Source organism: Capnocytophaga sputigena, from assembly GCF_900446695.1.
Classification (GTDB): domain Bacteria; phylum Bacteroidota; class Bacteroidia; order Flavobacteriales; family Flavobacteriaceae; genus Capnocytophaga; species Capnocytophaga sputigena.
Map to the genome: position 1 here is coordinate 400,788 of NZ_UAVP01000008.1, position 400,167 is coordinate 800,954.

The window sequence follows — 400,167 nt, forward strand, 5'->3', positions numbered from 1 at the left end:
ATCTTTTACTTTTTCTTTTTCAATATAAAAATCTGGGTCATCTTCTATTACATCATTTGTTATAGAAAAATATTTATCTTTTCTTTTGATATGATAAGTATATCTATTGCTGTATATGTTACCCCACTCATATAATTTTGGGTCATCCTCATACTGAGACTCTTCCCCTATATGTATGTTTACTACCCCTGAAATAGTATCTATTTTATTGATTTTTAAAAGAAACCAATCCATCGATATTTTATCTATCAAAAGATTGTCTCTAATCTCTACATAACTAAAAGTGTCTATTTCAAGCCTTTTATGGTCTTCATTAAAGAGAACACGATAATATAACTTTGTGAGGTTATACTTAGTTTTTTGAGGTATAGGACTTTTATATGGTTCTCTTATTGTATCTTCTTCTGTTAAGTAAGTTGAACTATCATAATTTACTCTGTTTTTACAAGATATTATTGAGATTGCAACAAATAGTATTATAATTCTTTTCATATTTTTTAATACATCTCCCCATTGCTCGCTTGATAACAATGTTGCTTAAACATTTCCAATCTATTATTCAGTTTGAACTTTAATAAAATAATAATCTAAATAATCTCTCATATAATCCTCTATCCATTCTTTTTGTAATCTATCATTAGATAGTAGGTTGTAATAGGCTTTCTTTAAATTTTTATTTGACACATTATATAATTTATAACATTTAGACACTATCAAATAACCATTATAATAACTATTCTGAACACCTTCAAATCTCTTTTTGTATTTGTTGTGATAAGTCTCTAACACCTTCTTTATTTCTTCTTTTTCGAAAAATCGGGGTAATGGTTCTAGATGATTAAATGTGGTTGTGTAGTTATCTTCAAATGTTTCTGTGTATAAATAAGTATCATTACAATTACAAAAACCATAAAAAACGAATTGTTCAAAAGATTTACTATCGTTTTGTAATTTTAAGTACGTCTTACTAATCAGTTCTTTGTTTTGAGCATTACAAAAAATGCTAAAAAAGACTATTATAATGTTTAACAATTTCATATTCAATTATTTTAATTGAGGTGTCTATTTAGCTACATACTAATTGACTTTGGGAAACGGGAGAACGTTCTACAATTCTTTTCATTAATTTGTTAAAGATAGTATCTTTATTTTGTGAGCGATTAATTCTAAAACTGTATTCCGCTAAATATCGGTCTATGTTAAATTCTGATACCCAAGAATATATATCTCAAATCCTCTCCTTTACTGATGCTAATGGCAACGACACTACCAAAGAACAGGTAGAAGCCAATTATCGCCAGATAAAGTTAGATGTCATTGAAATCATTGAACGCGAGAAAGAACGTATCGCCAACGACCCTGAGCTAAGGCATTTGGTGGAGAAAGAGGGAGAATAAACAAAAAAGGCTATCCGCTTAAAATTTGGATGGTCATATTCTCTCAATAGCAAGGTTCATTTTTATTAAATAAGCAATGAGGAAAGCGGACATCTATGGAATCGCTTAATTGGTATGCTTTAATGCTATCTATTTTTCCATTTTCATTATAATATTTCCATTCGCCGTATTTATAGTGGTTCACAACTTTTCCTTCTTCTCTTATTTTACCTTCTTTATAGTAATAATCCTTCCAATAACCATTCCCATTTGTAAAATATGTCCGATATAATATTTGTCTATCTGTATTATATACTATATATTTTCCCGCCATTTTACTTTTCTTATAATAGATTTCTTTTAAAGGCATATCTGGATTTATTGTATATATGCCTTCTAAATATCCATTTATGATTTTAATACATTCAAGTTCAATTCTTTTATTATCTATATAAAACCATTTATATATATGATAGTCAGAAGGTACTATTGTATCATTTACACGTAGGAATTTTCCGTTGCTATTAAAATAATAATCTCTAACAAAATGATCTACACTTATGTCATACCCTGTAGCTCTCCTATCTATAATAATTACATATTCAGGAGGCAACCTATATATTATTATAGGTTTGCAAGCACAAAAGGTAAAAAAAAACAGATATAATAATTTATTTTTTGGCATAATATTTCTTAGTTTCACTTTGCATTATATCAATCTGATATTTATTAAAAAACTTCTGATCTTTGTGATCATAATCCAATTTATAGGATAATGGGTGAGTAGGTTGTTCATTGTTCTATCTTGTTTTTTTGTTTTGCAAAGGTAAGGGTTTTTATTTAAGGTTTATAGTCTTCCCAGCCATATTTTCTATATTCAGGAGCAGGAGAAAATTCAGCTGCACCCCAATCTAAGTCTCCTGAGCAAGGGATACGACAAATACCCCAATTAGCTACTTTTTTAACTCCTGTCTTATAACTTGTCCAAGTCCCTACAAATTGGTTGTTTCTATAGTCATCTGAATATTCTTCAATATCATCAAATAAAAACACTCCTTTATTGTTAATATACCATCTTAATAAAACCTTTCCTTCAAAGATACCCGTAGCTGATAATTTTTTATCTTCTCTAAAATAATAATCAGCAATAATAATTCCTTGTGATTTTATTTTCCCCACCATATCATCCTCTAAACCTCTAGAATGCTCTGCAAAAAAATATACATGTTTGATTTTTATATCTCCTTCAAACAATCTTACATTTTTACCAACTTTTGTTTTCCCTTTTGCTATATAAAGACTATCATTTGTTGTTGATTTTTCTATTTTTAGAAAATTAATCTCTAATCTTCTTTTAATCTTTATATCAATAAACCCAATATAAGGAATAACCCCATAAGGAAAAGATGGTTTAGAGAGCATTGAACTTATATCAATGTTCCCTAAATCAAGTCTTCCTTTGCTATTAAAACCGCCATTTGTATAGCCCATCTCTTCCTTAATAAAATCTTCAAAATCACAATGTTCTTGTGCATTAGATATGGTATCAGATTTGGTATCAGATTTGGTATCAGATTTGGTATCAGATATGGTATCAGATATGGTATCAGATTCGATACTTAATAATTCATTTTGTGGATCTTTTTCAGTGTTATTATTAACAACATTTTCACAAGAACTCACTGTCCCTATTAAAAATAAACTAATAAGTAATAATTTCATATATTATTGTTTTTTTTGTTTTTTCATTTGTTTTTTAAGATATTTATGCAATATAAAATAGAATTTACCTTTGTGTTATTATTTTTATTCCATTAACTTGATAATCAAAAAATTTAATTGAGGTGTCAAAGTATTTTCAGAGTGTAAATATATGAAATTATTTTGACACCTCAATTAGTTTATTTAGGGGTTAGGGGGATTAGAATTTTTAGTTGTAATTAACAGTTTTTACGACATTATCGTGGTCGTAAGTTTCTTCAGAGGTGAGTCGACCGGCTTGGTTATAGTATTTCCAAACACCCTCTTTTCTGTTGTTTTTATAAGTACCTTCTTCGGTGATTTTACCATTAGGATAATAGATAACGCTTTTTCCGTTTTTCTTACCATCCTTATAGGGTATTTCAGAATATAACTTACCATTGGAATGATAGGTTTTATACAGAACGAGCTCACCATTTTCTTTCAAAAGTTCTTTTGACAAATAGCCTTCTCTTTGGTAATACTTTTGAGAGCCATCTTCTTTGCCTTCTTTGTAAGTGTGTTCTTCAGAGAGTTTGCCATTATCGTAATATATGCGCAGGGTGTAATTTTTTTCGCCTTTGTAATCAGATTCTGACTGCAACCACTCGGCATCGTCATCCCAAAGTTGCCATTTGCCCCAAGGCTTTCCATCCTTGTAATTTTTGAGGGATATGAGTTTTCCTTTATCGTTGTAATACTTCCAAGTACCGTCGTTTTTACCATTCTTGTAGTGTTCCTCGGCGGTGAGTTTACCTTCATCATTATAGCGTTTGTAAGCACCATTGATGCGCCCCTCTACAAAGGTTGCTTCGTAATAGGCACCGCCGCTCATCACTACTTTGTAAGCCCCGTCAAGAGGTTCATCGGTAGTGTAGAGTTTGAAAAACTTCTCACCTGCAAATACTTGCTGACGGACATCTCTTTCAGGGAGTAGTTTTTGGGCAAATGAGATGCTGACAAGCAGCAAACTAATGGATAAAAATAGAGATTTCATATTTTTCAATTAACAATTAATAATTAACAATCAGTAAATATGTTGTACTGAGATTATCTTACCATTATATCAATTTTCCCTTTCAATTTCTTAGTCTTAGCCTCTATGTTTATTATACCTGATTTATCTCCTGCTTGTACCATCATCACTAATTTTCCGTTGAAGAGGTGCATTTTAGGCAAGTGGAATTGGTCGGTGCAAGTAGCATCGCCATTGGCAGCTGCTTTATAAAAGCCTGCTCCTTTAACGGTGAAAGTTACCAAATCGTTTACAGTAGGACATAGATTGCCATCTTTATCTACCGCTTCTACAGTGATAAAAGCGAGGTCTTTGCTATTAGGAGTGAGTTCTGTTTTACTTTCAGTGCTGAGACGCAAGGCATAAGGCTTGCCTGCAGTATGGATTTCTTTTTCGGCTACTGCCTTACCATTGTCATCATAGGCTACTACTTTCACAGTACCAGGTTCGTACTTAGTATCCATCCACATCAGGCGGTAACGCTTCTGACGTTCTAAATCTGAAGGATTACCGTCTTTTTCTTCCTCTTCTAATTTTATAGAAAGGTCTTTACTGCGTTTGCCTTGACTTTTGCCATTGATAAATAATTCGGCAGAAGGATAATTAGTATAAACGAAGATAGGAGTTACTTCACCCTCGCGCCCTTCCCAATTCCAATGAGGGAGGATATGCAAGGTTTCGGCTTCCTTATTCCAATGCGAGCGGTAGAGATAGAAGCGGTCTTTAGGCAAGCCTGCCAAATCTACTGCTCCAAAGTAGGAACTGTGAGAGGGCCATTCTACATAGTAAGGAGTAGGTTCGCCGAGATAGTCGAAGCCTGTCCAAATGAACTCGCCTACGGTATAAGGCAAATCCTCTTGATGTATCCAGTCGTCTTCGGGCAAGTTTGACCAACCGCAGTGTTCTACGTCATAAGACGACGATTGCATATCGGGGTATTTAGCCATTGATTTGCGCTCTACGGGGAACTTATACACCCCACGCGAACTTACCGTTGAAGCGGTTTCACTACCCAAAATAAGCTGTTGTGGCAACTTGCGGTAAGCCTCTTTGTACTTAAACGGACGGTAATTGAAACCCATTAGCTGCATCGTTGCTGCCATATTGTTTTTAAGCACATCGTGAGGTCTATCCATACCATTGCTCACAGGGCGAGTAGTATCGTATTTTTTGATAATATCTTGCAAATAGCGCGCTACTTGCGAGCCACTTTCTACGCTTTGCTCTTCCACCTCATTACCTATGAACCACATCAGTACGCTAGGGTTGTTGCGGTAGTGTTTTACGAGGTTCGTAAGGTCTTTTTCAGCCCAGTCTTTGAAGTACAAGTGATAGCCATTATCCACTTTGGGGATAGCCCATTCGTCAAAACTCTCTACAGCCAATAGCATACCCATCTCGTCGGCTAAACGGACGTATTCAGGCGCCGGCATATTATGAGAGGTGCGGATAGCATTAACGCCCATATCCTGCATAATGCTTATTTGTCGGCGTATAGCACTCTCATTTACAGCAGCACCCAGCGCCCCTAAATCGTGGTGCATACACACCCCTTGAATTTTGATTTTTCGTCCGTTGAGGTATAGACCATCGTTAGGTTTGAGTTCGATAGAGCGCACCCCAAAGGTAGTGGTTACTTCATCTTTTACAGTATCACCTTCATAGAGTTTGGTAACCGCTTTATAAAGGTACGGCTTGCCGATGTCCCACAAGCGAGGGTTATCAATATACAATTCTGCTGAAATCTTATCGGTAGTGTAAGGAGTTGCTTTGGTATTGGCATACGCTACTCTTTCACCTTGATTGTTGAAAATAACAGTCTCTGCTGCAATAGAAGTCTTTTTATCAGCTACAAACTCAGTATTTACTACTACTTTAGCGAAGTTGTTTGTTATTTCGGGGGTGGTAATCTGTACGCCCCAAATAGGGATATGCGTCTTATTTTTAGTGATGATATGCACATTGCGGTACAATCCAGCTCCTGGGTACCAACGCGACATCTGGGTAAGGTTGTTGAGTCGCACTGCCAAAGTGTTGTTATTGGCTTTTACGTAAGGAGTGATATCCAAGAAGAAAGTGTTGTAGCCATTGTGCCATTCACCCGCTTTTTGTCCGTTTACAAACACTTCGGGGTTACTCATTGCCCCGTCGAACTGTACAAACACCTGCTTATCGGCGGTAAGTTGTGGCACGTTGAACTGGGTGCGATACCAGCCTACGCCTACAAAAGGCAAGCCACCTGTACGCCCTGTGTGTTCAATAGCCGCTTTTTGTCCGTCCTGCTTGATGGCAGTGCGTTGGATATCGTTTTCCATATCAAAAGGACCATAGATAGCCCAGTCGTGAGGCACGGTTACGCGTTGCCATTTTGCATCGTTATAGTTTGTTTGTGAGAAGGCGGGTTTGTCCTCACGGGTAAATTTCCACCCTTTTTGGAGGGTTTGCTGTTGTTGCGCCGAGCTTGTAGCGACAACGCCTAATAAAAGTAAAAGGTTGATTTTGTTCATTCTTATAAATCAGTAGTTTTTAAAATTCGGAGTTCTGGGAACTGTTATGGCTCTTATTTTTTCTGTTTTCCCTTATTTCAATTCACTTCAATTTTTGAAATAGTTAAAGAGTTTGACTTTAATTTTTTTCCGTTGAGGAGAGGAAATGAAAATTGAAGGTGGTGATCATTTCCAATCCAATAATTACCAAATTCCCCACCTTGTCCTTGTACGCCATTGCTCCAAGGTTGCAAAACTTGTCCATCGGTGGTTCTCGCTTGCATATAAACTCTACCTTTTGGTTTAGAATTGGCATTGGATTTTTTCAACAATAAGTTTACATACAACACCGTGTTACCTCCATCTCCACCCCATTGCTCTTTATCTATTTTGGCAGTAATTCCATTTTGGGTGAGTTCTCGAGTGCCTTCTGGGGCTTCACTCCCGCCTTTTTTATCATCATCTTTTCCACAAGAGACTAAGGTAACTGCTGAGCATAGTAGTAATAATGCAAATGTTACGTTAATCAGCTTTTTCATTTTTATGATGTTTTTTAAAATTATTAATTCTGCAAATATAAGGATTTATTTTTTACTTACAAGTTTTTGATTTTTGCTTTCTCACATAAAATCACAAACTTTTATAAAAGTTACTTTTCTTCACTACCTCTAAAAATTGTGGTATATTATGATACCAAAAAGCTACTTTATGTCCCCTAAAGGTGATTTCTATATTGCCATCATCAGTGGTTCTTGCTGAAAGTAGGGCTTTGTCTATATCATTTTTAAATGCAGTGCGAGACTTTTTTTCATCAGGGATATAGGCTATTAATTTTTCGTTGGTTTCTTTTTCGTAGTAATACGATGCCAAAAGTGGTAGCAGGTAGGCGGCTGCGGTATCTAATTTGCTTTGTCTTTCATAAATAGCTACCAAATCGAGGAAAATACGTTCATTGTCTTTTTTTACAGTGGTCGCACTTCTATCTTCATAAGGGGCATCGTATAGAGCTTTTAGGAAATACTTTTCAGCCATTTCGTGGTTGCTATTGTCATAATAGATGTCGGCTAATGAGTGAGCTGCCAGATGGGCAATATTGCGCAGGTCATACACATACCAATTGTTTTCTGAAGTTTCTTCTATTTTCAAATCACTAAGGTAAAGCAGGTCATCTTGCACCAATCGTATATTTTCATAGCTTAATGGTGCTTCTTCCTTCAGTTTGTTGTAAATGTCTACCAGTTTTTGGTCGTTTTTATGAAGGGGTGAAGTTTCAAGGAGTTTTTTGAGCAGTATAATCAGCTCATTGATGCGTTTATTGTGATATAGGGAGAAGTAGGCACTAACTTTGTTTTCAGTTTCAGTAGGAAAAATGTGACGGTCTCGCTTTTTCCGAACTTCTGAATGTATTTCAGTAGAAATTAGTTTTTCATCAAAGATGTATAGCTTAAAAATAGCCTTACCCATATTGCCTAAATGTGTGTTGGCAACAGCTATGCCATACACATAATCACCTTTACTTCTGAAAAAAGCGCTATGGTGTTTATTCTCTATAAGGATATCACCCGTATTGATTTTAGATTTCTCAGTTTTATCGTTTGAATATTGAAATTTTACGTGATTGAAGTAAGCAGATTTTTGTATCTTGTTTCTTTCGTTTTTCAGGAATTGTTCTACATATTGTTCTTTTCCTGCGGGGTCTTCTTTGTCTTCTATACTGAAAGCGTTGAAAGTCATATCCACCCACCCCACATCATACTTTGCAGGATAATATACCACGCGGTTTTTTCCCGTAAGCACATCTATACAAATACCCGCTTTGTCGTCCCATAACATACCCTCACTGATAGGTTTAGCACTAAGGTAATTAGCGAAAAAATCATCAATAGGAGCTTTTAATTTAGGGTCATCAATACGAGCACTGATAAACCTCTGTATAGTGTCTAACACCGCTTTCCGTTGTCCAAAACAAAAAGAACAACAAGATAATGCTAAGAGAATAAGGAGTTTTTTCATATCGGTTATTTGTATTATTTATGTTTGCTTGTCACGCTACGACCTACCGCTTTCAGTTTCTTAAAAAACGCTTCTTCTCTCTCGGCTATGGTGTACAACTGCTGTGAGAGGGCGCTATACACATCGGCTTGGGTGCTGCGGTTTTTGTATACGCGGGCAATGGCTACTGCAAAGTCGCGCCACGCATCACCTATGTCGGTAATTTCTTTAGAGAGTTCTATTAAGGCATCTTTTTTCAGGAGTTTGCCGGCTTCTTGCAAGAAAGCGCCATAGATGAACCTAAAACCTGCCCCTCCTGTACCTACTTCTTCCTGCATACGTATCAGCTGGGCAAGGTAGTGATTGGTGGTTTTTGCACCTTTCTTGCGGTACCATTTCAGAATATCCTTGCTAACTGTCTTGATGCCTGCCACCCCCACTATCGGTACGGGAGCGAGCATCGTACTGCACGTTTGCTTGATACCCTTCCATATTGCCTTTTCTAATGAAAGTTCTTTAGGCAGATGGGTGGGGTAATACAAATGTCCTTTAGGAGCCAACACCCCACTGGGAAAGCGCACTTTGGTGAGTTCTTCGGGGGTAAGCGTGGTAACGTGTGGAATCACGGGATCGCTGATGAGGTACTTGCCGTCTTCTTTGCCATAAACCACTAAGTTGTGAGCATTGAAGTGAAAACGGTATTCATCGGGAAAATAAGGCAAGTTGAAGACCCCTACTTGCAAACCCGTAGGGATACCCTTTGCCAGATTGTCGTCGAGGGCTTGTTGTGCTTTTTCGGGGGAAGAAAACTTTTGGCGTTTCACCTTAAAACCTAATCGTTTAGCTACTTTACTAAAAATATGCCCCGGCATAGTGCGGTAGCTAATAGCGGGAGCTTCATTTACTTTTATCCAAGGAAAATAGAAGAACAAGAGTCCGGAGCCAATACCAAAAACCATAGGCTCACTCAGCTGAACGCCATTGAAATATAACAAATTAGAGGCTACACCATTCTCACAGTGCGCCGATTGTCGATGTTTAAAATCTATTGTTGCCATATAAAATCGGGCAAAGATAGGAGATAATTAGCAATTTAGCAAATTAGTAAATTAGCAAATGGAAAAATTAGGCAATTTGCAGATAAGTCAATTGTGCGATGCTAATTATTAGCGAGTATTATAGGCATTTTTAATTCTATCTTTTAGAGAGGGGTGAGTTACACTTCCTTTCATCATCTTGTTTTCAGTGATTTCATTGAGTTTTTCAAGTGTTTGAACGTATTGCTCTGCTCCTACTTTTCTCACAGCAAATGCATCTGCTTGATATTCTAATCGGCGTTGAAAAAAATACGGGATAAGTATAAAAGCAATAACTCCATAGGTAAGACCCACTAACGCTACTATAACAGGTTCCATAATTGTATCTCTATAATGCTGACTTTCAATAATATTTTCAGAAAAACTATATATATAAACAAAGATAATAGAGCTTACCACATTCAGGAAAAACATTTTGTACAAATGCCCCAATTTCAAATGTCCTATTTCGTGGAAAACAACCCCTTTTAGTTCGTTATTAGTCATTTTTTCACACAAAGGTTCTCCTATAAGAATTGTTTTGGTAAAAGGAAAAACTCCTGTCGCAAAAGCATTTTCAATTTTTCCTTTAATGATGCGTATGCGATACGAGTAGCCTTCATTGCGCAGAAAAGACTCAATTTCTTCATTTTTTAAATACTTCTTTTTTTGAAATAATGCCCTTAAAGGTACAATCAAAAAATAGTAAGAATTGATGAGTGCTAACATTATCACAGCCATTGCATTTGTAAACTTTATATGACTGAAAAACAACATCATAAGAATAAAAATTAACGAGACTACAGCACTATCAAACAGCTCATCTTTCCATATAAAAAGATCTGTAAAAGCATATTTTTTCTTTTTGTCTATTTTGAATGAAAGGTACGCCACAAAGATTTTCAAAGCAAAAATGGCAATCACATAAATAATGTAGAGGAAGAATGGATTCATATTTATTAGGTTTTATATGTTATTGAGCGCAAAAATAATAAATCATTAGGAAATTTACAAATTAGCAAATGGAAAAATGTACTTTATTACGCTTCAAAATTATGAATTTTCTATCCTTTTTCACTAAAAACACCTATTAAATTTCCTATAAATCTCTATAATAATTAACATTTCGTTTAGGCTCTTTCCTTGAAAAACCGCACTTTACAAGTTATAAACTTAAAATTATAAAAAAATTTCTCAGGAAAATTTGGTAGTATTCAAAAAAATATATTAATTTTACGGCGAATTTAATTGACTTACCTAAAAGCCAACAACTTGACTTTTCCGTAGCCAGAATACCAAACATTATGAACGACCCACTTTTACTACCATACCTCCCTATCATTCAGGGAAGGCATCAGCACTTTATAGATATACTTCATAGAGTGCAAGGGGACGCTAAGTGCCTTGCTGATGCTTGTAATTCGCACCTCTACTACGGTCTGCACCGTACTAGTACAGAATGGGTGCTACGCGAGTGGGCTCCAAATGCAACGGCTATCTTTCTTCTTTGTGATAGCAATGACTGGCAAAAAAACAATCACTATTCTTTTACTAAACTAAACGACCAAGACTGGGAATTGCGCCTCCCCACTAATATCCTCCGCCACGAAATGCTCTACAAACTGCTCGTGGAATGGGAAGGAGGTAGCGGCGAGCGTATCCCTTCACATACTACCCGCGCTGTGCAAGACGACTATACCAAAGTGTTCTCCGCCCAAGTGTGGTGCCCTGATCATCCCTACCATTGGCAACATCCGCGTCCAAAAGCTGCCCCACATCCGCTTATCTACGAAGCGCATATCGGGATGAGTACGGAACATCAGCGTGTGAGTACCTTTGTAGAGTTCCGCCTCTATGTACTACCTCGCATTGCTACTTTGGGTTACAACACTATCCAACTGATGGCAATACAAGAACACCCTTACTACGGTTCTTTTGGTTATCAGGTGGCTAACTTCTTTGCAGTAAGTTCGCGCTTTGGTACCCCTGAAGAACTCAAAGAACTCATCGATGCTGCCCACGGCTTGGGCATACGCGTACTGCTTGATATTGTACATTCACATTCGGTGAGCAATGAGGCGGAAGGGCTTAGCCTTTTTGATGGCACTGACTATCTTTACTTCCACCGTGGCGAGCGCGGTAAACACCCTGCTTGGGACTCCCGTTGTTTCAACTATGGCAAGCCACAAGTGCTCAATTTCCTACTCTCAAACTGCAAATATTGGCTTGAAGAGTTTCGCTTCGACGGTTTCCGTTTTGATGGGGTTACTAGTATGATTTATTACGATCACGGTTTAGGCAAAGCCTTTACCGATTATAGCTTCTATTATGATGGCAATGAGGACGACGACGCTTTGGTGTATCTCACTATGGCTAACCAACTTATACACGAGCTCTACCCCGAAGCGCTCACCATTGCCGAAGAAATGAGCGGACTGCCAGGGCTTGCTTCCCCCATCAGTGAGCAGGGAATGGGCTTTGACTACAAGCTGAGTATGGGCATCCCCGATTATTGGATCAAACTCCTCAAGGAAGTCCCCGATGAACAATGGCACGTAGGCGATATCTATTACGAACTGACTAACAAGCGCGCTGAAGAACGCACTATTAGCTATGCCGAAAGCCACGACCAAGCGCTCGTAGGTGATAAAACCATATTCTTCCGCCTTACCGATAAGGAAGTGTATACCGGAATGAGCGTGTTCGACCACAATCTAGTTATAGACCGCGCGATGGCTTTACACAAGATGATACGCCTCATCACTTTAGCAACAGCAGGAGGCGGTTACCTCGCCTTTATGGGTAACGAATGGGGGCACCCTGAGTGGATTGACTTCCCTCGCCAAGGCAACAACTGGAGCTATGCCCACGCTCGCAGACTATGGAGCTTAGTTGATAACCCCGACTTGAAGTTTAAATACCTCAACGCTTTTGATAGCGCGATGATACACTTTGCCGCCGAGAGCAAATTCCTCGACCGTGAACCTCGTGTGTTGGTGCGCGACATCGAGCGACAATTACTCGTATTTGAACGCAGTGGTTACTTATTTGTTTTCAGTTTCAACCCCACCACCTCCTACACCGATTATCAGTTTGATGTGCCAGCAGGCAAATATATCACCGTACTCAATACCGATAACCCCGCCTTTGGAGGTGATAACCGCATTGATGAAAGCGTAGAACATTTCACACAGTACACCGGCAAAGAGAATTTACTGTCACTATATATACCCGCGAGAATTGGCTTTGTGTTGAAATTAGCAGATTAGTGAATAAATACAACCTAATTTAATTAGTTATCCATTGTTACTTATGAATCACATATTATCCTTATTAGTTTTTCTGTGTTTCACTTGTCAATCAATAACAGCACAGAAAGCTCAGGAGTGTAATTTAAAGGTCTTTTTATCATTAAAAAGTAAAACTTTACAAGCTAATTTTTTCAGAAAGATTGATTCAGTAACAGCAGTGCAATACCCAAAAGGCAAAGCCAAAACTGTGAATATCACCCCAGCGATACTCAACAGATATTTAAATGATATTGAAAAAGACTTTTCACAGCAGTCTGTAGGCGAAATGATTGCTGAAAGAACATACCATTACAAGTTAGTACCTCCAGAGTTTGCCAAGCAAGCCAGCAATGCAAAAAACAAAATCTATTTGAGTTTTTACCCCAAAAGCTGTGATTTCACGCTGCACCTACTGTACTCCTACTACTTAAAAGAACACGATGTAGTAATAGAATCATCGGTAATCTATTACTTTACAATCATCGATGGAAAGATTGCAAATTTTGGGAGAGACGAAAGTTAAATTATCAATGAACAATTGATAATGAACAATTAACAAGGTTTGTAGTGTAAATAGTACCAACCATCAATTGAAATAACCATTAATTATGAAGAACAATATTATTAAAGAAAAGTCTTTTGATTTCTCTATTCGTATAGTCAAACTTGTAAAATTATTAAGGGAAGATAAAAAAGAATTTTTAATTACTAAGCAGTTAGTAAGATCTGCTACTTCCATAGGTGCTTGTATTAGAGAATCAGAATACGCTGAAAGTGACAATGACTTTATCCATAAGTTACATATAGCTCTTAAAGAGACTAATGAAACTGAATATTGGTTAGATCTATTATATGCAACTCAACACCTTACTGAAAAAGAACATAAATCAATAATAAATGACTGCAAAGAAATTCTAAAATTACTTATCTCAATAGTAAAAACTAAAAAAGAAAATATTAAAACTTCAATGAATAATAAATAGTGAACAATAAACTATAAATAACAATTGTAACCCAAATTTGTCAATTGTTAATTGAAACATGTTAATTATTAATCGTAAATTGTTAATTGAAATATGAGTTATTTATCATTTAAAAAAGACCAACTTATTAACCTTGAATATTCTCTCGCGAGAGAATTTCTCGGTACTAACCGCGGTGGAGGTTACTGCTCCTCTACCCTCGTATTCTGTAATACCCGTAAGTACCACGGGCTACTTGTTGTGCCTATCGAAAAGTTTAGAGGCAAGAACTATGTAATGCTTTCTTCCTTAGACGAAACCATCCTACAACACGGACGCGATTTCAACTTTGGTGTGCATAAATATGAAGGCACTTATGAACCGCGCGGACATAAGTATATTGTGGATATTTCCTACGAAAAAGCTTTTACCGTTACTTACCAAGTGGGCGGAGTAGTGCTTAAAAAAGAAATCTTGATGATGCACAACGCCCCGCAAGTGCTCATTCGCTATACTTTAGAGGATGCTCATTCGGCTACTCTCTTGCGCTTGAATCCGCTATTGGCATTCCGCGATATTCATTCGCTTAGCAAGCAAAACCCCGTAGCCAATACCCAAGTAGAAGAAGTAGACGGTGGCGTACGTGCCAAATTATACCCTGAATTCCCTTACCTATATATGCAACTGAGCAAACCCGCTAATTTTGGTGACGCTGCTTATTGGAATAACAATATCTATTACACCAAAGAAAAAGAACGCGGCTACGATTTCCAAGAAGATTTGTTGAGCGTAGGTGCTTTTGAGGTGAGTCTGAAAAAAGGAGAAAGCATTGTTTTCTCTGCCAGCTTAGAGGAAGCTAAATCTAAAAATCTCGCTAAGGACTTTACTAAGTATCTGAAAGAACGCGCCGACCGCAATTCATTTGAAGAATGCTTGCAATACACAGCCTCTCAGTTTATCATTCAGAAAGCAGGCGAAACACGTATCAAAGCAGGTTATCACTGGTATGATAGCACTACCCGCGACACCTTTATAGCGCTCCCAGGCATCGCTCTTTCAGGAAGTACCGCCAAAATATTCGACGAGGTGCTACAATCAGCACTCAAATACTGCTACAACGGGCGCTTTGCTCGCGACATCAGCACCCACATAGTAAATCCTGTGTTTGATGCCGACACCTCCTTGTGGTTCTTCTGGACACTCCAACAATACGAAAAAGAAACCACAAGAACCAAAAAACAAATCTGGAAAGAGTATGGCGAGACCCTCAAAGCTATCCTCAACGCCTTCAAAAGTCGTGAACACAAAACAATGCGTATGGACGACAACGGACTTATATGGAGCGACAACCTCAGCCGTCCGCTTACGTGGTTCAACGCCGAAAGTAACTATGGAGCTATCGTACCCCGCAATGGCTATGTAGTGGAAGTGAATGCTCTGTGGTACAATGCCGTATGTTATGCTTTGGAATTAGCCAAAGATGCAAAGGACAAAACTTTCCTATCCGAATGGGGTACTATGCCCGAAACTATTGCCGAGAGCTTCAATCAGATATTTTGGATTGAAAGTGAAAAATACTTAGCCGATTATGCTAACAACACTCACCAAAATACCGAAGTGCGCCCTAATCAGCTATTGGCTTGCGCCCTTGATTATTCAGCACTTAGCGAAAAACGCCAACGCAAAGTGTTAGCGATTATCACTCAAGAGTTGCTCACACCCAAAGGCTTGCGCAGCTTGTCGCCCGAGAGTCCGCGTTATGAAGGAGAGAGCGTAGGCAACGTGTTTGTGAGAGATAAAGCTACTTTCAATGGCTCAGTACACCCTTGGTTTGTAGGGTTCTATGTAGAAGCGAATCTCAAACTCTTTGGCGATACTTACATCCCCGATGGCAAAGCCTTCTTAGAAAATTTTGAAGAAGAAATCAACACTCACGGTGTTGGACTCATCTCTGCCATCTACGACGGCAATCCACCTTTCAACCCCCGTGGTTGTATTTCCAACGCCAAAAACGTTGCCGAAATATTGCGCGCTCAATGGCTACTTTCAGATAAGAAGTAAGAGGTATGGCAAAGAATAAAACTATCAGTGTACAAGGTTTTGATATTGTATGGTATGAAACTAATTACAACGACTATATTTCTCTTACTGATATAGCTCGCTATAAAGATGCTGAACATACAGACGACATCATAAAGAATTGGCTTAGAAATCGCAACACGATTGAACTATTGGGTTTTTGGGAAAGCATTTACAATCCTAATTTTAAACCCGTCGAATTCGACGGGTTTAGAAAACAAGCTGGACTAAATAGCTTTGTAATGACACCTAAAAAATGGATAGAGAGTACTAATGCTATTGGCATTGTATCCAAATCAGGAAGATACGGAGGAACATTTGCCCATAAAGATATTGCTTTAGAGTTTGCTTCGTGGATTTCAATAGAATTCAAGCTCTATATTATCAAAGAGTTTCAACGTTTAAAAGAAGACGAAACAAGTCAGTTAAAATTAGAATGGAACTTACAACGAACCTTGTCTAAAATCAATTATCACATTCACACTGATGCTATTAAAGACAATTTGATTCCAAAAGAAATTACTAAACAACAAGCTAATTTTGTTTATGCTGACGAAGCCGATTTACTGAATGTAGCTCTTTTTGGACTCACGGCTAAAGAATGGAGGGAAAATAATCCTGATAAAAAAGGAAATGTGCGAGATTATGCTTCTTTAGAACAGTTAGTTGTTTTAAGTAATATGGAGAGTATTAATGCCTTACTTATAAGCCAAGGAATAACACCGTCAGAAAGACTTAGAGAACTCAATAAAGTCGCTATTACTCAAATGAAATCTTTACTAAAAAACAAAGCAATTAAACAGTTGAATTAAAACAACACCCTTCTTCCCCTCCATAGAGGAGAGTTGGGAAAAGGAATAAATATAAAGCGTATGAAGAATGCAAGAGTATTAATGTTTGGATGGGAATTTCCCCCTCATATCAGTGGGGGGTTAGGAACAGCCTGCTTGGGTATCGCCCAAGGATTGGCTAAAAACGGCGTACAAGTGCTGTTTGTAATGCCAAAAGCCTCTGGTGATGAGGATGGCAGCGTGGCGAAAATTATCAACGCCAGCGATGTAGAGATGTTGCAAAACACCGAAAAAATAGAAGATTTCTGGAAACATATCAACTTTATGGAGATAGGCTCAAACCTCGTGCCTTATCTCGACCCCGAAACCTTTGCCCGCGAACGCGACCAATACCTCAAAGAAGGTGAGCATCGCCAGCGCATTTCATATCAGAACAAATTTCAGTTTTCGGGTAAATACGGTGCTAATCTTATGGAAGAAGTGTACCGCTATGCCTTAGTTGCGGGTACGGTTGCCAAACGCTATGAGTTTGACGTAATTCACGCCCACGACTGGCTTACCTATAGCGCAGGTATCATTGCTAAGAAGATTTCGGGCAAACCCCTTATTGTGCACGTACACGCTACCGAATACGACCGCGGGGGCGAGTACAACCGCAATACACTGGTGTACGACATCGAAAAACGCGGTATGGAAGCTGCCGATAAAGTGGTAACCGTGAGCAACTGGACGCGCAATATCGTCATTGAAAAATACGGCATCCCTGCCGAAAAAGTGATTACCGTGCACAATGCAGTAGATTTCAAAGCCGAAACCGATACCAAAGAAGAACGCGGCATCAAAGATAAAATCGTCACTTTCTTAGGGCGTATCACCTTGCAAAAAGGTCCTGAGTACTTTGTAGAGGCAGCTGCCAAAGTGATGAAACGCGTGCCTAACGTACGCTTTGTAATGGCAGGTAGCGGTGAGAAAATGAACCCCTTAGTGCGCCGTGTAGCACAATTAGGATTGGGCACCCGCTTCCACTTCACAGGCTTCCTTAGAGGTAACGATGTACAACGTATGTTCCAATACAGCGATGTATATGTAATGCCCTCAGTATCCGAGCCTTTTGGGATTTCTCCTTTAGAGGCGATGCGCTCAGGGGTACCTACTATCATCTCCAAACAATCGGGGGTGGCTGAGGTATTAGACCACGCTATCAAAGTGGATTATTGGGATATCAACGCCCTTGCCGATGCTATTTATGGTATCTTGGCTTACCCTACACTTGCTCACTATATGCAACGCGAAGGCTACGACGAGGTTAATAAACTCAAATGGGAAAACGCCTCCTTGAAACTTAAAAACATTTACGAATCTTTAATATAAAATAACCAACGATGAAAAAGTCAATTTGTATTTATTTCCAAATCCATCACCCCGAACGTCTTAGAAAATACCAATTCTTTGACATAGGTAAAAAACACAACTATTTCGATAACTACGCCAATCGTTCAGAACTTGAAGATTTGGCAGAACATTGCTATCTGCCTGCCAACGCCCTCTTGTTAGAACTCATCAAAAAACACGAAGGCAAATTCAAAGTAGCGTTTTCTATCACAGGGAGTGCTATCGACCAGCTTGAAATGCACACCCCCGAGGTGATTCGCAGTTTTCAAGAACTCGCCGCTACTGGCTGTGTAGAGTTTTTAGCAGAGACTTATTCACATTCGTTGGCTTCACTTTCTGAAGATACCGATGAGTTTGAACAACAAGTAAAACGCCACAGCAATGCCATCAAGCAGCTATTTGGCAAAAAGCCTGTAACCTTCCGCAACACCTCTCTCATCTATTCCGATAAGATAGGCGAACGCGTGGCAAAACTCGGTTTTAAAACAATGCTCACCGATGGTGCTAAGCACGTATTAGGCTGGAAAAGCCCCAATTTCGTTTATAAAAACGCTCTCGACGAGAACCTCAATCTCTTGCTTAAGAACAGCAAACTGAGTGATGATATCGCCAATCGTTTTTCCGATAGCAACTGGAGTGAATACCCCCTCACTTCCGAGAAATACGCCTCTTGGGTAGAAAGCAGTTTGCGAGATACTGAAGTGCTCAACCTCTTTATGAACTATGAGGTCATAGGCTATTTCAACAATGCTCAAAGCGGTATTTTCGACTTCTTGCGTTACTTTATAGAAAATATGTTAGCCAACCCTAACTATCAGTTTTTATTACCTAAAGAAGTAGCCAAAAAGCACCCTGCTAAAGATGTATTGCCTGTGCCCTACCCTATTTCGTGGACAGATGAAGAGCGCGACACTACCTCTTGGCTTGGTAATGAACTACAAAAAGAAGCTTTTAGCGAGCTCTTTAAAGTACAACCTTTGGTGAGAAAGAAAAAGAATGCCGACCTCATTGAAGATTACAGCAGATTGCAAGGTAGCGAACATTTCTATTTTATGCGCACCAAGCTCTTTTCGGGCACTGATTATCACAAGTACCTCCTACCCTATGATTCGCCCTACGAAGCCTTCATTAATTATATGAATGTGCTGAGCGATTTTATTGAAAGAGTAAATAATTAGGGGGTAGGTAATAGGGGGTAGGTGTCAGGTTTCCTGACTCCTAAAACCTACCCCTTGAAACTTGACTCCCACTGAAAGATTTAATAATAATTTAAAAAAACAGACAAAATGAAAAATGCAGAAAAGAAGAGGGAAAGCAATTTCTTTGAAGGAATTGTTTCCGAAGAGATGAATGAACTGTCTGGAACTACAAGAGTTGCCGAGACAAACCCCGACGAAATGTCTACAGAACATTTAAGTAGTGAAGATTTTCTGTACTCAACCCCAAAAAAGAAAATCAAACCCCTTGCTAAAAACGTCGACAGCGACTTAGTGGAGAACCTTATCTTCACTCCTTAGTTTTAAAAAAAGCCCCTCGCGCAAGCGAGGGGCTTTTTTTAGATTAGTGAAAAGTAATTTGCTAATTTACAAATTTGCCAGTTCGCTAATTTGAACTAAAAAAATCCTAAAAAAATTTGCAGATTCAAAAAACTATTGTACCTTTGCGCCGTCAATCAAACAAAAGTTCATCATTTGCGGGTGTGGTGAAATTGGTAGACACGCTAGACTTAGGATCTAGTGCTTCACGGCGTGGGGGTTCGAGTCCCTTCACCCGCACTTGCAAAAGGCTGCCTACATCAGGCAGCCTTTTTTGTTATTAATCAATAATAAATAACAGTTAATAAGTATGAAAGTATCAGTAGAACTTACCTTCAGTCCGTTGCAAGATGATTTTGAGCAACCTATCATTCATTTTATCAAAAAATTGCGCGCTTCTGGTCTCATCGTGCAAGAGAACCCTCTAAGCACTCAAGTGTATGGCGACTACGCCCAAGTAATGAGCGTACTCACTACCGAAATAGAAGAAGCTCTCGAGCTAGTAGAACGCGGATTGATGTACGTGAAAATCGTAAAATCCGACCGCCACGAGTATAAACCATTTTTTTAGGTAAGAGGTAAGAGGTAAAAAGTAAGAACGAATGACTGATTTTTTTGCGCAATATAGAGGAGTAGAGACGCATTTGGTAGTGCTCGAAATCATTGGGGTACTCTTTGGATTCCTCAGTGTGTGGTATGCTAAAAAAGGTAATATATGGGTATACCCTACGGGGATTATCAGCACGGTGTTGTTTGTATACTTGCTGTGGCACTATGTACTGTGGGGTGATATGCTCATCAATGCTTATTATACAGCAATGAGCATCTACGGCTGGGTGTTATGGGCGAAGAACGCACAGGATAATGTGATTACTATTTCGGTTACTACGCGCCGCGATTGGCAAATTTGCGGTCTGTTAGGCTTGTTTAGTTTGAGTTTTGTAACCATAGTGTATTACCTGAAACCCTACATCAAAAACAACTTTTCAATGGAGGGCATTTCCTTAGGTTTTCACAACTTCCTCCCTACCGAATATGTTGATGTATTTACTACCGCCATTTTCTTAGTAGGGATGTGGCTAATGGCAAAACGCAAGATAGAGAATTGGCTCTTTTGGATTCTCGGAGATCTTATTTCGGTGCCGCTCTACTTCAAAAAAGGAATGCTTTTCACTTCTTTTCAGTATTTATTATTCACTATCATCGCCATAATGGGCTATATCGAATGGAAAAAACACTTGCGCAACGAGAGAGCGACATCAAGCGTATCGCCTTTGTAGGTCCGGAATGCACGGGCAAAACCACGCTAAGTCGCACCCTTGCTCAGCATTACCAAACGGTATGGGCTGAAGAGTATATGCGCACTTATTTACAGCACAAGTGGGATACCCAGCGCCTCACCTGTACCCCCGATGACCTGCTGCCTATCGCTCGCGGACAAGTAGCACTTGAAAATGAGCGCATTTTGCAAGCAAATAAAGTGTTATTCTGCGACACTTGTCTGTTAGAACTGATGATTTATTCGTATCTTTACTATGGCTACTGCGACCCACTGATAGAACAAGCTGCTCTTGCTCATCATTACGATACTATTTTCCTTACCTATATAGATGTTCCTTGGCAAGCCGATGACCTGCGCGACAAACCTCACGAACGGGAAAGTGTTTTTGTTTTCTTTCAAGAACAATTAGATGCGCGAGGTATAAAATATCAGATTTTAAAAGGAAGTGTTGAAGAGAGGATTCTTCAGGTAGAAAGTAAGGAATTATCAAATAAGAATTTGTGATAAATAAAAATCCCAAGTATTGTTTTAAAATACTTGGGATTTTTTTATATGAATTACTACAATACTAATTAATCGGCGAGAATGACAGCCTTGTTGTGATTACACTCCAAAGTGCCTCCGCTAATTGTAAATGATTTCAGTTCTTTTTTACCTTCAAAAAGGGTAACCTCGCCCGCAGTAAGCATTGAAATGATAGGAGCGTGATGGTCTAATATTACAAAAGGTCCCTTAGCCCCAGGAACATTCACTGCAGTTACTTCACCTTTAAACAAAAGGGCTTCGGGAGAGAGGATTTCTACTGTCATAAGTGCGAGCCGCACAGGCTTTTTTTGTTATTGTTTAAAACTTTGTCAAAGGTGCAAGCTGCACGGGCAATTAAGGACTTTGACAAAGTATATAATATTCTAATTAACTAGCTAGCTTCAGCAAGCATTTTTTCACCAGCTTCAATTACTTCTTCAATAGTACCTTTGAGGTTGAAGGCAGCTTCAGGAAGGTGGTCGAGTTCACCATCGAGAATCATATTAAATCCTTTGATAGTATCTTTGATATCTACGTAAGCCCCTGGTAATCCGGTAAATTGTTCGGCTACGTGGAAAGGCTGTGACAAAAAGCGTTGTACACGGCGCGCACGAGCTACCGCAATTTTATCGTCTTCGGAAAGTTCTTCCATACCGAGGATAGCGATGATATCTTGCAATTGTTTGTAGTGTTGCAAGAGCTCTTTCACGCGTTGTGCGCACTCGTAATGTTCTTTACCGAGAATTTCGGGGGTAAGGATACGTGAAGTAGAGTCGAGTGGGTCTACGGCAGGGTAGATACCTAGCTCAGCGATTTTACGCGACAATACGGTAGTGGCATCGAGGTGGGCAAAGGTAGTTGCCGGAGCAGGGTCGGTAAGGTCATCGGCAGGTACGTATACCGCTTGTACTGAGGTGATTGAACCGTGTTTAGTAGAGGTGATGCGCTCTTGCATCGCACCCATTTCGGTAGCCAACGTAGGTTGGTAACCCACCGCTGATGGCATACGACCTAAAAGGGCTGATACCTCAGAACCTGCTTGGGTGAAACGGAAGATATTATCCACGAAGAAAAGCACGTCTTTTCCTTGTCCTTCACCAGCGCCATCGCGGAAGTACTCGGCAATGGTAAGTCCAGAAAGCGCTACACGCGCACGAGCTCCAGGGGGTTCGTTCATTTGTCCGAAAACGAAAGTAGCTTTAGATTCTTTAAGAACTTTTCTATCTACTTTGCTCAAATCCCAACCTCCTTTTTCCATTGATTCTACAAACGCATCGCCATACTTGATGATGCCCGATTCAATCATTTCGCGGAGGAGGTCATTCCCTTCACGGGTGCGTTCGCCTACACCAGCGAATACTGAGAGACCGCCGTGTCCTTTGGCGATGTTGTTGATAAGTTCTTGGATAAGTACCGTTTTACCTACACCAGCACCTCCAAACAAACCGATTTTACCACCTTTGGCATAAGGTTCGATAAGGTCGATTACTTTGATACCGGTGAAAAGCACTTCGGTAGTAGTAGAAAGTTCTTCAAATTTAGGGGCTTCACGGTGGATAGGCAAACCATTATCGCCATCTTTTGGCAGGTTGCCAAGACCGTCTACACCATCGCCAATTACGTTGAAGAGGCGACCATAGATATCTTGACCTACAGGCATTTTGATAGGACTACCGGTAGCGATAACTTCGGTATCACGGCTAAGCCCTTCGGTAGAGTCCATAGAGATGGCTCGTACCACATCTTCGCCTATGTGCGATTGTACTTCTAATATAAGTTTAGTGCCGTCGGGTTTGGTGATTTCTAAAGAATCGTAAATGCGAGGCAGTTGTTTATCCGATGCAAATTCTACGTCTACCACCGGACCAATAACTTGAGCTACTTTACCTTTTTGAAACATATTTTTTCAGTTAAGAGTTAAGAGTAAGAAATAAGAAAAAAATCCTATTCCCTAATTTCTATTTTCTAATATCGGGCAAATGTAGGAACTTTTTCGTAAAGTAACAAATAAAACGAAGATTTTTTTTATTAGTGGTGATTAGTTATCTCTGCCTTACAAAGAAAAAGTGGGGACAAGAGAGAGAAAAGAGTATCCCCTACTTTTCTTTGTAATCGCCTGATTTTTCTTTACGGAAAATAGATGAAAGGAGATAAAAAATCAGGACTTAAATAAAAGCAAATATTTCGGGGCAAAGATACAAATTTTACCCCTCCCATTATATTAAAATAATATTAAATGTTACAATCTTTAATGTTAAAATGTTAATTTAAGAATAATAGGGGTTCATTTTTAAACATTTGAGGAATTATGCGAGGTAGTTTTTTAAGGGCGCTAATTGTTGTTTTATAGGGTTTTCTGCTTTCAATTGCAAAATTATTCTTAGCTTTGCAAAATCAATTCACAACAGATGAACAAAATACTTACTAAAAACGCTTTTCTCTGGCTCTTGGTAGCAATGGTGCTCCTCGGTTACCTCCTCCCCTATCGCGAAAGTTATAATGCTTATTTCAATCTCGGTACTTTTATCGACTGGGGGATTGTGATTATCTTCCTGCTCTACGGACTCAAACTAAATCTCCGCGAGGTGCTGAACGACATCAAAAACTGGAAGTTACACCTCTTGGTGCAGGTAGCTACTTTTGTACTGTTTCCTCTTTTGGTGATACCATTCTACAAGATAGCACAAGGCACTGAGTTTTACGTGTTATGGCTCTCGATATACTTTTTGGCGTGCTTGCCTTCTACGGTTTCCTCATCGGTGGTGATGGTTTCTATTGCCAAAGGGAATGTGCCTTCAGCGATTTTCAACGCTTCTATTTCGGGACTTATCGGTATTTTTGCTACCCCTATGTTGATGCAGCCTTTTTTGGAAAACAGTAGCGGGGCAGCTGTAGATCAAGGGGCTATCATTCAACAATTACTACTGAAAGTATTGTTGCCCATTGTATTAGGTTTGTTGCTCAATCCGCTGTGCAAGAAATTCATAGAACGCTATGGCAAGCTCATTGGTAAGTTTGACAGACTCATTATCTTACTCATCGTTTACGAGAGTTTTTCAACGGCTTTTGTAAATCGCGTGTTTAGCAGTGTGCCCCCTATTACTTTTGCGATTATTGCCTTAGCAGCGGTAGGTTTATTTTTTATAGTGTATCACCTTTTGGGGTGGACATCAAGGCGTTTGCACTTTAATCGTGAGGACACTATTACAACCACTTTCTGTGGTTCAAAAAAATCGTTGGTACACGGGAGTCTCTTTATGATGGTTTTGGGTATTCCCGATGACAACAAAGTGATGTTCCTGCTACCAATTATGCTATATCACAGTTTTCAGCTGTTTTACGTAAGTTGGCTGGCAAATAAAATAGGTAACAGGTAATAGGTGTCAGGTGCCAGGTCTCAGGTAAAGCGAGGAAGTTGGTGCAGCTGGGCAGGTGAGCAACAATTCAGCTAATATCCAATAGTGAATATTGCAATGAAAATCAATTAATAAACATATAAAAAGGGAATCGAGAAGATAAATAAAAGACAATCCAGATGTCCGAGTTTTGTCTAATACCCTCTAATAACTAAAAACTAGCCTCTTATGAAAAAAATAGTAATCATCTCAATGATTTTAATAGCCTTTGTAGGCTGTAAAACACACATTAAACCTCTTACAGATTTAGAAGACAACCAATTGCACGGCAAGGTAAAACAAATGCTTGAACTAACCTATTCCTACGGCAATGTTGATAGAGTTTATTTTGAAGAGAAAACTAAAGCCTCTGACTCAACACTGTATATTTTTAATGAAAAAGGTTATTATACCGAAGCAGTTCACTTAACCCCTCCTAATGATGACGAGACTGAACAGGCGCCCAGAAATATATATGTTACTCGCACTGCCGACGAAGTGAAAACAACCGCTTACAACAGCGATGGAGATATCCTATACCAAAGCATCAGTAAGCTAAACCCCGAAGGCTTAGAGCTTACCCGAACAGATATTTTTAAAAAAGATGACGATAATATTGTAATGAACTCCACTTATGACCATACTAATCTAAAGAGAGAAATAAATATTGAATACAAGAACGGAAGTAAACACAAAAATGTACTAACCTATAACAAAAAAGGACAAGTCATTAAAGGAGAGTTTTACATAGGTAGCGAAAATGAGCTTTTTTTAACTTCTACATATACTTACAACAGCAAGGGCTATTTAGAAAAACGTGAACAGAAGTATATTACTACTTATGCGGTTACTACTACTTACGAATATGAATACGATGCTCAAGGCAGTGCTATTGTTGTCAAGGAATACGAAGACGGTAAACTCACAACTACAAAAAAGAGAATCATAGAGTATTATTAAAACAACCTTAAAAACCTATAGTCTATCAGAATTGAATTGCAAAAATTAGCGTTGCATACTTTCTCAAAGTTTGAGACTTTGACAAAGTCTAATTAACTGATAAATAGTTATATTTGCGTTATGTTTAGTAGGGGCGTTTAGCAAACGCCCTCATAAAAATAATCTTATTTATTCGTAATCTATTTCTTTTTGACTATAACTAAATTATGACTATCAAAAACTGGGAAGATACCGATAAGCCTCGTGAGAAGATGATAACTCAAGGAAAAACAGCTTTGAGCAATGCCGAACTTTTGGCTATTTTATTGGGTTCAGGCTCTGCCAATGAAAGTGCTGTTGCTTTGAGCAGACGTATATTGGCTTCAGTAGGCAACAGTCTCACGGCTTTGGGCAAACAAACATTAGCTCAACTCACTACCTTCAAAGGGATTGGTGAAGCCAAAGCAATTACGATTCTCGCCGCCACCGAAATGGGTCGCCGGCGCGCTGCCGAAACTCATGAACCTCAACCTAAAATTGAAGCTCCCCGACACGTTTTTACCTTGATGCAACCCCTTATTGGCGACCTGCCTCACGAGGAATTTTGGGTGCTTTACCTCAACAGTGCCAACCGCGTGATTCACAAATGCCGACTTTCTTCAGGGGGCATCACTCATACTACTGTGGATATACGACTGCTCTTCAAAAATGCCTTAGAACAAGGCGCTGTCTCACTGATTTTAGTACATAACCACCCCTCGGGGAGCACCACTCCCAGCAAAGAGGATTTAGAACTCACAGAACGCGTGAGAAACGCTGGTGATACTCTGGATATCAAACTCTTAGACCACATAATCGTTACAGAAAAAGAATACTATTCAATTAACAATTAATAGGTAACAATTAACAGGTAATAGTATCAATTAAGGATTGAAACAACTTGTTAATTTTTAATTGTTAATTTTTAATTATTATATTATTTATTTTTCATCATTTTAGCTGAAAAAACAAAGATGAGCAACACAACAATCCCCATAATTGCCCATAGAAGTGGTTTAGCCGATGCCACAGTACCATTGGTAGGGCTTTTAGTAACTGAAGTTGTTGCAGTAATAGGCTGAGTCTTTACATATTCTACAGTCTCATTGTAATGAATGGAGGGGAGTTGTTTAGGGATATGCTTCACAAAATGAGTGATGTCGTACTGAGGCGCTATGTCGTTAGCTTTGCCATACACTAAAAAATAGTGATGAGCCGTATCGGGGAAGCGTGCTGTGAGTTTATAAGTGATAGGAAAGAGGGTAATTTCAGAAATTGAAAGAGGGGTATTATCTTGGTTATCAATATCAATTTGCAAATGCTTAAACAGCTGTGACGCAAAAGTATATGTGTTATTCCCCTTAGAGTTGAGCACCCCTTTAGCTACACTGCTCAGATAGGTATCATCGGTGGTTTCGTTTTGCAAAATCTTCACAGAACGATAATAATCATAAGTTGTTGCAGGGTGAATCGCGACTTTGCCAAGGAGCAAAATTTCGGGAAGTTTCACATCGATAATCGTATGTTTAGACGCTTTGTCGTTCTTTACTGCGAAATGCGTAATAGTTTGAGTAGCAACCACTGTATCAGCTATCATATAAGGCACTTCAATAGTATCGGTAACCGAAATACCATAAATGCGCAAATCGTTATAACTCTCCATACGGTCGAAGATAGTAATAGGCAAAGTGAGAGAATGCCAACCGCTTTGGTTGAGATTTTCAAGCGCTTGTTTATAGCGGTATGACGAGAGCTGTGCCTGAGCGGTAATGGTACAGAAAAAAAGCAATACAAAGAGTTTTTTCATAGTTTGATAGCAACTTTACTAATTTCTACCGCAAAAGTATAAAAGTTTTTCGTTATTCGCAATTATTTAGTACCTTTGTCGCGATATACTAAAGACATTTTTTGAACTCAATACAATTCAAATGGAAAACATAGCATCACAAATCGTTCATTGGATAAAAACTTATGCCGAAAATGCTCGCGTAAAGGGCTTAGTCATAGGCATATCAGGTGGAGTAGACTCGGCGGTAGTCTCTACGCTTTGTGCGCGTACGGGCTTGCCAACGCTCTGTCTTGAAATGCCTATCCATCAAGCTGAAAGCCACGTGAGTCGCGCTGAGGAGCATATCGCTTTCCTCAAAGCTCACTACCCCAATGTGAGCAACCTGCGCACCGACCTCACTCCTGTATTCGACCAGTTTGTAGCACAAATACCCCCTACCGATAAATCTACTTATGAAATGGCACTTGCTAACACCCGCGCGCGCCTGCGAATGACAACCCTCTACTATTTTGCAGGACTCGAAGGCTACATAGTGGTAGGCACGGGTAATAAGATTGAGGATTTCGGGGTAGGATTCTTTACCAAATACGGCGATGGGGGCGTAGATATCAGTCCTATTGCCGACCTGATGAAAAGCGAAGTGTATAAATTGGGTGAATACCTGCAAATTCCGCAAAGTATCCTCAAAGCAAAACCTTCTGACGGTCTCTTTGGCGATGACCGCAGCGATGAAGACCAACTCAAAGCTACTTATGATGAACTGGAATGGGCAATGCTCCAAACCGAGCAAGGCAAAAAAGCTGAAGATTTCGGCGGTAGAGAGCGTGAAGTATTTGAGATATACACCCGCCTGAATCGAGCTAACCAGCACAAGATGCAACCGATACCAATTTGCAAAATCAACAAATCGACAAATTGACTAATTAATAGAAATGAACATACTTATCCTTGGCTCTGGCGGTCGTGAACACGCCTTTGCCGTAAAACTACACCAAAGTCCGCTTTGCGACACCTTATACATCGCCCCTGGCAATGGGGGTACCCACACCGTAGCTACCAATGTGGCTATCAGCCCTACCGACTTCCCCGCGCTCAAAGCCTTTGTGCTTGAAAAACAGATTACAATGGTAGTAGTAGGTCCTGAAGACCCTTTAGTGCAAGGGGTTTACGATTTTTTTGCCAATGATAAAGAACTCTCTCACGTGCAAGTGATAGGTCCTTCACAGCAGGGCGCTACTCTTGAAGGCAGTAAAGAGTTTGCTAAAGAGTTTATGGTGCGCCATAACATCCCTACAGCTAAATACGCGAGTTTTACCAAGGATACAGTGGACGAAGGTTGCGCTTTCCTCAGCACGATGAAAGCCCCTTATGTACTGAAAGCCGATGGTTTGGCAGCGGGTAAAGGGGTAGTGATACTCGAAGATTTACAAGAAGCCCAAGCCGAATTGCGCCGTATGCTCATCAACGAGAAATTTGGCAAAGCAAGTACTAAGGTGGTGATTGAAGAGTTCCTCAAAGGTATTGAACTCAGCTGCTTTGTACTCACCGATGGACAAAACTACAAAATATTGCCTACTGCCAAAGACTATAAGCGCATAGGCGAAGGTGATACAGGGCTCAACACGGGCGGTATGGGGGCTGTTTCGCCGGTGCCTTTCGCCGATGCAGCCTTTATGCAGAAGATTGAAGAGCGCATCGTAAAACCTACTATTGCAGGATTGCACAAGGAAGGCATTGTTTATAAAGGCTTTGTATTCATCGGACTCATAAAAGTAGACGGTGAACCTTACGTGATAGAATACAATGTGCGTATGGGCGACCCCGAAACCGAAGCCGTATTGCCACGTATAGAAAGCGACCTCATTCCGTTATTCCAGTCGTTGTACAACGGCACTTTGGCTTCACAAGAGCTGAAAGTAACCCCGCAGAGTGCTACTACGGTAGTAATGGTATCAGGTGGCTATCCTGAGGATTACGAAAAAGGAAAAGAGATTACAGGCACTGAAAAAGTAACAGATAGTACTGTATACCACGCCGGTACCACCCTTAAAGACGGCAAACTCCTCACCGCTGGCGGTCGTGTGTTGGCTGTAACTTCTTTAGGTGATGATTTCAAAGAAGCCTTACAACGTTCCTACAACAATATCAGTAAAATACATTTTGAAGGCGCTTACTGCCGAAAAGACATTGGGAAAGACCTTTTTTAATTGATAATTAAAAAAGAACTACCCTAAAAGTTTTAAAATCATATTTACACCATTACACTTTGCCAAAGGTCTAATTGCACATCTTGCTACAGCCTTTGGCAAAGTCTATAATCCTTATAACTATGAAAAAGAATATAATCGCAGTCCTCACCTATATAACCCTAATTCCACTATCTTTTTCTCAAAACACCCTCTCCAAATACCTTGCAGATAAGGAGACTAAAACCCCCTTAAAAAGTGCTACCATCCATAATGCGAATGACTATACCGTTACCAATGACGATGGACACTTTGTGTTCTATTCATCCAACGATAGCGTAACTATCAAAATGTTAGGCTATGAAACCCTCAAAACTACTTTCAAAGCGCTGAGTCGTACAAAAGACACCTTGTACCTTATCCCCAAACCTTTTCAGTTAGACGAAGTAACCCTTTCCAACAAAAACATTATACAAGAAGCTTATAATCACGCTAGCACCAATTATCCTATGGAACCTTTTGTTGAAGATTTCTTCTTGCGTTGTATCCTCAAACGCAATGGTGAACTCGTGAAAATAGAAGATTTCAGTGGACGTATCAAGCGCGATAAGTTATTAGGAGCCGAGAAAAATTTCACCTTTCAATTGCTGAATATGCGTAAGTTTGGTATAGAAAAGAAAGGAGTGCGTGCAGACGATTTTAATATCCCTTCCTTAAATGATGTTTTTCAATGGTGGAGTAATATTTTATTTTTAGATTCAAAGGAGTACCGTTTTTCATTCCTTAAAGTTATAGATGAAACACATCATCAGGTAAGTCACACTCCTAAAAATGAAGAGGATGATAAAAGTAGTATAGGTCATTTCATTATCAATACCGATGATTATGCCGTCAAAGAGCGTATTCATAAAATCAATCCTAAAATAATTCATAAAATACCCTATACTAAAAAACCATTCATCAAATACAGAACTATTGATTATTTTTATAAGGAAAAATGTGAGAAAGACACCAAAAACAACAAATATTTTATAGCCAATGCCATAGTTGGCGCAAAAGTAGAAGGATATGTAGGCAAAGAAAGAATAGTGTACGATGTAAGCTTCGAGCTCATTGTTACTCACCCTTTTTCAGACCTCAATACTTTTAAAGCCAATGTAAATGGCAAAAAAGAGCTCTTTAAATTAGATGTACCCTATAACAAAGAATTTTGGGAGACTCAAAACCAACTCCCCCTTACCAATGAAATGCGCGATTTCATCAATAAACCCCACAACCCAAAAGAATACCGCGTGATTTCTAATTTCTAAAGTAATGTAAAAACATAACAATATGAAAATACTATTCCTTATCCTATTATTCACAGCCACAGCCTTACCCGCCCAAGTAGCCGAACTCACCCTGCTGGATGTCTCTACAAAGCAGCCCATTCCCAATGTCGAAGCCTATTACACACGCTCTCTCAACGGTACTATTACCAATGAGGAAGGCAAATTGCGTATTGCGGTGGAGAACGACTCCCTTACCTTAAGCCATATAGGCTATGCAACTAAAAAGATTTTTACAGATAAAACCTTTGCTAAAGCAACCATTTATCTCAATCCTCAGGAAATACAACTTGAGGAAGTTGTGTTGTACAATTTTGATTTAAAAAAGAAAGTAAAGTATGTTTTAGATAATTACTTCAAATTGTATGACACTAAGGCTAAAATATTAGAGTGTACCTACCGAGAGAAGTTTATAAGAAATGACACCTTAACAAGGCTCTACCAAGTGCAGTTAGATTGGTGGAGCAAAAGTTATCGTTATACTTCTTTCAAGCAACCTTTAGAAAAACTATTACAAATCCGACTTAAAAATATCGACTACTCTAAAATGTTAAGCGAAGAAGAAATTGCTGCTCGTTCTGCTCACTTAGAAAGAACCCCAATGTTTATGTATCTTTTTGTGAATACCTATTTGTCATTTATAGATCAATTTGGTGAAAATATTGATATCAAAAAAGTAGAGAAAAGTAAAGAGGTTACTAAAGTAACTTTTAACGCTGATATCGTTATCAATAAAAAGCTAAATCTAAAACTTGAAAACTCGGTATTGGTGTTTGACAATACTACCAATGCTGTGAGAAAAGTTATTTTTAACGACATACATCAAGGTATAAAGGATAAAGTTTCTGAGAAAACTAATAAGCCTTATAAGTCTATTACAGATAATTATCGTTTGGAGCTCACTTTAACTGACTATAAAGGCAAACTACTATTTAGTTCTTATTATGTAAGACTCATAGGAGCTATTGAATACAAAGGAAAAAGAGATAAACTCTTTTTGGAACATAGTTTTTTGCGTACAGGAGTACAGAACAAACATATTAAAAAGGAAGATAGAATAGATATTCAAAAGTCTTTCCACGAATACATTACCCCTCATAAACAAGGTGAAGCCAAGTTTTTACTTACCAAAGAAGAACAAGATTTTATAAACCAATAGGCATAATATCTAAACATTTAACATAACAAACTTATGAAACTAAAATTACGTATAACAACAATTTTACTACTAATTTCTTTTCAATTTCTTGCTGCACAGCAGAAGATTATAAATGTTTTGGATAACACAACCAAACAGCCTATTAGCAATGTGCATCTATATCTGCCTAATCTTGAAAAAGGAACAATTACTAATGAAGAGGGGAAAGCAAAAATAGATTTTAGCATACAAGATAGCTTAATTGTAAGTTGTGTAGGTTATGCGACAAAGAAATTAGTTATAAATAAAGACACTTCTCTTAGCACTCTGTATTTAACTCCTGAAGAAATTGCGCTTGATGAGGTAGTTATTTATAATTTTGACTTAAAAAAACAAGTAGGACACGTGTTAGATAATTATAAAAAGCTCTATGAAACTAATGCTAAAACATTAGAATGTACTTATAGAGAAAAATTTGTAAGAAATGATACCCTTACACGACTTTATCAAGTGCAATTAGATTGGTGGTTCAAACAATATCTATTTATCCCACAAGAAACATTAGATAAACAGTTGGCTGTTGCACTCAAAAGTACTGATTATTCTCACATAAAGAATGATAAGAATAAAACTACGCAAGGAGCTTTTTTAGATCCTAAAAACCTATTTCAATTTCTTTACCCCAATAGTTATCTATCTTTCATAAAATATTATGGAGAGAATATTGAAATTAAAAAAGTTGAAAAGAATGCTGATCACACCAAAGTAACTTTTAATGCAGACATTGTTATCAAAAAAGAGCTCAGTCTTAAATTAACTAATTCGGTTATTTATTTTGATAATCACACTAATGCAGTGAAACGTATTATTTTTAATGATACCAAGCATTCTGTAAGTGAAGGTATTTCAAAGGAAAGCAAAATTCCCTTTAAATCTATCTCAGATAATTTTTCCTTAGACATTACTTTCAGTAATTATAAGAACAAATTATTGTTTAGCAGTCTTTATGTAAAAGCTAAAGGAGGTATTGAATATAATAACAAAAGGGATAATCTTCAAACAGAACAATCTTTCTTGCGTACAGGTGTAACAAAAGGACAAATAAAAAAGAATGACAGAATAGAGGTTGAAAAACCTTTCTTTGAATACGTTACCCCTCATAAACAAGGTGAAGCCAAGTTTTTGCTTACCAAAGAAGAACAAGATTTTATAAACCAATAGCCTTATGTTTTGATCTATTTGTAAAGAACCTACAGAATAAAAAAGCACTACTCTTTAATTAGAGCAGTGCTTTTTTCTTTATTCATCGAGCTGTTTTTGCTTCAATGTTTTAACTGATTGTACGAGTATTCTAACAGCAAAATCTTTTGATTTATCTCTTACAATACTTTTACTCATTTTTTTCAGTTTTTGTGAGTTACTCACATACCCAATACTGGCTTTACCAATCGTCTGACCCCTGATACCTGACCCCTGACACCTAAAACCTGCCCTCACCCTTGGTGGGTTTTCTTGAGCAGGTCGTTTACTACTTTCACAGGGTTGAAGGTGATGATAGGCACTTCAACGAAAAGGGTAATCCAATGTGCCATTGAACCATTCCACAAACCAGGGAGCTCCAATGCTTTTAGCGGACGACCCATATAGGTTTTGGAGGTGATAAAGGCTTGGTTAGGGTCTACGTATTGTTGTAGGTCGAACTTCTCGCCTTTATAGTCTTTAGTGCCGCAAATCAAGTCTACAGGGTTGAAGTGAGTAGACTGTTGGAAGATTTCCTTTTGCTTAGCATCCGCCATATTCACTTGGGCAGATTCGATGATTTGAAGGCTGTAGCCCTCACCATCTTTCACCCAGAACGGACCTCCACCAGGTTCACCTTCATTCTTCACCATTCCGCACACACGTATAGGGCGATTGAGCTGTTCTTTGATGAACTCCATAGCGTATTGGCGGCGAAATTTATAGATGTAATCAGGAACAGTGATATTGATTTCCTTTAAAAAATCGAGAATGAGTTTCACCTCTTTTTTCTTAATCTTATTATTGTCAATACGGCGTAAGATTCTAAAGATTTCATCCTGCACTTCGCATAGTTTGCCCGCGAGCGCTTCTTTGTAGAACACGGTTTCATCGGTGTATTTTTTCACTACCACATTGTCGATATTCTTAATAAAGATGATATTGGCATCAATGTCGTTGAGGTTGCTCAACAGAGCTCCGTGACCAGCAGGGCGGAAGAGCAGATTACCTTCTTCATCGCGGAAGAAATCGTTATCTTCGGTTACCGAAACCGTGTCGGTACTTGGTTTTTGGTAAGAGAAATTCACATCAAAATTGATGTTATAACGCTCTTCAAGCACAGGTTTGATAAGGTCGAGTTCTTTGTGGAATGCTTCGGTATGTTGCTCAGTAATAGTAAAATGCAGGTGAGCTTCTTGCTCATTGGAAGCGTAGAGCACTGCCTCGCGGAAGTGTTCTTCAAAAGGAGTAGCGATTTTTTCGGAGTGTTTGTGAAAAGGGAGTAGTCCTTTGGGCATATTGCCATAGCCCAAACCTTCCTCATTAAGGAGGGTATTGACGATAATGTGTTTTTGGATATCTTCGTTTAATGAGGAAAAGTCGGGGTGATGTTTGTCAATAGCTGCTTTGAGGAGGGGGTAGAAAGCAAAGCGTTCAAGACCTTCAAAGAAATTTTTTACTTCCTTATTGCCAGTTCTGCCGATATAGGCTACAAACGATTCGCGATCGGGCTCAAAATCGTCTCTAAAGGCGAAAAGCGATTTGAACATACGCGTCGCTGCCCCCGAAGCTGGTACAAATTTCAGGATAGTGTTGCCTTGTTTGCGCTTTTGGTAGATAGCAGCGTATTTGGCAGCTTCTTCTTTACTAAAAGGGATAATACCATCGTCTAACACAGCAGCTTTGTAGAGCTGGATAGGGGGTACTCCTTGTTTGAATTGTGCTACTTGAGCGTTGAGCATTGCTTCAGTAATGCCTTTTCTGATGAGTAGCTGGCGGTCTTTTTCTGTTAATTCATTCATAATATAATAGTTTCGTTCAACATTCTAATTCTTACGATTTTTTGAGACGTCAAAGGTATAAACAAAAAAAGACAAAAGCAAGAAAAAGCAGAAAAAAGTTTTAATTGTTAATTACCAACCGTCAATTGTTAATAGTTAGAATTTCGTCGTAGTTGATGTAATTCCTATAGAACGGCTTGCCATTGAAGCGTATTTCACCTGCTTTTTTACCTTTTTCGATAGTGAAGGTTTTGCCATTTTCTAAGTGAAGAGTAGCTTTATCAAACAATGGGGTGGTTAGATAATACCTGCCATCGGAAGGGTTGAGAGGATAAAAACCTAAAGCTGAGAGCACATACCAACTGCTCATTTGTCCGCAGTCCTCATTGCCACAATGTCCGTTGGGGGTATTTTTGTATTGAGTATTCAATATTTCGGTAATGCGTTGAGATACTTTTTCGGGGTGGTTCGTGAAATGATAAAGATAAGCCACGTGATGACTTGGTTCATTACCGTGCACGTATTGACCTATCATTCCGGTACTGAAAATAGGCAATTTCTCATCGGGGGTAACGGCTAAAGTGAACATAGAGTCGAGTTTCTGTTCAAAAGCATCAGTACCTCCCATCGCATCGCGCAAGCCAAGAATGTTTTGTGGCACAAACCAGCGGTAATGCCAAGCATTGCTTTCGCAAAAGTATTTACTGTAGTCCTTAGGATTGAAAGGCTTGATAAACTGTCCTTTGCTGTCTTTAGGACGGAAGAAAGTTGTTTTTCCATCAAAGAGATTGCGCCAATTTTCAGCGCGTTTGGCAAAATAAGCCGCATCTTGTTCCTTGCCGAGTGATTTGGCAAATTGCGCAATACACCAGTCGTCGTAAGCGTACTCTAAGGTTTTAGACACCGACCAGTTTTCATCTGATTTATCTAAATCATAAGGCACATAACCATATTGCTGATAAAGACCGATTTCGCGTTCTTTCACCATCGCACTTTGTTTGCAAGCTTCATAAGCCAAGGGGATATCCATCGGGATATTCTTAAAATAAGCATCTACAATAATAGGTACAGCGTGATAGCCTATCATCATATTGGTTTCACCGCCTTGCATACTCCACACAGGCAATGTGCCATTTTCACGGTAGTGTGCTAAAAAACTCTTGATAAAATCGGCAGATGCCTCACGGTGCAACAAGGTATAGAGAGGGTGAGCCGCGCGGAAAGTATCCCAAAGAGAAAATGTGTCGTAACGCTTTTCAGGAGCATCGACATCGCTGAAGAGATTAGGCGCCAACATCGATTGGTAGAGCATTGTATAGAAAATTGTTTTTTGCTCCTCAGTTCCCCCTTCTACCGTAATTTTCTGTAATTGTCGTTCCCAGAGGTTACGAGCCGCCTCGCGATAGTCGTCGAAAGCAAAATGAGGGGCTTCGGCTTCCATATTTTTATAAGCCCCTGCAATGCTGTGCATAGAAAGTGCTGTTTTCACTACTATAGTTTCATTGTTGGCGGTAGCATAGCGAAGTACCATTTTAGAGCGGTTGGCTTTGCCATTTTCTTTTTCTTCTGTAAATTCCTTATCAACAAAGGGTTTGGAGAGCTTGATCACAAAATATACCTTTTGGTTGCGCGCCCAGCCAGTAGAAAACCGATAACCTTCCAAAGTAGTGTTATCCACCACTTTCAAATAAGTTTCAGTAGGTTTATCCCAGTTGATGCTATAGCCTAAATCTACAGTAATTTTGGATTGTTCGTCCTTAGGGAAGGTATAGCGTTGCACCCCCACACGAGGGGTAGCAGTAAGTTCGGCTTTGATGCCATAACTCAGCAAATCAACACTGTAATAACCCGCAGTGGCGGTTTCGTGTTGGTGAGAGAAATAGGAGAAAGGCAGGTGGTTGTTTGCCTCAATACGCTGGTTAAATCTACTATTGGTGGGCATAATGAGTACATCGTAGAGGTCACCAGCCCCCGTGCCTGAAAGGTGGGTATGTGAGAATCCGGTGATGATGCTATCGGGGTAGAAGTAGCCCGAAATTCTGTCCCAGCCTGGGATACCAATATCCGGACTGAGTTGCACCATCCCAAAGGGAGTCATTGCCCCAGGGTAGGTATTCCCCGTCCCATCAGTACCGATGAAGGGATTAACATAATTAGTGAGTTCTTCTTTAACTGACTCTTTTTGTTCTGATGAATTATGGCAAGCTACCAAGGCAAATGCCAAAAGGTAAAGGTATGGTTTCATTAATTTATTATTAGGTATTAGGTTTCAGGATTCCAAATTTACTAATTCCTTACAGCTCCATAATCACTCTGTTAAGAGCGCTGATAGTTTTATCCAAATCTTCATAAGTAAGAGCATCATTGAGGAAGTAACTTTCAAAAGCACTTGGTGGCAAATAAACGCCTTCGCGCAACATTCCGTGGAAATACTTGCGGAAACGCGCTGCATCACTCTTAGCCGAAGAAGCGAAATCGGTTACAGGATTTTCGTTAAAGAAAAGGGTAAACATAGATCCAAAACTGTTGATTTGGTAAGGAATGCCCGCACGTTTTAGCACATTGTCAAATCCTTCGTGCAAGTAAGCTGTTTTTTTCGCTAAACTATCAAACACTTCGGGCTGTTCATTCAAAGCGGTGAGCATTGCCAAACCAGCACTCATCGCCAAAGGATTACCGCTAAGGGTTCCCGCTTGATACACGGGACCTTCGGGAGCTAAGTAGCTCATTATTTCTTTATTAGCAGCAAAAGCCCCTACGGGAAGTCCACCGCCAATCACTTTCCCAAAGGTAACAATATCAGCTTTGATGCCAAAGACTTCTTGCGCTCCACCTTTTGCCAAGCGGAAGCCGGTCATCACCTCATCAAATATCAAAAGTGCGTCATTTTCAGTACACAATTGTCTCAATCCTTCTAAAAATCCTTCAGCAGGAGGTACACAACCCATATTGCCCGCTACAGGTTCGATAATCACACAAGCAATTTGCTGAGGATTAGCCTCAAAAAGGGTCTTCACCGATGCTAAATCGTTGTAGTTTGCTAAAAGTGTATCTTTAGCCGTGCCTTGGGTTACCCCAGGGCTATTGGGGCTGCCAAAAGTGGCTCCTCCACTACCCGCCTCAATGAGAAAAGCATCGGAGTGTCCGTGGTAGCAACCCGCAAATTTGATAATTTTCTCTCTGCCAGTATAGCCACGTGCCAAGCGGATTGCGCTCATACAAGCCTCTGTACCGCTATTCACAAAGCGGATTTTATCGATATTTGGCACCATTGCAACCGCCAATTCGGCAATTTGCACTTCTACTTCAGTAGGAATACCAAAAGAGGTACCTTTTTTAGCGCGCTCGGTTACTGCCTCAATTACAGGGGCGTACGCGTGACCTAAAATGAGAGGACCCCAAGAGGCAATATAATCGATGTACTTGCGGTTGTCCTCATCGGTAAGATAAGCGCCTTGCGCTTCTTTGATGAAAATAGGATGTCCCCCTACGGCATTGAAAGCGCGTACGGGAGAGTTCACTCCACCAGGGAGTACTTGTTGTGCAGCTGCGAATAATTCGCTACTTCTTTTGTAAAGCATATCTTTTTTAGCTAAGAAGTAAGAGATTAAAGGTAAATTACTTGCCTCTTATCTCTTACCTAAGTTGAATATCAAACTGTGTAAGGTCTCTAAATTGTTGTAAGCGAGCAGTTCGCTCGTTGTGGGTGAGGGTGAGCAAACGCTCAGCACCGAATTTTTCAATGCAAAACGAGGCTACATTTGCCCCTTGAACAATAGCGTTTTTCAAATTAGCAAACGAGTAGTCGCGAGTTTTAGTGAGATACCCCACCATACCCCCTGCAAACACATCGCCTGCTCCCGTAGGGTCAAACACTTCGGCTAAAGGCAAAGCCGGTGCAAAGAACACCTTATCCTCGTGGAATAGAAGAGCTCCGTGTTCGCCTTTTTTAATCACTACATACTTCACACCCATTGCCATAATACGCTGAGCAGCTTTCACAAGTGAATACTCTTTGGTAAGCTGGCGTGCTTCTTCATCATTGATAGTGATCACATCCACACGAGCAATTACCTCCATTAGCAAATCCCAAGTGTGGTTCATCCAGTAGTTCATCGTGTCCATTACCACCAATTTAGGACGCTGAGTCATTTGGTTGAGTACATCCATTTGGAGAGAAGGGTGCAAATTACCAAGCAGAAGTACTTCGGCATCGCGAAAAGCCTCGGGGACTACGGGTTTAAAATCGTTGATAACATTCAATTGGGTATCGAGGGTATCGCGTTGGTTCATATCATTGTGATATTTGCCACTCCAGAAGAGTGTTTTGCCTCCTTGTACAATCTCAATACCTGACACATCAATACGACGTTCAGTTAGTAGATTTAAATACTCTTGTGGATAGTCGCTGCCTACGATAGATACGATAGCAGCGGGAATTTCAAACTGAGCAGCAGCCAATGCGATATAGTTAGCTGAGCCCCCCATAATAGAGTTGCTTTTTCCAAAAGGTGTTTCTATTTGGTCGAAAGCGATGCTTCCGAGAATAAGTAGTTTGCTCATTTATTTTAGGTAAGAGATAAGAAGTAAGAAATATATAATGCCACTTACAGTATGTTAATTTTCTGACAATTACCTTTGTAATGTTCTTACTCTTTGTAAATTTTGGGCAAAAGTACAAAATTATTACGAAATACGGATTATAAACGAAGGGAATTGTATTATTTTTCTGTTTTTAGCGAAAAAAGCTGTGCTTTTTTTCTGCAAGAAGAGCATTTTGCAGAATGAATAAAAATATGTTATAAATTTAAAAGGCTGCCCCAAAAGTCTCAAAAATCGTATTTACTCCCCTACACTTTGCCAAAGTTGATTGCTCTGAAAATCAGTTACTTTTATAGTATGTTGTGTAAGGGCGTTTTGCAAACGCCCCCCATACAAAAAACTTGTTGAACAGTCCTTTTTTCACTTTTTTTCCTCATTCATACCTCCTATTTCATAATTATTTTGTAATTTTGCACTTTCAAACTCAACAATACTAAAAATCAACAATAAAAATGATAAAAATTACACTACCCGACGGTTCAGTAAAAGAATACCAAAGTGGTATCACCCCTGCTCAAGTAGCACAAAGCATCAGCGAGGGGTTGGCGCGTAACGTACTCTCTGCCTCTTTCAACGGCAAGACTGTAGAAAGCGTTACCCCACTGACGACGGACGGTAGTCTCACTCTATATACTTGGGATAACCCCGAAGGTAAAAAAGCTTTCTGGCACTCTTCTGCCCACATCTTGGCACAAGCGCTCGAAGAACTTTACCCTGGCATCAAACTCACCATAGGACCCGCAATTGCCAATGGTTTCTACTACGACGTCGATTTCAACGGCAAACCTATTTCCGAAAAAGATTTCCCTGCTATCGAAGCTAAATTCTTGGAAATCGCTCGTGGCAAACACGAATTTAAGATGCGCCCTGTGAGCAAAGCCGAAGCCTTGTCGTACTACGCAGGCAAAAATGAGTACAAAACCGAACTCATCGAAGCCCTCGAAGATGGTACAATTACCTTCTGCGACCACAGCACCTTCACCGACCTTTGTCGTGGGGGGCATATCCCTAACACGGGCTTCGTGAAAGCTGTAAAAGTACTCAGCGCTGCTGGGGCTTATTGGCGTGGTGATGAGCACAACCCTCAGCTCACCCGTGTGTATGGCATCTCATTCCCTAAACAAAAAGAACTCACCGAATACCTCGAACTGCTTGAAGAAGCTAAAAAACGCGACCACCGCAAGCTTGGTAAAGAACTTGAACTCTTTACCTTCTCTAACAAGGTAGGACAAGGCTTACCGCTTTGGTTACCCAAAGGAGCTGCCTTGCGCGAACGCCTCGAAGCCTTCTTGCGCAAAGCCCAAAAACAAGCTGGTTACGAGCAGGTAGTTACCCCGCATATCGGTCATAAGAATTTGTATGTAACCTCAGGTCACTGGGATAAATACGGAAAAGATAGTTTCCAACCCATTGCCACCCCTAACGAAGGTGAGGAATATTTACTAAAACCGATGAACTGTCCGCATCACTGCGAGATATACAACTCACACCCTTGGAGTTATAAAGATTTGCCAAAGCGTTTCGCCGAGTTTGGTACAGTATATCGCTATGAACAAAGTGGCGAGTTGCACGGCTTAACCCGTGTGCGTTGCTTTACCCAAGACGATGCACACATCTTCTGTACTCCTGAACAGTTAGACGACGAGTTCAAACACGTAATCGATTTAGTGCTTTATGTATTTGGCTCTCTTGGATTCGACAATTTTACTGCACAAGTATCATTGCGCGACCCCGAAAACCTCAGCAAGTACATCGGTAGTGATGAAAATTGGGCAAAAGCCGAAAACGCGATCATCAACGCAGCGAAAGAAAAAGGTTTGAATTATGTAATCGAAACAGGCGAAGCGGCTTTCTACGGACCTAAACTCGACTTTATGGTAAAAGATGCCTTAGGCAGAAGCTGGCAACTCGGTACCATTCAGGTAGATTACAACCTTCCAGAGCGTTTCGACCTTTGGTATAAAGGTGCTGATAACGAGATGCACCGCCCTGTAATGATTCACCGTGCGCCTTTCGGAAGTATGGAGCGTTTCGTAGCCATTTTATTGGAACACACCGCTGGAAACTTCCCTTTATGGCTCAACCCAAATCAAGCTATCATACTATCATTGAGCGAAAAATATGAAAATTATGCTCAAAAAGTTTTGAGTTTGTTAGAAAATTCCGATATTCGCACCCTGATAGACAATCGTGCCGAAACTATGGGCAAAAAAATACGTGAAGCCGAAACCCAAAAAATCCCGTATATGCTCATTGTCGGTGAGAATGAAGAGAAAGAAGGCACCGTATCAGTGCGCAAACGCGGTGGTGAAGATTTAGGCAGTATGAGCGTAGAAGCATTTGCCAAACTCATCAACGACGAAGTAGCCGCATCGATCAAACAATTTGGTAATTAGTCAATCGCTAAATCGCCAAATTAGAATAGTGAAAGTAATTTTAAATTTAAATAGCCATCATAAAAAAAAGTAACACACCGGGCAGAGATGACAAACAACCTCATCGCATCAACCGCGACATCCGCGTTCCTGAGGTACGTTTGGTAGGGGAAAACGTCGAAGGTGGCGTATACCCCACTCGCAAAGCATTAGAAATTGCTAATGAATTAGAACTCGATTTGGTGGAAATCTCACCAAACGCCACGCCTCCTGTTTGTAAGGTAATTGATTATAAGAAATTCCTTTACGAACAAAAAAAGCGTGATAAAGAGCTAAAAGCGAAAGCTACTAAGGTAGTGATCAAAGAAATTCGCTTCGGCCCTCAAACCGATGACCACGACTATGAGTTTAAGAAGAAACACGGCGAAAAGTTCCTCAAAGAAGGTTCTAAAGTAAAAGCCTATGTATTCTTCAAAGGTCGTTCTATCATCTATAAAGACCAAGGGGAAATCCTCCTCTTGCGCCTCGCTACTGACCTTGAGGACTATGGCAAAGTAGAACAAATGCCTAAACTCGAAGGAAAACGTATGACGATGTTCCTCGCACCCTTACCCAAGAAAAAATAATTAAAGATAAAAGATAAGAAGTAACAGATAAGAGGTATGCAACCTTACCTCTTACCTCTTATCTCTTACCTAAAAAACGGAATTATATCAATAAAAATCTAAGCAAATGCCAAAAATTAAAACTAAATCTGGAGCTAAAAAGCGTTTCAAGCTCACCGGCTCTGGTAAAATCAAGAGAAAACACGCGTTCAAAAGCCACATCTTAACTAAGAAAGCTAAAAAACGCAAGTTAGCACTCACCCACGCTACACTCGTTCACTCTAACGACGAATCAAGCGTGAAGAAACAATTAGGCTTAAAATAATTGTTTAAATAGTAGGAAATTAATAACCGTGGAGTAGGTACCCCTAAGAGTTTGTTTTAAGCACAAACCACCTGCTACAAAAATTAAAAAAAGGAATTTATGCCAAGATCAGTAAATGCTGTAGCTCGTAGAGCTCGTAGAAAAAAAATAATGAAGCAAGCCAAAGGTTTCTTTGGCCGCAGAAAAAACGTTTGGACGGTAGCCAAAAACGCTGTTGAGAAAGCAATGCAGTACGCTTACCGCGACCGCCGTAACAAGAAGAGAACCTTCCGCGCTTTGTGGATTGTGCGTATCAACGCAGGGGCTCGCTTGCACGGATTGTCTTACTCTCAATTTATGGGTAAACTTAAAGCAGCTGACATCCAGCTCAACCGTAAAGTTCTTGCCGATTTGGCAATGAACCACCCTGAAGCGTTCAAAGCTATTGTAGAAAAAGTAAAATAAACGTTTAACTAACGATATAATTCCGTATAAAAATAGGCTGCCTCATAAAAAGACAGCCTATTTTTTTCACCGTTCGTAACTCGTAATTCGTATTTTTTTATTACCTTTGCCTCCTAATAATGATTAATGTCTAATTTAAACACTCTCATAAAATGAAAAAACTTTTCTTATCTCTCTTCCTTATCGGAAGTTTAATGCTTACTTCTTGTTCTAAAAACTCTCCTAAAACTGTTGCCGAGAAATTTATGACAGCTGTAAATGCTAATAATTTTGAAGAAGCTGGCAAATATTGCGATGCGCAAACCTCTCAGCTCCTCAAATCTCTCAACGAATTGATGAAATCCGTACCTTCATCCGATGCTAAAAACGAACAATTGTTCAAAGGTTTTAAAATCACCAAAGTAGAAGAAAACGGCGACAAAGCCAAAGTGTTCTACACTACCGAGGATAGCAACGGCAAAGAAACCGCTCTCGACCTCAAAAAAGTAGACGGCAAATGGATTGTTTCTATGAACAAAGAAAATAAAGAAAATGGCGCCCCACACGACCACAATCACGATGGTCACGACCACGATATGCCAGAAATAGACCCTAATATCGACCTCGATGCCCCTGATATGCCTGCTGAAGTAGAGGATGCTCAAACTACAACCCCTACTAACAAATAAGATTATATCACTTTTAAAACTACAACTTTGCCAAAGTTTCCTGCCCGTGCGGCTCGCATTGCCCGTGCGGCTCGCACCTTTGGCAAAGTTCTTTTTATCTCCTACCCCCTAAAAGCTGAAACCTAACCCCCTGACAATGAAAAAGTTTCTCTTTTTCCTCGCAGCGCTCTTGCTCCTCTCCTACACTGCCTTTCGCATTTTTTTCTATATCGACCATCGCAGTGAAGAAAAACAAGTTGCCGAGAATGAGCATTCCCTCCGTCTTACCCCTTCCCAACTCGATTCTCTACAAGAGGGCGATATCATTCTTAGGCGTGGTTATGGTATCTTTAGCGACCTGATTGCTAAACGCCTCAACGACGGTCGGTTTGATGTCACCCATTCTGGCATTCTCTATCGCAAAAATGGCAATTGGTGGGTAATTCACTCTCTTTCTTCCGATGTAAGCAACATCGATGGTATGCAAGAACAGCCCTTAAACGCTTTCCTTAAATACTCAATGCCCAAGAAAATCTTAATCGTGCGCCCTTTGCACAGCACCCCCGAGCAAGGTCGTGCCGTAGTGCAACGCGCCAAGCACTACCTCAAAGCTCAAATTCCTTTCGACCATTTAGGCACTATAGATGAGCCTTCTCAACTTTATTGCACCGAACTCATCTACCAAATTTTAGACAACGACCTTCATTTTATCGCTTTCCCTACCGATAAACCCCAACGCCAACAACTTTTCACCACTATGACGACACTCTACAACCCTAAATACTTCGAGATTATTATCAATACATATCCAAATAAAAAGCAAAAAAAACTTATAGAAAAAATACTAAAACATAGTGAATAGTAGAAAAAATCACCATTTTCACAAATTGATGTGTAAATTCCCCTACATTTATTTGGAAATTTCAAAAACATTCTCTACCTTTGTCGCGTAATCATAAAAACTAACCCTATATGAAAAAACATCTATTTATTTTTACCATTGCAGGACTCTTCTTTTCCTGCCAACGCGAAGAGGCAGACGCCCCGTTCGCAACCGACACCGATATTTCAGTATTACCCAGTACTGAAACGAAGGCTTCCAACAACAGACTTTTAGGTTGGGTGGCTCTCACAGGGCAAACCTATATTTCGGCAGAAGAAGCCCAAGAAACTGCTCTCGCTACCGCTATGCAAATGCGTGAAGTAGAGGGTATTGTTACCAAAGCTCCCTTAAAAATTGGCTCGATTGAGGTAGTAAAAGGCGACACTCGCAAGCCTTACGTACCCACCAAAGGCAACGCAAAACCCGAACAAGCCGATGTGTACATTGTAAACTTTGCCAACAACCAAGGGTATGTAATTACCTCAGCAGATAGGCGCGTTCCTAGTGTATTAGCCTATAATTCCTACGGACATTTAGGCGACACTATTAGCAACCCAGGACAAGCAATACTGTTTAGCTATATGCAGGAGTACATAGAAGAACAACGTGCCGCTTTTGAAGCTAATAAAGAGAATTTGGCGACTGAGGCAGAAGAAGCTATTTTCAAACGACTCTCAAAAGGACAACAAGAAGAACTTATCTTACGAGGACTTTTTGATAGGAGAGGAAAGAGAGTGAAAACAAAATACTATAATTATTATGGTGATGATTCATATCCTAGGGAAGGATTTAACTCTCATCAAGAGTATTGGGAGTGGTTTTGTCACAAAAAAAATAGAGGTCCTGAATATATGGATAAAGGATATACTAAATATGGAGAATGGCAAACTAAATATGTAAAAGCACCTTTAATAAAGACTCTTTGGAATCAAATAGGAACTTATAATAATAAAGTTTCTATGCAATGTGGTAATGACCAAGCTCCTGTAGGGTGTGTGGCTACTGCAGTAGGACAATTTATGGCATATTATAAAAAACCTACTGATTTTAAAGGTAGAAAAATGCATTGGGATGATATGACTAAAGTAGATGTAGGTGATATGTTTTCTACCATTGATAACTATAGCGTAGGATATAACACTACTGCAAAAGAAGATATACAATACCTTTTAGCGCATTTAGGAGATGGTGATTATCTAAATATGGACTATGGATGTGGGGGAAGCGGAAGTACTATATATAGAGCTGCAACAACGCTTGCTAGTTTAGGGTATCCTGTAAGACAAACAAATTATGATGGGAATTTAGTTACTGATTTAATAAAAAGGAATCACCCCGTTTATATAAGAGGGCGGGCTATAGAAAAAAGTCATAATTTTTTAGGATTCAATATATATAATACTTATAATGGTCATGCTTGGCTTATAGATGGTTATGTGGTAATGGAACGTAATGCAACAACTTATAGTGTTGTAAGTTGTGAGGAGATAGATGCTATTACATCAAGTGAAAGTTATTCAATAGAGTCTCTTTATCTATTTCATAACAATTTTGGTTGGGGAGGAAATACAAAAGGTTTTGGAACTATAGAAGGCTATAACGGGACAGGCTGGTACAATGTGGGTGTTTTTAATGCTAAGGATGGAAGAAAGTTTAGCTCAAACACTTTTAAATCAGACTCAGAAGGGAATTATGAGCATGATAAAAAAATAATATATGTTAATCGATAATAGTAAAGCTATGAAAAAGATTTTAATTTTTACAATACTATTAAGCTTATTTCTTTCTTGTGATAATGGAAAAGATTGTATGAATGTACCTCCTTCTTTATGTATTATTATTGTAAATAATGCTGTAAACGATAATAGAGAATTACTAAAAAGTTTTGAAAATACAGAAAGCTCAGCCTTTTTATATAAACTGATAGATAATAAAAAGGTGAAAATTAGTTATTCTCCTATGGCTAATAAAAATATAAAAATAAGTAACGGAGGGAAAAAATTAAAAGAATTTTATACAGGGAAGTTAGAGACTTTTTATTTGGAGTATGATAAAAAAACAGATACTTTACAAGTAAAGGGAGATTATTATGACAGTACAGGTTGTGGAGATAATGCTTATTTATCAGAGCTGTATTTCAACCATAAAAAAATAGAACTCAACCTCATTAGTGATCATACTTATCTAATAGATAATACAAAATAACCTTAACTCCTCTGGCAACACCCCCTGCCAGAGGTTTTTACCATTTTTCTATGCGTTACCTTATATATCTATTGGCAGTCGTTGCCCTATCTTGCTCTAAAGAAGCCATAGAGCCCGAAAACTACACCCTGCATGTACAAAATCGCTATTTTGAAGCTGTAACCGTTTCGGTAGGTGAGCATTTTTCTGAAAAGCTATCATCCAATACTATTTCTAAGGCATTTACTTTGCCTAAAGGCACTTATAAAGTAGTAGCCATCACGGCTTCACGCCTACGATTGGAAAGCACAGTACAAATACAAGGTAATAAAAGTGAACTCACAATCGATATTTGCCCAAAAGGAAAAATTAGTATTGTTTATTAATTTTTGCATCAGTTCAATATATTAAAGTTATGATTTACAATTGTTTTTACAGCTTGTCCCCTTCGGGGGAACAGGGGCTTTCGCTGACTTTGTGCAAAACTAAAAAATAAACTATGCGTTATTACTCTTTGCTTCTTATTAGCTTGGGAGTACTTTCTTGCCAAAAAGATAGCCCAACTCCTGAGCCTTTACCTCCTCACGAAATCACACTCGTGTATATGGTCGCTGATAACGACCTCGCCCCTTATGCTTTAAAAGACCTCAACGAAATAGAACGCGGGTTTGTGCCTAACGGAAGAGACAAACTCTTGGTGTATATCGATAGTAATACTTCTACCGCTTTGCCTTCACACCCTGTACTTTTAGAAATTGTACACGATACCACCGAGATAATTGCCTCTAAAATCATTACTTCTTACCCCGAACAAAATTCAACTGATAGAACTGTAATGAGCAATGTGTTGAGAGATGCTTTGAGCTATTACAAAGGCGACAATCATTATAAAGGACTTGTGCTTTGGTCGCACGGGAATGCTTGGTTGCCGGAAGGTTATCATATAGAAACCGAAAACAAATCAGGAGTGGAGGTGAAATCGTTTGGAAAAGATATGAGTCCGCGAGAGGGAGCTATGGAGCTTCCTGACCTTGCGGAAGTTTTAAACCCTTATCGGTTTGATTATATCCTTTTCGACGCTTGCTTTATGGGGTCGGTAGAGGTGCTCTATGAATTACGTCATTCTGCTCGTTACTTTATTGCTTCGCCTGCCGAAATTCTTGCCGATGGCTTTCCTTATCACCACCTATTACCTTACCTTATAGGGAAATTACAATTAGAAAAAGCAACCGAAGCTTACTACAACTATTACAATGCTTTGGAGGGCGCACGACAGTCGGCTACAGTTACTTTGGTAGATAGTAAGCAGTTGGAGGCTTTAGCTTCTTTCTGCAAACAACTCAACACTTCTGAGTTGTCTTTAGCCCATTTGCAACAATACAGTAGGAATAACGAAAAGTATTTGTTTGACCTCAAACAAGTGCTTTTGGAGAGCAAAGCTACTGTGGCTATGGAAGCTATTTGGCAAAAACTCTGTAAGGTTGAAAAACACACACCGAGATTTGCTAATATTGCGCTTACACATTGCAACGGACTGAGTGTCTATTTATTTGGCAAGAATGAAACGCTGAACAACTATTACAAACAATTGTCGTGGTATAGAGCTACAAGGTTTCATTTCTCGTATAAATAGCTTACAATTTTCTAATTCTCAAATTTGCTAATTCACTAATTATTTCCTACCTTTGTTGCGTAATCCTAAAAACTAAACCAAGTATGAAAAATCTCTTATTCTTTACGCTATTGCTTTTTACTTTGCACACTTCTGCTCAAGAAGCCTACAACAAAGGCGATGTATTTATTGATATTTGCACGTCAATCGGCAATGCAGGAGTTGGTTATGGTGGAGAAATACACTATGCTTTTGCCCCATTGTTTTCGGTAGGAGCTCAGTTCAATAGTCAAAGCTTTAACTTCAACGATAAGTACATCACTTCCTTTCTACCCAAACTCACTGCCGATTTTCACTTTGGCAATCGCACTACTATCGATTGGTATGCAGGACTTTCAGGAGGATATTTTATCTGGCAGAGCAATGACCCTTATGAAAATGCTGGCAATACTGGTTGTGTGATAACCCCTCCTACTTATGACATTAACCTTAGAAACAATCACAAAAATAATTTTATAGCTTGGGGTGCTCACTTAGGCTTCCGTTACTTCATCTTCAAAAATGTAGGTCTCAATGGTCAAGCGTCCTTAGGTAATGTACGTTGGTTTAAAGTGGGAGTAAGTATAAAAATCTAAATAATATGAAAAATCTCTTATTCTTTACGCTATTGCTTTTTGTATTGCACTCCTCCGCTCAAGAAGCCTACAACAAAGGTGATGTATTTATTGATGTACAAACAGGCGCCTCGTTTATAGGAGGAATTATTGGCGGAGGCGTTCACTATGGAGTGACACCTCATATCTCGGTAGGCGCTAATCTTTCTAATCAGAGTTTTAACCTCAATAGTAAGTACGAAACCGCTTATGTGCCTGAGCTCAGCGCCGATTTGCATTTTGATCATCGCATCACTACCGATTGGTATAGTGGTCTCTCGGTAGGCTACTGCTTTTGGCAAAGCAACACCCCTGATAATTATAGTTCTGGAGGTTGTGAGACCTCTTCCTCCCCTACCCCCGAAAAATTCAGAAGAGAACACCCCAATAATCTCGCATTGTGGAACATTCACTTAGGCTTCCGTTACTTTATCTTCAAAAATGTAGGTCTCAACGGACAAGTAGCTTTTGGTAATGTGCTATCATTCAAAGTGGGCGTAAGTGTAAAAATCTAACCTCTATCCCCTGAAACCTGCCCCCTCCCCTTGCTAATTAGCAATTATTTCGTACTTTTGCCCTCAATAATAAAAAATCTAATTTTATTACAATGACGGATAAAGACTTTTCAAGATACAACCTCATCGCTGGTTGGCTGGTGTTTGCTATTGCTTTGGTTACCTATAGCCTTACCGTAGAACCTACAGTAAGTTTTTGGGATTGTGGTGAGTATATCGCTACATCGGCAAGATTAGAAGTAGGTCACCCCCCTGGAGCTCCTTTCTTCCAGATGATGGGCGCTTTCATCGCTGCTTTTGCTCCTAATAGCGACAAAATAGCCTTAATGGTGAACTATATGTCGGTGTTATCGAGTGCTTTCACAGTGTTGTTCTTGTACTTTATCATCGTTAATCTCACTAAAAAAATCGCTCTGCGCGGTGCTACAACTCTTAGCCATTCTCAAATCATTGCAGTAATGGGCAGCGGTGTGGTAGGCGCTTTGGCTTATACTTTTTCCGATAGCTTCTGGTTCAACGCTGTAGAAACCGAAGTATACGGAATGGCAATGCTTTTTATATCGGTAATGTTTTGGTTGGGCATCAAGTGGACGGATAGTCTGCACGAACCTCGTGGTGACCGCTGGTTATTGCTTATCTCGTTACTAGTAGGACTTTCCTTTGGGGTACACTTTATGGCACTGCTCACCATTCCTGCTATCGGGATGCTGTATTTCTTCAACAGCAACTACAAGAAAACCGCAGTGAATTTCATCCTCGCCAATGTAATTTCCATCGCTATACTATTGCTCATCTTCAAACTGATATTGCCCTACACATTGGCGTATTTCGGTTATTTAGAAGTCTTTTTCGTCAATAGCTTTGGAATGCCGTTCAACTCGGGGACTATTATTGCGGGGCTCTCGGTTATCGCTTTCTTCTATTTCACACTCAATTATGCTTATAAGAAAAACAAAGTGCGCTTGCAAACGGGCATTTTGTGTTTGCTATTTGTGTTTATAGGCTTTTCATCTTGGCTGATGATTCCTATTCGTGCAAATGCCAATACAGTAATCAACGAGAATAGCCCTACCGATGCACGCTTGCTCTTGGCGTACTACAACCTCGAACAATATCCCGAAACGCATCTTTTCTACGGACCTATGTACACCGATAAGTATGCAGGTATCGACCCCGAACATCCTTATGAAGATGCTAAACCTAAATACGAACGCGACTATAAATTAGGCAAATACGTGATTGTAAACAACTACAAGAACGCTCAAACTGCCTCTAATAGAGCGCAAATGGGCTTCTTGCCTCGTATGTGGAGCGCCCAACACGCGGCTAACTATATGAAGCTCACCGGTAATCCGCCTTTCAAAATTACTGAAGAGGCTTATGCCGACCCTCAAGCCTACCAACTATTGCAAAGTATCCAACAGCAAATGGCGGTACGCGCAATGCCTCCAGAGCGTTACGACCAGTTCCTAATGCAATTCCGCGATGAAGTAGAAGTGCAAAAACCTACTTTTTGGCAGAATATGAACTACCTCTTTAGCTATCAATTTGGCTATATGTATTTCCGCTATTTGGCGTGGAACTTCATTGGTAGACAAGACGATGTGCAAGGAAAATTAGAAAACGACCACGGCAATTGGCTTTCAGGAATTTCAGTTATCGACAATGCTCATCTCGGCTCTCAAAAAAACCTCCCTTCCGATGTGTTGAACAACAAAGCCCGCAATACTTATTACTTCCTGCCTTTCCTTTTGGGAATTTTAGGCTTGCTGTTTATGGCTATCAAAAGCGAACGCCAAACGTGGGTGATTATGGTGCTTTTCCTTTTCACTGGTTTAGCACTGAAAATCTATCTGAACGAGCGTCCGTTTGAGCCTCGCGAGCGTGATTACGCCTTGGTAGGTTCGTTCTATGCCTTTGCAATATGGATAGGAATGGGCGTGTATGCCCTTTTCGATTGGCTGAAAAAATACATCACTCCCAATATATTAGCCCCTGCAACCGTTGTCCTCACCCTAATATCTGTGCCTGCGCTAATGGCTTATGAAAACTGGGACGACCACGACCGCTCTCAAAAATATTCGGCTGAGTTCATTGGGAATGCTTACTTAGAATCGGTGGCAAAAGATAAAGATGCGATGATTTTTACCATTGGTGATAACGACACCTTCCTCTTGTGGTATGCTCAAGAAATCGAAGGCTACCGCACCGATGTACGCGTCATCAACACAAGTTTGTTACAAACCGATTGGTATATCGACCAAATGAAGCGCCAAGCCTACAAAAGTAGCCCTATTCCCGCACAAATAGAGCATAAAAACTACGCTTACGGCGTGCGTGAGGGCATTTACTTCCGCAAGCGCACCGAAAACCGTTGGAATATCAAAGATTTTGTAAATTGGGTTACCAGCGACGACCCTAATACGCAAGAAACACGTGGTGAAGGTGAGTACAAACAAACTTTCTACTACTACCCTACTAACAAAATACGCATTCCTGTAAACAAAGAAAACGTACTAAAAAGCGGTATCGTAAAACCTGAAGATGCCGATAAAATAGTAGATTATATCGATATTACCTTGCCTAACGCTATCGACAAGGCGCGCATTGTGATGCTCGACATCTTGGCGAACAACGATTGGAAACGCCCTATCTACTTCACCGGAGGTAGTATGGATGCCACCGAGTACATTTGGATGAAAGACTATTTGCAACTCGATGGATTAGTGTACAAACTCGTGCCTATCAAAACCGAAATCGATAAAAACCACCCTTACGATATGGGGCGCATCAATACCGATTTGATGTGCAACATCGTGAAAAAATGGACGTGGGGCAATATGGGCAAACCTAATATCTATTTAGACCCCGAAACGCGCAAGAACAGTATCATCTTCCGCGGCAATATCGCTCGCCTTACCGAGAAGCTCATCGCCGAAGGTAAAAACGCCCAAGCCAAAGAAATGATGGATATCGCTATGAAAAATATGCCGGTAGAGGCGTATGGCTACTATTTCACCCTCGACCCCTTTGTGCAAGGCTACTTTAAGATAGGACAACGCGAAACTGCCCGCAAACTCGCACAACAGATTTTCGCTAAATACCAAGAAGAACTGAACTACTATACCCATTTAGATGCCGAGGAACTCAACCTCAGCGTTGCCCGCATACAGTACGCTATCGACCGCTATGGCGACCTCTTACAACTCATCGCTCCTTTGGATAGTGAATTCTTCCAAAAAGAATGGGCAGTATTCAAAGCCAAAGCAAGTCCGTTTATGGGTGCTAAAGAATTAGAAGAATATTTTAAAGAGCCCACTGAAGAGGAAAAAGCTGCAGCTGATAGTACGGCAGTTGAAGAAGAAGAAGAATAGAAAAAACTGATAACAATGCGCTATTTCAGCTATATCATCACATTTTTTGCTCACCCTATATGGTTTCCTATCTATGGAGCAATGTTGGTATTGTTTCAGATACCCTTTTCACCTAGTATAGAAATCGTAAAATACACTTGGTTATTGCTACTGCTCATCACTGTAGCATTACCCACCCTTGTATACCTGATGCTCTTTGTGCTGAATTGGCTCAACGACCCTTTCGAGGTGCCCCTTGAAAAACAGAAGTGGTTGCGTTGCGGCTATATAGCAATGTTATTACTCACCGCCTTCAAGGTAACCCCTATGGATCATTATCCCATTTTGTATTTCTACATAATGAATTTGCTCATCAGCACCTTTATCATCTTGTTGATGCACTATTTAAAATTTGTAGGCAATATGTTTGTAATGGGATTAGGAGCCCTCACCGTTTTCAGCATATTGCTAGGAGTTATCTTTGAGATAGATATGACCTATATTGTCGCACTATTCATCTTTCTCAGTGGAGCCATCCTTTCAGCACAAGCCTATCTCTCAGGGCAACCCCTCTGGAAACTCGCCATCAGCTGGCTCATAGGCGCCCTCCCGCAACTTTCACTCATAATGCTGTTTAAGAATTTATTATTCGGAATGCAAGAGTGAAGATAGAATCTCAAAAAACAGTAATTTTACTTTATAAAACATAAAGAAAATGGTTGATATAGTTATACCCATATATAAAAAAGACCCTACTCTTGATGATGCTACAGCTATCAATCAAGCGTTTAAGTTGCTCAAAGGATATGACATTACCTTTGTGCACCCTAAAAGTCTGGATATAACTAATTACAAAAAGTTTGGTGAAGCTACTTTCAAGGCTTTCAACGACACTTATTTTGAAAGTATTTACGGTTACAATCAATTGATGTTAAACGTAGAATTCTACGAGGCTTTTTCTAAAAAATACATTCTTATCTACCAAACTGATGCCTTTATTTTCAAAGACGACCTCAATTATTGGTGTGAAAAGGATTACGACTATATAGGAGCTCCTTGGATTCGCAGCAAGGAAAAACTTCCTCTCATTAAAAAAATATGGGACTATTCTATTTGCTGTGTAAAGAGCTTTATAAACTATCACAGCAGCGGCAAAACTCAAAAAAACAAGAGTTTGCTGTACAATCAGGTGGGTAATGGAGGCTTCTCGTTGCGCAAACGTGAGAAATTTATAGAGGTGCTAAAAGCGCTATCACAACAAGTTGCTATCTACCTCAAGCCTATAAACAAAAGTAACTTCTATGCCGAAGATGTATTTTTTAGTATAGAACCTAAGCGAAACAACATCACTTTTAAGAAACCCGATTACAAAGAAGCCTGCCTTTTTGCAGTCGAAAATAAAGTAGAGAAAGCACTTGCTTTCAATAATCAAGTCTTACCTATGGGTTGCCATAGATGGAACAAAGAAAATAGAACTTTTTGGGAGCCTTTTATAAAAAATGAAACAGAAAGAGTTTGAAGGAAAATCAATTATCGTAGGTATACCTAATCATTTTGGGTTACCTCAGCGTTTTAAAGAGAATTTAGAGTTTTTAGGGTTTGAAGTTTTTTTATTAGAAAACTTTAACAATAAGTCTTTATCCCTCTTTGACAAAATCATTCACGGATATAAAAAACTTACTACAGGCGATAGAACTCATAAACCTTTGATGAAAAACAAACTCGCTAAAGGAAAAATTCTCAAACAGTTATCCTCCATCGAAAAAGCTGATTATGCCCTTTTTGTCCGCCCCGATTTGTTTGACTTTGAAGTGATTGAAAAAGCCAAACAATTAGCCTCTAAAACCATTGCTTACCAATGGGATGGAATGAGTAGATTCCCTTTAGCCGAACGCTATATCAGTTACTTCGATAATTTTTATGTGTTCGATAAAAACGATTTAAACCTTAGCCCTAAGCTACAACACACTACGAATTTTTATTTCGATGATATCATCATCTCCAATCCCGATGTAACTCCAAAATCTGTGTTTTTCGTAGGCTCCTACATCAAAAATCGCATCCCTTTAATCAATAAAATTATTGAAGTTTTAGAAAAGAATCATTTAACACCTAATATCTATTTGTTTGCCCGTCACAAAAAAGCAAACAATGCAAAGTTTAAAATAATTGCAAAAGGATTTAGTTTCAAAGAAAGTGCTCAAAAAATACAACAGTCCGAGTTCCTTTTAGATTTCCATAACCCTATACACAACGGACTTTCATTTAGAACTTTTGAAAGTATAGGCTACGAAAAAAAACTCATTACTGACAATGTTTTGGTAAAAGGCTTCGAGTTTTACAACCCTAATAATATTTTCATAATCGAAAATGAAAACTTTAAAAGGTTTGAAGAATTTGCAACAACTCCCTATGAGCCTTTAGCTGAAGAAATAAAAGAAAAATATAGCTTTACTAATTGGATAAAACAACTATTAACACAATGAAAAAAAAACTCTTATTCATAGCCCCCGATTACTACGGCTTTAATGAGGTTGTTCTCCAAGGATTAAAAGAGTATAGCGGTTATGAGGTAGAACACTTAGTTTCAAACTTTAAATATAAATACAAAAATCACAGAGAAAAAATTCACAACTTTTTCCTTAAAACTTTCTCAGGCAGAAATCTTAAAAAAGAAAAAAAAGAGGCATATATTAGAGAAGTACTGAACCGACACCAAGGGTATGATGTACTCCTTATAAATGCACCTTATACGCTTAGTGATGAGCAATTAGATACTGTTTTGAAAAACACCAAATTCTCTATAGCTATTTTTTGGGATAGCATTGAAAAAATCCCTATGCAGAAAAAGTATTTAGACAAATTTGATGTGATTTACAGTTTTGAACCCGATGACTGCAAGAAATACCACTTGAAAAGCATCACCAATTTCTTTTTTGCCGAAAGCGATAGCCACAATAGCCTATACGATGTTTGCTACTTAGCTACTTTCGACGATAGAATCAAAGAAACTGAACTCATCTTTAAATATTTTGAAGAAAATGGCATCTCTGCCAAAGGACAAATATTTGTGCATACACCTAAGAAAATATCTATCAAAAATGTAGAAGTTATTGAGAAAATCATTCCTTTTTCTAAGTCTTATCAGTTCTATTTAAAGGGTAACATCATTTTAGATATAGCTCACCCTCACCAAAAAGGACTCTCTTTTCGCCCTTACGAAGCAATGGGCTTAAGAAAAAAACTTATTACAACTAATAAAGATATTGCTAATTACGATTTCTATAATCCTAACAATATTTTTATTATAGACGATGTATATAACATCCATATCCCTACGGATTTTATAACATCAAACTATCAAGAAGCTAACCCTGCTATAAGGGAAAAATACCATATTAAAAATTGGATTAAAAGCATTCTCTATGGGAACTAAAATATACTTTCTTTGCCCAAACAACAATTTTATGAGTGGTGGAGTAAAACAGATATTTCACCAAGTAGAAACCCTCAATAAGAACGGTTTTGATGCCTTTGTATTGCTACAAGGTAAGAGTAAGCAAAAATGGTTTGAATCTAATGCTCCCATTGCTTACAGCCCCTATTTGCTCAGAACTCTCAAATATATTGTCGAAAACCGAAAAATGACCCCTAGAAAGCAGCTCACCCTTTGGTCGTTGAAAAAGAAAAGTGTCACCTTAGATGAGGATAGTATATTAGTAATCCCTGAGATTTATGGCGATAAAATAGACCAAATAGCACCCCATATCAAGAAAGTAATCTTCAACCAAAATTGCTACTACACTTTCAATCTCTATTCTTTTGAAAAAGACTATCAAAAAACACCCTATCACCAGCCTAATGTTTTAGCAACCATCGTTGCTTCCGATGATGCTTTGGCTTATATGAACTATACTTTCCCTAATCTAAAGACTTATAAAATGACTTTAGGTATCGATACTTCTGTATTTTCGTATACTGATAAAAAGCAAAAACAAATATGCTTTATGCCTCGAAAATTAACTGATGATGTTCGCCAAGTAATCCTCATCCTCAAACTGCGAGGCAAACTAAAAGACTGGAAATTAGTACCTATCGACAACAAAACAGAACAAGAAGTAGCCGAGATAATGAAACAGAGTACTTTCTTCTTGAGTTTCAATCACCGCGAAGGTTTCGGCTTGCCTCCTGTAGAGGCAATGGCTTGCGGTTGTTATGTAGTAGGATATCACGGGCAAGGAGGCAAAGAATACTTCAAACCTGAATTTTCTTCACTTGTTGAAGGTGGTGATATCATAGCCTATGTTAAAAAAGTGGAAGAATTGCTTTCTACTTATGAAAAATCACCTGAAACTATTTTAGAAAAAGGTAAAAAAGCTTCAGAATACATTTTCTCTCACTATGCTATGGCAAAAGAAGAGGAAGATACCATCAAAATTTGGAACGACATCTTAAATCGTTAATTCCCTTGGCTTTTCTTTAAAAAAAACCATTATCAAAAAAGGAAGAGTAATATAAATACCAGGCAAGTAATTCAGCATTACATCAGTGTTCATTAGTAGTAGAAATGTCATAAGACAATAAGCAATACTATCATCTTTGCTCAAAATTGCTTTTCGGTAAACAAAAAATACCCATAACAAGAGCACTATAAGCCCTATCATTCCTAAATCAATAAGAGTTGCTAAAAAATCGTTGTGAATATGTATTTGCCCTATTGCCTCTCTAGCTACTATTTTTTCGTAGATAGTCCCTTTTCCCACAATAGGATTTGCTACTATGCTATCAAAGGCTTTAGCAAGCATTTTTTCTCGTATAGGATCGGCAAAATAAGTAGAATGTGTAACCAATAGGTAAATTCCCAAAATACCTACGACTACCATTGCTATTTCAGTTATAGCACGCCTGCTGATGACCCATCTTTTAGATATATAAAACCATCCCATCAACAAAACGGCTAAGGGGAAGCCTACTATCACTATTCTGGCTTGCATTATAAAGGCAAAACAAAATAATAATACTCCATACCAAACTACTTCTGCCAGCGATAAATACTTAGATGATTTTCTCCACACCCAAACTCCAAGTCCCCAGATTGTAAACATTACCCAAGCTATAAAACTGGGGTGTTTAAAGAATGTCCAAGCCAATATATGCTCAGTAAATTCCATATACCCTTTATTAAAAGTAAAAAAACTAAAAAAGGGAACCCCTACTATCCTATGCACAATAATATAAGTAGCTATATTTAGTGTGAGCAAAAGCAAAAACATCCTAAAAGAAAGGGTAATAAAGCTCATCGTCTCTTGTGCTTTAGGTCGGAAACCTATACAAACTATAGGAGCCAAAAGTAATAAGTACATTCCATCGGCATCTACTTCTTGCCAAGCAAAAGTTTTATCCACACTCCACAATATCCCTAAGTACTTGAGTACCATCAGTGCAAAGAAAGTAATCATCACAGCATCAGGTTTTATCCATTTGCGATACACTAAGGAATAAAGTCCACTGCAGAAGAGCAAAAGTAAATCCATACGAAAAGTAACCTTGTGCTTGTATGTCCATAGAAAAACAGCAGCTGCAGCACTACATATTGCTAAAGAACGCAAATAGTTACCTTTTTCAAAAAGAAGTTTGTGATGTTGAAACATCCATAAAGCAGCGATCAGCCCACAAAGATAAAAACCTATTTTGAAGAAATTCTCCCTAAAACTTTCACGCATCCATAGTTCAGGATAAGTATAGGATAGCACTAATACCCAAACGATGGTTACTACAGAGAGCAAAATGAACCAATTTTTAAATAGCTTGTTTATCATTTGTTTATGAATATTCCTCATTAAGAATGCGCAAATATACAAAATAATCACAAATTGCCGATGACAAATAATAAATTATTATTACCTTTGCCTTCGTTATGTTAATAGCTAAATGCTAATTTTTGATGAAAAAACACCTTTTTGAAATCCTCCTACTCCTTTTTTCGGTAGCCATCCCTTTTGCCTTGGATATGAACTTGGCAGTCTATGGTATGTTAGCCACTTTCTTGCTGTTTTTAGCTCTTAGACGACTGAACTATTGGCTATTTGCGGTAGTTTTTGGCTTTGTACTCATCACCTGCGTACTCTTCTTGCCTCAAATTATATGGTTTGGGCACCCTCCTGCCACAATGATTGGTGCTTTCTTTGAAACCGATTTTCAAGAGTCTAAAGAGTTTATGCAGCAATTGCCTTTTTATAGTTATGGGATATCGGTGCTTACTTTAGTATTTGGCGGGTATATTCTTTATATAGGCAAAAAGAAAACTTATACTCGTTCTCGCAAAGAATATTTATTAACTTTGGCAATAACAGTAGTGGGAGTAGCACTTACGGTATATCGCCCTATTGCCAGAAGTAAAGAATATGGAGGATTCCAATGGGAGCTTACACGTACAGCCCCTATAGCTTTTTATGTTTCTATTTACAATAATGTACAACTATACCACCAAATGCGTGAAGAACTCAATAGAGGTATTGAGGGCACTCCCTCTTGGCAAATAACAAGCATAAATCCTAAATATATTAATTATGTGATGGTGATAGGTGAGAGTGCACGACGCGACTATATGTCTCTTTACGGCTTTCCTTTAGAAAATTCTTCTTTTTTAAAAAAAGTTAAAGGCACGGTGATTGACGGCTATACAGCTACTGCTCCTAACACTACTACAGCCCTTTTACGAATGTTTTTGCAAATGAAAGGTGATGATTTTGTTTATGAAAACAATCTTATTTCATTGGCTAAACAGGCAGGATTTACTACTTATTGGTTTTCTAACCAAGGTTCTATAGGTAATTGGAATATGCCAATAGCAAAAATAGGCTACCTATCCGATCACAAAGTGTTTACTAAAAAAGGGGATTCAGGTTCTATGAATTTCTATGATACAGCCCTGTTACCTGTATTGGAGCGACATCTAAAAGAAAAAAGCAATAATCCCCGATTGTTTGTATTGCATATTATGGGATCACATCCTTATTTCCCAGAACGCTTAGAACACGCTATTCACTACGATTACTACAACCGCAACTTGTCAGCCTATTTGCAAACTCTTGAACAAACAGATGCTTTCTTAAAACAAGTGTATCAGTTGTTAAAAGCTCAAGGTGAACCTTTTTCGCTGCTCTATTTTTCCGATCACGGACTTACAAGTCAAGATCGTTCTTCCCCAACTTTTGCAACTCTCAACCACGCCGATACAAAACCTAATAAAGGTGCTTACCGTGTACCTTTTGCTTTGATTAATAGTGATGACAGTGAACATAAAATGATGAAGATTGACAAATCTGCTTTCTACTTTCTCAAAGGTTATGCACATTGGTTAGGGATAGAGGAACCAACCCTCAAAGGCTATGATTTTCTCTCAACAACTCCCGATACGTTAAAAGTATTCAACCAATATGAGAATGTACTATATAACAGTTTAGAAGAAGATGAGATAATTAAATAAACAATGAAAAAACACCTTTTTGAAATCCTCCTACTCCTTTTTTCGGTAGCCATCCCTTTTGCCTTGGATATGAACTTGGCAGTCTATGGTATGTTGGCTACTTTCTTGCTGTTTTTAGCTCTTAGACGACTGAACTATTGGCTATTTGCGGTAGTTTTTGGCTTTGTACTCATCACCTGCGTACTCTTCTTGCCTCAAATTATATGGTTTGGGCACCCTCCTGCCACAATGATTGGCGCTTTCTTTGAAACCGATTTTCAAGAGTCTAAAGAGTTTATGCAACAATTGCCTTTCTATGCTTATGGGGTATCGGTGTTTACTTTAGTATTTGGCGGGTATATTCTTTATTTAGGCAAAAAGAAAACCTATCGTTGTAGCCGTAATCAAAAGCTCATTACTTTGGGAATGGCTGTAGTAGGTGTGCTTCTTACCCTCTACCGCCCTTGGGCAAAAATAAAAGAAGAAGGCAGTTTCCAATGGCAAAACACGCGTACAGCCCCTATAGCTTTCTATGCTTCTATATACCACAACGTGCAATACTACAAGCAGTTGCGCGCTGATCTCAACCAGAGTATCGAGGGTACTCCCTCGTGGCAGGTAGTGAGCACTAACCCCAAATATGCTAACTATGTACTGGTAATAGGCGAGAGTGTGCGCAAGGACTATATGTCGGCTTATGGATTCCCTGTAGAAAATTCGTCTTTCTTGAAGTCCGCCAAAGGCACCCTCATAGATGGTTATACAGCTACCGCCCCTAATACCACCACAGCGCTCTTGCGAATGTTCTTAAAGCAAAAGGACGGCGAGTTTGCTTATGCCGATAATCTTATCTCTTTGGCAAAAGCTGCTGGTTTTGGCACCTATTGGATTTCCAATCAAGGGTCAGTAGGCGAGTGGGATACGCCTATTGCCAAAATAGCCTCTTTGTGCGACCACAAGGTTTTCACCAAAAAAGGCGACTATTCATCTATGAATATCTATGACACTGCTTTGCTGCCTGTGTTACAGCGCTTTTTAGCCGAAAAAAGCACACAGCCACGCCTATTTGTAGTGCATATTATGGGCTCACACACCTATTTCCCCGAGCGCTTGGAACACGCTATCCACTACGATTACTACAACCGCAACTTCTCAGCCTACCTGCAAACCATTGAGCAGACCGATGCTTTCTTACAAAGTGTTTACAAGCTCTTAGAGGCTCAACACCTCCCCTTCTCTATGCTCTACTTCGCTGATCACGGACTAATGACTAAAGACCGCTCTTCTTCATTTTTTGCCACTCTCACTCACGGTGATACGCACCCTAACAAGGCTGTCTACCGCATCCCGTTTGCTTTGCTCAACAGCGATGACAGCGAACATAAGGTAATAAAGGTAAACAAATCGGCGTTTCATTTTCTCAAAGGCTATGCCCATTGGTTAGGGATAGAGGAACCCTCTCTTGGTGGATATGATTTCCTTTCTACGACTCCCGACACTCTAAAAGTGTTCAACCAATATGAAAATGTACCTTTTGAAAGTTTAGAAGAAGACGAAGTAATTCGCAATTAACAATTTGCTAATTTACTAATTTACCACTATCTTTGTCGTCATATTACTTAACCCTCACCCAATGAACAAAACCGTTCTCATTACCGGCGCTACTTCCGGTATAGGCAAAGAAACTGCCCTGCTCCTCGCTTCCAAAGGCTTTTTGGTCTATGGCACAGCGCGCAATGTAGAAGGCAAAAACCTGCCTTTCCGCCTTTTGCCTATGGATGTGCGCAACGAAACTTCTATCAAAGAAGCTGTACAGCAAATCCTCACCGAGGTAGGTCGTATCGATATACTCATCAACAATGCAGGCGTGGGCATCACTGGAGCAGTAGAAGAACTCCCCGCCGAGCAACTACACAATGTTTTTGCTACCAATCTCTACGGTGCTATAGCAGTGATACAACAAGTACTCCCTGCGATGCGCGCGCAAGGTAGCGGACGCATCATCAATATTGCCTCTATTGCAGGTTATATGGGCTTGCCCTTCCGCGGGGCTTATTCCGCCAGCAAAGGCGCACTTCTTTTGATGAGTGAAGCCTTGCGTATGGAAGTAAAGCAGTTCGGTATCGAGGTAACCACCATTTCACCAGGCGATTATGCTACCGACATTGCCTCTCGCCGTTACCACGCCCCCGTAAACGAAAACTCTCCGTATGCCGAAGTCTATGCCAAACAACTTCAGCTGATGAATGAGCACGTTGATAGCGGTGGCGACCCCAAAGAAATGGCAGAGAAGATACTGAAAGTCATCAATACCAAACACCCCAAAGTGCATTACAAACAAGGTAGTTTCTTACAGAAATTCTCTATTGTCCTCAAACGACTCTTACCGAGCAAATCCTACGAGAAAATGCTGATGAAACACTACTCATTAAATTAGCAAATTAGGCAATTTGCAAATTTGCCAATTTGTAACACCCACTTTACCAAACTCTAAGAACATCAATTGTTATTTGTCACTTGTTACTTATTAATTATTAATCGTTAATTATTAATTGTCTTATGAAATTTTTTATTGACACAGCGAATCTATCGCAAATTCAAGAAGCCCAAGACTTGGGCGTGTTAGACGGGGTAACCACTAATCCGTCTCTAATGGCTAAAGAAGGCATCACCGGCAAAGCCGCGATCCTCAAACATTACACTGATATCTGTACGATTGTAGAAGGCGATGTCTCTGCCGAAGTGATTGCCACCGATTTTGAGGGCATTGTGCGCGAAGGCGAAGAACTTGCTGCCCTTCACCCTCAAATCGTAGTAAAAGTACCGATGATTAAAGACGGTATCAAAGCTATTAAATACTTCACCGATAAGGGTATCCGTACCAATTGTACCCTCGTATTCTCGGCAGGTCAGGCGCTTTTGGCAGCCAAAGCAGGCGCTACTTATGTATCGCCTTTCATCGGCAGACTCGATGACATCTCTGCCGACGGACTTTCTCTTATCGAAGAGATACGCCTCATCTACGACAACTATAACTTTGAGACACAAATTCTTGCAGCCTCTGTGCGCCATACTATGCACATCCTCGAGTGTGCTAAAATAGGTGCCGATGTGATTACCGCACCTCTTTCGGCTATCACCGGACTTCTCAAACATCCCCTTACCGATAGCGGCTTAGCACAATTTTTAGCCGATGCCAAGAAATTGGGATAACAATATTAAAACATTATGCAATCAAGAGAAGAAATCCAAGAACTGAACGACCATTTGCAGGCGTTCCCTAAAGCAGAAGACATTTTTGTAAAAGAACAACAATGGCTCAAAAATCATTTTCTGCCCCTGATGAGTATCGATTTAGCCGAAATCAACCCCGATTGGGCAGGACAAAAGGTGTATATGCTGTGTCCTTTTGAGCCTTACGAGGGTTATATAGGCGATAATACCACCGAATATCACAACGAATATACCGCACCTAACTGGCTGGCTTTCCGCCTAACCGACGATAATAAGTTCGAGTTCCTCGGGAAGGAAGGATATTTTGAGCGAACCGCTATTCACCATTGGGATTTTAATTCCGAAGAAGAGGAAGCCATACAAGAAATGGCCGATAACTATGAGAAAAGCAAAGCTAATGTAGCTAAATATGGTACTTTGGTGAATGTGCGTTACCCTGAATATAAGGGCGAACTGAATAAGAGATCATTTTTGGAGATTTTAGGAGGAGAACTTGAGTATGGCAATTGGTGTTCCACCATTGAAGAGGAGGAATATCCAAAGGCTTTTAAGATGAAAATAGAAGACGGAAAGGATGATGAGGTAGTGTTTGACATTTCTTACCAAGGAAATCCTTTTTATCTCGTAGCCGAGGCAAGAGCTTTCTATTGGGTAGGAGCTGGCGACAATATCATTATGATGTACGAGCCCGTAAGCCGTATGGTGCTATTCACTTTTGATTATTCGTAACATCGTTTTGTGGTATGCGTAGGGGCAAAGTTTGCGAAGCAGAGTATGTGAGGCAATTTGCCCTATCAATCAAACAGCTCGTGTCTCCCTTGTCCGACTCGTCCGACAGGTCAGCCCCGTCTGAATTATCCAATAACAGCAATTATTATTACAAATATGAAAAGATTATTTTTAACCTCATCGTTCAGTTCAGTAGCAAAATTATTTGAAGATTTTGCAGGTGAACCCGTAAAAGGAAAGAAACTAGCATTTATTCCAACAGCAAGTTTGGTAGAAAAAGTGCGTTTTTATGTCGATGACGATAGAAAAGCCTTTGAAAAATTAGGTCTTATCATAGAAGAATTAGAAGTTTCTACCGCTACTACCGAAGAGGTAGCCCAAGCATTAGAGCGGAATGATTATATTTTTATTTCTGGAGGGAATACATTCTACCTAATGCAGGAACTAAAAAAGAAAGGAGCTGACAAACTACTTATGGAACAAATTAATAACGGAAAGTTGTACATAGGCACTTCGGCAGGTTCTGTTATTGCTTCACCTAATATTGAATTTGTTAGCGATATGGACGAACCCAAAAAAGCCCCTGAACTAACAGAATATTCGGGGTTGCATTTGGTAGATTTTTATTTATTACCTCATTATTTGAACTTTCCTTTTAAGGAATCTTCTCAAAAAGTAGTAAACGAATACTCACAGAAAATAGATCTAAGACCTATTTCCAACAATCAAGTAATTACCGTTTTAGGTAATGAAATAAAAACACTTGTTTTAGACGACGCCAAAAAATTAGGATAATTAACACAAATGAAAAAATTAACACAAATGAAAAAATTATTTTTAACCTCATCATTTAGTTCAGTAGCAAAATTATTTGAAGATTTTACAGGTGAACCCGTAAAAGGAAAGAAACTAGCATTTATTCCAACAGCAAGTTTGGTAGAAAAAGTGCGTTTTTATGTCGATGACGATAGAAAAGCCTTTGAAAAATTAGGTCTTATCATAGAAGAATTAGAAGTTTCTACCGCTACTACCGAAGAGGTAGCCCAAGCATTAGAGCGGAATGATTATATTTTTATTTCTGGAGGGAATACATTCTACCTAATGCAGGAACTAAAAAAGAAAGGAGCTGACAAACTACTTATGGAACAAATTAATAACGGAAAGTTGTACATAGGCACTTCGGCAGGTTCTGTTATTGCTTCACCTAATATTGAATTTGTTAGCGATATGGACGAACCCAAAAAAGCCCCTGAACTAACAGAATATTCGGGGTTGCATTTGGTAGATTTTTATTTATTACCTCATTATTTGAACTTTCCTTTTAAGGAATCTTCTCAAAAAGTAGTAAACGAATACTCACAGAAAATAGATCTAAGACCTATTTCCAACAATCAAGTAATTACCGTTTTAGGTAATGAAATAAAAACACTTGTTTTAGACGACGCCAAAAAATTAGGATAATTAACACAAATGAAAAAATTAACACAAATGAAAAAATTAACACAAATGAAAAAATTATCACAAATGAAAAAATTATTTTTAACCTCATCATTCAGTTCAGTAGCAAAATTATTTGAAGATTTTGCAGGTGAACCCGTAAAAGGAAAGAAACTAGCATTTATTCCAACAGCAAGTTTGGTAGAAAAAGTGCGTTTTTATGTCGATGACGATAGAAAAGCCTTTGAAAAATTAGGTCTTATCATAGAAGAATTAGAAGTTTCTACCGCTACTACCGAAGAAATAGCGACAACATTAGAGAGAAATGATTATATTTTTATCTCTGGAGGAAATACTTTCTACCTAATGCAGGAACTAAAAAAGAAAGGAGCCGACAAACTACTTATTGAACAAATTAATAATGGAAAGTTGTACATAGGTACTTCAGCAGGTTCTGTCATTGCCTCTCCTACTGTTGAATTTGTTAGTGATATGGATGAGACCAAAAAAGCTCCTGAACTCACTGATTATTCAGGATTACATTTGGTAGATTTTTACTTTTTACCTCACTATCTGAATTTCCCTTACGAGGAAGCTTCTCAAAAAGTAGTAAATGACTATTCACAGAGAATAGATTTGCGACCTATTTCCAACAATCAAGTAATTACCGTTTTAGGTGATGAAATAAAAACACTTGGAAAACTTAAACAAGGAACCAAGAAATAGTCTTGATTATGCCCAACATCTTATTGCAACAATTAGAAAACGCACTTCCCACAGGAATGCAAATCCCCGAAGAACTCCGCCAACTCTATCAGTGGATAGAAGATAACGGCTATTATGATTAGGAATTAGAAGTAGCAACCCCTCATAGTATGTGCGATGAACCTATTACAGACCCTTTTTTGAAGTGGTTTTTTGAAATGACAGAATAATCATAAAAAGAAAATGAACATTTATTTATCAGAAATAGCTCCTTTTTGTACCACCGATGCAGAAAAAGTATTGTGGCTACGGCTTAAAAAGATACAGAAGTTCCGTATCAAGCGCCATAGTGATAGTTTTCTGTTGGAAGCATTGTTGAAAAGCTTCCATATAGAAGAGAAATACGAACCCATAATGTATTATTATGAGGAGATTATCAAGTTGCCATTAGATGAAGAGTTTCCGCTATGGGATACTTTTTGGGATATTTTATCCGTTTTCTATAACAATCCGCTGTGTACAGAGGCGCAAAAAGAAGCTATTTTTGCACGCTATAAAGAGGTTACTCAATATACTTCCTCTTTTGAGGGGGCACAAGATCTTTTTACTAACTTTTTTGCTAATATTCTTTCGTTGGAAGCGATAAAAGAACGCGAACAAGTACTAAAAAAAGCTGTAAAAGAGAATGATTTACTACTTGAGTTTTCAATGCGTAATAGCTTGATACTTCGCGCTACAAGGGTAATTATTGTCAATAATGGTAAAGACACCGCCCTACAAGAGCAGATGCAAAACCTTGTAGCAGAGCAAACGCAAGCCTTGCGGTCAGGAAAATTTGAAGAATATATATAACTAAATATAACAAACCTATGAACAACGAAGTATTACCTACAACATATTTAGGGAGAGAGCTCCCAAAAGAGTATGTAAACAGTATTGAAAAGGGAGAGTCCTTCCCCGAATGGCTCACAATGTTCCCTCATACAGAATACGAACACAGTACCGAGATTGAAGTATGGAGCAAAGAGTATCTCTTGTCGCACACTTATAGCGAATCTTTCTGCAATTACGCTTTCTTTACTCGTGATGATATTGATTTTTCGATGTTGCAAACCCGTGATGAAGACACTTTAACCCCCGAAGAACTCCAATCAGCCTTTGCTATAGGTTCTGTGAATGAAGGATTTGTGTTTATCAACCTGCACGATGGTTCGCTTTGGATTTGGTATCACGATATGTTTTGTGAGAAGATAGCTACAAACTTTTCCGACTTCCAAAATCTTCTTACTAAAGAGCCTGTGGATAGAGATGAGGAGGAATAATTTATTGTATGAATATAGAAATTATCAAGAACAGAAAAGGGGCTCAAAAGGCAGTAGATATACCTTCCGAAGTGCTTTCGCTATTAAATGCGGGGCGTATAGAAACGGTAAACCTTACCGAGTGGCTGGCTGTAGACCATTCACAGTTGGTAGCATCTGTTTTTCCTGCTTTGGGGATTGATAAAAATATCATTGAAGAGTTGGTTTGCCAAATCAATCAGCAAAAGAAACCTTCTACAATGAATACGATTAAACTCATAGGTGCATTGTTATACGAAAAATATGTACATACTGACCTCTATGAGCCTTTGTTTAAGCAAATCAGCACGCATTTATCCGATTCGGTGCGCTGTTATGCTTGTTATTTGGTGGCTTTGCATACCGAAATCCCTTTAGAAGATAAGCTACACAAACTAAAACCTTTGGTAGCCGATAGTCATTTTGGTGTTCGTGAGATCATTTGGATGGCATTACGCCCCGAAATGAGCGAGCATTTAGACTTTTCAATTGCTTTTCTCTCCCATTGGGCAGAAAGTGAAGATGAGAATATCCGCAGGTTTAGTACAGAAGCCTTGCGTCCGCGGGGTGTTTGGTGTGCTCATATAGAAGCCTTGAAAGAAAAGCCAGAGGTGTATTTACCTATATTAGACAAATTGAAGTCCGATAAGGCAAAGTATGTACAAGATAGCGTAGGAAACTGGCTGAATGATGCCAGCAAAACCCGTCCCGATTTCGTAACAGCCCTTTGTGAGCGTTGGGAGCGCGAAAGTCCTACCAAGGAAACCAAGTATATTGTAAAAAAGGCACTGAGAACGATTGCCTCTAAATAGTATAAAAACTTATTTTTTTACCAAATGACCCGAGAAGAACTCATACAATTAGGATACCAAATCATAGAAGAAACCGATGACGATCGCCAAGAGGAGCTAATGGAGCGCTTCGATCGCAATGTACCTCACCCCGAGGGCAGTTCGTTATTCTTCTATCCGGAAAACTACAATGCCCGCACTATGGATATTTCCTCCTACGACCCCACCGTCGAGGAAGTGGTAGACAAATGCTTGGCGTATCAACCGATTAGCTAAAACAAACAATGAACACAAATGAGTTTTATCAACCCATAGGAGAGGCATTACCTAATTTTTCAGTAGGAGAACTCCCTCATATAACCCTTTTAGAGGGAAATTATTGCCAGTTGGAACCTCTTTCGGTAGCCAAACATTTAGACAATTTGAGTGATTTCTATTTGGAAGCCAATGCCGTGATGCCCGATTGGACGTATTTATCTATAGCTCCTGCAAAGAACAAAGAGGAGTTGCACGCTTTACTCACCAAGCAGGAAGCCACTGCCGACCCTTATTTTCTGACGATTGTAGATAAGCAAACGCGAAAAGCAGTGGGTACGCTTGCCCTAATGCGTATAGACCCTAAAAACAGAGTGATAGAAGTGGGGTGGGTGAACTATTCGCCAGCTTTACAGCGTACGTGTATGGCTACAGAAGCGCAGTTTTTGTTGGCAAAATATGTGTTTGAAGTCCTTCAATACAGGCGTTACGAATGGAAGTGTGACAGCCTTAATGAACCTTCGCGCCGTGCTGCGGAGCGCTTGGGCTTTGTATATGAGGGTACATTCAGGCAGGCAGTGGTTTACAAAGGGCGTTCGCGCGACACCGCTTGGTTTGCTATGATAGATAAGGAATGGGAAGCTAACAAACGCGCTCTTGAGCAATGGCTCTCCCCTGAGAATTTCGACTCGCAGGGTAAACAAAGGAAGTCTTTGAAAGGGTTTAAGATATAATTTTTCAGGTGAATTTTGAATTGGGCAAAACTGTAAGCTCGCGCCAGCGGAGGTAGCTCAAGTGGAACTATGGAAACTATAATTAATAAAATTAGAAGCATATTAGATGACAGAATGCTAAAAGCAGGATTGTACTTTGACAATAAATATACTGCCTATATAGGCACATTAAAAAAAGAAGCTCAACTTTCTTATGGCTATTTTTTTGATTTAAGAAAAAAAAATGGACAAGATTATTATTTATTAGATATTTCTTTATCAATACTTCAAGAAGAAATAGCCCATATAAGCAACCAAATAAAATTAAAATCTATAGGGGAACGTGAGATTCCTGACTTAGTAAAAAAAAGATTACTTAAATACATCAAAAAAAGTGCTCCCATAATAGGAGGCGTTTACAATTGGAGAGACCTTGATATTGTTTTTCAAACTATAAAGGTACAAAGCTGTTATATTAGTGATAGTTCAGAAATAGAAGTTTATAAAGATGAACTTATCACTCTTTTTGAATATGGACAAAAATGGGTGCAAAAAATAAGTGATTGGGATTTTTTAGTTCAATGGAATATAAAAAATAATAATGCTCTACAAGCTTTATGTATTTTGAAATACTTAGATAGAAAAGAAGATTTTAATTACTTAAAGAATGAATCTATTTTTAGATATAAAGCACTAAAACTACCTATTGATGAATTAGAAAATATAGAATGGTAATGATGGGGTAATGTATCAGACGTGTGGTAATGTATCAGATGTGTTGTTAAAAGCACAACAACTTAACTATTAGTAAAATAGAAAATGGCTAAAACCTTTATTTTCCTTTACCTAACATAGAGACAAGCATTTTAAAAACCTATAATACACTCTAAATAGTGCGAGGGGAATTTTGAATTGTAAATTTTGAATTGGGCACAAGCTACAAGCTTGCGCCAGCGGGGGTCTTTGAAGATGTTGAGAGAATTGGCAGAAGAATAGATGAATCAATAGTAAAACCTTACATTCTATAGTCAATCAGAATTGACTTGTAAAATTTGCGTCGCTACACTTTGTCAAAGTCCCAAAACTTTGAAAAAGTCTATGAATCTGAAAATCAATCACTTTTTCATCATCAGAATCACAATTACTCATTATCTATATCTTTAAAAAGTTCTCTAACATCAGTATATCCCTTCATAAGGTGCCCCTTTTCCTTTACCTCCATAAAAGCAGCGTGCGTTTCCTCATTAGGAATCGCTGTTTCAATGGGATAAGTCTTTTTCCCCACTTTCTTCTTTAAAAGAACGGTTTTTACGTTGAACTTCTCAAACAAACCTAAAAAAATAGGATAATCGGCTTCATTAATCGTTGCTTGTAATACAATTGAGTTCATAATACTTCTTATTTTTGGGCAAAGGTACAAAATAATTGACAATCTACAAATTGGCTAATTGACAAATTATTACTACCTTTGCCCCCTAAATAATTTTTCACTTTTCACTTTTCATTTTTCACTTATATGAATTGGATAACCGTAAAAGAATACGAAGACATTACGTATAAAAAATGTGACGGCGTAGCGCGTATCGCCTTCAACCGTCCCGAAGTGCGCAACGCTTTTCGCCCTAAAACTACCGCCGAACTCCTCGATGCTTTTAAAGATGCTTATGAGGATATCAACATAGGCGCCGTATTGCTTTCTGCCGAAGGACCTTCGCCTAAAGACGGCGTATGGAGTTTTTGCAGTGGTGGCGACCAAAAAGCACGTGGTCATCAGGGGTATGTGGGCGACGATGGCTACCACCGCCTCAACATCCTCGAAGTACAACGCCTCATCCGCTTTATGCCCAAAGTAGTGATTGCGGTAGTCCCTGGTTGGGCAGTGGGTGGCGGACACTCATTGCACGTAGTGTGCGACCTTACCCTCGCGAGCAAAGAACACGCAATCTTCAAACAAACCGATGCCGATGTTACCAGTTTTGATGCCGGTTATGGGTCGGCTTATCTCGCCAAAATGGTGGGACAGAAGAAAGCCCGCGAAATCTTCTTCTTAGGGCGCAACTATTCAGCACAAGAGGCTTTTGAGATGGGAATGGTAAATGCGGTTGTCCCTCACGACGAGCTCGAAGCCACCGCTTTTGAGTGGGCGCAAGAGATAATGGCTAAATCGCCTACTTCTATCAAAATGCTGAAATTCGCTATGAACCTCACCGATGATGGTATGGTAGGACAACAAGTATTCGCCGGTGAAGCTACCCGTTTGGCATATATGACCGATGAAGCCAAAGAAGGACGCGATGCCTTCCTCGAAAAACGCAAACCTAACTTTGAAAAGAAATGGATACCGTAAAATTCACCTTAAAAGAAGATGCTCAAGGCAATAAAAATCCTATATTGCCAGAGGGAGTAAAAAACTACCTCATCGACATTGATGGCACGGTAGGAGAGGACATCCCTAATGAAGAACCTGAGCGAATGGCTACTGCCGAAGTATTCCCCGACGCCTTAGCACAAGTAAACAAATGGTATGACGAAGGTCACGTGATTTACTTTTTCACCTCACGTACCGAAGCACACCGCGAAGTTACCGAGCAATGGCTCAAAAAGCACGGCTTTAAGTATCACGGCATCATCTTTGGCAAACCCCGAGGTGGTAACTATCATTGGATAGACAATCACATCGTAAAAGCCACGCGCTACAAAGGCAAATTCACCGATTTTGTCCTCAAAGAAGAAACCGTAGAAGTATTTAACGATTAGTGCGCTGGCGCGAGCTTGTAGCTCGTACCTATTCTGTCCGACTTGTCCGACCCCATCTGACTCGTCCTATCATCGTGCTACGACCTTTAGCAAAGTTGATTGCTCTGATTATCAATAATTTTTGAGGTATGTTATGTAGGGGCGTTTTGCAAATGCCCCTCAAGAAAAACTTTTAGGACAGCCGCTATTCTGTCCGACTTGTCTGACCCGTCTGACTCGTCTGACTCGTCTTACAAATCCTTTCGCTGGCGCGAGCTTATAGCTCGTGCCAAATTAACAAATTACCAAATTACAACCCGTGCGGCTCGCACCAAATTAGATTATTATGATTCCAACAATGGCAGAACTCTCAGCTCGTGGCGAAACCCCCGAAGTACTCTTCTGGGTAGGCTGTGCTGGTAGTTTTGACGACCGCGCCAAACGCATTATCAGAGCTTTTGCCCACCTCTTGCAAAAAGCAGGGGTGCGCTTTGCCGTACTCGGCACCGAAGAGAGCTGCACCGGCGACCCTGCCAAGCGTGCTGGCAACGAATTTCTCTTCCAAATGCAAGCAATGATGAATATCGAGGTGCTCAACAACTATCAGGTAACCAAAATAGTAACCACCTGTCCGCATTGTTTCAACACTATCAAAAACGAATACCCTGCGCTGGGCGGGAATTACGAAGTAATGCACCACACTGAGTTACTCAAAACCCTTATCGATGAGGGCAGACTCACTATAGAAAGTGGCACCTTCAAAGGCAAGCGCATCACTTTTCACGACCCCTGCTACCTCGGCAGAGCCAACAAAGTGTACAACGCCCCCCGCGAACTGCTCACCTCCTTAGAAGCCGACTTGGTAGAGATGAAAAAGTGCAAAGCCCGCGCAATGTGCTGTGGAGCAGGAGGCGCACAGCTCTTCAAAGAATCGGAAAAAGGAGATAAAGAAATCAACGTATTGCGCACCGAGCAAGCCCTTGAAGTGCGCCCCGATATCATCGCGACCGCTTGTCCGTTTTGCAATACAATGATGACCGATGGTGTAAAAACCAAAGAAAAAGAAACTCAAATAAAAGTCTATGATGTAGCAGAATTGCTAATGATGAATGACGAATGAAGTATGTTAAACACCCTCTAAAAATTGATTTTTATAACGATATGAAGAAATATATATTATACACACTATTATTGGGAATGAGCTCCTATGTTTTCGCTCAGCAAACTCCCACAGTGAAAGACACTATTACCAAAGCCGCAACCAAAACCGATACTACCGAAAAACCCGAAAAAACTCCTGAGCAAAAACGCGCCGAAGAGTACGCTAAACTCATCAAAAAAGGAGGTATAGAGCGCAACGGACTCTTTACAATCCGCAAGATTGAAGAGAAATGGTACTTTGAAGTCCCTGATTCTCTCCTCAATCGCTATTTGCTATGTGTAACGCGCCTCAAAGCGGCCCCTCATAACTTCGGACTCTATGCAGGTGAAAAAGTGAATGAACAAACCGTCTATTTCGAGCAGAAAGGCGATAAAACACTCCTCTTGCGCTCGTTTTTAAATCTGCAAGAAGCCGGCACCGACGATAATATCTCGGTAGCAGTCGCCAATTCAAGTGCAAACCCTGTGGTGGCATCGTTCACCGTTATTGGGCGCAACCCCAAAACCAAAGCGCAACTCATCGACATCACCGATTTCTTCAAGCAAGACAACAGCATTACCTCTTTTTCATCAAACGCAAAAACCCAAATGAAAATGGGCGCTATTGCTAACGATCGCTCTTTTGTAGACGATATACGTCCTTATCCTATTAACGTAGAGGTCAATGCTCTCAAAACGTTCAATGCTTCGCCTAGTACTATCCCTTCGGCAAACAAGGTAGGGGCGGTTACTTTAGAGTTGAATATTTCTATGGTACTCCTGCCCAAAACACCTATGCAAAAACGCCTCTTCGACCCTCGTGTAGGCTTTTTCGCTACCCGATACATCAAGTTTAGCGACCAGCAACAACGCACCGAAACTGAATATTACATCCACCGTTTCCGATTAGAACCTCGCAAAGAAGACGTTAAAAAATATCTCAGTGGTCAGTTAGTACGCCCCAAAAAGCAAATCGTTTTCTATATCGACCCTGCAACCCCTAAACAATGGCAAAAATACCTCATTTTGGGCGTAAACGATTGGAATGTAGCTTTTGAGCAAGCGGGTTTCAAAGAGGCTATTGTCGCAAAACCTTGGCCTAACGACCCTTCTATGAGTTTAGAAGATGCACGCTTCAACGTAATTCGCTACCTCCCTTCCGAAAAAAGTAATGCCTACGGACCTAACATCGCCGATCCTCGCAGTGGTGAAATTATAGAATGCCACGTGGGCTGGTATCACAACGTGATGAAACTTCTCAATCAGTGGTATATGATTCAGGTAGGTGCTGTAGATAAACGCGCTCGTACTATGGAGTTCAACGAGGAACTAATGGGCGACCTCATACGCTTTGTGTCTTCTCACGAAATAGGACACTGCTTAGGCTTGCGTCACAATATGGGCGCCAGCAGCCAAACGCCTGTCGAAAAACTCCGCGACAAAAAATGGGTAGAAGCCAACGGACATACCGCTTCTATTATGGACTATGCGCGTTTTAACTATGTGGCACAGCCCGAAGACAATATCAGTAGCAAAGGACTTTATCCACGCATAGGCATCTACGACAAATGGGCAATCGAATGGGGATATCGCTATTACGGCAACAAATATAAAGACGAGTATGCTGAACAAGAGGCGCTTGCCGAAATGGTTACCCAAAAACTCAAAGCCAATCCGCGATTGTGGTTCGGAGGGGAAGGCAAAGATGAAGACCCTCGCGCACAAACTGAAGACCTTTCGGACAACGTGATGAAAGCCAATACCTACGGATTGAAAAACCTCCGCTATATTGTGCAACACCTCCCCGAATGGACTAAACAACCTAACGATAAATACGAGCATCTCGACGAAATGCAAACCGCTGCCTATATGCAGTATTTCCGCTATTTAAAACACGTGCTCAAACACATTGGCAATAGATACGTGGGCATCATCGGTGAGAAAGAAGTTTATAAAGAAGTGCCCAAAGAGAAGGTAAAAGAAGCTATAAACTATTTAGATAAAGAACTTTTTGAAGCGCCTTTGTGGTTATATCCTCAGGAAATAGTAGAAAAAACAGGAGCAACCCCCGATAAGAACATCATCAGTATGCAAAATCTTACCCTGAGTGTGCTTTTAGGAGAGTCAACCCTCTACACCCTTTACAACCAATCGCTCACCTCCAAAAATCCTTATCCGCTAAACGAATATCTACAAGATGTATTCAAAGCGGTATGGAAACCCCTCAACCACTCCGATGCACGCCAAAACACTTATCGTCGTGGGATAGAACGCTTGTACCTCTCTCAAATTGATAGGCTCATCAATGCACCTGCCGACGCTAAAAACAGTAAAGCTGCGAGCATACAGCAAGTATCCGATGTGCGCCTCTTTGCCTTGCAACATTTAGATATGATTGAGGCTTTTGCTAAACAAGCTCTTGCTAAAGAACTTGCTTCATCTATTAACCATCTACACTACCAAGAAATTGTAAAGGAAATAGAACACATAAAAGACCCTAAGAAATAGTGTTAGAACCCGAAGAACTCAAAGACTCTAAACCCGACTTACTGTTTATCCTCATTATGGGACTCCTATCGATGCTCACCCCGCTGGCTATCGATATGTACCTTCCTGCTTTTGTGAAGATTGCTAACGATTTGAACGTATCCGAAGAGATGATTCCTCAAACCTTAGCACTCTTTACCCTTGGGTTTGCTTTTGGGCAACTCTTCTGGGGACCTCTTTCCGATAGTTATGGGCGTAAACCTATCATTCTCATTGGGATTATCACCTCAGCTTTAGTGTCATTAGCGATTACGCAAATTCACCATATCCATCACTTTTATATACTGCGCTTTGTACAAGGCTTTTTTGGGGCATCGCCAGCCGTAGTTACAGGTGCGCTCTTGCGCGATCTTTTCACCAAGAACGAGTTTGCCCGCCAAATGTCGATGATTATGATTGTCACGATGATAGCCCCTCTCATCGCCCCCGTGTTGGGCGGTCACCTCACCGACTGGTTTCATTGGCATATCATCTTCTACGTGCTGATGGTTTTAGGACTCTTAGCAGCCCTTTTAGTGAGTTATAAAATCCCTGAAACGCTTCCCAAAATCAAGCGCGCTCCTTTGAAAATAGGCAACACCCTTCGTATTTATGGAAAGCTCCTCAGTAACAAAAAGGTATTGGGATATATTTTTTGCAATTCACTTTCCTATTCGGGGATGTTTTGCTTTATCACCACGGGGTCTATTGTATATACCAAACTCTTTGGGGTAGCCCCTCAACACTTTGGATATTTCTTCCTTTTAAACATCATTGTAATGATGACAGCAACCTCGCTCAATGGCAAATTCGTCACCAAAATAGGCGTAGAAAAATCCTTGCGATTAGGGCTAACTATCCAACTCATTGCAGGAGCGTGGCTGGTGATATGCGGTATTTTCCATTTGGGATTATGGGCTACCGTAGCAGGCGTTTCAATGTTTGTAGGTTTGGTATCGGTAGTGTCCAGCAGTGCCAATGCCGCCATTTTGGATATGTACCCCGAAGTAGCGGGTACCGCCAATTCACTCACAGGAATGTTGCGTTTTGGTATCGGTTCGGTAGTAGGAGCAGTACTCTCACTTTTCGCCATCACCTCCGAGCGCCCAATGGTATTTGCAATGGCAATATGCATAGGAGTAGGTGCCCTCAGCTATGTATTATTAGTAAAACGATTTGCTGATTAGCGATTTTGTAGCTTTTTGAGTGGCACAAGTTACAACCTTGCGCCTGTAGAGCATATATTTTAGTAGGGGGCAAAGTATAGCTTTGCCCCCTACTTTTTTTAATCTATAGTCATTAAAGTGTCTTTTAAATAAACAGTAAGCATTATAGAATCATTTTCTTTTACTTTTATTTTTTTGATATAGACACTTTTGCCTGCCATTACTCCCGTTACCCACATATCGTATTTTCTATTAGGAGAAAGACGCAAATAATTTTCCTTAGGTCTGAATATAGGAACGCCATTAACCCATAGATACCAACGATCACTTGGGATAGGGTCACCATATTCAATTACATTGATGTTTAAAAATCCTGTACCTCTATCTTTTAGTTTGTGATAACTAAGGGTATAATCCTCTCCTTCTACCCCTATTTTCTGTTGGTTAGGGTTTATTTGTCTTTTAAGGGAGTTACATCCCATTGATAGCAGACTTACTACTACAATTGCTAGGGTTATTATATCTTTCATATATTATTTTAAGGCAAAGCTACACTTTGCCACTACTTTTTTAATCTATTATTTAAAGCGTATTTTTTTACGAGCTAATATCCCCTCATCTACTATTTCTACTTTTATAACAAGAGAATCGCCTGACTGCGGTTTAATATTTAATATTTTCATAGTTTGAGAGGTGTGAGAACCTATATTAAAATTATATTTTCTATCACTGAAAACTCTAAATGTAACAATAGGTTTATCAAAAAAGAACATTCCATTATACTCTATATAGAACGGTACATCAGGAGTTTTTCCTGCATCATCAACAATTTGAAATGTAATTTGCCCTGAGGTACATTTACTCCTATATTTTTCAATGGTATAATCCTCTCCTAAAATGGCTTTTTTAGGCTTTTTATCAATTACCTTATGGGAGCCAGAATGATAGCAACTTATAAGCATAAGTATGGCAAAAAAGGAAAGTATTTTTTTTATTGGTAAGATTTTCATATCACATTTTTTAATACTCCCCACTTAGAAATGGGGGAGTATGATTATTCAATACAAAATAACATTTTCTTCCTCAAATAAACGTGCTTTTACAACAAGAGAATCTCTTTGTCGAGGTTTTATGTTATTAATATGAATCATTTTATAACCAAGGGTGGTGATTTTTGCATTATATTTACTACCACTTTCTACATTCAAAGTAATTGTGTTCTTATCATTTGGAAATCTAAAATAAATATTATTTACTGAAAAGAAAAAATATTTAGCAGGGAGTTCAAACCCTCTTGTTGTTACATCAAAAGTAAGACGGGCACCTCCTATTTCTCTCTTTTTCATTTTATACTTTTCAATGGTATAATCTTTGCCTAATACTGCTATCTTTTCTGTATTAGGGTCTATTTTTGAAGTGCTACAACTCATTAAGAGGAGCGTCAATAAAATAACTATTTTATGGTCTATTTTTAGTAAGTTAATCATATAAAATTCTTTTAATTTTCTCTTTTTCTGCTTCTGGAAGTGCTTTATATTCATCAGTTTTTTCTAAACCTCCCCACGACATCAACCTATAATACTCCAATGAATGTTGTCCACGGTCATATCGAGCTAAGGATTCAGCCATTGCCTCCACAAATTCAGTGATTAACTTATGCTGTGTGATATTAGCATCTTTGTTTTGCCCTACTTGAGTATTTTGATATAAAAGTATTAGCCTTTCAGCTATATCATTATATTGCCGTTCAATTCTCATTCTATCTAATTGCATCAACATATAAGCGTGTAAAGTTTTGTGAATAATGGTCTTAGCAATAGCAAGATTAGAACCTTCTTTTAGTAGTCTTTTGTCTTAAGGTAATATTGTAATGGGTAAGCCCTGGTATTTTAGCAGCATTACCATTTGGCTTGAGCATTAATGAGCAATTGTGGCTCCTACAAGGTGATGCCCTCCTCTTGAAGCGATGTATCTTCTTTTTGGCAGCCAGCCAGTAAGAAAACACTACTAATGAGAAATATTACACCTTTCATTTTATTACGGTTTTAAGTAATTTATCGCACAAAGAAAAGAAAACTATTCAAAACAAGCAAATTAGAAATGTTAACTTTTTGTTAAAAATATAATAATCTTCGCTTTTACTTGTTTTTAGAGATACTTATAAGAGCAAAGTATATTCAAAAAAATCTCTTTTTTGCGCTTACTTCCATAATAATCCCCCCACTAGCTCGTACCTTATCAATGAGTATTTAAGCATTACCCCTTACTTGCGTAACCAATGTTTAAACTCACTTGTTAATTTTTTCTCTTTGAGTTTGGAAAGTAGCTTCTTCCTTCCTGATAACGTGTTTCTTGTATTCCAATAACTTTTCTCTGCAAAAGAAAGAAAATAGAATGAATTTTACAAACTTTAAAGAAGTTTTCTGCTCATTTGCTCATTTTCTCATTTGCTCATTCACTAATTTTTCAATACCTTTGTCGCTTGATTTTTTTGAGTAAAAAAAATGATAAACTTTTTAAGCAAACTACCTTGGTTACTGAGAATTTCATTCATTAGTATCGGATTTTTCGTAGGGGCAATACTCATCTTTGCAGGGCAACTGCTAATAGAAGGACGCCCAAAAGACTTCTTCACCGAAGGAGTTCCTGTGGCATACAGCACCATAGGAGCAGTTACTTTTTTCATTGCCTTGCTATTAGTCCAAAAACAACAAGGGAAAGGGACAAAGTTCTACCCTATATTTTACATATTGTGGATTACCCTGCTCTATATTGTTATTCTATACTACAGCTACGGCGAGGAGTGGAAAGAAAATATGTTTGGTTACACCCTCCTTTTCGGACTCATTCTCATAGCAGGAACCCCTCATAACATTATCTTTTTAGGATTGAGTTTTGGGCTGTTATACCTCTGCAAGGAGTCGTCTTCTTAATATTATCCGTACAGAAGGTTAAAAATGTTAATTCTCTTGACAAACAAACTGCAAAGCGCTACCTTTGTAGCGGAGAATTGATAAACGTATTGCCTATGAAACATCTTGCAATGTAGGCATATAGGTCAATAGAGTGATAACCTATGGCTTACTACAACATTACTAAAAGTATCACTCTCAAACTTAATTACAACAACTTCGTCAAAGTCCTTAACACCTGCAATGCGACCGCCTTTGACGAAGTTTTCTATTTCCTAAAAATTGCTATTTCAAAAAAACTTTGTACTTTTGCGCTTTACTAAAACTGATTGATTATGTCTTGGTTTAAAAGAACAGCAAAAGGAATACAAACCTCTACTGAGGAAAAGAAAGATATCCCTAAAGGATTATGGTATAAATCACCTAGTGGTAACATCGTGGAACAAGATGAGTTGGCTACCAACTTTTATGTAAGTCCTGATGATGGTTATCACGTGCGCATAGGCAGCAAAGAGTATTTCCAGATATTGTTTGATAACAACGAATTTCAGGAACTCAATGCCAAAATGACTTCTAAAGACCCGCTGAATTTCGTAGATACGAAAGCCTACACCCAGCGATTGGAAGAAGCCACCCAAAAAACGGATCTTAAAGATGCCGTTCGCACCGCCGTAGGTAACTCTAAAGGCAAACCTATAGTCATAGGCTGTATGGATTTCGCTTTCATCGGGGGTTCTATGGGAAGTGTAGTAGGTGAGAAAATCTGTCGTGCTATCGACTATGCTATCAAACACAAATTGCCTTTCTTAATGATTTCTAAATCGGGAGGGGCGCGAATGATGGAAGCTGCCCTTTCGCTAATGCAAATGGCTAAAACCTCTATCAAACTCGCACAGTTAGACGAAGCCAAACTACCTTATATTTCTCTCTGTACCGACCCTACAACCGGAGGGATAAGCGCTTCGTTTGCAATGCTTGGCGACATTAATATTGCCGAACCAGGTGCCCTCATAGGCTTTGCTGGTCCGCGCGTAGTGAAAGACACCACAGGGCAAGACCTTCCTGAAGACTTTCAAACTGCTGAGTTCTTACTCGAACACGGTTTCTTAGACTTCATCGTAAACCGCAAAGAACTCAAAGACAAGGTAAATCTCTACATCGACTTAGTGATGAACCGCCCAGTGAGATAAAGGGTAACCCCAAAAAGACCAATAGTAATATGAACACACTTGTCTTAAACAAAAATATTAATTTTGAAGAGTATCAACAAATAGTTGATTACTTTGCTACCATAGGGATTGAGGTAACCAATCCTTATAAATATCCCTCTCTAATTACTAATGAAGATAGAGAAGCAATTGCTTTAGCTCGCGAAGATGTTAAAAATGGCAATTGGATTGATGGAGAAGAATTGTTTGAGACTATTAGAAAAAAATATGCGAGTAAAATGGTCGGGTAAGGCAAGAACAGAATTAGAAAACACTTTAGACTTTTGGAGTGAAAAGAATAAATGTTACTCAAACTGACAAAATAACTGTAAACCAATTTTAGGACGTGACACTTGTTACCTCTTACCTCTTACCTAATAAAAATGACAACATTCAAAGCACCCAGTAATATCGCCCTGGTAAAATATTGGGGCAAAAAGGGAGAACAACTCCCTGCAAACCCCTCTATTAGTTTTACTCTTACGCATTGTTATACCGAGACTTCTATCGATTACGAACGTAGAAGTGAACTTTCTATAGCTTCAGGTGATTCTTTTTCTTTTAACTTTAGCTTTGAAGAACAACCTAAACCGTCATTTCACCCTAAAATCAGTACTTTTTTCGAACGCATTCTCCCTTACCTGCCTTTTTTAAAGGACTATCACTTCAACATTGCCTCTCATAATTCATTCCCACATAGCAGTGGCATTGCCTCCTCGGCGAGTGCTATGGCTGCCCTTTCGGTATGTTTGATGAAAATAGCTGTAGAATTAGGCGAAACTTATACCGAAGAAGCCTTTTGGCAAAAAGCGTCTTTCTTAGCGCGCTTAGGTTCGGGTAGTGCTTGCCGTAGTGTAAAAGGCAGTATTGTAGTATGGGGTGAACACCCTGCTATTGCAGGCAGTTCGGACGAATATGGCATTACCTACCCCCTACCCGTTCACGAAGTTTTTCAAAATTACCAAGATACTATCTTGCTCATCGACCGCGGTCAGAAGCAAGTGAGCAGCACTGTTGGGCATAACCTTATGCACGGTCACCCTTTTGCCGAGGCGCGTTTTACACAAGCTAATAAGAATATCAACCAACTCGTTAGCTGCTTTGCCTCTGGTGATATTGAGCATTTTATGGAGATTGTAGAAAGTGAAGCCCTCACCCTTCACGCGATGATGCAAACCAGCATTCCGTACTTTATCTTGATGCGTCCTAATACCTTAGAAGTCATTCAGCGTGTGTGGCAATACCGCAAAGACACCAAAGTACCGCTCTGCTTCACCCTTGATGCAGGTGCTAATGTGCACTTGTTATACCCTAAAACTTCTATTGCAGAAGTGCAAAAGTTTATTGCAGAAGAATTAGCGCAATTCTGTGAAGGACAGCACTACATTCACGACGAAGTAGGTCAGCTTATTTGAGATAACAAGATAGGTAAGGCACTTTTGTCAATCTCTTTGCTGGCAGTGAGCAAGGTTACCACTTTGTGTGTTTTCAGCGTTTCGCAAAAAGCGGGAAAATCCACATTGTGTTTTAGTTCTTCAGTATAATCCTTTTTAAAAGTATCAAAATCACCGTCTTGGTGATAGCGTTTGCGCAATTCGGTGCTTGGGGCGATTTCCTTTGCCCAAAGGTCTAAAGCAAGTGCTTCTTTTTTAATGCCGCGAGGCCAAAGGCGGTCGGCAAGTACTCTAAAACCATCGTTAGGGTCGTTTTCTTCATATACGCGTTTGAGATGTATTTCCATTGTTTATCTGTATTAGTTCGTACAAAGTTCGTACAAAGGTAGTGAAAAAAGTAAATATTTCGTACTTTTGCCGCTGATTTTTCAATATAAACAATGACTGCCCACCCACAACATCTTCTCAAACGTCTTTTAATTTGGCGTGTAAAACATATTTCCGATAGGCATTTTATCCTCATTCTCAGCGGGGTAATAGGTATTGCTACAGGCTTAGCGGCTTTGGCAATGCGCTCGTTCACACACCTTATTCAGTGGCTGTTAGACGGCAAACTCGCACAAACAATTACCTACGGATTTTACTTTATCCTCCCGATGTTGGGTTTTGCCATTGTCTATTTAGTAAAAAAATACGTAATACGCCACGATGTAAATCACGGAATTCCCTCAATTCTCTATGCAGTAGCCCATCAAAAAGGGATAATGAAGCGTTTTCAGGCGTATGGGAGTATTCTTGTAGCGCCTATTACTATCGGTTTTGGAGGTTCGGTAGGGCTCGAAGGACCTATGGTAGTAACAGGAGCAGGCATTAGTTCTAATATCTGTAGATTTTTTCACATCAACCAGTCAAACCGAATGTTGCTTTTAGCGTGTGCCTGTGCAGCGGCTTTGGCAGCTATCTTCAAAGTGCCTATTGCAGCCATATTGTTTGCTATCGAGGTTTTTGGCTTGGATTTAACGCTTTCATCGCTCATTCCGCTATTTATCGCTTCTCTCTGCGGGGTATTCACCTCTTATTTTTTCTTTGGTAGTGAAGTACTAATCCCAATGACGATCACACGTGCTTTTTCATTGCAAGGCATTCCGTTTTACATTCTTTTAGGGGTCGTAGGCGGACTAATGTCGGCTTATTTTACCTATATTTATGAGAAAATCAATGCTTTTTTCAAAAAGCTATCTTCTCCTTGGCTGCGAATTGTGGTAGGTGGAGCTCTTTTGGGGTTGCTTATCTACATAATGCCACCGCTTTACGGCGAAGGACACGAGATTATCAATCATTTGAAAGAAGGTCACCCCGAATTATCACTGAGTAGCAATATTTTCGGTTGGGATTTATCCAATGCGTGGGTGATTATCCTACTTTTGGCGGGACTTACCTTTGCCAAAGTCGTTGCTACCTCACTCACCTTTGGGGCAGGAGGCGTTGGGGGAATCTTTTCGCCTATGTTGTTTATGGGTGGAGTGATGGGCAACTGCTTGGCACGGATTATCAATGAGTTTCCTATCTTGGGCTACAAAGCTGCTTTGCCTAACTTCACTTTGGTGGGAATGACTGCCCTGATGACGGGTGTATTGCACGCACCCCTTACAGCCGTTTTCCTCATTGCCGAAGTAACTGGAGGTTATTCGCTGTTAGTACCCGCGATGCTCACCGCTGCGGTATCCTTTTCAGTAGCCAAATATTTCAATAAATATTCTATTTACACAATGGAATTAGGCAGAAAAGGAGAACTCATCTCCCAAAATAAAGACCAATCTATACTCACTCTAATGGACTTCGACCAAGTAATAGAACACAATTTTACCCCCGTATATACCGATATGAAACTCCGCGAGGTGGTGTACAACGCTGTACGCGAATCAAACCGCAACATCTACCCCGTACTCGACCGCGAAACGGGTACGCTACAAGGCGTAATCTTGCTTGACGACATACGACACTTAATTTTCGAAACCGATTATTACGATAAGATTCCTGCCGTAGAACTAATGCAAAAACCACCTGCCATCATAGAAATGGGCAAGGACAAAATGAGCACTGTAATGGATAAGTTTCAGCACACTGGCGCGTGGAATCTACCCGTAGTAAAGAACGGCAAGTACGAAGGCTTTATTTCCAAATCAAAATTACTGAGCATCTATAGGCGAAAATTAATCTACTTCACCCAATAAAATATTGCTTTTCCAAAATAATTGTATAACTTTGCTATTTAAAGAATTAAAAGTAAAATAACACTACTCCTCTTACCTCTTATCTCTTACCTAAAACACAGTGATTTCAAAAAACACCATTGATAAAGTATACGACCAAATGCGGGTGGAGGAAGTCATTGGCGACTTCGTCCAACTCAAGCGTGCAGGGTCTAATTACAAAGGATTGAGTCCGTTCTCCAACGAGCGGACGCCCAGCTTTATGGTCTCGCCCGTAAAGCAAATATGGAAAGACTTCAGTAGTGGCAAAGGCGGGAATGCTATTGCCTTCCTAATGGAACACGAGCACTTCACTTACCCCGAAGCCATTCGCTATTTGGCTAAAAAATACCATATAGACATTGAGGAAACCGAGCAATCTAACGAAGAAAAAGCACAGGCCGATGAACGCGAGAGCCTCTATATTGTATCAGAATATGCCCAACAATATTTTCAGGACACCCTCTTCAATACCGAAGCCGGCAAAGCTATCGGTATGACCTATTTCAAAGAACGCGGTTTTACTGAGGAAACCATCCAAAAATTCCGCTTAGGCTTCTCACCCGACGAGTGGACAGCCTTCACCGATACCGCCCTTGCCAAAGGCTATCAGTTGGAGTTCTTAGAAAAAACAGGACTCACCATCGTCAATGGCGACCGTAAATTCGACCGCTTCAAAGGGCGCGTGATGTTCCCCATTCACTCTATGAGTGGACGGGTATTGGGCTTCGGAGGGCGTATCCTCACCAACGACAAGAAACAAGCCAAATACCTCAACTCTCCCGAAAGCGAGATTTACCACAAGAGCAAAGTGCTGTACGGCATCTTCTTTGCCAAACAAGCTATCGCCAAAGCCGATAATTGCTATCTGGTGGAAGGCTATACCGATGTGATTCAAATGCACCAAAAAGGCATCGAAAATGTAGTAGCATCGAGCGGAACAGCACTTACGCAAGACCAAATACGGCTCATTCACCGCCTTACCCCCAACATCACAGTGCTGTACGACGGCGATGCCGCAGGCTTACGCGCTTCTATTCGTGGGGTAGACCTCATCTTGGAACAGGGTATGAATGTGAAGGTCTGCACCTTCCCCGATGGCGATGACCCCGATAGTTTTGCCCGCAAAACTGCCTACGAAGACCTCGTGCTATACCTCGAAAACAACGCCACCGATTTCATTCGCTTCAAAGCCTCTCTCCTAATGCAAGAGGCGCAGAACGACCCTATCAAAAAAGCCGAAACCATACGCGATATGGTAGAGAGCATCTCTAAAATCCCCGACCTTATCAAGCGGGAAGTATATGTGCGTGAGTGCGCTAGCATTATGGACATCTCGGAACAGGTGCTCTTCTCTACTTTGGCACAAATCCTCAAAAAGGACTTTTATGAAGGACAAAAAGTAGAGCGCAAGCAAAAAGCAGCGATGCAGGTAGTGCAAACGCCAGAAGAAGCCCAAAAACGCACCGTAAACCGCTTAGAAGTCTTGGAGTACGACCTCATCAAAAACCTTTTGCTCTACGGCAATAGAGAATGTATATTCACCGATACCATACTCGTAGAAGAGGAAGACGGCACCCTCAAAGAACAACAGATACAGCAAACACTAAAAGTCTATGAAAAGATATTCCTTGAACTCCAAGAAGACGAAATAGAGCTCGCCAACCCCGATTTCAAACAAATCTACGAACTGCTGATGGGCAAACTCAGCGAAAACCCTGCTTATGATGTCAATCGCATCGCCAACGAGTTGCCTATAGAACTAAGTGAAAAAGTATCGGGAATGTTGTTAGACGACGAAAACAATCAGCTACACGATTGGAGCAAACGCGACATCGTCCCCAAAGCAAAAGACGCTCACCTTGAAACTATTGTAGGCGATATCATTCTCAATATTAGGAATTTGTTAGTACACCATCTCATCCAAAGTCTTACACAGCAAATGGCGCAAGCTAACGAAGAAGAAAAGAAAGAACTTTTAGAGAACGTAATGAACTACATCCAGTTGCAAAAACTCTTAGCCAAACGCCTCAATATCGTAGTGAATTATTAATCATTTTTAATGAGTTTGAGACTCTCTTACCTCCTATCTCTTACCTCTTACCTAAATATCGGTAGCTTTTTTCTTAGAAAAATATCACTTTGGAACGATTTTAGCTACACATTTTTGCGAAAAGCAGAAAATTATCTTTTTTATGAAACGCCTATTATTCTTTAGCGTATTGAGCGCTCTCCTTTTTGCAGCTTGCAACGATACTAACAATGACAAAAATAACACCTATTTGCCCCCTTCAGTGGGTCCTATCAACAGTGTAGCTGTGGTGATTGACAACGACTTATGGGAAGGCACCATAGGTGATACCATTCGCCGTTACTTCGCTGCCCCTGTAGACGGGCTACCTACTGAAGAACCTACCTTTACTCTCCATCAAATCCCCCCCCAAGTATTTGAAGGCAATACCCGCAATAGCCGCAATATCCTCATCGTTCAACGCGGCGATGAGAAAAAAGCGTTTGTAAAAGAAAATCTTTTTGCTAAACCTCAAGTAGTGTGTGTAGTACAAGGCAAACAAGTACGCGACATCGCTTGCAAGGTTGAAGAATACCACAAAGAGTTTGTCAATGAGTTTAAAAACAGTGAACTTACCGAAACACGCAAACGCTTTGATAATTCCCTTAGTAAAGACAAACAAGTAGAAAATACCTTAGGCGTTAAATTCACTATGCCTAACGTGTTTAATATCCAAAAGTACGGCAACAACTTCTTTTGGATGGAACGCCCTATCAAAGGCGGTAAAGCAAGCATCATCCTCTACGAAATGCCCCTTGGCAGCATCCCTACCGATGAGGAAGGACGCGCCAAAGCCATTGTGAGAATGCGTGATTCTATAGGCGAAAAATATATCCCAGGACCCGAAAAAGGTATGTATATGGTTACCGAAACCTACCTTGCCCCCAGCATCAGTGAGGTGATGATCAAAGGACATAAAGCTATTGAAAGCAAAGGCTTATGGGAAGTAAAAGGCTTCGCTCTTGGAGGTCCTTATATCAACTACATCATTGAGGATAAAGCCCATAACCGACTCTTAGTAGTGGAAGGTTTCCTATATGCTCCAGGAGTCGCCAAACGCGATATGCTCTTTGAACTCGAAGCAATTATCAAATCATTGGAGTTTAGCAGTTAGCTGTTAAATGATAAATCGTTATCTACTCATAGCAACCTACTTCTTATTCCTTACCTCTTATCTAAATGCTCAATCTATAGGGGTAGGAGTACTCACGGTGAACACTACCTATCCGCTTGCTTTATATACACAGGAAAACAACACACTTCCTGCTATGGTGATACGCTTTAAACCCCACTTACACCCTACAGGGCATTTTTTGATGAGTTACAACTATGTATAATGGCAAAAAAACCTAAACAAAGCAATTTAGGTTTAATTATTGTCTTTCTTCTTTTTGAGATGTAAATATAATCTATGTGCAAAAATTATAAAACATCCAGCAAAAACAATTATAAATGTTTTTAGCAATGTTTCATAACTGAAGTATGAACTTTTAGAAGTATTGAAAAAATTGGCATAAAAGAACAATACTATCCAAACAAGCAGAATAATAAAGATAAGTTTTTTTGTTGTCATAATGTATTAGTGGTTTTGTATTTGAAAAAAGAATACCAAAGTTCAGAAACTTTAGACAAAGATACGATAAATAAATGAATTATGCTTTTTTTAATGTAGAAAAAAAGAGATTTTAAAAGTAATTTTGATTTAGCTCCAATACTTTTATTGACAATTAGGAGATTGAAAATAAGATAGTAATAAATAAAACTTCCAATTGAGACTATTTTGAGAAAAGGAAAAATCTCTTCGCAAGACATCTATTATTACTTTCAGAATCTGCAGGTTGATTGTCAATTCAAAAAAGTTTTATACCTTTGCACCACAAACAAGTAATAGCTAATAGGTAGCCCTTTACCTCTTATCTCTTACCTCTTAACTAATAGAAACTATGCTAAGTATATTTTTAGGAATGATAGGAACCGGTCAAATCCTTATCATTGTAGCTATTGTATTATTGCTCTTTGGAGGCAAAAAAATCCCTGAACTAATGCGCGGTTTGGGCAGTGGCATCCGCGAGTTCAAAGATGCCGCTAAAGACCCCAACGAAAAGAAACCCGAAAACACTGAGAAATCAGAAATTGAGACATCAAAATAATTTTATATAACTCAAATTCAATAGGTACCTCAGTAATTTTTACTTAAAAAATCGCAAGAAATGAAAAATAGTAGTATCTCCCTATGTTACAAAATAGGGTATTACATCAGTCTTTTTGGAGTGGCAACTATTCTACTTTGGATAGGCGCATTCAAGTTTACACATGCTGAGGCAGAGGGAATTAAATCCTTGGTAGAACAAAGTTTCCTGCTATCATGGCTTTATAAAATTCTAAGTTTGCAAGGAGTTTCCAATCTCATCGGCGTAATAGAGATAGCTATAGCAGTAGCACTGATAATAGGGATATTCTCTCCCATAGTACGTAAATTAGCCTTTGTAGGTTGTACAATTACTTTTCTTATTACTTTGAGTTTTCTTTTTACTTCTGCTAAAACCTTTTACTATATAGAAGGAGTTCCCGTTACTGATTTCTTTATTTTAAAAGATATTCCTATGTTAGGCTTTGGAATGATGAGTATGAACAAGCCTAAGTAGCTTCTTTAAAATGGAAAGAAGGATATTGCTGTAGCAAATGTAGTCATAAAAAAATATCAAGTCAGAAAAGATTTTCATGGATTTGATACAGAAAGTACTACTGCAGGAACACTATTTTATGCAAAAAGTCTGCGAAGCTATGAAATCCAATGAATTGCACAAATTGAATGATAGCGTTTAGGTTGATGAATTTAGCATAGACCAATATTTAGCGGAATACAGTTTTAGAATTAATTGCTCACAAAATAAAGTTTACAATTTAACACTATGATTTTAACAACAACCCCCACACTCGAAGGACAACCTATCAAACAGTATTTAGGTATCGTTACCGGTGAAACCATCATTGGAGCAAATGCTATTAAAGATTTTATGGCTGGACTTACCGACTTCTTTGGCGGACGCTCCTCTACCTACGAAAAAGTCCTTATCGAAGCCAAAGATTCTGCCCTTGCTGAACTCCAACAACGCGCTGCCCAAAAAGGTGCTAATGCGATCGTTGGCATCGACCTCGATTATGAAACCGTAGGCGCTAATGGCGGTATGCTAATGGTTACTGTCAGCGGCACAGCTGTAGTTATCTAATTAGCAAATTCACCAATGAGTAACGACACTCTCTAACACCTAAAACCTGACCCCTGAAACCTATTTCCGACAAATTAGTGAATTGGTATGCCACCGCCCAGCGCGAATTGCCTTGGCGTGGCACTACCGACCCTTATAAGGTGTGGCTCTCCGAAATTATTCTCCAGCAAACGCGTGTCGTACAAGGGCTACCCTACTACCAGCGCTTTATTAGCAACTATCCCACCATCACCGATTTGGCAAAAGCCCCCGAAGAAGAAGTCCTCAAACTATGGCAGGGCTTAGGCTACTACTCCCGCGCCAAAAATCTGCACCACACCGCCCAATATATCGCTACCGAACTGGGCGGCATCTTCCCCAAAAACTATAAAGAACTCGTAAAACTCAAAGGCATAGGCGACTATACAGCCAGTGCCATCGCCTCTTTTTGCTATAACGAACCCTGCCCTGTAGTCGATGGTAATGTATACCGCGTGCTCTCACGTGTGTTTGGCATCGCAACCCCTATCAACAGCACTCAAGGAGCAAAAGAGTTTAAAGCCTTGGCACATGAGTGTTTAGATAAAGCCAATGCAGGTGTTTACAACCAAGCAATAATGGAGTTTGGTGCACTGCAATGCACTCCCCAGAGTCCCGATTGCGCTAATTGCGTATTGCGCGACCATTGTTGGGCATTCCACCATAATAAGGTAAACGAATTACCCGTAAAACTCAAGAAAATCACTATCAAAAAACGTTATTTCAACTACCTCGTATGGTTAAACCCCTACGGACAAACCCTCTTACAAAAGCGTGAAGGCAAAGATATATGGCACGGACTCTATGAGTTCCCGTTACTCGAAACACACGCTCCCGCCACTGCCGACACCATAGCTACCGCTCACCCCACAGCTACCGTGAGTTTATACAACGAAACACCTGTAATCCACAAACTCACACACCAGCATATCTACACTTCTTTTTGGATTATCACCACCCCCGAACCCCTTGACAACAGCATACCCACCACCGATATACACCGCTACCCCGTATCGGCACTCACCGCAAATTTCATCACCAAGTTTTGGAAATAGGAAAAATAGAAATTATTTTATACCTTTGTAGGCTGAATAAAGTCCTAATTTTTTATTTGATGGTTATTTGATAGAAATGTAAAAATATTAAAACTTATACTCTATGAAATTAACACTCTTACTCGTTATTGCTTGTATTGCCAATACCTTTGCTCAACTCTCACCACAAGCCTTAGACTCCTTACAACAAGTGAAGTACATCAAAGCAAAGTATGTATTGCACGCCAGTCAAAACATTTCTTTAGCCCCAAGCAGACTCTATACGTTAAAAGGTGAAAAATATTATGGCGAATATGTAACCAAATACGACCACCGAGGCAGCGCTCTGGAGTTTTATAGCGGAGGTTCAGAAGGTTATATACCTCACAAACGCTATAATACCTATGGCAAAGACCTGCCTTTTGAAGCCGATATGTACGAATTCCATATCAAAATAGACAAAAAGCACGGCATTATCATCGACAATGGGGAAACACATCGCAATTTCCACTTCATCAAAGGCGAAAAGAAAATAAAAGTCCCCACCAACTCCCAAGGTCGCTTTATCATTTATGAGTATTTATGATAATCAATCGCTTTTAAAGTGTGTGGTGTAGGAAAGCCAGCGATAGCAGGGTGTTACAATAGAGTTATTTATAGTAGCACGAGCTACAAGCTCGCGCCAGCAGGGGGCGTCAATTATAAAATCATAATACCTCCAAAGAGTATTTAATTCTTTGGAGGTATTTTCTGCAAAAAAGCACTATAGCTCTGTAATCATAGGTATAACTATAGACTTGTGCCAGTGGTATTTTACTAATTTGCTGTTATTTCGTAGCTTCTTTCACTTCTTTTTCGAGGTCTTCTATGCGGTTCTTTAAATCATCTGATAACTTTTGAGCAGAACCTTTTAACTTTTTCAGATTGAACGAAAGTATTACAGATGAAATACCTGTGGAGATAAATGCTAAACCTGTGAATACTACTAATGAGATACCTGTAAAGATAGGATTAGCAATCAAAATGAACGAGAGGATAATACTCAATACGCTCACTATGGCTAAGTTCCCCCAATTCAGTACGCCTGCTTCTTTTTCTTCGAAGGCAAAACCAAGTAGCTCAAACGAACGGAATAGCAACGTAAAACCTACTACCAATGGTAATATAAACATTGATAGGGCAGGATACATAAGTAAAAAGATACCCATTATCAATGAAATAAGTCCGCTTACCAAATACCAGCCCCAACCATTAAGATTTTTAGTATTCTGTAGGGCAAAGAAGGTTTCAATTATCCCCGATACTAAGAACGAAAGACTAAAGAGTATTGAAAGGGTAAGATAAGAATCTTGTGGTGATATAATTACCCCTATACCACAAAGAATGAACAAAATCCCTAATATAAGGGGAATGTACCAGTGTTTTACTGATCTTCTGATGGATTTGAAAAAATGCAACATAACTTTATCATTTAAAAATTAATGACGCAAATGTAAGGATATTTTTTTGATTAGCAAAATATTTTCAAACAAATTTAAATTGCGAATAAATAAAAGATATATTATCTTTGCACTGTCTATGGAACTAACACTGTCACCAACAGAAATAGAGGAACTTAGAAAGCTCCAACGCAACTTGCAAGGTCGCTCGGATTATGCCCGAGTTACCTGCATTTTGATGCTTTCTATGGGCAATACTCCTATTTTTGTTGCTGATTGCTTGGGTATAGATATTTCTACTATTTATCGTTATCGTTCCTTATATCTTGAAGGAGGACTAGATAAACTCCTTGAGAATCGTTATAGAGGTTATCAAGGTCTGCTTAATATTTTTCAAATAGAATCCTTAAAACAAGAGTTACGCACACATCTTTATACAGATGCAAAACAAGTATCTCAATGGGTTAAAGACACTTTTGAAGTTACCTATACTCCACAAGGAATGGCTGATTTACTTAACAGAATTGGTTTTTCCTATAAGAAAACAACCGAAGTGCCTTGTGAGGCGGATCCTTTAAAACAAAAACTATTTGCTGAAGCGCTCTCTAAAATTCTTTAAGAAAAGGAAGAAGGGGATGTGGTGTATTTTGCCGATGGTGTTCATCCTACGCACAACAGCCGTTCCACTTATGCTTGGATAGAGAAAGGTAAAGAGTTTCAACAACCAACAGTTAGTGGGCGTGATAGAGTGAATATCAATGGTTTGCTTAATGCTTATGATGTTACAGATGTAATAGCTCTTGATTGTGAATGCGTTAATGCAGAATCAACAAAAGAACTTTACGAATTAGCTCTTAAAAAGCATCCAAACGCTAAAAATATTTATATTATATCCGATAATGTTCGCTATTATCACAATAAAGAGCTTCAAAACTGGGTAGAAGATAATAGAATTAAGCAAATTTTCTTGCCTCCATACTCTCCGAACCTCAATTTAATAGAGCGCTTGTGGAAATTCTTACGAAAAAAAGTAATCAATACGGGTTTCTATCGGAACAAGACAGAATTCCGAGATGCTATAAGGAATTTCTTTGATAATATACATACTTATAAAAAGGAGTTAGAGTCACTTCTAACTCTCAATTTCCGTTTGATAAATTCGCAAACCATTTCTTTTTGACTATAATTTATGAAGTTTAGAAAAATAAAAGAAATCCAAAAAGTAAAAGCTTTTGACCCAAAAACAGAGGTCTATTCAGTAGATGAACCTACTAAAGGAATACTTTTTAATGAGGTCTTTATACCTTTAGAAAAAGTACCATTAGACATAATAGCAATAGGTCAAAAAATCTTCACAGTAGATGGAGCAAGGTGTTTAAAAATATGGCAAGATGGGATACTTTTAAAAACTATTGAAAAAGCAGATTTATTATCTCCTTCTAATGATAAATGGGTTTGGAAGTATTATCTTGATAAAAAAGATTACAAAAATTACTTCAATATTCTTGATTTAGAGATTAACCAGCTAATTTTCAAAGAGTATATCCCATATAAGCTATATGTAGAAAAAAATATCATTATAGCGTATGATATTTTCGAGGGAGAGATAAAGCGTATCAATACCGATACAGAAACACTTTGGCAATTTACCATTGCTTCCTTAGGGGATTCTCCTTATCCTGATGAAGAAGATAAAATCGGAAAATTTTTAGGCATTACTAACAATTATCTATGGATAGTAACCAACTTAGGTCGACTTATTGCCTTAGATATACAGACAGGGGAAGTCCAAAAAGTAGCCTCTCCTCATACAACAGATGAGAAATATAATTATCATTTAAACAAGGCTTTTGGACACATTTATATAAAAGAAGAAGACGGAAATTTGTATTGTATGTCATATAATATGGTTACCATTATAGATACTCAAACATTTGCCATAAAAGAAGAATATAATTTTCGCGAGGAAGACCCCGAAGGAATGGGACAATATGAGTCTGTTTACACCCCTCTCCTTCAAGGTGATTATTTCACTTTTTTAGGTTCTAAACATAAAGAATATGGAGGTATAGGTTGGATAGGTATTTTTGATTACAAGGCGAGAAAGTTAGTATGGGAATACGAACTTTTTCCTTTTGAAGAAAGAAAAGCTACTCGCAATCGTTTAGTTGCCCCCCAACCCTTGTATATGAGTGGTAATAAATTGTATATCAAAGATATAAAAGATAACTTGTACATTTTTGAAAGAGAGGAATAGAATATTTACACCTAAATCACCGTCAAGTGAAAATTCATGTTTCACATACCATCACTCCTCTTCTCAATCCTATAAATTTCATCACCAAATTTTGGAAGCAGGAAAAATAGAAATTATTCCTTATCTTTGTACGCTGAATAAAGTCCTAATTTTTATTTGATGGTCATTTGATAGAAATGTAAAAATATTAAAACTTATACTCTATGAAATTAACACTCTTACTCGTTATTGCTTGTATTGCCAATACCTTTGCTCAACTCTCACCACAAGCCTTAGACTCCTTACAGCAAGTGAAGTACATCAAAGCAAAGTACGTATTGCACGCCAATCAAAACATTTCTTTAGCCCCAAGCAGACTCTATACGTTAAAAGGTGAAAAATATTATGGCGAATATGTAACCAAATATGACCACCGAGGCACAGCTCTTGAGTTTTACAGCGGAGGTTCAGAAGGTTATATCCCTCACAAACGCTATAATACCTATGGCAAAGACCTGCCTTTTGAAGCCGATATGTACGAATTCCATATCAAAATAGACAAAAAGCACGGCGCCATCATCGACAATGGGGAAACACATCGCAATTTCCACTTCATCAAAGGCGAAAAGAAAATAAAAGTCCCCACCAACTCCCAAGGTCGCTTTATCATTTATGAGTACTATTAATAGCAATTTTCATCTCCAAATTTTGGTAAGTAGAAAAAAAGTTGTACTTTTGAAAAATATTTTGATTATCAACTCTATATTTATATATTTTATCAATGAACGGAACTTTAAATAAAGTTATTCTCATAGGTCGTATGGGAGATGTTGTAAAACTTACGTATTTTAGCGAAGGCAACTGCATCGGTCAGTTCCCCTTAGCCACTGATGATGAGTATACTAACCGCGCTACGAACGAGCGTATGAGCAGTACCGAATGGCATACTATCATCGTGCGCAACAAGCTCGCTGAACTCGTAGAAAAATACACTCACAAAGGCGACCTTATCTATGTGGAAGGGCGCATCAAAACGCGCAAATGGCAAACGGAAGACGGCGCAATGCGCTATATGACTGAAATCCACGCTACTGATGTAACTTTTCTACCAAACCCCAAACGCGATGGGCAACCCAAAACTGCCCCTAAAACGGCTGAACCTAAAGGATATGAACCTCCGGTAAGCACCCAGCCGCCTTTCTAAATGTATAACGAAATAATAATATTTTGGAAACAGAACCTTTGTCGGTACTCTCATTGATGCCTTTCTTAGCTATCGATGTGAGTATCGTTATTCAATTTGCAGTGTTTGTAGTACTATTGCTGTGCTCGGCTCTCATCTCAGGAGCTGAAGTAGCTCTCTTTTCACTCACTCCTGCCGAAGTGAATACCCTCCGTGAGGAGAAAATACCTTCTAGCAATATCATTGCCAAGCTCGTAGACAACCCCAAAAAGCTCTTGGCAACAGTGCTTATTGCCAACAACTTAGTAAATATCTCTATCGTACTCCTCTTCGTAGATTTAGGCGACTTCCTCTTTGGCGGCATTACCACTCCTTGGGTGCGAACCGTACTCGATGTGGGGGTAGTAACCTTTGTTCTCTTGCTCTGCGGCGAAATTCTGCCTAAAATCTATGCCAATCGCAACAACATACAGTTTGCACAGCGGGTAGGCTATTTTATCTATGTACTCGATTCAGTTTTTACCCCCATCAGCGTACCGATGAAAGCCTTTACAGTATGGATTCAGAAGCGTTTAGGCAAACAGAAAAGCAATATTTCAATAGGGCAACTCTCACAAGCCTTAGAACTTGCCTCGGAAGAAGATACCACCAATGAGGAAAAGAAAATATTGGAAAGCATCGTGTCGTTTGGCAATACCGAAACGCGCGAAGTAATGGTGCCCCGCGTAGATATCTTTGCCCTTAGCGAAGAACTTTCTTATCAGGAATTGCTCAACGAAATTGTAGCCATAGGCTATTCGCGCATTCCCGTATATCGCGAGAGTTTAGACAATATCACAGGGGTGATTTACATCAAAGACCTCTTGCCTCACTTAGATAAAACCGACTTCGATTGGAATAGTGTAAAACGCAACGCCTTTTTCGTGCCTGAAAACAAAAAACTCGACGATTTGCTCAGCGAGTTCCAAGAAAAGAAAATACACCTCGCCGTAGTGGTTGATGAGTATGGAGGCACTTGTGGCGTGATTACCTTAGAGGATATTATCGAAGAGATTGTAGGCAGTATCAACGATGAGTTTGACGACGATGATGTAACCTACTTCAAAGTAGATGATAACACCTTTATTTTTGAAGGAAAAACAGTGTTAAAGGATTTCTATCGCATCCTTGATTTCAACGATGAAGAAGAGGCTCTTTTTGACGAAAAACGCGGTGATGCCGAAACACTTGCCGGCTTCCTTTTAGAGATAGCAGGTAATTTCCCTCAAAAAGGAATCCCTATTCTTTTCAACAACTACAAATTCATTGTAGAAGCCTTTGATAAAAAACGCATCAAGCAAGTAAAAATCATCAGAACCCCTAACCCCTAAAACCTGAAACCTAACCCCTGAAACCTAATATGCCTAATATCAACTTACCCGAAAAACTCTATTACAGTATCAACGAAGTGGCGCAGGCATTTGGCGTAAATGCCTCGCTGATACGATTTTGGGAAAAAGAGTTTGAGATTATCAGTCCGCGTAAAACAACCTCAGGCAGTAGGAAATTCTCAGCAGACGACATTCAAAAACTCAAGCTGATTTATCACTTAGTAAAAGAGCGCGGCTTTACCCTTGAAGGAGCGCGCCAACGCCTAAAAGAAGAAAAACAAAAAACACTCGACAATTTCGCCCTTATAGAGAAATTAGAACATATCAAACAAACACTCATCAACATCAAAGAGAGTTTAGGAGAATAAAAAACGGAGTCGCAGGATTGCGACTCCGTTTTCTTATTTAATGATTAAATTATTCGAGTTCTTTAATTTCTTTGAATTTACTTTTCCAGTTTGCTTGCGCTTCATAGTCAGCCTTTTTCCCTTTAGGTACATAAAGTACTGCATTAGCATTGATGCCGTTAAAAGTATTAGTTTGTACTGCAGGAGGAGTTGTAGCTAGCACAGTTACTTTTGTCAATTTTTTGCAGTTCATAAACGCCATTTTGCCAATAGTAGTTAGGGTAGCAGGTAGGGTAGCTTCGCTAAGAGAAGATAGGGCAAAAGCAGCTTGTTCTATTTCTTGTATCTTAGTTCCCACAATAGAAACAAGAGTCTTAGATGATTGAAAAGCACTTTTTCCTATTTTAGTTACGTTGTTAAAATCAACAGAGGTAATACCATCATTGCTAGAAAAAGCACTTGCTCCTACACTTGTTCCTGTAGCAGGCATTTTGATAGCTCCTTTAGCAGTAGCTCCTGCTTTGAGGGTTACTACACCGTCATTACTTACTTCAAAAATATCATCTTTAGCTTTTACGGTTACAGTGATGGCTACTGTTTTGTTTTGGCTGTCTTTAAGGGTGATAGTAGCAGTACCTGCAGCTACTCCTTTGATAATTACATAGTGGTGCGTATCGTTTTTACCAGCAACTTTTTCAGTTTTTTCTTTTACCTCAGCAGTTGCAATATTATCAGCTGAAGAAGTAATGGTATAATCAGGGTTACCAGTGTTGATACGGATTTCAGTAGTTGCTTCAGTTTCTATTTCGGTAGTAGCTGTGGCAACTGTAAGCTCGGCAGCGGTAACAGTTACTTTGAAAGAAGTAGTTTGATTGTTTGTGTTATCTTTTATTGCTATTTGAGCAGTACCTACTTTGAGGGCTTTTACACGTAGGTTTTTACCGTCGGGGTTACCATTTACAATGCGGGTTTCCACAGTAACACTCACACTTCCCGCAGGAGTGATAGTGAAAGAAAGATTCATATTGCCATTGTGTTCGGCATTGAGGATTCTGTTCACTTCTTCTTCTCCGTTTACAAGGGTGAGCTCTTGATTTTCTACCGAAAGTCTTTCGCTAGGGTCGATATTGCTTTCAACGGTTACAGCTATAGCAGCTTTTTGTCCTTTAGCATCGGATACTGTGAGAGTGGTTTGTCCTTCGGCTATTGCTGTGATTTTCACGTTGTTTTGCTCGATTGCTGCTGTAGCAATGTTTTTATCGGCACTCTCTACTTTATAATCGCCATTGCCTGAAGTGATGCGCACTATAGCGCTTTCAGTTAGTTTTACGGTTACTGCCGATTTCTCTAAAGTAAGTCGCTGAGGGGCTTGTTCGCCACCGTTGTTGTCATCTTTTTTACAAGCTGTAAAAAGAAGGGCTATCAAGGCAAGCCCTAAGGTTAAAAATCTGAGGTTTTTCATAAAAAATATATATAAAATTAAAATTAGACTCTATGGGTTTGTTTTTTGTCAATTGTAATAGGGCACTACTATTTTTAGGGTTTTACCGCGCAAAACTACTTCTTGGGTAGCGGTACGCACTTCTTCTACATAAAATTTAAGGTTTTCACGAGTAGCTACCCCTCCTAACTTCTTGTATTCGATAAGCAAATTGATATAAGTGCCTGCTACTGGATGCTCAATAGGCGGAATTTTGTAATACCAATTGTTAAGCGCATTGATATTAGCACGCCCCGAAAAGAAAGTGCCTGTGGTAGGGTCTTTAACAATACGCGCTGGGTTGATAGCTTGGCTAAGTGAGCGACTAGTGTTCTGGTATACGCCCAACTGATTGAGAAAGCCTTTTTCATCTATACAACGCACTTTCACTTTCAGCTCTTTAGGGGCGAGTCCTGCCGAGGTAGCGGTGAGGGTGGCTACCCCTTCGGCTTTACCTCTTATCTCTACAATCCCACTACTGCCGTTCCAAGTAACTTTCATCACCTCATCGGGGTCGGTAGTGGTGAGGCTCACAATATCACCGCCTCCTAAGCGTATGGTTTTATTGATATCGGTAGGGGCAAGGGTTACTTCATCAGCTGAAAAACTGAGTTCGTTAGGGCGGACGTTAATCTCCAAGCGCGCGGTTTGGTCGTGTGAATGAATGATTGCATAAGTAGTTCCTTGTTCTTGAAAACTCTTTATCTTCAGGGTATCCTGACTGATAGAAGCACTTGCCAAACGACTGTTAGCAACATTCACTGTGTACTTGTGGTTGCCTCCTGAGAGCAATATATCGTGCTGACTCTGAGGGTAGAGTGTGAGCTGAGTGAGCGAACTGCTCTCGGTACCTATTTTGATAGGGTCGGTGGTATCTGTTTTATCTTCGCAGGCGCATAGCACTATGGCAAAGAGGCATAAGAGTATATTTTTTGTCATAACTGGTAACGTTCAGCGATTTGTTGTGTGATATTTTTAAGTGACCCTACAATTTCGGCAGGGGCTAACAAGCGGGATTTATTCCAAAGTCCGGTACCTGCTATAAGTTGGTTTTGGAGGGCTTTTACTTCGTCGTAAGTAAAATAAAGACTGCCATCGGGTTTGCGAGTGAATTGCAATGTGTATAGGAATCCATAGCCTTGCGACAAGTATTTGAAAGCCTGCTTAGGCGATTCACTGTAATTGGCAAGGGTATTTGCCCCAGTAAGGGTGTGAATGGTGCGAATAGCCATCACTTTGGAGAGTTCTTTGCGAATGATGCGCATTTGCTCATACAAGGCTTCATAGCGATAGCGCCCTAACTCTATGCGCCCTTGTACAAAAGCATTGCGAATTTTGCGTTCGGCGCCTGCCAAAGCCGCTACTCCATCGGACTGGGTGAGCGATTGCAGATGCAGGAAATAGCCATAAGCCAAATCCCAATGATGTTCGAGTTGGGTGTAGTTCTCTCCGGCGGGCAAGACTACGTTTTGGTGTTCGCGGCGCAGGGTAGCATCGGAGAAAAAACGCTCATCCAAGTGGTATAAGAGAATTTTATCTAAATAGAGAGCTCCGTTTATAGTGTATATAAACACTTGTGCAGGCGCAATACCTTTTTCGTCTACATACACGCGATCGGCATCGCCTATTCTACGACCTGCATCACCAGAAACGCCTTGCTGGGCTTCGCGCAGCGGAATGTTTTTGGCTACGAGAAAGAGATTTTTCACATCTTCTCTCACTTGGGCAGTAGCAGCCAAAGGTGAGGAGGCTACTTCATCAGCGGGTTTTACGTAGGAAGTCCCCTCATTGTAGTAACGCAGAATTTCGTCGTAAGTAAAATTAGAAATAGCACCGTTGAGCAAACGCCTTTCAATAATCTCCAAAGGTTCGCGCAACAAGCTCACGCTGTGTTCATCAACGCTCGACTGCCCATTGCGGCTGAAAGTGTAGGGGATATCGGCTTGCGGACGCAAGATATTAGCAGTCTCCACAGTCTCGCCTTCGCCTTTTTGGCAAGCTATGGTAATCAACAGCAGTGAAAAATATGATAGTATATGTTTTGTTTTCATCATCTTAAGGCAATACTATATATTCGCAATAAGGGGTTATATTATCGGTACCATCGGTGTTTTGGGCTGCAATGTACTGCAAGGTGGGGATATTCACCACACCTTGGGTATCGACGGCAGTGAGCTGGGCACTCACGCGCGATTCTCTTTCTCCCCCTCCATACACACCGAGATACAGCGGATAACCTGAAGGGAGGGTAAAGGTAAGCGTTTGTGCAGTAGTGGTGGCACTGAGTACCACGCGCTCTTTATTGGCATTTACATAACACACATAATAGCGTGGGTCACGAACATTGCCTTCTCCTCGCTGACATTGATAAGTGAGGGTTACCATATACTCACGTGCTTCTTGGGGAGCATCAATACTTGGGTATACAAAATGTTCTATATCACATTGTTTATGCACAAGGTCTTCGTAGTTAATGGTAGGTTTTTCAATTCCTTTGAAAGGAAATAGCTTTTGGTAATCCTCTGGAGTAGGATCTTCTTCTTTGCTATTGCAGGCTATGAGCAGCAAAAGCGCAATGATACTGTTTATATATTTCATTTTATCAATTTTCAAATATTTCAGCAGTGTAGCCAGTGGCAATTCCTTTGTTATCGCGATGATGGGCTACAAAGCGGTTGCCTTCTCTCACAAAGTTGTAGAATATAATCGACTTGTTGTAGCGCAAGCCTGCTCTAAAGGTGAGTCCGCTTTCAGTACCTACATAGCCTGAGCCTATAAACTGACTTTTATACCTACCTGTTGAGGGGTCTTCCTGCGGATTAGTGCGGTACTCAAATACGTAATACCTATTGGCAACAAATCCCTCTAAGAAAGGCGTGTTAAGCCCAAAATTATTGCCTTTTAGGTATACATCACTTTTGTAGTAGATTTTGCTACCCCGCTTGATAACTATTTGAGGGTTTTGCATCTGCTCGAAAAAGAGTCGGTTGTTATAGGCTTTTTGCAAGAACTGTTGTTTATCGTCGGCTGTTTTGAGTTTTTCAAACACAATGTACTCGCGGGCAGGGTCGGCATACGAGGCTGTTTTGAAGACCATATTCTGCAAGGTATCTTTGCCTACATACAGCCAATCGGCAGCGGCGCGAAAGCGGTTGTTTACTAATTGGTGAACGTAGTTGTAGGTAGTGAACGAGAGCTGTAACTGCGCCTCTTGGCTAAGGGTGTATTCACTTGTTTTGACGGTTTGCAGCGTTTCGCTATGGGTGTCGGCTTGTATAGCTACTGTATTGTCTTTGTGAAAGGTCATCAAAAAATAGAAACCACCAAAACCTTGGTTTAAGAGTTTTTCTACATAGCGCGAATCACTTCTTTTTTCAGCTTTGGTAGGGTTAGCAAACAGCAATGAATCAGTACGGGGGAAGTAGAGCACTTTCCAGCCGTAGGGCGCTTCGGTGAGTTCTTTTTGCAAGGCAATGCGCTGCTGGAGCATTCGCTCTGAGGGCGATTGCTCAAAAACATTGTGGTCTTTTTGGCAAGATGCCAAAAGAAGCGCAATAAATGCTGTTGTTAAAAGATATTTCATATATGATTCATTTATTTTATAGACTCTTCACTTTTACCTATTATTAAAACGGTTGAGGCGTTGGAGACTTAAGAGCTGTAAACGCTTCAAACTGAACCCTACTTTTTTGTTGAAATAATCGGTGATGAAGGCTTCTTTTTTCAGTAGGTTGTTATACGATAAGGCTGCTCGTTGTGCTTCTTCATCCGTGCTATCTACAGGAGTCTTCGCAATATTTTTGGCTATCTCTATCTGGGTGTTGAGATTGGTGAGGGGTACGCTTATCATCTCGGCAAAATCGTTTTCGGCTGAAAGCATTGCTTGAAAGGTGATAAATCCGTAGTGATTGGGCGTGCTTTGGGTAAAATTACAATAGTAGCATTCCTCATCTATACCTGCTTGGTTGTGTGCATTTTGGCATTGGGTAAGCGATGCAAAATACTGAAAAGGCAAGGCCCTATTGCAGTTGTTTAAGTCGCGCTTTTTGGGGTAATACTGCAAAGCATAAAGGGCAGTATCATCATTAGGAAAGCCGTATAGCTGTTTGTTAGAACTCGCGCGATAATCCTTCTGACTGATATTCAAAAACGCCTGACGGTCGTAAGGGTATAGCTCATCGCCCAACAAGCGAGCAAATTGGTGATGCACAATGCGCATCAGCACATATACTTTATTCTTGTCGCGAGGGTCGAAATTATTGATGTTATACAAATGGAATTCACGCCCTACCGCACTGCTATTGATGAGCTCTTGTCCGTTGCCATCGATGTTTTTACCGCCGTAGAGATATATTTTCAAAGGAGCTTTCCCTTTCCAGAAATTAGCCCCTCCTAAAGAGGGCTCACTATAGAGTTCGAGCCATAGGTATTTAATAGCCTCGAGTACCGGTTTTACTTTGCTTACTTCGGGCGGATAGGTATAGGTGCCTTTAGGGGCAGTGTTTTTGTCCCAACGGTATTCCACAGCAATGCCATAAGGCAAGGTGATATTGGTTTCTATCCACTTGTCTAAATCGGTATAGGCTTGCTGAGCGGTTTCGGTATCTACAACGCTTTGTGTAGAAAGTTTTTCACGCTGACAGCTCACTGTGAGGATTAATACCGTAATGAGTGCTATTTTTAAAAGGTTTTTCATATAAGTTTTATTTATTGCTTGTCGTGCTACGACCACTTACCTCGGGTTTGCAGGCAAACCGCGGTTGATGGCTTCTATAGGGAGTTGTATCACTTTGCGCAAATCCTCTTTTTGGAGGGGTTCATTAGTGCGATTTACAGGGGTGTAAAAACGCCTGATGTCTAACCAACGCATTCCCTCGTGCATAAATTCCCATTGACGCAGAAAAGCGATATTCTTGATTGCTCCTAACTGACGAATGCTAAGCCCATAGAAAGGCGAGTAGTTGCGATAATCGTCATCGGTAGAGGCTATAAGGTCTTCCACGGTGATATTGCGAGGATTATCGAACTTTATTTTTTGAAATTCGCGATATTCTAAGAGTAGTTGGTTGTAGTTTTTGAGCATAGCATAAGCTTCCATACGGTTGAGCATCACCTCATCGGTAGTAAGTAGTACGTTTGATACATACAAATCAGTAGGTTTGCTACCGGTACTACCAAAGAGCGACAACTCATCAAACTTGGCGATATACATCCCATTATACACAGGAGTGGGCGAGGTCGCTGGCGTGTAGTAGGCAGCGTTATTGTTCATCAGTTGGGTAGTAAATCCGTACTTAGCCGTAGGGAGCTCTCTTGCCCAACGCGATTGCACGGTGGTGATGAGCAAATTTGCTTCTTCTTCAGGCTGGGTATAACGCTGGTAGAGATATGGACGATTATTGAAAGCATACACATCGTAATAGTCTTTTTTCCAGTGGCGCAACTGCGTTTTAGGTTGCGTAAGTACATAGTTAGCATAGTCTATCACGGTTTGCCATTCGCCTTTAAACAGATAGAAACGCGAGGCAAAAGCATAAGCAGCACGCTTGTTGAAATGAAACTTAAGTTTGGCGTAATAGGCATCACTTACTAAGGTAATTCCTAATTTAAGGTCTTCTTCTATCTTCTGATAAACCTCATACACAGTGCCTCTGCTGTATTGCACCAAAGCGTTTTTCTCGGGCGTAGTGAGGTAAGGAATCCCCATATCGTTTTTAGAGGCTTCGCCTTTGTAGGGCTCTGCCCAAATATTCACGAGCATAAAGTGCAGGTAAGCCCTGAGCAAGAAAGCCTCGCCATAGAGCGCTTTTACGCGTTCGGTTTTGGGGTAGCGGGCTAAAAGTTCTAAGGCTTTATTAGCTTGTGCAATGCCTCGGTAACAACTATTCCAATAGAACAAAGGCGCATCAAGGTCTTCTTGGTCTTCATCTTCCCAGCGGTACATCGCTTCATTCAAACGGGTATGCACGCCATTTTCGCGTTCGGCTACATTGTCGGTGCGGGTTTCGAGGAAAGGGAAATAGCTCGCATCGGGGTAAGCCCCCGTAAGAAGCTCGGCTATTTTTTCTTCCGAATCGAGGGGAACATTTAGAGAGGCATCGGGGTCTTTGTCTAAATAGTTGCAACTTAGCAATAACAAAGAAAATATGTAAATTAAATGTTTCATTCAGTTTTAAACTATTAATTTTCAATTGTTAATTGTTAATTCATTAAAATCCTATTTGGAATGACAAGGTATATTGTTTGGGGGTAGGCAGTGATACCCCTCCAGACTTGTAATACTCAGGGTCTTGACCGTTGAGTTTGCTATCGGAATAAATAAGGAATGGATTAGTGGCTTGCGCTCGCACGGTGAGGCTGCTCATACCATAGCGTTCCAAAGCCTTTTTGGGTACGCGGTAGCCCAATGATATACTCTTCATACGCACAAAGCTGCCATCGGCTACGCGATTTTGAGAATAGTTGTACGTATTATAAGCGCGCTCTATATTCTCCTTGCCAATGAGATTGATAAGACTCTGTGAAGGCAATGAGGGCACCTCGGTACGGAGCTCATCGTAAGGATGCAACCAGCGATTGTAATATTCTTTAGAAAAGACATTCAAATCGCCAAAAGCGGGATCGAAAGTAGGGTTCAAGCGGATTTTATTTCCCGCTTGCGCCGAGATAAAGAAAGAGGCTTCCCAGTTTTTGTAAGTAAAAGTGTTAGAGAGCCCTGCAATCACATTAGGTTCTACTGAGCCGTGATAGATAAGGTAAGATTTTGAGTACTGTGTGTCGAGAAAATCAGCGCCTACTACATTGGCATTTGCGCGGTTGTTAAGGGGATACAATCCAAAATCAAAAGTAGGTAAGCCTTGGTGGTTCACTCCTTGATAGTTGAACGAAAACAATGAGCCTTTAGGGTAACCCACGATATTGCCGCGCCCTGTACCCGATACCATATCGAAAGTGTTAGGAGTGTTGAGCAAACGGGTAATCTTTTGGTTCATATAGCTGAACGAGATAGTAGTTGCCCATTGGAAATCTTGCTGCTGTATGTTTTTGGTATTCAGAGATAACTCTATACCGCGGGTGCGCATATCGCCAAAATTGGCGTACTTATAGTATTCGCCGCCTATGCCCGAAGTGCGAATCAGGTCGATAAGGTCGAATGAATTACGCTGATAAACATCTACCGACATACTGATGCGATTGTTGAAAAATCCTGCATCGACACCGAGATTCAGTTCGTACATCTTCTCCCAAGTGAGGTCGCGGTTCTCTAAGTGCAGCAAGCGCAAGGCATTTTCTCTATCGCTAAAGCGGTAGCGGTTTTGCACATAGTTTTGGAATACACTATAAGAATTTATCGCTTGCTCGTTCATTTTGGCAGTAAGCCCATAGCTGGCTCTCAGGGCAAGGGTACTGATGTTTTTGCTGTTGAAAAAATCTTCGCGGTCTATATTCCACTTTGCCCCCACATTCCACGTAGGCAACCAGCGCGAACGCGTACCACGACCAGCGGTATTAGACCCTTCGTAGTTCAGCACGGCATTGGCGATATACTTACCTTTATAGCCATACGTACCACTGGCAGAAAAGGTGATGCCACGGTCGTATTTTTCGGTAAGAGCAAAATAGTTGTTACCCTCGTTGAGGAGCTTTTGAAAAATCAGCGGATTGGTAAACACCTGATTGCCGCGATCATACTGAATGCCGTAGCCTTGGAAAGGCGTAACAGTGCGGTCGGCATAGCGAATTTCGGCAAAACCAAAGGCTTTGAGATCGTGGTGCTCGTGCAAGGTGCGGTGATAATCAACCGCCAAGCGTCCCATATAGCTTTTGAGAGAGGTTTCCGTTTTATTGAAAATACCCCCATTGGTGAGCGCTATTTGCGGAGGTGCTAAAGGATTGTCCTTATTTTTGAGTAAATAGATATTATCATTGGCTACTTGAGGGGTTTCATTGGCGCGAAACGCCTTGATAACATTAGAATTTTCGGTGATGTAATGCGATGATTGTGTTTGTGCTTGGCGTGCGGATACTAAGGCAGTAACCTCTAAATGCGGATTGAGCTTGTAAGAGGCTTCAGCTTGTATTTTGAAGTCGAGTACATCGATTTTCATATAGTTGTTGCGATATTCCTCCAAAATATTGAAAGGCGCCCAGTTGTTGCGGTAGTACTCCAAATTACCCTGTGCATCTTTAGGTCGCAAAGTGCGCGACGTGCCTAACGCATACGAAAAAGGGTTGATGTCAAAATCACGCTCGAAAGCACCTACAGCTGTGTTTTTACGCTGTGCAAAAGTGCCAGGGGCTTTCTGACTGCGTAAATTCCCTACGGCTGTAAAAGTAGCTTTTAGTTGGTCGTTGATATAAAAAGTATTTTTGAGGTTGGCAGTGATACGTTTCACATTATCGGTAATCGTCCAGCCGCTATCGTGATAATAACCTAACGAAGCATAACTTGTACTATTTTTGCCTCCACCGCTAAATGTAATAGTATGGCTGCGTATGGGGTTGATAGAAAAAAGATGTTTGAACCAATCGGTATTGGCATATTCGCGTTCTCTCATAAAGGCAGCTTGAGCTGCTGGCGTATTGGGGTAGTAGTAATTGCCGGTGTTGGGGTTGATGGTACTCACGCCTTTATACCACTGGTAGTAAATGCCGCTGCGCCTGCCATAAAGGGTGTTTTGCAAATTGAAATAGCCTTTGCTGTTCATCTCTTGCAAGAGTGACATCGTTTCTTGCGAGTTCAGCAAGTCAAAATCTTTATACGACGGAATGGTGCGAAAACTCTGTTCGTAGCTATACGTAATGCGGTTAGGCGTATCGCGTTTGCCCGATTTGGTTGTAATAACAATCACCCCATTGAGGGCGCGCGCTCCATACATAGAAGTAGCCGATGCGTCTTTCAGCACTTGTATATCCTCTATATCAGTAGCGTTGAGTCCGGCAATAGCCGAGCTCACTAAGGTAACCGCATCACCCGAAACCAATTGATCAAGACTGAGGGACACCAAATCTTCATAAATCGCCCCATCGATTACCCAAAGCGGTTGTACATTTCCTATGATAGAAGCCCCCCCGCGAATATTGATGCGCGGCGCCGAACCAAAAGACCCCGTTACATTTTGGATAGAAAGCCCTGCTACACGCCCTTCGAGCATACGTGATATATCGGCAACGCCTTCCATTTTGATATTGTCCATTTTCACCGAAGCAGCTGCCCCTGTAAATACGCGGTTTTGTATTTTCTGGTAGCCCGTGAGTACTACCCCCTCTAAAGCTTGGGCTTCTTCTTGGAGTACGATTTGCAGGCTCTCCCCTTTGATTTTGAAACGTTGGGTTTTCATTCCCACATAACTCACTTCAAGGGTTTGCCCTACTTGCGCTTTGATGCTGAAATGCCCCTCCATATCGGTACTAGTGCCTATATGTGATTCTTTTACCACTATCGTCGCACCCAACAGCGGAGTGCCATTGGTTTCTTTTACCGTTCCTTTGAGGGTAAAGGTTTGAGCGCTAACAGATAGGCTTACGAGGAGAAAAAGGAGTATGTATAACAGTTTGTTCATCGTTAATTTACTTTGTAAATGATGCCACCAAAAATACCCAAAGGATGCCCTGGACGCAATCCTGAAGGGTGACGGGATACCAAATAAGTGCGATTGGTAAGGTTGATAGCATTTAGGGTGAGGGTAAAACGGCGAGCGAAATGCGCTTTAGCAGCAACATCGATAATGGTATAGGCAGGAATTTTATGACGTTCGGCGATAAGTCCTTGCCCTGGTTCAGTGCGCACAGCGCCATTATAGCGAATACCTATATTCAGTTCGTATTTTTTATACTCAGCTCCTATACTCAAGTTGAGGCTATGGCGGTTGATATAAGGAATTTCGTCACCCGCAATCACTCGCCCCCAAGAGTTGCTCTCGAAAGAGTTTTTCATCTTAGTATCGGTGAAGGTGTAAGAGAGTTGTAAGGGGGTTTTTATAGGAGATTCCTCAGGGAATGGCTGGTATTGTGCGATAAACTCAGCTCCTTTCACGACAGCTTCCCCCACGTTGAACTGTTCGAGGGTACCTGTACCGCCCATAGCCGCAAGGTCGCTACCCAACATATTGCTGTAGTTATTGTAAAAACCTATCAATTCAGTTTTTAGTTGTTTGTAATTCACACGCAAGCCCGCTTCAAAGTTGATACTGCTTTCGGGTTTTTGGTTTTCGGTGAGTAGGGTGATGTTACCATTTCTGTCCATCACACGCTTTTCTTTACTCACCCCTGGGGGTGAAAAGCCCTTGTGTACACCAGCAAAAGCAGACAGCCCATCGGTGAGGTTGTAGTGCAGTCCCAAACTGGGTATCACGGCATTGGCTACATTGGTGGTTTCTATGCGTTTTTGCCCTGTACGGCGGGTATCAGCAGTAGTATAATCTTTTTCTAACAATTCTATATGTTCAAAGCGCAAGCCCGCAGTTACAGTGAGCTGTTTGTAAGTCAGTTTAGAAAGCCAATAAGCCGCTAAGGCATTGGCACGGGTTATCTTATTCGCCTGACTGCCCTGCAGACCTTTCCAAAGGAGTTGCATTTGCTGGTTTTTCATCGCATAGATATCGTCCCACTGGTTGCGGTCTTCTTCATCGGTGTGGTAACGCAGCCCCCACTCATTGTCTAAATAACAATTGCCCCATATCGCTTTGTATTCCGCTTTGGTTTGCACGCCACGAGAGAAATAGTTGCGGTAGTTGGCACGCACAAATAGCCCAGGGTTGTCCTTCAACCGCTCGTAATCGTTGTAGAACACGCGGCTATCGGTTTTACCTGAAAGTATATCAAAATAAGGAACATTAGTTTCGGGGTCGGAGAGAATTTGCCCAATGGTGCGTTTTTCGTTGGCTGAAGTGCCGTATTTCACCGATTCAAGTTTGTACCAATTGCGGAAGAAGGTATTGTAATAGAAGTGAGTAGTAAATTTTAGTCGGTTAGAAAACTGAAGAAGGTAAGTCCCCACCCACTGGGTGTGTCGGGTTGTGAGGTGGTCTTTTTGAGAGCCTACATAGCGCAGGAAAGGCGTTCGGGCAAAATCGGTTTGGGTGAGCCCCACATAAGTTTCGTTAGAATCTTCGTCGGCATAGCCCGCTTTGAGTTCAAAAGAGTGGTTAGCCCCTTCGGTTTTAGCGGTATTCACTTTGAATTTAGCAATCAAATCATTGCGTTTGAAGCCTGCATTTTGTTTGTTTTCAAAATGTTTGAAGCCATCGGACTGGTAGCGGAGGTATTCCACCATATAGCCAAAGTGTTTTTTACTGTCGCCTGCGTTGATGTGCGTTTTAAGGGTATTGTTAGTTCCACTGGAAGCACTTAGCTTGGCTGAAAATTTAGTAGGGATAGCCGTGGATACCATATTGATAGCCCCACCGGTAGTGAACGGACCGTATTGCACTTGGCTACTGCCTTTTACCACCTCCACCGCTTGCATACGAGCCGCATTAGGAAAATAGTAAGCCGCAGGGGCAGCATAAGGAGCAGGAGCCGCCAAAATACCATCCTCCATCAAGGTGATTTTCTCACTTCGTTCTGCTTTAGTGCCTCGCAAACTGATGTTAGGTCGCAAGCCATAACCATCTTCTTCGTACACATTCACCCCAGGGACAGCTTTGAGCATACGGTTGATATCAGTATAGCCCATTTTTTGAATTTCTTGAGGAGAAATGTAATACGCTGATCCCGTACGGTTGCGCGCCTGAAACTTGCTACCTAATATTTGCTGAGCCGATACCGTTACTTCGTCTAATTTTTGAATGGTATCTTTCTGTTGTTCATTTTGTTGAGCAAAAGCAAAAGAGGTAGATAGCCAAGATAAAAGTATAAAAACACCCAATGTTTTCATATAGAAATCTTAAAATCGGGCGCAAAAGTACGTATTATTTATAAATAAAACAAATAAGGATTGGAAATTACGAGTTACGAATTACGAAGAAAATCGGCTATCTATAAAAGTTTTTATTTTATAAGAGGATGTCCGAAAAGTTTTATTTTATAGGGGCGTTTGCAAAACGCCCCTACAATGTAACTAAAAAATAGAGGTATGCGTTTGGGCGGTAAACATTTCTAAGAACTTCATTCCTCTATACGAATTGCCTTTGTCGTTGAGTTTGGGACTCCATACCGCTATGCTGTAATGATTGGGCAATAAGGCAACAATCCCCCCTCCTACTCCACTCTTACCAGGTAAACCTACTTTAAAAGCAAACTCTCCGGACTCATCATAAAATCCGCAGGTTTGCATTATGGCGTTTACGCGCTTGGTACAGGTTTCGGTAAGGATTTGTACGCGATCGTGCATACGGATACCGTCGTTGGCAAGAAATGAGAAGATATACGCCATCGATTTGCAAGTGAGTTCCAAAGAACAGAGTTTGAAATAGAAGTTGAGCACCTCAATAGGGTCGTTTTCGATATTCCCGAGCGACTTGATGTAATAACACAAGGCAAAATTGCGATATCCTACTGATTTTTCGGATTCGGCTACTAAAATAGAGTAGTTGATGCTATCATCGTTAGCCAATTCGCGTACAAAAGTGAGGAAATCGGCTTCGGCATCTTCTAAAATAGAGAGCAAAATATCACACACTACTATCGCCCCTGCATTGATGAGTGGATTACGCGGAATACCATTATCGGCTTCTAATTGCACCAAGGAGTTGAACGAAGTACCCGACGGTTCTACATCTACGCGTTTCCACAATTGGTCGCCTATGATACTATAGGCCAAAGAGAGGGCGAGCACTTTGGCGATACTCTGCGCCGAAAATTTTACATCGCAGTCGCCTATGCCATACGATTGCTTGTTGAGACTATAGAAGTACACCCCAAACTGTTCGGGGTTCACTTGTGCTAATTCGGGAATGTAAGTAGGGACGGTACCGGCATTTTCACCCTTTAATACTTCCTCATAAACAGCATCGATTATTTTTGAATATTTCATTTTCAATTGATAATTGACAGTTAATAATTATTTTTTATTGTACGTTTACACAGCCCCAGCCGTCGTAATTACCTTCAAAAGGAGAGGCGAGTTCTAACAAATCCCATACGATATCATCGATATCCAGCGGACTATCTTCACGAGAGGCTTGAACTGTATAAGGATGCGTATAGTTTTCTGCTTTGCGTTCTTCTACTGTTTTCTCATCGCTAAGAAGTACTTTAAAACCTTTGGCTTCAACTTCTTTGGCAAAAGCCTGTTGCTGAGCAGCTTCTTTGAAGTAAATAAAATGGTCGATTTCGCGAGGCACCTCCATTTTATCGCCATTCTTTTCGAGTTGCATTAGCACTTTGCGGTTTTGCATTGTTTGGTAAGAAAACTCATCGGGGTAAAGGAAATTAAAATAATCTTCCCACTCGGGGTCTTCGGCTATATTATACCCCGACTGATAGCCCTCAAAAGCTTGTAATGCTTCTTCACAAGTTTTTGCCAAAGCCTCAGCATTTTGGGTATAAAACCAGAGTTCTAAAAACCCTTCGGATTTCACCACCCCAGCCGATACAGCCCCTGTAGCTTCGGCTTTGTCTCCTATAGCATCCTCTATATCACAGAGGATAGGATATTCTTCATTAGAAGAAAGTCCGTCGGGTCTGGGGTTTTGCATTTTGATATAGAACTGCAAGCGCTGTGTGAGTCCTTCGAGAGGAGCGACCTCAATCAAGGCTAAATTAGTGCGTATAGAGGCAGGAGCGCCTTCGATACGGCACATAAAGAAATCCCAATTTTGGGGGAGATTTTTATGAGTCATATAAGTTTAATTTACAATTTATTATTAATTACTACTATAAATATGGTAAGTTTAGGTTTCCCAAAATAGTAAAAGGGCTTCTTCGATGGCGGTGGTATCGTCTGCGGTGGTATAATGACTAGGGTCGGTACATATCCAGCGCAGGTATTGAGCGACTGCTTGTTTCTGCTGAGCGTTCAGCAATGAGAATTGTTGCTCTTTGTACTCGTCTAAATGGATAAATGTATAGACAAGATCAAAACGGAACTGCCCTTGTAAGTCGGCAATAAGAAAAGCGGGCAGGTGAAATCGCATTCCTTCGGGGTCGAAATAGCAGAGGGCTACATAATATTGGTTGAGAAGCTCTACAGGTATCTTGTGCCAATGGGTTTGCTCATCTTGCTTGCGACAGCGGGTGCGTTCTTCGGCTGGGGCATAATCATCCATAGCATTGCCCTCGCTGAGCCCTATGCCGTTGCCCAAGGTAACGCTAGAAAAGGCTTGCTGTATGGTGTGAATGAGGCTTGTCATTTTGCTGATTTTCTAATTATTTTGGACTATTTTTTAGAGGTTGTTTAGAGGTAAGAATATCTGACAAGTCGGACTCTTCTGACTAGTCTGCCCCCTGATACCTGATACCTGATGTCTGACCTCTACTTCACCCTACACCCTGTAGCTTCCGCTGCCTTACAGACAAAATCGTAGAGTTGCTGACTCAGTTCTGCTTCTTCTGGATGTTTGAATGAAAAATTATTAGGATGTGCTACTTCGTAAGGGGTTGTAGTGTGCGGAGCGTAGAATAATTTTGCGTATTCTATCAATTTCTCTTTTAAAGGACTATCGCTATTTTCTATAATGGAAAGCAAATAGTTGTGAAATTCATCCGTTACTTTGAATACACAATTGTTTTTTGAGGGTTTCACTTTATCCAAATAACAAAATGACTGAAAGCTACACATTATGATATCCGCCTTAGAAAAATCCAGTCCATCCATTCTGTTATCTACCTTTTCAGGCGGAATAATCTCACCTTTACGCAGGTTCCCTATCTTTTCAACCCCTTCAAACGAGCAGTCGTATAACAGCCCTTCAAAGGTACAGTTTTTCAGATTGGAATACCCAAAATGTGCCTTGTGGATTTCTCCACTAAATAGGCAATTCTCTAACAGTTTGCAACTATTGAACTTTAAGCGGACATTCTTTTTGATTTGGGTAAAGCGACAGTCTTTTAGTGTAGCCCCTATAAAATCTCCCCATTTGTATTTACAACCAGCAAAACTGCACGATAAGAAGGTGGCGCCATTTCCACAAATAGCATAGGCACTCAATTGAAACATGCTTTCGTCGAAAATAACGTGATCAATCACAGGGGTAAAATCGTCTGTTTCTTCAATGGCAAAATACTGCCACACCGAGCCTGAAAAATCGGCATAAGATAGGGAGGAGTGGAGGGGTTGGGATATGTTTTCCCACATATAGCCATTTCGCAAAGGAACTTGCGCCCTTTCGCCTATGAGCTTAATCCCACGAAAGTCCTGCAAACCCTCTTCGGTAAGTCCGAAAGGAGATACACTAAGGTTTTGAGTTGCCGTGAGCACCTCTTGCAAAGTAGAATAAACATCCCAGCGTTTTTTAAGTTTTATTGATATTGCCATAGGGTTAATTTGCTGATTATTTTGGACTATTTTTTAGAGGTTGTTGTTTAGAGGTAAGAATATCTGACAAGTCAGACTCGTCAGACGAGTCTGACCCCTGAAACCTGACCCCTAATCAAGCGATTGGTTTTCTTGGGTAGAGACGTGTAGCATATCGGCGTATTCGCTGGGGGTGAGGTTGCCATAGTAGAAGTGAATAGGGTTGATATGTTCGCCGTTTTTGATAACCTCGTAGTGCAAGTGAGGGGCTTCAGACCTACCAGTGCTTCCCACTTTGCCGATGAGGTCGCCGCGCTTCACGTGCTGACCGGCGCGCACATTGTAGGCAGAAAGGTGTCCGTAGAGGGTTACATAGCCATAGCCGTGGTCTATGCGGATGTGGTTGCCATAGCCTGAGGCATTGCTATCGGCGCGGACTACCACGCCATCGCCAGCAGCATATACGGGAGTGCCTTGGGGCGCAGCGAAGTCCATACCATAGTGGAATTTACGCGCTTTGGTGAAAGGGTCGGTACGCCAACCGTAACCGGAAGCCATATGTTTTAAATCCTTGTTATTGATAGGCTGAATGGCGGGAATAGAAGCGAGGAATTTTTCTTTAGCCTTAGAGAGTTTGGTAATCTCATCGAGCGATTTGGATTGTACAACCAACTGCTTGCGCAATACATCTAAACGTTCATTGGTGCTGGCAATCAGCTTGGAGTTGCCGAATTTTTCCAAATCTTTATAGCGATTGGGGTTTTTAAGGCTCTTGCGGATACTATCGGGGATGACAGGAGCGTTGAAGTAAAGGCGGTACATATTGTTGTCGCGCTCTTGGATATCGGCGAGGACATCCTCTACTAATTCCATTTTTTTGTTGAGGATTTGGTAGTTCGTTTCGTAGGTTTTAATCTCGCGTGCGAGTATTACCTCGCGAGGAGTGAAGAACAAACGCGAGTTAATCATTATAAAAGAGAATAAAATCCCGAAGAGTGCTGCTGCCGTGAGGAATATCAGGGCATTACGCACCTTTGTGCGCTTGCGATTGCGGATGCGCTTATACGAGAGCGTCTCGGGGTCATAATAATATTTTACTTTTTTCATACGGGCAAAAGTATAAAAAAAATATGAAATTTGCTATTTTATGACGAAAAAAATGTAATTTTGCAGTGAGTTAGGTGTCAGGCATCAGGTGTTAGACATCAGGTAATTGTTAATTATTAATTGAATTTATGGGTATTTCAGAGATTATATTTATACTTTTTATGGTTTTAATACTTTTTGGGGCTGATAAGCTCCCAGAGGTTGCGCGTGGTTTGGGCAAAACAATGCGCCAATTGCGCGATGCTACCGATGAGATTAAAACTGAAATTCATCATCATATCAATCACACGGGAATAGACACTACTATCGTAGAAGACACTCAAAAAGAGATTGAAGAACTTAAAAAAACAATTGACAATGAAGAATTGACAATGAATAATGAACAATAAACCTACACTTAGCCAAAGGTGCGAGCCGCACAGGCAATAAATGTAACTTAAAAACCTCCTCTTGTGGTACAAACTGCAAGGGGAGGTTTTCTGTTAATGATTAATGGTTAATGGTTAATGGTTAATTAGTGTTATAAATTAGGATATTAAACTATTTTTTATTACCTTTGCCCCCAATGTCAGGTTTTAGGTCTCAGGTCTCAGGGGTCAGGAATCTGACTGGTCTGACAAATCCGACTTGTCTGATAAATTGTAAAAGCAAAAAACATTAAATAATAATTATATGAAAAAACTTATTTTTTCGGCATTCATTGCCACAGCATTATTCGTTTCCTCTTGCGGGAAAGACGACGACAACGGCGGAGGTAGTGGGGCTTCTCTCCCTGGCACCCTTTATGTGGATTTTGCTACCGATGGTATCCAATCCTACAACTTTTCCAACGGCAAACTCAGCAAGGTTACCAAAACAATGAATGGACCTGGTATTACAGGTTGCGATATTACCTATGGTAGCAAGGAAATAGCATTAGCCATCAGTACTGACCGCTCGTTTGGCACTCAAGATACCCAAACTTTCTTGTTGCGCCCTTTGGATGGTAACTATGTATGGTTTGCCTATGATAAACTGCCAAAAACAGGCAACATTTTCTCGTTTAGTTTTACTTATGATCCACAGGAATTTTACAAGGAATGTATCATTCGCCTTTCCCCCAACAAGAAATTTATCGCAGTTGATTCTTATTATTGGGATGAGCGCGGGGTACTCTTGCTCAATACTGAAACAGGCAAGCTCATTGCCGATTTTACCAAAGGACTTACCCGCGATGATTTGAGGGCACAAAGTACCCCCGTATGGACACAGAACAACGAAATGTACAGTGCTATCAAGGGCGTACTCTATCGTTGGAAAGAAGAATACGGCAACAAGGTAGAAAAAGTGTTGAATATAAACAACGGCAAGGGAGCCAACTATGTAACAGTAAACCCACAAGGTACACGCGTGGCTTTTCGTTATGAAGGGCACCTCTGGGTACAGAATATAGACGGCAGCGACCTCCACCAAGTAACCACCTCCAAACTTACAGGCTCCAGCAAAGCAGATGGCGAATATCATCCTGTATTCTCCCCCGACGGCAAATATATTGCTTTTGTAGGAGCACCCACCGTAGGGCGTGCTTGGACAGACTATGACCCATTACAACCCAGCCAAGGAGGTGTTGTGGTAACAAGCGGTGGCTATGGCTATGTGTTTGTAATTCGTGATGATAACAAACTCTACGACCTCGAAAACGACAAAAGTGGCTTCATTGTCCTACGTCAAGAAAGAGGCACACACGGTGTTCCTTCTTATTTTAGCGGTATGATGTGGCGATAATAACGAATAAAGAAATTTTATTAACAAAAAACATTATTCTTAACCCCCTCTTAACCAGATTGCCCCTCTCTCCCAAGGAGAGAGGGAACGGGAGAGAGGATAATACAAATATTATATGAAAAAACTCATTTTTTCGGCACTCGTTGCCACAGCATTATTCGTTTCCTCTTGTGGGAAAGACGACGACAACGGCGGAGGTAGCACTTCGCTCAATGGGGATTGGTATGGATATGTTCTTTACGCCGATGAAAATAATAAAGGAATGCGATGGAGTATTCCTAATACTTGCTCTGAGCAAAGCTATTGGTCAATAGCTGATAAAAAAATAAAGCTAGAATCGTATTTGTTAGATAATAACAATAACTGCCAATATAACCCTATCTATTATGATTATACCTCCTCCAACGGTACTTTTCATATGACCATTTCCAACGATTCTCCAACTGGAAAAAAAGGGAATACCTCTTCTGTTAAATACGAGATGAAAGATAAAGAACTCATCTTGCGTTATAATGATGGGATAAATGATATAATAACTGTCCGCCACAAAAAAGGTGTAGATTACAGCCACCTCGACCCACTTACAGGTCGTTGGCTAATGACCAAATATGTAGTGGGACAACAAGAACTTATTGTAAAGAACGGTGAATGCTTATATGGTGAAATAGTAGCCCACTCTTTAGGAGCTACCCTATACCTTAATTATCCAGAAAATGGGCAATGTAATAAAACAATAAACAGCTACAAATGGGTAAAGGAAGGGGGCAAGTACTACAATGTGAGCAACCCAGCGAAAAAAACACTTTGGGACATCAATTTCTCCAACAATAACCGCTATATGACCTTTGCTATAGATAACGGACGCACAGTAATGCACTTTACCAAAGTAAAATAGTTACGAATGACGAATTACAAATTACGAGAGACGAGTTACGAAATAGTTACTTTACTTTAGAAAAATTCCCTTGCAGTTTGCACTGCAAGGGAGTTTTTCTGTTAAAATAAGGGTTGTTTTGAACTTCTAAAATATTGGATTTCTTTAAAAACATCGTCATTGCTTGTAACCATACCAAGGTTCCCTTGCTCTTTTGAGAGCGCAATGGCTTTGAGGTCTTCAGGGTGCGAGCCGCACAGGCAAATTTGGCAAAGTATAGCAACGTAAATTAGTAAATCAACAAATTGCACCCTCTGATATCGGCGTTGTCGAAGCGCCCTAATACTTCAAAAGTACCATCGGGGTGTAGCTTTCCTAAATCTTGAGTAGCAATAAAACTACACGATTCTCTATTAGCTAAATCGATGATATTAATTCCGCCGGTTTTGCCGGTAGGCAAATAGCTCAGCGCATCATTGGTATCACGTATAAGCACTTTGAGCCAAGGTACGCACTTATAAATCCCCTTGCCTGCAGAATAGGCTTGTGAAAGGAGTTCGGTCATTCCGTATTCCGAATGAATCATTTCGACACCAAAACCTTTGCAGAGGAGTGCGTGCAACTCTTCTCGCACGAGTTCTTTACGCCGACCTTTCATTCCGCCAGTTTCCATTACAATCGTATTTTTTAAGGAGAAAGTATGTTTTTCAACAAGGTCGAGTAAGGCAAACGATACCCCTATAAGCAACACTTTTTTACCCGAAGCATCAAGCATTTGCAAACGCTCGGCTAAGAGGTCGTATTCATTGAGATAGAAACCGCTATACTCACTACCCGAACGCTCAATAAGGTCGGCTACCATAGTGATAAGCGATGAGCCAGTGCGCTCTAAATAAGAAGGAAGGAGGGCTAAGACCACATAATCGCGGATATCGCCATAGAAGTATGCAAATCCTTTGCGAAAGCTATCTTCGTAAATAGAGAGGTCTTTCACATAATGCTGGGAAGTTTGTGCGCCTGTGGTGCCACTGCTGGTGAAGATTTGCTGATGAGGCGCGTTGCCACAATACACTTTATGCGTTTTGAAGCATTCAATAGGCAAAAAAGGGATATGCTCAAGGGCAGTTACTTTTTCGGGAGTGCGTTGTAATAGGGTACAAAAGCGGTGGTATACCTCGTTATTTTCGTATTGATAGCGAAAAGTATCCAAGGCAGTAGCCGTAAAATCCGTTTCGTTGTGTATGTTAATTGTCAATTGATAATTGTTAATTGAGGAACATCATTGCCACAACAACTCCCGTGATAAAGAACAACAGAGCTATAAAGGTTACCCAATTGATATATTTTTTGCGAGGAGTAGCGAGAAAACTATCGTATTCCTTACGAGCTTGCAAGGTGATATCGCGTTTTTTGAAATACATATCCACCAAGGTATGTAAATCTTTAATTTCCTCGGGGCGAGGTTGTTCGGGTTGTTGGGGCTGTTCTGTTTGCGGCGGTTGTTGCGCGCTATTGTCAGAAGATTTATCCGATTTTTTAGCCTCTTTCTTATTATAGCTTTTTTGGCGAGCCATCTGGGCATCGTATTCCTTGCGCTTCTCAGCATCCGAGAGCACATCATAAGCCTCTTGTAAATCTTTAAATTTTTCTACATAGGCAGGATCACCCTTGTGTTTATCGGGGTGATTAGCTTTAGCGAGTTTGCGGTAGGCGATGCGAATTTCTTCGGCGGGAGCTTCGGCGGTGAGTCCCAGCACTTCGTAGTAATCTTTCACTGTCATAGTCCTGCTTTTTGAGTAGAGTTATCACTGGTTTCCCATCCTATGAGGCGACCATTTTGAAAACTGAGTACTACCGATTTGTAGCGCCAGCGTTCAGTAGTAATACCGTGGAACACTACAGGTTGCACATTCAAGGGGCGACCTATAGCCATTTTCACGAGATAATCAGGCATATTTTCCTTATAAACACCCTTTTCAACACTATTTACGGTAGCCTCACCAAAAGTTTCCCCGATGAGTTCCATAATAGTTTCTTTGGTTCGTTTTTCGTCTACAAGGGCATTATGCCATTTTTCGCGTAGTTCCTCTATCACTTTTTCGCGTTTTAGGTTTGCAATTCCCTGCATAATAAGCAGATAAAGCAACACAACCACGCCTAAAGAAAGGAGTACATAGTATATCATCACACTTATTTTTATAATTTGTTACTACTGAAGCGGCAAAAGTATAAATTTTTTAGTAAATAGCAAAAAAATAGCGTGAGTTATTCATTTTTCACCCTTGCCCTTTAGTTTCTTTATTCACTACACAGCTCATACTAAATTTTGTTCGTCGTTACTTGTTAATTGTTAATTAATTTGTACCTTTGCATTCTAAATCGTTCAGTACCTTTTATATGCAACTGAAAAATATATCATTCAAAAAACTTATCACCAAAGGGTTGCTCTTTATAGCACCTTTCCTTTCCCTACTAATGGAAGGGGGTTTGGCTTTAGGTTCTATGGTATATAAACTACTGCGTTACTGCCTCAAATACGCTTGGTATGCCCTTGTGATTCTGCTCATTGGCATTCCGTATTTATTTTATAAACTCTTCAGCAGCAAGCGAGAAGGCAAACAACCCCGAACCTATAAGTTTTACCTCAAATGGGCAGGTATCGCTATAGGAACAGGACTGGCAATGGTGTTATTGCTCTTCACTTTAGTCTATTTCGGTGTTTTTGGCAAATTGCCTACCGAACAAGAACTCAAAGAACTCCGCCAATCCGAAGCGAGCCTCATCTACGACGACCACGGTGAATTCTTAGGTAAATTCTATATCTTCGACCGCACAAAAATCGAATATTCCGATTTTCCTCCTTACTTGGTAAATGCACTCATCGCTACCGAGGACGAGCGTTTTTACAACCACAGTGGGGTGGATATGCGAAGCCTCTTTAGGGTATTTTTCAAAACACTGCTCTTGCAAGACGATTCTTCGGGCGGGGGGAGTACCCTCACGATGCAGTTGGCTAAAAACATTTTCGGGCGTGGCGAGCGCTATGGAAAACTCTCTATGCCTGTGCATAAAATCAAAGAGATGATTATCGCCAACCGCATTGAGAAAGTCTATACTAAAGAGGAAATTATCACCCTCTACCTCAACACGGTACCTTTTAGCGATAATACTTACGGCATAGAGGCGGCTGCTCATCGATTTTTCAACAAACACACCAAAGATCTCACCCTCAACGAGGCTGCTACCTTGGTGGGCTCTCTCAAAGCTAACAAAAACTACAATCCGCGTACCTCGCCCAAGCGAAGTGAAGAACGCCGCAATGTGGTATTGGCAAAAATGAAAAAAAATGGACTTCTCTCCGATAAAGACTTTGAAGTTCACAAGCAGGACAGCCTAAAAATAGACTACAACAATATTGAAAACGAAGGTCTTGCACCTTACCTCCGCGAGCAAATACGTTTGCAACTTCCCGAATTGTTGAAAGACGTTAAAAAAGAAGATGGTACGCCCTATAACATCTACAAAGATGGGTTGCGCATCTACACCACCATCGATCGCACTATGCAACAATATGCCGAGGCTGCCGTGAAAAAACACTTAGAACGCCTACAAAAAGATTTTGAAACGGCTTATGGCAAAAACCCTCCTTGGAAAACCGATAACGACTGGCTATTACAAGAAGCTAAAAAACTCCCCGCTTATAAAGATTTGAAATCTCAAGGACTTAACGACGAGGATATTTGGAAAAAACTCAGCGAGAAAAAAACAATGGACTTGAGTTTCTACACCAAAGACGAGGTGCAAAAACACAGTACCCTCGATAGTTTGTCGTTTTATATCCGCTTGCTCAACACGGGTTTTGTGAGTGTGAATCCACAAACGGGAGCTGTAAAAAGTTACGTAGGAGGTGTTGATTTTCAGCACTTCAAGTACGACCACGTATTACAAAGCAAACGCCAAGTAGGGTCTATTTTCAAACCTATTGTCTATGCTACTGCCTTAGAGGTAGGAATGCCCGTATGTACTCACTTCTCGCCACGCGCCCTCACCTATGCCGATGAGAAATTCTGGACACCGCGCAACGCTTCTAAAACTGACGATGATCCTTATACTTACTACTCTGTAGGCAAGGCGCTTAAAGAATCGCTGAACACTATTGCAGTACAAACGCTCTTCTATGCAGGGCTCAACAATGTTATCAGGAAAGCGCGCGCAATGGGTATCCAAACAGCGTTGCCACAAGTGCCCTCTATCGCCTTGGGTTCAGCCGAATTATCAGTAATTGAAATGGCTAAAGCCTATACCACCTTTGCCAACAACGGTGTGCCCTCACAACCGTATTTCATAGAAAAAATCACTGATAAAAAAGGAAAAATCATCTGGCAGCACAAACCTAAAAAAGAAGCGGCAGCTATCAGCCAAACCACTGCCCAACAGATGATCCAGCTGATGCGCGCTACCGTGAATGAAGGAACTGCTGCCAGAATGCGTGGACAATATGGGCTCACTAATGACCTCGCTGGTAAAACAGGAACTACCCAAGACAATAAAGATGGTTGGTTTGCAGGACTCTTGCCTAACTTGGTGATGATTGTTTGGGTAGGCAACGACCAGCAGATAGGCTTCCGCGCTACCTATTTGGGGCAAGGAGCTAACTCGGCACTGCCTATTGCAGCCCTCTTTGTGTCACAACTCAACCGCAACAAGCAGTTCAATGCAATCACCCGCGCTACCTTCTCCGTCCCCGATGAGATACGCGAGGAGATAACCAATTGTGAACCCGTGGTGAGAGAAGGATTCCTCGATCGACTTCTCAGCGATAGTGGTGCTGCAAAAGATACCATTAGAGCAGGCGAAGTGCATTACCGCATCTATGAGCGCAAAGGCAAATTAAACGATATAGATAATGGCGATGAGGAGATTTCTATAGACGATGTAGTAAACCCTTCGGCAGCAGCCAAAAACACCGCCTCCTCCACCCAACAACAAGACGACAAACCTAAAAAGAAAGGCTTTTTCGGGAGAATATTTCAATAATTTACCGATTTGCTATTTTGAAACTAAACAGCTAAAAAAACACCAAATTATAAATGAAAAGAATTGTAACTTTAACGGTATCGCTTGTACTTTTGGCGGTACTCAATGCCGAGGCTCAACAAAAAAAATTTAGCGTGAGAACGATTGCTTTTTACAATGTGGAGAACTTGTTCGACACCATCAACGACCCTAATAAATTTGATGACGATCGCACCCCTGAGGGCGCCGACCGCTGGACTTCTAAAGTCTATAACGACCACGTACAGAAAATTGCTAAAGTCATTTCCGAAATCGGTAATGATGTAACGCACCACGCCCCCGATATAGTAGGACTTGCCGAAATAGAAAATGAGGCAGTAGTGCAAGACCTTATCAATACTGAGTATCTCAAACGTTACAACTATGGTATCGTACACTACGAATCTCCCGATGCCCGTGGGGTAGATGTAGCACTGATCTACAAAAAAGGCGTGTTCAAGCCCATTTCCTCATTTGCACACCCTCTGCACCTCACTAAAGACGATGGCAAACCCCTCTACACCCGCGACCAACTGCTTGTAAGCGGTGAGTTGGACGGCGAAATGATACATTTTATCGTAAACCACTGGCCCTCACGTTTAGGAGGAGAAGCTAAAAGCCGCCCCAGCCGTGAAAAAGCAGCCGCTCTGAACAAGCAAATCATCGATTCTCTACTCAAAACAGACCCTAACGCCAAAGTTATTGCGATGGGCGACTTCAACGACGACCCTATCAATTCTGGCTTTAAAAATGTACTCAAAACAAAAGATAAAAAAGAAGATGTAAAACCAGGGGAGCTGTTCAACCCTATGGAAGCGATGCTCAAAAAAGGTATGGGTACCCTTGCTTATCAAGACGGTTGGAATCTTTTCGACCAATTCTATTTCACTTACGACTTGCTTAAAGAAGACAAAAGCAGTTACCGCTATTGGAAAACAGGCATCTTCAATCGTCCTTATTTAGCAAACCCCAAAGGGCGCTACAAAGGCTATCCTTTCCGCAGTATGAGCAACGGCAACTACACTTGGGGCTATTCCGACCACTTCCCCGTATATATGTATTTGATTAGAGAATTGAAATAAAGCTTTCAACATATAAAAAATGCTATTCGACGAGTATAAGTATTTCAACTACCAATTTCCTGAACCTCAATATTTAGGAGCTAAACACACCCATTTAGCGTGGATAAAGAACTTTATCCCCAATGGAGTGCGTATAGCTCTTGATGCTTTTGCAGGCTCTCAATCAGTTGCTTACTTGTTCAAACAAATGCAGTTACAAGTAATTACAAACGATTTTTTGAACTTCAACCACCAAATAGGATTAGCCCTAATTGAAAATAACAGTGATACGCTTACTCTCGATGATATATCTTTATTGTTTTCAGAATCTCCTCAAAAGAGTGAATATACCCTTATATCCGACCTTTATACAGGCATCTTTTTTGAAGAAACTGAAGCCTTTTTCTTAGATAATTTTAGAGCTAATATCCCTTTGTTATCCTCCCCATACAAGCAAGCTCTTGCTTTTTCAGTACTCAACCGAAGTATGACACGAAAGATTACAATGGGGCACTTTGCTCATACACAAGCCCTAAACTATGCTAACAATCCTGAACGTATCAAGCGCAATAGGAGTTTAGTACGCCCTATTAGAGATATTTTTGAAGAACTTCTACCTAAATACAATAAGGCTGTTTTCAACAATCAAGCAACTAATAAAAGTTACCAAAAAAATATTTTAGACTTGCTGCCCTTATTAGACCAAGTAGATATAGTCTATTTCGACCCTCCTTATTGCGATAGCCACGCCGACTATCAAAGTTTCTATCACTTACCCGAAACTTTTACCGAATATTGGAGAGACAAGCAGTTTATCAACACCATCAAACGATACGAACCTCAACGTTTTAGTGGTTTTGATAAGAAAAGAGATGTTATCACTTCATTTGAAACCCTTTTTGAATACAGCAAAGATATTCCACACTGGCTCATCAGTTACAACGATCGCAGTTACCCTTCTATAGAGATTCTTACTGCCCTCATTTCTAAATACAAAGATGTAACTGTAGAAGCTAAAGCTTACCACAATGGTAGAGGAGGAAAAGGCAGTGTGGCAGGTAGTAAAGAAATCCTTTTTGTATGCAAACCTAAAGTGCATATCAGTTTTGCTATTCCTAAGAAAGAAACATTAGCGTATGAACAACTTTAAACATTGGAAAGAACTACAACAAAGGCAACAATTGGCAGCGTTCAATACCGATAGCAGTGCCTTGCTATGGCTTAAAATCAAATCTATCTTGCGTAAAGAATTGCTTTTTGAGTTTCTCTCTTCAAATCATATAAAGTTACAACATACAACAATGAATTTGCAATTTGAAGAACTCTTCAATTTGTTAGAACGAGATATCCCTCAATCTCATTCGATGTTAGACAACTTTATAAAACAGATAAGCCACAAACAAATTGAGTTTTTCAACCAAGAACAACTCATTTCTGAACTTTACAAACTAAACCATTTTCAATGGGGAGGCGACTATCAAAACTCATTAGACAAATACCTTATAAGCAAATACATAAAGGTAAAACAACCTTCGTATGAAGAACTACTATCTAAATTTGATACTGAAATCAATACTACTGTACAAAATTATGTTTTGAGCAGCTGGTACAACCATTGGAGTAGTATTTTAATAGAAAATATCTTTAAACAACACCCTGCTGTTCTACCTACTATCGGACAAATAAAAAATGTAGATTTCTTCATCAACAACATTCCTTTCGACCTGAAAGTTACTTACTTCCCTAATGAATTTATGAAGCTAAGAAGAAAGGAAATAGGATTGCCTCCTGAACTCACTTTTTTGAAAAACAAAGCTACTGAATTAGGTATTTTCTTTGATAAAAAAGATAAAACAACTAACATACAATACGAAATCACCGAAAAATTAAAAGACAGAAACGATGCTACCTCCCTTGCTGTATTAAATCAGCTGAAACAAGAACGTTTGAGTATTGTAACCGAAGCTCAGAAAAACCCTAAACCACTCATACAATGGCTTTATGAAAATCAAGGTGAAATGCGCTTTGGTGCTGAAAACAGATTATTCCTGATTCTTGTTGATACCGATGATTTTGAGAACTCTTGGAAGTTAAAAAGAAACATCAATATACTACAACCTACTATCCATCAGTATTTAAACAATTTCAGTAAGAAAGACTCGCTTTCTTTAAAAATAGAATTTACCTATAAAAACAACCCTGAAAAGTACACAGCTTTAGCCGATTGTATTTTCATCGTAAAATAAACCTTTTTATGCCTCACTATTTTTCATCAAACTTTACTCTAGGAATCCTTGGTGGCGGACAGCTCGGCAAGATGCTCCTCACCGAAACCCGCAAATTCGACATCACCACTAAGGTGCTCGACCCCTCTGCCGATGCCCCTTGTCGCATTGCCTGTAATACCTTTGTACAAGGCGCTCTCACCGATTTTGATACCGTCTACAACTTTGGTAAAGACGTAGATGTACTCACTATCGAAATTGAAAATGTGAATGTCGATGCCCTTAAAAAACTACAATCCGAAGGGGTAAAAGTATACCCTACCCCTCAAACTATTGAGTTGATACAGAACAAAGCTACCCAAAAACAGTTCTACACCACTCACAACATCCCTACCGCTCCTTTTCATCGCTTTGAGAGCTTAGCCAATTTGCAAAAAGCAGTAGCAAAAGAGCAAATAACCCTGCCTTTCGTGTGGAAATCAGCGCGTTTTGGTTACGACGGCAATGGCGTGAAAATCGTACGACAATTGCCCGACCTATCCCTTCTACCCGAAGGAGAGTGTATCGCCGAAAATTTAGTGCCTTTCGCTAAGGAATTAGCCGTGATTGTCGCCCGCAATGTGAGCGGTGAGGCAAGCACCTACCCTGTGGTAGAAATGGAGTTTCACCCCGAAGCCAATCAGGTGGAATATGTGTTATGTCCAGCGCGTATCAGCGAGGAAATCGCCCAAAAAGCACGCGCAATAGCCGTACAAGTAGCCGAAGCTTTTCAGGTAGTAGGACTTTTAGCCGTAGAGCTTTTCCTAACGGCTGAAGGCGAGGTATTAGTAAACGAAGTAGCTCCGCGTCCGCATAACTCAGGACATTACAGCATCGAGGCTGCTTACACCAACCAATTTGAACAACATTTGCGCGCCATTTTAGACCTCCCATTAGGCAACACCGATAGCAAAGTAGCAGGTGTAATGGTAAACCTCGTAGGGGCTGAAGGCTACCAAGGCGATGTGATATACGAAAATATAGAACAAATATTAGCAATGCAAGGCGTAACCCCTCATATCTATGGCAAACGCGAAACCCGTCCGTTTAGAAAAATGGGACACGTAACCATCGTAAATAAAGATATTGAAAAAGCCCGAGCCATTGCCGAAAAAGTAAAACAAACAATAAAAGTAATCTCTCACTAACCCCCTATCTACTACTAACTCCTATCCCCTCTATCCCAAAATTCCCATCAAAATCATCTATTATCAAGGATTTTTATGTAACTTTGTGGCTATGACAGCACAGAGGGTAGATTTTTATTTAAACTTCTAATTTTTTAATTTACAGAGTTACTAAAACTATCCTTTTCTTACATCGAACTCTCGTTACTTCAACATAACAAAACACTGATTTACAATTGCATTTGCAGCACAATCTGTGTACATCACATTTGACAATTATCAATTCTCAATAGAGTTTTTTAGTAAAACGTCTATAAATTACCTCTTTAAAAAACAGTATATCATCATTTTAATTTCTTTTTCTTCTTTTTTACTCAAATTTCTTCCGAAATAATTTGTCCGTTCTATTCGTTATTCTTACATTTGCAGTAAAAATAACGAATATCTTAATTTTATTTTAAAAACACATAATTACAATGAGAAAAAAACTTCTATTCGTAGCTTTGCTATCGGTGATAGCAACTACATTCGCACAAGAAAAAATCAAAGACGTAAGAACTAAACCCGACCTCTATTTCTTACAAATCGGTGATGTGGCTAACAGCCTTGAACTTCTTCCTCCGCCACCTCAACCTGGTAGTATCCTCTTCCTCAACGACGAAGCTCAATACCAATGGGGCTTAATGCAACGCCGTACCCCTCGTGGCGACCAAGCCGTATCCGATGCTCGTGTAGATGGAGCTGGCGTGCCTAACGCTTTCTCTGAAGCCTTTGGTATCAAGATTTCTAAGGAAACTACTCCCGAAATCTTCAAACTCGTGGTAAATATGCGCGAAGATGCTGGTGACCTCGCTACTCGTGCTGCTAAAGAGCACTATATGCGCGTACGTCCGTTTGCTTTCTACGAAAAAACTACTTGCAACCCCGAGCAACAACAAGAACTTTCTACTAATGGCTCTTATCCTTCAGGACACACCGCTATTGGCTGGGCTACTGCTTTGGTGCTTGCCGAAATCAACGTGGATAGACAAAACGAAATCCTCAAACGCGGCTATGAAATGGGACAAAGTCGCGTGATTTGCGGTTACCACTTCCAAAGTGATGTAGATGCGGCACGCCTTGTAGCCAGTGCCGTAGTAGCGCGTCTCCACGCCAATGATGCCTTTATGAAACAACTCGAAAAAGCTAAAAAAGAGTTTGAAAGTCTTGTAAAGAAAGGCAAAGTGAAGAAAAGTGAACGTATGACCAAATAAACTGCTAAAACGATGAAAAAGATACATTTTATGGCACTCAGCCTGATGGCTGTGGGCTACACCTATGCCCAAGAAGTGCCTACTACCGTTACAGAAACCACCGAATTGCTACCTGCTCCTGCACAAGAAGCTCCCAAACCAGAGCCTAAAATAGAAGTGAAACCCGCAGGGCGTATCTTGATAGATGCTGGCTATTTCAATGCCAATGAACAAAAAGACAAGTTCGTAAGTGGGGTAGCCATCCCCGATGCTCGCGCGGGCTTGGGCGTGCGCTATGGCAATTGGAAAGCCAAAGTAGATATAGGTTATGCCTACGGAAAACTCTCTCCTAAGGATATCTTTATCGAGTATGGCTTTAGCAAGCACACCCTATTGCGCGGAGGTTATTTTGTACATCAATTTGGGATGCAAAGCGCTACCAGTTCTTCTTTCAAAATATCGATGGAAGAACCCCAAAGTAACGAGGCTTTTTTCAACTCTCGTTTGATGGGGTTGATGCTCTTGCACCAAAAAGACGACTTTATGGGTACGCTTAGCCTCTTTGCCGAAGGAGAATCGATGAAGCAAAGTTCTGATGCTACGGGCGACCAAGGTATGGGTATGATGTCGCGCTTGCTCTATCGCCCACAACGCGAAGAAGGTAAGATTTTCCACGTAGGACTCTCAGGAGCTTTTGAGACCCCACGCTACAACAAAGAAGCTGCTCTTAACCACAGTTCTTATGTACTCAAAACACCTTTCCCTACTCGTATCGCTAAAGTAACCGCCCAACAAGCGACTATTGACAACGCTACTTTCCTCTACAAATTCTCTCCTGAATTGCTCTTTGCACGGGGGCGTTTAGGTTTGGAAGCTCACTATGTGAACGTAAACCGCAAGAGTGGATTTGAGAATTTCAAAGCAAGTGGTGCTTATGGAATGTTCCGCGCTATTGTGAAAGGAAATCCTTATGAGTACAATGAAATCGACGGTGGTATCGCCACCCCCAGACCATGAGCGTTAGAACTCGTTGCCGGCTATAACTACACTGATTTATCCGACCCTAAAGCGGGTATTTTGGGTGGTCGCCTCAACGACTATTCACTTACCTTCAACTACTATATCAATAAGTATATGATTTGGCGTGTACGCGCTTCTTATACTGGGGTTACTTACCGCGCAGGAGTTCCCGACACCAATTTGAGTCTTATAGAAACTCGTTTGCAAATCAAGTTTTAAGTGGTGCGAGCCGCACGGGCAATTACTTTTACATCACATACTTTGCCAAAGGTCGTAGCACGACAAGCAATTAAAACTTTGCCAAAGTCTGAAACTTTGGCAAAGTGTAGCGACGCAAAAGCGATTTTGATAATTTTCTAATTAAAATACCGTATGAAAACAAGAATCATAACTCTACAAGCATTACTACTTCTCTTGTGTCCGCTTTTAGCGATGGCACAACTCAACCGCTCTGAGAGTTTTAAAAGTCAGTATAAACTCAAAGAAGTGGTAATCCTCAGCCGTCATAACATTCGCTCCTCACTATCAGTGAACGGGAGTACCTTGCAAAAAATGACGCCTCACGAGTGGATAAAATGGAGTGCAGCCCCCAGTGAACTTACCCTCCGCGGAGGAGCACTCGAAACCATTATGGGTCAGTTTTTCCGCAAATGGACGGTTGCCGAAGGACTTTTTGCTGAGAATGCTGTTCCCACCGTTGATGAAGTGAATTTCTATGCCAACAGTATGCAACGCACCATTGCGACAGCGCAATATTTCTCTTCAGGATTTATGCCCGTAGCCAATTTGCATATCAACCACCGCTTTACCCCCAGCAAGATGGACCCCGTGTTCTTCCCTGCGCTAACCAAAAGCAGTGATGCTTTCAAAGCACAAGCAATGAAAGAAATTGCTGCTATGGGCGGTAAAAAAGGCATTGTAGGCATCAACGAGGGGTTGAAAGAGTCTTACCAACTCTTGGAAAAAGTACTCGATTTGAAGAACTCACCCGCTTGTAAATCAGGCGAAGTGTGTGCTTTCAACGATTACAACACCAAACTGATACTCGAAAAAGGCGATGAACCCAATATGAAAGGTTCGCTAAAGTTAGCCAACTCCGCTTCCGATGCTTTTATCTTGCAATATTACGAAGATAAAGACCCTGTGCAAGCTGCTTTTGGCAACAACCTTACCACCTCCGATTGGGAGAAAATTGCTAAAGTAAAAGATGTCTATGGCGATGTACTTTTCACCGCGCCTATTGTAGCCGTGAACGTAGCGCACCCTCTTTTGGTGTATATGAAAGACGAGCTCAACGCTAAAAACCGCAAATTCACTTTCCTTTGTGGTCACGACTCTAACATTGCCAGCGTGAATGCCGCTTTGGAAGTAGAAGAATACAGCTTGCCAAAATCTATTGAGAAGAAAACCCCAATAGGTAGCAAACTCGTGTTTGAAAAATGGGTAGACAACAGCGGTAAAGAATTTGTATCGGTGAACATTGTATACCAAACCACCGAGCAATTGCGTGGCATAGAGCTATTGGATATGCAAAATTCACCCGTAGTATTCCCGCTAAAACTGAAAGGCATACAAGCCAATGCCGATGGACTTTACACCTTAGAAAGCGTAAATGCCCGTTTTGACAAAGCTATCCGCGCGTATGAAGCGATAAAGTAAATTAAGAAACCCTTTAAAACAAAACTGCCCAAAGACCATTAGGTGCTTTGGGCAGTTTTTTATATGTATAGTACAATCATTTTTGTTAGTCCACTTTGATGTCGGTATTTACGTTTTTGCTACCTACAAGAGCGTAGAACAATAGGAAAGCAAGAGCAAGTACAATTACCCAGTAGCTTTCTACGTAACCTACTACATCGGCTACAGCCCCTTGGATAGCTGGCAAGATACCACCACCACAAACCATCGCCATAAAGATACCTGAAGCGGCAGCAGTGTATTTACCTAATCCTTCGGTAGCGAGGTTGAAGATACCTCCCCACATTACTGAAGTACACAAACCACAAAGTACAAGGAACATAATGCTCATTGGCACTTCGGCTAAACCAAAAGATATATCTGATTTAAACACTGGCATATTCACTACTTGAGTAGTAGGAGTCAATATCGCTAAAACTACAAAAAGAATTCCTAAAGCAGATACAAAAGTAAGCATTCCTTTACTTGAGAATTTAGCTCCTAATGAACCTCCTGTCAAACGACCGATGAACATCAAGAACCAGTAAGTTCCTACTACCGAACCTGCAGTAGTAGTATCGATACCTAAACCATTGGCTTCACTACCACTGGTCATAAATAAATTGGCAATATTAGGAATCCCTACTTCAATACCTACATAAAGGAAAATAGCAATCGCTCCTAATATAAAGTGACGGAACGACATAGGGCTATGTGTGTCTTTTACAGCATTTACATTGGCTTGAGCCGCGTGAGGTTCGGGTATTTGCATAGAGAAAAGCACGATAAATGCTAAGGCAAAAATACCCATTGCTAAAAAGAGTGCAGGGTTAGCATCAGCAATTGAAGTGCCAGCACTAATATTACCAATGAGGTAACCTACCAATACAGGCACAATGGTTGCCCCAATAGAGTTGATAGCCCCTCCAAATTGCAAGAGTTGGTTACCTTTTTTACCTCCTCCACCAAGAGTGTTGAGCATAGGGTTTACCACCACATTGAGCATACACATAGAGAAGCCCGAAATAAAAGCACCTGTGAGGTATATGGCAAAACTACCTGCAATACCTGAAAGGAAAGTAACGCATACTCCAGTAAAACCTACCACGATAGCGGTTAAAGCTGTTTTTTTATAGCCAATGCGTTGTAACATTTTCCCTGCTGGGATACCCATAAAGGCATAAGCGATGAAGTTGGCTAAGTTCCCCAATTGTGACTCGAGGTTGCTCGCCATAAATTGGTTTTTTACAATAACCCCAAATGGGTTTTGCAAGCCTGTTACGAATGATATCATAAAGAATAGAGCGAACATCATTGCAATAGGCAATACGTAACTTTTGTTTTGTTGATTTTGGTGTTCCATTATTTTTAATTATTTATTTTTAATTAGTTGAAAAAGTTAAGAGATAAGAGGTAAGAGGTAAGAATGTGTTACCTATTCCCTGACACCTGATGCCTGATACCTGACACCTGACACCTGATACCTAATTTTGACGGCAAAAGTAAATAAACCAAAATTAAAACGCAACAAAAACGAAGACTTTTTTAAGGTTTATTTATGATTTTTTAAAAGAAGTAAGTGTTAGGTATTAGGAATCAAGGAGTAGGAAGAAATAGAGCGCAAATGTATGTTAGCAATAATTTTAAAAAGTATAACATTATTTTTCAATGAAATTCCATAATTCTCTCATTTCTTCTCTCTTTTTAAAACAATAGTGTCATTATATCCTCTATATACAGAATCCCATTCATTTATTTCTTTATTATAAGTAGAGAAGCTGTTTAAACTTTTTCCTATAATAAAATAAAAGTTCCCGAAAATTAGTAATTTTTTGTTTGAGAAAAAAAGAACACCAAAATTCAGGAACTTTGGGCAAAGATACAATAAATAATTGGATTATTCCCTTCTTAAGTGTAAAAAAGAAGATTTAGCTTTAATAATGGAGAGCAACCAGATGTTTATTTTCTTGATGTAACTTGGATTGGAATGCTTTTATTAGGGTTTATCTCCAAGTTCCTAAAAAAGTTTAAACACGTTTTATAACAAAAATCCCCACAAGTGCGCACTTGTGGGGATAAATTCATTTACTTTTAACAATATTATCGCCGCTGCTTTAACTTTTCTTTATAAATAGTTTTACATCGCTCCAATTGCGAAATATAATACGCTCGTTTTCGCTGCTCAATATCATACAACTCAAGAACAGATTGTATTTCCTCTATTTGAGACAATAATTCCCTATAAATTGCATAATCTCCCTCAACTTCCTCAATAGCATCAATTTCATTTTCAAGCGCAATACGCCTCTCAGTAATCATTTTTTGAAGCTGTTTATGCTCCCCAACAGTACGCTTCTTATGCCGAAGTGAACCCAATTTATTTAAGAGATCATCTAACTGATAATTCAATTCCGCTTGATGCTTAAATATCCTATCATACCGCTTAATATTTGCAGTCTGATAAGCAATACCCTTATTAGCAATTATCAAAGTAACATAAGCACATACGCCAAAAGTTACTAAAAGCAGAGCAAATAATAAACTCAATATAAATACTTGCCTTTTATGTTCCTCTTTATTAACCATTGCGATACTACTTACAATTTATAAGCGCAAAATTACACAAAATATCCTATTTATTTTAATTGTTTTTAATTTATATGAATTATAAATGATATAATACACTCATTATGAATTAAATAGCGTAAATTAGATAAAATAAAGTTGAGGTGTCAAAGTATTTTCATATATTTGCACTGTGAAAATTAATGTATTATGGAATTATTCAAAGGACAAAGCCTCTTAGAGTTTACTGAACGCTTTAAAACAGACTTAGATTGCGAAGAATACTTAGCTTCTATAAAATGAGAAAAAGGGTATTGTTGCCGTAAATGCGGACATACAAAATACCAAGTTCGCAAAGATTTTTCACGCACTTGCAATATCTGTTCAGATACAGAAAGTCCTACAGCTGGAACTTTGTTTCACAAGCTAAAATTTGGACTTCTCAAAGCATTTTATATATGTTTTGAGATGTCAACAACTACAAAAAGTCTATCAGCATCACAAGTTGCTCGCCGTTATGATATTAGTCGACAAACAGCACATTATTTTATGCACAAGGTTCGTGAAGCTATGAAATCTAGTGAATCGCACAAAATGAATGATAGCGTTTAGGTTGATGAATTTACCATAGGAGGAAAAGAGGAAGGAAAACAAGGTAGAAGCTATGACACAAAGAAAAAGAAAGTTCTTTGTGCAATGGAACTTACTGACCCAAGGCAAAGTAAAGCGCTTTTACGCACTAAAAATACCCGATTTTTCTTCAAAATCATTACGAACAATATTTGAAAAACACATTAGTAAAACAGCACAAGTTACTACTGACGAATGGAAAGGATATAAACCTATAAAAGACTTTGATATAACTCAAATTCCTAGTAATAATGGGAAGAATTTTCCTACATTACATAAGATAATACATCAAGTAAAGTCTTGGATACGAGGTATATATTCTTGGGTTTCAGAGTTTAATATAGACCGCTATTTAGCTGAGTATAGTTTTAGAATCAATCGCTCACAAAATAAAGATACTATCTTTAACAGTTTAATAAAAAGAATGCTTGAAAGAGAACCTATTTTCCAACCTCTGTTAATATGCCATTAACTTGACACCTCAAAAATAAAAATCATAAATACCCATTTATCAAAATAAAAATAGTATCTTCGCCAAAAATAATTACGCAATGAAATACATCACTTACAAATCAGAAAGAGAAATCAAGTTAAAAGACCTGGCAGCGCAATACAATACCACTGTCGAACTTATCAAAAAGGCAAACCCAAAGGCAAATATATTTTGCCCTATAACACTCTTTGGCGACAGAGGAGAGATAGTAGCCTACAATCAAACCCTCAAAATCCCTATACCTGATGAAGCCCCCCAAGAGCAGGCACAACCCCTATTCAAACCAGAAGACTTTACACCAATAGCACGCTACCGCTGCACCCAACAGAACACCACAAAAGCACTTAATGAGGTACGTTTCTCATCTGAGGTGAAGAATGAATATCTTTTATCCTTATTAAAAAAAGACCTTACCTATTATCACATAGTATTAAAAGACTATGTACACCTTATTTATCCTCAAGAATTAGGCGCATTTTTTGACCTTGCCCGTGAAGTTGAATTAGTACGTAATAACGTTCAATTTACACAAGATGATAATGAGAAAATTAAAATATATAACACTGATGAAATACTTACAAATTGGGAACATTGTAAAAGTGAGATAATTCCAAATTTGCCTTTCTTTAAGTTAATGAAAGAAAAAGATAATGATGCTGCATTAGACTTCATTAATAAAGGTGATGAAGAATTTATGTATGAAAAGGAACTTATAAGTGTATTAAAGCAAAATTTATTCTTTCATATTCTATGGAAAGCATTATCAAATAAAGAAGAACCTTTTGTATTACAACAAGCATCACAGATATTTCCTAATATGGTACTTGAAGTAGAGGTTAAAAGAATTACTATTGGAGAAGAAGGTGCTACTAAGACCTATAAATTAGTCGGAAAGCTCAATAAAGAAAAACTATCTAATGAAGAACTTATTAACCTATATGACAAACATTATAAGCCTCTTCTTGGATATTCTTTCACTGAATTTGAATTCACATACAGCATTCTCTACACAGTTGAAGCAAAGAGCAATATACCAATAGATGCCTCCGTAGTGATTTTAGAAAAAGTGAAAAACAACTTTGAATTAATAACTCAGTACAAAATAGAATCCGTTGAAGTATAAAATTATGGAAGAAGAATTAAAGGAAATAAGATTTAAAGTAATACCTTTATGGCTACCGGTCATATTAATGATTTCTATTCCAATACTAGGAATAGCTTTTGATATTAGTGCTGGTGTAGCTGCGAGAATTTTATTTCCTTTATATTTGTCTATATATATATTTATATACAAAAAATTCAGTAAAACCTTACATTATGATACAAATATAAATGCATTTTATATCGAAGGAAATAAAATTACTGTAAATAACCTATATTGTATTCCTTTTATATCTAAACGTACTTCAAACGTAATGCTTACTATCAATAAAAACTCTTATATAGTGTACAATGAAAATAATTTATACTTTGAAAAAGACGCTGAAAAAAGGAAAAAGTATAGAGAGGAAATGAATAATTTCCTAAAAATAGTAAGAGACAATAAATTTCATAGAAGTACTATTTATAATTTATTTCCAATACTTATGAATATCTTTTTCTATACAATAATTATTATGTCTATATTATCATTTTTTATTTTATTTATTTATCCTTTCACAAAATAACTATTTTAAAATACATTAATTATGAATGCAATTTATCTAAAAAGAGATACTTATGTGGTTTGCACTTTTCAAATGAACACTGAACCGCGTAAGTTTATAGAAGATAGGCCCAATGCCAATGTGTCAAAAGGTGAGCGTATGTTACTTACAACTGAAGATAGAAATTTGGATAGTTCTTTTATATGTAAAAAGCCTATGAACCAAGCAGGGTCTTTCTTAGCCTTAGGCGCAGGGATCTTATTGGTAGTCGCAACAGGACCAATAGGTTGGGTTGCTTGTGGTTTTTTACTTGTTGGGTTATATTTTTTGCATAAAAGTTGTACCCACGATTGTTCAAATCCTTTAAAAGCAGGCAGTTGGCGAAATGAGAAAAATGGCGTTTATTTTAATGGAGGAGTAGCCCTCACTGAATACTCCTTTTTAGTATGTAGATCAGGAGGTTTATTAAAGCCTTTCTTTAACGAAAAATATGCAAAAAAAGCAATAGGTGATATTCAATTTTACAATTATACAGAGCTTGGTGTAAACGTATTAGGTTCATTTCTTATGGGATATTTAGGAGCTACTACTATCATAAGTAATTTAGCTGAAGTAGGAATGCCTATTTGGAGAGGTACTCTTAATTTTGTAGCACAAAATTGTCACGGACTTGTAATGATTAATCTACTTACAGACGTACAAAGAAGATATTATCGAAAAAATGCTCAAGAAGATAACAAAGATAATAGTTTTTTAGAGCAAACAAACTCTTGGGACGCAATAAAAAAAGATGAAAATCCATTTAGAGCCCCTGATAAACCTGCTGATTTCGCAGATTTTTGGGGAGATCTTTTTAGTGGTAAAATACAAAGTTGGAAAAATATTAGGTTTAAATCTACTGCTATCAATGGATTTTGCCTTGCACTTCCGTTTTTTAATACTTATTTTACGGAAAGATCTAGATATCTTTGGGCTAAATGGGCAGATGAAGACATAAAGGAGTACATAAAAGGTCATAAGGGAGAGGTTATAACAGATAATCCTTATGGAGAATAAAGTTACACCTACATAGAAACATAAAAACAGTAAGCCCCGCGCTTGCTGTTTTTCTTTTTAAGCCGCCACCGCGAGCTTTACCACCGCTACCAACCTCTCGGTCATCACCGAGGACGGACGTTTTTACAACTTTGAGGTAAGTTATCACACCACGCCACAGCCTCTTACCATTGATTTTGGTAGAGGAATGCCCCAAGGCAACAATGTGAAATCGGATATTCTTTTTTCCGATACAGGCTGGGAATCACCTGCGGTAGCACAAATTATTATGTCGTCTATCTACCATCAGAAGAAGAATTATATTAAACGTGAGTTCGGCGTAAGTAATTGTTTAACAATCAGTAAAATATTTTTAATCTCCCACAAAGCCAGCGAGGGCTCACAGCTGGGTATATGAACACGAATTTTCACGAAATTGGGAGTGCATAAAAGTCTTTATTTTTTTATTATCTCACGAATTTTCACCTGACGGTGAATTATTTTGTGAATATATTATGTTACAAAGCTGTAAATCAATGTTCTGTTATATCGAACTGACGTTAATTAGTATAAGAAGAACGCCCAAAAAGAGCTGTTTCAAATTCTAATTGATTATCAAAAAACAATTCATTAGCTTTTACCTTTCTTTCTCCTATTATGTTTTTTATTAAGCATTGTCATAAAATAAATTATCCCAACCGTCAATAGAATTTATGTGCTGTAATAAAAGATATTCTCCTTTCAGCTTTTTAGGATTTTCATAATCTATTTGATCAGAAAGTTTATACCCATACCCATCAGAAATATATCTCTTAATACCTGTTTTATAGAAAGCAAGCGAATCACGAGAAATATCTTTTTTATCTAAAGATAAATACACGCGTGCATATTCTTTCCCCTTTGGAGTAAGATAATACAAAATTTGTTGTTCCCAGCCTTTCTCATCAGTATATTTAACTATTTTGTTTTGAGAATAGGTAGAACCTAAATAAAGGAAGAAAAAGAATGTTGTTAAGGCATAAAGATTTCTCATTTTTTAATTCTTTTTTCAATATTATTTTCTGACTTCCAAAGGCTTTTTTTCTTCTATAAACCTATGAATATCTACACGACCTAAGTTGAGATAATCTCCCATAAATAGTTGAATTTCTTCGTCTTCTATATAATTATTTCGGTTACTGATAGTCTGTATATAACACTGCTAATACAATGGCACATCCCTAAATATTTAAACTCTCCAAAAGATTCTTTATCTTTTTTAAATTTCACAACAACCTTTACGAATAAATCATTCTCTATTCTTGTAGTTTGTGCTTGTATTTGAGTATGTAGAATTATCAATAATAAAATTAGGATTGTTCTCATTGTTTTCTTATTCTAACGTGAGTTCGACGACGAGCAATTAAACCTTCTTATCTCTTATCTCTTACCTAAATAATCATTCGTAAATTCCACTCGCTATGGCAAAGGTTTGGGTATGCGCTCGCAGAATGGAGGTGAGTTGTGGGGAATACCCTCCTCCCATTGAGCATTGTACAGGCAGTTGATACCGATGACACGTTTCAAAAACAAGGCGATCACGTTCACCGCAACCTTCTACGGTAAGCGATAACTTACCTAACTTATCGGTTGCCAGCACATCTACCCCTGCTTGATAAAAAACAAAATCGGGTTGATGGGCTTCTATGAGCTGTGGCAAAGTGCTGCGCAATATATCTAAATAGGTTTTGTCATCTGTGCCATTGGGTAGGGCTATATCTTTATCCGATTGTTCTTTTTCAAAAGGGTAATTAGCTTGTGCATGCATTGAAAAGGTGAAAACTTCGGGGGTATTTCTAAAAATTTCGGCAGTACCATTGCCTTGGTGTACATCTAAATCTACAATAAGCACCTTTTTCACCGCTGTGTGGTGTAGCAAATAAGCGGCTGCGATAGCTTGATCGTTGAGCATACAAAAGCCTTCCCCGCGGTTTGAAAAAGCGTGATGTGTACCTCCTGCTATATTAAAGGCGACTTCTCCCGTACGCAATGCCCACAAAGCACCTTCTACAGTACCTTGCACTAAGGTAAGTTCGCGATCTACTAACTGCTGACATTGTACAAAACCAATGGGCAATGCTTCTTTATGTGAAAGTGTTAAGTGTAAGAAATTGTGTAAGTAAGGTTGCGTATGCACCAAAGCCGCTGTAGCTTGTGTAGCTTTTTCGGGGGTGTGAAAGTTGGAGGCGCTTGCAATGCCTTCATAGAGGAGTTGTTGAGGCAAGAGGGCATACTTTTCCATTGGAAAACGATGGTTTTCGGGCACTGGATGATTGTATAATGGGTGATAGGCGATGTACATTAGGGGAGTGAGATTAGATTAAGTATTTCATTTGCCAAAACAATTAATTGCGAGTCTAAGTGTAAATCCTTCGAAAACGGGATTTTCTCTAAAAGCAACAGCATAACCTATTTTAGCATCAACAAAATTGAAAACCGAAAGTCCTACGTGAGGTTCTATAGCGTGGGTGTTGATAGAGAAACCCCCACCTAAAAGGAGCACACAAAATTCAGCACCTACTTCGGGGATGATTTGCACTTTTGAAGGCATATCGTTATGAAAACCTATATGCGTACCCCCATACAAGGATATCCCTCCTAAATCGGGTTTGGTATTTAGAGAAGCCCCCGCAAAAATTAGGTTATGAGAGCGATTGGTATGGGTATAGCCTATCTTTGCCCCCCAATAATCAAAATCTTGAGCTATAGCTACACAGGGTGATAAAATAAATAGTATGAGTAAGTATTTCATATAAATTAGAAAATTAACAAAGAAATTCATCGGACGGGGCGGACAAGTGAGACAAGGCAGACGCTGACCGCTGAAACCTGACCCCTGAAACCTGACCCCCTACCCCTTCTCATTCCAGTAGTAGCTATCGGGGTAGATGCGCTGACCGAAGATAGCGGTACCTACGCGCACGATAGTAGCACCTTCCTCAATAGCAGTTTCGAGGTCACCACTCATTCCCATTGAAAGCTCTTTGGGGTCTACATTGGGGAGGTTAAGGGCAATAATATCCTGCTGGATGCGTTTGAGGAGTTGAAAGCAGGCGCGCACCTTTTCAGTTTCGGCACTAAACAAGCCTATTGTCATCAGTCCTTTGATATGGAGGGTAGGCAGGGTTGCCACTTGTTTTACAAGGTCGAGCACTTCGGAAGGGTCGGCACCGAATTTACTTTCCTCATTAGAGGTATTCACTTGGATAAAGATGTCGAGTTCTTTGCCCTCACTAGCAAGGCGATTGTGGAGTTTTTGGGCTAAATCAAGGCGATCTACCGATTCTACACAACTCACTTCATAGCGCAATATTTCTTTGATTTTATTGGTTTGCAAATGACCGATAAAGTGATTTGTATGGGGAGTATCTTTCAGAGCTTCATATTTTTCTTTGAGTTCCTGCACTTTGTTTTCAGCGATGAGGGTATATCCTGCCTCAAGTGCTATTTTGATGCGTTCAGGAGTTACAGTTTTGGTGGCTAAGAGGAGTTTTACTTCCTCGGGTTTGCGACCTGCTTTAGCACAGGCTTTGGCAATGCGTTGTTGTATTAATTCGATGTTTTGCAGAATGTTTTCCATTATTAAGGGTTGAAAAGTTATAAAAAATAAAAAGTTGCCTGATAAACCAGACTATGGCGACAAAAGTAGTAAAAATATCTCATATTTGCTAATTTACCAATTATTTACTACCTTTGTCCCTGATATTAAAAATTTTTCTGTTGAAAACACTACGTACTTACGAAGATTTTAAAGCCATTGTTTTTCACAAAAAACAAGTAGTTATTAGCAAAGAAGCTAAACATTTGATTGAGGAGAGTTATAACTTTCTAAAAGAATTTGCCAACGATAAAATTATCTATGGCGTAAATACTGGTTTTGGTCCTATGGCACAATATCGCATAGAACCTGAAGACCAATTGCAATTGCAGTATAACCTCATCCGTAGCCACGCTTCAGGCTGTGGAGAAGTATTTGATATAAAAACGGTACGCGCAGCGATTCTCTGTCGTTTGAACAGTCTTTCTCTTGGTAAATCGGGGGTGCATATAGAGGCTATTGAGCTGATGCGCGACCTATTGAACTACCGCATTACCCCGCTTATCTTTCAGCACGGAGGTGTGGGCGCCAGTGGTGACCTCGTGCAGTTGGCTCACCTCGCTTTAGTACTTATAGGCGAAGGTGAAGTGTTCTACAAAGGCTTGCGTCGCCCAACGGCTGAAGTATTTGCCGAAGTAGGCATCAAACCGCTACAAATACACTTGCGCGAAGGGCTTTCGCTGATGAACGGCACCTCGGTAATGACGGGCTTGGCAGGGGTGAATCTTTATTACGCCGAAAAACTATTGGACTGGACAGTAAAATTCAGCTGTGCTATCAATGAACTGGTGCAGACTTATGACGACCATTTTTCAGAAGAATTAAACAACGCCAAACAGCATACCGGTCAGCAGGACATTGCTAAGCTAATGCGCGAGTTTCTCGCCGACAGCAAGCGCACCCGCAAACGCGCAGAACACCTCTACCAAGGTGAACACAACGAGACTGTTTTCAAAGAAAAAGTACAAGAATACTACTCTTTGCGCTGTGTGCCACAGATATTAGGTCCTGTGTTAGACACTTTGCAACACACTCAGCGCATTTTTGAAGAAGAACTCAACTCGGCTAACGACAACCCTATCGTAGATTTGCCTAACCAACAAGTGTATCACGGGGGGAACTTCCACGGCGATTATATTTCCCTTGAAATGGACAAGCTCAAGCTGGTAGTTACCCGTATGGCGATGCTTGCCGAACGACAACTCAACTACCTATTGAACCCTAAAGTCAACGAGCTTTTACCACCATTTGTAAATGCGGGCAAGTTGGGCTTTAACTTTGGTATGCAAGGGGTGCAGTTCACCGCTACCTCCACCACTGCCGAGTGCCAAACCCTCTCTACCTCTATGTATGTGCATAGTATCCCGAACAATAACGACAATCAGGACATTGTAAGTATGGGCACCAATGCTGCAACGCTCACCCGCAAAGTAATAGAGAACGCTTTCCAAGTACTCGCCATTGAAGCGATTACCATTGCGCAGGCTATCGATATTTTAGGCTGTTATGACCAGCTTTCAAGCACTACCAAAGAATGGTACAACGAAATAAGAACCATTATCCCATTCTTTAAAGAAGATATGGTGTTTTATCCTTATTTGAAGGAAGCCACATCGTGGTTGAAGAAATAGAATGTTTTTCAACTTTGCCAAAGTGTGAAACTTTGGCAAAGTGTAGCGACAGTGTGGTTAAAAAAATAGAATAATCAGACGAGTCTGACTTGTCAGACTTATCAGACAGGAAAAACTAAATAAAAAAACAAAATGAGAAAGTACGCTATCATTACAGGCGGTTCGCGAGGCATAGGGCGCGCTATATGCGAAAAACTCGCGCAAGACACCGATTATCACCTACTCATTACTTACCAAAGCAATGAGGTAGCTGCCCTTGAAACCCTTAATCACATCAAAAAATTAGGGAGTGATGGAGAGATTATCCGCTTTGACGTTTCTGATCACCAAAGCACTACCGAAGCCCTCACCAAATGGCAACACGACAATAAAGATGCTGTGGTAGAGGTGATTGTGAATAACGCAGGTATCAATCGCGACGGACTTTTTATGTGGATGCCCCAAGAGGATTGGAGTAAAGTAATCTCTACTACCCTCGATGGCTTCTACAACGTAACGAACTTCTTTATACAAAAGATGTTGCGCCATCGCTACGGACGTATTATTAACATCTCATCGGTATCGGGGGTAAAAGGAACTGCAGGACAAACGAACTATTCGGCTGCTAAAGGTGCCATTATTGCTGCTACTAAAGCATTAGCTCAAGAAGTGGCTAAACGACATATCACCGTAAATGCCATTGCCCCTGGGTTTATCCGCACCGATATGACTTCCTCTCTCAACGAAGAAGACCTCGTAAAACTGATTCCTGTAGGGCGTTTTGGCGAAGCTGAAGAAGTAGCCGACCTCGTATCGTTTTTAGTGTCTAAAAAAGCCTCGTATATCACCGGAGAAGTGATCAATATCAACGGGGGAGTATATAGTTAGATAACAAATAATAGGTAATATGAAAAAATCACTTACCGCTTTAGCTCTGTTGTTAAATAGTTTGTGCTTTTCACAAGTATCCTCAGTTACTGACGATATAAGTTTGATACCTGCAGCAGATAAAGAAATTTCTCCTCTTGAACACTGGGGATACATCAACCAAAAAGGCGCTTGGGTAATCCCACCGCAATTTAAAGATGCTTACTATTTTAGGGAAGAGTTAGCCCCCGTTGATTCAGGAGGTGTTTACAGAGATCTTTATAAGTTTGGCTTTATTGACAAAACAGGAAAATATGTCATCCCCCCTAAATACATAAGCGTTACTCATTTCTCAAACGGACTTGCTTTTGTAGTGCCCAAAGGTGGGAGTCCTACGTGTATAGACAAACAAGGTAACCCCCAATTCTCTTTAAAAAAAATACGTAAAGTGAGTATTTTTGTTGAAGATATGGCAGTGTTTTTAGCTGCCGACAGCGAAAAATGGGGATATCTCAACTCATCGGGCAAAGTGACTATCCCCGCACAATTTGAGGAAGCCGATCTTTTCTCAGAGGGTTTAGCTCTTGTAAAGAAAAATGGTAAGTGGGGCTATATCAATAAGAAAGGTGTGATGGTCATCAAGCCTCAATTTGAAAGAGCTAGTTATTTTCAGGAAGGAATGGCTGTTGCACAAGACACAAACGGCGGGCTCTATGGTTATATTGACCATACAGGAAAATACGTAATCAAGCCCCAATTTAAAAAAGCAAGGGTATTTAACGAAGGTTTGGCTGTAGTATTTTTTGATAACAATCAAAGCTGCCTCATTGATGTAACGGGCAAAAGAGTAATTGAAAAACAGCCTTATGAAATAGATAATTTCAGCAGTAATATGGTTGGTTTTATGACTAAAGATTCCTTGTATGGCTATATCAACAAAAAAGGAGAGGAGGTTATCAAGCCTCAGTTCCAATGGATTTCTTATTTTCTCGGTGATATCGCCTTTGCCGATATTGGTGAAGACACTGGTATTATCGACAAAAAAGGACAGTTTATTGTCACTCCCACTACTTATGAGCATATAAAAATTCCTGGGGAATTCTATATGGTTGCCACTGATGACTATGATGCTACTAAATTTTTAGATAAGTTTTTTAATGATTTAAAATCGATGGCAAGCCCCAAGAGGGTAACCGACAAGCCTCAAGAGCTCACTTCTACCCTCTCTGTTGAAAAAGTAGAAAGAGAAAAGAATGCCAATGTTTATCACATCAACTTTAAAAAAACGGGGTTGCTAACGGGTACCTCTATTGTAAACCAAATGAAGGAACTACTCAAAAGAAAATTCAAAGCGAAAGAGAGCAAAGACAGTAAAGCTAATTATGAGATTTTCTCAACTCAGAACTTACATTTTGTTTTTTTCGCAGATTTTTTTAATGTTATCGTTTGGGTCGCTCCCTCAAAAGAAGATTTTAAAGCCACTACCATAGGATGGTGGTACTATTAGGATTTAATCAAATAGATGATGATATACTACATAATCTTACTATAACTTGTATTTCTCAACCTATAAGCAACAGTAGGCTACCTAAAATCATATTTTGATAAAGATTACAATCTAAGCAAAATACACCACTGTATGAATAAACTATATAACATTTTGGGAGATAAGGTACAAAGTATTAGTGCGTAAATATACAAAACATATATTAGACGAACAAGAATGGGGGCACATTGAAGAAGTTAAGAAAAGTAAAAAAAAGGCTATTCAGCGGGATGCTGAACAGCCTTTTTTGTGCTTTATCCTTAGGGTTATTTCTTGAGATATAACCAACCTACTAAAGATTCTTTATTGTTATTACTATCGTAATATTCAATTACATAATAGTAAGTTCCTTGTGGGAGTTTTTCGGCTTGTTCGATAGTTACACGTCCGTTAGAAATACCTCTAAATACGCGGGTAACGTTGTCATAACCTTCAGTCTCAAAGACTTTCACGCCCCAACGGTTGTAGATACGTACCACATTGTTAGGATAACGCTCGATTCCTCCAATATGGAAATAATCATTTTTGCCATCGCCATCTACCGACATACCATTGTAAGGCACGAGCTTATTCACTACCTCAATAGTAACCGTTGCTGAAGCGCAACCATCGGTGTTGCAAATTTCATACACAAAGGTATCAGTACCTTCAAAATTAGTATTCGGACGATATTCAATAGAACCATCTACATTCACCACTACTGTACCGTTGGCAGGGTTTGTTACCACATTAGGAGTGGTTGCTCCGTTAGGGGTATCGTTACCCAATACATTCACCACTACTGGGGTGTTGATAGCGGTTGTAGAATGATCGTCTACTGCTATTGGCAATACTGGGGTAGTGCTTGTTGTTGTGCCACTTATCGTTACTACGATGCTCGCTGTACTACATACCGTAGGACTTGCTACCGCGCATATCGTATAGCTTATTGTATGGGTACCCGCAGGGGTATTTGGTGCTACACTGATAGTTCCGTTAGGGTTCAAAGTGAAGCCTGTAGGAGTTGCTGTGTTCCAAGTGAGTGTTACAGAGCTGATACTTGGGTTCGGTACCCCATTCAACTTATCGTTAGTCAATACACTTGGTGTAGTGCCACCTGTGGTACTAGTGATAGTGGTTACACCATCGTTCACAGCTTCAATAGTTGTTGGTGTTGCCACAGTAGGAACAAACACTTTTACAGTCACTGTGGTTGTAGCACAGTTATCAGGGTTCAAACGCTCACAGATGCTGTATACTATCTCATAAGTACCTGATTTAGTACCCGAAGGTACAGTAACAGTACCATCGTTGTTGAGTGTAGGTGTTTTAGTCGCTCCTACTACATCAGTAGTGGTGGTTACTACCGTAAGGATTACATCAGTAGTGGTTGGCGTTTTAGTGCCTAATTTATCGTTGTCTAATACTGTACCTATAGTTGTTGTGGTGCTAGTACCATTGGTTACAGTGTAAGTATCAGCTTTAGCAACAATTGGCGTACTGCCTACTTTTACAGTGGCTGTGGCGGTTGCACAGTTATCAGGGTTCAAACGCTCACAGATGCTATACACTATCTCGTAAGTACCCGATTTAGTTCCCGAAGGTACAGTAATAGTACCATTACTGTTGAGTGTAGGCGTTTTAGTAGCGCCTACTACATCAGTAGTGGTGGTTACCACTGTAAGAATTACATCGGTAGTTGTTGGCGTTTTAGTGCCTAATTTATCGTTGTCTAATACCGTTCCAGTGGTAGTAGTGGTGCTAGTACCATTGGTTACTGTATATGTATCTGGTTTAGCAACAATTGGCGTACTGCCTACTTTTACAGTGGCGGTAGCTGTTGCACAATTGTTAGGGTTCAAACGCTCACAGATGCTATACACTATCTCATAAGTACCCGATTTAGTTCCCGAAGGTACAGTAACAGTACCATCGTTGTTTAATGTAGGCGTTTTAGTAGCGCCTACTACATCAGTGGTGGTGGTTACTACGGTAAGGATGACATCGGTAGTGGTTGGCGTTTTAGTACCCAATTTATCATTGTCTAATACCGTTCCAGTGGTAGTTGTCGTGCTAGTACCATTGGTTACGGTGTAAGTATCCACTTTAGCAACAATTGGCGTACTGCCTACTTTTACAGTCGCTGTGGTTGTAGCGCAGTTATCAGGGTTCAAACGCTCACAGATGCTATACACTATCTCGTAAGTACCTGATTTAGTACCCGAAGGTACAGTAACAGTACCATCGTTGTTTAATGTAGGCGTTTTAGTCGCTCCTACTACATCAGTGGTGGTGGTTACTACCGTAAGAATCACATCGGTAGTGGTTGGCGTTTTAGTGCCTAATTTATCGTTGTCTAATACCGTTCCAGTGGTAGTTGTCGTGCTAGTACCATTGGTTACGGTGTAAGTATCAGCTTTGGCAACTATTGGTGTACTGCCTACTTTTACAGTCGCTGTGGCAGTTGCACAATTGTTAGGGTTCAAACGCTCACAGATGCTATACACTATCTCATAAGTGCCTGATTTAGTTCCCGAAGGTACAGTAACAGTACCATCGTTGTTTAATGTAGGCGTTTTAGTAGCGCCTACTACATCGGTGGTAGTGGTTACTACGGTAAGGATTACATCGGTAGTGGTTGGCGTTTTAGTACCCAATTTATCATTGTCTAATACCGTTCCAGTGGTAGTAGTGGTGCTAGTACCATCGGTTATTGTATAAGTATCGGCTTTGGCAACTATTGGCGTACTATTTACTTTGATGACACTTGTTTTAGTTACTGTATTTCCTTGAGGGTCTTTTCCTACAAAGGTTACTGTTACTACTGATGTGTTGCACCAGTTCATTGGTTTTACAGCTGCAAAATCGTGAGTAAGCGTTGCTGTACCACAAGTATCGGTAACTGTAGCCTGACCAAGCCAGTTGTTTACTGTCGTATCGATATTGGCAGCTGTACAAGTTACCGTTAAAGTTGCTGGTACTGTTAAACTTACCGTATTGCTGATGGTAACTGTTACGGCTACTTTATCTGTTTCGCAAGTAGCATTGAAACGACTTACGGTATAAGCATCAGTAGTGGTAAGTGCTTCATTGTTATTGGTTACCAAAGTGCCGTTTTTATAAACTCTTACGGTAGCGGTATCAGTAGCTACTTTGGCTTTCAACTCGGCTACTGTAGCAGCAGCACAGAAAGTATAGGTTTTTCCGTTAGCTGGTTTTTCTAAAATATCAATTGGCAATTCGCGCCACATCGATTGAGTAGGACAAGAAGCGTCAGTGAGTTTTAACCAACGTGTATTTTGTCCGGTTGAGAAAGTCCCTAAGTTGGTAAAGGTTACAGTAGTTCCTTTAGCAGCGGTTTTAGTCTCGATAACTGTACCTGTTTTGGTAGCATAAAGCTCATAAGTATAGTTATTTGCATCGTTGATACCATTCACTGCTTTCACTACTATTTTGCCAGTGCCTCCTTCACATTTGTAGCCTACATAAGTAGAACGATCTATATTCAGTAATACATCATCTACACTAATTGTAAAGGTGCGTACACAAGCTGTAGGTGAGTTAGCTATATAGTTATAGATTTCTCTTTCATCTTCGGCGTAAGCAAAGGTATACAACCCTGTAGAATTTTCATTGCGAGGCAACGTGAAATAAGTATTCAAAGTAGCAGCGTTATCCCTGCTATAAATAGCTCTTTGGTAGGTATTACCTGCATAAGTACCTGGTTGTTGAGGGGTAGTAGAAATATCGGCGGCATTTACACCCGCAGGTATTTTCACTAACCATACATACAAGTTCTGATTTTGGTTGTTTTTCTTCAACCAATCTTGTGCTGTATTCCCTTTGAAAGGATATACCTTTACTCCCGTACAAGCAACTTCTTTTTCAGGAGTAAGTGGTTTTTCGCTGTACTGAGGGTGTTCGATTGTTAGTAAATTTGCTTTTTTTCGTCTGCCATTTTCTACATAGTATGTTTGTCCACAAGGGTCTTCGATCTTGATTTTGTAATCGCCCTCAGGGAGAGACGAGAAGCCCGCAGCATTTTGTACATTAAGAGTAGAAAGCAGATTGTAGGAGCTCGCATCTCTTGTGATGGTATAGCTTTCGCCCACTTTCAGTTTGTTAGGCTCATTGACATAGCCTGCTGGAGCACTCTCCAAGGTTACTTTATAGCCTTTGAGCGACAACAACACTCCATTTTCATCACGCAAGAAGCCTTGTATATACATCTCTGTTCTTTCGGGGTGACCGAAACATCTCTTTATCTCTGCATATTGCCCATCGGGTCTATAGGCAGCTTTCGCCTGATTGAAACTGCGCGCTATTGTGGTTACCGATTGTGTATCGGGGGCTGCCGCTTTCACCGTTACGCTGTATTTCTCATTAGGGTTGATAGGATTACCATTGAGGTTTGTGATATCAATAATAGCATTTGCAACATTGGTACTACCTGAAGCTACCACTTGTCCTGCCTCATTTTTCACCTCGTAAGTAATAGGTTTACAAACTATCACGGTTCTATCTAACGAAATCTTAATCGTAGGCGCAGTACAACTACCGCCGTAAGCCATCTTCATTGTAAGCATACGCGTATCGCCAAATTCGATAGGCGCTGATACCCCACAAGAAGGTTGTCCTTTGATGCGGAAGTAGAACTTAGGTTTTTTATTAGCAATAGCCAAATCGGCATAGTTTCTACCAAAGGCAGCCAAATCGTAATAAATCACTTTAGGCTGACTGCTGGTGATACCCGCTGGCAATGAATACACTTCACGCCAATAGCTATCAGGAATTTGAGATGCGTCAGTCCAGCCTTTGTCGGTCATATCTTGTGGAGATACGGCTGTATATTCAAAGAACTGTTTAGCAATCGCTTCATTTTGGAAATACGCATTGATGTCGATACCTCCTGCACGAGCCTGAGAGTTTCTCAAATTGGCATAATTACAATCATTGATATCAACATAAGGTCCTGCATCGAAGTTATCGCGTATAGGGAAATTACTTGTTAATTCGGTAATTGTTTGTCCTATCTCTTGTGAAACTCCACATTTTACGAGTCTTGCTTTATACGTTCCCTTAGGGATATTATTTTGGGTAAGCCATACAAAAGGGACATTGCCTTCTTTATTGTCTTTGGTAATAGTAAAGGTGCGTGATCCTGTATAGCCCGCAGGCACCTCTGTAAGTTCTACCACATAACTTTGTCCAGCAACAGCATTTTGCACTTGAAAACGCAACTGACCAGATGGCACACATTTGAGTGTTTTAGAGAAAGGTGTAGAGAAAACAAGTGTTTCATTGCCCGAAGCGCCTTGTGTTACTGCCACGGCTACTCTATCGCTCTCACAAGTTCCATTTTTCTGCGCTACATAGTAAGTGGTACCCGCTACCAAAGGTGTTGTTTTTGCCAAAGGTGTTACATCAGTAGCTGTAGCATACCATACGATGTTAGCGCCTTGCGGTTGCAAAGAGGCTATGGTTTGGTTAGTGCCGGAACATAGCACTTGTGTTTTTTGAGCTACCGTGAAATTAGCAAGAGAAGCATCTGCATATACTCTTATAGGGTATACATTAGAAACACATTTACCCGCAGCTTCTACTGTAAACGTATATTTCTCAGATCCTAAATACATTAAAGTATTACCATTCAAAGTTCCTTGGAATGCTTGGCTATATACTTTTACTACTGTAGTTGCACCATACTTACCTTTGAGATAATCTTCTACCTTTTTGTAAGGCACACCAAGCCCTCCCCAATCTCTCTCATACTCACAAGTCACAAAAGTTTCAATAGTAGCAACTGTACGCTCTGACAAAGTAAGTATTATATTAGCAGGAGTTGTCTCACAAGCTCCTACTAAATAAGTATAAGTATAGGGCGTACCTTCTTGCAACACATAGTCATCTGTTAGTTTTTGAGTTCCATTGTATATGACTATTTTTTCTTGATTATTTTTATCTATGTTTTGCTTGAGTTCTCCTACAATAGCGCCTTTACACAAAGCAACAGCTTTATCAGGCTTTGCTCCTGTTGGTATACGTGTTAGCTTATACAAAGAAGGAATAGGAGTGAAACAACTCTTCTCATTATTGATTCTTATTCTTAGGTAATATTGTTTTGTTTCTCCTTCACTAAGTGTTACAGAAGTTGCTGTAAGCTTATTTGTTCTATTTCTTGCATCATTTTCTGTAGCATACCATTCAAAAAGATATTGCTCAGGTTTGGCTAATATAAACCAATCCGGATATGCCTTTTGCCCTAACTTCTGTAATTCCTCAAAAGTAAAGGAAGGAGCACATACTTCGATCTGAAAATTACCAAAAGTTGAATAGGCACGGACATCCAGAGTTGCCTCTGCTTCTTTCAGTACGCCACAATCTGTTTTTATCCTATAAACAAAGGTATGTTTTCCTATATGAGTCGCATCAAGATTTATTTTTCCTTCTCTACTTACTGAAATCAACCCTGCTTTGTCTACTATCTCAGTATAAACACCTACAGGAGGAGTAGTAGGAACATTGCTAAATAGCTGACTCACATTATATTCTGTTATGTTAGAGTTAGGCACTATACAAGCCTCCATATCATGAGGAGTAGGTGCTTGATAGCTTTGTGAGAGTGTAGGCACAGCATTAAAGCGAATACTATCCATTCCATTCAAATTGTTCTCTATACAGTTCTTCACCAAAGGATCGGTCACATTGGTAAGAGTGAGTTTTACAGCAAATTCTTTATCTAAATCATCTTGTGTAAGGTGCTCTATCACCAGTTGATGATCAGTACTTAATATAGTGGCTGGATTATCTTTTCTATACCATGCATAAGTAAGTCCTTCTATTTTAGGTAGAGAGACTATTCCTTTAGCATTCAAACAGTAAAACTGCTGATTTTTCTCTATATTAAAGGGCTGAATATTAGAAAGGGTCTCATCAATACTCTTCTCAACATTACAAGCATCCTTCACAATAAATTTGTACCGTGCTGATGCATTTGTCTCATCTATATTGATAAAGAAATTATTATTTCCATTAACTTTATCAATTACTGTCGTTACTTTGTTGGTAACCCCTCCTACTATTTGATCCTCCTCTTTTGATTTTAAAACGTAGGAATAAGGAGGTGTACCTCCTTGTGGAGTGATTACAATGTGATATTTCTGAGTACCTCCAACCGCTGAACAATCCAAACGAGTTATGGTAGGAACTCTCATTTCTCCTTTGCTTATCTCTCGTTCGTCTATCACTTTAGGACAATCAATTGTAGCGCCTTGATCTCGAGAGATTGCGCGTATCACTCTAAATTTACCTCCCTGAAAGAAAGTAACTCTATGGTTATTAGTATTATCTAGAGTAAGAATTGTCTTAGTTTGCCCTGCTGTTTTTAGTGGTTCCCACACTTGTTCCTTAGGATTATATATTTCTATGATATATACAATCCCTGAAGGAGCATAAGCTGTAGTTTTTCTTATAATAGAAACTGTAGTTTGACAATTTTGCTCTTCCCATTTTAGTTCTGTATTGTCAGTACCTCTGACTTCTATTTTCCCCTCATCTGTAAGATTACAAGCATCTGTATAGCGTACTTTATAATCTCCTGGAGGAAGCTTAATCTCCCATCTCTCCTGTCCTGTTTTATAAGCATCTGTAAGAGTAAAAGGTAAAGTTACAGGCACCAAGGATTTGTAATCTGGATAAGCACTATTCTTAGTATAAGAAAGAATCTCTACCTTAGAAAGAGAACTTGTATAACTTCTTTTTTGGAATATAACATTCTTCCATAGAGCCGTAGGATCAGGATTACCATTATTATCAGTACAACTAGCATATACTTTGTAATCAACCTCCAAATTAGCGGTTGATTTGTATCCAGATCTCGATAAATCTCTTGTTTTTCCACTACACTCATCTACAATCTTAAACTTATAATTAAAACCTTCTGTAATAAATTCAGGATTGAGTAATGTTTGAGAACTTGTATCAGGAAAAAATTTCACCCATTTGCCTTGCAATAAAGGATTAGTAGAATTTACCTTATAAAATCCTGCCGCTGCATAATCAAAGCCTGCAGGTGCTTCTTCCAATATCACATAGTAATTGCGTAGAAGAGCGTTATCATTAGCTGATAGTACCATCCTTTTAGTTCTACATCCTGTGGCATTAGGCAGGTTAGAATCCATTATATATACCTGATCAATAGGTAAATATACTGTATCTGACACTTTTTCATTCAAGTTGTGTATTTTTCCACAAAGGGTATACGTCCCCTTTACTTTCCACTTACCTGATTCAGCAGGAATTTTATTCTGTATTACTTTTTGTGAGATAAGTTTCAATTCATCTCGTTCTCCCCAAAAGTACTCTGTAAACTCTTGTTTGTTATTGGCTCTTATATGAATAGGATATATTCTACCTGTAGGAGATTCTATTTGCAAATCAAACTCTATAGGATAAGTAAACGTATTTGCCTTTATAATATTTTCTATATTTTTAGCGGCAAAACTTATATTTATCTCTTTCATATAGGGACACCCTGCTTTTGCTGTAAAATATAGGATTTTTTCTATATTAAGCGCAGAAAGGGTAGCCGAGAGATTTATCGGACGAGTAAGTGCATTCCCTCCTGTACCTGTACCACAATTGTCATTCACCCTTACACTATACTCATCTGGAGAGAGATTACTGAAGATAGGCGATAGCTGTGCAGAACGTACAATTGCATTATTCTTATCATACAAAGTAAAGAATAAAGGAGCCGTATTGGTCACATTTCTCCCATTTTCATCCTTGGTAGTATCTACATAAATAACCTGCCTACCTGAACAAGCATCAGGTATAGCTTTAAGAGAAAACTTTACAGGTTTTACTTCATTTCTTATATTTACAGAAACGGATTGTAGCTCCTTATTAGTAGTTTTATGTACTGCTTTTATGGTATAGTACCCAGCTGAAAGACTGGTATAATCAGGCTGACTCAGTTCTACAAAAGCGCCATTGCCTTTCTTTGCAAAAAACTTATAATCACCTGTACTACCATTGACTATATTAATATGTATCGCACCAGCATTGGTACACCATTCTTCCTCTACACTCAAAGATAGTTTAGGGGTAGTTCCTTTATCAGGAAGGATAGATTTTTCAAAATTAAAATGATTAGGCTTAGAGAATGTACAAGCTCCATTTTCAGCTTTTAGATAAAATTTACGATTATCATCTACCTTCCCTACTGGAATTTCGATAGTGAGTTCCTCAGGCACTCCTGTATAGAGCTTGCTATAAGCCACACCTGTTGACTTATCTATAAATGAATAGGTAGTACCTTTCAGAGGATTTTTAATGAAGAAAGAAGCATTACTGCTTTTGGTTACCTCTTTATAGTAATAAATATGGGTGTTTTCCAACCCTTTTAGTACGTTTTCATCGCACGTTTGTGCGTTCAAATTAACGAAAGATAGGCTATAAATTCCTATCAACAAGTATTTTACAAAAAAAATACTACTAAGTTTTTTCATTATTGAGTGGTTAAAATTACTATTTCAGTGATTATCGGGCGGCAAAAGTATAAAATAATTACGAATAACAAAGAGAGAATGATGATTTTTTTCATATAATAGTATAAAATTTAACTATGAGATTCCTGTTTTTTCTCATTTACTAATCTACTAATTTGCTAATCTGCTAATTATAAACTACCTTTGCCCCGTTATTCATAACTCGTTATTCACAATTATGAAAGAAATCTTCACCGCTCTACAAAACAAACTCAAAGTAGGCAACCGCCGCGGCGTGCACCTCAACGCTATTCCTGCTGCTTCGCGCTATAAATTTGATATTGCACGACTTTCGGCTATCTTCAAGAGCTTGCCCGAACGCTTTATCCTCGACCTCCTTACCCTGCGCAACCTCAACTTTTCGTTTTCTATTCACGATACCGAAAGTACTGATATCGACCGCCGTAGCGCCTCTTCCGAGAGCCGTAACAACAGCTTTGAACGCAATCCTGCCCTCGAAAAACTCGTAGATAGCATCGAAAACTTAATGTTCCAAAGCGAGGTTATCACTTCCGAAAAAGGGGTAAACACGCTCGGTTTTGGATTCCCTATACTGTTGCGCCGCGATATGGGCGACGGACAACTCACAGCTGCGCCTATCCTAATTTGGTCGGTGAAGATAAAGCCAGCTACCCAAATGAATACGTGGGTGATAAGCCGCAATGAGGACGACCCTATCTACCTGAACGAGGTGCTCACCAACCACCTGCAAAACGATTCGGGCGTAAGCCTTAAACCTATCCCCGACGAGATGCTGGAAGACGGCAAAATTGATAAACCTGAACTGCACTCTCTTTGCTCAGATATCCTTAACCAACTGAAAGTTACCCAAAACTTAGATTTCTTGCTGAACAACTATACCGAGATTCTCCCCCTAAAAACCAAAGCGGAGTACGAAGAACTTTTGCCTAACAAAGGCGATGCTTTTATAGAAAAATGCGGTATCCTCTCCCTCTTTGAAGTGCAAAAGCAGAATATCATCAACGATTACGAATCGCTGAAAAAGGATTTTGTTCCTTTGCAGGCAACAGCCAATGAACAATTCCAATCGCTGAGCGCTATTGAAACTGACCCCTCTCAACAATCGATTTTGGAATCGCTGAAAAGTCAGCAGAAAATACTTATTCAAGGTCCTCCAGGGACAGGCAAGAGCCAAACGCTCACGGCAATTCTCATCAATGCTTTGGAAAACAAACAGAAAACATTAGTAGTCTGCGAAAAGCAAACTGCCCTCGAAGTGCTATACAACGCCCTCCAAAACAAAGGTTTGGGTAGGTATTGCACAATGATAAAAGATGCCATTGCCGACCGCAAGCTGATTGTAGATGCCGTGCGTAACCATATAGATAATGCCGAGTTTAAAAAAGAAACACCCGCCTTCCCCGAAAATCTCCTTGCCGAACAAGTGCAAGCAATGCGCAAAATTACAACGGATATCAATGCTATTCACCACAAACTCAACCAACCCCTCCTCAACCAACTGTCGTGGACAGATGTAATGGCAGAGTTAATGCGCTACGAAACAGATAGAGAAGACCTTGACCTCTCGGCTTTCTCTTTTCAATTTACCAGTGAAGAGTTTGCCTCTCTCGCACCCCTTTGGCAACAAGGTGAGCCGCTCTATCAGCGATATGTTCCTTACGCTCAAAATCATCTGTTCAACCCTAAAAAACTCACCGCTACCAATCTGTTTAACACCCAGCAACAAGTAGCCGAAGCCTTCAAGCAATACGCCCAACAATGGGAGGTTATACAGCAGCAGGTAGCCGTTTATAAAGCCTATTACTTGCACAAGCGCAAAGAAGAATTTACACAGCAACTGGATACCTTAGCGCAATATCGCAATGAGTATGAGCTGATTACCGCTACCCTCCCCCCTACTTCAGCTGTGTATCAGCCAGAGGTGACCAAAGGATTTTTCTACAAGCTCTCGGCGCTCTTTTCTGCTGAGAAAAAGCAGGTGCTAAAAACCCAAAAACGCTTGCAAGAACTCTGTACAGCGATTAAAGCGCTCAGTTTGCACCGCAATTTTTCATCGATTGCTATTTCGGATAACTTATTGCTCAACAAAACTGTTATTGCCGAGTACACTCCTGCCATTGCCCAAGCACAAACTGATTTCGACAGCAAAGCCAATGCTGATTTCGCTGCCTTAGACCTGCTGAATTACTACGATCGCTCGTTTATAAACGCCGACTTAGACAAGCTCATAATTGAAGTAAAATCGCTTAAAAACCGCATAGAAGCTGATAATTGGCTCGACACCCTCAATTTTGGCAATACCTTTGCCGAGTTTGAAGCCTTTATCACCCGCAGTTTAGCGACCTACAACAGCTATCAAGCCGACCCCGCACAGCCTTTGGTAGTTCAGTACGAGTGGTTTGCATTCTTCCAATCGCTCAACGATTTCCAAGAGCGCATCGTTTTATCACTTACCAAAGTAACGCATTGGGAAGCCTCTTTCCTCCACGCTTATTACACCTTGCTCTTGCAACAAAATGCCAATGATACGCTGAACTTCAACGAGCGCGATTACGCCGATTTTAAAAAGAAAGTACACTACTTTGCCTCTTCCCAAAAAGATTTTATCGAGGGCTACTGGAATGCCCAGCAACGCAAAGCAGTAAAAACTTTTGAAGAAGCAAACAAGGAACTCACTGTGGCTAACCTCTACAACAAACGCAAAAGTGAAAAGCACAACCGACTCACCTTGAGACAAATAGCGATGAGAGACACCGACCTCTTTACGAGTTTCTTCCCTATTATCCTCACCACCCCCGATGCTTGTTGCAATCTGTTTGAGGGCAAAAATTTCTATTTCGACAATGTAGTGTTTGACGAGGCAAGTCAGCTGAAACTCGAAGACAACCTGCCGGCTATGCTCAAAGGCAAGACGATTATCATCGCAGGTGATGAACACCAAATGCCACCGTCTAACTACTTTAGCAAAGTATTCGACGGTACTGCCGAAGATGACGACGATAACGAGGAAGAAGATGAAGTACTCACCTACAAAAATGCGATGCTGAACATAGAGTCGCTCTTGGATTACGCTTTGGAATACCAATTCAGTAAGAACCATTTAGATTTTCACTATCGTTCTAAACACCCTTATCTGATTGATTTTTCTAACCACGCTTTCTACAACGCTCGATTGCGTCCGCTACCCAGCACCGAAAGCCGTACCCCTATCCATTTCACTCAGGTAAATGGCACTTTTGATGAGCATATCAACCGTGAGGAAGCCGCCGAAGTATTGCGTATCCTCTCACAAATAGAGCCTCGTCCTGACGGTAGTTACCCATCGGTGGGGATTGCGACCTTCAATATCACCCAACGCAACTACATACGCAAACAGATACTCCAAAAGCAAAACGACCCTACGCAAACGGCTTTCCGCGAGAAAATCAACGCCTTAGAGCAAGCAGGACTCTTTATCAAGAACTTGGAGAACATACAAGGTGACGAGCGCGATATCATCATCTTATCGGTAACTTATGGCAAGAAGAAAGGCGGCAAGTTCGTACAGAGTTTTGGTCCCCTAAACTTCTCCAAAGGCTACAAACTGCTGAACGTGATTATCACCCGCGCCAAGGAACAAATATATGTATGCAACTCTATTCCCGAAGAATTGTTAGCTACCTATAAAGAGGCTTTAGCGCAAGAAGGCGCTAACAACCGCCGCGCTGTGCTCTACGCCTACCTCGCCTACGCCCGTGCCGTAAGCGACGGCAATGATGCCCTCCGCCGTGAAATCCTATCGGAACTCGACCTCTACGGACACAAACACAACGACGTAGCCCAGCAAAGCAAAAGTACTTTTAAAGAACAAACCTACCGTCAGCTTAAAGAAAAATACCCCGACCAGCGCATCACAATGGACTACGAGTTTGGGGGTTATACTATCGATATTTTGTTAGAACCCAAAGAAGGTAAGCCCATAGCTGTAGAATGCCTTAGCAAACCCCTTTACAACAATGATTTAGCCTATTTAGAAGACCTGCACAAGGAAAAAATATTGCTCAACGCCGGCTTTGACTACAAAAGAAAATGGGCGAAATGATAATGACGAGGAACGAATTACGAGGGACGAATTACGAATTACGAATGACGAGGGACGACTATTGTAGTTCTTGTTAAAGGTTTATTATTTGTTTTTGCTTAAGCAGCTTTAATATATAGAAACATTGAAAGTTAGTTAGATTTGTGGTAATGTATCAAATACCTTGTTGAATTCTAAGCAGTACAATAACCTAATTGACAAACAACACGAGCAACACAAAACGCACCTATGTGAGATGCAAGCCGTTTTTGATAAACACTAATAAAATACAAATAAACAATATGAAAAAAATCATTACAACCCTAACAACGCTTGTTTTATTAGCTCCTTGTGGCGCCCAATCTCTCCAAAAAGGAAAGGATTATGGGGTAATCTCTGGAAAATTAGACTTCTCTATGCCTAATCAAAAGATGCGACTTATTCATAACGATAAACTCTTTAAGGAGATTGCTGTTGGCAATGATGGCTCTTTCCGAGATACCATACCCGTTATAAACAATGATCATACCTACTATCTTGAGGATCCTATATCGCTTTCTTTGTATATAGATAACAAAACCAATATAGAGATTTTTATGAGTATGCAACCTTTTAAGGTAACTGTATCAGGAGCGCAAGCCGAGCAAACTCAGTATCTCATAGAAAGGGATCACTTCTTTAAAGAAAAAATATCCGATGCGTATAACACCCTCTTCCTACAAGAACCTCAGGAGTTTAAAAAAAACATTAGGGCGCTATTAGGCGAATTGAAAACAAAATTAGAAAGCTATAATTTCGACAATGAATTCCTCAAAAACCAACAAAATTGGATTGACTACAACTATGTATATGCTTTGATAAAATATCCTGATATATATAAATTCTTCATCCGTAAGGAAGTGGAACTCCCCAAAGATTTCTATGCCGAAAGAGATGCGATAGACTTTGATAATGCACAAGAATTTGAGCGCAATGAAGTCTATAGAACTTTGGTGAAAATCAAATACTTTGAACAAATAGGTGAAAACCCCAACAATCCCGAGCGAATAGATAATTTCATAAAGCTAATAAGCACTCTCAAATCGGATAATATTCGGGCTTATTTTGCGGAAAACTTGGTACTCTTGATAAAACCTGGCAATACTGAAAATAAGAAAATACTGAACTTTATACTCCACAATGTAAAAGATAAGAAAGTAATACAAGATGCTAAAGAAGCTTATCACAAAACGCTGAAATTAGCTCCTGGAAAACCGGCTCCGCTATTCACCAACTATGAAAATGCTCAAGGAGGGACAACTTCTCTTACAGATCTCAAAGGGAAACGCTTGTATGTGAGTATATGGACTACTTGGTGCCTCCCCTGTAAAACAAAACTTGCTGACCTTAGGGTTTTACAGGAAAAACTCAAAGGAGAAAACATTGAGTTTGTAAGTATCGCTATAGAGAACGATAAGCAAGAGTGGCGAGAAATGGTAAAGAAAAGAGAATACAAAGGGGTGCAACTCATTGCCGATAAAGCCTCTGAATCTCAATTTATTAAAGAATGTGACATCACACAAATCCCTACTTTTCTCATTATAGATGAGAAAGGAAGAATCGTAAGTCTCAATGCGCCCCAGCCTTCCGACCCTGATATAGAGAAAGTATTAAAAGGTAAAAAGTAACAGGTTGATGCGTCGCTACATTTTGATAATCAGTTGCTTTTAGAGTATGTTGTGCAGACACTGTCCAAAAAGTCTAAAAATCGCTTTTGCATCATAAACTTTGTCAAAGTCCCAAAACTTTGATAAAGTCTATAAACCTGATAATCAATCACTTTTAGTCACATTGTAGGGGCGTTTTGCAAACGCCCACATAAATAAAACTTTTCTGCCTCCTAAAAACAAGCCTAATTATTCGCAATCTATTTTTATATTGACTATAAATTAATCCTATAATGAAACACCTCTTTCTAACACTATTACCCCTTTTTGCCTTTGGTCAAACCGATTCTATACCTATTGCGCCACCTCCTCCCCCTCCTATGCGGATAAGAGTGATAAGCGACATCGTTCGAGACCAAGAAAAACTATTAGTCGTGCTCTCTCAACCTAACGACAAGAAAAGGTCTAAACATTACGACGATTATTGGAACGACTATATAGAATCACACCCTAACGACCAAGATTTAGAAGGCAAAAAACCTATTTACTACTACTTTTTTTACTTAGTAGATGAAATTGACGACGCTCAATGGCTCAAAAAAAATGGCATTCCTACTGATAAAAACGTGTATGCTGTATGTGATTATGATGGTGACGTAATGTATTATAAAGAAGCTACTATACCCGAAATGCATCGCAAAAAATTGTTCTATGACGATACTGAAGCTGAGGTGCACACTACTGCCACTGCTCGCCTTATCGACAAAGTACTTACCAACCCCCAAGCTCCTATAGAAGATGTAGAAAACGCTTTTCACAAAATGGTGACCAACAACTATGATTTACAACTACAAAAGGTAGAAAATTACACCTTAAAGCTAACCCCTAAACAACTGCGCTGGCAGTGGAAACGCTTAGTGGATACTCATTATCGCGATAGAAAAATAAATGAGGAATATACCCGTTTGCTCATACGCAACTACACTACATTCTACAACCAGAATTTCCTGCAAATTATCTTTCACACCGAATACATCCCTGATGCTACCGACCTAAAGGCTATGGCTTACTTTATCAAATTCTATGAAGAAGCTGTAAAAATTCCTGATGCTGAGAGACTATTTCTCTATAGATATGATCTCTATGAGTTCTTTCAAAAACTCACCACAGCCCATCGCGAGTTACTCCCCGATATAGAGATCGTTACCGCTGAAGCCAAAAGAAAAGGAATTATAGATTAATCCTTCCTTTTTTAGAATATACGAAATGCTCTGGCTCACTTTTTGATAGACTCTTTTATCTTTTAACTCTTAACTTATTAACTAATATCTAAAAATGAAAGTACTCCCCTTATTAGCGCTCTTGCCGCTCTCTTTGGCTGCGCAAACCCCCATTCCTTCAGGAAATTATAAAGCCAACTCTCTTGGCAATGCTTTAGAATTGAGATTCCTCCCCAACGGCACTTACGAACTGATTGCTACCTCGGGCGAGTATACCATCAAAGATAAAAAAATACTTTTCCAACCTCAAACCTCTTCTTTTGTTGTTGAGAAAAAACAAAGCGACAGTCAGCAATTGCAAATCACCCTCAAAACACCGCCTCGCACTGGCGCCGATCCGCGTTATCTCTACATAGGGTATGAAAATGCTAAAGGAGAAGTGGAGTACGTATGCGTTTATAACAAAATCGATTCTTTAGAGAATATTGAAGAAAAAAAGGATAGCAATGGCGAAACTTATTATGTGCTCGAAAGTTTTGAAGTGCCCCGCACTGCCAATCTCTACTTAGTTGATGCTCACCAAGCTGCCTACAGCAAAAACAAGGAAGTAAATATCCAAAAATTCCCTATTGGCAAAGATACTAATGCTGTGGAAATCGCTGTTTTAGGCGGTGGTAATTCCATCAACCTCAACGGGATTTACAATCCCGACAAACAAACTATTTCAGTTTCGGAAGGCAATAGCAGCAATGCCATCGTCTTTAGCAAACCAAACGACAAGCCCAATCCTAACCAAGTGCCTGTCGCTTCTAAAGAGAACGTAAGCCATTGGGCTCACTTCATCGACTTTGGAAAAGAACGCGATATCCCTGAATACGACCCCAATAAAAACGCCAAAGAAAAAGCCAAAGCCGTAGTTTCGGTGCCTAAAAACCTCAATGCTGCCCTCGCTTCAGCCGATAAACAAAGTCGTTTAGTAGTGGTGTTCCAACAACCCGATAACCCAAAAGCTAAAGAAGAATTCAACGACTTCTTTGCGAAATATAAAGAAGAAGGGAGTGGTTATAACTACGAAGAGGATAATGAATCTCCTATCTATCCTTACGAATTCTATTTGGCTACTGCCAAAGACCTCAAAACCCTCAAAGCCAAGGGGGTTCCTACAGGTAACCAAGTAGTTCTGTTAGACGTTGCAGGCAACCTGCTCTATTCACAACCCGCTACTATCAGTGAGGTTGCCAGCGATGAGCTCTTTACTTCTAACGAAAATGTAGCCCGTTTCAGCACTATTGCAATGGCACGCGCACTCGATAAAGCCTTGAGTAACCCTAAACTACCCGTAAAAGAACTGCAAAACATTTTCACCACTTTCCTCAAAAAGGATAGTCAGCGTGTGTATTTATTAGCAAAGAATCGTCCAGAGCAAAAAACAGGTGACAGCAATGAGGAAGAAGCTTTCGACTATATTGCGCAAGAAGCCGAAGATTATTTCTCTAATCTTAAGAATCCCAAAGGCATTTACCAAATGCAACTCACCCCAGAGCAGGCTATCGCCCAATGGGAACGCGTGGTAAACGCTCATAAAAAGGACAGCAAACTCGACCCTGAATACGCTTTCTTGCTCTCTCTCAACAATGCCGAAGCTAACTATTACTACCGCATTTTCAACGCCGAAAAACCCACAACTACCGCCGATATAGATGCTATCGCTTATTTGGTGAAATTCGCCGATGAAATCAAAGCCTACAACAAAAAAATTGAAGGTAATGACGATAACTATATGGGCTATAACGAACGTTTAGAAAAAGGAATCATAGAAGTAAATTACGGAGAGCTCTCTAACCAACTCGACCGTATCGTTTTCAACGACAAAAAACTCTTTGAGCCCGTAAAAACTGCTTATAAAGAAGGTTTGAAAAAGAAACTCTTCTCCGCCGATAATTATATTGATTTTCTCTATGATAACAATGTAGATGAGGCTGCAGCTTACTTCAGTGAATACTACAAAAATCTATTGCAAAAGGATAGCAATCTCATCGTTGCATTAGACAAGACTTTCTCCGAAGGCGATGATGAGAACAGTTGGAAATACTACAAAATGCGTTTTGCAAATCGCGCCAATAACATTGCTTGGAAAGTGTTTGAAGAGCACAAGCAAAACCCCGATAAATTGAATGAAGCTTTCCAATGGTCAAGTTCTGCAGTACAATTAGAACCCGAAAATTCTTATTATTTAGACACTTTTGCCCACCTCTTGTACGCACGTGGTGAAAAGCAAAAAGCCTTAGAAATACAAGAGAAAGCCGTTAAAAACCTCCCTAAAGCCGAATTTGGTGGCGACGATGAAAAATCAGAGATTCAAACCAATTTTGAAAAAATGAAGAAAGGGGAGATTTAGGTGTCAGACCTTAGGTGTCAGGTGTCAGTCACTACACTTTGTCAAAGTCCTTAATTGCCCGTGCGGCTCACACCTTTGATAAAGTCTATAAAATAAAAGTATCTAAAAAGTGAATGAATACACTTTTTAGATACTTTCTTTTTTGGCACTACATTAGGCATTAGGTGTTAGGGTTCAGGGGTCAGGGTTCAGGGGTCAGGGGTTACAGGATACTTTTGACAGCCTTGTCGGAGTTGTCTGAGTTATCCGAGTTATCCGAGTTGTCTGAGTTATCCGAGTTATCTGAGTTATCCGAGTTGTCTGAGTTGTCTGACCTTGTCCAACTTATATTGTAATAACAAACAACAAACAATAAAGCAATATAGGAAAAGTCCCCTTGAGAAAACTGCTGTATCTTTGCCCCAGAAATTCAAATTACACCCTATGAAATCCATTACTCATAACGATTACACACAGCGCATCAACAAAGTGGCTGAATACATCAACCGTCACCTCAATGAGCCTATCGAACTGAAAACATTAGCCGATATAGCCCACTTGTCGCATTTTCACTTTTGTAGGATTTTCAAAGTGCTGAAAGGTGAATCGCCTATTGCTTTTATCGCGCGTTTGCGCATAGAAACCGCTGCCCAACTGCTGCGCTACTCTACCCTCCCTATAGAGCAAATAGCCTTCAATATAGGCTATGAAACCCCTGCATCGCTCTCCAAAGCCTTTAAAAACCAATATGGTATTACCCCTACCGAGTATAGAACTAATAAAGATATCTACATTATGAAAAAAGAAATCATCAATCCCGATTTGGCTCTCAAAGCTCCTAAAATAATGGAACTCGAGCCTAAAAACCTCATCTATGTAGCCCTTACCGGCGGATATGGGTCTTTAGACTACGGCAAAGCCTACGAACAATTATGGGCGGTTGTAAAATCGCAAAAGCTATTTACCAAAGGTATCGAGTCGATATGTGTATCGTACGACGACCCTAAAATTACCGAAGCCTCTCTACAACGCTCGGATATAGGTTTGGCTATTCACAAACCTGCACTCCCCGAAGGAAATGTGAGTTGCAAAACCTTAGCTGGAGGCAAGTATGCCGTCTTTTTCTATCAAGGTAGTTACAGTCAGCTTTCTGCCGTTTGCGATGCTGCAATGCGTTGGGTAGTAGAAAGTGAATACGAACTGCGCGATGAGCCTATGTTCGAGAAATACCTCAACGACGCTCGCCGCACCCCTGAAGAAAAACTAAAAACAGAAATCTATATCCCCATTAATTAACTAATTTGCTAATTTTTAACATTATGCTTCTTACAAAAACTGAAAAAACCGCAGGGATTGTTTTAGCAATCCTTCTATTATTGCTCACACTTTCAGGGAGTGGTTATTTCTTCTTCACTTTGAAAGTGAACTTCGTGCAATGGCTTGCTTACAACGCTTGCTCACCCAGCAGCTTAGTGTATTTAGCTGGCTTTATCGCCTTTTGGCTCACCAAAAAGAGCTTTTGGCTGCCCCTTGCCTTCCTGCCGATGTACTATTTCGGCACTATGGGACTCTTCACATTCACGTGGAGTGGCGCCAATATCTTTGCCCAACTGTCACATATCACGATGACACTCAACTTGCTATGGGCAGGTTACACCCTTTATCGCATCGCTGATTACAAAGGTTTTGCTCAAGGTTTGTTGTGGAGCATACTATTATTTGTGCCTTACATCGCTTTTGTGATGTACTATTGCCGCACCCACGCCGAGGAAATTAGTAACTTGTTACAAATGACAGCTTAAAATACCATATAAAGTTTGTTGATTGTAAAAAAGGTGCAATCTCACAGTGGTGAGATTGCACCTTTTTATGAATATGTTATTATTAAACAAAATAAGGTCTTACCTCGTGTTGCTCAAAATAATTTTCTACTTGTGCTACTTCATCAAGTTCTATATATTTCATTGTTTTTAGTGCTCGCAACTCTTTCCAAAGCAAGTGATTTTCTTTGAGTGATTTGTCGGGTTCTTCACCTATAAGATAATATTTACCTTTTGCATTTATGTTGTAATCTAAGGCTTGAGCAAGCGAAATAAAGCGACTAATAGTATTTTCAATACCCTGTATACCATTTTGCAAATTGAGCATATTTCCTGCTACTGGTATATTATTTTTACCTATAAAACTCACTTTGGTTTTTACTAATAAGTGTTCTATTTCTGTAGGGTGAATTTCTTTTTCAATATTCACTCTTCCTTGTGCTTTTTCAAAGAACTGTTTAGCCCGTTCTTTTTGGGTGATATTTACTACTTTCTTCTTTTCAATTTTGGTAGGATAAGGGGAAACATATCTTTCAAAAAATCTTTTAAAGATTGCTTCGTCTAATTCTATATCTATTTTGGTAGTTTTAGAAAAACGTACCAAATTATTGTTGTATTTTTCTAAATACGATAAATATGCTTCATTTACCCATTGGTGTAATAGTTCCTTTTTAGAAAACAAAGTATCCTCTTCTGTATTAAATTGATTGTACAACGATTTTAAATACTGATGAATCACCAAAAAAGCGTTTGGAGAAAACAATGATTTTAGTTTCTGTAGTTTTTCCTCTGAATAATTGAAAAACAAAGTCTCTCCTTTAGCCATAATAAGCCCTATACTAAATCTGTCATCAGAGATAGTATTAGGCGATAGGTTGATAGTACAAAGTAATGTTTCCATTATTATAGGGGATTAAAAAATTTGTGTATATGTTCTAAAAGTTTTTTCGCAAGAATCAAGCCATTGTTTTTCAAAGATATTTCGTATGGCTTTTTCATACATTGGAATATCTATTTTCCAATTGTCAGGAACTTTAGCTAAAATAGTAGGTAATTGTGCTTCACATAGCTTTACATTATTATAAAAATCAGTGATTACATCATTTACTTTCAACACAAAACCACTATTTTTCCTGAATAAAACAGTTGCTAAATTAGAGTTTAAAACGGTGTCTTCTTCAGTAAGTTCATAAATTTTGGAGCGATAAGCTGCTGAAGTGTTGAATATATCGGCGTGGTCTATTACGTAAAGCAACATAAAACCTTTATCAGTAGGGGCTAATAACAAATTGTAATTATTAGCATTTCTGTCGTCATTAGCGAGCCATATATCAAAAAGGGCTATTTTTAGAAAATCTTCTTTATTGATGATTTTTTGTGTAATTTGTTTGTTAATAATAGCGTTATTTACCTCAAAAGCTTCTTCTAACGCTTGAGAGCCAAAACATTCTTTATCAAAAAAGTTTTTTTGTAGAAATCTCTTATCTTCAAAAGGGGCTACATATTTGTCATAATCAATGCTAATAAGGGCACATTCAGGAATGTTTATATTCCATATTTTAGCAAAATGGTAAGCTAACAATTCATTGAAAAGTATATTGTTATCCTTATACTTGCAATACCATATATTCTGATCATTAGCCATCACTTTTATAGGCTTACTCCCGTGGGTAGTTAGCTGTTCTATAATAGGTTGTATGAGGTGTAGCTTTTTCATTTCGGCTACAAAAATACAAATGTTTTTTTACCCCTGCAAATTTACCCCTGTAATGAGTTCTAAATTCAAAATTTATTTCGTATCTTTGTCCCAAACTTTTAATTTCAACAAAAATGAAAAGAATAATTCTTTCCCTATTAGTTACTGCTTGCTTGACTGCGTGTAGTAAAAACGATAATGATGCTCCTGACGACAAGAAGCCTCCTGTTACTTTAGAACCCAAGGAAGCTCCTAAACCCACTGTGGGAGTATATCCTCACATTTTAACTACTACCCAGCATTTAAGACAAATGAAATCGGTTGCTGAATTTACTGTTGTCAATGGTAAGGTTACTAAATCTGTTCAGAAAGTAACTGATTTAAAAAACGGAAATATTACTACTTACATCATTGATTACAAGTACGATACTAATGGTTACCCCACCGAAATTACCACCTCTCGCGAAGGGCGCACTGTACTCGATGAGAAAGAAACTTACCGCTTTGAAAATAAAAGATTGGTAGAAAAGATTAAAATTGTAGAGGGGGGCGTTAGAACGTATACTCATAACTATTCTTACGACTCTGAAGGTAAGCTCACAAAGTATATTTACTCTTCGCTACAATACACAAACCCTAAACCAAGTGTTAGAGAAACAAACTACACTTATAGTGGCACTACTGTTTCAGCTGCTATTGTAGGTGGACATACTGAAACAATTACTTTCGACAGCCGTTGGAATAAGTTGAAAAGTGAAGAAAAATTCACTCAAACTGCCGATATTTGGGAGTATCAATACAACGATAAACCCAATCAAGCTTATGGTCATTTAGGCGACTTGCTCTACCCCGAAGAGTTTATTTCTAAAAATTGTCTTACCTTAATGAGACACATTTCAAAAGAAGAAGGCAAAGCCGATTCTATTACGGAATATCGCCGAGAATACCAATACAATGCACAAGGCAATATACGCGAAATAAAAAAATACAATTCTGACAGTAAGTTAGAAGAAACTATAACATACGAATATTAACACAAGTAACAGATAACAAGTAAAAAAATCCCTTGCAGTGCAAACTGCAAGGGATTTTTTTTAAAGTAAAGTAACTAATTCGTAATTCATCACTCGTAATTTCCTTACATTCTTTCTATATTTTTCGCTCTTGTTTTCTTTTTATTCTGTTGTTTATCAAACTGCTACATTTTTAGTTATCTATATTTTCACTATCTGATGTTTTTAGTATATCTTTAACGTTTTATCTTTGCGGCAGAATTAGGTATCAGGTATCAGGTGTCAGGCACAAACTCTTACCTCTTACCTCTTAACTTTTAACTAAAATGAAAGGAAAACAAAGAACTTTATTAAACAGTATTGGCAAGCTCGCCTTGCTACTACTTTTTAGCTTGCTTTCTACCGCCCTTTCTGCCCAAAACAAAAAGATTAGCGGAAAGGTAATCGATGAAAAACACCAGCCCGTGCTGGGGGCATCGGTGGTGGTGAAAGGCACTACTAAGGGTACTACTACCGATTTCGATGGGAATTTCACGATAGATGTACCTGCTAAAGCCACGCTATCGGTTTCATTTATAGGGTATCACACCCAAAATGTAGCAGTAGGCAACCAAAACCAACTCACTATCGTACTCAAAGAAGAACAAGAGCAGTTAGACGAGGTAGTGGTGGTAGGTTATGGTACTGTCCGCAAGAAAGACCTTACGGGGGCTGTTACTTCGGTGTCTAACAAAGCCCTCAAAGAGAAACCTATTGCCAACGCTGGGGAAGCGCTCCAAGGGCGTGCTGCTGGGGTGCAAGTAACCTCGGCGGGAAAACCTGGTGACAATGTGTCTTTTCGCATTCGCGGTATCAGTACGATTAACAACAGCGAACCGCTACTGGTTATCGATGGGGTACCTACCGACCTCGGTATCAACGCCCTCAACGTAGATGATATAGAAAATATCGACGTGCTAAAAGATGCTTCGGCAACTGCCATTTACGGTTCTCGTGGTGCTAATGGGGTGGTGTTTATCACTACCAAAAAAGGAAAAAATGGTGACGGCAAACTGTCGTTCAGTACCAATATTGCTCTCCAACAAGCCACCAACTTGCCTGTGATGCTCAACGCCCGCGAGTTTGCTTCTTATCACAACGAGATGATTGCCAACTACAATCGCACCCCTGGGGTGAGTCCGCTTTCACAACGTCCTGATTTTGCCAATCCTGAAGACTGGGGGGAAGGCACCAACTGGCTTAAAGCGCTCTTCCGTCCTGCTTTTATGCGTAACTATTCGCTTTCTTATTCAGGCGGTAACGACAAGAGCAATTACTACGTATCAGGAGGTGTGTTTGACCAAGATGGGATTATCCTCAACACTTCTTACCGCCGTTATACAGTGCAGTTCAACGGTGAGTCGCGCGTAAAACCGTGGATTAAGTTTGGCAACAACCTCACTCTCAGTCACGACGAAAAGAAATCTGGCGACTACAACATCCGTATGGCGATGGCTTCTTTGCCTACACAACCTATTTACAATGAAGACGGTAGCTACTCAGGTCCTGATTCGCCTGCTCATCAGTACAGCGATATCCGCAATGTGATAGGTACTGCCCTTATCAACGGACAAAACACTACCAAAGGCTATAACATTTTGGGGAATATCTTTGCCGAGATTACTCCTGTGAAACATTTGGTATTCAAAACTACTGGAGGTCTTGATTTTAAATATTGGGACAACCGCAGTTTCTCCCCTAAATACAACTGGAAACCTATACCCAATCCGCTCTCTAACCTCTACCAAGATGCTAACAAGAGCACTACCCTCCTCTGGGATAACACACTCACTTATACCAATACTTTTGCTCAAAAGCACTTCCTCAATGTGATGGTGGGCACCAGTGCACAAAACAACGTGTATAGCAAAATCAATGCGAGTGTGAGCAACTTCTTGAGCGACCAGCAAAACCAACTCAGCAAAGGCTTGGAAAACCCTACGGTAGGAGGTACGATGAACGATTGGGCTATCCTCTCCTTCATCGGGCGACTCAACTATACCTATGCCGATAAGTACTTGCTCACTGCTACCGTGCGTCGCGATGGTTCTTCGCGTTTCTCCAAAGAAAACCGCTGGGGTACTTTCCCTTCTTTCTCTTTGGCGTGGCGCGCATCAAATGAGTCTTTTTTCCCTAAAAACGACTATGTAAACGATGTGAAATTCCGCGTGGGTTACGGTATGACGGGTAACCAAGGCGGTATTGACAACTATGCTTATTTCACCAAATTGCGCACGGGGCAATATGTGTTCAACAATAATCTAGTTTCTACCCTCTATCCTCACGTGATGCCTAACCCTAATGTGAAATGGGAAACCGTAGAGCAATTCAACGGGGGTATTGACCTCGCGCTACTCAAAAACCGCTTAAACCTCACTTTCGATACCTATATCAAAAACACGAGTGATATGTTGGTACCTATGGCGGTATCGGTAAGCTCTGGTTATTCGGACATCAATGTGCCGAGTATCAACGCCGGTAAAGTGGAAAACAAAGGGGTAGAGCTCACTATATCATCAGTGAATGTAAATAAAAAGGACTTCCAATGGAATACTGATGTAAACATATCGTTCAACCGCAACAAAATTGTGAAGATGAACGATGGGGTGCCTTTGTTCACTGGTTTTGAGGCGTTCCTCACCAAATTGCAAATCCTCTCCGAGGGTCACCCTGTAAACGCTTTCTATGGCTATGTAATGAACGGACTTTTTCAAAACCAAACAGAGGTGGACAACTATGCTACCCAAGTGGAAAACGGTACCGCCCCTGGTGATGTGAAGTTCCGCGACCTCAACAACGACGGGGTCATCAATGCTGAAGACCGTACTTATATCGGCAATCCGTTCCCTGAATGGACATTCTCTATGAACAACAATTTCAACTACAAAAACATCGATTTGCAAATATTTTTACAAGGTGTAGCAGGTAACGATATCTACAATGCCAACCGTATATGGCAAGAGGGAATGTCGGTGCCACAAAACCAAATTGCCAAAGTAAAAGACCGTTGGACAGGCGAGGGCACTAGCAATAGCATTCCACGTGCTATCTATGGCGACCCTAACCAAAATGCGCGTCACTCTACCCGCTTTGTAGAAGATGGTTCGTATTTGCGCATCAAAAACGTAACTTTGGGGTATACACTCCCTAAAGAGGTTACCCAAAAATTCCACACCGATATGCTGCGCATATATCTGTCTTGCCAAAACCTCTATACTTTCACCAAATACAGCGGTATGGATCCCGAAGTAGGCACTGGTGGCGTTGATGGCGGTACTTACCCTATAACCCGCACAATTAGCTTTGGATTAAACGTGCAGTTTTAGGGGTCAGGCATCAGGTAATAGGTAACAAAAGAATCACTACAAATTGTTAATTGTTAATTATGAATTGTTAATTATGAAAAAGATATTATACATCACTCTATTAGCATTTCCGCTCTTCACGGCTTGTTCTAAGTTTTTAGACAAGACCCCTTACGAAGATTCAAGTGCTGAAAACATAAGCGATGCGGCATCGGCAATTGCCCTTACCAATTCGGCTTATAAACCCTTGCAACGCTCTAACCTCTACAATATGCGCCTCTGGACGCTCGACATCGTAGCAGGTAACAGCATCGTAGGCGCTGGAGGTGGTAACGACGGACTCGAAACTATCACTCTTTCCAACTTCAACGCAACTGCCGATAACCCCTTGGCGCTCGAAATATGGCGCGGTTGTAACCCTGGTATTCTCTATTGCAACACGGCTCTGAAAGCTTTGCCTTCTGCCAATATCCCTGAGGATATCAAAAACCGCTGTATCGGGGAAGCCAAATTCCTCCGCGCGCACTACTATTTCCTTTTGGTGCAACTCTTTGGCGATGTGCCTCTTCAGCTCGACCCTAAAGAGAGTTTGACTAACAAAACGCCTTTCCGCCAAAGCAAAATGAAGATATACAACGAGGTGATTATCCCCGACCTCAAAGAGGCTTTCAACCTATTGCCTACACGCGAGCAATATAGCAATGCCGATAAAGGTCGCGCCACCAAAGGCGCTGCAGCGGGTATGCTCGCTAAAGTATACCTCACCTTGGGCAGATATAGCGAAGCCCTTGAGATGTGCAACGCTGTCGAAAACCTCGGCTATACCCTCAATCCTGATTATTCCGATTGCTTTGGTGCTGCCGAACGCAACAAAAACACTGCTGAGTCTATCTTTGAAATTCAGTATTACGGACTTACCAAAGATGATTTTTGGGGCGAAGAAAACCAAGCCTCTTGGCTCAGTACTTTTATGGGTCCTCGCAATAGTGGTTGGGTAGGTGGTGCTTATGGTTGGAATCAGCCTACACAAGAGTTTGTAGACCAATACGAGGCTGGCGACCTCCGCAAGGATAAGACGATTCTCTACGAGGGTTGCCCTAATTTTGAGGGGAATGCGTACCGCGCTTCAATGTCTAACACGGGCTACAATGTGCGCAAGTTTTTAGTGCCACTAAGTCAGTCGCCCGATTTCAATACCAACCCTGCCAACTTTGTAGCGCTCCGCTTTGCCGATGTACTCCTAATGAAAGCGGAAGCCCTTAACGAATTGGGTCGCACTACAGAAGCTGAAGTGCCTTTGTACAAAGTGCGCACCCGCGCGGGTCTTACCCATCGCGCCGATATAGAGAACCTCACCCAAGCGCAAATGCGTGAGAAAATACGCCACGAACGCCGTATAGAACTCGCTTTTGAAGGACATCGTTGGTTTGATATGATTCGCTGGGACAACGGTCAGTATGCACTCAATTTCTTGCACTCCATAGGGAAAACCAACGCCCGCGAGAAACACCTGCTCTTGCCCGTCCCTCAAAAAGACCGCGACGCCAACCCCAACCTCACCCAAAACCCAGGTTGGTAGTGCGAGCCGCACAGGCAATTAAAACAAATTACTTAATTAACAAATAAAAACAATTTCACCCTTGTCGCTTTTGCGGCTTCCCTCCCCCTCGCCTTCGGAGAGGGGGAGAACGGAGGGGGTGAGGACACAAACTAATATGAAACCATACCATTTATACATCGCCTTCCTCTTACTGCTCCTTACGGGATGTAAAAAAGAGGACTATATGGAGCTCTTCAAAGAGGGAAAACCCTTTGAATTGAAAGCTCCTAAAGAAAACGTAGCCTTAGATGCTGCCAACCCCGAACAAGAAGCGGTCAAATTCACTTGGACGGCAGCTTCCAATCACGGCACCAATGCCGCTATCACCTATACCTTCCAAATGGATGTGCAAGGCAACAACTTTGCGGGAGGTATCAGCGAGAATATAGGTCGTGAAGCCTATGAGAGAGTGTATAAAAATGAAGAACTCAACAATCTATTGCTCAGCACTTTTAAAGTTGCAGTAGACACCGAAGTTACGATGGAAGTACGCATCATTGCTCAAGTAGCTTCTGGCGAGGGAATGAAACAACACACCAACGTGAAGACGGTAGTGTTCAAAACGCATACCCCTATCAGCAATACGTTGTATATCATTGGTAGTGCCGCCCCTCACGGTTGGAGTGCCGATCAAGCCGAAGAGATGAAACCCGTTGAGGGTACTCCTAAAGCCTTTGCGTGGTCAGGACGATTGTCTGCTGGAGAAATCAAGTTCATCACTACCAAAGGTCAGTTTATACCATCGTATGGCAAAGGCAGTAATAATAGCGAGTTGCACTTCCGCAAAACCGATGCCGATACGAGTGATAAGAAATTTACAATTGCCGAAAATGGTGTCTATACCGTGAAAGTGAACCTCATCAATCTCACCATAAGCATCACCAAAGGCGAAGCGCCTGAATATACCGAGTTGTGGTTCGTAGGTGAACCTACTGGTTGGAGCTTCAAGAAAATGACTGTAGACCCTGCCGACCCATTTGTGTTCCACTACAATGCCGATTTAGGCAATGGAGGTGAGTTCAAAATAGGCACTAAAGAAGGCGATTGGTTAGCAGTATTTTTCCGTCCGAAAGAAAATAATACGGTTGAAGGTAGCGACCTCCCTGTGAAGAAATGGGCAGGCGACCCTGATAACAAATGGAAAATTGCAGCAGGCACTTACAAGATTACCCTCAACACTCGTACGATGAAGATTGACATTGTGCCTTTCACTCCTTATGCAGGAATGTATATGATTGGTAGTGCGACCGATGCTGGTTGGGATATCAACAATCCTATCGCTATGACTGTCGATAGTAGCAATCCTAATGTCTTTACGTGGGAAGGCGACTTGAAAGCGGGCGAACTCAAATTCTCTTGCGACAAGAAAAGCGATTGGGGTGGCGACTGGTTCTTGGCTGCTAAAGCTGATAAAGCACCTGCTGGTGTTGAAGAACCGATGATTTTCAGCGCCCACGGCTCTAACCCCGATAACAAGTGGAAAATCAGCGAGGCAGGCACCTACAAAATCACCCTCAACCAACTTACCCAAACGGTAGTAATTAAAAAACAATAAGTTAAAAAGTCTCCACATACCCAGCTGTGTGCACTCGCTGTCTTCCCCCAAGGGGAGGGAGTTTAAGAGAGTTCAAGAACAAAACATCTTTATACGTGTTAAACAACCCTCCTTTCCGTTCGCATCTGCGGATTGCCCCTCTCTCCTTGGGAGAGAGGGAACGGGAGAGAGGCATTGTTAATTGTTAATTATTAATTATTAATTGAAAATGAAAGCTTTATATACTCTATTCTTCGCCACTACGCTCAGCCTCTTCTCTTGCGAGAAGAACGATACGCCTAGCAACAACCCTATTACATTCGGCGAAACTTATTTGAAAATAGATATCAGCACCGATAAGGCGGTCTATACCCCTAGTAGCACGGTGCGCTTCTCCTTGGCGAGTATGCCCTCTGGTTCCTACAAAGTGCGCTACTCTCACTTAGGCGAAATCATTAAAGAAGAACCTCTTACCAGCGCCTCTTGGCAATGGGTAACCCCTGCCGATGACTACCGAGGTTATTTGGTGGAAATATACCAAGAAGCAGGCGGTAAACAAAATACTTACGGCAGTATCGCTGTGGATGTCTCTTCCGATTGGACAAAATTCCCTCGCTATGGCTTCTTGTCTTCTTACGGCAAAAACGAACCTATTGAGAAGAATATCGACTTTATGAATCGCTGTCATATCAACGGCATTCAGTTCTACGACTGGATGTACGACCACCACAAACCACTGGCTGGCACCCCTCAAAACCCTGCTAATGAGTGGCCTGACCTCTTCAAACGTCCCACTTTTCTTTCTACTGTACATGGCTATATCAGCGCTGCTCATAGCAAGGGTATGAAAGCGATGTTCTACAACTTGGCTTTTGGGGCGCTCAAAAATGCCGAAGCCGATGGAGTTGCCAAAGAATGGTTTCTCTATAAAGACAACCAACACAAAGAGAAAGATGCACACCTGTTAGGCGACTTTGCCCGCAGTAGTATCTACCTCATTAACCCTGGCAATGCGCACTGGCAAAACTACTTAGCAGGGCGCAACAGCGATGTCTATGCCGTTTTTGGTTTCGATGGCTATCATATCGACCAACTCGGAGGGCGTGGCACAGTGTACGATTACAATGGCAATAGCATAGATCTCTTGCCTCAGTACGCTTCGTTTATCAATGCGATGAAAAGCACACACCCCGATAAACGCCTTGTGATGAACGCGGTAGGACAATACGGTCAAACCGAAATTGCAGGTACCAATAAAGTGGATTTTCTTTATACCGAAGTATGGGACGAAAAAACCTACGACCAGTTAGCTCGCATTATCCTCGACAACTACAATCGTAGCAACAACCAACTCAAAACGGTATTGGCTGCCTATATGGATTACGAAAAATCTAAGAATGCAGGTTTTGTAAACGAACCTGGCGTATTGCTCACCAATGCCGTGATTTTTGCCTTTGGAGGGGCTCATTTAGAGATAGGCGAACACTACCTCGCCAATGAGTATTTCCCTAACAAAAACCTTCAAATGAAAGCCGACCTCAAAAAAGCGCTCATCACCTACTACGATTTCTTGGTGGCTTACCAAAACCTATTGCGCGAGGGCGGTAGCTATACCTCAGCGCAGGTAACTGCCGAAAATGCAACCATAGCGGCTTGGCCTGCTGCGAAGGATAAAGTGGCGGCTCTCACCAAAACCGTGAACGGCAAGGATATAGTGCATCTTATCAATTTCAACGGGGTAACCTCTATGGACTGGCGTGATACCAACGGTACTCAAAAGAAACCTACCACAGTAACCGACCTTAAAACTACCGTTGCTGTAACTGCACACCCCAAAAAAGTATGGTTCGCCACCCCCGACCTCTTTGGCGGTGCTCCTCGTGCCGTAGAATTTACCTATAACAACAACCAAATCACCTTCACCCTCCCCTCCCTTAGCTATTGGGATATGGTGGTGATAGAGTATTAATAAAAAAATTAGCAGATTAGCAAATTTTCTCATTTGCTAATCTGCTAACTAATAAAATAGGCTAATTATACTTATAGTTTTTCTTTCTTTAAAACCTCTAAAACAGTATAGTGAGGTAGATATATCTCATCTTGATAGGGTTCTCGGTTAAGAATTTTTTGTTCGCGAAGTACTTTTACAGTATAACGATAACCCGCTTCATAAGTGTCGAATTTTAAATATTCTTTAGCAACCATAAAAGTATTGTTAGATTCATCAGTAACCCTGTAACATTCTGTTTTAAAGTTGCCTGCACCCATTTGAAGAGTACATTCCTCTAAATGCCCGTCAATCACAAAAGTGTGATAACTCTTTTGAATTTCAAATTCAGGTTTTTCTTTTTTACAAGAAAGCAAAAACAACAAGGTAATAAGTGTGTAAAAAATAGTATTTTTCATAAGGAATAGATTTTAAATTCGAGACAAAGATACTGTTTTATTTCTATAAATACAATTTTAATCTTTATTTTCAGAGATTATCCCCTTCACTTTTAAGAATTGTTCCCTTTCGGGGAAGCCTGTGAAGGCTCATAACTGAGTATATACACAACAATTGTGAGTAAGTGAATAAGGGGACAATCCACAAATTGACAAATCAATGAGATTTCTTACTTTCATAACAATAACTATCCTCTCCTGTGCTACTGCTGTAGCGCAGGAGTTATTTTCGCCTAACAAAGCGCTGAAACTCTCTTTTTCGCTCAGCGCGGAAGGTACACCTACCTATTCGCTTTTTTACAAGGGAAAAGAAGTAGTTAAACCGAGTAGATTAGGTTTTGAACTATTTAGCTCCAATGAAGTGAAATTTGGCGCTGAAATCACCAAAAAAGAGGGAGCAAACACCTCTCTCTACCATAATTTTGAAGTGGTGAATACCCAAAATACAACCGTTGATGAAACTTGGCAACCCGTATGGGGCGAAAGCCAAAATATTCGCAACCACTACAACGAGCTATTGGTGAGCCTCAAACAGAAGGACACCCACCGAGAAATGCACCTGCGTTTTAGATTGTTTGACGACGGATTGGGCTTCCGCTATGAGTTCCCCGAACAAAAGCAAATGCCTTACTTTGTGATTAAAGAAGAACGCACCGAGTTTGCAATGACGGGTGATCACCAAGCGTGGTGGATACCCGGCGATTACGATACCCAAGAGTACGACTATCAGCAATCACGCCTCTCCGAAATACGCGCTATCAACCAAAAAGGGCGTCAGGCAAATTTAGCACAAACAGGATTTTCGGATACAGGTGTACAAACTGCTTTGATGCTCAAAACTGACGATGGTTTGTACATCAACCTGCACGAGGCTGCTTTGGTGAACTACGGAGCGATGCACCTCAACCTCAACGATAAGACCTTCGTGTTCCAATCGTGGATTACCCCCGATGCCAACGGCGCCAAAGGTTATATGCAAACCCCTGCCCAAACGCCTTGGCGCACAGTAATTGTAAGCGATGATGCCCGCGATATTTTAGCTTCGGATATTACCCTCAACCTCAACGAACCTTGTGCTTTGGCTGATACTTCGTGGATTCACCCGATGAAGTACGTAGGGGTATGGTGGGAAATGATTACCGGTATGAAAGAATGGTCGTATACTTACGATGTTCCCAGTGTGCATATCGGTAAAACCGATTACACCACCCTCAAACCCCACGGCAAGCACGGGGCTACTACCGAAAATGTCAAGAAATACATCGACTTTGCCGCCGAAAATGGTTTTGATGGCGTACTCGTAGAAGGTTGGAACATAGGATGGGAAGATTGGTTTGGACATTCTAAAGATTTGGTATTCGACTTCCAAACACCTTACCCCGATTTTGATATCGAAGGCATTCACCAATACGCCAAAAGCAAGGGAATTAAGATGATTATGCACCACGAAACTTCCTCGTCTATTCGCAACTACGAGCGTTTTATGGACAAAGCCTATCAGCTAATGAACCAATACGAATACCCCGCCGTAAAAAGTGGTTATGTGGGCAATATCATTCCGCGAGGCGAAAACCATTACAGTCAGTGGGTGAACAATCACTACCTTTATGCTATTAAAAAAGCCGCCGACTACCGCATTATGGTGAATGCCCACGAGGCAGTGCGCCCTACGGGTTTGTGTCGCACCTATCCTAACCTTATAGGCAACGAGTCGGCACGCGGAGGTGAGTACCAAGCCTTTGGCGGCAGCAAGCCCAATCACGTGTGTGTATTGCCCTTCACCCGACTTATTGGCGGACCAATGGACTATACCCCTGGGGTGTTTGAAATGGACATCAGCAAGAACAACCCCAACAACCATTCACACTGCAATGCCACTTTGGCAAACCAATTGGCATTGTACGTAACGATGAGCAGTCCGCTACAAATGGCATCCGACCTGCCAGAGAACTACCGCCGTTTTCCCGATGCTTTTCAGTTTATCAAAGAAGTTGCCCTCGATTGGAGCGAAAGCCACTATTTAGAAGCCGAACCAGGGGATTATATCACTGTGGCGCGCAAAGCCAAAGGCACTCGCAATTGGTTTATAGGCAATACAGCTGGCAAGGATTTTACCTCTAAGATTCATTTCAGTTTCTTAGAGCCCAAAACTACTTATGTAGCCACTATCTACGCCGATGCCAAAGATGCCAACTACCAAAGCAATCCGCAAGCCTATACCATTCAAAAAGTATTGGTAACCAACAAGAGCAAACTCACCCTGCACTCAGTAGCAGGCGGGGGTTATGCCATTAGTTTGTACCCCCTCACCGATAAGGCACAAGCCAAAGGATTAAAAAAACGATAGCAATTACAGTAATATAATAGTGAAAAAAAAGCTGCTAAGCGACGTGCTTAGCAGCTTTTTTAAATGTTAAATTTTCTTTAAAGAAATTTAGGTTACTGTAAGGTAAATGGGTGGAGGTGGTCAGACCTCCACCCCACCTCTTTTTTATTTTATGGGGCAAAGATAATACATTTTTTTTGTAACCACCAAACAAACTTACCAATTTGCTAATTTCCTAATTTTCCTTATTTTTGCCTTTACAAATAAAATTTCTATGAAGAAAGACCTCTTTTTCCCTGCTATTCTTGTAGGAATGCTTTTTGCTGCCCTTTATATCTACCTTGTTGCTGAATTTGCCACAGGTTTATATACAGAAGCGTGGTTTCTTTTTCTCCCTATCCCCTTGATTTTAGGGATATGGACATTCTATGCTATCTGCTGCAAGCACAAAATATCCTCCCTTATAGCGATAGGTTGTACCATTGCTTTTTTTGCGTGGATAATGGACGAATTAGATGTTTCTTTCTCTAAACTGAGAGCAGAAAAAACCTTGCCTATAGTTTACCGAGATTATAAAGATTTAGAGTATGATATATCAACTTGCGCCGAAGAAGGAGGAAATTGTATTTACGAAGTTCCTACTAATGAATCGGAAGATTTAACAAGTTGTTTTCTCAATCGCCGAAATGAAGTGGTTATGGTTAAAGAAGATAGAATGTCTTCTTATATTTTGAAATTCGATACCTTAGGCTATCAACAATCAATGGGTATTGCAACCGATAGAGACCATAAAAAAACTGCTTATATTTTAGATAATTATGTAATCAATATAGATAAAAATACCTATAGCACATTCTTCCTAAACGATGGTGAAAATTTCCTACCAATGACCTTTATCGAAGCATCTAAAAAATGGACACCAGCACAGCAACAAAACTTTTTTGAAAACAATGTGAAAACTAAAGCCTCTTGTTTTAAAATAGTAAAGGGAGAACAGAATAAAGTCTTCTTCTTAAAAGACGACAAATGGCAATATTTCTACACCGATATAGAAAGTGCTTCCTTTGGCAAAGACACCCTAAAAACACAATACAATTACCCTGAACTATTCGATGAAAAACGTTTTCCTAAACAAGAAAAAAGCTTAACTCGCAACTATATACGTCCGCAGTACGTACAAACCTACCGAGATAACTTTGGCTATACTACCATTTTGTATTATCATATTGTGAAACCTTCACTTACCTATCATCTAAAAACTCGTTTCAAAACTGTAAAATCTCAAGAAGAACTGCGTTCCCTCCCTACCTATTACTTTAAAAATGATACCGAAACTATAGAAACTTTTGGGTGGATAAGTCTGTATAGCCATAAACATTTGCAATATCAATTATTGAGAATAGGAAATCAAACATATAGAATAGGAAACTAAAATCTAATTTGCTAATTGGCAAATTGACAAATTTTTCTTACTTTTGCCTCTGAAAATTAATGTTTGAAAATGAAGTACAAAAGCCTTATCATAACCCTCCTACTACTCCCCTACTGCGCTTTGGCGCAAATGGCGCAAAATCAAACGCTCATTCACGACCTCACCGCACTTATCAAACAGAAAGATAACTACACACAGCAAAAAGAACGCAAAATAAAGGAAGCTATCGACTTGTTACGAGTGCCCAATGCCTCTGCTGAACAACGTTATGCTATCAACCAACGCCTCTTCGACGAGTTTAAAACTTATATATCCGACTCGGCGGTGAACTATGTGAAAGAGAATATCCGCATCGCTGAAGAACTCCAAAAAACCGACCTCCAAAACGATTCCCGCCTTTCCCTCGCCTCTCTCTACATCATTTCCGGCAACTACTTAGATGCTGCCGACCTGCTCAGGGCTATTGATAAAGAACAACTGCAAGAACCTCAGCTCATTCAGTACTACAACTGCTACCTCAACCTCTACAACAACTACGCTTTCAACAACCCTGATGCCAAAACCTATATCGCCAAAAGCGATGCCTACCGCGACCTTCTTCTTAACTTAGTAGATAAGAATTCCACTCACTATATCCTCCTCTATGCCGGTGTGCTCACCGATGCCGGCAGATATGACGAAGCCGAAAAACTCCTCCTCGACCGCTTTGCCCTAATGCACACCGATGAACACGAAAAAGCCGTATTAGGCTATGTGCTCGGCACGCTCTACAAAAAGAAAAAGAATGTCCCTAAACAAATAGAATACTTTGCTATTTCGGCGAGTTGCGACATCAAAGATGCGATTAAAGAAAATGCCTCGATGCTCGAACTTGCCTCAGCGCTCTTTCAATTAGGCGAAGTAGAGAACGCTTATACTTGTATCAAATCGGCGATGGAAGACGCTACTTTTTGCAACGCTCAACTGCGTTCCGATGAGGTGATGAAGATTTTCCCTATCATCGAAAAAGCCTATCAGGAACGCATTCACAGTCAGAATACCAAACTGCGCAACGCCCTGCTGTTAGTAGGGTTGTTTGCCGTTTTCCTCATCATTGCCGTAGTATTGGTTACCCGCCAAATGAAGCGCATCGCCAAAATACGCAAGGAACTCTACCACAAAAACCAAGATTTAAAGCAACTCAACGAACACCTGCGCGAGGTAGTAACCCAACTCAACGAAAGCAACGAAGTAAAAGAAGCCTATATAGGCGAGTTTTTCAACTTGTGTTCGGTGTACATCAGCAAATTAGAGAAATACCAAAAAATGCTCACCAAAAAGGCAAAAGACCGCAATTGGGACGAACTCAACAAAGTACTCCGCTCTACCGAGATGATAGAGCAAGAGCTGAAAGAGTTCTACAAGCTGTTCGACGATATTTTCTTGCATCTATTCCCCCACTTTATCACCGAGTTCAACGCTCTATTAGCCGAAGACGAGCGTTTTGCCCCCAAACCTCACGAAATGAGCCCCGAGTTGCGCATCTTTGCCCTTATCCGCTTAGGCATCACCGATAGTTCTAAAATAGCTACTTTCTTGCACTATTCCACCAATACGATTTACAACTATCGCACCCGCGTGCGCAACAAAGCTATCGTACCGAGAGAAACTTTTGAAGAAATGGTAATGAAAATCGGGAAACGCTAACGCAAAAAATAAGCTACTTTATTGCCAATCATTTTCTTTTTTGTAATTTTGTAGCGATAAAGAAATACAACCAGAAGAAATTAATAAACAAATGAAAAAAATAGTAGTAACCGGTGGATTGGGCTTTATAGGCTCTCACACTGTGGTAGAATTGCAAAACGCTGGCTTTGACGTGGTTATTATCGATAACCTTTCCAATGCCCAAGAAAGCGTGTTAGAACACATTACTAAAATCACTGGCAAAAAGCCTCTCTTCGAGAAATTCGACCTCCGCGACAAAGCCGATGTGCAAGACTTCTTCAAACGTCATCGCGATGTACAAGGACTTATACACTTCGCTGCCTCTAAAGCAGTAGGCGAAAGTGTGGAAAAACCGCTTTTATACTACGAAAATAACCTCACTTCATTGGTATATCTGTTGCAAGAACTCAGCAAGTTGCCCAAAGCACACTTCATTTTTAGTTCTTCTTGTACCGTGTACGGTCAGGCAGATGAGTTGCCTATCACTGAGAATGCTCCTGTGAAAAAAGCCGAATCGCCTTATGGTAACACCAAACAAATCAGTGAGGAGATTATTGCCGACACTTGTAAGGTTACCCCTTCGCTCAACGCGATTGCCTTGCGCTACTTCAACCCTATAGGGGCACACCCTTCAGCTGAAATAGGCGAACTTCCCTTAGGCGTACCTCAAAACTTAGTGCCTTATATCACCCAAATGGCTATAGGCTTGCGCGAAAAACTCTCCGTTTTTGGCGGCGACTACCCTACCCCCGATGGCACTTGTATTCGCGATTATATTCACGTAGTGGATTTGGCAAAAGCTCACGTGATTGCGCTTCAACGTTTGTTAGAAAGCAAGAATACTGAAAACTATGAAGTTTTCAATATAGGAACTGGTAAAGGTAGTACTGTTTTGGAAGTTATCCAAAGCTTTGAAAGGGTATCGGGCAAGAAATTGAACTACCAAATTGTAGGTAGACGTGCTGGTGATATCACTGCTGCTTACGCCAATACTGATAAAGCCAACAAAGTACTCGGTTGGAAAGCCCAAAGTTCTTTAGACGATGCAATGCGCTCGGCTTGGCAATGGGAACAGAAGGTGAGAAGTGAGAAGTGAAAAATGAAAAGTGAAAAGTGAAAAATGGCTGTTCAGGCGAGGACTGAACAGCCATTGTTGTTTAAAGGTTTAAATTTTTCAATTCCTGCTCTACATCAATATTGAGGATATGATAAAGCGTTTTGCGCGAAATAAAGAATTTAGGATAGATAAACTCTCGCCAAATCACCGTAATAGGGATATAACGCGCATCGTGAGCGTTGAACTCATTCATTACCGCTTGGTAGCGCAGTAGTTGGTTGCGACGGCAAGTCTCCCGACTCCCATTGCCTTTAGATTTCATTGTTGTTTTCATTGTTGTATAAATTGTTATTGATTATTCTATAAATAATTGTAACACATAGAGAAACACTAAAAAGGTGGTGATCTATTCATAGTTTTGCGATTTATTAACCCTGCAAAAATATAGACTTTATCTCTAATACACAAATATTTTTAGAGTATTTTTCTAAAATTCTTAGAATAGTAGTTTTAAGACATTAATTCTCAAGATATAAAAAAAACCTCCCCTTGCAAAAGATTTGCAAGGGGAGGTTTTTGTTTTAAAGGAGTGTTATTTTAGACACTCTTTTTATAACATTTAGCTTTAAGGTCTTTTGTTGTTACACATATATCGTACCCCATTTCTTTTAACCCTTTAATAAGTTCAAAATCACAAGTCCATATTTTATGTCGTTTTTCAAGATGAAGAGCTATAAAAGGATAATCATCGGGGTCAACAAACTGAGCTATCTCTTCAGCTTTGTCTAAATACTTTTGAGGAATATCATCTACTTTGAAAAAAGTAATGTTTTGAATAAATTCTTTTAGAAGAGCTGTTGCTTGTTTCTTAGTAAGATTATTATTTTTCATAATCTTAGGCAAATGTTCTTCTATTTCTTCTAAAAGGTAATCTGGAGCTATAAACTGAATTCTCTTCTTTTTGTCTTTCAAAATATTAGCGATTGCTCCATCAGGTTTATAAAAACAACTATAGATAATATTAGTATCTGAAATAACTATCATATCGCTTGTTTTTCTTTCTTTTTAGCAAGATCCTCTCTCCAACGGCGTGCAATATTTCTGTTGGATTCTTTAGACATAGCCATTATTTCTTCACGGAATTTTATAGGAATACCATACTCGTCTTCTTCAAGCTCCTCTGTAATAGGAGCTACTTCTTTAGGTTCTTTTATCTTGGTAACCTTTACAAAATCAAGACTTTTTGCATATTTTACAAAATTCATAGCTGTTGGGCTATCATTGGTAATGGTAAGGGTATAAGGCATAATATTCAGTATTTTTTTGGCAAATATACAATTATTTTTGTGATTAACAATCTTTTATCGCTTCAAAATACGGCTTCAATCGGTGTTTTCCTACTTTCATTGGGGTTACCGAATCCATTGCCATTACAGTGAAAACAAACTCTATGGTACCATAAGCGCTCTTTGGCATCAAATATTTGCCTATTTTCAAAATAAAACGTCGTAACCAGTCGGGTGAATAGGTTATTTTCACAGGTTTGTGCAGCACTTCAAAAGCTAAGCGGGCAATTTCGGTATGCGTAAAGACCTCAGCACCCCCTACATTCACTTCCTTTTCAGCACTTTCTAATTCTGCCACGCACACTTCAGCTAAATCTTCCCCGTGAATAGGGTTCATTGCGTATTGTCCTTTGCCAAACAAACGCACTTTTCCCCCTTTTGCCATCTTTAAAAAGTTACCCATATCGCTGTAAAAACCGCTGGGTCGCACAATGCAATAGTCTATCCCACTGACTTTAAGAGCATCTACGAAGCGTTCTTTGGCAGCCCCAATGGCGATATGTCGCATCATTTCACCTTTGAATACCGATACGTACACAAATTTCTGCACGCCTTCGCGCAAAGCCTCATCGAGGAGGTTTTTGTTGGCTCCATAATCCACTTGTTCGTAGGTAAGTCCGTCCTTTTGTTGGGTAATCCCTACGGTTGAAATTACTTGGCTCACCCCTTTGCATACGCCTTGTAAGGTTTGAGGTTGGGTTACTTCGGCTTCTACGACTTCCAATAGCGGGTGCGTGAGTAGGGCGGGTGCTATTTTTGCCTTATTGCGCACCACAATACGGGTAGGGTATTCTTTTTTTAGGAGCTCAGCCAGTATATACTGACCTAAATAGCCGGTTGCTCCTGCTAATAATATTTTTTCTGTTTTCATTGGGTTAATCTTCTTCTGCTAAGTCTAAAAAGTCTTCAAAATATTCCTCAAAAGAATCAAACATAGGAGTAGGTTTGTCTATTTCAAATTCCCCTTTATCATTGCAAAATACCTCTGCTTCGAAGACCTTCGCATCTTTTAGGCGTACCCCATTAGAAACTTTATATAAGGTTAGGAACTCGTCCACCTCGTAATGTAGTACGATAAAATCCTCTGAGAGATGTAAGTCCTCTCTTAGTTGTTTAGTTAGTTCCACAACAGGATAAGATATGGAGTCTTTTTCTTTGTAAATACCATTGATATACACATCGCCATAGTTGCAGGAACCACATTCTGAAAGAAAATTTACATATACTTCAGGAAGCAATATGCCCAATTCCTCTTCTATATGCTTAATTTCTTCAGCATTAGCCCCTAGAGAATACTCAAATTCTCCACTCTGTTTTAATCGTTTTAGATAATATCTATCAGCTGATGAATTTATAGATTCAAAAAACGCCTTTAACCGATGTTTGCCTACTTGCATAGGAGCTACAACATCCATGGCCATAATGGTAAGGACAAATTCCATAGCACCATAGATACTTTTAGGGAGGAGGTATTTGCCCATTTTTAGGATCAAACGCCGTACCCAGTCAGGCAAATAAATTATATTGGCAGGTTTATGGAGTACCTCAAAAGCCAAATGAGCCATCTCCGTTTGTGTAAAAATCTCAGCTCCTCCTACATTGACTTCCCGTTCGTAACGCTCCAATTGGGCGACACAGACCTCAGCCAAGTCTTCCCCATGAATGGGATTCATGGTATATTGTCCTTTGCCAAATAGGTGTATTATGTCCTTCTTATCCATTTTGAAAAATAGAGTCATATAACTATAGAAAACGCTGGGGCGTATGATACAATAGTCTAATCCACTAGCCTTAAGAGCATCAACAAAACGTTCTTTAGCGGCTCCAATGGCTATATGTCGCATGGCTTCTCCTTTGAATACGGATACATATATGAACTTACGTACTCCTTCGCGTAAGGCTTCATCAAGTAGGTTCTTGTTGGCTTGGAAGTCTACCTGCTCATAGGTAAGTCCATCTTTTTGGCGGGTAATCCCTACAGTTGAAATCACCTTATGCACCCCTTTACATACTCCTTGTAAGGTTTGGGGTTGGGTTACTTCGGCTTCTACCACTTCCAATAGCGGGTGCGTGAGTAGGGCGGGCGCTACTTTAGCCTTATTGCGCACCACAATACGGGTAGGGTATTCTTTTTTTAGGAGCTCAGCTAATATAAACTGACCCAAATAGCCGGTCGCTCCTGCTAATAATATTTTTTCTGTTTTCATTTGTTAATTAAACAACTTGTGTTTCTTAATTTCTTTTCCTTTTCTCAGCAGATAAGCGTGGTAGCTACTCGGGATATCGTTCTGCCATTTGGGTAGTAACAAAATGATAAGAATGACGTCCAATTGCGAGAAAAGTCCCCAATAGACCGCCAAGAGCAAGGGGAAACCTCCGTAACCAAAGCCTATGAGCGAGATAAAAGCTACTAATAAGCATACGCCCCACAGTTTGGAAAGAAAAGCGTGTGTACAAGTTTCTTTGCCAAATCGCCAAAAACTCACCCCGTAGCAGAGTCCTTCCATTACAAAAAGGGCAATAATTTCATACCGATAGGCAGCTATCAAGGTGGGGTTGAGATGATAACAAGCCACGCCCACAGACAGCCAAAATATCAAATCTGTTTGGCTATCCATTCGCCGCATTGCCACAGTGCAGACCCCCATATAGCGCGCAATAATCCCATCAAAGATATCCGACAATAGCCCTAAAACGATAAAAACTACGATCCATAGCCTTGCGGTGGGTTCTTCTGCCTTATATGCCACCCACAGAATAGTAGGGGCTAACAAAAACCGAAATAATATCAGTAGGTAGGGGGATTTTTTTAATAGTGTTTTCATTATTCAAATACGATTTTTCCTACCAATCTTGCCCCTTCATAGACCTCCATTTCTTCCAGTTCGTCCAAAATATATTGCGGGGCGTGCTCAAATAAAAATCTGACTTTGCATAAAGCACTATACATTCCTTCTTTTATAGGCTCGTCAAAGGTAATTACGATACTCCAATTAGGCTGTTCCAATTGCGCAATATGAGTGGTAGGATAATAGACTTTACATATAGGTGGGTGCTGTCGTCCGCCTTCTTCTTGGGTCAGAAAATGAATAATACCCGCTCTTTCTTTCTTCATAATCACAATATAATTTAACACTACAAAAGTAGTTTATTATTAGATAAAAAAACGCACATAGCTTACTTTAATTCTTTTACTCTAAGAGAATCTATGTATAGTTCAAGTTTCTTACTATTGTAAAAATCTATACATTTCATAGTTGTCAGACATATTTTCTCTCTATTATCATCTGCAAGGTAGGTATTATATTCTTTTTTATGCCATTCCTTTACAAGATTGTCAAAAGATAGGTCATTTTTTAGTAGGTTTGCATCCAATCCTCCGTAAGTAATATAATCCTCCCTACTTCTATCTATGAACAAAGAGTATAAATCGGGGTTTTCTTTTACAATTTGTTCATATTCGTATTCCATACAATTACAAAAAGCAATGTTTTTTAGAATTAATAGCTTGTCATCCTTATTTTTTATCTTTTTCTGTAAAAGCGGGGTGTCATAATAAATATCATCCGTTTTTATTGCTGCTGTGCAATATTTTTCATCACTTGCTTTATATCTCTTCTCTAATACTACACGAACAGAATCTAAGTATTTTTTAAGTGCCTTACTATTGTAGAAATCTAAACACTTCATATAAGTAGGATAGCGTTTAGGACTTCCTTTCTCTTGAAAGGTTTTATAATAGGGTTTACTTAACCAATTTTCAACGAGCTTATCAAGGGTAGGATTTGCTACTATCCACTCTATATCGAGATGCTCACTACACTGAAGATATCCACCTGTAGTAGCATCAGGTATCAATTTGTAAGTATTGGGTTCCTTCTTTTTTATACCGAACACTTCTTGTCCAAAACATTTGCGAAAAGCTACATTTTTAAGCATCAACAAATCATCTTCTAATGTTTTATCTTTCTTCATTGTCAATACTTCATTGTCAATTTCTTCCTCTTGCTTTATTTCCTTTGTTTGAGCAGAAGAGGTTTTGGAGGAAGTTTCCTTTAGCAACTTCCCTTCACTATTTCGTTTATTATTACAACAAAACAAAAAACTCGATAACAATATAAATAAAAAGTATTTCATATAATTTTAATTTGTTTATATCTATTAGTTTATTTTGTATTGCTTGGTAGGTTGAGGGGGGAATGATAGGCACGAGCTGCAAGCTCGCTGAATACCTGCAAGTGAGTATGTGACTCGTGCCAGCGGGGGCACAACTTAAACTGCAACTCACATTAAATGAATGCGCAAATATACTAAAATTTAAATCATTTGAGCTAAATATTTGCTATAAAACAGATAAAAATCTACCTAAGAGATTTAGGACAACGGTATAATTTTTGATAATATTTTACAGATTTTTAATTTTATTTAACTAATGAAAATACTTAAAACACTATTATTTGCTGTCCTATTGACAGTAGTGCCTATTTATGGGCAAGATGCTTCCAAAGCACTAAAAGTAGGCGATAAAGCACCTAATTTTACACTTAAAAATGCTTTAGGCAAAAAAGTAAAACTCTCTGCTTTGTTAAAAAAAGGAAATGTGGTACTTACTTGGTATCGTGGTGGTTGGTGTCCGTACTGCAATCGTGCGTTACAAAGCTGGCAAGAAGCCTTACCCGAACTCAAAGCTCAAGGAGCTACTTTTATAGCTTTAACCCCTGAACTTCCCGATTATAGCTTATCAAACAAAGAAAAACATCACTTGCAATTTGAAGTTCTAACAGACCTTAATAATGAGGTTGCGCGTTCTTATGGATTGGTTTTCACTTTAGATGAAGCTACTGCCACTCGCTATGAGCAAGGTTTTGGTTTATCAGCTTATAATGGCAATCATTTGAACCAACTACCTATGCCTGCTACTTACATTATTGATCAAAAAGGGGTGATACAATATGCTTTTGTCAATCCCGATCACACCCAAAGAGCTAATCCTGAAGAGGTTATTAAAAAGTTAAAGGAAATGAAGTAAACAAAAATCTTCACTCTTTACTAAAAAGCAATCGTCTTTCTTTCACTAATATATATCCCATTAGTAGGGCGAATAAGCCTGTTTGTATCAGTTTGCTATCGGGATGGGTGGCGAAGATTTCGTTGGAAACATTGGCTACCAAATGGAACAATATAGCTATTAGTACATTGCGCCCCGACTTGTAATACAACCAGTTGATGATAAACACAAAGGCAAACAGACTCACAAAAAAGTTAGCCGTATAAATCCACCCTTCCGCTTGTATATTGCTTTGGTAATAATCTTTTACGAAGAACAAAGGCAAATGCCACAACCCCCAATATACGGTAAAGATAACCGATGAGGTAAAAAGCGTCCACCTACTGCGCAAAGCATCAGTGCCGTAAGTATGCCAAGCCAATTCTTCGAACACTGGCGCCAAACAGAGCACAACCCAAGCATTAAAGGGCGCTGAACTGAAACTGGGCTGTCCCGAAATGTAAAACTGGTCGAGGCTATGCCCCAAATCCAGCGAAAGTAGTTGTGCCACCACAATGGAAAGGGGTGGAAACAAGAGTGTAATCCAAAAATAGCGGTTGGTGAGCAAATTTCTGCCTACAAAACGCCCTTTGAGGTCGGATAATAGTTCCTTATTGCGTGTAAAGAGGTAGGTAGCCACTCCCACAGGAGCCAATAAACCTGCCAATTCAAAAAAGCCTGTCCAAAAAGCATTAGGCGCTTTTGGCTGGTGACTCCAATAAGCCACCACAAACCACAATACCCAAGGAATCACAAGGGAAAGGGTAAAAAACAAAATAGGGTGATTATATTTTTTCATTTTATTTAGATAAGAGATAAGAAGTTAAAATTCTATTTTATAACTGATATTAGGAATCACCAAAGTAGCTTTGCGGAGCTCTATCTGTCCGGTTTGGTAATTGTAATTATGGTCGATATAGATAGGCGCCCCGAGTACATTCTTCATTTGGAAAGAGAACACGCTACTGCTCTTGCGGTGGTTGATGCGGTAATTCACAGTAAGGTCGGCGTAGGTAAGAGTGCGGAATTGCTCGCTAAAAGCCCGACTTTCATCGTAAATCACACGTTTTTGGGCTACCGATTGGCTTTCCAAAATCGGACTATAACGCTCGCCTCCGGTTACACTCACACGCGCATTTACATCGAGCACCTTGCGGTTATTGGCAAAATAGAACTCTTTACCAAAGAGGGCATTCAGTACAAAACCTTTGTTATAGCGCGTATTACGCCACACATTATCCCCCGCTTTATATTCGGATTTGAAGATAGACCCCGTGATAAGATAGTAATAATTGTCTCCTAAAAAGCGCTCCAAAGTAAGGTCGATACCGTAATTGCGTCCTTTGGTATTATTCACGAGTGCTTTGTTGAGATACAACGCCCGTCGCAAATTGATAAGCGAATAGCTCGTACCCTCTTCCCCTGGGATATTCCACAGATATTGATAATAGGCTTCGGCTTTGAAACGCAATTTATCGGTAAGCATCCAGTCGTAGCCTAACACAAAATGATGTGCATCGCTCAGCTTCAAATCCTTATTCACAGCTACACCCCCTACTTCTATCATATACACATTCAAATCTTCGGGCTGAGAGTGTTTGCCATAGCCGAAACTCAAACTGTGTTTGTCGGAAAGTTTCCAAGCCAATCCCGCTCTGCTTTCAAGAGAGAGTTCTTTACTCAAACCAAAGTAGTGAGTGCGCAATCCCACATTCGCCAAAAGGGCAGGCGATAACTGGTATTTCAGTTGGGCATAACCTTCGGTAAGATGCGTATTACCAGCCGAATTGACGATACGCGCATAAGTGGAAGGCACATAATCCTGTGCAGCGCTGAGGTTATACTTGTAGAAAAGTTGTTTGCTGGTAACTCCCACCTTTAAAGTAGTCAAGGGAGAAAACTTATGAGTGAGGGAGGTCACCAAAGTGAGCGTTCCATTTTGTTTTTTAAGTCGGCTATCGGGAGTGAACACAGATGCATCATCTGAAAGGTAATCGGTGCTAATACGGTTGTCAGTACCCGAAAAAGCGAGGTGTGATTCTACAAAACTGCGCTCGCCAGCGGTGATTTGGTGACGCAAACCCACAGTACCCACGTAAGTATCCCAATTGTTATTTATGCGGTCAATATCAGTTTTCCAGTCGGCAGGAGCGCTCAAAGCATCTTTATGGGTATTGTCAATCCCCCCGATACCCCAAAGAGAGAACGTACCTGCTTTTTCGGTAGGGAAATTCAATTTAAAAGAAAGGTCTTGGTACTTAATACGCTGACCGGTTTTGTTGATTTTCAAATCACTGAGTAATCCCAAAGTAGAATAGCGATAGTTGAAGAGATAAGAAGAACCTTTGGTGCGTGAAAGCGGACCTTCGGAAGCAAAGTCGAGCCCCAATATGCCCACTTGTGCCGTATGCTCGTAGCGGGAAGTGTTACCAGTGCGCATTTTCACATCAAAAACAGCAGCGAGCGCATTGCCATACTCGGCAGGAAAAGCCCCTGTAAGAAAATCGGAATTGCCAATCACCTGATTGCTAAAAAGCGTCACTAATCCGCCCCCGATGACGTTTCCCCCAGAAAAATGCTGAGGTGAAGGGATTTCCACACCTTCCAATCGCCATTGTACGCCCTGTGGGGCATTCCCGCGCACGACAATAGAGTTGTCCTGTAAGTTACCGGTAGAGACCCCCGCAAAAGCAGAAGCTAAACGCGCAGGGTCACTAAGTCCGCCAGCATAACGCTGTGTTTCCTCTACCGAAAAAGTGCGGGCACTCACGGTAGCCATTGCATTGAGGGCTTTCTCCTTGCGGATACCCGCTACTACTTCCACGCCTTCAAGCTCAGTAGCAGCTTCTTTGAGAGCAATACTAAGCACGACTTCTTTGGCTGAAGTAATGAGCAGTTCGGGAATCACGCGGCTCTCATAGCCTATATAAGAAATTTCCAAACTCACCCTTCCTAAGGGGAGGTTAGCTATCGAAAAATTTCCCGCCTCATCGGTAGTTGTACCGATAACTGGCTGAGAGTTTTGCACCACTATGGTAGCCCCGATGAGAGGTTCGTGAGTGCTTTGGTCATAAATAGTACCCCTAAGTGTTTGGGTAATATCTTGCGAATGTGTTACAAGCGGAAGCACTAAAAAAAGGACGATGTTCAAAAAGGTTTTCATTGCGTAATACTTTTAAAATTCTGGGGCAAAAGTACGGCGCAAAAAGGGGTGCATCGCCCAAGCGTGAGGGAATGGACGCTTTTTTTATTTACCAATATGCTAATTTGGCAATTATTAAATCGGAATATTGTTTTTTCATTTCGTCAGAAAGAAAACTACGTTCAATACACTCTTGCCAAGTGGGAAGTATTTTGGCAAATCGCTGGTAAATAGCAGTTACTGTTTTTTCGTTTATTTGTAAGGACTTTGCTAGGTTATCAAAATCAGTACGTTTGAGGCGATTTTTCTTACCATTGATAGTAAGCGCGCATTCTTCTTCATCTAAAAGTACTAAAAGAGTACTGAGCAAGTCGTAAGCAGGACTGAGTTCGTACTGCCCTAAAGGGTTTTCAATAAGGGCATAGTTTTTTAGATGCATATCGGTATTTCCTGTGAGATAGCAAAAGAACACTAACTCAAAAAGACGTTGCTGTTCGTAGCCTGTGTTAGTGGTAAACTGTCGTACTAACTTGCCTATTTTCTCTACCGAACCTCTGTATTTGTGTTCAGTAAGCGTTTCGGTTAGCTGACAGAAATCTTCTACAGCTATTTTTTGTCCGTTCTGCCTATCAAATCGGCGTGTAATATAAGCTAATTCGCCTGAAGAAAGACGAATAAGTGAATGAGCTGCGGTACGTATCCCTGCTATTTGGGCTAAGTGCATTGTAAGGTCTTCGTTTTCGGGCAAACAAGGATATTGCTCTGAAGGAGGCTTCAGTATATAATCGCCATAAAGACCTACTAATGTAAGGCGTGGGGTTTCATTTCTTGTTTTTTCTAACTGCAAGGACAATTTTGGTTGTACGCCTGTAACAGCTATACTCCTTACAATGATTTCCTTGGCAAGCGTTTCTAATTGTTTATTGTTTAAAGTCAATAGCGGAGGGGTAGCACTTCCAAAAAATTGTTTGCTACAAGCCTTGTGAAAATCAGTTTCATTGGCATTTAATTCTTTATAACAAAATAAACACTTAGGCATTATTTTCTGTTTTTGGTATTACTGATACACATCCTATACAATCTTTGCACATCGCCAAAAGTAGTGCAAATCGGTCGCGAGGATTGAGTTTCCAATTGTCGGTGGCGATTTGCAGTAGCCAGCCTTCGGGTATGAGTCCATCAAAAAAAGGAAAAAGTACCCTACTGTGGTAAGGTGCTGCTTGTAAGGGTAGGGTAAGGCTAATAGGCTTGGCTTGTGGCAGTGCCAAATAATCCTCATCATACACAAAGTGATAGCCTTCCTCGTCTTCACTAAGGAGTCCTGCTAATTGATTTTTGTAATATATAACAGCTTGTTTCATTTCTCAATAAGGGTTATTACCCCTACTTCGGCACCAAAGAGGGCTAATACTTGATTTACTTTATCTAAGCGCAAGGTGCTTTTACCTTGCTCTAATTCGCGTACAAAACGCAAACCTACTCCCGCGCGCATTGCCAATTCGGTTTGTGTGAGTTTTAGCTGTTTGCGCCTTTCCTTTACAAAAGAAGCGATATTCATAATTAACAAATTGACTAATTAGTTTATACCTTTTCGGGCACAAAGATAGGTAAAATTATCAAATATACACCCTTTAGGGTATATTTTTTATAAAAAATCTCTCATCTCATTAAAACACTCTTGTACTTTGTTTTTTATAGTCAAACAAAAATAGATTGCAAATAAATAAGCTTACTTTTAAGGGCGTTTGCAAAACGCCCTTACATAACATACTCTGAAAATAATTAATTCAACTTGCAAGTTGAATTAATTAATATAGACTTCATTTATGCACGCATTGCCAATTCGGTTTGTGTGAGTTTTAGCTGTTTGCGCCTTTCCTTTACAAAAGAAGCGATATTCATAATTAACAAATTGACTAATTAACACATTTGCTAATTAGTTTATACCTTTTCGGGTATAAAAATATATTTTTTAGTGAAAATATACCCGATAGGGTGTTGCTTTACCTATCCCCTACCCCCTAATTTCTTAACCCAAGTTCATTTTTTTTTATCAATTTTGCGCCGTTATTTTGCAGCGTAAAACAAAAACAACTTAAAAAATGCTTAGTATCACATTACTTATGTATAAAATCCAACGGTCAGAATCCCGATTTCATTGCCCTGATTACAGCAGCTACTCAAGCTCCTTCAGTACACAACTCTCAACCTTGGTTTTTTACTATTGAGGAAAACCGCATTGTCATCACCCCCGATTTTACCAAGGCGCTCCCTGCGGTAGACGGCAAAGACCGCGAATTGTTTATGAGTTTGGGCTGTGCGCTCGAAAATCTCTGTATCAAAGCTACCGAATTGCACTACCTCAGCGAAGTACAACTCACCGATGAGGGCATTATTACCGTGCTATTGCAGAAAAAAGAAGATGTTTTGCCAAGTTCTTTGACTGCCGTTATTCCTAAATAACAAACCAACCGCTCGGTTTACGACGACAAGCAAATCGACCCTGATTTGCTCGAAAGTTTGGTGGCAAAAACTATTTCCACTGAAAAAATAGAGGCAAACACAAAACTCTATACTTTTAGCAAGGGCTCTCCGCTCTTTAGTGCTCTCACCGAAGCTGTTATGCAAGGCAATGCCGCACAAATGGGCGAGCCTGCCTTTAAAAACGAACTGCTTTCGTGGATACGATTTAACAAAAAACATTCAGAAAGCACTCACGACGGACTTAGTTATGCTGTACTTGGGGCACCTAACCTCCCTCGCTGGGTTACTGAACCGATTGTAAAAGGGTCGCTAAAGGCTGAAAAACAAAACAAAACAGATTTGAAGAAGATACAGTCGTCATCGGATATGGTACTGATCACTAGCACTGAAGATGATATCCGCACGTGAATAGCCACAGGTAGGCTATTGCAACGCTTTTTGCTGGTACTCATTTGATATATTGAATTGGTTATACTAAAAAATATCTTCATTATTAATTGTTTATTAATAATTATTTTGTACTTTTGTCCTCACAAACATCAAAAAAATTTACTATGAAAAAATTTTTATTTTTAACCTTAGCTGCTACTGTTTTTGCAAGCTGTAGCAAAGACAAAACAGAGGAACCCGTAAACAACGACATTCCTGCTAGCTACTATGAACTTAGTGCTGACGGTTTGACCCTTGTGAAATGGACTAACACTAGTACTACTTCACTAGATATGCAAGCCGATAGCAAACTACAAAAAGTAAATACTATTGGAGCAAATGCTTTTAGAAACACCAAACTACAAAGCATAAACCTGCCTGTTAACCTAAAGGAAATAGGTAATTATGCTTTTATAAGTTCATCTATTCGTACTGTTACTTTTAATAGCGCATCCAATATTACTTTTGGGGAAGCTGCCTTTGAAAATACCGATATAACTTCGATAAAACTCCCCAACACTAAAGAAATAACAAACTCTCTATTTAATGGTTGTTACAAACTAAAAGAAGTGCAGTTTGGCAAGGTAGAAAAAATAGGCGATTATGCATTTTACAATTGTACAGCTCTTACCCAAATTAACTTAGATAACACTGGTGTTACTGAAATAGGGGAATCTGCCTTTGCTTTGTGTGAAAAAGCTGAAAAAGCTATCTTACCTGAAACGATAAGTACAATAGGTGCAAAAGCTTTTTCAGGTTGTTTTGTGTTAAGTAATATTACAGTTAAAGCTTTTTTAGAAGTACCTACTTTGAAAAGAGCTAATGCTTTCATTAGTGGGTCATCAATAAGAAGAAATATTTATGTACCTTCAAGAAGAGTAGACGATTACAAGAATGCTCCTAACTGGAGTACTTGGAAAGATGAAATTACTGCTATTATTGAATAAATTAGCAAATTAGTAATTATAAAAATGAGCCAATGTGCAGGTATGCACATTGGCTCATTTTGTATTGATTTACTTTATCAAAATCTAAGATTTTAATTACGAATGACGAGGAACGAATGACGAGGGGCGAGCTGTATGGGCAAGAAATTTTGGCAAAGTTGATTGCTCTGATAATCATTTACTTTTAGAGTATGTTATGTAGAAAAATATACAAATAGAAAGCTATAGCCATTAGTTTTTTGTTTATAATCGGGATTTGTATTTTTTAAATATATCAGGGTTTTGTATTTCTAATTTTCTGTTTTTGCTCAGCTCTAAAAACTCTTGTTCTTTATCAATACCAACAAATTTTCTACCTTGCAAATTAGCCGCAATACCTGTAGTTGAACTCCCTGTAAAAGGGTCTAATATCCAAGTATTAGGTTGGGTAGAAGCTAAAATAAGTCTTGTAAGTACTGATAAGGGTTTTTGAGTGGGGTGCTTGCCACACGACTTTTCCCAAGGAGCAATAGCGGGGAAACGCCATACATCTTTCATTTGCTTATTGCCATTCAGTTCTTTCATTAGTTCGTAATTGAAGTAATGAGGCGTTTTTTCTTCTTTTCTTGCCCAAACGATGTGCTCAGTAGAGTGGGTAAAATACCTGCAAGAAAAGTTAGGGGGTGGATTGGTTTTCTCCCAAGTGATAATATTGAGTATTTTAAAACCTAATTCTGTAAGTATTTGTCCTACTGAAAAGATGTTATGCATCGTACCACTAATCCAAATAGTAGCCTCTTCTTTCATCACTTCGCGTACTAAAGTAAGCCATTGTCTATTAAAATCATTTACAAAAGCTATTCCTTTTGATTTATCCCAATCTCCTTTATTAACGCTTACAATTTCGCCGTTATTTACAGTAAGTCCTCCATTTGATAAAAAATAAGGGGGATCTGCAAAGACCATATCAAACTTACGATGAAACTGTGGTAACAGTTCCATCGTATCTCCGTGAAGGAGGTAAAATGATTTGTCTTGAGATTTGAAATAGGGGGTAAGCATTATTTCCACAAATCATTATAAGTGTATTCAACTAAGAAATTCCTTCTTTCTTCTATTTCTTTAGAAGACCAATTAATATATTTTTCAAAAATCTCTTTTGTTGAAATAATTGTAGACTCTTCAATAATGATACTTTTCTTTTCTGGATAAGTTATATTGCCTATTTTTGAATTTAAGCCTGCATCTAATAATACTAAATTACCAATATTTGAAATATATTTACCCTCTATAGCTTCCCATTTCCCTACAGATTTTTCAGGATAGATATGCTCAATACTTATATTATGTAGCTCTACATTTTTATTTTGTTTTTTTAGTTCAATTTTTGTTAAAATATAGCTAACCAATTTCTTTTGTTTTGTGTTTTTTGATAAATATTGTAGTTTTGAATCAAAGTTTGCTTCGAATTTCACCTTGTTAGGCAGTTTTTCTTCTAAATTCTTAATGAATTTATCTATAATGAGATGCTTTTCTTGCTTATTAGTAGCATTTAAAAGTTCTCTTGAATATTTGGAATACATCTGGTCTAATCCAGAAGATCTGTTTGAGCAGATTGCGTTGTGAATAAAGTGAAATTTCTCAATAGAATTTAAAGCTTTTGTTATATAATAAAGTGAAATTTTCTTATTTTGATATTCTCTAATAAGAGATATTAACATTGCATTGGCAACATCTATACCAAAGACTTCACTTATTGCATATATAGAAAAGTAAATTGAATATTCATTTTGTCCAGTCCAATCTTCTTTAGAGGGGGTATTAATCTTTCTATATATAAATGAATCATCTAATAATTGTTGTAGAAAGGCTTTGATAGGAATCTTCTCCTTGACTATATTTTTATAAAATTCTTTAAATAATCTTGACTCAGATATTTTTTTAAAACGAGAAGACCAATAATTATTAAAAAATTTAATTGCTTTATCGTTAGTGTTATTTAGTATTTTTTTCCAAGTATCATTAGGTTCATCAATATGAGGTTGTCTAGGATATAAGTGAAATACTTGATTTTTAATTAAATCAACTGCTGTAAGATCTTTTCCTGTAGCATTGAGAGTCATAAATATTGAATAAGCATCAACATTATCACTTGTAGCCACAAAAATCACTTCTAAATTTAAAATTTTATCTCTTAATTCTTTTAATTCTTTTACTTCTTTATCTTTAAAAAGAATATAGAAATAATCATATGCTTTTATTATCTTTTTTTCACCACTTTTAGTTGGTTTTTGTGACTTATTTTTTTCAGAAGGAATATTCTGTACATAACTTTGCAAAATAGGATAAGGCATTTTATTTTCTAGAATAATGTAAGAATTATTATCTACATCTTTAGCAAAAATATATTTGTCATTAATACCTTCTGCTAAATTATTTAATTCTTTTTCAAAAAATAAATCCCTTATAACACATAACATTATTGTAATTGTTGTAATTCTTTGTTGCCCATCAATTACTTTAAACTCATTTCCTCCAAATTTACCTTCGAAAACCATATGCCCAATAAAATAACTTTCATCAGGTCTAACATCTTGCAAATCCTCTAAAAGTTCATTTATTTCATTTTCTTCCCAATCATATTCTCTTTGGAAATCAGGAATAATAAACCTCCCTTTAGACAAGGTATTAGATATTTTTTGACTACGTGCTTCTACTTCCATATAAGATTTTTTTAAAATTTAATACTTTCTTCTTTTTTTACTTTTTCAACAAACTCACTTAAGGTAGTAAGGTTATAAACATTTGGAATAATATTGTAGGCTTCCTCTAATTTGTTTTTTGCTGAAAACCAACCTTGACCATCTGTTATCCAAACAAATTCATAATTCTCATACTGATTGATTTTAGGAGCTACTTCTGAATAAGCTCTTGCAACTTCATTGAGTTTTGATCCTCCTGTATTATAAAAGTTGGTTTCTATTAAATACGTTTTTTTCTTTGTCTTAATAACAAAGTCAAAACGTTTTACATCAACACCAAGACTTTCTATATCAAGAAATAAAGTGCTATTTACTTCTTTTTTATAGTATACCTCTTCTCTATCAAAAAGTAATGATACTGCCTTAGACATATTGTCTCCTCCTCTATTTTTACGAGCATTAGTATCTAAACCGACTTCAATTCCAAAAACATAATCCACTAAATTAGTAATTTCTTTATTTTTGAAAACCTCAACTAATCTAGTTTCGCAAATGTATTCTAAAATACTTTTAGGAGAACTAAAATAATTTTCTAATGAAACTATTTTGCCTGTATTATCCAATGTTTTAGTATTTTTATTACGTACAGCAATTAAAATATCCAACACTTCAAATACTTTTGGATTTTCCTCATAAAGTTCATTTATAGCTTCTTCTAAATTATCTTTTCCTATGAGATAATTTAACTGATTGAGTTTTAAAGCTATTTTTCTCACATTTCCTATTACTTTCTGAAAATCTACAAAATAATCAAGAGTTGCATTGGTTTCACTAAGCTGTGATAAGAATGTTTTAAATTGCTCTTTCATAATTTTTAAATTGGTTGTAATTTGTGATTAATAATTCATTTAATACTCCTCTTTTTTCAGGATTGGCATTGATACTTCTCTTAGCCAATACGCGTTTTATTTCAAAGTCAGCATATAGTTCATCAAAAAAATGATTATTTTCGTCTTTTCCTTTTACATCTGAATTACTGAGTATCCAATAGTGATTCAAGTTGTCTAATTTTTGGCAGAAATCTCTTAATCTAATTTGTTCGCTATCATCAAAATTGTCTTTTGCATAAGCATTGAAGTTAGAGGTCTCGCTCAAAGGTTTGTAAGGAGGGTCAAAATAAAACAAGGTGTTCCCCTCGGCATATTGAATGGTTTGCTCGAAATCTCCACAAATAATTTCCACCTTTTGCAATGCTTTACTTACTGCTAAAATGTTTTCTTTATCGCAAATCATAGGTCGTTTGTAACTCCCTATGGGTACATTGAACTCATTTTTACTATTTACACGATATAAACCATTGAAACAAGTGCGATTTAAGAATATAAATAAGGCTGATTGGTTTAGTTTTTCTTCACTTCTGCTATTAAACAAGGCTCTTTTCTCATAATAGTATGCTTTTTTAGCCTCTTGTTGATCTTCTAAAGCGTGGTATTCTCTTTGTAAATACTCAAGAATGGTTATTAACTGCTCAGGATTTTCGGCAATAGTGGAATATGTATCTATCAAATCTTTGTTGATATCATTGATTATTGCTTTTTTCATATTAGGAAACTCATTGAGTAACCAAAATAGGACAGCTCCACTCCCTACAAAAGGTTCTATATAGGTAAAGCTCTCATTATGAACAAAATTAGGTAAATTATTTTTGATTTGTTCTATGAGCTGTGTTTTACCTCCTGCCCATTTTAAGAAAGGTTTTGCTATGTGATTTGTATTTTTTCTCATTAATTTTTTATCTACGCTTTTGTTTAGTTAAACAACAATTCGCGGTATTTGGTGAGTGTCCAAAGTTCATCGTCTACCATAAGTTCGAGTTTGTCGCAATGGTAGCGTATTATCTCAAAGAAAGGTTTGACCTTATTGCAATAAGCATTGGCTTTGGCTTCAAAGTCGGGAAGGTGATTAGCGTGCTTGCGCGCCTCTACCATTGCCTCTACCTGACTGTGGATCACCTTGATATGCTCGGAAATATGGCGTATGAGCTCTAATTGCTCGGCAGCGACTTCTTGGTAGCTATCGCCAAATATTTCTTTTAAGCCTTTCACGTTTTCAATAAGTGTGTTTTGGTAACGCACGGCTGTAGGCACCACGTGATTACGGGCAATATCGCCTAATACACGCGATTCTATCTGTACGGTTTTCACGTATTCTTCTAAGCCAATTTCATAACGCGCTAAAAGTTCTACTTTGCTCAGCACTCCTGTACTTTCAAACAAAGCCACAGCCTTCTCACTTATGTTTTCTTTCAGCGCCTCAGGAGTCGTTTTATGATTACTCAAACCGCGACGAGCAGCTTCCTCTTCCCATTCTTTGCTATAACCATCGCCCTCAAAGCGTATTTTCTTACTTTCCTTAATATAACGGCGCAATACTTTAAAAATCGCATCTTCTTTCTTCTTGCCCCCTTCTATAAGTGCATCAACTGCTTTTTTAAACTCGGTAAGTTGCTGAGCTACGATGGTGCTCAGTACCATTGTAGGCTTGCCACAGTTGGCTTTAGAGCCCACTGCACGGAATTCGAACTTGTTGCCCGTAAAGGCGAAAGGCGAGGTGCGATTGCGGTCGGTAGTGTCGAGGAAGAGGTCGGGTATTTTGCCTACTACGTTCAGTTTGAGTTCGGTTTTTTCCTCAGGAGATAAGTTATCAGAAGATACTTCTAAGGCATCTAACACTTGGGTAAGCTGTTCGCCTATAAACACCGATACAATGGCAGGTGGGGCTTCGTTAGCACCTAATCGGTAATCATTAGTCGCTGATGCCACTGAGGCTCTTAACAAAGGTTCATATTCGTATACTGCCTTGATAGTGCAGATGAAGAAAGTGAGGAATTGCAGGTTCTTGATAGGCGTTTTGCTGGGTGCTAAGAGGTTTACGCCTGTATCAGTAACTAATGACCAGTTGTTATGTTTGCCCGACCCATTCACCCCTGCAAAGGGTTTTTCGTGGAATAGGATTACAAAGTCGTGGCGCTCGGCTACTTTGCGCATCACGTCCATTAGCAAAGAGTTTTGATCGACAGCAAGGTTGGCTTCTTCAAAGATAGGCGCCAATTCAAACTGGTTAGGAGCGACCTCATTATGGCGCGTTTTCACGGGGATACCGAGCAATAGGCACTCTTGCTCCAAATCGCGCATAAAAGCCAACACACGGCTGGGAATTGCCCCTAAATAATGGTCGTCTAACTGTTGCCCCTTAGCCGCTTGATGCCCTAAGAGGGTTCTGCCGGTAATCATCAAATCGGGGCGGGTATTGGCAAGGGCTTTATCAATGAGGAAGTACTCCTGCTCACAGCCTAAGGTAGTGGTTACTTTGCTCACATTCTTGTCGAAATAACGGGCTACCTCGGTAGCTGCTTGGTCGAGAGCGCTAAGAGCTTTGAGCAGTGGCGTTTTATTGTCTAACGCCTCGCCCGTATAGGCAATGAATATTGTAGGGATACAAAGTACGGTGCCATACACAAAAGGCGGTGAAGAAGGATCCCAAGCGGTATAGCCCCGCGCCTCGAAAGTATTGCGGATACCGCCATTGGGGAAACTGGAAGCATCGGATTCTTGTTGTACGAGCTGTCCGCCCCCGAAGCGTTCGATAGCACGGTCGCGGGTAACGGGCTCAAAGAAAGCGTCGTGTTTTTCGGCAGTGCCCCCTGTAAGAGGTTGGAACCAGTGGGTGTAGTGGGTAGCGCCTTTGGAGATTGCCCAGTCGCGCATAGCGGTCGCCACTTGGTCGGCTACACGGCGGTCTATTTTAGTGCCATTGTGAATAGCGTTCATTACAGCGGCAAAGGCATCGCGGGTCATCAGTTGGCGCATAGCCTCTTCGTTGAATACATTTTGGGCAAACAGTTCGGAGCGTTTGCCATTTTCGGGAACCGCCACCGGTTTGCGGTTTTGTGCGGTAGTAAGAGCGGTAAATCTTAGCATAGGTAACAGGTAATAAATATGTGCTGAAAGGATACCTCAGCTTATTTTAAATTACTATTATTATTTTCTTTCTATAATATTTTTTAGAAATGTATTTACAAATTTGTCACTTGAAAAACAAAGTCTGTCAAATTCCAATTTAATACTTCCTTTTGATAAATTTGAAATATTGTTTTTAGACAAAAAATCTCTATAACTACATAAATTCTCTGTCAATTTAGATAAAGATAGATTATCTATAACTTTTATATTATTATTTATATTTGCTGTAGGTTCTTTCTGATTATTATATTGTAATGAAACTCCATAAATATTAGAAATAGATACATATTTATCTTTAAACCACTGTATAGATTGCATTAGTTGCCCCATTTCCTCTTTTGAAATTATATTTTGAGTCTTTTTTTGAGATTTAGCCTCCATAATTAAAGCCGTTTCATTGTCTAAAATCCATAAATTATCACAACCTTTACCATATTCTTTCTCAGGTCTAGAAGATTCAAAACCTAAAAAATCACCTAATTCTTTCAGCCCTTTCTCAAATTCATCTGCAGGATTTGACTCATTATAAACTAACTTTGGAAGTATTTCATTTAAAGTGGCTATAGCATCGTTAATTGTTAAGAATTTTTGTATAAAAGTCAGGGCTTTTTCAAATTGATTTCCTACTTTGAGTTGTTTTTTGCTATATTCTCTTGCTAGAAAAGGCTCAAACATATAACGTGAATAATCATTGGATTTTATAACCAAGTCATTAGATTTGTTTTTATCTATTCCATAAGTAATATAAGCAGATAGTGTTAAATAAATAGCTCTTTCTTCATCTGTTATTTTTTTATTATTCAGTATGTTATCTACTAAACTAATAGCTTCTTCATATCTGCCTTTATTAAATAGCTGTATAGCATCACGTTCTATTTCTTTTATTTCTAAACTATCCTTTTTGTTTTGTATAGGATTATCTGACTTTTTGCTCATTCCATTCTGATAAAATGTTAGCCAGCTATCATCTTGTGATAAAACCTCATCTGTTATCTCACAGATAGTCTTCACTATATCTTCTTTTTTCACATCAGCTGAGAGTAAATCTATTCCTATTTCAATTTCTTTTTTTGTATGGTTATTTAGATACTTGAAATTATCTTTTTCTCTTAAAAATTTAAGTATATTCCTTCCTAATAAATATACTACTCCAAAATCATTTCCAGAACGGACTATTCTACCCATTCCTTGTTCTATTGTTTGAGCTGTTAAGTTTGAATTTAAAGTGTAGTTAATAGTTTCATAGTATCGCTCTTTTATAAATTTATATTTAGGTACATTGTGTATAATTAAGACATTACAAGCTTTACCTCCTAAATCAATACCTTCATATCTATTTACAACAACTACAAAATTTTTCTTAGTATTCTTCACTCTTTCAAGTTCTTCTTCAATATTTTCCTTAAGGACTTTAGCCCCCAATTGTTCCCATAAATTAGTCTCTCTAAAACTTGGTACTAATACCAAAATATTTTGTTCTTTAGAAAGATGATATTGTATAATCTCTTTCATATCATTGCTATCAAAGTCTTTGCAATATCTTTCGGGAGACAAAACTAATCTTTGTCCGTAATCATTTATGTTTTTGGGTTCAATAGGATTTATAATTGAATCAACTGAGAAATTCAAATCAAACAATAACGAATCATTATTTTCAAAAGTAGCCGATAGAGCATATATATGTTTAGCGTCTTTGTATGTCCTAATACTATCCACAAAACATTTTAAAGGAGTAATTTCTATAGTAGAAGAATTAAAATACAATTCATATTGCTCATAATTACTGAAAAACCAATCTTCTTTGAAAAGCAATATATTCTGATTTTTTGCATAGGGTTTTAAAAGATTTATTACTTCTGTTTTTTTATCTAACCAAGACCAGAATGGTAATTTCATATAGCTATTAGGATTCTGGTCTATAAGACTAAAAGTTCCTTCTGATTGTTTCTTAAATTCATCTGAAAATAGCTGTATTAACTGTTTATATAAATCAATATTTGATGGTATTTTTACTGTAAAAGCATCTTTAACCTTTTCCACACATTTATGAGCATCATCTATTACAATAGAATTAACTATTATCTTATCTCTCTCAAAAATATTTTTACTGTTAAATAATCTTTGAATAGTTGTAATTAGAATAGCCTTATTGTTCAGAAAATCTTCTGGGAATTCATTAGAGTTACTTTCTTCAACAACACAAGTAGGAATGTCATATTTTTTAGATTGTTGATATGCTTGATCTACTAATTGTTTATCAGGGCAAAGGAATATTACTTTTTCTTTTGATTCTAACATCTTAGAATAAAGAATAAGAAGCCCTACAAGAGTCTTACCAGCTCCTGTATTCATCTTTATTAATAGATATTTTTCTCCTTTCCTACTAATGTAATTTTCTAAAACCTCATTTTGTCCATCTCTTAAATATTCTATTCCTTCCTCCTTTTTATTTAAAGAATAAAAAAGCTTATTGGGATCAGTAGGTAAAATGGGTTCATTATTGTTCTGTTCATTTAATTTTTTAAAGAAACTCATATTGTATTTTATGTTTAAATTTATTGAAATGGCACAAAAAGTAAGTCAATTTACTATATATTTTAGTTTTTAGGTAATTTTTGAGAGTTTTCAGCAATTGTTTTCTCATCACGCGCTACTTTGCGTTCTAATTTCTTAATATCTTCGGCGGGAGGTAATTCTTCTGGCTTGATACCACGTTGTCCTAACATTTGTCGGACGGTTTGATTATTTTGAACGTGCTCGTGTGTGATGGCAGATTCGCCGTGCAAATCATTACTTTCCACATTGTAATTGGTCATTTCGGTAGCGAGGTTCTTAGCGGCAATCGTAAGCGTTGGTAAGAAATCTGCCAAAGGTCGGTTGGCTTTTACCCCTAACCGCAGCTTCATATCCTCAGTAGTATATCCGCCAAAAAGAGCGGTATCGCCTTTGGAGCGGATACGCGCAAAGCCTTTATCGTCAACGCCACGCTCATAAATATTCTGTGAGAGTTGCTTTTCGGCACTTCTGAGTTTATCACGTGTTTCTAAACGAGAAAGCAAGTTAAGGCGTTCTTCGATGAGCTCTGCCTTGCGGGTCTGTACGGCAAAATAACTCTGAGCAAAAGCTACTTCCTCCTTTTTAGGATCACCATTCTGAGCAATGAGATAGCAGGCGTAACGAGTAAGCATAAAATCCATTATTTCACGCTTGGAACCACTACCTAATTCAACCATTTTCGTGACCTCACGAAAATGGTCATCTACATTGATTTGTTGCGACTTACACGAAGCTACTGCTCGGTGTATAGCCACCAAAAAGTTTTCCCAACGGGCATAGCCCAATATGGTTTGTAATTCACGGGCAAACCATACTTCTATTTTCTCTTTGGCATCTTCACTCTCTATATGATGTGTAATGCTATCGAATTGGTTTTTGTACTGTAGAATACTATTCTTATCCATAATAGTGCGAGCCACACGGGCAATTTTATTGAAAAGGTTGGGCGAGTAGGGCGAGGTCAGACAAGGCGGACTAGTCAGAGGAGGCGGACACCACCCCCTGAAACCTGATACCTAACACCTGAAACCTAACCCCCTACAACTGCAGGGTAATAGGGGCGTTGTCCTTTGATTTGAGGGTAACGGCTTTGCTGGTTTTCAAAGTGTTTTCGGTTATTTCATCGCCTGAAAGGTTTTTCTTGTTTTGAGTGTAATAAACTACAAAATGATATACTTCACGCTCTTCAAATTTATCTACACTGAGGGTGAAAATTGCTTTCCCTTCATCGTCGGTTGCTGTTGATTTGGCGTGGAAAGTGGGTTTTGAGCCACCTTTGTGTTCCCAAGCCCACTGGTCGTAAGCATAGACTACCCAATTTTTTAGGGGAGTGCCATTGGCATCTTTTAAGTAAACAGTTACATCTACTTTGCCTTCCATTTTCTTAATGTCCTCTTTGCTACAAGCTACGATAGCAAGTGCAATCAATAGTGTTAAAATTGTTCTTTTCATTGTTTTGTTATTTAGTTATTAGGGTTTAAAGGTTGAGTTAGAGGGTAGTGCTGAAGCATTTAGATGACAAAAGTACTAAATTTTTCTTATATTTGCACTTTCAAACTGAAAAAAGAATGAATACGCTCTTTACCATTGGCATCTTTTTGTGTTTTTTCTTGGCGATACTGCTGTTTTCTAAAAAGTCTCAATCCCTACCGGATAAGGTGTTGGGGGTATGGCTTATGTGCATTGGTGTTTACTTGCTGAACTACTATCTGCACTATTTGGGTTATTGGGAGAAATACCCGCATTTGGTAGGAGTTACCCATCCTTTCCCGATGCTTTTTGCGCCTTTTCTGTATTTGTACGTATCGGTGTGTGCGCGTGAAGACCAACGCTTTCATTGGCGCGACACTTTGCACTTCCTGCCCTTTGTAGTAGGCTATATAGCGATGTTCCCCTTTTTATTTGGCTATTCGGCAGAAGAAAAAGCTATAATTGATAGCGCTGATTATCACAGTGGTTATGAGTGGTTTTTTACACTTTCGTTCATTGCCTTTGTGGTAGTGAGTGGGGTATATTTTGTGTTAGCTTATCGGAAAATTAACCACTATGAGCGGGTGATAGGTGAGAATTTTGGCTATAATGAGGGGATTAGCTTGCAGTGGTTGCAGTTGCTATTGTTAGGTTTTGTGGCTATTGTAGCAGTATTGGTAACGGTGTATGTGGTGGAATATTCTTTAGAAATAGACACGGGATTTAATATAGAAATCATAGCCTTTGCGCTGTTTATATTATTTATCTTTGCGATTGGCTTTTGGGGCATACGCTATCAGGGGATTTTTAGTGCGAGTGCTGCAGGGAGGGTGACCAATCTCTCAGACAAGTCGGACGGGGCTGACAAGGTGGAGGAAGTAGAGATTTTTAACAATTTTGAAGAGGAAACCAAAGTGCCTGAGTATCGCAAATCGGGCTTGAAAGCTGAAGAAGCGTCCGAACTACACCAACAGCTTTTGCGACTAATGCAAACTGAAAAACCTTACCTCGAGCCTAAACTCTCCTTAGCACAATTAGCTGAAATATTGGGTGTACTACCTAACCACCTATCACAAATTATCAACCAATACGAGGCAAAGAATTTTTACGATTTTGTGAACAGCTACCGCGTGGAAGAGTTTATCGCTTTGGCTAAAAAAGATACCGATAAGAATTTTAACCTTTTAGGACTTGCTTTTGAGGCGGGGTTTAACTCAAAATCTTCTTTCAATCAGGTTTTTAAGAAATTTAAAGGACAAACCCCAAGTGAATTTTTAAGTTGAGAGGTAAAATTTGCTAATTTGCTAATTATTTTATACTTTTGTCGCTTTCAATTAATTATAAAATATTAGTGAGCTATGAAAATCTTTAACAATCTTCTCGTGAGGGTGATTTGTGGTATCCTCTTAGGGATACTCCTCGGTATCTATGCACCAGAATGGTTATACCGCATACTTCTCACTTTTCAATCATTATTTAGCAATTTCCTCAAGTTTGCTATCCCCTTGATTATGATGGGACTCATTATGCCTTCTATCGCCGATTTAGGCAAGAATGCGGGTAAACTATTGCTCATCACGGTAGGGATTGCCTATGTTTTTACGCTATTTTCAGGTTTTTCTACTTATTTAGTGGGCGAGGCTATCTTCCCTTCACTCTTACAAGGCGAACAACTCGCTTCTCTTGCTGAAAACAGTGTGAAATCTGCTCCTTATTTTACGATTGAAATGCCCCCACTTGCCGATGTGATGAGTGCTTTAGTTTTCTCGTTTATCATAGGGATAGGTTTATCGTTTAGAGAGGAAACTAAACTCACCGATGTGATACGCGAGTTTGGCGATATTATCAAATGGTTGATTATCAAAGCCATTATACCTATACTGCCTTTCTACATCTTGTGTATTTTTGCTGAAATTACTTATAGCGGACAAGTGATGGCTATAATGGAGGTGTTCTTCAAACTCATTGTTATCCTCTTTGTAATGCACATTTGCTTGCTCATCATTCAGTATCTTATTGCAGGGGGTATTTCGGGCAAGAATCCTTTCAAAGCCTTGGGTACAATGCTACCTGCGTATGCCACTGCTTTGGGTACTCAATCCTCAGCAGCTACTATACCTGTAACCTTGCGACAATCGCTAAAATTAGGGATTTCACAACGCATTGCTGGCTTTGTCATTCCGCTTTGTGCTACTATTCACCTATCGGGGAGTACAATGAAAATCACCGCTTGCGCCCTTGCCCTAATGATGATCCAAGGGGTACCTTATGATTTTTCTCTCTTTGCCGGCTTTATACTGATGTTGGGTGTGGTGATGATCGCTGCCCCTGGGGTGCCTGGAGGTGCCATAATGGCGACCTTAGGAGTACTGAACACTATCCTCGGTTTTGACGAGAGTATGCAAGGACTGATGGTCGCTCTCTACATCGCTATGGACAGCTTTGGCACTGCCTGCAACGTTACTGGTGACGGTGCTGTAGCACTCATTGTTGATAAAATTGCGAAGCGAGAGGACTCAGGGGATAGGGGTTAGATAAGAGGTAAGAGATAAGAGATAAAAAAGGGATAGGAATTTGGCGATTTGTTTTTATACAAAAATAAACTTTGTCGTCAAATTCCTATTATTAATTATTACCTTTATTTCTTTTTGTATATTTCTTCAAAAGGAAGCCTAAAACGTTCTCCCCTAATGCCTTGATCTTCACGCAGTCCGCAAGATACGAGCATATTCACCTCTGCTCCATAAGGCAGGTGTAATATCTTTTTTACACGTCGGCTATCAAAGCCTTCTATAGGGCAGGTGTCATAGCCTGCTTCTGCCATTGCCAGCATAAAGGTTTGCGCTACCAATCCGCAACTCTTGTGTACATTCACCCGCATATCACTTTCAGAAACGAGTTGCATCATAGGGCGAAACCAACTGCTAACTACCCCAAAAGTCTTGCGCAAAAGACCCAAAAGACCAAAACACCTGCTAAAGAGAAAAGGCATCAGCTGGTTGTAAAACTTCTCTTGTTCCTTGATGCGCTTGGCTTGTTTCTCTGGCGGACTATTGCGCTGTATATTACCGCGTTCAAATTCTAGAACCTTCTTGGCGTGCAGACGGTGTTTGTCTTGTCGGGCAACGAATACTACCATTTGCTGCGCTGTAGTAGCCGTTTGCTGGTCAAGGCAAGCGTGTCCTAGCTTTTTAAGCAGTTCCTTATCGGTGATGTGATATACCTCATACAACTGCATATTATAGGTGGTAGGCGCCAGAGTAGCCAATTTAAGGCACTCTTGCACCTTCTCTTCACTAATAGGCGTAGGAGCGTAATAACGCACCGCCCTTCTAAAATCTAAAATGTCTTTTAACATATTTATAATTGATATTTGATAATTAATTTACATCACTACACTTTTAGCAAATTAGCCGATTTGTTTTTAGACAATAAAGCATCAGAAAGCTGAACCAAAATCATCTTTAAAAATAAACGCTGCAGGGACTTTTTCGTTGAGAAGGAGTTCCTGCATTGCTTTGGTAAAGCTATGGGTTCCCACGATGTAATACTCGCAATCGGTGAGGATGTGGAGATGCTCCTTTAAGAAAGCAGCGTTGAGGCGCTTTTGGGTGGCAGTGAACACGGGCAGATAGCTATAATTAGCCAAAGTGCTGTGTTGTAATTCGCTCTGAAAAGCGGCTGAGGTTTCGGTTTTATTAGAGTAAAACACTGCTACTTCACCTGCAAATTGCTGTTGTGCTAAGGTTTTGAGCATCGGGAGTACTGGGGTAATGCCAATGCCTGAGGCGAGGAACACGATGCGCTTATTCTCTCCTTTAAGAGTGAAATTACCCATAGGAGCGAATATCGTAGCGGTATCGCCTATCACCATTTCGACAACACTCTTCTTAAAACTGCTATCGCTGAGGCGCATTGCAAACTGCAAAGTATCTTCATCAGGATGAGAGACCATTGAGAGCGGACGCAAAGGTATATCCAATGCGGTATAACGAGGGTTATCGAGGCGCAAAACGGCATACTGCCCTGCTTGATACGCCAAATCTTTAGGTTTTTCAAAAGTGAGCAAGATAGTGTTATGGGCGATAATTTCTTTGGCTAAGAGTTTTACACAGCGTTCATCGGTGAGCGTTGAGGGTGCATAGTTACGCCATTTCACTTGGGTTTTCATCTTGTTTGCCGTCATAAAACCGCTGTAAATCGCCCCTGAATATCCCCCACCTGAAGGCGCCCAAGCTGAAGCAAAGTACAAGTTTTTCAGCGGTGAAGTGGTGAGCTTATCGCGTTTAGGGTAAGTCTGTTTCACCGATTGCACATAACCATAAGGGGTGCCCTGCGGGTTTAAAGTATATCTTTTTATCGTTTTGGCAGTTGCTACCTCATAACACTCCAAGTACTCAAGAATAGTAGGAAATTCAGCTTCTAAACGCGCTAAAAACAGCTGTGCGATTCTTTCCTTCTTCTGCTGATATTCCACTTCGCTGAGTCCTTCCCATTCTTTGAGGTAATCAATAGCACAAATCACACCTACCGTCTTTCCCTCAGGAGCTAACTGGGCATCTACTGCCCCGTAATTCACAAAAGTAAATGATTTTTGAGCCCAATCGCCTTGCGAATCGGCTTTTACATCTTTCAGTTTATAGTCTTTTTGACCCTGAATAATCGTAGAATAGTGGTTTACGCCCAATTTTTTCAAATCGGTATTGAAACCCAAATAAATGGTGAGCAGGGAACAGGCGAGTTCTAAAGGCGCTACCTTTTGCGCTAATTTAGAGCGATAAGGCTCGGGGAGCATCTGGGCGACTATAGGTTGGGCAGCATTGGCGACCACACTATCGGCATAGAGCGATTGTTTAGCTGCCGCACTGTTGAACGTATCGCGATAGCTCACCCCCACCGCTTGGTTGTTTTCCACCAAAATTTCTTCTACAAACTTACCTGTAAGCACTTGTCCGCCACGTTTTTCAATAAAGCGCACCAAGTAGTTAGACAGCGATTGCGAACCCCCTTTCACGAAGTTGCCTCCTCCGTTTAGATAGCTGCCTTGCGCCATCAGGAAGTACATCAGTGAGAGGTTATAAGGGTCATCAGTATAATAACCCAAATTAGCCGTGAGCACGTTTTTGAGCGCTTCATCTTTGATATTTGCATCCAGCCAATCACCTGTGTTCATTGTAGAAGTTTTGATGATCGTAGGAATCAAGAAAGGCATCAGCGGGTAGAGCAATATATTGAGCCATTTGTTGTGGGGGAGCCGACGCATTTCGGCGTAAAGCTTATCGATAAGTTTAAAAAAGCGTTCGATTTCAGCTTTGCTATCGGGAAAATCAGCGATGAGTTTTGCTTTGGCTTCTACCCCGTGATGCAGAGTGCACTGGAAGTTTTGCTTCTTCAAATGGTAGAATTCTGGTACTTTTAGAAATTCTACTTCATCAAACACCCCTAAAAGTTCTAAGATAGGACGTTTAGGGTCAGTTTCGTGGAGTCCGTCGATTTCGTGCAACCCTACTTCCATCAAGTAATCTTTGCGTTTAAAAGCGGTGGCACAACCGCCAGCGATATAGTGTTGTTCGAGCACAATTACCTTCTTGCCCCAGAGTGCCAAAGTAGCTCCAGCGATGAGTCCGCCCAAGCCACTGCCTATAATAATACTGTTGTAATTTTTCATCTTTGAGAAATAATTATTAATTTTGGGGCAAAATTACGGCGGTTGCGCAAGTGTGGCAATACGCAAAAATAACCATTTTTAATTGACGATGAGCACCTCAACCTCTATGGAAATCTTAGCACAGAAGTATATCCCTTATGCCGAAATGCTTGCAAAAATAGGGAATAATGCCGTTTTTATAGTAGATAAAAACGAGCATTTCTATTTTATTTCCGATAAGTTTAAACTCTTTGGTTACGACGATATTCCTCAAAACAACAGCAACGAAATACAAGATTATCCGCTAAAACGGCGCATCCACCCCGATGATTTGGCGATGAAAGAGCTCATAGATGAGAAGATTTACGAGTTTCTATCGTCCTTGCCCAAAGAAGAACAAGTGCAGTACAAATATATTTACGACTATCGCGGAATGGCAAGCGATGGCACTTATGGGCGCGTGACTAACGAGGTGCAACTATTAGAAGTTACTGACGACAATTACCTCGCCTTAGGCATTATAGAAATTGCCCCTGACCAATCGGAGAATTTGCCAGTGAGGGTGCAAATGAAACACTGTATAACGGGAGAGATTATCCCTATAAAAATAGAAGAAGAGGACGCTTTTACACTTACCCCGCGGGAGAAGGAAATACTCACACTTGCCTCTCAAGGTTTTTCAAGCAAGGAAATAGCAGAAAAACTCTTCATCAGCACTTACACAGTGAATAGACACCGACAAAATATACGGGAAAAGTTCAATGCCGAAAGCCTTATAGAAGCGATTGACATCGCGAGGAAAAAAGGGGTTTTGTAGGGGGGGCAGGTGTCAGGTATCAGGTATTAGGGAGTAGAATAAAAAAACTTCCCTTTATTTTTAGATAAAGAGAAGTTTTTTATTTGCTAATTAGCAAATTTACTCATTAGAATCCTTGTATTTTTTCGGCGCCACTTTTGCTTTTAAAGACACGTACTGTTCCCACGGGAGAGTTTGTGTCAGCTACCTTAACATAGTTTGCTAATTGAAATCCATTTATGGCATCTCCAGTAAATTCACCTGAAAGGGCAACTAAATCTCTTTCTTTGTTGAGAAAGAAAATAGTAAACTTATTCCCTTCTCCTGAGATAACCGCATCTACACCATTAGCAGCATAGGTTCTTCCTGATTGGTTGAAATAATCTACTTTTAGTTTAGAGCCATTCTGATTGTAAAATCTATAAAAAAATCCATCTTGAACTTTGTTTATGATAGGATCTTTATCTCCAAGAGTAGTATGGCTGAGCACTATTTCTCCTGTATGAAAAAGGAACCCAGAAGGAAGTTCAACTTTTGGAGGGGTGGTACCTCCATAGATAGTAGCTTTACCAGCAGCCATTTTTTGGATAGTTTCCTTAGAAGCAACGGCTGTTACCTCAGAAGAGAAATTATCATTGTTTATTCCTCCTTTTTCATCATCGGATTTTGAGCAGGAAGTCATTACAAATAAAGCACATATTACTGTGCAAAGTGCGTAGATTGTTCTTTTCATTTTTGCTATTTTTTTAAATTACAGGAGGCAAATGTACAATATTCAATACAACACCTCCCTATATCTCTTTGATATTTAATATGTTGTTTGTTTTTGAGCAATACTTTCGTAGTGAGTGAAAATGCGATAGGTACCTACCTTCATTATTTTATTGTTACTGTCATCTTTTTGAGTAACTGTTAGCACATAAACCAAATTCTTAATACCTTGAGATGTGAGTTCCCCTGAAATTAGAGTTATATCGTTATTCTTTACACCTTCTGTATTAGCAGCGTGGCTTAGGAAAACGGTGAACTTGTTACCGCTACCTGAAATGATAGCACCAGAGCCTGTAGCTGTGTCTAAAGCACCAAATTTCAGTACTTTGTAATTCGATTTCACCTTTACTCCTTGTTGATCATAAAACTTGTATTTATAATCGGCAGCTGGTTGTCCTTTGGTAAAGTAATGATCGTCGGGGTCACTGGTGTAAAGGAATTTGAGGTTGTCGAGCAAATAGATACCCTCGATATTAGGCGGGTTAGTTCCTTCGTGAATGGTCATTCCGTTAGCAACCATTTCGGTAAGAGTTTTGTCGGGCAAAATGGCTTTAGCTTCCTTAGGAATGTTGAAGTTTGTAACTTCGACATCATTTTTATCCTTGTTCTTTTTGCTGTCGTTATCATCAGATTTAGAACAGCCAATAATGGTAAGCAGCGCGAATACGCCTGCACAAAGTGTGTAAATTGTCTTTTTCATTTTTGTTTATTTTTAAATTGTTTAGTTGTTATAGACTTTACCAAAGTGTAGTGATACTACTAAAACCTCCCCCTTTTCACATACCCAGCTATTGCTGGCTACCTCCTTGAGGGGGAATGTAGCGATGCTACTCGTAACTCGTCATTTGCTAATTAGCTAATTCGTTTTCTCATTTCGTTGAGTTTCATCAGTGCCTCTACGGGGGTGAGGGTGTTGATGTCGAGACTGAGTAAATCTTCTTTTAGGGCTTCTAAAAGTGGATCGTTCATATCAAAGAAGCTCAATTGCATTTCTTTTTGGGCGTTTTTAACCACTTCGGCAGTGGGTACTACATTATGACTCTCTTCGAGCTTTTTGAGCATTTTATTCGCCTTCTGAATCACATATTGGGGCATTCCCGCCATCTTCGCTACGTGTATCCCAAAACTGTGCGCTGAACCACCTTCGGTGAGTTTGCGCAAGAAAAGTACGCTGTCTTTGGTTTCTTTTACCGATACATTGTAATTCTTGATGCGCTCGAACTGCTCACTCATCTCGTTAAGTTCGTGATAGTGGGTCGCAAAAAGGGTTTTGGCTTTGCTGGGGTGTTCGTGCAAATATTCGGCGATTGCCCACGCTATGGAAATACCATCGTAAGTGCTCGTACCACGCCCGATTTCGTCCAAGAGCACCAAACTTCTATCGGAGATGTTGTTCAAAATGAGGGCTGCCTCATTCATCTCGACCATAAAAGTAGATTCACCCATAGAAATGTTATCGCTTGCTCCTACACGAGTGAATATCTTATCGACGATACCTAATTGAGCGCTGGCAGCAGGCACAAAACTGCCTATCTGTGCCAAGAGTACTATCAGGGCAGTTTGTCGCAAAATAGCGGATTTACCCGACATATTAGGTCCGGTAATCATTATGATTTGCTGGCGTTCGCGGTCTAAATACACATCGTTGGCGATGTAGGGCGTACCTACGGGCAGTTGCTTTTCAATCACAGGGTGGCGACCGTCCTTAATGTCAATGGCGTACCCCTCGTTCATCTCGGGGCGGTGATAGTTGTTTTCCATTGCCAAAGTAGCAAAACCACAAAGGCAATCCAGCTGACCGATAAGGGTGGCGTTCGTCTGTACCTGACCGATGTACTCACTGATAAAAGCAATCAGTTCCGCGTATAGCGATTGCTCTAACTGACCGATTTTTTCTTCAGCGCCTAATATTTTGGCTTCGTATTCTTTGAGTTCACCGGTGATATAACGCTCGGCATTCACAAGGGTTTGCTTGCGTATCCAATCAGGTGGGACTTTATCTTTATGGGTGTTGCGCACTTCAATATAGTACCCAAACACGTTGTTGCTATCTATTTTCAAAGAAGGAATACCTGTGCGTTGACTTTCGCGCAAGAGCAAATCGTCTAAATAGCTTTTGCCCGAATGCGAGAGTCCGCGTAGTTCGTCCAATGCTGCCGAAAAACCTTTGGCGATAGCATTGCCTTTGGCGATATTCACTGGGGCATCTTCACTAAGTGTTTCGGCAATGCGCGCGCTAAGCTGTTCGCAACTGTGGAGTTTATCGCCCAAAAGGCTAAGCGATTCATTGGCAGAAGCCAAACACAACTGTTTTATCAGGGGGATATGCTCCAAAGAAGCGCGCAATTGCACTACTTCCCGCGGATTGATTTTCAGGGTAGCGACTTTAGAAATCAGTCGTTCGATGTCGCCCATACGACTGAGGGCAGTTTTTACCTGCTCTAATACATCGATGTGCTTCAAGAAGTAATCGACCACCTCGTGACGCTGACGGATTTTGTCTAACTTTTTCAACGGTAACGCCAACCAGCGTTTGAGGGTACGACTACCCATAGGCGACAGCGTTTTATCAATCACATCGAGCAAACTCACCGAGGGGGTAGTATTGCCCGCATAGAGTTCTAAATTGCGAATGGTAAACTTGTCGAGCCATACATAAGCCTCTTCGGCGATGCGCTGAATGGCAGTAATGTGTTGCAGTTGATGGTGTTGGGTTTCGGATAAGTAGTAGAGAATAGCTCCTGCGGTAAGAATTGCTTCGGTGAGTTCGTCTACGCCAAAACCTTTGAGAGAGTTGGTTTGGAAGTGTTTGGTGAGTACCTGCTGGGCATAATCATCTTTAAAGACCCAATCTTCCAAGTAGAAACAGTGAAAGTCGTCGCCAAAATGCTCGGCAAATTCCTTTTTTTGGTGTTTAGCAACGAGTAGTTCGCTGGGGCGGAAGTTCTGCAAGAGCTTGTCGATATAGGTTTTATCACCTTGTGCTACCAAGAACTCACCGGTAGAAACATCGAGAAAAGCAGCCCCACAACTTTGTTTGCCCAACCATACTGAGGCTAAGAAGTTGTTGCTTTTGCTCTGCAATATATCGTCGTTGAGGGCAACCCCTGGGGTAACGAGTTCGGTAACACCTCGTTTTACGATGCCTTTCACGAGTTTAGGGTCTTCCAGCTGGTCGCATATTGCGACGCGGTAGCCCGCTTTTACGAGTTTGGGGAGATAGGTATTGATAGAATGGTAAGGAAAACCCGCCAATTCACTGCGCTCGGTGCCGTTGTTGCGGTTGGTGAGCACAATGTCGAGGGTATGAGCGGCTTTTACGGCATCTTCACCGAAGGTTTCGTAGAAATCGCCTACCCTAAACAGCAGTAAAGCATCAGGATATTTGCTTTTTATCTGATTGTACTGCTTCATTAGTGGGGTTTCTTTTGCCATATATTTTAGTGAAAAGTGAAAAGTTAAGAGTGAAAAGTTTTGAAAGGGCAAAGATAGTAATAATTTGTCAATGAGCAATCTTGTTGGAAGAGTTTGTAAAAGAGGCTGTCCAAAAAGTTTTATTTGTAAGGGCGTTTGCAGCACATACCCAGCTATCGCTGGCTTTCCTACATAACACGTTTTAGAAGAATTTGATTATCAGTGAAATAAACGCCTTCTACCGAAAATCTTTCTCACTACCCACCGCAACCCTATATATAGGACAGTAATGGGTGAGAATATCCAAGCGAGTATAGTGCGAATATGTATTTTTTCGTCCATCTTATCAAAAAAGCGACTAAACAATATACCAATGAAAAGTAACGGAAGCAACAAAACATATAGCATATTCTTTATGTGAGAGGAGCGTTTCTTCAACTGAAAATAAGTAAATTAGAGGTTTTATTTTTTGTAGAGATGTTCACTCAATTCTTCTGTAGAGGTAAAGAAATGTCCGTAACCTTTTTCAGTAAGTCCCTTTACAAGGATTTTATCAGAAGTCCATATTTTGTGTTTGATTTGCAGATGAAGAGCAATAAAAGGATAATCTTTTATATCTATATCAGCAACTATTTCTTTTGCTTTAATAGCATTAACTTTTTTAACCTCTTTTTCACTTACAATGGTAATACCTTCTAATAGCTTTTTAAAATCGGTTAATAGTTCCTTTTTTGTTTTCTGATTTTTAAAGCGTTTTACCAAATCAGGAATGTGCTCGGTTACTTCAGTAATGAGATAGTCAGGCACTATATATTGTATTTTCTTCCTTTCAGCTAATATAGAAGCTGTACGTCCTGTAGGATTTACAAGAGCACTCATAAAAATATTACTGTCGGCAATGATAATCATATCATATTAAATATTAAAGTGTTTATCCCAACGTTTAGCTATATTGTGATTTATCTTTTTAGAGATTGTCATCACAAACGCGTAATCCTCAGGGGTCATCTCTTCTTCTTTAGCGGCTTCTACGATTTCCTCAGGGGTCATTTTTAATACTTTAGAAGCATCCAATACTTCCTGAGAGTACTTAGGTTCTTTTTGTTTTGTAACTTTTACAAAATCGAGTGTTTTAAGATATCTCACAAGGTGTAGTGCTTGTGGATTGTTATCGGCAATGGTAATTGTATAAGGCATAATATTTTCTATTTTTGGCAAAGATACAAGATAATTACCATATAAGCAAATAAAAAACTGTCTAAAAAGTTTTATTTGTAAGGGCGTTTGCAAAACGCCCTTACATCATAACATAATTCAAAAATAACTGATTACTTGTCCATTCGCACGATGCGTGGCTGGAAAGTACCGATGATATCTACCAAATCGCTTTGGGAAGCCATTACGGTTTCTATGTTTTTATACGCCATAGGAGCTTCTTCGGCATTGCCCCCGATAAGGGTGATATCTTTGGCTTTGAGGACTTTTTTGATATCGGAATTGGTAAAGCGATTCCTGCTCTCATTGCGCGAGAAAGCCCGTCCTGCCCCGTGTGAAGCTGAACTAAAACTCTGGGCATTACCTTTGCCGCGCACTATGTAACCGGCATCGGTCATCGAGGCAGGAATAATACCCAGTACCCCCTCCCCTGCTGGAGTTGCCCCTTTGCGATGCACTACCACCTCTTTGCCATCGTGAATTTCTTTCCACGCAAAGTTGTGATGGTTCTCAATACGCGCCCTCAATCGTCCGCCTACCGCGCGAATAAGTCGGCGGTGAATGTCATCGTGACAAGCCGAAGCGTAATCGCCTGCGAGGTTCATAGCCGTCCAATACTCTAACCCTAAGTGGGTATTGAGGTCGAGCCACGCAAACTGTTGGGCTTCCTTCGGGAGCGGACATTGTTCGGCTGCCACGCGCACGTAATACTGAGCAATTTCAGCACCAAAACCACGCGAACCGCTATGCGAAAGAATACCGAGATATTTTCCTTTGGGTAAGCCTATTTGTGGGTCGTCTGCCAAAAGTTCTACCTCGCCAAATTCTACAAAGTGATTGCCACTACCTGAAGTACCCATCTGCTTGATAGCTTTGTCCTTCAATCGTTTGAGGATAGGAATCAGCGAAAACGTATCGCGGTCGAAAATCTCGTGGTCTACGTGTGATTTATGGGTTTCGTACATACCGAACTTCGTATGCTCCACAAGGGCTTTTTCGTACTTATCACGTGCCCCCGAAAGGTAAGACACGGGTATATCCAAGATACTGAGGCACATACGGCAACCGATGTCCAAGCCCACGCCATAAGGAATGACTGCATTCTCCACCGCCAGCACGCCCCCTATGGGCAAACCATAGCCACTATGGGCATCAGGCATTAGCGCACCCCCTACCGAAATAGGAAGTTTGAGAGCCGTATAGAGTTGCGTTTTTGCTTCTTCGGTGATGTCGTCGCCAAAGATATGATAAGGGGCACGGGTAGTGTTGAGCTGTCGTTTTTCGGTTTTAGTAGACGAAAGCAGCGCCTCGGCTATCTGACCAAAAGTAAGGTGTCCTTCGTACTGCGCAGGATTTTTTAGAATATCTTCAAGTACCGACTTTACATAAGCCGTATTCTTAGTAGCGAAATTGCGCTTCATCACTTCCAACGCTACATTAATAGATTGATTATTCGGGAAGCCTAACTTGAGTAGGTCTTTCCCTTTGAGTTTTAAATTTGCCATAATTTGCTAATTAGATAGATAAGGAAGCACGATTTGCTGTATATCACTCAAAAAGGCTTCTCTACTCTCTTTAAATTTTTGTTTTCGTTTAAAAATATCGACGATAGTGCCAGAAAACTCATACCAAATATCGCCATTGCCTTTGATATCACCTATACGCTGGGTATTATCATCAGGATAGAAAGAGATAGGCTCCTTATAAGGGGCTTTTTTGATATTTGCCGTGAAATAGATTTCATCAGCGCTGCCATAAGCGCCTTTTTGAATAGAAATCATTTGCAGACTTTGTTCCACTACTCGGTAAAAATGTAGTGCTTTTTTCTTAAATCCTAAGGGTTTTAGTATTTGATAGAGTTCTTTTACCATCTCGTCGAACTCAATTTGTGTAGCTGTTTTCTCTTTCATAGTAGATTTGTTAATTGTTCTTTTCTTTCTCTCCATTTGGGATAATCAAAGACAAAAGTGTATTGCTCCCCTACTTCTTTTTCTAAAAGTTCTGCTGAAACAAGCACACGGTTTACAAATATATACTCACTTACGGCATCTTTGAAATCGGATTCAGGAGGGTAATTGTCATTGAAAATCTCTTGATACAAGTGGTTGAGTTCCTCTAATTCTTCTTTTAAATAAGGATTGATATCCAAATCCGCAATCTCCACATTGCGAGGGGTAGGATTCTTCACATTTTCCTCTATCCAAATAGGGGAACAAAAGAACTCAAATTGGTATTTAAATTCAAACTTTTTCATAAGATTAATTTGTCAATTTACTAATTTACCAATGGGCAACAACTGACTTGAACTTCTTTCTTTTCCTTTTATCGGGGATACCTGTATCGCTGTTCCATCGCTGTACGAATTTCTCAAAAGAATCGTAGGCTATTATATAGGGCGAAGGCTCTGGCAGGGATTTCTTAGGAATCGCAGTACCTATCCTCTCCAAGCGTTCGGCAAAGAGCAACAAGGCTTTATGACTCACCCTACGCACATCACTGAGCACTTCCTTCTCACCATCTCCCATCAGCTGAAGGCGCGCCTCCATTAGCGATTCCATCGTTGGCTTTTCAGTACTTTTATATAATAGTTCCACGAAAGTATAATGTCCGTCGCCCTCATAGTTATCAGTCCTCAATAGCCATACCGCACCATACTGACCTCCCAACAAGGGTACGCTCAGCACTTCATAAGGCACAAAAAGGAAATCGGTTACCTTTTGCCAATGTTCGCGTGCAGGCACTGCTGTATTAGCAGTGGCAAGGCGAGATAGCAGTCGTACTACTTGCTGTTGTCGTTTTTCATAACTCATCTGAGGGGTATCAGTACCAAACTGCTGTAGCCACTTTTTAGAAACTCCTTTTTGTACCAACTGTTGCAGGGGAGCTACCTCCTCGGGGCGCAACCACCCATACTGCCACAAAATAGCAAGGCGAAGGGTCAAAAATATTTCCTTCTCCAAAGCAGTGCGCACTGCTTCCTTGCGAAAAGTGTCTATAAGGGAGCGTATTTCGGCTTCTGTAGCGCCGTAGTGATAAGCATCTTCTACTATGCTATCCAACTCATTAGCGAGATCGCTTTCAAAAATATGAACGCCGTGAATAAGGTTGTTTTTCATTGCGAATTAATTTGTCAATTGATAATGAGACAAGCAGTGCATTATTTTAGCGATGTTATAAGCATCGTCTTTGCCTCGGTGGTGGGTTCCTACAAGGGGTATCTTCAGGTAGTTCAGTGCCTGATGCATTCCCAATCGCTTGGGGTGCTGGGTTACCTCTTGGAAGAGTTCCTTTACATTGATATGCTCATTGCGCATTGGGTAAGGCAGTTTCCTAAGGGCGCATTGCTTTTGGAGCATATTCCTATCGTAATTCCCATAACTCGCCCAAGTGTACTGATAGGCTTGGTATTCCTTTTTAAGGATTTGGAAGGCTTCCTCAAAACTTACGCCTTCCCGCGCTACGAGTTCGGGGGTAAGGGTGGTAAGTTGGGTACAAAAAGGACTGATTTTAGAATGTGTAGGCTTTATCAAAATACCTCTGTTATCGCTGATCTCACCTGTAAGGGTATCGAGCAGGCAAATGCCAATTTCTATAATTTCACTGACTTCTCCTTTGGGGGGTATTCCCTCCCAACAAGTCGCTTCTAAGTCTATAATAATGATTTTGTTTGTCATTGTTTTAATTTTTTAATGAAATAGCTCTTATCTTCTGTGGGGCAATAGTAGAGCAGGAGTTTTTCACCTTCTTCCAAAAGAAAGGTAATCTCACTATTTCCCGCTACTTCTTGGGCAAAAATAGCGCTAATGTGTTTGCCTTTGAGTTGCCAAGCCTCAGTAAGGTCATCAAAGCGATAGTCATCATCGTCCTCATCTACTTCATACTCATTCCAACACTCACAAAAAGCAATACCCACATCTAAAAAGAAATGAAAAATAGGTTGTCCTTCTGCTTTCAGATAGACGATTAAAACATTTCCATCATCAGGATTTACACACACTTTTAGTTGCTCTATAGGTAAACCATTGAGCATCGTAAAGTTGAAATGGGTATCTTGGTACATTCTTCCTGTCATAAAGTTTGTTTTTTTGAGAGATGCTGATATCTCGGAGAAACTCAGAATAACTTGGAGGGTTGCTGAAATTCTTTTCAACTTTGGTAAAGGTCGTAGCACGACGAGCATTGGCTAATCTGTTAATTCTCTAATTTCCTTCTTGGCAGCAGCGCGTTCTTTTTTATAGCTTTTTTCTACATAAGTGCTTTTGAAATCGGTGCCTTTGAAAGTGCGCACAGGGTTGCCGCGTTGCACTTGGGTGTGATTGTTCCAATGACTCTGTGCTTGCTCGGCAAGTTGCTGAAGCTCCATTTCGGCGAGTTTTTCTTTAAGGCGGGCAAGGGCGAGTTTCTTATTATCGAGTTGCGAACGTGAATCTTGTGCCAATACGCTGATACCCGTAGGTAGGTGAGTAGCGCGTACTGCCGAATTTACCTTGTTCACATTCTGTCCGCCATTGCCTTGCGAGCGAGTGGTTTGGAACTGTACATCGCGCTCCGAGAAAGTCTGGCGTTGCAGTTGGTCGAGCTCAAAAACGCCTATATACCAATTGCTGCGCTGGTGGAATTTGCGAAAGGTGCTCTTACCTACCCAGCACACGGTGCCGAGCCAAGTTTTCAAAAATGGTGCTAACTCCTTGCCTTTGAGTTGCAGGGTAACCGATTTGACAGTGAGATTGGCATCGCCTTCCTCACGGCTGAGAATGGTATAGTCGATGCCTGCTTGGGCAGCCTCTTGCAAAAATGTTTTCAGCACTTTGGCTACTACCCATTGGCATTCTAAAGGACCACGACCAGCGGTGATTTGTATGATTTTTTCTTGCATTTTTTTGTTTTTTTGTAAATCGGACGAGTCGGACGGGGCGGACTGGTCGGATTGGGATTAAAGACTGACCTCCAAAAGCATATCAGCGATTTCCATTGCTGAGGTGTGATACTTAAGGGCTGTAATTTCTTTCAGCGGGGTGCGCTTGTACTTTTCCTTAGGCGTATAGTGCTTTTGGTATTGATTCCACGAATTGCGACGACCATAGATTTTATGAGTGATAGTTCCCCAATTCTTATGGTTATCTATGATTTTATCAAGCTCGGCAAGTTCGCGCTCTATGGCTATATCTACCGGACGGTAATGCGTAATCATATTAGGTTTTACACGCAGTTCAAAACGCCACGCCTCGGTAAACTCGTAATGGATTTCAAAACGGTCTTTTTGCCGATTGAAACACTCTATTTTTGCAAAATAGGCACGTTCTTTTTGGGTGAATTTTTCCCTTTCAAGGGCTCTTTCCCATTCCCACTGACTAAAAGAGTACAATTCCTGTTTGCGAGCTATGTAAACGCGTTTGCCACGGCGCTTTTTCTTCTTTTGGAACTTGCGTGTATCAGCGTATTGATAAGTGTTGATTTTCTCCAAAAGTGTTGCGAAAAAGTCGGCTTGCTTGCCTTGTCGCACATCTTCCCTCAGTACAAAGAAACGCACATAACCCTTTTGGTAAGGTTTTTCGAGTGGTACAAGTGGCAGTTCACGGCGTTGTTTAAAGAGTACTTTTTGGCGTTTGATACATTCGCGCAAATACTTCTCGTGGTCTTCTCGAGCAATGCGCTTGCGAGAACGCAAATTTCGGAGGCGAGAAACGCCTTCAGCGGTAATATATAGATTTCCCATTTTTCAATTAACAATTGACAATTAATAATTAACAAATTGCTTCGGGAAAATGTGATAGGAAGGTGTCCTAAAAGTTTTATTTGTGAGGAAAAACAAAAAGCCCGAAGCGGGGTGCTTCGGGCTCTTCTATATATTATACTATTGTTCTAATCAAGCGGATACGCCACGAAGCGTTACCTTGTGGAAAGGTAATACAGATGCGATATGTAACTTGATATATTTCATTTCTTCGTGCGTATTTTTGTATTTAGTTAAACGATAATTCTTAAAATCGGGGGCAAAGGTACAACAATTTTTTGAATATGCAAGAAAAAAGATGTATTTTTGCACTATGAATGAAAAAATAGCCATACAAGGCACCCAAGGTTCGTTTCATTATCAGGCGGCTGAAGCCTATTTTGGTAAGGATATAGACGTTATAGAATGTCGCAATTTTGATATAGTGGTGAAAAAACTCTTAAGTGGGGAAGCCCAATGGGGGGTAATGGCAATTGAAAACAGCATTGCAGGGGCTATACTGCCTAACTATGCGCTTATCGACCGCAACAACTTGCACATCACGGGCGAGTACTATATGAATATTCAACACCACCTGATGGCTCTTGGCAATCAAACTTTAGCCGATATTACCGAAGTGCGCTCACACTATATGGCACTGTTGCAGTGCAAAGATTTTTTTGAGCAATATCCTCATATCCGTTTGGTAGAAGCTACTAACACCGCTCAAGCTGCTAAAGAAATTCACGAGCAGCAGCTGAAAGGTGTCGCTGCAATTGCCTCAACCTCAGCTTCTGCGCTTTACCACTTACCAATATTAGCTGAAAGTATCCAAACTATCAAACGCAACGCTACACGCTTTGTGGTGCTTTCTACTACTGATAGCCATCTGCCAAAAGAAGCAATTGATAAAGCTATGCTAAAATTCCAAGTATACGACAAGAGCGGAAGTCTTTCTACCGTGCTGAACGTGTTGCGCGACCACGATATAAATATGACCAAAATACAGTCGTTGCCAGTGATAGAAACACCTTGGAAATACGCTTTTTTCGTGGATGTAGGGTTTGAACATTACGCCCAATTTGAGCAAGCGATGCAACTTTTGGAGATAATGACAGAAGAACTGAAAGTGTTGGGAAAATTTATGTCAGATAAGAGATAAGAGGTAAGAGATAAAGCCAGCGAGGGCTCGGAGCTGGGTATGTGCCTAACAAGTAGGCAAGGGAAAGTGAAAAGTGACAACCTAGCACCTGACCCCTGAAACCTAATACCTAAATCTCTTGGCGAAGCGGTTGATATTCATTTCGTGGGGGATTTCTATTTCTTCAAAAGCGGCTTGGTAAAGCACTTGAGCGCAGTAAGGAGCATTGAGTACACCTCGGGTTCCTAAACCATTGAACACCCACAGATGTGAGTGTTGAGGATGTTGCCCTAAAAGGGGTCGTCTATCGGCTACTGTAGGGCGAATCGCCGCTTGATGACTTAGCACTTCATAAGGAACGCTCGTCATTTTGCGCAGTTTTTCTAAAAGTTCGATACGAGCAGTTTCGGTAATTACTTCAGTTAAATCTTCGGGGTCGTAAGTAGCACCAAGTATATACTTATCATCACCTAACGGAATCAACACCCCATCACTTTTGTAGATGTGTTGCAACTGCAAACCAGGAGCGCTGATAGTGAGGGTCTCCCCTTTACACGGACGCATAGGCAGTTTGCTGAAATACGGATTTTTGGCAATACCGCAGCCTTCACAGAAAATGATATTTCGGGCGGTAACTCCGCAATAAGTCACGTGTGTATCGTATACTTCTAAATCGTTGTACACAAAAGTCTTCTCGTAGCACACCCCTTCTGCTTGCCAGCGTTTTAAACTTTCGGTTATATAGTGTTGTACGTTCAATCTCCCCGTGTGGAGCACTTCGCCTAAGCCAAAGGGTGCTGGTAGCGCCTCGTTGAGAGCGGGCAATATCACAGGACTCAAATAAGGAGCGAGCAGCGGATTATCGGAAGCTGTAAACCAGTTGTTTTGTTCTTCCACGGAAGCGAATTTGCGCACTACGTGTATAGGGATACGAAATTGACATTGCATTTTAGCCTCAATTTCATCGTAAAAACGGTTGGCACTATTCATTATATCCTCGGAATGCCAAACGGGGGTAAATCGCTTTAAAACAACGGGATTATAAACCCCTCCCGCAATGACGCTCGCCACTTGGGAGTGATCGGAGAGGAGGCAGAAGGTTTTGCCGTTTTTTTCGAGGGTATGGGCAAAACTTACGCCTGCAAGTCCCGCACCTATGATGATAAAGTCGTACATTTTATTCAGGTAAGAGGTAAGAGGTAAGAGATAAGAGGTAAGAGGTTGTGTGATAATTATCTTACTAGTATATCTGTTAATAAGTTTTCTTGTGAGTATTCTTCTGTTTGATAATTGTTTTCATCAGATTTATAGACTTTAGCCACAGGGGCAAATACAGATAAATATAATAATATTATTTTCATTTGTGCTGTTTATTTATTTTGTAATATATGAGTTTATAATATAAAATAGCCAAGCATAAAAAGAAAATGCAATAATCCATATAAGAGTGTAATTTGAAATATTATTTATTCTTACTTACATTATCGTAATTGATAAGGCTACTTTTTTTTACAAAATTCCATTCTCTATCAAAGTATAAAGTATTAGTCCCATCATATATTTTAGTAAGGCGATTATAGGCTAACACTTTTTTACCTGTTGCAGGATGAGTGATATATTCTTTTGAGACGATTCCAAACCAAGTGTCAGCTCTATTGACTATATAGTATTTACACCCCTCTATTTCTACAAATCGATTAGAATTTATCACTTTCAAAGAGCCTATTTTTTCATTACGTAAATTGTCAGAAGGAATGATTTTTAAAACAAAAAAATCACCTTCAACACTGAACATTAAAAAGACATCACTATTAATACTTTTTACTTTTTTAATCTCCTCAGCCACTTTTGATAAAGTGCTGTATTCCATCGGGAAGTAATATTCTAAAGAGGTTGTTTTACAAGAAATAAACAGTAATAATATTACAGAGGATAATACTTTTCTCATCTTCCTATTTTTAAGTTAAGGCATTCTAAACCTATATTAACTATGTTTTTTGCGGTTCCATCTCCTTTTGTAGTACCTACTTTTTTCTTTTGACCAGTAGGAGAAACTCTATGTATAGAAACTTTTGAAGTTCTTTTGCTAAAATTCCAACTATCCAAAGCATAGATGTAAATCTTTATCTCTTTTGCTGAGTCAGCGTCATCGGATGAGGTGCCAAATGCTTTTTTTTCTTCTTCACCAAATAGGAGGGTTCTTTCTCCTCCGTCGAAGTACAATTTGGCTATTACTGACATCTCTTTTGATTAATTGCTATATTTATTAAACAATGGGACAAAGATAAATAAAACAAATTTAAAACGCAACAAAAACAAAAAGTTTTTTTAGGAATTGGAAGAAAAATATATCAGCGATTATATAACCTATTTTGTAATATTACTCAAATTATAGTACATAAACGCATAAAAAGCTATATCTATAAGCCAAACTTTTTCATTCTTTATTTCTACTAAAAACTTCAACTCCTCTACAATCTCCTCTAAATATTTCAAAACTATAAATGGTATCCTTTTTAATGACCTCAGCTTTGTTAAAATTGTTGCAAAAACAATCATAATTCAATTTATTTAGCAAATCTTCACTGAGTACACTAACAGGGAAAAAATAACTGTCTTTATCTAAATTTAGTTCATAAGTATCTTTAAAAATCGACAATTTTTCTGGGCAATTATTAGTTACAGCTTCAAAAAAACTATTTATAACTTCATCTTTACCCTTATAAATTCCGTGTAGTTTTATTTTTCGTTTATAGTTGATTTCTAAATTATCAAAAGTATTTCTAATTATTGTTGTTGCAAACCCGTCCTTTTTTTTCGGGAGAAAATGTACTTAAGTATTTCTTTTTCCATTTATAAAAATTGACTTCAGAGAGTTTGCTCAAATATTCCTCTTCATCACTTTTGAATCTATACATTTCTAAAGAATCTTTTATTTTAGCACGGACTTTCAGCTCTACCTCTTTTGAAATAGAGTCGGTTATGTGAGCTATAAATTCTGATTTATTTTCTTTTTTACTTTGTGAACAAGAAACTAAAACCAGTAGTAATACTATCATTCTTTTCATACAATTAGAGTTTCTTTTTAAAACCCACAATATTATTTCTTAGTCTTTGTTCGTCTTTTTATTTCTTGTGGAGAAAGAGCAACGCTATCATTTTCATATAGCATATAGTTATTGGTATAGATTTCTTTATACCCTCCTTTACCATCATATATCTTATGGAGAATATAATCGTCGCCTATTTTGGCATTATGAAAATAAAGTTCTTTTACGAGCTTATTATCTTTATAAACGTAACACGTTCCTACAGCAAAACCTGTATTAACATCCTCATTTGATGCAATACCATTACAAGATCTTCCTATAATATTCCCTTTTTCATCATAATCAATCTCTAATTCAAGGCATTGTTCTGTATCTCTCCCATAAATCATACTATCTTTTTCTGGGAAATGGAAAGTTTCAGATATGAGTTTATTATTTCTAAAATAATATTCTCGTATAGGAATTATATGCTTATAATCAGGAACTTCTGGGTCAATATCTTTTTTGTAATAACCCCAATAAGTATATGAAACATCAGTATTATTATCAAATTGGTAAATTCTTAATTCATTAATTGTTGCAGTGTCTTTCCCACGAATAATAAGTGAATCTTTAGCTATCCGCTTATATCTTCCTTCATAAATAGTATCATTAACTTTACCTTCTAAAGGTTTTTCTTGTTGATTTTGAGTTACATTACAAGCGGATAATAGCAGAAATAATAGGACAACTGCTTTCATAATTAAAAATTTTTATCAATGTTATATAATAAACCTTGTACCAACTGCTCTGCTATTTTGTTTATATTTTCAAACATTATTTTAGCGTCTTTTGGTGTTGTAATAAAGCCTAATTCAACTAAAGTTCGTCTTTCTACTAATTTTTTTTCTTTTGCTCTATTTGTATTATTTAGTAGTCCAACATCTTGATCTGTGTCTTTCCTTGGGTGTTTTTCACTGTGAGGGACAATTGTATAGAACCTCAATATATCAGAAGCTATTTCTTTACTAAGAGTATCATCAAGGTTATTTGTATAAATAGCATGAGAGCCTATAGGATAACCTTTTGAACCATCAGCATGAATAGAAATAAAATAATCTGCGTTCTTTTCATTAGCAAAATCCATTCTTTTCCATATTGCGCTTTCGGACACTAATTTTTCAACAGTTTCGTTATTTCTTGTCAAATAACACTCAAAACCTTTTTTAGTTAAAAGTTCTTCCATTTTCCTACTTACCCTAAGAGCTAAAATATGTTCAGTTCTATATTTATCGAGTTCTTTATTATTTACGATCCATTTTTCAGGTTCATCTAATCCTGCTTCTAGTAATGCTTATTTCTTAGTCTTTGTTCGTCTTTTTATTTCTTGTGGAGAAAGAACAACGCTATCATTCTCATATAGCATATAGTTATTGGTATAGATTTCTTTATACCCTCCTTTACCATCATATATCTTGTGGAGGATATAATCATTACCTATTTTAGCATTATGAAAATAAAGTTCTTCTACAAGTTTATTATCTTTATAAACGTAACACGTTCCTACAGCAAAACCTGTATTAACATCTTCATTTGATGCAATACCATTACAAGATCGTTGTGTAACATTTCCTTTTTCATCATAACGAATTTCTAATTCATCACATTGTTCTATGTCTCTCCCATAAATCATACTATCTTTTTCTGGGAAATGAAAACTTTCGTATATAAGTTTACCTTTTTTATAAATATACTTTCGCACAGGAATTATATTTTTGCTATCAGGAAATTCGGGATTAATATCTTTTTCATAGTAACCCCAATAGGTATAATATACCGAGTTATCATCTTTAAAGCCATAAGTTTCTAACTTATTAACTATGGCAGTATCTTTCCCTCGAATAATTAATGTATCTATTTTAATAGCTTTTATTTTCCACTCATTTCCACTATTACTATAAATTGTGTCGTTTTTTATATTTTCAGTCTGTGTTTCAGATACTGTTTGTTTAAAATGGCAACTAAGCGGGAGGGACAATAATATTAATAAAATTACTTTCATAATTAGAAATATTTTTCAATGTTATACAATGAAACTGTTTAAACTTTTTTAGAGAAGTAAAAGTTTCCGAAAATTAGTAATTTTGTATTTGAGAGAATTCAGGAACTTTAGGCAAAGATACAATAAATAAATGGATTATACCCTTTTTAAGTGTAGGAAAAAGAGGCTCATACTATTACAATCACAATTATCAATACAACTCCACACTTTGCCAAAGGTCGTAGCACGACGAGCAATTAAACTTTGGCAAAGTGTAGTGACGAAAAAGCGATTTTTAGACTTTTCGCGACGCAATTTTTCAATTCTTAATTGATATTATAAATCAAGCACTTTATCAGTAAGTGTATCTAATAGAAATTTCTTATGGGTAACTGCTTCAACTTTTTGTATATCATCAGCGTTACAATCCCTCCGTGTGCCCTCTATTTTCTTAACGGAAACTTGGTTCTTATTTACCTTATAAGTATAGGTTATTATGCTTATCATTTCATTACCAAACATACAATTTCGTTCTTTTAAAGGTAGTTGCACTGTTAATAGAACAGTATCTTTCTCAACCTCATAAACTGCCATATATTCAGAATAGGCTAAACAACCTGATTCACATTGTCCGTAGTATTCCACAATATTTTTCTTTCCATCGTGATTCCAATCTTTGTATTTAAAGTTTCTATTTGCGTGATATATTGATGATACTTCTTTAAAGATAACTGATTTGCCTCTCACTACAAAATCATATACTGTATCTCCTAAGGTAAAGATAGATAGCCACAAATTAGGTTCTAAAGGTGTTTCTTGGTAGTTGATTTCTACCAAGTTATATGATGAGTTAATTTCATTTCGTAAGTCGGTATTTTCGCTTACAAGAAAGTTAAAGAATTTAGTAGCTTTGTATTTTTGAACAAGGCTATCAGGCAATGGAGGGGGTAAAGGAATATCGCTATGATTGCTCACCTTTAAATTATTATCCTTCACGTTGTTGTTGCATTGAAATAAGCATAAAGAGCTTAAAAATAAAACTATTATTTTCATTGGGTTATTTTTTAACTACAAATTAAATCACCTCATAAGTTTCTGTATACTTTCTTGTTTCTCCTCCTACTTCCTTTATAGTCGTGATGATTTTACTTATAATATTATTGTTATAAAAATACTCTCGAATATAATAAAAATCCTTGTAAATAGGGTTAGTCATTTTTGGGTCTTTCTTTAGGAGAAGTTCTAAACGAATGGGTTTCTTTTTTTCATTGAATTTAATTTTAACCCAAGCAATGTTTTTATAGTTTCTATCACTTTCAAAAGGTAGTCCTGTATTTGAATAGTAATTAGAATAAGAAGAACGTCCAAAAAGAGCTGTTTCAAATTTTAATTGATTATCAAAAAACAATTCATTAGCTTTTATTTTTCGTTCTCCTATTAAGTCTTTTATTAAGATATTGTCATAAAATAAATTATCCCAACCGTCAATAGAATTTATGTGTTGTAATAAAAAATGTTCTCCTTTCAGCCTTTTAGGATTTTCATAATCTATTTGATCAGAAAGTTTATACCCATACCCATCAGAAATATATCTTTTAATACCTGTTTTATAGAAAGCAAGCGAATCACGAGAAATATCTTTTTTATCTAAAAATAAATATACACGTGCATATTCTTTCCCCTTTGGGGTAAGATAATATAAAATTTGTTGTTCCCAGCCTTTCTCATCAGTATATTTAACTATTTTGTTTTGAGAATAGGTAGAACCTAAATAAAGGAAGAAAAAGAATGTTATTAAGGCATAAAGATTTCTCATTTTTTAATTCTTTTTTCAATATTATCTTCTGATTTCCAAAAAATAGTTCCTAAATAGACAGCTCTAGATTGTAAAGAAATTGTATTTTCAGAATAGAATCTCAAATTTCTATTTTTTTCTTTTTCCTTTTTATTTTTCTCAAAAACCTCTTTCTTTTCAAGTTCCTTCATAGCTTTAATATATTCTTCTTTATCTTTGAATAATACTGTTTTTTCCCATTCTTTCATTTTTTGTTTTTGGTATGAAGTCAAATTTATTGTTGGAGGTGTTTCAAGAGAAGATGTAAATTTTTCTTTTGGAGCTTTGAATATTACCCCTAAATTTGTTACTCCTTTTTTCCATTTTTGGTAATGTTCTTCACTTATTCTCCATCCCATTGTATTCATATGTAATTCAATACGTCCTTTTCCTCTTTCTATAAAGAAACTATCTTCTCCAATGGGATACATAGCTTGTTCAGCACCATCCCACATATCAGCCCCATTACTCCAGTCTTTCTCTTTATTTAATAGATAAACTTTTATAATGGCTTCAATTGCTAATTTATCAGATTTTGCATTATTTCTTTGTTGACAAGTTCTCCCTACATATTTTTTCTTAGTATCTGTATTTTTAGCAAAAGCAACTTTATTAGCTTTATAAACACTTGCTAATGCAAACATCTCATATTTTAATTCTTCTGGGAAGTTATTTTTATTATATCTATATTGAGAACTTTCTGCAAATATAATTCCAGCAGTATCAATTAAAAAGTTATGAGTAATGGATTTTGTTCCCTCTTTTAGAATATTACTCTCTATATTTAATAAATTCCAATTACCTTTTTCTTTAGCCTTATCATATTCATTTTTAGTGCTAATGAATACTTTATTACTATTAGTATTACCTCCTAAATACTCTCCTTCTTCTGTATAGTAAATATATTCTGTATTATCTTTTTGAGAAGAAACAACCTTAGGAAATTTAATTTGCAATGTATTGCCTACGCCACTACTAAAACGTACAGTAGCTAAATTTGTTTTTTTATTTTCTGCCATCTTGTTTAATTTTTAGGTTCAACGGTTTTTAATTTGATACGAGTAGTAGTCCCTGAGATTGAAATATCTTTTAAAACGTCATTCTCTACCATTTGTCCTTCATATTCATAATCTATATTAGGGTCATTTAGGTTTATGGTGAGCGTTTGGTTTGAGGCGTTTTCGGTTTCGACACATAGATATATTTCCATTTCAGGCTCTAATTCATCTTGACTTATACGTTGCCCGTTCATATCTTGAAAATAATAGCCTACTATTTCAGGTGTTTGTTGTTTTTTCTTTTGTCTTTCAATTTCACCAAAGTAATGTACCCCGAAGCGTATATCGGTATAGTATATTTCGTTAGAAATAAGAGTTAGAGCGGGGATTTTAAGTCGGTTTATAGTGCCTAATTGGTGGTCGAACTCGCTATTAAACTGTACTCCTGTGGAATAAATAATCTCGTGTTGTTCTACTACACGTTTCCAAACTATATCGTATAATACTATTTTTACCCGCTGAGGTTCTTCACTTTTATTGAGTACCCAACGGTAAAAGAACTCATCACCTTTTTCTGGGTAAAACGATACATTGAATACCATTTCTTTTAAAAAGGTAGGAAGACCATTACTCCCTAAACTCTTATTTGCTTGGAAGTTATAACTTAGGAGGGTTCTTTCTCCCCCGTCGAAGTACAATTTGGCTATTACTGACATCTCTTTTGATTAATTACTATATTTATTAAATAATGGGACAAAGATAAATAAACCAAAATTAAAACGCAACAAAAACAAATATTTTTTTTAGGAATTGGAAGTAGTGTCACGTACAGAAACTGGTTTATAGTTATTTTGTTAGTTTATAGTTAAACAAAAATAAATAGTCTTGTTTTTAGAGCGATTGATTATCAGATTTATAGACTTTTCCAAAGGTGCGAGCCGCACGGGCAGGGGTGTAGCAATACAAATTTTGCAAATCAATTATGATAAACTATAATTCTCAAATTTTCTTGATTACTAACGCTGAGTTTGTACCGCCAAAGCCGAAAGAGTTGCTCAAAAAGGCATTGATGGGGCGTTCTACAGTTTCGGGAATAATATTCAGCTTAGCAGAAGCTTCATCGGGGGTTTCAAAATTGATATTAGGAGCTATAAAGCTGTTTTGCATCATCAGTACGGAATATATCACTTCGCTAGCGCCTGCCATCCAGCACTCGTGTCCAGTCATTGATTTGGTGGAACTCACAGGGATATGGCTACCAAAAATCTCGTGTATAGCCTTTGCTTCGTTGGCATCGCCTATGGGGGTGGAAGTGGCGTGCGCATTGATATAGTCGATTTCACCCGCTTGCATTCCTGCATTCTGCAAGGCGCGCGCCATCGCACGGGCAGGTCCTTCTACATTGGGGGTAGAGATATGTCCGCCGTTAGATGAAAAGCCATAGCCTACCACCTCAGCGATAGGGGTTGCCCCGCGCCTCATTGCCGATTCATAACTTTCTAACACCAAAGTAGCTGCGCCCCCACTGGGCACTAAACCGTCTCTGCTGGCATCGAAAGGACGTGAAGCCAAAGCAGGCTCTTCCTCACGCATTGAGAAGACCCCAAGACCATCAAAACTGCCCATACTGTACTTGTTGATTTCCTGAGCACCGCCGCAAATCACGCAGTCTTGCATACCGCTTTGTATCAGCAAATAGCCCAAACCCACTGAGTGTGAGCCACTGGCACAAGCGGCGCTAATGCTCATATTTACTCCACGCAGTTGGAAGAGGGTAGAGAGGTTCATCGTTACAGTGGAGTTCATCGTGCGGAACACCGATCCAGAGCCTACCAGTGTGGTGTCTTTCTTTTCTCTTATCTTGTCGTTGGTAAGAATCACCGACTCGGCTACACTGTCGTTGCCATAGAGAATGCCCACTTCGTTTTGTTGTAAGAAATCGCTATCAATACCTGCATTTTTAAGCGCTTCAAGGGTTGCCATATAGGCAAATTCGCTTTCTTGTCCCATAGAAATACGCTCGCGGCGACCCAAGAGACCTTTGAGGTCGGGATTTTCCACAAAGCCTGTGAGGGCAGAGCGATAGCCATATTCTTTGCGTTCGGGCAAGAAAACAATACCCGATTTCCCTTGGTATAACGAATCACGCACTTCGCCCAGTGAAGTGCCTATGCAGGAATAAATACCCATTCCGGTGATAACTACTCTCATAACAATTAACAATTGATAATTAATAATTAACAAACTGGGGCAAAGGTAATAAATATTTACGAATGACGAATTACGAATGACGAAATTAGGTGTTAGAAAATGTATAAGGGCGTTTGCAAAACGCCCCTACAAGGTAATTTAAAATAACTGATTATCAAGGTAATCAAATTTACCAAAAGTGCGGGCTGCACAGATTTGCAAATTATCTCATCACTTCCTTAACGTCTTTTCTTTTGGAGTATGCGACGGGTTTGGCATAACCGATACGCAAAAGAATTTGAGGATAGACATTGTTTTCAGTGAGTTTTTCGCGTAGAGAAGCATTTACTTCGGGTACTTCACACGGCTGATTGAGGTAGGCGTGAGCAATGCCTGCTTGGGTGAGCAAGAGCAAAAAGCGTTCGAGGGTGCGACCGGTGGCTATCCACGTGGGGATATCGTTTGTAACGGTAGTGATGAGCACCATATCCGAAGAGGATTGAATCTTTTTCAGGTCGGTTTTGTTTTGGGTTTTTGCTTTGAGGCTTCCTTTTACGATAGGCTCTGTAACCCAACGGGGTAAGTTAGGCGCCCCAAGTACCGCATAACTGAGTCCGTCGTGAGTGCTTTCAGAGTGTTTTTTGTTGAAGCGAATCCACAAAAGGAGTTCATTTTTAAAAGCAGGATCGGACATCTGAGCGGTATTGCCTTGCAAGACGGCATCGGTGAGTTTCTTGAAGAGCGGAGTGCCATTGGCAAAAGTAAAGATACCCGTTGCTCCTGTTTGCGCTACAAGACTTTGCAATAGCGCAGGGTCGATGTGCTTGTTGTCGTACACCGAGCGGTTGGTTTGTCGTTTTTCAATCACACTCGCCAAAGGGTCAGGGGCAACAGCTTCTGATTTTTGTAAGTCAATGGTGATGACCCCCTCGGGAGTGAGGGTTACATTAGTTTGGTACTGTAGCTCAGAGGCTTTGATACAGAGGTTTTCGAGCGCACAACCCAAGCTGATGAAGAGTTCGCGATGCTGACCATCGACGGCGGGGAGGGCTTTCTCGAAGTTGGGTTTGATAACGATACTATGATCGGAGGTTTCAAACCACCAAGGCTGAGAGTTATGACCTGAAGGTGCTTGAGTAGCAGCCTTGATAAGGGTCAAAAAGTCGGGATTTTGGGCGGAAGCTTTAAGGGTAGCAAGCGCCATCATAAACGTGATAGGTAACATTTTTAAGTTCATTTTAGTTTGTATTTGTTTTACGCTGCAAAGTAACGCCGAAAAAACGCCAAAAAAATGAACTTGGGTTAAGAAATGCTTTTGGCAGTATAAGAATAAAACCATAACTTTGCGGAAAAATAATTCATCATACCAAAATGAAAGCAGAAGAAATAAAAGCCCTTTTTAAGAAATTTGAGGAAGCCGCTCGAGAAGTAGAAGGCATAGAATGCTGGAGTGCCAGAGAGTTACAAACCCTATTGGGATACTCTCAGTGGCGTAATTTTGAACTTATTATTCAAAAAGCAAAGGTTTCCTGCAGTAGTGTAGGTGAAAATATAGCCTATCATTTTGCTGACGTCAGCAAAACGATCTCTATACCTAAAGGTGCTGAAAAACAGATAAATGACCTCCTTTTAACACGCTAAAGAAATAAGTAATGAACATCATAGAACTTATAAACCTTATCAAGCCTCGCCCTGAATTATTTATTCACGAACACGATATATTCTGCTTAAATGCTTTCCTAAATGGTTGGTATTATCGCAATCCAAAAGAAGAGGTAAAAGCAAATATACTCTATAAAGACTTTTACTATTGGTTACGCAAGAAATATCATCTTAGGGATAGTAGAGGCTGGGCAAGTATACTTTTCTATAAGTTCAAAACCAAAGAAAAGGCTTTAGATGCCTTCTTTGAACTATTTGACACCTTCTACCAAGAACATATCTCCAGAGACTTTTTTGGCAAAGTGGAATGGCTTATCATCACATTAGAAGATGAAAACTATGATAATTTGGCTCATTTGCTGAAAGAGGATTTAAAGTACACTACCTTAGGAACAGAGCTTTGTATGAAATTACGGTTTCGCTTGACTACAATCCTACAGAAAAAAGACACATATCCAAGAGTTTATTTCTCTCTTGTGGAAGAATTATTGAAAGAACTCAATGAAAAAGTAACCTTTTAGAAAATTCTTTTTCTAATCCTGCTCAGGGCTTGGGGGGTGATGCCAATATAAGAAGCTATATATTTCAGCGGGATATTCTGGATGAGTTTAGGGTCTTTTTCCAATAGATTGCGGTAAATCTCTTCAGGGGATTGCAATAAGAACTGCGCCTCGCGTTGCATCTTTTCAATGAGCAGATGCTCCAAAATATCAGCTTTTATTTGTAAGTATTCTTGTTTTTCAATGAGGTGTTCCAAGTGTTCACGCCCTATTTTATAGGCGGTAACCTCTTTGAGTGCTTGAATAGAGAAGAGCGAAGGTTCACGCTTTACAAACGAGGCATACGACATAAAAAACTGCTCGGCAAAGAGGATATCTACGGTAGTTTCCTTGTCGGTTGTGGGGTTGTAATAAAAGAAGCGTACGATGCCCTCGCTAAGGTAATAGAGCGAGTGTTCCACCTCACCTGCACGGGTGATGAGGGCATCTTTATCGAAATGTACTTCAGTAAAATACTGACTGAGGAAATCGAGGTTTAGGGTCATTGTATATCTTCTGTTTTTTCTTCTTTTATAAACCACATTTGGCAGATATTGCCTGTAGCAAAAGTAGTGGGTCGTGCAAAATGTAAGTTGTGTAGATCTGTTTTAATGCCTTTTATCCAACCGCAGTCTACTTGGCATATAATTCTCTGCAAAAAAGTATGCTCAAGGGCTTTTAGTACTTCGTGAAACAAGCATTTTTTAATTTGCAGAACATAACCGTAATCATTGTCTATAAGGCGTTCAAAGCCAAAACTCTTGCCAAAATAATACGCTTCTCGTGCTTTTGATATCTCCACAATCGCCTTAAAAGGGCGCTCCGAAGCTGTTAAGAAAGCCTCAGTGTTCTGCTCCATAAAGGGGGCTATCGGCTCATTGATAGCAAAGCACACATATTTGAAAGCCTCTTTCTCTTCCTTGCCTATCTTCAGAAAAGCTTCATACAAAGCTACTACCAAAACCGCAAATTGCACATTCCCTTCGTCCAACTCATTCTCGATAAGATGAGATACTTTTTGTAATGAGTGCTTAAAATAATCTTCAAAAGCGTTTGAAAACTCTTCAAACAACGCTTCATCTATCCATTGTTGGGATTTTATATAAGCAAAAGCCTCTTTCTTTATCCACTGATAGCTGTCCAGCGGACTGAAACTGTATTGTTCTTCTTGGTTCATTTTACATTTGTTTTATAAATGCAAAATTACGCACTGCAATACACAAAAAAGTTGCTATTTGGCAACTTCCTCTCTTTACTTATAAGATTTTAGTCTGCTGATAGAGTATTTAGTCATCCCGAGCATTGTAGCAAGGTCTTTTTGTTTCACTTTTTGTATAAAGGCAGGAAAGCGGAATAAGGCTTCATATCGCTCTTTAGCCGATTGCCTTTGGAAGAGTTCAATAGTTTCCATCAGCCGTAGTATTGTTTGTTGCTCATTTTGTATGAAGAACTGTTGCCACTGATAATTGTTCTGGAGTAGTTTGTCCATTTGTTGCTTATGTATTTTCAGCACTTCAGTCTCTTCAATAGCTGTAATAGCATAACGAGAAGGCAAAGAATTTGTATAACTAAATTGCTCTGTAAAGAAGTAATCTTCAAAAGCTATCCAACTGGTGTATTCCTCGCCATTATCATCATAGAAGAATATCCTAAGAGCCCCTTTGTTTACAAAGTAATAATGCTCACACACTTGTCCGAAGTCCAACAACAAGGTATCTTTAGTGAGAACTTCTTTTTGGAAAGCCTCGCCAAGGAGTTTTTCCTCTATTTTTAGTTTAGGAATCGTTTTTTGTATGTATGCAATAAGTTTTTCCAATTCTTCTGTAATTCAGCAATAGTGTGTGAGGCAAAGGTAGTATTATTTTTTCTAAATACCAACAAACATAATAAAAAAAGAACTGCCTTAATACGGCAGTCCTCTTTATATTTTTAAATAATTGTGTGTGCGACTGGCACCTCGCACTAAAATTTGTAGCTTAATCCTAATCCTAACAATTCACGGATTTGGAAAGCGCGTGCAGCATCGTCGTCGTAGATGGCTTGGAAAGTAAAGTTAGCTGATAAAAATTTGTTTACTTTCATCACTACGTTAGCAGTGTAATCCAAATCTACGTTTTGTGGTTTATCTAAGTAGTTGCTGTACAAGCTGAGGATGTTCTCGATAGATACGTTTTCCCATACATCAACTTTAGCATAGCCATTCAAGTAGAAACCGAGTTCGTAACGGATGTTTTTGCCGTCTTCCACACCGTAGAAGTTATGAGTATAGTGAGCTCCTGTAGGTGAAGTAAATTCCTTGCGAGCCGTAGTGATTTTAGAAGTTGCAGGCGCAATGTTTACTTTTAGGTTGTCGCTCTTTTTCCACAACATACCAGGACCAAATTGCAAGTAACCAGGAGAGAGCAATTTGTTGATAAGGGTGCGGTTTTGGCTATCTACATACTTGTAACCATCGGTCATTTGAGTTTTGAAGTTCAAGAAGAATGAGTAGTACCATTGAGGGTTGTTCAATTGGTAACCGAGTACAGAGTTTACTTCAAAACGGTCGGTGGTTTTTTTAGTATATTCATCGCCATCTACTTTGGTGAGACCATAGTCGATGAAGATATTGTTATCCCAAGCCCATTTGTCTTTTTTGTAGTTGAAAGCATAGCTAACAGCGAGGTTAGCAGCAACGTTGTTAGAACCACCACCAGTCCAATCGTGGTTGAAAGCAGCTTGTGAGAACAACAATGAAGCGCTACCGGCTTTTGTCCAGCGAGGCGCAGGAGCTTCTTCGGCGGGAGTTTCTACCGCAGTAGGGTCTTGAGCAACACCGCCATTAGTTTCGTCTTCCTGAGCGAAAGTAGCTACTGAAGACAATAATAGAGCTGAAAATAAAAGTTTTTTCATAAGTGATTTATTAATTTAGTTTACAAAAATCCTAATTCGAGTTTCGCCACCTCGCTCATCATATCCTGATTCCAAGGGGGATCGAAAGTAATTTCTACAAGTGTTTCGTGTACTTCGTCTATACTTTGCACCTTTTCTTTCACTTCCATAGGGAGAGATTCGGCAACGGGGCAATTAGGAGATGTGAGGGTCATTAGGATTTTCACATCGCGGTCTTCGTTCACGAAAACGTCGTAGATAAGTCCGAGTTCGTAGATATCTACGGGGATTTCGGGGTCGTATATAGTTTTGAGCACCTCAACGATTTTTTCGCCGAGGACTTCGGTGTTTATGATTTCGTCCATCTTTTTTAGTTAAGAGATAAGAGGTAAGACCTCTAATTCCTGTTTTCTAATTTCTATTTTCTAATTCCTGCCGAGCATACTGTTTCATTTGCTGAATCATACTCACTAAGCCGTTGGCGCGGGTGGGTGAAAGGTGATCTTTAAGACCGATTTTATCAATAAAACTCACATCGGCGTTGAGGATATTCTCGGGGGTTTGATGAGAGAATACTCTTATTAAGAGAGCGACAATACCTTTGGTGATAATCGCATCGCTATCAGCGGTGAATACGAGTTCGTTACCTTGTTTTTCAGCGTGTAACCACACCTGACTTTGGCATCCTTTGATAAGGTGATTTTCAGTTTTATATTGTTCGTCTATTAGAGGCAACGACTTGCCGAGTTCTATGAGATATTCGTAACGTTGCGTCCAATCTTCAAAGAATGAAAACTCTTCAATGAGCTCATTTTGAATATGTTCGATAGTCATTTGCAATAAATTAGGGGGCAAAGATAAAAAACAATTAATAATTAGCAATTGAGAATTGACAATTTTAACAATTTTAACAGTTGTGTATTAAGGGTTTTAAAGCATTTCGATTTGTACACTGGGGTTGTAGTGTTTGATAATCGATGCGAAATGGAGGTATAGTTCTTTTGTCATTTTGGCAACATTGGTAGTGTTAGGCGTTTTGATAAAAGTCATTCCTCGATTTTGTCTGTTATAATACCTCCAATTGAGTTGTTTGATAGTTGTAGGGTTGATTTCTTTGATATTAAAAAGGGGAAACAAGTAGAGTTTATCTCTACAAAACACAAATGGAGGGTTGTATTTCATCAAAGGAAACAAATATTTTTGGGTGTTGAGCAACTGCTGAAAATCAGTATCCGACATTTGCGCAATGAGTTCTTGTTGGTTTTGAATTTTCTTTTTCAAAACGCGATAGCTAAAGTAGAACGCTAAAATTTCAGCGACTGAGATTGCTAACAAAAGATTGTAGATCTGAGATTTATCTGGAATGATATAGAAGAATATCCCTGCAAAAAATGCTATTGTAACAATGGGTGTGCAGGCAAAGAATACAGCTGCTTGTTTGATATATTTGTTTTGGTTTTCGACATATTGCTGCCGTTCGGAAGAGAGGAGAGTGTTGTTCATTTTAGTTTTGTGTATTGTTCAACGATTTGCAAAAAGTAAGGAAATGTTGTGTGGGATAGGGTAAACATCGTTCTCTTAGGAGATTTGAGGCGTATAAAAATACTATTCTTATTATTTTCCCAATTAATTTCGGTTATTTGAGTAGGGTCAATTTTTCTAATTGCATAGAAGAGAAAAATATACAACTTCTTGTTACACAATACAAATGGAGGACTATACTTACTGATAGAAGGCAAACTATCTTTTACTTTGAGTAGTGTTTCAAAATCGGTATCACTCATTTGTTCTACCAGCATACGCAGGGCTTTTTCGTTGCGCTTTATTACATAGATAGCAAGGTAATGCAGCAATAAAATAGGCACAAAGAAAATTAGTAGGAACATCTTCATATCATTAGAGATTGGTATAGATAGTCTACCTATTTTCTCATATTCTTCTTTGAGCATCATTACCATAAAAATACATAGAGGGAGATAGAAAATTACTAAGAGTATGATATTTACATACTTGCTGTATTTGTGTACTCCCTGCATATAGGTCTCTCGTTTTTGGGAGAGGCGCTGAGTAGGGCGGAAGAGTGTTAATCGTTTTTCAAAGGCATTTTTGCGCACTATTGTAAAGTATAAAAAGATAACAGCAAAAAGAAATAAGGGCAAAGAGCAAATAACGTAAAACTTGTCCATAGTTACTATATTTAATAGGAGAATTTCTTGTTAGTTAATAATTGAATTTGAGTTCTGTATACTGTCCTACAATTTGTAAAAAGAGAGGTAATGCACTTTTAGATATATTAAAAACGGTAATTTTAGCTTTAGGGTCTTTAATGCGTACTAAAAACCCATATTTAGTACTATGCCATTTTACTGAGATGATTTGGGTAGGGTCAATTTCTTTAATCGTATGAAAAAGAAAAATATATAAGTGATTGTTACACAACACAAATGGCGGGTCATATTTGTAGGGAAAAGAGAAATTGTCTCTTATTTTGAGCAGCAGTTCAAAATCGCTATCACTCATTTGTTCTAAGAGTGCTTGCTGGTTTTTTATATTTCTTTTTAAAATACGATATAGTAAATAAATAGCCAAACACTCTATTGCTATTAGAAAAATTAGAAGAAGAAAAATGATAGGAATACCAACATCAGCTAATAGAAAAGCGCATACAACCATTAACGGAAAGCTAACAAACAAGCCTATAACTACGCTCGCTTTTTTGATATATCGCTCTGCCCCCTTTATATATTCCTGCCGTTCGGGGGAAAGAAGTCGAGGGGTATGATAGACTAAGCGTTTTTCGAAATTACTTTTGTACTGCACAATAAAATATACCGAAACAATTACAAGCACGAATATGAGAATGATTATGGTATTCATTGTATACATACTTTTAATTTTTGATTCACTGTGAAGTTATATTTTTCAAACTTTCAATATGAGGGTTGCGACAAAAAAAGAGGCTTCACCTCAGTGGAGAAGCCTCTTTGTATTATTACATTACAATATTGATAATCCTATTAGGCACAACAATTACCTTTTTAGGAGTATTGCCTTGTAGCTGTTCTGCGGTTTGAGGATCGGCAAGGATGGCTTGCTCTATCTCGGCAGGAGTCATACTGGTAGCATAGGCGCGTTTGAAGCGCACTTTTCCGTTGAACGATACGGGATACTCCTTGCTGTCCTCTTGCAAATACTTGTCCTCGTGTACGGGATAAGGTGCATAAGTTACACTTTCGGTATTTCCAAGCCTTTTCCAGAGCTCTTCGGCGATATGTGGAGCGAAAGGTGCTACCAACACCGCAAGAGGCGCTAAAACGTCTCTATGGTGGCATTTTAGCGATGATAACTCATTCACGCATATCATAAACTGACTCACCGAGGTATTGAAGGAGAAATTCTCGATATCTTCATTTACCTTTTTAATCGTTTTATGCAGTGCTTTGAGCATTTCGGGCGTAGGAGCTTCATCGGTTACTTGCCAGCCATTGTCATTGAAATACAAACGCCATAGCTTGCGCAAGAAGTTATACACCCCCGAAATACCTGCTGTGTTCCAAGGTTTGGCTTGTTCCAAAGGTCCTAAGAACATTTCGTAGAGGCGCAAAGTATCAGCTCCATATTGCTCGCAAATATCATCAGGGTTTACCACATTGTATTTGGATTTCGACATTTTTTCTACTTCGCGACCTGTAATATACTTACCATCTTCTTCTAAAATAAACTCAGCATTAGCAAATTCTTTACGCCACGCTTTGAATTTATCAATATCTAATTCATCAGAAGTATCTTTGAGCAGAGAAACATCTACGTGAATAGGTTGCACCGATTGCCCTTTTATTTGATTTTTAGATACAAAAGTATTCGTGCCTTCTAAGCGATACGCAAAAGCACTCATTCCCAATATCATCCCCTGATTAATCAGCTTTTTGAATGGTTCTTCAGTAGGAGCAAAACCGCGGTCTTTGAGGAATTTGTTCCAGAAGCGTGAGTATAACAAGTGCCCTGTGGCGTGTTCGCTACCCCCTACGTAAAGGTCTACGTTTTGCCAGTAGTCTACTACGGATTTGGTAGGGAAAGTTCCACGTGCGTCTTTTTCCATCATATATTCCAACCAATACCACGAAGAGCCTGCCCAACCTGGCATCGTATTCAATTCTAACGGGAATATGGTTTGGTTATCAATCAACTCGTTACTCACTACCTTGTGGTTTGCTGTATCCCAAGCCCAAGCAGTGGCGTTGCCCAACGGTGGGTTACCCTCTTCGGTAGGGAGGTATTTCTCTACTTCGGGTAGGAGAATAGGGAGGTGCTCCTCGCCTATCATCTGTGGCAAGCCGTTTTTATAATATACTGGGAAAGGTTCGCCCCAATAACGCTGACGTGAGAAGACAGCATCGCGAAGACGGTAATTCACTTTAGCTTTGCCGGCTCCTTTGGCTTCTAAGGCTGCTAACACCTTGGTAACTGCTTCGCCAAAGTTAGTGCAACCATTGAGAATATCAGAGTTTTGGTAAGTCATTCCCTCTTTATCAGTAAAGGCGTTTTCCGAAATATCTTTATCAAAAATGTTAATCACTTCTGGCATTCCTTTGGCGCCCTTGAAGTGTTTGGCAAAGGCATAATCGCGGTCGTCACCAGCAGGCACTGCCATAACAGCCCCCGTACCATAGCTTGCCAATACATAATCACCTATCCAAATAGGGATTTGCTTGCCGGTAAGTGGGTGGAGGGCATACGCGCCTGTGAAAGCGCCTGATACAGTTTTGGTATCCGCCATACGGTCGCGCTCTGAACGTTTGGCAGTAGCTGCTATATAAGCCTCTACCTCAGTACGTTGCTCCTCAGTAGTGATTTGCAATACTAAGGGGTGTTCGGGGGCAAGGGTAAGATAAGTAACGCCAAAGAGGGTGTCGGGGCGAGTGGTAAAGACCTCAACTTTGTGCTCGCCGGAGGCGAGCAGAAAGTCGATAGAGGCTCCTACTGATTTTCCTATCCAGTTGCGTTGGCTTTCTTTGATGCTCTCACTCCAATCGATGGTGTCTAAGCCTTGCAAAAGTCTTTCGGCATAGGCGGTAATGCGCATACTCCACTGGGTCATCTTCTTGCGGATCACAGGGTGACCCCCACGCTCGGATACGCCATTGACGATTTCATCGTTGGCGAGTACAGTACCTAAGGCAGGACACCAGTTCACTTCGGTTTCTGCCAAGTAGGTAAGTCGGTATTTGAGGAGGATTTGTTGTTGTTTTTCTGATGAAAAAGTGCGCCACTCTTCCGCAGTGAAGGTGGGGGTATCGTCATCGCAGGCAGCATTGACCTTGCTATTGCCTTCTGTTTCAAAGAGAGCTATAAGCGTTTCGATAGGCTCTGCCTTGTCGGTGTCGTTGTTATACCACGAGTTAAACAACTGTATGAATATCCACTGGGTATGGCGATAGTAGTCGGGGTCGGAAGTTTTTACTTCGCGACTCCAATCGAATGAGAAGCCTATTTTATCGAGCTGCTCGCGGTAACGAGCGATGTTCTGCGCGGTAGTAACCGCAGGGTGTTGCCCTGTTTGTATAGCGTATTGTTCGGCTGGCAGACCGAAGCTATCATAACCCTGAGGGTGCAACACATTGAACCCTTTGTGACGCTTATAGCGCGCCACGATGTCGCTGGCGATATACCCCAGTGGATGCCCTACATGTAAGCCCGCCCCTGAAGGGTAAGGAAACATATCGAGCACGTAGTACTTAGGTTTGGTACTGTCGTTTTGGGCTTTGAAAGTTTGATGTTTAGCCCAATATTCTTGCCAAAAGGCTTCTATTTCTTTGTGATTATATACCATAGGTGTTAGGTTTCAGGTGTTAGGGTGCAAAGGTAGTAATAATTTGCTAATTATTTAAGCTAATTCTAAAGATACAATCTCTGCTTTTTCTCCATTTTCAGTTTCACAGATGATAGAGATATAGTCAAAGCCATTTCTTTTCACTTCTTCCCAAGAAATAGTTTCTCCATTAATAAGGGTTACTCTATCTTCTTTGTCTACTTCATAATCTTCTTTTTCTTCTTCGTAATCAATAGAATATCCAAAATCTATATGAATTTTGCAAGGAGCAATATCGTATTTACCAAAGTTCGTTTTTCAACTTCTGCTGGGTCAAATTCCTCACAAAACATAGCATTATAGCCGTATCGGTAGCCGTCAAAAAGCAATATTTCTTCGCCTGTTTCTATATCTTTAGCTACTATTTTACAAGGAATTCCAGTTTTATTATCTACAATACAAGGGAGTTTTTTCCTCTTTACTTCAAATAAATCTCCATAATAATACACTTCAAAGAGCGTATTTCCATTTTTAGATTGGATATCTACCGAGAGATAATCGCCTGATTTTACATTACAAGCGTTTTCACTTAGGTAGGTAGGAACTTTTTGCATATACAAAATTATTTAGAGTGTATGTTATATTTTTATTTAAAATTCCACTGTCTTTGGAAAGTTGCTTTTTCAAGAAATTCATCAAAGGTATCAGCTACTAATTCGGTATAAAGGTCATCATATATTACCCAAACACTATGATTTTCGGGGTGGAAGAAAAGTATACCACCATCGGAAAAACCAAAGGCAAAAGCTGTTTTTAGAACTTCAACTGAAGGAAGTTTGTCTATACTATTACCTTCTATTGATTTGTAGAAAAAGTCTTTTTGTGCAAGTAGTCGATAAGTAGGAATCAGCTTTTCACCATTATCATCAGTTTCACGGGTAAGAGAGAAGAATCCTTGTATTACATAAACTCTTTTAGGAAGAGTGGGTTTCTTACGGCGTGCATATTCGTAGAAAAAGTTGGATTTTTCAGGAATAGTAGCAAATAAATCTCGGTAGGACTGGGGGACATTTTGCTCTTGTATATTCATTTTATAATGTTTTTATTTGTATTCAAAATATGAAAGGTTTATTACCCCGTTTTCACTTAGGTAGGAACTTTTTGCATATACAAAATCATTTAAATAAAAGCATAATTCTTAATTTATCGATTTGCTAATTAACAAATTTGCTAATTGTGGGGCAAAGGTAGTGTATAATTGATAGATATGCAAATTTGGGGTGAGAGTAGTGGGAGTAATGAGAGTAGTGGGAGTAATGGGGGGCGATCTGCACGGGCAAATTTGCACGAGCTACAAGCTCTATTTATAGTAGGCACGAGCTACAAGCTCGCGCCTGCGGGGGGAAAACTATGGAAGTTGTATATCAAGGTCTGTTTTTAATTGTTGGGGTCACTTAACTCTAAGTTTCCACATTGCTTCTTCATCAAAAGTTTTAGGGTCGTAGTTTTCCTTAATCATCTCCTGAGACTTTTCACTGTAAGAATACACACTGTTTTTATCTTTGAAATAGCTCTTGTAACCATATTCATGAGTGTAGATAGCTCCTACAAAAGTAAGCGTATCAAAATCAGCTATATTATCTATGATGATATTGTCAATAATGAGTTTATCTCTTGTAGCATAACACATTTTTAGGTCTTTGACTTCTGATGTAAGGGGTATTTCTCTTACAATCTCAATGGGGAGCGTATGGTGTGTTTCTAAATAGTTTTTACTAAATAGGGAGGTAATTTTATATATTACCAATTGGTTGTCTACTACAGCTATTTCTGTGGAAACTGACTCATCTGCTAATGTCTTTTCATAGTGATAGTACTTTTGTTTAGAGGTGAAGGCTTCCCAAACGCGCTTTTCTATCTGCAGAGGATATAATTTTTTAGATAGACAAATATATTGTTGCTCTCCATCAGTATACAAATCATAGCTCTCATTTAAGTAATGAAAAGCATACTTTACCTTGTGTAATTTATTGAGATTTCGCACAGCACTCATATCAATAGGTTGATCATCATCTCGCAATGAAATATAATATCCTTCGCTTGTTTTTACCATTTCAAGAGCTTTTACATAAGTAGCATTCTTAATGGGTTGTACAAATGTATAGTTAGCATATGTATCACTCCACAAATTACCATCTTTAAAATCCAACAAATACTGTTCATAAAGTTTCCCCTCACTTCGGTATCTGATAAAAGTAGCCTCAGTAAATTTTCTGTTACAGCCTCTTGCTCTCAGATCTTTAGTGATTTCCATAAGATCAGTCCCATTGTAATCCATTACATAAAAAGCATTATCGTCATATAACAGATTTTTGTCATAACTATTGGTTTTTTGAAATTGTACAGTTTTAGCATTAAGTCCCTCTATCTTTTTTAAAGTATATGTTCGGTTATCATACTCATACACAAAGTTTTTATCTTTTAACAAAGTAGTATGTTCCAATTCAGCGATAACAGTAGGGTACTGGGGAAAATCAGGCATTGGAGTAAGCTCACCATCTTCTATAGCTACCCTCACCCACTTACCATTTACATAAAAGCAATTATTCCTGAAAGTTTGAGTAACACTATTAGTAGGAAACATTTTGACAGCTCTTACACACTGTTTCATATTTTTTGTATAATCTCTAAAATACTCCACAAAATAGTAATCATTGGCATTAGCAATGATTAATTTATTTTCATCCTCCTCACCTGTCATAACAATATGAGCCTCTTTACTATCAAAAGGCAATAAGTATTTTTCATAAAAAGTAATCGCAATTTTATTGCCATTGCTATAGCCTTTCTTTATTAAATACACTTTTTTACCTTCTGTTTTCAAACTGAAGTCTTCATAATAAACTAACACGTGTTCAGCATAGCTTTTAGAAAGAGAAGCTAATAACACTAATAAAAAAAAGATTCTTTTCATTTTTGGACAGGCATTTTGATAATAGACAATACTCCTTGTGTTATGCCGTACACAATGGGAAGATGAAAGCATCATTCTTAATTTGTTGATTTGCCAATTAGCAAATTTGCTGATTATAGGGCAAAGGTAGTGTATAATTAGGAAATGAGCAAATTTGGAATGAGCTACAAGCTCTATTTTAGATAAGAGATAGGAGGTAAGAGGTAATAAATTAATAATATATTGATAATCAATATTATAAGAAATTACCTTCCTTATCTATAGTCAGTTCTTTGCCATTTTTAATGAGCAAATAATAATAATCTTCCCATTCTTCGGTAGGTTCTGAATAAGGCTCGGCGTGTTCATATTCAAATGGAAGTTTTGTATTTCCTTTTTTGTCAATCATTCCCCATTTGCCCTTGTATTTCACCATTGCGTAACCACTTTCGTTAAAATGATCTGCGTCATCGTATACAAATGGCAGTACAAGCTCTCCTTTAGGATTTAAAAAACCGTAATACCCTCTATTTTTGGCAAATGCCAAACCTTGGTAAAACACATCAATTTCATCAAACCAAGGGGTAAGACTTTTGTTGTGGCTATCCAAAAGTTGATAACTATCATTCAGTTTTACTACAAATACGCCTTGTGAATACCAAATAAAATCATACTCAGCAGGGATGATTTCCTCACCTGAAGGCTTGATGATTCCTCTTAAATTGTTGATAGTAACATCGTAAAAAGGCATATCTTGAGGGGGATTGGTATCGATATAATCGTATTTCAAGGGGGTGATTTCCAATCCTTTAGGGTTTACAAGTCCGTATTTATCACCTTTGCGCACTTTCATATTCTCGGTGCGTGTGGGGAGTACTTCATCGTACTGTTTACGCCAATCGCTGTTACAAGCTGCACAACATAGCACTAAGGTTGTTATTAAGAATTTTTTCATTATATTGTTTATTTTGGTTATTCTATTAAAAAGATATTGATTATCAGTTTTATAGCCCCCATTCCCCCGAAGGGGGACAAGCCAGATAAAGAGACTTTTATGATAACTCTTAAAATGCTCTTACAAAAAAACTACAAAAACTATTGATAATCAGAGTAATTAACTTTGCCAAAGTGTGAAACTTTGGCAAAGTGTAGCGACACAAAAGCGATTTTGAGACTTTTTAGACAGCCTCAAGTTTATGATGCAAAAGTAAATTTGAGACTTTTTAAAAAGCCCTATATTTTCCTCTAAATCAAGTAAGTAACTATCGCCTCTCCACTACTGGATGCTGTAGCAAAGAAAGATTGAAGTATTTGAAAATGAGAATACAAATACATAATCATTCCCATAGTTTTAATATTTAGTTGTAATAAGTTATTTCCCTACGTACAATTTCAGGGTATTTATCTGGTATAGGTGTCTGAAAAGTTTGCTTCTTCTCTACCCAATTTTCCTGCCCATCATACACATAATCATAATGATAACTATTACTCACTTCACCATTTTCGTCGTAGAAAATAATCGTCGCTACCTCGCCTTGGTCGTTATAAGTATAGACTTCCTTTTTTCCATCTCGAAGTATGTAATCAATTTTGCTATACGTATACAAATAAGGTTTTTGGTAGTAAATCTCCTTCTCATCAATAACTTTTCCACCAATGGTATGGAATATTTTACAGTGAACAGGTGATAAATAATCTATTCTTAATTTCTCTGTCATCTTTTTATAAAAAGTAAGTTCTTCCCAAAAAGCCCCATTTTTAACGCGTATAAACATTATATCTGCCTTTATTTTATCAGAATAGACATACTTTTTACCACCCGATAAATAGTGTTGATAACGATCGTATTGATACACATACTTGATATCCGCTCCTATACTTTTCTCAGTGAGATCTCCTCTTTGGTTAAAAGAATAAAGCGTAGGGATAGGGCTTTGCATTTTCATAGTAGCTAATTTTTGAGGAGGATACGCATACTGAGTAGTTTCAGCAATGCTTTTCACCTTCCCTTTAAGGTGCATCTCAGCACACGAATATTCGTTTTGCGCCAACAGCCCAAAATGTATAGTAAATACTATAGCAAAGATAATACTTTTCATTAAAAGATAATATTTTTCATTAATAAATCACCCGTGCGGCTCGCACTAATTGGTAATTTCTCTCTCCACATACCCTACGATAGCCCCATTTACAAAGATAGTACGAGTAATCCAATTGCCTTTCTTGTCGAAAGTATGCTTAAACTGCTGGTTGTTTGTACCCGTTGGGATACCCTTTTTGTCGTACGTATAACGCAATACTTGTGGGGGAGTGTTACCCTCAGCAATACTGCGCTCTACTACCCTACCCTCACGGTCGTAACGCACTTCTATGCGTATTTCGGAAGAGGTATCGCCCTCAGTAACCATCTTGAGCAAAGTGCGCTGGTTGTGCTTATTGAACTCCTGCCACACCTTAGCTTTTTCTTTATCCGTTTGCAAAAGACCTTCAACAGGGTTGCCATTGTTATCCCACTTACTAAAAGTATACACCTGCGTAGGCGAAGCACTCCCCTGCATTAGCATACGATAAGAAAGCAATTTTCCTTGAGCATCGTACTCATATTTACCTGTAGAAATGAGTGAACCACCGTGAGCCGTTTTGGTAATCGTTACCTCCAAAGGATGCTGTGTAGCATCATACACATACTGGTAACGCAAACTATTACCACTATAATGCTGTTCAGAATCCGTAGCGTATCCCGCTTTGTCAAACACATAACGATTTTCGGTAGCAAGGCGTTTTTGTTTCAGGTCGCCACGATACACATCATACGTGCGTTCCACCATCGTTTTCACCTCCCCTTTCAGTTCCTTATCAGCACGAGTAATGGGAGGATTGACAATTTGTGCCATTCCCAATAAAGGAAACAAACACAGAAAAAGCATTTTTTTCATATTATTAGTTATTAATAGCCATCAAAAGTTGAGTTAAGTATTTTGTAAATATAGCCCCCGAACCCCCGAAAGGAGATAAGCCTCAAAAGCAATTCTCACTGTAACTTTTAATAAAACAATATATCATTTCTTAAAGTCTTGATTTATTTTATTAGTATCTAACCCCTGAAACCTATCGTCTATTACCTGAGCGTCCTGAAAGTTTAGCAAATTCTGCTTTTGCTTTATTGAGTTGGTTCATAAACTCTTTATTGGCGTGCAAGCGAGCAACTACGGCACTAGCAACAAGTCTGCCGGCATCTACATCACTTTGGAAGTGATAACCACAAATCACTCTACTCTGCCCTATTTCATAACCGCGTTTGAGGATTTCGTTCTGGCGCTCTACGTTGATTTCAGCTAATACCAAGGCAGTAGCCCAGCCAATAGCCGTATGTCCTGAAGGATAAGAACCGTTAGTAGAGAGTCCTTGTTGTTGTTCGGTATTGCAAGTATCTTCATTATAGAAGGTAAACGGACGCATACGCATATAGTGTTCTTTAGCACTGCGGGTAGCATAATCGCCGGCATCTTCACGAAAATGACTGATAAGTTTGTAAATTTCTGGAGTTCCTTCTTTAGAAATTGTCATCCCAAAAGCCTCCGAAAACGATTTGGCTACTCCATCGCCATAGAGGCGCGCATCACTCACAGCTTGGTCACCGCGGGGTGTAGGGCGTTGCATTTTGCCCCAGCGGTATTGAGCTTCATTATTCAGGAAGAGAATGCTATTCACAGCAGGGGGAGGAGGTAACAGTTCCAAACTACTCGCTACATCTTCTAAAGAAAGATAATGATGTGATTCTTTTTCCTGTGCTTGTACAAAAGTACCAAGGGTCATAAAAGCAAAGAAGCCTACCCAAATAGAATGTTTTTTCATACTAATATTGTTTTTATGGTTAAAATACGCCGACAAAAATAAGAATTAATAAATAAAAATACAAGCAATAAAAGAATAAATCTCAAATCATTTAGTTAGGGATAGCCCTGCACATACGCAGCTGTGAGCACTCGCTAGCTTTCCCAAAAAAAAAGGGGGAGAAGCTGCAAAAGAGAATATTTATATAATGTTCCACGTGGAACATTTTTCAATTAACAATTCATAATTGCGAATTGTTAATTATAAATTGATAATTGTTAATTAATTTACTACCTTTGCACCATCTTAACTCTTATCTCTTACCTAAATGAAACGTTTTATCGTAAATAAATTTTTCGTACCCAAAGGCTTTGCAGGGATTACCCTCTACCCTTTTGTATTTACAAATAATCCGCGACTATTAGAAGACCCTCAGTTCATCAATCACGAACGCATACACCTCGCTCAACAACGTGAACTCTTAGTGATTTTTTTCTATATATGGTATCTCATAGACTTTGGAATTAAATATCTAAAGTACAAAGATAAATATCGCGCCTATCGCAATATCATCTTTGAATGTGAAGCCTACAAAAACGATTTCAATCTCGACTATTTGAAAACACGAAAAATGTATGCCTTTCTTCGAGGTAAGAGATAAGAAATGTTCCACGTGGAACATTTTTTCAATTAATAATTAAACTGCCCGTGTGGCTCGTACCTAATGATAATTAAAGATTACAGTGTATCACAAGAAGAATTTACTCTTGTATATGATTCATTATTAGAACTTTACAGAACAAATCCCGTTCCCGATGAGCTGGGTAAATACTACGAAAGTGAGGCGTATATCTCGCATACCGATAGTCGTAAAACACTATTCGACAGACTCTATCAATGGGTAAAAAGTTATAACCTAAAGCACAAAATTGCACTCATCAAGCAATACAAAAAAGAAAATATACACCTCCTCGACATAGGGGCGGGTACAGGTGACTTTGTGTTGAGTAGCAAAAAATACGCTCATTGGGAGGCTATGGGCATTGAACCAAGCGAGAAAGCACGTGCCAAAGCAGAGGAAAAAGGCTTATTGCTACAAGCCGATTTTAGCGAACTCCTCCCCCACTCTTTTGATGTGATTACTATGTGGCACGTACTAGAACACGTACCCGATGTAACACAAGAAATACAGATTATCAGCAACTTACTAAAAGAAAATGGCATTGCTGTAATAGCCGTACCCAACTATCGCTCGTGGGATGCTCAGCATTATAAGGAACATTGGGCTGCTTATGATGTACCCCGACACTTATGGCATTTCTCCAAAAAGAGTATCGAGCAGCTTTTTGCTAAAGAAGGTTTTGAACTCCTCGCTATCCACCCTATGCTCTTTGATGCCTTCTACGTGAGTATGCTTTCCGAACAATACAAAACCGGTAAGAAATCATTTCTTAAAGGTTTCCTCAACGGACTCCGTTCTAACTACTACGGTTGGCGCAAAGGAGAATACTCATCGCAGATTTACGTGTTAGGTAAGAAGTAAGAGATAAGAGGTAAGAGTTGCCTATTTTTACTATTTTTGAAGCTAAAAATAGTAAAAACTTTAAATAAGACGTTTTTACGATACTTCTCCCCTATCAATAACTAAGTATATCACTTTTTAAAAATAACGCTTAAAAACGTCTGTAATAAAGTTGGTTTTTATAAAGTATTTTTATAGATTTTAAATTTAAAATAGAAAATAATTATTCTTAGGGAATAGGGGTCAGGAGACAGGTTTCAGGGGTCAGATGGTTTCACGTGGAACAATGAATGACGAATGACGAGTGACGAATGACGAAAAATAGTATTTTACTTTTTTGAGTAATAAAATTAAAAAATATTTCATTTACACACAAAACTTTCTTATTTTTGCGACCTGAATTGAATTAAACATTATAGAAAATGAAAAAACTCATCTTAACAGGCGTAGCGATCCTCGCTCTTACTGCCTGCACCGATAAGGTGGCTTTCGTGGATAACAGTAAACTCTTAAACGAGTACCAAGAGAAAAAGGACATCGAGGCTAAATTGAAAACTGAAGTTGATGCCTATAAGAAAAAACGCGATAGTATTTCTGTAGCGTTCCAAACTGAAGCACGTGCTTTCGACGCTCAGGCTAAAACCCTCCCTCAAAACGTAGCTCAGAAAAAATACAATGAGTTGATGCAAAAGAGTCAGATATTGCAACAACACTTGCAACAAGAAGAAGAAAGATTGCAATTAGAAAGCCAAACTCAAATGGATTCTCTACTTAGCAAAGTGAAGAAAAACATTAAAGAATATGGCAAACAAAAAGGCTATACCTTTATCCTTGGTGCTAACGACGGCGGTAGCGTACTCTATGGTGCTGATAACAAAGATATTACTAAAGAAGTTACTGAATATTTGAACAATCAATATAAATCAGGTAAGAAGTAATAGGTAACAGGTTTCAGGAGACAGGAATCAGGAATCAGAATTGTAATTATAGACTTTGTCAAGGTTTTTTAAGACTTTGACAAAGTTTTTTTATTGATAGCTAATTAGTTAATTGTAATACGTTAGGAAAGAACGCTTGGAATATCAAGAAAACTCCAAAGACTAACAGTATAATGCTAATCGCGCGTTTGATTTTGTAGATATGAAAAGCGGTAAGTCGGTTTTTGAGTTTCTTAGCAATGAGAATTTTAATGATATCTATGCCAAAGTAAGCCAAGATAATAGAAGTAAAAAATACAAATATCCTACTGGCATTCATATCGAGTTTAGGACCAAAAACGATAATAATCCCTAACCAAAAACCTAAAACCCCTATATTGATGAAATTCAGTAGAAAACCTTTGATAAAGAGGGCTATATAGTTCACTTTTTCAGCTACTTGTAAGTGCGCATTCTCCTTATTATCCATTGTTTTCTTAAAGTCTTTTTTCAGTTTGATGAATGAGATAAGTCCGTAGGCTACCATTATAAGTCCACCGGCAAAGAAGAGTTTAGGGTCGTCCTTAATTTCGCGCAACAGACTGCTGGTAGTGAAATAGACAATGAGAATGAAGACAGCATCGGCTAATACTACCCCCGAATTGAAAGCAATAGCTGCCCTAAATCCTTTGGTAATAGCTGTTTCCAGCAATACAAAGAAGACAGGACCTATGGTAAAAGCTAACAACAAGCCTAAAGGTAATGCAAGCAATACATCCGCAAACATCTATTTCTACCTAAAATTTGATTAATTGCACAAAAGTACTAAAAAACTACTGAAACACAAAAAATAAGGGAGAAGTTTTTAGTACCTCTCCCCTACTCTATTGGTTATTAAATAATTATTAACTATGATTTGATAATTTTACTTACTTGTTTTAGAGTTTCTTCATCTTTCAAATCAACCAATTCATCAAGATCTTTAGAAAGATAAAAAGCTCTTACATCAGGAACATAAACTAAATAATTATCGATACCCTCAGTATAATAATTAGAAAGCAATTGCTTAAAATTACTAACTCCATTACAAGTTTTCTCTAAATTCTCACCATCATTATTTGCATAAAATACGGTATAATTATCTTTTTGATTGCGAGAAACTTGTTGTTTTTCGTACTTACCAGCAACATCAAAACCTACACCCCAGCTTGATTCAGCAATGATACTTGACAAGAAAGTAACGGTATTATCTTCTTTGTTTAATTTGTACGAGACAAGTAATACTTTCTCATTTGGAACAAAGTCTACTGATTTCTCTGATACAGTTTCAAAGAACTCTTTATAAGTCATTGACTTATTTTGCAAATCTTGCAATGGTTCTTGATTTTTTTCTTTAGAGCAAGACACTAATACTACTGCAAAAAATAGTATAAACAACGAAAATTTCATTATTTCTTTCATACTAATTTAATTTTAAATTATTAATTTAATTTTCTTTGCACGTTCTTTTTATGAAGACAGTAACCCGTAGCTCAGTTAGGGGAAGCCATTTTTAAGGAAAAATCCTCACTATATTTTGTTTACAGAAGAAAACAACATAATATATCTCCAAAGGAAAGAATATTAATATCAGTCATAGGCATAGAGATTAGGATTAGTTGAGGCAAAAGTACATCATTTTTATATAATTTCCAAATATATTGTAACTTTCAAGAAGGTGTCCAAAAAGTTTTATTTATGTGGGCGTTTACAGCACATACCCAGCTATCGCTGGCTTTCGTACATAACATACTTCAAAAATTATTGATAATCAGAGCAGTCAACTTTGCCAAAGGTCGTAGCACGACAAGCAAATAAAACGATGCAAAAACCGCCTGTCGTGCTACGACTCATTATTCGCTTATGAGTTCAAAGTCTAATTGCTTTTTCATTAGGTCGGTGTTTTTCACACGTATCATTACTTCATCGCCAAGCTGATAGGTTTTGCCAGTGGCTTGTCCTACTAAGGCATATTGTTGTTCGTCGAAAGTGTAATAATCGTCTTTGATGTCGCGAGCGCGTACCAAACCTTCGCATTTGTTCACGGTAATTTCTACATAAATACCCCATTCGGTTACACCCGAAATCACTCCTGCAAACTGCTGATTTTTATGGGCTTCCATATATTTCACCTGCATATATTTGATAGAATCACGCTCAGCCGATGCTGCTAAACTCTCCATTTGTGAAGAGTGTTTGCATTTGGTTTCATAGTCGGCTTCCGGTTGTGAGGGGGCATTATCTAAATAGAGTTGCAAAAGGCGGTGTACCATCACATCGGGATAACGGCGTATAGGCGAAGTGAAATGGGTATAATAGTCAAACGCTAAACCGTAGTGCCCTATGTTTTTGGTAGTATAAGTAGCTTTTGCCATCGAACGTATTGCCAAAGTATCGACTAAGTTTTGTTCTTTCTTGCCCTTTACTTCTTCTAAGAGATTATTAAGCGAATCGGTAGTGGTTTGGCGGTTGTTCAAGTTCAAGCTATAGCCAAATCTACTAATTACTGCATTGAACTGTTGCAATTTATCGGCATCGGGTTCATCGTGTACACGGTATACGAAAGTCTTTTTCATTTTGGCTACGTACTCGGCTACCTTTCTGTTAGCCAAGAGCATAAACTCTTCAATCAGTTTGTTGGCTTCTTTGCTTTCTTTGAAATATACCCCTGTAGGGTTGCCGTTCTCATCAAGGTCGAATTTCACTTCTACTTTATCAAAAGTAATAGCTCCCAAACGCATACGCTTGCTGCGCAGTTTTTCGGCTAAAGTATTGAGTGTGAGAATAGCCTCTACCACATTAGCAGGTACGGCACGCTCTTTATCGGTAATAGAAGTTTCGGCAGGAATGGTGTACCCCTCCCCTACTTTGGCTTGTTCTATTACTGATTGTGCTTCTTCATAAGCAAACCTAAATGACGAGTGTGTTACAGTGCGTCCTATCCAAATATCTACCACTTCAGCTTTTTTATTCATCTCAAACACTGCCGAAAAGGTGTATTTATCTTCATCGGGGCGGAGTGAACAAGCGAAGTTACAGAGTATTTCAGGTAACATTGGCACTACCCTATCTACCAAATATACTGAAGTAGCGCGGTTATAGGCTTCCTCGTCTAATATAGTACCTTCTTTCACGTAGTGTGATACATCGGCAATGTGTACGCCAATTTCGTAATTGCCATTTTCTAATACTTTGAATGACAGTGCATCATCGAAGTCTTTTGCATCGCGAGGGTCAATAGTGAAGTTAAGAGTTTGGCGCATATCACGACGGCGGGCGATTTCTTCATCAGTAATGGAAAGGTCTAACTTTTTAGCAAAGGCTTCTACCTCTTCTGGATAAGTGTAGGGCAGACCGTATTCGGCTAAGATAGAGTGCATTTCGGTAGTTTGTTCCCCTGGTTTGCCGAGTATCTGTTCCACTACCCCCATAGGCGAATCGCTTTTGTCTTTCCAATCTTCTATGCGCACAATCACACGGTCGCCATCTTGAGCACCATTGAGTTTGTCTTTCAGCACAAAGAAATCAGTATACATACGGGCATCGGTAGGGACTACAAAGGCGAAGTTTTTGTGCATTTGCACGGTACCTACAAAGCGCACTTTGTTGCGTTCCAACACTTTGCTGATTTCTCCTTCCATCTTATTGCGATTTCTAAAACGTGGAAATACATATACTTCCACCAAATCGCCGTGGAGGGCTTTGTTTAGAAAATTCTGTGCTACAAAAATGTCGTTGTCTAAACCATCAACTATTACATAGCCATTGCCGCGTGAACTCACATCCAGTGTACCTACATAGTAGTGTTGCATAGGGATAGCTTGGTACTTTCCACGATCTATTTCCACAATGCGTTTTTTCTCTTTCAGCTGTACGAGTTGCTTTACCAGCATATCACGACGCGGAGCATCGGTAATATGAAGTTTGGCAGCGATTTGCTTGTAGTTAAAACCCTCTTCGGGGTGTTCTTGCAATACCGAGAAAATTGCTTTGATAAGCTCGTGCTTGTTGCGTTTAGCCAGACTCTTATTTTTTTTAGGTTTCCCTGATTTGCCTTGTTTCTTGGGTTTGTTTGTTTTTTTCATAGTAATTTATTTTTTAAGTGTGAGCCACACAAACAGTGTGACTAACTGCAAAGGTAAGCATTTTTGAGTTATCAACAATCTCTAAATTATAAATTGAAAAAAAAAATTTTTTTAAAAAAGAAGGTTACTATTATGAGAGTGTGAATAGGGGGTAAAAAATTAGGCTTAAAAATTTGCTTTTTTCAGTTGATGTGATTTATGATTAGTTATCAACAATAAAAAATGATTTACGACTTTTAGAATGAATATTTTAGGTAAAACTGTTGATAACTGCCCCACAACTATTCAACTGCATTTTGTGGATAATTTTTTAAAAGGGCAATTGTGAATAACTGTTGTATCACTGTTGATAATTTTCTAAAAAATAAATTTGCATATTTTAGACTTGGGTTTGTATATACGGAAAAGCGAGAGAAACAAATTTATTTATTATTTTTTTGGTAATAGTTATGAACAGGTTTTTAGGTTTCAGGTGTTATTTATTTCTTCTGTCCTCACCCCAGAGTAGTTTGTATCTCAGTGTATTGATAAAACTATCGCCGTCTAATCGTATCATTTTCACTACAAAAGGTGCTTTGCGCACAATAATAGAGTGCTTTTTGTCTACCGATTTGATATGAGAATCTAACGATAGAAGGAATTTCTTTTCCCGTCCTGAGATAGTGAGTTTGATTTCAGTATCTTCGGGGATGATGAGCGGTCGCATATTGAGGTTGTGCGGTGCGATGGGGGTAATGACAAAGTTTTTGGCTGTAGGTAAAATCACAGGTCCACCGCAGCTCAGCGAGTAACCTGTAGAGCCTGTGGGGGTAGAAATAATAAGTCCGTCAGCCCAATACGATGATAGGAAATCGCCGCCCAGTTCTGTATCGATTGTAATCATCGATGCTGTATTTTTTCGTGTAACGGTAATTTCGTTGAGGGCGAAATTTATAGGGTCTACCGGCTCGCCACTATCGGCATAGACAGCTTCTATTACCGAGCGTTCCACTACTTCGTAAGTTTTATCACGCAATTGCACGAAAACGTTTTGCAGATCGTCTTTATGAGCATTTGCCAAAAAGCCCAAACGCCCTGAATTGATACCTAAAATAGGAATTTGCAAATCGCGGAGGTAAGTAATACCTTTCAGCAGAGTGCCATCACCTCCAATGGTGAGCATTACCTCGTACGAATTGTTGAGGTCGGCAAATGATTTGAAAGGTTTAGCTCTGAGGAATTGGTGAGAACGGATATTCAGTTCTTTAAGGATTTCACATTCAATAAACACCTCATCTTCGGGCAGGAGATGAGAGAAAAGTTCACGTAGTATAGCTTCATTTTCGGTAGAATATTGTCGGATATATATTGCTATTTTCATTGATTTGTCAATTTCTGATTTGTCTGTTTGTCAATTGGTATGGCAAAGGTACAAATTAATTAACAATTAACAATTAAGAATTGACAATTGGCAATTCACAAATAGTAAATTGTAGTTGTTAGCGATGATGTATTTATTTAGCACTTTAGTTATATTTGTAACAACCTCTCCCCTTTTTGCGGTTTTTGGCATACTTTTAGTACGTTAGCCTGCACAAGCATTGTGGCATTAGAAAATCTTTTGTACATTTGCACCTTTAAAAAATATAAATTTAATAGCACATTATTATGAAAAAAATTGTAGCAATAGCGGCTTTATTAGCCACCACCATCGCCTTTGGTCAGGCTCAGAAAAAGAATGGTTGGGAGCGTGCCAAACTCAATGGAAAAGTAAAAACATATACCCAAACAGGTATTCAAGTTACTGAAGAAGGACAAGAAATTCCTATGAATTCCGAACTCTTTGCTGAGTTTGACAAAAAAGGAACTCCCGTAAAAATGTTCTCTAAACAAAGTGGTATGACTATCAATTTTGTGGATGTATACGACAAAGAAGGACTTTTGTTAGAATCGGCTTCTCGTGATGATTCTAATACTCTCCTTTCCAAAAACGTATATGAATACGACGAGCGCGGTAACCTTACCAAACACGATGTTGAAACTCCTGATGGGACTATCTTTATGAGTCGTATCAATGCTTATAACGATAAAGACCAATTGATAGAGCGCACCGAATGTATGGCTGGATTGTGCGATGAGAAAATTACTTATACCTACCTTCCTAATGGAAAAGTAGCCGAAGAATCTAAATACAGCAAAAAAGAATTATCAAGTAAAACTGTATATACTTACGATGCTAAAGGTAATACCATTGAAAAACAAGTGTTTGACAAAGATAACAACCTAAAACAGCGCGTTACTTCAGTTTTTGATGAGAATAATAACGAAACAGAAGTAAAATACTTTGATAAAGACGGTAATGTTACCAAAACAGAATCTTACACACTTGTGTATGACAAGAAGAAAAACTGGATAAAGAAAACAATGTCGGTTGATGGTAAACCAACGATGATTTTACTTCAGAAGCTAAAATATTATTAATAGATAACAAAAAAGCTGCTCTAAAATGGAGCAGCTTTTTTTTGTTAGAGACTTCTGGAAAATCCTACTTTTCTAACTTCTATGAGATTCAAAATTCTCCCATTTTTATAAGATACTTGAAACTTTTCACTACTTTTGCATTCTGTACTAACGGACTATTATGTATAATCTCATTATTTATCTTATAAAAGCAATCCTCCCGCTGATTGCTCTCTTCAATAAAAAAATACGTCTCTTTGTAAGCGGACGTAAAATTGTATGGACAACCCTTAATGAAAAATTAGATAAAAATGCGCGTTATGTGTGGTTACATGCGGCTTCCCTTGGTGAGTTTGAACAAGGATTGCCAGTAGCCAAAGCTCTTAGAACGCAAGGTTACAAAATACTCATTACTTTCTTCTCACCCTCAGGTTATGAGGTGTGCAAAAACACCCCCGATGCCGATATAGTGGTCTATCTTCCTCTCGATACCCGCGTGAACGCTCGTAAGTTTGTACAACTAGTAAATCCTGCAATGGCTATCTTTGTGAAATACGAGTTTTGGGTGAACTACCTCAATGAACTTAAAAAAGCACAAGTGCCTACTTATTTGCTATCGGGTATTTTTAGAAAAGATCAAATCTTCTTTAAGCCTTATGGCGGAATGATGCGCAAAGCCTTACATTGTTTCACTCATTTCTTTGTACAGAATGACCTCTCTAAAGAACTGCTCGGCAGTTTAGGTTTTACCAATGTAACGGTGAGTGGCGACACTCGTTTTGATCGTGTAGCCGAAATAGCTGAGAGAGACAATCATCTCGATTTTATAGAGCAATTCAAAGGGGATGCTTTGTGTGTGGTATTTGGCAGCTCTTGGTCTGCCGATGAAGAGGTTTATTTGCAGTATCTCAACACCTGCAAAGCTAACGTAAAATTCATTATTGCCCCTCACAATATCCACCCCACTGAGATAGCTGTACTGAGAGACAACAAGCAGAAGTTAGACCTCAAAGTGGCTCTTTTCAGTGAGAAAGACACTCTTAACCTTCCAGATTACGAGGTACTCATTCTCGATACTATCGGTATGCTTACCAAGGTATACAGTTATGCCGATATAGCTTATGTAGGTGGAGGTATGGGAACTTCGGGATTGCATAATGTGTTAGAACCAGCTGTTTTTGGTATTCCAGTGATTATTGGTAAGAACTATGAAAAATTCAATGAAGCGAAAGAATTAGTCGCTTTAGGAGGTGTATTATCTGTTGATAGTAGAGAAGCATTTGCTGAGGTGATGAATAGCCTTGTAAATTCGGCTGAAAAACGCGAGATAGTAGGAAATATCAATCGTGAGTATATAACAGAAAAAAAAGGCGCTACAAACGCTTTTTTGAAGGGGATATAAAAAACTTTGCCAAAGTTCTATAGCACAAAAGGCTATAATAACTTTGGCAAAGTATAATTTATAATTTTATTGCTTGTGCATCTCGCACTACTCAGATTGTGCTTGAATTACAGCAAGTGTAGCCAAATTCACCATTTCATCAACAGTAGACCCAAGGGTAGCCACGTGGATAGGCTTAGTAAGACCTAAGATTACAGGACCTATGGTATCTAAGTGTTCTGTTTCCTTGAGGAGCTTATAACTGATATTTGCTGCTTCGAGGTTAGGGAAGATGAGCACATTAGCTGCTTTGCCGTTGTTGAGTTTTGAGAACGGATAGTTCTTGGCAATCTTATCGGGATTGAGGGCAAAATCGGCTTGGATTTCTCCATCTACTACTAAATCGGGGTGGTTTTTATGTAAATAAGCTACTGCCTCACGTACTTTGAGACTGCTTTCGGACACTGCCGATCCAAAGTTAGAATACGACAACATCGCTACCGAAGGCTCTAAACCAAAGAACTTCACTGCGCGTGCTGTAAGTAAAGCAATATTAGCTAATTCTTCGGCAGTAGGGTTGATATTGATAGTTGCATCCGATAGGAAAATAGGTCCTTGCTTGCTGAACATAATGCTGGCAGCAGCAATACGGCGCACTCCTTCTTCTTTCTTTATAATTTCTAATACAGGGCGAATAGCATTTGGATAAGCGTGTGAATAACCTGTAATCATCGCATCGGCTTGACCAGTTTCTACGAGCATCGTACCGAAATAGTTGCGTTCGCGCATTAGTCGTTCGGCTACTTCATAAGTGATACCACGGCGTTCGCGCAATTTCCAATAGTGTTTTACAAACTTCTCACGACGTGCTTTTTCGGCATCACTCTTAGGGTCGATTACATCTACCCGACCGTTAAATCCTATTTCGTATTTAAGGGCTTTGATGAGTTCTTTATTACCCAAAAGTACTGGAATACCAATGCCGTCTTCATAGATGCGTTGTGCTGCTTTAAGCACTTCTAATTGGTCGGCTTCAGCAAAAACAATGCGTTTAGGAGCGCGTTTGGCACGGTCTTGCAAGAGGCGTATTTCTTTGCTTCCTACGCCTATTCTATCCATTAGTTCACCTTTGTAGGCTTCCCAATCGGTGATAGGTTTCTGTGCCACACCCGATGCCATAGCTGCTTTGGCGATAGCAGGGGGTACTTCGTAAATCAAGCGAGGGTCAAACGGTTTAGGAATGATATAGTTGCGACCGAAAGTAAGGTTTTCGCCGCCATATACAAGACTCACTTTTTGAGGTACAGGTTTTTTAGCCAATTCGGCAATAGCGTGTACCGCAGCGAGTTTCATTTCTTCATTGATTTTGGTAGCGCGAACGTCTAAGGCTCCGCGGAAGATATAAGGGAAACCGAGTACGTTGTTCACTTGGTTAGGGAAGTCGGAACGACCCGTTGCCATAATGATATCTTTACGTGTTTTGATAGCCAAATCATAATCGATTTCGGGGGTAGGATTTGCCATTGCAAATACAATCGCATCCTTGTTCATAGAGAGCAACATCTCTGGGGTGAGTACATTACCTTTAGAAAGACCGATGAACACATCAGAGCCTTTTACCGCTTCTTCAAGGGTGTGGAGGTTGCGGTCGGTAGCAAATTCAGCTTTCTGCTCTGTTAGGTTAGGCGCATCTTTGCGAATAACCCCTTTGCTATCGCACATTACTATGTTCTTAGGGTCAGCACCGAGGGCTACGTATAAGCGAGTACAAGAGATAGCAGCAGCACCTGCACCATTTACTACTATTTGTGCTTTGGCGATGTCCTTGCCTACGATTTCTAACGCGTTGATAAGGGCAGCAGCCGAGATGATAGCCGTACCATGCTGGTCGTCGTGCATTACAGGGATATCCAATTCTTCTTTTAGGCGACGTTCAATTTCAAAAGCCTCAGGAGCTTTGATATCCTCGAGGTTAATACCCCCGAAAGTAGGTGAAATTGCTTTTACGGTTTCTATAAACTTATCTACATCGGTAGCATCTATTTCGATATCAAATACATCAATACCTGCGAAGATTTTGAATAACAAGCCTTTACCTTCCATTACGGGTTTAGAGGCATCGGCTCCTATATCGCCTAATCCAAGTACGGCAGTACCGTTAGAAATTACTGCTACGAGGTTGCTTTTGGCAGTATATTTATAGGCGTTGCTTTTATCTTCGGCAATTGCCAAACAAGGCTCGGCTACTCCAGGAGAATAAGCTAACGCAAGGTCGTGCTGTGTAGAGTGTTTTTTAGTAGGTACGATAGCAATTTTCCCAGGTTGTGGGAACTCGTGATAGTGTAATGCTTCTTCTTTTTTTCTTTGATCCATTTGATTTTAGGTAAGAGGTAAGAAGTAAGAGGTAACGAGATTGTTACCTAATTACTTGTTACCTGTTAATTGTTTATAAATGCAAAGTTATAAAATAATTATGAATTATGAAGTACGAATGACGAAAAATTAGGAATTACCTCATCGGCTGCGCAAAGTACTTGCTCCTCTCCTACCCCTATGACTCTCATTCCAGCAGCTTTAGCAGCTTGCACACCTGCGGGAGCATCTTCAAACACACAGCACTGGGCAGGAGGTAGTTGCAAAAGTTCGGCAGCTTTGAGGAATACTTCGGGGTTGGGTTTGGCTTGGGTTACCATAGTGCCATCAACAATAGCATCGAACAGCGGCAAAATGCCTGTGCGCTCTAATACCAAACGTGCGTTCTTACTGGCAGAACCCAAGGCGATTTTCTTGCCTTTGCTTTTGAGAGTTTGCAGAAAATCGGCTACACCTACAAGCAATTCGCTATTATCAATATGAGCGATGTATTGCAAATAGAGTTCGTTTTTGCGGAGAGCTAAGGATTGGAACTCATTTTCGGGCAGTGTTTTCGCTGCCCACTGAAGTATTTTGTGCAGGGAGACCTCACGACCTATGCCTTTGAGTTGTTCGTTATGTGCGGGAGTGAGCTCAAAGCCAAATTCTTGAGCAATAGTTTTCCACGCGAGGTAATGGTACTTGGCGGTATCTACCAGTACGCCATCTAAATCAAAAATATATCCTTCCATTGAAAAATGAATAGTGAAAAGTTAAAAGTGAATAGTGCAAAGAAAAACCGCTATAAGGGGGACTTATAACGGTTTTTGTTTATAATAATATAAATAGATTACTGAATAGGGAGAGGTTTATAACCATTTGTTTTTAAACCATCAAAAGCTCTACTAGTTAGAACATTTCTCCAAGCATTATAATAACTTTCAATGCTACTAGCAGGAACATAGAGTTTGCGATTAGTACCACCAAGTGTGCTGAAAGGATTATCAATAACAGGAGGAGTAGTTGCTTGACAAGTTACATTTTGTATAGCAGCTGTGTCAAAAGCTCCTCTTTCTATTCTTTGTAGAGAAGCAGGTAATACTACATTTCTTAATCCTGAAGCTCTAAATGCACCACCTTCTATTACTTTTACAACAGGCATTGTAACAGTAGTTAATTTAGAACAACCCATAAAAGCATCTTGGTCTATTACTTCTACATTAGTTAAATTAACACTTTCAAGATTATTTTGGTTTTTAAAGGCTTCTCTTGCTATTTTTTTAGCATTAGCAGGTAATACAACGTTAGAAGGCAATGTTACTCCTGGTTTTACAGTAGCTACACCATCAGCATCTACATTGAAAAAGTTATCAGCTACTAAGGCTTTTACATTAAAGTTGAGGTTCAATATTTGTCCGTCGCCATTGATAAGGTTTACGGTACCAGTACCTACATTTTTAGCAGTTACTCTAATACCAGTAACTTTTTCACCTAATTTTACCCCATTTTGAGCTTTAACATCTGTTGTAATGAACTGAGCAATAACAGCATTGCCACTTACGTTCATTTGCATTCTATCGAAGCGACCATTTTCGGGAGTAGTAGTGGTATATACTCCTTCTAAAGTGATGTTGTAAGCGCTATTTTGTACTAATTCAGTAGAACTAATGAGAGCTTTGAAAGGTACAATTACATAAGCCTCTACCTCTACAGTTTTGTTTAGTGTAAGGTCTTTAAAAGTAATTTTATCGGTTAAACCTTCACCTAAGCCTGTTACTATAAATTTGCCATTTACTTTACGTACGCTACCTAAGGTAGAGTTACCTATGGTTACATCGTAGTTACCAGAACCTCCTTTGAGGTGTCCTGTTACGTCAGTTTCTCCACCTTTTTTAAGGAAGATAGTGCTTTTATCTACTTTAAAGCCGCCATTTTCTTCCACATCTTCTTGTATAACATTGATAGTAATAGTACCTCTATCACCAGAACGGTTAGTAAGTTCTACAGAAGTAATACCTACAGACTTTCCAGTAATTTTGAGGTCTACAGAGTTATTTAATTGATTTACAATAGCTATGCTAACATTCTTAGCTTGAGGTTTAACTAAATCGCTAGAAGTATAGACCCTTACAGTGTCATCGCCGTTTACTGTTAAGGTTACATTTTCTCTTGTAATTTTCAATCCTGAGTCGTCATCTCCACTGTCTTTTTTGCAACCAGTGAGTGTTGTTACAGCTAAAGTTGCTGCCATTAATGTTAAAAATGTAGTTTTCATTGCTAAATTTTTTGTATTACAATAGTTTCATTTCAATTTCGGGACAAAAGTACAATTTTTTTTTGAAAAATACAAATCATTGAAAGATAAAGCACTATGTTTTTTTGTGATGAATGTAACAAATTATCTTAAGTGATTAATAATCAGTTATTAGTAGGTATATAATAAAATAAGAGATAAGGGATAGGAGTTGTTATAACTCTTATCTCTTATCTCTTTATCTATTATCTGATAAAAAGCTATACTTCTTCTTGATCTTTCAAGTGTTGAATGTATTGTGCTTTTTGGATTTCGGCTCTTCTGCGTACAGATGGTTTAGTGAAATGTTGTCTCTCACGTAGTTCACGTACTACACCAGTGCGGTCGAATTTGCGTTTGTAACGTTTTAAAGCTTTATCAATGCTTTCTCCGTCTTTTAAAGGAATTATTAACATAAGTGATTACACCTCCTTTCAATTTTCAGGGCGCAAAAGTACAAACTAATTTTCTAATTTGCAAATTTGTCAGTTAGAAAAATTGGAAATTTTGAAACAGATATCTCTATATCATCACTTTCAAAAAAGCGGTATTCACGTGGGATATTTTTGAAAACTTCCTGTAGCTGAGGTGAATAGGTTAGGGCAGATCCAAAGGATAGGGCAATACCGTGAGTGATGCATTCTTGAGCAATTTTTAGATTTTTGCGAAAACCGTGGAGTATCCAAAGTTGTTTGCTTTTGGTGATTTTTCGCAGGTGAATGATTTCAGAATAGGCTTTTACACAATGGATGATGAGTGGAAGTTCTAAAGTTTCGGCTAAGTGAATGTGTTTTAAAAATATTTCTTGTTGCAGGGGTAGGGGAGTGGCGATGTTTTTATCGAGTCCGCATTCGCCAATAGCCCAGCAGTTGTGATGTTTTGCCAATGGTACTAAGGTTTCCCATTGCAGTTCCCAATTCTCTATATACCAAGGATGTATCCCTACTGAGAAGGGTTCAGTAGTATCGGCAGTGAGGGGGTATTGGTTGCGAATGACCAAAGTATCGACGGTAGAGTGCTGAGTATGAGAATGAATGTCTAAGTACATTTTTAGGTGTCAGGGGTCAGGGTGCGAGCCACACGGACAAGGATTAGGTGCAAGCCGCACGGGCAACGATTAGGGGTTAGGGTTTGGAGGGGGTAGCAAAGAGTTGTGTCCAGTAGGTACCACTGCGTGCTACGCCTACTTCGGTTACATCGGGGTTCATAATATTGGCACAATGTCCTGGGCTTTTGAGCCAACTTTTCATCACTTCTTCTTCATTTTGTTGTCCCATAGCTACATTTTCAGCCCAAGTACTCCACTTGTAGCCTGCTTTTGAGAGGCGATCGCCAGGGTCTTTAGCATCTTTGCCATAGTGGGTCATTGTATTGCGACGGCGCATATCGTCACTATGGGCTTTGGCTACTTTTTCGAGGGTTGCGTTCCACTTGAGGGGTGGTGCAGCTTTGTAGTAGGTATTACCACAGTTACAACCTTTTTGGCGTTGCTGATTGATGAGGGTGAGCATTTTGTTAGTTCTTAAGCTCACGTTATCACTATCTTGAGATTTGCTACATTGTAGCGATAGGATTGCTAAGAGTAAAAGGAGTTTTTTCATTGATTAAGAGATAAATATAGAGTACTTTTGAGGCAAAAGTAGTGAAATTTTAGTTGTTAAACAGTTAAAAATATTCTTTAACTCAAAATACTTCACGTTCTGAGAAATGGAAATGGCTTTCGATAGCAGCGTTTTCATCACTATCCGAGCCGTGAACAGCGTTTTCGGTTAGTGAAGTCGCATATTTCTTACGCAAAGTACCCTCGGCAGCATTTTCGGGGTTGGTACTTCCTAAGAGTTCACGGAAACTGGCTACAGCATTGTCTTTCTCAAGGATAGCTGCTACTATAGCTCCACGGGTCATAAAGTTGAGCAGACTCTCAAAAAAAGGTTTGCCTTTGTGTACAGCATAGAATTGTTCGGCATCACGGCGGGTGAGCTGGGTGAATTTCATTGCTTTGATGGTAAAACCAGCAGCGATGATGTCGGTAAGGATAGCCCCTATATAGCCTTTTTCAACGGCATCGGGCTTAATCATTGTAAGGGTTCTGTTTGTAGTCATTGTATGTTGTTTTATTATTTTTAGCCACAAAGATACAAGTTTTTTTCAAAAAAACTTGCAGTGTAATAAAAAAGTTGTACTTTTGCACCGGCAAGTCCTACACGACCAGCTCCTGAAAAATCCTCCAGGGTGGGAACACAGCAAAGGTATTCGGTTGTAGCGGTGCGATGTAGATCGCTTGCCACTTTTTTTGTAATTTGTCGATTTGACAATTTGCTAATTTTGATATTTGCAAATTAACTCGTACGCTTGTTGTACTTGTTTAAATTTTTCTTCGGCGCCTTTTTTGATGGCAGCATCTTCAGTAATCACTCTATCGGGGTGATATTTTTTTGCCATATTTCTATAGGCTTGTTTTACTTCCTCAGCAGTGGCATTGGGCTGTAATCCTAAGATAGCGTAGGCTTTTGCTAAGGCATTGGGCGTGGTGTTATGAGGGTTGTTATTATTGTTTTGGCTACTGCCAAACATTGCCTTGATACTCTCAAAATCGCTGTTTTCTATAGCAAAATGATAAGCAATTTCTCGTATTTGTCGTACCTCTTCCTCACTCATCACCCCATCCGATTCGGCAATACCAAACAAGAAATACAAGATTTGCAAACGGGTTTCGTAAGTAGTGCGCACCCGCACATAGATAGCAATGCGGCTGGCATCTAATTCCCTGCCTTTTATGAGCTCATTGAAACTGCGAAATACCTCATTAGCGCGCTCTTTGCCATATAGGCGTACGAATTGCGCACGCACAAAGTCGAGTTCTGCTTGCGTAACAGTTCCGTTGGCTTTGATAACGAGAGAGCAGAGAGAGAGGAGGTTGAGTTCAAAAGTTGCGGGAGAGATGTGTGAACGGAAAGGATTGCCAAACCCTTTAGTTGCATTAGGCTGCTGGGCAAAGCGTTTGAAAAATAAAAAGAATAGAATAGCTATAAGGAAAGTAAAGAATTTCATTTGTTTGTATTACAAAGGTTTTTGCTTGTTACTTCTGAAGTAAATAATTCTGATAAGATTTTCTTCTTCTGATACTTGATAAAATATAGCAAATTTTCCATTTAGGAAATTGCGTTTATACAAATCCAAATGTTCTATATATTGAGCTAAAAAGTATGGAGAAATACTGATTTCTTGTTCTAATTTACAGAGTTCTTCGTCTATTTTATCAGAATAAGTGTGAGATTTATTTCGGTTATCCCAATAATTGAGATTTTCAAGATAACTCAATTCAGCTTGTGTAGACCATTTTATTTTCATACTTCCTTTCTCTTGCTTTTCTGTGAACGTCAGCACTATCTACAAGCATTCCCATTTCAGCTTGTTGTTTTGAAATTTCAATAAGGTGTAAATCTTCTTCTGATAGATCATCAGAAAAATCATAATACACATCAGAATGATTGATAATTTCAAAGTTTAAATTTAGCAAGGCAGCTTTAGCATTCTCTAATGAAATTCCTTTAGGAGGTTTTATGATAAGTATATTTTCCATATTATTAAGTGTTATTTTTTGCAAAGGTAGTATTATTTTTTCAAATCACAAGATTTGAATGATGGAGTTTAGCCCCTTAACTTCTATGTAATAAAGAGTAACGGCGAATTGTTCATAACTTTGTTGATAAGTATTTTAATTTTATTGATAACCTATTGCTTTATTCCGTACCTTTGCCCCAGTAACTAAGAAAAAATCACTTCCCCTTTTTTAGGGACTTACAAAAAGCAATATTATACAATGTACTATATATGAGAGGTTTAGATAAACCTCTCAGCACCCTTTTTTACTTGAACGAAATAATAATAAATAAAAAATTATGAGTAAATTTACCAAACTTACTGCTGAGCAGTTACAGACAAAATGTAAATTTATCGAGAACTACTTGAGTTCTCATAACGCCGCTACGGGGTCTCTCTTTGATGCCAATGCCAATGTAGCCCATAAGAACATCGCTACAATGGAAGCCGAGCTGAACAAGGATATCAATATCCAAGTGAACCGCTCGCTGGTATCGCGCAAAATTGAGCAACTCTTTGGTAAAGAATTAGCAGATGAGTATATTCGTCAGATTGAAGAACACGAAATCTATGTGCACGATGAAACGAGTCTTAAACCCTATTGTGTGAGCGTATCAATGTATCCTTTGCTCTTGGACGGGCTCGTAAAACTCGGCGGTGAAAGCAAAGCCCCACAACATTTGGCAAGCTATTGCGGGTCGTTCGTAAACTTCCTCTTCTCAGTATCTTCACAGTTTGCAGGAGCAGTAGCCACAGTAGAGTTCCTAATGTACTTCGACCATTTTGCGCGTAAAGACTATGGCGACGATTACCTCAACACCCACCGTGAGGTCATAGAAAACGAACTCCAACACGTGGTATATGCTATCAATCAGCCAGCAGCAGCACGTGGTTATCAGTCGGTATTTTGGAACATATCGCTGTATGACCGTCCGTATTTCGACTCGATGTTTGGCACTTTTGTTTACCCCGACGGTAACAAGCCTTCTTATGAGTCTTTAGACAAACTTCAACAGTTCTTTATGCATTGGTTTAACATCGAGCGCACCAAAGCGATACTCACTTTCCCTGTGGTTACTGCTGCGATGCTCACTAAGGACAAACACGTGTACGACGAGTATTTTGCGCGCTTCTGTGCTAAAGAACTCAGTGAGGGCAATGCCTTCTTTATATACCAATCGGATAATGCCGACTCCTTGGCAAGTTGCTGTCGTTTGCGCAATGAAATTTCCGATAATACTTTTAGTTATTCACTCGGGGCAGGAGGAGTTTCTACCGGTAGTATCAATGTGATTACTATTAATATGAATCGCCTTTACCAAAAGCATTTATCGCTGGAGCGCACTTTGGATAATATCCACAAATACCAAGTGGCTTACCGCGCTATTGTTCAGGATTACAAAGATGCGGGTATGCTACCGGTGTACGATGCGGGCTTCATCTCGCTCGATAAACAATTCCTCACTATTGGTATCAACGGAATGGTCGAAGCTGCCGAGTATTTAGGCATTCGCATTTCCGACAACCCCGATTATAAGGCGTTCATCAACAAAAACCTCAAACTAATTTACGACAAGAACAAGGAAGCCAAAGCTAAATACGGCTTTATGTTCAATACCGAGTTTGTACCTGCAGAGAACTTAGGCGTGAAGAATGCGGCTTGGGACAAAGCCGATGGCTTGCAAGTGCCACGTGATTGCTACAATTCATATTTTTATATTGTGGAAGACGACTCTCAAAACCTTATCGATAAGTTCTATTTGCACGGCAATGAGTATATACAGTACTTAGACGGCGGTTCGGCTTACCACTGCAACCTCGAAGAATACCCTACTGCTGAAGGTTTCTACAAACTACTGAATGTAGCCGCTAAAACAGGGTGTAACTACTTCTGCTTCAATATATGTGTAACTGTGTGCAACGATTGTGGCTATATCGATAAACACACGCACGACCACTGCACCCATTGTGGTTCTGAAAATATCGACCACGCTACTCGTGTGATAGGCTACCTCAAACGCATTACTAATTTCTCTAAAGACCGACAAAAAGAAGCTAAAATACGTTACTATGGGCACGCTACGGTATAGCAGTTACGATATTGTCCTCCAAGAAGTACCTAATGAGATATCCCTGTGTTTTACCATCACAGGGTGTCCGTTGGCGTGTGAGGGTTGCCATTCCGAATATATTTGGGACGGCAGTAAAGGCTGTGCGCTCACCAATGAAGGTTTAGAACAACTGCTCAGCAAGTATGAAGATATGATAAGCTGTGTGCTGTTTATGGGAGGCGAGTGGCAGGTAGAGACCCTGCTCTCGCTTATCTTCCAAGTGAAGTGCAAACGGCTGAAAACAGCACTCTACACAGGGCTCAACCTCAAGCAAGTACAGCGCAAATACCCTGAGCTGTTAGGGTGTTTAGACTACATCAAAACCGGCAAGTGGTTACCTAAACTTGGTGGCTTAGATAGCCCCACCACCAATCAAGAGTTTTTGAACCTACAAACGGGAGAGGTGATGAATAAGCTGTTTCATAAAAAAGGTAAAAGGTAAGATTTTCTCAATGTCGGTTATCACATTGTATAGGGAGGTCTGAATAGTTATCACTGAGGAAGACAGGGGCTTCACATCCAAAGGATTCTCCATATAAACCAAAAATACAAGCAGGTTTCCCTTTAAGTAAGTGCCCTATATAGGTAGGAGGTATTATATCGCTTTTTTCAGCAGGAGTAATAGAGGTAGATTCACCTGATTTAAAGAATTGACGCTTGATAATCTTTTTAGTGTTGTTATCTATCACTACGAAAAAGCGTGCAACGGGGTCGTAATAACTATCATCTTCAGTAAAATCTTGTATATAACAAGTAGTTTGTTTGTAATGGTATTTGTACGCTTTTCCTAATCTGTATTTAGGATTTACAATTTTGTAGGTAGCAGGGAAAGCAGATGTTTTTATTTCCTTCCAAGTAACTACTTGCATTTGGTTCTCTACAAATGGATTTTCTTTGCCTACATAAGCGAATGCAAACCCATTTTCGGCTTCTTCCCTAGAGAGTTTATCTTTAGCATAATACACTTCAAACCCTATTTCATAATTGTAAGAGGAAATGTCTTTTTCATCGGCATAAATATTGAGATTAGCAGCGACTCTTAAAGTAGATAAAGGAAATTTTTTCAACCTATTCTTATCGATGTTATATAGATAGAGTGTATCAGTTTCGGAGAATTTCATACGTTTGAAAAAGCGAGTTCTATAGTTGCCTGTTAAGGGAAAATACTTCATAAATTCCTTTCCTAATTTCTTTTGGTTCTTGATATAATGTGGGGGCACATCTAAGGTGTCGTTTTGGTATATATCAGAAAAAGAAACGTGGATCGCTTTTTCATTCTGAGCAAGTCCTGCGATATACAAATTGATACTATCGGTAACAGAAGCAGTGGGTATGTTTTCAAATTCAATGCTTGTAGTATCAATAGGAGTATCAGTGTTTTCTGGGTCTTGACTATATTGGATAATTTGAGATTCTGGGCTATATTCTTTTATACTATCAGACACATAAATTTCGTCTGTAGTAGAGGTTGATTTATTTTTACAGCCATCGCAACTACTAACAGTAGCTAATAGTAAAAGAGAAAGGGGAATGTATTTCATATATTGGAGAGGTTGAAAATGCAAAAATAGTAAAAAATGCGTGATTTATGGTAAATCACGCATTTTTTGTTTTTTAATTAGTCATTTTCAATGAGATATAATTTGCTAATTGACAAATTATTCGTATCTTTGCGCATAATAATTTAAAATTCAGTTTTATGAAAAAAAGATTCAGTTTTTCAGTAATGCTATTTTCATTAGCATTTGCTACTTTCGTCTCTTGTAAAAAGAATGACGATAATCCGCAACAACCACCTTTACAAGTCCCTAAGATGGAAGTAACAGCCCCTAAAGGTGATTTTGTGAATGGTACTACTTCTAAAACTATTACAATCACTAATACAGGAGGAACTGATGTTACTATTACATCAGTGGAACTCACAGGTACCAATGCTGATGAGTTTACAACCACAGCTTCACCCACTACTATAGGAGTAGGTAAAAAATACGAATTTACCGTTACCCTTTCTCCTAAAACTAATGGAAATAAAACAGCTAACTTAGTGATTAAAAGCAATGCAGGAACTATTACCATTCCGCTAAAAGGGACTGCAACCATAACACCTAAAGTAACTTTTGTTACTAACAAGGCTGAAGGTGATTCTTTTATATTAAGCGTTGGTGTTGAGGAAAAAGATGTTCCTGAGGTGTGGATAGACCTTAACAACAACGGCATAAAAGATGCTGATGAAGTTATAGGAAGTATTTACCAAGATATGATGAAAAGAGGTTCTCTATTTGTAAAGATAGGAAACTCTAAAACTCTCACTATTTATGGTAAACTTACAAAAATAGAATTTGATGGAGAGAGAGAAGGAGTTACCAGTATTGATATTTCTCAAAATGAGCATATCAAAACATTTACTTGTGGAGGAACAGCTCTAAAAGGTGTTACTCTTAATACTGCAATAACTGAACTTATCTGCAACAAAACAACACTCACTTCTTTAGATATTTCTAAACTTACCGAACTCAAAGGTTTATATCTAAATGAAAACAATTCTCTAACGAGTTTAGACCTTTCAAAAAACACAAAACTTACATACTTGCAATTGAATGGAGCTAACTCCTTACAATGTATAAAAGTAAGCGCTGAACAATTAGCTAATCTTCCTGCAGGATGGAGAAAACAAGGAACCAGAGCAGAGTTTAAAACAGAATGTAACTAACAAAATCTAGCTTTAAATATTTGTTGGATTTATAATTCTAAAGAGGTTGTCTAAACTTTAGGCAACCTCTTTTTTTTAGTGATAGCTAACAAGTAATAGGTCAGGTAAATAATTGATAATTGATAATTAATTTGTACATTTGCAAAAAATATTGAAACTATGGAAGCAACCACAATTACATTCCAATCAGAAATACAAGCTGTAGACTTTCCATTTATCGAAAGAATTTTAAACAGTTTGAAAGCTACAACCAAGGTTATTAAAGAAGAAAAGGACGAAACTTTGATGACTAAGGAGGCTTTTTTTGCTAAAATAGATCGTGCAAGAGCTGGTGAAAAAATACAAATGAGTAGGGAAGAAATGAAAAAATTGATGTTTGACTAATGGAAGAAAAACAACCAACCTTTGAGATTATTTATTCAAAAGAATTTTTTAGTGATTTAAAAATCCATAAGCAATCGGGTAATAAACAAATACTAAAAAAGATAGATACTTTTTTAGATGAGTTAGAAGAAACCCCTACAAAAGGAACTGGACAGACGGAACCTCTTAAAGGATATGGAGAAAGAAATGTATATTCCAAAAGAATCAATGGAAAACATCGCTTTATATATGAAGTTTTTGAGGAAGAAAAAAAAGTAGAAGTACTTTCTGCTTTCGGACATTACAATGATAAGTAATTAAAGAGTTAAAATTATGGACGGAAATACTCACACCCTCTCGGAGGTCATTAAGCTCATTGTAAAGCAAAATCACCTCAATTATGGTTTGCAAAAAGCCTCGTTGCCAGCCCTCTGGAATGAACTGATGGGCACAGCTATAGCGCGCTATACTACCTCGGTAGAGCTCAAAGGCAATACGCTATATGTGCGACTAACTTCGCCTGCACTTAGCAACGAACTGAGTTATGGCAAAACCAAAATTATTGAGAACCTCAACGAGCGCTTGGGAGAATCTCTAATTCAAAAAGTTATATTTCTAAACGGATGATACGACCCGCAACTCCCACCGATGCTTCTGCTGTTGCCCCACTAATGTTTCAAGCAATGGAGGAAATCGTGTATAAAATGATAGGCAAAGACCACAAAGAAGAAGCTATTGCCTTGCTAAAAAACCTCTTTGAACAAGAAGACAATCAGTATTCTTATAAAAATGCTTGGGTATATGAAGAAGAGGGTGTAGTAATAGGGTCGGTGATTGCTTATGATGGAGCGCATTTGCACCGCTTGCGCGCCCCTGTGCTGGCACTTATTCGCAGTAGCTACGGTATAGATATTGTGCTGGAAGATGAAACCGCAGAAGGGGAGCTTTATATAGATACCCTCAGCGTACTACCCACAGCCCAAGGCAAAGGCATAGGCTCACAATTAGTAGCCCACCTTAAAAAGGTAGCTACTCAGCCCATAGGCTTACTCGTGGATGTACAAAACCCAAAAGCCGAAAGACTTTACACCCACTTAGGGTTTGAGTATATAAATCATCAAGAACTTGCAGGTGGAATATATAAACACCTTGTGTTCAGGGGATAGAGGATAGGGGATAGGTATCAAATAAATTATTAATGAGATGAAGACATTAATCAAAAACACCATTATTATAAACGAAAATACCCTCTTTCAAGGCGACCTCTTGATTGAGGGAGAGCGCATTGCACAAATAGGTTCCCACATTACTCCTAAAGGGAATTACGAGGTGATAGAAGCTGAAGGCAAGTATCTCATCCCTGGGGTGATTGACGACCAAGTGCATTTCCGCGAACCTGGACTTATTCATAAAGCTACTATCGCTACCGAAAGTCGGGCTGCGGTAGCTGGTGGTGTAACTACCTTTTTTGAGCAACCTAACACCGTACCTCAAACCGTAACCATTCCGCTTTTGGAAGAGAAATTTGCAATTGCCAAACAATCCTCTTTTGCTAACTATTCTTTCTTCTTGGGGGGTACAAATGACAACCTCGAAGAACTGAAACGCTTAGATAAGAACGCTTGTGCAGGGGTGAAACTCTTCTTAGGCTCATCTACGGGGAATATGCTCGTAGACAATGAGAAAACCATAGAAGCTATTTTCAACAATGTAGATTTGGTCATTGCCGCGCATTGTGAAGATGAAGTAACTATTCGCAAGAATTTAGCCCACTATCAAGGCTTGTATGGCGAGGATATCCCTATAGACCTGCACCCTTATATCCGCAGTGCTGAGGCTTGCTATCTCTCCTCTTCACGCGCCATTGCTTTGGCTGAAAAAACCGGCGCACGCTTGCACGTGTTCCATCTTTCGACAGCTAAGGAAACCGACCTCTTCCGCAATGATATGCCACTAAAAGATAAGAAAATCACCGCTGAGGTGTGTGTGCACCACTTGTGGTTTTCGGAAGACGATTATACTACTCGTGGGGCTTTCATCAAATGGAATCCTGCAGTAAAAACTGCCGATGACCGCACAGCGCTGTGGCAAGCCCTCTTAGACGACCGTTTGGATGTGATTGCTACCGATCACGCGCCTCACACCCTCGAAGAAAAACAACGCAAGGGCTATACTAATATCCCTTCAGGGGCGCCTTTGGTACAGCATTCACTTGTGGCTATGCTCGAAAAATCCTACGAAGGTAGTATTTCTATCGAAAAAATAGTAGAGAAAATGTGTCATAATCCCGCAATCCTTTTTCAGGTAAAAGACCGCGGTTTTTTGCGTGAAGGTTATTACGCCGACCTTGTGCTGCTGGATCTGGATACCCAATGGACGGTACAGAAAAACAACCTGTTGTATAAATGTGGCTGGAGTCCGCTTGAAGGGCAACAGTTCCATTCGGCTGTGGTGAGCACTTTTGTAAATGGCAAACAGGTGTACCACAATGGTAAACTTATGGTAGAGCCTCAGGGGCAACGCATCACTTTCAACAGATAAGACTATGAAGAAAATTATTTATATATTGGTTTTGCTACTCGCAGTAGCAGCTTGCAAGAAGAATATCGTTCCTAAACCCGATAAGTTTTTGGACGAAAAACAAATGGAAAATCTGCTCTATGATTTGGCTGTGTTAGAATCGATGAAAGTTTCACAAGCTCAAAAATTAGACTCGTTGCAGTTCAACTCACAACAGTTTATCTACAAAAAATACCAAATTGATAGTATTTCGCTAGCGCAGAATATGGTGTACTACGCTTCTTTCCCTAAAGAATACGATACCATTGTAAAGAAAGTAGAAAAGAGAATCAAACTCCAACGCGATAGTATCGATAAAGTGATAAACACCCCTAAAGACATTAAAAAAGAAGAACAACCCAAAGAAGAACTCATTAAAGAACCCACTCAGTAATTTTGGACGCACTGCTCATTCATCGCACTTATCTCACTTGGATATTTCCTGCCTTCCTGCTCATTTTTGGATTGGTAGTTTTCCTTCGCGTGTTCTATCCCAAGCATTTTACGGACTATCAGCGGCTATTGCTCAACAATAAGTACATTATTATCTATGGCAAGAAGGAACGCAAACTCCACCTTTTCACGGTGGTACTCTATCTCATACAATGTTTGTGTTTAGCACTTTTTGTATATGTATGCCTAAAACACTATGGGATAACAATGCTTTATACCGAGAAGTTTATGTTTTTAGAAATTGTACTTTTCGTATTTCTATTTCTTGTTGCAAAACTGCTTCTTCAGCGATGGATTAGTAGTCTTTTTGACCTCTCCGATTTTAGCCGAGATTACATTTTTAGCAGGATAGCTTACTCCTCGTACGCTGCAATTGTGATGATAATTGTCCTTTTTTTAGGTGTTTATCTACCTTTTACAAGCGAAAAACACTTGTTTTTACTTCTTTTAGTGTTATTTATGATACTACTGATTATCAATATATTAAGTTGGCTTAAAATCATAAAATCCAATCAAAAAGAAATAAAACCATACTTATTCTATTTTATTTTGTATCTTTGCACCCTTGAAATAGCACCCTATATCTTTCTCATTTACGGAACAAGGTATTTTTAGGAAGTGTAAAGAAATAACATTTATGAAGGTAAAATCGATATTAGTTTCGCAACCAGAACCAAAGGCTGAGAACTCTCCGTACGCACAAATCATTCAAAACCACAATGTGAAAGTAGATTTTGTGCCTTTCATCAAAGTAGAAGGGATGACCGCTAAGGACATCAGAATGCAGAAGATTGACCTTACCAAATTTACAGCCGTTATTCTTACCAGCCGCAAATCTGTAGACCATTATTTTCGTATTGCTGAAGAAATGCGCTTTAAAGTGCCTATCACAATGAAGTACTTTTGCCAATCGGAAGCCATTGCTTACTACCTGCAAAAGTATATCACCTATCGCAAACGAAAAATATATGTAGGTAAAAAAGAGTTCGCCGACCTCTTGCCTATCCTCAAGAAATACAAAGACGAGAAATTTCTCTTTCCAGGCTCTGATGCACCTAAACCCGAAGCTACAGCTGCTTTAGATGAGATTAAAATAAAATGGGAACGCGTGGTATTCTACCGTACCGTATATTGCGATATTTCGGCAATTAAAGAAAACAAGTACGACATACTCACTTTCTTTTCGCCTGCTGGGATAGAAGCCCTTTTCAAAAGTTTCCCCGATTTCTCACAAAAGAAAACTAAAATAGCCGTTTATGGCGATGCAACCCTTAAAGCTGCTGAAGAAGCAGGACTCATCATCGATATCAAAGCGCCTTCACCCGAAAGTCCCTCGATGACCGTTGCCCTCGACCATTATTTAGGCAAACAAAATAGTAAAAAATAAAAAAAGACTGCTAAAAAGCAGTCTTTTTTATTATGCTCTTCTTTCATTTAAAATGCGTGGAAGAACGCGGGGTTGCCAGTAGTAGAGAGGATTTGCTCTACGGTTTCGGTAGCTGGGTTGAAAGCGAAGAGTCCGCGTTTATCACTTCCAAAAGCACCAAAGAGCACTCTGTCTTTCAGTTTGGTGATAAGGATACTATGTCCATCGGTAAGAGGAACGCCTCTTATTTGGCTGATAGACTTGGCATTGAAATCTATGAGCACAGCCATTGCATTTTTAGCAGTGTAGGGGTTTGAACCGTTGAGTTCTACTATACCCACATAAGCTACTGCTTTTCCATTGCCTATATACAAACAGTTATACACGCTGGCAGGCTTGTAGGTAGTGCCTGCAATGGTGGTAGTAGAGATGTCCCACGATTTGCTGCTATCAAATTCAGTCTTGCCTTTGGGAATGCAGAGGAAACCACATTTGGTATTGTCTTTAGAGTACCCAAAATAGCCTGCGGTAGCCATATAAATATCACCTGCCTCATTAGTGAAGAGCATTCCTTTACATTGCGCCATAGGGCGGGTAGGGAAGGTGAGTTTGGTAGTAGTCTCGGATACTACTTTTTCCACTACATCAGTTTGAGGGTTGATGATAGCCACATCACATTGCTGATAATCGGGATAAGGTTGCCAACCTTCTCCTTGGTTCACTTGGGTAAGACATAGATAATATTTGCCATCGCGAAGAATACCCATAGCTGGTTCAGGACTAGTATCATTGTGAGCGTATTGGCTGAGATTGATTTCACCTGTTTTTTGCATCGTTTGTGGGTTGATAATCCACACTACACCTTGTGTATAGAAAGGTACGTATGCTTTGGTATCACTTATTTTTTCGAGGTGACCCACCATTGAGCCTGCAAGGACATCAAGAGTAGCTCCTTTGGTGAGTTTTTGGGTAGTAGGGTCATACGTCCAACGGGTAATACCAGCTGTACCTTTCATAGTATCGAAGATATAAACATTATTACCTTCTACTTGTACCGAAGAGCTAAACTCTATTTGTTCGGCTTTAGAGTTATCAACAGCGATACCTCCTGCCATTTTATGAATGATTTGAAGATAGGAACTACCACTCATTCCATCAGGATTTTTCACCGAAGTTTCTAATAAGAAATTACCGTTGTACTCTACCGTGCTGGGAGGCACAGGAGCTGGTTTGGTGTTGTCATCTTTTTTGCAAGACACACTAAGCAGTGCAAGACTGCAGAAAGTTAAGATTACTTTTTTCATTGTAGTTTATTTTTTTGATTAATTTTCGATTTTTGCAACGCACTAAATTGCCCGTGCGGCTCGCACCAAATTGCCTGTGCGGCTCGCACTAAAATGCGTAGAAAAAGTCTGCACCCCCTTCTGTGTTTAGTACTTGCTTGCTGATACCGGTAGCAGGGTCATAGCTAAATAAACCTCTTTTTTCTTTACCCGATACACCAAAAATCACTTCGTTGTTGTTTCTACCAATAAACACGCTGTGGCTATCAGTATAAGGGATACCATCAATCTTCTTAATAGTTTTAGCGTTGAGGTCTATCAACACAGCAATACCATTTTTATCGATAAAAGGATTATCAATATTAAGTTCGGCAGCAGCTACAAAAGCAGCTATTTTGCCATTCCCTAAATATTCAGCACTGTATATGGTAGAGGGTTTATAGGTAGTACCCTCAATAGTAGTGTTGGATATATCCCAACTCTTACTACTATCAAACTCAGTAGCCGATACGGTAGTACTTTGAGGTATGCACACAAACCCTGAATGGGTATTTGCGGGATTGAACCCGAAATAACCAGCACACATTATATATATATCTTTGTTTTCGGTAGTGAAAATACAAGTTTTATATGAAGGTTGAGAAGGCATAGCCAAGTGAGTAGTGGTTTCTGATATTACCTTTTCTACCTTATCAGTTTGTACATTGATGATGAGTACATCACTTTGGAGATGGTCGGCATAAGGAGCATAATCAGGTCCTAATTGCAATAGGGGTAGGTAGAAATACCCATCGCGTATTATTCCGTAGCCTGCATCCGGACTGCTGTCGCTGTGGGCGTACCTTTGAATGTCTATTTCACCTGTTTTCTGCATTGTTTGTGGGTTGATAATCAATACCTTTGGTACGTTGTATAAAGGCAAATAGGCTTTGGTATCGCTCACCTTTATCAAGTTGCAGGGCATAGAGTGTGCAGGGGTATCGAATTTTTTACTTTCGGTAAGTTTTTGGGTAGTAGGGTTGTAAATAAATTTTCTCACACCATAACTACCATCAACAGCATCTAATGAATATACCTCATTGCCATATATCATTACACTCGACATATAAGGCACTTGTATAGCTTGTTTGTTGTTTAAGGCAGTATTGGCATTGAGATCATTAGTAAGTTGTAAGTAAGAACTACCACTTTTACCGTCGGGGTTTTTAAAGGTAGTTTTCACCAAATACTTTCCACCGCCTTCATTAGAAGGAGTAGGGGCAGGGGTGTCGTCTTTTTTGCAAGACACACTAAGCAGTGCAAGACTGCAAAGACTTAGGATTACTCTTTTCATTGTAATTTATATTTATGGGTTAATTTTCGATTTTTGAAACGCACTAAATTAGCTAATTGACAGATTAACTACTCTTTGGTTGAATCGTTTGTAGAAATAAGGAATTTTATAGAGCATTCTAAAAATAAAAGGATAGCGTCCTTCGTCGTACTCACTCATATAATACTCTTTAGCCAAATGGATTTTAGGATGCCAACTTTCCATTACAGCACTTTCTTTTTCGCTCCACTTAAATTCAGGACGTTGGTTTTCACCCATTGCTCTCAACGAATCGTGATTTTTGGCGTGTCCTACTAAGGTGTAGGCGAGCATATCAAACAAAAAAGTAGCTTCGTCTACTTTATCGCACAGATTGATCATAAAATCCTTTACTTCTCTCTGGGGGAAGTACATTAGCACGCCCTCCACGATGATGAGCAATGGCTTTTGGTGTGCTTTTACGAGGTCAATCCATTCTCTATCAAAAAGCGACATCTCTAAAAAAGAGCGGCGTTCAGTCTCTTCAAAAAACTGACGACGCAACTGCATCACTTCGGGCAGGTCGAGTTCGTACCAGTGGGTAACTTCGGGGCAACCCAAACGCTCATAGCGAGCATCGAGTCCTGCTCCCAGTTGTATGACTACCGCATCGGGGTGAGCGGCGATAAATTTGCGTGTCTCTCCATCAATCAAACTTGCGCGCACGCATACCCCTGCTTGCGAGAATTTAGCTTTCTTAAACTTGCTGAAATCATAGTCTATTTTGCCGATAATCTCAGCAGCTTTTTCATCGCGCAACAACGGATTTTGTTGTTGGTTTTCAGTTGCTTTTGCCCATAAAGTAATGAGCATTGTTTCAGGTATTTTGTTCATAATCTAAAATATCATTCTAATCTTCACTCCCCCATTAATACCAGGGAGCGGACGGTTAAATTCCGATAAAGTTTTTTCGTTCGTTACATTGCGCAATTTGCCCGATATAAAGAGTTTGTTATTCAAAAAACTGTGTTCAAAACCTATATCTATAGTGGTGCTTCGTGGGATACGGCGTTTTTGCAATTGGGTCAGTTCAAAATCGTAGAAATATTCTTCTACAAAAGCTACATCGGCAAAGAGGCGGGTGTTCTGACCGCTACCGCCAAAAAGATTTTCACGGTGAAATTCCATTCCGGCGTTTGCCATTAGGTAGGGGATATTAGGCATACGCTTGTATTTGGTAGGATTAGGGACGGTGCTGGCGGGTTCGTAGTCACGGGTATCGCGCAAGTCTTGGTAAGTAGTATTCACGTAGGCATAGAGCGAGGGGAGTACATCGGCTTTGGCTTCAAACTCTACCCCAAGGGTGCGCATCTCGCCAAAATTCTGATATTGAGCGCCTATAAGTCCGGCGGTGTAGCGTATCATATCCTGCAAGTACATATAGAAGAAGTTCATTTCTATCTGTGCATTGGTGGGGTGTTTGCCCGTGAGGTCGAACAATAAACCGAGGTTTGCACTGGCATTGCGTTCGGGTAGGAGGTCGGCACTGGGCACTACACCGATGCCGTCGCCCAAAAGCTCACTTTCTGAGGGGATACGCACTTCATAACCTGCTGAGAGTTTCCCCATTAGCGAAGGCAAAAAGCGGTAGCGCATAGCGTTGTTCACCCCCCAATTGTTCTTTTCTAAATCAACATCGTACTTACCAGGCACAAATAATGGTGCCATTTGAGTGTGCATAGTGTATTGGTAGTAGCGTACAGTAAACGAGTTGAGAAATACATCGTTAAGTGACCGCAAGTCGTAAGTAAGTCCGCTCACCCAGCTGTGCATACGCGAATCGAAATTCACTTGCTTGCCTAAACTGAGGGTTTTCAGTTCGTCCTTGGGCGTTCCTTTGGCTATGGAAAATACACTGTTGAAATTGAACGAATGACGCTCGTTGATGATGTATTCCAAGTTGGTTTTATTGATAAACGATAGCTTTTGGTCATCGGAATCCGAAGGGAAGTTGTAGCCCACCTCACCTCCGTAACGCGATGGGGTAGGGTAGGAGCTACCGTCCCATTCATAGCGACGAGTAGCTTTATCGATGAAGTTCATTTTGGTGAGTACCACCCCGTTGAACATATCAAAGTTGAGCCCTTCGGTTAGGAAATTGTCTTTGGTGAGTTTGTTAGCCAAGCCCGCCATTAGGCTTTCGCTATGAGCCTCGCGAATGTCGTACTCTATACCTTGTATTTCTTTGTAAGTCTTCACCACTACGGGTTCAAACTCTACCTCGTCAAACCACCATTTTTTAGCTTTAAAGCTCCCCCCGATGATGTATTTTCGGTATTTATCGTGGTTACGGGTGATGTGTAACCCCTCGCGATAAGGCGAATCGAAAGTATAGTTATTATCGGAAGTGGTATAGCCTCCACCAATTCCAAAAACGAGTCCACGCGCTTTCAAGTTGCGTTTGAAGACCCCTTGGGCTTTATGGGTATTGAAACTCTCATAGCCATAGCTGAGGTCGGCATACTTATCAGGATATTCGCGAATTACAATATTGATAGCTCCTCCCAAAGACGAACCTCCAAAGCGGGCAGGTACCACGCCTTTGTAAATCTCGATGCGGTCTATCATATCCACAGGAATATCGTTGATATCTAAATAGTCGGTTTGTTCAGTCATTGGCAATTCGTCTATGAAGAAGCCAATGCGCTTGCCTTCCAAGCCTCGTACCGAAATGCGCGAACTGCTCCCCACACCTCCAGAAGTGCGCAAGGTTACCCCCACGGTTTTGGCGAGAATGTCCTGCACATTGCTCACCGTGCCCCGCATATTGCTCATATCAATTACCGTTACAGGCATACTCTCTTCTTTCTTTTGGTGAGCGATACTCTTGCCCGAAACAGTTACCCCACTTATTTCCTCAGCTTGCTCTTTGAGGCTGATATCCAAACGTTCTTGTCCTTTTAGATATATTTTCTTACTAAAAGTTTGATAGCCTAGATAGCTACCTATAATAGTGTAATTGCCTTCGGGGATACCCTTTAGATGATAGTTACCTTGTGCATCGGCATTAGCGCCTTTTTTCAATTCTTTGAGGTAGATATCAGCGCCTATGAGTGGTTTTTGAGTAGCTTTATCGGTAATTTTACCCGAAAGTTCAGCAGTATTTTGAGCCCATAAAGAAGAAGTAGTGAGCAGTAATAAAAGAAAAGTTTTGTATAACATAAATATTGGTTTTTATCCATTAAATCATTAACTATCAGTATCTAACCTTTATCCCCTGACACCTGATACCTGACACCTAACTCCTAAAAATTTGGTAGTTTGAAATATATTATTTACTTTTGTTCTAAACAACGGATTTCAAGAGGCAAAAGTACACTAAAATAAAAGTACTATTGTTTAATATCCTTAGCAAAGTTTTATATCTGAATAGCTATGATGAATGAAGTAACATTACCTTTGGTGACCAGTGAAGAAGAAGTACAAAGCTACTATGAGGGAGTGAGTGAACACATGGGATTGTTTCGGTTAGAACAACAGTTTTTAGGCGAGCATACTTACTACTGTTGGCAAGCACAAATGAAAGAAGATGTAGTTTTTGAAGGACGTATGGATATCCCCTCAGTGCGCCTTTATTTTGTAACGCAAACACATAAAGGTATACAAATAGAGATTGACAAACGTATTGCTACTGCCAAAACAGGAACTCATAATATATTTTTCGGGCGTGAGGAGTGTTTAGGGAAAGATTTTTTTCACAAAGATGATACTATAGAGGTGATTTCCTTAGCTGTGAGTGCCGAAAAGTTTGCACAAATAGCTGCTACCTATCCCGAAACCTTTATGTCGTGGTATGAGCGTTATCAACACAGCGGCAATTTTATGCTCTCCCCCGAACATTCTTTGCCTACTACCTTTGCTATGCAAACGGCACTTTGTCAGTTGCAGCACGCAACCCTCTTAGGCAAGGCTGCCCGCCCCTATACCGACCTGAAAGTGCAGGAACTTCTCCTTTTACAACTCCAACAATACGAACAACAACAGTCGCAACCTCACCAATATTGTAAAAACCTAACCGATGTACAGAAGATGTACGAAGTGCGCGATATGCTTACAGCCCAGTTAGATACTACGCCTTCCATAACTGAATTAGCGCGTGCTGTGGGTACTAATGAAAAGAAATTGTGTTACGGTTTCAAAGAAGTATTTGGCACTACAGTTTTCGGTTACTTATACGATTATAAAATGGAGTTAGCACAGCAGCTACTTCTCCACACCGATAAGAACATCAGTGAGATAGCATTTGCTTGTGGTTATGAGTATGTATCGCATTTCTCTACTGCCTTTAAGAAGAAATTCGGCAGAAGCCCGAAACAAGTGTCAGGGGACAGAGGATAGTTATAAACTTTGTGAAAGTAGATTACTCTGATAATCAATTACATTGTAGGGGCGTTTTGCAAACGCCCTTTACAAAAAAAGCTGCCTAACATTAGACAGCCTATTTATGCTACAACTTCAAAAGTTCCTCTACGTATTCTCTACTGTTAGAAAGTCGGGGGACTTTGTTTTGCCCGCCTAGTTTGTCTTTATGCTTGAGCCAATCGTGGAAAAGACCCGTACGTGCGCTGTGTACTTTGGGTTTGTTGAGGGTCATATTGTTGTAACGCTTGGCTTCATAATCGGAGTTGAGCTTTTGGAGTTCAAGGTCTAATATCTCGGTGAATTGCTCTAAACTCTCTGGCGCCGACTCAAATTCTATCACCCACTCGTGTCCGCCTTTTAGCTTGTCCTGCATAAAGATAGGAGCTACAGTGTAATCTATCAAATGACTATTGGTTTGTTCGCAGGCTTTTTCTAAAGCGCGCTCAGCATTCTCTACAATCAGCTCTTCGCCAAAAACATTGATAAAGTGTTTGGTGCGCCCCGTAATCTTGATGCGATAAGGTGCTACTGAGGTAAATCGCACGGTATCACCTATGATATATCGCCACAAGCCTGCATTGGTGCTAATCACCATCGCATAGTTTTTGCCTATCTGCACTTCACTCAGCGGAATAGCTTTTTGTTGGGCAGTGCCAAAGGTCTCCATCGGGATGAACTCATAGAAAATACCATAGTCCAGCATTAGCAGCATTTCGTCGGAATTGTTACGGTCTTGAATAGCAAAAAAGCCTTCGGAAGCATTGTATATTTCGTAATAGCGGAAAGTATCCGAGGGGATAATATTTTTGTATTGTTCGCGATAAGGAATGAAACTCACTCCACCGTGGAAATATACTTCTAAGTTTTCCCACAATTCTAATAGGTGTTGTTTTTTGGTATCTTCTAAAATGCGGTTCAGCAATACGAGCATCCACGAGGGTACACCTGCAATGCTGGTAACATTTTCTGTTTTTACTTCTTTTACAATTGCCTGTAGTTTGCTCTCCCATTCACTCATCAGTGATACTTTGTTGCTGGGAGTACAACTCCATTCTGCCCAAAAAGGCAAGTTTTCAATTAAAATCGCCGATAAATCACCAAAATAGGTGCCGTTTTGCTCGTATAATTGCTTGCTACCCCCAAGTCGCAAACTCTTTCCTTTGAAAAGGTTTGAGTCCTCGTTGTTGTTCAGGTATAAGCAAAGCATATCTTTCCCTGATTTATAATGACACAATTGCAGAGCCTCCTCACTCACTGGAATGAACTTACTTTTGGCGTTGGTAGTCCCGCTGCTCTTAGCAAACCACTTGATGGGCGTATGCCAAAACACATTGCGCTCACCGCGTCTCGCCCTTTCTACATAAGGCTCAAAATCCTCGTAGGTAGTGAGAGGAGTTTCACGCGCAAACTGCTCGTAGTTCTTCACCTCAGCAAAGTTGTACAATTTGCCGAGTTCGGTATCTTTGGCATTGCTGATTAGTTCTAAAAGCACACGCTCTTGTACCCTATGAGGATTTTCTACAAACTCTTGTATCTGGTCGATGCGGCGTTTTAAAAACCACGAAGTGATAGAATTAAATAAAGCTAAAGGCATTTTGTTTCAGGTTTCAGGGAATAGATTTCAGGTTTCAGGGTATAGGGGTCAGGTGTCAAGTTAGGATTCTGATACCTGACCCCTGACCCCTAACACCTGATAACTTATAAAGAATTTTCTTTAGTGAATTTTACGATTTCGGAAATACGTCCGAAAGCAACGCCCACTACTGTATCGGCAGCACCGTAGTACACTGCTACTTTGTCTTCTTCGATAGAATGTAAGGCAGCACAAGGGAATACCACATTAGGCACATCGCCGGTAGTTTCGTAGAGAGTGGCAGGTGCCAAGAGGTAAGGTTGTGTACGAGCGATTACCTTGCTTGGATTGTTGAGGTCTAACAAAGCAGCCCCCATAGAGTAGCGGAAACCGTTGCAAGTATTGATTACCCCGTGATAGAACAAAAGCCATCCATCTTTAGTTTTGATAGGCACAGCTCCTGCCCCTATTTTGGTACATTGCCAAGCGCTATCTATAAAAGGCGTTACTTTCATCACGCAGCGGTGTTCACCCCAGTATTTCATATCGGGGCTATAGCTGATGAAAATATCACCGAAAGGTGTATGTCCGTTATCACTTGGGCGGCTAAGCATTGCGTATTTACCGTTGATTTTCTCAGGGAAGAGTACCCCGTTGCGGTTGAAAGGCAAAAAGGCATTCTCGCATTGGAAAAACTCTTTGAAATCAAAAGTATAGGCAATCCCGATAGTAGGACCACAATAGCCATTACACCAAGTTACCCAATAGCGGTCTTCGATAAACGTTACGCGAGGGTCGTACTTATACTCAGAATGAAGGAAATCAGTATTACCACCTTTCATCACGATAGGTTCGTGGTTGATTTCCCAATGAATAGCATCTTTACTGAATCCAGCGAAGATGTTCATTTGTACTGCTTTGTTGTCGCAGCGGAAAACCCCTGCATAACCATCTTTAAAAGGCACTACGGCACTATTAAAAATACTGTTAGAGGTAGGGATATCATACCTACCGATAATAGGGTTTTCAGAATAACGCCACATTACATCGGTACAACCCGCAGGGCGTTCTTGCCAAGGAATTTTTTGACTCATTATTTTTGTTTTAGTTATTAGTTATTTTATCTTTCTGTCTGTCCTGCCGCGACCTACAATTACACTGTTTTCTTCACCAATTCTGTGATAAATGCTATTTGCTCGTCGTCAAGCTCGGTGTGCATAGGCAGAGAGATGACTTCTTGTACTAATTTATTGGTAACGCCAAAATCGGCTTCGTTATAAGAGCTGCGGGTATAGGCTTTTTGGGCGTGCAATGGTATAGGGTAGTAAATACCAAAAGGCACTCCATTGTCACCCAATACTTTGGCGAGTTCATCGCGTTTGCCATTGGTGATGCGGAGGGTATATTGGTGGAATACGTGGTCATAACCCTCTGCGATTACAGGGGTAATGATATGAGGATTGCCTTTCAGCGCTTCTGTATATTTGCGAGCTGCTTCACGGCGGCGGGCGTTATAATCGTTTAGGTGAGGAAGTTTGGCGCGCAACACAGCCGCTTGTAAAGAGTCGAGACGAGAGTTTACCCCTACCACATCGTGGTGGTAACGCACATACATACCGTGATTTACGATACCGCGAAGGGTGTAAGCGAGGTCGTCGTCGTTAGTAAAGATAGCCCCTCCGTCGCCGTAGCAACCGAGGTTCTTAGAAGGGAAGAAAGAAGTTGCCCCTACGTGACCGATAGTGCCTACTTTTTGTTTGTGACCATCGGCAAAAGTATAATCAGCACCAATAGCTTGCGCGTTGTCTTCAATCACGAAAAGGTTGTGTTTTTTAGCCAAAGCCATTACGGCTTCCATATTGGCTGGCTGACCGAACAAATGCACGGGTACAATCGCTTTTGTGCGAGGAGTAATAGCTTTTTCAATAGCCTCAATATTGATGTTGAAAGTATCATCGTATACATCTACCAATACAGGGGTGAGTTTCAGTAAGGCAATCACTTCTACGGTTGCTGCGAAGGTAAAATCGGCAGTGATGACCTCATCGCCTTCTTTGAGTCCGAGTCCCATCATTGCGATCTGGAGGGCATCAGTACCGTTGGCACAAGGGATGACGTGTTTCACGCCCATATAGTTTTCCAATTCCTTTTGAAAGGCTTGTACTTGGGGACCGTTGATAAAAGCAGTGGTGCTGAGTACTTCCTCAAAAGAAGCTTGTACTTCATTTTTAATTCTTTCATACTGACCTTGAAGGTCAACCATTTGTATTTTTCTCATATATTGAATATTTTTAGTCGTTATAATTACAGACGGCAAAGGTACAAAGTAATTGCTAAATTAGCAAATTTTAGTTATTGATTGTTAGCCACTTCCAAATAGCCCGATATTCTTTAGTTTTCTTATAGAAAAATTAAAAACTTAAATTACTAATAAACAATACTTTAAAAATTTTATCTAAAAATAATCTCTCAAAAAAATTGGAAAATAAAATAATTGTTTCTACTTTTGTCCTTTCAAACAGAAAATTTTAGTTATATACCTTATTTTAATAAAAATAAATGAGAACAATACAATTTAGAGAAGCCGTTTGCGAAGCAATGAGCGAAGAAATGCGTCGCGACGAATCTATTTATTTGATGGGTGAAGAGGTTGCCGAATACAATGGCGCTTACAAAGCCTCTAAAGGAATGCTCGATGAGTTTGGTCCTAAACGTATAATCGATACCCCTATCGCCGAAGGTGGTTTTGCAGGTATCTCAGTAGGAGCTGCTATGAATGGCAACCGCCCTATCGTTGAGTTTATGACCTTTAACTTTTCGTTGGTAGCTATCGACCAAATCATCAACAATGCCGCTAAAATGCGCCAGATGTCAGGTGGTCAATTCAATATTCCTATCGTATTCCGCGGTCCTACCGCTTCTGCTGGTCAGCTTGCTGCTACTCACTCTCAAGCCTTTGAGAATTGGTATGCTAACTGCCCTGGTTTGAAAGTAGTAGTACCTTCAACTCCTTACGACGCTAAAGGATTGCTCAAATCAGCAATTCGCGATAACGACCCTGTAATCTTTATGGAGTCTGAGCAAATGTATGGTGATAAAGGTGAAGTGCCTGAAGAAGAATACACTATTCCTTTGGGTGTTGCCGATATCAAACGCGCTGGTAATGATGTAACTATCGTATCTTTTGGTAAAATCATCAAAGAAGCTCACAAAGCTGCCGATATTTTAGCTCAAGAAGGCATTGAATGTGAAATTATTGACTTGCGTACCGTGCGTCCGCTCGATTTTGATACTGTATTCGCATCAGTGAAAAAAACAAACCGCTTAGTAATTTTAGAAGAGGCTTGGCCTTTTAGCAGTGTTTCTTCAGAAATTACTTACCAAGTACAAGAGCACCTTTTTGATTATCTCGATGCTCCTGTACAACGTATTACTACCACCGATACTCCTGCGCCATTCTCTTCAGAATTGCTCAAAGAGTTCTTGCCTAACGCCGAAGACGTAGTAAAAGCTGTAAAAAAAGTACTTTATAAATAAGAATTTGCTATCATTTTTATTTTTTAAAAGTTATATTTTATTTTTTAGTCTTCACGATTTCCTTTTTCGTGAAGACTTTTTTTGTACTCTACCTCCGTTAAAGTTTTGTTAAACTCTTATATTTACAATGTTAAACTTCTGATAACTTAAAATAAGAGTTTTTAACATATTTCCATTACCAAAATACTAATAAAACATTAAAAATTAAGTCCAAAACTTTTTTCATTAACATATTTATTATGTTAAATTGAAAAACAGACATTCTGCTCTCTGAATAGATCTTGTCTATATTGAAGTTTTTTTTACTACCTTTGTATAAAATAGATGAGAGAAAGCAAAAATGCCATTGATTAAAACATTTGATATTGATGTAAAGACTAAACTTTACTTATGGGATGTGGAGGAGAGGCTCACTGATTTACAGCAAGCGGTCGTACTCACACCCCAACAGCAAGAGAGTTTGGATGCCATTCGCAATGAGAAAGGTAAAAAGAACTTCCTCGCTACACGCTTATTGCTCAAAAATATTGGGTATACACCTACAGCTTTGTTTTACGATCCTAACGGAAAACCATTCCTCAGCGATGGAAAACAAATTTCTATCAGTCATTCATTCAATAAAGTAGCAGTGATTATTAGTGATAGAAAAGTGGGGGTAGATATAGAGAAAAAGCGTGAAAAAATAGTAGCTATCGCACATAAGTTCACCCAATGGAACTTTAGAGCAGCCTCCTTCTCTTTAGAAAGTATCATACAAAAACTCACAATGACGTGGTGCGCTAAAGAGGTAGGTTTTAAAATTCACGGCAATCCCGAATTCACCCTCAACGATGTGAAAGTACGCGATTTCTTCCCTACTGATAGCTCTACCGAGATACTCGTAGGGCGTGGTAAATACGAAGTCAATTTCATTTTTATAGAGGATTACGTTTTAGGCTATTGCCATAGTATCAAGTAACAGCTAACAAGTAACAAGTAATAAAAAAGCAGCTCTTTTTGAGCTGCTTTTTTTGTTTATCAAAACATTTTTCGGTTACCCCATCTTTATAAATTTATATATAACTAAAAATATTTTCTTAATTATTTTTGTATTGTCTAAAAATATACTACTTTTGCCCCGAAAAATTAATAATTAACACTATATGAAAACTTTGTTAACAGCTATTGCTATAGCTTTCAGTACTTTATGTTTCGCTCAAAACGGAACTATCAAAGGTACTATCACGGTGAATAATGAACCTTTAGAAGCCGTAACTGTCCAATTAGAAAGTAAATCTTTAAAAAAATGGACAACTTCCGACCGCAATGGTCATTATGCCATTTCCTTACCTGCCGGTGAATACCGACTAAAAATTCGTTCCTTAGGGTATATACCTTATGATGATAAAGTGGTTATCACCGAGGAGGAAACCCTCTCTCAAGATGTCACTCTTAAAGAAGATGTGCTCGGTATAGACGAGGTAGTGATTACCGCTACTAAAACTAAAGAAAACCGCAAAGATGCTCCTGTGCTTGTGAGCGTTACTACCCATCGCGAATTGGCAAACGTGAAAGCTCATACCCTAATGGAAGGACTCGTTTTCCAACCAGGGTTACGCACCGAAGTAAACTGCCAGAACTGTGGTACTTCGCAAGTGCGTATCAATGGGTTAGAGGGTGCTTATTCTCAAATCCTCATCGATAGCCGTCCTATTTTTGGCTCGCTCAATGGCGTGTATGGCTTAGACCAAATACCTGCCAATATGATTGAGCGTATAGAGGTAATCCGTGGAGGTGGTTCAGCGCTTTTTGGATCTAATGCCATTGCTGGTACTATTAATGTGATTACTAAAAACCCTACCAAAAACGAGGCACAAGCAAGTATCGTGAGCAACCTCATAGGCGGTAAATCGGGCGATGTGGTGAGCTCTTTCAACGGTTCACTCGTGAGTGAAAACTATATGCGCGGTATCTCTTTCCACGCAATGCAACGCTCGCGTCAGTCTTACGACGATAATGGCGATGATTTTACCGAAATCACTCGTTTGCGCAACCTCAATGCAGGTGCAAAACTCTTCAACGATTTCTCCGATCGCCACAAACTTACTGCCGAACTGAACGTGAGCAACGAAAACCGTCGCGGAGGTAATAAACTCGACGAACCCGAACACCTTGCTGACCTTGCCGAGAGCATTCGCACTCAAATGCTTGGAGGGAATGCCTCTTTCGAGTATTTCTCACCTGCTTATAATCATAAGTTCACCGCCTATACCAGTGCCGAACGCACTCGCGCTGATAACTACTATGGCAGTTTCGACGGTACCGACATCGTAGCATCTTCTGGCAACTATGGGGTTACCAAAGAGAATATTTGGTTACTTGGCGGACAACATACGGCTTATGTGCCTACAGGCAAAGGAAATTTACAATGGACATCTGGTGCCGAATATCAATATGATAAGATAGCCGAAAAACGCCAGAATCCTAATGTGCTTGCTGTAAACCAAAAAGCCAATACTTTCGGACTTTTCACGCAAGCCGATTGGCGTATTTCGCCTAAAGTGAAACTCCTTGGTGGGGTGCGTTTAGACAATGTAAATTCAGATATAATGAAGAAAAGTGTTACAGCCCTCAACCCTCGTGTGAGTGTGCTTTATAATATCGATGAAAACTTTATTGCTCGTGGTTCGTATTCACGTGGTTTTAGAGCGCCTTTCTTCTATTCAGAAGATGTACACAGCGAACTGCAAGGGGGTGAAGCACGCCGTGTAAAACTCGCCGATGATCTCAAAAAAGAAACTTCCGATAGCTTTACCGCTTCTTTTGAATACAATCACACTCAGGGAGCGAGCCAGTTTGTAGCGATGCTCGAAGGTTTTTACACAGCTTTGCACGACCGCTTTACTTATGAAGATGCTGGCGAAGAAAACGGATTGCCTATTCGCGAGAAACGCAATTCCAATGGCGCCGTAGTAAAAGGGGTAAATATAGAAGTAAAATACAGCCCCAATTCTAAATTTATGGTACAACTCGCCACCACTATCCAAAGTTCTAAATACAACAGCGTGCAAAACCCCGAAGAAAATGTCTATACCGATGAAATTCTCCGCACACCAAGTGTATACGGCAACCTGATGGCTACCTATAAACCACGCTCTAATTGGGATATCAACTTTGTAACCGTATATACAGGTAGTATGAAAACCACGCACTTAAAAGGCTATATTCCTGATACGCGTTTGGAGACCACTCCCGCAATGTGGGATGTAGGCGTGAATACCGCTTATGAATTTAAATTCCAAACATTCTTCCCTTTAGAAGTAAGTTGTGGTATCAAAAACCTTTTTAACCAATATCAAAAAGATTTTGACAAAGGTGCTGAACGCGATGCCGATTACATTTATGGTCCTTCGCTACCTCGCACTATGTTTGTAGGTTTAAAAGTGAAGATTTAATATTCATATTAACTTTGCAAAGTTTGCCCAAAAATTGAAACTACTTTTATAATCTATTTTAAATAAAGAAGATACAGGAATTACAAGAAGATTAGGTAATGATTTAGTAATAGCTCTTATTTCATTTGATTATACCTATTTTCTCAGTAACTTCTAGGTGCAAAGGTACAACATCTTGACAATATAACCAAAAAAATTTACCTTTGCACCCGCAGACGTGCGTTGCTGCACGTCTGCGTGGAGCTGGTAATGTGTCAGATGTGTTATTTTTAATTATGTAGTAGAATGCGACAAAATCAAAAAATTTTGTCAGATTGAAAAAAAATGTATCTTTGCTCCCAATATGAGATTTTTCACCTTCATACTTAGCTTATATCTGTTGGCACTCACTGGGCTGCCTTGTACGGATATGCTTGAAGGTGAGGAGTCTTCAGCTTCTTATGAATTTGTAACAGCCCCAACTGGGGAACACTCTCATTTTCATTTGGATAGCTGTTCACCTTTCTGCATTTGCACTTGCTGCCAAATGGTAATCAGCACGCCCACTACTTATGAGGCCTTAACCATTGCTCAAGCCACCGCAACCATTCCCTCCTATAGCTATCCCCTGACCGTATGGTCTTCGAACTGCTATGGGAATATCTGGACTCCTCCCAAGATATAGTCTTTTCTTTCTTCATCTCAAGTGATTGTTCATTAGTCATCTCACCCATCATTAGTCATTAACTAATCATTAATTCTTATTAGAAATGTTAGACAAAATCATACTATTTAGCATCAAAAATAAGCTATTTGTAGGATTCATGACCCTTATGCTTATTTTTTGGGGCGTATGGAGTGCTACAAGGCTCCCCATTGATGCCGTTCCAGATATTACTAACAACCAAGTACAAATCATCACCTCTACCCCTACTTTGGCCTCACAAGAGGTAGAGCAACTGGTTACTTTCCCTATTGAGCAAGCCATCGCCAATATTCCTGGGCTGGAGGAAACACGCAGTATTTCCCGCTTTGGCCTCTCGGTCATCACAGCCGTCTTTAGCGAGGATATGGACATCTACTTTGCCCGCCAGCTAGTCAATGAAAAGCTCAAGGAGGCACAGGAGCAAATCCCTCAAGGCATAGGCTCGCCCGAACTCTCACCCGTGAGTACCGGACTGGGGGAGGTATATCAGTATATCATTCGCCCTACGGAACAGAGCAAAAACAAATATTCCGCCAAAGACCTCCGCACCATGCAGGACTGGATCGTGGCTCGCCAACTCTATGGTACCAAAGGAATAGCCGAAATCAACAGCTTTGGAGGCGAACTCAAACAGTATGAGGTGGTTATAGACCCCGATCGCCTCCGTGCCATGGGGGTGAGTGTCAGTGATATTTTCACTGCTTTGGAGCAGAACAACCAAAATACAGGAGGTGCCTATATCGACAAGCGCCCCAATGCCTACTTTATCCGAGGAATAGGCATGGCTCGCTCCCTTGAAGACATAGGCAATATAGCCGTAGGCAAGCACACCCCTCCCCTCTTTATCAAGCATGTAGCCGAGGTACGCTTGGGCAGTGCCCTCCGCTATGGTGCCCTTAGCTATAATGGCGAGGTGGATGCCGTAGGTGGGGTAGTGATGATGCTCAAGGGCGAAAACAGCCACGAGGTAGTCAGTCGTATCAAAGAAAAACTGCCCACCATACAGCAATCCCTACCTGAAGATGTAGTGATAGAGCCATTCTTAGACCGCACGGACTTGGTACAACGCGCCATCCATACAGTAGAGAAAAACCTCTTAGAGGGGGCGCTGATTGTCATCTTCATCTTAGTACTTTTCTTAGGGAACCTGCGTGCCGGACTGATTGTTGCCACGGCCATTCCGCTCTCCTTGCTCTTTGCCTTAGGAATGATGAACCTCTTTGGAGTAAGTGCCAACCTGATGAGCTTGGGAGCGATAGATTTCGGAATTATCGTAGATGGATCGGTTATCGTGGTAGAAGCAGTGATGCACCACTTGGCGATCCGAAAGAACCACCAACGACTTACCCAAACACAAATGGATGAGGAGGTATTCCATTCCGCTTCCAAAATACGCAGTAGTGCCGCCTTCGGAGAGATTATCATCCTGATGGTGTATATTCCCATTCTTACCTTGGTAGGAGTAGAGGGCAAGATGTTCCGCCCTATGGCACAAACCGTCGTCTTTGCTATTTTGGGTGCCCTGATCCTTTCCCTGACTTATATCCCTGCCATGAGCGCTTTGCTCCTACCTAAAACAGTAAGTGACAAGCGCAGTTTTGCCGAGCGAATGATAAGCTGGCTCTACCGTCACTACCAACCGCTCTTTGTCCGTTCTATCCGCCTTAGGGGATGGATAATAGGCAGTACCGTGGTACTGTTCGTTCTTGCGGTAGGCATTTTCAGCCGTATGGGAGGTGAGTTTATTCCACAACTACAAGAAGGCGATTTTGTTTTTGAATGTATTCTGCCACCGGGCACTTCCCTGAAGCAGAGCTTGGAGACTTCCATGCAGGCCTCTCGCCTGATTCGTGAGTTCGACGAGGTGAAAATGGTGATAGGCAAAACAGGTTCTGCCGAAATACCTACCGACCCTATGCCGCTGGAAGCCTCCGATATTGTGATCGTACTCAAGAGCCAAGACCAATGGAAAAGTGGTCGCTCCTATGAGGAATTAGGAGATGCCATCATTGAGCGGCTCAAGGATATTCCTGGGGTCTTCTTTGAGAAAAGCCAGCCTATACAAATGCATTTCAACGAATTGATGACAGGTGTCAGACAGGATGTAACGATAAAAATCTTTGGAGAAAACATGGATACCCTCGCCCACTACGCCCAAAGAGTAAGCCAACTTATCCAGAAAACAGAAGGTGCTACCGCCCCACAGGTCGAAAAAGTAAGCGGACTTCCGCAAATCAATGTTACTTACGATCGGGTACGCTTGGCCAACTACGGACTTTCGGTGCAAGAGGTCAATGAGGTACTCAGTACCGCCTTTGCTGGTAAGAAGGCTGGGGTTGTCTTCGAGAACGAACGAAGGTTCGACCTTGTGGTACGCCTCGATAGCCTCCATCGTACCGGAATTGACGATGTACAGCATATGATGGTAGCTACCGAAAATGGGCAGGTGCCGATGAGCCAATTGGCCACTATCAAATATGAATTAGGCCCCGCACAAGTAAGCCGTGAAGCAGGCAAGCGCCGTATCGTCATTGGCTTCAACGTGCAAGGGCGCGATGTGCAGAGTGTGGTGAGTGATATAGAACAAAAATTAAAGGGCGTAAAGCTCCCTACGGGCTATTACTTTACCTATGGCGGTCAGTTTGAGAACCTACAACAAGCCACCGACCGACTGCTCATAGCCGTGCCTGTAGCCCTACTTTTAATATTTTTCTTGTTATACCTTGCTTTCCACTCTATAAAACAATCATTGCTCATCTTTAGCGCTATCCCGATGAGTGCCATTGGGGGCGTATTTGCCTTGCTTCTTCGGGGAATGCCTTTTAGTATTAGTGCGGGTATTGGTTTTATCGCGCTCTTTGGGGTAGCAGTGCTCAACGGTATAGTGCTTATTGGCACTTTCAACCAGCTGAAAAAAGAAGGAATGACCAACCTTTTGCATCGCGTGATTACGGGTACCGAAATGCGTTTACGCCCTGTGCTAATGACGGCTATGGTGGCGAGCTTAGGTTTCCTACCTATGGCACTCAGTCAAGGAGCAGGAGCAGAAGTACAACGCCCCTTAGCTACAGTGGTTATTGGGGGGTTAGTATCGGCTACCTTCCTCACCCTCTTCGTGCTTCCGTTGCTTTACATCGCTTTCAATAGTACCTTTTCTTGGCGCCGTCCTTCAGCTAAAGTACTCACGATAGCCCTATTGCTTATCAGTCCTATAGCGCTACACGCTCAGCAGTCTTACTCGCTACAAGAAATAGAGCAAATAGCCCTTAAGAACAATGGAGTGATTAAGGCAGCACAACTCAAGCTACAAGGAGCAAGTGCTAAAGAGCGAACCTCTTTTGAATTGGCTAAAACAGACTTTACAGGGCAATACGGGCAGTACAGCAGTGCTGAAAAAGACCTTTCAGTAGGTGTATCACAATCTATTCCTTTGCCTACAGTATTTGCTGCTCGCAAAAAGCTCTATCAAGCAGAGACACAATTACAACAAGGGCAATTAGCCCTTCAGCAGAATGAACTGAAGCGGCAAGTGCGCAACGCATATCAGCAATTGCAATATTTGACTTTTAAAGAGGAACAGCTCTTGCAGCTTGATAGTCTCTACAATAATTTTATTCGCATTGCTGAAGTACGCTATAAAGCAGGGGATACCAAGAAGATAGATATTAACACTGCCCAAGTGAAGAAAGGAGAAATAAGTTTGTTACTTCAACAGAACAAAACTATACAACAAGCTACCTATCGCAACTTGCGTACGTTAATGCAAACAGAAGAAGCATTTACCATTACCAAGTCGCCCGTGTATGAGCCTTTGTTACTCAGTGAGCCTTCGGATGTACAACTCTCTCAGCACCCTTTGGTACAACTTAGCTATCAAGAAGCAAACATAGCTGAGTACAACAAATGTCTAGAGCGTGCCCAAGCCCTGCCCGACCTTACATTGGGCTATACCAATCAGTCTCTTATAGGAATGCAAACCATTGGAGGGGTAGAGACCTATACTGATAGAAGTAAACGTTTTCACTTTGCCACCATAGGGCTTTCAGTTCCTATTTTTACCGCTACCCGTGCCAAGGTGAAAGCTTATAAATATCAGAAAGAAGCAGCTATAGAAGCAGCTCAACAAACAGAAAAACAGCTTAAAACTCAATGGATAAATCTGCAAGAGGAATACCAACTGAATTTGCAAAAATATCAGTTTTACAAACAAGAAGCGCTACCTGAAGCCGAGCGCATTATCCGAGCCAATCAGTTAGGGTATAGCGCAGGTGAAATAAGCTATGTGGAGTACCTTTACACCCTACAGACAGCCGTAGATACCCGCTTGGCATACCTTGAGAGTATCGAGGCGCTTAATCAAAAAGTAATAGAAATACAATCCCTTTTAAACCAGTAAAACAAATGAAAAAATATGGTATAAAAATCGCTTTTATCCTTATAGGAATTAGTCTATCAGCCTGCAATGGCACTCCTACAACTACCAATAATCAAAAGCTCGAAGAGCGCGAAGAACACCACGAAGAAGGAGGCAACCTCACCACCCTTACCCAAGCTCAAATCCAAACTGTAGATATTCGTTTGGGACATATAGAAGAAAAAGCTCTTGCCGCTACCCTCAAAGCCAATGGAATACTGAGCGTGCCTGCCGACCATCAGGCGAAGGTATCGACTGTATATGCGGGGATTATCAAGAGCGTAAAGGTAGAGATAGGCAGTTATGTGCAAAAAGGGCAAGTAATCGCTACTGTTTCTAACCCAGAATTCTTGCAACAACAACAGCGCTTGCTCACCGTTAATGGTCAGATAGAACTTGCTAAACAAGAACTTGACCGTCAGCAAACCCTCTATGAAGGGAATGCTGGTACTGGTAAGAACCTACAAGCCGCTACTACTCAGCTACGCACTCTCCGTACCGAAAAAGCTTCGCTTGAAGAACAAATACGCCTAATGGGCTTAAACCCTCAAACACTCACCGATAAGGGAATGCAATCTACTTTGGCGATAGTGGCTCCTATTAGTGGGAATATCAGTGCGGTATATACTAACAAAGGGGCTTATATAGATGCCTCCACCCCTATTGTGGAAATCATCGACAACAGTTCGCTACACCTGCACTTGCAAGTGTATGAGCGTGACTTGCCTTACATTAAGGTAGGACAACAAGTGCACTTCAACCCTACCAATAACACCTCTCGCGAATATGATGCCCAAGTGTATAACATTGCGGCTTCGTTTGAAAACGAAAGCAAAAGCATCATTGTACATTGCCACGTAGAGGGTGACAAACAAGGGCTCATCAATGGAATGAATGTAACAGGGGTTATCAGTCTTGACAAACAAACGATCCCTGCTGTACCTAACGAGGCTATCGTAGAGGATGCTGGTAAATCCTACATTTTTCTGGTAACCCAAACTTCGGATAAAGAAACCTCTTTTGAGAAAGTGGAGGTAGTAAAAGGAGCTTCCGAAAGTGGGTATACTGCCATTGCCCCTGTAAAACCTATAGCCCCCGAACAGACTATTGCCACCAAAGGAGCATTCTTTATCAACGCAACCTTAGTAAATGCTGGAAAAGATAGTGATTAGAATTGGTAATGTATCGGATATATTATTAAAATTTTATTACATTAGAAATACAATAAAAATATAAAAGTAAAAAACCACGACTTCGGAGTGTGTTTTAAGCTCCCTGCAAGGGCAAGTGGTTTTGAGGTGCCTACACGCCTAATGCGTGCCTCAAAACACAACTTGCTCTGTTCCGGTGAACAGAAGATTCTCCCTAAAGGTCAAATTTTAATTAACCATAAGAAAAGAAGATAAATACTACAAGCTCATAAAGTGATTTAGGGCATATTAGCAATATATTTAATCACTTACTTACAGAGTTATTTACAATTCTATGTAAAGCTATATGTATATTTGTACATTACTTTGCATTCACGCATCAAAGCAAGCAAGTATGTACGAAGGTAAAAACGTAATTAGGTAGCTACATAGTTTGAAATTTTTATTCGACAATGGGAGGAAAAGCGGTATTCGTTTCAAAAAACAATCTGTAAGAAGCGGCATTTTTCTCATATTTGACATTTTTTTATTCGCTTAAAGGTCGGAATGAGCTGGTTTCGTTTCGAGTGCCATAAAAGGTCTGTGTTTAGCTTCTACAAGGTTTTTCAAAAAAAATACTACCCGCAGGACAACGGACAAGGGCTGGAGATTTTTTGAAAACCCATCGGGCTTGACATTGCAAGAAGCGTTAAGAACACAGAAATACCTTTGCACTCGAACAACGAACCGCCATTACGTGCCTTAAGTGTTTAAAACAGGGAAAATAGGTAAGTCTTAATAACACTCTTATCTTTGTGAGATAGCTTTTTGTAAGGCAACAAAAAAATCCATTGACACATCTCTTTTTGAAATATTATCAATGGATTTCTAATTTTTAAAAGACACTGAGAAGCTATCCTATCTTTAAATTCTTTAATCGTTCGGCAGCAATTTCCATATCCTTGCTGATTTTCTCATTGGTGATTTTAGCATAAATCTGGGTAGTTTTGATATTCTTATGTCCCATCATCTTGCTAACACTTTCCAAGGGAACCCCTTCTGTTAAGAACAGAGTACCAAAGGTATGGCGTGCCCAGTGAAATGAAATGGGTTTTTCACGAATGATGTTACAATCTTTCATCATCTTTCTGATTAAGAGATTGCAATTAGTGTTGGAGGGTGTAGGAAACAATGCCTCTGTACGAGTCGTACCTTCATATTTTTCAATAATTTTCTCGGCTATATCCAACAGACGTACATTACAGGGCACATCAGATTTCTGACGGCGTTTGATAAGCCATTTGTTGCCGTCAAAGAACGATTGTAAGTGACTTTTCTTGAGCTGCTTGATATCAATATACGAAAAACCTGTAAAGCAACTAAAAACAAATAGGTCTCGTACTAATTCAGCAGAAGCACTCTTAGGGTGATATTGTAAAAGAGTTTCTACTTCCTCTCTAAGCAAATAGCCTCTGTCTTTCTCCTCCATAGAACTTATATAATTCTTAAAAGGATTGCGATAGATGATACCCTTATCTATAGCTATTTCTACCATTTTACAAAGGGGCATCATATAAACCCATATTGTGTTGTGAGTAAGACTTTTATTAATTTTAAGGTAAAAGTCAAAATCATTGATAAAGTCTTCTGTAAGCTCTTTGAAAGAAATATCGCTTCTGCGGTATTTGTACTGGATAAACTCGCTCAAATGAGTATATACATTCTCGTATTTGTTGAGTGTACTATAACTTCTAACACCTTTTTCTACCATCAAAGCAAAGTCCTCTTTGAACTTCTCATAGACTTTTAGTAAGGAATCTTCCATTACTCCTATGCCTAGGAAAGTAGCTTTTAGCTTCTGAGCAGTAACCACTCCCTCGTACTTCATCAGCTCCTCATAATGAGTAATGATACGTGAACGAATTTCTTCCAGCTTGCGATTGAGTTGGGTAGCTTCCTCTGTTTTACCTGTTACTCTGCCGTATTTCAAATCCCATTTCTGTGGAAGGATTTCAAGTTTGGTACTAAACTGAGCTACCTGATTGTCAATGGTAATACGCCCCATAATAGCAACCTTACCGTTCTTCTTTGGGGCATTCTTTTTAAGGCAAAACAATACCTTAAAGGTTGAGCGTTTTACTTTTTTCATACTCTAATTTTTTAATTTGCGAAAGTACTTTTTATCAAGTTACTGTACAATATGAAAAAAGGTGTAAAACACTGAAATATAACCTATTAATAAAAAATATTTTTCAATGTATTAGGTAACGATTTAGAAACCTAATTTTGAAAAAACCTGTCCAAATCATCTAAGACTCTGTCTTCTCTTATCTTCCTGTCAAAAAATTAATCCTCTTTGTATGAGCTAATTACATTATTTTTTGTAGTTTTGCTTTTTATTCGTAATTTTGCAACAAAAAAGCGACTCATTTTCGAGTCGCTTTTTTATTATTTGTGTATTAGAAATATTAGTAATTCAACTGATAAGTAGTAGTCATATCACTGTTATAATCTACGCTAATATCAACTCTATCTAACACTTGTTTTCCATTTTCAGTTTTAAATTTGAAAGTGTGGCGAGCTACTTTATTCACTGTTAAGTTGATAGTTTTACCGTTCTTATCTTTCTCTACTTTTATAGGGATAATAATATCAAACACTTTTTCATCGTCTTTATCACTTACCAATCGATACTTTCTGCTTTTCTCAGTACCATTTTGAATGTTAGTAATAAGCGTTTCTAATTCCTCTAAATACTCGTCGTGAGCATAACTACCAAAACCAGTACCCCAACCAGCTCTTGCATTTCGGCTTTCGTTAATAGTCTTTACAAAACCATCGGCATCAAACGTATAAGTATAGTTACAGATATAATTTAACGGAGCTTCCTCTTTTGTTAAAACCACTTGTTTTAGCAAGTTCTTAGGAGCTACCCCCTGTATCCAACCTATTTGAAAATTAAAATACTGCATATAGCTACTCACAGCATCCCCTTCAAAGTTGTACATCAAAAACTTATTTTTGTTCAACTCATTGCCGTAGCTAAGCTTACTCCCATAAGTAATGACTTTACCATTTCTATTTTTCTTCTCAATGATTTTGGTCAAATTGTCATTGGTCCACTCAAAAACACCTACATCGTTAACATTTGCTAAACGTTGTTTGCTGTCGTATGTCCCTAAAGCCAATACATTCCCTGCTGCATTAAGCCCCCATTCTACGGTTTCTATAACCCCTGTATCTTCGTTAGGTACTGTAATTTTCACAGAGGTAGCCTTATAATCAAATGTTTTTACGATATCATTCTCTCCCTCTTCTTTGGTAGTAATCTTTTTGATTCTCCCTTGATTGTCATACTCATACAGAAAACGAACCATTTTCAATACAAACTCTTGTCTATTGAGAGTAGGTTGTAAAACACTTGAAATAGACGGAGCTGGGTCATTACCATTTTTAACTTCAATAAAGTTAGAAACAATCTCCTTTACTTTTTTAGCAGGTAAATAGTTGTTTTGAGTGGTAGGGGTAGTAGTACCATTACCGCCATTGCCATTACCGCCATTAGGAGGAGTATCATCGTCTTTACTGCCACAGCCTACAAGCATTGCTATTGCTGCGATACTGAATAAAATTTTTTTCATTGGAATTGATTTTTATATGAATATGGGGCAAATGTACGAATAATTTTGCTAATTCTCTAATTATTCACTACATTTGCACCAAAATAATGATTCATTATCAATTGTTAATTGTTAATGAGTCATTGTTAATTGTCAATTATTATGATTCGCATTACTAAAAAATTCGACTTCGAAGCAGGACACGCGCTCTTTGGCTACGATGGCAAATGCAAAAACCTGCACGGACACAGCTATAAACTCTACGTAACTGTGATAGGCGAACCTATCAACAATCCTCATAACGTGAAAAATGGTATGGTTATCGATTTTGGTGACCTCAAACGCATCGTGCAGGAGCAAATTATCGATGCTTTTGACCACGCAATGGTATTCAACGAACTCTCTCCTCACAAAGCCTTAGCCGACGAACTCCGCGCCAAGGGGCATCGTATCATTACCGTGCCTTATCAGCCTACCAGCGAAAACCTCGTAACCGACTTTGCTCAGCGTATTGCCTACCAACTGCCCGCTGGAGTAACACTCTTTTCTATACGCCTTTGCGAAACCGAAAGTTCCTATGCCGAATGGTTTGCATCAGATAATAGTGCGTATTAATAACATAAAAAGAATATATTATGGGACTTATACTATTAATTATAGTACTCATTATTCTTTTGTTTTACAAAAGGAACATCATAAAGCGTTTGCACAATTCATTTGCACAAAATTCATTAAAGGAGAATACTCTGGACTATATTCGGAACAATTGGCAAAAGGTGTGTATTAATGCTGACCATTGCGATGTGATGAATGAAAATACTACCTTCGATTTACATGCAGTAGAAAATAATCGTATGAAAAGCGATCTTGAGGAAACAATGCTTTTTACAGAAGCAATGTTATTTAATAAATTACAGTTAGGAGAAGAAAAAATGAAACTCAGTTATATAAGATGTTACGACAAAAGTAGCTCTCCTGTAAAAGTATATCAAACTACTGTTGCCGATATAGATGCTAGTGTGGCACAAGTAAAGCTGAATGTGCAAGGCTATATCAATGTGTATTACAACCCACAAAACCCCAAGGAAGTTTATGTTGATACCGAGTTCCTACAAAAAGATCTCTCCGAACTGATGAATCATTAAGATATGGCGATATAACCTCTTTAAAAACCCATATACTTTAGCAATAGATTTAGATGTAACTAAACGCACTGCACAAAACTATTTAGATACGATTGCTGAAATAGGGCTACTTAGTAAGTTGAAAGTAGGGAAGTCAAACTATTATATCAACGAAAATTTGATAAAAGTACTCCAAAGAGAAAAAGTATAACGTGGAAAAAAAACGCCATTTTTTGCCACGTTACTAGTAATGTGGAAAAAAAACGCCATTTTTTTCCATATCATATTCTTCATTTATACAAAATCGACTTTTTGTATAGATGATAAATTAAAGAACCAATGTTATCTATAGAATTACCCAAAGATAAAAAGATATACTTCGCCTCCGATAATCACCTCGGAGCGCCCACTGCTGCCGAAAGCAAACCCCGCGAAGCTAAATTTGTGCAATGGCTCAATACAATCAAAGCCGATGCAGGAGCCATATTTCTCCTCGGCGACCTTTTCGACTTTTGGTTTGAGTACAAAACAGTTGTCCCCAAAGGCTTTGTGCGCACTTTGGGCAAACTCGCGGAACTACGTGACAGTGGTATTCCTATCTACTTTTTCGTAGGCAACCACGATTTGTGGATGGACGATTATTTCGAAACCGAATTAGGAATCCCTGTATATCGCCGTCCATTAGAAGTAGAATGTGCAGGCAAACGTTTTTTGATAGGGCACGGCGATGGCTTAGGTCCCGGTGATAAAGGCTACAAGCGGATGAAAAAAGTCTTTACCAATCCGTTTTGCAAATGGCTCTTCCGCTGGCTACATCCCGATATAGGCGTGCGATTGGCGCAATACCTCTCAGTGAAAAACAAACTCATCTCAGGGGCTGAAGATGTACATTTCTTGGGAGAAGACAATGAATGGTTGGTGCAGTATTGCAAACGCAAACTCGAGACCCAGCATTACGACTATTTTCTCTTTGGTCACCGCCACCTGCCAATGAACATTAGGATAGGGGAGGGGAGTACCTATATCAACACCGGCGACTGGATTCACTACTTTACCTATGCAGTTTTTGACCCCAAAACAGGATTGGAAATAAAGGAATTTACCGATAAGAGTACTTGCTAAAGCTAATAAAATAAAGGTATTAGAAATATTATTTAAAAAAAATCTACATAATAATTTGCAATTATTTAGAAAGTTTCTATTTTTGTGCCCAAAAAGTAAATAAATAAAAATGTTTTTATGAAAAACAAATCACTATTTTTGGGCAGTTTGCTATTAAGTATGATAGCAAACTCTGCAACAGAAGCAAAAACTTCAATTGCTAAAACTCTCTATACTGAGCAATATCAGCAGGAAGAGATAGAAGTAGAAGGGCAGGTGCTCGATGCCGATGGCTCTCCAATGCTAGGAGTGAGCGTAGTAGTAAAAGATACCCATCGCGGGGTCGTTACCGATGAAAACGGACGTTTCTCTCTTCAAGCCGATGAAAACGCCGTACTCGTATTCCGCTTCTTAGGATATCAAACTCAAGAAATTGCTCTAAACGGACGTTCATCTATTACCGTACAGATGAAAGTCTCTACACAAGAACTCAAAGAGGTAACCGTTACTTCTACTGGTATCAAACGGCAAATTAAAGACTTTGCAGGTACCGTAAATGTTATTTCAGCTTCACAAATAAAAGAATTGGCTATTCCCGCAGTAGGCGATGCAGTGCGCTTTATGCCAGGAGTAAACTATATAGACGAAGACGGTCGCGGATTGCGCCCTGGTATTGGATTACGCGGTATGGAGCCCAACCGGAATAGCAATACTCTGGTAGTAATCGATGGTAAAATACCTATCGGGCAAAGCTATTCCGATATGGGAGGTTACTATATGATGCCCGTAGGCGCTATCGAAAGTGTGGAAGTGATAAAAGGTGCTTCACCAGCGCTCTACGGAAGTGGTAGTATAGGTGGGGTAGTGAATATCATCACCAAAAAAGGTGCTGCTCGTCCTTACACTGGCATCAACTTGCAATACGGCAATCACAACGCTTTGAACATAGGTATTGAAACAGTAGGTAATACCAATGAAGGAAATATGAATTACTATGCTGGCTTCCACCGCCGACAAGGTGATGGCTTCAGAAAATCGCGCAGTCGCTATAATGTAAACGACCTTACTGCCAATGTAACAGCAAAAGTAGGCGAGAAAAACGAATGGCGCTTCTTCCTCAATGGTTTTACTGAATATTCCGATACTCCTGGAGGACTCAGTCAAGCACAATGGGAGCAAGACCCTGAGCAATCTGTAAATCCACACGACTTTTTTGAGGCAAGACGCTTTAGTACCGCTATCTCATACAAACGCAGTTTTGATGAAACAAATAGCCTTACTACTTCTATATATGGTAGTTACCTAAAAAGAGACTGGTGGCTCGACAACCGCAATGCCGACCCTACCAAGCGTAAATTCACCTCTGCCTTGCGCGATATCCCTACAGTAGGCTTATTCTCCGACTACGAGCGTACCAATACCCTATTCGGCAAAGAAAACAAACTCTTAGCAGGTATCCGCCTACATACTGATATTACTCACGAAGTATCGGTAGCAGGCGACGAAATGGGTAAAAAAGCAGGCAAGACTACTGCCAATTCCGCTAATACCGTAGCTGTAGTAGAAGGCTATGTGTTTGACGAGTTTCACATCACCGATAAACTTAATATCAACCCTGGGTTGCGCTATACTTTTGTAAATTACGACAAAGAAGATTACTTCCGTAACAATTGGGATAATCGCAATGAAGATGCTTTCATCTATTCATTGGGGTTATTCTATAAATTCTCTGAAAACTACCGCGCTTATGCTACTTATTCTAAAGGTTACAAAATGCCTCAAATACGATTGGCTTTTGAAACCAATGGCGACCTTGATGCCGAAACTTCTAATAACTACGAAATAGGCTTCCGTACCCAGCCTACACAATGGTTAGAAATAGAATTAGCAGCCTATATATTAGACTTCAACCATAAAATATTCCGTGAAAGCGGCTTATTGAACAACGGAGGAAAAGCCCTACATCGTGGGATAGAAGTAAGTGGTGCTATTTATCCAGTAGAAGGATTAAAACTCTATGGTAATGGTGCTATCCAAAGAGCAACTATAGAATATGGTATGTACAAAGGCAACCGCGTGCCTTATGCACCGCGCTACACCGCTACTGCAGGGGCTAAATACCAATGTGCTATAGGCGAAGGAACACTCACTACCAATGTATATGGCAACTTTGTAAGCTCACAATTTTCTGATATTAAAAATACTGAAGTAGGTTCAGCTAATGGCAATATAGGTTTGATACCTAAATTTTTCTTGCTCAATGCAACTGCCAATTACAGTTATAAACAATGGAATTTCAACCTCAATGCCTTGAACTTGCTCAACCGCAAATACTTCACTACCCGCCACAGTGCTTGGGGAGGTATTATGCCAGCAGCTACTATTAGCGTATTAGGAGGTGTAGGCTATCAATTCTAAAACCCTTTGGTAAATAAAATATAAAAAGCTGTTCAACATTTTTGTTGAACAGCTTTTTATTTAACGTGAGTTCGATATAGCCAATATAAAAGAATGTTGATTTACAGCACTCTATCACAATTCATTTACAAAAATATTCACCGTCAGGTGAAAATTTGTGAGATAAAGTAAAGAGTTTTTTGCAGTCCTTATTTCGTGTAAATTCGTGTAATTAGTGGGAGATTTAAAATATTTCGCTGATTGTTAAATAAATATTTATGCTATTTCTATGGCAAATTTGCGCAGCTACTTATTATTTTATAATTTTGCCCAAAAATAACACTTATGAAAAAGATTTTACTCTTTATCCTGCTCTGCACTTCCTGCCTTATAGCTTGTAAAAAAGAGAATAACGAAGAAAAAGGTTGTGAATATCCTCAGCAAACAACCCCAAAAATCCTTACAGGTACTTTTTTGCAACTCTTTGGTAAAGATGATTGGAGTGAAGCACAATGGGATGAGTTTCTTACCGAAATCAAAGATGTAGGGATGAATACCCTTATTGTGCAATATACTGCATTCAAAAATCCTTCTAACGATATCACTTGGTTCAATTCGGCAAATACTTTTACCAATAACAAAAGCAAACACACCCTTGAACGTGTGTTGGCTTCAGCTCAGCGAAAGGGGATAGAGGTACATATAGGTTTGCATTTTGACGATACTTATTGGTATCACCAAACCGATGTGGCGTGGCTACAAACACAAGCCAATCATTGTATTGCCATAGCCGAAGAAATACAAGCACAATTTGGCACACACACTGCTTTCAAAGGTTGGTATATCCCGCACGAGCCTGAGCCTAATGCTTATAATACCGATGAGAAAGTACGCCTTTTTAGAGAGCATTTTGTAGATCGCATTTCCAACCGTTTGCACCAATTGAACAACAAACCCGTGTCTATCGCTGCCTTTTGGAATAGCTCACTCTCCACACCCGAGCAGCTGCAACACTTTATGGCAGAACTGTCTAAAAGCAACCTGCAAATTGTAATGTTACAAGATGGCGTGGGCGCACAACACGTAACCCTCAACCGACTTGCAAGCTATTATGAGGCTGCACAACGCGGACTCTTTGAAGAAAACAAAAACTATAAAGGTGTATTTTGGAGTGATTTAGAAACTTTTGCATCGCCTAATGGTGAGTATCCTTTTCATCCTGCCACTTTCGATAGAGTAAAGCAACAATTGGAAACAGCCCTTTCTATCCCCAAAGTCAGCAAAATAGTATCTTTTCACTATTTTGATGATATGAGCACTAAGAGCCCGCACAAGGCTAAAGCCGATACCCTGAGAGAAGCCTATAAAAACTACATCAAAGAACGTCAGTTCAATATAATAGAAAATTGATTTACAGCAATATAAAACAATATATTCACAAGATAATTCACCGTCAGGTGAAAATTCGTGAGATTATATAAAGTAAAGAGTTTTATGCATTTCCAAATTCGTGAAAATTCGTGAAATTCGTGGGAAATTTAAAATACTTTGCTGATTGTTAAATAATTACTTACATCGAACTCACATTAAATAACTTTATATGAAACATTATTTTATTTTTACAGTAATTGCATTGGCAATATCCTTTGCCACAGGGTGTAAGAAAGACGATAGCACCCCCGAAAACACAAAAAAAGATATTCCTCACAAGGAGAATATCGCCTATTACAAAACCGATGTGAACGATGTAAGTGCCTATAAAGTGCTTGTCGATCAAACTGTTGCCGAGTACAACATCTTGCTCGCTGCGGTCGATAAATTACCTCAGTATCCTAAGGATAAATACAAATATGCTAGGCAAGATTACGCTTGGACAGAAGGAAAGAGAATCTCAAATGAACTTCTCCAGAATTATAACAATAAAAAGAGCAATATCGATGTAGCTTTAGCTAAAAAAACCTACGAAGATTTATACCAATATGGAATAGTCTATGCTCACATAGAACTAATGGCGCGTCAAGCTGAGGTATATCGCAAGCAATACCCTACCAATACCGAAATAGAAAACCTTATCAAAGCTACTTTTGATGGTCTATATACAACCCAAGAAGGGAATGAGCACTTTATAAAATCAACCAATGAAGAAATTGTAGCGAACTACAACAAAATCATCAATATAGTAAACAAACTAAAATCATAATATAAAATGACAATAGCTATAGGAAATGACCACGCTGGTGTGGATTACAAGAACGCTATCACAGCCTTTTTAAAAAGCAAAAATATTGAAGTCCTCAACTTCGGAACAGATACCCCCGAAAGCGTAGACTACCCCGATTTTGGTCACGCGGTAGCCCAAGCCTTAGAAGAAGGCAAAGCCGACCTCGGTATTGTGATTTGCGGCAGTGGCAACGGCATCGCAATGACTGCCAACAAGCACCCACACGTACGTTGCGCTGTATGTTGGACAAAAGAAATTTCAGCCCTTGCTCGCGCCCATAACGATGCCAATGTACTCAGCATTCCCGCCCGCTTCACCGCCATTGAGCAAGCAGTAGAAATCGCCAATACATTCTTAATCACCCCATTTGAAGGCGGTCGACACGAACGCCGTGTAAATAAAATTTAAAATCACATCACACACTTTGGCAAAGTCCTTAAACTTTGCCAAAGTTGATTATTAGTTGATCTCCTAAATAATCAATCACTTTTAGATCACATTATGTAGGGGCGTTTTGCAAACGCCCCCAAAAAACTATTTACACCCCCTCCCCCCTCCGAGATTTTCCAAGATTCTCCCAAAAACTCCTAAATTATTAGTTGATTACCCAGATAATCATTCACTTTTAGAGTATGTTGTGTAGGGGCATTTTGCAAACGCCCTTATTTACAAATACCCTCCCACCTCCGAGATTCTCAGAGATTTTCCAAGATTCTCCAAAAACTCCTAAATCATTACTAACAATATTTGCTCAATAGAAAACTATTTAATAACTTTGCCCAAAATAATTTAATGATATGATCCACAAACTATTCCCTGCAGCCCTACTCCTATTAGTAGCCTGCAATCAAACCCCTAACAACGCTAACAGCGAGAAAATGAATTACCCTCAAACTCGTATGGACAACACGGTAGATACCTATTTCGGCACTCAAATCGCCGACCCCTACCGTTGGCTCGAAGACGACCGCTCTGCCGAAACTGCTGAGTGGGTAAAACAACAAAACAACTTCACCTTTGGCTATCTATCCAAAATCCCTTACCGACAAGCCATCAAAGAAAAACTCGAAAAACTTTGGAACTACGAAAAAATAGGCGCACCCTTTACCGAAGGCGACTACACCTATTATTATAAGAACAACGGATTGCAAAACCAGTCTGTGCTCTATCGTAAAGATAAAGACGGTAAAGAAGAAGTTTTCTTAGACCCCAATACCTTCTCAAAAGATGGCACCACCTCTTTAGGCGAAGTAGCCTTCTCTGAAGACGGCTCTTTGGTAGCCTATCTCATCTCCGAAGGTGGCAGCGACTGGCGCAAAGGCATCGTCCTCAATGCTAAAACCAAAGAAGTAATAGGCGACACCTTAATAGATATCAAGTTCAGTTCCATTGCTTGGAAAGGCAACGAAGGTTTCTTCTACTCCAGTTATGATAAACCCAAAGGCAGTGAGTTATCAGCTAAAACCGACCAGCATAAACTCTACTACCACAAACTTGGCACACCTCAAAAGAACGACCAACTCATCTTTGGTGGTACCCCTGCCGAAAAATACCGCTATGTCTCAGGAGCTGTTTCTTTAGATGCTCATTATTTGTTTATTTCAGCTGCAGTAAACACTTCGGGTAACAAACTCTTCTTAAAAGACCTTAAAAACCCTAAAGCTCCTTTAGTAACCATCACCAATAGTTTAGACGCCGATACCCAATTTATTGACAACGACGGTACAACTCTTTTCTTTGAAACCAATTTGAATGCCCCTAACGGTCGATTGGTGAAAGCTGAGGTTGCCAAACCACAACCCGAATATTGGCAAGATGTCATCCCCGAAACTAAAAATGTACTCAGTATCAGCGCTACAGGGAACTATTTCTTTGCCCACTATATGGTCGATGCCCTTTCGCAGATAAAACAATATAACTATAAAGGTGAGTTAGTACGCGATGTGAAACTCCCCAGCATAGGTACAGCCACTGGTTTCCACGCCAAAAAACAAGAAACTCACACCTATTTCACTTTCACTAATTACGCCTATCCAGCTCAAATATACAAAATGGACTTAGCTACAGGGGCTACCGAGCTCTATTGGAAACCCGCTATAGCTTTCGATGCCAACAACTACGAATCCAAACAAGTGTTCTACAATTCTAAAGACGGTACCAAAGTACCAATGATGATCACCTATAAAAAAGGAATCAAACTCAATGGTAAGAACCCCACCTTATTATATGGTTACGGAGGATTCAATGTGAGTTTAATGCCTACTTTCAGTGTTGCCAATGCCGTATGGATGGAACTTGGAGGTGTGTATGCAGTACCCAATTTGCGCGGAGGAGGCGAATATGGCAAACAGTGGCACGATGCCGGCACCAAAATGCAAAAGCAAAACGTGTTCGACGATTTTATAGCAGCTGCCGAATATCTTATAAATCAAAAATACACCTCACCTGAATACCTTGCTATCAAAGGAGGTTCTAACGGTGGATTGCTCATAGGAGCTACAATGTTACAACGCCCCGAACTATTTAAGGTAGCCTTACCAGCAGTAGGCGTGCTTGATATGTTGCGTTACCACACCTTCACTGCGGGTGCTGGCTGGGCTTACGATTATGGTACTGCCGATGATAGTAAAGAAATGTTCGAATACCTAAAAGGATATTCACCTTTGCACAATGTAAAAAAAGGTGTCAGTTACCCTGCAACCCTCATCACCACTGGTGACCACGACGATAGGGTAGTGCCAGCACACAGTTTTAAGTTTGCAGCTGAACTCCAAGCTAAACAAACAGGTAACAACCCTATTTTAATAAGAATAGAAACTAATGCAGGTCACGGTGCCGGAACTCCAGTGAGCAAAACCATAGAGCAAAACGCCGATTTGCAAGCCTTCACCTTGTGGAATATGGGAGTAAAAAAGTTAAATTAAAAAGACTCTAATGCACAAAAAAATAAATTTTTATTTTAATCTTTTTTTACATTTGACACGTTTAGAGCGTGTAAAATGTAAAGGTATTGTTAAATTTTATAGAAATAAATAGTGAATTTTTTTTGCGTGTGTAAAAAAATATGCGTACGTTTGCGCCCTAATTAAATGTGAATTTAAACAATGTTTATGGCAAGAAGAATAATTGTAGTGCTACTTGTGCTTTTAGCAATGTCTGCTTGTAAACGCGGAAGTGGCGATGGCAAGGGAGAGCTCGTAGGAGTAAGAGGTAAGAGCTGGAAGCAGCCTGCCCCTTATGGTATGACGCTCATCCCGAGTGGTTCTTTCATTATGGGTAGCTCCGATGATGATAAAACTGCGAGTTTAAACGCAACAATCAAAACTGTGAGCGTTGGGTCATTCTATATGGATGAAACCGAAATCACAAATAGTGAGTACCGCCAGTTTGTGAATTGGGTACGCGATTCTATTATCCGTACACAATTAGCCGATATGGCTGAACAAACCGGTCAAAGCCAAGGAGGTGGCGGAATAGGTGAATACGCCTATTTGGACGCCAATACCGAAAAAATGAACGCTTGGCAGCAGTATCTACAAAACACTTACGGTGATGACAAGGCGAGAAAACTGAACAAAAAGGTAGCACTTATTTGGGATGTGAACAAATTCCCAGATGAGTATTACTCTGAGGTAATGGACAAAATGTATTTGCCAGAAGAAGAAGCTTACAACGGCAAACGCATTATGGATGTTCAAAAATTCGAGTTCAAATATCAATGGCTCGATATGGACAAAGCCGCTCGTAAGAGAGGTAACCGTAAAGACTTCATCAAAGAAGAAATCGTGAAAGTATATCCAGATACTACTGTTTGGATTCGCGACTTCAACTATTCTTATAATGAGCCTATGCACAACGACTACTTCTGGCACGAGGCTTATAGCGACTATCCTGTAGTAGGGGTAAGCTGGATTCAAGCTAAAGCATTCTGCGAATGGCGTACCTTGAACAAAAACTCTTACCAAAAATCTAAAGGTGATTACACCGTAAACGCTTTCCGTCTTCCTATCGAATCTGAATGGGAATACGCAGCTCGCGGTGGTCTATCTGGCGCAACCTATCCTTGGGGTGGTCCGTATACTTATGACGATAAAGCTTGCTTCCTTGCGAACTTTAAACCTATGCGAGGCGACTACGCTTCCGATAACGCTCTCTACACCGTAGAAGCTAAATCTTATGAACCTAACGGATATAACCTATATAATATGGCTGGTAACGTATCCGAATGGACTAACACCTCTTACGACCCTAACTCTTACGAGTATATGTCATCTATGAACCCTAACGTACTAGACGATAGCAACCGTCGTAAAGTAATACGCGGTGGTTCTTGGAAAGACGTTGCCTTTATGCTACAAGTAAACACTCGTGATTACGAATATCAAGATTCTGCTCGTAGCTACATCGGATTCCGTACCGTTCAAGACTTTATGGGGGTTAGCGAAAAACAACAAGCTAAATCCGCAAGAGGTTATAGATAATAATCAAATAAAAAAAGTAAAACAAATCAAACTAATTTAACAACATTTATTTAATAATTAAAGTATTATGGCAGGAAGTAAAGTAACAAAAACAATTTTTCAATACGCTTATGGTATTGGTGCCTCAATCGTAATCGTTGGTGCCTTGGCTAAGATTTTGCACGTAGATATCTTAGGTATGAGCGGTAGTTTCCTTTTAGCAGTAGGTATGGGTACTGAAGCTGTTATCTTCTTTATGTCGGCTTTTGAGCCTCAAGAAGAAGATTTGGACTGGTCTTTGGTTTATCCAGAACTTAAAGGTGGCGCTCCTGTAGCTCGCCAAGGTGTTATGGCTCAACAAAGCCAAGACGACAAACTCATCAGAGAGTCTTTGTCTGAAAAATTAGACAACATCTTAGCCGAAGCTAAGATCGATGCTAACTTAATGCGTTCTTTGGGTAGATCTATCGAAAACTTCGCCGAAGCAAGTAAAGAAATCGCTCCTGTAGCTAACACTATGGTGGCTACTCACAAATACGGAGAAGAACTTTCTGAAGCTGCTTCTAACTTAGAATCTCTCAATAGCCTTTACAAATTACAATTAGAAAGAACCGAAAGACAAGTATCTGCACAAGCAGGAATTGCCGAAAATCTTGATTCTTTGAATCGTCAGATGCTTTCTTTCAAAGATAATCTAAAATCTTTGAACACAATCTATGGAGGAATGTTATCTGCAATGAGCGGTGCAAGATAAGAGTAATTATTTATTAACTTATTAAAAAAATAGCTTATGGCAGGTGGAAAATTAAGTCCTAGACAGAAGATGATTAACCTGATGTATCTTGTGTTCCTCGCAATGATTGCTCTCAATATGGGGAAACAAGTACTAGATGCGTTCGGGTTAGTAAATCAAAAATTTGAAGTATCTAATAGACGCGATACTCAGGGAATTAGCTCAGCGATGGACCAGTTAGCGCTCAAAGCAAGTGAAAGTCCCGCTCAGTTTGCTCAAATCAACGAGCAATCTAAACAAATTAAAACCATTTCCGATGATTTGTACAACTACATACAAGGTCTCAAAGATGGTCTTGAAAAAGCAATCGGACAAAGCGATAAAAAGGTAAACGAAAAAGATTACCAAGCGATGGATAAATCTGATTATACTGACCATTTATTCTTTGCTGAAGGTGCTACCGAAGGTAAAAAATTCGTAGAGAACATCAAAAACTATCGCGAAGCCCTATTAAAAGTGTTAGGTGATAACCCAGCTTATGCTGAAATCGCAAGAAAAGTTAAAGATAACTTTAATACCGATGCAGTAAAAGATAGAGATGGTAACACTGTACAATGGTTGAACTTCAACTTCGAAGGTTTCCCTTACATCGCTACTTTAGCAAAATTCTCTATGATGCAATCTGATATCTTATCAGTACAACAAGAGTTCGTTTCTAAAGCGTTGGAAGGTCAATTGAAAGATCAAGTATCAATGACTAAGTATACTACTTTGCTTGAGCAAGGTAAAGGTGCTTACTACCAAGGTGAGAAATTCGACGGATCTATCGTATTAGGTAGAAAAGACGCTTCTACTCGCCCAAACTCTGTAGAGCTCTCTTTAGACGGTAGAAAATTAGGACCAAGTGATTATACTATCGAAGATGGTCGTGTGAAATTGAACGTAGGTGCAGGTAATGCCGGTGAACACAAAATTACTGGTAACCTCTACTTCGATCAAGATGGTGAGCGTATAGCAGTACCTGTAGCTCAATCATTCTCTACCATCCCTAAACCTAACTCTGCTGTTATCTCTGCCGATAAGATGAACGTAGTATACCGCGGTGTTGATAACCCTATCACTATCTCTATGCCTGGTGTGCCTAACAACAAAATTCTGGCTTCAGGAGCTGGTCTTTCAAGATCTGGTAGTGCTTGGGTAATGCGTCCTGGTCAAGGTAAAGATGTAACCATTACTGTAAGTGGTGAAATCGATGGTCAACGCTTTAGCTCTTCTAAATTGTTCCGTATTAAAAACATCCCACGTGCCTCTGGTAGTATGGGTGGTATGATAGGAGACGCTAAATTGCCTAAACAAAACGTTGGTGTATTACCTGTAGTGGCTGTACTCGAAGACTTCGATTTCGATTTGAAACTTCAAGTAAACGAGTTCAAAGTATTCATCCCTGGACAACCAAGTATCATCGTAAAAGGTGGTAAATTTAATGAACAAGCTCGCGCAGCTGTAGCAAGAGCTAAACGTGGTGATAAGATACAAGTATTTGATATCAAAGCTAGTATCGTAGGTAACTCAAGCTTGAAATTGCCTCCTGTATCACCTATCATTATTGAAATAACAAACTAAGAAAATTTTTATGTTACAACTGAAGAAGATTATAGTACTGTTGATGCTAGTATTTGGATTTCAGCTTTCCTCAGCACAGATAAATATACTTAATGCTAAAGTAGCTACTGAAATAGGGGTTAAAACTGAAGCTCAAATACAAGCGGATAACGATAAGCCGCTACCTTATGGGTATGTAGACGATCGTGATATCCTTTGGTCAGTAGAAGTTTGGGAAGTAATCGACCTTAACGAACGCGCGAACTTCCCCCTCCTTTTCCCTACTGATACTTTGGATGTAGATGCTTACCGCCGTTCTTTGTACGATGTACTATTGAAAAATATCAAAAATGGTAAAATCAAGGATTTATACGTAGATTCTTATTTCACTCAAACTAAAAGTACTGAAACTATCGAGGCTTCTCTTTCTAAAATCGATACTCTAGACGAAGGTTACAACTTGCTCAACGCTGGTGAAGCCCTCCCTGATGAGTACATCACTCGTAGAAACTTAGAATCTGCCGATATCGCTCAGTATCATATCAGAGGTATTTGGTATTTCGACAAACGTCAAGGAGAACTCAAATATCGTTTGCTCGCTTTAGCTCCTGTAGCTCCCGATGTAAACTTTATCGATTCTGATGACTCTACAATGTCGGCATTAGTACCTTTGTTCTGGGTATTCTATCCGCAAGTGCGTGACATTCTGCACGAAGCTAAAACCTTCAACCGCAAGAATGACGCTCGCCCAATGTCATTCGACCACTTGCTTAACGCCCGTATGTTTAGCTCGGTAATCTATAAAGAAGCTAACGTCTATGGCGATAGAAAAATCAAGGATTATATACCCGATAATGCTCTCTTACAACTCTTAGAAGCTGATAAAATCAAAGAAAAGATTCGCGACAGAGAGCAGGATATGTGGACGAACTAATTTTAAATTCACAGTTAGAGTATTTTTACAACAATTTTAGAAAAGCATTGCCCTCCCAAGAGCAGTGCTTTTCTAATTTACATTCCAAAACAACAAAAAGATGAACATCAAAAATGCACAATTAGAAGTAGATAATTGGATTAAAGAACACGGAGTAAGATATTTCAACGAGCTTACCAATATGGCTCAACTCACCGAAGAAGTAGGTGAAGTAGCCCGTATCATCGCTCGTCGTTATGGCGAACAATCGGAGAAGGAGAGCGACAAACAGAAAGATTTAGGTGAAGAACTCGCCGATGTTGTGTTTGTAGTACTCTGTTTGGCTAACCAAACAGGCATTGATTTGCAAGAGGCTTTTGATAAGAAAATGCTCCGCAAAACCGAGCGTGATCACGATAGACATCACAACAACGAGAAACTTAAATAAACAAAAAAAACTCAGGGCAATACCCTGAGTTTTTTTTATAACTATTCATCATCTTCTTCTAAGAGATCATCATCGTCGAAATCTTCTTCGTCTATATCCTCGGCGTCATCTTTTTTACTTTTGGCTAAAGCACCTTTTTTACCTTTTTTAGGTTTAGCAAATGGGTCGCCTCCATCTTTCAGCCATTGTCTTACTTGGGCTTCTATTTCCTCTACTAATTCAGGATTGTCGCGCAAGAGGCTAAGGGTAGCATCGCGTCCTTGAGCGAGTTTGCTATCACCGTAGCTAAACCAAGCACCACTTTTGCCTATAATTTCGGCAGCAACACCCATTTCTAACAATTCACTTACTTTAGAGATACCTTCGCCAAACATAATGTCGAAATAAGCCATTTTAAACGGAGGAGCTACTTTGTTTTTCACTACCTTCACTTTGGTTTTATTTCCTATGATATTGCCATCGCCGTCTTTGATAGCCGCACTACCTTGTGCGCCTCCATCTTTGCGGATTTCAAGACGTACCGATGAGTAGAATTTCAAAGCATTACCCCCTGTAGTAGTTTCGGTAGGACCGCCATACATTCCTCCACCTAATTTGTCGCGCAATTGGTTGATGAAAATCACTATACATTTAGCCTTGCTAATGCTACCCGTAATTTTGCGGAGTGCTTGCGACATTAGGCGGGCGTGAACCCCCATTTTAGAGTCGCCCATATCACCGTCGATTTCGGTTTTAGGAGTAAGCGCCGCTACCGAGTCGATGATTACAAGGTCTACAGCGTTAGAGCGGATAAGAGCATCGGCTACTTCAAGGGCTTGTTCACCACTATCGGGTTGAGAAACGAGCAAATCTTCAGTATTTACCCCTACGTTTTTAGCGTATACAGGGTCGAAAGCGTGTTCAGCATCGATGAAAGCCGCTGTACCGCCTGCTTTTTGTACTTCGGCGATAGCGTGAAGGGTAAGCGTTGTTTTACCAGACGATTCAGGTCCGTAGATTTCAATCACGCGACCTTTAGGGTAACCGCCTACTCCCAAAGCAGCATCTAAGGCGATAGAGCCCGATGAGTAGACCTCTACATCTTCTATAGGGTTGTCGCCCAAAGCGCGCACAATGCCCTTGCCATAAGTCTTGTCTAACTTAGCAAGTGTGAGCTTAAGGGCTTCTTTTTTCTGATCTTGAAGCGAAAGTTCTTTATCGTTTTTTGCCATTGATTGGATTTTTATTGTTTATAATGTTTGTAAGCGCAAATGTACGAATATTTTATGAATTAACAAAATTAGGAAGTTTCAGTGTTTTTTTATACATTTGTCCGAAAATGTGTATCATTTATTTAGCGAAATGAAAAAACGCGTATTGTACATATTATTTATGAGATTATTATCTGCCGTTTTCCTATGTTTATGCAGTTATAATTATATGAATGCTCAGCCTCTTTGGGAAGGTTTGAGTGTGGATAAGTTCTATAGAGAAAACAAAGAGATTTATCTACAAAGATTTGAAAATGGTATAAAATACTTCTCTGATAAAAAGGGAAGAGAAAATAATGGATTATCGCAAGGACAAAATACTTTGATTTATAAAAAAGATACTATGAAAATTTACATAGAGCCTATACCATATCATCTTATTATGGGGATTAAAAGAGTTCATTTTCAAAAAGGGGAATATGTAATTAACTTAAAAAAATGTATTTTAGAAGATAGTCTTAAAATTAAAAATTTTCCTTGTGATTGTTTAAATTATAGAAGAGAAGAAGAATAAAAAGTATTGATTTTTTGCTTTTTAGTTCTATATTTGCAGAAAAACCTATTCTTATGATAAAAACCATTATAATCATCACGCTTATACTCTTAGCCTTATGGCTTACGGGCTGTTGGGGGTATAAAGCAAAACAAGACAAGAATAATAAAGCTAATGTCGAGCCTAAATACAATTGGGGCGTAGCGGTGAATGCCCCCATAGGTTATCCTATACGGTTTTATGGAGGAAGAGTAGGAGGAATGTCTATAACAGGTGAGCTTTACTCCAAATTAAGAGAACCCGATTGGGGAAATGCTTTTGGTTATGAAAGTCATTCAATGGACGAGTTACCTAAAAGTGTAGATATGGTATGGCTGTCGTATAAAGAAGATTGTTTTTATAGGCTCAAAACCGCTATTGATTACGAAAAAATAGAAAAGCTTTTTAGAGAAGGTTTTAATCAAAGAGTACCTAATGGAGAAGTAAGACATAAAACCTATGATACTATAGTAGTGGGGATTGCCCCCGGTGGCGTAGTAGTGTTATGGGTGGGGTCTGGTTATTTGCCTCTTACAGAAATAGGAAGATATCAAGCTGAGAAAATAGAACTTAGAGAACCTGAAGGATTAGACAATCACCAAAGACTTATATTTGACAAAGAGTATGCTAAAAGATTATTAACTAATAACACCATCATTCCTGAGGATTTTCGTGAAGCAAACAAAGATAAACCCATTCCCTTTGGTTTATGGGATAGCTATCGGGACAATCAGTACCAATGGTATCCTACTTTTGAAATTCCTAATGGAAAAATGGGAGATGTGCATTATCAATATTGGAATGGAGAGGGATCATTCTTTTTTTTCACAGACTTTATAACTTTAGAAGAACATAAAAATGTTTTTGCTCCCCAAGAGTTGTGCCACAATATAAGAAAACTTCCTTTGTATAAGGAAATACGTTTTACTTATAAGGCTGAAGATGGTATAAAATATGGGGGAGTACTTCAGTTTGATTGGGAAAGTACTTTAGAAGCCTATAAAAAAGTGTTTGAAAAACATTCTGATGAAGTAAAAGCGCATTTGGATATTCGGATAAATCGCGACAATACTTATCTTACAGTTCGTTTAGTGGGAGATAATGGGAAAGAGGCTTCTATAGAACCAAAATCAATAAGAATAAGAAAAGCCAATCAAGAATATGCACCACCTTTTGATAACTAATAAGTAGATAGAAAAATGAAAACATACTTACCAAAAATAGGGATGCTATTTTCAGCCATATTCCTAACCTCTTGTTCTATGTTCACCCCCAAAGAGGACAATACGAAATCAAAATCGCAAATGGAATGGAAATTTGTAAACTTTTACGATATTGAATTAGGAAGTGATAAGGATAAGGATCAACTTCCTGACCCTATTGACAATTACAATTTCAAGCAAATCCTCCCCTATAATAAAGATATATTTTTCTTGTTAGGAGACAATAGTAATAGCATTGAGGGGATAGTGAATCCTAGTTCTGTTATTTACAGAAGTATGGATTCTGGTACTACTTTCACTAAAACATCTTTAGGGGAAGGGACTATAACGGAAGGGGGTTTTGTGAAAGAAACATTATATATCGTCCTACAAAATAAAGTATTTGAAAACAATAAACCTATTATAAATACTACTATCTATCAGTCTAAAGACTTTGGAGAAACTTGGGAAAAGATAGCCTTCTTTAAAAATACAGAGATAGATAAAATTTATTTCTATACTGAAAAAATAGGGATTGCTAGATTTTATGATAGAACAAATGAAACCTCGCAATACAAATACACTTCTGATAGAGGTATCTCTTGGCATACAGCAAAAGGATTAATAAAAACAGAATATGATCCTTTAGCTAATGGTTGGTTTAAGTCAGAAAATGAAATATACTATATGACTGATAACGGTTTTTTGAAATCTTTTAATTTAACAAAAGAAGACTCTTTTCAAGTAGTAAAAAAGATACCAACTTCTACTGATATAGAAGGTTATTCCTACATTAATATTGATGAAAAAAGTAAAGAGCCTTTTGTAGTTTGTTACAAGAGAGGGAGTCAAGGAGCAAAAGGGTTTCTATATTATTTGAATACCGAAGAAAAGGTTCCTTTCGAAAATGGTTGGGGAGTGGTCTATGGGAATATGATGTATGAATATATGTATGACCCTGAAAATGTTTTTGTGTCCTATTATCGTTTTAGTTATGACAGGGGAAAAACTTGGACAGTTGAAGAACTTACAGATTTCTATTTGCCTGCTTTCCCTAAATTTGCTTATGCAGAAGATGGCTATATTTTTCTATTGGCAACATTATACAAAAAACGTATGGGAGTAATTGCTATCGGACACCCTAAATAAAAACCTATTCTTATGATAAAAACCATTATAATCATCACGCTTATACTCTTAGCCTTATGGCTTACGGGCTGTTGGGGGTATAAAGCAAAACAAGACAAGAATAAAGCTAATGCCGAACAAGAATACGATTGGGGCATAGCAGTAAATACTCCTATAGGCTATCCGATACGATTCTACGCTGCTATGGTAGGAGGAACTCCTATTGTAAGAGAGTTGTACACTGAAAAAGAAGAACCCGATTGGGGAAATGCTTTTGGTTATGAAAGCACTTCAATGGACAAACTACCTAAAAGCGTAGATATGGTATGGCTATCCTATAAAGAAGATTGCTTCTATAGGCTCAAGACTGCTATTGATTACGAAAAAATAGAAAAACTCTTTAGAGAAGGCTATAAAGAAAGAGTCCCTAATGGGGAAGTAAGGCATACAACCTATGATACAGTAGTGGTAGGTATAGCCCCTGGGGGTGTAGTAGTGCTATGGGTAGGTAGAGGTTATAAAAAAAATACTGAAATAGGAAGATACCAAGCCGAGAAAATAGATTTGAAAGAGCCTCCTGGGTTAGATAGTCACCAAAGACTCATATTTAGCAAGGAGGATAGAGAAGAGGTTTTAAATAGTGACTTAACAATTCCTAAAGCAGTACGCGAAGCCAATAAAAACAAGCCTATCCCCTTTGGCTTATGGGATAGCTATAGAGACCATCAATACCAATGGTTCCCTGTCTATGAAATTCCCAATGGAAAAATAGGTGATGTTAGGGTAAGATATTGGAATGGAGAAGCAGGCACTACCTTATATACTGACTTTTCTTTTTATAAAGATAAAGAAGATCTCTTTTATTTAGAAGAACCTATTCAAAAACGTCCCTTGTTTAAAGAATTAGTTATCTCTTACAAAGCTGAAAGCGGACAAAAATATTTAGCAAAAGTTTGGTTTGATTGGGAAGCAGTACTAACAGCTTATCAAGAAGTCTTTGGAAAAGAAGCCAATAAAGTAACGGCTCACTTAGATATTCGCGTAAATCGCAACAATACCTACCTCACCTTTCAATTGATAGGCGATAATGGTAAACAAACTTTTTTAGAGCCTAAGACATTAGAATACTATAAACTTTCTGATAGAAATATCATAACCCCCACACCCTTAGATTAAAAATATGTCGCAGAAATTTGTAATAAGACCATTATTATTTTTACTCTTAGCAATATTCCTAACCTCTTGTTCTATGTTCACCCCCAAAGACGACAATATGAAATGGACTGCCCAATACAACTTTATGGATTTATACAAGCAAAAAGTATATGAAGGTTATTTTAATGCAGGGGCAGCTATTGAGATAAATGGCATTGCAGTAATCAACAGCCACACTATTTTATTGGGAGCAGAAAAAGATTTGCGAGCTTTTGATCCTGAAATTTTAGAAAAACAAGCGGTGCTTTTTGTCTCTACCGACAAAGGTAAAACCTATAAGGAAATCCCCTTAGAAGGAAATTATTTTGATAGTTTTTACAAAACTGAGAACTACTGCATTATAGAGACTTCGGGAGAGCTTCATTTTATTTATCTATTTAATAATAAAACACTTAAAGTGGAAAAAATAGATGAGTGTGATAATGATTTGAGTATATGGTATGGTATTTTTGATGGCAGATATATTATGTATAGCAACAAAGAAAATGAATATGTAATGGATATATCAAACCGAAGCAAAATGTATGAAATACCCAAAGCAATTAAAAATATACCTACTTACCCTATCAATCAGAATGGAGATTTGATTTATATGAAAAACAATGATTTGTATATTTACAATGTCATCTCTCAACAAGAAAAGTTATACAAGAAACTCAAAAATAAATATGATTACTTTTTACCTATAGATGAGGCTGATAGTCCGTTAACATTACAGCAAGTAAAGAATGAAGATGATGAGGAAAAGTATGAAGAAAAGATTTATAATTTAGATGAAGAGTTGTTGTATGTTATCAATAAGGACAATAGGCGAAAACATTACAGATACAACAATTTTATTTGCGACTATTCTGCCTTAGGTACCTCCCCCGAAATTCGTTTTTCTTATGATTATGGCAAAACTTGGAAAACACATCACGTAAAAGGTTTTTCTATCTTACAAAGTACTTTTGGCTTTTATAAAGATGAATTTTTGGTAACTGAGGGCATTTTCTTTCGAGGAAATTCACCAGAAAGTGGTGGGCGCATAATGGTAGGGGAATTTCAGAAATAAAAATAGTGCGAGCCGCACGGGCAAAAGCCCGTGCGGCTCGTACCTTTTGCAAACGCCCACACACAACTTACATTCTGTTTTTTTGGTCACCGTCCGCTTGTTGACCCTTGTATTTGCTTTGAGTAGCATTGAAATTGTACTCTAACCCAATGCGAAATGAACGTATATTGTTATCAAAATGCTTATCATTAGTAACATAAGGATTTTGAAATCTGTCATAAGTTCCCATTTGGTTGAAAGCATCCATTACACCTCCATATACTTCCAATGATTTGTTGAGGAAAGAATGTGAAAACATCAAAGTTACCATTCCTTGAGGTTTATAACCATAAGCAGTATCCTTACTTCCTTTACTGCGATATACCATCATCAAAAAGAGATTGGCATTATCACTTAGGCTAAATTGGTTCATCAAATTAGCGCCAAAATCAGCTTGGTTGTTCTCAAAAACGCCATTAGCAAACTGTTTGCCGTACATCAAATTGAGTTTGGGCACCCAACGCCCTATTTGGTAATAAGCCGAAAGTTCTAATCTCAATCTTTGGTAGTCACCAAAATTGTGAATGTAGCGCTCTACTACATTAGGCAGGGTACGCGACAATTGGTAATCTTCAAAAAAACCATTGTGTACCAATGAATAATCTACTGATAGAGAGACGATTTGATAAGTAAGCAAGAGTGAAAAATCATCACTTAGGCGTGGTTGCAAATCGGTATTACCGCGATTGTAGAGAAAAGGAGTTTCATACGTAAAACGGTCGGAAAGTTCATAAAAGGCAGGGCGAGTGATTTTTTTGGCATAGCTAAATGACCATTCGGTTTTATGCCAAGGAAACGCTACCGAAATATTAGGGAGCAAGTGCTTGTAACTACGGCTTTTAACATTGCTCTTCACATCGTTTTCAAAATAACCAAAATCAGTATATTCATAGCGTGCGCCTATTTTCCATTTGGCTTTAAGCCAAGGGAACGAATAACTCGCAAAAGCAGCCGATTGTGTTTCCTTATTGTCGATATCGGTAGGAGTACTGATATTGTCTTCATAATTGTCATAACGAGAGAGGGTACTCGCTTCCACACCATAACCTAACAAGCCTTTACCTACTCGCTGCGTGAGATTAGTTTTCATCGTCCACAAGTGCGATTGCGCGTCGGAATGGGTGTTGATATTGCGCAGAGAAGGTGTGGTGAGGTTGCGCTCTATAATATCAGAACGATAATTAGAGAATGCGCCCCTATAGAACACATCGGTTTGCAACTTGAGTTTATCGGAGAGTTTGCCATCGTAATACACATTGGCATTGAGGCGTGTATCCTTGTTGAGGCGGTCGAAAGTGTTCAATCCTTGTTGGCTAAGCGTTCCATTGCGGTAAGTAGAGGTGTTTTGCTCGGTGATATTATGCCCCGATAGCGGACTTGTAGTCATCCACACACTTGCCCCCAATGAATGTTTATCGTTGATTTCGTGAGAGAAACCTGTTTTAGCATAGAAACGACGGGTGTTATCTTTCACTATTTCATTGGTGCGCACTTGCCAATTGTTGGCTTGGGTATGCACATTCAATTCCTGACTGTTTTCGCGTTTGAAATTATGATTGACATTGGCGTGTGTTGAGAAGAAAACATCAGTGTTGCCTGAGCGGTAGTTTAAGTGAGCATCCACAAAGCCTTCTTGTCCTTTTTTAAACTGACTTTCCACACTCACACCGCCACTGAGCCCGTCGCCTTGTTTCTTTTTGAGAAAAATGTGAATCACCGCCCCCACACTGTTGTCGTATTCAGCACCTGGTTGCGTTTCCAAGCTAATGCGGTCTATTTCCTTGGGGGAAAGGCGATATACATCGTTCATATCGCGCACTCGCTTGTTGTTGATATAGAACAAAGGTTTTCCTTTGCCAAATACTTCTACGCCATAAGAGGTATACGACATTGATACCCCAGGTAAGAAATAGAGCAAAAGGTCTACTTTAGGGATGTTTTTTAATGAAGAAGCCGCTACATCGGCAGTAATTACAGTGCCTTGTTGTTTCATCACAGGACGATGCGCCGAAACCACTACTTCACCGAGTTCATTTACTGATTTTTGTAGGGAAATGGTTCCTAAATCGCCCAAAGAAGGGGTAAGAACTTTTTCTTTGTACTCCAAATGGGTAATTTTAATCACTGAAGACTTGCCTTGGGCGTTGTCGGGCAGTTCAAAATGACCTTTGTCATCGCTAATAGCTCCTTTCACCATAGTGGAATCGGGGAGAGTGAGTTGGATAACATTGGCACCAAAGATAGGTTCTCCTTTTTCGCTTACTAAAGTACCTTTGTAGATACTTTGTGCGTGAGTAATGGCAAGAGGAAGAAGTACCATTACTAAAAATAGTATTCGTTTCATACTTTGAGTTTGATAAATGATTGTTAATTACGCCGCAAATATAAATATAGTTTTTTATAAACACAAGTAAATTTAAAACTTTTTAAAATAAAAACCTTTTAATCATTTATTCCCGTCCCTCGTCTCTCGTCATTCGTCATTCGTCATTATTATATATTTCGTCATTCGTACTTCGTCATTCGTAATTATTTTATATCTTTGCCACTTAATTCTGAATAAAACATTACCCTTTTATGAATTTAACTCCTGCATTAGAGAAACAATACACTAAAGAACAGAAAACAGCCCTTGAGGCTCAGCGTTTGGCTCAAGAAATCGCTTTTGGACCTGTTGTTTTTCAAATCTCCCAACTAATGGTAAAATTTGGCGTTTTAGAAGCGTTATGCAACGCCCCTAAAGGTCTTACAATGGCGGAAGTTGCCGCTCAAACAAAACTGAGCGACTACGCAGTGAAAATACTTTTGGAGGCATCGCTCTCTATAGGTACCGTAATTGTGAGTAACGACGACCGATTTTCTATCACCAAAGCAGGTTGGTTTTTGTTACGCGACAAAACAACACGCGTGAATATGGAGTTTATACAAGAGGTGTGCTACGAAGGCTTATTCCACCTCGAAGAGGCTCTTACCGAGGGCAAACCTTCAGGATTAAAAGTATTTGGCTCTTGGCCTACTATCTACGAGGGACTTTCACAACTGCCCCCTAAAGCCCAAGAAAAATGGTTCGCCTTCGATCATTATTATTCTGATTATTCGTTTGACGATGCTTTGAACATCGTTTTCAAACAACCCGTGAAAACCCTGCTCGATGTGGGCGGCAATACCGGTAGATTTGCCTTGAGAACTGTGGAGTACAACCCCGATGTGCAAGTAACCATTATGGATTTGCCACAACAATTAGGGTTGATGAAAGCCAATACCGCTGGCAAAGCAGGTGCTGAACGCATTGCGGGACATCCTGCGAACCTCTTAGACGCCTCGGTGCCTTTCCCTAAAGGATTTGATGCAATATGGATGAGTCAGTTTTTAGATTGTTTTTCTGAAGATGAAGTAACGAGCATTCTCACGCGTGCTGCTGCAGCAATGGACGAGCATACCTCGCTTTACATACTCGAAGCCTACTGGGATAGACAACAACACGAAACAGGCGCATATTGCCTCACCCAAATAAGCGTTTACTTTACCGCTATGGCAAACGGCAACAGCAAAATGTACTACTCAGGTGATATGATACGCTGTGTGGAGCGCGCTGGATTGGAAGTAAGTGCTATCTATGATAACTTAGGCAGCGGCAACAGCCACACGCTTTTCCAAGTGAAGAAAAAAAAGTAAATAGTGAAGAGCGAAAAGTGAATAATAAATAATGCGATACAAAAAACCTCCCCGTGCAATTTGAACTGCACGGGGAGGTTTTTATTATAGACTTTGACAAAGTGTTATAACTTGTTACCTATTTTACCTGAATTAAACGTTCTAGCGCCATACCGCGTGAGCCTTTGATAAGGAGTAGACAATTGTTGAACGATAGGGTAGGGAAGACCTCTTTAAAAGCCTCGAAAGTTTCGTATTGCGGATAAGGGCTTTGGGTTTTGGCAAAGTTGCTCCCTACCAAATATACACCTTCCCACTCATAATTTTTTAGTTTATCCACTATACGCTGATGTTCTTCTGCAGCGTAGTTTCCTAATTCAAACATATCCCCTAAAATGAGTACTTTCTTCTTCTCGTCACTCATTGTAAGCAAATTGTCGATAGCAGCAGCCATACTGCTGGGGTTAGCATTATAAGCATCGAGCAATACGGTATTGCTGCCCCATTGCATCAACTGACTGCGGTTGTTCTGTGGGATATAGGCTTCAATACCTCTTTTTATAGCTTCGTTAGAGAGTTTAAAAAATTTGCCAAAAGCTACTGCAGCGGCTATATTGGTGAAATTGTAGCTACCTACTAAATGTGAAGTTGCTACGGTAGGAGCATCGGTAAAGCCTTCTATTAGAACTCTTTCCCCTTCTTCGGTAGTTTGTGTTGAGGCATCTTCAAATTGTATGGTTACGGGTTGAGTACCCACGCATTGTACGGCTACATTCACCCCTTTACCTACCCCAAAACTATAGTCGTTGTCGTAATCGGCTAAGAGGGCTTCGGTAATAGGGTTATCGGCATTAGCGATGATGGTTTTTTGGTGCGCTTTGAGGTAGTCGTAGAGTTCGCCTTTGGTTTGTATAACGCCCTCGAATGAGCCAAATCCCTCTAAATGCGCTTTGCCTATGCTGGTGATATAGCCGTAATCGGGTTGGGCGATATTACAGAGGAAAGCAATTTCGCCAGGGTGATTGGCGCCCATTTCTACAATAGCGATATCGGTTTCGGGTTTGATAGAGAGCAGAGTGAGTGGCACCCCTATATTGTTGTTGAGGTTGCCTTGAGTGGCTACTACATTCAGTTGCTGTGATAAAACAGATTTGATGAGTTCTTTGGTAGTGGTTTTGCCATTGCTACCAGTGATGCCTATCACCAGAGTTTTGAGTGTGTTGCGATGATAGGTAGCGAGTTCTTGCAGGGTAGTGAGTACATCGCTAACCAAGATCATTTTATCGGAGGTTTGATAAGCAACCTCATCAATTACGGCATATTGAGCTCCTTTTTCGAGGGCTTCGGCAGCAAAGGTATTTCCGTTGAACGAAGCACCTTTCAGTGCGAAATAAATACTACCTTTGGCAATATTGCGGGTATCGGTAGAGACGCCTGTAGAGGCGAGGAATTTTTGGTAAAGATTTTTCATCAATAAATAATTGACAATTGATAATTAACAGTTGTGATGCAAAAGTACAAAAGTTTTTTATTAGTGCTGCTACAGCGGTAGAAAATTTTAGCAAAGTGTAGTAACAGCAATATGACTTTGTAGATATTATATAGAAAGGTATAATAGAAAAAGTGCTGCAAACATTACTATTTACAGCACCTTTTCTATATTAGTTTTAAAAATTTATCCTTTAGGAGTACGGTGATCCTTTTTAGATTTAGAACCTACACGGCTCATTGCATTACGGAATCCGATGTAATCGGTAGCGATGTATTGAGGGAGGTAACGGCGTTGTGCTGGGTCAATCCAGTAAGCGCGGTCTCTCCAAGAACCTCCTTTGAATACGCGTACTTCGTCGTCGATGAGTGAGGTACGGTCGTTAGAAGTGTCGTAATCTTTACCATTAAGCTCTGTACCTGGTTTTTTAAAACGAGGGGCGTTGTACATAGAGTTTGTATACTCGGCGCCTGGAGCTAGGAGTTCATTTTGGTTACGGAAGTTACGAGTAGATGATTTTTCACCATCGTTGTAACTGCGGTTATCGGCGTGAGTAAAGTTATAACGCAAGTAAGTTTCGTTAGAATCGATTGGCACAGTAGCCAAGCTACCAGGGAGGTTGCGAGCGATTACTCTTCTGTTAGGCAAGCTATCGTATTTCACTGATTCAGGAGTTACTACGATTTGTTTGCCATCTTCGCCGATAGCGTGTTTCATATACACGTTACCACGATAGTAGTTGAAGTCGGATTTTTCATCGTCTATGATAGGACGATATACGTCGGCTACCCATTCGGCAACGTTACCAGCCATATCATACAAACCGAAGTCGTTAGGTGGGTAAGTTTTTACAGCAACGGTGATATCACCTTTGTCATCTGACCAACCAGCTAATCCGCCGTAGTCACCTTTACCTTGTTTGAAGTTAGCCAAGAGTTCACCACGAGTGCTACGTTTAGTAGAGCGAGTGTATTGGCTATCCCAAGGGTATTTTTTTCTTCCTTGCAAAGAGTTGTACTCGCGGATACCGTTGAGTGATTTAGCGGCGTATTCCCATTCTACTTCGGTAGGTAGGCGATACTCAGGCAACAATACTCCGCTAGTTTGTTTAGCGTAGCTAGGTTCACCTTCTTTATTGGTATTTTTACCACCCATTTCGCCAGCGATTTTACCGCCATAAGTTTGGGTAGGAGCATTGAGGTAAGTATCGGTACTGAAAGTACTTTGCGCGTCAACTTGGTAACGGGCATCACGAGCGAGGTAACCATCGCGTTCGAGGATAGCCTCATTCACGCGGTCGGTACGCCAAGAGCTGAATTGTACAGCTTGAACCCAGTTTACCCCAACTACGGGATACTCGGCATAAGCAGGGTGACGCAAGTAGTTGTTCACCATAGCTTCGTTAGCGCTCAAAGGACCTCTCCACACTAAAGTATCAGGGAGAGCACCTATATATATATTGCGGTATTGCTCTTGATCGGGAGGGAAGACACGTTTGAGCCAATCGAGGTACTCCATATACATTTTGTTGGTTACCTCAGTTTCATCCATATAGAAGGATTGTACGTGTTGCTGAGTAGGAGTGTTGTTCCAATCGTGCATCACGTTATCTTGCACTTGCCCCATAGTAAAGGTACCACCTTCGATAAGCACAAGCCCAGGACCGGTTTCTTGATCTTTGAAATCGGTGTTGTATTGGAATCCGCCTTCTTTAGCGTTGATTCTCCATCCTGTTGCACTTGATACATTTCTATCAGACTTTTTGCCTCCACAGCTAGTGAGCAATAAGCCTGTAAGAGCTATGCAAATAGGGATTCTTAATAAACTTCTTTTCATAGTAAAAACACTTGTTAGCATAAAAATTCGGGCGCAAGATACTACTTTTTTTCAAAATAGTATACTTGTTTTAGCATTTTAACGCTATATTAATATTAAAATATTTTTTGCTCTTTGTTATATTGCTGATTTATAATTATTTGTATATCTTTTCCACTTGGTTACATTTTGCTCACTTACAAAGGTTTTAGCGTGTTTTTTAACAATTCTTTAAGTATTTTATTGGAGCAAATTGGCTTTATCTGCTAAAAAAATCAACAGTAGGGAGAGTAAAAAAGATATAACAGGGGCAATCATCCACATTGTGAAAAATCGCTTGACTTGGGTTTTGCGAAATATGTTTTTGTGTCCCATTTTGGCGACGCCTATCCCAAGAATAGCTGCTACATTTACTTGTACTAAGGAGGTAGGGATACCTTTTATGACTGAGGCGAGCAGGAGTAGGCTACCTGAAATAAAGGCGATGATTACGGCTTCGAACTTGCCAAAGAGGATAATTTCTTTACCGGTGTTTTTGAGTATTTTATGACCAAATAGGGAGGCGCCAATCCCGAAACAGGGGGCTACTACTAAGGTGGCGAGCATTAAGATAACAATATGGTCACTTTCGCGGATGTGTAGCTCGTTGATAGTCATTGTATAGAGGGGTCCGGCGGCATTGGCAACGTTGTTAGATCCGATGGCAAACGATACGTAGAGCGCCATTATTACTAATACGATATCCCATATATGGCGTTTGTTTTCATTTTGAGCGCGCTGGATGGTGAGTCCGCGTCGACGCATAGGTTGGTATATATATTTCCCAGCGAAGAAACTGAGGAAATAGGAAATGATGGGCAGAATAAACCAAGCGGGGATAATTTCGGCAAAGAGGTTATGGGTGTCTAATTTATTGAAATAGAGCGCTGGGGCTGCTAATGCGAGTACGGCAGCTTGGCTGGTGGATTGGGGAATGCCTGATATATTGGAAATGAGCATAGTTACAGCTATGGAAAACAGAGCGATAGAAACGACTGTAAAATCCATATACTCTGCTGGCAATATGCCGCTACCCATAGTGCCGGCTGTTTTTTTGCCTGCTAGAAATGCGCCTACAAAGACCATAATCCCAAAAAGCCCTGGGATGATAGACTTCCTAATCACATTTGCGCCATAGCTAGCAGAGAAAGCAGGGGCAGTACCACTACCTCCCATAGTAATTGCTACAACCATTGCGGTGAGGAAAGGGATGAGTAACTGGTTATAAATAGGCGTCATTTTGCTTTTATATTGTATATTGGTGGCAAAAATACAAAATAATTATCAATTAACAATTAAGAATTATCAATTAACAGTTCATAAAAAGAAAAAAGCCCGATATTGCTATCGGACTTTTCCATTAACCAACCAAAACTTTAAATTATGAAAACTATTATTTGAAGTTTTACAATGAGCTACCACCCTCATTGCGCTGCAAAGGTACGGCGTTTTTTTGAAATACCAAAACAATTTGAAGGTTTAACAAAAGTTTAACAGTGGTAGTGATTGTTATGTGTTGATAATTAGTGAGTTGTGTGTATTTAGAATTTTAGAAAATCTCGGAGAATTTCTGAGAATCTTGGAAAATCTTAGGAGGGGTTTGTTATAGAAAAAGCTGCCTAAGGTTTTAGATTTTTTAATTTTTCTATTTCGGTGAGTTCTTGTGGGGAGAGTTTGCGAAATACTAAAACTCTATTTGTTTTACGAGACTGGGTTGTAACCTTTACTTTGAAAGTGACTTTACTACCCTCAATAGCAAACTCTGCTGGGTAATCTTGTTGGATAGCGGGGTTTGTAGCAATAACGATATTACCACGTACTCTGTAGGGACGTTTTTCGATACTGGTGTCCTTGTTATAAACACAGTTACCATTGCTATCTTCTTTGAAAAATATTTCTTCGGTTTCGGTAGCTGAATAGATAATCACATTTTTGTCACATTCAGTAAGAGGTTTGGGCTGATCATTATCAGTGATAGATTCTAATTTCCAACCGCCTATAAGTTGGTTAGGAGCATCGTTGTCGTCTTTGCTTTTGCAAGCGACAAGGCTTGTAATGGCTACTAAAGCTATTAAAATTTTTTTCATATTGAATGAGTGTTTATTTGATTTATAGAATGTTTATATGTTATGACCCATATTCTAATTGTGCTTCAGAAACTAATTTTTCAGAGTTATCGTTCTCTTTTACGTATGCTTTTACACTGATGGGGAAGTTCTGTGCATTGTACTTATATTCACAACGAGTAGTTGTTTTTCCTCTGCTGTTAGTAAGAATAATTTGGGTTGGGTTATTTTTAGCATCAGAGTAGCTTGCAAAGACACTTGTGGGTTCTAAAACAGCTATGTTGTGAGAAAGGTAAGGATTGTGTTTGTTGTCATAGGTAATTTCTTGTAATTCAGCACCACTATTATCTATTTTCACTACACTACCTCCTGAAAGTGTGTAGGTAGCGGTACTTCCACTACTAATGGTATTGGTAATGATATTACCAGCAGTGTCTAATTTGTATTTTTTTATCTGTTCTACCACTGTATTACCATTATTGATGTAACTGTAAGTAATTTCGTTGCAGTGGGTATCTGTTTGAGTACCATTAATTGCCGTAAATTTTTCAATTTCTTTTACAAGGCGGCTACCTTCATAAAAATATTGAGTATTTACATAACGAGACAAGGGATATTGTTCATTAAGGAAGTCAGAGTTATCTTTTATAAGGTTTCCTTTCTCGTCATACTCAAAAGTAGCAATAAAATCTTTTTTGTTATCTCTTGTTCTCTCCCATTTTATGATGCGACCATTTTCGTAACTATAGGTGTTTATTTCGGGAGCGTTTTCGGCAATTCCTTTGTCGTTATATTCTTGGTGTGTACTGCCAGTTAGTTTGCCATTTACAATGGTATAGGTGCTTACCCTACTACCCTCATTTGTTTTTACAGTAACTTTTGTAAGGAAGTTACCGCTATGGGTATTGCTATTATCATCGTTTTTTTTGCAAGCGACGAGAGTAATTACTACTGCTAAAGCTATTAAAAATTTTTTCATATTGAATGGGTGTTTATTTGATTTTGGGGCAAAGATACAAAATAATTGTTAATTGACAGTGATGTTGTGATGAGGGGGGGAGGATCTTGGAGGGGCTCGGAGAATCTTGGAGAAACTGGGAGGATCTAGGAGAATCTCGGAGGGGGATTGTTATAGAAAAAGCTGCCTAAGGGTTTAGACAGCTTTTTGTAATCATTACTTGTGTGGTTTAGTTTTAGAATTTGTAACCTACACCAATTTGGATGACACGGTTTTTGAATTTCATAGAAGGTAATAAAGTTTCACCATCTTTTGAGTATTCTTTATTAGACAACTCAGTGAGTCCTAAATTGAAAGTAGCATCAAAGAAGAGTCCCATAGGTAAGTTGTACTCAGCACCAAATCCTAAACCAAAGTCGAATTTTTTATTAGGGGTGAGAGAGTAACTAACTTTTTCATTAGGGTCTGTGTTGTTTTCAAGTTCGGCTTCAATTTTTGCTTTTGTGAGGAATCCTAAGTTTACTCCTACTTTAGGACGGAATCCACTGATATCATATTTGAACCAAAGAGGAATGTTGATTTGCTGAGTAGCCCATTTACTACTACTTTTAAAATTGACTTTGGGGTCTCCTGTAGATTCAACTGATTTTAATTTTGCTCCTTGGAAAGCATAGTCCACTCCAGCTTCTACCCATATTTTTTCGTTGAAGCCGTATTCAATAAAAGCTCCAAAGTGAAAACCAGGTTTGAAAGCACTGTTGAATTTAACTGTTTCTGTAAATCCTGCCACAGTCTCTGAATATTTAGGTCCAGAAAGGTTAGACAATAAGAAGCCTGCTTTGGCTCCTACTTTGAATTCTTGGGCGTTGGCGGTGGTCATTCCCGCTACAGCCATTGCTGCAATGATAAAAAGTTTTTTCATTTCTTCTATATTTATTTGGTTATTACTATTTGATGGTTAGTTGTGCGTTGTTTATTTCGGGGGCAAGATTACGACAAATATTTGAGATATGCAAAAGTTTTTTTTAGGTAAGAGATAAGAGGTAAGAGGTAAGAGGGTGGGGATTAGGGGATTAAATAATTGGTAATTAGATAATTAGTAATTTGAAAGGGTCAGTAAATTGAGAGGGTTAGCAAATTGAGAGGGTTAGCAAATTGAGAGGGTTAGCAAATTGAGAGGGTTAGTAAATTGTAGAATTAAAAAAGCCGTTCAGACCCCTCTGAACGGCTTTTTCGTTTTTAGTTAGTGAAAGAAATAATAATAATTTTACTTGTCGATAGAGCCTACTACACGCTTCATAAAGGTGTTGAGGGCTTCTTTTTGTGGAGTACCTTGTTTGATGAGTTCATCTACTTCGATAGCTCCGTAGAAATTGGAGAGCAATTCGCCGATTACGTCTAACTCCTCATCTTTAAGATGTTCGCATTCTATGAGATTTTCGAGTGTTTCGATGGTCTCGGTTACGTAATCTTGGTCGTTGTTCTCAATAAACTGAACGATATGTTTAATTACCGGTAATCTCATCTATAAATTCTTTTAGGAGTTCGGCTTTGTTAGTTTGCAATTGTTTTTCCAAATTACCGTTTTTGAAAGCGGCAAATGTAGGCAAGTTATCCACTTTGGCGAGTTTGCGTGACTCTGGGAAAGCCTCAGCATCTACATATACAAAAGTAGCGTTAGGGGTTTCGGCTGCATACTTTTTGAATTTTGGTTTTATGATTTTGCAGTTACCGCACCATCCTGCGCCGAATTGTACGAATACAAGGGGATTAGCGGCTATGATTTCTTGCAAATTATCTTGGGTAAGTTCTGTCATAGTGATAAAAAAATAGTGGTGAGTTTTTTAGTTAATACATATTTACAATGATCAAGTTTTTAGCTTTTTTAGTGAGAAGCTAAATAGCTTGCTACGCCATTACGGTTAGCATTCATAGCGTCTTTACCTTCTTCCCAGTTGGCTGGGCAAACTTCGCCGTGTTGTTGTACGTGAGTGTAAGCATCTACAAGGCGCAAGTACTCTTTTACGTTACGACCTAAAGGCATATCGTTGATACTTTCGTGGAATACTTTACCTGTTTCGTCGATAAGGTAAGTAGCGCGGAAAGTTACATCGTCACCTTCGAGGAGGTAAGCATCAGCAGTTTCGTCGTAAATTTCACGAGAGTCGAGGATACCTAAAGTGCGAGCGAGGTTACGGTTGCTATCGGCAAGGATAGGGTAAGTAACGCCTTCAATACCACCGTTGTTTTTAGGAGTGTTGAGCCACGCGAAGTGTACTTCGGCAGTGTCGCAAGAGGCACCTATTACTTTTACGTTGCGTTTTTCGAACTCGGCTAATGCTTCTTGGAAAGCGTGGAGCTCGGTAGGGCATACGAAAGTAAAATCTTTAGGATACCAGAAAAGGAGTACTTTCTTTTTGCTGTTTACGGCTTCAGAAAGCACGTTGATTTTGAAAGTATCGCCGAGGTCGCTCATAGCGTTTACCTCGATATTGGGGAATTGTTTTCCTACAAATGACATATTATCTTGTTTTTTATGTTCTGTTTTACGGGTGCAAAAGTAGGATGTTTTTGAAGATTGTAAATAGTTTTCTAATTGAAAGATTTTATGAAGAGATAGGGATTAGTTATAGGTGTTAGGTTTCAGGTGTTAGGTTTCAGGTTTCAGGGAGCAGGTTTCAGGGGTTAGGAGGTTGCGGGTCTTTTTAATAGATAATTGATGGCGGTGGCGGCGGCGTGTAAGCCAAAAGCGGCGGGCATAAAGCTGATGGTGCCGTAGAATGATTTTTTATAATCCAGACCTTCGGTGCGCTGCATAGTGTCTTTGGAAACGATTTCGGAAGAGAATACGGCTTTGATACCTGAATCGATGCGCTCGTTTTTCAAGCGTTTGCGTATAAATTTAGCCAATGGGCAGTTATAGGTTTTCATCAGGTCGGCTACTTTTATTTGAGAAACATCGGTAGCGCCTCCTGCTCCCATACAGCTTACTAAACGCACACGTTGGCGTTTGGCTGAGAGGATGAGGTTGAGCTTGGGGGTGATGCTATCGATACAATCAATCACATAATCGAACTGAGGGGTTACGATTTCGGTAGCGCGTTCGGGGGTGAGGAATTCGTGTATTACAGTAAGGTTGAGTTGGGGGTTGATGTCTAAAAGGCGGGCAGCCATTACATCGGTTTTGTTTTTGCCTACGGTGGACTGAAGGGCAGGCAGCTGTCGGTTAATATTAGATAGAGAAACGCAATCGCCATCGACAATGGTGAGGGAACCTACGCCTGCGCGGGCTATAAATTCGGCGGCAAAAGAGCCAACGCCTCCTAAGCCTACAATGAGGATATGTGCTTTTTGCAAGGTGTTGATGCCTTGCTGTTTGATTAATAGTTCAGTACGTTCTAACCAGTGATTGTTCATATTTTAAAAAAGCCTCTTCGGTATGGAAGAGGCTTGTACTTTTATAGTATCAAATTTTCTACGGTGCAAAGGTAGGAATAATATTGTGAAGTGCAAAAATATTTTGCTACTTAACGTGAGTTCGACGTAAGTAATTATTAAATAATCAGCAAAATGTTTTAAATCTCCCACGAATTTCACGAATTTTCACGAATTTGGGAGTGTATAAAAGTCTTTATTTTTTATTATCTCACGAATTTTCACCTGACGGTGAATTATTTTGTGAATATATTATGTTACAAAGCTGTAAATCAATGTTCTATTATATCGGACTGACGTTACTTAATAAAACTGTCCGAAAAGTTTTTTTGGGGGGTGTTTATAATGGGCATTTGCAAAACGCCCCTACATAACATACCGCAAAAGCGATTGATAATCAGAATAATCAACTTTGCCAAAGTTGCGAGCTGTATGGGCAGGAAACTTTGGCAAAGTATAGTGATGTAAAATCGAATTTTAGACTTTTTGAACAGCCTTATGGTTTTTACTTAGAAGAATAGAGCAACACCGATACCAACACCGAAGTTTCCTATACGCTGTTCATATTTGTTGTCTTTTTTCTGAGTAAGGCGATAATAATCGTACCCTAAATAACCAGTAATGGCGGCTCCTTCGTTTACGAAGTAGGCGATACCACCTTTAGCACCTAAAGTTAAACCTCTGTATTTTTGACTATCGTCTTTTCCTTCAGATTGACTTGCAAAACCTACTTTTGCTCCTACAAATGGGGCTAATTTTCCGCCAATAGGGAAGAAATAAGTAGCATTAGGAGCAATTATAAAAGTATTCTTTTTAGTTTCGTTATTTCTTACTTTTGCTGTAGTATTTTCATAACTTAATCCTAACCCTACAGCCAAGTTATTGATAACGAAATAGTTGATGTTAGGAGTGATTTTAAAAGTGTTTTCTGTTAAATCGTCACCTGCTCTACCATCGTATCGAGGGGTGGTTTTCACAGAATTGAAAGAAAGTCCTAAATCAGAACCTGCCATCCAGTTTCCTTTTTCAGTTTGTGCGTAGGTAGCGGCTGAAAAAGCGACAGCTACCATCAATAAAAATTTTTTCATATAGTTTATATTTTAATGTTTATAAGGGCAAAGATATGAAATAATTACGAAATACGAGTTACGAATGACGAAAAAGTTGGTTTTTATTTAATAACATTACATCCCCAGCCGTCGTAATAACCATTGAATTGGAGGGAGAGTTCAATCAGGTCGGATACGATTTCTTCGATGTGCTCGATGTGGTCTTCGCGAGAGAAATTGAGTACATAGCGGCTTTCGGGGTTGTTTTCTTCGTTGTATTTGGCTGAAAGGATTTTAAAACCTAAGCTTTTTATCTGTTCGATAAAGGCTTTTTGTTCGTTTTCTTCACCGAAATACACCCAGTGGTCGATTTCACGGGGTTTTTCGAGGGTATCACCACTTTCTTTTAGTTGTTCAATCACTATTCGGTTGAGGATTTGGTGGATTTCTACGCCATTGGGGTAGAGTGTATCCCAATATTCTTTCCACTGAGGGTCGTTAGCTGAAAGACATTTAAACTCATAGGAAGGGAAAGCTTCCATTGCTTTATAGCAAGCTTTTACAACGGTTTCGGCATCTTTGCTGTAGCTATAGATTTCGCGGTTGCCTCCTCCGGTAACGATGGCTACCTCAATAGCTCCTGCACTCTCGATAGCATCGCAAAGAGCGTCCTCGATATCCGCAAGGGTTTCGAACTCTTCTTGAGATGAAAAGCCATTATCGTAAGGGTGCTGCATTTTCACAATGGCACGCACTACCACGGGAAAATCTGCGATAGGAGCGATGTCTTCCAAGGCTAAATTCAGCCGAATAGAAACGGGGGTTTCGCCGAAAGAAGTGCGGTAGAAGTCCCAGTTTTCGGGGATTTCGACAGGGGGATGGTTGTCATTCATAGGGAATTGTTTTTAATAAAGGACAAAGGTAGTGATTTTTGTTGATGTTTTGCAAATCTGATAAATATTACTATTTTTGTACGCGGAATATAAAAGAAATCTTTATGAGAAAAATTATAGTTTTTTTAGGGTTGCTATTCTTTAGTTTGGCTTCTTGCAGTCAGACGCCTATTAAAAAGAGTGATTGGGAGGAAATGGGACTTCGTGGGAAAGTAAAATCTTTGAAGTATCGCATTTATAAGGATTATGTTGATGATAAAACGGAGAGTCGCGAGAACGAAATAAAGAAGTTATTAGAAAACACAGGTTCTACTTTGTTTTTTGATAAAAAGGGATATATTACTGAATATGTAGATCATATGGGTATAAAGGTGCCTTTAATATATGACTATAAGCAAAGAACTGTTACTATGAAATATGCTGAAGACACTTCTTTTTCTATTACTAAAATAAACAAATATGACTTACAAGGCAATAAGATAGAGGAAGCTATGGGGTATAGGAATACTTGGACAACGGAAGAGCATATGCTTACTTATAACGATGCTAAACAGGTTGTTGAGAGGATAATAAAGAATGGGATGATGGTAAACTCTAAGAAAGAAGAGGGCTATTTATCAGAAAAATATAATTATAAATATGACTCTAAAGGTCGTGTGGTAGAAGAAACTTTTAGCAAATACAATAGTTTTTCGGATAAATGGTATATGTGTGATGTTACTCATTATGAATATAATGATAGGGGAGATGTAAGCCAGAGAGAAATTAGGACTTTTTCTAAAGGAGATAAACTTGATAAAATTTATCAGTCTCGTTTAGATTATACGTATGATTCTCGGGGTAATTTTATCACTCTAATTGAATATCTTCGCACTGATGAAGGAGAAAAGAAGATGTTGTCTTTAGAGCGAGAAATAGAGTATTATTAAAAAAGATGAGTTCATAATCAAACAGAAGAACAGCCATTGTTTTTTAAGTCTCGCACAGATTGAGATGTAAATATAATTGTAAATCAGCTTTAAAATATCTGAAAATGACTATAACAGACGCTCCTAATACCTACAATAATGCTATAGAGATACTCTACCAGAAGGGATATGAAGTGTTTTTACTTGACAAAGATGAAGATTACCTCATTTATATGAAAAAGAGTGAGGAAGTTACTGTTGCCAATGACCCTCTTTCGCTATTGGCTATAAGTTATTTGAAAGAAAATGGAAAAATAGTAGATGAGTGCTGGGAAGATAAGTTTATGGACAACTTTTCGGCATTAGCTATTAAGGAGATACTCAGTAGAAAATACAGCATAAAAATTACTGATAAACACTCCGATTGGTATGACTGGATTGTTAAGAAGAAAGATGAAATGTACTTTGCACAAACGCCTCTTAGGCTCTTGGCTTTGCTGTTGCTCATAGATTATTATGGATGGGATTGGTATAAAATAGCTGTTCCTTCTCACCTCAACGAACTAAAAAGCTACTAAAAACAACAAAGGCTGTTGCAAACTAAATTTTGCGACAGCCTTTTTTATAGGTTTAATTCTTATGATCTAAGACTTTCCTCCCACGAGTACTGAGGTCATACTGATAGAGCCTCCTACGATTGAATCATTGAAAATCAGTACGTCATCATCTTCTTCTCGCAAAGCCATTACATAGAGCAAAGGCAAGTAATGATCGGGGGTGGGGACTGATAGTTTTGCGTTTTCTCCGAATTGCTCGAAATGTACTAATGCCTCTAAGTTATTATCGGTTATCGTTTTATTGATTTGATCACGAAAGGCAAAAGCCCAATCATAACCAGCATCTAAATCATTGATATAACGAAAGTTCATCAGGCGCAAGTTATGTATAATATCCCCGCTTGCTAAAATCAATACTCCTTGTTTGCGCAAGGGAGCGAGTTTTTTGGCTAAATCGGCGTGCCATTGAGCAGGCTTGATAGCATCTAAGCTCAGTTGTACTACAGGAATATCTGCCTTTGGGTACAAGAACTTTAATACCGCCCAAGCGCCGTGGTCAAATCCGCGTTCGGGGTCTACTTTTAGGTCAGTATCCGCAAGTAGTTCTTGCACTTGTGCTACTAACTCTGGAGAACCTTTAGCGGGATATTGCACTTCGCTGAGAGCTTTTGGAAATCCATAGAAATCATACATCATTGGAGGGTTAGGGTTTCCCATAATAAATAACCCCTCACTATACCAATGAGCAGAAATACACAAGATAGCTTTTGGTTTATCAAAAGTCTGTGTGATTTCGGCAAACTTTTGGTTAAAAGGATTCTGCTCATCAAGAGCGTTCATTGGATTGCCGTGTCCTACAAATAGAGCGGGTGTTTTTTCGGACATAATAATGATGTTATTAGGAGGTGAATTAAGGAGTAGTGTTTTTTTACTCAGTAATGATATTGCATTCTTGTCATCGTAGTGGTCATTGAACTGGAAGGAGAGTTCAGTAAGGTTGGATACAATTTCTTCGATGTGCTTGATGTAGTCTTCACGAGAGAACTTGAGGACACAACACCCTTATGGTGTATTTTTCTTATTGTAACTTTTTGATTTTATGATTCTAATTCCTCTAATCTTTTCTTTATTGAAATTGCTTGCAATGCAGGGTTAATAGAACAGAAAAGATACATAGTTGAAGATAAGATAACTAATTCAGATATGATAAATGTTATTAAAATATCTCTTGTAAAATCAGCAAAGGAATTATAAAATAATATTATCATTCCAATGGCTACAATAAATGAAATAAATACAATGGTTAGAAAAATGTATGTGAATATTTGCTCTAAATAAGATATTTTTACAATGATATGATTATCTTTAAAAACAAGATAACTTTTACTATTTTTAATAGTCTTCCAAGTAAAATTCTTCCCTAATTTATTTTTTAATTCTATATACTTTTCAATACTCACGGCATTTGTTTCTATACCTGTTCTTAAAGAAAAGTATAATTCTTTCAAATCATCTTTTATAAAACTATCTCTAAAATTATCTCCAAACCTATCAAAAGTCTCATTGAGTTCTTTTAATGTTAGTAACTTTTTTCTTTTTTCATTGTATGAATAATCAATTGTATTTTTAAACAACTTAATGAAAATTATTAGAGTAGACACTATTGTGGAAACTAATGCAATTATTTTTGTAATTATATCTATATTTTCCATTTTATTCAAAAGTTAATATCTGTATTTAACCAACTCTGTTAAGAAATGAGCCATATTTACTAAGTCATTTCTTTGTTTATCTGTTATTCCATCTGTATCAAAATGCATAATATCATTTCGTGTTTTTCTAATTTCATCTAATTGTTTTATAAATAATTTCCGTTCAATTTTTAAACCAAGTTTGTTCCATCCCTCCTCATTCTCTATTAATCTTATATATTGACCAAAAGTTAAATCATCAATAAATTTAGGTTCTTCTTCTCCTTGTTGGCATATTCCTTTTATATCTTCTATTAAGAACTTATCATCAAGTAATAATCGGATTAAGTTTTCTATTCTTTCTAATAATAGAAAAGGTTCTGTTAGAGAGAAAAATTGTGAACTAATATCAGCAATTGTTACTATTCCAGATAAGGATTTATCTTTTTCTTGAACAAGAATAACTTCTTCTTTTATAACAATTTTTATAGCTTCAAGGAGAGGAGTATCTTTCGGTAGAATTATAAAATCTGTTTTTAAATAATCTTTAACATCTGATGATGTATTTCCATTTGAGATGCCAATAGCCAATGTTTCCCAACTAATAAAACCAGCTACAGATTTTGGGTTGCTCATAACAGGAAGTTGTGAGAATTTTTTCATCATCATTAGTGTTATAGCTTCTGAAATTTTTGCATCTCTTGTTATTGTTACAGGAACATTATTAGCAGAAGGTAAAATGCTAATTTTCAATATAGGATCCTTCCCTAATTTGCTTTTAGCAGTTTCTTTATGTTTAAGAGTAATTTCTCCATCTATCCATGTTTCTTGATAATTTGGTTCTGTTACTAAGTTTTTTTCTTTTAAAAACTCATCAATTCTTGCTTTATTTCCAGAACTTCTTTTTTCATAATAGAAATATCCTAATAAATCACGTGTAGTTATATTAAACGTTTTTTCTTTATTAGTTGTAATTTCTCTTACCATTTCGGAAAATTCGTCTTTTATATTCATAATATACAAAAAATTATTATATACTTGGTACTTAATAGGCTTGAGTATAATAATATCTCAAGCCTATTAAATATTAATTCTATTACTTTTTAATGACCATTTCAATTGCGAGTTCTTTGAGTTGTGCCTCATCGATAGGGGAGGGGGCATCAATCATCATATCGCGACCGCTATTGTTTTTAGGGAAAGCGATAAAGTCGCGTATGGTTTCTTGTCCGCCAAGGAGTGCCACCAATCGGTCGAAGCCAAAAGCCAAACCACCGTGAGGAGGAGCACCGTATTTGAAGGCGTTCATCAAGAAGCCAAATTGTGCTTGTGCTTGCTCGGGTGTAAAGCCGAGGAGCTCAAACATCTTGGCTTGCAACTCTTGGTTGAAGATACGTATAGAACCACCGCCTACTTCGTTGCCGTTGAGCACGAGGTCGTAAGCATTGGCGCGTACTGCCCCTGGGTTGCTGTCGAGTAGCGGAATATCCTCAGGTTTAGGCGAGGTGAAAGGGTGGTGCATTGCAAAGAAACGTTCTTCCTCTTCGCTCCACTCCAAAAGAGGAAAATCTACGACCCATAGAGGGGCATATTCATCAGGTTTGCGCAAGCCGAGACGCTCGGCGAGTTCCATACGGAGGGCGCTGAGTTGCCCGCGTACTTTGTTTGCTTTGCCTGAAAGGATGCAGATAAGGTCGCCTGCTTGGGCGCCAGTGCGCTCTGCCCACGCCTTGAGATCGTCCTCGTTATAGAATTTATCTACTGATGATTTGAAGCTGCCATCTTCATTGCATTTTACATATACCATTCCGGAAGCGCCTACTTGCGGACGTTTTACCCATTCTACCAAAGCATCAATCTCTTTGCGGGTGTAGCTGTTGGCACCAGGTACGGCAATCCCTACAACTAATTCAGCTTCGTTGAACACCTTGAAATCGCGGTGTTGTGCGAGGTCATTGAGTTCGCCAAATTTCATACCGAAACGGATATCGGGTTTGTCGTTGCCATAAGTTTTCATCGCCTCGGCATAGGTCATACGAGGGAAAGCCCCAAAGTCTAAGCCTTTGAGTTCTTTGAGGAGGTGTTTTGCCAATCCTTCAAAAGTACTGATAACGTCCTCTTGCTCTACAAACGACATTTCGCAGTCTATTTGGGTAAACTCCGGCTGACGGTCGGCGCGGAGGTCTTCATCACGGAAGCATTTTACGATTTGGAAATACTTGTCTAATCCGCCTACCATTAGCAGCTGCTTAAAGGTTTGTGGGGATTGTGGAAGTGCGTAGAACTCACCTGGGTTCATACGGCTGGGCACCACAAAATCGCGTGCGCCTTCAGGGGTTGATTTGATAAGCACAGGGGTTTCTACCTCTATAAAGCCTTGTTCGGATAGATAGTTGCGCACCATTATCCCCACTTTGTGGCGGAAAATAAGGTTATCGCGTACAGGGGTACGACGTATATCGAGATAGCGGTACTTCATACGGAGGTCTTCACCGCCATCGGTATTATCTTCAATGGTAAAAGGAGGAAGTTCGGAATGGTTGAGCAGGGTGAGTGCTGTAACGAGGATTTCCACTTCTCCCGTAGGGATATTTGCGTTGGCAGCCTCACGTTTGATAACAGTACCTTGAATTTGAATCACGTCCTCGCGTGAGAGGGTTTTCGCCTGCTCAAAGACTGCTTTATCAGTGCGTTCTTCGTCAAAAATAAGCTGAGTGATGCCATAGCGGTCGCGTAGGTCTACCCAAATCATAAATCCCTTGTTGCGGACGCGTTGCACCCATCCGCTGAGGGTTACTTGTTGTTTTTCGTGAGAGAGTCGTAGCTCTCCACAAGTATGCGTTCTGTACATTTATTTGTTGTTAGTTATAAGGTTTGAGTTTTAATAATAGCTGATTTCGTAGATAGTAGAGGCATCTTGTTTGGTAAACACTATTTCTTTTCTTTCCAAATACTTTCTCTTGCCACTTTCTTCTTTATAAGAAAAGGTATAAACTCTCTCTTGTTCATACTTTACATCAATAGGTTTGCCTTTAGAATCTTTGGTGATGTGCTCTTTATGGGTGATACTAAACTTATAAGTGCCATTGGCATTAGTGAACTCTTTGTAAGTCATATTTTTGACAGTACCTCCCTTTATTTTAGCAATTAGAGCTTCTAATTTTTCCACATCTTTATCTGAGGTTGAACCAGAAGAGATACTTAGCCCGTCATCATCACCAGAACGATTTTCTATTATACGACTTACATAGCCGTCTTTATCATAGGTATAAGTAAATTTTATAAGTGTGGCATACGATACTTTTTCCTCTTCGTCTATATAAGATTGAGAGATAGACTCCAATAGATTTTTAGTAGGGACACCTACTGGGATTGCATTTAGCAAATAAAAATAGGTGGTATAGACATCTATTTCATCTCTTCCTTCGTTGTAGAAGATAAAAAAGCGATTCTTATTTTCGTTAGGATAATAAGAAAATTTCATTCCTTGAATTTCTTCTTGTCCTGAAGAAGTAGAAGTATGAGTTTCAGCAGTTAGGTTGCCATCTTTCCAAATAAAATTACTATTATTAATTTTAGACAACTGACCTTTTTCGTCATAGCTGAAATAATTATGTCCGCCAGTCTCTTTTAAGTAACCTTTCTCATCTAAAGGGAATTCAAAATTTTGTTTTCCACTATTTGCTATAATTTTTCCTTGAGGATAACTAAACTCATAGGTTACTTGTTCACCTCCCTTATTAGAAGTGAATTTTGAAATGCGCCCTTGTGCGTCATATTCATAAGCAAAGACTCCATTTTCTAAAGTATATATAAACTTAGGTTCACCATTTAGAAAATAGGTTGGGTCGATATTAGGGTTCTTTTTTCTATTTAAATAGGTAATCTTTACCTCTTTAATTCTCTTTACCTTTGTGGTTTTAGGAGGTTCAGGATTATTAGGTGTTGGGTTGTCGTCGCTTTTTCCACAAGCAACTAAAGTAAGGACGGCAGTTGCTACTAAAAATAAGGCTTTTTTCATTGTTGATAATTTTAAATAATTCATTTATTTTGATACTCTTCCAATTCCTTAGTGAGTGTATCTACATAGGGTTGATGTTTTTGTTTATAGATAAAAGAGATATAATGGTTGCCTATATGGATATTAGGGATAATTCTATTACTTATGAGTAAATCTTTGGGGTTTACTTTTGTGAATAGTGTATGAAAAAGATAACTTCTAAAATGTTGTGGTGAAATAAAAATATGTTTATCACTATTCCTATAATAAATAGGGGCACTATCAGCATAGTAATACAATATAACATCTTTTCCAGATAGATATTCTTCAATTTCCTTAATAATGAAAGAAAATACTTTCAAAGGATTTGTGTCTTTCTTATGTTCTTTAAGAGCTAAAGAAATTTCAACCACAGGAAATGCAATATTAGCATTAGGCTTGTACTCAGAAAAATTTAAAGAATACAAATTACCTCCTTCAGTTTTAAAAGGAATATCTACCTCTAAGTTCACAGCTAAATAGTTATATAATCTTCTTCTTTATATATTTTTTTCATTATTTCTTCTTTACGCTTCCTTGCTCTCTCAGCAAGTTCTTCCATAAAAGCTAATAGCTTTTCACTGGGGTTTCTAATCTCTATAGTTTCTGCATTATGGGTTTTGTGCAGCACTACTTTCTCGTTTACTTTTTCTTTTTCCATTATGCGCTCTTTTTTAATGCTATTTAAATTTTGCTAATTGAGTAAAAACTCGTTCTCCTCATTGCTTTCAATACCTAAGGCTTCGTATATATATTTGAAGGTGGAGAGCAATCGGGGTTTGCCATCGATGAGGGCTACATCGTGTTCAAAGTGGGCGGAAGGCTTGCCGTCGGCGGTGAGGATTGTCCAACCGTCTTTGAGTTGGCGTATGCTCTTGGTACCCATATTGATCATAGGCTCTATGGCAACTACCATTCCGTCTTTAAACTTTTTACCACTACCTCGTTTGCCGTAGTTAGGCATCTCGGGGTCTTCGTGCATCTTGCGCCCTACGCCGTGCCCAACGAGTTCGCGCACTACTCCATAGCCGTGTGCCTCACAGTGTTGTTGTATGGCATTTCCAACATCACCTACACGATTGCCCGCACGAAACTGACGGATACCTATGTATAGTGATTCTTTGGTTACACGCAAGAGTTCTTTTACTTCGGGGGCTACTTCGCCTACCTCGAAAGTATAAGCGTGATCGCCATAGTAACCGTTTTTCAATGCTCCGCAATCTATTGAAATGATGTCGCCTTCTTGCAATGGACGGTCGTTAGGGATACCGTGCACTACTTGTGCATTAGGACTCATACAGAGGGTATTAGGGAAGCCATACAACCCCAAAAATCCTGGGATAGCCCCTTGACTGCGGATGTACTCTTCGGCGAGTTTATCAAGATACAGGGTGGTTACCCCTGGTTTTACTTCTTTAGCTAGTATGCCCAAAGTGCGTGATACCACTTGGGCGGCTTGGTGTAGTAGTTCTATTTCTTCGGCTGTTCTAATGTGAATCATTTGTAATTACGAATTACGAAAGACGAATTACGAAAGTTTTGTCATTCGTAACTCGTCATTCGTAATTAGATTTCTATTTTTTGAATTGTTTTAATAAATTGGTTGTGGAACTATCGTGTGCAGAGAGTTCGGTAGCGGCGATGTCTTTAAGGATTTTGCTTGCCAACTGTTTGCCGAGCTCTACACCCCATTGGTCGTAACTGTAGATGTTCCAAATCACACCTTCTACAAATATCTTATGCTCATACATTGCGATAAGGCTACCCAAACTTTCAGGGGTGAGTTTATCGATGAGGAAAGAAGTTGTAGGGCGGTTCCCTATAAACACTTTGAAAGGCACTAAGGCTTCGTTTACCTTGTCCCCCATTTCTTTGCGCACTTCGGCTTCAGTTTTACCTTTGAGGAGGGCTTCGGTTTGTGCAAAGAAGTTAGCCATTAGCTTGTTGTGGTGGTCGGTATTGCCGTGCAATGAGTGTTTAAAGCCAATGAAATCAGTAGGTATCAATTTAGTACCTTGGTGGATGAGCTGGAAGAACGCGTGTTGAGAGTTGGTTCCTGGTTCACCCCAGATGATTACCCCAGTTTGATAAGGAATAGGGTTGCCATCACGGTCAGTTTGTTTACCGTTACTTTCCATTATACCTTGTTGTAGGTAAGCCGCCAAGCGGTGCAAATACTGAGTATAAGGAATGATAGCTTGACTTTCGGCTCCGTAGAAGTTGTTGTACCACACGCTGAGCAATGCCAAGACTACTGGAATGTTCTTCTCAAACGGAGCAGTGCGGAAATGCTCGTCCATAGCGTGCGCTCCTTTGAGCAACTTGTCAAAATTGTCATAGCCTACTGATAGAGCGATGCTGAGACCTACGGCACTCCACAAAGAGAAGCGTCCGCCTACCCAATCCCACATAGGGAATACGTTATCTGGGTCGATGCCGAATTTATCGATTTCTTGCAAGTTAGTAGATACTGCTACAAAGTGTTTAGCGATATCTTTTTCGCTACCCGATTTGAGGAACCATTCTTTTACAGTAAGCGCATTAGAAAGGGTTTCGAGTGTTGTGAATGTTTTAGATACAATGACTATCAAGGTAGTTTCGGGGTTGAGGTGCTTGATAGTTTCGAGCACGTGGTCGCCATCTACATTGCTGATAAAGTGTACGTTGAGGTGATTCTTATAGAATTTAAGCGCTTCGGTTACCATTGCTGGACCTAGGTCAGAGCCACCAATACCAATATTCACCACATCGGTAAAGGCTTTACCGCTATAACCTTTGCGTTTGCCACTGATGACTTCTTCGCTGAACTGTTTGATTTTGTGTTTTACAGTGGCTACTTCAGGCATTACATTCTTGCCATCTACGTTTACTACGCTGTTTTCGGGCGCGCGAAGGGCAGTGTGCAATACGGCGCGTTTTTCGGTGTTGTTGATAAGGTCACCACCGAAGTACTTTTCGATAGCATCCTTTAAACCACATTCCTCAGCGAGTTGCACAAGGAGTTTAAGGGTTTGGTCGTCTATGCGGTTTTTAGAATAATCTACATAGAAGTCTTGCCATTTGATAGTGAATTTTTCACCGCGAGCAGGGTCTTTCTCGAAAAGGGAAAGGGTATGGCGGTCTTTTACTTCAGTAAAATGTTTTTGCAATGCTTTCCAAGCATTGGTTTGTGTTGGATTACTATTTTTTAACATTTTTAAATATAATTATATTAGTTGTTAGTTATCGGTTATTAATTAGATTGTGTTTCAGAGTGCAAAGGTATAAAATATTTTCAAAATAGCAGTTAGTCTTTAATCATTAGTAGTTAGAAACTGACACTAATGGCTAAAGACTAACCTCATTGTTCTTTGTCTAATTTTGCAAATCGGCTAATTACCTAATTTATCCAATTGTTCTTTTAGCGGTTTGATAAACTCTAAATACTTTGCTTTTAGACTGGCTTCTATAGGTACAGAATCAGGCATTTTTTCTTTCAATGGGTCTACTTGCACACCATTTTTCCAGAAGCGATAACACACGTGAGGGCCTGTGGCTAAACCGGTACTCCCTACCAGCCCAATCACTTCACCTTGTGCTACGTATTTCCCTTTGCGGGCTAAAATTTTCGACATATGGAGGTACTGGGTCGTATAGGTGTTGTTGTGGCGCACTTTCACGTAGTTACCATTGCCCGAACTATAGCCTGCTTCAATCACCGTGCCTGCTGCTGTTACACGTATAGGAGTACCCGTAGGAGCCGCATAATCGGTACCAAAATGCCCTTTCATACGGTGGAGTACGGGGTGAAAACGCATTCCAAATTTAGAAGTAATACGGAAGATATCCAAGGGCGATTTTAGAAACATACGTTTCATCATATTGCCATTTTCGTCGTAATAGCCACTAGTGCCTTTGATAGAATCGGTGGTGAAATTGAAGGCGTAATACGCCTTGCCTCCCCACTCAAAATAAGCGGCTTTCACTTTTTCAACCCCTGCATAGATAGTGTCGTCTACATAACGTTCGTCGTAAATAATTTTGAACTTATCGCCTTTTTGCAAGCGGAAGAAGTCTATTGTATAATCGAATATTTGTCCTAATTGATAGGTAGCATTTTGGCTGATGCCAGCATTTTGTGCATCGACAGTAAGGTTGTTTTCAATCTCACCTCCTATGGCTTTTTCCTTTATAGAAACCTTGCGTTCGGCGTTATAAGCGTGGATAGAATCGGTGAGGCGTACCACGATATAATTCACGATATCAGGTTGATATACAAAACTATGAGGGGTATCAGGGTGTTTTTTATCGTATAAGAAAGCATAAGGATGCCCTACGCGGAAGTTCTTAGGACTGATGAGTTCTTTGGTAGTCTCTGCAATATGGTGGATTTCAGTCGCCCCGATATGTTGGTCTTCAAGGAGTTTGCCAAAAGTGTCGCCTTGTTTGAGGGTATCTCTTACAATGTTATAGTCGTTGAGGTTAAATCCAAATTCATATACTGGAGGTTTAGGAGCTTCGGTGGTGGTAGTTGCGGTAGTTTTATCGGTTTTAGTAGTGCGGTCACAAGCCGTAAAAAGTGATAGAGAGCTGAGTAGTGAAAGGCAAAATATTTTTTTCATTCTAATTGTTTTAGTAAAAAGGATTGCAAATAATGCGCCAAAGGTACAAATAATTTGCTAATTGGCAAATTTGTAGTCGCCACTTCCACTTCCACTATTGTTGTGAACTTGAAACTCTTGCCTACCTTTCTGTCTCTCACTTCATAATACCTAAAAATATTTTGCCAATTCAACAAAAGTTTGTACTTTTGCTCGTCTAAAAATATATTTTGAATTATATAAACACTTTATGACCCTTACTTTAGCCTCTTTAGAAATAGGACAAACTGCTGTAATTACAGGGTTTACACCCGAATGCCGACAAGAAGTGCGACAACGATTGCTCGACTTAGGTTTCGTACGTGGCTCAAAAATTAAAATAGAAAATGTGAGTCCGCTTGCCGACCCAATTGCTTATACCATTCACCACACCCAAATTGCTCTGCGCAAGAGTGATGCGCTTTGTGTGCTGATTCAGGTATCAGGGGATAGAGGATAGGGGATTGTTCAAAAAAATGATTGATTATCAAAATAATAAAAAACAAATCAAACGAGCTATTTAACGGCTTGTTGTACTACGACTATGAAAAATATTTGCGATACTTGTGCTCTTAATCCTTCAGCTTCCTTAAAACCTTTAGGGGAGGAGGCGGGCACTTACCACTATACCATTGCTCTTGCAGGAAATCCTAACACGGGTAAGAGTACCGTTTTTAATGCCCTTACAGGATTGCGTCAGCACACAGGTAACTGGCCTGGCAAAACCGTTACCCGCGCTGAGGGGAGTTTTTCCTTTCACGACCAACGTTACCGCATAATCGACCTACCAGGAACTTATTCGCTGCTCTCCACTTCAGAAGATGAGGAGGTGGCACGCGATTTTATTCTCTTTGGCAAACCCGATGTAACTGTGATAGTAGTAGATGCAAGCAGACTGGAACGCAACCTCAGTTTGGCACTTCAAATACTTGAAATCACTGATAAAGCTGTGCTTTGCCTCAACCTGATGGACGAAGCTCGCCGCCATCATATCACGATTGATACACGTACCCTTTCTCGCGATTTGGGTATCCCTGTAGTGGCTACTTCTGCACGTACCAAAGAAGGTATCCCCGATTTGCTCTTTGCTATTGAAGAAGTGGTAAGTGGTAAATTCCAAACTAAAAAACAGACGTATATAGATCTTCCTAAAGAAAATGCTGAAGCTATTGCTGAACTGCAATCGGCACTTTCTGAACTCAATCCCGAATTGCCTAATACTCGCTGGCTTGCTATGCGACTCATTGAAGGTGATGAGAGCGTACAAAAAGGGGTGGAAGAAGGCACTTTTTCAGCTGAAAACAATCCCGAAAAACAATCCCGAGTGTTGCGTATAGCCGATGAGTATCACAAGATTTTAGGCGATCACTACCGCAATGACTTGGTAGAAGCTATCTACGCTCAAGCAACCACACTCATCAACGCATCGGTAAGTACCGATTTTTCAGCGCGTTCTTTCCGTGTTGATCGTGCGATTGATAGGATAGTTACGCATAAAATTTGGGGTTTTCCTATTATGTTTTTGCTATTGGCAGCTGTGTTGTGGATTACTATTATCGGGGCTAATTATCCTTCACAATGGCTTTCGGATCTGTTTCTAGGGTGGCTTTATCCACTTTTGAAAGACGGAGCCAATGCCTTGCATTTTCCTTGGTGGCTCAGTGGTTTCCTCATCGATGGGGTGTATTTAGCCACCACGTGGGTGATTTCGGTGATGTTGCCCCCAATGGCTATCTTCTTTCCGCTATTCACCCTCCTCGAAGATTTTGGTTACTTACCCCGTGTAGCTTTCAATTTAGACAAGCTCTTCCGCACTGCAGGCGCTCACGGCAAACAAGCCCTCACGATGAGTATGGGCTTTGGCTGTAATGCCGCAGGGGTGGTAGCGACACGTATTATCAACAGTCCGCGTGAGAAACTGATAGCCATTATCACTAATAACTTTTCGCTTTGCAACGGGCGTTGGCCTACCCAAATACTCATTGCTACCTTGTTCATTGGGGCATTAGTTCCCAAGCAGTGGAGCAGCACAGTATCGATGCTCGCTGTGATAGGCATAGCTGTGCTGGGCATAGCCTTTTCATTCCTCACCTCGTGGCTGTTGAGCAAGACCCTCCTCAAAGGAGAATCATCATTTTTTGTATTGGAATTACCGCCTTATCGTCCGCCGCGTTTTTTCCAAACACTCTACACCTCACTTATTGATAGAACCCTTATCGTACTTTGGCGTGCTATTGTGTTTGCTGCCCCTGCAGGGGCAGTGATATGGCTGATATGCAACTTGCAAATAGCCCAACAACCTATAGCGCTTTGGCTTATACAAGGCTTAGACCCTATAGGCGTGTTTATAGGTTTGAACGGTGTGATTTTGCTCGCCTATATCGTTGCTATTCCTGCCAATGAAATTGTAATCCCTACGGTGCTAATGCTCACCACTATGGTATTAGGGCAAACAGCAGTAGGCGAGGGGGCAGGCGTACTGATGGAAGCCTCCACTTCACAAGTGGGTGTATTGCTACACGCTGGTGGATGGACACTGCTCACGGCTGTAAACCTAATGCTTTTCAGCTTGTTGCACAACCCTTGTAGTACGACTATCTACACCATTTACAAAGAAACACAAAGCAAGAAATGGACACTTATAGCTACTCTCTTGCCTGTGCTTTATGGGATAGTGGTGTGTTTTCTTGTGACTCTATTTGCTAAGTAAACTTGGTGAAAGTAAAGCTAAATCATGTGATGAAGAGGTTGATTTTGGTGTTTTTCACTTTTATGAAATTTCAAAATATAAAAAAAGCTGCCCATTATCTTGAGCAGCTTTTTTTATTTATGACTTGTCATTCGTAACTCGTTATTAAACCACGCCTTGATCGAGCATCGCGTGAGCGACTTTCATAAAGCCTGCGATGTTAGCACCTTTCACGTAGTTGATATAACCATCTTCTTGACCGTATTTGAGGCAAGCGTTGTGGATAGATTCCATAATTTGGTGTAACTTAGCATCAACTTCTTCAGCTCTCCACGCGAGGTGAGCGGCGTTTTGAGTCATTTCGAGTCCTGAAGTTGCTACCCCTCCAGCGTTCACTGCTTTACCAGGAGCGAAAGGTAATTTAGCATCTTGGAAGGCTTTGATAGCCTCAGGAGTACAACCCATATTTGATACTTCGGCTACGAGTTTTACGCCATTTTTGATAAGCATTTGAGCGTCATCGCCGTCTAATTCATTTTGGAAAGCGCAAGGCAAGGCGATATCACAAGGGATTGTCCACGCTTTTTTGCCTGCAGTAAATTTACTTTCTTTGGCAAATTTTTCGGCAAAAGGCGCTACGATGTTGCGGTTAGAAGCGCGGAGTTCCAAAAGGTAGTCAATCATTTCGTGAGTCATACCATTAGGTACTTCTACACAACCATCAGGACCTGAAAGACCGATAACTTTTGCGCCTAACTGAGTTGCTTTTTGTGAAGCTCCCCACGCTACGTTACCAAATCCTGAAACTACTACGCGTTGTCCTTTAAGGTCTTTGCCGAGTTTTTTCAACATATGATCTACAAAGTAGAGTGCACCATAACCCGTAGCTTCGGGGCGAATGAGAGAACCACCCCAGTTGATACCTTTACCGGTGAGTACCCCGGTGTTATACTCGTGGGCTAATTTTTTGTACATACCGTACATATAGCCTATTTCGCGTCCACCTACACCCACGTCGCCAGCAGGTACATCGGTATCAGGACCTATATATTTCCAAAGTTCAAGCATAAAGGCTTGGCAGAAACGCATAATTTCGGCATCGGATTTACCGGTAGGGTCGAAATCAGAACCTCCTTTAGCGCCACCCATAGGGAGGGTAGTGAGGGCATTTTTGAAAGTTTGTTCAAAACCAAGGAATTTAAGCATTGAAGGGTTTACAGCTTTGTGGAAGCGGATACCACCTTTATAAGGACCTATAGCAGCGTTGAACTGCACGCGGTAACCGAGGTTGCTTTGCACTTCGCCTTTATCGTCTACCCAATCCACGCGGAAGGTGTGAATGCGGTCGGGCTCTACGATGCGTTCTATAATTTTAGCTTTGGCAAATTGAGGGTGCTGGTTGTACACCTCTTGTACTGATTCAAGCACTTCGTGTACTGCTTGTAAGTACTCTTTTTCTCCAGGGTGTTTTGCCTCTAAGGCAGTCATAATTTTTTTTACGTCCATAATATATTAATTAGTTATGAATTATGTGTTAATAAATTGTTTAGTTACGAAATATATTAATGAGCGACAAAAGTACTTAATATTATTGAAACGTGCAAAGAAAACGAAAGAAATTTTTCACAAAAAGAAATTTAAAGTTTTAACTTAGCTAAACTTCAAAGCTTTGCGATACTCCATTCTATTATTTTTGCTTCACACGATTAACGACTCTTTGATATTTTTTATTTTTCCTTTCGTAGAATTTGCATTTTAAATAAAAAACACTATTTTTGCCCCCCAAAAAGAAAATATAAAAAACTTATGGCTTTATTTCTTAGCATACTCCCAATTGCGCTTCTCATCTATTTGATGGTAAAGAAAAATGCGCTTCCTTCGTATATTGCACTTCCACTAATCGCCGGATTGGTGTATATACTTCACCTTACTTATTTTAATGGCTCGTTCGTAGCCCTAAACGCCAATTTTATTAAAGCAATTATCTCGGTAGCTACCCCTATCACAGTGATTTTTGGGGCGGTACTCTTCAACCGAATGATGGAGATGACAGGAGCAATGAATGTGTTGCGCCGCTGGCTGGGCAATATCAGCCCTAATCCTGTTGCTCAACTAATGATTATAGGTTGGGCTTTTGCCTTTATGATTGAAGGTGCCAGTGGTTTTGGTACGCCAGCAGCTATTGCAGCACCTTTATTAGTAGGTTTAGGATTCAGACCCTTGCAGGTGGCTATTCTCGCACTAATTATGAACTCGGTACCTGTATCGTTTGGAGCCGTGGGTACACCTACGTGGTTTGGGTTTGGTACGCTTATTGGCAATGGTTCTATTTCCGATGATCAGCTTTCGGATATAGGTAGAATTACATCTATCATACATCTATTTGCAGCTTTTGTAATTCCGATAATGGCACTGAAAGTGATAGTATCATGGCGACAAATACGCGAAAATATTGTTTTTATTCTCATCAGTATTCTATCGTGTACGGTGCCTTATGTGGCTATTGCGTGGTTTAACTACGAGTTTCCTTCATTAGTAGGGGGTGCTATAGGTCTTTTTATTTCGGTAGGAGTAGCCAGCAAAGGTATTGGCTTATCAAAAACTGATAACAGTGAGATGCAGCACGAGAAAGTAAAAACTTCAGAGTTATTGAAAGCTCTTTTCCCAACAGCTTCACTGATAGTGATTTTGGCACTCACTCGCATCAAACAGCTTCCGCTAAAAGCTCTTTTGAACGATACTACCGAGTGGTTTACTATTAAATTAGGTTATTTAGGAGATTTTCAGGTTACTAAAGGATTGATTTTCTCATTGAAGAATATTTTTGATACGGGTGAGAGTGAGAGCTACAAACTGCTCTATGTGCCAGCGCTCATTCCGTTTGTGGTTACAGTGTTGATTTCCATTCCGTTGTTCTCACTGAAATGGAAACAAACTAAATCGCTATTTTCAGCGAGTTTTGTACAGATACAAAAACCATTTTTAGCATTAGTGGGGGCACTCATTATGGTGAATGTAATGCTAATGGGAGGAGAAGACTCTATGGTACAAACTATTGGTAGAGGTTTAGCCAATGCCACTGGTAGTTATTGGACGATGTTCGCTTCATACTTAGGAGCGGTAGGGGCATTTTTCTCAGGCTCGAATACTGTGTCAAACCTCACTTTTGGGGCTGTGCAATATTCGGTTGCGAATACTACAGGACTTTCAGTACCTTTGATTCTCGCCCTGCAATCGGTAGGGGGAGCAATGGGTAATATGGTGTGTATCAACAATATTATTGCTGTATGTTCGGTATTAGGTATTGATAAGGCTGAAGGAAAAATTCTAAAAGTTACGGCTGTGCCTATGTTCATCTATGGAATTATAGCAGCTGTAGTAGCGCTCTTAGTCATACCACTATTGTTCAGTTGATAATTAATAATAATTTATTAATAAAAAGGCTGCACAGAAAGCTCTTCTGTGCAGCCTTTTCAATTAATTTATTAACCAATAATATGAGATTTACTTCTTTGCAAAAGTGAGCAGTACAGTTCCTTTGTCATCTTTTAGCAATAACTGTTTGTCGTTCACTTCGTATTTAGCTACTTTTTTCATTGCAGTGCCAAAAGAATCGGCAACTTGCATAGTAGTCTCTGGACAAAGCATTAGAGTAGTTGCTAATTCGCTAAATACTAAATCTTTATCGGTGATATTTGCGATGGCTCCCATAAAGGTATTACAGCTATCGGAACCGTTTACCTTCATTTCTTTTATATTGAGTTGAAGGGTAGGTTGAGCCTCAGCAGTTACGGCTGTAGTTCCCATAGTAACGAGTTGCCATTCACCTTGTAAGGCATCGGTAGGGATGGTATTGTTACAACTGCCCAAACCCATAGCTACGCATAAAAGCGTTAAAAACTTGATTTTTTTCATTGTATGATAGTTTTAAAATTATTTCTCGGTGAAATAAATGTCTAACCCCATCGTACCATCGTCATCCTCGTTGTAAAATGCCATTAGTTCCTCTTCTCGGTAGTAAAACTTATAATCTTGGTAAGGATAAGGTTTATTAGATGCTGAAAAGATAATTTGGTTGTTGCGCTTATTGATGCGCCAAGCCACTTCTACTTTATAGATGAGTCGTGGTTGTTTAGTAATTGTTAGTTTTTCTTCTCTAATGATAGCTTTATCTTTCAAAAAAGTGACAAAGATATATTGTTTAGTATTGATGCTATCACCAGCGGCTCTTTTGGTGATTTCACCCTGAAAGTGCCTATCGATGAGGTCAGTACGTTCTTGTGCATATAAGTTTAGCACACCCAAAAACAAGAGGATAACAAGTATTTTTTTCATAACATTTACTTTTTTTAAAGGTTTATATACAGAGTTGTTATGCTTCAAATGAGGTTGTTTTCTGTTTGGGTTGTAGTAGAACGCTGCAGGGTGAGAGGTGCTATTTTATGTATTTTTTGAGAGTTTTAAGCAAATCGTCGGTTCTGAGGTTCTCTCCTTGTGACAATAGATTGCCTTCGGGGTCTATGAGAAAAGGGGCAGGAATACTGGTTACTCCATAGGCATTAGCAACTTTGCTTTCGCTATCCCATACATTGTACCATACCATTCCTTCCATTTTGATAGTGTCGAGCCAAGCGTCTTTATCCTTAGGTCTATCAATAGACACAGATAGGATTACAAAGTTTTTTCCTTTGAGTTCTTTATAGGCTTGTTTGAGGTATCTGTTTTCCTTTTTGCAAGGCATACACCACGATGCCCAAAAATCTATGAGTACATATTTGCCTCGTAAAGACGATAGTTTCAATTCCTCGCCATTGGCTTGAGGCAAGGCGATTTCGGGTACAGGTTTGTGGCGTTGTAATTGTTGTGCAAAGGTTTCGGCAGTTGCCAAAAGGAATAGCGCTATGGCTGTAAATAGAAATCTTTTTCTCATTTGTAATCTTGTTTTTTAGTATTCAGGATTTTGATATACAAAAATCTGACCATTTTTTAAACAGATACTTTTTTGCACTAAAAATATCCTCCTTTTTTACGGTCTTCCATAGCAGCTTCGGTTACTTTATCGTCTATACGAGTTTCACCGCGTTCCGAGATGCGTGAAGCAGTAATTTCGTTCACCACCTCTTCAAGAGTTGCTGCATTGCTTTCTACAGCTGCGGTACAAGTCATATCACCCACAGTACGATAGCGCACACACTTGTTGAGAATAGTGTCGTTCTCGTCTATTTGGATAAAAGGCGATACCGCAATGAGGCGACCTTCGTGCTCAATTACTTCGCGATTGTGAGCGAAATAGATAGAAGGGAGTTCAATTTTTTCTTGCTGTATATAACTCCACACATCGAGTTCTGTCCAGTTAGAAATGGGGAATACGCGCATATTTTCGCCTTTTTGGATTCTACCGTTATAGATGTTCCAGAGTTCAGGGCGTTGTAGTTTTGGGTCCCATTGACCGAACTCATCTCTTACTGAGAAGAAACGTTCCTTGGCGCGAGCTTTTTCCTCATCACGGCGAGCGCCCCCGATGCAGGCATCGAAGTGAAATTCTTCGATAGTATCTAATAAGGTGTGTGTTTGCAGCCAGTTACGAGAAGCAAATTTACCTTTGGGTTCAGTAAGACCTTTGGCTTTGATGGTGTCTTCAACTTGTCTCACAATGAGTTCAGCGCCAATACGTTTGGCAAGGGCATCGCGATAAGCAAGAGCCTCGGGGAAGTTATGTCCTGTATCGATATGTACCAAAGGGAAAGGTATTTTCATAGGGGCAAAGGCTTTCATAGCCAAGTGCACCAGAGTAATAGAGTCTTTTCCACCGCTAAAAAGTAGAGCGGGGCGTTCGAATTGCGCCGCTACTTCGCGCATTATATAAATACTTTCAGCTTCTAATTGTTTTAAATGTTCTTTATTCACGATAGTTATTTATTCTTTGTATCTTACTTTTCTATTTCACTGCATTCATTGAAAACTCTAATGGGTACATTCCTTGTACAGCAATTTCGCGTCCTTGAGCGTCTTTAGCAGGCATCATTTTAGGGAAGTTTTCAAATACGCGTTTGCCTTCAGCTGCTAAAATAGGTTCTCCTTCAACTTTTTGTACACTAAAGTTTCCTTTTTTATCTATTACAAAGTATATTTTTATCAAGCCTTCAATCTTTTTGTTGAGGGCTTCTTTTGGGTAGACAAGTTTATCCGTTACCCATTGGTCTACACACGCCTCGAAATTAGTTTCTTTGGCTATATGAATATTCTCGTAATGCGAGCAGTAAGGTTTTTGTTTTACAACCGAACTGTTGTAGATATCTACAGCTTTGCTGTCTTGTGCTTGTGTAGTAGCAAAACCAGCTACTAATAAGATGCTTGTTACTAAGGTTTTAATTGCTTTCATTGTTTTAGATATTTAGTTATTAACTACTAATTCCACAAAGGTACAACTTTTTTTTTAATTAACAAGTTTTCAACCATTCTTCTATTACTTTTGGGAAATGTTCATACTCTAAGAGATGTATTTTCTCAGCTAAAGTATCGGCGGTATCGGTGGGTAATACTTCGGTTTTTGCTTGAAAGAGGATATTGCCCTCGTCGTAATGTTCGTTTACAAAATGAATGGTGATACCACTCTCTTTTTCACTATTAGTCACTACAGCTTGGTGTACGTGATCGCCATACATTCCTTTGCCTCCATATTTTGGCAAGAGAGAGGGGTGAATGTTGAGAATGCGGTTGGGGTAGGCTGCTATCAGATTTTCAGGAACTTTCCACAAAAAGCCCGCCAAGACAATGAGGTCGGGTTGTTGTGTTGCGAGTACATCAAGCACTACGTTTGTTTTGTAGAATGCTTGTCTATCAAACACAAGTGAAGGTATTTCTAAACGTTTGGCACGAGCCAAAACTCCTGCTTGTGGATTGTTACAGAGAATCAGACACACTTTTGCACTGCCTTTCTCGGCGAAATAAGTAGCGATGCGTTCGGCATTAGAACCTGAACCTGAGGCGAAAACAACGATTTTTTTCATAGTTAAATAGGTGAATTAGCAAATAGTGAAAGCGTTGTTTTTACGGCATTCTCTATTTCAGTATAGGTGGCTTTTCCTTTTCCGATATAAATAAAAGCTAAGGCATATTGTTGTTCTTTTACAGGCAAAAGGTTTTTCTGTAAGCGATAAGCCTCTCGCAACCTGCGTTTGAGTAAATTTCTATCCACTGCGCGTTTAAAAGTGCGTTTAGGCACACTTATCAGTAATTGATAAGGCACCTCAAGAGTAGCGATAGGAGTGTACAACAAGCGTATAGGATAGGAGGTAATTGCCTCACCCTTAGCGAAAAGTTGCTGTATATAATCGCGTTTACAGAGTTTTTCAGCTTTTGGAAAAGTATACATACGGCAAAAGTACAAATAATTTGTTAATTAGCAAGTTTTAAGAGTCAGTAATCTAAGGAGTAGGGGGAGCAGTAGGCTTTTAGAAAACTTTAAGAGTCAGAGCTTTTCCCGATGATTTTTTCTAATATCCACTTAGTTTATTCAAAAATTAATTTCTTAAAAAATGTTAAATTTTATTTTTGTTTCAGTAGTGTTTATTACCTCGCTTTCATCTGTTTATTTCCTATAAACTCTTTTATATGTTTAGAAATGAATGATTTACACTTTAACAACCCTATGTGATAAAATTCGTATTTTTTTAAGAGAATAACTGAGGTATTTCTATTGAATATTCCAAATCATTGAGAATACTGCAATTTTTTAACAATAACTCTAAACATTCTTTAAAAAACATCTTTAACGAAAAGATTTTATACGCTTATAAAACCACAGTAAAAAAAAATACCATAAAAAGTTGCTTTTATAAATTATTTTTCTGAAACTTTGCAAAATAATTGACATAATATAATAGCGATGAAAGAAAAATTGATGTACGCACTGTTATGCGCTGTGCTGTTCGTCGGCGTTGCTTTTGCCCAAGAACACACCGTAACAGGGGTAGTAAAAGATGATGCGGGCACTCCACTACCTGGTGCCTCTGTAGTAGTAAAAGGTACCTCTCACGGGGTCGCTACTGATTTTGATGGTAAATACTCCATCAAAGTACCTAATAACAAGGTTATTCTTGTGTTTTCTTCATTAGGTCTTAAAACAGTCGAACGTTCTGTAGGGGCTAACAAGGTAATCAATGTAACACTAGAAATGGAAGCGCAACAGCTCACTGGCGTGGTGGTTACAGGTTACCAAGAGTTTGACCGTTCTAAGTTTACGGGTAATGCCCAAACCCTCAAAGCCGACAATATTAAAATGGACGGTGTGGTGGACGTAGGTCGTATGATTGAAGGTCGTGCCGCAGGGGTAAACGTACAGAACATTTCAGGAACTTTTGGTACTTCTCCTAAAATTACCATTCGTGGGGGATCATCTATCTTTGGTGATACTAAACCATTATGGGTGGTAGACGGTGCTGTACAAGAAGAGGTAGTGAACTTATCATTCGAGCAATTGGCTTCGGGTGATGCTTCTACTCTTGTAAGTTCGGCTATCTCTGGTATCAATGCGAATGACATTGAGAGCATTGAAATTCTTAAAGATGCTTCAGCCCTTTCTCTTTACGGTGCACGCGCCCTCAATGGTGCCGTGATTATCACTACTAAAAGTGGTAAAAAGAACGTAAAAACTCAGGTAAACTACCAATTAGAAGAGTCGGTGCGTATGATTCCTAATTACAATCAGTACGACATTATGAACTCTCAAGAGTCTATGGGTGTTTATCGTGAGTTAGAGGAAAAAGGCTATTTTTCACTTTCTTCATATACACAAGCGCGCTATGGAGGGGCTTATAATATAATGTATCGCGCTATCGATACTTATAACCCAGCTACTGGTCGTTTTGCTTTAGAAAATTCTGAAGCTGCACGTCTTGCGTTCTTGCGTAAGTACGAATACGCTAATACTGATTGGTTTAAAACACTTTTCCGCCCTTCACTTACACAAAATCACACTGTGAGTCTTTCAGGAGGGGGAGAAAATGCCACTGTATATGCATCAGTAGGTTTCTTTGTAGACCCAGGATGGACAGTTGCTGACCGTGTACACCGTGTAACTGGTAACCTCAAAACTACTTATAATCTTTCACCAAAGGTAAAAATAGGAGTGCTTACTCAAGGCTCTATACGTACCCAAAAAGCACCTGGTACTTACAACCGTACTGCCAACACTGTAAGCGGTGGTTATGATCGTGATTTTGATATCAACCCTTTTAGTTATGCACTAAATACCTCACGTGCTTTGCGTCCTTATGGTGATGATGGCAAATACGAGTACTACAGCTACAACTATGCTCCTATGAACATCCTCAACGAGCTTGCTAATAACTATATGGATTTGAACGTGCTCGAGTATAAAATTCAAGGAGATTTAGAAATCAAATTAGCTAAAGGTCTTAAATACAATTTCCTCGGATCTGTACGTCACGTAAAGAGTTCCAACGAACACTCTATGAGAGAAAACTCTAACGTAGTAGGGGCTTATCGCGCCAATCGTACAACAGTGATTGCAAAAGCAAACCCTTTCTTGTTCAAAGATCCTGCTAATCCTGATATGATTCCTCAAGTAGCCTTACCTAATGGAGGTATCTATAAACTTACCGAAAACAACTTGCAAAGTTACTACTTCCGTAATGCTTTGGAGTACAAACGTTTGTTTAAAGAAAAACACGACTTAAAAGTGTTCTTAGGTCAAGAATATCGTCATACCGATCGTGATAACTCTTATTTCAATGGTTATGGTTATCAATTTGAACGCGGAGGTACAGCTTTTACCGATTATCGTGTGATTCAAAAAGCAATCCAAGATAATTCTCCTTACTTTGGTAGATCATTCACTAAAGAACGTGGTATAGCTTTCTTCTTACAAGGAACTTATACTTATGACAACCGCTATGTATTCGCTGGTACAGCCAATTATGAAGGTTCTAACCAATTAGGTAGAAGTCGTTCAGCTCGCTGGTTGCCTACTTGGAACGTGAGTGGTCGTTGGAATGCTTCTAACGAGAGTTTCTTGAAAGACAATACTAAGATTTCTAACCTTGCTTTCCGTGTGAGCTATGGGCTTATCGCAGGTTTAGGTTCTGCCAGCAACGCTTTAGCTATCTTTAAAAACGAAGTGGCTAACCGCTATAACCTCAGTGATAGAGAGAACACTATCTATATAGAAGCACTTCAAAACTCTGAACTCACTTGGGAAAAAGTATACGAAGCCAACGTAGGTATGGAACTCGGCTTGTTTAAAAACCGCGTTAATTTGTCGTTAGACCTTTACCAAAAGAATTCTAAAGACTTGATTGACTATGTACGTACTTCAGGTGTTGGAGGACAACTTGTAAAATTGGCAAACAACGCCTCAATGGTGACTAAAGGTATAGAGCTTGCTTTAGATACTAAAAATATCAAAACTGATAATTTCAGCTGGAATACAGGCATCAACTTTGCCTATTTCAACCAAGAAATCACACACCTTACTTACCGTCCTAACGTGTATAACTTAGTGCGTGAAGTAGGTGGTAACGTAGTAGGAGGAGCACGTAACACCTTGTATTCTTATGATTTTAAAGGATTGAATGACAAAGGACTTCCATTGTTCAACTTGCTTAATGGTAGCACTAAATTTGAGGATATCAATTTCCAACAAATTGATAATATCTTGAGTTACCTTAAAAAAGAAGGTCCAGTAGAACCTAATATCACCGCAGGTCTCTCTAATACTTTCCGTTACAAAAACTGGGAGCTTTCTGCTCTTATTACTGTAGCTGCAGGTAACAAAATACGCAAACCCGATCAATATAGTGTAGATTACAATGACCTTAGTGTTTTCCCTAAAGAGATGAGAAACCGCTGGATCAATCCAGGTGATGAAAAGGTAACTAATATCCCTGCTATTGCCGATAAAAGAACAGTTAATGAAGTAGGTAGAGCGACCCTCCGTCGTGTATATAACGCCTACAACTATTCAACTGAGCGTGTAGTAGATGGTTCATTTGTTCGTATGAAAAGTATTGGGCTCTCTTATGCTTTCCCTAAAGAAGTGCTTGATCAATTGAAAGTGAGCAATCTTACTTTGCGTTTGCAAGCTACCAATCCGTTCTTGATTTATGCTGATAAGAATCTCAATGGTCAAGACCCTGAGTTCTTCCGCACTGGTGGGGTAGCTTACCCTGTAAATACCCAATATACCTTTACTATCAACCTTGGAATCTAAAAATATGTAAGCAATGAAAAAGAATATATATACACCCATAATAGCCCTCTTTTTAGGTTTATCGTTTACCGCTTGCGATAAATTTCTGGACGAACTACCTGATGAACGCGCAGAACTTGATTCGCCCGAAAAAATACAAGAACTTTTGGCTACAGCCTATCCTAACGCTCTATATGCTGATTTCTGCGAAACAATGAGCGATAATGCAGGCGATAAAGTGAACCTCACCGAGTCGTCTATATTCAATACTCAAATGTATTCTTGGGAAACTAACAACGAGTATAACACTTGGGATACCCCACCTCACTATTTCTATGCTGCTTATGGGGCAATAGCCAATGCTAACTATGCCTTAGAAGCTGTAGAAAACCTTGGTGGAGGTAGTAAATTTAACTACCTTAAAGGAGAAGCTTTGGTAGCCCGTGCCTATGCACATTTTATGTTAGGACTTTTCTGGTGTAAACCGTTTAATCCAGCAACTGCTGCTTCCGATTTAGGCTTGCCTTATGCTACTAAAGCTGAAAGAAAAGTGTTCGAAATCTATCGTCGTGTATCAGTAAAAGATTATTACGATGCGATTGAAAAAGACTTGACAGAAGGTTTACCTCTTATTGATAACAGCAAGTATAGCAAACCTAAATTCCACTTCACCAAAGAAGCTGCTCACGCTTTTGCTTCACGCTTCTACTTGGTAAAAGGTGATTGGGATAAGGTAATAGCACACGCCAATGAAGCTCTTGGAGCTAATCCAGAAAACAAACTACGCGATGTAAAAGGGCAACGTTCACGTACCTATGCACAACAAGGCTTGCTCTATGCTAGTGCTGATGAACCTGCAAACGCTTTGATTATAGGCGCTTCCTCTCTTTATGAAAGAAACTTTGCTTACAATAAATATGGCTTGACTTTACAAAAATCGGTAGAAGTATTAGGAGACAGCAAGCACCCGCTAAATGCTTTCCGCGCTACTTGGGCTTATCCTCTTTACGGGAACGACGATTACCGCAATTTTCCTAAATACGAAGAGTATTTTAAATATACCAATGTATCAGCAGGTAATGGGTACGCTTATGATATGGCAGTGCTCATCTCTTATGACGAGGTATTTCTCAACCGTTTAGAAGCCTACTTGATGAAAGGTGAAAAAACGAAATTCCTTACTGATTTGGTAGTTTTCTTAAGAAAGAAAACAATGCAAAATATTCCTGATACTTTTGTGTTGAGTGAAGCAGATATGAATACCATTTATCAAAACAAAGGTACTGAGTTCGACCCTGCTTATACACTTTCTACCCAACAACGTGAGTGGTTACAAGCCGTAGCCGATGTGAGAAGAGCTGCTTTTGTGTTTGAAGGCTTGCGCTGGATAGACAACAAACGCCTCGGGATGAAAGTTGTACACGTGAAAGGCGGTCAAACTATGGAGCTCACTAAAGACGACCCACGTCGTGAGTTACAAATCCCTGAAGATGCTATTTCCAACGGTATTACTGCAAACCCAAGATAACTTAACAACAAACATTCAAATTAGTAAGATATGAAAAAGTTATATATCGCCGCAGTGTTAGCACTATCGTTAGCTGCCTGCAACAATAAAGAAAATCTTAGTTCTGAGAGTGTGTTAAAACCCAGAACAACGGCTAAAACGGCATTAGATACCTATATCTACAACAATTTTCAGCAACCGTACAACATTATAGTAACCTATAACTATATTGATGCCGATTTTGAAATGGGTAAATATTTTTACCCTCCTACTGAAGCCAAAGTACAGCCAATGCTCGAAATTGTAAAAAAAGTATGGATTGATGCCTATACTGAGGTAGCAGGAGCTAACTTCATAAAAGAAGTAGCACCACGCCAAATCTCTCTCATTGGGGGGTACAACGTAAACCCTAGTGGTACTATTACTCTTGGGTTTGCCGATAGCGGTATGAAAATCACCCTTTTCAATGTCGATCAGCTTGATGTGACCAAACACGCTGCTACTCGCCAATATTTCCATACTATTCAGCACGAGTATTGCCATATTATCAACCAGAAGAAACCTTATTCTTCTGAATATGGCAAGATTACACCTTCCGGTTATACAGCCAACTGGTATAATGTGCGAGAAGCCGATGCGAATGCCGCTGGTTTTATCACCCCATATTCTATGTTGAATGATATTGAAGATTTTGCCGAAATGACCTCTGGAATGCTCAGTATGAGTAAAACAGCTTGGGATGCTAAAATAAACGCTATCAGTAGCGCCACAGGAAGAGAGTCTATCCGCAAAAAAGAGGCTTTTGTAGTTGCCTATTTCAAAAGCGAATGGAACATCGATATCTACCAGCTACAAGCTAAAGTAGAACAACAAATGCTATCAGTATTACAATAAAAAAGTAGAACAATGAAAAAGTTAATATACATACTTGCAGGGGCTCTTACTCTCTTCTCCTGCCAAAAGAACGAACCCGATGACCTCTTCGGTAAAACACCTGCTGAGCGATTCAACGAAAAAGAAAGCGAACTTCGCAGTGCTCTTACTTCTGCCTCTCAAGGCTGGAAACTTACCTACTTTACCAAAGAAGGTATTTTCGGTGGTTACCATTTTTTGATGAAATTTACCCCCGAAGGATTTGTATCTATGGCGTCCGATTTTAGCAGTAATACGGTTTCTGCCACTACCTCTAAGTACGAATTACAACAAGGACAAGGGGTGAAGCTCACTTTCACTACCAAAAACTATATCCACGAACTTTCAGATGCAATGGAGCAAGGAAAACGAGGAGCTGGTTATGCAGGTGAATATCAGTTTTTATACTACGGAAAAGAAGGCGATAAACTCAAATTCAAAACCCAGCGTAATTCTACTGAACAATTTGTGTACTTTGAGCCTGCTACTGCCCAAGATTGGACAGATATTAGCACTCTTTCAAACAACCTCAATGCTTTGGCAGAGAATATCTCTAATTATTATATGGAGGTAACAGCTAATGGTAATACCATTCCTTATGAAATTGATATACAGTATGGAAGTATAGGGGTAGCTCCACTTTCTAATACCAATGATTTTTCACGAGCCTCAACTGTGGCTACCAAAGAAGGTGTAGCATTCAAACCCGCCCTTACTATTCAAGGCAAGAAGTTTACTGAATTTACACGTGATAACAGTACCACACCTCCTACCTATAAAGCTACTGTTGATGGGGTAACAGTAAAAGTTTATTATGCCGACTTTCCACCTGATGCTTATGTAAGTGATGATTATAGAGCTATGGGTACTACTATAAACCTTCTTGTGTTTGTGCCTAGTGACCTTAGAAATCTTATATCAGATGATTTTTATAACAACATCTTAAAAATAGATAGTACTAAAGAGTTCTATTTATTTAGGGTTTATTTTAAAACATCAAATAGATGTGAAATTCAAATAGCTTATCAATTTGAACCTAATAAAACTGCTTATTGTTTTGTAAACTGTAGTTATGAGTTAAAAAATAAACGTTTATATATCAAAGATAAAACAACTACCACTTACAATAACACAGCTTGGAATGAAGCTCAAAATGCAGCTATAAAAGCAAAAGCTTCAGAAGCTGCTGATAAGTTCTTAGAAGTAGCCTCAGAAGGATTCTATGTAAATAAAACAGATAGAAAATATGGACCTTATATCATATATTCTATACAAAGTCGTAGCAATCGTTCTTACTCTGCTGCAGGAGCTACTGCTAAAATTTAATAGATGAAATGAGATTGTCCAAAAGGTCTCAAAATCACATTTACATCCCTACACTCTGCCAAAGTTCCACACTTTGGCAGAGTTCTTAAACTTCTAATTCATAATCAAATGTATAAATTTATCCTTATAGTATCTGTACTCCTGCTCATTGCTCATATTTTCTATGAGCCATCTATCTTAGGCATTATTAGCCTATCACTACTTACTGTGCTATCTATTTGGAAAATAAAACACCCATAACTAGCATTTAACCCCTTAAACCCCACACACAATGAAAAAGTTATTATTATCCCTGCTATTAGGCACTACAATTAGTGCTTTTAGCCAAGAAAAAGAAACCGCTAAAGACAGTATTCCGTATGCGAAATGGTCTTGTGAATTTGATGCAGGCTTAGGGCTTGCCGAAATGGTGAGCAGTGATTTCCAAATGAGAGGTGATGTAATGCGCATACAAATGCGAGTGCTCTACTCTCCTGAAAAAAACTTCCGCATCGAAATGGGGTTGGGAGTCAGTGAGTTTTCACAAGGCGGCTTTCAGCAAAGTGAAAGTAACTACGCAATGCTCAAAGTCTCTACCCTCGATGTACCCGTACGCTTAGCTGTGGTTACCCCTGTGAGTCCTAATATTGGTATTGTCACGGGTGCCGGACTCCATCTCAGCGCTCCTTTGTGGCGACAGTTCAAAACTCAGGATGTGGACAACAAAGGTTGGATAGGAGGTACAGTCAACCTCGGGTATCACGCTTTTGCAGGAGTAGATTTATACGCTTCCGACCACAGTAAATTAGCAATTTTTGGAGAAATAGGAGGCTCTTTCATGAACAAAGGCAACTACATTACCCGTTACCACGCTATTATCAATTTTAGTTATATTTATACACTTTAACCCCCTAAATCACAATGAAAAAAATCACCCTCCTTTTGCTCGCTATGAGCCTTACGTTCTGCACCAAGAACGACAACGATGCTGTAGATAATCCTATCGACCCAGTGGAAAACACCACCCTGATGAAAGAGCTTACCGCATCTCCCGACGGCTGGAAACTTACGTATGTCTCTCCTGATGATTCTTTCGGGGGCTATAACTTTCTGATGAAGTTCGACGCTCAAGGCAAAGTATCAATGCTCTCCGACCTCAGTGCTACAACAACTCCCACCACCAGCAGCTACCGCACTCAAGAAGAGGGGAGGGGGTTAGTTCTCAGTTTTATAGGGAATAACCAAATCCACCTATTAGCCGATGCTCTACAAGGGGCTGCAGGCAATGCCCATACGGGGAAAGTCTATCAGTTCCTATATACAGGCAAGGAAGGTAATAACCTCAAATTCCAAAACTTGCTTCTGGGAAACAACGCTTCTGTAGTGTTTCAACCCGCTACTGCTGCCGATTGGTCACGTACTCCTGCGTTGTACAAAAATATTACCCCTTTAACTAATACTGCCGCTCATTATTACCTAAAAGTAAGCACTGTTACAGGTACACCCACAACCTATCCTATTGAGTTTACCAATAGAGTGTTATCACTGAAAAATACCCAAAGCAAAGTCGCTACTTTAGCAACCGAAAAAGGGATTGCATTCAATCGTCCTTTTACTTTAGGCGGACAGTCATTCAGCGAGTTAGAACGCGTTGCGGGTAGTGTGCCCCCCGTGTATAAAGCAACCGTCAATGGCGTTACTGCCGAGCTTTTCTACTCCTCAGTACCACCTAATTTCTTTGATGGCGACGATTATAAAGATATCAATACCACTATCGAAGGATTTGCTCTTATGAGCCAACATTTCAAAAATAATGAGTATATGACCGAGGCTTTCTATGAAGATGTGTTGAAAGTAGATGCCTCTACCGACCTCTTTATGCTTAAAATAATGTTTGATGGTGCTGATGATTGCCATATCCAAATAGGACATATTTTTCCAGACAAAGGCTTCTCTATACTCCAAATCAGCTGTAAGTACGAACTCAAAAACAAACGTTTATACTTGAAAGATAGTGATAAAAACCTGAGTACTTCTGCTCCTGATGTTTGGGGAGATGAAAAAAATAAGGCTATTTTAGAGCAAGCACAACGCGCCTTAGGAAGTGTTTATGCTCTTGGAGCGCAAGGGTTATACATCAAAAAACTGAATATCAAAGTTAAACCCCAAGAGGATAACCCCGTATACTTATTGCAAAGCTACGAATTTCCGTTGTACGCTTTCCCTATCTGGGGAGTTCCACTGTAGGGGCGATTGGCAAATCGCCTCTCCTGACTCCTGACCCCTAATAATGAGAAACTTAAGAAAGAAATAATAATAATGAAAAAATCCTTAAAAAACACCGTTCTCCTCGCGCTCACTATGAGCCTCTCATTCTGCTCTAAGAATGATGATGACAACACTGGTAACGACTCCGTTACTCCAGTACAAAACCCTGCCTTGATGAAAGAGCTCACCGCATCTCCCGAAGGCTGGAAACTTACGTATGTCTCCCCTGATGATTCTTTTGGAGGCTATAATTTCCTGATGAAGTTCGACGATCAAGGCAAGGTAACAATGCTCTCCGATCTCAGTGCTACGGCTACCCCTACTACCAGCCGCTACAGTACCCAAGAAGAGGGGAGAGGCTTAGTACTCAGCTTTATCGGCAATAACCAAATCCACCGTTTAGCCGATGCTCTACAAGGAGCTGCAAGTATTGCTCACACAGGTAAAGTCTATCAGTTCCTATATACAGGCAAGGAAGGCAATAACCTCAAATTCCAAAACTTGCTTCTGGGAAACAACGCTTCTGTAGTGTTTCAACCCGCTACTGCTGCCGATTGGTCGCGCACTCCTGCGTTGTACAAAAACATTGCCCCTTTGAGCAACAACGCCTCTCACTATTACCTGAAAGTAAGCCCTACTACAGGTACCCCAACTACCTATCCTATCGAGTTTACCAATAGAGTGTTATCACTGAAGAATACCCCAAGCAAAATTGCTACTTCAGCAACCGAAAATGGTATTGCTTTCCATCGCGCTTTTACCTTAGGCGGACAACCTTTCAACGAATTGAAACGCGTTGAAAACAGTAACCCTCCTACCTATCGCACTACCGTGAATGGAGTTACCGCCGAACTTTTCTACTCATTACTCTCTCCTGACGATTACAACAGTGATGATTACCAGCACATCAATACCCAAATTGAAGCACTTGCGATTAACACTCAAGTAATGAAAAAATATGAGTATCTAACCGAGGCTTTCTATCAAGATGTATTGCGCGTAGATGCCACTACCGACCTCTATATGGTGATGATGACCTTCTCAGGAACTGTTTGCCAAATAGAAATAGGACACAATTTTGAAGAAAATAATCTTTCTTTTATAAGTGTAAACGCTAAATACGAACTCAAAAACAAACGCTTGTATTTCACCGAAACTGACGGAACTTTAACAGTTGATAACGAAGATCTTTGGAATGATCCTAAGAATAAGGCTGTGTTAGAACAAGCCAAACGAGCCTTAAACCGCATCTATGAACTTGGTAATCAAGGTTATTATGTGAAAAAATTGGATCTCTCTATCCGACCTTTTGCTACAAACCCCATCTATTTTTTCCAAAGCTATGAACATCCTCTATATGCTTTTCTTGCTTGGGGACAATAAACTGTAATTTTTGTATCACTACACTTTGGCAAAGTTTCTTGCCTGTGCGGCTCGCACCTTTGCCAAAGTCTATTTCCTAACCTCTAACCCTTAAAACACCTAATTCACAATGAAAAAAATTACACTCCTCCTGCTCGCTATGAGCCTCACGTTCTGCGCTAAGAACGACAACCCCACTGCTGGAGATGACCCTATCACTCCAGTGCAAAACTCTGCCTTAATGAAAGAGCTTACTACAGCTCAAAACGGCTGGAAACTCTCCTATGCTGTCGATGGAGTTACAGGGCATTATCAATTTCTCCTCAAATTTACTGCTGAGGGTAAAGTATCTATGCTTTCCGACCTCAGTGCGACCGCTACCTCCACCACCACGCGCTACACCACTCAGGAAACCAAAGAAGGCAGTGTGTTGAGTTTTGTAGGACAAAACTACCTCCACCAGCTCGCTGATGTACTCCAAGGCGACCCCGCTAAAGATCTTTCAGGTAAGGTATACCAATTCCTATATCTCGGTAAGGAAGGTAACAAACTCAAATTCAAGAACCTCCTTAGCAATCAGCCGTCACAACTCTATTTTGAGCCCCTCACCGCCACCGATGAAGCGCAATTCCCTAACCTTGCGCGCAATATAGTGCCACTCACCGAGCACTCTTCTCACTACCTCCTCAAAGTATCGACGGCAACTACTTCGCCTACATTCTATCCTATTACTTTCACCAATAGAGTGTTAGCTCTTCAAGGCACTACTGTAAAAGCACCCGTAAAAGCTAAAGAAAATGGTATCGCTTTGCTACCTCCTCTAACAATAGAAGGTAAGAGTTTCAGTGATTTAACGCGTAGTGGCAGTACCGAAACTCCTACTTATAGTGCGACGGTAGACGGGGTAACTGTGGAATTGTACTATTCACTCATCAGCCCAGAGGTTTTCAATGCTAACGATTATTTAGCTATCGTCAATGATGAAGTAAGTGCCTTCACCTATTTAGAGTCCTCCTTTAAAAACTCAGCTTATACAAGCAAGCCTTTCCACGACAATTTTTTAGCAATTGATAGTGAAAAAGCATTCAACTCTATCACCCTCCGTTTCAAGGCAGGAAACAAAGTAGATCTTGTCATTGGCTATAAATTCCCAGATAAATCAAGCGCCGAAGCAATTACTGCTAATGCTACTTATGAGTTTAAAGATAAAAAACTCTATATGACCTTTCAAAGTTTCAAGCATCCACTGGCTTCGAGCTCTTGGTTAAAACCCGAAAACCGCGCACTTTTAGACCTCGCTTTTGAGCGTTTAGAAAACCTGATAGCTCTTAGCAGTGAAGGTTTGTACATCAAAAATACAGGAGAAAAACAAAATGATCGCTTTATCTATTTCTTCCAAAGTCATAGTAAGCCCACTTTCTATTTTCCTGCTTATGCACTCAAAAAACTATAATACTCTATGAAAAAGAATGTCCATTGGAGTAATACAGTAAGAATCATTACAGTATTAGTAAGCATATTAGTCATCGTTGCTTTAGTAACGATGAGCAGGAATTATATTTTAAATCCCAGCTACGGCTTGTTGTTAGGTATCATCGCTATTACCATTACCTTAGCTGTATTTGTACTCAGTGCTCCTATGAGTATAGTGTTAGAACCCGATAAACTTACTTTGAAAAAGCTTTTCGGTACTAACAGCTTAAAATACAGACAAATCCTCTCCGTAGAAAAACACAAGCCGTCGCTTTGGGATATGAGAATTTTTGGTTCAGCAGGCTTTTTCGGTTATATAGGTATTTTCTATAACAAGCACATCGGTAAGTACACTTCGTTTGTAGGCGATACCCATCAATGTTTTTTGGTAACCACCAAAAGCGGTAGAAAATACGCCTTCAGTTGTGAATCACCCGATGAGGTGATAACAGAAGTTACAGCCAAATTGTGATATAGCCAAAAATTAACAAATTTGCTGATTAATAATTTTGTTAGTTACAAAAAGTTTCGTATCTTTGCGGGTGAAATCAATAAACAAAAACATTCACCTTAAAAACGCAATTATTATGAGACAAAGAGTACCCATATCACAAATTATGAGCAAGGAGTTAGTAACCCTTACTCCCGATCAATCGCTCTATGAAGCCGAGCGTTTATTCAAAAAACACCACATACGCCATATCCCAGTGGTGGAAGGCGATAAACTTATAGGCATTGTAAGCTACTCCGACCTCCTTCGTATCAGCTTTGCCGATATGACCGATGGCGAGGAAGAAGTAACCTCCGTAGTCTATGATATGTACACCATCCCGCAGATTATGGCTAAAACACCGCTTACGGTAACTGCCGACACCTCTATCAAAGAAGTAGCTGAAATCCTCGCCGCCCAAAGTTTCCACTCTATCCCCGTGGTAGATAACGGCAAACTTGTAGGACTTGTAACCACTACCGATTTGATCAAATACCTATTAGAACAATATTAAATTTAGATAAGAGGTAAGAGATAAGAAACGCAAACTCTTACCTCTTACCTCTTATCTTTTACCTGAATATGAACGAACTAACATTAGAACTTACCGAAGTCAGCCCCCAAGTGTTTTGTGGGGAAGACGAAAGTAATATCAAGTACATCAAAACCCTATTCCCTAAACTGAAAATCGTTGCTCGTGGTAGCAAACTCATCGTTTTTGGCGAAGAACTACAGCTCAAAGATTTCCAAACTCAAATCGAAAAACTCATCGCCTATTGTGCAAAATACAACCGCTTAGACGAGCGTTCTATTGATAGCATACTCTCGGCATCTAGCCCCGAAACTACCGAAAAAGTACGTGAGGAAGATGTTATTGTGCACGGGGTGAATGGTAAAGTCATACGTCCACAAACTCAAAACCAAGTAAAATTGGTAGAAATGATGCGTAATAACGATATGGTTTTTGCTGTTGGGCCTGCCGGTACAGGTAAAACCTATGTAGGCGTTGCCTTAGCTGTAAAAGCCCTCAAAGAAAAGCAAGTACGCCGCATCATCCTCACCCGTCCAGCCGTCGAAGCAGGCGAAAACCTCGGGTTTCTCCCTGGCGACCTCAAGGAAAAACTCGACCCCTATATGCAACCGCTGTACGATGCCTTGCGCGATATGATTCCCCACGAAAAACTCAATGCCTTTATTGAGGCAGGAATCATTGAGATTGCCCCCCTTGCTTTTATGCGCGGACGCACCCTCGACAACGCCTTTGTAATCCTCGACGAGGCACAGAACACCACCCACGCTCAGATGAAGATGTTTCTCACCCGTATGGGGCGCAACGCCAAGTTTATGATCACCGGCGACCCTGGTCAAATCGACCTCCCTCGCAAAGTCTCTTCTGGACTCAAAGAAGCGATGCTCATCCTCCAAAACGTACAAGGTATCGCCTTCCTCCACTTAGACGACAAAGATGTGGTGCGTCACCCACTGGTACGCAGCATCATCGAAGCCTACAAAACCATAGAAAACAACGAATAATCGTAGCACGACAAGCCGTAGTATTTATACCTAAATCTCAGAGCCTCTCCGAGTCCCTCTGAGATTTTCTACCCGTGCGGCTCGCACCCCCATTCTTTGTCCGTGCGGCTCGCACCTCTTTATAATTTGCTAATCACCTAATTTGCTAATTGCCAAATTATTACCTCTTATCTCTTACTTCTTACCTCACAAAAATTTTGCAGTTTCAAATATTTGTTGTAATTTTGCGCCCTAAAAATAAAAGTGTCGTTTGATGACACTATAAGGAATGTTTAATTTTTAATAAAAATCACAAAGAGTGGACACATTAAGCTACAAAACCATCTCTGCCAACAAAGCCACTGCAAACAAAAAGTGGGTCTTGGTAGATGCTGACGGACAGACTTTGGGTCGCCTTGCCTCTAAAGTAGCAAAGCTACTTCGCGGTAAGTACAAACCCGATTTTACCCCTCACGTTGATTGTGGCGATAACGTAATCGTTATCAACGCCGAGAAAATCAACCTTACAGGGAACAAATGGGAAGATAAAACCTATCTTCGCCACACTGGTTACCCAGGAGGACAACGCACTACAGGAGTAAAACAACTCCTCGAAAAACACCCAGAACGTATCATCGAGAAAGCTGTAAAAGGTATGTTACCAAAAACAAAATTGGGTGCAGCAGTTTTACGTAATTTAAAAGTGTATGCAGGTACCGAGCACAAACAAGAAGCTCAACAACCTGTTACCATTAACTTAAACGATTTGAAATAATGGAAGTAATTCACACCATCGGTAGACGAAAAACCGCCGTAGCGCGTATCTACCTTAAAGCAGGTAACGGTACTATCACCGTAAACAAACGCGAACTCAACAATTATTTCACTACCCCTACATTACAATACAAAGTAAAACAAGCCCTCAGCCTTGTAGGTGCTGAAGATGCTTACGATGTAAAAGTAAATGTATACGGAGGTGGTATCACCGGTCAAGCCGAAGCCGTTCGTTTGGCTATCGCTCGCGCACTTTGCGAACTCAACGCCGAAAACCGCGCTGTATTAAAACCTGAAGGGCTCCTAACTCGTGACCCTCGTATGGTTGAACGTAAAAAATTCGGTCAGAAAAAAGCCCGTAAGAGATTCCAATTCTCTAAACGCTAGTATTAGTGAATATTTAAAAGTTAAAGGAAAAGAGTTAAAAATGAATGTTTATTCTTATCTCTTACCTCTTATCTCTTACCTAAAAAAACAATTTGCTCCTTAGTTTAGCATCCAAATGGCTCAGGCGGTTATTCCATTTTTATAAAACCTCTCCAAGCTATTGCTAATATTAGGAACGTAAACTATTTAAAAAGAAATGGCAAATAACATAGAAATTAAAGATTTATTAGATGCAGGCGTACATTTCGGTCACCTTACCCGCAAATGGAATCCTAATATGGCTCCCTACATCTATATGGAACGCAACGGTATCCACGTAATCAACTTATACAAAACCGCTGCTAAAATTGAAGAGGCTGCCGAAGCCCTCAAAAAAATCGTAGCCTCTGGCAAAAAAGTGCTTTTTGTGGCTACTAAAAAACAAGCTAAAGACGTTGTTGCCGAAAAAGCAACTTCAGTAAAAATGCCTTACATCACCGAGCGCTGGCCTGGTGGTATGCTTACTAACTTCGTAACCATCCGTAAGGCTGTAAAGAAAATGTCGTCTATCGACAAAATGAAAAAAGACGGTACTTTCGATACCCTTTCAAAACGTGAAAAACTACACGTAGAACGTATGCGCGAAAAACTCGAGAAAAACTTAGGGTCTATCGCCGATATGTCTCGCCTCCCTGGTGCCCTATTTGTAGTCGATACACTCCGTGAACACATCGCTGTAAAAGAAGCGCAAAAATTAAACATTCCTATTTTCGCTATGGTAGATACAAACTCCGATCCTCGTGAGGTGGATTTTGCTATCCCTGCCAACGACGACGCTTCTAAAGCTATCGAAAAAGTGCTTTCTTACATCACCGAAGCTGTAAACGAAGGTCTTTCTAGCAGAACTGCCGACGCTAACAAAGAAGCTGAAGCAGCCGAATAAATCAAATAAGTTTTGACAAAGTCCCTAACTTTATCAAAGCCCTAAAATTATTTTTTAACTCACTTTCACCGGCTTCTCCCTCCCCTCGGGGGAGGGCTGGGGAGAGGATAAACATTAATAAAAATGGCAAATATTACCGCCGCAGACGTAAATAAACTCCGCCAAGCTACCGGCGCAGGTATGATGGACTGTAAAGCTGCCCTCATCGAAGCCGAAGGCGATTTCGATAAAGCAATCGAAGTATTGCGCAAAAAAGGTCAAAAAGTAGCCGCTAAACGCGCTGACCGCGATTCTAAAGAAGGCGCTGCTATCGCTCAAGTAAATGCTAACCACACGGTAGGTGCTATCATCTCTCTCAACTGTGAGACCGACTTCGTAGCTAAAAACGCCGATTTCGTAGCCCTCGCTAAAGATTTAGCTGATCTTGCCCTTACTGTAAATAGCAAAGATGAACTTCTTGCCTTGAATTACAAAGGCATTACTGTAGCCGAAAAACTTATCGAACAAACAGGTGTGATCGGTGAGAAAATAGAGCTCGGTGCTTTCGAAAAAGTAGAAGCACCTTTCGTAGGTTCTTACATCCACCACGGCAATAAAATCGCCGCTATTGTAGGTCTTTCTGCTGCTATCGCCGATGCTTCTGAAGTAGGTAAAAACTTAGCAATGCAAATCGCTGCTATGGGTGCTGAAACCCTTTCTTACAAAGATTTCTCTCCTGAGTACATCGCTAAAGAAACTGAAGCTCGCATCGCTATCATCGAAAAAGAAAATGAAGAGTTACACCGCTTGGGCAAACCGCTCAAACACGTACCTCAATACGTTTCACAAGCACAACTCACTCCTGAAGTATTAGCTAAAGCTGAAGCTGATGCTAAAGCTGAATTGAAAGCTGAAGGTAAACCAGAACAAATTTGGGATAAAATCCTTCCTGGTAAGATACAACGCTTCATCTCTGATAACACTACCCTCGACCAAGAGAAAGCTCTCCTCGACCAAGTGTACATCTACGACGAAAGCAAAAAAGTATCTGAGTTTGTAAAATCTAAAAACATAGAGATTACAGCTTTCAAACGTGTAGCATTGTAATTTATATTTAAATGATATATGTAAAAAACTCCTCTTACTATCAAGTAGGGGGAGTTTTTCTCTAACTACTACGACCCCTTTCAAAACATTACCAAATTAAAATGAAACATATTATCTATTTATTCCTCTACCTCAGTTTCACCACTGCTCAAGCACAATGGAACATTACCCTTCCTAACGGCGAAACCCTTAATCTCCAATGGCAAGAACGTGAAAACTCTCAGCAAAATAAAGGCATTCACACCTTTGTAGGCTACAGCCAAAACCAGTTTGTCGCTACTTTGGTAGTACACCCTAATAAAGAGGCTTCTGGCAGCTTGCAGTGGGAAGGAATTACCTACCAACTTACAGGTTCACAGCAAGCTAAACTATCAGCAAAAGAGCTACGTCGCCACAACCCCAATGCAAGATGTGGCACTGATACAGAGCAGCACACCTCTCATTTTCCTTCTCCTCAAAACAGCCCTACTGCACGCCCTATCACCACTACTACATCTCTAATGCCCAACGACCCCGAGGGGATTCTCTATCTCTATCGCTTGGCAGTATTGGTGGATTACCACGATTTTGCCCATACTTTTGGCAGTGATATCACACAAGTAAAAAATTTCCTGCTCAACCTCGAAACCTTTCTCAACGAGGTATATGTACGTGATATAGGATTGAAATTCAGCATCGTAGCCGATAACCGACTTATTATTCAAGAAGCTGCTAAGCAGTTGTACAAACAAAAATCACGACGAGATATCATCGAAAATTCTACTGAAAAAATCAATGAATTCATTGGTGATAAACAGTATGACATAGGAATTGTCATCGCTCCTGGCACCGATGCTACCTTGTCAGGACTCGCTTTCTTTTCTGGAGGATTCCGCCTTGTAAGAAAAGGAGGGGCTTCGGCAATAGCCGAAAATGCAACCATTGCTCACGAAATCGGACATTTATTTGGTGCCGACCATACTTTTAAAAACGTCTATTCAGGTAACTCTCTTTATACAGAACCTCGCTACGGTCAATCACTAATGGGCTATAGCAACAATTTCCCCGATGGAGCTTTCTTTTCACTCCCTACCGCTTATCAAATACGTAGCGGGATTGTCAATAGGTCTTATTTCAAAGATTCTCAACGTACTCAGTTGGTAAACCGCAATGGAAATGATGTGAGTAATTTCAATTATGCTTATGGTATCAAAACCGAAAGCTCTTTCCCTACAATCGACCGCACTAAACTACAAGAAACCTATACCATTCCTAAAGATACTTATTTCCAATTCCGTATCAAGGCGACAAGCCCTAACAATCTCCCTATTTATTACACAGCGCAACTCACCAGCAAAGCAGGAGTAAACGATCCTAAGTTCCTCACTCGTAAAGGGAAAACAGAAGGAAATCCCATCACTTTCCAAACGCAGTACAGCGATTTAGGAGGCTTTATAGAGTATACACGTCCCAATGCAAAAGGCGAACACCTCTTTTGGGTAGCAACCTCTAATCCTGCCCCTCAACGCTTTGTGAATTACGATATGGTAGCCGTAAAGGTGAACATCGCCGACGGTAAAACTTTTGCAATCACTAACGGAATGAACGACGAGTACCAAGGGGGTGATAAAATAGCACTTCATTGGCAAGTAGACCCTAACTTCTTTGACCCCAATAGCAAAGTGCGTATCCTTCTTTCCGATGATTTTGGTAAAACCTTTAAATATACTTTGGTAGAAAACACCGAAAACGATGGTACTTGCGAGATTACACTTCCTAATATCGAGATAGGTGCGGTAGAATGGGGCAAACAACCAAAAATCCAACTTCCTGCAGGAGTTATCAAAGTGGAAGTGATAGACCATATTGCATTTGCCATTACCAATGTAGCACCTTATAAAATATCTAACGGAAAATCAGTGCCTAATGGAGGTTTTAAAGTTAAGAAGAAAACGGGAACGCCCACTCCTACAGAAGATAGTAAACCACAACAAGAGCCAGAGAAAAACATTGTCATCTACAATGGCGTTTCTACTGAGAATGCGAACAACTATTTCACAGTAGAAGGAGCAGATGATAATAGCCCTATTCACCTCCTCATTTTCGATGAAATGGGCTTAAAAGTATATGAAAATGAACATTATGGCAAAAACGGCGATTACTTTAGAGGGAACGCCAATGCCAAAGGTTTTATAGGAAATAACAAAGCCCTTCACGGCACTTATTTCTATATCGTTCGTTACAGCAAGCTCGGAAAAGAAGAACAGCAAAAAGGCTTTTTATATGTGAGATAATACTATCACCGTCAGGTGAAAAAGGTGTCCCTACACTTTTCTAAGATTCTCCAAGATTCTCTGAGCTTCTCCAAGATTCTCTGAGCTTCTCCAAGACTCTTCGAGCTTCTCCAAGACTCTTCGAGCTTCTCCAAGACTCTCCGAGCTTCTCCAAGACTCTCCGAGCTTTTCCAAGACTCTCCGAGCTTTTCCAAGACTCTCCGAGCTTCTCCAAGATTCTCCGAGCTTCTCCAAGATTCTCCGAGCTTCTCCAAGATTCTCCAAGATTCTCCAAGACTCTCCAAGCTTCTCCCCCTCATCACAACATCACTTTTTCAACCCCAATTTCGTGTAAATTCTTATTCCACAAACCCAGCTGCACAAATTTGTAAAATTTGAGCACAATTTAAAATATTTTACTGATTTTCAAGTAATTAAATGCCATAAATTCACTATAAAATAATTTTATGATTTATTTTTGGCTGTTTACTTTTATTGTTGTACCTTTGTCTCCTAATACAAGAAATCAACCTTGTTATTGTAGTTGTTTTATTAGTTTTTTAGCACTAATTATTCTAAATATCTTTCTGAAAAAGACACTTGAAATCTCTTGAAAAAGAAAGAAAAATTCAAGGAAGAGAATATGTATATTCTTATTACCCAATATATAGTTACCCATATAAAGATTATGTAGAGAATGATAAAATTAACTATAAAAATATCTTTATATTGGGATAGGGAATGGGTTGGACTTTTAGTAATTCTTATTTTACATTGGCAGATTATAAAGATTCTGATGTTATTAAGGAGTTTGCTGTTGAGAAAAACAGAGTTAATTTTATAAGAACTGATGATGAAACTATTCCAAAAATAAGAACAACAGAAATAATTTTTTATACCTTTGCAAAAAATAATAGAGACACTATTTTTGGGAAAAGAGAAACTTTATATGAAATAGATTTTTTAATTCCAAAAAGTAAAAGAGTATCTCTTGTAAATATCTGAGAATTAAAAAAGCTGAATCTATGCAAAAAAAATATGAATAATGACACTCTTTACTCAAGAAATTATTAATAATTAAATTTATACCATTATGAAAAAATTAAAAGAATTATTTGGGAAACAAATAAGTTTAGGGACTATTTTAGCTCTCTTGGTTGTCACTTTAGTAACATTCTTCTTGACAAAAGAATGTTCTAATACTAAGTCTATTTCTTCTGAAAAAAATTCTTATGGGGAAGTGAAAATAGGAGAAGATGTAATTAAAAATTTGGAAGCGCAGGGGATTCACTTTGCTGATTTTGAAGTTGAAGAAGAAATGCCTAATGATTTTCAAACCATTTATAAAGGAAAAATTTTAGAACAATGGGAATATAAAAAGAAAACCAAATCTGGAAAAGAAAAAATGTATTATGTTTTAGAAATTCCTGTGAAATTGTATCCTGATAGAAGAAAGTATATAAATGTTCCTGAAGATATAGCGTTAAGGGAATGGAAAAATAAATTAGCTGTAGGTAAAGAAGTTTACTACAAAAAATTAGATAAATCAAAAATTTCTGAAGATGAACGTGATGTAATTCCAGAATATTATTTTTCAGGATTTGTGGAATAGTAAAAACAAATAAAAAATAAAGAATAATACAATGAAAACAAAAAACAAAAGAGAAGATGTTTTGTCTAAAAAAATAGTTTTGAAAAATATATAGCATTAAACTCTTTTTTCTTAATTCTTTTATTTGTTTTGGTACTGTAGTATATTTCTAAACTTTCAAACAAAATATATATTTATTCTAATTACTCTATTTTATTATGTTTAAGAAATTTTATTTGTTCATACTCTTGCTAATGTCAGCTTCGGCATTTGCACAATGGCGAGTAGAAGGAACGGTGGTAGATGAATTGAGCAAAAAGCCATTAGAAGGCGTGAAAGTACACGTCAATGCTTCTGCTTGGCAAGTAACTACCAATGGAAAAGGAAAATATGCCCTCTCTCTTCCCGAAGGCGAATACCTTATTATCTATTCACTTAATGGTTATACCCGTCAAGAGCAATTAGTCTCTGTAGGAGGGGAAAAAATCACTCAGGAACTGCCCGTAGTGAGCCTAACAGCCGATGTAGTTCAAGAATCCGAACAAATGGCTGTCATCAACGAATCTGAACTCGAAGACGATGAGAGTAGCGCCGATGCTATGTCTGGACTCTTGCAAAGCTCCCAAGATGTGTTTATGCGACGCGCAGCTTTCGATTTCAGTTCTGCTTTCTTCAAACCCCGTGGTTATGATTCCAAAGATGTAACAGTACTCATCAATGGGATCCCTATGAACCGATTTGAAAATGGTCGCGCTCAATGGAATAACTGGGGAGGTCTCAATGATGTTACTCGTAACCAAGAGTATAGCAATGGGCTCTCAAAATCCGATTATACTTTCGGCGGTCTAATGGGCTCTAACTACATCAACATTCGCCCCTCACTCAACCGCGCTGGGCTTCGCATTACTTCTTCAGCAAGCAACCGCAGTTATACCGGTCGATTGATGGCTACTTATAACTCAGGCGTACTCCGCAATGGCTTGTCGTTTATGGTATCCGCCTCTCGTCGCTTTGCGCCTCAAGGCTCTTGGGTCGATGGAACGCTCTACAACGCCTATGCTTTCTCTGGTGGCGTGGAATACCAGCTCAACGATCATCACAGCTTCAACCTCATCGGACTCTTCTCTCCCGTGAAACGCGGCAAAAGCTCTCCTCTCACTCGTGAAGCTCTCGATTTATTTGGTTACCAATACAACCCTTATTGGGGCAGACAAGTGGGCGACAAACGCAATTCTCGCAATCGTATCATCTCCGAACCTATCTTCGTTCTTTCATATAACTATTTGAAAAACAATACGCGTTTGAACATCGATTTAGGCTATCAGTTCGGCGAAATTGGCAATACCCGCATCGCTTATGCGAACGCCCAAAACCCCGAACCTAACTACTATCGAAATATGCCAAGTTACTACCTAAACCAAAATGCAGGTCCCGACTTTGCAGCCGCCGAAAATCAAAAAAAGACATTTTAGAAAACCCACAACTCAATTGGGAAAAATTGTACTATGCTAACTATAACAACAACGATAAACACAGTACTTTTATAGTCAGCAACGACATCAACCGCGAACGCACCCTTTCTGCCAACGTGAATTTTGCAACGCCTATCCACGACTTTATCAAATGGACATCAGGACTCGTATACCGCAATATCTCTTCCGATAATTTTGCCGAAATCGACGACTTGCTCGGGGGTCAGTACTTTATGAATTATGATTACTTCGAGAACAAACCTTACGACGCCAATGAGGCTGATATGAAAAAACAAAAAGGCGATAAATGGAATTACTTCTATAGCCTAAAAAGCAACGTAGGCGAGGCATTTTCTCAATTGGAATTTACATTCAAAAAAGCTGAACTTTTCATCGCAGGGCGTTACCACTACACCGATGTACAACGTGAGGGCAAATACAACTACCCTCTTTATAGCGATTCCTATGGTAAAGGGGCAATGCAAGTGCAAAATGGTGTGAGTACTAAAGCAGGGATTACTTATGCCCTTACTGGTCGCCACCTCTTGCAACTCAATGTAGGCTATTTCAATACCCCACAATCCTTGCGCAATATATATGCAAATATACGCAATTCTAATCGCTTGTTGCCTAACCTCAAAAACGAATTGGCTTATAGTGCCGATGCAAGCTACATCTTCCGTATGCCTTACCTCAAAGGTCGCCTCACCGGCTTCTTTACTGAGATAGAAAACACTGCCGAAACTAACTTTTTCTATACCGAAACTGCTATTACCGATGAAATCGATAAAGACTTTGTAGCTCAAACTGTAGATGGTATCCAAAAACGCCACTTCGGATTAGAATTCGGCGCTGAAGCTCAATTGCACCCTACTGTAAAAATTACGGCTGCTGCTGCTATAGGGCAATACACCTATATTAATAATCCATCGCTCTACATTTCAGCGGGAGATGTAAATAAAGCTATCGACGAGGTGAAAATGAAAAATTACCACGTACCAAGCGGCCCTCAACAAGCCTATTCATTAGGCTTAGAATATCGCAATCCTAAATATTGGTGGGTAGGAGCAACAGCCAATTTCTTAGCACAAAACTACGTATCGCTATCAGCCCTCAGCCGCACCTCTCAGTTCTTTATCGACCCCGCTACCAAAGCGACTTACTCTAATATCGACCTCGATAAAGCTCGTCAGCTCCTCAAACAAGAACGCTTAGACGATGTATTCTTAGTGAACCTCGTAGGAGGGAAATCTTGGCGCGTAAAGAAAACCTATATCAACCTAATGGCAAGTGTGAACAACCTCTTCAATACCAAATTCCTTTCAGGAGGTTTTGAACAATCACGTACAGCCAACTATGGCAGAATGCTCCAAGATAACGCCCAAGGAGTTCCTTCTTTCGGTAATCGATATTTCGTCGGCTACGGACGCACCTATATGCTCAATTTGGCAGTAAGCCTTTAAAGCTAGAGTGCTCGCTATGTATGAAAGAAAACACAATTAATAAATAATATGATGAATAAACTATCCATCTTTAGAAAAGGGGCGTTAGCCCTCCTCCTAGCAACTACTGCATTAGTAGGTTGCTCTAAAAGCAATGAGTCAAACTCTGACACGGAATTTCAGGGGGTGCCTTATATGTTGCTCACCACCAATAAACCTGTGGGAAGCAATATCTCTTTAACTATAGTTGCCAAAGAAGCCGATAAAAAAGATGTGTGGATAGACCTAAACAACAATGGTGTCTTCGATACGGGCTCCGATGTTCGCCTAACAGCTGCTACAACAACCTATAAACTCCAAGGCAATACAGTGAGAGTTTATGGAAAGGTAACAACTTTTAAATGCGATCGCAATGAAGTAACTTCGTTAGATGTAACCCGCAACGCTGTATTGGAAAGATTGGATATGAGTCATAATAAAATTAAAGAAGTGAACTTGCACAACAATACTCAACTCACTTACTTGAAAGTGTCAAACTTGCCTCTTGTTGGCTTAGATCTTACCAATAATAAAAAGCTCACCGAATTGCGCTTTAATCTTACATTTTCTGGTGAAAAACTAAAAAAATGCGCAAGCACTATGCACGAAAATGGTGGAGGTACGGTTTATATGAATCCCAGAATTACTGATGATCCAGCAGAAAAGCAAACAATGCAAACTTTAACAAATAAGAAATGGAAAATAGGAAATTGCCAATAAGCAAATCCTAAATGGAAGATGAAAAACTCATAACTCTAAACTAATAGTTGTATGAAATTAAACTTATTAAAACCCACAGCGATAGCCCTATTGTCGCTATTTGCAATTACATCGTGTGTAAAAGACGACGATTATGAAATTCCCAACCCTAACGGGGAAAAGCCCCTACCTCCTTTTAGTGGAAAGGTAGTAACTTTTGATGTAGCCACCGCTCAAGCTACTAACACAGTAGTTACCTATGGAGCCGATGAAGCTATCGAAGGTTATGTAATTTCTAGTGATGAAGGCGGTAACTTCTACAAAAAAATATATATCCAAAACGAGGAAAAAACCAAAGGAGTTACGGTCGTTATCAACAAATCAGGATTGTACACCGAGTTCCCTCTTGGAGCTAAAGTGCAATTGCGTCTCAAAGGTCTTACCTCACAAGCAAACAATGGAGGGGTAGATTTTGGAGATGGTATTTATCAAGGGAATAACAATAGAACAGGTGTAGGACAAATGTCCGAAGCTACCTACAAAAAACATCTATTCGAAAAAGGTGGTACTCGCAAAACCCTTGCAGAACTCGCTAAAGCTGATACTTCTATAAACACATTAAAAGTAGAAGCCAATGTCAACCAGCTTATCACCCTTAAAGGAGTACACTTCAAAACCGCTGATGTAGGTAAAGAAATGCATCAAAAAACCAATGACGCTCGTCAAGGAACCGATTATACCCTTACCGATGCACAAGGCAATACGATTCCGTTTAGAACTAGTCGTTATGCCAAGTTCAAAGATGAAAAAGTGCCTGCAGGAACTTTAGATATCACAGGGGTACTCACCAAATTCGGACAAAATTGGCAATTTATGATTAGCAACTACGCCGATATAGTAGTAGTCAGTGGTGGTACTTCTACCGGTACCCAAACCAATACAACTGTCGAAACCATAGAAGCTAGTACCGCTACAGCAGCCAGCTTTGTAGAAGGTAAAAAGGTAAAACTGCACGGCAATCTCACAGTTGAAGGAACAAAAGCCTACATTCTTTTTAGCGATGGTACTAAAATACAGTTGTATACACGTAATTTCAAAAACATTAGCAACGAGAACAAAACAAACCTTAAAGAAAATGGCAAAGAAGTTACAGTAACAGGTACTTTTGGCAAATTCAATAATACACTACAAATCTCTTATGAGCAAGACAGCGATTTAGTATGGGGTGCATCTAATAACAACCCTAATCCTCCTGCTACTGTCGAAACTGTAGAAGCCAGCACTGCCACAGCTGCAAACTTCGTAGAAGGTAAAAAGGTAAAACTACACGGTAATCTCACAGTTGAAGGAACCAAATCCTACATCGTATTTAGTGATGGCACCAAAATACAGTTATACATTAAAAACTTCAAAAATCTTAGTAAAGAGAGTAAAGATAATCTCAAAATAAATGGCAAAGAAGTTACAGTAACAGGTACTTTTAGCAAACATAATACTACGCTTCAAATCGCTTATGAGCAAGACAGCGATTTAGTATGGGGAGCATCTAATAACAATCCTAACCCACAACCACCCGCTACTGTAACCGAACTCGATGCTTCTACAGCCACCGCCGCTGATTTTCAGTTGAATAAAGTTGTAAAACTCACAGGAACTATCAAAATGATTAATAATAGATCAACAATTGTATTTACTACAGATAATACCGAAATACAACTTACCACTAAAGGTTATGGCAGTTTACCAGATGATTTTAAAACCAAAATCAGCACAGAAGGCAAAAAAGTCATTGTAAAAGGAACTTTCACACAATTTAAAGGAACGAAACAACTAAAATACGATTCTATTGACGATGTTCAATTCCCTTAAAAGAAATTTAAACGTTTTTCATTGTTAGAATAAAGAGTGAGTCCCCAAAAAGGCTCACTCTTTTTATTCTCACCACTCTAAACCTCCCTCCCCTCCCACAACTCCCACAGCTCCCACAGCTCCCACAGCTCCCACCGCTCCCATCCCTGCCCGTGCGGCTCGCACCCCCCTCCAAGTTTCTCCGAGCCTCTCCGAGTTTTTCTTCAAAAAATATTCTCCTCATTTTCAACTAACTACAAAAAACTTTCAAAAAAAGTTGCGAAAAAATTTGCAGGATAAAAAAAACGCCGTACCTTTGCACCCGCAAATGAGACAAAACACAGTCTCAAAATAAGAAACAACACGTACATTGACATAATGTTGTACAGCACAAAAAGAAGATTTAAAGAATTGAGTGAAACCTGAAGTCAATAACTTAAAATTCGGTTAAAGATATTAAAGATTTTAACGATGAAGAGTTTGATCCTGGCTCAGGATGAACGCTAGCGGCAGGCCTAACACATGCAAGTCGAGGGAGAGGTTACCTTCGGGTAACCAAAACCGGCGCACGGGTGCGTAACGCGTATACAATCTGCCTTTCACATAGGGATAGCCCGAAGAAATTTGGATTAATACCTAATGGTATATAGGAGCGGCATCGTTTTTATATTAAAGCTACGGTGGTGAAAGATGAGTATGCGTTCTATTAGCTAGTTGGAGAGGTAACGGCTCCCCAAGGCGACGATAGATAGGGGTTCTGAGAGGGATGTCCCCCACACTGGTACTGAGATACGGACCAGACTCCTACGGGAGGCAGCAGTGAGGAATATTGGACAATGGTCGGAAGACTGATCCAGCCATGCCGCGTGCAGGATGAAGGTCCTATGGATTGTAAACTGCTTTTGTAAGGGAAGAATAAGGAGTACGTGTACTTTGATGACGGTACCTTACGAATAAGCATCGGCTAACTCCGTGCCAGCAGCCGCGGTAATACGGAGGATGCGAGCGTTATCCGGAATCATTGGGTTTAAAGGGTCCGTAGGCGGGCTGATAAGTCAGAGGTGAAAGCGCTTAGCTCAACTAAGCAACTGCCTTTGAAACTGTCAGTCTTGAATGATTGTGAAGTAGTTGGAATGTGTAGTGTAGCGGTGAAATGCTTAGATATTACACAGAACACCGATAGCGAAGGCATATTACTAACAATTTATTGACGCTGATGGACGAAAGCGTGGGGAGCGAACAGGATTAGATACCCTGGTAGTCCATGCTGTAAACGATGGATACTAGCTGTTTGGAGCAATCTGAGTGGCTAAGCGAAAGTGATAAGTATCCCACCTGGGGAGTACGCACGCAAGTGTGAAACTCAAAGGAATTGACGGGGGCCCGCACAAGCGGTGGAGCATGTGGTTTAATTCGATGATACGCGAGGAACCTTACCAAGGTTTAAATGGGAACTGACAGAGGTAGAGATACCTCCTTCTTCGGACAGTTTTCAAGGTGCTGCATGGTTGTCGTCAGCTCGTGCCGTGAGGTGTCAGGTTAAGTCCTATAACGAGCGCAACCCCTGCCATTAGTTGCTAACGAGTCAAGTCGAGCCCTCTAGTGGGACTGCCGGTGCAAACCGTGAGGAAGGTGGGGATGACGTCAAATCATCACGGCCCTTACATCTTGGGCTACACACGTGCTACAATGGCCGTTACAGAGAGCAGCCACTGCGCGAGCAGGAGCGAATCTATAAAGACGGTCACAGTTCGGATCGGAGTCTGCAACTCGACTCCGTGAAGCTGGAATCGCTAGTAATCGGATATCAGCCATGATCCGGTGAATACGTTCCCGGGCCTTGTACACACCGCCCGTCAAGCCATGGAAGCTGGGGGTACCTGAAGACGGTCACCGCGAGGAGCTGTTTAGGGTAAAACTAGTGACTGGGGCTAAGTCGTAACAAGGTAGCCGTACCGGAAGGTGCGGCTGGAACACCTCCTTTCTAGAGATGACCGATAATTGAACATCGGACTAACTCATTCTTTAAATCTTGCTGACAACAAAAAATAAGCAGTCTCATAGCTCAGCTGGTTAGAGCGCTACACTGATAATGTAGAGGTCGGCAGTTCGAGTCTGCCTGGGACTACAATAAGCTAAAGAAGGAAATTCTAGAAGCTGAAGAGAGACGAATAGCATAAATCGTAATTCGTAATTCGTAACTCGTCATTAAGCACGGGGAATTAGCTCAGCTGGCTAGAGCACCTGCCTTGCACGCAGGGGGTCAAGGGTTCGAATCCCTTATTCTCCACAACAACAGTACATTGACATATTGGGATAAAGAGCATAAGAGATCAATAATAGATTATTGATAATCTAACGAAAAATATTAAAAAGAATCAAAGAGAACGAGGTATTTATTTAATTGATAATTGTTAATTGTTAATTGAATAAAACTACAAGCGCGAAAAGTTATGTAAGGGCGTATGGGGGATGCCTAGGCTCTCAGAGGCGAAGAAGGACGTGATAAGCTGCGAAAAGTTGCGTGGATTGGCACATACGAGTTGATACGCAAATATCCGAATGGGGCAACCCAGTACATTGAAGATGTACTACATCGTAAAGATGGGCAAACCCGCTGAACTGAAACATCTAAGTAGGCGGAGGAGAAGAAAACAAAAGTGATTCCCAAAGTAGTGGCGAGCGAAATGGGAACAGCCCAAACCCATATTGTTACGGCAATATGGGGGTTGTAGGACCCAGATATAGGTTGTAAAGCTGGATTAGAAGTGTTTGGAAAGACACACCATAGAGAGTGATAGTCTCGTATAGGCACAGTTTTATAAATCTTATGGGTATCCTGAGTAGGTCGGGGCACGTGGAACCTTGACTGAATCCACCGGGACCATCCGGTAAGGCTAAATACTCCTGAGAGACCGATAGTGAACTAGTACCGTGAGGGAAAGGTGAAAAGAACCGTGAATAACGGAGTGAAATAGACCCTGAAACCATACGCCTACAAGCGGTCGGAGCAGCTTAGGCTGTGACGGCGTGCCTTTTGCATAATGAGCCTACGAGTTACTGTTACCAGCGAGGATAAGTATTTCAGATACGAATCCGCAGCGAAAGCGAGTCTGAATAGGGCGACAATAGTTGGTAGTAGTAGACGCGAAACCTGGTGATCTACCCTTGGGCAGGTTGAAGCGCTGGTAACACAGCGTGGAGGACCGAACTGGTTGTCGTTGAAAAGACTTCGGATGACCTGAGGGTAGGGGTGAAAGGCCAATCAAACTGGGAAATAGCTCGTACTCCCCGAAATGCATTTAGGTGCAGCGTTGATGTGAGTTTAATAGAGGTAGAGCTACTGATTGGATGCGGGGGTTTCATCGCCTACCAATTCCTGACAAACTCCGAATGCTATTAAATGCTCATCAGCAGTGAGGGTATGGGTGCTAAGGTCCATATCCGAGAGGGAAAGAACCCGGACCATCAGCTAAGGTCCCCAAATATATGCTAAGTTGACCAAACGCGGTCTGACTGCACTGACAGCTAGGATGTTGGCTTGGAAGCAGCCATACATTTAAAGAGTGCGTAACAGCTCACTAGTCGAGCGGTTGGGCATGGATAATAAACGGGCATAAGCATATTACCGAAGCTATGGGGTTATTACATAAGTAATATACCGGTAGGGGAGCATTCTATTGGCGTTGAAGCTAAAGGCGTGAGCCATAGTGGAGCCTAATAGAAAAGAAAATGTAGGCATAAGTAACGATAAGGCAGGCGAGAAACCTGCCCGCCGAAAGATCAAGGTTTCCTCAGCTATGCTAATCAGCTGAGGGTTAGTCGGGGACTAACGCGAACCCGAGTAGGGGTAGTGGATGTACAACAGGTTAATATTCCTGTACCATTAATCTACTAAAAGTGACGGAATGAGATAGCTACCGCGTACTGACGGAATAGTACGTTTAAGGAGTTGTTATGACTTCAAAAGTACACTGAGGCTTCGGCTGATGTGAGAGTGGCGACAACGTTTCCAAGAAAAGCGAAGATTAATGCCCGTACCGTAAACCGACACAGGTGATTGGGATGAGAATTCTAAGGCGCTCGAGAGATTCATGGCTAAGGAACTAGGCAAAATAGACCTGTAACTTCGGGAGAAAGGTCGCCTATCTAGCGATAGGCCGCAGTGAAAAGGTCCAAGCGACTGTTTATCAAAAACACAGGACTCTGCAAAATCGAAAGATGAGGTATAGGGTCTGACACCTGCCCCGGTGCTGGAAGGTTAAGAGGAGAGCTTAGCGTAAGCGAAGGTTTGAATTGAAGCCCCAGTAAACGGCGGCCGTAACTATAACGGTCCTAAGGTAGCGAAATTCCTTGTCGGGTAAGTTCCGACCTGCACGAATGGTGTAACGATTTGGACACTGTCTCGGCCATGAGCTCGGTGAAATTGTAGTATCGGTGAAGATGCCGATTACCCGCAGTGGGACGAAAAGACCCTGTGCACCTTTACTATATCTTCGTATTGGTCTTGGATAAGTGATGCGTAGGATAGGTGGGAGACTAAGAAGCGGCTATTCCGGTAGTTGTGGAGTCATTGTTGAAATACCACCCTTTGCTTATCTGAGGTCTAACCCTGCTAGGAGCAGGGGACAATTCGTGGAGGGTAGTTTGACTGGGGTGGTCGCCTCCAAAAGAGTAACGGAGGCTTCTAAAGGTTCCCTCAGCACGCTTGGTAACCGTGCGTAGAGTGCAATGGCATAAGGGAGCTT

The 400,167-nt window shown here is 39.6% G+C and carries 359 protein-coding genes, 3 tRNA genes, 2 rRNA genes, 1 other RNA gene and 7 pseudogenes (1 of these 372 cut by a window edge); 196 read left to right on the plus strand and 176 right to left on the minus strand.

The genetic code is table 11. From position 1 onward, the window contains the following. From DR017_RS08290 to DR017_RS08300, 3 genes and pseudogenes are all read right to left on the minus strand, one after another. A protein-coding gene (locus DR017_RS08290; protein WP_040361437.1) for a hypothetical protein crosses the window boundary here: on the minus strand, positions 1-492 show its 5' portion. Its footprint begins 42 nt before the window's first position; the window shows 492 of its 534 coding nt (coding positions 1-492); the start codon lies at positions 490-492; its stop codon lies off the left edge, out of view. Positions 493-555: 63 nt separating this feature from the next. Further along, entirely contained in the window at positions 556-1,038 is a 483-nt protein-coding gene (locus DR017_RS08295; RefSeq protein ID WP_002680302.1) for a hypothetical protein, read from the minus strand. A gap of 28 nt (positions 1,039-1,066) precedes the next feature. Continuing rightward, positions 1,067-1,225: pseudogene (locus DR017_RS08300) on the minus strand (IS1595 family transposase); the annotation flags it as partial. Between DR017_RS08300 and DR017_RS08305 the strand changes: the two are divergent. Beyond that, positions 1,197-1,397, plus strand: a complete 201-nt coding sequence (locus DR017_RS08305) for a hypothetical protein (RefSeq protein ID WP_002680313.1) — start codon at positions 1,197-1,199, stop codon at positions 1,395-1,397. The pseudogene DR017_RS08300 and the gene DR017_RS08305 overlap by 29 nt on opposite strands. Before the next feature lie 43 nt (positions 1,398-1,440). Here the strand turns inward: DR017_RS08305 and DR017_RS08310 are convergent, their stop codons facing one another. The 8 genes from DR017_RS08310 to DR017_RS08345 all read right to left on the minus strand — a co-directional run bounded on the left by DR017_RS08310 (position 1,441) and on the right by DR017_RS08345 (position 10,639). Continuing rightward, positions 1,441-2,061, minus strand: a complete 621-nt coding sequence (locus tag DR017_RS08310; RefSeq protein ID WP_002680307.1) for a toxin-antitoxin system YwqK family antitoxin — start codon at positions 2,059-2,061, stop codon at positions 1,441-1,443. Between the two features lie 155 nt (positions 2,062-2,216). Further along, positions 2,217-3,098 (minus strand): hypothetical protein, encoded by an 882-nt coding sequence (locus tag DR017_RS08315; RefSeq protein ID WP_002680343.1) that lies wholly within the window; start codon positions 3,096-3,098, stop codon positions 2,217-2,219. Positions 3,099-3,306: 208 nt separating this feature from the next. Further along, positions 3,307-4,113 carry a toxin-antitoxin system YwqK family antitoxin gene (locus tag DR017_RS08320; protein WP_002680351.1) on the minus strand — a complete coding sequence of 269 codons (807 nt, stop codon included), beginning with the start codon at positions 4,111-4,113 and terminating at the stop codon, positions 3,307-3,309. Between the two features lie 53 nt (positions 4,114-4,166). Next, complete coding sequence (locus DR017_RS08325; RefSeq protein ID WP_002680345.1) at positions 4,167-6,638, minus strand: glycoside hydrolase family 2 TIM barrel-domain containing protein; 2,472 nt, start codon at positions 6,636-6,638, stop codon at positions 4,167-4,169. Between the two features lie 77 nt (positions 6,639-6,715). Next, the gene (locus DR017_RS08330; protein ID WP_002680336.1) at positions 6,716-7,156 is read right to left on the minus strand and encodes a hypothetical protein; all 441 of its coding nucleotides are present in this window, start codon (positions 7,154-7,156) and stop codon (positions 6,716-6,718) included. A 91-nt stretch (positions 7,157-7,247) separates the two neighbouring features. Continuing rightward, a complete protein-coding gene (locus DR017_RS08335) occupies positions 7,248-8,630 on the minus strand; it encodes a hypothetical protein (protein WP_002680265.1) in 1,383 nt (460 codons plus the stop codon). Between the two features lie 14 nt (positions 8,631-8,644). Beyond that, positions 8,645-9,667 (minus strand): BtrH-related acyltransferase DarH, encoded by a 1,023-nt coding sequence (gene darH / locus DR017_RS08340; RefSeq protein WP_002680248.1) that lies wholly within the window; start codon positions 9,665-9,667, stop codon positions 8,645-8,647. A gap of 108 nt (positions 9,668-9,775) precedes the next feature. After that, positions 9,776-10,639, minus strand: coding sequence for a M48 family metalloprotease (locus tag DR017_RS08345; protein ID WP_002680395.1), 864 nt, complete (start codon positions 10,637-10,639; stop codon positions 9,776-9,778). Positions 10,640-10,989: 350 nt separating this feature from the next. Between DR017_RS08345 and DR017_RS08350 the strand changes: the two genes are divergently transcribed. The 12 genes from DR017_RS08350 (at position 10,990) to DR017_RS08405 (ending at position 21,520) form a co-directional block, all read left to right on the plus strand. Further along, on the plus strand, positions 10,990-12,954 hold the full coding sequence (locus DR017_RS08350; RefSeq protein WP_002680284.1) for an alpha-amylase family glycosyl hydrolase: 1,965 nt from the start codon (positions 10,990-10,992) through the stop codon (positions 12,952-12,954). A 43-nt stretch (positions 12,955-12,997) separates the two neighbouring features. Beyond that, the gene (locus tag DR017_RS08355; RefSeq protein ID WP_146741534.1) at positions 12,998-13,498 is read left to right on the plus strand and encodes a hypothetical protein; all 501 of its coding nucleotides are present in this window, start codon (positions 12,998-13,000) and stop codon (positions 13,496-13,498) included. A gap of 85 nt (positions 13,499-13,583) precedes the next feature. Then, positions 13,584-13,958: a four helix bundle protein gene (locus tag DR017_RS08360; RefSeq protein WP_002680294.1), complete on the plus strand. Its 375-nt coding sequence runs from the start codon at positions 13,584-13,586 to the stop codon at positions 13,956-13,958. A gap of 93 nt (positions 13,959-14,051) precedes the next feature. After that, positions 14,052-15,998: a glycogen debranching enzyme N-terminal domain-containing protein gene (locus DR017_RS08365; protein ID WP_002680360.1), complete on the plus strand. Its 1,947-nt coding sequence runs from the start codon at positions 14,052-14,054 to the stop codon at positions 15,996-15,998. 5 nt (positions 15,999-16,003) lie between these two features. Further along, on the plus strand, positions 16,004-16,828 hold the full coding sequence (locus DR017_RS08370; RefSeq protein WP_002680275.1) for a KilA-N domain-containing protein: 825 nt from the start codon (positions 16,004-16,006) through the stop codon (positions 16,826-16,828). A 60-nt stretch (positions 16,829-16,888) separates the two neighbouring features. Next, positions 16,889-18,178 (plus strand): glycosyltransferase family 4 protein, encoded by a 1,290-nt coding sequence (locus tag DR017_RS08375; RefSeq protein ID WP_002680334.1) that lies wholly within the window; start codon positions 16,889-16,891, stop codon positions 18,176-18,178. An 11-nt stretch (positions 18,179-18,189) separates the two neighbouring features. Further along, entirely contained in the window at positions 18,190-19,377 is a 1,188-nt protein-coding gene (locus tag DR017_RS08380; protein WP_002680326.1) for a glycoside hydrolase family 57 protein, read from the plus strand. A 108-nt stretch (positions 19,378-19,485) separates the two neighbouring features. Then, the gene (locus tag DR017_RS08385; protein WP_002680358.1) at positions 19,486-19,716 is read left to right on the plus strand and encodes a hypothetical protein; all 231 of its coding nucleotides are present in this window, start codon (positions 19,486-19,488) and stop codon (positions 19,714-19,716) included. 176 nt (positions 19,717-19,892) lie between these two features. Beyond that, positions 19,893-19,974, plus strand: a tRNA-Leu gene (locus DR017_RS08390). A gap of 70 nt (positions 19,975-20,044) precedes the next feature. Next, a complete protein-coding gene (locus DR017_RS08395) occupies positions 20,045-20,305 on the plus strand; it encodes a thiamine-binding protein (protein WP_002680254.1) in 261 nt (86 codons plus the stop codon). Positions 20,306-20,336: 31 nt separating this feature from the next. Next, positions 20,337-21,014, plus strand: a complete 678-nt coding sequence (gene pnuC / locus DR017_RS08400) for a nicotinamide riboside transporter PnuC (RefSeq protein ID WP_002680391.1) — start codon at positions 20,337-20,339, stop codon at positions 21,012-21,014. After that, positions 20,960-21,520, plus strand: a complete 561-nt coding sequence (locus DR017_RS08405) for an AAA family ATPase (protein ID WP_040361433.1) — start codon at positions 20,960-20,962, stop codon at positions 21,518-21,520. Before pnuC ends, DR017_RS08405 begins: the two co-directional genes overlap by 55 nt. A 68-nt stretch (positions 21,521-21,588) precedes the next feature. Here the strand turns inward: DR017_RS08405 and DR017_RS08410 are convergent, their stop codons facing one another. After that, complete coding sequence (locus tag DR017_RS08410; protein WP_009414279.1) at positions 21,589-21,825, minus strand: F0F1 ATP synthase subunit delta/epsilon; 237 nt, start codon at positions 21,823-21,825, stop codon at positions 21,589-21,591. Positions 21,826-21,932: 107 nt separating this feature from the next. Continuing rightward, positions 21,933-23,441: a F0F1 ATP synthase subunit beta gene (gene atpD, locus DR017_RS08415; protein WP_002680386.1), complete on the minus strand. Its 1,509-nt coding sequence runs from the start codon at positions 23,439-23,441 to the stop codon at positions 21,933-21,935. Between the two features lie 508 nt (positions 23,442-23,949). Here atpD and DR017_RS08420 point away from each other — a divergent pair. From DR017_RS08420 to radC, 3 genes are all read left to right on the plus strand, one after another. Then, positions 23,950-24,918: a bile acid:sodium symporter family protein gene (locus DR017_RS08420; RefSeq protein ID WP_002680282.1), complete on the plus strand. Its 969-nt coding sequence runs from the start codon at positions 23,950-23,952 to the stop codon at positions 24,916-24,918. A 207-nt stretch (positions 24,919-25,125) separates the two neighbouring features. After that, positions 25,126-25,896 (plus strand): hypothetical protein, encoded by a 771-nt coding sequence (locus DR017_RS08425; protein ID WP_002680410.1) that lies wholly within the window; start codon positions 25,126-25,128, stop codon positions 25,894-25,896. A 206-nt stretch (positions 25,897-26,102) separates the two neighbouring features. Beyond that, entirely contained in the window at positions 26,103-26,768 is a 666-nt protein-coding gene (gene radC / locus DR017_RS08430) for a RadC family protein (protein ID WP_002680299.1), read from the plus strand. Positions 26,769-26,851: 83 nt separating this feature from the next. On the opposite strand, the gene DR017_RS08435 is transcribed toward radC, so the two are convergent. Continuing rightward, positions 26,852-27,721: a hypothetical protein gene (locus DR017_RS08435; protein ID WP_002680242.1), complete on the minus strand. Its 870-nt coding sequence runs from the start codon at positions 27,719-27,721 to the stop codon at positions 26,852-26,854. 121 nt (positions 27,722-27,842) lie between these two features. Here DR017_RS08435 and nadE point away from each other — a divergent pair, with 121 nt between their 5' ends. The 5 genes from nadE to DR017_RS08460 all read left to right on the plus strand — a co-directional run bounded on the left by nadE (position 27,843) and on the right by DR017_RS08460 (position 33,576). Further along, the gene (gene nadE, locus DR017_RS08440; protein ID WP_002680393.1) at positions 27,843-28,622 is read left to right on the plus strand and encodes an NAD(+) synthase; all 780 of its coding nucleotides are present in this window, start codon (positions 27,843-27,845) and stop codon (positions 28,620-28,622) included. Between the two features lie 13 nt (positions 28,623-28,635). Next, on the plus strand, positions 28,636-29,910 hold the full coding sequence (purD, locus tag DR017_RS08445) for a phosphoribosylamine--glycine ligase (protein WP_002680328.1): 1,275 nt from the start codon (positions 28,636-28,638) through the stop codon (positions 29,908-29,910). Positions 29,911-30,032: 122 nt separating this feature from the next. Next, the gene (locus tag DR017_RS08450) at positions 30,033-31,199 is read left to right on the plus strand and encodes a peptidase associated/transthyretin-like domain-containing protein (RefSeq protein WP_002680366.1); all 1,167 of its coding nucleotides are present in this window, start codon (positions 30,033-30,035) and stop codon (positions 31,197-31,199) included. Positions 31,200-31,221: 22 nt separating this feature from the next. Further along, complete coding sequence (locus DR017_RS08455) at positions 31,222-32,376, plus strand: carboxypeptidase-like regulatory domain-containing protein (protein WP_002680411.1); 1,155 nt, start codon at positions 31,222-31,224, stop codon at positions 32,374-32,376. 33 nt (positions 32,377-32,409) lie between these two features. After that, positions 32,410-33,576 carry a carboxypeptidase-like regulatory domain-containing protein gene (locus DR017_RS08460; RefSeq protein WP_002680341.1) on the plus strand — a complete coding sequence of 389 codons (1,167 nt, stop codon included), beginning with the start codon at positions 32,410-32,412 and terminating at the stop codon, positions 33,574-33,576. Positions 33,577-33,848: 272 nt separating this feature from the next. On the opposite strand, the gene DR017_RS08470 is transcribed toward DR017_RS08460, so the two are convergent. From DR017_RS08470 to DR017_RS08485, 4 genes are all read right to left on the minus strand, one after another. Continuing rightward, positions 33,849-35,396, minus strand: a complete 1,548-nt coding sequence (locus DR017_RS08470; RefSeq protein WP_002680252.1) for a DUF4301 family protein — start codon at positions 35,394-35,396, stop codon at positions 33,849-33,851. A 121-nt stretch (positions 35,397-35,517) separates the two neighbouring features. Beyond that, entirely contained in the window at positions 35,518-37,620 is a 2,103-nt protein-coding gene (locus DR017_RS08475) for a GH92 family glycosyl hydrolase (protein ID WP_002680304.1), read from the minus strand. A gap of 49 nt (positions 37,621-37,669) precedes the next feature. Then, positions 37,670-38,956: a glutamate-1-semialdehyde 2,1-aminomutase gene (gene hemL / locus DR017_RS08480; protein ID WP_002680390.1), complete on the minus strand. Its 1,287-nt coding sequence runs from the start codon at positions 38,954-38,956 to the stop codon at positions 37,670-37,672. A gap of 55 nt (positions 38,957-39,011) precedes the next feature. Then, positions 39,012-39,938 (minus strand): PfkB family carbohydrate kinase, encoded by a 927-nt coding sequence (locus tag DR017_RS08485; RefSeq protein WP_002680298.1) that lies wholly within the window; start codon positions 39,936-39,938, stop codon positions 39,012-39,014. 491 nt (positions 39,939-40,429) lie between these two features. Between DR017_RS08485 and thrS the strand changes: the two genes are divergently transcribed. The 18 genes from thrS to DR017_RS08575 all read left to right on the plus strand — a co-directional run bounded on the left by thrS (position 40,430) and on the right by DR017_RS08575 (position 58,036). Then, positions 40,430-42,373, plus strand: coding sequence for a threonine--tRNA ligase (gene thrS, locus DR017_RS08490; RefSeq protein WP_002680367.1), 1,944 nt, complete (start codon positions 40,430-40,432; stop codon positions 42,371-42,373). Positions 42,374-42,480: 107 nt separating this feature from the next. Then, positions 42,481-42,978: a translation initiation factor IF-3 gene (gene infC / locus DR017_RS08495; RefSeq protein WP_040361428.1), complete on the plus strand. Its 498-nt coding sequence runs from the start codon at positions 42,481-42,483 to the stop codon at positions 42,976-42,978. A gap of 106 nt (positions 42,979-43,084) precedes the next feature. Then, on the plus strand, positions 43,085-43,282 hold the full coding sequence (gene rpmI, locus DR017_RS08500) for a 50S ribosomal protein L35 (protein WP_002680287.1): 198 nt from the start codon (positions 43,085-43,087) through the stop codon (positions 43,280-43,282). Between the two features lie 99 nt (positions 43,283-43,381). Next, a complete protein-coding gene (rplT, locus tag DR017_RS08505; protein ID WP_002674637.1) occupies positions 43,382-43,726 on the plus strand; it encodes a 50S ribosomal protein L20 in 345 nt (114 codons plus the stop codon). 152 nt (positions 43,727-43,878) lie between these two features. Next, complete coding sequence (locus DR017_RS08510; protein ID WP_002680397.1) at positions 43,879-44,394, plus strand: DUF4878 domain-containing protein; 516 nt, start codon at positions 43,879-43,881, stop codon at positions 44,392-44,394. Between the two features lie 136 nt (positions 44,395-44,530). Then, positions 44,531-45,235, plus strand: a complete 705-nt coding sequence (locus DR017_RS08515) for a YiiX/YebB-like N1pC/P60 family cysteine hydrolase (protein ID WP_002680404.1) — start codon at positions 44,531-44,533, stop codon at positions 45,233-45,235. A gap of 110 nt (positions 45,236-45,345) precedes the next feature. Further along, entirely contained in the window at positions 45,346-46,986 is a 1,641-nt protein-coding gene (locus DR017_RS08520; protein ID WP_002680246.1) for a C10 family peptidase, read from the plus strand. Positions 46,987-46,996: 10 nt separating this feature from the next. Then, entirely contained in the window at positions 46,997-47,461 is a 465-nt protein-coding gene (locus tag DR017_RS08525; protein WP_100066545.1) for a hypothetical protein, read from the plus strand. 50 nt (positions 47,462-47,511) lie between these two features. Continuing rightward, complete coding sequence (locus DR017_RS08530; protein WP_002680364.1) at positions 47,512-47,826, plus strand: hypothetical protein; 315 nt, start codon at positions 47,512-47,514, stop codon at positions 47,824-47,826. A 113-nt stretch (positions 47,827-47,939) separates the two neighbouring features. After that, positions 47,940-49,073, plus strand: coding sequence for a clostripain-related cysteine peptidase (locus DR017_RS08535; protein WP_002680384.1), 1,134 nt, complete (start codon positions 47,940-47,942; stop codon positions 49,071-49,073). Between the two features lie 83 nt (positions 49,074-49,156). Beyond that, on the plus strand, positions 49,157-49,687 hold the full coding sequence (locus DR017_RS08540) for a hypothetical protein (protein ID WP_002680362.1): 531 nt from the start codon (positions 49,157-49,159) through the stop codon (positions 49,685-49,687). A gap of 5 nt (positions 49,688-49,692) precedes the next feature. Further along, complete coding sequence (locus tag DR017_RS08545; protein WP_002680264.1) at positions 49,693-50,220, plus strand: hypothetical protein; 528 nt, start codon at positions 49,693-49,695, stop codon at positions 50,218-50,220. Positions 50,221-50,312: 92 nt separating this feature from the next. Continuing rightward, complete coding sequence (locus DR017_RS08550; RefSeq protein ID WP_002680403.1) at positions 50,313-53,594, plus strand: glycosyltransferase family 117 protein; 3,282 nt, start codon at positions 50,313-50,315, stop codon at positions 53,592-53,594. Positions 53,595-53,609: 15 nt separating this feature from the next. After that, positions 53,610-54,239 (plus strand): hypothetical protein, encoded by a 630-nt coding sequence (locus DR017_RS08555; RefSeq protein WP_002680277.1) that lies wholly within the window; start codon positions 53,610-53,612, stop codon positions 54,237-54,239. Between the two features lie 49 nt (positions 54,240-54,288). Beyond that, positions 54,289-55,092, plus strand: coding sequence for a DUF5672 family protein (locus DR017_RS08560; RefSeq protein ID WP_002680327.1), 804 nt, complete (start codon positions 54,289-54,291; stop codon positions 55,090-55,092). Then, positions 55,073-56,059 (plus strand): WaaS/CpsH family glycosyltransferase, encoded by a 987-nt coding sequence (locus DR017_RS08565; protein WP_002680381.1) that lies wholly within the window; start codon positions 55,073-55,075, stop codon positions 56,057-56,059. Before DR017_RS08560 ends, DR017_RS08565 begins: the two co-directional genes overlap by 20 nt. 17 nt (positions 56,060-56,076) lie before the next feature. After that, positions 56,077-57,009 (plus strand): WaaS/CpsH family glycosyltransferase, encoded by a 933-nt coding sequence (locus tag DR017_RS08570; protein ID WP_486598994.1) that lies wholly within the window; start codon positions 56,077-56,079, stop codon positions 57,007-57,009. Next, positions 56,999-58,036, plus strand: a complete 1,038-nt coding sequence (locus DR017_RS08575) for a glycosyltransferase (protein ID WP_040361422.1) — start codon at positions 56,999-57,001, stop codon at positions 58,034-58,036. The genes DR017_RS08570 and DR017_RS08575 overlap by 11 nt, the downstream gene beginning before the upstream one ends. On the opposite strand, the gene DR017_RS08580 is transcribed toward DR017_RS08575, so the two are convergent. Next, positions 58,025-59,392 carry an O-antigen ligase family protein gene (locus tag DR017_RS08580; protein ID WP_040361420.1) on the minus strand — a complete coding sequence of 456 codons (1,368 nt, stop codon included), beginning with the start codon at positions 59,390-59,392 and terminating at the stop codon, positions 58,025-58,027. The genes DR017_RS08575 and DR017_RS08580 overlap by 12 nt on opposite strands. Positions 59,393-59,517: 125 nt before the next feature. Here DR017_RS08580 and DR017_RS08585 point away from each other — a divergent pair, with 125 nt between their 5' ends. The 14 genes from DR017_RS08585 to DR017_RS08650 all read left to right on the plus strand — a co-directional run bounded on the left by DR017_RS08585 (position 59,518) and on the right by DR017_RS08650 (position 70,980). Continuing rightward, positions 59,518-61,062 (plus strand): phosphoethanolamine transferase, encoded by a 1,545-nt coding sequence (locus tag DR017_RS08585; protein WP_095909114.1) that lies wholly within the window; start codon positions 59,518-59,520, stop codon positions 61,060-61,062. 3 nt (positions 61,063-61,065) lie between these two features. Then, positions 61,066-62,613: a phosphoethanolamine transferase gene (locus DR017_RS08590; RefSeq protein ID WP_095909113.1), complete on the plus strand. Its 1,548-nt coding sequence runs from the start codon at positions 61,066-61,068 to the stop codon at positions 62,611-62,613. 61 nt (positions 62,614-62,674) lie between these two features. Continuing rightward, complete coding sequence (locus DR017_RS08595; protein ID WP_002682365.1) at positions 62,675-63,478, plus strand: SDR family oxidoreductase; 804 nt, start codon at positions 62,675-62,677, stop codon at positions 63,476-63,478. Between the two features lie 122 nt (positions 63,479-63,600). Continuing rightward, positions 63,601-64,254, plus strand: a complete 654-nt coding sequence (gene fsa / locus DR017_RS08600) for a fructose-6-phosphate aldolase (RefSeq protein ID WP_002682363.1) — start codon at positions 63,601-63,603, stop codon at positions 64,252-64,254. A 15-nt stretch (positions 64,255-64,269) separates the two neighbouring features. Further along, the gene (locus tag DR017_RS08605) at positions 64,270-65,004 is read left to right on the plus strand and encodes a hypothetical protein (protein ID WP_002682364.1); all 735 of its coding nucleotides are present in this window, start codon (positions 64,270-64,272) and stop codon (positions 65,002-65,004) included. Positions 65,005-65,160: 156 nt separating this feature from the next. Continuing rightward, the gene (locus tag DR017_RS08610; protein WP_095909112.1) at positions 65,161-65,799 is read left to right on the plus strand and encodes a peptidase E; all 639 of its coding nucleotides are present in this window, start codon (positions 65,161-65,163) and stop codon (positions 65,797-65,799) included. Positions 65,800-65,826: 27 nt separating this feature from the next. Next, positions 65,827-66,465, plus strand: coding sequence for a peptidase E (locus DR017_RS08615; RefSeq protein ID WP_111944744.1), 639 nt, complete (start codon positions 65,827-65,829; stop codon positions 66,463-66,465). 63 nt (positions 66,466-66,528) lie between these two features. Continuing rightward, positions 66,529-67,167, plus strand: a complete 639-nt coding sequence (locus DR017_RS08620) for a Type 1 glutamine amidotransferase-like domain-containing protein (RefSeq protein WP_095909141.1) — start codon at positions 66,529-66,531, stop codon at positions 67,165-67,167. 222 nt (positions 67,168-67,389) lie between these two features. Continuing rightward, positions 67,390-67,998 carry a ubiquitin family protein gene (locus DR017_RS08625; protein ID WP_002681926.1) on the plus strand — a complete coding sequence of 203 codons (609 nt, stop codon included), beginning with the start codon at positions 67,390-67,392 and terminating at the stop codon, positions 67,996-67,998. A 17-nt stretch (positions 67,999-68,015) separates the two neighbouring features. Then, positions 68,016-68,468: a hypothetical protein gene (locus DR017_RS08630; RefSeq protein WP_002681949.1), complete on the plus strand. Its 453-nt coding sequence runs from the start codon at positions 68,016-68,018 to the stop codon at positions 68,466-68,468. Positions 68,469-68,476: 8 nt separating this feature from the next. Beyond that, positions 68,477-69,298 (plus strand): DNA alkylation repair protein, encoded by an 822-nt coding sequence (locus DR017_RS08635; protein ID WP_002681929.1) that lies wholly within the window; start codon positions 68,477-68,479, stop codon positions 69,296-69,298. Positions 69,299-69,322: 24 nt separating this feature from the next. Then, positions 69,323-69,553, plus strand: coding sequence for a bacteriocin immunity protein (locus DR017_RS08640; RefSeq protein WP_002681972.1), 231 nt, complete (start codon positions 69,323-69,325; stop codon positions 69,551-69,553). An 8-nt stretch (positions 69,554-69,561) separates the two neighbouring features. Then, entirely contained in the window at positions 69,562-70,266 is a 705-nt protein-coding gene (locus DR017_RS08645) for a GNAT family N-acetyltransferase (RefSeq protein ID WP_002681978.1), read from the plus strand. 69 nt (positions 70,267-70,335) lie between these two features. Next, positions 70,336-70,980, plus strand: coding sequence for a hypothetical protein (locus DR017_RS08650; RefSeq protein ID WP_040361916.1), 645 nt, complete (start codon positions 70,336-70,338; stop codon positions 70,978-70,980). 406 nt (positions 70,981-71,386) lie between these two features. Here the strand turns inward: DR017_RS08650 and DR017_RS08655 are convergent, their stop codons facing one another. Then, positions 71,387-71,635, minus strand: a complete 249-nt coding sequence (locus DR017_RS08655) for a hypothetical protein (RefSeq protein ID WP_002681933.1) — start codon at positions 71,633-71,635, stop codon at positions 71,387-71,389. Positions 71,636-71,761: 126 nt separating this feature from the next. Here DR017_RS08655 and DR017_RS08660 point away from each other — a divergent pair, with 126 nt between their 5' ends. The 5 genes from DR017_RS08660 (at position 71,762) to DR017_RS08680 (ending at position 77,834) form a co-directional block, all read left to right on the plus strand. After that, positions 71,762-72,592, plus strand: a complete 831-nt coding sequence (locus DR017_RS08660; RefSeq protein WP_002681990.1) for a 1,4-dihydroxy-2-naphthoyl-CoA synthase — start codon at positions 71,762-71,764, stop codon at positions 72,590-72,592. Next, positions 72,580-73,002 (plus strand): LNS2 domain-containing protein, encoded by a 423-nt coding sequence (locus DR017_RS08665; protein WP_002681983.1) that lies wholly within the window; start codon positions 72,580-72,582, stop codon positions 73,000-73,002. Before DR017_RS08660 ends, DR017_RS08665 begins: the two co-directional genes overlap by 13 nt. A 325-nt stretch (positions 73,003-73,327) precedes the next feature. Beyond that, positions 73,328-74,101: a (Fe-S)-binding protein gene (locus DR017_RS08670; protein ID WP_002681950.1), complete on the plus strand. Its 774-nt coding sequence runs from the start codon at positions 73,328-73,330 to the stop codon at positions 74,099-74,101. A gap of 41 nt (positions 74,102-74,142) precedes the next feature. Further along, positions 74,143-76,629: a zinc-dependent metalloprotease gene (locus DR017_RS08675; protein ID WP_040361918.1), complete on the plus strand. Its 2,487-nt coding sequence runs from the start codon at positions 74,143-74,145 to the stop codon at positions 76,627-76,629. After that, positions 76,629-77,834, plus strand: a complete 1,206-nt coding sequence (locus DR017_RS08680) for a Bcr/CflA family multidrug efflux MFS transporter (RefSeq protein WP_002681940.1) — start codon at positions 76,629-76,631, stop codon at positions 77,832-77,834. Before DR017_RS08675 ends, DR017_RS08680 begins: the two co-directional genes overlap by 1 nt. A gap of 98 nt (positions 77,835-77,932) precedes the next feature. On the opposite strand, the gene DR017_RS08685 is transcribed toward DR017_RS08680, so the two are convergent. From DR017_RS08685 to DR017_RS08700, 4 genes are read right to left on the minus strand one after another with little or no spacing between them, the layout of a single operon-like run. Further along, entirely contained in the window at positions 77,933-78,343 is a 411-nt protein-coding gene (locus tag DR017_RS08685; RefSeq protein WP_002681946.1) for a hypothetical protein, read from the minus strand. A gap of 48 nt (positions 78,344-78,391) precedes the next feature. Beyond that, complete coding sequence (locus DR017_RS08690; RefSeq protein ID WP_002681980.1) at positions 78,392-78,823, minus strand: hypothetical protein; 432 nt, start codon at positions 78,821-78,823, stop codon at positions 78,392-78,394. A 48-nt stretch (positions 78,824-78,871) separates the two neighbouring features. Continuing rightward, entirely contained in the window at positions 78,872-79,300 is a 429-nt protein-coding gene (locus tag DR017_RS08695; protein ID WP_002681951.1) for a hypothetical protein, read from the minus strand. After that, positions 79,293-79,571, minus strand: coding sequence for a hypothetical protein (locus tag DR017_RS08700; RefSeq protein WP_157753331.1), 279 nt, complete (start codon positions 79,569-79,571; stop codon positions 79,293-79,295). Before DR017_RS08700 ends, DR017_RS08695 begins: the two co-directional genes overlap by 8 nt. 746 nt (positions 79,572-80,317) lie before the next feature. Between DR017_RS08700 and DR017_RS08705 the strand changes: the two genes are divergently transcribed. The 4 genes from DR017_RS08705 to DR017_RS08725 all read left to right on the plus strand — a co-directional run bounded on the left by DR017_RS08705 (position 80,318) and on the right by DR017_RS08725 (position 83,348). After that, positions 80,318-80,746 carry a hypothetical protein gene (locus DR017_RS08705; RefSeq protein ID WP_002681953.1) on the plus strand — a complete coding sequence of 143 codons (429 nt, stop codon included), beginning with the start codon at positions 80,318-80,320 and terminating at the stop codon, positions 80,744-80,746. A 314-nt stretch (positions 80,747-81,060) separates the two neighbouring features. Beyond that, on the plus strand, positions 81,061-81,915 hold the full coding sequence (gene accD / locus DR017_RS08710; RefSeq protein ID WP_002681938.1) for an acetyl-CoA carboxylase, carboxyltransferase subunit beta: 855 nt from the start codon (positions 81,061-81,063) through the stop codon (positions 81,913-81,915). 29 nt (positions 81,916-81,944) lie between these two features. Beyond that, entirely contained in the window at positions 81,945-82,184 is a 240-nt protein-coding gene (locus DR017_RS08715) for a hypothetical protein (RefSeq protein ID WP_002681966.1), read from the plus strand. A 132-nt stretch (positions 82,185-82,316) separates the two neighbouring features. Continuing rightward, the gene (locus DR017_RS08725; RefSeq protein ID WP_002681928.1) at positions 82,317-83,348 is read left to right on the plus strand and encodes a diphosphomevalonate decarboxylase; all 1,032 of its coding nucleotides are present in this window, start codon (positions 82,317-82,319) and stop codon (positions 83,346-83,348) included. Here DR017_RS08725 and DR017_RS08730 read toward each other — a convergent pair. After that, entirely contained in the window at positions 83,336-83,674 is a 339-nt protein-coding gene (locus tag DR017_RS08730; RefSeq protein ID WP_002681948.1) for a DUF488 domain-containing protein, read from the minus strand. The genes DR017_RS08725 and DR017_RS08730 overlap by 13 nt on opposite strands. 93 nt (positions 83,675-83,767) lie before the next feature. Between DR017_RS08730 and DR017_RS08735 the strand changes: the two genes are divergently transcribed. The 9 genes from DR017_RS08735 to DR017_RS08775 all read left to right on the plus strand — a co-directional run bounded on the left by DR017_RS08735 (position 83,768) and on the right by DR017_RS08775 (position 92,518). Further along, positions 83,768-85,561 (plus strand): chloride channel protein, encoded by a 1,794-nt coding sequence (locus DR017_RS08735; RefSeq protein WP_002681924.1) that lies wholly within the window; start codon positions 83,768-83,770, stop codon positions 85,559-85,561. Positions 85,562-85,661: 100 nt separating this feature from the next. Further along, entirely contained in the window at positions 85,662-87,632 is a 1,971-nt protein-coding gene (gene dnaG, locus DR017_RS08740) for a DNA primase (RefSeq protein ID WP_002681968.1), read from the plus strand. A 142-nt stretch (positions 87,633-87,774) separates the two neighbouring features. Beyond that, positions 87,775-88,764: a DUF4837 family protein gene (locus DR017_RS08745; RefSeq protein WP_002681945.1), complete on the plus strand. Its 990-nt coding sequence runs from the start codon at positions 87,775-87,777 to the stop codon at positions 88,762-88,764. Between the two features lie 7 nt (positions 88,765-88,771). Next, positions 88,772-88,987 carry a hypothetical protein gene (locus DR017_RS08750; RefSeq protein WP_002681944.1) on the plus strand — a complete coding sequence of 72 codons (216 nt, stop codon included), beginning with the start codon at positions 88,772-88,774 and terminating at the stop codon, positions 88,985-88,987. Positions 88,988-89,593: 606 nt separating this feature from the next. Beyond that, complete coding sequence (locus DR017_RS08755) at positions 89,594-89,800, plus strand: Sec-independent protein translocase subunit TatA/TatB (RefSeq protein ID WP_002681931.1); 207 nt, start codon at positions 89,594-89,596, stop codon at positions 89,798-89,800. Between the two features lie 60 nt (positions 89,801-89,860). Beyond that, positions 89,861-90,295: a DUF417 family protein gene (locus DR017_RS08760; protein WP_002681974.1), complete on the plus strand. Its 435-nt coding sequence runs from the start codon at positions 89,861-89,863 to the stop codon at positions 90,293-90,295. A gap of 267 nt (positions 90,296-90,562) precedes the next feature. Further along, positions 90,563-90,880 (plus strand): heavy metal-binding domain-containing protein, encoded by a 318-nt coding sequence (locus DR017_RS08765; protein ID WP_002681982.1) that lies wholly within the window; start codon positions 90,563-90,565, stop codon positions 90,878-90,880. 77 nt (positions 90,881-90,957) lie between these two features. Continuing rightward, the gene (gene mutY, locus DR017_RS08770; protein ID WP_256587564.1) at positions 90,958-91,953 is read left to right on the plus strand and encodes an A/G-specific adenine glycosylase; all 996 of its coding nucleotides are present in this window, start codon (positions 90,958-90,960) and stop codon (positions 91,951-91,953) included. A gap of 103 nt (positions 91,954-92,056) precedes the next feature. Continuing rightward, the gene (locus tag DR017_RS08775; RefSeq protein WP_095909110.1) at positions 92,057-92,518 is read left to right on the plus strand and encodes a hypothetical protein; all 462 of its coding nucleotides are present in this window, start codon (positions 92,057-92,059) and stop codon (positions 92,516-92,518) included. Positions 92,519-92,759: 241 nt separating this feature from the next. Here the strand turns inward: DR017_RS08775 and DR017_RS08780 are convergent, their stop codons facing one another. Continuing rightward, positions 92,760-93,392 carry an HdeD family acid-resistance protein gene (locus DR017_RS08780; RefSeq protein WP_002682371.1) on the minus strand — a complete coding sequence of 211 codons (633 nt, stop codon included), beginning with the start codon at positions 93,390-93,392 and terminating at the stop codon, positions 92,760-92,762. 118 nt (positions 93,393-93,510) lie between these two features. On the opposite strand from DR017_RS08780, the gene DR017_RS14365 reads away from it, so the two are divergent. The 7 genes and pseudogenes from DR017_RS14365 (at position 93,511) to DR017_RS08810 (ending at position 98,528) form a co-directional block, all read left to right on the plus strand. Continuing rightward, complete coding sequence (locus DR017_RS14365) at positions 93,511-93,990, plus strand: helix-turn-helix domain-containing protein (protein WP_232501580.1); 480 nt, start codon at positions 93,511-93,513, stop codon at positions 93,988-93,990. A 15-nt stretch (positions 93,991-94,005) separates the two neighbouring features. Beyond that, positions 94,006-94,551 (plus strand): annotated as a pseudogene (locus tag DR017_RS14370) (IS630 family transposase); the annotation flags it as partial. 9 nt (positions 94,552-94,560) lie between these two features. After that, a complete protein-coding gene (locus tag DR017_RS08790) occupies positions 94,561-95,628 on the plus strand; it encodes a hypothetical protein (protein ID WP_002682369.1) in 1,068 nt (355 codons plus the stop codon). A 203-nt stretch (positions 95,629-95,831) separates the two neighbouring features. Then, complete coding sequence (locus DR017_RS08795) at positions 95,832-96,293, plus strand: hypothetical protein (RefSeq protein ID WP_095909109.1); 462 nt, start codon at positions 95,832-95,834, stop codon at positions 96,291-96,293. 95 nt (positions 96,294-96,388) lie between these two features. Then, positions 96,389-96,811, plus strand: coding sequence for a single-stranded DNA-binding protein (locus tag DR017_RS08800; RefSeq protein ID WP_040361708.1), 423 nt, complete (start codon positions 96,389-96,391; stop codon positions 96,809-96,811). A 56-nt stretch (positions 96,812-96,867) separates the two neighbouring features. Beyond that, positions 96,868-98,160 (plus strand): gliding motility-associated protein GldE, encoded by a 1,293-nt coding sequence (locus DR017_RS08805; protein ID WP_040361706.1) that lies wholly within the window; start codon positions 96,868-96,870, stop codon positions 98,158-98,160. Positions 98,161-98,189: 29 nt separating this feature from the next. After that, a complete protein-coding gene (locus DR017_RS08810; RefSeq protein ID WP_002681278.1) occupies positions 98,190-98,528 on the plus strand; it encodes a MerR family transcriptional regulator in 339 nt (112 codons plus the stop codon). 49 nt (positions 98,529-98,577) lie between these two features. Here the strand turns inward: DR017_RS08810 and DR017_RS08815 are convergent, their stop codons facing one another. The 14 genes from DR017_RS08815 to DR017_RS08880 form a co-directional block, all read right to left on the minus strand. After that, complete coding sequence (locus tag DR017_RS08815) at positions 98,578-99,969, minus strand: leucine-rich repeat domain-containing protein (RefSeq protein ID WP_002681238.1); 1,392 nt, start codon at positions 99,967-99,969, stop codon at positions 98,578-98,580. 48 nt (positions 99,970-100,017) lie between these two features. Further along, entirely contained in the window at positions 100,018-100,926 is a 909-nt protein-coding gene (locus DR017_RS08820) for a hypothetical protein (protein WP_002681267.1), read from the minus strand. Continuing rightward, the gene (locus tag DR017_RS08825) at positions 100,923-102,038 is read right to left on the minus strand and encodes a DUF4856 domain-containing protein (RefSeq protein WP_002681293.1); all 1,116 of its coding nucleotides are present in this window, start codon (positions 102,036-102,038) and stop codon (positions 100,923-100,925) included. Before DR017_RS08825 ends, DR017_RS08820 begins: the two co-directional genes overlap by 4 nt. Before the next feature lie 4 nt (positions 102,039-102,042). Continuing rightward, positions 102,043-102,585: a hypothetical protein gene (locus DR017_RS08830; RefSeq protein WP_002681255.1), complete on the minus strand. Its 543-nt coding sequence runs from the start codon at positions 102,583-102,585 to the stop codon at positions 102,043-102,045. Positions 102,586-102,589: 4 nt separating this feature from the next. Beyond that, complete coding sequence (locus DR017_RS08835; protein WP_002681264.1) at positions 102,590-103,570, minus strand: DUF4302 domain-containing protein; 981 nt, start codon at positions 103,568-103,570, stop codon at positions 102,590-102,592. A 33-nt stretch (positions 103,571-103,603) separates the two neighbouring features. Continuing rightward, positions 103,604-104,683, minus strand: coding sequence for a putative zinc-binding metallopeptidase (locus DR017_RS08840; protein ID WP_002681265.1), 1,080 nt, complete (start codon positions 104,681-104,683; stop codon positions 103,604-103,606). A 36-nt stretch (positions 104,684-104,719) separates the two neighbouring features. Next, positions 104,720-106,153 (minus strand): RagB/SusD family nutrient uptake outer membrane protein, encoded by a 1,434-nt coding sequence (locus DR017_RS08845; RefSeq protein ID WP_002681236.1) that lies wholly within the window; start codon positions 106,151-106,153, stop codon positions 104,720-104,722. A 43-nt stretch (positions 106,154-106,196) separates the two neighbouring features. After that, positions 106,197-109,550, minus strand: coding sequence for a SusC/RagA family TonB-linked outer membrane protein (locus tag DR017_RS08850; RefSeq protein WP_002681316.1), 3,354 nt, complete (start codon positions 109,548-109,550; stop codon positions 106,197-106,199). A gap of 2 nt (positions 109,551-109,552) precedes the next feature. After that, positions 109,553-111,865: a TonB-dependent receptor family protein gene (locus DR017_RS08855; RefSeq protein ID WP_002681272.1), complete on the minus strand. Its 2,313-nt coding sequence runs from the start codon at positions 111,863-111,865 to the stop codon at positions 109,553-109,555. Positions 111,866-112,048: 183 nt separating this feature from the next. Further along, positions 112,049-112,963, minus strand: a complete 915-nt coding sequence (locus DR017_RS08860; protein WP_040361704.1) for a glutaminase — start codon at positions 112,961-112,963, stop codon at positions 112,049-112,051. Positions 112,964-112,997: 34 nt separating this feature from the next. Continuing rightward, positions 112,998-113,771, minus strand: coding sequence for a DUF695 domain-containing protein (locus DR017_RS08865; RefSeq protein ID WP_002681299.1), 774 nt, complete (start codon positions 113,769-113,771; stop codon positions 112,998-113,000). Between the two features lie 51 nt (positions 113,772-113,822). Continuing rightward, positions 113,823-114,281: a DUF6714 family protein gene (locus tag DR017_RS08870; RefSeq protein ID WP_002681304.1), complete on the minus strand. Its 459-nt coding sequence runs from the start codon at positions 114,279-114,281 to the stop codon at positions 113,823-113,825. Between the two features lie 122 nt (positions 114,282-114,403). Further along, the gene (locus DR017_RS08875; protein ID WP_002681319.1) at positions 114,404-115,405 is read right to left on the minus strand and encodes a pentapeptide repeat-containing protein; all 1,002 of its coding nucleotides are present in this window, start codon (positions 115,403-115,405) and stop codon (positions 114,404-114,406) included. A gap of 111 nt (positions 115,406-115,516) precedes the next feature. Then, positions 115,517-116,491 carry a M23 family metallopeptidase gene (locus tag DR017_RS08880; RefSeq protein WP_002681290.1) on the minus strand — a complete coding sequence of 325 codons (975 nt, stop codon included), beginning with the start codon at positions 116,489-116,491 and terminating at the stop codon, positions 115,517-115,519. Positions 116,492-116,619: 128 nt separating this feature from the next. Here DR017_RS08880 and DR017_RS08885 point away from each other — a divergent pair, with 128 nt between their 5' ends. From DR017_RS08885 to DR017_RS08895, 3 genes are all read left to right on the plus strand, one after another. Next, positions 116,620-116,880 (plus strand): Sec-independent protein translocase subunit TatA/TatB, encoded by a 261-nt coding sequence (locus DR017_RS08885; protein WP_002681286.1) that lies wholly within the window; start codon positions 116,620-116,622, stop codon positions 116,878-116,880. A 283-nt stretch (positions 116,881-117,163) separates the two neighbouring features. After that, positions 117,164-118,255 carry a PD40 domain-containing protein gene (locus DR017_RS08890; RefSeq protein WP_002681295.1) on the plus strand — a complete coding sequence of 364 codons (1,092 nt, stop codon included), beginning with the start codon at positions 117,164-117,166 and terminating at the stop codon, positions 118,253-118,255. A 115-nt stretch (positions 118,256-118,370) separates the two neighbouring features. Further along, positions 118,371-119,150 carry a lipocalin family protein gene (locus tag DR017_RS08895; protein ID WP_002681310.1) on the plus strand — a complete coding sequence of 260 codons (780 nt, stop codon included), beginning with the start codon at positions 118,371-118,373 and terminating at the stop codon, positions 119,148-119,150. A gap of 268 nt (positions 119,151-119,418) precedes the next feature. Here the strand turns inward: DR017_RS08895 and DR017_RS08905 are convergent, their stop codons facing one another. Genes DR017_RS08905 through DR017_RS08915 form a run of 3 tightly spaced genes read right to left on the minus strand, consistent with a single transcriptional unit; the run spans position 119,419 to position 121,314 of the window. Beyond that, positions 119,419-120,384, minus strand: coding sequence for a LuxE/PaaK family acyltransferase (locus DR017_RS08905; RefSeq protein ID WP_002681317.1), 966 nt, complete (start codon positions 120,382-120,384; stop codon positions 119,419-119,421). Positions 120,385-120,394: 10 nt separating this feature from the next. Then, positions 120,395-120,910, minus strand: a complete 516-nt coding sequence (locus DR017_RS08910) for a DnaJ domain-containing protein (protein WP_002681284.1) — start codon at positions 120,908-120,910, stop codon at positions 120,395-120,397. Next, a complete protein-coding gene (locus DR017_RS08915) occupies positions 120,907-121,314 on the minus strand; it encodes a hypothetical protein (RefSeq protein ID WP_002681288.1) in 408 nt (135 codons plus the stop codon). Before DR017_RS08915 ends, DR017_RS08910 begins: the two co-directional genes overlap by 4 nt. Before the next feature lie 212 nt (positions 121,315-121,526). Between DR017_RS08915 and DR017_RS08920 the strand changes: the two genes are divergently transcribed. The 8 genes and pseudogenes from DR017_RS08920 to DR017_RS08955 all read left to right on the plus strand — a co-directional run bounded on the left by DR017_RS08920 (position 121,527) and on the right by DR017_RS08955 (position 132,547). Further along, the gene (locus DR017_RS08920) at positions 121,527-124,166 is read left to right on the plus strand and encodes a transglycosylase domain-containing protein (RefSeq protein WP_002681274.1); all 2,640 of its coding nucleotides are present in this window, start codon (positions 121,527-121,529) and stop codon (positions 124,164-124,166) included. A gap of 53 nt (positions 124,167-124,219) precedes the next feature. Beyond that, positions 124,220-125,266, plus strand: coding sequence for an endonuclease/exonuclease/phosphatase family protein (locus DR017_RS08925; RefSeq protein WP_002681242.1), 1,047 nt, complete (start codon positions 124,220-124,222; stop codon positions 125,264-125,266). Positions 125,267-125,285: 19 nt separating this feature from the next. Beyond that, complete coding sequence (locus DR017_RS08930; protein WP_002681262.1) at positions 125,286-126,395, plus strand: DNA adenine methylase; 1,110 nt, start codon at positions 125,286-125,288, stop codon at positions 126,393-126,395. Then, positions 126,382-127,491 carry a hypothetical protein gene (locus tag DR017_RS08935; RefSeq protein ID WP_002681314.1) on the plus strand — a complete coding sequence of 370 codons (1,110 nt, stop codon included), beginning with the start codon at positions 126,382-126,384 and terminating at the stop codon, positions 127,489-127,491. Before DR017_RS08930 ends, DR017_RS08935 begins: the two co-directional genes overlap by 14 nt. Positions 127,492-127,499: 8 nt before the next feature. Continuing rightward, positions 127,500-128,657: a 5-(carboxyamino)imidazole ribonucleotide synthase gene (locus DR017_RS08940; protein WP_002681246.1), complete on the plus strand. Its 1,158-nt coding sequence runs from the start codon at positions 127,500-127,502 to the stop codon at positions 128,655-128,657. A 455-nt stretch (positions 128,658-129,112) separates the two neighbouring features. Beyond that, positions 129,113-129,889 carry an acid phosphatase gene (locus tag DR017_RS08945; RefSeq protein ID WP_002681257.1) on the plus strand — a complete coding sequence of 259 codons (777 nt, stop codon included), beginning with the start codon at positions 129,113-129,115 and terminating at the stop codon, positions 129,887-129,889. Between the two features lie 12 nt (positions 129,890-129,901). After that, positions 129,902-131,107, plus strand: a pseudogene (locus tag DR017_RS08950) (OprO/OprP family phosphate-selective porin). A gap of 153 nt (positions 131,108-131,260) precedes the next feature. After that, positions 131,261-132,547, plus strand: coding sequence for a histidine-type phosphatase (locus DR017_RS08955; protein WP_002681244.1), 1,287 nt, complete (start codon positions 131,261-131,263; stop codon positions 132,545-132,547). An 85-nt stretch (positions 132,548-132,632) separates the two neighbouring features. On the opposite strand, the gene DR017_RS08960 is transcribed toward DR017_RS08955, so the two are convergent. Together DR017_RS08960 and DR017_RS08965 are read right to left on the minus strand one after the other, a co-directional pair. Then, positions 132,633-133,928, minus strand: a complete 1,296-nt coding sequence (locus tag DR017_RS08960) for an MFS transporter (protein ID WP_002681309.1) — start codon at positions 133,926-133,928, stop codon at positions 132,633-132,635. A gap of 737 nt (positions 133,929-134,665) precedes the next feature. Continuing rightward, a complete protein-coding gene (locus DR017_RS08965) occupies positions 134,666-135,151 on the minus strand; it encodes a type VI secretion system TssO (protein WP_040361696.1) in 486 nt (161 codons plus the stop codon). Positions 135,152-135,340: 189 nt separating this feature from the next. On the opposite strand from DR017_RS08965, the pseudogene DR017_RS14550 reads away from it, so the two are divergent. The 5 genes and pseudogenes from DR017_RS14550 to DR017_RS08990 all read left to right on the plus strand — a co-directional run. Beyond that, positions 135,341-136,232 (plus strand): annotated as a pseudogene (locus tag DR017_RS14550) (IS1595 family transposase). Between the two features lie 79 nt (positions 136,233-136,311). Continuing rightward, positions 136,312-137,376 (plus strand): hypothetical protein, encoded by a 1,065-nt coding sequence (locus DR017_RS08975; protein WP_002681260.1) that lies wholly within the window; start codon positions 136,312-136,314, stop codon positions 137,374-137,376. A 4-nt stretch (positions 137,377-137,380) separates the two neighbouring features. Then, complete coding sequence (locus tag DR017_RS08980; RefSeq protein WP_002681252.1) at positions 137,381-137,920, plus strand: hypothetical protein; 540 nt, start codon at positions 137,381-137,383, stop codon at positions 137,918-137,920. A 21-nt stretch (positions 137,921-137,941) separates the two neighbouring features. After that, the gene (locus DR017_RS08985; RefSeq protein ID WP_002681276.1) at positions 137,942-138,955 is read left to right on the plus strand and encodes a hypothetical protein; all 1,014 of its coding nucleotides are present in this window, start codon (positions 137,942-137,944) and stop codon (positions 138,953-138,955) included. Positions 138,956-139,028: 73 nt separating this feature from the next. Then, positions 139,029-139,352, plus strand: a pseudogene (locus DR017_RS08990) (DUF8473 domain-containing protein); the annotation flags it as partial. A gap of 249 nt (positions 139,353-139,601) precedes the next feature. Here DR017_RS08990 and DR017_RS08995 read toward each other — a convergent pair. From DR017_RS08995 to DR017_RS09015, 4 genes are all read right to left on the minus strand, one after another. Further along, entirely contained in the window at positions 139,602-139,967 is a 366-nt protein-coding gene (locus tag DR017_RS08995; protein WP_002681282.1) for a hypothetical protein, read from the minus strand. Positions 139,968-140,372: 405 nt separating this feature from the next. Next, on the minus strand, positions 140,373-141,275 hold the full coding sequence (locus DR017_RS09005) for a histone deacetylase family protein (RefSeq protein ID WP_002681248.1): 903 nt from the start codon (positions 141,273-141,275) through the stop codon (positions 140,373-140,375). Positions 141,276-141,302: 27 nt separating this feature from the next. Next, on the minus strand, positions 141,303-141,725 hold the full coding sequence (locus DR017_RS14375; RefSeq protein WP_002681306.1) for a hypothetical protein: 423 nt from the start codon (positions 141,723-141,725) through the stop codon (positions 141,303-141,305). A 99-nt stretch (positions 141,726-141,824) separates the two neighbouring features. Further along, positions 141,825-142,553, minus strand: a complete 729-nt coding sequence (locus DR017_RS09015) for a YggS family pyridoxal phosphate-dependent enzyme (RefSeq protein ID WP_002681270.1) — start codon at positions 142,551-142,553, stop codon at positions 141,825-141,827. A gap of 140 nt (positions 142,554-142,693) precedes the next feature. On the opposite strand from DR017_RS09015, the gene flxA reads away from it, so the two are divergent. The 3 genes from flxA to DR017_RS09030 all read left to right on the plus strand — a co-directional run bounded on the left by flxA (position 142,694) and on the right by DR017_RS09030 (position 146,555). Next, entirely contained in the window at positions 142,694-144,202 is a 1,509-nt protein-coding gene (flxA, locus tag DR017_RS09020; RefSeq protein ID WP_002681280.1) for a flexirubin biosynthesis tyrosine ammonia-lyase FlxA, read from the plus strand. A gap of 132 nt (positions 144,203-144,334) precedes the next feature. Then, entirely contained in the window at positions 144,335-145,069 is a 735-nt protein-coding gene (gene flxB / locus DR017_RS09025; RefSeq protein WP_002681301.1) for a flexirubin biosynthesis SDR family reductase FlxB, read from the plus strand. 19 nt (positions 145,070-145,088) lie between these two features. After that, positions 145,089-146,555, plus strand: coding sequence for a WG repeat-containing protein (locus tag DR017_RS09030; RefSeq protein WP_002681292.1), 1,467 nt, complete (start codon positions 145,089-145,091; stop codon positions 146,553-146,555). Positions 146,556-146,860: 305 nt separating this feature from the next. Here the strand turns inward: DR017_RS09030 and DR017_RS09035 are convergent, their stop codons facing one another. After that, positions 146,861-156,085, minus strand: coding sequence for a T9SS type B sorting domain-containing protein (locus DR017_RS09035; protein ID WP_095909107.1), 9,225 nt, complete (start codon positions 156,083-156,085; stop codon positions 146,861-146,863). 214 nt (positions 156,086-156,299) lie between these two features. Here DR017_RS09035 and DR017_RS09040 point away from each other — a divergent pair, with 214 nt between their 5' ends. The 6 genes from DR017_RS09040 to DR017_RS09070 all read left to right on the plus strand — a co-directional run bounded on the left by DR017_RS09040 (position 156,300) and on the right by DR017_RS09070 (position 167,211). Continuing rightward, positions 156,300-160,187 (plus strand): DEAD/DEAH box helicase, encoded by a 3,888-nt coding sequence (locus tag DR017_RS09040; protein WP_050772819.1) that lies wholly within the window; start codon positions 156,300-156,302, stop codon positions 160,185-160,187. Positions 160,188-160,468: 281 nt separating this feature from the next. Continuing rightward, positions 160,469-161,833, plus strand: coding sequence for a TlpA family protein disulfide reductase (locus DR017_RS09045; RefSeq protein ID WP_002682043.1), 1,365 nt, complete (start codon positions 160,469-160,471; stop codon positions 161,831-161,833). 272 nt (positions 161,834-162,105) lie between these two features. Then, positions 162,106-163,053: a hypothetical protein gene (locus tag DR017_RS09050; protein WP_002682047.1), complete on the plus strand. Its 948-nt coding sequence runs from the start codon at positions 162,106-162,108 to the stop codon at positions 163,051-163,053. Positions 163,054-163,147: 94 nt separating this feature from the next. Next, entirely contained in the window at positions 163,148-165,430 is a 2,283-nt protein-coding gene (locus DR017_RS09055; protein ID WP_002682045.1) for a hypothetical protein, read from the plus strand. A 423-nt stretch (positions 165,431-165,853) separates the two neighbouring features. Further along, complete coding sequence (locus tag DR017_RS09065) at positions 165,854-166,705, plus strand: AraC family transcriptional regulator (protein WP_002682052.1); 852 nt, start codon at positions 165,854-165,856, stop codon at positions 166,703-166,705. A gap of 23 nt (positions 166,706-166,728) precedes the next feature. Further along, complete coding sequence (locus DR017_RS09070; protein ID WP_002682048.1) at positions 166,729-167,211, plus strand: hypothetical protein; 483 nt, start codon at positions 166,729-166,731, stop codon at positions 167,209-167,211. Positions 167,212-167,293: 82 nt separating this feature from the next. Here the strand turns inward: DR017_RS09070 and DR017_RS09075 are convergent, their stop codons facing one another. Together DR017_RS09075 and DR017_RS09080 are read right to left on the minus strand one after the other, a co-directional pair. After that, the gene (locus DR017_RS09075; RefSeq protein WP_002682050.1) at positions 167,294-168,130 is read right to left on the minus strand and encodes a hypothetical protein; all 837 of its coding nucleotides are present in this window, start codon (positions 168,128-168,130) and stop codon (positions 167,294-167,296) included. Positions 168,131-168,142: 12 nt separating this feature from the next. After that, entirely contained in the window at positions 168,143-168,946 is an 804-nt protein-coding gene (locus DR017_RS09080) for a HipA family kinase (RefSeq protein ID WP_002682049.1), read from the minus strand. A 113-nt stretch (positions 168,947-169,059) separates the two neighbouring features. On the opposite strand from DR017_RS09080, the gene DR017_RS09085 reads away from it, so the two are divergent. The 5 genes from DR017_RS09085 to DR017_RS09105 all read left to right on the plus strand — a co-directional run bounded on the left by DR017_RS09085 (position 169,060) and on the right by DR017_RS09105 (position 178,385). Then, positions 169,060-169,959: a hypothetical protein gene (locus DR017_RS09085; protein ID WP_095909106.1), complete on the plus strand. Its 900-nt coding sequence runs from the start codon at positions 169,060-169,062 to the stop codon at positions 169,957-169,959. A gap of 305 nt (positions 169,960-170,264) precedes the next feature. Continuing rightward, positions 170,265-173,303, plus strand: coding sequence for a SusC/RagA family TonB-linked outer membrane protein (locus DR017_RS09090; protein WP_040361290.1), 3,039 nt, complete (start codon positions 170,265-170,267; stop codon positions 173,301-173,303). Positions 173,304-173,376: 73 nt separating this feature from the next. Next, positions 173,377-174,861: a RagB/SusD family nutrient uptake outer membrane protein gene (locus DR017_RS09095; protein WP_002679728.1), complete on the plus strand. Its 1,485-nt coding sequence runs from the start codon at positions 173,377-173,379 to the stop codon at positions 174,859-174,861. Between the two features lie 136 nt (positions 174,862-174,997). Beyond that, entirely contained in the window at positions 174,998-176,437 is a 1,440-nt protein-coding gene (locus DR017_RS09100; RefSeq protein WP_040361301.1) for a SusE domain-containing protein, read from the plus strand. 208 nt (positions 176,438-176,645) lie between these two features. Next, entirely contained in the window at positions 176,646-178,385 is a 1,740-nt protein-coding gene (locus tag DR017_RS09105) for an endo-dextranase (RefSeq protein WP_002679738.1), read from the plus strand. A 71-nt stretch (positions 178,386-178,456) separates the two neighbouring features. Here the strand turns inward: DR017_RS09105 and DR017_RS09110 are convergent, their stop codons facing one another. Then, entirely contained in the window at positions 178,457-178,822 is a 366-nt protein-coding gene (locus DR017_RS09110) for a hypothetical protein (protein WP_002679712.1), read from the minus strand. 199 nt (positions 178,823-179,021) lie between these two features. Here DR017_RS09110 and DR017_RS09115 point away from each other — a divergent pair, with 199 nt between their 5' ends. From DR017_RS09115 to galE, 4 genes are all read left to right on the plus strand, one after another. Then, positions 179,022-181,208 carry a glycoside hydrolase family 97 protein gene (locus DR017_RS09115; RefSeq protein WP_002679797.1) on the plus strand — a complete coding sequence of 729 codons (2,187 nt, stop codon included), beginning with the start codon at positions 179,022-179,024 and terminating at the stop codon, positions 181,206-181,208. Positions 181,209-181,461: 253 nt separating this feature from the next. Further along, complete coding sequence (locus DR017_RS09120) at positions 181,462-182,619, plus strand: hypothetical protein (protein ID WP_002679553.1); 1,158 nt, start codon at positions 181,462-181,464, stop codon at positions 182,617-182,619. A 69-nt stretch (positions 182,620-182,688) separates the two neighbouring features. Beyond that, on the plus strand, positions 182,689-184,305 hold the full coding sequence (gene susR, locus DR017_RS09125) for a SusR family glycan utilization regulator (RefSeq protein ID WP_040361287.1): 1,617 nt from the start codon (positions 182,689-182,691) through the stop codon (positions 184,303-184,305). Positions 184,306-184,396: 91 nt separating this feature from the next. Beyond that, positions 184,397-185,422, plus strand: coding sequence for a UDP-glucose 4-epimerase GalE (galE, locus tag DR017_RS09130; RefSeq protein WP_002679720.1), 1,026 nt, complete (start codon positions 184,397-184,399; stop codon positions 185,420-185,422). A gap of 61 nt (positions 185,423-185,483) precedes the next feature. Here the strand turns inward: galE and DR017_RS09135 are convergent, their stop codons facing one another. The 8 genes from DR017_RS09135 to DR017_RS09175 form a co-directional block, all read right to left on the minus strand. After that, positions 185,484-185,717 carry a hypothetical protein gene (locus DR017_RS09135; protein ID WP_002679563.1) on the minus strand — a complete coding sequence of 78 codons (234 nt, stop codon included), beginning with the start codon at positions 185,715-185,717 and terminating at the stop codon, positions 185,484-185,486. A 263-nt stretch (positions 185,718-185,980) separates the two neighbouring features. Continuing rightward, positions 185,981-186,427, minus strand: coding sequence for a PIN domain-containing protein (locus tag DR017_RS09145; RefSeq protein WP_002679647.1), 447 nt, complete (start codon positions 186,425-186,427; stop codon positions 185,981-185,983). After that, complete coding sequence (locus tag DR017_RS09150) at positions 186,424-186,690, minus strand: hypothetical protein (RefSeq protein ID WP_002679686.1); 267 nt, start codon at positions 186,688-186,690, stop codon at positions 186,424-186,426. Before DR017_RS09150 ends, DR017_RS09145 begins: the two co-directional genes overlap by 4 nt. A 43-nt stretch (positions 186,691-186,733) precedes the next feature. Then, entirely contained in the window at positions 186,734-187,600 is an 867-nt protein-coding gene (locus tag DR017_RS09155; RefSeq protein WP_002679652.1) for an NAD(P)H-binding protein, read from the minus strand. A 4-nt stretch (positions 187,601-187,604) separates the two neighbouring features. Beyond that, on the minus strand, positions 187,605-188,936 hold the full coding sequence (locus tag DR017_RS09160) for an NAD(P)H-binding protein (protein ID WP_002679744.1): 1,332 nt from the start codon (positions 188,934-188,936) through the stop codon (positions 187,605-187,607). Positions 188,937-188,939: 3 nt separating this feature from the next. Then, positions 188,940-189,554 (minus strand): CDP-alcohol phosphatidyltransferase family protein, encoded by a 615-nt coding sequence (locus DR017_RS09165; protein ID WP_002679733.1) that lies wholly within the window; start codon positions 189,552-189,554, stop codon positions 188,940-188,942. After that, entirely contained in the window at positions 189,554-189,844 is a 291-nt protein-coding gene (locus DR017_RS09170) for a hypothetical protein (protein WP_002679648.1), read from the minus strand. Before DR017_RS09170 ends, DR017_RS09165 begins: the two co-directional genes overlap by 1 nt. A 62-nt stretch (positions 189,845-189,906) precedes the next feature. Further along, the gene (locus DR017_RS09175; RefSeq protein ID WP_002679759.1) at positions 189,907-190,866 is read right to left on the minus strand and encodes a hypothetical protein; all 960 of its coding nucleotides are present in this window, start codon (positions 190,864-190,866) and stop codon (positions 189,907-189,909) included. 295 nt (positions 190,867-191,161) lie between these two features. On the opposite strand from DR017_RS09175, the gene DR017_RS09180 reads away from it, so the two are divergent. Beyond that, the gene (locus tag DR017_RS09180) at positions 191,162-191,758 is read left to right on the plus strand and encodes a peroxiredoxin-like family protein (RefSeq protein WP_002679615.1); all 597 of its coding nucleotides are present in this window, start codon (positions 191,162-191,164) and stop codon (positions 191,756-191,758) included. A 10-nt stretch (positions 191,759-191,768) separates the two neighbouring features. On the opposite strand, the gene DR017_RS09185 is transcribed toward DR017_RS09180, so the two are convergent. The 5 genes from DR017_RS09185 to DR017_RS09205 all read right to left on the minus strand — a co-directional run bounded on the left by DR017_RS09185 (position 191,769) and on the right by DR017_RS09205 (position 196,476). Continuing rightward, the gene (locus DR017_RS09185; RefSeq protein WP_002679650.1) at positions 191,769-192,575 is read right to left on the minus strand and encodes a CPBP family intramembrane glutamic endopeptidase; all 807 of its coding nucleotides are present in this window, start codon (positions 192,573-192,575) and stop codon (positions 191,769-191,771) included. Positions 192,576-192,599: 24 nt separating this feature from the next. Beyond that, complete coding sequence (locus DR017_RS09190) at positions 192,600-194,939, minus strand: TonB-dependent receptor (RefSeq protein ID WP_002679547.1); 2,340 nt, start codon at positions 194,937-194,939, stop codon at positions 192,600-192,602. 88 nt (positions 194,940-195,027) lie between these two features. Then, positions 195,028-195,957 (minus strand): type II toxin-antitoxin system HipA family toxin, encoded by a 930-nt coding sequence (locus DR017_RS09195; RefSeq protein ID WP_002679706.1) that lies wholly within the window; start codon positions 195,955-195,957, stop codon positions 195,028-195,030. Further along, the gene (locus tag DR017_RS09200) at positions 195,950-196,279 is read right to left on the minus strand and encodes a HipA N-terminal domain-containing protein (protein WP_002679593.1); all 330 of its coding nucleotides are present in this window, start codon (positions 196,277-196,279) and stop codon (positions 195,950-195,952) included. The genes DR017_RS09195 and DR017_RS09200 overlap by 8 nt, the downstream gene beginning before the upstream one ends. Continuing rightward, entirely contained in the window at positions 196,276-196,476 is a 201-nt protein-coding gene (locus DR017_RS09205) for a helix-turn-helix transcriptional regulator (RefSeq protein ID WP_002679751.1), read from the minus strand. Before DR017_RS09205 ends, DR017_RS09200 begins: the two co-directional genes overlap by 4 nt. A gap of 569 nt (positions 196,477-197,045) precedes the next feature. Between DR017_RS09205 and DR017_RS09215 the strand changes: the two are divergent. Further along, positions 197,046-197,807: pseudogene (locus tag DR017_RS09215) on the plus strand (Acg family FMN-binding oxidoreductase); the annotation flags it as partial. Positions 197,808-197,956: 149 nt separating this feature from the next. Then, positions 197,957-198,778 (plus strand): leucine-rich repeat domain-containing protein, encoded by an 822-nt coding sequence (locus DR017_RS09220; RefSeq protein WP_002679643.1) that lies wholly within the window; start codon positions 197,957-197,959, stop codon positions 198,776-198,778. Positions 198,779-199,021: 243 nt separating this feature from the next. On the opposite strand, the gene DR017_RS09225 is transcribed toward DR017_RS09220, so the two are convergent. The 8 genes from DR017_RS09225 to DR017_RS09260 form a co-directional block, all read right to left on the minus strand. Then, entirely contained in the window at positions 199,022-199,819 is a 798-nt protein-coding gene (locus tag DR017_RS09225; RefSeq protein WP_002679778.1) for a DNA-methyltransferase, read from the minus strand. Further along, a complete protein-coding gene (locus tag DR017_RS09230) occupies positions 199,819-201,480 on the minus strand; it encodes a DUF262 domain-containing protein (protein WP_002679641.1) in 1,662 nt (553 codons plus the stop codon). Before DR017_RS09230 ends, DR017_RS09225 begins: the two co-directional genes overlap by 1 nt. An 11-nt stretch (positions 201,481-201,491) precedes the next feature. Next, entirely contained in the window at positions 201,492-202,328 is an 837-nt protein-coding gene (locus DR017_RS09235) for a type II restriction endonuclease (RefSeq protein WP_002679639.1), read from the minus strand. Further along, positions 202,312-203,244 carry a DNA adenine methylase gene (locus tag DR017_RS09240; protein WP_002679749.1) on the minus strand — a complete coding sequence of 311 codons (933 nt, stop codon included), beginning with the start codon at positions 203,242-203,244 and terminating at the stop codon, positions 202,312-202,314. The genes DR017_RS09235 and DR017_RS09240 overlap by 17 nt, the downstream gene beginning before the upstream one ends. 23 nt (positions 203,245-203,267) lie before the next feature. Then, on the minus strand, positions 203,268-205,439 hold the full coding sequence (locus DR017_RS09245; RefSeq protein WP_002679566.1) for a glutamine synthetase III family protein: 2,172 nt from the start codon (positions 205,437-205,439) through the stop codon (positions 203,268-203,270). Positions 205,440-205,499: 60 nt separating this feature from the next. Next, positions 205,500-208,016: a DEAD/DEAH box helicase family protein gene (locus DR017_RS09250; RefSeq protein ID WP_002679698.1), complete on the minus strand. Its 2,517-nt coding sequence runs from the start codon at positions 208,014-208,016 to the stop codon at positions 205,500-205,502. Positions 208,017-208,078: 62 nt separating this feature from the next. Next, complete coding sequence (dinD, locus tag DR017_RS09255; protein ID WP_040361282.1) at positions 208,079-208,942, minus strand: DNA damage-inducible protein D; 864 nt, start codon at positions 208,940-208,942, stop codon at positions 208,079-208,081. Between the two features lie 133 nt (positions 208,943-209,075). Then, positions 209,076-209,489, minus strand: a complete 414-nt coding sequence (locus DR017_RS09260) for a hypothetical protein (protein WP_002679768.1) — start codon at positions 209,487-209,489, stop codon at positions 209,076-209,078. A 116-nt stretch (positions 209,490-209,605) separates the two neighbouring features. On the opposite strand from DR017_RS09260, the gene DR017_RS09265 reads away from it, so the two are divergent. Both DR017_RS09265 and DR017_RS09270 read left to right on the plus strand, forming a co-directional pair. Then, the gene (locus DR017_RS09265; RefSeq protein WP_040361280.1) at positions 209,606-210,790 is read left to right on the plus strand and encodes an AraC family transcriptional regulator; all 1,185 of its coding nucleotides are present in this window, start codon (positions 209,606-209,608) and stop codon (positions 210,788-210,790) included. Between the two features lie 75 nt (positions 210,791-210,865). After that, positions 210,866-212,041, plus strand: a complete 1,176-nt coding sequence (locus DR017_RS09270) for a dicarboxylate/amino acid:cation symporter (protein WP_002679801.1) — start codon at positions 210,866-210,868, stop codon at positions 212,039-212,041. A gap of 104 nt (positions 212,042-212,145) precedes the next feature. Here DR017_RS09270 and DR017_RS09275 read toward each other — a convergent pair whose 3' ends face one another. Beyond that, entirely contained in the window at positions 212,146-212,865 is a 720-nt protein-coding gene (locus DR017_RS09275; RefSeq protein ID WP_002679710.1) for a nitroreductase family protein, read from the minus strand. 81 nt (positions 212,866-212,946) lie between these two features. Further along, positions 212,947-215,175, minus strand: a complete 2,229-nt coding sequence (locus tag DR017_RS09280; RefSeq protein ID WP_002679600.1) for an FAD-dependent oxidoreductase — start codon at positions 215,173-215,175, stop codon at positions 212,947-212,949. 88 nt (positions 215,176-215,263) lie between these two features. Between DR017_RS09280 and DR017_RS09285 the strand changes: the two genes are divergently transcribed. After that, positions 215,264-215,971 (plus strand): response regulator transcription factor, encoded by a 708-nt coding sequence (locus DR017_RS09285; RefSeq protein ID WP_002679714.1) that lies wholly within the window; start codon positions 215,264-215,266, stop codon positions 215,969-215,971. Between the two features lie 106 nt (positions 215,972-216,077). Here the strand turns inward: DR017_RS09285 and DR017_RS09290 are convergent, their stop codons facing one another. From DR017_RS09290 to DR017_RS09350, 13 genes are all read right to left on the minus strand, one after another. Beyond that, positions 216,078-216,683 carry a hypothetical protein gene (locus DR017_RS09290; protein WP_002679568.1) on the minus strand — a complete coding sequence of 202 codons (606 nt, stop codon included), beginning with the start codon at positions 216,681-216,683 and terminating at the stop codon, positions 216,078-216,080. Between the two features lie 75 nt (positions 216,684-216,758). After that, complete coding sequence (locus DR017_RS09295; RefSeq protein WP_002679680.1) at positions 216,759-217,421, minus strand: hypothetical protein; 663 nt, start codon at positions 217,419-217,421, stop codon at positions 216,759-216,761. Between the two features lie 152 nt (positions 217,422-217,573). After that, positions 217,574-220,156, minus strand: coding sequence for a DNA mismatch repair protein MutS (gene mutS / locus DR017_RS09300; RefSeq protein ID WP_040361276.1), 2,583 nt, complete (start codon positions 220,154-220,156; stop codon positions 217,574-217,576). A 441-nt stretch (positions 220,157-220,597) separates the two neighbouring features. Continuing rightward, entirely contained in the window at positions 220,598-221,044 is a 447-nt protein-coding gene (locus tag DR017_RS09305; protein WP_002679723.1) for a PIN domain-containing protein, read from the minus strand. A gap of 6 nt (positions 221,045-221,050) precedes the next feature. Further along, complete coding sequence (locus DR017_RS09310) at positions 221,051-221,332, minus strand: hypothetical protein (RefSeq protein ID WP_002679587.1); 282 nt, start codon at positions 221,330-221,332, stop codon at positions 221,051-221,053. 131 nt (positions 221,333-221,463) lie between these two features. Continuing rightward, positions 221,464-222,855, minus strand: a complete 1,392-nt coding sequence (locus DR017_RS09315; protein ID WP_002679570.1) for an RtcB family protein — start codon at positions 222,853-222,855, stop codon at positions 221,464-221,466. 6 nt (positions 222,856-222,861) lie between these two features. Then, positions 222,862-223,260: a DUF4304 domain-containing protein gene (locus DR017_RS09320; protein ID WP_002679694.1), complete on the minus strand. Its 399-nt coding sequence runs from the start codon at positions 223,258-223,260 to the stop codon at positions 222,862-222,864. Further along, a complete protein-coding gene (locus tag DR017_RS09325) occupies positions 223,257-223,604 on the minus strand; it encodes an immunity protein CdiI family protein (protein WP_002679674.1) in 348 nt (115 codons plus the stop codon). The genes DR017_RS09320 and DR017_RS09325 overlap by 4 nt, the downstream gene beginning before the upstream one ends. Positions 223,605-223,629: 25 nt before the next feature. Continuing rightward, complete coding sequence (locus DR017_RS09330) at positions 223,630-224,466, minus strand: hypothetical protein (RefSeq protein WP_002679700.1); 837 nt, start codon at positions 224,464-224,466, stop codon at positions 223,630-223,632. A 6-nt stretch (positions 224,467-224,472) separates the two neighbouring features. Further along, positions 224,473-225,024, minus strand: a complete 552-nt coding sequence (locus DR017_RS09335) for a 3'-5' exonuclease (RefSeq protein ID WP_002679638.1) — start codon at positions 225,022-225,024, stop codon at positions 224,473-224,475. After that, entirely contained in the window at positions 225,021-225,422 is a 402-nt protein-coding gene (locus DR017_RS09340; protein WP_040361296.1) for a hypothetical protein, read from the minus strand. The genes DR017_RS09335 and DR017_RS09340 overlap by 4 nt, the downstream gene beginning before the upstream one ends. A gap of 111 nt (positions 225,423-225,533) precedes the next feature. Next, positions 225,534-226,226 (minus strand): peptide chain release factor H, encoded by a 693-nt coding sequence (gene prfH / locus DR017_RS09345; protein ID WP_002679696.1) that lies wholly within the window; start codon positions 226,224-226,226, stop codon positions 225,534-225,536. Between the two features lie 57 nt (positions 226,227-226,283). After that, positions 226,284-227,066, minus strand: coding sequence for a hypothetical protein (locus DR017_RS09350; RefSeq protein WP_002679766.1), 783 nt, complete (start codon positions 227,064-227,066; stop codon positions 226,284-226,286). 331 nt (positions 227,067-227,397) lie between these two features. Here DR017_RS09350 and DR017_RS09355 point away from each other — a divergent pair, with 331 nt between their 5' ends. Beyond that, positions 227,398-228,225: a prephenate dehydratase gene (locus DR017_RS09355; RefSeq protein ID WP_040361272.1), complete on the plus strand. Its 828-nt coding sequence runs from the start codon at positions 227,398-227,400 to the stop codon at positions 228,223-228,225. Positions 228,226-228,327: 102 nt separating this feature from the next. On the opposite strand, the gene DR017_RS09360 is transcribed toward DR017_RS09355, so the two are convergent. From DR017_RS09360 to DR017_RS09425, 14 genes are all read right to left on the minus strand, one after another. Beyond that, positions 228,328-229,380, minus strand: coding sequence for an NAD(P)/FAD-dependent oxidoreductase (locus DR017_RS09360; protein ID WP_002679649.1), 1,053 nt, complete (start codon positions 229,378-229,380; stop codon positions 228,328-228,330). 56 nt (positions 229,381-229,436) lie between these two features. Next, entirely contained in the window at positions 229,437-229,565 is a 129-nt protein-coding gene (locus tag DR017_RS14380) for a hypothetical protein (RefSeq protein ID WP_002679800.1), read from the minus strand. A gap of 101 nt (positions 229,566-229,666) precedes the next feature. Beyond that, complete coding sequence (locus DR017_RS09365) at positions 229,667-230,152, minus strand: hypothetical protein (RefSeq protein ID WP_002679654.1); 486 nt, start codon at positions 230,150-230,152, stop codon at positions 229,667-229,669. After that, on the minus strand, positions 230,149-230,445 hold the full coding sequence (locus tag DR017_RS09370) for a hypothetical protein (protein ID WP_002679727.1): 297 nt from the start codon (positions 230,443-230,445) through the stop codon (positions 230,149-230,151). Before DR017_RS09370 ends, DR017_RS09365 begins: the two co-directional genes overlap by 4 nt. Before the next feature lie 542 nt (positions 230,446-230,987). After that, a complete protein-coding gene (locus DR017_RS09380) occupies positions 230,988-231,272 on the minus strand; it encodes a hypothetical protein (protein ID WP_002679632.1) in 285 nt (94 codons plus the stop codon). A 32-nt stretch (positions 231,273-231,304) separates the two neighbouring features. Further along, positions 231,305-231,994 (minus strand): hypothetical protein, encoded by a 690-nt coding sequence (locus DR017_RS09385; RefSeq protein WP_002679637.1) that lies wholly within the window; start codon positions 231,992-231,994, stop codon positions 231,305-231,307. Between the two features lie 2 nt (positions 231,995-231,996). Further along, complete coding sequence (locus DR017_RS09390; RefSeq protein WP_370443775.1) at positions 231,997-232,548, minus strand: N-acetylmuramoyl-L-alanine amidase; 552 nt, start codon at positions 232,546-232,548, stop codon at positions 231,997-231,999. Positions 232,549-232,587: 39 nt separating this feature from the next. Beyond that, complete coding sequence (locus DR017_RS09395; protein WP_002679560.1) at positions 232,588-233,295, minus strand: hypothetical protein; 708 nt, start codon at positions 233,293-233,295, stop codon at positions 232,588-232,590. A gap of 315 nt (positions 233,296-233,610) precedes the next feature. Next, on the minus strand, positions 233,611-234,327 hold the full coding sequence (locus DR017_RS14385) for a hypothetical protein (RefSeq protein ID WP_002679735.1): 717 nt from the start codon (positions 234,325-234,327) through the stop codon (positions 233,611-233,613). 22 nt (positions 234,328-234,349) lie between these two features. Beyond that, positions 234,350-235,090, minus strand: a complete 741-nt coding sequence (locus DR017_RS09405) for a hypothetical protein (protein WP_002679555.1) — start codon at positions 235,088-235,090, stop codon at positions 234,350-234,352. Continuing rightward, the gene (locus tag DR017_RS09410) at positions 235,087-236,127 is read right to left on the minus strand and encodes a hypothetical protein (protein WP_002679620.1); all 1,041 of its coding nucleotides are present in this window, start codon (positions 236,125-236,127) and stop codon (positions 235,087-235,089) included. The genes DR017_RS09405 and DR017_RS09410 overlap by 4 nt, the downstream gene beginning before the upstream one ends. A gap of 5 nt (positions 236,128-236,132) precedes the next feature. Continuing rightward, positions 236,133-236,822 (minus strand): hypothetical protein, encoded by a 690-nt coding sequence (locus DR017_RS09415; protein ID WP_002679742.1) that lies wholly within the window; start codon positions 236,820-236,822, stop codon positions 236,133-236,135. A 283-nt stretch (positions 236,823-237,105) separates the two neighbouring features. Continuing rightward, on the minus strand, positions 237,106-238,317 hold the full coding sequence (locus tag DR017_RS09420) for a beta-ketoacyl-[acyl-carrier-protein] synthase family protein (protein WP_002679588.1): 1,212 nt from the start codon (positions 238,315-238,317) through the stop codon (positions 237,106-237,108). A gap of 202 nt (positions 238,318-238,519) precedes the next feature. Then, a complete protein-coding gene (locus DR017_RS09425) occupies positions 238,520-239,533 on the minus strand; it encodes an Acg family FMN-binding oxidoreductase (RefSeq protein WP_002679761.1) in 1,014 nt (337 codons plus the stop codon). Between the two features lie 134 nt (positions 239,534-239,667). Between DR017_RS09425 and DR017_RS09430 the strand changes: the two genes are divergently transcribed. Further along, complete coding sequence (locus DR017_RS09430; RefSeq protein WP_040361294.1) at positions 239,668-239,937, plus strand: hypothetical protein; 270 nt, start codon at positions 239,668-239,670, stop codon at positions 239,935-239,937. An 11-nt stretch (positions 239,938-239,948) separates the two neighbouring features. Continuing rightward, positions 239,949-240,479 (plus strand): hypothetical protein, encoded by a 531-nt coding sequence (locus DR017_RS09435; protein WP_002679642.1) that lies wholly within the window; start codon positions 239,949-239,951, stop codon positions 240,477-240,479. Here DR017_RS09435 and DR017_RS09440 read toward each other — a convergent pair. From DR017_RS09440 to DR017_RS09530, 17 genes are all read right to left on the minus strand, one after another. Continuing rightward, positions 240,476-241,003, minus strand: a complete 528-nt coding sequence (locus DR017_RS09440) for a Crp/Fnr family transcriptional regulator (protein WP_002679804.1) — start codon at positions 241,001-241,003, stop codon at positions 240,476-240,478. The two genes, DR017_RS09435 and DR017_RS09440, sit on opposite strands and share 4 nt — an antisense overlap. Further along, positions 241,000-241,674 carry an L-2-amino-thiazoline-4-carboxylic acid hydrolase gene (locus DR017_RS09445; RefSeq protein WP_002679795.1) on the minus strand — a complete coding sequence of 225 codons (675 nt, stop codon included), beginning with the start codon at positions 241,672-241,674 and terminating at the stop codon, positions 241,000-241,002. Before DR017_RS09445 ends, DR017_RS09440 begins: the two co-directional genes overlap by 4 nt. 75 nt (positions 241,675-241,749) lie before the next feature. Beyond that, on the minus strand, positions 241,750-242,313 hold the full coding sequence (locus DR017_RS09450; protein ID WP_002679618.1) for a Crp/Fnr family transcriptional regulator: 564 nt from the start codon (positions 242,311-242,313) through the stop codon (positions 241,750-241,752). Positions 242,314-242,459: 146 nt separating this feature from the next. Continuing rightward, complete coding sequence (locus DR017_RS09455; RefSeq protein WP_002679584.1) at positions 242,460-243,389, minus strand: DUF3078 domain-containing protein; 930 nt, start codon at positions 243,387-243,389, stop codon at positions 242,460-242,462. Positions 243,390-243,409: 20 nt separating this feature from the next. Beyond that, positions 243,410-243,733 (minus strand): iron-sulfur cluster assembly protein, encoded by a 324-nt coding sequence (locus DR017_RS09460; protein ID WP_002679592.1) that lies wholly within the window; start codon positions 243,731-243,733, stop codon positions 243,410-243,412. 46 nt (positions 243,734-243,779) lie between these two features. Continuing rightward, positions 243,780-244,202, minus strand: coding sequence for a SufE family protein (locus tag DR017_RS09465; RefSeq protein ID WP_002679619.1), 423 nt, complete (start codon positions 244,200-244,202; stop codon positions 243,780-243,782). 96 nt (positions 244,203-244,298) lie between these two features. Beyond that, positions 244,299-244,871 carry a hypothetical protein gene (locus DR017_RS09470; protein WP_002679722.1) on the minus strand — a complete coding sequence of 191 codons (573 nt, stop codon included), beginning with the start codon at positions 244,869-244,871 and terminating at the stop codon, positions 244,299-244,301. Next, complete coding sequence (locus tag DR017_RS09475; protein ID WP_002679549.1) at positions 244,868-245,554, minus strand: hypothetical protein; 687 nt, start codon at positions 245,552-245,554, stop codon at positions 244,868-244,870. The genes DR017_RS09470 and DR017_RS09475 overlap by 4 nt, the downstream gene beginning before the upstream one ends. A 34-nt stretch (positions 245,555-245,588) precedes the next feature. Then, positions 245,589-246,245 carry a hypothetical protein gene (locus tag DR017_RS09480; RefSeq protein WP_100066538.1) on the minus strand — a complete coding sequence of 219 codons (657 nt, stop codon included), beginning with the start codon at positions 246,243-246,245 and terminating at the stop codon, positions 245,589-245,591. A gap of 115 nt (positions 246,246-246,360) precedes the next feature. Continuing rightward, positions 246,361-249,198: a leucine--tRNA ligase gene (gene leuS / locus DR017_RS09485; protein WP_002679611.1), complete on the minus strand. Its 2,838-nt coding sequence runs from the start codon at positions 249,196-249,198 to the stop codon at positions 246,361-246,363. Between the two features lie 248 nt (positions 249,199-249,446). Beyond that, complete coding sequence (locus DR017_RS14185) at positions 249,447-249,791, minus strand: hypothetical protein (protein WP_198400974.1); 345 nt, start codon at positions 249,789-249,791, stop codon at positions 249,447-249,449. A gap of 32 nt (positions 249,792-249,823) precedes the next feature. Beyond that, positions 249,824-250,267: a hypothetical protein gene (locus tag DR017_RS09495; RefSeq protein WP_002679617.1), complete on the minus strand. Its 444-nt coding sequence runs from the start codon at positions 250,265-250,267 to the stop codon at positions 249,824-249,826. A 360-nt stretch (positions 250,268-250,627) separates the two neighbouring features. Beyond that, positions 250,628-252,151 (minus strand): hypothetical protein, encoded by a 1,524-nt coding sequence (locus DR017_RS09505; RefSeq protein ID WP_002679763.1) that lies wholly within the window; start codon positions 252,149-252,151, stop codon positions 250,628-250,630. Between the two features lie 235 nt (positions 252,152-252,386). Next, entirely contained in the window at positions 252,387-253,085 is a 699-nt protein-coding gene (locus DR017_RS09510) for a WG repeat-containing protein (protein WP_002679640.1), read from the minus strand. Between the two features lie 403 nt (positions 253,086-253,488). Continuing rightward, entirely contained in the window at positions 253,489-254,229 is a 741-nt protein-coding gene (locus tag DR017_RS09520) for a hypothetical protein (protein ID WP_002679770.1), read from the minus strand. Between the two features lie 45 nt (positions 254,230-254,274). Then, the gene (locus tag DR017_RS09525) at positions 254,275-255,066 is read right to left on the minus strand and encodes a hypothetical protein (RefSeq protein ID WP_002679572.1); all 792 of its coding nucleotides are present in this window, start codon (positions 255,064-255,066) and stop codon (positions 254,275-254,277) included. A gap of 172 nt (positions 255,067-255,238) precedes the next feature. Further along, positions 255,239-255,985 (minus strand): acid phosphatase, encoded by a 747-nt coding sequence (locus DR017_RS09530; RefSeq protein ID WP_002679747.1) that lies wholly within the window; start codon positions 255,983-255,985, stop codon positions 255,239-255,241. Positions 255,986-256,292: 307 nt separating this feature from the next. Between DR017_RS09530 and DR017_RS09535 the strand changes: the two genes are divergently transcribed. From DR017_RS09535 to DR017_RS09545, 3 genes are all read left to right on the plus strand, one after another. Further along, the gene (locus tag DR017_RS09535) at positions 256,293-256,625 is read left to right on the plus strand and encodes a hypothetical protein (RefSeq protein ID WP_002679725.1); all 333 of its coding nucleotides are present in this window, start codon (positions 256,293-256,295) and stop codon (positions 256,623-256,625) included. A gap of 63 nt (positions 256,626-256,688) precedes the next feature. Beyond that, positions 256,689-257,507, plus strand: a complete 819-nt coding sequence (locus DR017_RS09540; RefSeq protein WP_002679595.1) for a class I SAM-dependent methyltransferase — start codon at positions 256,689-256,691, stop codon at positions 257,505-257,507. A gap of 401 nt (positions 257,508-257,908) precedes the next feature. Next, complete coding sequence (locus DR017_RS09545; RefSeq protein WP_002679794.1) at positions 257,909-258,424, plus strand: OmpH/Skp family outer membrane protein; 516 nt, start codon at positions 257,909-257,911, stop codon at positions 258,422-258,424. A 100-nt stretch (positions 258,425-258,524) separates the two neighbouring features. Here DR017_RS09545 and DR017_RS09550 read toward each other — a convergent pair whose 3' ends face one another. From DR017_RS09550 to DR017_RS09565, 4 genes are all read right to left on the minus strand, one after another. Next, positions 258,525-259,190, minus strand: a complete 666-nt coding sequence (locus DR017_RS09550) for a LysE family translocator (RefSeq protein WP_002679635.1) — start codon at positions 259,188-259,190, stop codon at positions 258,525-258,527. Between the two features lie 122 nt (positions 259,191-259,312). Next, complete coding sequence (locus DR017_RS09555; RefSeq protein WP_002679736.1) at positions 259,313-259,864, minus strand: hypothetical protein; 552 nt, start codon at positions 259,862-259,864, stop codon at positions 259,313-259,315. Between the two features lie 431 nt (positions 259,865-260,295). Then, on the minus strand, positions 260,296-262,527 hold the full coding sequence (rnr, locus tag DR017_RS09560; protein WP_002679663.1) for a ribonuclease R: 2,232 nt from the start codon (positions 262,525-262,527) through the stop codon (positions 260,296-260,298). A gap of 475 nt (positions 262,528-263,002) precedes the next feature. Next, positions 263,003-263,887, minus strand: coding sequence for an NAD kinase (locus tag DR017_RS09565; protein ID WP_002679564.1), 885 nt, complete (start codon positions 263,885-263,887; stop codon positions 263,003-263,005). A 287-nt stretch (positions 263,888-264,174) separates the two neighbouring features. On the opposite strand from DR017_RS09565, the gene DR017_RS09570 reads away from it, so the two are divergent. Then, the gene (locus DR017_RS09570; RefSeq protein WP_002679684.1) at positions 264,175-264,987 is read left to right on the plus strand and encodes an RHS repeat protein; all 813 of its coding nucleotides are present in this window, start codon (positions 264,175-264,177) and stop codon (positions 264,985-264,987) included. Between the two features lie 160 nt (positions 264,988-265,147). Continuing rightward, positions 265,148-266,368 carry a 3-deoxy-D-manno-octulosonic acid transferase gene (locus DR017_RS09575; RefSeq protein ID WP_002679646.1) on the plus strand — a complete coding sequence of 407 codons (1,221 nt, stop codon included), beginning with the start codon at positions 265,148-265,150 and terminating at the stop codon, positions 266,366-266,368. A gap of 87 nt (positions 266,369-266,455) precedes the next feature. Here the strand turns inward: DR017_RS09575 and DR017_RS09580 are convergent, their stop codons facing one another. The 7 genes from DR017_RS09580 to DR017_RS09610 all read right to left on the minus strand — a co-directional run bounded on the left by DR017_RS09580 (position 266,456) and on the right by DR017_RS09610 (position 273,095). Beyond that, positions 266,456-268,720 carry an NADP-dependent malic enzyme gene (locus DR017_RS09580; RefSeq protein WP_002679731.1) on the minus strand — a complete coding sequence of 755 codons (2,265 nt, stop codon included), beginning with the start codon at positions 268,718-268,720 and terminating at the stop codon, positions 266,456-266,458. 98 nt (positions 268,721-268,818) lie between these two features. Further along, on the minus strand, positions 268,819-269,451 hold the full coding sequence (gene pgmB, locus DR017_RS09585; RefSeq protein WP_002679789.1) for a beta-phosphoglucomutase: 633 nt from the start codon (positions 269,449-269,451) through the stop codon (positions 268,819-268,821). Between the two features lie 98 nt (positions 269,452-269,549). Then, positions 269,550-270,974, minus strand: coding sequence for a leucine-rich repeat domain-containing protein (locus DR017_RS09590; protein ID WP_002679672.1), 1,425 nt, complete (start codon positions 270,972-270,974; stop codon positions 269,550-269,552). Between the two features lie 239 nt (positions 270,975-271,213). After that, positions 271,214-271,408 carry a 30S ribosomal protein S21 gene (gene rpsU / locus DR017_RS09595; RefSeq protein WP_002674401.1) on the minus strand — a complete coding sequence of 65 codons (195 nt, stop codon included), beginning with the start codon at positions 271,406-271,408 and terminating at the stop codon, positions 271,214-271,216. Positions 271,409-271,461: 53 nt separating this feature from the next. Further along, positions 271,462-272,040, minus strand: coding sequence for a TatD family hydrolase (locus tag DR017_RS09600; protein WP_002679802.1), 579 nt, complete (start codon positions 272,038-272,040; stop codon positions 271,462-271,464). A 76-nt stretch (positions 272,041-272,116) separates the two neighbouring features. Next, positions 272,117-272,593, minus strand: a complete 477-nt coding sequence (locus DR017_RS09605; protein ID WP_002679645.1) for a CAP domain-containing protein — start codon at positions 272,591-272,593, stop codon at positions 272,117-272,119. An 82-nt stretch (positions 272,594-272,675) separates the two neighbouring features. After that, positions 272,676-273,095: a nucleoside-diphosphate kinase gene (locus DR017_RS09610; RefSeq protein ID WP_002679551.1), complete on the minus strand. Its 420-nt coding sequence runs from the start codon at positions 273,093-273,095 to the stop codon at positions 272,676-272,678. A gap of 88 nt (positions 273,096-273,183) precedes the next feature. On the opposite strand from DR017_RS09610, the gene ffs reads away from it, so the two are divergent. Beyond that, an RNA gene (gene ffs / locus DR017_RS09615) (signal recognition particle sRNA small type) lies at positions 273,184-273,281 on the plus strand. Positions 273,282-273,311: 30 nt separating this feature from the next. On the opposite strand, the gene DR017_RS09620 is transcribed toward ffs, so the two are convergent. From DR017_RS09620 to DR017_RS09630, 3 genes are read right to left on the minus strand one after another with little or no spacing between them, the layout of a single operon-like run. Beyond that, positions 273,312-274,043, minus strand: coding sequence for a tellurite resistance TerB family protein (locus DR017_RS09620; protein ID WP_002679799.1), 732 nt, complete (start codon positions 274,041-274,043; stop codon positions 273,312-273,314). A gap of 9 nt (positions 274,044-274,052) precedes the next feature. Then, entirely contained in the window at positions 274,053-274,343 is a 291-nt protein-coding gene (locus DR017_RS09625) for a hypothetical protein (protein ID WP_002679754.1), read from the minus strand. Further along, a complete protein-coding gene (locus DR017_RS09630; protein ID WP_002679704.1) occupies positions 274,315-274,575 on the minus strand; it encodes a hypothetical protein in 261 nt (86 codons plus the stop codon). Before DR017_RS09630 ends, DR017_RS09625 begins: the two co-directional genes overlap by 29 nt. Positions 274,576-274,894: 319 nt before the next feature. Here DR017_RS09630 and nrdD point away from each other — a divergent pair, with 319 nt between their 5' ends. Further along, positions 274,895-276,685 carry an anaerobic ribonucleoside-triphosphate reductase gene (nrdD, locus tag DR017_RS09635; RefSeq protein WP_002679622.1) on the plus strand — a complete coding sequence of 597 codons (1,791 nt, stop codon included), beginning with the start codon at positions 274,895-274,897 and terminating at the stop codon, positions 276,683-276,685. Then, positions 276,666-277,148, plus strand: a complete 483-nt coding sequence (gene nrdG, locus DR017_RS09640; RefSeq protein WP_002679780.1) for an anaerobic ribonucleoside-triphosphate reductase activating protein — start codon at positions 276,666-276,668, stop codon at positions 277,146-277,148. Before nrdD ends, nrdG begins: the two co-directional genes overlap by 20 nt. Positions 277,149-277,155: 7 nt before the next feature. Here nrdG and DR017_RS09645 read toward each other — a convergent pair whose 3' ends face one another. Next, complete coding sequence (locus DR017_RS09645; RefSeq protein ID WP_002679776.1) at positions 277,156-278,247, minus strand: hypothetical protein; 1,092 nt, start codon at positions 278,245-278,247, stop codon at positions 277,156-277,158. Between the two features lie 158 nt (positions 278,248-278,405). Between DR017_RS09645 and DR017_RS09650 the strand changes: the two genes are divergently transcribed. The 9 genes from DR017_RS09650 (at position 278,406) to DR017_RS09690 (ending at position 284,178) form a co-directional block, all read left to right on the plus strand. Beyond that, a complete protein-coding gene (locus DR017_RS09650; RefSeq protein ID WP_002679702.1) occupies positions 278,406-279,416 on the plus strand; it encodes a choice-of-anchor D domain-containing protein in 1,011 nt (336 codons plus the stop codon). A gap of 159 nt (positions 279,417-279,575) precedes the next feature. Continuing rightward, positions 279,576-279,800: a hypothetical protein gene (locus DR017_RS09655; RefSeq protein ID WP_002679792.1), complete on the plus strand. Its 225-nt coding sequence runs from the start codon at positions 279,576-279,578 to the stop codon at positions 279,798-279,800. Beyond that, complete coding sequence (locus tag DR017_RS09660) at positions 279,800-280,096, plus strand: Txe/YoeB family addiction module toxin (protein ID WP_002679678.1); 297 nt, start codon at positions 279,800-279,802, stop codon at positions 280,094-280,096. Before DR017_RS09655 ends, DR017_RS09660 begins: the two co-directional genes overlap by 1 nt. Before the next feature lie 16 nt (positions 280,097-280,112). Next, positions 280,113-280,406, plus strand: a complete 294-nt coding sequence (locus tag DR017_RS09665) for a DciA family protein (protein ID WP_002679574.1) — start codon at positions 280,113-280,115, stop codon at positions 280,404-280,406. After that, a complete protein-coding gene (locus tag DR017_RS09670) occupies positions 280,403-280,945 on the plus strand; it encodes a GNAT family N-acetyltransferase (protein WP_002679658.1) in 543 nt (180 codons plus the stop codon). Before DR017_RS09665 ends, DR017_RS09670 begins: the two co-directional genes overlap by 4 nt. A 37-nt stretch (positions 280,946-280,982) precedes the next feature. Further along, positions 280,983-282,320 (plus strand): dihydroorotase, encoded by a 1,338-nt coding sequence (locus DR017_RS09675; RefSeq protein WP_002679609.1) that lies wholly within the window; start codon positions 280,983-280,985, stop codon positions 282,318-282,320. A gap of 4 nt (positions 282,321-282,324) precedes the next feature. Then, positions 282,325-282,732 carry a DUF4296 domain-containing protein gene (locus DR017_RS09680; protein ID WP_002679682.1) on the plus strand — a complete coding sequence of 136 codons (408 nt, stop codon included), beginning with the start codon at positions 282,325-282,327 and terminating at the stop codon, positions 282,730-282,732. 2 nt (positions 282,733-282,734) lie between these two features. Continuing rightward, positions 282,735-283,406, plus strand: coding sequence for a DUF4271 domain-containing protein (locus tag DR017_RS09685; RefSeq protein WP_002679697.1), 672 nt, complete (start codon positions 282,735-282,737; stop codon positions 283,404-283,406). 22 nt (positions 283,407-283,428) lie between these two features. Next, positions 283,429-284,178, plus strand: coding sequence for a uroporphyrinogen-III synthase (locus tag DR017_RS09690; RefSeq protein ID WP_002679633.1), 750 nt, complete (start codon positions 283,429-283,431; stop codon positions 284,176-284,178). 47 nt (positions 284,179-284,225) lie between these two features. Here the strand turns inward: DR017_RS09690 and DR017_RS09695 are convergent, their stop codons facing one another. From DR017_RS09695 to DR017_RS09710, 4 genes are all read right to left on the minus strand, one after another. Beyond that, positions 284,226-285,461 (minus strand): DUF4374 domain-containing protein, encoded by a 1,236-nt coding sequence (locus tag DR017_RS09695; RefSeq protein ID WP_002679699.1) that lies wholly within the window; start codon positions 285,459-285,461, stop codon positions 284,226-284,228. Between the two features lie 88 nt (positions 285,462-285,549). After that, positions 285,550-286,773, minus strand: coding sequence for a DUF4374 domain-containing protein (locus DR017_RS09700; protein ID WP_002679740.1), 1,224 nt, complete (start codon positions 286,771-286,773; stop codon positions 285,550-285,552). 48 nt (positions 286,774-286,821) lie between these two features. After that, on the minus strand, positions 286,822-287,625 hold the full coding sequence (locus tag DR017_RS09705) for a class I SAM-dependent methyltransferase (RefSeq protein WP_002679670.1): 804 nt from the start codon (positions 287,623-287,625) through the stop codon (positions 286,822-286,824). Between the two features lie 3 nt (positions 287,626-287,628). After that, positions 287,629-289,953: a TonB-dependent receptor gene (locus DR017_RS09710; RefSeq protein WP_002679562.1), complete on the minus strand. Its 2,325-nt coding sequence runs from the start codon at positions 289,951-289,953 to the stop codon at positions 287,629-287,631. Positions 289,954-290,160: 207 nt separating this feature from the next. Here DR017_RS09710 and DR017_RS09715 point away from each other — a divergent pair, with 207 nt between their 5' ends. Then, positions 290,161-291,129, plus strand: a complete 969-nt coding sequence (locus DR017_RS09715) for a helix-turn-helix domain-containing protein (RefSeq protein WP_040361258.1) — start codon at positions 290,161-290,163, stop codon at positions 291,127-291,129. A 109-nt stretch (positions 291,130-291,238) separates the two neighbouring features. Here DR017_RS09715 and DR017_RS09720 read toward each other — a convergent pair whose 3' ends face one another. The 3 genes from DR017_RS09720 to DR017_RS09730 all read right to left on the minus strand — a co-directional run bounded on the left by DR017_RS09720 (position 291,239) and on the right by DR017_RS09730 (position 295,004). After that, positions 291,239-292,747, minus strand: a complete 1,509-nt coding sequence (locus DR017_RS09720) for a GH3 auxin-responsive promoter family protein (RefSeq protein ID WP_002679806.1) — start codon at positions 292,745-292,747, stop codon at positions 291,239-291,241. A 104-nt stretch (positions 292,748-292,851) separates the two neighbouring features. Beyond that, positions 292,852-293,820, minus strand: a complete 969-nt coding sequence (locus tag DR017_RS09725) for a glycoside hydrolase family 130 protein (protein ID WP_002679718.1) — start codon at positions 293,818-293,820, stop codon at positions 292,852-292,854. A 59-nt stretch (positions 293,821-293,879) separates the two neighbouring features. Further along, positions 293,880-295,004, minus strand: a complete 1,125-nt coding sequence (locus tag DR017_RS09730) for a DegT/DnrJ/EryC1/StrS family aminotransferase (RefSeq protein ID WP_002679752.1) — start codon at positions 295,002-295,004, stop codon at positions 293,880-293,882. 281 nt (positions 295,005-295,285) lie between these two features. Between DR017_RS09730 and DR017_RS09735 the strand changes: the two genes are divergently transcribed. The 6 genes from DR017_RS09735 (at position 295,286) to DR017_RS09765 (ending at position 305,968) form a co-directional block, all read left to right on the plus strand. Further along, positions 295,286-296,263, plus strand: a complete 978-nt coding sequence (locus tag DR017_RS09735; RefSeq protein WP_002679756.1) for a pyruvate dehydrogenase complex E1 component subunit beta — start codon at positions 295,286-295,288, stop codon at positions 296,261-296,263. Between the two features lie 340 nt (positions 296,264-296,603). Then, entirely contained in the window at positions 296,604-297,221 is a 618-nt protein-coding gene (locus tag DR017_RS09740; protein WP_002679656.1) for a 4'-phosphopantetheinyl transferase family protein, read from the plus strand. 184 nt (positions 297,222-297,405) lie between these two features. Beyond that, positions 297,406-299,697: a TonB-dependent receptor gene (locus DR017_RS09745; RefSeq protein WP_002679786.1), complete on the plus strand. Its 2,292-nt coding sequence runs from the start codon at positions 297,406-297,408 to the stop codon at positions 299,695-299,697. A gap of 343 nt (positions 299,698-300,040) precedes the next feature. Then, positions 300,041-300,361 (plus strand): DUF6660 family protein, encoded by a 321-nt coding sequence (locus tag DR017_RS14515; RefSeq protein WP_009750737.1) that lies wholly within the window; start codon positions 300,041-300,043, stop codon positions 300,359-300,361. Positions 300,362-300,446: 85 nt separating this feature from the next. Further along, positions 300,447-304,778: a CusA/CzcA family heavy metal efflux RND transporter gene (locus DR017_RS09760; protein ID WP_002679784.1), complete on the plus strand. Its 4,332-nt coding sequence runs from the start codon at positions 300,447-300,449 to the stop codon at positions 304,776-304,778. 5 nt (positions 304,779-304,783) lie between these two features. Next, the gene (locus DR017_RS09765) at positions 304,784-305,968 is read left to right on the plus strand and encodes an efflux RND transporter periplasmic adaptor subunit (RefSeq protein WP_002679644.1); all 1,185 of its coding nucleotides are present in this window, start codon (positions 304,784-304,786) and stop codon (positions 305,966-305,968) included. Positions 305,969-306,839: 871 nt separating this feature from the next. Here DR017_RS09765 and DR017_RS09775 read toward each other — a convergent pair. Continuing rightward, positions 306,840-308,075, minus strand: coding sequence for a site-specific integrase (locus DR017_RS09775; protein ID WP_002679575.1), 1,236 nt, complete (start codon positions 308,073-308,075; stop codon positions 306,840-306,842). A gap of 319 nt (positions 308,076-308,394) precedes the next feature. Next, positions 308,395-309,567 (minus strand): DUF4595 domain-containing protein, encoded by a 1,173-nt coding sequence (locus DR017_RS09780; RefSeq protein ID WP_002679621.1) that lies wholly within the window; start codon positions 309,565-309,567, stop codon positions 308,395-308,397. Between the two features lie 141 nt (positions 309,568-309,708). Between DR017_RS09780 and DR017_RS09785 the strand changes: the two genes are divergently transcribed. The 14 genes from DR017_RS09785 (at position 309,709) to DR017_RS09850 (ending at position 324,545) form a co-directional block, all read left to right on the plus strand. Further along, the gene (locus DR017_RS09785) at positions 309,709-310,161 is read left to right on the plus strand and encodes a 6-pyruvoyl trahydropterin synthase family protein (protein ID WP_002679771.1); all 453 of its coding nucleotides are present in this window, start codon (positions 309,709-309,711) and stop codon (positions 310,159-310,161) included. Between the two features lie 20 nt (positions 310,162-310,181). Continuing rightward, positions 310,182-310,691, plus strand: a complete 510-nt coding sequence (locus DR017_RS09790; protein WP_002679803.1) for a hypothetical protein — start codon at positions 310,182-310,184, stop codon at positions 310,689-310,691. Between the two features lies 1 nt (position 310,692). Further along, positions 310,693-310,881: a hypothetical protein gene (locus DR017_RS14520; RefSeq protein WP_370443776.1), complete on the plus strand. Its 189-nt coding sequence runs from the start codon at positions 310,693-310,695 to the stop codon at positions 310,879-310,881. 128 nt (positions 310,882-311,009) lie between these two features. Next, positions 311,010-311,792, plus strand: coding sequence for a UDP-2,3-diacylglucosamine diphosphatase (locus DR017_RS09800; protein ID WP_002679624.1), 783 nt, complete (start codon positions 311,010-311,012; stop codon positions 311,790-311,792). 117 nt (positions 311,793-311,909) lie between these two features. Beyond that, a complete protein-coding gene (locus DR017_RS09805; RefSeq protein ID WP_002679602.1) occupies positions 311,910-314,189 on the plus strand; it encodes a TonB-dependent receptor in 2,280 nt (759 codons plus the stop codon). A 324-nt stretch (positions 314,190-314,513) separates the two neighbouring features. After that, positions 314,514-315,578 carry a DUF4434 domain-containing protein gene (locus DR017_RS09810; RefSeq protein WP_002679757.1) on the plus strand — a complete coding sequence of 355 codons (1,065 nt, stop codon included), beginning with the start codon at positions 314,514-314,516 and terminating at the stop codon, positions 315,576-315,578. Positions 315,579-315,768: 190 nt separating this feature from the next. Beyond that, positions 315,769-316,368 carry a GAG-binding domain-containing protein gene (locus DR017_RS09815; protein ID WP_002679590.1) on the plus strand — a complete coding sequence of 200 codons (600 nt, stop codon included), beginning with the start codon at positions 315,769-315,771 and terminating at the stop codon, positions 316,366-316,368. A 6-nt stretch (positions 316,369-316,374) separates the two neighbouring features. After that, positions 316,375-316,797 (plus strand): ribose 5-phosphate isomerase B, encoded by a 423-nt coding sequence (gene rpiB, locus DR017_RS09820; RefSeq protein ID WP_002679660.1) that lies wholly within the window; start codon positions 316,375-316,377, stop codon positions 316,795-316,797. 389 nt (positions 316,798-317,186) lie between these two features. Further along, positions 317,187-319,313 carry a prolyl oligopeptidase family serine peptidase gene (locus DR017_RS09825; protein WP_002679692.1) on the plus strand — a complete coding sequence of 709 codons (2,127 nt, stop codon included), beginning with the start codon at positions 317,187-317,189 and terminating at the stop codon, positions 319,311-319,313. A 180-nt stretch (positions 319,314-319,493) separates the two neighbouring features. Next, positions 319,494-320,870 (plus strand): T9SS ring complex lipoprotein PorK/GldK, encoded by a 1,377-nt coding sequence (porK, locus tag DR017_RS09830; protein WP_040361252.1) that lies wholly within the window; start codon positions 319,494-319,496, stop codon positions 320,868-320,870. Between the two features lie 67 nt (positions 320,871-320,937). After that, positions 320,938-321,603 carry a type IX secretion system motor protein PorL/GldL gene (porL, locus tag DR017_RS09835; protein ID WP_002679774.1) on the plus strand — a complete coding sequence of 222 codons (666 nt, stop codon included), beginning with the start codon at positions 320,938-320,940 and terminating at the stop codon, positions 321,601-321,603. Between the two features lie 36 nt (positions 321,604-321,639). Further along, positions 321,640-323,205 (plus strand): type IX secretion system motor protein PorM/GldM, encoded by a 1,566-nt coding sequence (gene porM, locus DR017_RS09840; RefSeq protein ID WP_040361249.1) that lies wholly within the window; start codon positions 321,640-321,642, stop codon positions 323,203-323,205. Between the two features lie 10 nt (positions 323,206-323,215). Then, a complete protein-coding gene (gene porN, locus DR017_RS09845; RefSeq protein WP_002679598.1) occupies positions 323,216-324,118 on the plus strand; it encodes a type IX secretion system ring subunit PorN/GldN in 903 nt (300 codons plus the stop codon). Positions 324,119-324,218: 100 nt separating this feature from the next. After that, entirely contained in the window at positions 324,219-324,545 is a 327-nt protein-coding gene (locus tag DR017_RS09850) for a nucleotide pyrophosphohydrolase (protein ID WP_040361245.1), read from the plus strand. A 41-nt stretch (positions 324,546-324,586) separates the two neighbouring features. Here the strand turns inward: DR017_RS09850 and recA are convergent, their stop codons facing one another. Continuing rightward, positions 324,587-325,756, minus strand: coding sequence for a recombinase RecA (gene recA / locus DR017_RS09855; protein ID WP_040362029.1), 1,170 nt, complete (start codon positions 325,754-325,756; stop codon positions 324,587-324,589). Positions 325,757-325,886: 130 nt separating this feature from the next. On the opposite strand from recA, the gene DR017_RS09860 reads away from it, so the two are divergent. The 5 genes from DR017_RS09860 to DR017_RS09880 all read left to right on the plus strand — a co-directional run bounded on the left by DR017_RS09860 (position 325,887) and on the right by DR017_RS09880 (position 330,926). Further along, positions 325,887-326,309, plus strand: a complete 423-nt coding sequence (locus DR017_RS09860) for a hypothetical protein (RefSeq protein WP_256587567.1) — start codon at positions 325,887-325,889, stop codon at positions 326,307-326,309. A 53-nt stretch (positions 326,310-326,362) separates the two neighbouring features. Continuing rightward, positions 326,363-327,511, plus strand: coding sequence for a DUF2931 family protein (locus DR017_RS09865; protein ID WP_002682285.1), 1,149 nt, complete (start codon positions 326,363-326,365; stop codon positions 327,509-327,511). Positions 327,512-327,526: 15 nt separating this feature from the next. After that, positions 327,527-328,678 (plus strand): WD40/YVTN/BNR-like repeat-containing protein, encoded by a 1,152-nt coding sequence (locus DR017_RS09870; protein WP_146741535.1) that lies wholly within the window; start codon positions 327,527-327,529, stop codon positions 328,676-328,678. 12 nt (positions 328,679-328,690) lie between these two features. After that, positions 328,691-329,833, plus strand: a complete 1,143-nt coding sequence (locus DR017_RS09875; RefSeq protein ID WP_002682283.1) for a DUF2931 family protein — start codon at positions 328,691-328,693, stop codon at positions 329,831-329,833. Between the two features lie 73 nt (positions 329,834-329,906). Next, positions 329,907-330,926: a hypothetical protein gene (locus DR017_RS09880; protein WP_232755731.1), complete on the plus strand. Its 1,020-nt coding sequence runs from the start codon at positions 329,907-329,909 to the stop codon at positions 330,924-330,926. A gap of 67 nt (positions 330,927-330,993) precedes the next feature. Here DR017_RS09880 and DR017_RS09885 read toward each other — a convergent pair whose 3' ends face one another. Beyond that, positions 330,994-333,309 (minus strand): outer membrane beta-barrel family protein, encoded by a 2,316-nt coding sequence (locus DR017_RS09885; protein WP_002681781.1) that lies wholly within the window; start codon positions 333,307-333,309, stop codon positions 330,994-330,996. Between the two features lie 233 nt (positions 333,310-333,542). Here DR017_RS09885 and DR017_RS09890 point away from each other — a divergent pair, with 233 nt between their 5' ends. Then, positions 333,543-334,640: a FlxJ family methyltransferase gene (locus tag DR017_RS09890; RefSeq protein ID WP_002681766.1), complete on the plus strand. Its 1,098-nt coding sequence runs from the start codon at positions 333,543-333,545 to the stop codon at positions 334,638-334,640. A gap of 118 nt (positions 334,641-334,758) precedes the next feature. Here the strand turns inward: DR017_RS09890 and DR017_RS09895 are convergent, their stop codons facing one another. The 12 genes from DR017_RS09895 to DR017_RS09950 all read right to left on the minus strand — a co-directional run bounded on the left by DR017_RS09895 (position 334,759) and on the right by DR017_RS09950 (position 346,363). Continuing rightward, positions 334,759-336,090 carry a UDP-N-acetylmuramoyl-tripeptide--D-alanyl-D-alanine ligase gene (locus DR017_RS09895; protein WP_002681750.1) on the minus strand — a complete coding sequence of 444 codons (1,332 nt, stop codon included), beginning with the start codon at positions 336,088-336,090 and terminating at the stop codon, positions 334,759-334,761. A 204-nt stretch (positions 336,091-336,294) separates the two neighbouring features. Continuing rightward, entirely contained in the window at positions 336,295-337,944 is a 1,650-nt protein-coding gene (gene gldJ / locus DR017_RS09900) for a gliding motility lipoprotein GldJ (RefSeq protein WP_002681752.1), read from the minus strand. A gap of 219 nt (positions 337,945-338,163) precedes the next feature. After that, a complete protein-coding gene (locus DR017_RS09905; protein ID WP_002681762.1) occupies positions 338,164-339,201 on the minus strand; it encodes an inorganic phosphate transporter in 1,038 nt (345 codons plus the stop codon). Between the two features lie 380 nt (positions 339,202-339,581). Next, on the minus strand, positions 339,582-340,049 hold the full coding sequence (locus tag DR017_RS09910) for a lipocalin-like domain-containing protein (RefSeq protein WP_002681745.1): 468 nt from the start codon (positions 340,047-340,049) through the stop codon (positions 339,582-339,584). A gap of 40 nt (positions 340,050-340,089) precedes the next feature. Continuing rightward, on the minus strand, positions 340,090-341,007 hold the full coding sequence (locus DR017_RS09915; protein WP_002681737.1) for a hypothetical protein: 918 nt from the start codon (positions 341,005-341,007) through the stop codon (positions 340,090-340,092). 214 nt (positions 341,008-341,221) lie between these two features. After that, positions 341,222-341,908 (minus strand): porin family protein, encoded by a 687-nt coding sequence (locus DR017_RS09920; protein WP_002681791.1) that lies wholly within the window; start codon positions 341,906-341,908, stop codon positions 341,222-341,224. Positions 341,909-342,253: 345 nt separating this feature from the next. Further along, positions 342,254-342,511: a DUF6952 family protein gene (locus DR017_RS09925; protein WP_002681780.1), complete on the minus strand. Its 258-nt coding sequence runs from the start codon at positions 342,509-342,511 to the stop codon at positions 342,254-342,256. Continuing rightward, a complete protein-coding gene (locus DR017_RS09930; protein ID WP_002681786.1) occupies positions 342,492-342,803 on the minus strand; it encodes a thioredoxin family protein in 312 nt (103 codons plus the stop codon). Before DR017_RS09930 ends, DR017_RS09925 begins: the two co-directional genes overlap by 20 nt. Positions 342,804-342,871: 68 nt before the next feature. Beyond that, positions 342,872-343,507 carry a peroxiredoxin gene (locus DR017_RS09935; RefSeq protein WP_002681795.1) on the minus strand — a complete coding sequence of 212 codons (636 nt, stop codon included), beginning with the start codon at positions 343,505-343,507 and terminating at the stop codon, positions 342,872-342,874. Positions 343,508-343,671: 164 nt separating this feature from the next. Continuing rightward, positions 343,672-344,403, minus strand: a complete 732-nt coding sequence (locus tag DR017_RS09940) for a tRNA threonylcarbamoyladenosine dehydratase (protein WP_002681796.1) — start codon at positions 344,401-344,403, stop codon at positions 343,672-343,674. A gap of 527 nt (positions 344,404-344,930) precedes the next feature. Further along, positions 344,931-345,509, minus strand: coding sequence for an outer membrane beta-barrel protein (locus tag DR017_RS09945; protein WP_002681783.1), 579 nt, complete (start codon positions 345,507-345,509; stop codon positions 344,931-344,933). An 83-nt stretch (positions 345,510-345,592) separates the two neighbouring features. Continuing rightward, on the minus strand, positions 345,593-346,363 hold the full coding sequence (locus DR017_RS09950) for a DUF695 domain-containing protein (RefSeq protein ID WP_002681778.1): 771 nt from the start codon (positions 346,361-346,363) through the stop codon (positions 345,593-345,595). Positions 346,364-346,467: 104 nt separating this feature from the next. Here DR017_RS09950 and DR017_RS09955 point away from each other — a divergent pair, with 104 nt between their 5' ends. Continuing rightward, entirely contained in the window at positions 346,468-347,292 is an 825-nt protein-coding gene (locus DR017_RS09955; protein ID WP_002681803.1) for a hypothetical protein, read from the plus strand. A 104-nt stretch (positions 347,293-347,396) separates the two neighbouring features. Then, positions 347,397-347,849 (plus strand): hypothetical protein, encoded by a 453-nt coding sequence (locus tag DR017_RS09960; protein ID WP_002681749.1) that lies wholly within the window; start codon positions 347,397-347,399, stop codon positions 347,847-347,849. Positions 347,850-347,915: 66 nt separating this feature from the next. Here the strand turns inward: DR017_RS09960 and ygiD are convergent, their stop codons facing one another. The 10 genes from ygiD to DR017_RS10010 all read right to left on the minus strand — a co-directional run bounded on the left by ygiD (position 347,916) and on the right by DR017_RS10010 (position 358,159). Then, positions 347,916-348,713: a 4,5-DOPA-extradiol-dioxygenase gene (gene ygiD / locus DR017_RS09965; RefSeq protein ID WP_002681801.1), complete on the minus strand. Its 798-nt coding sequence runs from the start codon at positions 348,711-348,713 to the stop codon at positions 347,916-347,918. A 212-nt stretch (positions 348,714-348,925) separates the two neighbouring features. Then, positions 348,926-349,540 (minus strand): hypothetical protein, encoded by a 615-nt coding sequence (locus DR017_RS09970; RefSeq protein WP_081450886.1) that lies wholly within the window; start codon positions 349,538-349,540, stop codon positions 348,926-348,928. 12 nt (positions 349,541-349,552) lie between these two features. Further along, complete coding sequence (locus DR017_RS09975) at positions 349,553-350,533, minus strand: CBS domain-containing anti-phage protein (RefSeq protein ID WP_002681785.1); 981 nt, start codon at positions 350,531-350,533, stop codon at positions 349,553-349,555. Positions 350,534-350,615: 82 nt separating this feature from the next. Continuing rightward, positions 350,616-352,370, minus strand: coding sequence for an aspartate--tRNA ligase (gene aspS, locus DR017_RS09980; RefSeq protein ID WP_002681751.1), 1,755 nt, complete (start codon positions 352,368-352,370; stop codon positions 350,616-350,618). 30 nt (positions 352,371-352,400) lie between these two features. Further along, the gene (locus tag DR017_RS09985; protein WP_002681764.1) at positions 352,401-353,540 is read right to left on the minus strand and encodes a hypothetical protein; all 1,140 of its coding nucleotides are present in this window, start codon (positions 353,538-353,540) and stop codon (positions 352,401-352,403) included. 20 nt (positions 353,541-353,560) lie between these two features. Beyond that, positions 353,561-354,031 (minus strand): hypothetical protein, encoded by a 471-nt coding sequence (locus DR017_RS09990; RefSeq protein WP_002681760.1) that lies wholly within the window; start codon positions 354,029-354,031, stop codon positions 353,561-353,563. Positions 354,032-354,033: 2 nt separating this feature from the next. Further along, positions 354,034-354,219 carry a hypothetical protein gene (locus DR017_RS09995; protein WP_002681777.1) on the minus strand — a complete coding sequence of 62 codons (186 nt, stop codon included), beginning with the start codon at positions 354,217-354,219 and terminating at the stop codon, positions 354,034-354,036. A 33-nt stretch (positions 354,220-354,252) separates the two neighbouring features. Beyond that, positions 354,253-355,059: a type I methionyl aminopeptidase gene (gene map, locus DR017_RS10000; protein WP_002681799.1), complete on the minus strand. Its 807-nt coding sequence runs from the start codon at positions 355,057-355,059 to the stop codon at positions 354,253-354,255. Between the two features lie 73 nt (positions 355,060-355,132). Next, positions 355,133-356,752, minus strand: a complete 1,620-nt coding sequence (pgi, locus tag DR017_RS10005; RefSeq protein ID WP_002681754.1) for a glucose-6-phosphate isomerase — start codon at positions 356,750-356,752, stop codon at positions 355,133-355,135. A 177-nt stretch (positions 356,753-356,929) separates the two neighbouring features. Continuing rightward, a complete protein-coding gene (locus DR017_RS10010; protein ID WP_002681788.1) occupies positions 356,930-358,159 on the minus strand; it encodes a M23 family metallopeptidase in 1,230 nt (409 codons plus the stop codon). 229 nt (positions 358,160-358,388) lie between these two features. Here DR017_RS10010 and DR017_RS10015 point away from each other — a divergent pair, with 229 nt between their 5' ends. Together DR017_RS10015 and feoB are read left to right on the plus strand one after the other, a co-directional pair. Further along, positions 358,389-358,637, plus strand: a complete 249-nt coding sequence (locus DR017_RS10015; protein WP_002681793.1) for a FeoA family protein — start codon at positions 358,389-358,391, stop codon at positions 358,635-358,637. 84 nt (positions 358,638-358,721) lie between these two features. After that, positions 358,722-360,887 (plus strand): ferrous iron transport protein B, encoded by a 2,166-nt coding sequence (feoB, locus tag DR017_RS10020; protein ID WP_002681758.1) that lies wholly within the window; start codon positions 358,722-358,724, stop codon positions 360,885-360,887. A gap of 144 nt (positions 360,888-361,031) precedes the next feature. Here feoB and gdhA read toward each other — a convergent pair whose 3' ends face one another. Then, positions 361,032-362,372 (minus strand): NADP-specific glutamate dehydrogenase, encoded by a 1,341-nt coding sequence (gene gdhA / locus DR017_RS10025; RefSeq protein WP_040361877.1) that lies wholly within the window; start codon positions 362,370-362,372, stop codon positions 361,032-361,034. Between the two features lie 300 nt (positions 362,373-362,672). Between gdhA and DR017_RS10030 the strand changes: the two genes are divergently transcribed. Then, a complete protein-coding gene (locus DR017_RS10030; protein ID WP_002681844.1) occupies positions 362,673-364,280 on the plus strand; it encodes an L-lactate permease in 1,608 nt (535 codons plus the stop codon). A gap of 90 nt (positions 364,281-364,370) precedes the next feature. On the opposite strand, the gene DR017_RS10035 is transcribed toward DR017_RS10030, so the two are convergent. The 7 genes from DR017_RS10035 to rnpA form a co-directional block, all read right to left on the minus strand. Further along, complete coding sequence (locus tag DR017_RS10035; RefSeq protein ID WP_002681861.1) at positions 364,371-364,781, minus strand: META domain-containing protein; 411 nt, start codon at positions 364,779-364,781, stop codon at positions 364,371-364,373. A gap of 18 nt (positions 364,782-364,799) precedes the next feature. After that, the gene (locus DR017_RS10040; protein ID WP_002681880.1) at positions 364,800-365,201 is read right to left on the minus strand and encodes a hypothetical protein; all 402 of its coding nucleotides are present in this window, start codon (positions 365,199-365,201) and stop codon (positions 364,800-364,802) included. A gap of 100 nt (positions 365,202-365,301) precedes the next feature. Beyond that, positions 365,302-365,796, minus strand: a complete 495-nt coding sequence (locus DR017_RS10045; RefSeq protein ID WP_002681869.1) for a TlpA family protein disulfide reductase — start codon at positions 365,794-365,796, stop codon at positions 365,302-365,304. A gap of 77 nt (positions 365,797-365,873) precedes the next feature. Further along, positions 365,874-366,773, minus strand: a complete 900-nt coding sequence (gene cysD, locus DR017_RS10050; RefSeq protein ID WP_002681872.1) for a sulfate adenylyltransferase subunit CysD — start codon at positions 366,771-366,773, stop codon at positions 365,874-365,876. A gap of 31 nt (positions 366,774-366,804) precedes the next feature. Further along, positions 366,805-367,248 (minus strand): energy transducer TonB, encoded by a 444-nt coding sequence (locus tag DR017_RS10055; protein ID WP_002681875.1) that lies wholly within the window; start codon positions 367,246-367,248, stop codon positions 366,805-366,807. 58 nt (positions 367,249-367,306) lie between these two features. Beyond that, entirely contained in the window at positions 367,307-367,876 is a 570-nt protein-coding gene (purN, locus tag DR017_RS10060) for a phosphoribosylglycinamide formyltransferase (RefSeq protein WP_002681870.1), read from the minus strand. 2 nt (positions 367,877-367,878) lie between these two features. After that, entirely contained in the window at positions 367,879-368,241 is a 363-nt protein-coding gene (rnpA, locus tag DR017_RS10065) for a ribonuclease P protein component (protein WP_040361880.1), read from the minus strand. 513 nt (positions 368,242-368,754) lie between these two features. Here rnpA and DR017_RS10070 point away from each other — a divergent pair. The 26 genes and pseudogenes from DR017_RS10070 to DR017_RS10195 form a co-directional block, all read left to right on the plus strand. Then, positions 368,755-372,099, plus strand: coding sequence for a SusC/RagA family TonB-linked outer membrane protein (locus tag DR017_RS10070; protein WP_002681879.1), 3,345 nt, complete (start codon positions 368,755-368,757; stop codon positions 372,097-372,099). A 13-nt stretch (positions 372,100-372,112) separates the two neighbouring features. Further along, the gene (locus DR017_RS10075; RefSeq protein ID WP_002681873.1) at positions 372,113-373,606 is read left to right on the plus strand and encodes a RagB/SusD family nutrient uptake outer membrane protein; all 1,494 of its coding nucleotides are present in this window, start codon (positions 372,113-372,115) and stop codon (positions 373,604-373,606) included. Positions 373,607-373,636: 30 nt separating this feature from the next. Further along, positions 373,637-374,479: a zinc-binding metallopeptidase gene (locus DR017_RS10080; protein ID WP_002681856.1), complete on the plus strand. Its 843-nt coding sequence runs from the start codon at positions 373,637-373,639 to the stop codon at positions 374,477-374,479. 12 nt (positions 374,480-374,491) lie between these two features. Then, positions 374,492-375,823 carry a DUF4302 domain-containing protein gene (locus tag DR017_RS10085; RefSeq protein WP_002681877.1) on the plus strand — a complete coding sequence of 444 codons (1,332 nt, stop codon included), beginning with the start codon at positions 374,492-374,494 and terminating at the stop codon, positions 375,821-375,823. Positions 375,824-375,931: 108 nt separating this feature from the next. Beyond that, positions 375,932-376,063: a hypothetical protein gene (locus DR017_RS14390; RefSeq protein WP_256587568.1), complete on the plus strand. Its 132-nt coding sequence runs from the start codon at positions 375,932-375,934 to the stop codon at positions 376,061-376,063. Positions 376,064-376,094: 31 nt separating this feature from the next. Continuing rightward, positions 376,095-376,709: a hypothetical protein gene (locus DR017_RS10090; protein ID WP_002681850.1), complete on the plus strand. Its 615-nt coding sequence runs from the start codon at positions 376,095-376,097 to the stop codon at positions 376,707-376,709. 14 nt (positions 376,710-376,723) lie between these two features. Next, positions 376,724-378,049 carry a DUF4302 domain-containing protein gene (locus DR017_RS10095; protein WP_002681848.1) on the plus strand — a complete coding sequence of 442 codons (1,326 nt, stop codon included), beginning with the start codon at positions 376,724-376,726 and terminating at the stop codon, positions 378,047-378,049. 72 nt (positions 378,050-378,121) lie between these two features. Then, on the plus strand, positions 378,122-379,453 hold the full coding sequence (locus tag DR017_RS10100) for a DUF4302 domain-containing protein (protein WP_002681878.1): 1,332 nt from the start codon (positions 378,122-378,124) through the stop codon (positions 379,451-379,453). Positions 379,454-379,562: 109 nt separating this feature from the next. Further along, the gene (locus DR017_RS10105; protein WP_002681854.1) at positions 379,563-380,885 is read left to right on the plus strand and encodes a DUF4302 domain-containing protein; all 1,323 of its coding nucleotides are present in this window, start codon (positions 379,563-379,565) and stop codon (positions 380,883-380,885) included. A 6-nt stretch (positions 380,886-380,891) separates the two neighbouring features. Then, positions 380,892-381,377: a PH domain-containing protein gene (locus DR017_RS10110; protein ID WP_002681860.1), complete on the plus strand. Its 486-nt coding sequence runs from the start codon at positions 380,892-380,894 to the stop codon at positions 381,375-381,377. Positions 381,378-381,492: 115 nt separating this feature from the next. Beyond that, entirely contained in the window at positions 381,493-381,909 is a 417-nt protein-coding gene (locus DR017_RS10115) for a CBS domain-containing protein (RefSeq protein WP_002681867.1), read from the plus strand. Between the two features lie 68 nt (positions 381,910-381,977). Beyond that, entirely contained in the window at positions 381,978-382,928 is a 951-nt protein-coding gene (locus DR017_RS10120) for a PhoH family protein (protein ID WP_002681845.1), read from the plus strand. 298 nt (positions 382,929-383,226) lie between these two features. Then, positions 383,227-383,682: a 50S ribosomal protein L13 gene (rplM, locus tag DR017_RS10125; RefSeq protein WP_002681881.1), complete on the plus strand. Its 456-nt coding sequence runs from the start codon at positions 383,227-383,229 to the stop codon at positions 383,680-383,682. After that, positions 383,682-384,068, plus strand: a complete 387-nt coding sequence (gene rpsI, locus DR017_RS10130; RefSeq protein ID WP_002681865.1) for a 30S ribosomal protein S9 — start codon at positions 383,682-383,684, stop codon at positions 384,066-384,068. The genes rplM and rpsI overlap by 1 nt, the downstream gene beginning before the upstream one ends. Positions 384,069-384,264: 196 nt before the next feature. After that, positions 384,265-384,990, plus strand: a complete 726-nt coding sequence (gene rpsB, locus DR017_RS10135) for a 30S ribosomal protein S2 (protein ID WP_002681859.1) — start codon at positions 384,265-384,267, stop codon at positions 384,988-384,990. A 123-nt stretch (positions 384,991-385,113) separates the two neighbouring features. Continuing rightward, positions 385,114-386,076 (plus strand): translation elongation factor Ts, encoded by a 963-nt coding sequence (gene tsf, locus DR017_RS10140; protein ID WP_002681883.1) that lies wholly within the window; start codon positions 385,114-385,116, stop codon positions 386,074-386,076. Positions 386,077-386,177: 101 nt separating this feature from the next. Beyond that, positions 386,178-388,349 carry a T9SS type B sorting domain-containing protein gene (locus tag DR017_RS10145; RefSeq protein WP_002681863.1) on the plus strand — a complete coding sequence of 724 codons (2,172 nt, stop codon included), beginning with the start codon at positions 386,178-386,180 and terminating at the stop codon, positions 388,347-388,349. Between the two features lie 753 nt (positions 388,350-389,102). After that, positions 389,103-389,333: a hypothetical protein gene (locus DR017_RS10155; protein ID WP_146741536.1), complete on the plus strand. Its 231-nt coding sequence runs from the start codon at positions 389,103-389,105 to the stop codon at positions 389,331-389,333. 88 nt (positions 389,334-389,421) lie between these two features. Further along, positions 389,422-389,940, plus strand: coding sequence for a hypothetical protein (locus DR017_RS10160; protein ID WP_002682278.1), 519 nt, complete (start codon positions 389,422-389,424; stop codon positions 389,938-389,940). A 197-nt stretch (positions 389,941-390,137) separates the two neighbouring features. Continuing rightward, positions 390,138-392,854, plus strand: a pseudogene (locus DR017_RS10165) (carboxypeptidase-like regulatory domain-containing protein). 51 nt (positions 392,855-392,905) lie between these two features. Next, entirely contained in the window at positions 392,906-393,592 is a 687-nt protein-coding gene (locus DR017_RS10170; RefSeq protein ID WP_002682272.1) for a hypothetical protein, read from the plus strand. Positions 393,593-393,643: 51 nt separating this feature from the next. Then, positions 393,644-395,440: a DUF5689 domain-containing protein gene (locus DR017_RS10175; RefSeq protein WP_002682270.1), complete on the plus strand. Its 1,797-nt coding sequence runs from the start codon at positions 393,644-393,646 to the stop codon at positions 395,438-395,440. Between the two features lie 447 nt (positions 395,441-395,887). After that, positions 395,888-397,403 (plus strand): 16S ribosomal RNA (locus DR017_RS10180). Positions 397,404-397,473: 70 nt separating this feature from the next. Next, a tRNA-Ile gene (locus tag DR017_RS10185) sits at positions 397,474-397,547 on the plus strand. An 88-nt stretch (positions 397,548-397,635) separates the two neighbouring features. Beyond that, positions 397,636-397,709, plus strand: a tRNA-Ala gene (locus DR017_RS10190). 154 nt (positions 397,710-397,863) lie between these two features. After that, positions 397,864-400,167 (plus strand): 23S ribosomal RNA (locus DR017_RS10195); the annotation flags it as partial.

Bases quoted from the DNA above. Each gene is read 5' to 3' on its own strand.
- DR017_RS08295 (WP_002680302.1), bottom strand. From the start codon at position 1,038: ATGAAATTGTTAAACATTATAATAGTCTTTTTTAGCATTTTTTGTAAT.
- DR017_RS08305 (WP_002680313.1), top strand. From the start codon at position 1,197: ATGTTAAATTCTGATACCCAAGAATATATATCTCAAATCCTCTCCTTT.
- DR017_RS08310 (WP_002680307.1), bottom strand. From the start codon at position 2,061: ATGCCAAAAAATAAATTATTATATCTGTTTTTTTTTACCTTTTGTGCT.
- DR017_RS08315 (WP_002680343.1), bottom strand. From the start codon at position 3,098: ATGAAATTATTACTTATTAGTTTATTTTTAATAGGGACAGTGAGTTCT.
- DR017_RS08320 (WP_002680351.1), bottom strand. From the start codon at position 4,113: ATGAAATCTCTATTTTTATCCATTAGTTTGCTGCTTGTCAGCATCTCA.
- DR017_RS08325 (WP_002680345.1), bottom strand. From the start codon at position 6,638: ATGAACAAAATCAACCTTTTACTTTTATTAGGCGTTGTCGCTACAAGC.
- DR017_RS08330 (WP_002680336.1), bottom strand. From the start codon at position 7,156: ATGAAAAAGCTGATTAACGTAACATTTGCATTATTACTACTATGCTCA.
- DR017_RS08335 (WP_002680265.1), bottom strand. From the start codon at position 8,630: ATGAAAAAACTCCTTATTCTCTTAGCATTATCTTGTTGTTCTTTTTGT.
- darH (WP_002680248.1), bottom strand. From the start codon at position 9,667: ATGGCAACAATAGATTTTAAACATCGACAATCGGCGCACTGTGAGAAT.
- DR017_RS08345 (WP_002680395.1), bottom strand. From the start codon at position 10,639: ATGAATCCATTCTTCCTCTACATTATTTATGTGATTGCCATTTTTGCT.
- DR017_RS08350 (WP_002680284.1), top strand. From the start codon at position 10,990: ATGAACGACCCACTTTTACTACCATACCTCCCTATCATTCAGGGAAGG.
- DR017_RS08355 (WP_146741534.1), top strand. From the start codon at position 12,998: ATGAATCACATATTATCCTTATTAGTTTTTCTGTGTTTCACTTGTCAA.
- DR017_RS08360 (WP_002680294.1), top strand. From the start codon at position 13,584: ATGAAGAACAATATTATTAAAGAAAAGTCTTTTGATTTCTCTATTCGT.
- DR017_RS08365 (WP_002680360.1), top strand. From the start codon at position 14,052: ATGAGTTATTTATCATTTAAAAAAGACCAACTTATTAACCTTGAATAT.
- DR017_RS08370 (WP_002680275.1), top strand. From the start codon at position 16,004: ATGGCAAAGAATAAAACTATCAGTGTACAAGGTTTTGATATTGTATGG.
- DR017_RS08375 (WP_002680334.1), top strand. From the start codon at position 16,889: ATGAAGAATGCAAGAGTATTAATGTTTGGATGGGAATTTCCCCCTCAT.
- DR017_RS08380 (WP_002680326.1), top strand. From the start codon at position 18,190: ATGAAAAAGTCAATTTGTATTTATTTCCAAATCCATCACCCCGAACGT.
- DR017_RS08385 (WP_002680358.1), top strand. From the start codon at position 19,486: ATGAAAAATGCAGAAAAGAAGAGGGAAAGCAATTTCTTTGAAGGAATT.
- DR017_RS08395 (WP_002680254.1), top strand. From the start codon at position 20,045: ATGAAAGTATCAGTAGAACTTACCTTCAGTCCGTTGCAAGATGATTTT.
- pnuC (WP_002680391.1), top strand. From the start codon at position 20,337: ATGACTGATTTTTTTGCGCAATATAGAGGAGTAGAGACGCATTTGGTA.
- DR017_RS08405 (WP_040361433.1), top strand. From the start codon at position 20,960: ATGGAAAAAACACTTGCGCAACGAGAGAGCGACATCAAGCGTATCGCC.
- DR017_RS08410 (WP_009414279.1), bottom strand. From the start codon at position 21,825: ATGACAGTAGAAATCCTCTCTCCCGAAGCCCTTTTGTTTAAAGGTGAA.
- atpD (WP_002680386.1), bottom strand. From the start codon at position 23,441: ATGTTTCAAAAAGGTAAAGTAGCTCAAGTTATTGGTCCGGTGGTAGAC.
- DR017_RS08420 (WP_002680282.1), top strand. From the start codon at position 23,950: ATGAACAAAATACTTACTAAAAACGCTTTTCTCTGGCTCTTGGTAGCA.
- DR017_RS08425 (WP_002680410.1), top strand. From the start codon at position 25,126: ATGAAAAAAATAGTAATCATCTCAATGATTTTAATAGCCTTTGTAGGC.
- radC (WP_002680299.1), top strand. From the start codon at position 26,103: ATGACTATCAAAAACTGGGAAGATACCGATAAGCCTCGTGAGAAGATG.
- DR017_RS08435 (WP_002680242.1), bottom strand. From the start codon at position 27,721: ATGAAAAAACTCTTTGTATTGCTTTTTTTCTGTACCATTACCGCTCAG.
- nadE (WP_002680393.1), top strand. From the start codon at position 27,843: ATGGAAAACATAGCATCACAAATCGTTCATTGGATAAAAACTTATGCC.
- purD (WP_002680328.1), top strand. From the start codon at position 28,636: ATGAACATACTTATCCTTGGCTCTGGCGGTCGTGAACACGCCTTTGCC.
- DR017_RS08450 (WP_002680366.1), top strand. From the start codon at position 30,033: ATGAAAAAGAATATAATCGCAGTCCTCACCTATATAACCCTAATTCCA.
- DR017_RS08455 (WP_002680411.1), top strand. From the start codon at position 31,222: ATGAAAATACTATTCCTTATCCTATTATTCACAGCCACAGCCTTACCC.
- DR017_RS08460 (WP_002680341.1), top strand. From the start codon at position 32,410: ATGAAACTAAAATTACGTATAACAACAATTTTACTACTAATTTCTTTT.
- DR017_RS08470 (WP_002680252.1), bottom strand. From the start codon at position 35,396: ATGAATGAATTAACAGAAAAAGACCGCCAGCTACTCATCAGAAAAGGC.
- DR017_RS08475 (WP_002680304.1), bottom strand. From the start codon at position 37,620: ATGAAACCATACCTTTACCTTTTGGCATTTGCCTTGGTAGCTTGCCAT.
- hemL (WP_002680390.1), bottom strand. From the start codon at position 38,956: ATGCTTTACAAAAGAAGTAGCGAATTATTCGCAGCTGCACAACAAGTA.
- DR017_RS08485 (WP_002680298.1), bottom strand. From the start codon at position 39,938: ATGAGCAAACTACTTATTCTCGGAAGCATCGCTTTCGACCAAATAGAA.
- thrS (WP_002680367.1), top strand. From the start codon at position 40,430: ATGATAAAAATTACACTACCCGACGGTTCAGTAAAAGAATACCAAAGT.
- rpmI (WP_002680287.1), top strand. From the start codon at position 43,085: ATGCCAAAAATTAAAACTAAATCTGGAGCTAAAAAGCGTTTCAAGCTC.
- rplT (WP_002674637.1), top strand. From the start codon at position 43,382: ATGCCAAGATCAGTAAATGCTGTAGCTCGTAGAGCTCGTAGAAAAAAA.
- DR017_RS08510 (WP_002680397.1), top strand. From the start codon at position 43,879: ATGAAAAAACTTTTCTTATCTCTCTTCCTTATCGGAAGTTTAATGCTT.
- DR017_RS08515 (WP_002680404.1), top strand. From the start codon at position 44,531: ATGAAAAAGTTTCTCTTTTTCCTCGCAGCGCTCTTGCTCCTCTCCTAC.
- DR017_RS08520 (WP_002680246.1), top strand. From the start codon at position 45,346: ATGAAAAAACATCTATTTATTTTTACCATTGCAGGACTCTTCTTTTCC.
- DR017_RS08525 (WP_100066545.1), top strand. From the start codon at position 46,997: ATGAAAAAGATTTTAATTTTTACAATACTATTAAGCTTATTTCTTTCT.
- DR017_RS08530 (WP_002680364.1), top strand. From the start codon at position 47,512: ATGCGTTACCTTATATATCTATTGGCAGTCGTTGCCCTATCTTGCTCT.
- DR017_RS08535 (WP_002680384.1), top strand. From the start codon at position 47,940: ATGCGTTATTACTCTTTGCTTCTTATTAGCTTGGGAGTACTTTCTTGC.
- DR017_RS08540 (WP_002680362.1), top strand. From the start codon at position 49,157: ATGAAAAATCTCTTATTCTTTACGCTATTGCTTTTTACTTTGCACACT.
- DR017_RS08545 (WP_002680264.1), top strand. From the start codon at position 49,693: ATGAAAAATCTCTTATTCTTTACGCTATTGCTTTTTGTATTGCACTCC.
- DR017_RS08550 (WP_002680403.1), top strand. From the start codon at position 50,313: ATGACGGATAAAGACTTTTCAAGATACAACCTCATCGCTGGTTGGCTG.
- DR017_RS08555 (WP_002680277.1), top strand. From the start codon at position 53,610: ATGCGCTATTTCAGCTATATCATCACATTTTTTGCTCACCCTATATGG.
- DR017_RS08560 (WP_002680327.1), top strand. From the start codon at position 54,289: ATGGTTGATATAGTTATACCCATATATAAAAAAGACCCTACTCTTGAT.
- DR017_RS08565 (WP_002680381.1), top strand. From the start codon at position 55,073: ATGAAACAGAAAGAGTTTGAAGGAAAATCAATTATCGTAGGTATACCT.
- DR017_RS08575 (WP_040361422.1), top strand. From the start codon at position 56,999: ATGGGAACTAAAATATACTTTCTTTGCCCAAACAACAATTTTATGAGT.
- DR017_RS08580 (WP_040361420.1), bottom strand. From the start codon at position 59,392: ATGATAAACAAGCTATTTAAAAATTGGTTCATTTTGCTCTCTGTAGTA.
- DR017_RS08585 (WP_095909114.1), top strand. From the start codon at position 59,518: ATGAAAAAACACCTTTTTGAAATCCTCCTACTCCTTTTTTCGGTAGCC.
- DR017_RS08590 (WP_095909113.1), top strand. From the start codon at position 61,066: ATGAAAAAACACCTTTTTGAAATCCTCCTACTCCTTTTTTCGGTAGCC.
- DR017_RS08595 (WP_002682365.1), top strand. From the start codon at position 62,675: ATGAACAAAACCGTTCTCATTACCGGCGCTACTTCCGGTATAGGCAAA.
- fsa (WP_002682363.1), top strand. From the start codon at position 63,601: ATGAAATTTTTTATTGACACAGCGAATCTATCGCAAATTCAAGAAGCC.
- DR017_RS08605 (WP_002682364.1), top strand. From the start codon at position 64,270: ATGCAATCAAGAGAAGAAATCCAAGAACTGAACGACCATTTGCAGGCG.
- DR017_RS08610 (WP_095909112.1), top strand. From the start codon at position 65,161: ATGAAAAGATTATTTTTAACCTCATCGTTCAGTTCAGTAGCAAAATTA.
- DR017_RS08615 (WP_111944744.1), top strand. From the start codon at position 65,827: ATGAAAAAATTATTTTTAACCTCATCATTTAGTTCAGTAGCAAAATTA.
- DR017_RS08620 (WP_095909141.1), top strand. From the start codon at position 66,529: ATGAAAAAATTATTTTTAACCTCATCATTCAGTTCAGTAGCAAAATTA.
- DR017_RS08625 (WP_002681926.1), top strand. From the start codon at position 67,390: ATGAACATTTATTTATCAGAAATAGCTCCTTTTTGTACCACCGATGCA.
- DR017_RS08630 (WP_002681949.1), top strand. From the start codon at position 68,016: ATGAACAACGAAGTATTACCTACAACATATTTAGGGAGAGAGCTCCCA.
- DR017_RS08635 (WP_002681929.1), top strand. From the start codon at position 68,477: ATGAATATAGAAATTATCAAGAACAGAAAAGGGGCTCAAAAGGCAGTA.
- DR017_RS08640 (WP_002681972.1), top strand. From the start codon at position 69,323: ATGACCCGAGAAGAACTCATACAATTAGGATACCAAATCATAGAAGAA.
- DR017_RS08645 (WP_002681978.1), top strand. From the start codon at position 69,562: ATGAACACAAATGAGTTTTATCAACCCATAGGAGAGGCATTACCTAAT.
- DR017_RS08650 (WP_040361916.1), top strand. From the start codon at position 70,336: ATGGAAACTATAATTAATAAAATTAGAAGCATATTAGATGACAGAATG.
- DR017_RS08655 (WP_002681933.1), bottom strand. From the start codon at position 71,635: ATGAACTCAATTGTATTACAAGCAACGATTAATGAAGCCGATTATCCT.
- DR017_RS08660 (WP_002681990.1), top strand. From the start codon at position 71,762: ATGAATTGGATAACCGTAAAAGAATACGAAGACATTACGTATAAAAAA.
- DR017_RS08665 (WP_002681983.1), top strand. From the start codon at position 72,580: ATGGATACCGTAAAATTCACCTTAAAAGAAGATGCTCAAGGCAATAAA.
- DR017_RS08670 (WP_002681950.1), top strand. From the start codon at position 73,328: ATGATTCCAACAATGGCAGAACTCTCAGCTCGTGGCGAAACCCCCGAA.
- DR017_RS08675 (WP_040361918.1), top strand. From the start codon at position 74,143: ATGAAGAAATATATATTATACACACTATTATTGGGAATGAGCTCCTAT.
- DR017_RS08685 (WP_002681946.1), bottom strand. From the start codon at position 78,343: ATGAAAGATATAATAACCCTAGCAATTGTAGTAGTAAGTCTGCTATCA.
- DR017_RS08690 (WP_002681980.1), bottom strand. From the start codon at position 78,823: ATGAAAATCTTACCAATAAAAAAAATACTTTCCTTTTTTGCCATACTT.
- DR017_RS08695 (WP_002681951.1), bottom strand. From the start codon at position 79,300: ATGATTAACTTACTAAAAATAGACCATAAAATAGTTATTTTATTGACG.
- DR017_RS08700 (WP_157753331.1), bottom strand. From the start codon at position 79,571: ATGAGAATTGAACGGCAATATAATGATATAGCTGAAAGGCTAATACTT.
- DR017_RS08705 (WP_002681953.1), top strand. From the start codon at position 80,318: ATGATAAACTTTTTAAGCAAACTACCTTGGTTACTGAGAATTTCATTC.
- accD (WP_002681938.1), top strand. From the start codon at position 81,061: ATGTCTTGGTTTAAAAGAACAGCAAAAGGAATACAAACCTCTACTGAG.
- DR017_RS08715 (WP_002681966.1), top strand. From the start codon at position 81,945: ATGAACACACTTGTCTTAAACAAAAATATTAATTTTGAAGAGTATCAA.
- DR017_RS08725 (WP_002681928.1), top strand. From the start codon at position 82,317: ATGACAACATTCAAAGCACCCAGTAATATCGCCCTGGTAAAATATTGG.
- DR017_RS08730 (WP_002681948.1), bottom strand. From the start codon at position 83,674: ATGGAAATACATCTCAAACGCGTATATGAAGAAAACGACCCTAACGAT.
- DR017_RS08735 (WP_002681924.1), top strand. From the start codon at position 83,768: ATGACTGCCCACCCACAACATCTTCTCAAACGTCTTTTAATTTGGCGT.
- DR017_RS08745 (WP_002681945.1), top strand. From the start codon at position 87,775: ATGAAACGCCTATTATTCTTTAGCGTATTGAGCGCTCTCCTTTTTGCA.
- DR017_RS08750 (WP_002681944.1), top strand. From the start codon at position 88,772: ATGATAAATCGTTATCTACTCATAGCAACCTACTTCTTATTCCTTACC.
- DR017_RS08755 (WP_002681931.1), top strand. From the start codon at position 89,594: ATGCTAAGTATATTTTTAGGAATGATAGGAACCGGTCAAATCCTTATC.
- DR017_RS08760 (WP_002681974.1), top strand. From the start codon at position 89,861: ATGAAAAATAGTAGTATCTCCCTATGTTACAAAATAGGGTATTACATC.
- DR017_RS08765 (WP_002681982.1), top strand. From the start codon at position 90,563: ATGATTTTAACAACAACCCCCACACTCGAAGGACAACCTATCAAACAG.
- DR017_RS08775 (WP_095909110.1), top strand. From the start codon at position 92,057: ATGAAATTAACACTCTTACTCGTTATTGCTTGTATTGCCAATACCTTT.
- DR017_RS08780 (WP_002682371.1), bottom strand. From the start codon at position 93,392: ATGTTGCATTTTTTCAAATCCATCAGAAGATCAGTAAAACACTGGTAC.
- DR017_RS14365 (WP_232501580.1), top strand. From the start codon at position 93,511: ATGGAACTAACACTGTCACCAACAGAAATAGAGGAACTTAGAAAGCTC.
- DR017_RS08790 (WP_002682369.1), top strand. From the start codon at position 94,561: ATGAAGTTTAGAAAAATAAAAGAAATCCAAAAAGTAAAAGCTTTTGAC.
- DR017_RS08795 (WP_095909109.1), top strand. From the start codon at position 95,832: ATGAAATTAACACTCTTACTCGTTATTGCTTGTATTGCCAATACCTTT.
- DR017_RS08800 (WP_040361708.1), top strand. From the start codon at position 96,389: ATGAACGGAACTTTAAATAAAGTTATTCTCATAGGTCGTATGGGAGAT.
- DR017_RS08805 (WP_040361706.1), top strand. From the start codon at position 96,868: ATGCCTTTCTTAGCTATCGATGTGAGTATCGTTATTCAATTTGCAGTG.
- DR017_RS08810 (WP_002681278.1), top strand. From the start codon at position 98,190: ATGCCTAATATCAACTTACCCGAAAAACTCTATTACAGTATCAACGAA.
- DR017_RS08815 (WP_002681238.1), bottom strand. From the start codon at position 99,969: ATGAAAAACCTCAGATTTTTAACCTTAGGGCTTGCCTTGATAGCCCTT.
- DR017_RS08820 (WP_002681267.1), bottom strand. From the start codon at position 100,926: ATGACAAAAAATATACTCTTATGCCTCTTTGCCATAGTGCTATGCGCC.
- DR017_RS08825 (WP_002681293.1), bottom strand. From the start codon at position 102,038: ATGAAAACAAAACATATACTATCATATTTTTCACTGCTGTTGATTACC.
- DR017_RS08830 (WP_002681255.1), bottom strand. From the start codon at position 102,585: ATGAAATATATAAACAGTATCATTGCGCTTTTGCTGCTCATAGCCTGC.
- DR017_RS08835 (WP_002681264.1), bottom strand. From the start codon at position 103,570: ATGAAATATCTTTTAACAACAGCATTTATTGCGCTTCTTTTGGCATCT.
- DR017_RS08840 (WP_002681265.1), bottom strand. From the start codon at position 104,683: ATGAAAAACCTTTTAAAAATAGCACTCATTACGGTATTAATCCTCACA.
- DR017_RS08845 (WP_002681236.1), bottom strand. From the start codon at position 106,153: ATGAAACATTTAATTTACATATTTTCTTTGTTATTGCTAAGTTGCAAC.
- DR017_RS08850 (WP_002681316.1), bottom strand. From the start codon at position 109,550: ATGAACAAACTGTTATACATACTCCTTTTTCTCCTCGTAAGCCTATCT.
- DR017_RS08855 (WP_002681272.1), bottom strand. From the start codon at position 111,865: ATGAAAACATTGGGTGTTTTTATACTTTTATCTTGGCTATCTACCTCT.
- DR017_RS08860 (WP_040361704.1), bottom strand. From the start codon at position 112,963: ATGAAATATTCAAAAATAATCGATGCTGTTTATGAGGAAGTATTAAAG.
- DR017_RS08865 (WP_002681299.1), bottom strand. From the start codon at position 113,771: ATGACTCATAAAAATCTCCCCCAAAATTGGGATTTCTTTATGTGCCGT.
- DR017_RS08870 (WP_002681304.1), bottom strand. From the start codon at position 114,281: ATGACAAGCCTCATTCACACCATACAGCAAGCCTTTTCTAGCGTTACC.
- DR017_RS08875 (WP_002681319.1), bottom strand. From the start codon at position 115,405: ATGGCAATATCAATAAAACTTAAAAAACGCTGGGATGTTTATTCTACT.
- DR017_RS08880 (WP_002681290.1), bottom strand. From the start codon at position 116,491: ATGAAAAAAGTAAAATATTATTATGACCCCGAGACGCTCTCGTATAAG.
- DR017_RS08885 (WP_002681286.1), top strand. From the start codon at position 116,620: ATGGGTATTTCAGAGATTATATTTATACTTTTTATGGTTTTAATACTT.
- DR017_RS08890 (WP_002681295.1), top strand. From the start codon at position 117,164: ATGAAAAAACTTATTTTTTCGGCATTCATTGCCACAGCATTATTCGTT.
- DR017_RS08895 (WP_002681310.1), top strand. From the start codon at position 118,371: ATGAAAAAACTCATTTTTTCGGCACTCGTTGCCACAGCATTATTCGTT.
- DR017_RS08910 (WP_002681284.1), bottom strand. From the start codon at position 120,910: ATGACAGTGAAAGATTACTACGAAGTGCTGGGACTCACCGCCGAAGCT.
- DR017_RS08915 (WP_002681288.1), bottom strand. From the start codon at position 121,314: ATGATATACTATGTACTCCTTTCTTTAGGCGTGGTTGTGTTGCTTTAT.
- DR017_RS08920 (WP_002681274.1), top strand. From the start codon at position 121,527: ATGCAACTGAAAAATATATCATTCAAAAAACTTATCACCAAAGGGTTG.
- DR017_RS08925 (WP_002681242.1), top strand. From the start codon at position 124,220: ATGAAAAGAATTGTAACTTTAACGGTATCGCTTGTACTTTTGGCGGTA.
- DR017_RS08930 (WP_002681262.1), top strand. From the start codon at position 125,286: ATGCTATTCGACGAGTATAAGTATTTCAACTACCAATTTCCTGAACCT.
- DR017_RS08935 (WP_002681314.1), top strand. From the start codon at position 126,382: ATGAACAACTTTAAACATTGGAAAGAACTACAACAAAGGCAACAATTG.
- DR017_RS08940 (WP_002681246.1), top strand. From the start codon at position 127,500: ATGCCTCACTATTTTTCATCAAACTTTACTCTAGGAATCCTTGGTGGC.
- DR017_RS08945 (WP_002681257.1), top strand. From the start codon at position 129,113: ATGAGAAAAAAACTTCTATTCGTAGCTTTGCTATCGGTGATAGCAACT.
- DR017_RS08955 (WP_002681244.1), top strand. From the start codon at position 131,261: ATGAAAACAAGAATCATAACTCTACAAGCATTACTACTTCTCTTGTGT.
- DR017_RS08960 (WP_002681309.1), bottom strand. From the start codon at position 133,928: ATGGAACACCAAAATCAACAAAACAAAAGTTACGTATTGCCTATTGCA.
- DR017_RS08965 (WP_040361696.1), bottom strand. From the start codon at position 135,151: ATGGTTAATAAAGAGGAACATAAAAGGCAAGTATTTATATTGAGTTTA.
- DR017_RS08975 (WP_002681260.1), top strand. From the start codon at position 136,312: ATGAAATACATCACTTACAAATCAGAAAGAGAAATCAAGTTAAAAGAC.
- DR017_RS08980 (WP_002681252.1), top strand. From the start codon at position 137,381: ATGGAAGAAGAATTAAAGGAAATAAGATTTAAAGTAATACCTTTATGG.
- DR017_RS08985 (WP_002681276.1), top strand. From the start codon at position 137,942: ATGAATGCAATTTATCTAAAAAGAGATACTTATGTGGTTTGCACTTTT.
- DR017_RS08995 (WP_002681282.1), bottom strand. From the start codon at position 139,967: ATGAGAAATCTTTATGCCTTAACAACATTCTTTTTCTTCCTTTATTTA.
- DR017_RS09005 (WP_002681248.1), bottom strand. From the start codon at position 141,275: ATGTACATCGCCTATCACCCATTATACAATCATCCAGTGCCCGAAAAC.
- DR017_RS14375 (WP_002681306.1), bottom strand. From the start codon at position 141,725: ATGAAATACTTACTCATACTATTTATTTTATCACCCTGTGTAGCTATA.
- DR017_RS09015 (WP_002681270.1), bottom strand. From the start codon at position 142,553: ATGGAAAACATTCTGCAAAACATCGAATTAATACAACAACGCATTGCC.
- flxB (WP_002681301.1), top strand. From the start codon at position 144,335: ATGAGAAAGTACGCTATCATTACAGGCGGTTCGCGAGGCATAGGGCGC.
- DR017_RS09030 (WP_002681292.1), top strand. From the start codon at position 145,089: ATGAAAAAATCACTTACCGCTTTAGCTCTGTTGTTAAATAGTTTGTGC.
- DR017_RS09035 (WP_095909107.1), bottom strand. From the start codon at position 156,085: ATGAAAAAACTTAGTAGTATTTTTTTTGTAAAATACTTGTTGATAGGA.
- DR017_RS09045 (WP_002682043.1), top strand. From the start codon at position 160,469: ATGAAAAAAATCATTACAACCCTAACAACGCTTGTTTTATTAGCTCCT.
- DR017_RS09050 (WP_002682047.1), top strand. From the start codon at position 162,106: ATGAAACACCTCTTTCTAACACTATTACCCCTTTTTGCCTTTGGTCAA.
- DR017_RS09055 (WP_002682045.1), top strand. From the start codon at position 163,148: ATGAAAGTACTCCCCTTATTAGCGCTCTTGCCGCTCTCTTTGGCTGCG.
- DR017_RS09065 (WP_002682052.1), top strand. From the start codon at position 165,854: ATGAAATCCATTACTCATAACGATTACACACAGCGCATCAACAAAGTG.
- DR017_RS09070 (WP_002682048.1), top strand. From the start codon at position 166,729: ATGCTTCTTACAAAAACTGAAAAAACCGCAGGGATTGTTTTAGCAATC.
- DR017_RS09075 (WP_002682050.1), bottom strand. From the start codon at position 168,130: ATGGAAACATTACTTTGTACTATCAACCTATCGCCTAATACTATCTCT.
- DR017_RS09080 (WP_002682049.1), bottom strand. From the start codon at position 168,946: ATGAAAAAGCTACACCTCATACAACCTATTATAGAACAGCTAACTACC.
- DR017_RS09085 (WP_095909106.1), top strand. From the start codon at position 169,060: ATGAAAAGAATAATTCTTTCCCTATTAGTTACTGCTTGCTTGACTGCG.
- DR017_RS09090 (WP_040361290.1), top strand. From the start codon at position 170,265: ATGAAAGGAAAACAAAGAACTTTATTAAACAGTATTGGCAAGCTCGCC.
- DR017_RS09095 (WP_002679728.1), top strand. From the start codon at position 173,377: ATGAAAAAGATATTATACATCACTCTATTAGCATTTCCGCTCTTCACG.
- DR017_RS09100 (WP_040361301.1), top strand. From the start codon at position 174,998: ATGAAACCATACCATTTATACATCGCCTTCCTCTTACTGCTCCTTACG.
- DR017_RS09105 (WP_002679738.1), top strand. From the start codon at position 176,646: ATGAAAGCTTTATATACTCTATTCTTCGCCACTACGCTCAGCCTCTTC.
- DR017_RS09110 (WP_002679712.1), bottom strand. From the start codon at position 178,822: ATGAAAAATACTATTTTTTACACACTTATTACCTTGTTGTTTTTGCTT.
- DR017_RS09115 (WP_002679797.1), top strand. From the start codon at position 179,022: ATGAGATTTCTTACTTTCATAACAATAACTATCCTCTCCTGTGCTACT.
- DR017_RS09120 (WP_002679553.1), top strand. From the start codon at position 181,462: ATGAAGAAAGACCTCTTTTTCCCTGCTATTCTTGTAGGAATGCTTTTT.
- susR (WP_040361287.1), top strand. From the start codon at position 182,689: ATGAAGTACAAAAGCCTTATCATAACCCTCCTACTACTCCCCTACTGC.
- galE (WP_002679720.1), top strand. From the start codon at position 184,397: ATGAAAAAAATAGTAGTAACCGGTGGATTGGGCTTTATAGGCTCTCAC.
- DR017_RS09135 (WP_002679563.1), bottom strand. From the start codon at position 185,717: ATGAAAACAACAATGAAATCTAAAGGCAATGGGAGTCGGGAGACTTGC.
- DR017_RS09145 (WP_002679647.1), bottom strand. From the start codon at position 186,427: ATGATAGTTATTTCAGATACTAATATTATCTATAGTTGTTTTTATAAA.
- DR017_RS09150 (WP_002679686.1), bottom strand. From the start codon at position 186,690: ATGCCTTATACCCTTACCATTACCAATGATAGCCCAACAGCTATGAAT.
- DR017_RS09155 (WP_002679652.1), bottom strand. From the start codon at position 187,600: ATGAAAACAGAAAAAATATTATTAGCAGGAGCAACCGGCTATTTAGGT.
- DR017_RS09160 (WP_002679744.1), bottom strand. From the start codon at position 188,936: ATGAAAACAGAAAAAATATTATTAGCAGGAGCGACCGGCTATTTGGGT.
- DR017_RS09165 (WP_002679733.1), bottom strand. From the start codon at position 189,554: ATGAAAACACTATTAAAAAAATCCCCCTACCTACTGATATTATTTCGG.
- DR017_RS09170 (WP_002679648.1), bottom strand. From the start codon at position 189,844: ATGAAGAAAGAAAGAGCGGGTATTATTCATTTTCTGACCCAAGAAGAA.
- DR017_RS09175 (WP_002679759.1), bottom strand. From the start codon at position 190,866: ATGAAATACTTTTTATTTATATTGTTATCGAGTTTTTTGTTTTGTTGT.
- DR017_RS09180 (WP_002679615.1), top strand. From the start codon at position 191,162: ATGAAAATACTTAAAACACTATTATTTGCTGTCCTATTGACAGTAGTG.
- DR017_RS09185 (WP_002679650.1), bottom strand. From the start codon at position 192,575: ATGAAAAAATATAATCACCCTATTTTGTTTTTTACCCTTTCCCTTGTG.
- DR017_RS09190 (WP_002679547.1), bottom strand. From the start codon at position 194,939: ATGAAAACCTTTTTGAACATCGTCCTTTTTTTAGTGCTTCCGCTTGTA.
- DR017_RS09195 (WP_002679706.1), bottom strand. From the start codon at position 195,957: ATGCCTAAGTGTTTATTTTGTTATAAAGAATTAAATGCCAATGAAACT.
- DR017_RS09200 (WP_002679593.1), bottom strand. From the start codon at position 196,279: ATGAAACAAGCTGTTATATATTACAAAAATCAATTAGCAGGACTCCTT.
- DR017_RS09205 (WP_002679751.1), bottom strand. From the start codon at position 196,476: ATGAATATCGCTTCTTTTGTAAAGGAAAGGCGCAAACAGCTAAAACTC.
- DR017_RS09220 (WP_002679643.1), top strand. From the start codon at position 197,957: ATGAAAAAATTTTTATTTTTAACCTTAGCTGCTACTGTTTTTGCAAGC.
- DR017_RS09225 (WP_002679778.1), bottom strand. From the start codon at position 199,819: ATGCTTACCCCCTATTTCAAATCTCAAGACAAATCATTTTACCTCCTT.
- DR017_RS09230 (WP_002679641.1), bottom strand. From the start codon at position 201,480: ATGGAAGTAGAAGCACGTAGTCAAAAAATATCTAATACCTTGTCTAAA.
- DR017_RS09235 (WP_002679639.1), bottom strand. From the start codon at position 202,328: ATGAAAGAGCAATTTAAAACATTCTTATCACAGCTTAGTGAAACCAAT.
- DR017_RS09240 (WP_002679749.1), bottom strand. From the start codon at position 203,244: ATGAGAAAAAATACAAATCACATAGCAAAACCTTTCTTAAAATGGGCA.
- DR017_RS09245 (WP_002679566.1), bottom strand. From the start codon at position 205,439: ATGCTAAGATTTACCGCTCTTACTACCGCACAAAACCGCAAACCGGTG.
- DR017_RS09250 (WP_002679698.1), bottom strand. From the start codon at position 208,016: ATGAGTTTCTTTAAAAAATTAAATGAACAGAACAATAATGAACCCATT.
- dinD (WP_040361282.1), bottom strand. From the start codon at position 208,942: ATGGATAAGAATAGTATTCTACAGTACAAAAACCAATTCGATAGCATT.
- DR017_RS09260 (WP_002679768.1), bottom strand. From the start codon at position 209,489: ATGAAAAGAACAATTTTAACACTATTGATTGCACTTGCTATCGTAGCT.
- DR017_RS09265 (WP_040361280.1), top strand. From the start codon at position 209,606: ATGAATACGCTCTTTACCATTGGCATCTTTTTGTGTTTTTTCTTGGCG.
- DR017_RS09270 (WP_002679801.1), top strand. From the start codon at position 210,866: ATGAAAATCTTTAACAATCTTCTCGTGAGGGTGATTTGTGGTATCCTC.
- DR017_RS09275 (WP_002679710.1), bottom strand. From the start codon at position 212,865: ATGTTAAAAGACATTTTAGATTTTAGAAGGGCGGTGCGTTATTACGCT.
- DR017_RS09280 (WP_002679600.1), bottom strand. From the start codon at position 215,175: ATGAAAAATTACAACAGTATTATTATAGGCAGTGGCTTGGGCGGACTC.
- DR017_RS09285 (WP_002679714.1), top strand. From the start codon at position 215,264: ATGAGCACCTCAACCTCTATGGAAATCTTAGCACAGAAGTATATCCCT.
- DR017_RS09290 (WP_002679568.1), bottom strand. From the start codon at position 216,683: ATGAAAAGAACAATCTACGCACTTTGCACAGTAATATGTGCTTTATTT.
- DR017_RS09295 (WP_002679680.1), bottom strand. From the start codon at position 217,421: ATGAAAAAGACAATTTACACACTTTGTGCAGGCGTATTCGCGCTGCTT.
- mutS (WP_040361276.1), bottom strand. From the start codon at position 220,156: ATGGCAAAAGAAACCCCACTAATGAAGCAGTACAATCAGATAAAAAGC.
- DR017_RS09305 (WP_002679723.1), bottom strand. From the start codon at position 221,044: ATGATTATCATTGCCGACAGTAATATTTTTATGAGTGCTCTTGTAAAT.
- DR017_RS09310 (WP_002679587.1), bottom strand. From the start codon at position 221,332: ATGCCTTATACAATTACCATTGCCGATAACAATCCACAAGCACTACAC.
- DR017_RS09315 (WP_002679570.1), bottom strand. From the start codon at position 222,855: ATGGCAAATTTAAAACTCAAAGGGAAAGACCTACTCAAGTTAGGCTTC.
- DR017_RS09320 (WP_002679694.1), bottom strand. From the start codon at position 223,260: ATGAAAGAGAAAACAGCTACACAAATTGAGTTCGACGAGATGGTAAAA.
- DR017_RS09325 (WP_002679674.1), bottom strand. From the start codon at position 223,604: ATGAAAAAGTTTGAATTTAAATACCAATTTGAGTTCTTTTGTTCCCCT.
- DR017_RS09330 (WP_002679700.1), bottom strand. From the start codon at position 224,466: ATGAAAAACAACCTTATTCACGGCGTTCATATTTTTGAAAGCGATCTC.
- DR017_RS09335 (WP_002679638.1), bottom strand. From the start codon at position 225,024: ATGACAAACAAAATCATTATTATAGACTTAGAAGCGACTTGTTGGGAG.
- DR017_RS09340 (WP_040361296.1), bottom strand. From the start codon at position 225,422: ATGACAGGAAGAATGTACCAAGATACCCATTTCAACTTTACGATGCTC.
- prfH (WP_002679696.1), bottom strand. From the start codon at position 226,226: ATGCAAGAAAAAATCATACAAATCACCGCTGGTCGTGGTCCTTTAGAA.
- DR017_RS09350 (WP_002679766.1), bottom strand. From the start codon at position 227,066: ATGGGAAATCTATATATTACCGCTGAAGGCGTTTCTCGCCTCCGAAAT.
- DR017_RS09355 (WP_040361272.1), top strand. From the start codon at position 227,398: ATGAATGAAAAAATAGCCATACAAGGCACCCAAGGTTCGTTTCATTAT.
- DR017_RS09360 (WP_002679649.1), bottom strand. From the start codon at position 229,380: ATGTACGACTTTATCATCATAGGTGCGGGACTTGCAGGCGTAAGTTTT.
- DR017_RS14380 (WP_002679800.1), bottom strand. From the start codon at position 229,565: ATGAAAATAATATTATTATATTTATCTGTATTTGCCCCTGTGGCTAAA.
- DR017_RS09365 (WP_002679654.1), bottom strand. From the start codon at position 230,152: ATGAGAAAAGTATTATCCTCTGTAATATTATTACTGTTTATTTCTTGT.
- DR017_RS09370 (WP_002679727.1), bottom strand. From the start codon at position 230,445: ATGTCAGTAATAGCCAAATTGTACTTCGACGGAGGAGAAAGAACCCTC.
- DR017_RS09380 (WP_002679632.1), bottom strand. From the start codon at position 231,272: ATGAAAAGAATGATAGTATTACTACTGGTTTTAGTTTCTTGTTCACAA.
- DR017_RS09385 (WP_002679637.1), bottom strand. From the start codon at position 231,994: ATGAAAGCAGTTGTCCTATTATTTCTGCTATTATCCGCTTGTAATGTA.
- DR017_RS09395 (WP_002679560.1), bottom strand. From the start codon at position 233,295: ATGAAAGTAATTTTATTAATATTATTGTCCCTCCCGCTTAGTTGCCAT.
- DR017_RS14385 (WP_002679735.1), bottom strand. From the start codon at position 234,327: ATGAAAATAATAGTTTTATTTTTAAGCTCTTTATGCTTATTTCAATGC.
- DR017_RS09405 (WP_002679555.1), bottom strand. From the start codon at position 235,090: ATGAGAAATCTTTATGCCTTAATAACATTCTTTTTCTTCCTTTATTTA.
- DR017_RS09410 (WP_002679620.1), bottom strand. From the start codon at position 236,127: ATGGCAGAAAATAAAAAAACAAATTTAGCTACTGTACGTTTTAGTAGT.
- DR017_RS09415 (WP_002679742.1), bottom strand. From the start codon at position 236,822: ATGTCAGTAATAGCCAAATTGTACTTCGACGGGGGAGAAAGAACCCTC.
- DR017_RS09420 (WP_002679588.1), bottom strand. From the start codon at position 238,317: ATGAGAGTAGTTATCACCGGAATGGGTATTTATTCCTGCATAGGCACT.
- DR017_RS09425 (WP_002679761.1), bottom strand. From the start codon at position 239,533: ATGAACTTAAAAATGTTACCTATCACGTTTATGATGGCGCTTGCTACC.
- DR017_RS09430 (WP_040361294.1), top strand. From the start codon at position 239,668: ATGAAAGCAGAAGAAATAAAAGCCCTTTTTAAGAAATTTGAGGAAGCC.
- DR017_RS09435 (WP_002679642.1), top strand. From the start codon at position 239,949: ATGAACATCATAGAACTTATAAACCTTATCAAGCCTCGCCCTGAATTA.
- DR017_RS09440 (WP_002679804.1), bottom strand. From the start codon at position 241,003: ATGACCCTAAACCTCGATTTCCTCAGTCAGTATTTTACTGAAGTACAT.
- DR017_RS09445 (WP_002679795.1), bottom strand. From the start codon at position 241,674: ATGAACCAAGAAGAACAATACAGTTTCAGTCCGCTGGACAGCTATCAG.
- DR017_RS09455 (WP_002679584.1), bottom strand. From the start codon at position 243,389: ATGAAAAAACTTTTATTTTCAGCTCTATTATTGTCTTCAGTAGCTACT.
- DR017_RS09460 (WP_002679592.1), bottom strand. From the start codon at position 243,733: ATGGACGAAATCATAAACACCGAAGTCCTCGGCGAAAAAATCGTTGAG.
- DR017_RS09465 (WP_002679619.1), bottom strand. From the start codon at position 244,202: ATGACTATCGAACATATTCAAAATGAGCTCATTGAAGAGTTTTCATTC.
- DR017_RS09470 (WP_002679722.1), bottom strand. From the start codon at position 244,871: ATGAACAACACTCTCCTCTCTTCCGAACGGCAGCAATATGTCGAAAAC.
- DR017_RS09475 (WP_002679549.1), bottom strand. From the start codon at position 245,554: ATGGACAAGTTTTACGTTATTTGCTCTTTGCCCTTATTTCTTTTTGCT.
- DR017_RS09480 (WP_100066538.1), bottom strand. From the start codon at position 246,245: ATGAATACCATAATCATTCTCATATTCGTGCTTGTAATTGTTTCGGTA.
- leuS (WP_002679611.1), bottom strand. From the start codon at position 249,198: ATGGTATATAATCACAAAGAAATAGAAGCCTTTTGGCAAGAATATTGG.
- DR017_RS14185 (WP_198400974.1), bottom strand. From the start codon at position 249,791: ATGCAAAAAGTTCCTACCTACCTAAGTGAAAACGCTTGTAATGTAAAA.
- DR017_RS09495 (WP_002679617.1), bottom strand. From the start codon at position 250,267: ATGAATATACAAGAGCAAAATGTCCCCCAGTCCTACCGAGATTTATTT.
- DR017_RS09505 (WP_002679763.1), bottom strand. From the start codon at position 252,151: ATGAAAAGAATCTTTTTTTTATTAGTGTTATTAGCTTCTCTTTCTAAA.
- DR017_RS09510 (WP_002679640.1), bottom strand. From the start codon at position 253,085: ATGAAAAAATTCTTAATAACAACCTTAGTGCTATGTTGTGCAGCTTGT.
- DR017_RS09520 (WP_002679770.1), bottom strand. From the start codon at position 254,229: ATGAAAAGTATTATCTTTGCTATAGTATTTACTATACATTTTGGGCTG.
- DR017_RS09525 (WP_002679572.1), bottom strand. From the start codon at position 255,066: ATGAAAAAAATGCTTTTTCTGTGTTTGTTTCCTTTATTGGGAATGGCA.
- DR017_RS09530 (WP_002679747.1), bottom strand. From the start codon at position 255,985: ATGAAAAAACATTCTATTTGGGTAGGCTTCTTTGCTTTTATGACCCTT.
- DR017_RS09535 (WP_002679725.1), top strand. From the start codon at position 256,293: ATGAAACGTTTTATCGTAAATAAATTTTTCGTACCCAAAGGCTTTGCA.
- DR017_RS09540 (WP_002679595.1), top strand. From the start codon at position 256,689: ATGATAATTAAAGATTACAGTGTATCACAAGAAGAATTTACTCTTGTA.
- DR017_RS09545 (WP_002679794.1), top strand. From the start codon at position 257,909: ATGAAAAAACTCATCTTAACAGGCGTAGCGATCCTCGCTCTTACTGCC.
- DR017_RS09550 (WP_002679635.1), bottom strand. From the start codon at position 259,190: ATGTTTGCGGATGTATTGCTTGCATTACCTTTAGGCTTGTTGTTAGCT.
- DR017_RS09555 (WP_002679736.1), bottom strand. From the start codon at position 259,864: ATGAAAGAAATAATGAAATTTTCGTTGTTTATACTATTTTTTGCAGTA.
- rnr (WP_002679663.1), bottom strand. From the start codon at position 262,527: ATGAAAAAAACAAACAAACCCAAGAAACAAGGCAAATCAGGGAAACCT.
- DR017_RS09565 (WP_002679564.1), bottom strand. From the start codon at position 263,887: ATGAAAATAGCAATATATATCCGACAATATTCTACCGAAAATGAAGCT.
- DR017_RS09570 (WP_002679684.1), top strand. From the start codon at position 264,175: ATGAAAAAAATTGTAGCAATAGCGGCTTTATTAGCCACCACCATCGCC.
- DR017_RS09575 (WP_002679646.1), top strand. From the start codon at position 265,148: ATGTATAATCTCATTATTTATCTTATAAAAGCAATCCTCCCGCTGATT.
- DR017_RS09580 (WP_002679731.1), bottom strand. From the start codon at position 268,720: ATGGATCAAAGAAAAAAAGAAGAAGCATTACACTATCACGAGTTCCCA.
- pgmB (WP_002679789.1), bottom strand. From the start codon at position 269,451: ATGGAAGGATATATTTTTGATTTAGATGGCGTACTGGTAGATACCGCC.
- DR017_RS09590 (WP_002679672.1), bottom strand. From the start codon at position 270,974: ATGAAAACTACATTTTTAACATTAATGGCAGCAACTTTAGCTGTAACA.
- rpsU (WP_002674401.1), bottom strand. From the start codon at position 271,408: ATGTTAATAATTCCTTTAAAAGACGGAGAAAGCATTGATAAAGCTTTA.
- DR017_RS09600 (WP_002679802.1), bottom strand. From the start codon at position 272,040: ATGTACTTAGACATTCATTCTCATACTCAGCACTCTACCGTCGATACT.
- DR017_RS09605 (WP_002679645.1), bottom strand. From the start codon at position 272,593: ATGAAAAAACTCCTTTTACTCTTAGCAATCCTATCGCTACAATGTAGC.
- DR017_RS09610 (WP_002679551.1), bottom strand. From the start codon at position 273,095: ATGACTACAAACAGAACCCTTACAATGATTAAGCCCGATGCCGTTGAA.
- DR017_RS09620 (WP_002679799.1), bottom strand. From the start codon at position 274,043: ATGAAATTCTTTACTTTCCTTATAGCTATTCTATTCTTTTTATTTTTC.
- DR017_RS09625 (WP_002679754.1), bottom strand. From the start codon at position 274,343: ATGAAAATAAAATGGTCTACACAAGCTGAATTGAGTTATCTTGAAAAT.
- DR017_RS09630 (WP_002679704.1), bottom strand. From the start codon at position 274,575: ATGGAAAATATACTTATCATAAAACCTCCTAAAGGAATTTCATTAGAG.
- nrdD (WP_002679622.1), top strand. From the start codon at position 274,895: ATGAGTAAATTTACCAAACTTACTGCTGAGCAGTTACAGACAAAATGT.
- nrdG (WP_002679780.1), top strand. From the start codon at position 276,666: ATGGGCACGCTACGGTATAGCAGTTACGATATTGTCCTCCAAGAAGTA.
- DR017_RS09645 (WP_002679776.1), bottom strand. From the start codon at position 278,247: ATGAAATACATTCCCCTTTCTCTTTTACTATTAGCTACTGTTAGTAGT.
- DR017_RS09650 (WP_002679702.1), top strand. From the start codon at position 278,406: ATGAAAAAAAGATTCAGTTTTTCAGTAATGCTATTTTCATTAGCATTT.
- DR017_RS09655 (WP_002679792.1), top strand. From the start codon at position 279,576: ATGGAAGCAACCACAATTACATTCCAATCAGAAATACAAGCTGTAGAC.
- DR017_RS09660 (WP_002679678.1), top strand. From the start codon at position 279,800: ATGGAAGAAAAACAACCAACCTTTGAGATTATTTATTCAAAAGAATTT.
- DR017_RS09665 (WP_002679574.1), top strand. From the start codon at position 280,113: ATGGACGGAAATACTCACACCCTCTCGGAGGTCATTAAGCTCATTGTA.
- DR017_RS09670 (WP_002679658.1), top strand. From the start codon at position 280,403: ATGATACGACCCGCAACTCCCACCGATGCTTCTGCTGTTGCCCCACTA.
- DR017_RS09675 (WP_002679609.1), top strand. From the start codon at position 280,983: ATGAAGACATTAATCAAAAACACCATTATTATAAACGAAAATACCCTC.
- DR017_RS09680 (WP_002679682.1), top strand. From the start codon at position 282,325: ATGAAGAAAATTATTTATATATTGGTTTTGCTACTCGCAGTAGCAGCT.
- DR017_RS09690 (WP_002679633.1), top strand. From the start codon at position 283,429: ATGAAGGTAAAATCGATATTAGTTTCGCAACCAGAACCAAAGGCTGAG.
- DR017_RS09695 (WP_002679699.1), bottom strand. From the start codon at position 285,461: ATGAAAAAAGTAATCTTAACTTTCTGCAGTCTTGCACTGCTTAGTGTG.
- DR017_RS09700 (WP_002679740.1), bottom strand. From the start codon at position 286,773: ATGAAAAGAGTAATCCTAAGTCTTTGCAGTCTTGCACTGCTTAGTGTG.
- DR017_RS09705 (WP_002679670.1), bottom strand. From the start codon at position 287,625: ATGAACAAAATACCTGAAACAATGCTCATTACTTTATGGGCAAAAGCA.
- DR017_RS09710 (WP_002679562.1), bottom strand. From the start codon at position 289,953: ATGTTATACAAAACTTTTCTTTTATTACTGCTCACTACTTCTTCTTTA.
- DR017_RS09720 (WP_002679806.1), bottom strand. From the start codon at position 292,747: ATGCCTTTAGCTTTATTTAATTCTATCACTTCGTGGTTTTTAAAACGC.
- DR017_RS09725 (WP_002679718.1), bottom strand. From the start codon at position 293,820: ATGAGTCAAAAAATTCCTTGGCAAGAACGCCCTGCGGGTTGTACCGAT.
- DR017_RS09730 (WP_002679752.1), bottom strand. From the start codon at position 295,004: ATGAGAAAAATACAAATGGTTGACCTTCAAGGTCAGTATGAAAGAATT.
- DR017_RS09735 (WP_002679756.1), top strand. From the start codon at position 295,286: ATGAGAACAATACAATTTAGAGAAGCCGTTTGCGAAGCAATGAGCGAA.
- DR017_RS09740 (WP_002679656.1), top strand. From the start codon at position 296,604: ATGCCATTGATTAAAACATTTGATATTGATGTAAAGACTAAACTTTAC.
- DR017_RS09745 (WP_002679786.1), top strand. From the start codon at position 297,406: ATGAAAACTTTGTTAACAGCTATTGCTATAGCTTTCAGTACTTTATGT.
- DR017_RS14515 (WP_009750737.1), top strand. From the start codon at position 300,041: ATGAGATTTTTCACCTTCATACTTAGCTTATATCTGTTGGCACTCACT.
- DR017_RS09760 (WP_002679784.1), top strand. From the start codon at position 300,447: ATGTTAGACAAAATCATACTATTTAGCATCAAAAATAAGCTATTTGTA.
- DR017_RS09765 (WP_002679644.1), top strand. From the start codon at position 304,784: ATGAAAAAATATGGTATAAAAATCGCTTTTATCCTTATAGGAATTAGT.
- DR017_RS09775 (WP_002679575.1), bottom strand. From the start codon at position 308,075: ATGAAAAAAGTAAAACGCTCAACCTTTAAGGTATTGTTTTGCCTTAAA.
- DR017_RS09780 (WP_002679621.1), bottom strand. From the start codon at position 309,567: ATGAAAAAAATTTTATTCAGTATCGCAGCAATAGCAATGCTTGTAGGC.
- DR017_RS09785 (WP_002679771.1), top strand. From the start codon at position 309,709: ATGATTCGCATTACTAAAAAATTCGACTTCGAAGCAGGACACGCGCTC.
- DR017_RS09790 (WP_002679803.1), top strand. From the start codon at position 310,182: ATGGGACTTATACTATTAATTATAGTACTCATTATTCTTTTGTTTTAC.
- DR017_RS09800 (WP_002679624.1), top strand. From the start codon at position 311,010: ATGTTATCTATAGAATTACCCAAAGATAAAAAGATATACTTCGCCTCC.
- DR017_RS09805 (WP_002679602.1), top strand. From the start codon at position 311,910: ATGAAAAACAAATCACTATTTTTGGGCAGTTTGCTATTAAGTATGATA.
- DR017_RS09810 (WP_002679757.1), top strand. From the start codon at position 314,514: ATGAAAAAGATTTTACTCTTTATCCTGCTCTGCACTTCCTGCCTTATA.
- DR017_RS09815 (WP_002679590.1), top strand. From the start codon at position 315,769: ATGAAACATTATTTTATTTTTACAGTAATTGCATTGGCAATATCCTTT.
- rpiB (WP_002679660.1), top strand. From the start codon at position 316,375: ATGACAATAGCTATAGGAAATGACCACGCTGGTGTGGATTACAAGAAC.
- DR017_RS09825 (WP_002679692.1), top strand. From the start codon at position 317,187: ATGATCCACAAACTATTCCCTGCAGCCCTACTCCTATTAGTAGCCTGC.
- porK (WP_040361252.1), top strand. From the start codon at position 319,494: ATGTTTATGGCAAGAAGAATAATTGTAGTGCTACTTGTGCTTTTAGCA.
- porL (WP_002679774.1), top strand. From the start codon at position 320,938: ATGGCAGGAAGTAAAGTAACAAAAACAATTTTTCAATACGCTTATGGT.
- porM (WP_040361249.1), top strand. From the start codon at position 321,640: ATGGCAGGTGGAAAATTAAGTCCTAGACAGAAGATGATTAACCTGATG.
- porN (WP_002679598.1), top strand. From the start codon at position 323,216: ATGTTACAACTGAAGAAGATTATAGTACTGTTGATGCTAGTATTTGGA.
- DR017_RS09850 (WP_040361245.1), top strand. From the start codon at position 324,219: ATGAACATCAAAAATGCACAATTAGAAGTAGATAATTGGATTAAAGAA.
- recA (WP_040362029.1), bottom strand. From the start codon at position 325,756: ATGGCAAAAAACGATAAAGAACTTTCGCTTCAAGATCAGAAAAAAGAA.
- DR017_RS09860 (WP_256587567.1), top strand. From the start codon at position 325,887: ATGAAAAAACGCGTATTGTACATATTATTTATGAGATTATTATCTGCC.
- DR017_RS09865 (WP_002682285.1), top strand. From the start codon at position 326,363: ATGATAAAAACCATTATAATCATCACGCTTATACTCTTAGCCTTATGG.
- DR017_RS09870 (WP_146741535.1), top strand. From the start codon at position 327,527: ATGAAAACATACTTACCAAAAATAGGGATGCTATTTTCAGCCATATTC.
- DR017_RS09875 (WP_002682283.1), top strand. From the start codon at position 328,691: ATGATAAAAACCATTATAATCATCACGCTTATACTCTTAGCCTTATGG.
- DR017_RS09880 (WP_232755731.1), top strand. From the start codon at position 329,907: ATGTTCACCCCCAAAGACGACAATATGAAATGGACTGCCCAATACAAC.
- DR017_RS09885 (WP_002681781.1), bottom strand. From the start codon at position 333,309: ATGAAACGAATACTATTTTTAGTAATGGTACTTCTTCCTCTTGCCATT.
- DR017_RS09890 (WP_002681766.1), top strand. From the start codon at position 333,543: ATGAATTTAACTCCTGCATTAGAGAAACAATACACTAAAGAACAGAAA.
- DR017_RS09895 (WP_002681750.1), bottom strand. From the start codon at position 336,090: ATGAAAAATCTTTACCAAAAATTCCTCGCCTCTACAGGCGTCTCTACC.
- gldJ (WP_002681752.1), bottom strand. From the start codon at position 337,944: ATGAAAAGAAGTTTATTAAGAATCCCTATTTGCATAGCTCTTACAGGC.
- DR017_RS09905 (WP_002681762.1), bottom strand. From the start codon at position 339,201: ATGACGCCTATTTATAACCAGTTACTCATCCCTTTCCTCACCGCAATG.
- DR017_RS09910 (WP_002681745.1), bottom strand. From the start codon at position 340,049: ATGAAAAAAATTTTAATAGCTTTAGTAGCCATTACAAGCCTTGTCGCT.
- DR017_RS09915 (WP_002681737.1), bottom strand. From the start codon at position 341,007: ATGAAAAAATTTTTAATAGCTTTAGCAGTAGTAATTACTCTCGTCGCT.
- DR017_RS09920 (WP_002681791.1), bottom strand. From the start codon at position 341,908: ATGAAAAAACTTTTTATCATTGCAGCAATGGCTGTAGCGGGAATGACC.
- DR017_RS09925 (WP_002681780.1), bottom strand. From the start codon at position 342,511: ATGAGATTACCGGTAATTAAACATATCGTTCAGTTTATTGAGAACAAC.
- DR017_RS09930 (WP_002681786.1), bottom strand. From the start codon at position 342,803: ATGACAGAACTTACCCAAGATAATTTGCAAGAAATCATAGCCGCTAAT.
- DR017_RS09935 (WP_002681795.1), bottom strand. From the start codon at position 343,507: ATGTCATTTGTAGGAAAACAATTCCCCAATATCGAGGTAAACGCTATG.
- DR017_RS09940 (WP_002681796.1), bottom strand. From the start codon at position 344,403: ATGAACAATCACTGGTTAGAACGTACTGAACTATTAATCAAACAGCAA.
- DR017_RS09945 (WP_002681783.1), bottom strand. From the start codon at position 345,509: ATGAAAAAATTTTTATTGATGGTAGCTGTCGCTTTTTCAGCCGCTACC.
- DR017_RS09950 (WP_002681778.1), bottom strand. From the start codon at position 346,363: ATGAATGACAACCATCCCCCTGTCGAAATCCCCGAAAACTGGGACTTC.
- DR017_RS09955 (WP_002681803.1), top strand. From the start codon at position 346,468: ATGAGAAAAATTATAGTTTTTTTAGGGTTGCTATTCTTTAGTTTGGCT.
- DR017_RS09960 (WP_002681749.1), top strand. From the start codon at position 347,397: ATGACTATAACAGACGCTCCTAATACCTACAATAATGCTATAGAGATA.
- ygiD (WP_002681801.1), bottom strand. From the start codon at position 348,713: ATGTCCGAAAAAACACCCGCTCTATTTGTAGGACACGGCAATCCAATG.
- DR017_RS09970 (WP_081450886.1), bottom strand. From the start codon at position 349,540: ATGGAAAATATAGATATAATTACAAAAATAATTGCATTAGTTTCCACA.
- DR017_RS09975 (WP_002681785.1), bottom strand. From the start codon at position 350,533: ATGAATATAAAAGACGAATTTTCCGAAATGGTAAGAGAAATTACAACT.
- aspS (WP_002681751.1), bottom strand. From the start codon at position 352,370: ATGTACAGAACGCATACTTGTGGAGAGCTACGACTCTCTCACGAAAAA.
- DR017_RS09985 (WP_002681764.1), bottom strand. From the start codon at position 353,540: ATGAAAAAAGCCTTATTTTTAGTAGCAACTGCCGTCCTTACTTTAGTT.
- DR017_RS09995 (WP_002681777.1), bottom strand. From the start codon at position 354,219: ATGGAAAAAGAAAAAGTAAACGAGAAAGTAGTGCTGCACAAAACCCAT.
- map (WP_002681799.1), bottom strand. From the start codon at position 355,059: ATGATTCACATTAGAACAGCCGAAGAAATAGAACTACTACACCAAGCC.
- pgi (WP_002681754.1), bottom strand. From the start codon at position 356,752: ATGTTAAAAAATAGTAATCCAACACAAACCAATGCTTGGAAAGCATTG.
- DR017_RS10010 (WP_002681788.1), bottom strand. From the start codon at position 358,159: ATGAAAAAAATATTTTGCCTTTCACTACTCAGCTCTCTATCACTTTTT.
- DR017_RS10015 (WP_002681793.1), top strand. From the start codon at position 358,389: ATGACCCTTACTTTAGCCTCTTTAGAAATAGGACAAACTGCTGTAATT.
- feoB (WP_002681758.1), top strand. From the start codon at position 358,722: ATGAAAAATATTTGCGATACTTGTGCTCTTAATCCTTCAGCTTCCTTA.
- gdhA (WP_040361877.1), bottom strand. From the start codon at position 362,372: ATGGACGTAAAAAAAATTATGACTGCCTTAGAGGCAAAACACCCTGGA.
- DR017_RS10030 (WP_002681844.1), top strand. From the start codon at position 362,673: ATGGCTTTATTTCTTAGCATACTCCCAATTGCGCTTCTCATCTATTTG.
- DR017_RS10035 (WP_002681861.1), bottom strand. From the start codon at position 364,781: ATGAAAAAAATCAAGTTTTTAACGCTTTTATGCGTAGCTATGGGTTTG.
- DR017_RS10040 (WP_002681880.1), bottom strand. From the start codon at position 365,201: ATGAAAAAAATACTTGTTATCCTCTTGTTTTTGGGTGTGCTAAACTTA.
- DR017_RS10045 (WP_002681869.1), bottom strand. From the start codon at position 365,796: ATGAGAAAAAGATTTCTATTTACAGCCATAGCGCTATTCCTTTTGGCA.
- DR017_RS10055 (WP_002681875.1), bottom strand. From the start codon at position 367,248: ATGAAAGCAATTAAAACCTTAGTAACAAGCATCTTATTAGTAGCTGGT.
- purN (WP_002681870.1), bottom strand. From the start codon at position 367,876: ATGAAAAAAATCGTTGTTTTCGCCTCAGGTTCAGGTTCTAATGCCGAA.
- rnpA (WP_040361880.1), bottom strand. From the start codon at position 368,241: ATGTATACTTTTCCAAAAGCTGAAAAACTCTGTAAACGCGATTATATA.
- DR017_RS10070 (WP_002681879.1), top strand. From the start codon at position 368,755: ATGAAAGAAAAATTGATGTACGCACTGTTATGCGCTGTGCTGTTCGTC.
- DR017_RS10075 (WP_002681873.1), top strand. From the start codon at position 372,113: ATGAAAAAGAATATATATACACCCATAATAGCCCTCTTTTTAGGTTTA.
- DR017_RS10080 (WP_002681856.1), top strand. From the start codon at position 373,637: ATGAAAAAGTTATATATCGCCGCAGTGTTAGCACTATCGTTAGCTGCC.
- DR017_RS10085 (WP_002681877.1), top strand. From the start codon at position 374,492: ATGAAAAAGTTAATATACATACTTGCAGGGGCTCTTACTCTCTTCTCC.
- DR017_RS14390 (WP_256587568.1), top strand. From the start codon at position 375,932: ATGTATAAATTTATCCTTATAGTATCTGTACTCCTGCTCATTGCTCAT.
- DR017_RS10090 (WP_002681850.1), top strand. From the start codon at position 376,095: ATGAAAAAGTTATTATTATCCCTGCTATTAGGCACTACAATTAGTGCT.
- DR017_RS10095 (WP_002681848.1), top strand. From the start codon at position 376,724: ATGAAAAAAATCACCCTCCTTTTGCTCGCTATGAGCCTTACGTTCTGC.
- DR017_RS10100 (WP_002681878.1), top strand. From the start codon at position 378,122: ATGAAAAAATCCTTAAAAAACACCGTTCTCCTCGCGCTCACTATGAGC.
- DR017_RS10105 (WP_002681854.1), top strand. From the start codon at position 379,563: ATGAAAAAAATTACACTCCTCCTGCTCGCTATGAGCCTCACGTTCTGC.
- DR017_RS10110 (WP_002681860.1), top strand. From the start codon at position 380,892: ATGAAAAAGAATGTCCATTGGAGTAATACAGTAAGAATCATTACAGTA.
- DR017_RS10115 (WP_002681867.1), top strand. From the start codon at position 381,493: ATGAGACAAAGAGTACCCATATCACAAATTATGAGCAAGGAGTTAGTA.
- DR017_RS10120 (WP_002681845.1), top strand. From the start codon at position 381,978: ATGAACGAACTAACATTAGAACTTACCGAAGTCAGCCCCCAAGTGTTT.
- rpsI (WP_002681865.1), top strand. From the start codon at position 383,682: ATGGAAGTAATTCACACCATCGGTAGACGAAAAACCGCCGTAGCGCGT.
- rpsB (WP_002681859.1), top strand. From the start codon at position 384,265: ATGGCAAATAACATAGAAATTAAAGATTTATTAGATGCAGGCGTACAT.
- tsf (WP_002681883.1), top strand. From the start codon at position 385,114: ATGGCAAATATTACCGCCGCAGACGTAAATAAACTCCGCCAAGCTACC.
- DR017_RS10145 (WP_002681863.1), top strand. From the start codon at position 386,178: ATGAAACATATTATCTATTTATTCCTCTACCTCAGTTTCACCACTGCT.
- DR017_RS10160 (WP_002682278.1), top strand. From the start codon at position 389,422: ATGAAAAAATTAAAAGAATTATTTGGGAAACAAATAAGTTTAGGGACT.
- DR017_RS10170 (WP_002682272.1), top strand. From the start codon at position 392,906: ATGAATAAACTATCCATCTTTAGAAAAGGGGCGTTAGCCCTCCTCCTA.
- DR017_RS10175 (WP_002682270.1), top strand. From the start codon at position 393,644: ATGAAATTAAACTTATTAAAACCCACAGCGATAGCCCTATTGTCGCTA.